Source organism: Elusimicrobiota bacterium (genome assembly GCA_016218575.1).
Taxonomy (GTDB): domain Bacteria; phylum Elusimicrobiota; class Elusimicrobia; order UBA1565; family UBA9628; genus JACRDN01.
The window spans coordinates 1-461,373 of record JACRDN010000019.1 but is presented as its reverse complement, the minus strand read 5'-3'; the positions used below and the strand labels follow the sequence as shown (position 1 = coordinate 461,373).

Below are 461,373 nucleotides of genomic sequence, written 5' to 3'. Positions count from 1 at the left end.
CTTGAGGAGCACCGGGGGCATGTGCGTGAAGACCACCTTGCGTCCGTGGGACTCCAGGATCATCGAAAGCCAGCGCAGTTGTCTCTTCGTCACGCGCTTGGTGCTCGAGTCGAGCACCACGAAGCGCACCCCGCCGTAGTCGAAGTGATAGTTGTTGCGGCCGAAAAGGGAGCGGTACATCCGCGAGTGGGAGTCCCCGTGGGGATTGGAGCGGTCGTGGTTGCCGATGACGGTGAGGTAGGGCTTGTCCACGTTGACGGAGTTGAGCTCCTCGAAAAATCTGAGGTAGTGGCTGGGAAAACCGCAGCTGACCATGTCCCCCAACTGCATGGTGAAGTCCACCGACTGCTGCTGTATGGAGGAAAGTTGCCTTCTAAAAACCCCTCGCCGGTTGAACAAAGTCCGGAAGAGCCAAAAGCGCCCGGGCTCGGCGTCCCCCAGGACTCCGAATTGGAAGCTCTCGTGGGCCTGCCTGGGCCTAGTCTTGAGCCTGGAGAGCTGGATGCGCGTGCTCCAAGGAGCGGCTAATTGGTTGAGGATCTCGCCCTTGTCGTTGGTCTCCTTGTAGCGGAACATCATTCCTCGATCTGGCTGTCCCAGTAGATATTGTCCACGAAGCGCTGCCAGGAGCGCCTCATGCGTATGGGCGAGCGCGCCAAGACCGCCACGCCCCGGCGAAGCTTGGGCTTGGAAACCGGAATCACCATCGCCATCCCGGCCTCGATCGGGGTGCGGCTTGCCTTGCGCAGATTGCAGGGAATGCAGGCGGTGACGATATTGGACCAATCCGCGCCCCCGCCGCGGGAACGGGGAAGGACATGGTCCAAGTTGAGTTCGCTCGTGGGGAGACGGCGACCGCAGTAACAGCAGCGGTAGCCGTAATGATGGTAGATATTGCGCCGCGTGAACGGGACGGCCTGGAGGGGAACCTTGTCAAAGAACCTGAGAGCGATCACCTCGGGCACGGCCAGTCTCAAGGTCGGGGTATGGATGAAGCCCTCCGGGTGGTCGGCCAGCGCCTTGGAAAGCTCGGCCCAGTCCTGGAAATTGTAGGTGCGGTACTCCTCGTCTACGACCGCGGCGCGGTCGAGATAGAGAAGGGTCAAAGCGCGCTCAAGCGAGGCGACCTGCACGGCGAGGAGGCTTCTATTCAGGACAAGAACGTGGGACATTGTTTACTCATTGTAACAGGAGCGCCCCCGAAATGCCAGGTCTTTTTTGTTACAATTCCGACGGGGATGCTCAAGGACATAAAGCAGCTCGGCCGGGAATCGCTCCTCTACGGGCTTTCGACCGTCCTCGGGCGCTTCCTTAACATCCTGCTCCTTCCCCTGCACACGTACTTCCTGTCCCCGGCCGAGCTGGGGGTCGTGGCCACGCTTTTTTCCTACCTCGCCTTCCTCAACATTCTCTACGGCTACGGCATCGATTTCGCTTTCATGAGGCACGACCCCGGCTCCCGGGGCCGGAGCGATTCTCCGGCCAGGACCTGCTTCAGCACGGCCTTCTGGTCGCTGGCCGCGACCTCTTTGGCCTTCTCCGGCCTCATCCACGCCGCGGCCGGCCCCCTCTCGGCCCTGGCAGGAGTCCCGGCCAGCCTCTCGGACGCGGTCAGGTACTCGGCTTGGATATTGGCTTTCGACGCTCTGGCTCTCATCCCCTTCGCGCAGCTCCGGCTCAACCACCGGGCCGGGCTCTACGCGGGAGTCAAGATTTTCAACATCGCCATGAACGTAGCCTTGAGCTACGTGTTTCTCGCGCGCTGGCGCATGGGAGCCTCCGGGGTTTTCCTCGCCAACATGATCTCCTCATGCGCCACGCTCGCGGCCCTCTCCCCGGTGCTGGCCGCGGAGCTCGAGGGGCTCTTCGACTGGCCTGTCTACAAATCCCTTCTGCGCTTCGCCTTGCCCTTGGTCCCGGCGGGCCTGGCCTCCATGGTGGTGCAGGTCATCGATCGGCCCATCCTCAAGTTCCTGACCGACGACGCCACGGTGGGGCTCTACCAGGCCAACTACCGGCTCGGGATCCTGATGATGATGGGGATCAACATGTTCGACATGGCCTGGAGGCCGTTTTTCCTCCAAAGAGGGGACGCCCCGGATTCCAAGCGGCTGTTCGCGAGAATACTCACCTATTTCGTCCTGGCCGGCTCCGCGGTGCTGCTCTTCATCCATCTTTTCATAGCGTCCTTGGTGGCCATCCCCATCCTGGCTGGCCGGCCCCTGATCCATCCTAATTACTGGATCGGCCTTCCCATCGTTCCCGTGGTCACGGCGAGCTATCTTTTCAACGGAATCTACGTGAACATGCTGGCCCCGGTGAGCCTGGCCAAGCGCACCGAGCTCGTGGCCTACGCCACGGCCGCGGGGGCCTTGGTGAACGTGCCCGCCAATCTCCTCCTGATCCCGGCCCATGGGATGATGGGCGCGGCCTGGGCCACCTTGCTCGCTTACGCGACCATGGCCTTGGCGCTGTTTCTCATGGGACGCAAAGTCTATCCCATCGACTACGAGTATGGGCGCCTGGCCCATATCGCCCTCTGTCTGGGCGCGGCCGGAGCGGGGGCCTATTTCCTGGGGCTTGGCGTGGGCTCCGACAGGCTCGGGGTCAGGGCTCTTCTACTGCTCGCCTTTCCCGCGGCCCTCGTCCTCACAGGCTTTCTCGAGCCCGAGGAGCAAGCGGCCTTGAGAAAAAGAATACTCAAGCTCTAAAGGGCAGCCGAAGTGGCTCTCGAGAGCCCGGGCCGCCCGGGCCAAGGCCGAGAGCTCAGCGGAGGAAAGGCAGGGCTTTACGGCAAGTTCATCGCGCACCGCCATCTTTTTCAACGCCTGGGACGAAACGTCCCAGGCGTACTGCTCGCGCTTCTCGGCGACCAAGGGCGGCATGGCTTCCCGCCCGGTTCTCAAGTCGATGACGTACTCGTCGGCCGAAATCTCCTCGGAAACAAGTCCCTGGACCTCGCCATAGACGGCGCGGACCAAGGCCCGTTCGCGGCTGCCCGAAACTGGATCGCGGGTGAGGAGAATCCCCGAGGCGTCGGCGGGGGTTCTTGCCGTGACCGTCACGACGGCTTCGGGCTCCAGGGGCAAGCCTTCCCGCTTGCGCCGGCCCAAGGGCCCGGGGCTCCAGTAGGAGGCCCAAGCGCTCTGAATCGCCGCTAGAAGGCCGCCCGCGCCCGCGTGCAAAGACCCCGAACCCGCGGCGCCCGAAACCGCATAGAAGGCGCCGGACGGGATTCGGCCGAGTATCTCCCGTCCGAGAGGGGAGCTCGCCGTAGTCTTGGGCGCGGTTAGAATCTCGCGGATGCGCTCGCTCTTGCGCTTCAAATCCAGGGAAGCGTCCTGCGCCACGTCCAAGACGGAGGAGGACAAGACGTTCTCGGCCATGAAGCGACGGTAAATCTCGACCGGCAGAACCGCGCTCTCGGGCACGACGGCCCCCGCGGCGCGCGCGGCCTCGCGCCAATCCAGGGCCTTGATTTTCTTGAGAGCCGCGACGCGGGCAGCCGAGAGCTTTTCCAGTCCCACGCTGGTTCTAGAAAGACCCTGAAGCTCGCTTTCGCGGCGCAAAGCCTTGGAGGCTTCCCCTAAACGCCTCCAAGCGGCCGCGCTCTCGCGCTCGAGCCGCTCCGCGGCGGGAAGGCTTGCCGCCTCGGCCAAGGCCCGCTTGAGCTCCGCGGCCTGCCGCAAGTAAGCTTTCTCCAGCTCTAGATGCAGCCGCCGCTCGAGGCCCCGCAAGGCGCCGCGCTCCGGCTCCGGCAGGCGCCTCTCCACGGCCTGGCGCGCGCTCTGGTAATCCTCGCCCCGGGAGAGACCCAGTCCCAAGCGGGCCGCCAGCTCCGCAAGAAGCCTTCGGCCCAGGCGGGAGGAGGGTCGCTCCATCATCCTCGCTTCGTACCACTGGATCAAGGATTGGGCGTCTCTTAAGCCCTCGTACGCCCTCATCGCGCGGAAAAGCTCGAGCTCCTCGGCGCCTATCTCGCGGGAGTAGATGGTAACCGAGCCCTTGAGCGCGTCCAAGCGCGCCACGTCCCCTTCCTTCAAAGTCCCGGCCGAGCCCGCCTCCGTCACTTGGTAAAGATAGCCCTCGGGACTCTTCCTGGGAGCGCCATATATGGGAATCTCCACGCGCAGAAGCGGCCCCGGCTCGAGACGGGCCTGGCTCAATGACAGGGCCGGCACGCGATGGGCGCGCGCAAGGTAGGCGTAAAGACTGGAAACCCCCGCGGCCAGCAAAATGCCCTCCGACATGCGAACGACCTCGTCGTCTCGGCCCTCCCGTCCCGAGGGAACGTAAATAAAGCCTCCGGCCCTGGCCTTGGCCGGATCGAAGGTGAGGGGGGCCGCGACCGCGGCTCCCCGTCCGAGGCTCAAGCCCAGGCCCTCCAGCTCAAGGCTCGCCGGGGGTTCGGCGCCAAGGCGGGGTGCGGCGAGAAGCAGGAGAGCGGGGAGGATGAGCCGCGGTCCCTTCTTCAATGGGGGAAAGCGTATATCCCGCGAGGCCCGCGGACCACGAGCCAGGGACCGGAGCGGAACACCGACAGCCAGCTTCCGCCGTCCTTGAAGCGAGCCAGGGGCGCTCGATCTTGCCTCGCCCCCAGACCCAGGCTCCGGGCCTTGTCGGCCGCCTTTTGGCGCTCGCGGGGCGCGGCCCAGCGCCCGAGCAGCCCGCGCACGGCGGCCTCGTCGGTGGCGGGGGAACCGAAATCGGAGGGGGACAATTCTTTCGAGGCGGAGGCCGGCGAGGAGGGAACGCCCGCGCCTTGCGCCAAAGCCAAGGCGTTGTCACGAATAAGGTCGGCCAGCTCGCGCAAAAGTTCGGCTCCGTCCCGGGAGAGGACATCCTCGGAAACCTCATCCGCAAGACGTCGCGAGAAAACGATGGCGGTCCGGGCCGGCCAAGCCTCGCCGGAAAGCTCCTCGTAGGCGCGGGCGAGCTTTTGCACATGGGAGGCCGCCGCGCGGGCTCTCCCCATGGGCATGGGGCCGGGCATGGATAAAAGCCGCAAGGCTTGGGCGTAAGGGACTTCGATCTTGCCGAGATCGTAGCCGGGCCGCATCGCGGGCCGGGGCGGGCTCAAGCGCAGGCGGCGCGCCAAGCCGTAGGCCCCGGTTTGCGCCGCGGCCCAAGCCGCGGACATCAAGCTCCGGCCGGACCCCCGGCCCAGGTTGACGCCGTCGCGATAGACCAGCAGGAATCCCCCGCCTAGGGAGGGCTTCCTGCGGTAGGCTTCGATGAGGGCGCGCAAGTCCGCCAGGTCCATGGAATCGTCCGCGCGCGCTATGCTCATTTTCGCAATCGCCTTGGGAGGCACGAAAGAGATGGAATGGGCCGGAAGTATAGCCCTTAATGGAAGTACGCGCCCCCTGGACTGCGCCTTGAACATTATCTGATGAAGCGCCGCCGGGCGCGGAGCGCGAACCTCCTCGGAATCGGATTTTTCTTGGCGGCGGGCCTGCGCGATATACCGACTCAGCTCTTGCCAATTGGAGATCAGAGGCTGGGACGCCGGCATGCCCGCCAGCGCCGCCCAACGCGGGCTGAAAACGTTGCCCCACGCTTCAACGGTTTTCAGGCTCTGGCCGGGAACCGCGGACCGGGGAAGGCCTTCCTCCGGAGCCGCGGACGCCGCCTTGCGGGCCGCGGCCTCGAGCACGATCCGGGCGACGTCCCGCCCGGCCTTGGGACTCAGGCGGCCTTTCTCCACGGCCTCCTCGGTGACCTCCAGGGCCTTCTCGAAAAGAGCGGGGGCGCTCGCGGGGGAGGTGCGCTCATGGACGGCGATCGCCGCCCATTGGATCACCTGGGCCCGGACCTGGTCTTGAACTGAAATCGAAGTCTTGCCGGCGGAAGTTTTTTCTTGTTCTTGAAGCGCGGGCCCGGAAGAGGGATGGCGTGCAGCGGCTGGAGCACGCGCCTGATCCTGGTCGAAAGCTCTTTTCAGGTTGTCGGAAAGGGACATCGCGGCGGCGGAATCCTCGCTCTCGGACTGGCGGCCGGGCTGCTCGTCCTCCTTGATTCGCCTATCCACCGACTCAAGCGAGCGGATGGAGGCGGGCGGCTGCGCGGTTCCCGGTGCCTTGCCGTAGGGCATGGCGCGGCCTGCGGACCGCTCCGGCTTGCCGGCCGGAGAGAAAATAGCGGCCGCGGGCGCGGCTTGGGGCTGACTCTCTGAGATCATCGATGACTGGGCCGCGCTCCGCGGCGCTTGAACTCCGCCCACGACCGTGTCATGCGGCAAGCCTGAAGCTCCAACATCCCCGACGACGGGGCCCGCCTGCGGCGACGGGACGACGCCCGCTCCCGGAAAGCCCCGAGCTCCGACTCCCGGCATGGGGATGGCGGGCGAAGGCCTGACGGTCGGACCGGCCTTCGCCTGAGGGTCGGCGAAAGCGGACGCGGGCCCCAGGAGAAGGATCCCCAGAATGAAATGGAGGTTGCATCCGCGTTGGGTGGTAGCCATATCCCTATTATAGGACGCCCGCGCCAAACCCTGCCTGAGCCTTTGGTCCTAGTCCAGCTTAGGCCTTTAGGCCTAAGCTGACAGAGCTCCGTCTCTGTCAGTTGTCCACCAAACTTCGCCACGAAGTCCGGTGGATAAGTCAACAGAAGCGAGCCTATAATTATTAAAATAAGTCGTGGCTCTCCAAGTCCTTCACGTCTCGGAATCCAACGAATGGACGGGGGGCACCGCCCAGCTTCTGGCTTTGGCCCAGGGCCTTAAAGAGCGGGGATGGGGGGTGTGGCTCGCCTGCCGGCCCGGCAGCGGGCTGGGGAGATTCGCCGCGGAAAGGGGTTTGGAGGTTTTCCCGGTCACCCTGCGCGAGGATTACGACCTGCTCTCGGCCTGGCGCCTGGCGCGCTTCATTCAAAGCCGCGGCATCTCGGTCGTCCACGCCCATCACAACCGATCGCACGCGGTTTGCCTCCTGGCCAAGCTGATCTTGAAGGCCCTGGGAGGCTCGGTGGTCCTCGTGGTGAGCCGCCGGGTCTCCTTCCCGCCGGGGAAAAATCCGTTCAGCCGCTGGAAGTACCAGAGCCGGCTCATAGACAAAATCGCGGCCGTGGCCGATGCCGTCAAGGAGGTTTTGGTCGCCTCGGGCGTGGACCCGGAGCGCGTCGAGGTTATCCGCAGCGGGGTGGACCCCAAGACATTCTCGCCGCGCCCTCCCGACGCGGAGCTCAAGCGCGCCTTGGGCCTTCCCGACGGAAAAATCCTCATCGGGAAAATAGCCAACGCCTCCCCCTGGAAAGGGCAAACCGTTTTTCTCGAGGCCGCGGCGCGCCTCTGCGAGAAAAGAAAAGACGTTCATTTCCTTCTGGCCGGCCGCGACACGGACGGAGATTGGATCCGGGCCGAGGTTAAGCGGCTCAAGCTCGAGCCCAACGTAAGCCTCCTGGGGTTTAGGACCGACGTGCCCCGAGTCCTTTCCTGCCTCTCTTTCAGCGTCAACGCGGCGGTGAGGGGGGAGGGCCTCTCCGGGGCCCTGAGGGAATCCCTATGCCTGGGCATTCCCGCGCTGGCTTCCGACATCGCCGGAAACCGCGAGCTCCTGGGCCCGGAGGGAAGGGAATTCTTGTCTCCTCCGGGAAACGCTCCCGCCCTGGCCGAGCGCCTGAAATGGGCTCTGGACCACCAGGACCAATGCCGGGACTTCGCGAGGCGCTGGCGCGAGAATAACCTCGCGCAGTTCAGCCTGGAGCGGACGATCTCGAAAACGGCCTCCCTCTACAAACAGCTGGTCGACGCGCGCTATAGCGCTCCCACCGGCTCATAATGCCCGCTTTGGGGGTCCGGCTTTGAGCTGGATGCTAGGAGCGAGGAGGGAGCATAGCACTAGCTATGTGACCGACAAGCGACGCCGCAGGCTGCCAAAGCCGGACCCCCGCTCTATGGAGGAACTGTCTGCGATTAAGATGTCAGCGATTTCCTTAAGAAGAGCGGCCGGCCGCTTTTGGCCTGCGCCTTCGTTGCGCTCGCCTCACAGGCCTTTCAGGCATGCTCGGCTCGCGCGCCTCGGCTCGCTCCAAAAGCGGCCGGCCAAAGCGGGCATTATGAGCCGGTGGGAGCGCTAGAGCGCTCCGGGCAGCACGACATCCTCCATCTCGCGCTGGGCCTCCCTTAAATCCCGGTCATGCCGGTGGCTTTCCAGGCTCGAAAACAGGCTGTAGGCGCAGGGCACCACGAACAAGGTAAGAACTGTGGAAAGACTCACCCCTCCGATCACGGCCACGGCCATGGGAATGCGGGTCTCGGCCCCCGGGCCCAGGGCCAGGGCCGGGGGAATGGCGGCCGCGACGGTCGCGATCGAGGTCATGAGGATGGGCCGCAGGCGAATGGGGCAGGCCTCAAGAAGTGCAAAGCCCACCTCCAGCCCCTCCCGGCGCCTTTGATTGGTGAAGTCCACCAGAAGAATGGAATTCTTCTTGACGATTCCCATGAGAAGGATGAGCCCGATCATGGAATAGACGTTCAAGCTGTTGCCAGTAAGCCAAAGCCCGAGGAAGGCCCCGGACACGCTGAAGGGAAGAGCCAGGAGCACGGTGAAGGGGTGCACGAAGCTGTTGAACTGGGCCCCCAGCACCATGTAGGCCACGAAAATGCCCATCAACAAAGCGAAGATCAGGCTTTGGAAGGACTCTCGGAAGGTCTGGGAGGATCCCGACAGGACGATGTGGTAGCCCTCCGGCAAAGTCTCCTTGGCCAGCCTCTCCACCGTGGCCAAGACCGCGGCCTGGGACTTGCCGGCCGCGATGTTGGCGAATATCCCGATCGAGCGCTCCCGGTCCTTGCGTGTGATCGAGAGCAAGGTGGGGTTCTCCTCTATGCGCACGACCTCGGAGAGCCGTATGGTCTCACCCCGGCTGTTGCGCACGTAGAAGCGCTGGATGTCATCGGGGCTCAGGCGATAGGCCGGCTCGGCCCTAAGCCGCACCTCGTAGCGACGCCCCTTGTCCGTGAAATAGCCGGCCCGCACCCCGCCCACCATGGCGTTGATCACGGTCCCGATGGAACTCACCGAGACCCCGCGGGCGTAGGCCTTGGCCCGGTCGGGATAAACCCGGACCTCGGGCATGCCGGTCTTATAATCGGTGTCCACGTCTATGAGTTCCCCGCCTTCCTCGAGCCTCTTGGCGAGCTTCTGCGACGATTCGGTCAGGATCGCCCAATCGGGGCCGCGCACCGTGAACTCGACGGGGAACCCGCGAGAGGCCGAGAACCCGGACTGCGAGAAGTCCACGATGATGGCCTTAAGATCGGGGATTTTGTTGAGCTCCCTGCGGGCAAGCGCCATGAACTCGCCTTGGGTCATGGGCCCGCCCGCCGCCCCGGTCGGGCGCTCGGAATGGGCCTTCATGGACACGAAAATTATGCCGGCGTTGACCTCGCCGCCGCCAAATCCCCCCACGGCCGAGTAGTAGCGCTTCAACGCCGGCTGCCGGGTCATCCAGGCCTCGGCCTCCTTGAACTTGGCGTCGGTAAACTCCATGGAGGAGCCGACCGGGGTCTGCAGGCGAACCATGAACATCGCCTGGTCCTGGGGAGGCACGAACTCCTTGCGCAGGCGGCGGACGGTAAAGAAGGAAGCCGCAAAAACGAGAAGGCTTGCCCCGATCACCTTCCAGCGCCGGCCCAGGCACCAGGAGAGGGCTCGCCGGTAAAGCGCCGCCGAGCGCTCGAAGCCCCGGTCCACCAGACGCGTGAGCAGGTTGCGGCGCTCTCCCACCTCCAGGAATTGCGAGCAGCGCATGGGCGCCAAGGTGAGGGCCTCCAGAAGCGAGAACAGCACCGCCACCGAGATGGTCACGCCGAATTGGTAAAAGAACTTGCCGATGATCCCACTCATGAACACCACGGGCAGGAATATGGCGAGGATGGCGACCGTGGCCGCCAGAGCCGCGAAGGTGATCTGCCGGGCCCCGAAGATCGCGGCCTGCATGCGCCCCTGCCCCAGCTCGCGGTGGCGGACGATATTCTCCAAGACCATGATGGCGTCATCCACTATGATGCCGATGGCCAAGGTGAGGCCGAGCAAGGTGAAGGTGTTGAGGGTGAACCCCAGGAAGTAGGTCACGATGAAGGTCCCCAGCACCGAGGTGGGGATGGCCATGAGAATGTTGACCGTGGAGGACCAGGAGCCGAGGAAGGCCCAGCAGACAAGCGAGGTGAGCAGGGCCGAGAGAACCAGAGTAAAATTGAGCTCATGCACCGCGTCCTTGATGAAGCGCGTGCCGTCGAAGTTGAGCGCCAAGGTCATGCCGGGGGGAAGCAGCTTTTTCACCTCCTCCAGGCGCTTTAAGACCCTAAAAGACACCGCCACCGCGTTGGCCCCGCGCTGCTTGCGTATCCCGAGGCCCACGGCGCGCTCCCCCTGCGAGCGGGAGATGCGGCGCAAGTCCCCCAGGCCATCCTCGACGCGGGCCACTTCCTTTAATGGAATGGGGACGTGGATGGGCTGTCCGCCGCGCTGGGTGATGAGGAGCTCTCCGAACTTTTGGGGGTCGTTGATCTCCCCGAAGGTGCGCACGTTGAATTCCTTGGTCGAGGTCTCTATCTGCCCGGCCGGAAGCTCCACGTGCTCGCGGCGGATGGCGGCGAGAACGTCCTCGACGGTGATCTCCATCCGGGCCATCTTGTCCGCGTCGAGCCAGACCCGCAGGCTCCTCGGGATGAGCCCGCCGAGGAAAATGTCCCCGACCCCGGGGATGGTCTGGAAGCGGTTCTTGAGCACGTCCTCGGCGTAGACCATGATGTCCTTGACCGGGACCGTGCCGGAGAGGGCCAGCCACATAATGGGGTTGTCCTCGGGATTGACCTTGGTCACGACCGGCGGGTCCATTTCCTTGGGCAGACGCATCTGGGCCTGGGCGATCTTGGTCTGAACCTCCTGCAGGGCGACGTCAATGCCGCGCTCAAGCTCGAACTCCACCGTGATAGTGGCCGCGCCTTGCCTGGCCGTGCTCGATATCTCGCGCACCCCCTGGATGCTGGTGAGAGCATCCTCGATCACGTCCACGACCTCCGACTCCATGATCTCGGGGGCGGCCCCCTCCCAGCTCACCGCGACCGTGACGATGGGAAAATCCACGTCCGGCATGGCGCTCACGCCCATGCGGGAAAATCCGATCCAGCCGAAGACCATAAGGGCCAGCATCAGCATCCAGGCGAAAACCGGGTTCTTGATGGATATGTCCGAGAGAGTCACTGAATCCTCCCTTCTGCCACCCACAGGCGGATGTCGGCCCAAAGGGAGCCGATCCGCGCCTGGTCGAGCTTGAGGCGGGTTTCCTGCAGGGAATTGAGGCTACCCAGCACGTCGAGATTGGTGACCATGCCGAGCCGATAGTCCTCGGCCTGGGCCACGGCGTTGGCCTCGGAGAGCTCGGCCGCGGCCTCCAAGGCCTTGACGACGGAGAGGGCCGAGTCCAAATCCCGGCGGGCGGCGCCGAGCTCGAGACGCGCGCGGCGCAGGACCAGCGAAAGGCCCTGCTCCGAAGATCGCCAGCGCGCCTCGGCCTGCCTTGCCTGCGCCCCGACGGAGCCTCCCGCGTAAAGGGGGAGCTGGACCGTGAAGAGAACGTCCCATTTAACCCGGTCCTGGAAGCCCGGCGGGCGCTTCAGGTAGTAGTTGCCGTCGAGAAAAAGGCTGGGCCAGCGCTGGCGGCGGGCCAGCACGACCTCGCTCCAAGAGCCCTCTTGGGTCCTCCGGGAGGCCTCCACGTCGGGGCGGGAGGCGACGGCGGCTAGACCCGCCTCGAGACTTCGTGCCGCCGGAGTGGGAAGGTCTTCAACCGACATATCCTCGTCGGTCCCGAGCAGGAACTGGAGGAATACCTGGGCCACCAGCCGCCGCCCACGGGCGGCGGCAAGATCGGCCTCTATCTGGGCCCGCTGGGACTCGGCGGCCAGAAGCTCGCTTTTGCGGGAGCGCCCGAGCTTGCGCCGCTCTTCGAGTTCGGCCACGCGCTTCTGGGTGATGCCGGACAGGGCTTGGCGCACCGCGATCTCCGTCTGCACGCTCAAGACGTCGAGATAGGCCCGGCCAACGTCCTGGTAGAGAAGCTGGCGGGCCCGCTCCAACCCAAGCTCGGCCGCGCGGGTCCGGCTCTTGGCCGCGCGCAAGGCCAGGTATTCCCGCAGCCCCGAGAAAATGGGCTGGTGCAAAACGAGCTGGCTTTGCTCGCGGTTTCTCTGGGTGAAGGTGGAGGAGACTCCGCTGACGCCGCTCGGAACGTCTTGGAGGAGCTTGGTCGCCTGCAAGGTGAGCCTGGGCTTGACATTCGCCCAAAGCTCCTGGACCTTGGCCTCGAGCTCGGCCGCCGACTCCCCTCTCTGGGCCAATTCCTCTGAATGCCGCAGGGCCGAGGCGTAAGCCTCGGCCAGAGTAAGTGTTTTTCTTTCCGTTCCAGGCGCAGCCGCGAGGCTTCCCGCCAAAATCAGCGCGGCCAGCATCATGGGAAAATCGCGCTCGCGAAGGAGACCAGGCCCCCGGCCGGGTCCGGGGCCTGGCCGTAGCTCAAAAGCTTTCCAGGGCCTTCCCCACCCAAGGCCTTGATCCAGCGCAGCCCCGTGTAAAGGGCCGATAGCCCGCAGATCTTGCGCCAGTGGCCACCGGCCACGGCGGAGAGGTAGAAGGCGTCCGCATCTAATTTCAAAGCCTGCTCCAAGGTCTCGCGGTCGGCGGCCTCCACGCGGAGCTTCAGCTCCGCGTTCACCTCCACATCGTCTCCGAAGCGCGGCCCCACGTGGGCCAGATCCACCCCGGCCAAGATCATTATCCTCTGTTTCTTGCCGCGCTCGGCCAATCTCTCCCCGATCCTCCGCAGAGCCGTCTCGACCGTCTCCACTCCCGAGGGCGCGCGGTCCGGGGCGAAGCGCTCGAAGGAGGAGACCAAGATCGGGACCCAAGGCGGGGTCTTCTCGCGCCACAAATATTTAAGCCACAGGGCCTGGAACTCCAGGGAATGCTCGCGCCGGTGCGCCCACTCGTCGGCGCAGGCGTCGTACCATAGCAAGTCTTGGACATCTTGGAAGAGCTCAAGGCTCGTGTCCAGGCTCCCGTAAGGAGTCTCGTAAGACTTGCGGGTCAATATCCAAGGGGAATTGGGCGAGGCGTGCGCCACGCCCAGGGCCACGATGAGATCGGGAGGGGGGGCCTCGGAGAGGGCCCCGTAGGCCCAGGCATAGGAGGGCCCGCCGCGATCGAGGTCAATGTGGGGACTCACCAGGCCCAACGGGGCCCGGGGGAGGGCCGGCTTGTCCGCCAGGGGCTTGCCCGGCCCCTTGGGATCCACGAAGAATTTCCCCAGGGCTTGAGCGAGCTCAAGCCCTTCCTTGGGGTAGGCCGATCCCGACAAGACCGCCGGGCGCGCGGGGCTCTTCAAGAAGCCTTCCCAAATAGCCTTTCTCCGCTCCGCCACTTCGGAGGTCTCAAGATAATTCATCCGCCCCAGCTCCGAAACCAGGCTCGATATCTCGCCCAGGCCCAAAACCGTGCCCGTGGCCTTGGTGAAGGCGGCTTGAAGCTCCGCGGCCGTGCTCTTGCCGTTCAAGAGCGAGGCCACGAGCATGGCCGTGGGGGAGACCGCGATGGGCTCGGGGCTGATCCCCTCGGAGTCTTGGAGCAGGAACATGGGGCTTCCCTCGTGCTCTATCGGCACGGCCTCCACGTCCCGCCTCATCGCGGGAAGGGGGGACGCAGTCTCGCCTTCGGGGGGAGAGGGCATACGACAATTCTAGAACTTTGGCCCCTGAAATGGCCACCCCCGCCCGGCGTGCCGGGCGGGGGTGGTTTGCTCCTGGAAGCGCTTAACGGGGATAGAAGAGCAGGTACGTCCCTCCTCCGATGTAGACGCGCTTGGAGGCCCGCCTCAAGCGGCGATCCCTCGGGCTCGAACCGTAATGGGTATCAAGCCACTGGGAGACATCGAAGAAGGAGCCGAAGCTCTCCACATCCCAATAAAGGGAATCATCCTGGGTCAAGGGTCGGTCGGGAACGACAACATAATAATAATACCCATCGTAAACGACCTTGGCGTCCTGGGCCTGACGGTCATCCATGTGATACAAAGCCCTGCGGACGTCGTCGTAGTTGCGGGTGTAGTTCCGGAGCGTGGTCCCGTCCGTATCCCAGAACGACTGGATCAGCCAACCCGAGGTTCCGTAAGAACTGCTCACTGAATTCGGGTCGGGATAGATGAGAACGAAGTCGCTTGAGTCGCGGCCCACGAATTTGGCGGCCATGGCCAAGTCCCGGGGAAGCTGGGAGAGGCGCCGGACCATGTTGTCGAAGCTCCCGGTCTGGTATCTCCAACTGGAGAGCGAATACTGGGGATCGAAGTCATTGGGATTGGAGCCGTCCAGGAACCAGGGATAGGTCTCGCTGCCGCGGTAGGTGACATGCCCGGCGTACTTCTGACCGTCGGACAGTGAAGAGCCGTTCATAAACCTCTGCAGGTCGTCCAAGGTAGCGAATCGCAGGTCGCGGGGATCGTAGCTATCGCCGCCGCTGCCCGTACTTCCGCTGCCGGACCCGTTCCTGCCCGGGCCCGCCTCGGACCCGCCCCCGCCTCCGCCCCCGCATCCTGTTGCCCAATGAAGGACGCCGCTCAGGCCAAAGACCGCGGCGACCTGGAGCACCCGCCTTCGGGTCCAACTTTCGAAAAGGCCGCCTCCACTGGTCGAAGCGCTTTCGACCGATGCTGCCGGCTGTCTCAGGGAAGAGCTCGCGTCCCGGACGCTCCTCGAAAGAGGATGAAAAATGTTCCGGAACAAAGCGCCGCGGCTCATTGTCTTCGTTCGGACCGAATTGGCCTGAGGCAGGACGACTCCGGTCGGCACCACCGCGGTTTCCCTAGCCGCTCCGACCACCGCCGGAGGAGCCACGGTCGCGTCGGGTCCGGCGACGCGGATGTCCCGCTGGGGCCCCATGACGGAAGTGATGACGGGAAGCGCAACGCCCTTGCCCGTGGACCCGACATGCTGCATATTTGCCCAGGCCACATTGGCCTCGGGCAGAATGCCGACCGAAAGCGCCAGCGCCAACGATAAAATCCTCTTCATACAAATGCCTCCTCGGATGAAAACTGCTGCCGACGCCTGATTGTAGACATAAGGAGGGCACTCTCCTATGGGTCCAAGGGGGAAACGAGGGCACGGCTTTGGGCCTAGGTTTTTCTGGGACCTGAAGGAAAAGGCTCTAGGCCCTCTGGACCAGCATGCGCAGGAGCTCCTCGACTGCATCAGGGCCAATTGCCCGAGACCGAGCACTTGGCGGTCAGCCCCCAACTTATCCACCGAACTTCGCCGCGAAGTTCGGTGGATAAGTTCGCCTAGGACTGCGCCCCGCCGAGCTCCTTGAGCCAGAATTCGACTTCCTTGTGGAATTTCGGCTCGGCTTGAGGCTTGGGCAGCTCGTCCCAAAGCCCATTCTTTTTTATAGCAGCTTTCCTTAACAGCCCTTCGGGAGAAGTGAGGAAGATGATAACCGTTGCAGGTTCAATCAAGGTTACACAAAAATCATTTGATGGCGTAGTGGCATTCTCCTGCCTCACGAAAAAGAATCTCGTGAGCTTTTCCCGATCCATAGATTTTCCATCAATATCCTTTTCTTCAAATCCCAAGATTTTTGCAGGTTTCGCGGGAAGATAGTCCTCCTCTCCTTGCGTCCAAACTTTCTTTGCAATTCTTTCTAAAGGAACTTTCCCTTCTACAGAGACCTCAACCGAAGAAACACCAAGGAAGGAAAGTTCGCTATTATTAAAGTTGGAAATCTCCCAACCAATAGTTCCGAGAACTCCACGCAAATCTCCTAACCTGCTACTAGACCCAATCGCAGCCAGAATAGGCCGGCTGGAACTGGATTGAAAAGCGGATGCCAGCATCAATGAACAAATCAAGGAAAGCCAGGACAATCGGTTAAACCGCATATATTCTCCATTGCTTAAATTCCGGCATTGCTTTCTTATTTTGCGATTTTTTTCCTGAACCGGTCAGGGCCAAAAGGCTAAAAAATCAATACCTTTAGACCTAGACTCTTTTTAGGACTTAAGGCTCCAAGGTATTGACAGGGTCGGGAATTGGCCTTAGACTCGAATTAATGCAGATAATACTTCTCTTCCTTTTGCCATTTTTTCTTTTTACCAGCGACGCTAAGGCTGGTGACGTGCAACAAGCAAAGAAGGGGAAAATGGCCCAAGGCGTTTCGGAGAATGCTGAGGGTCCGGATAAGAACCCAAAGTCTCCTTCAGACGGAGACGAAACCCCTCCAACCAGCGGCAGCCCGGCAAGCGGCCGCAAGGACCCCCCACCCTCATCCAAGCCCGAGGAAGTCAAAAAAGAAATCGTATGGCGCATAGACAACGGCGACCTTCAGGGAGCGCGCAGGCTGATACGGCGGGGCTTGGAGCGGGACCCCAAGGATGCCGAACTCGTGATGATGGACCAGCTCCTGCCCCAGCACGTGACCGCGGATTTGAGCTCGAGGGACTTGAAGGAAAAGGCCGCGGCGCTCTTGGGCTCCCCTGACGACGCCGAGGCTGGCAGGGGCGCGAGCTCCGCCCAAGGGCAGGGCCAATCCCAGAGCAGCCCCCAGGTCCTAGTCGCCTCCCCGATCTCCTGGGCGGCACCCGCCCAAAACCAGGCCGCGGCGGCACTTATGGCCGGGCAAGGCCAAGCGTCCCCAAAAATGACCCTCCCCCAGGAGGCCCTCGTCAAAATCAGCCTCAAGGACTATCCCGCGGCCGAAAAAGCCCTTTCCCTCAACATCAGGGAGAACCCCGACAACTGGGCGGCCTTCCGGATGCGGGCCTTGATCCGCCGCCAGCTCAAGAATTTCCAAGGGGCCTTCGAGGACTCCAGCCGGGCCTTCAAGCTCAACCCCAAGGATTCAAGATCCCGCCACGTCAAGACCTTGAGCCTCCTCGACATGATGCGGACTCCCGAGGCCATGGAAGAGGCCAACGCCGCCATCGATGAGAACCCTCGGGACCCGGAAGCCCTGGCGGCCCGGGCCATGATCTGGGAGAAGCTCGGCCGTCTCGAGGAGGAGATCGCCGACCTCAAGCTCGCCGCTCAAATAGACCCCCATTTCGATTCCCTTTACCGCGAGGCCCTCGGCCGCCGGGAAAATAATCCCCGGGACCCGAGCCGGCCCTCCAGCGCCCCGCACCCCATGACTCTTTTCTTCGCGGGCCTGGGCACGGCCTTGGTGGCCGCGGCCTCGCTTCTCTGGATCAAGCGCAGGGACACCTTAGCCGCCCGCCGCAGGCTTCCCGCCATGAGGCTTGCCGACCGGATTTCGGAGAGAGCCTCGGAAATACAAGCCCCTCTCATGGGCTTCCAGATCCTTAATACTTTGGGGCGGGGAGGAATGGGCGTGGTCTATGAGGCCATGGACGAGGTTCTCCAGCGCAAGGTCGCGGTCAAGAAGATGCGCGACGAGATCGCCGGCGATCCCCAGGCGCGCCGCCGCTTCCTTAAAGAGGCGCGCACCGTGGCCTCACTCAAGCACCCCAACATCGTGGAGATCCATTCGGTTTTGGAAAACGGCCAGGACCTTTACCTCGTCTTCGAGCACGTGGAGGGAGCGCCCCTGCATTCCCTCATAGAGCCTTCCCGGCCCCTGCCCCTCCACCAGGCCCTGGAGTATTCCCGCCAAATCGCCCAAGCCCTGGACTACGCCCACGCCCAGGGCATCATCCACCAGGACCTAAAGCCCTCCAACATCATGATCGCGCAAAACCGGGTCAAGGTCATGGACTTCGGAATCGCGCGCAAGGCCCAGGAAACCCTGTCCACCCTCAGCATGGCCCAGCCCGTGGGCACCCCCGGCTACATGGCCCCCGAGCAGGAGCAGGGGCAGTTCTTTAAGGAAAGCGACATCTATTCCTTCGGGGTCTGCTTCTACGAGATGCTGGCCGGGAAAGTCCCCTTCTCCGGGCTTTCCTTTTTCCAGAAGGTGCAGAAAACCTACGAGCCCCTCTCCCGCGCCAACGCCAAGGTTCCGACCGCGGTGGACACGGTCATGGAGAAGGCCTTGAGCCTGCTTCCCAAGGACCGCCACCACTCGGCCCAGGCCTTCGTTCAGGACGTCGAACGGGCCTGCCTCAACGCCTAATCCAGGCCGAGCTCGGCCAGGACGAAACCGTAGTCCCGCGCGATCTCCCGCAGGAAATCGTAGCGCCCCGAGGCCCCCGCGTGTCCCGCGTCCAGGTTCGGATAGAGAATCAGGGGATGGGAGTCGGTCTTGAGCCCCCGGAGCTTGGCCGCGTACTTGGCCCCTTCCCAGTAAGGGACCTGGCTGTCGTTGAGGGAAACATTCACGAGCATGGCGGGGTAGCTCTTGCGCGCCAGGTTGTCGTAGGGCGAATATTGCCTCATCCAGCCGTACTCCTCCTTCACGTTCGGGTTGCCCCACTCGATGTACTCCTCGGTCGTGAGGGGGAGCGAGGCGTCAAGCATGGTGTTGAGCACGTCCACGAAAGGGACATCGAGAATAGCCGCCCTGAAGAGGTCCGGCCTTAGGTTCAAAACAGCACCCATGAGAAGCCCGCCCGCGCTGCCTCCCGAAGTCGCCAGGCGCCGCGGATCGGCGTAGCCGGCCTTGATCAAATGCTCGGCGCAGGCGATAAAATCCGTGAACGTCGTCATTTTCCTCGCCATGCGGCCGGCCTGGCGCCAGGGCTCCCCCAGCTCCCCGCCTCCCCGGACATGGGCCACCGCGAACACCATTCCCCGGTTGAGAAGGCTCACCCGGTTGGAGGAAAACTTGGCCGGCAGGCTGACCCCGTAGGAGCCGTAGCCGTAAAGCCAGAGGGGGCGAGGGGCCTTGCGCGCGGCATCGGCGCGGTAAACCACGGACAGAGGTATTTTCACCCCGTCGGGGGCCTCGGCGAACACGCGCTCGGCCTTGTACTTCTTGCGGTCGTAGCCCGGCACCTCCGTCTCTTTTAAGACCACGCGCGTGCCCGCGGCCATGTCGTAGGCGTACACCGAGGGCGGGGTGACGGGGGACTCGTACTGGAAGCGAAACACCGTGGAGGCGAACTCGAGGTTTCTCTCCGGCGCGGCCTCGTAGACCGGCTCGGGCATGGGGATCAGGCTCTGGCGTCCGCTCTCGAGGTCGATGACGCGCAGTTGGGGCAGGCCGCTTTGGCGCTCGGACACGACCGCGTGCAGGGCGAAGAGGTCTATGCCCTCGACCTTGATGTCGGGTCGGTGGGGGAGAAACTCTTTCCAGCGCTCCCGCCCCGGATCCTCGACCGGCGCGGTCACGATCTTGAAGTTCTTGGCGTCCTTGTTCGTGACGATATAAAAAAGGCCGCCCCGGTGGTCGGCGTGATACTCGTGCAAAGGCCGGCGAGGCTCTATGACTTTCCAAGGCTCCTCCGGTCGGTCCGACCTCAAAAACCGCACCTCGGTGCTTGTCTTGCTCTCGATGTCGAGGAGCAGATAGCGCTCATCGCGGGTGCGGTCCACCTCGAGGGAGAAGAGCTCGTCCTTCTCCTCGTAAAGCAAGGCCTTGGCTCCCGTGGACAGCCGGTAGCGCCAAAGCTGGAAAGCGCGCTTGCTCGGCTGCTCCTCGACCGTGTAGAACAGCGCGTCATTGTCCTGCGCCCAGGCGAAGGAAGACGCCGCGCCGATGTCGGCCTGTAATTGTTTTCCAGAAGAAAGGTCCTTTATGTACATGACGTAATCCCTGTGGCCGTTGCGGTCGAGGGAATAGGCCAGGAGGCGGCCGTCGAGGCTCACGTCATAGCCTCCCAGGGCCAGGTACTTGCCGCCTTCGGCCAGGCGGTTCAAATCGAGCAGGACCTCCTCCGGCGCCTCGAGGGAACCCGCCTTGCGGCAGTAGATGGGATACTGCTTGCCCTTCTCGGTGCGCTTGTAGTAAAGATAGCCGCTCTTGGGGGCGGGAGCGGTGCTATCGGTCTCCTTGATGCGCGATAGCATCTCCCGATAGAGAGTTTCCTGCAGCTTGCGCGTGGGGGCCAGAACCGCGGAACCGTAGGCCTGCTCGGCCTTGAGATAAGAAAGCACCTCGGGATTGTCCTTCTCGCGCAGCCAGAAGAAATCGTCCTCGCGCTTGTCTCCATGGACGGACACGTCCTTGGGCCTGCGCGCGGCCGAGGGGAGCGCTGCCGCGCTGGGATCAAGCGCTGCTTGGGAGGGCAAGGCGAGCAAGACGGCAAGGACGGGGGTCAGAAGGATGTTCATGGCTGTGGGGCTCCTTGGAAGGCTATTTCCAGCAAAGCGGCCAAGCGCACCCCAGCCATGGCCAGCCGCTCCAAAGCGACGGCCTCCATTCTTTGACGATACTCGAGGCCTATCCGGCTGCCGCCAGGGGCGTGGTAGGCGGGATAAATGGCGGCCTTCGATATCGCGAAGCTCTCGAGCGCGGCCGCGGAGACGAAGTCCCCCGAGATCCAGGGGGAGGTATCGCGCCCTTGGAGCCGATCCTCGAGGATCCGGCTCAATGCCGCGGGGTCGGAGCTGTCGGCCGGCTGGATGATGCGGTCCCATAGAGAGTGGAGGTTGAGTCCGCCCGCCGACTCGTCCTCGTCGCCACGGAGCAAGGAAGTCGTTTCCATGGTGCCAGACCGCTCGCCATATGGCCCGGCGCTCTCCCAGGTCACGGGTTTTAAATTGCCGCCGTGGTCGTCCGCGCCGTCGACAATTTCGGTCGCGCAATGGAGGGGCTGGTGCATATCCGCCACGAAGTGCACGAGGTACATGAGGGCGATTTGCTTCTCGGAACGCGCGGCGCGGGGATCACCGAGAATTTCCATTTCCTCGCGGATTTGATACGGAGCGCAGCCGCCCCGAGCGCAGTATTTGGCGAGATCAGCCGCGCTTTTGGGAGAGTCCGCGACGGGGATGTCTATGAAATGCCAGGGCCTGCTCTGGGGGGCCGGCTCCAAAATCAGGCCCGCGCATTTGGCGCCGCGGTTGTCGCGGATGTAGTCGGGGCAGGGCGCGATCTGGGCCAAGGTCCTGTCCGGGCCCAAAAGGTCTCTTACGGCCCGCGAGACGGCGGGGGCGAGCCGCTCCTGGGCCAAAAGCGCCACGGCGCGGTGCCCGTTGGGAGACCAGGCCAGAAGGGCTTGCGGCCACAGAAGCAAGGCCCAAGCCCAGACGACCCTAAAACTCACGCTCCCATCATGGCATTTTGAGGGCCGGAAAAGACGGGTTCCCCGGAGCTCGGGGGCGGAGGAATAAATAGGCTTGGGCCTTCAGGTCTTGGAACGAACTGAACAATCCAGTTTAACTCCCCATAAAAATCATCCGGCTCAAAGTGGACAGAAGCCCCTTTCGGCTGATAGGTTTCATCAGGTAGGCGGTACCTCCAGCGTCGATGTTGCGAATGAAGTCCATGTCGCTGCGCGAGGAGGTCAGGAACACGACCGGAACGGCCTTAAGCCGATGGTCCGCGCGCATCTGGCGGCACACCGAGAACCCATCGGGCTCCATTCGCACGTCCAGAATCACCAGGTCCAGCTCCAGGCCCGCGAGCACTTCGATGAGGCCTGGGCCGTCGCTCAAGGTCACCACATCGTAGCGGGGCTCAAGCCACTCCCTGGCCAAAACCAGGAAATCAGCCTCATCGTCCACCATCACTATCCTATGCGTCTTTTCCGCGGTTAACATAGCGTCCTCCTACCATAAGGGCTCGCAATGGAATAATATGACCAACTGGCAGGCCCAGATTCGAGTTGATTTCGAGGCGCGAGGAGGGAGCAATGCCGCAGCGCATTGTGACCAACGAGCAACGAAGAAATCGGCCGAAGATGGGCCTGCCCGGAGGGCCGGGGCACTTTTGGGCTGCGACTTCGTCCCTCGTCACTCACATACCACTGCGGGTATGCTCGCTCCTCGATCCTCGTCTCGCTCCAAAATTGCCCCGGCCAGTTGGTCATATTATTCCATTGCGAGCCCTAAGCACCCGTGAAACGGTTTCGTTCAAGTCCACCAGACGCGGGGCTCCCGCGGCTTGCGCGGGATGGGAGAGCTCCGGCATCTCCGACACCAACTTCGCCATACGCTCCGTCGCGCGGAGCATGCGGGAGAGGAGGTCGCGGCCCTGAAGACCGATATCCTCTCCATGCTGATGCATGAGGATGTTCCCGTAAGCCATGATTTTATGCAGGGGTTCCTGGAGGTCGCGGGAGGCGACCAGGGCGAAGCGCTCGCGGTCCGCGCTGGAGCGAGCCAGGTTTTCAGCGCGTTTGCGCTCCACCGCGTAGAGCACGATGCGCGGGAGGCGCTTCTCGTCGTAAGCGCCCTTGACCACATAATCCTGGGCCCCATGCTGGAGCGCCCTGATGGCGAAGGCCTTGTCGTCCGCGCCGGTCATGAGCACGATCGGAGTGCCGGGGCTACGTGCGCGGACTCGGACGATAGCATCGAAACCCTGGCTGTCCGGAAGGCCGAGGCCGAGGAGAACCACATCCACGGGGCCGGCCTCCAGCCGCTCAAGCGCGTCGCCAAGATTGCGCAGGTGCTGGATTTCAAAGCGGTCCCCATCGCCGGCCAGAGCCTCCCGCGTCGCCCAGGCGTCGTCCGGATTGTCCTCGACCAGCATGATCCGCAGAATTTGTTGATTCATGGCGCGCTTTCCGCCAGCGGCAGGGTAAAACAAAAAGTTGAGCCCTTCCCCGGAGCGCTCTCCACCCAGACCGCCCCATGATGAAGCGCGACCAGCTCCCGCACGATGGCCAACCCCAGGCCCACGCCCTCGCGCCGCTCTCCATCTGGCGGAGCCTGGATGAATTTCTCAAAGATGCGCTCCTGGTTTTCGGGAGCGATCCCGCAGCCGGTGTCCGCGACCGAGAAAACAACCATGCCCGGATTGACCTCGCCCCCGGGATAGGCCTTGACCGTGACGCGCCCCTCGGCTGGAGTGGACTTGATGGCATTTGATATGAGATTGGTCAGAATATGGACGGCCTGTTGAGATTCGGCCAGAACGTTTGGCAATCCTGGAGCCGAGCCCGCCGCCTCCAAGACGACTCTCCGCCGCAGGGCCCACGGCATGAGGCTCTCGACCGCCTCGCGTATCAAGCCATCGGCCGCGACCGGAGATGGTGAAATGGAAAGTTGGCCCGATTCAATCTTTGAGAAGTCCAATATTTTTGCGATCATGTCGGCGAGCTGCCTTGAGTTCCTAAGGGACGTGTCAAGGAACTTGAACTCCTCAGGGGAGAGCTTGGCCCCCGCCTTGTGCTCGAGCAGATCCAGGGCGCAGCAAATGGATGTCAGGGGCGCCTTCAAGTCGTGCGTCACCCTCTGGAGGAACTCCTCCTGGACCTTGCGCGCTTCCTGGAATTTCAACACGTCCGGCATGACGGCATAAGTCCCCACCACTCGCCCGCTCTCGTCATGGATGAGCGCGACCGAACGTTTCATGGATTGTCCCGCCGCCGTGTCGCCCACGACTTGGACCTCCTGGGAGAGAGGCTTGTCCAGGTCCACGGCGATATCCCTGGACACGGCCAGCATCCTGTCGCGTCCCGAGACCGACTCCGATACGGGCCGTCCGGCGACCTCGGAGAGGCGTTTGCCCGAGATTTCCTCCGCGGCCTGATTCATCATCAGGACCCGGCCGCTCTGGTCCACGATCACCTTGCCCATGGCGATCGTGGATAAAACCTTTTCGGTCCGGAATTGCTCGGACAAAATGCGCTGTTTGTCCTCCGCGAGCGCCGCCGTGGCCTCGGCCACGTGGCGGTCCATGGAGCGCCTGACCAGGCTGACCGCGTCCTTATAGATGTGGGTCCTCTCCTCGGGATCCTCCACCGCCGTCTCAACCAGCTGCCTGAGGAGCTGTGAAAAATTCTCATTTTTGCGCTTGGGCTGCGCCGGGGACGCCGCCTCGGCCGCGCGCGAAATCTTGACCTCGGGGGGGGGAGGCGGAAGGGGTCCATTCCGGATTCGGGTATAAAGCGCGGAGTCCCCGATGATGCTCTTGATTCCTTTCTGCGCCAGGATTTCGAGGAATGAACCGGCTTCCCGCGACGCGGGGGCCTGGGTGACCAGCTCGCAAAAGGCGGAAAGTTCATGAAAGCGCAGGCCTTCCAGGAACACGAGGCTGTGGAGGCCGTAGGCGCCGAAAAAGGTCTTGAGAGCCTCCGGGCCCTGTTCGGCTTCCAGCACCGAAATCCCGTTCCACAGCCATTGACCGTCCACAAGCGAGAGAATGTTATCCGGACTCGTCGAGATCCGCAGGATGTCATCGAAAGCCTTGAAGGCCTCTCCCAGGGCCCCGACGGCCACGGGATGGTCCGCCTTATAGAGCGTGCAAACCTTGATGCTCTGGCCCAATGACTTGAGAAAGATCGCGGCCGGCGGAAAACGATGAGCGGGAACGGCGGAGTGGCCGTTCAATTGCTGGGCATTCATGAGGTTTTGCCTCCCTGCCCCGGTGAGAGAATATCGATGCCGGATAGGAGCAATGCGTCCCCCGGGTGCATATCGAGGGCCTGGACAAGCAGCTCCTCGGACTCGGCAAGCCGTCCCTGGCGCATACGGATCATGGCCAGATCATAGTGCGCCAGACTGTTGCGGGGATTTAATTTCAGGGCGCAGCCGAGGTGATAGGCCGCCTCGTCCAGGCGCCCGCGCTCGCAGAGCGCTACTCCCAGGTCAAGATGCGCCGAAAGCAAGGAGGGGCATAGGGCGATCGCCTTGTAGATCCTCTGGTCCGAGATGTCGGCGCCGAAGGCCTTCCAGCACTCATGGCAGGATTCGCCGTCGTAGGGGTCAAGCTCAAGGGCTAGCGCGGCCTCGCGCTGCCTCTGGGCCGGATTGCAATACTCGCCCTTGCGCAGGGCGACCGCCATGGCCCGATGGGTTTCGCTCATCTCCGGCCCCAGTTGGACGGCCAGCAACGCGCCTCTATAGGCGAAGTTGTAGTAGCTTTGGCTCTCTAGGCCGTTGAGCTCTTCCCGGAAGCCCCAAAACGCATAAGTCTGCGCCAGGGCGGCATGGGCCAAGGCATTGTCGGGCTGAGACTTGATCGCCTCGCCAAACAGAGGCACCGCCTCGACATAACCTTCGAGATCAAAGAGCAGCATCTTCTCCCTGGCGCGGGCGTAGCTATCCCGGGCTATTGCGGCGGCGGGGTCCCTTAAAGTCATGGTATCCATATCATTCTCCAAGCACGATCGAATAAACCTCGGGGAGCGAGGTGACCCCCTCGGCCACGACTCTGAGCGCGGCCTGGCGCAATGAGGTCATGCCTTCCTTGGCCGCCAGGTCCGCGATCAGGTCCATCGAACAATGGGGGGAAATGATGAGCTGGCGCACCTCCGAGGAGGCGACCGGCATCACCTCGAAAATCGGCCGCCGGCCCGAGTAGCCCGATTGATGGCAGGAGGGGCAGCCTCGGGAGCGAAACACGGTTTTCAAGGCCGCGATTTCCTTCTCCGACAGGAAGCGCTTGTCCTCGTCGGACAGCGGGATGGGAACCTTGCAGGCCGGACACAGGAGCCTGACCAGGCGCTGGGCCGCCACCAGTTTGACGCTGGCCGCCACCAGATAGGCCGGCAGGCCCATGTGAGTCAGACGCACGACGCTGGCGGCAGCACTGTTGGTGTGCAAAGTCGAGAGCACCAGATGCCCCGTTATGGAGGCCTTGACCGCGATATCCGCGGTTTCCTTGTCGCGGATCTCCCCGACGAGCATGATGTCCGGGTCCTGCCGCAGGAAGGCCCTCAGCACCGTCTCAAAGCCAAACCCTATCGCGGGGCGGATCTGGGATTGCGTGATTCCGCTCAAGCGGTACTCGATGGGGTCTTCCGCGGTCATGATGTTGACGTCCGGGGTATTAAGGGCTCCAAGCATGGTATAAAGGGTGGTCGTTTTCCCGGAACCGGTGGGGCCGGTGACAAGGACAAGCCCGTGCGGGCTTTTGAGAGTCCTCTCCACGCATTCAAGATCGCGCGCGTTCATCCCCATGTGCCCCAAATCGGCATTGATCTGGCTCTGCCCCAGAACGCGCAATACGATTTTTTCCCCATAGGCGGTGGGCAAAGTGTTCACGCGAAATTCCACCGGCCGGCCCTTAATCTGCGCCTGGAACTGCCCGTCCTGAGGCAGGCGGCGCTCGGTGATCACGAGATTGGCCATGATCTTGACGCGGGCTGTCAAGCGCGCCCGCAGGGAAGCCGGCAGGGCGCAGAGGCTCCTAAGGGAGCCGTCCAGGCGGACGCGCACGACCAGCTGTTTCTCCTGCGGCTCGATATGGATGTCGCTGGCCCCCATCTCGACCGCTCTCACCAGGATATGGTTGACTTTGCTGATAATGGGAGAGTTGTTGGATAGAAGATCAAGCCCCTTGAAATCCTCCGCCTCCGGCTTATCTTCCTTATCAACCTTAATGAGCTCAAGCAGGGCCTCCTCCTCTCCCTGCCAGACCTCGGCCTGCTCCTGAATTTCAGGCGCGGGAGCGGATTTCTCGCTGGAGCGGGGCTCGGCCGGCAAGGCCGATTGGGCCGGGCTCGGCGCGTCGGTCCGCGGCCCGGACGAGCCGAGAACCCTTCGCACGGTCTGCAGCAGCTTGTCATTGGGGACCGGCTTGTCCAGGAAATCGACCAAGTCCAATCCCAGTTCCTTTATATGCTGCCGGTTGGGCGCCCCGGAGAACATAATTATCGGGATGGGGCGCGTCTCCATGGCGCTCTTCATTTCTTGAACGAACTCATAGCCGTTGCGGCGCGGCATATTGAAATCCGTGATCACAAGATCAGGGGTTTCATCCATGGCCAGGGACAACCCATCGGAACCGTCCTTGGCCTCGAGAACTTGGTAGCCTTGGTCCGAAAGGAGCGTGCGCACCAGATCCCTGTAATCCTTATTGTCATCTATGACCAGAACGCGCGGCGGGCGGCCGTTGCCTTGGACCGGGGCCGGCCCTGGGTCATGGGAGGAAGGCTCCGGGAGCGCATTGCCGAGCAGGGCGTCCAATTCCGAGACCAAATGTCCCATCGGTTCGTTGTCGGTCATGGCGATCGTTCGGCGTCGGTTTTAGTATAGACGCCCGCCGCCCCATGATCCATTGGAGAATAGATGGAGATTATGTTAAGGAATTGTGACTGCCCTCTCAGTGGAAGCTATGCTATGATGCGGCTTATCCGCGGGATCCTTCAAGGAGAAGAGATAGGGATACCATGACCATTGAAAACGCCAAAGACAAGGCCGTGCTTATCGTGGAGGACGATGAGCCGACCGCCGAACTTGAAAAGCAGGCCCTGACACGGGCCGGCTTGTCCGTTCGCGTGACCGACAAAACGGACAAGGCCGTCGCGCTGTTGCGCAGCGAGCGCTTCGGCACAGTCTTGTTGGATTATCAGCTTTCGGGCGGCGATCCATGGTCCGTGCTGGAGGCAGCCCAAACCATCACGCCTCGAGTTCCCGTCGTGCTCGTGACCGGGATGGACGATGAAAAGTTGGCGGCGGAAGCCATTCAGCGCGGGGTGCACTACTACGTCAAAAAAACGTATGACTTTCATGACCAGCTTCCACAAATATTGGAGCGAATTTTCCAGTTTGACGAAAACGATCGGAAGCTCGCCCAACTTGCCGCGATCGTGGAATCCTTCGAGGATGCCATTTACAGCAGATCCCTGGACGGCATCCTAACCAGCTGGAATCACGGGGCCCAAATCCTCCATGGCTACTCAGCTGAGGAGGTCGTGGGCAAGTCTTTCACCATGCTGCTGCCTCCTGGAAAGGAGCGGGAAGCGCAAGACCTCCTCCAGCCCAGAGAAAACATTCACCATTTTGAAACGACCCTGCTCCATAAAGACGGCCGTCCCCTGGAGGTGTCTCTGACGCTTTCTCCAATCAAAAACAAGTCCGGTCAAATGACGGGAGTCTCCGTCATTGCTCGCGACATTACCAAGGAGAAGACCGCGCAGAAGGAATTGGAATCTTCCGCTTCTCTGCTGCGGACAACCCTCGATTCAACCGCCGACGGCATCCTGGTTGTCGATACAAGAGGAAAGATCACGCTGTTTAATCAAAAATTTGTCCAAATGTGGCGCATCCCTGCAACGGTTCTGGCCTTGCGCGACGACGACAAAGCCCTGGCTTTTACCATCGATCAACTGGAGACCCCCGCCGCCTTTTTGGCGAAGGTGAAAGAACTCTATGCGCATCCTGAAGCCGAGAGCTGGGATATGCTCAAGTTCAAGGACGGCAGGATTTTTGAGCGCTTTTCCCAGCCTCAAAGGCTCCAGACCGCCTCGGGGCGGACCGAGATCGTGGGAAGGATATGGAGCTTTCGCGATGTGACGGCAAGCAAGCTGGCGGAGCAGGCGCTCCAGACGAAGCTCCAGGAACTTGAAGAGCTCAATAAACTCATGCTGGGGCGCGAGGATCGAATTCTTGAACTCAAGGAAGAGGTCAAACGTCTGGATGCCGAGTTAAAGACCATGGCCGCCGGGGGGGGGGGGAGGGGGGGATATGGATTGGTGATAATTAGGAAGCCGATACGCCCATTCCGAGACCTTCCAATTCGAAGAAAATTAAGGCTGACCATGGTGCTGGCCAGCCTGGCGGTCCTGGTTCTGACAATGGGCAGTTTCTTGGCCTACGTATACGCACAGGATGCGCGAGAACTGCATGCCATGCTCAAACTCTATATGGTGGTAGCTCTTATCATTTTTTTGGCCGCGCTGCTGCTCATCATCGCGATATCCAATGTGTTCGAACGACTGATTTGCGTCCCTGTCCTGAATTTGGCCGCGATGACCCAGACCCTCGCCAAAACACACGACTATTCCCAACGGGTGGTGACTCCGTTAGGAAATGATGAGATTGCCATATTGGTTGAAGGCTTCAACTCCATGCTGGCTCAAATCCAGGATCGCGATCGCGCTTTGAAGAAAGCGCGCGATACGCTTGAGCAGCGGGTGCTGGATCGAACTCGGGATTTAATAAAAGCCAACGGCGAACTAGTGGAGAAAAACGCGGCACTGGAGCACGCTCAGGCTGAGCTGCTGCGACGGGACAAAATCCTGCGCAGCCTGCTCGGGGATATTAACTCCATCAAGTGCCTCCTAGAAATCCAGGCCAAGGATTTGAAGCGCTCCAACGAGGACCTGGAGCAGTTCGCCTATATCGCGTCCCATGATCTCCAGGAGCCCTTGCGCATGATCACGATCTACACCGAATTGTTGGCACGGCGCTACCGGGGCCATCTCGACACGAATGCCGATGAGATGATCGCCTACACGATCGACGGCGCAACCCGACTGCAGGTATTGATCAAGGGCCTGCTGATCTACGCGCGCCTGGGGCAAAGACAGCACTTCGCGATGACCGATATTTCCTTGCCCTTGAAGAACGCCCTCGCAAATCTCAAAGTGGCCATCGAAGAGAGCGGCGCGCGTATCCATTGCGCCCCTCTGCCCCTTTTGATCGTTGACGCGGCACAGATGACTCAGTTATTCCAAAATCTCATCGGCAATGCGCTAAAGTATCGCAGCCAGCAGGAGGCTCCCGAGGTCCATATCGAGGCCGCGCCCCAACCCGGAGCCTGGCAGTTCCTGGTGAGGGACAACGGCATTGGAATAGACTCCAAATATTTCGACAGGCTTTTCATCCTTTTTCAGCGCCTACACTCGCGCGACGAATATTCAGGCTCCGGGCTGGGCCTTGCGGTTTGCAAAAAGATCGCCGAGAACCATGGCGGGCGCATCTGGGTCCAGTCCAACCCTGACACGGGCTCCACGTTCTTTTTCACGATAGCGAACAACTTGACGGCAATTGAAGCATGACAAATGGACCCAACGGCACGGCCAGACCCTGACTCGATTTAAAAATCATCCGCCAAAGTCTTCCGATGAGGTCAGCTCGATTTTCACCATTTTTAGCCGTGATTCAGGTATTGACAAAACCATAGATCAGGGTTAGCCTCATTGGCGAGGCGTTTTCTATCTTGCGCGGGAGAAAGATTGCCATGGTCAAGCCTAAACAAAAACTCCCTATGACGACCGCTGCCCCAGAGGCTGGGGCAGAATCCGAAAACAACCGAATCGTGAGCGAGCTGGCCGAGATGAAGAATTTCTTGGACAATATTCTGCAAAGTTCGATCAAGCACTCCATCATTGGACAAGATCTAGACCGCCGCATCCTCTCTTGGAACGAGGGGGCGCGGCGGAACTATGGCTATGTTGCGGAAGATAGGGTCTCGCCCAAGGAGGCGTCGTCGTGAACCGCGGCATCGCTTCAAGCGCCGCGGACGCGGCGCAGAATCGCCGCAGCCACACCAAAGCCATGCTCAACATCCTGGAAGACTTCGTTCAGGAGAAGGCACGCCTCGAATCTCTGCAGGAGGCGACCCTCAACATTCTCGACGATTTCGACGTCGCGAGGAAAAATGTCGAGCGCGCCTATCTGCAACTCCAAGCCGCAGCCGAGGAGCTTGAGCGCTCGAACACGGAATTGGAGCAATTTTTCTACGTGGCCTCCCATGACATGCAGGAACCCTTGCGCATGGTCGCCAACTACACCGAGCTCCTCGCCCGGCGCCATAAAGACAAGCTCGATCCCGAAAGCGAAAAATTCGTGGCCTATATCATCGACGGCGCCACCCATATGCAAGAACTGATCAAAGACTTGTTGCTGTACGCGCGCGTCGGGAAAAATCAGATTTTTGGGCCGACCGACTGCTCAGCCGCATTGAGAAGTGCGCTTGCCAATCTTAAGATCGCCATTAAGGAAAGTGGGGGCGACTCCAAAGTCACGCATGGGCCGATGCCCCATCTCACCGCCGACTTTTCCCAGCTCGTTTCGCTGTTCCAGAATCTGGTCAGCAACGCCATTAAGTACCGCAGAAAGAGCGTTCCGGCCGCGATCCGGATTGAGGCGAAACGCCTCCGCAAGGAGTGGGAATTTTCCGTCTCTGACAATGGCATCGGGATAGATATGCAGTATGCCAACCGCTTGTTCCTCCCATTTCAACGGCTGCATACTCGGCTTGAATATCCAGGGACCGGCATTGGATTGGCAATCTGCAAAAAGATCGTGGCGCAGCATGGCGGCAGGATATGGATCGAGTCAGAGCCAGGCAAAGGAACCACATGCCGCTTCACCATAGCGGACAACTTGGGATCGAGGGAGGGGGGCGCCATACAGTGATCGATGATGACAGGCCCATTGGCATCTTGATAGTAGAGGACAATCCTGGAGACGTGGACCTCTTGCGCGAGAATTTCAAGGACTTCAAGCCTGCCAACAAATTGCACGTGGCAAAGGATGGCGTAGAGGCGCTGCAGTATCTGCGCCGGCAGGGGTCTTTCTCCGAGGCGGCTCTTCCGGACCTGATCATTCTCGATTTGAATCTGCCTAGAAAAAATGGCTATGAAGTGCTCGCCGAGATCAAGAATGCCTCGGATTTGAAGCGGATTCCGCTAGTAATCTTCTCCAGCTCGCAAGCGGATGAAAATATCATGAAATTTTGCGCTAGTCCCGCCGTTTGCTATCTCAACAAGCCGGAGAGATTGGACGATTTCGCAAAACTTTTACAAGCCATAGAGGCTTTCTGGATTAATAGCATGAAATTGGGGACATAGCCATGGGATCGAAGAGGAAAGACGACATTCTCATCCGCGAGAGCGCCCGAAATAACAAGATTCATCTCTTGATAATCGAGGACAACCCCGGGGATGCCGACCTCATCCGGACCGCTTTGAGCGAAATGCCGAAGAACGCGTTCTCGCTGGAATGCGTGGACAAACTCTCAAGGGGATTGGATCGCCTCGCTCAAGGCGGCATCGACGTTGTCCTGCTTGACCTCTCCTTGCCGGACAGCCGCGGGCTGGAGACGTTGGACAAGCTCAGGAGCCAAATCAACGCAGTCCCGATTGTAGTCATGACGGGGTTGGACGATCATGAAACAGCCTTAGCAGCCGTTCATAAGGGCGCGCAGGACTACCTAATCAAAGGGCGAGTAACCCCGGACAACCTGGCGCGCTCCCTGAGCTACGCGATCGAACGCAAAGCTCTCGACAGGCTCAGAGAAGATTCCTTGCACGACATCAACCACGAATTGCGCACGCCTCTCACATGCCTTTATGGCAGCTTGCTCGTACTGAAAGAAAACACGCGCGGCATTCTAAACCCCGAACAACTTTTACTTCTTGGAATGGCGTCTAAAAACGCCGATCATCTTGTAAAGATGACGAACGACCTCGCGGAACTTCTCCGCACCAAAACGGACAAGTTGATGATAAATCCCGAGCGAGTCCTGCTTGCAGACATAATCGACGAGACCATAAAATTTTTTACGCTATCCGGGTCTGTCAAACACATCGCTCTTTGCGCGGATATTGCCCCGGGCGTTCCACCAGCTCGCGCAGATCCTGTTCGTTTTCGGCAAGTATTGATCAATCTAATAGGCAATGCCCTGAAATTCACTCCCGAAGGCGGGCTCATCAGCGTTCAAATGCGAAAATGGGATAAAAACGACAAGTTCATTCGCATTTCAATAACGGACACGGGACCGGGAATAGAACCGGGGGCGGCTAAAAGACTTTTCGAACGCCTTTACCAGATCCCAGATCCCGAAAGGAGGAGTCTCAATGGGCTTGGGATCGGCCTTCATCTGTGCCGAGACATTGTTTCAAGGCATGGAGGAGAAATATGGATGGAAAGCAAAATTGGAAATGGCAGCACATTTTCTTTTACCATTCCCATACATAAGGCATGGACAAAGTCCGCATCCTGATCATTGACGACTCCCCAGACATGAGGAAGCTCATGCGTTTGACTCTCAGGAAGGAGCGCTACCATGTCACCACGGTGAAATATGGCAGGTCTGGCCTCGCGCTAGCCGACAAGATTCACCCGAATTTGGTGATCCTTGACATCGGCTTGCCCGACGTGGATGGACTCGATATCCTCAAGTCCCTGCGCGCGCGAGAACGGATGCCCGTAATCATATTGACCGCCAGCACAAAGGAGGCGGACTGCCTCGTGGGTCTCAAGCTTGGGGCCGATGACTATCTGGTCAAGCCCATCTCCATGACTCAGCTTGCGGCCCGAGTCGAAGCCGTCCTGAGCAGAAACTCCGCGCGCCCTGTCGAGCGGGAGCGCTCTTTAGAAGCGGGGACCTGGCGCCTGGACCCCGAGACGCACGAGTTCTCGGTGAATGGGGAAACTATCCTCCTGGCTCCCAAAGAGTTCCATATCCTGCGCCTCCTCCTCGAGGCTCGCGGAGAGGTGGTGAGCCGACGGAAGTTCCTCTTGGAAGTCTGGGATTACACCGAAGACCAGGACATGGATGCCCGCATGGTGGACCAGTACGTCTCCCGCATCCGACGGAAACTTAAGCGCGAAGCTCCCAGGATCGTGACCATCCCCACCCTCGGATACAAAATCAAGCCCTGACTGTCCGGGAGCCCCTCATGGGCCCGGGAGATTTTTCCCCATGCACAATTTCTCAACAGAATGTCCAACTATTCTCCAATGGAATCCAGGCCAGCGCGGGACTAAACTACCCGCGACGCGGATTGCGGCCCCGACATCGCCTCCAACAACACCGGCGTCAAGGAGAAAACTCGCCATAATGCAGAAAACCATACAAACCTTGCTCATCGAGGACAACCCCGGCGACGCCGAGCTTGTACGGCAATCACTGGCCTTGAGCGGGAACATCTTCGAGATCCAACACCTGTTGCGCCTCTCCACAGCACTCGACAGGTTGGCGGCCGGTCCCGCCGATATAGTTCTTCTCGACCCCGGCCTTCCGGACAGCCAGGGCTTGGACAGCTTCGTTCGGATCCATGCCCAAAGCCCCAAGAGCCCCATCGTGATCCTGAGCGGACGAGACGACGAGGCCCTCGCCGTCGAGGCCATCTCGCACGGAGCCCAAGATTATGTGGTCAAGGGAAGCTACGACGAGCGGGGACTTGCGCAAATCCTGCGCTACTCCATCCTGCGCAAGCACGCGGAGAATGTTGAATGCACCAGCGCAAGGCGGGAGAGCTTCACTCCGGCCGCCTCCCACGATTTGCGAAACCCTGGCGTCGCTTCCGGAGATAGCAGAAATCCATCGGAATCAATCCGCGTGCTCCTGCTGGAGGACGACCCCCGAACAGTCGATATCGTCCGCCTCTGTCTCGATGAGACGGATTCCATGGGATTGCGATTCGAGCTTGAATCCGCCGGGACCCTCGCCGATGGCCTGCGCCTCCTCGCAGGGGAGCGATTCGACGCGCTTCTCCTTGACCTTTTACTCCCCGACAGCCGGGGGATTGAAACCATGCTCCGGATCATTAAGGAGGGCCACGATATTCCCATCCTGATCGTCACGAATCCCGGCAGCGAGCCCGTGGCCCTTGAGGCGCTGCGGTTAGGAGCCCAGGACTACATGGTCAAATCCACCTCTGATTCCCGCCTCCTCAAGCGCTCTATCCGTTATGCAATCGAACGCCATAAGCTGCAACGAGAGCTGGCAAGCCTCAAGGAACCCGATCTGCTGAAGGACAACCTGATCGGAGTTGTCAGCCATGAGTTGCGAAGTCCTCTTAGCGTCGTGCATGCAGCCATCATAAACTTGATAGACGGACTCGCGGGACGGCTCACACCTGAACAGAACAAGATAGCGCTCATCGGGAGACGCAACACCGAGCGAATGGCCCATTTGGTGGAGAACCTGCTCAATCTCTCGCGTTTAAAATCCGGCCGGGCGCGAACGGACCTGCGCGGCACTGCCCTTGGACCCCTGCTTCAAAATGCCGCCGCGCGCTTGGAGGAGGCTGTCCGGGACAAGAGACTTAGCCTTAAAATTGAATCTCCAGAAGAACTTCCCCAAGTGCAGGCTGACCCCGAGCTGTTAGACGAGGTCATCGACAACCTGCTCAACAATGCCGTCCGCTTTGCCAAAAGCCGCGTCACCCTCCGGGCCATCCCGAGCGCGGAAGGACCCGGGGGGGCAGCGGTCATAGTCGAGGTGCTCAATGATGGCGAACCTATACCAACGGAACGGATGTCCGAATTATTCAACGCATTCGTGCAGCTCGCGCGCCCCCATGGCTCCGGCCACAAGGGAAGCGGTCTGGGATTGGCCATCTGCAAGACGATCCTCGCTCTGCACGGAACCGGCCTGGATGTGAAAAGCAGCCTGGAAGACGGCACCTGCTTTCGCTTCGCGCTGAGGTGCGAAAGCAACGTCCCGGTTATTGTGCCTTAATGGCCGGCGCCATTTCGTGCCACGGGCTTCAAATGACGAAATGCGCGCCAGAGGAGCACGTCATACGCTATCTTGATGGCTGAGCCGATGTAGAGGGGGGACGCCAGCGCGACCGAGCGCATAAGCCAGCCCGCGGCTCCAGGCGCCACCGCCCACATCGCCGTGCGCGTGAGCTGCACGCCGCCCAGAGCGGCGGTCCGCTCGTCTGGGTTGACGATGGAAGCCAGGTAGGACTGGCGCGTCGGCACGTCCATCTCGATGAACAGCTCTCGGAGCAGAAAGACGGCCGCGGCAATAGGGAACGTGGGGCAGAAGGCCAGCGCGATCAACAGAAGATTCGCCGGAATATGAGTAAAGACCATAGTGTTGACCAAGCCCAGCCAGCGAGAGAGCCTCTCGGCAATGAAATTGGAGGCGATATTCGCCAGGTCCGCGGCCAGAAACAGCCCGGCGATTTGCCTTTCGTTGATGCCAAACCGTTTGTAGAGATAAAACGCGATGAGCGCGGCCGTGATAAAGCCGCTCCCGAAACTGTCAACAGCGGAAAGCGCGGCAAAGCGAGCGACGCGACGTCGCGACTCTGGCGAGACCGGCCGGGAAGGCTCGACCAACTCGACGCCTTCGCTAAGCCCCGGATAGAGCAACAAGCCGGCTCCCACCGCGCAGGCATAGAGAGTCCACAGCGTTTGGTACCCAAGCCAAGGCACAAGTGCTGCGGCCAGGCTTCCGCAGGCGCAGCCGACATCGCCCGCGGCATGATAACCCGCGAAAAGCCGCGTTCGTTCCTCCACGCTGCCGGCGGCGGATAACGCGGACTGTTCCAAGGCGTAGGCGCCGCCGCGGTCGTGTCCCATCCCATTAACCATGCCGATGAAAGCGAAGGCCGCCGCCGCGACTCCCGGGGCCCATGCGAGACCCAGGCCTCCTGCCAGTCCCAGGACCGCCAGGGCCGTGAGCACCCTGCGCCGCCCGAGGCGGTCTGCGAGCAAGGCGACGCACCCTGTCGCCACCGCCCCGCCGCCTAGGCCGGCCGCCATGATCGCGCCGATGGACAAGGCCGTATAGCCGCGTTTGTCGAGATAGATCGCGAGCACCGCGCTCGCAAAGCCGACTCCCGCCGATCTCAAAGTCGCGGCGGCATAGATCAGGGCGCGATCCGCAGCCTTGAGGCTACAAGCTCTTGGCGCCGGTCCCATACATACTGGCGAAAAGGTCCAGCGCCTCAAGCACCGTCTGGTGTCCGCAGGGCAGGATTCCATCGGGGACGTAGAAGATCCTCTGCTTTCTTCGCGCGGACGCTGACTCAGGCATGGCTCTTCTTCTCTCCCTTCGCGGCCACGGCGGCGCGAACCGCATCGAAGAAGGCGATTCCGGCCGTCAGCCGGTCGGCGTCCTTCTTGTGAATGCGGCAGATCCCCTGAACAGCGAGGCCCACGCCATGCGCTTCAGGGCGTCCGAATTTGCCATCCTTCAAGTCGATGTCGTGGATGATCTCGGCCAGCTCGCTCAGAACATTACCAGACAGTTCTTGATGGGAACCGCCCCAAGGGCCTGCAGCTTGCGCCAGACCTTGACCCGCATGTTGGACGGCTCCGATGGGAGCGGAGCTGGTGCGTCAGTAGAAGCCAACGAGGCTTTGTCATGTAACGGCTGTTCTAGCATACTTAATCGTTACTACTCAATGGTGGATGGCAAATGAGCCGACCAGCGGCGCGTTGTTTGGTACCATTTGCCTCATGAATAGTCGCGCGACTCGGCCCCGGGGCCCCTTGCTTGCGATTCTGTCCGCGGCGTTGTTCGGGGCGTCTCCCGCTCTCTCGAAGCTGCTGATCGGCGAGATGTCGCCCGTCCTTGTTGCCGGCCTGCTGTACCTGGGCTCGTTTTTGGGCCTTCAGGCTTGGTCGCTTGTGGCCAGGCAGGAGAGCTTTGGCGCACTTAGGCGGCTCAAACGGCCGGACGTGCTGAGACTCATCGCATCCATCGCCGCCGGCGGCGTGGTCGCGCCAATCCTGCTCCTGTATGGGATCAAGCTGGCTCCGGCTTCCGAAGTGTCCCTTCTTCTCAGCCTGGAGACCGTCGCCACCACCATTCTGGCCTGGATTGTCTTTCGGGAGCATGTGGGAGGGCGCATCATCGTGGGAGAGGCCCTGATACTTACCGGCGGTTGGGTGCTCGCATCGCAAAGCGCTCAATTCGGCAGCACCTCCTGGGCAGGGCTGCTTGTCGCAGGGGCATGCATTCTTTGGGCGTTAGATAACAACCTCACTCGCGACATCGAGGCTGTTCCGGCGCCGGTCTTGGCCCAGGTCAAAGGCCTTGTCTCCGGAACGATCAACTTGCTGATAGCGTGTTTCCTTGGTTTAGGGATTTTCACTGCCCGACAAGTGGCTGGCGCGATGGCGGTCGGTGCCGGTTCCTATGGGCTGAGCTTGACGCTCTTCATCGTTTCGTTGCGGTCCATCGGAGCCGCCAGGACGGGCGCGTATTTCGCCGCAGCGCCGTTCTTCGGGGCGTTATTGTCCATCCCGTTGCTGCGCGAGACCCTCTCGGCCCAGCAATGGGTCGCCGCCGCGATCATGCTCGTAGGCGTTGGCTCGCTCTACGGAGAGACGCATGCACATGAGCATTCTCATGAGGCCGTTAGCCACGAACATATTCATACCCACGATCTACACCATTCCCACGGGCACGGGCCGAAAATCGCGACCGCTCACGCGCACATGCACTCCCACGAGGCCTTGACCCATGCCCACGCTCATTGGCCGGATCTGCATCACCGGCACTAAGCCGAAGTACGTTACCGATTACGGCCTGCGGATCAAACAATGCGTTAAACCGAGCTGTCAGCTCCTCCGCAATTAAGGGGAGAGGCGCTACCTTAAATTTAGAACGACTTTAATTAATGTCTTGACAAGAGGCGATTTACCTTATATCCTATTCTAGGATCCTATGATTATTGTAGGTTGGACATGAGTAAACTTGTCGCCGTCTCTCCGGTAGGGAAGAATGGGCAAACCGTTGTCCCTGCCACGATACGCAAGATGTTTAAGATCGACGCGGAACACAATCTGGTGGGCTTCTACCTAGACGGCAAGCACGTTGAACTCGCCCCGGTGTCGATCGTCCGCGAGACGGCAGGCTACACCGATGCCGAGTTGGGCAAGCTCGACAGGATCAAACGGTCGAAGGGTGGCAAGAAGTTCAAGACCTCCGCGGCCGCGAAGCGCTACCTCAATAGCCTCTAGACCGTGCAGGTCTACTACGCCCCAGCCTTTCTCCGCCTGTTCAACAAGCTCGACTCGCCCGTCAAAGAAGGGGTCAAGGACACGGTCTCCAAGGTCATAGATCTCTACGAGACTGGGACAAAGTCCGGCGGGCTCGGCATCAAACACCTGCGCGACGACCTTTGGGAAGCCCGGGCCGGTCTCAAAATCCGCGTAGTCTATGGAATGAGCGAGGACGAGATTCGATTCCTGCTGGCTGGCGCCCACGATGACGTGAAGAATTTCCTCAAGCATGCCTGAAGACCAGAAACGAGCCAACCGTACCTGAGGTCGCGCGCTTGGCCAAGTGCCTACGCCTGACTGCCTGGAGAGCCATCTTGCCCTGTCGGGACCTAGTGGAGAAAGTGATGATTCGAGTCCGAAACTAGAACCTGGCTGACCGTCGCCGACTCATAGGGTTTTCAACCAATCTTCAAAATTCTCCTGCCCGGCTCTCTTGAGCAGCTCTGACAAATGGACCTTGGACATGAAGAACCGAACTGCCGCGGCATATCGAGCATAGGCCCCTCGCCCCTTGGTGGCAGCCCCATCGAGAGCCTCTTTCGCCGTCGTATATTTGATGGCGGGCTTCAAGCTCTGTCCCGCGCCCACAACCGCAAAGCCCTCAAAGAACCACCCGGGCCCCATCGCATCGTCGTTGCCGCCAAGAATCTGGACATGAAGCCGGTGAACGAGCTCGTGAGCCAACAGCCTGACCCATGCTTCTTTCTGAGCGGCATATTCTGGACGAAGTCGTTTATATTCTCGCGGAGCTACAGCCAGCAAGATGCGCGATTCCAATGCCGCCGCCAGCCCATCCGTGGGAAGCTTGGTATCGGCAGGGAACTTGTCAAGTTCGACGATGCGCCGCCAGAGAGCATCTTGCGAGGAGAATATCTCAACGCTATCGAACTGCGACACCTCGGCTTCTTTGGCCCATCCCCGAGACTTTGCGAACTCCGCGACCATGGTCGTCGCCTGATTGACAAGCCCGGCAACCTCTCCACGCGCTGCCTCTAATTCCACTGGCAGACGGATTGGCCTTGTCGCCGCAGAAGGGAGAGAACCCTTGGCGTCCTCCTGCGGCATCATGGAGGCATGCAAAAATCCTGGGAAAGCGAAAAAGACGGAGGCGAGGGCTGCGGGCATTAGGGGAGCACAAATCATGATGGTTCCTTCTTCACCGCTCGGAACGACTGGTAACCCCCGCCAGTGTTGAAAGATTTTTTTCGCGGGAAAACACCGCCGTTGTAGACAACGAAATATGCCCTGTCCGCATCGCTTTCCGTGGCGGTCCACCAGTAGATCACCGATGAATGCGGGTTCCAGAGCGGGGTCTCTTTATCCGGCGCGGCCCTGTAGGATGCCCGCTTAAGTTCCGGGTTCCAGACTCCGCCTGCGTTCTCTCCGTGCCTGACCAGCGAGCGCACCGCCTCCTCCACGGTCGGCAGGCGCCAAATGTTGAGCTCTTGGGAGGAAAGGGTCAGCCCATCTTCGGAGAGATGAGCGCAGATTTCACGAGCTTCGCGCCAGCTGGCACTTTTCGCCGGCCAGCCTGGACCCTGGGGCGCCCAGATGAGGCGCACTCCGTTTCCTTCCACGAGTCTGGCGCCGAAGTTCCCGTCGTTGACGCGGTGGGCCACACGGATGGCGTCGGGGAGGCCAAAGGCGACGAGAACCAGCATCGGAGCAAGTACGCAGAGCATGGCGGCTGGGCGCTTATTTTCGATGCGGCCAAACCAGCAAGCGGCGCAAAGCACAATGACGGGCGCGGCGATCAGTTGGCGTCCGGCCGGTGTTTGGAAGAAAAAGAGCGCGCCGATTCCGACCGCCAGGCAGACCGCGCTGGTAATGCGCGGGTAGAAGACGGACAGCAGACCCAGGAAAAGGAAGGCAAACATAGGACCTAGGTAAGCCAGCGAAAGGACGATGTTCTTGGGCAGGCTGTCGTAATACCACCCTTCGTGGAAGGTTTCCTTAATGCCCCAGAACGCCCAGAAGCAGGTCAGCGAGACCATCGCAGCCAGCGTCAGCCAACCAGCGCAGGTCCTTGCTTTGGATGCGGCTGGGTTCATGGGTGACTGTCCTCTCGCTGCCTGAGAAGGATCAGTTCGGAGCCGCTCATCATCATGGCGTCTTTCCCGCCGAATTTCGAGCCGCTAGTATGAAACCCCCCTACTAGCCGTTGGTCGCTTAGGTTTACAAGAAGCTGTATCGATTTTCTAACGATGCCCTCCGCCCCAATAACGGCTCCCTTTAAGTCGGCGGAGATCACATTCTTGGGGTTTCCAAGCCAAACGAGAATCCTGTTATTCATGCTTACCCGCCCGTTTTCCACAACCGCCTCGCCGATTCTCCCGGACACATTCCCATCGAGAGATATCTCGATTTCAATGGGGAGCTCCTTCTGCTTGCACCAGGCAACAATGATATTGGCGCTCCCCTTCCAGCTACCGACCATGTCAACCGGAACCTCCGCGAATGCCGCAGGAAGTTGGGATGAGACAAACATGGCCAGCATGGGTAACAGGAAGTTCTTTGCGGCTATTCGGCACATGTTAGTTATCCTAAAAATAGGGACAAAGCAGGGTCTCCGAAGGGCGTTACCTTCGCCGGCGCTTGGGCCTGACTATCGAGGAGTTTAGCAAAACCACAGGCCTCAGTCACGGGCGCGATCAGCCAGATCATCCCGCAACTAAAGGGCCGGCTTGGGGAGGTATTCCCGGAAACGAAGGGAGACCCCTACGATTTTCTCTATCCCAGGAACACCTTCGGCGGCTGGATGAAGAACTTCCGCGCGCGGCACGGATTGCTACAGAACGAGGTCGCAAAGGCGATAGGGGTCTCGACCGAGACCATCCGGCGCTACCAGGACAACGAATGCAAGCCCGGTAAGCGGAACCTTCCCAAGCTCAGAGCCTTTCTTGGATTGAGCGGAGAGCTGGACCGATACTTTAAATGAGCGCAACTGATCACGCGTTGATCGCCCGTTCAGCCTCGCGCAAGGCGTCGATCATGTCCTCGAAACGCGGCGACGGCGACAGGAACATGGGCTCCATCGCCGCATAGTCGCGGCGCAACTCCGCCAGGCGCCCATCACCTGGAATGAGCCGCAGCGTTCCCGGCACGGCCGTATCATAGTGCGCCCAACTCGATCCGAAGAACTTGCTCTTGTGGGCGCGCACCCGCTCCAGCAAATCGAGACGGGTCGCCATCGCTCGTCCCGCGGGAAGCCGCCACAAAGCCGCGAAGTCGGAGTAATGCCGCGCAAAGCGGTCGCGCAGCGGCTGCGCCGGCGGCCGGTGATATTCAGCATGCAAAATGGTGGCTTTTTCCCAGAACGTGCGCTCGATTTCCAGCGCCACGACTTCGGCGCTGAAATCCAAGAACGCTTCCGGCACGATCTCCGCGACGAGCGGCTTGATCGGATGCTTGCCCGTAGGCCGTTGGTCCGTCAGCGAGCCGAACTCAATCTTCACCACTGGAGCGATGTAGGAGCCCGGCGGAACCGCTTGCGGGTAGGGGAATAAAATTATGTTATGGGCGAGCGGTTCACGGCGTCGAACTCGAAGTTCAACCAACGGCCGCCTCCAGCTCGGGCAGGAATCGCCTACGCACCGCCTCGGCGCAGTCGGCTTCGAGACGCTTCACGCGTTTGCGGCGCTGCTCGACGGAAGGCGCGTCCTCGAGCTCGGCTTCCTTCCATCCCAGTGATGCGGGGCTGAGACCGAGATCGATGTCCTCGGAGAAGCGATTGATCGCGCCAAAGACCTTGGAAAGCGACGTGCCCCCTTTGAAGACGCAATCCGCGCCGAGCTTCGGCGCCGAAAAAACGCGCCCCAAAAGCCAGCAGACCCAGAAATCTTTCTCCACAATGAAGCCGGGCACGCCTTTCCGCTCCGAATAGGTCCGCCAGTAGAGCGCCCGCTCTTTGGCGGGCAGCGAAGCGAGCGACTTCATCAAGCCTTATCCTTTCCAGCGATCAGGCAGAAATACGGATGCATCCAAGCCGGGGCAAGAAGGATGTCCTCCAGCAGTTGGCGGCGGTCCTTCGGCGAGAGCAATCTGCGCAGAGGAGCCACTCTCTCAGGGGAGATGTTGGCCTTGCCGATGAAGCGCAACCCCGCGATCACTAGGCCGGTCGTCCGTCCCGCGGCGGCCATCATACGCGGCGAGGCGCGGCGCAGTTCGACGACTTGCCGTCCAAAACGGATCTTGCGCGGCTTGCCGTCGGTCAGGAAGACCACGCGCGCAGGCACCTGCGCGGAGAGGCGGAGCAAGTTGGCCGCGTAGCCGCCGAACGGCTGCAAACGCACGCGGTCGCGCGCGGCCAGCGCCTTGGCGACGGCCTCGACGGGCGGCGCGATCTCGCCCAGCACAGGATGCCGCCGGGGCCGATGATAAAGCCCGCGGGCCAGCCGCCGCAGGGCGCCGACTCGAGCGAGGCGGGAAAGCGCCTGGTCCACGGCCGCGCGCGTATCGAGATCGAGGAATTGCCCCGCGTAAAACACGGTATCGGCGGGGGCTTGGCGCACCCGCCGCTCAATCCGTTGCGGCGTGCTGTTATCGGATTTAGGTCTAGCCATTACGTCAGATAATATAGCTCCTTTTTCTGACATAATCAATACGTCCGGGCTTAGCGCTGGGTGCCGCGGTGATCACCGAAAAGCACCAGCGGGTTCGCCGTTTATATCAACTAAATGAACAACGGTAATTCGATTTCCTAACAGCCTAAAGCTATACTAGACACGTGAGTAAACATGCATGTGGTGTGGCCGTTCTCCTGACAATCGCGTTCACTGTGTGCGGCGTCATGTTCTACCGCCGCTACGTCGCGCTCTCCACTCCGCCGACGGTGCGCCTTGCAGACGGGGCGGTGTATCCCGAAATGCCGGCCGACGGGACACATCGCTACCTGCGACTCCCGTTGGACCACCACGACCCGACTAAAGGCGCCTTTACTGGCTTCTACATCCTAAGCCCACGGTTCGCGCCTGCCCGCGACGTCGTATTCGTGTTGACCGATGGGCAGCAGGAGTTGGTCGATACTCGACCCGACATGGAATGGTTCACCGACAGACTGGGGAACCTGCCGTACGTCCTCATTGGCAGCCGAGGCCACGCGCCCACGCTCCTGCCCGAAGTCTACAGAAAGGACGGCGCCCTCAATTACGCAGCGGCGATTAACCTGTACGGCTCGGCGCAGCGGGTGGAGGACATCGAGTCCGTTCGACGCGCCATGGAAGCGAAGGGATTGCTGCCACCGGGTGGAAAAATCGACCTCTATGGTGGATCGGGCGGAGGCTTCCTGGTCCAGCAGTACCTGGCGAAGTATGGACGGAACGTGCGCCGCGCGCTGATCGAGTCGAGCGGTGCACCGGATTTGGCGTATAAGCACGGAACAAGCTTTTCGCGAGGTCTGGCGGAGTCGGACCCGCGTGCGGCGGAGCTCTTCTCGCGCATTGTCGCCAGTCGGGGCAACGCTCCCGCTCTCGCCTTCTTGCTGGGGCGGCTGGCGCAGGAACGCCTGGACGGGCAGGAGCTGGTTCGGAGCCTTCTCGAAGACCTTGTTGCGGAGTCCTTCCGGGGGCGGCTGCGACGGTTCCACTACGCGCTGGCGCCTGGCCGGAATTGGATGCTGGTGCGACACCTTATGAGGCTCCCCGCTGAGGACGCCGTCAAGGTGCGCATGTACGAGCTCCTTGGCGCCGACTTGGGACGATATGCCTCCGGATCGCCGCGTCAGGACAATCTAATGTACGAGTGGTGCCTCGAAATATTGGATGACTTCATCAAGGCGGGTTCGGCCGGAGTCATCACGCCGCCGGCAATCTCGCTCGACCGGTCGACCTTCGCTGGAGAAGTCCTTGTCTTCGCGGGCGCACGGGATTCCGTCTTCGGCCCGGAGAGGGGGCTGTGGATCAGCGGCGCTTACCCGCATTCTCGTTTTGCACTCTTCGACGACGTTCATCGGTTGGGCCGGTATCCGGACTATTACCGCCGGTTCCGCGAAGCTTTCTTCACCCATGGGCTGGCCTCGCCCGCAGTAGAGATGTTCTTCCAAGACAAACGCCAAGTCAGACGCTAGTCCGCTGTCGTCCGACAGAGGATTTTTTCACAGCTTCCCCTGCGGGGGCGGGTCGTTCTCCGATGGTGCACCCCACATGCCGACCTGCGGCAAAGACGGTACTGAATCGAGGAGGAGAGTCTGATGCAAACAAAGGACATTCCATGTCGAAGAAAGAAGCAAAGGGTTATTCGGTTGGAGGTCGAGTATGCCCCGACCTCCGAAATTCGGGCCGCCCATGCTCTTGCGATCCTGGTCGATCTTCTCGAGGAGGCGATCGTCAAACGCCGCAAGGAGCAGCGCGGTGGGGAGTCCGGAGATGTTCCGAGTCCCATCAAGGGGGGCAGTTTGTACCTAGAGGGGAACACCGAAAAAGATAAATGAAACCCTGAGTCTTATTCAGACCCAGGGTTTCATGTTCCCCTTTTTAGAGCTGGGGTGACCGAGGGGACTTGAACCCCCGACCTCCTGGTTCACAGCCAGGCGCTCTAACCAGTTGAGCTACGGCCACCGCTATTGCAAGTACTAAGCGGCGCAGTCCCGCCAAAGGCGGGGCGGCCACCGTTAAAGAGATTATATCAATTTCGCCCCACTTCCCGGAGTAGGTCCTTTGACCTAGAGGGGATTGGGCCCTGCGACCCTTACGAAGCCCCGGCCCCGGCTGATACACTATGGAACCCAATGGAAACTTCGCGGCGGATGGCGCTGGCCTTGATCGCGGTCCTGGCGGCTTCCCCGCTTCAGGCGGCCCGTCGGGCCCCGCGCCGGGCGGCTAAAGGCCGGGCGCGCCTGGCGAAATCGCTTAAACCTGCTCCTGCGGACCTCTCTCAAGCCCATGTCCGCAAGGGCCTCGATGGGCTCGACCAGGGGGACTACACCTTGGCCATCGGGGAGTTCAAGTCCGCGCTCAGGCTCAAGCCCTCGAGCGCGTCCTACTTCCTCCTGGGCTATTCCTACTATCAGCGCGGCTTCGCGGGGGGAAAACCGGAGACCGCAGACCAGGAGGACGCCAGGCTCACCGTCGCCGCATACGGCAAGGCCCTGGTCCTGGATCCGGGACTCGACTCTTTGCAGCAGCCCTACCAGCTCTACTATGGCCTGGCCCTCTGCCACGAGGCCCTGGGGCAGTACGAGAAAGCCATCGAGGCCTACCGCAAGGCCTTCATGATGGCCCCCAACAAGCCCATGATCCCGCTTTACGCCGCGCGACTGCGCTACAAGACGGGCGAGATCGCCAAGTCGAGCTCGAACCTGCGCATCAGCCTCGAGCGCGCCAGGCTTCTGGGCAAGCAAAGCGAGCTCATCGAGATGATCAAGACCGATCCTGCTTTCTCCGTGATGCTGCAAAGCCCGGCCCATCAGGAGGTGCTAAAGGAATACGAGGCTCCCAAAACCGCCGAACCTGGCAAGACCTTGGTCGCCCAAAACGGCCAAAAGCCAGCCTTGGGACCGGACCTGAAGGACTCCGTGCGCGATGCCCGCGAGGAGCCGACCAAGGCCGCCCTGCGCGCGCAGGATCAGGCCGTGGCGGGCGAACTCCAGGCCGCCAACGCGGAGTACCGCTTCGTTCACTTCAGGCAGGCCCTGGCCGGCTACGAGAAGACCCTCGAGCTGCAGCGCGGCTCCGGAATACTCAGCCCAAGCCAGGTCGCCTTCGTCTACGAGAGGATGGGGACTTGCCGCAACAAGCTCGGCCTGTCCGAGGCAGCCATAAAGGACTTGAACCGCTCCATACAGGAGCTACCCATCAACGCCTCGGCCCACTACCAGTTGGCCCTGGCCTACTCGGTGCTCGGCCGCTACAACGACTCGATGCGCGCCTTGAGCCAAGCCTTCAAGAGCTCGGTCTCCTCAAGCGAGCTCAGAAAATACATGCTGCTGGCCCGAACCGACGCGGAACTCGAGCCCGTCCGGGACCTGCCTGGGTTCAACAGCGTCCTGACGGGCTACCGCCAGGGTCTGCGCGCCTCCCGCTAAAACCGTTCCGGGCCAATATGTTATGCTCGGGGAATGCCTTTCACCAAGAGAGACGCCCCCGATTGCCGGTGGTGTCCCCACAGGAAAAACTGCCTTTACGAGCTCCTCGGCGATAAGCCGGCCAGGAACGCCTGGCGCCGGATGCGCCTGGCCCACCGCTTCAAGGCCGGCCAGCCCATCTTTCACGAGGGGGCCGGCCCCCAAGGCGTCTTCGTGGTCTGCTCGGGAAATGTCAAGATCTTCAAATCCAGCAGGACGGGGCAGCAACTCATCACGCGCATCGAATCTCCCGGGGACCTCCTGGGCCACGTGACCTTGCTCGCCCGCGAGGGCCCCTACACCGGAACCGCGGAGGCCTTGAACGAAAGCGTCGTCTGCGCGGTCGAAGAGCCGACCTTCCGCGATTTTCTTTCGCGCTTCCCCCAAGCCTCCATGGCCCTCCTGCGCGAACTCGCCCGGGACGTGCGCCGGGGGGAGAACAAGGCCCGAGACATCGCCTTCAAGCCGGCCAAGGGCCGCATGGCGGACATCTTGCTGCGCATGGGAAAGCCGGGCAGGCCCTGCGCCGTGGTGGGGGGGATCAAGCGCAAGGACTTGGCCGAGATGGCGGGCCTCACCGTGGAGACGGCGGTGCGCCTGCTCAGGGCCTTCGAGCTCAAGGGCATCATCGGCAAGAGGCGAAAAGACCTCCTCCTCCTCGATGAGTCCCGGCTCAAGCTGATCGCGGGCGCGGCCAATTAAACCCCAGGTAGGTCCATAGGGCAATATTTATAGGCCCTTTGTTTGGACCTGAGGTCCTACCCCAAGTACCCCAAAGGACCCTGACGGCATTCCCATTTTCAGCCAATACTTCATGAACCTATTTTAACATTGGCGGCTATCGGAGACAACGATGAACATCCAAAGATCGAAATTCTCAGGGATCTTTTTGTTTTTTTCTCTTTTTTACGCTGCCTCGGGGTTTTACTCACGATCCAGCTTCGCTGCCAACAATGTAAAAAGCCGGGGAACTGCCGCTCCTCCCGTCGTTGTTCCCCTGAGAGGAAATATTTCGGTTAATACTGGCAAACCCTCCACGTTCTCTTCCGAAACCGGCGACACGGAACCTATGAAGGAAATAAGGACTGGCATCGAACGGAAAACAACACCAAAACCTAAAACTGTCCACGTGCCGCAAGCGGCCATTCGTAACAGTCCTACCACGGGCAGAAGAGGCCAGATTGACCGAACCGAATGGCGGCCATCGAGAAATAATGCAGGGGATCATCGCGGTTTGAGAGCCGTTCGTGCGGCCGAGCGGGCCGAGCTTGCCGCAGTCGAGGAGTCTCTCCAATTCCTTCAATCTCCTGACGCCGGTAAAGGCGCTGTAACACAAGGTTTTCGCCGACTTTATGATGGAAGCCTGGCAGTAGAGAAATCGGATGAATTCAAGCGACAAAACGCGGCGTTTCCCTCGAATAGAGCCGCCTCTCGGTTTCGGCTTTCCAGGCCAGGCCGAAGAGCGAGAGGGGACATTTTGGAAGCCGCGAGTTCCATTGTTCCATTGACAAGCAACGGCCGTTCTACGAGGCTTGATTTTAGGAATCCGTTTACCGATAATCCAAGGGCCCCGAAGTCTTCGCGAGGACCGCTCAATGATGAAGTGGCTTTGCTGAAATACGCCGCAGCCAATTTCGCCAACGGCTTAACGGCGTTAAGCGACGATATGACCCTCATGGATCGGTTGAAAATGATGCCACCTCCCTTGGAAAGCAGATTGATGACATTGGCGGACAACCTGGATCCGATCAGGAATGCCAGAGATGGGCAGTACACGACCACAATAAAGGCATTTGAAAAATTGATCTTCGCGGTTTTAAATCGTATTACGCAAACTTCGTCATCCCACAGGCCAGATAAGGTCCAAGAGTTGATGGATAAGCTGTCCGGAGCGCTGATGGGCCTCTCTCAGGGAACTTTCAAAAATTCCGTTGAATTTATTTCAGCCGCGGAAAAGAAATTGGCTGCCGTGCAATACGAGGAAAGCTCCATAGCAGCCAAGTTCGTCGGCGCGATCGGGTTTTCTTTAATCATGCTGTCGGCCTTTGACGCCCTTTCAAATCTGATATTCGCGCCGTTGCCGACAGCCTTCAGATGGAGCCTGCTCACGACAACGCATGTCACAGGCTCGTGGCTGGCCCAGGCCCTTCCCTGGGCTCTCGTGAACGTTGGATTGACCTTTATTTCTCTATTGAATAAAGAGAGGTACCATAAGTTTTTCAGCCCGATTAACGACATCCCGCCCCTGGTTCTTTATCCCTTGCTGCCTCTCATGGCTTGGCTCGAGGAGCTCATTTTCAGGTTGGGCTTGATGGGAGGAACTCTCTGGCTCCTAACGGGGATGCTGTCCACGCCCATGCTGCCCGCCACGCTTCTGGCCAGCGTCTTTAGCTCCATCATTTTCGCGAGAGTGCACGGCTATGGCCCTTCAATGCCGCGTTTTATTGGAGGAATGCTATTCGGGTATGTCGCTCTAACACAGGGATACCTCATGGCTTCACTAGTCCACACCTTGAGCAACGCCATACTAATTACACTTTCCACCGTTACCTCGACAGTCCAAAAGCTTGCCGCGCGAAATGTTCCGACACGAACGGTAGAACGAAAGATCAGTTAATTCAAGTCCCGAACAGCCTGTCTCCAGCATCGCCCAGACCCGGCACGATGTAGCCGGACTTGTTGAGCTGGGAGTCGACGGCCGCGGTGTAGATGGGAACGTCGGGGTGGACCTCCTGCACGCGCCTGACCCCGGCCTTGGCGGCGAGCACGGTGACCAAGGCGATCTGCCGGGCTCCGTCGGTCTTCAAGATGCGCAAAGCCTCCACGGCCGAGCCCCCGGTGGCGAGCATGGGATCACAGAGAATAACGAAGGAATCGCTGATCTCCCGAGGCAGGCGGACGTAGTAGCGCACGGGATTTAAGGTCGCCTCGTTGCGGTAAAGCCCGACATGGCCGATGCGCGCGTCCGGGACCAAGTTCAAGAGCCCGGGCAGCAGCCCCAGCCCAGCCCGCAGCACGGCCACCAAGGCAATGGGCTGGTCAGAGTACTCTGCCGAGGCGCTGCGCAGGGGGGTCTGGACCATGGTTTTGCGGGTGCGCAGCCCGCGCAGTGCCTCGTAGCCGAGGATGGCCCCCATCTCGGCCATAAGCGCGCGGAATTCATGGGGCAAGGTGTGCTTGTCGCGCAGGCGGGCAAGCTTCTCACGGGCCAAGGGGTGCTCGCAGACCGTCAGCCGCGCCGTCATGACGGCACTCCGTTCATCTGAGTATCCTCCGTATCAAGGGACGGCGCTTGGGGCGCGACGCCCCAATCTCGAGGCCCGACAAAAAACGCTCGCGGGCCTTCTCGAGCTTGGCGTCGTCTCCTCCGTAGAGCCGGGCCACGGTCTCTCCGGAGCTCACGCGGTCCCCGACCTTCTTCTCCAAATAAATTCCCGCGCCATAGTCGAGCGTATCGTCCATCACTTGCCGGCCGGCCCCCAAGAGCACGGCCGCCTCGCCCACGCCGCGCGCATCCAGCCGCCGCACGTAGCCAGAGCGGGGCGCGGGCGCGGGCGAAGAAGCCGCGGCCTTGGGAAGAACGCCGAAATCATCGGCCACCCGGGGGTCGCCTCCCTGGGCACGGACCATGCGCCTAAACGCCTCGAGGGCGCGGCCGTCGCTCAAGCGGGCCTCGAGGACTCCGCGCGCCTCCTCGAGGCTCCGAGAGGCTCCGCCGAGATAGACCATCCAGCTTCCCAGGGCCAGAAGGCATTCCAAATAATCGGACGCGCCTTTGTCCCCGCGCAAAACCTCGACGGCCTGGCGGATCTCGAGGGCGTTGCCGATAGAACGCCCCAGGGGCTGCTCCATGTCCGTCAAAAGGGCCACGGTCTTGATTCCCAAAAGCTTGGCCGTGGCGACCAAGGCCTTGGCCAGGCCCTGAGCCTCTCCAGGATCCTTGAAAATCGCGCCAGAGCCGAACTTCACGTCGAGGACCAAGGCGTCTAAATCCTCGGCGGCCTTCTTCGAGAGTATGCTCGAGACGATCAAGGGCAGGCAGGGGATGGTGGCCGTGACGTCGCGCAAATGGTAGAGCTTGCGGTCGGCGGGGGCCAAATCCTCGCTTTGGCCGAACATGCAGACTCCGATCTTGGAAACCTGCCGCTCGATCTCCGGCACGCTCAAGCGGACCTTGAAGCCCGGGATGGACTCTAGCTTGTCGAGGGTGCCTCCGGTATGCCCCAGTCCCCGGCCGGACATCATGGGAACGGCCAGACCCGCCGAGGCCAGAAGAGGGGCCAAAGCGATGGAGACGCCGTCTCCGACGCCGCCCGTCGAATGCTTGTCCACGGCCGGAGCGCTGAGACGGCCAAGGTCGAGCCGGCGGCCGGAGGCCGCCATTTCCCAAGTCAGGGCCACTGCCTCGGCCCGGCTCATGCCCCTGCAGCACACGGCCATGAGCCAGGCCGAAAGCTGGTAGTCGGGAGCCGAGCCCCGCGCCGCGGCCTCGGCGATGAAGCGGAGCTCCTCGGCGCCGTGGCGCCCGCCGTCGCGCTTCTTGGCGATGAGATCGAGCAGCCTCATCGCGAGGGGAGGCTTTTTAGGAGCTCTTCAATGACAGGGGCCAGTTTCCCGGACATCTTTTGCCCCAAAGCCAGCACCTCGGGATGGCTCAGCGCCGAGGCCGTGAGACCGCTGGCCATGTTGGAGACCCAGCACAAGGCCAGGACCTTGACGCCTTGCTGGCGGGCCACAAGAACCTCGGGGACCACGGACATGCCCACCACGTCGGCGCCGAACCTGCGGAAGGCGCGGATCTCGGCCGGGGTCTCATAGGACGGCCCGCTTACAGCCAGGTAGATCCCTTCCCGAGCCGGGATTTTTCTTTTGCGGCACGCGGCCATGGCCCGGCGGCGCAGGGCGAAGTCGTAGGCGTCGGCCAGATCCGGGAACATCTCGCCGAAGGGAGCCTGGTGGAAGCCGCGCAAGGGGTTAGCACCCATCAAATTGATATGGTCCTTGAGCACGGCCAAATGGCCCGGCTTGAGCGCGGGACGCACCGAGCCCACAGCCGAGGTCAGGATCAAGGTCTTGAGCCCCAAACTCGCCAGGACCCGCACCGGAAGGGCGACGGCTGCCATGGAGTGGCCCTCGTAATAATGGAAGCGGCCTTGGAGGACCGCGACCTGGGAGCCGCGATAGCGCCCAAGGATGAGCTTGCCCTCGTGCCCGGCCACGGTGGCCCGCGGAAATCCCGGGATTTCCGAACAGGAAATGGCGCGGGACTCCTCGAGGGGAGGAACGGCGCTCGAGAGGCCGCTGCCCAGGATCACTCCCGCGACGGGGCCGGCTCCGGGAGAAAGCGCCAGTATGCGCTCGCGCGCTGCGCGGATCTGCTCGAGGTATTTGTCGGCGTCCATAACTGCGCGATTACTCTAGCAAATTTGACTTGACGATTCGGGGCCGGATATGGATAAATGAAGCCCATGCAGATCCAGAATCAAGGCGATTGCGCGCGGAAAAAATCGAAATTCTGGAGAGCCTTCCTGGCCCTCGATGTGGCCTTGATCGGGGTTTTCGTGGGGGCCATCGGCTTGCAGGCCTACCGGCATTGGGGGACCGGCCGGACGCCGGAGCCCCAGGCCGCGCCGGAGGAACTCAAGGACAGCGTAAGCGCCTCTCCCGCCCCAACGGTTCCCACCACCAAGACCGCGCCCAAAGCCCAGGCCAAGCGCAGGAAAGCCCCGGCCCGCGCCCAAGCCCGTCCAGTCAAAAGCCGCGTAAAGAAGCAGCTCCTGCCCAAACCGAGCCTACGCAAGAAGGCTTGAGCCCCCAAGTTGCGTGGGTCCCGCTAATTTAATAAAATAGGCTCGTGCCCGCCTCGACCGCCAGCGCGACGGACCTCAAAGCCCTGACCCGCCATTTGCGCGCCGACATCATACGGATGATCGAGGCTGCGGGAAGCGGGCATCCGGGCGGCTCCCTTTCCATCATAGACGTCTTGGTCGTGCTCTACGCCAAGTTCCTCAACCACGACCCCAAGAACCCGGCCTGGCCGGATCGGGACCGGGTGATTCTCTCCAAAGGCCACGGCTGCCCGGCCCTGTACGCGGTGATGGCGCATGCCGGATACTTTCCAAAAGAGAATTTGATGACCTTGCGCAAGTTCGGCAGCCCCTTGCAGGGCCACCCGGACCGTCTAAGACTTCCCGGCATCGAGGTTTCCACGGGCTCTTTGGGCCAGGGGCTCTCCATGGCCACCGGCATGGCCCTCTCCGGCAAACTCGACAAGAAGGACTACCGGACCTACTGCGTCCTGGGTGACGGAGAGCTCCAGGAGGGGCAGTGCTGGGAAGCCATCATGTCGGCCCCCAAGTTCAAGCTCGACAACTTGATCGCCATCGTGGACCAGAACAACGGACAGATAGACGGCCCCGTCAATGAAGTCATGGACATCGAGCCCCTCAAGGACAAGTTCGAGAGCTTCCAGTGGGAAACCCAAGCCATAGATGGCCATGACCTGGGGCAGATTGAGGCCGCCCTAACGCGGGCCCGGCAGGGGAAGGGCAAGCCCCAGGCCATACTTGCCAAGACCATCAAGGGCAAGGGAGTCTCCTTCATGGAGCACAACATCGGCTGGCACGGCGTGGCCCCTAAAAAGGAAGAGGCCGACAGGGCGGTCGGGGAAATTCACAATGGCGAAAGCCACTAGGGAAGCCTTCGGAGAAGCCCTCCTCGCCCTGGGCGAGAAAAAGCCCAACCTCGTGGTTCTGGACGCGGACCTCTCCAAGTCCACCATGACTTCAGCCTTCGCCAAGAAATACCCCGAGCGGCATTTCGAGCTGGGCATCGCCGAGCAGAACATGATCGGGATCGGGGCCGGGATGGCCCTGTGCGGAAAAATCCCCGTGGTGACGAGTTTCGCCTGTTTCCTCGCGGGACGCCTGGAAACCATCCGGGTCTCGGCCGCCTACAACCGCACCAATTTGAAGCTCGTGGGCACCCACGCGGGGCTCGGGATCGGCGAAGACGGCAACTCCCAAATGGGCTTGGAGGACGTGGGCGCCTTGAGGGCCCTGCCGCACATGACGATTCTCCAGCCCGCGGACGCGCTCGAGACCAGGCAAGCCGTGGAGTGGATGATCGCCCACGAAGGGCCGGTGTATTTGCGCCTCACTAGACAAAAAATGGAGGATTGCCACGCCCCGGATTACCGCTTCCAGCCCGGCAAGGCCGACGTCCTCTGGGAGCCGGATGCCAAACCCAAGCATTTCCAGGCCACGATTTTCGCAAGCGGCGGACCCGTTCCTCACGCATTGAAAGCGGGCCGGGAGCTTCTGGCCCGGGGATTTAGCGTCCGAGTGGTCAACGCCTGCAGCCTCAAGCCCTTCGATCGCGAAGCCGTGGCCCGGGCCGCCTCGGACAGCCAGCGACTGGTCACGGTGGAGGACCACAACGTCAACGGGGGGCTCGGAAGTGCGGTGTGCGAGGCCGCGGCCGAGCTCGGGCTGGGAGTCCCGGTCCTGAGGCTAGGCGCCCATGACTTCGGAGAGTCCGGCTCTTGCGAGCAGCTCTACGCCAAGTACGGCCTGTCCTCGGCCCATATCGTTGAGGCCTGCCTCAAGAACCTCTAATCCCTTTCCCAGCGCCTCCACTGCTCCCAGGTCAGGAAGGAAAGCACGACCCCCGCGAAGATCGCGGCGAAGAGCCCGGCCTCAGCCTCGATCACGGCAGCATCCCCGAGGCGAAATAAAACGTGAGCCTGCCGGATATTTCGCCGTATTTGTCCCACAGAAGCGCTAAGTCCGGCCCGTGGTCCAGGATGTTGAGGCGCCTGTCCAACACCACCCACTCGTTCTGATACTGGCGGCTTACTTCCAAGACATTGATCACTGTTGTCATCCTCGACATTTTGAAATGTCCTTGGCGCCGTTGCGGCGCCTTGAACATCTCGGCACTGCATTTTTAACATTCCCGTGTTGAAATAATGTTTCCGAGGTTTTAAATGATTGTTACAGGGGCCGTAGGGCCTACCAGGAGGGGGGGACCTAAGGCCCTGTCGTAGGGGGTCCTCTTCCGGTATGCTAATAGAGGTTCCCATGGAACTTCTCGATGACGAGAAAACGCGGGATTTCTCATTCCTGATCCTGGCCTTGGCCCTGCACCTCTGCGCTCTTTGCGCCGGCAAGGGCCTGCGCTGGGACGGGCCGCCCCAGCGCGCCCCGGAAAGCTCGCTCCCCATCGAGCTGGCGGCGGCGCTTCCTCCGGAAGCTCCCCAAGCCCAGCCGCAGTTGGCTCCAGTCGCCGCCGCGCCGAAGCCCCGCTCGCCGCTCAACCTCAAGCGGGGCGGAAAGATCTCTCAAAAAACCCATCCTCTTAGCGCGGAAAGGAGAAGGCTCCTTTCCGCGCTGAGGCAGGAGCGCCTGGCGCGCGAGAACGAGATGCGGGCTCTGCGGGCAGCCGAAATCCGCGAACAAGTCCGCCTCATGGCCGAGCGCCGGGCCCAAGCCCAAGCCAGAGAGGCCCTGCGCAAGGCCGAGATATCCCAGGAGCTCGCAGCACTCAAGGAGCCGGAAACAGCTTTGACGCAGGCTCCGCAGGAGCCTGCGTCTGGCCGCGGTGTCGTTACCGGAGAGCCGGCCGAAACGCCGGACGCCGGCGAAGGCGCGCTTACGGATTTTCCCAACGCAATCCCCAAGGGAGACAGGTACGGCGGCCCTGCCGGGCTTGACGCCGTCAGTTGGTCCTTGGATGGGCCCTTGGGCAGCCGGCGCCTGCTCAAGAGGGCCGTGCCCGAAAGCCCGGAGTGGCTGGCGCGAAGAGGCCTCGAGGTCTCGGTCGAGATCAAATTCCAAGTCCGCGAGGACGGCAGCGTCAAAAGAGGGGCCGTCATCAAGAAAACCTCGGGATTTCCCGAGGTGGACCGCCGAGCCCTGGACGCCTTGAGGCTATGGAAATTCGAGCCCCGCAACAGCCGGGCTTCCGAAACGGCCCAGCCTTGGGGCGTGGTCACTTTCCGATTTCTCATCTCATGAAGACATGCCCGGAGGAAGCTCTCATAATATTCGCGATCACGCTGGCGGTCTATCGGCCGACAGCCATACAAGCCGAGACTTGGCAGAGCCTGCGCATGGAAGCCTCGGCCGTGATGGGAGAGCTTAAGTACCAGCACGGAGACTTCTCGGGCGCGCGGGAAACTTTCCGAGATTCCCTGCGCTCGAGCACTATGCTCATGAATCCCCAGGACCAGGTCATGGCCCTCGATCTTTACCGCAGCGCCGAGCTGGCCGCGCGGGAGCGCAACTACAAGGCGGCTAGGGAGCATCTCGAGATTCTGCTCAGCCGCTATCCCGACTCGCCCTGGACCCTCAAGGGCCGCGCGCTCCTCGACCAGCTTGCCCCGGACCTCGACAAGAAGCCGCAGCCCTCCCTCGAGGAGCCTCTTGAAGCCTCCGAAACCCCCGAGCCGCTCCTCGGGCGCATACAGGCCGCGGTCAAGCAAGGTGCGGCGGAGGAAGCCCTCCAGCTCTGCCGGGAATTCGCCGGCAATTTCCCGGCCCACCGGGCCAAGGACGAGATCCGGGTCCTGGCCGCGGCCCTGCACCTGCGACTGGGCCGGGCCGCCCAGGCCGCGAAAATCCTGGAGTTCGCGGCCAGGCAAAGCCCGAGCCCGGAGCTCAAGGCCCAGGCGCGCTACCTGTTGGGCGCAAGCCTATTCGCGCTCGGACGTCACCAGGAATTGCTCGAGGCCCTTCCCCTGCCCGGACATGGGGAACTCTCGAGCCAGTGGACCGCTTCCGCGCTTCTCTGGAGGGCGGCGGCCGAGGAGAAGCTGGGAATGGACGGCGCGGCCGAGGAGCATTACGAGCTGGTCTTGAGGCTCAGCACCTCCTCGTCCGCCAAGGCCTATGCCTGGGCCGCCGTGGCGCGCCGGCGCGAGAGGCGGGGGGACATCCCGGGGGCCCAGGCGGCGCTCGCCGCCGCCGCCCATGAGGCCAAAGCCGCCGGCCTGGCCGAGCTCACCCCTCCTCTAGAGCTCGCCGAGGCGCATCTGCTCTACGGCCGGCGCAGGCTCGCCGAGGCCGGGGCGCGCTACCTCGCCTTCGCTGGAAAACACCCGGCCCACCCTCAAGCCTCGCTCGCTCTGTACCAAGCCGGGCTCTCGCTCAAGCGCCTCGGCCGACTCCAGGAGGCCGTGGCCGCCTTCGAGGAGCTCCTCGAGAAAAACCGGGACTCGGTTTATGCCGCCGAGACCCATCTCCAGTTGGGCCAAATTTACACCGAGATGCGCTCGTCCGAGCAGGCCGTGGCGGAGTACCGCCGGATGGGGCAGGCGGGAGGCAAAGCCGGCGCCAAGGAGTCCCTGCTCCTGGAGGCCCAGGTCCGATACAACCGCAAGGATTGGGCCCAGGCCATCCCTCTTTACCGCAGATTCCTGGCGGAGAACCCCGCGGACTCGCGGCGGGGGGAAGTGGAGGAACTCCTGATCGCCTGCTATTGGCAGCAAGACAAGGAGAACCCCGATCTCTTCAAACTCATCGAGCTCCACCCGGAGAGCCCGCTCGCGGCCCCGGTCCGCTTGGAGGCGGCGGCCCAGTCGTACAAGAAGGGCGACTACCAAGGCGCCGCCCAAGCCTGGCTGGCGTTTCTCAAGAGCCATCCCAAAAACGCCCTTTCGCGCGCTGCTTGGCTGGGACTGGCCAAGGCCCGGGCCAAACTGGGGGATAAGGAGAAGGCCCTGGCCGCCTATGAAAAATCGGTCTCGGGCTATCCGCCCTCCCAGGAAACTCCCGGGGCCTGGTACCAAATAGGCCTTTTGAGGGAATCCCTGGGCCGAAAGGACGAGGCCCGCAAGGCCTACGCCGCCCTCGCGTCCCAGAAGCCCGCCAAGGACCCGAGCCGGCTCAAGGGCCTCATGCGTCTCGGGCTTTTCTACGAGCTCGACTCCAAGGCCGACCAGGCTCTGCGCTTGTACAAGGAAATCGCGCGCCTGTCTCCAGAGGATTCGCCGCTTTACGCCGCCGCGTTCAAGCGCGTCGAGAAATTGGCCCGGCCCGGAGGGGCGGAGGCTCTCCTTTCCCTTCATTGAAATAGCGGCCCTTGCGCGAAAAGGACCGGCCTTCTATACTTCCAAGCTATGAAGCCCCCGAGGTTTTTCTTCGCGCTCGCGAGCCTGGGCCTAGCCCTGCCGCTCCGGGCCCAATTCGGGCCTCCCCCGGGCATGCCCCAGGGCCCTTTCAACGACGAGACCTGGATCGCATTCTCGCGCGACGGGCTCACGTTCGAGGGCCGGCGCAGAATTTTGCGCCAGGCCTCGGTTCCCGACCTCGCGGTATTGAGGGACGGGCGGATGCTCGTGTACTTCGTGGATTTCTCCGACCCGCGCTCCCCCGAGGGCTTGGGGCTGGCGGTTTCCGAGGACGGGGGCAAGAGCTTCTCGAGAAGAAGAGCGCGCATCAAGGCCCTCTCTGCCCTCAAAGCCGTGGATCCCGACCCGGTCGCGCTCGAGGATGGGCGCGTCCGGCTATACTATTTCGCCTCGAGCCCTCCTCCTCCCGGGCAGGGGCCGCGCGATCCGGCCCTGGCCGAGGGACCGCATGAGGTTCGCTCGGCCGTTTCCAAGGACGGGATGAATTTCGAGGAGGAGCCGGGCCTGCGCTTCAGCCACGAGGGGCTGACCGACCCCGACGTCGTGCGCCTGCCGAGCGGGGCCTGCCGGATGTATTTCCCGGTCCATGCCGGGCCCGACCGGGGGCGAGTGCTCTCGGCCAGTTCCAAGGACTGCCTGTCCTTCTCCAGAGACCCCGGGGTTCGCTTTCCGGCCCCCGGCATCCCCGGAGCCCTGGTCCTTCCCGACGGCCGGGTGCGGCTTTACGTGAACGGGCCGGGGGGCATTCTCGCCTTGATTTCCCGGGACGGCCTCGCTTTCCAGGCGGAGGGAGTGGCCGTGCGCTCCAACCCCGGGGAAGGGCTCATCGCCGACCCCGGCCCCGCGCGCCTGGCGGACGGGACGTACGCCCTGGTCTATAAGAAGAGGCCCTTCCTTCCATGACAGAAATGAGCCTGGCCCAGATGCTGCGCACGAGCGTGGCCATGCCGATACTGTTCGTTCTTTCCATCATAGTCCTGGCCCAGGCCTTGGAGCGGCTCTACGTGTTTTGGGTAGCGCAGCGCATGCCGCACTCTCTCTGGGAGCGGATCAAGAATTGCCTGGAGGCGGGAGACCTGGCGGAAGCCTTGGGAGTCTGCCGCTTCTCGCGCGAGCCCATGGGCGAGGCCTTCGAGCGACTCTTGAGCCTGCCCGAGCCCGACACCGAGGCGCTCATCGAGGCCTTCCAGCTCCATCGCCAAAGGATGCAGATGGCCTTGAGCCGACGGGTCGGCCTGTTCGGCACGGCCAGCTTCATCTCTCCCTTGATTGGCCTCATGGGCACCGTGCTCGGCATCATGCGCGCCTTCCACGACCTCTCGGTGGCCGGGGCGGGGGGGCCGGCCGTGGTCGCGGCAGGAATCTCGGAGGCCTTGGTGGCCACGGCCGCCGGGATCGGCGTGGCCGTGATGAGCGCTGTGTTCTACAATTACTTCACCCTTTCCGCGCGCCAGCGCCTGAGCACCGCGGACCTGTGGGTTTTCGAGCTGGCCGGGCTGCTTTCCCGAACGCGCCAAAGAGGAGAGAGGCCGTGAGCCTCCCGTTTTCTCATGCCGAGCCCCTGCGCGAGATCAGCGACGTTAACATCGTTCCCTTGGCGGACGTCTCCTTGGTGCTCTTGATCATCCTCCTGCTCCTGTCTCCGATGATGACTCAGTCCATGCTCCAGGTCAAAACCGCAGGCCGGCCCGCCCGGGCCCCGGCGGAGCTCTCCTCGGCTCCGCCAGCGCCCCAGGACGCGGAGCCGGTCCTGTCGGTCTCGTTGACCCCGGAAGGCCTCCAGGCGGGGGGCAGGAGATTCGCCGGCCCCGGCGAGCTGCGCCAATTCCTGCAGGCGGAGCTCGCGCGGCGCGCCGAGCGCAAGGTGTTCTTGACCCCGCACCTCGACGTGCCCCACGGCCAGGTCCTGCACACCCTTGAGCTAATCAAGTCCTGCGGAGCCGAGTCCGTGGCTTTGGTGCAGACCGAGGATCCCTCTGATAATGGCCCAATACCCCCTGCTCAAGCTCCGGCAGAGCCAAACTGAAGCCGAGCCAGTGACCGATGTCAACATCATCCCGGTCATCGATATTTCCTTGGTTCTGCTTGTCATCCTATTCGTGACGGCACCCCTTCTCTCCTATCCGAACTGGCCCATCCATCTGCCCGGGACCCGCTCCGCGGCCTCTAGCGAGGACTCGATCGCCGTGACCTACACCCGGGAGGGACGGCTCTCGGTCCGCGCCGAGGAGACGGATTGGGCGGGGCTAAACCAAGCCTTGAGGGCCGAGATCGAAAAACACCCAGAGGCCGCGGTGCTTCTGCGAGTGGACAGGAGCGTGACCTACCGCTTCGTCCAGAGGCTGCTCAAGGCCGCCAAGGCGGCCGGGGCCAAGCGGATGGCCATGGCCACCGAGCCTCGGCAATGACCTTTTTTCTCCTCTCGGCGCTGGCTTGGGCCGCGGTCCGGGCCCAGGCCGGAAAAAAACCGCCAGAGACCGAGATGAGGGAGGAAATCCAGGTCAAGGGAAAAGCCTCCGGGCCGCGGCTAGACTTGCCGGGACCAAGGCCCAACGAACCCCTCGTGGACGAAGTGATCCGCTCCCTCGAGATATTGCGCTCGCCCGCGGAGTCATTCGCTCCGGAACTGGAGGCCAGCCCCCAGGACTCGCGAGAGCCGTTTCCCGGGCCGCCGTTCCTGGCCTTGAGGCCCGAAGCCGTGACTCTTCCTCATAATAGCTGGACCTTCCAGGTGTTCGAGGGCCGCACTCCCGTGTGGGAGACGAGCGGCCAGGGCAGTCTCGCCGAGGCCCTGGAATGGGACGGCTACAGCTCGGGAGGGAGCCTCGCCGTCAAGGTAAGTCGAAGCTACCATTTCAAGTTCCACGGTAAAAAGGGCGGAAAGGATTTCATCCTGGCCAGCCGCCCCGTCTCCTTCAAATCCCTGGAACTCAGGGATCCCTTGGGCCGAAGCCGGTTTGAAATCGCGACCTCGGCGCTATTTGCGGCGGGCAAGGCTGAATTTGGCCCCGGCGCCGCCGTGTATCTCGAGGCCCTGGCGGACCGCCTGAGGCTGGCCGGCCGCTACTCTCTTCGCCTCCACCACGAAGCGCCTCATGGCCGGCTGGCGCGGGGCCGCGCGCGCCTGCTGCAGCACTACCTCGCAAGCAAACTCCTCGTCAATGCCAAGCGCCTGCGCCTCGAAACGGAAGAACCCGGCGAGAGGGGAGCGGCATTGACGTGCGAGGCTCAATGACCCTCCACCTCGAAAGCCCCGGGGATGTGGTTGATGCGGCCTGACTCAATCGCGATCACGTCGAAGCGCGCGAGGGTGTCGTCTGCAATCCCGCGGGATTGCAGATAGAGGAGAGCCGTCTTTATTATTTTTCTTCTCTTGGCCGGGCCCACCGTCTCCTCCGGGGCGCCGAAGCGGCAGTCCGAGCGGGCCCGGACCTCGACGAAGACGATGGCCTCCCCGTCCTGGGCGATGATGTCGATCTCTCCGAACCTGCCGCGGAAATTCCTATCGAGTATCTCGTAGCCGAGCCCCGTCAAGTAGCGCGCCGCCGCCGCCTCGGCCTCGGCTCCGGCAGAGCGGCTCACGGCGCGCGGCGCGCCGCAAGCAGGGCTCTCACCGGCTCGAAAGTGGCGCGGTGGGCCGGACTCGGGCCCAAGGCCTCCAAGGCCTTGACGTGCTCCGGGGTGCAGTAGCCCTTGTGCCGGGCCAGGCCGTAGCCGGGATAGCGGCGGTCCAAGCGCCTCATCCAGCGGTCGCGAACGACCTTGGCCACCACGCTGGCGCACGCGATAGCCAAGGAGAGATCGTCGCCGCCCACTATGGCCATTTGGGGCCGGGCAAGTCCCGGTATCGCCTTGTCGCCGTCCACCAGGACCAGGGCGTCCCCTGGAAGGCGCGCCGCGGCCCGGCCCATGGCGGAGAGGGTCGCGGCCAGGATATTGTCCGTCTCGATGCGGCGGGGGAAAGCCCAAGCCAGGGAAATGGCCGCGGCTCGGGCGCGGATGAGTGGAAAAAGGGACTCACGGCGCTCGGCGGAGAGAATCTTGGAATCCCTCACCTCGGCCAGGGCCCCGAGGCCGCCAGGGCCAAGCCCGACGGCCGCCACGACCACCGGGCCGGCCAAGGGGCCTCGGCCGGCCTCATCGACGCCTATCAGCAGTTTCCGGCCGCGCCCGCGGCGAATCCTATCATCGAAAGCGCGCAGCCCCCCTGGGCCCAAGGCCGCTTAATAAGCGGCCGCCGCCACCGCCTGGGCCAGGCCCTGAACCGGAGCGGAGCGGGTCTTGGAAACGGCCGCCGGCTGGGCGGACTGGGACGGGGCTTGCCTTGCGGAAGCCTCCCCCTTGGGGCTCTGGGGCGCGGAACCGGAAGCCGGAGGAGGAACGGAGGAGGAGCCGGAAGACTTCTCGGAGTCCTTGCCGCCAGCGGGGCGCGAGTCCTCTTCGGCCAGGCGAGCGGCTTTCCCGGTCAAAGCGCGCAGGTAATAAAGCCTGGCGCGGCGCACGCGGCCGCTTTTGACAAGCTCGATCTGCGCGATATGGGGAGAGGAAACCGGGAAGGTCCTTTCCACGCCCACTCCAAAGGAAACCTTGCGCACCGTGAAAGTCTGGGACGCGCCGCTTCCCCGCCGGCTGATCACGGTGCCCTCGAAAGCCTGTACGCGCTCGCTGTCGCCTTCGATGACCTTGATGTGAACCCTGACCGTGTCCCCGGGCCGAAACTCGGGAACGGATTTCTTCTTGTCCAACTGTTCTGCCGCCATCTTCTCCTCCGTCACTGTTTGATTGTGCTGATGCGATTTCCCGGCAACAAATCGGGCCGCTTCTTGAGAGTCAGGCGCCTGGAGGCGCGCTCCTTCCAAGCCGAGATTTTCCCATGGTCCCCGGAGAGAAGGACTCCCGGGACCTTCCTGCCCCTCCAACTCCGGGGCCTGGTGTACTGCGGATGCTCTAGGCCGGGGAGGGAAAAGGACTCGCATCGGACCGTCTCCTCGCTCTTGAGCACGCCGGGGATAAGCCGGACCGCGGCGTCCGCCACGACCATGGCGGGAAGCTCGCCTCCGGTCAAAACGTAGTCCCCTATCGAAATCTCCTCGTCGAAAAGGCTCGACAGCCGCGCATCCACCCCCTCGTAATGCCCGCAGACCAGGATCAAATGGCGCTCCTTGGACAGGCGTTGGGCGGCGCGGGCGCTGAAGGGGGCCCCATGCGGGGACAGGTAGACCACCCAGCTCGAATGCTTGGCCACGCTCTTGATGGCGGCCGCGACCGGACCGGCCTTGAGCAGCATGCCCGGCCCGCCGCCGTAGGGCCTGTCATCCACGCGCTTATGCTTGTCGCGCGAAAAATCCCGCGGGTTCGAGAATCCGAAGCTCACCAAGCCTTTCTCCCGAGCGCGGCCCATGATGCTGGAGGCAAGGACCTCCGCGAACATAGGCTTGAAAAGCGTGATGAAATCTATTTTCATGACCCTGGGCGCTCCGTTCGGAGCATCAGCTTACCTCCACAATCGCCCTTTTTCCAGCCTTGGCGGCCGCGGCGAAAACCAAGGTTCTCACCGCCTTGATCACCTTGCCCTGCTTGCCGATGACCTTCCCCTTGTCCTCCTCAGCCACCTTGACCTGGAAAGTCGCGACACCGTCGTGCTCGAACTCATGGATCTCGACCTTGTCGGGATGATCGGCCAGCCGCTTGACCAGAAAGTCGACCAGATCTTTCATGGAGTGGCCTCGCCTCCTACGCCGCCGGGGCCTTGACAGCCGCTTGGACCAAGTGCGCCACCGTCTCGGAGGGGAGGGCCCCGTTCTTGATCCAATGATCGAAGCGTTCCTTTTTGAGCTGTATCTTCTTGGCCGCGCTCTGGGCCCTGGGGTCATAAGAGCCGAGAACCTCCAAGGGTTTGCCCTGCGCGCCGCGGGCTTTCTCGATGGCGACCACGCGGTAATAAGCCTGCTTGGGCTTTCCCGTCCGCTGCAACCTGATGACTACTGCCATTTTTTCTCCTCCCTATCCACTTCCTTGCGCAAGGCCCGCAGGGCCTCCGGAATATCCGCGGCCGCGAAAACGGCGCTGCCCGCGACTAAGCTGTCGGCTCCAGCCCGGGCCGCCGCAGAAATCGTGCTCAAATTAATCCCGCCGTCCACCTGGAGCCAGCAGTCAAGGCCCTTATGGTCTATGGCGCGGCGCAAGAGCTCCACTTTGGAGAGCATGGAGTCCAGAAACTTGGCGCCCCCGAAACCGGGTTCCACGGTCATGACCAGGGCCAAGTCCATCTCGCCCAGAAATTCCAGCAAAGCCTGCGCCGGAGTAGCGGGCTTGACCGCGAGCCCGGCCTTGGCGCCCTGGGCGCGAATCTCCCGCAACAGGGGCCTCGGGTCCGGGCAGGCCTCCAGGTGGAAGGTGATCATGTCGGCCCCGGCCTTAATGAACCAGGGCGCGGCCTTCTCGGGATTGGCCACCATGAGGTGGGCGTCCACATAGACGGGCCCGAGGCGCTTGATCGCCCGCACATGGTCTGGCCCGAAGCTGAGATTGGGCACGAAATGGCCGTCCATGACGTCCACGGAGACCCACTCGACCCCGGCTCCGCGGGCGATCCCCACCAGCTCCCCCAGCCGCGAGAGGTCGGCCGCCAGGAGCGAGGGGACGATTTGAACCGTCTTGCGCGAGGAGACCATGGTCAAAGATCCCGCTCCTCGGCCAGTATCCCGTTCAAGAAAATCTTGAGGCGAGCTCCCCCGGTTTCCTGGAGGGGCAGGTCTATGCGCGTTCCCGGCTTGCGCAGGCCGTTGAAAAGCTCCCTTTCCCCGTATTTGTCCACCACCACGATGCGCACCAGGCTCTGGGAGCCTCCCTTGGGAAGCTCATAGCTGAAGGTCCTGGGCGCGACGCCCTCGGAGCCCTGCTTCTCGCGGCCGCTCACCACGAAGGAAACCTTGCTGCCGGAGCCGAGCACGGCGTCGGGCGCCGGGCTCTGGCTTAGAATGACGCCGTTGGCGAACAAGGAGCCCATGTCCTTGGCGACGGAAATCGAGACTTGGTTCTCCGTGGCCCACTCCTGGGCCTCGCCCACGCCCTTGCGCAGGAAATCCGGCATGAGCAGCACGCCCTCGGGCGCGGGGCCACCCGAAACGACGACGTTGACCAGGCTGTTGCGTTCGACGCTGGCCTCCGGCCTGGGGTCCTGGGAAAGCACTATGCCCTTTTCCTGGCGGACGGAGTAAGCCTCGCTCATCTCGCCCAGAAGGAGCTGGGCCTGCCTTAGGAGAAGCTCGGCATTGCGCAGGGGAAGCCCGACGAGGCTCGGCGTGAGCACTGTCTCGCCGCCTTGGCTCACCACGACCTTGACGATCTTGCCCTCGCGCACCACGGTTCCCGGCGGCGGCTCTTGGCGCACGATGGAGGAGATGGGAACGCGGCTGTCGAACTCGACCGCGTCCTTACGCAAGCCCATGTTGAGGGGGGAAACCATGTCCAAGGCCGCGGCCAGGGACTTCCCCTTCAGATCGGGCACCGTCTGAATCTTGCGGCTATGGATCACTCCTGCCAGCCCCCATTGGAATAAATAATAAGCCGCCGCCGCGGCCACGAAAAAAGCGACGCATGCCTCCCAGGCCCGAATCATTCAAGCTCCCGCCTTAATAGGCAAAAAATCACCCGCCCCCAAGCGGAGGCCGTTAAGAAAATCCGCGGCGCTTATCGGCTTTTTTCCCTCAGGCTGAACTGTGAGAAACCACAGGCAGCTGCTACCATTGCATTGTATCAAAAAACCCTTCCCGGGTTCAACGCGAAGAATGGTGCCGGGAGCCCGGGAGCCGCGCTCCTGGGAAAGGACCGTCTTCAGGACCAAAATCCTGAGACCGCCGGAGGGACGCTCCAGATCCAGGTAGGCCCGAGGCCAAAGGCGCATTCCCCGCACGAGATTGTGGATTTCCCTGGCCTCCAGGCCCCAGACGATGCGGGCGTCCTCCCTGTCAATGAGGGGAGCCAGGCTCGCGGGACCTGACTGTGGCTCGCGGCGGATCCTGCCCGCCGCGAGCTCGGCCAATCCCTCCTCGAGAGCATCGAGCCCCAGGGCTTTCAAACGCTCCATGAGCGAAGCCGCGTCCTCGTCCGGGCCGATCTCCAGCTCGCGCTTGAGAAAAATCGGGCCGGTGTCGAGGCCCTCGTCGAGCCAAAACAAGGTCACGCCCGTCCGCGACTCCCCGCGGACCAAGGACCACTGCACCGGAGCCGCGCCGCGGTGCCTGGGAAGCAGGGAAAAATGCACGTTCAAGGTGCCGAGCCGCGGCAGGGCCAGGACCTGGGGCTTGAGCATCCTGCCGTAAGCCACGGCCACGCCGAGGTCCGGCTTGAGCTCCTTGGCGAGGTCCCACAGCTCGGAGGAGCTGGCGGGGGCAAGAACTGGCAGGCCCAGCTCAAGGGCCTTGGCCTTGACCGGCGTCGGCGCCGTCTTCAAGGAACGCCCAGCCGGCTTATCGGGCTGGGTGACCGCGGCCAAGACCGTTTCCCTGCGGGCCAGGAGCTCGAGGTAGGGCACCGCCGTCTGCGGGGTGCCATAGAACAAAACCTTCATAAAATCGGTGAGGCCGCGAAGAAGATCAGCTCCAGTTCTTCTTGAGATCTTTGATAATCGACATGACCTTGAGCTTATGGACGAAGTCGAGCCTGTCGATGAAGAGCTTGCCGTCCAAGTGGTCTATCTCGTGCTGAAAGGCCCTGGCCAACAGACCCTCGCCAGCCATTTCGCAGGGGAGTCCCCGGGCGTCGAGAGCCCGCACTCGCACCGCCGAGGCGCGCTGAAGCTTGGCGTACACCCCGGGCACGGAGAGGCAGCCCTCCTCCTCTAGAATTTGGCCTCGGCTCGAGAGTATCTCCGGATTGATGAGCACCAAGCGCTGGTGCTTGCCTCCGGGCCTGACATCGATGATGGAAAGCCTCAGATCCAAGCCCACCTGGGGGGCGGCCAGGCCGACTCCGTTGGCCGCGTACATCGTGGCCCACATTTGCTTGAGGATGGCGGGAAGCTCCGGCTTGAGAGCCTCGTAATCCACCGGCTGGCAGGTCTTTTTCAGGACGGTTTCCCCATGCTTGCAAATCCTTAGGATGGGCATGGGGCGACGCGGCGAGCCCTTATCCTTCCTGGCGGCGAATGAGCTCGAGGACCTGGGACGAAGAGGAGGCCCGCGAGAGCTCCGCGATGAAAGCGGTCTGGAAAAGGGAGGAAACCCCGCGCAAGAGCTGCAAATGAATGGGGAAAGCCTCCTGATGGTTGGGGGAGAAGAACAGGAACATCACCCGAATGAGCAGATCCGCCTGCTTGGGATCGGCAATTCCCCTAGGCGAGATCGCGATGGCGGCCGCGATCTGTTTGAGCCCGTCCACGCGGGCGTGGGGGAGGCTCAAGCCCGTGTCCAACGTCGTGCTGATTCCCTGCTCGCGCTCCATGACCTTGTGCAGCAGGGCCTGGCGGTCCGGCAAGCCCTTCTTGTCGCAGAGAAGATTCACCATGGATTCCAGCAGGGAATTCTTGTCCTGCTCGGGTTGGGCAAACAGCACCGTCTCCTCGCTCAAAAGCTGTGAAATGCTCGGCGCCTTGCCGCGCCCGGGCTTAGGGGGCGTGGAAGAGGGCGCGGCGCTGGATTTTTTTCCGAACCAAATCGACATGGTCGCCAGTCATTTTCGCATAAGCCCTCGGCGGCTGTCAAACGCGGAGGCCTTTTAGTAAAATGAGCCCATGAAGGGGTCTTTGAAAGGGAAAACCGTCATCGTGACAAGGCCGAGACTTCAGGCCCGCGCGCTGGAGCGGGAACTGCGCCTTGAAGGCGCCAGAGTGGTCTTGACATCCCTCATCCGTATAGCCCCTCCATCGTCCTACTCCGGGCTGGATCGCGCCTTGCGCGATCTCGTTGGCTACGACGCCGCGGTTTTCACGAGCGCCAACGCCGTGGACCGGTTTTTCGCGCGCTGCCGAGCGCTCAAAATCAAAAACCCGCCGCAGCCGAGATTCTTGTGGGCCGTCGGCCCCGCCACCGCGTCGCGCCTGGCGCGGCATGGCTGGCGAAAAGCCAAGGTTGCCTCGGCCCAACACGCCGGAGGCCTCCTGGCGTCCATGGGAGAAGTCAAGGGCTTGAGGATTCTCCTGCCCAGGGCCCAAAGAGGGCGGGAAATCCTCCCGAGAGAGCTTCGGAGGCGGGGAGCCGAGGTCTCTCTGGTCGAGGCTTACCGGACCTTGCCCGATGCTCAAGGCCTCGAACGCTTGGAAAATGAGCTCTCGCGGCGGGCCGTCGACGCGGTGATCTTCGCCTCGCCCTCGGCGGTGGAGCAATTCGCCTCGCGCTTGGGGCCCGGGGCTTGCCGGCGGATTTTCAAGGCCGCGGTCGCCGTGTCAATCGGCCCCGCCACCTCCGCGGCCCTCGCGGTCCGAGGAATCCGCGCGGGCGTCGAATCCTCGCAAGCCTCCGCCCGCGCCCTGGTGAGGGCCTTACGGGATTTTTACCTGGAGAAGAGACCATGAATCCCAGCCTTCGCAAGATCCTTCTAGAAGCCCTGGAAAAATCCGGAGAGGTCCTGCGCCGCCGCTTCGGCAAGGTCTCCGTGCGCTACAAGGGCCGGGCCAACCTGGTGACCCAGGCGGACCTGGAGAGCCAGCGCGCCATCCTTTCGGTTCTGCGAAGGCGCGTCCCCCGCCATGACTTCATCGCAGAGGAGAAAAAACGACGCTCGAGCGGCTCCGATTTCCTTTGGATCATCGATCCTCTGGACGGAACCACAAATTACGCGCACGGCTATCCCGCGGCCTGCGTCTCCATCGGGCTGCTCCGGCTCGGAGAGCCCGTCCTGGGCGGAGTCTACGATCCTTTCCGGCGGGAATGCTTCACGGCAGAGCGCGGGGTCGGGGCCGCGCTCAACGGCAAACCTCTGCGCGTCTCCGCCGCCAAATCGCTCAAGGAGTCCTTGCTCGTCACCGGATTTCCCTACGACCGGGCCAAGCATTCCAAATTCTACATCGAGTTCTACCGCTCCTTCATGGTGCGCTGTCACGACGTGCGCCGCAGCGGCTCGGCGGCGCTGGACATGGCATGGATCGCGGCCGGTCGAGCCGACGGGTTCTGGGAATTCAACTTGAGCCCCTGGGACGTGTGCGCCGGGCTTTTGCTCGTGCGCGAAGCCGGGGGCCGCGTCACGGATTTCTCAGGCCAAGAGTGGCGCCAGCCCGATAACTTCGGCCGGCAAACCTTGGCCACCAACGGCCTGGTTCACGAGGAGATGCTGCGCCTTCTGCGCCGCACCGCGCGCGCCGCGGAGGCCTCATGAGCCGGATTTTCATCCTTTCCGGAGCGCGCACTCCCTTGGCCGCCTGGTCCCACGGCCTGGGCGGGGCCGGGCAAAAGGGCGGGGCCTTGAGCCGCTTCAACCCCTTCGACCTGGGAGCCGAGGCCCTAGAGGCCGCCTTGGCCCATGCCCGGGTGATTTCCGAAAAGGTCGATAAAGTCGTCTTCGGCAACATGTACCAGGCGGGGCCGCACGCCTGCTACGGGGCGCGCTATCTCGCGCACCGAGCCCACATTCCGCCTCAAACGCCCTGCCTCTCGGTGGGGCTGGCCTGCGGCACCGGACTGCAAGCCCTCATCACGGCGGCATCGGAGATCGAGCTGGGGCGCGCGGGCGTGGTCGCGGCAGCGGGAGCGGACTGCCCAAGCCTTCTGCGGCGCGACATTTTCGTGCCGTCCTTCAAGGACATTTCCTGCGGCAGGCACATCGCAGAGACCGCCCATGCCTTGGCCCAAGAGCTCGGCATCTCGCGGGCAGAGCAGGACCGCTGGGCTCTCATCAGCCATGCCCGCGCTCGCGCGGCCCAGGGGCGGGGGATCTTCAAGGAGGAAATCGTCCCTATCGAAGGCGTGCGAGAGGACGACTCCGTCCTGGCCGACCCGCGGCCGGACTTTTTCGCCCGGGCCGAACCCCTCTTCGAGAACGGTTCGATCACGCGCGCCAACACCCACGCCATCGTGGACGGCGGCTCGGCCCTGCTTCTGGCCGGAGAGAAAGAGGCCGAGGGCTTCCAAGAGCCTCCCCTGGGCCGCTATCTGGGAGGAGAGGTGACAGGGGTGCCTCCAGAGAGAATGGCAGAGGCCTCGGTGCCCGCCGTGCGCCGCCTCTTGAGCGAGCTCAAGCTCTCGCCCGAGAAAATAGACCTCTACGAGATCAACGAGACCTTCGCGGCCCAAACCCTCATAGACATCCGCGAGCTGGGAATTCCAGAGGAAAAAGTCAACGTGAACGGCGGGGCCTTGGCCCTGGGGCATCCTTTCGCCGGGACGGGCCTGCGGCTCGTACTGACGTTGCTCAAGGAACTCAAGCGCCGCCGCTTACGGAGAGGCGTAGCCTCGATCTGCGTCGGAGGGGGCCTCGGGGTGGCGGTGGCGGTCGAGGCCTTGTGACTTGCCTAGCTTCTCGAGCTTTCCCAGCATCTCGAGGTTGAGGCGGGCCCCCGGGGAACGCGGCTCGGCGCGCAGGACGGCCTCGAACTCACGGCGAGCCCGGGCCGCGTCGCCCTCTAGAGCCAGGCAGATGCCCAGGTTGGTGCGGGCGTCCGCGTAGGTCGGCAAGAGCTCGAGGGCGCGCTCGAAATGAATTCGAGCTTGCCTGGTCTTGCCGCCTTGCAGCAGGGCAAATCCCAAGTTGTTGTGCGCCAGGAAATCACCTTCGTCCACCGAGAGCGCCCGCTCGAACAAAGAGACGCTGTCTCTCCAATGCCGGAGCTGCGCCGAGGAAGCGGCCGAACACCCGATCACCATGGCCGCGGCCGGGATCAGGGCGAGCCTCGAGAGGGGCAGCGAAAAGGCCAGAGCCGCGGCCAAGCCGGGCAAGGCCGGGTACATGTAATGGTCGGCCCTGGCTTGGCCTCCCACCTGGGAAAGACCGATCATCGGCAGCAAGGCCGCAAGAAACCACAGCCAGCCGGCCCAGAGCCAGGGCCGGCGCTCGCGGCTCCGCCAGGCTCCGGAACCGAGAGCCAGGCCCGCCAGGGCCGCGGCCAAGGCACGGCTCAGGTCCAGAGAGGCGGGATACGGGTAGTAGACGCAGAGCCCCGCGGGCCAGAAAAATTCCCGAAAATACGCCGCGTACGAGAGCGCCGCGTGGCCGAGACGGGCCGCCGGGGGCAAAGCTTGCCATGAAACGCCCGCGGCTCCCGCCAAGGCCGCAAACCCGGCCGCCAAGGACATAAGCCAGAGCCAGGTTTTTTCCAGAATGAGGCGACTCAACGGTTCGGGACGGCGCAAGGGCCAAAAATCCAAGATCAGAAGGAATACGGGCAAGGTCACGGCAGTGGCCTTGGACATGAGGGCCGCGGCGAAGACCGCGAGCAGGGCCGCGAAAAACCCCTTGGTCCGGGTTTGCGCCCACCGGGAGTATGCCCACACTCCATTCAGGCAGAAGAAGAAGCTGAGCAAAGTCTTTCTTTGGGAAACCCAGGCCACGGTCTCGACCTGCAGGGGATGGACGGCAAAGATCGCGGCCGCCAAGGCGGCTCGCCAGCAATCGCCGCTCAAGCGGCGCAAGACCGCGAAGAGGATGAGGACATTGGCGGCATGGAGGAGGATATTGCTCAAGTGATGCCCGGCGGGATTGAGCCCGTAGATCTGGACGTCCCACATGTGGGAGAGAAGAGTCAGGGGGTACCAATTGCCGCCGTGGAAGCGGGTGAACGCCCAACGTAGCCCGGAAAACGTGAGCCCGGACGCGGTGAAAGGATTCTGGGCGACATAGAGCCCATCGTCGAAATTGACGAAGCCGAAGCCCAGGACCGGATGGAACAGAGCCAGGCACAACCCGAACAGGGCAAGAACGATCCCCGCTAGCCCCATCAGAACCGAACAAGGAGGGAAAATCGGTTCGTCATGCCGAGCTCTCCGAAGGGAACCCATGCGTAGTCGAGCCTGAATCCCCCGGTGTCCACGCCCGCCCCGGCGGTGACCCCGGCCAGCCCCTCCACGTCCCGGGCATAGGCCTGGTTGTAGCCTAGGCGCAGGGCCGCCCGCAGGGAATCGCGCTTAAATTCGCGCTCAAACCCCAGGCTGACGTAGGGATCGTGGTCCACCGGCAAGTTGAGGTCCAGGGCCGCGCCCGCGGCTTCTGAGGCGTGCCAGAGCATGCCGGCGCGCAGGTGCAGGGGCAAGGGCGCGGTGTTCTCGCCCAAGCGCAGACCCGGTCCCAGATTGGATAGACCCGCCCCGATGTCCACCGGAGTGTCTCCTACCCGCGCGGCATGGAGAACCTGAACCGAAACGTCCGCCGCGGCGGTGGCCCCGGAAACATCGGCCAGGGAGGAACGGATGAGCTTGAGGCTCGCCCCCATCCGGATCCTGCCGGACCTGCGCCCATAGCCCAGCGCGGCCGCCAGATCGTAGGGCGTGAACTCTCCGGTGGAATCCCCAGTCGTGCTGTAGGCGGTCTGCGGGGCCTGGGTAAAATAGAGGACGCCGAACCCGACGGCGGACTCGGCGCCGAGGGGCCGGGCGTAGCTGGCGGCCCCGGAGTAAACGCTCTCGAGGAGGCGCCCGTAGGCAAGCGACAGCTCCGCGGGGCCGCGGCGTCCCTCCAGGCAAGCCAAGCCCGCGGGATTGGAGAAAATGGCTTCAGCGCCTTGGGCCCATGCCGCCTGGGTGCCTCCCATGGCCAGGGACCTGGCCATGGTGGGAATCTTAAGGAAAGCGGCGGCCGTGGTTCCGGCGGATTGCTTGGAAAAAGGAACCGCCGGCAAGAAAGAGCCGGCCCGGGCCGACTGAACGCTGCAAGCGAGGATGAAGATGTGGAGGGCTAGATTGGCCAGACAGGACCCTTCCGGCCAGGTTTTTCCTCATCAGCCGGGGATGCCTCTGGTTGGACGGAAGGAAGCTTGCTCGGCTCCTGAGCCGGAGCCTCCGCTTTCAGCTCAACGGCGGCGGGAGCCGCCGCGGGTGCTGGCGCGCCCATGCCCGGCAACTTATCTCCCAAGGACCGGGCAGGACCGGCCGCATCTGAGGCCGTCGGCGCCTGGACCGAGACCGGAGCCGGGGAGGGCAGCCTCGCTCCCATGTCGTTCAAACGCTTGAGAATGTCCTGGCTCGCCTCGGCCTGCTTCATGACCAGGGCTTTCAACGTGGAAATTTCTTTTTCAAGTTTCTCCAATTGAGGCTTCAAGTTAGGCGCGGGCGCCGGGGCGGGAACAGACGGCTCGGCGGCAACCTTGGGAACCGGCCTTTCCAAGCTCAGGGGCGCCACCGCCTCAGGGACGGGTTTGAGAGCGGCCGCGATGGGCTTGATCTCCGGCTGGGGCGCGGGCTCGTGAGCTTCCTCGCTCTCGACCGCTATACGGTATTGGCGCAACAGGAACATGAAAAACACCGAACTCACCAAAAAACCAGCCGCCGAGACGTAGAACCAGGAGTCCGCCCACAGGCCGTTCATGACGTTTCCAGATACTATCGGAATTGACCTGTGCTGTCAAGCAGATGCAATCGGCTTTCAGCAGCGGATTATCTATGATGCAAAGATGATGCTTTCAACTAAAAGTCGGCAAATTTATGGTAAGGAGTTCGTTTTCCATTTTGCCCTCGCCGCGCGAAAGTCGCTATAATACCTCCCTATGGATAGCACCCAAAAGCCAAAGCCGGCCCAAGACAAGCCCTCGCTCGGCGAGGCTTCCACCAATGTTTCCCGCCTAAGGAAAATCGTGGAGAAGGCATTGGCGAGCGGCGGCCCTGACAGGGTCCAAGCCCAAAAGGCCCGGGGGAAATTCACGGCCCGGGAGCGCATCCACTACCTCTTGGACGAGGGCAGTTTCCAGGAGACGGATCTCCTGGTCAATACCCGGGCCACCGAGTTCGGGCTCAAGGACAAGGACATCCCGGCCGACGGCGTGATCACGGGCTTTGGCACTGTCAACGGCCGCGAGGTCTGCGTCTACGCCCAGGACTTCACGGTCCTGGGGGGCTCCTTGGGGCTGGCCCACGCCATGAAGATCTGCAAGATCATGGACCTGGCCTTGACCAATCGGGTGCCCGTGATAGGTCTCTTGGATTCGGGCGGAGCCAGAATCCAAGAAGGCGTGGACTCGCTGGATGGATATGCTGAAATCTTCTACCGCAACACCCAGTGCTCAGGCGTCATCCCGCAAATTTCCGTGATCCTCGGCCCCTGCGCCGGAGGTGCCGTGTACTCCCCCGCTCTCACGGACTTTATTTTCATGGTGGAAGGGATCAGCCACATGTTCGTCACCGGCCCGGACGTGGTCAAGTCCGCCACAGGCGAGGAGGTGAGCTTCGACGCCTTGGGAGGCTCCGAGGCCCACTCGGCCAAATCCGGCGTCTGCCACTTCGTGGCTAAATCCGAGCCGGACTGCTTCCGCCAGGTGCGGGAGCTCCTGTCCTACCTGCCCCAGAGCCGCTGGGATCGCGCGCCTCGGATCGCAAACCCCGACCCCTTGCGCCGCACGACACCTCTCCTCGAAAAAATGAGCGAGCTCGATCCGAGGAAGCCCTACCGCGTCCACCACGTGATTTGGCAGATCGCCGACGAGCACAAGTTCTTCGAAGTCCACTCGAACTATGCCAAGAACATGGTGGTCGGCTTCATACGCCTGGGCGGGGAAGTGGCCGGGATCGTGGCCAATAACCCGGCGCACCTGGCCGGGGCCATCAATATAGACGCATCGGACAAGGCCGCGCGCTTCATCCGCCTCTTGAACGCCTTCAACATCCCGATCGTGACCTTGGTGGACGTCCCCGGCTACTGGCCTGGCGTCCAGCAGGAGCACGGGGGCATCATCCGCCACGGGGCCAAGATCCTGCACGCCTACTGCGAGGCCACGGTGCCCAAGATCACCGTGATACTGCGCAAGGCCTACGGGGGGGCCTACATCGCCATGAGCTCCAAGCACATGCGGGGGGACTTCAATTTCGCGCTTCCCTGCGCCGAGATCGCGGTGATGGGGCCGGCCGGGGCCATAGAGATATTGTTTTCGCGGGAACTCGCCAACGCCAAGACCGAGGAGCAGAAGGCGGCGCTCAAGGCCCAGCTCACCGCGGATTACGCCGCGAAATTCGCCTCTCCCTATCAGACGGCCTCATCGGGCTCCATAGACGAGGTAATCGAGCCCAGCCAAATCCGCTACAAGGTGATCCGGGCCCTGCGCTTCCTGCGCGACAAGCGCGTCCCCGGAGAACCAGTCAACCGCGGCAATATTCCTTTGTAGGCAATTCGGTGACAGTTACCGAATTACAAATAGTATACTGTTATTGATTTCATGAAAGCCCAGATTCTGGTCGTCGAGGATCAGCCGGCCACCTCGGACCTGATCGCCGAGGTTCTTAAGGAGGACGGCTACGAGGTCCAGACGGCCGAGAGCATGCACAAGGCGAGAGAGAGCATGCGGCGGGCTCTCCCCGAACTCATCATTCTCGACCGCAATCTTCCAGACGGCGACGGCCTCGAGCTCTGCCGGGAGCTCCGTGAGGACCAGAAGACCGCGAGCCTTCCTCTTCTCATTCTCACCGGAAAGAAAGCCGTGGAGGAACGGGTTTCGGGCCTCAAGGAAGGGGCCGACGACTACCTGACCAAGCCCTTCAACACCGAGGAGCTCATCGCCCGCGTGGAGGCCCTCTTGCGTCGGGTGGGAAAGATGGAGGAGCCCCAGGTGCAGGCCGCCGGGGACGTCAAGCTCGACCGGGAGTCGCGCAAGGCTTTTCTCAAGAACAAGGAGATCAACCTCAGCGCCAAGGAATTCGACCTCCTCTGGTTCTTGATTTACCGCAGCAACCGGGTGCTCACCCGGGATTTTCTCCTGCAGCACGTCTGGGGTTATGAGCAGGGCCTCGAGCTCAGCACCAAGGTCGTGGACGTGACCTTGAGCCACCTGCGCGACAAGCTCGGCCCCGCCTCCGCCATGATCGTGGCGGTCCGGGGTTTCGGCTACCGCCTCGACGCCCCTCCCGCGAAGTAGGCCTTTCGGCTCCTAAAATCTGGGCCTTTCGGGCAGCCCGGGATGGCCCGAAGGGCCCTTCTGAAAACAGGCCCTATTTCCTAAAATATACATGCCGCGTTACGGAGGTCTTTATGCCGCCATTCCCAGCCGAATTGCTGGCCTTGCTAAGCCTGAGGATCCATGATGACCTCGGGCCTGTCGGCCACAAGGAGAAGCCGCAGGCCGTTCAAACCGCGAACCTCCGGAGCTTGCTCCGGAGCGCCATCCCATTGACGACTTCCCATGCTCTATCGCGCCCGCCCCTGGACAGGCCGGCGCAGGCTGAAGAGGCCGAAAGCCTCCTGCGTCAAGTCCGGGACGCGAATGCTTCCGCCATCTGGGATGGAGCAAGCCTCCCGCCCCGCCCGATGGAGCATTCGGAGCTGGTGCGCGTTCCGAGGAGAACTTCGGTTCATCCTCAATTACTGGGCCGCTTGCCCCAAGCCAGCCCTGAACGCAGGCCCATCAAAAATCTCCAGGACATCTTGACGGCCGAAAACCCCGGCCAAGCCCTCCTCGACAGGGGTTTTAGGCTCATGCCGCGCAGAAGCCACGCCTACAGGGCCGCCTCATCGGCGATCAAGGTCTACCAGCTCAACCTGCCCACGCCCCAAACGCCGGGCGGCTACCAAAAAGTCATCCTATTCGGCGACGGCCAGATGGAGCTGAGAACCTTTTCCTATCCCTACACCCACACCATCAAAATCACTCGAAATGGGAAGGTCGCGGCAAACTCTCTTTTCAACGCGGAACCGCAAGAATACGCGCCCAGTGCCTGGCACCGGTAAGCCGAGTACCGCTCAGCGCCCCCAATGAGCCGTATTCTCGCCTTATTAATCCTAGGATTCTGCCTTCCCGCCTCGGGCTTCGCCCGCCCAGGGCCCGAGTTCGCAAGGCTAATCCACGCGGGCGCGGCGCCGCCGATACTCGGGGCCGTCCCGGCCGAGACAGTCACCTTGCTCAACCGCTTTTACGCCCGCCCCGAGATTTTCCGCCGCTCCATCAACCCAGTCTTGGAGAGGCTCGCTTGGGCAAGACAGGAATCCGATCAACTCGTGATTCTGGCCACGGTGCTGGCCAGGCATTCACCCTGGCTTTACGACCCCAGCGCTTGGGACAAGCCCGAACAGGTCTTTGCCGCCATGGACGAGGCCGTGGATCTGGCGGCGGTCCTAGCCGACAACCACAGGCTGAAGATATTCTCGGAATGCCAGGCCCTGCGGCGGGAAATCAATGCCTGGTCCGATAAGGAGCGCGCCGGCAAACCACTCGACCGCTCCCGCCTCCAGCAGCTGCTCCACGACTTGGCGGCGAAATCGGACGCTTTGGCGCGCTTGGCGGCCGTCAGCGAGTCCTATCTGCCCTCCTGGGACACGGCCTTCGCCCTGAATATGTTGAGCAATGTCCGATCACGGCAAACCGCCAAGGACATCCTGGCAAGAATGGGCGCGGCCCGGCGGGGGAGGATCGCGGCCGTCGAGGCGTCGGCGGCCGCTGCGCCGCAAACTGGCCGCCACTCCGCCGCTCCCGTCCTCGGGTCCGTGGGCCGGGCGATTAAAAGCCAGCTCCAGGCGGAGCAAAAGATGGGATCCCTCCTCGATGCCCGCTCTGGCGAGGAGTTCGAGGGCGTTCTCGCGAGCATCATTGAGGACATCAGGACCAGCGCCGACAAGCGCCTCCAGTACGAGTTGGCCGAGAATCTCATCTTGGCCGCGCGCCAATTCCCAGAGATGGAGCGGAGCCTGCGCGTATTCGACGCCCTGGACGCCGTCTCGGAGCACCTGTCGGAGCCGCGAAGCAGAGAAGACGCTCTGTCCCTTCTTTTGGTGGACATCACAGCGCCGCGGGAACTCCATGAGCAGGGGCCCGTCCATCACTTGGATGAGCCCGCCTACGCCCGGAGAGCTTTGCGGACATATGTTCTGATAACTTTGCAATCGCCGTTCAAAATCGTGGAGCAGGCCCTGGGCAATCTGGAAGCCAATAGGGAAGCTCTCTTCCGGCAGGATAAGCAAGCAGCCGCCGAGGCTCTTGCCGGCCTCCGGGCAGCGGCGGACCCGGACCGCGCACAGAGGCGAAACATCCCTTCTCTCCGAAATAGCGCCTCGGATGCCGCGACTCTCAACTGGATCGTGGTTATGCTTATGATGCACACGGCTGTCATCTACTATTGGCACAACACTTATCAAATGATCGGCAATTCATGGAACCCCCTCTATTTTTTGCCGGTGGCGCTGTGGATTCTTCAAGAAATCAAAAATTCCTGGACAAGAGTCTCTTGGAAAGAGGAGGATCGGCCATATCGGATTGAGGACGCCCTGAAGTCTGTCCGGAAAAACGCCGGGAAATGGCCGCTTTACTTCTTTTTATCGCTGGCAACCGCCTTATTTTCCTCCGGCGCCCTGTCCCTGGCCGCTTCGGGACTGGCGTTGGGCCTGGCCTTTTGGGGCTATGGTTTGTGGCAAGACAGGGCCTTCTTAGAAAAGCGCGTGGAAGAAATCCGCCGCGAGCGCAAGCCGTAGCGGAGCCTATCTCTCCGGGATCCCGACCGAGAATCCCAGGGCCTGCCCTTCCTTCAGCTTGAGCCGTCGCGCCGTCCCGGCGGGGAGTTCGAGCACGTATTGGCCGAAGCCCCCGACCCGCGCCACATCCTCATCCATGGTCTTCTCCACGGAGGGCATGACTTTCTCGTGGACGCGCGTGATCCTCTTGTCCGAGCCTATGTAGACTATGTCCAGGCTGACGAAGGTGTTCTTCATCCAGAACTGCAGGGCCATGGGCTGGGAAAAAACGAAAAGCATCCAGCAATCCTTGGGGTTGCGCCGGTACATGAGCCCCCGCTCCCGCGTGGAGGGGGAATCGGCCACCTCGACCTCGACTTTCTTCCCGCCGGGAAGGGACAAGGCCGTCTTGCGCAGCGCGACTATCGCGGGCTTGGCGGCAGGGAGGGCAGTAGGGAGGGCGAGGCCCGACCAGAGAGCAATCAGTCCCGCTGCCAGACTTATCCCCAAAAACTTCCCGGGAAATTTTTGTGGATGACTTCGCCGCCAATTTCCATCAAGCATAACTCTCCTCTCAGCGTTCTCGCCCGCTTATGCGCGGCTTGGGCTCCGGGAACCGCGGCAGGTACTCCTTGTCCACCAAGGCCTCGACCGCGAGCGCGGAATCGTAGAGCTTGTCGTAATCGAGCTTGTAGCCCGCGGCGATATCGGATAGCTTGGCGCCATCGCTCCTCTTCTTGACGGCTTCCTTGAGGGGCCTGCGGGCCTGGACGCTCATGAGGACGAGCTGTATGATCTCGAGCTTGTAATAACCCTCTTTGACAAGGCCAGAGAGCTCGGCCACGGGACCCGTGGTGGATATCTTGACCTCGGCCCAGACGGCGGGGCCGAAGGCCATGTCGAGGGCCAGGGCCAAGGGCGGCGCCTGCTGGTCCGGACCGACGGAGTGCAGCGCCGCCCGTTCCGGCTTCTCGGGCCGGGCGGCGGGGGTCTGCGCATGGGCCACGGCGGCCGAGAGAAGAAACAGCAGGTTCATCGGTCCCCGGGGGCCCGATTCTGCGGGAGGCTCCGGAAATACCGGGCCGCGTTCCTGGCCTCGTCCATCCAGGCCTTCGTGCCCCAGGGCCCGACCCGACCCCAGAGGGCCCGGCTCAAGTCATGGAAGAAAACCCCGGCGGCCGGGCCGTCGGAGTATATCTTGTCTATGGCCAGGATGGAGCGGCGGTAGAACTCCTTGGGGCCCTCGGGGTGGCGCTGATGGAGGGGCCAGTCGATCACGTCTCCCACCACGAGCTGGGCGTCCCTCCTCTTGACGTAGCCGTTCCAGTCTTGGATGAGGTCATGGAATTGCGGGCCGGTGGCCTCATAAAGCATGAGGGCGTCGGCGTCCACCCCGGCATCGTTCATCATTACCGGATCCTGGCCGTGATGCCAGCCCTTGTCCCAGGTGAGGGTGAAGGCCCACAGGGGCTTCTCCTCGCCGAGCTCCCCTTTGATCTGGCTCACGATCTGGCCCACGAGGTGCGCCCGCCACCACTGCCAAGCGTCGATGAAGTCATGGTCCCTGCGCATGACCTTCTTGCGCGCGAAATAAACCATGCGCTCCTGGCGCGAGAGCTTGCCCCAGTCCGGGGGCGGACGCAGGCCCGGCATCTCGGCATAGAACTCCTCGGCCAGCTCATAGCCGCCCAAAGCGTTGCGGACGTAGTCTATCCCGAGGTAGTCCACCTCGGGGATGCCGCGGAATTTCTTGAGGATCTCGATCACGTCTCGGACGCGCTTTTTCTCGCGCAGGGACACAGCGCGGGTCTCCACGGGCTTGCCGTCCTCGATCTCCAGGGCGTATTCGTAGCCGGGGATTTTATTGGAGGAGGACATGGTGAGATAGCACATCGCGTACACGCCGAACTTGATGCCGCGGCGGCGGCATTCCCGCGCGAGCATTGGGATCATGGCCAGGTTTTGGTTCATCCAGACCTCGCCCGGCTTTTGGCCCGGGGTCTGGCCGCCCAGGACCCAGAAGGCGTCCGCCCCCACGTACTCGACCCAGTCGAGAAGTCCCCGCCAATCCTTTTTCTCCCCGGAGGGAGCCGTGACTTTCATGCTTTGCAGAGGCATGACGCTTTCCAAAGTGAGGGCCACGAAGCCCGGGGGCAGGGCCTTGGGCCGCCGCCGGCGGATCTCGAAGGATTTCGTCCGGAGCCGGCCCGCCAGCTCACTCTCGAATCCCGCGAGCCTAAGGTCGTAGCGCCCGGGCTCCGCGTTCCAAGGGCAGGGCCAGAGCCCGATCCAAGCCCCCGAGTCGGAATCGTATTTCAGCTCTAGATCGCGCAGATGGGCAACGGTGGACACCTCTTTGCCCCGGAAGAGCACGGACGCTTTCGGAGGAGACCTCCGCCAGCGCTCGACCAGCTTGGGATCGCGCGCGCGCAGACGTATGTCCACGAACTCGTAGTGGAGATAGGACGGCTTTCCGGTGGAGAGCTCCACAGAGCGCGCCCACTGGGACCACCAGAACCGCAGGCCGAACAGGACCGCGTAAAGGGCCGCCAGGCCCAGGAAAAGCGGCAGCGCCTTCTTCATGACAGGAGCCTCCGCGTTCGGAGGCGACAGGATGCTTGATCCCTTAAAACCATGAAGCAGACATAATATCAAAAAGAGAAAATCCACGGCGATTTGGTATAATAAACGCGGCTATTTTGCTATATAAGGAAGCCCACGCAACATCGCGGGGGTTTCCGGGGGTTTAGGCGTCGTTTATACAGGAGAAATAGGCATGGTAACTGGACTGGTGCTGGTTCGGCTCATGGCGGGCAAGGAAAAGCAGGCCTTGGCCAAGATCAAGGAAACCACTGGAGTGGCTCACGTCACCGCCGTGTTCGGCCGCTGGGACCTGATCCTCGACATCGAGACGGACGACTTGGCGACCCTTTCCAACGTGGTGGTCCGTGACATCCGGGCCATTCCCGGCGTTCTCTCCACGGAAAGCCTGATCACGACCGCGATCTAGGGTTGACTTTGCCTCTCCCCTAAGTGGATCCCATCCTTTCAGTCCAGGGCCTCAGAACGTACTTCCACACCGACTCCAACGTGGTGCGCGCCGTGGACGGGATCAGCTACGACCTGTACCCCGGCAAGACCTTGGCCGTGGTGGGGGAGTCCGGCTCGGGGAAAAGCGTGCACGCCCTGTCCATCCTGAGGCTGTTGCCCATGCCGCCCGCCAAGATCGTGGCCGGAAAAATCCTTTTCGCGGGCCAGGACCTCCTGCGCCTTGGGCCCACTCCCATGCGCGAGATCCGCGGCAACCGCATCGCCATGATTTTCCAGGAGCCCATGACTTCGCTCAACCCCGTCCTCACCGTGGGAGACCAGATCGCCGAGGCCGTGATGCTTCACCAGAAGGCGAGCCGCGAAAAGGCCTGGGCCAAGGCCGTGTCGCTTCTCGAAAAAGTCGGGATTCCCCACGCCGAGGAGCGGGTCAAGGACTATCCCCACCAGTTCTCCGGGGGGATGCGCCAGAGGGCCATGATCGCTATCGCGCTTTCCTGCGAGCCGGACGTCCTCATCGCCGACGAGCCGACCACGGCCCTCGACGTCACGATCCAGGCCCAGATCCTCGAGCTCATGCGCAACCTCCAGAAGGAATACAAGATGGCGATCATCCTCATCACCCACAACATCGGGGTGGTGGCGGAGATGGCCGACGAGGTCTCGGTGATGTATGCCGGCCGCCAGGTCGAGCACGCAGTTGTCTCCGAGATTTTCAAGAGCCCCAAGCATCCCTACACCCAGGGCCTGCTCAATTCCGTCCCCTCCATTTACCAGCGCAAGGAAAGGCTCGAGGCGGTGCCCGGCCAGCCCCCCGAACTCACCCGGGAGTTCCCGGGCTGCCCCTTCGTGACCCGCTGTCCTTGCGCCGAGGAGCGCTGCAAGACCCAGGATCCGCCCCAATTCCACCTGGCCGGCGGCCGCATGTCCAACTGCTGGAAGCAGGAAGGCGAGTCCCAGGAGTCACGCCACCGCTACGGCGGGCACCGGGAGGCGGTCTCTTGAGCCCCACGGACCAACCGCTTCTCGAGGTCAGCGGCCTCAAGAAATATTTTTCCGTGCGCAAGGGCCTCATGGGCCGGAAATCCGAGGTCAAGGCCGTGGACGGAGTGAGCTTCTCGGTAAGATCACAGGAAAGCTTCGCCATCGTCGGGGAGTCCGGCTGCGGAAAGACCACCTTGGGCCGGCTCATTCTGGCCCTGGAGAAGCCCACGGAAGGTGAAGTTCTGTTCGAGGGCCGCAAGATGAGCGAGCTCTCCGGCGGGGAGATGCGCAAGCTCCGCCGTCAGATGCAGGTGATATTCCAGGATCCCTTCTCCAGCCTCAACCCGCGCATGACCGTGGAGCAGATCATCTCGGAGCCCTTCATCATCCATGGCGTCCACAAGAACCCGGCCGAGCGCCAGAAGCGCCTGGAATACCTCTTGGACGTCTGCGGCCTGGCCAAGAGCCATTTGCGCCGCCACCCCCATGAGTTTTCCGGCGGGCAGAGGCAGCGCGTCGGGATCGCTCGGGCGCTGGCCTTGAACCCCAAGCTCATCGTGGCCGACGAGCCGGTCTCTGCCCTGGACGTATCCATCCAGGCGCAGATACTGAACCTCCTCAAGGATCTGCAAAGGGAGCTCAAACTCACTTACGTCTTCATCTCGCACGACTTCTCGGTGGTGCGGCACCTCTGCAACCGCATCGCGGTCATGTACCTGGGGCGGATCGTGGAGCTGGCCGAGTCGGAGGCGCTTTTCAACGATCCCCAGCATCCCTACACCGAGGCCCTCCTATCGGCGGTGCCCATCCCCGACCCCAACATCGAGAAGAAGCGCAAAAGAATTCTCCTCGCCGGAGACGTCCCCAGCCCCTTGAAGCCTCCCTCCGGCTGCCACTTTCATCCGCGCTGCCGCTACGCCGTTGCATCCTGCAAAACGGAGGTTCCGCCCCTGGGAGAGCCTAAGGCCGGGCACTGGGCCGCCTGCCCGGTCCTGCCTTTCAAGGAAAAGCCCAGCCAGGCGGCCTTGATCGCCCTATGAACGCAGAACCACAACACAAGCCTTACATTCCGGACCACTCCAGCATCCCCGAATTCACGTGGTCGGCCGTGCTGCTGGGAGCGGTGCTAGGGATCGTCTTCGGCGCCTCCTCTCTCTATCTGGTGCTGAAAGTCGGCATGACGGTCTCGGCCTCCATTCCCATCGCGGTGCTTTCCATCACCATATTCAGGCTCGCAAGCCGCCTGCCCGGCGCGCGCCGGGCCACCATCCTCGAGAACAACATGGTCCAGACCACCGGCTCGGCGGGGGAATCCATCGCCTTCGGCGTGGGAGTCACCATGCCAGCACTCATGGTCCTCGGCTACGAGATGGACCTGGCCCGGGTCATGGTGGTCTCCTCTCTGGGGGGCCTCCTGGGGGTGCTCATGATGATCCCCCTGCGCCGGGCCTTCATAGTCAAGCAGCACGGCAAGCTTCCTTATCCCGAGGGCACCGCTTGCGCGGACGTCCTCATCGTGGGCGAGCAGGGGGGAGCCAGCGCTAAGACCGTGTTCACGGGATTCGGCCTGGCCACTCTTTACAAGATCCTTATGAGCGCCTTGCGGCTGTGGAACGACGTCCCGAGCCGAGCCATCTCGTTCTTCAAGGGCGCGGCCGTGAGCGGGGAGGTGGCTCCGGAGCTCCTGGGGGTCGGCTACATCATCGGGACCCGCATCTCCTGCGTGATGGTGGCCGGAGGCATCCTCGCCTCCTGGGTCCTCACCCCGGCCATCAAGCTCTTCGGCGACATGGCCCCAACCCCGCTTTTCCCGGCCACCAAGCTCATACGGGACATGGAGCCGGGGGAAATCTGGAAGGCCTACGTCCTCTACATCGGAGCCGGAGCCGTGGCCGCGGGCGGCATCGTGAGCCTCCTGCAGGCCCTGCCCACCATCTGGACCTCGCTCAAATCCGGCCTTTCCGACATCGCCTCGGGGACCGGGAAATCCGCCGCCTCCCAGCGCAAGGTCCGGACGGAGGACGATCTCTCCAGCCGCGTGGTGATCGGGGGAAGCCTCGGGCTGGTCCTGGCCATCGCGGGAGCACCGATGCTCGGCCTCGGCTTCGGGATCAAGGGGCTCCTGGGAGCGGTCCTCATCGTGCTGTTCGGTTTTCTCTTCGTGACCGTCTCCTCGCGGCTCACCGGGGAGATCGGCTCCTCCTCCAACCCCATCTCGGGCATGACCGTGGCGACCTTGCTTCTCACCTGCCTCATCTTCGTCCTGATGGGACATTTCGATCCCTCCGGGGGCTGGGTGGGCAAGGGAGCCCGGCTCACCGCCCTCTCCATCGCGGCCATCGTCTGCATCGCGGCCTCCAACGGGGGAACGACCTCGCAGGACTTGAAAACCGGCTACCTGGTGGGGGCCACGCCGCGGCATCAGCAGGTGGGACTCCTGGTCGGGGCCCTGTCCTCGGCCTTGGTCATCGGCATGACCTTGATGGTCTTAAACGACGCGAGCACGGTGTACGCCCCGCGCAACTACCCGGAGATCCACGCGCCCATGCAGGAGCTCTCCAAAAGGGAGGCCCTGCGCGGCCCGGACGCGGCCATGGACTCCAAGACCTATTGGGCCTGGCACGTGGGAGAGGGGGACGTGGCCGGCCTTCCCGCCGGCAAGTACCTGGTGGACGATTCCGGCTCTGTCCGCTATCTGGTCGATCCCGGGATCAACGGCGTGGAAAAAACCCGAATGGACGGGAGCACGGTTCAAAAGTACAACGCTCCCAAGGCCCGGCTGATGTCTCTCATCATAGACGGCATACTCACGGGCAAACTGCCCTGGGGCCTGGTGCTCCTGGGAGTGGCCATCGCCTTGGTCCTGGAGCTCTGCGCGGTGCCCTCTCTTCCCTTCGCCGTCGGGGTCTACCTGCCCCTTGCCGCATCCACGCCCATTTTCGCGGGAGGAGTCGTGCGCTGGCTGGTGGACCGCTGGACCAAGAAAAGCGCGGCGGAGTCCGAAATGAGCCCCGGGGTCCTTCTTTCCTCGGGCTATATCGCGGGGGGCGCCATCGCCGGCATCGTGATCGCCTTGTTCTCCCTGAGCCCGTCCTTGGTCAAGAGGCTTGATTTGAGCCAAAGGCTGGGGGCTTGGACCCAAAGCGACGCGACCTCCTTGGCGGCTTTCGGGGTTCTCTTGCTCTGCCTCGTCCTGGTGGGTTGCGAGAAATGGCTCGCGCAAGAAAAGGGGCGCAAGGCTTGAGCTGGAAATACACGGTCGCGATAACGACAGTTCTCCTGTCCCCTGCCGCCTGGGCGGCAGGGGACTACAACACCTTCACCTACGCGATGATCGGGGACGTGGACAGCCTCGACCCGGCCTGGGAGTTCGACGGGATCAGCCACGAGATCGAGTACCAGCTTTACGAAAATCTCATCTTCTACAAGGGCTCCTCCACCCAGGACTTCGAGCCCCGGATCGCGAGCGCGGTGCCTGACCTAAAAAACAGCCTTTTGTCGAAGGACGGCCTCTCATACACCTTCCCCATCCGAAAAAACGTCCACTTCCACGACGGGAGCCTCCTCACCCCCGAGGACGTCAAGTATTCCCTGATGCGCTTTCTCCTCATGGACCGCTCAAGCGGCCCATCCTTCCTCCTTCTAGAGCCCATCCTCGGACGCCAGAATCTGGCCGGCCCCGATGGCAGGCCGGACCCCGAGGCCTTCGCCGAGGCCGACCGGGCCCTCCGTATCGAGGGCGGGGCCCTGGTGGTTCGCCTTAAGGAGCCCTACGCCCCCCTTCTCTCCATCCTGGCCGGCTATGGGGCGATCGTCTCCAAGGCCTGGACCGTCGGGCACGGCGGCTGGGACGCAAACGCCGAGTCCTGGATCAAGTACCACGACCAAGGAAAGCAGGAGGCGGCCCTCTACGACAGGGCCAACGGCACGGGCCCCTTCAAGCTCGAACGCTGGGACAAGGAAAACAAGCTCGTGGTCCTCTCGCGCCATGAGAATTATTGGAGAAAGCCCGCCGCCCTCAAGCGCCTGGTATTCCGCACGGTGAGCGAGCCGGGCACGCGCAAGCTCATGCTCCAGGCCGGGGACGCCGACGCGGCCATGATGGAAAGGCAATTCCTCCCTCAAGTAGCGGGTCTTAAGGGAGTGCGCATCCTGGATGATTTGCCCTTCTTGGAAGTCCATAACGCCTTCATTTTCTCCTTCAAGATTAATCCCCAGGCCAACCCCTATATCGGGAGCGGCAAGCTCGACGGGCGGGGAATCCCCGACGACTTCTTCTCCGACATCGACGTGCGCAAGGGATTTGCCCACGCCTTCGACTACGACGCCTACATCCGGGACGGCTACCGCGGCAAGGGCTACCGGGCGCGCGGGCCCATCCCGCGCGGGGTTATCGGCTATAATTCCCAGCAGGGAGTCCCGAGGCATGATTTGGAAAAGGCCGCCGAACATTTCAAGAAAGCCCGCGGCGGAGAGATATGGGAGAAGGGCTTCCAATTCACCGTGGTCTACATGGAAGGGCGGGCCGACCGCCAGCTCGCCTGCCAGATATTGAAGAAAAACGTCGAGTCCTTGAACCCCAAGTTCAAGATGGACATCCGGGGGGTGCAGTGGTCGACTTATCTTAGCGCCTACGCCGCGGGGAAGTTCCCCATGGCCAACGTGCGCTGGGGCATGGACTACCCCGATCCCCATAACGCGGTCCATCCCTTTTTGCACAGCCAGGGCTATTACGCCAAGGTCCAGGGCTACGCGAACCCGAGGGCCGACGCCTTGATAGAGAAGGCCAAGTCCGAGAGCGGCTTGGCCGAACGCAAGGCCCTTTATTACGAGCTCGCGGCCATCGCCAACGCCGAGCTTCCGCAAATCTTCACCATAGACACCGTGAATTTTCAAGCCGTCCGACAGTGGGTGAAGGGCTGGTATTATAACCCAATCATTCTCTACGGATACCTGTATCCAATATCTAAAGGATAAACAAAAACCATGAAAAAACGACTCCTCGCGATAACGGCCATCCTCAGCCTCGGAGCCGGCACGGGCTCCGCGACCACCCACCCGGACACCTTCACCTACGCCACCATCTCGGACGCCGACACCTTGGACCCGGCCTGGGCCTATGACACGGCCAGCCACAGCATCATGCTCAACATCTACGAGCCCCTGTTCTTCTTCGACAAGTCCTCGACCGAGAAGCTGGTCCCGCTCACCGCGGCCAAGATTCCGACCCGGGAAAACGGCGGGATCTCGGCGGACGGGAAGGTATACCGCATCCCCATCCGCAAGGGGGTGAAATTCCACGACGGGACCCCCATGACGCCCGAGGACGTGCGCTACTCCATCATCCGCTTCCTGCTCCTGGACCGCGCGGCCGGGCCGTCCTCCTTGCTTCTGGAGCCCATCCTCGGCACTCCCACCACCCGCGACGAGAAAGGCGCCCTCAAGCCCGATATATTCAAGGCCGCCGAGAAGGCCGTGCGCGTGGAGGGCGACGTTCTGGTCCTGACTTTGCCGCAGCCCTACGCCCCGCTCCTGTCCATCCTGGCCTCCTGGGGGCCCGTCCTCTCCAAGGCCTGGGCCGTCAAGCGCGGGGATTGGGACGGCGCCGAGGCGAGCCTCCCCGCGCTCAACAACCTCAAGAAGGAATCGAGCGCCTTCTTCGAGAGCTCCAACGGCACCGGCCCCTTCAAGCTCGAGCGCTGGGACCGCAAAACCAAGGAAGTGATCCTCGCCCGCAACGACGGCTACTGGAAGGGCCCGGCCAAGCTCAAGCGCGTGATCATCAAGGGCATCAACGAGGTGGGCACCCGCAAGCTCATGCTCCAGGCCGGGGACGTGGACTCGGTCTACGCGGACCGCTCGGTATACAGCCAGTTCCAGAACCTGCCGGGCGTCCAGATCCTGGACGGCCAAGCCACCATGGAGATCAACCCCATCGCCTTCTTCACCTTCCAGGTGAGCGCCGCCGGCAACCCCTACCTGGGCTCGGGCAAGCTCGATGGGCAGGGGATCCCCGCCGACTTCTTCTCCGACATCGACGTGCGCAAGGGATTTGCCTACGCCTTCGACTACGACGGCTACATCAAGGACGTGTTCGGGGGCAAGGGCGTGCGCGCCCGGGGTGCTATCCCCAAGAGCCTGCCCGGCTATAACCCCAAACAGGCCATCTACAGCCTGGACTTGGGCAAGGCCAAGGAGCATTTCCAGAAGGCCTGGGGGGGGAAAGTCTGGTCCGAGGGCTTCCGGTTCACATTGGTGTTCAACTCGGGCAACTCCGCGCGTCAGAATCTCTGCCAAATCATGAAGAGGATGATAGAGTCCGTCAACCCCAAGTTCACGGTGGACGTGCGCGCGGTGGAATGGCCGACCTTCCTCGACGCCATCACTTCCTCGAAGCTCCCCATCTTCGTGATGGGCTGGAACGCGGATTACCCGGACCCGCACAACTTCGCCTTCCCGCTCCTGCATACCCACGGGGACTTTCCAGGCCGCCAAAAATTCTCCAATCCCGAGTTCGACAAGATCATCGAGGCGGCCAACCGCGAGACGAACTTGGCCAAGCGCAAGCAGCTTTACGCCAAGCTCCAGCAGTTGGAGTACGAGTTCGTCCCGCACATGGTCTTCGTAGAGCAGTACCGCTACCGCACCCAGCGAAACTGGGTCAAGGGCTGGTACCACAATCCGGTGTTCCCGGATTCGCCGTATGGGGGATACTACTACCCCATCTCCAAGCAATGATCCTCGAATAATGGCCAAGTTCATTCTGAAGCGCCTGCTCTTCCTGCCCTTCGTGATGCTCGGGGTGACGGCGCTTCTTTTCGCGGCCCTGCAGTTTCTCTCTCCGGAGATGCGGGCCTCGCTCTACATCAAAGATCCCCGCCAGCTCTCGGCCCTCGAGTCCGTCATCGAGAAGTATGGGCTCAGAAAGCCCCTGCCCGTGCAGTACGGCATCTGGCTCAAGCAGGTCATAAAGGGGGACCTCGGCTACAGCGAGACCGCGAAAATGCCGGTGGCCGAGGCGGTCAAGGCCTTCTTCCCGGCCACCTTGGAGCTGACCGTGGCGGCGTTCTTTCCCATCCTCATCCTGGGAGTTTATTTCGGCACCCTTTCGGCCGTGTACAAGGACAAGTGGCTCGACCACGTCACGCGCTTCGTGGCCATCACGGGTTATTCTTTGCCGAGCTTCGTGCTGGGGCTTTTGCTTCTCATGATCTTCTACGGAAAACTGCAATGGTTCCCGCCGGGACGCTACTCCCTGGACGTTGATCTTCTCACCCATTCGGAGGCCTTCGGGCACTACACGGGCCTGCTCACGCTTGATTGCATTCTCAATGGGCAATGGAAAGCCCTGGGAGATGTCCTCAAACATCTGGTACTGCCAGCCTGCACCTTGACCTACATCAGCGTGGCCCTTCTCCTGCGCATCACCCGCTCCTCCATGCTCGAAGAGCTCGGCAAGGACTACATCCGCACGGCCAAGGCCAAGGGCCTGCCTGGCAACGTGATCGTCAAGAAGCATGCCCTGCGAAACACCTTGATCCCGGTCGTGACCCTATCGAGCCTCCTCTTCATCAACCTCCTGGGCGGGGTCGTGATCACGGAAACGGTCTTCGATTACCCCGGGATCGGGCGCTGGGGCGTGGTGGCGGCCCAACAGCTCGACATCGCCGGGGTTCTCGGCTCGACTTTGCTCGCGGCCACGCTGTTCGTCCTGGCAAATCTCGTCTCCGACATCCTCTACGCGGTGGTGGATCCCCGCATCCGGGTAGGATGATGGAGAATAGAACGCGCTTGCAGTCCTTTTATAGGCTCCTAAGGAAGAGGCCCATGTCCCTTCTGGGCTTCGGGCTCATCGGCTTCTTTATGGCCGTGGCCCTCGCGGCCCCGGTCCTGGCCCCGCCTCCTGCGAACTCTCGCGACCCCTATATCATCCCCCAGGACGGCTACAGCCCCGACCCCGTGCGCCCGAGCCCCCGGCACCGCTTCGGCACCACGGAGCAGCAGTACGACCTCTACTACGGCATGATCTGGGGCACGCGCACGGCCTTCCGCGTGGCCTTGAGCGTTGTCGGAGTCTCCCTCATCGTGGGCATTCTCTTCGGGGGCCTGGCCGGCTTCTACGGCGGCTGGGTGGACGAACTCCTCATGCGATTTACCGACGTCATCCTGGCTTTCCCGGACTTGGTCCTGGCCGTCGTCATCGTCTCGGTCCGCGGACCCAGCCTCCACAACGTGATGCTGGCGGTCACCGCCGTCTCCTGGCCGTCCTACGCCCGGCTGCTGCGCGGCGACGTGCTCTCGGTAAAAGAGAGGGAATTCGTGCTGGCCGCCAAGGCCCTGGGAGCCTCCGACCTGCGCATCCTGTTTAGGCACATCATCCCGAACTCGATCTACCCGGCCCTGGTCGTGGCCTCGCTTTCCATGGGCCGCATCGTGATCACGGCCGCGGCCCTGAGCTTCCTGGGGCTGGGCGCGCCGGTCGGCTACGCGGATTGGGGACAGCTCATCTCGCTTTCGCGCAACTGGATCCTGGGGACCTCCGGCAACCCCTTCGAGTTTTGGCACACGGTTTTCATCCCGGGATTTGCCATTTTCCTCTTCGTTCTTGGCTGGAACCTCCTGGGCGACGCGGTCCGGGACATCCTGGATCCACGGCAGAAATAGCGCGCCCATGGAAATTAAAACCCTCAACGATCTCCTGGACCGCGCGGCCCTAGAGGACGGCGCCAAACCCGCCATCGCCACCGAGACCCGGAGCCTGTCCTTCACCGAGCTCAAGGCAGAGGTCCTGCGCGCCGCGGCGGGTTTCGAGGCCGCCGGCGTCGGGCGCGGCCAATGCGTGGCCCTCATCCTCCGAAACAGCCCGGATTTCATCGTGGCCTACTTCGCCCTGGCGCGCCTCGGGGCCGCGGCGGTGCCCATTAACTTCATGGTCCAGAAACCCGGAGAGCTGTCCTACATGCTCAACGACTGCCGGACGGCGGGCGTCGTGACCCAGAGGGAGTTCTTAAAAGGGCTGCGCGCCGCCTCGGCCTCGGCTCCCTGCCTCAAGACGATTTGGGTCACCGACATAGCCGAGGGCCAAGCCCGAGGCGCGGAGAGGCCCTTCTCCGAACTGCTCAAAGGCCCGGAGGCTCCCAAAAACGCTCCCCTCGCAGACGAACAGGAAACCATGGGAATTCTCTACACCTCGGGCACGACCGGCGTGCCCAAGGGGGTCATGCTCACGCACAAGAATCTCGTCAGCAATTGCGAGAACACCCTGTCCCAGCTCAAGCTCAAGGCCTCGGACGTGGCGCTCTGCATCCTGCCCATGTTCCACACCTTCGCCTGGACCGGCAACGTGCTCGTCTGCCTGCGCTTGGGCATAAAGCTCGTGGTCTCGCCCAATATCGCGCCGGCCAAGCCTTGGCTCGGCCTCATGGCCCGGCACGGGGTCACCATTTTCTCGGCGGTTCCCCAGGTCTACTCTTTGCTTGCCAAGGAGGCCCAGGGCTGGAAGGGCTTCGTCCTGCGCTGGTGGTTTTTCCGCAAGGTCCGGATGGCCATTTCCGGGGCCGCGCCGTTGAGTCTCCCGGTACAGAAGGCCTTCGAGTCGGCCCTGCGCGTTCCCATCCTGGAGGGCTACGGCCTCACCGAAACCTCTCCGGTGGCCACGGTCAATCCCCCGGACGCCCCCCGGCCCTGCAGCGTGGGGCGCGCCATCCCCGGCACCCGGATCAAAATCGTCGATGATCATGAGCGGGAGCTTCCAATCGGAGAAGAGGGAGAGATCTGCATCAGGGGCGACAACGTGATGAAGGGCTACTATGGCCTCCCCGAGGCCACGCGCCAGGCCTTCACCCGGGACGGGTGGTTCAAGAGCGGCGACATCGGGGCCCTGGACGCGGACGGCTATCTCTACATCCGGGACCGCAAGAAGGACATGATCATCGTCAAGGGGCTCAAGGTATTCTCGGCCCAGGTCGAGGCGGTTCTTCTCGATCATCCGGACGTGGCCGAGGCCGCCGTGGTCGGAGTGCCCGACGAGCACGGCGACGAAACCATAAAGGCCTTCCTCGTGCTCCGCCCGGACGCCAGGGCGGACAAGGCCGCCCTCATGCAATACTGCCGCGCCAAGTTCGATCCGTACAAGCGCCCGCGCGACGTGGAAGTCATGGACGCGCTGCCCAAGAACGCCCTGCAGAAAGTCCTCAAGCGCGACCTGCGCGCCCGCGAGATCGAGAAGCGAAGTGCGCCTGCCTCCTGAGGCCTTAAAGCTGCTGCGCCAGGCCGCGCGCTTAAGCCCCGGGCCCGTCCACCTGGTGGGGGGAGCCCCGCGCGATTGGCTCCTAAAGCGCAAGACCCACGACTTGGATCTGGTCTCGCCAGAGCCCCTGCCCCTGGCCAAGAAATTGGCCAAAACCGCGCGCGGGACCATGGTGGTCCTAGACCCGGAAAACGCCGTCTACCGGATCGCTCTGGGCCCCTCGTGCCGAGAGATACGCCAAGTGGACGTGGCGCTGCTGCAGGGCGAGACCCTCGAAGAGGATCTCGCCCGGAGAGACTTCACCATCAACGCCTTGGCCTTGCCCTTGACGCCGGACATGCCGGCCTCGATCGCCGCGGGCGGCCTCATCGATGTTCGCGCAGGGCTCAAGGATGTCTCCCAGAAAATTCTGAGGGCCGATAACGAGCAGCTCTTCCGGGATGATCCCCTGCGCCTCTTGAGGGCCTTCCGCTTGGCCGCCCAGCTCGGGCTCTCCATAGAGCCCAAAACTTTGGGCATGATCCGGCGCCTGAAGGATCTCGCCCGCGAACCCGCCGGGGAAAGAATCCAAGCCGAGCTCATGGCCCTTTTGTCCGCGCCGGGCTCTTCGCGCTGGCTTTGCCTCATGGACGAGGCCGGTCTTCTCACAGCCGTTTTCCCGGAGTTGGGTCCCGCCCGGCGCTGCGCTGCGGTCTACTACGGGCCGGGAGGGGTGCTCAAGCATTCCCTGGCCGTCGCGGCCCGGGAGGATTTCCTCCTCAACAACCTCAAGCGCGTATTCCCGGCCGAGGCGGAGGCCATCGAGCGGGCCTTGGCCGCGCGCGCGTCCTGCCTCAAACCCCTGCTCGTCTTGGCGGCACTCCTCCACGACGTCGCAAAGCCGGAGACCGCCCGCAGGCAGGGGGGACGCCTGCGATTTTTCGGGCACGACGCTTTGGGGGCCAAGAAAGCCTCGGTGATCCTCTCCAAGCTGCGGTTTTCCCGCGAGCACATCGAGATCGCCGCGGCGGCCATCCTCCATCACCTGCGCCCCGGCCATTTGGCCGCCGGCGGCATGGTCACGGACAAGGCCGTCTACCGGTTCTGCCGGGACCTAGGCGAGAACGCCCTGAGCCTCCTTCTCGTCTGCTGGGCCGACCACGCGAGCTATCTGCCGGAGAAGCGCCTTCTCTGCGTCTTAAGGCAGGCGCGGGCCGAGCCGAATCCCGAAGCCGAAAAGACGGTGCATCACCTCCAGGTGATCGCCTATCTCATGCGCCGCCTCCTAGACGAGAAAAAGCGGGCCGTCCCCGCCCGCCTCATCAATGGCCATGACGTCATGAAGGCCCTGCGCATCCCGGCCGGGCCCAAAGTAGGGGAACTTCTCGAGAAGGTGCGCGAGGCCCAGGCCGAGGGCCGGATTAAGACCCGGCAAGAGGCCCTGGCGTTTCTAAAGAGAATCTAAAACCCCGGTTATCCACAAAACTTCGCGGGGAGTTTTTGTGGACAAGTCAGCCGGGAGCGCCCGGACCCAGCGCGGCTTAGGCCATTTTCCGGGCGGGCTCTTCCCCGAAAGGCCTATGAACTGCTCCAGAGAAACATCGTAGAATAAACGCCATGAGAAGGCTCTTCCTGGCCGCCGTCCTGGCGCTGACCAGTTCCGCCGCCGCCTTCGCAAACTTGGGGGGAGAGCGCCTGGCCGGTCCCCTGAAATTTGATTTTCCCCGGCTCTATCTGTCCAGAACCATCTCCACCTTAAAGACCTTTCTGGACTCGGCCGAGGCGCAGCGGCTGCTTGACCCGATACGGGGCACTCCCGCCCTGGACTTCGTGGCTCAACTGAAGGTGCGGTGGCCCGACGCGACAAGGGCGGACATGGCCCTCAAGCCGCTGGAGCCTTACCTCAAAGAGGAGTTCATGCTCGAATGCGCCGATCGCCTCGCGGGAACGGAAATCGTGGACGTAAAAATGATCGTGGCCCGATCCATGCTCGAAGCCATTTCCGGGGCCAGAAAAAGGGCGGAGGAGGACGTGGAAGCAAAGACCTTGGAAGTGATGGACAACATCCGCAAGCGCTTCGAGAGACCGGTGCCGTCCTCGGCGCGGGACTTGGAGGAGCTCGAGGAGGCCGTCGAGACTTTGGCGCTTCTCGCTCCGTACGGAAAAGGAATCGAATCCGCCCTGTCTTTCGCCCAGAAGATCGAGAGATCGCTCAAAAAAGGCTCTGCATTGTCGGCCGAGATGAGCCGGACCGCCGCGGCCTTGGGCTCTATGGCGCCCGCGCCGGAGGCCAGCGCCCCCATCGAGCCGGAAAGCCCCAGATCCCGGCGCGAGCCCTTCCCGAAATCCATCGGCCTGGCCGGCCTTCTAAAGCCCCGGGACGCAAGCAAGCCGGAGCGATCTTGGAAGCCCCGGCGGCTGCCGCGCCGCCAGGAATGGAGGAAAGCCGTGGCGGAGGCCCTTGCGCTCATAGGCCCGGAGTATCCCGCGCATGCTCTCGCCCAAGCTCTGCTTGAGGTGAATTTCTTAAAAAACCCCGGGGCGAATACCTTGGGCTACGTCGCCAGCCGGCTCCAGATCACCTTCGCCTCTCCGGAAGAATTCGAAGCGAGCCCCGAGAGAGCCGCGGCCCTAAGCCGCGCCCTTCAAGAACTCCATGGCGCAGCCAGAAGGCAAGCCGCGGATATCGTCGAGGCAAACCAGGGACGGGGAATGATCCCTTCCCAGATCGTGGAGTACGCCGAGGCCGCGGAAAACCTGGTGTTCTACGCGAGCCCTTTTCTGCGCGATGAAAAGGGCGAGAAGGACGCCCTGTTTCGGGATCTGGGCCTGGCCTACCTGGCCTTGACTCCCCAAGCCGAGCGCGCCCGAGAGGGATTGACCGCCAGGCTCGCGGCGCGCAAAGACGATCGGAGCTCCCTATGGGAGGATTTGGAGGAGTTTCTTTCCAGACTTGCCGCTCGCATGTACGAGTCCAACACGCGCTACGCGGAATTCGTCGCCTTGCGAAAAAGCATCCGGAATACCCGCCTCTCTCCCGAAACCGCGGGGGAGCTCGCCAGTCAAACGGAGGATATAGCCGCCATCATCCTCGACAACTACCTTGTCGCCGAGGAAGAGGCGGCCATCCGCAGACTGCGCGATTCTCTCGCCGCGCGCCTCTGGTCCAGGGCGCAAGATCGCCCCCTGCTGCAAGCGCTGGCACGGCATGCCCAGGAAATGATTGTCTTCCTTGAAAGCGACCACGAGTGGCTCAACGGCAAAGAGATGCGGGCCTGGCGGTCCGCCCTGGCGGCGGCGATCAGGATGAGCGAGTCCCCGACACGGCCCGACCGGGGCCGGGGGCAGGTCTGGCTCAAGCGCCTCAAGCCCTTGATCGAGAGCTACCAGGCCCAGCTCAAGGAACGGAAAACCACGGCCGGGCTGCACCTTCCTCCAGAACGGACGGAAGCACGAAAAGAAACATCCCGCCGCCTTCTACTTCTGGCCAAGGCCCTGTCCATTTGATAGCATTCCCATGGTGACAGGGAGCCTGAAGTCGTATTTGGCCGAGATTATCGGCACCTTCGCCTTGGTATTCGTCGGGGCGGGCTCGGTGTGCATGGACGCGGCCACCGGAGGGAAAGTGGGGCTTACCGGAATCGCCTTGGCCCACGGATTGGCGATCACGGCCATGTCCTACGCCTACGCCCCCATCTCCGGAGCCCATTTCAACCCGGCCGTGACCGCGGCCATGCTCATCAACCGGAGAATGGACGCGGTCAAGGGGGTGTTCTATGTCATCTGCCAGCTTCTGGGCGCCTCCCTAGCCGGCCTTTTGCTCGCCTCCTCCCTGCAGGCCTACCCGCATGTGGCCAACACATCCCCTTTCTTGGGAAGCATGGGGCTTGTGGGAATCGGGTTCAAGGGGGGGACCTTGCTCGAGGCGGTGATGACTTTCTTTCTCGTCTCCGTCATTTACGCCACCAGCGTGGACTGCCGGGGATTTTCCGGCACGGCCCCCCTGGCCGCCGGCCTGGCCGTCTCTCTCGGAACCCTCGCGATCGGGCCCCTCACGGGCGCGGCCTTGAACCCGGCCCGGGCCTTCGGGCCGGCGGTGGCGACCGGGCGCTGGGAGAATTGGTTCGTCTATTGGATCGGCCCCCTGGCCGGGGCCGCGGCCGCTTCCCTCCTGCATGAAAATTTTTTTCTTGAATCCACACCAGGAACTAAACCATGATCAAATTGACGACAGCACTCCAGTCTTCTCTCAAAGGCAGCGAACTCCCGACGGCACTTTTTTGTTTTGAGGAGGGCCCCATCGCCGGAGCCAAGCCCGTTCTCCCGGCCCAGCGCAAGGCCGTTCTGGACCAGGCCAAGGCCGACGGCTTCAAAGGGGGACTGGGCGACTGCGCCTCGTTCTCCTCGCCGAACTTTGGAAAGCTCATCTTGGTCGGCCTTGGAAAAAAGGGGGACTACGACGCCGAGGCTTTGCGCCGGGCCGCCGCGGGCCTCTTCCACTACGCCAAGGGGCGCTTTGCCCGCATCGCGGTGTTCCCCGCTGACAATCCTCAAGCCGCGGCCGAGGGCCTGATTTTGGCCTCCTACCGCTTCCTCGAATACAAGAAGGGCGAGGAGGAGAAGCTCTCCGAGGCGGTTTTCATCGCCGCGCAAGCCGCGGAAAAGAACGGCTTCGAGAAGGCTCTCTCCAAGGCCGCGCTCCACGCCGAGGCGGTGTGCCTGGCCAGGGATCTCGTCAACCGCGGGCCCTCGGACAAGACCCCGCAGGCCATGGCGGAAATCGCCAAGTCCCTGGACGGCTCCGGGATCAAGGTCAGCGTCATCTCTCGGGCCAAGGCCCAGGAGCTCGGCATGGGCTCCTTCCTCGGGGTGGCCCGGGGCAGCGCCCATGAGCCGGCCTTCGTCCATCTGGTTTACAAGCCCCAAGGCCCGGCGCGCAAGCGCCTGGGGTTGGTGGGCAAGGGCATCACCTTCGACTCGGGGGGCCTGAGCCTCAAGCCCCCGCAGCACATGGAGACCATGAAGATGGACATGGCCGGGGCCGCCTCGGTCCTCGCCGTCTTCAAGGTTCTGCCGCGCCTCAAGGCCCGCGCCGAGGTGCACGGCTTCTGCGCCTTCACCTACAACATGCCCGGACCCGACGCCATGAAGCCCGGGGACGTGATCAAGGCCATGAACGGGAAAACCATCGAGGTCTTGAACACCGACGCGGAGGGGCGCCTTATCCTGGCCGACGCTTTGGCCTACGCCAGCCGCCAGAAGCTCGACGCCTTGATTGACCTGGCGACCCTCACCGGAGCGGTGGTCACGGCCTTGGGCTCCAAGGTGACGGGAGCCATGACCAACAATCCAGCACTTCTGCGCCAGCTTTTGGCCGCCTCGGCCAAGACCCAGGAGGCCGTCTGTGAGCTGCCCTTGGTCAAGGACTACAAGGACCAGATCAAGAGCTCGATCGCCGACCTCCAGAACATCGGCAAGGCGCGGGGGGAGGCCGGAAGCATCATCGGCGGGCTCTTCCTCCAGGAGTTCGTGGACGGCGCCGCCTGGGTCCATTTGGACATCGCGGGCACCGCGTGGACCGACGCCCCTTCGGCCTACTGCCCGGCGGGCGGGACCGGCTCTATGGTGCGCACCTTAATCGAATACCTCGCGGCCCTGTGAAGCCGGACCCGATCGCGGAGGGAATGCTCCGCATCCTGGCCGAGCTCGGGGAGGACCCGGAGCGCGAGGGGCTCGTAAAAACCCCCCAACGCGTGGCCAAGGCCCTGCGGGAGCTCACCGCCGGCTACCGCGCCGACGTCGATAAGATCATCAACGACGCGCTGTTTACCGAGGCCTACAACGAGATGGTCCTGGTCAAAGACATCACCTTCTTCAGCCTCTGCGAGCACCACCTCCTGCCCTTCTTCGGCAAAGCCCACGTGGCTTACATCCCGGACAAGAAAATCATCGGCCTTTCGAAGCTTCCGAAGATCGTGGACATCTTCGCCCGCCGACTCCAGGTCCAGGAGCGCATGACCAATCAAATCGCCGCGATCCTAAGCCAAAAGCTCAAGCCCTTGGGCGTGGGCGTCGTGATCCAGGCCCGCCACCTCTGCATGGAGATGCGCGGGGCCGAGAGCCTGCTTTCCCCGACGGTCACGAGCTCCATGCTCGGCTGCTTCCAAAAGGACCCCCGCACCCGCGAGGAGTTCCTGAACCTGATCAATTAAAAACGCCAGGCAGAAGGCCTGCTTTTCATCCCCCGCGCTCCGGGACATTCACTTTTCGTTCTTCACAGATGGCAAGCGTTCATTGAATGAAAAAGTTATAGCGCAGCGCTTGCCAAGCTCATCCACGTTCATTGAAGCATGTCCGGACACTTTATCGGCGGCCAATTGGCCGGCATATTCCAGGGTCGTGGATTCTGAGCCGGAGTCGCTGTCATACGCATACACTGCTCGAAATCCTTTCTCATCCGGCAGATTGACCAGGCTGATCATCTCCCCCAAATACTTGACTTCTATTCTCACAAGTTCATGGACATCTTCCACCAACACTACATCGTGCGGCATTGCGAACAACTTGCACTGCTCATTCCCTTCGTCCTTGGACTTCAACTGCCGGGGATGAATAATCAGTGCAATCCTTTTGCCTTCTCTTGTTCGACTATCAACAGCCGGTCCGATCTTAACTTCAGAATATAGTTTCATGGACTTAAAGCGTTGACTTGGGGATTCATGCTGGCAGGCACCACAAAATAAGGTTGCCAACACGATGACATTGACGCAAGGGACTGTTGATAGATAACTGATCAAATTCTTCTCCCGTTTCTCGGATGAACCGTATAGTTGACCGCAACCAATACAAACATCAGCGCGGTTGGCGACTTGGAGCTCGCTAAAACTCCTTGATCATCAGACGCTAGAATAGAAAACCCCTGCATATTAAAATGCAGGGATTTTTCTGTTCTAAACTTGTGTTAAACCGAGGTTCCCACGCGGTCGGCGTGGAAGATCGCAACCCAGACGACGGCGAGAGCCAAAGCGGACCAGATCAGGAGCCCTCCCACCGTGTAGCCAGCCGTCATGTGGTTGGCGGCGAGCATCCCCAGGAGCATGGGCCCGGAGAGATAGGTGTTGGCGCGGGAAGCAAGGTAGGCCCGGCGGCGGATCACCGGCAACTCCTCGGGGGTCGCCTTGCCGGAGAGGATTTTTTTCTGGATGGGCCAGATGATGAACCAGACATTGAACCACATGACGCTTCCAAAAAGCATGCCGAGCATGATCCAAGAGGCGCGGTCGGTCAGCCCCATCTCGTCATGAAACAGCGCGTTTGGCCCGAAGCCCGCGCCCGGCAAATACATATAGATGAGGGAAAAGAGCAGGAGTCCGGTCAGGAAGGTGAGCATGGCGCCCCAACGGAACCACCACAAAGCGCGGGGCATGAGCTTGGGGTTCACGGCTTTTTTCCCCGCGTCGTCCAAGGCCGCCTGGAGGGGGACGTTGACGAAGTTGAAGAAATAAAGATGGCCGATCCAGGTGATCCCGGCGATGACATGCAGCCAGCGCGTCACGAATTGCAGAGTGTCCATAGCGTCCCCCAATGCGGCGATTTATCGAATAATTCGCGGTGAAATACAAATACCAGTTTTAGGGCGGCCGCGTCAACACTGTCATGGGTCGAAGGGCCTATTTCAAACGTAGGACTAGCGAGCATTTTCCATTGACAGCGGGGCTTGAATATCATCAGATTGGTTATCTCGCGAGGATAAAAATGAAAAACCTAATTGCCTGCGCCGGACTGTTCTGCGCTCTATTGACAGGGAACGCCCGGGCCGATGAGTTTAGCGCCGCGCGCCGCACCGGCCAGGACCGCGTTGAGTTCGATTTAAAGCTATGGGTCTATCGAATCGAAACGAGATGCCATTGGGAGACCGAATGCCGCGAGCATTGCTCCTGCCTTCCGGCCCCCCACGGCGGATGCCATTGGCACTGCCATCAATACTGTTATCCCACGAGAGTTTGCCGGGACTACGAGTACCGGGACTACGAGAAGCCGGTGAAGGTCGCGCTCCAATTCCCGGCCGATGCCGCCTTGCGGGAAGGACAGAGCGAGGAGATCAAGCTCACCTACCACCATGGCGCGGGAAATCCCTTCTCCCGCTACGATGCCTACGCCGCGGAGGTAAAGTCCTCCCATTACAGCTATCAGGAACCCCCGGTTCACCGCTTCCAAAACCGGGAAATGCCCGATTCCTACGTGTTCCAACTGGCCAAGGGAGAAGGCAGGCCCGACCCGACCCCGCCGGCTCCGAAACCCGATGAAGAACTGCTCCGCTTCATCCAAGACAACATGGTTTTCCGGGCCTACAACGACAAGGAAAGCGGAAAAGGAATCATGTCCGTCTCCATCAAGCCGGAGGTCTTGGACAAGAAAATGATCTCCGACATCCAGTACGAGGCCCAGAGGATTCCCGCCGGCAGCTCCATGGCTTTCGGCATGGTCAAAGGCAAGAGGGATCTCGCCAATCTGCCGCGCAACGTCTTATTGATACCGCTCTACCAGGAATTAAACGAACAGAACTCGTACCTGGTGAAACTGAAGGTGCGCCATGATTTCAAGAAGCCGGAGTACCAGTGGAGCGAGGAGTTCGCTTTGACCCTGCCCTTCTCCAAAGAACCGGCCTTGACGCAAGGCCTCAATCCCGCTAAAATGAGGGCTCTGCAGTCCTTAGCGGGCGTAGTTCAATGGTAGAATAGAAGCTTCCCAAGCTTCGGACGTGGGTTCGATTCCCATCGCCCGCTCCAGATTTCACACCCGATTCTCGTCGACAAATCGGCGAACTTCAGCGTCACGCAATACCTCCCAAAGGGCCCAAAAAAGAGCCTAAAAACGGCTCCGAGGTCCGAATACTCAAATAGGTTTTTCGATTAAAGGCTCCTACAGGGTTCTTCTGCGCCTTGAAACGGGAGCCCGGACCTGTTAAAATGAGCGTAGCAGGTTTCTGTACACAATTGTACGAATCATGACTGCACTCAATATTCAGAAAAAGCTGGCCCAAAAGGGCCTCCGTCTCTTCACGACCGCCGACTTCCGGCGGACGCTCGGGCTATCTTTGCCCACCGCTTATAAGACGCTCGAGCGCTGCAGCAGGCAGGGCGCCGTCGTCCGCCTCAGAAACGGACTCTATTGCCTGCCCTGGAGCAAGCCGGGGGCTATGGCGATCGCCAACGCCCTCTATCGCCCGTCCTACATCTCCTACGAGAGCGCCTTGGCGCATTACCACCTGATCCCCGAGACGGTCTATGCCGTGACCTCCGCCACCACGCGCCGCACCAAGGAGATCGAGACCGACGACTTCGGCTACGTGTACCATTCCATCAAGAAGGAGGCTTTCACCGGCTACCGTCCCTGCAAAGTCGGCGACGAGCTGGTGCTGATGGCCGAGCCCGAGAAAGCGCTGTGCGACTACCTGTTCCTAGTGTTCCTTAAGAAACGGGCTCTCAACGAGCGCATCGCCTGGAAAAAGGTGGACCGCAAGAAGCTTCTCCAGCATGCGCGCCTATTCAAGCCTAAGACCTTCCTCTCCTGGGTGGGCCATGCTATCGGCAGATGAGATCAAGCAGCTCGCGGTAAAATTCCACACGACCGATGAAAATGTCGCGCGCGAGTACGCGCAGAACGTATTCCTCTCCCATCTGTACGCGGACCCAGCCTCGGACGGCCTTATGTTCAAGGGCGGGACCTCCCTGCGAATCGTCTACCAGAGCCCGCGCTTCTCCGAGGACCTCGACTTCACCGCGGCCATGCCGTTTCACAAGACGCAAGCCGTGATCGAGCGGACGGCCGAGCGCGTCGCCCAGGAGATCTCAGGCCTGGCGCTCGTCGAGTCCAAGCCCACGAGCGGCGGCTACTTCGGCATCGTGCGCGGCCCCATGGGACCGTGGGAGATCGAGATCCTCCTGCAGGCCTCCACGCGCCAGAAGCCCCTTAAGGGAGAGCTCTCCGTGGTTACGTCGGGCCTCGTGCCGAACTACAACGTCTACGGCCTGCCGGAGAAATTGCTCGTTGACGAGAAGGTCGACGCACTTCTCTCGCGCGCCAAGCCACGGGACTTCTACGACCTCTACTTCATCCTGCGCAAGCCGATGGGGGAAAGGAAGTCGATCGCGGCGCGGCGCAAGCAGGTCTTAGAAAGGCTTGAGGCGGTCGACAAGAAGTTCCTCTACAACGAACTCAAGGCTTTCCTGCCTAAGAGCCATTGGGCTATCATCCAACAGCTCCCCAATCAGCTCAAGAAGGAGCTCGGGCGTTTATGAGCGCATAGGCCCAAGCGCTACGGCGTTTTTGCTAGACTAGCTGCCGTCAATGCGAAATTTCCTGCTCGGGGCGGCGCTGCTGTTTACCCTGAGCCCTCGCGCCGACGCCTCCGCCGACGAACTCGTCGCCCAAGGCAACGCTTTCTATTTTCAAGGCCAGCAGCCCAAGGCCCTGGACCGCTACGGCAAGGCGCTCGAGGAAAGCTCGACCACAGTGAAGGCCTGGCTCAACGGGGGCGTGGTCCTAGAAGAGCTGGGCAACCCCAAGAAAGCCGCGGAGTGGTTCCGCCGGGCCGCGAGGATATCCGCCGAGGAGCCCGAAGTCCTCACCGCCATGGGCTGGGCCCGCTGGCGGGCCGGGGACTTCGAGGGGGCCTCCGCCGCGCTTTACGAGGCCGCGCGGCGCGACCCCGAGGCGGCTTACGCGTGGCTGGGACTAGCGCGAGCCGAGCTCGACTTGGGGCTCCCGAAGAAAGCCCTGGAGGCTCTCGACAAGGCCCAGGCCGCCGCACCCCTTCTCAACCTCGTCTCCTATTACCAGGGTCAGGCCTCCGAGAAGATGGGGAACACCGCCAAGGCCTCCGAGGCCTACCGCCGCGCGGTGCTGGCGGACTCCTATTTCGTTGAGGGCCGCGATCCCCTGGCCCGGGCCTATTTCAAGCAAAAGGACTACAACCAAGCCTGGCGCCAACTCTCGAAGATTCTGGACGCCGAGCCCCTGAGTCGGCGCTTTACGGCCTGGCTCAAAAAAGTCCGCCCGCGCTTGACGCGCCGCCCCGCCGATATTCTCACTCCCTCCGGCCTGCACCGCCCCGAGCCCTACATCGTGGACTCGGACTCGGGGGGCGCGAGCGTTCCCAAGCTCAGAATCAACATCGGCAGCACCGCGTTGGGCAAGCCCAGGCCTCGGCAGTTCCTTAAATTCGAGGCCACGACGAGCTTCTTGGTCGTGGACGCCTCGTCGGGCAAAAAACTTCTGAAGGGCGAGACCGGGGAGGCCTGGCAGGCGCGGATCAGGCGCGGCAAGAAAGGCGCGCTCCTAGCGCTCCATGATTCCTCGGGACGCTCCATGCTCCAAAGGCGCCAAGCCGTCGTGGTCAGGCCCCAGAGCCCCAAGGGCCTGATTGCGGTGGATGGCAAGCTCCTGCGCGGTGTCGTCGAGATATCTCCGTTCAAGGGGAGGCTTAGAATCGTCAACGCCCTCGATCTCGAGAACTACACCCACGGGGTGGTGGCGGCCGAAATGCCCATCGGATCGCCGCTCGAGGCCCTGAAGGCCCAGGCCGTGATCGCCAGAAGCCACGCCCTTTTCATCCAAAAAATCTCCCGGCGCCACCGCCGGGAGGGCTACGACCTCTGCGACGACCAGCATTGCCAGGTCTACGCCGGGGTGCGCGCCGAGAGCCAGCGCTCCCGCGAGGTCGTGGAGGCCACCCGCGGGCGCATCGCGGTTTTCAACGGCAAGGTCGCCCATGTCATTTATTCCTCCAACTGCGGGGGGCACACCCAGAACGGAAGCGACCTCACGGGCTGGGGAGACGTTTCGTACTGGTCCTCCATCCCGGACGGCCAGGGGCTGCCTGCAACCGTGGATTCTCCGTGGGAGCTTAGACGATGGCTTTTGGGCTGGCCCGCCGCCTTCTGCAAGCCCTCCAATTACGCACACCCGTCCCATTTCCGCTGGACCCGGATCATCCCCTTCAAGGATCTTGAGGAGAAGATAGCCCGGCGCTACAAGACCGGCAAGCTTCTCTCCCTGCGGGTCCTGCGCCGCTCCGCATCGGGAAACGTCAACGCCATCCTGATCCAAGGCTCCCAGCGCAAGGTCAAGATAGATTCCGAGATGCAGATACGCAATCTCCTCGGCATCGGCTCCTTGAGAAGCACGCTCTTCATCGTGGACGCAGAGTACAAAAAGGGAGCCGCCAGGCCCGAGACCTTGGTTTTCCACGGCGGGGGCTGGGGACACGCGGTAGGGCTGTGCCAATCCGGGGCCATGGGACGGGCCGAGGCGGGACAAAGCTATGAGGAAATCATCAAGGCGTATTTCAAGGGCGTTGAGCTCGGGCAAATGGATTATTAGCCTCTGCTGTCTGGCCGCCGCCTGCCGCGGGACCATCCCCGAGCTCCACGAGCCGCCCAGCCGCAACGTCGGGGGCTTCCTGGTCGGGCTCAAGATATCAACGGAGCTCTCCGGGGAGGCCTCTTCCGGCAAATTCATCCTCAATCTGGAAAGCGGCTCCGAAATCTACCGGCTCGCCTTGGAGCCGGGGCAGTCCTATCTTTACCAGGTGGAGCCTGGGATTTACCGCCTCGCCCCCGAGCGCTCGCTCTTCGGAGGCCGGCGAACGCTCATGAGCATCTCGGCCCAAGGCCAGGAATACCAGCTTCCGTTTCCTAGGGAGCTTGACCGCCATGAATCCCTCTCCGTGGAGCCCGGGGACATCTTAGTGCTTGGGCGGGTCGAGGTTTCCGTCGCCGAGGCCCAGGCCGGGAGGGAGGCCTTGGTCCGCATTCGCTTGAACCAGAGCGTGGCCGCACGTCGCGACCTGGTTCAAGCCATGATCCGCAAGATCATGGACCCAAGCCAGCCCCTGCCCGCGCGGGAAAGCGCCCTGTCCTGGGTCCAGGCCTTGGAAAAGAACCTGCGCCGGCTTTTCGGCGAGAAAGAGAAGGGGCCGGCCCTGGCTCCCTGATGCGCCTCGTCATAGACCTGGGCGGGACTTGGCTCAGGATCGCGGTTCACTCTCCAGGGAGCAGACCTCGGCGCATGCGGCTTCCCGCCGTGCCGTGGAACGAACTCCCCGCCGCATTGAGGCAGGTCAAGCATGTGGGAAAATGGGGAAAACTCGATTCCATCACCGTGGGCGGAACCGGTCTTGGCAAGGCCTCGGCCCGCAGGCAGCTCGCGGCGGGACTTCATTCGCTGGCAAGGACCACACGAGTTATTCCGGATTTCGAACTGGCCTTCGAGCAGGCTTTCGGGGAAAAGCCCGGGATCGTGGTCGTCGCGGGAACCGGCTCGGTGGCGTTCGGCAGGAACGCCGAGGGCCGTTCGGCCAGAGCCGGAGGGTTCGGCCCCATACTCGGAGACGAGGGCTCGGGCTTTTGGATCGCAAGCCAAGCGCTGGAGAGCCCCAAGCTCAAGGCTCTCCTTGCCAAAGCTGCCGCGGCGCGGGCCCGCCGCGGCAGGCGCCAGACGGCGGGGCTCGCCCGGCGCGTGCTGGCCTTGGCCGCAAAAAATCCTGAGGCGCGGGCCCTGCGGCGCAGGGCCGCCGAAGAACTCGCCGCGCTCGCGCGCGCCTTGGCGTCAAGGCTGCGCCTTAGCGCTCCCGTTCCCATCGCGCTCCACGGAGGCCTTTTCCGGGACGCAGGCCTGCGCCGGGATTTCCTCTCAGCCTTGAAAAAGATAAAATATCGGGCATGCGGATCGCTTTAGGCGCCGACCACGGCGGCTACGAACTCAAGAAGCGGCTCGAGGGAATCCTTCCCAAGGAGGGACACGCAATCTTGAACCTCGGGGTGGACGGGCCCGAGCCCGCCGATTATCCCGACTACGCCAAGGCGGTGGCCTTGGCCGTGGTCTCCGGCAAGGCCGAGCGCGGCATCATGATTTGCGGAAGCGGGGTAGGCGCCTGTGTCGCGGCCAACAAGGTGCGCGGCGCGCGGGCCGGCCTCTGCCATGACACCTTCTCGGCGCGCCAGGGCGTGGAGGACGACGATGTCAACATCCTTTGCCTGGGCGCGCGGGTGATCGGCCCGGAACTTGCGCTTGAAATCGTGAGGGTCTGGCTCAAGGCCAGGTTCTCCAACGCGGAGCGCCACGTCCGCCGCCGCGACAAAGTCATCGCCTTAGAACGACTGGTGTCAGACTTTTAACTTTTGCAACTTTTTGAACTTTTATAGTCCTAATAAGTTGTATAAGTTGCAAAAGTTAAAAGTCTGACACCAACACACAGATATGAATCCTTTACGGGAATTGGGGCGCTTCGGGGTGAGCGTCTGGTACGACAATATCAGCCGGGGGCTGCTTGTTTCTGGAGAACTCGCGCGCAAGGCGGAGCTTTGGGGCCTCAAGGGCGTCACCTCCAATCCGACGATTTTCGAGAAGGCCATCGGCTCCTCCAACGACTACGACCCTGCCATCCAGGAAATGACCCGCGGGACGCGCTCGCCCCAGGAGATGTTCGAGACCATGGCCGTGGAGGACATCCGCGCGGCCGCCGACCTGTTCAAGCCGGTCTACGAGGAGAGCGAGGGACAAGACGGCTACGTCAGCATCGAGCTTGCTCCCCATTTGGCGCGGCAGGCCGAGGCCAGCCACAAGGAAGCCCTGCGCCTGCACCGCCTGGTGGGCCGCCCCAACGTCATGATCAAGATCCCAGGCACCGAGGAAGGGCTTCTCGCCGTAGAGAAAGCCATCGCCGACGGGGTGCCGGTGAACATCACCTTGCTTTTCTCCCAGGAGCGCTACGCCAAGACCCTCGCGGCCTATCTGCGCGGGCTCGAGAAGAGGCTTGCGCAGAAGAAAGACCTATCCAAAGTCGCCTCTGTGGCGAGTTTTTTCGTCAGCCGCATCGACACCGCCGCGGACAAGCGGCTTGCAGCACTGGGGACCCCCGAGGCACGGGCTCTCTCGGGCAAGGCCGCCATCGCCAACGCCAAACTCGCCTACCAGATCTACAAGCGCCAAATCGCATCCGAACGCTTCGCCGTCTTGAAGCGAGCCGGCGCCCAGGTCCAGCGCCTCCTCTGGGCCTCCACGGGAACCAAGAATCCCAATTACCGGGACGTCCTCTACGTCGAGGAGCTCATCGGGGCGGACACCGTCAACACCATGCCCCCGGCCACCTTGGAGGCGTTCTACGACCATGGCGCCTGCCGCCCCAGTCTCGAGGAAGACCCGCTCGAGGCCCGGGAGCAATGGGAGGGGCTCGGCAAGCTCGGGGTGGATATGGCCCAGATCTGCCGAGATCTCGAGGAGGAGGGCCTCAAGGCCTTCTCGAAATCCTTCGAAACCTTGATGGGCCAGATCTCGGCCAAGCGGGAGCTCCTTAAGGCAGAGGTCCAGGCGGAGGGTGCTGGCCTCGACAGCCTGGCCAAGGCCCAGTTCTCAAGCCGCCTCTGGCAAAAGGATCCCACGCTTTGGAAAACGGACAAGGCCCATCAGAAGGCAATTCGGAACTCCTTGGGCTGGCTCACCTTGCCAGACAGCATGTCGGGGGCCCTAGGTCCCATCCGCAATTGCGCCGCCGAGATCGTCAAGGAGGGATTCGAGACCGCGGTGGTCCTGGGAATGGGGGGGTCGAGCCTGGTCTGCGAAGTTTTCAGGACCGCTTTTCCCCGGGGAAAAGGATTTCCGAAGCTGGAGATACTGGACTCCACGCACCCCAAGGCCGTGGCGGGGCTTGAGTCGCGGCTCAACCTCAAGCGCGCGCTCTTCGTGATCTCGAGCAAGTCCGGCTCCACCATCGAGCCCGGCTGTCTGCTCGACTATTTCTACGACCGGGTCTCCAAGCTTTCCGGAGACAGGGCCGGCCGCCAATTCATGGCGATCACGGACCCGGGCACCTCCCTTGAGAATCTCGCCGTCAAGCTGCGCTTTCGCAAGACCTGCCTCAATCCCCCGGATGTGGGGGGAAGATTCTCCGCCCTTTCTTATTTCGGGCTGGTGCCGGCGGCCCTCATGGGCATCGACATTGAAAGGCTCCTCGGCCGGGCCCGAGATTTGGCCAAGAAGCTCTCTCCCGCCAAGGCCACCGAGGAAAATCTCGCCCTAAGGCTGGGAGCGGCTTTGGCGGCCCACGCCGCCAAGGGGCAGGACAAGCTCACTTTGTGCCTGCCCCCCGGCCTCGAGCCTTTCGGCCTGTGGCTGGAGCAACTGATCGCGGAGTCCACCGGCAAGGAGGGCCAGGGAATCGTGCCGGTGGTGGGCGAAGCCCCGGCTAAGAACGACTCCTACGGCGGCGACCGCCTCTTCGTCCACGTGAGCCTCGACGCGGCGGCCGGGGACCTACCCCTTCAAGGGAAAATGCTCGCCCTGGAGAAAGCGGGAAGACCGGTCCTCACCCTCAAAATGGCCGACGTCTACGATTTGGGCGCGCAGTTCCTCCTTTGGGAAATCGCCACGGCCGCGGCGGGGCATTTGATGGGGGTCAATCCTTTCGACCAACCCGATGTGCAGTCCGCAAAGGACCAGACCCGGAAACTTTTAAGCTCCCTGAAAAAGGGGGCTCTGCCCAAGGAGAGCCCGACTTGGCGCTGGGGCGGGGTTTCGGCGTGGGCGGACGCGCCCCTGGCCGAGGCGTGGACGGATTCGTCCCCTCCCCTATCCGAGGTCCTCGCCAAGCACTTGGGCCGCCTGAACTCCGGGGATTACGCGGCTCTTCTCTCCTTCCTCGATCCCGAATCCCAACGCCGGAGTCTGGAGGGGCTGCGCGCTCAAATCAGCGCTCTCACCTCGGCCCCGGTCTGCCTCGAGCATGGCCCCCGTTATCTGCATTCCACGGGCCAACTCCATAAAGGGGGACCCTCCAAGGGCGTGTTTATCATGATTTGCGAAGCTAGGCCAGCGGCCCTGGAAATTCCCGGCCGTCCCTATCACTTCGGGACCTTGATCAGCGCCCAGGCTCGGGGCGACTTCGAAGCCCTGAAGAAAGCCGGTCGCCGCGTCCTGCTCCTGGCGCTCGAGTCCATCGCGGCGGGGGACCTCTCCAGCGTCGCCAACGCCTTGAAAATTAAAACGAGGCCGACTTGACGATCAAGGAGCGGGCCCGGCGCGTCAAGGTCTTCCTGCTCGACATCGACGGAGTGCTCACCGACGGCCTCATCTACCACTTCGTGGACACCTCCGGGAATCTGGTGGAGCTCAAGGGGGTCAACGCCCAGGACAGCATCGCTCTCGGCTGGCTCGCCCAATGCGGGATCAAGACCGGGGTCATCAGCGGGCGAAATTCCCGGGGCATGGAGGAACGCCTGAAGCTCGTCAAGGTCTCCTACATCCATCAAGGCCGCCTCGACAAGCTGAATGTTTTTGATCAAATCCTGAAGGAGGCCGGGGTCAAGGCCGAGGAAGTCCTCTACATGGGGGATGATTGGCCCGACATCCCGGTCTTGGAGCGCGCGGGCCTGGCCGTGGCCGTGCCCAACGCCAGGCCCGAGGTCAAGGCCAAGGCCCACTGGGTCACCCGCAGCCGAGGGGGAGAGGCCGCGGTCAGGGAGGCCGCGGAGCTGGTTTTGCGCGCCCAAGGCTTGGTTGACAGGGTTGGAGGATTGCGCTAGAATCATTGCCAGATGACATCGGGCCTCGGCGCAGGCGAAAGCGAAGGAGATTCGTCCCGCAATCAAAAGCTGTGGGCCGTGCTTTTGGTCCTGGACGCTTTTCTTGTCATCATATTCGGCGGAGCCCTGGCGGCCAAGCTCTACCAGCATTGGCAGTCTCCTCCCCAACTCCCGCCGCCTCCAGTACAGGTCCATAGGGCCAAGCCGGCCCCGCCGGCGCCCAAGCTCGCTGAAGAGCCCGCCCCGCCCGCGGCAAAGCCCGCGGAGCCCACGCAGGCAGCCCCGGCCAAGCCCGCCAACAATCCCGCTTTCGTGCAGGAAGCGCCCAAGCCCCGCGAGGCGCCCAAGCTCCAGGAGGCGGCCAAAGCGACCACTCCAGCCGGGGCAGTCGCTCCCATCCCAGCAGCAGCACTGGCTGCGCCCCAGCCATCGGCCAAGGTCAAGGCCAAGGCCGTCAAATTCCAGATCAAGGCTCCCGGAGCCAAGAACGTGGAGCTCTGGGGAGGCTTCATTCGCGGCGGCCGCAAGGCCATGACCCAGGAAAGCGACGGGATGTGGACCCTGACCCTCTATTTGACTCCCGCCACCTACCGCTACCTCTATCTCGTGGACGGCATCAAGACCCTCGATCCCGAAAACGCCCGCACCGAGCGCAACGCCTCGGCCGTGACCGTCGCGCAGTAAAATTAACCCTTCCGCCAGTTATTGATTTTGTAACAACCCTCTGTTACCCTGCGCCTCAAGCCCGACTATGCATCTTCGCCCGACGACTTGGCGCTCGGCATTTTTATGGACGGCCCTCGGCTTGGGCTTTTCATTGGGATTGAGCGCCTCCAGGGCCGGCGCCGTCGCGTTTACCTCTAGATTCGCCCACACCTCGACTTTATTGCCCGACGGCAACATCCTCGTCGTGGGCGGAATGACGGCCCCGGGCGACCTCACCACGGCCTTGACCGGCGTCCAGATCTCCCTGGAGCGCCAAAACGACTTTTTGGACGCGACCGCCATGGCGGTCGCCCGGGCCTCCCACACCGCGACCATGCTTCCCACGGGCCAGGTCCTGATCGTCGGCGGCGTGAACTCCGGGGGGGTACGCACCGACGCCGTGGTCTTCGACCCGTCCCAGAACTGCTGGTCCGCCTCCATGGCCATGACCGAGGTCAACGGAAGGTTCAACCACACCGCGACCTTGCTCAAGACCGGCAAGGTCCTGGTCTGCGGCGGACAAAGAGGCTCTGGCGCCATGAACAGCTCCTGCGAGCTCTACAACGCGCCCACCAACCCCTCGTTTACCTGCGGGGGAGCCTTCGGCTCCTTCTCCGCCACGGGCTCCCTGGCCTCGGCCCGGTCCCTCCACACCTCGACCTTGCTTCCCGACGGCAGGGTTTTCCTCGCCGGCGGCTGGGATCCCAACAACGCCACCTACCCCTACCTCGTCACGACCGAGATATACAATCCCACTTCCGGGACTTTCAAGGCCGGAAAGAACCTCATCCAGCAAAGGGCCTATCACACCGCCAACCTCATGGGCAACGGCAAGGTCCTCATCACCGGGGGCTTCAACGGCAGGGACTCCCTGGCCAACAAGGGAATCCTCCAAACCACGGAGCTCTACGACCCCGTGTCCGATTCCATGGTGCCCGCCCCGTCCATGCTGGTGCGCAGCCTCGGCCACAGCATGACGCTTCAAAACGACGGACAGTTGGCCATGTTCGGAGGCCTCGGGAACATCACCACCACCTTCGTCAACGCCTCGGCGACCTTGGTGGACGGCTCCTCGGTCACCGGCTCCTTCGGCAACGTGCTGTCCACCATGAACGTGACAGGCGGGTATCTTGCCGTCAACCTCAACTTCCCGCTCTCCGTCCCGGTCACCGGGATCATAGAACAGGGAGAGGTCCTTATGTCCTCGCCCATCGTCAACTTTACCTACTCGGGAGTCACGGGCCAGGCCATTCTCCGGGCCGGCACCGCGGACCCGGCGGTGGGCCTGCGCGCGAGTCTCGCCGGAACCAGGGTCTTCTGCGATCCTGTAGCCGGGACCTGCGGTCAGATCAGCCGCACCGTCTCGCTGTCTCCGATGCAGGGCCAGTATTTCACCCCAGACGTCACCGTAAGCCCCGACAATTTCACCTTGATCGCCAACAGCACGGTGGGGTTCACCGCTTCCCCCATGACCGTGGACAACTCGCCCGGGACGATACTCACCGCGAGCATACTGACCGGGACCTTGACCGTCCCGATTTCGAAGATTTTCCTGGGAGCCGCCATCAGCAGCGGCAGCCTGCGCCTCACCGCGGGCAGCCTCTCCATCACCAACATCGCGACCCTCTCCTTCACCGACGGCTTCACCCAGATCCCGGGGGCTCCCACGGTGGTGGACGACGGGGCGGGGGGAGCCGAGTTCTCCTTCAACGCATCCTTCATCAATTTGAGGGGTACGGTGGACGTGAGCACGACCACGAACCAGGTCACTCCCTTCAACGTGGCCGGCCGGGTGGTCACGGGGCTTTCCGGCACGCTCAAGTTCGTGGCCAGCCGCGTGAACCTAAGCCAAACCAATTTCACGGTGGACGTCGCCACGGTGGTCATACGCAGCATGATGTTCAGCGATCTGACCAAATTCAACCCCCAAAGCAACGCCTGGAGCTTCACGGTGCAGGGGTTCGGCAGCCAGAAGCACGGGCATAGCGCCACTCTCACCCCCAGCGGAGACATCTCCCTCCTGGGGGGACTGAGCTGCACCGACTCCCAAACCTCCCAGACCGACTGCACCTCCTCCTCGCCCCGGGGATCGGCGCGCGTCATCCCCAGGCTCGGAGCCTGGACGGCCAACAGCGCCGGCATGACCAACTCTAGGGGAAACCACACCACCACCATGCTCCCCAATGGAAATATTTTGGTGGCGGGCGGGTCCAACGGCCCCAACGTCTTGCGCTCGGCCGAGCTTTTCGATCCGGTGACCGCGCGCTTCTCCGCAACCGGGCCGATGCTGGAGGTCCGCGATCTTCACACGGCCACCTTGCTCCCCAACGGCCGGGTCCTGGTCTCTGGGGGCTTCACCACCAACGCGACGAGCACCGGGGCCACCGCGGGAGCCGAGATCTACTACCCCGCCACCGGGATCTGGGTTCCCACCCAGTCCATGAACACGGCCCGGGACAACCATGCGGCGGTCCTCATGGCCGATGGGAACGTCCTGGCGACCGGCGGCTACAACGGGGGGACCTACCATAACGAGGCCGAGATCTACTACTCCACGGCCGGGGCCTGGCGGCCCATCAGCAGCATGAACCTGGCCCGGGCCCTGCACACGTCCACCCTCCTGCAGGACGGACGCATCCTGGTGAGCGGAGGGGTCAACGCGAGCGGGGTGCTCGCGCGCAATGAGATCTACAACCCCGTCACCGGCGCCTGGACCATGGCCACCTGCCTCAATAACGCGGCAGATCCCTGCGCTGGCAGCGCCAAGCGCTCGCATTCCCACTCAGCCACCTTGCTCATGGACGGCCGGGTCCTCTTGACCGGGGGCAACGACGGCTTCGGGGAAACCGCCTATTCCTTAATATATGATCCCGTGGCCAACACATGGACCGACACCGGGGCCTTGGTCCCGGGGAGGCCCTTGAACACGCCGCGCTTCAGCCACACGGCGACCTTGCTGCCCAACGGCAACGTCATCATCGCGGGCGGCGCGCAGGCCTTGGGCAACACCTTGAACAGCTGCGAGACCTTCGACGTGGCGACCTCGTCCTGGCAGGTGAGCGGGAACATGTCCGCCTCCAGGGGCTACCACACGACGAGCCTGGCCAAGGACGGGAATCTTTACGCCATCGGAGGCTATAGCGGGGCCGCCTTCTTGTCGAGCGCCGAGCGACTCTACTTCACGGGCTCGCCGGACGCCGCGAGCCTCGGGGCCCCTCCCAGCGCCAGGCAGTCCACCATCACCGCGGTGGACCTTTCTCCCTTCAACCGAGGGGACTTCGTCACTTTGAGCGGGCGGAATTTCCAGGGAATCACGGAGGCCTCGAGCGGGGGGCCCGCCAGCGGGAACTCCTCCCATTTCCATCCTCGCGCGGTTTTGCAGGCGGTGGACGGTTCCGGAGGCACGAGCTCCCAAGGCTCCGGGGGCTTCGCCCTCGACCTGTCCACGAGGGTCTACAGCAAGACCCCCGATCCAAACCTCTGGACCAAGACAGATTCCTCCATGACGGTGCTCATGCCCTCGGCGGCGCAGAGCCCCCTGCCCTCCCCCGGCGGGACCTTCCTTCCTTACGGATGGTACCACCTGCGCTCCGCCTCCAACTCCCAATTCTCCGACAGCGTGCTCGTCCAAGCCGGCCCCCCCAAGCCCACGGTGGGCCCGACCAGCGTGACCGCCAACACGGTTTCCATCACCTCCACGACCATCACTTGGAGTTGGACCGACATCCAAGGCCAGACCACGATGGACGGCTACGAGGTCTTCTCCGCCACCACCGGGGTCTTCATCTCGACCGTGGGCGCGGCCACCCCGACCTACACCCAGCGGGGCCTAGCCCCCAACGCCACGGCCCAGCTCCTGGTGGGGGCCTACACCCTCACGGGCGACGGCCCGTTGACCACATCGGCCACCTTCTTCACGCTTTCGACCGTCCCCGTGAGCGTGGCCGTGACCTCGGTAACATCCACAAGCCTTCTTCTCTCATGGAACGTCAACGGCAACAGCCAGGGGACCATCTACGAGGTGTCGCTCTCGACGGACAACTTCGCGCTCTCCTTCTCGACCCCGGTGCCTAGCCTCTCGGGGCTCACCACGGACAACGTAATTCTTGCTCCACTGCAGTCGAACACGACCTATTATCTGCGCCTGAGATCCTTCAACGGCGCCGGCACCGCCTCCAACTTCAGCGTGGTCGTCGCCACACAAACCAGGACCCCCGTGGCGGGGTTGGCCGGAACGGGGCTCACCACCACGAGCATACAGTGGAGCTGGGTGGATCCGGGGGGAGTCAATTTCTACAAGGTCTATAATTCGACGACGGGTGCGGTGATCGCCACCCCCAACACCAACGTCTTCCAAGACACAGGGCTCTCCACGAACTCGGTCCGCTCCGTGTACGTTAGCGCGGTGACCCAGGCCGGGGAGGGGCCCTTATCGGCCTCTGCCACCACCTTCACCTTGTCGGCCATCCCCTTGGCCGTAAGCCCGCCCATACTGAACGTCACCACGGGCTCGTTTACGGGCATATGGAACACCAACGAGAACCCAGCCGGCACCACCTTCGAGATGATCGTCTCCTCGGGAGACGCCGTGGTGAGCACCATCACCACGACGGGATTCTCCGCCAGCGTCGCCGACCTGGCCTCTCCCGCCATGCCCTTCGACGTGAAGGTCCGGTCGCTTAATGGCGATAGCGTGGCCTCCAGCTATCTCGTCCTAGGCACCACCTCGACCTTGGCCAATCCCCCGACCAGCCTGACGGTCCTGGGGACCACGCCATCCTCCATCTCGGTTTCCTGGAACTCCAACAACAACTCCTCCTCGGCCACCTACCAGGTGACCTATTCCACGGATAACTTCGTGACGCACGTCTCGACGCCGCTCGCCTTCTCCAAGCAGTCGAACCAGACCGCCTTGGTCCTCTCGAGCCTCCTGACCGGCACGACGATCTCCATACGCGTGGCGGCCCAGAACTTAAGCGGCCTGGCAAGCGCCTTCTCCAACACCGTCACCACGGCACCCTTCAACGGGGGAGTCCCGGCCGGGTCCCTGGGTGGCACGGTCCTCACGACGCAGAACAACATAATCGAAGGAACCCTCGGCAACTCCCGCTACGTCAAGCTCACGGTGCCGGCCAAGTCCTTTGCCTCGGACGTCTTCGTGACCGTCTCCTCTTTCACGGTCCCGCCCTCTCCCTGCGGAGCCGGCGGGGCCAATATCGGGCTTTCCATCACCCCACGGCCCACGATGCAGCCGGTCGGCCCGGTTTTCCTGACCTTCTCCTTCGCCGATGCGGAGCTCGCGGCGGTGCCCATCCCAGCCGGCGAAGCCACGTTCATGCGGGTGGATGACTCCGGAGCCTGCGTGCCCCTGCAGACCGTGGTGGACAGCGTCAACCACCGCATGACGGTCCAGCTCAACCATTTCTCCCAATTCCAGGTGGTGCGGGTGAGCCCCTCCACCTCGGTGGAGCAGGCTCGGGTTTTCCCGAACCCCTTCATGCCGAACCGAGGCCATGGCTACGTCACCTTCTCGCAGATGCCGGCCGGGGCCAGGGTGCGGGTGTTCACTTTGAGGGGGGAATTGGTCTTTGAGGGCCAAGCCAACGGCTCTGGACTCATGATCTGGGGCGGAGTGAATCTCTACGGCCGGCCGGCGGCGAGCGGGGTGTACTTGGCGACTTTGGAGTTCAACGGGCAAAAAAAGGTCCATAAAGTGGTGGTGCTCCGGTGAGAACTGCCGCCCTCGCCCTGCTGATGGCTTTACCGCCGGTGGCGCGCGCCTCGGATTTCAGCAAGGCCGCGGTGGGAACCACCGGCTCTGAGTTCCTCCTCTTCGACCAGGGCGCGCGCGGCATCGCCATGGGCGGCGCCTACTCGGCCGTGACAGACGACGCCTACTCCCTGTATTGGAACCCGGCGGGCCTGGCCAAAATCCCCAGGATCTCGGCCACCTTCATGTACTCGCGCTACGTGCAGGACATCACCTACCAATCCGCGGCCGTGGCCAAGAGGGTCTCCGACAACGGGGTGCTCGCCGCGGGCCTGCGCCACCGAGACATCGGCGAGATAGACCACACGGATCTAGCAGGCAGGACCGTGGGAACATTCCATCCCCGCGACTACGTGATCGAGGGCGGCTGGGGGCAGGCCATCTACGACCTCTCCGACAGCGAGATGGACATTTCCATGGGAGTGGCCGGGCGCTGGATCCACTCGGACTACCTCCTGCACGGAGACGGCTTCGGCGGGGACATAGGGATATTGAGCCGCTTCTACAGCGGCCGCTACATCTACGACGTGGCCTTCGTGGCCCAGAACCTGGGCCAGGGCCAGAAATTCGACCAGGTACGAGACACCCTGCCCTTCCGGGCGCGCCTGGGAACGGCCGTCCATCCCAACAACGCGCTCACTCTTTCCCTCGAAGGGATCATGCCGGCCAATAATACCCCGCACGCGGCCTTGGGCATGGAATACAAGCTAGAGGTGGACCGCAACATCAAGGCCGCCGTGCGGGGAGGGCTCAACACCCTCACCATGCAGAGCCTGGGGTTTGCCACCACGTTCAGCGCGGGCATGGGCGTCTCGGTGGGGGACTGGAGCTTCGATTATGCCTTCTCTCCCTTCGGAATCCTGGGAGACCAGATTCACAGATTTTCGATCAGCTTCAATCTGCCGGCGAAGACCTCCCGGCGCAACCGCGAGAGATGACCATGTCCAACCCCAGCGACGAGCCCCAGATCCCGGCACCACCTCGATCGCAACCTCCCCTCCCGCCTCCGGCCGAACTCATCTCGCCCCAGCCTCCCTACGTGCCCTTGACCCCGATGATGTCCTTCCTGGAAAGGCGCTTGGAGGCCCTGGAGGGGGAGCTGGCGGTGGAGCGCGAGCGCGCCCAGTCGGCCCAAAACCTTCTCAAACAGCAGGACGCCATACGCCAAGAGGTCGAAACCCATCTCAAGTCCCTCACCGACCAGCTCAGGCGCGAGAAACTGGAGAGGGAAAGCGAGGAGACCAAGGCCCACGCCCGGGGGCGCGTGGACGCTTTGGAGCGTCGCCTGGACGAGATGCACCAAAGCTGGCTCTCCTTAATAAAAGAATCCTTGAGCCAGAGGGAGGCCCAATCCCAGGCCGCGAGCGCCGCCCAGGCCACTCTGGCGCAGGAGCAGGCCGCGCTCAAGGCCGAGATCGCCGGGGCCATGGCCTTGGCCAAGGAACGGGGATCCCTCCAGGACAAGCTGGATCTGGGATCGGAACTGGCGAGTCTCGCGCGGAAATTTGAAGAATTTAAGGCCGGCCTCGGCCAAACTCTCTCTCGACTCGAAAGCCGCATGGCCGAACAAACCGCAGTCCTGAAGGAATTCAAGGCCGAAGCCAGAGAGCTCTCCCAGTCCCCGGCCGAGCACTCCTCTTCCCAAGAGCGAGTCATCGCTTCCCTGCAAGCCGAGAGGGCGGAGCTCCTCAAGGCCTTGGAGCAGCGCTCCCAAGAACTTCGGAAGTATATCCAGGAAGCCTCGGCCGCGGCCCAACTGCGCGCCCAGATGGCCGTCATGGCCCGGCAATTAGGCTCCTTCCTTCCCAGCGGCGGCGAATCCGAGCGCGACAAGTTCCTGCGTCTCCTCAAGGAAAAATTCGGCGAGTAGTAGTCGTCGTAATTTGGTGACAGTCACCGAATTGCCTGAATTTTATATACTGCCCCCATGCGAGCCATGGTACTGGAGAGCTTCGGGGGGCCCGAGGTCCTAAAGGCGGCCGAGGTTCCCGACCCCGAGCCGGGCGCGGGAGAAGTCCTGCTCAGAGTCCGGGCCTGCGCCTTGAACCATTTGGACCTTTGGGTGCGCGACGGCATCCCGGCTTACAAAATCAAGCCGCCGCATATTCTCGGCTGCGACGTCTCGGGGGAAATCGTCGCCTTGGGGCCGGCAATCCGCGAGGCCCGCGTGGGACAAAGGGTTTCGGTAAACCCTGGGCGCTCCTGCCTTAAATGCCCCCGCTGCCTGGCCGGAGAAGAGAATTTATGCTCCCAGTACGGGATCATCGGCGCGCAAGCGGGGCCGGGGGGCTACGCGGAGCTGCTGAGCGTCCCCGAGCAGGCCCTTTTGCCCCTGCCCGAGAGCCTCAGCTTTGAAGAAGGCGCGGCCTATCCCCTCACCTTTCTCACGGCCTGGCGCATGCTCATGACCGTGGGCGGCTGCGGCCCCGGCCAATACGTCCTGGTGCTCGGAGCGGGAAGCGGAGTGGGGGTGGCCGCGGTGCAGATAGCGAGGCTCGCCGGCGCTAAGGCAATCGCCGTCTCGACCTCCCAGGAGAAGCTCGCGCGCGCCAAGGCCTTGGGAGCGTGGGCCGTTATCCACTCGCCGCCGGGAGACATCCTAAAGGAAACCATCAGGCTCACCGAGGGGCGAAGGGCCGACATCGCCTTCGAGCACGTGGGCCCGGCCGTTTTCGAGGCCGCGCTCAAGAGCCTCAAGAACGGAGGTCGGCTCGTCACCTGCGGGGCCACGAGCGGACACGGCGTCACTTTGGATCTGCGCTATATTTTCGGCCGCCAGCTCCAGATCCTCGGCTCCACCATGGGCAATTCGCGCGAGATGCGGGAGGTGGCGCGCCTGGTGGGGGAGAAGAAGCTCATCCCCGTGATTGACCGCGTCTTCCCATTGGAAGAGGCTCGGCGGGCCCATGAATACCTGGCCGAGAAAAAGCACTTCGGCAAGGTCGTGCTCAAGATTTGATCCCGCGCTCCCTCTGGGTCTTGCTGGTGCTCGCCTTGAGCTCCCCTTTTTGGAGCTTAAGCCACCCTCTTGTCGAGGTAGACGACGCGCGCTACGCCGAGATCCCACGCGAGATGGCCGAGTCCGGGGACTGGGCCACCCCCAGGCTCAACTACCTCGACTACGTGGAAAAGCCCCCGCTTTGGTATTGGCTGGGGGCCGCCTCCTACAAGGTTTTCGGCGTCTCGGAGGCGAGCGCGCGCCTGCCCCTGGCCCTGCTCTCGCTCGCCGGGATGCTAGGCCTGGTCTGGCTAGGTTCCTGGGCCTTCTCCCCTCAGACCGGAATCATGGCCGCGCTGGTCCTGGGAAGCTCCGGCTTGTATTTTTTCCTCTCCCACTACATCACCCCCGACCTGCCCTTGACGGTTTTCCTCTTGTGGTGCTCGGCCATGATACTAAGGTGCCTGCTCAGACCCGCAGACGCGTCTTGGGCAGCACCCTTGGCTTGGGTTTTCGCGGCCTTGGCGTTTTTAAGCAAAGGTCTAGTCGCCTTAATATTTCCTACGGCATGGGCGATGGCGCTGCTCATCCTTTTCCCCGAACTACGGCAGCACGGCAAACGCCTTATTTCTCCACGGGGCGCAGCACTTTTCACAGGAATCGCGGCCCCGTGGTTTCTTTACATGGAGCACCGGCATCCGGGATTTCTTAAAGTTTTCTTCTTGGAACAGCATGTCCAGAGATTTCTAACGGAGAAATACAACCGTAACAGCCCTTTCTATTTCTTTTTCCTGGTGCTGCCGGCGGGGCTTTTGCCCTGGATTGGGCCCGTCTTGGCCGGCTGGACCCGGGTCTGGAAAAGCCGGGAGCGAGCGCCCTTAGCCCTGGCGATTTGGAGCACGCTGATCTTCGCGTTCTTCTCGGCATCCAAGTCGAAGCTCGCCACCTACATTCTTCCAGTTTTCCCGCAGCTCTCTCTTCTGGCGGCCTGGGCCCTTGAAAAACCTCTGCCAGTTTGGGCAAGACGCCTTTCCCTGGCCCTGGGAGGGCTATTCCTGGCCGCGGCCCTGGCAATACTTTTCATCAAGGCCTGCGTTCCGGGCCTAGCCGGACTCAACGCGGCGCTGGCGGGATTGCTTTTAGCCTCGCTGGGAATAGGATTGCTCCGGTCCGCCACGACATCGGAGCCGGCGCTCGCCTTGGCCTTGGCGGGATTCTTGGCGGGAGGACTCTCTCTGTTCGCGTTGCTCCGCAACGCGGAGACCCTGAGCGCGCGCTCCTTAGCGGCAAGCGTCGCGGAGCGCGCCCGGCCGGAGGACAAGGTCTACTCCTACGGGGTATACCTCCACGGCCTGCCCTTCTACGCGAGAAGGCCCGTGGATAAGCTCGTCAATTGGACAGGCGAGCTCCACTACGCCAAGCGCTACCCCGAAAACACCGGGCGCTTCGGCGACGACAACGACTTGCGCGCCCTTCCCGCTCCCGGACACCGGACCTTCGTGGTTTTCCGGAGCTTCGAGGCGCCCCATGTGATAAGCCTTGTCGGCGCCAAAAACATCAAGCGCCTCGATGTTTTCGGAAGCTGGGTCTTGGCTGAGTTTTAAGGCCCCGCGAGAGTGACGCGGGTCTTTCGGCGATCCTTGGCCGCGGCGGAGAGCCGGTAGCCCCGATTCCCGGCCTGTATCTGGAACAGGTTGGGGTCGAAAATCTTCGACATGGCGGCCTTGAACTCCTCCACGTCCCCGCTGGCCTGGGCGAGATCGCTCAAAGATGAAGTATAGGCCCCATGACTGCGCTTGTACTCCTCCTCGATCCGGGCCAGGATCTTGAGGCCATCCCGGGCCTTCTCCACCGCGAGGATGTCGGAAAGGGTCGGGTTGGTCTTGTATAAGTAAATCGTCCCGCCGAAAAGAGCCGTGATGAGGAGTGCTGCCGCCAGGAAAAGGAGCCCGGCCTCGCCTTGATTCTTGGCCCGGGCCTCCACTACAAGGCTGCCGGAAATCATATCGTGCAAAGTGCGGGATTCCGGCTGGAAGAAAGCCACGACAAACCCAAAATTGAAGAAGGGGGTGCTCAGCCCGTAGCCCAAGGCGCGCAGAAGGGCTCTAAAAACCCCCAAGGGCTGGCCGTCGCGCCTCAGCACCTGGAGCCCCATCAGGCGCTTGCCGATGGTAGCCCCCAGCAAGTTGCCTAGGAATTGGTAGAAGAAATACAGTCCCAGCCAGAGAAGCGGGACTCGGTGGAGGATATATCCGCAGGCAAACGGAGCCGCGTCCAGGATGTAGGCGATGAAGCGGTCGCTGATCTTGGCCGGACGAAGCTCGAGCATGCGTTCTCAGTATAGAGGGTAAACAAACGCGGGTCAAGATCTCGCTTGACCCCGTCTTATGCCGCTTTGATCGCCCGCTCGTGCTTCGAGATCTGCCTTTTTATGCGGCCGAGTATGTCTTCCAGGTGGGCACGCTCGGTGGAGCCCAGTTTGGGATCCTTGAGGGCTTTCTCAGCCGCCGACTGCAAACGGCTTAGATCGCTTCGCGCGGAGGTGCGGGCGTCTCCCGGGAGGGACTGGTTGTCCATCACGGCCATGAGGGTGTCCAGATGCCGGCGCTGGAGATTGCGGCGGAAAAGCGGGATGGCCGCCGCTTTGGGCCCCTCGATCTCTCTCCAAATGGACCGCCGGAGGAACTCAAAAACATCCCGGAGGGAGAGGCGATCGCCGGCTCCGGCCAGAAGCTCCCGCTGGGCCAGGCGCTCAAGACTTGCCCGGCTGTAGAGTTTGTTAAGCACGTTTTGCTGCAGCCCCAAGACCATGCCGTCCAAATTCACTGGTAATGAGCCCCCACCTCCCGTCTGCTCAACCCCCAGGCGCAGCAGAAGCTCCGGGGGAACGGAAAAAGACTCGGCCTTGAAAACTTCTTCATCCAGGAATTTGAGGGCCGCCCTTTGCTCTTGGGCCGTGACCGGCTTAAAGGGAGCGCCCCCTTCTCCCGCTTTGACGCGGCTGGCCCTGACACCCCCTATGAGGGGAGGAACGGCGTTGGCCGCCCCAAAGTACTCCGCGTAGCCCATCATGAAGAGCCGCCTCAACTGGGGATAATCGCGCTCCTGAGAGGGTTTAAGGGAGGCGAGGGATCGCCAGAGCCCGCGGGCCAGTTGGGCACGCGAATGCGCGAAGGCGAGCGTGTCTTTGCCAAGGTCAAAGCGCTGGGTGTCCGGGTCCATGCCGTGGGTGTCCTCGTCGGTCCCATAGGCCAGGCGCGAGTCATAACCGGATTTGGCCGCTATGGCTTTAAGCTGCCTCTCTTGGCCGGCGGCGTCTCCCGAAAGTTCGGAGTAGCCGTATTCAATGGCCCAGCGGTCATAAGGCCCGATCTTTGTCTGGTAATAGGTCCCTTCAGTCTTGCCTAGAGCCGCGATATTGACCGGCAGGTAATCCATGACCGAGGAGGTCAGCTCGCCGTCTTGGCCCAGCCTGGCTTGGGGAAGAAGCTGGCTTCCTTTGAAATTGTGGCGCAGGCCCAGGACATGTCCCATCTCATGGGCCATGATGTGGGACAGGAACTGATATTTGAAGCGCTTTCTCTCGGCTTCGGACACGGGGCCTTTGGCCTCGAGCATGGCCAGCCCAGCCGCGGCGCTGAGCACGGATTGAACCATGTATCCCTCGTGGGGATTTTTTCTCGTCCCGGCTCCATCGGCCAGGGCCACGAGATCCAGTTCATCGGACAAAAAACGGGTCACGATGTCGCTGACCAAAATGGAGCCGCTCAATATCTCTCCGGTGAGGGGCTGGGCCCGGCTGGGACCCACGGCGCCGCTGAAGCCCCCCATATACCAGCGCACCATGTTGTAGGCGGCATTGGCCGGATTAAAAGTCCGGCGCTCCTCCGGGCTCATGTCCTTGTCCACTTCTTTGACGATGACGGCATTGCGAAAGCCCAGGCTCTCGAAAGCCTCGTTCCAGGCCAAAATCCCGGCCTTGATCGCGGGTCGAAACTCCTGAGGTATGGCCTCCTCCAGCCAAAAGACTATGGGGTTGGCCGTTTCCGAAACCGGGGCCGGAGGGTCCTTTTTGCGCAGATTCCAGCGATGGATGAGATTGGTCTGGGGCGTGACGCTGTTCTTGAGGTCGGGGTCGCTGAAATTCTGGTAGCTGGTGGTGAAATAGCCGACCCGGGAGTCCGAGCGCCTGATTTGGTAGGCGCTTGGCTCGGGCAGGACCGCCAGGCTGTAATGGAGTAAAATCGTGATGGTGCGAGCATCCGGCAAGGTCTTCGAGCCTCCCCCTGCCCCCTTGAAATTAAGCTGGACCGAGGCTTCCAGGTTCTTGGGGAAAGCGAGAAGTTTTTGGATAAATGAGTCCTTGTTGGAGAGCATAACCTTCCCATACTGCGCTTCCAGAGCGCCGGCGAGGTCCTCCAGGTCCGCGAGGAAAAGCTCATTGGCGGATAAAGTCAGAGTTTTCCTGGCGCTGTCCTTTGCGAGAATAGGCAACGTGGCTATGATGGAGTCGGAAAAGGAATTTTGGACGGCTTTCTCCTCCGGGGTGCCGGCCGAGGCCCTGTAGGCGGTGTTGCGGCGGATAAATTGGACCTTCGAGCCCGGGATCTGACGGAAATACCACAGATAGGTGTTGAGAGGCACGCCTGTGAAAAACCATTCTTCAGCCGTGCCCTTTTCCAACGTGGCGGAAAGCAGGAAATCCTTTTCCAGTTGGCTCTCCTTGATCTCAAGCTGGTATTTGCCGTCTCCGACGTCCTTGAGGACGAAGAGCTCCGCCGGAGAGCCCGGGACTGGGGGGGCTTGGTCCAGATTCTTTTTAACGGCTTCGACATCGGTTCCGGCCGATCGAGCTAAAGGCTCTAAAAATCGGATCCCTTCCGCCCATAAAATATTGGCTTGGATCAAGGCGACGAGGCTCAACAAAATTTTCATGCCCTTAGGATACAGGAAGTTCCAGGCCCAAGACAGGGTCCTAAGTCCCATCCTTTTTGGGCCTTTCGCCCCAACCGGACCTAGGCCCTTTGCCGGCGCAAAAGTAGGCCCAAGGACCCGGCGGGGGGTTTTAGCCTATGCCATAATTCGGATCATGAAGATTATTAAAGGCGCGCGGAATCGGGGCACTCGAATTTTAGCCGTCCTTCTCGTCCAATCCGTGCTTCTCTCTTCCCTCGGCCTTCAGGCCTCGGCCGCGTCTTGGAGGGGCTTGTTTGGCGGGGAGCCTGGGAAATCCGCGCCGACGCCGTCCGTTTCAGCCCACGGTATGCCCGCTCCAGCCATGCCGCGCGACATGCGCGCGGGCGCTGGCCAAACCACGGCGCTGACCGCGGCCTTTCGCGCCCCGCGGCTTACCGCCGCCCAGGAAGCGGCGATCATGGCCCCGTTCGAGGCCATAGAGGCCATGGGCCGCCTGGGCCGGGCGCGCTCCGTGGGCCGGCAGTTCCGTCAGCTCCAGCGCGCCTTCGCGCCCCGCGTTGCGGAGGCGGAAGCACCTTCCTATGAAAGCGCCGCCTCCGTGGAAGCGCATGGTGCCGGCCCTGCCTCCGATTCCATGGGCGCGCGCAGCCGGACCTTGGCCGCTTTCTCCGAGGAAAGCCGGGGGGCCGAGAAAAGGGAGGTAAAAGCCCCGGCCGCGGCGGCCGCCGACCCTGCGCCCAAGACCAAGTCAGGCGCGGGGCTTCTAAGCCTCGGAAGCGCCGCGGTTTTCTTCATCGCCTCCTTGGTCACGGCCCAGATCGGGATCGAGGCCCTGGGCTCGGCCATGCCCGCCCTCCTGCAGAAGACCTTCGGGGATTTCTCGGTGGTGGCCGACATCGCCATCGTCTCGTCTCTTACGAGCATCGCCGGGAGGATACTCGGACCCCTTGTTGTCGAGAAATTCGGGCTCAAGGGGACCTATCTCGGGGCGCTTGCCATCAAGCTCGTCTCGAGCTCCACTCTTTCGGCTTTGCTCGCCACGGGACACATGAGCGTACCGCTCTTGGCCGCCTTCTACGCCCTAAACGGGCTCTTGGGGGGGATTTCCCTCACCGCCGAGAACAGCATCCCCGCGGCCATGCTCAAGCGCAACCCGGACAAGCTCGAGACCTTCGAGGCCTGGAAGCAGACTTTGCTCGAGACCATGGGAACCCTCGGCCCCATCGCCACCGGGGCCTTGGTGGCCCAGGCCGGGTTCATCCCGGCCCTAGCCGCCTTCCCCGTGACCTTCGGGCTGTCCATCGCAATCATGGCATTCACCTTGCGGTTGCCATCGGAAGAGGCAAGCGCTGGGCGAGCTGCCGTAGAAATCCCGAAAGGAAAGGAAAAACATCTTTCCCAGGGCGGCTTTGCCGCCCTCCTTCGTCAATTCTTCAAAAAAATCGCGGAGGGCGCGCGGCTGGTCTGGAACGATCCGGTCCTGAGGCTGGCATTCCTCGCCTACACGACGTTCATGATGCTGAACCCCTTCCTTTATACCGTGCTCGCCCCGGCCTACGGTATGCTCGTGGCGACCCCCGCCCAACCGGAGCTCGCCGCCGGGGTGTACGGGCTCATGACCGGGCTCTACAGCCTGGGGGGGCTCATCGGGGGCCTCATAATGCTGGCCCAGCAGAGAAAAATGGAGCGCGAACTGGGGAGAGCTAGAGCTTCTCCCGAAGTCGTGGAGGAGCACATGAGAAAATCCATGCTCCAATGGATGCTCTGGGCGACCGCCGCCTTGGCGGCCTTGGCCGTCATGGCCGTGCCCCTTCCGACCTTGGGGGAGCTTGTAAATCTTCCGGGATTCTTGTCTTGGGCCAAGGGCCTCACCGCGGCGGCACTCGTCCTCGTTCCTTTCGGGATAGCGCAGGTGGTGGCGACCCTCAAGATCCACACCTTTTTCCAGCTCCGGACCTCGGAGGAGCACCTCGTCAAAGCCATGGGGTTCATGGGTGCCGCCTCTCTCGCCGTCAGCACAGTGGGGCTTCTGGGGCTCAAGTTCCTCTTCACGGGGAAACTCCCCTTCGGGCTCCACCCCGTGGCGGCCTTCTCGGGGCTCTCTGGCTACGCGCCCTTCATGGTCCTGGCGGCAGGCCTCATCCCCCTCGGGATATTCGCCCTTCTCCTCAGGGCGAAGCTCGACAAGGCGTCGGCTTAGAACGCGCTGTAGAGCCTGCGGTAGAGGGCGTCTCTCCGCATCAAGTCCTGGTGGGGGCCCACGTTGGACACGAAGCCTTTCCCCGTGGCCTTGTTGTAGTCTATGACCACGATCTTTTCGGCGTCCTCCACGGTGGGCAAGTTGTGGGCCACGATAATGCGGGTGGGCTGGGTCCCGTCGAGGTTTCGCAAGCCGTCAATGGCGGCCTTGACCAATTCCTCGTTCTTCTTGTCCAAGCCCGACGTGGCCTCGTCTATAAGGAGGATGCGGGCGTTGCTGTAAATGGCGCGCGCGAGGAAAACCCTCTGCCTCTGCCCCTTGGACAAGGTCCGGCCTCCGGCCACTACGGGGGTGTCAAGGCCGCTCGGAAAGCGCGTCTTGTCGTAAACAAACTCGTCCACGCGCGCGGCGCGCACGGCGAAATCGAGACGAGCCTGGTCTATGGGCCCGTCCGCGGGATAGGCGATGTTCTCACCGATGGTCAGGGTGAAGAGCTCCGCGTCCTGAGGTATAAGGGCGATGTCCCGCCTCAAGCTCTCGGGAGTGGCCTTCGCGATGTCGTGGGCATCTAGCCGGATCGTCCCGCCGCTCGGCCTATGGAATCCCAAGAGGAGATCAATGATCGTGCTCTTGCCGGCACCCTTTCGCCCCACGATAGCGACCTTGGAGCCCGCGGGAACCCCGAAGGAGATGTTCTCGACTCCGCCGCCGGCCTTCTCTCCTTTGCGGGGGGGATACTCGAAGCTCACGTTCTCGAATCGAATCTCGCCCCGAAGCCGGGGGGGCAAATCCTCCTGGCCTTCCTGGCGCTCGGCGTCCGACGCGGAGCCTAGCCACTGGACGAGATCCTCCGTCTCGCCCTTGCTGCTGCCGAATTCCTGGTAGGTCTTTGAAAGCCAACCCACGGCCGCCTTGGTGGCCCCGGCTAAAAGCACCATTTGATAAAGAGAGCCCGCGGAAACCCCGTGCACCAGTCCCCAGACCATGGCCCAAACCCCCAAGATATAAGGGAAGGTCTCAACGAACAAATTGGTGACCGCGCCCTCCAGGACGCCCGTGGTGGCCATGGGGCTTGCGTCCTTGGCCGCCGCCTCCTCCACAGCGATGGCCCGGGCCTCGAATTTCCGGGACTCGGCTTTCTCCGTGCCGAAAATCCTGATAGTCTGTATGTTCGTAAAAGTCTCTGTAGTAAAACGGCCCAAACCCGCCCGCAATTTGTTGAAAGCGGCGTATATCTTCTCGAATTTCTGCTCAAAGCTTCCCTCGGCCACGCCGATAGCCACAATTCCAAAGAAGGTCACGAGGCTGAACAGGGGATAAAGCCAGAACATGGCCGCCGCGCCTATAGCGCCCACGATGACGTTTTGCGCCAAAGGCACCCTCATGTGCAAATTCTTGTCCACCAGGCTTCCAGAGGCCTCGGCGACCTGGGTCACGAGCTCGCCGGAAGCGTGCTTCATGTGAAAAGCCATATTGTTGCGGAGCACCACGGCTTGGAGCTTCTGGACCACCTCGGAGTAAACGGCGGCCCGAAGAGCGCCGGCGCGTATCCAGGAAACCCCTCCCAACAGTATCTCGGTCTGGCGAGTCAGGATGATGTTGACGACGGAAAGGGCCGTTATCAACAGACCCAACGCCAGGCTTTCGGGGGAAGCCGTCAGGCCTCCCGAACGCAGCGCGGCGTCTATGAAGTCCCTTAGGAGAAAAGTTTTGACCAGAGCCAACACGCCGCTCGCGGCCATGGCCCAGCTCGCGATCCTCATTTCGCGGCGGTGCTTGGCGAGAATGGGCTGGAGGACGGGGTCGCCGCGCTTGTATTCCAGCCACTGGCTCTGAAGCCGGTGAAAACCATCCCGGACGCGCTCGATGAATCCCGGCCGGTGTTCCTCGACCTGCGCCTCTTCCTTCTTCTCATCGGGCGCAGAGTCGGCCGCGGCGAGCGGGGCTTCCTTCTCTTCTTCCTGAACGGATTCCTTGGAAGATTTTCCGTAGCCGCCCTTCTCCCAGAGCATCGAGTATTCGCCGCCTCGCGCCAACAGCTCGTCATGCGTGCCGCTTTCCATGACCCGGCCCTTTCCCAGCACGATGATGTTGTCGGCGTTGCGGATCGTGGAGAGACGATGCGCGATCACGATGATGGCCAAATCCTTGCGCTTCTGGCGCAGCGTCTCTATGGTCCGGAACACCTCGTTTTCAGAGATGGTATCGAGGTTCGCCGTAGGCTCGTCTATGATGAGGACCCGGGGGTCCCTCAGCAAGGCCCGGATGATGGTGATGAGGGCCTGCTGGCCTCCGGAGAAGGTCTTGCCGCCGGCCTTGACCTCGGAGTCGAGCCCGACCTCATGGATGAAGCGCGCCCCCACGGAGTCAATCACCTCCTCGAGCTTTTCACGGGAAACGCCCTCGCTTCCATAGACGAGATTGTCGTACAGGCTGCCCTCGAAAAGCTCGGGCTCCTGGGGAACGAAGGCGATATTCCGCTTGAGGCTCTCCGTGGTAATCTTGCGAATGTCCCGGCCGTCCACGGTCACGGTTCCCATGGGCGTGCCGCGATTGAGGGGCCAAAGCTTCATTAGGATTGCCGCGATCGTGCTCTTGCCCGAGCCGGTGTCTCCGGCCAAGGCCGCGGTCTGGCCCGGCTGGACCTCGAACGAAAGGTTGTCCAGGACGTTGACCTCAGGGTCTCCGGGCTGCCGCTTGGGATAGGCGAAGGTCAAATTCCGGACGCGGATGTGGCCGCGGACCTGGGTCAAGGGCTCGGCGTCGGGGTCGTCCCGGTCCTCGGACCGCCGCAGCATCATTTTCCGAATCGTTCGGGTGCCGGCTCGGTTCTTGACCCATTCGATGATTTGCCTTGCCACGCCGCTGAAGCCCGCATAGACAAAGCCCGCGATAAGGCTCAAAGTGAGGGTGTCTCCGAAGGAGAACCCCATCATGCCCCCGCCCACTATGATGAGGAAGCTTCCGGAGATGAAGCCCCCGATCCCGCTTAAAAGCTGGTAATTGGCCCAGACCACGGCCTCTTGGCGGTTGAAAGACAGCAAATCGGCGTTGGCCCCTTGGGCCAAGCGCTTTTCCTCGAAGCCCTCTGCGGAGCTCGCTTTGACCACCCGCAGGTTCTGAAATGATTCGAGGAGCGAGTCGCGGACCTTGGCGATGGCCGTGGACTTGTCATAGTAGAGCTTCTGGACCACGGTCCCTATGATCCCGTTGATCAACCCCAGCGTTCCCAGGACCGGGACGGCCCAGAAGGTCAGCATGGGGCTGACGGACCACATGAGGGGGATGCCGATGGCGAGATAAGCGCCGTAATGGACGATCGCCGGAGGCACCTTGTCTATATTGTTGGTGAGATTGTTCGTGTCGGTCACCATGCGGCTGTTCAAGGACCCGGGGCTGTTCTCCTCGCGGCGGTGAAAGCCGAGCTCCATGTCAAGGAGTTTTTTGGCCAGGTACACGCGGTATTCCCGGGTCACGCGCAGGCCCACGAGCCGGCCCTGGTAGGTTTCGAGCCATTGCACCACCATGGACAGGAGCAAGGCGAAAACGATCGCCCCGGTGTGCCAGGCCAGCAAGGTCGTGTTGGCGGCCGCGCCCAAGGAGACCATGTCCAGGATGGGCTTGAGCAGGCGCGAAATCCCGATGCCCAAGAGCGAATCCAGTAGGAAAAAGAAGGCGTAGAGATAAATGGCCGGCCGTAAATGCTTCACCACATGACCGACGTCAGGGTCGCCGACAAGGATGGACCACATCCCGCGCGCGGCCGCGATGGCTGCATCCCGGGTTTCCCCATACAAATACTCGACATGCCCCAAGCCTTGCTTGAAATAAGCCCCGAGCTCGCCGTGTCCTTGGCGATGCGCTTCCTCGTGGGCGTTGATGACGTCCCGGGTCCGGGCGGACAGGTTGAGGTAAACCTCGGTGGCCGGGCCCTCGGGCCAGGCCACGGGAGCGCTCAAGGCCTGCCAGAGCCGCGTCGCAAGAGGGCGGGAGCTCGCGGCGGCGTCGCCGTTGATCTCTCTCCAAGTGGAAAGGGCCACGCGCAGGCCCAAGACCCCGAAGCCGAGCGAGGCGGCCCCGCCGAAGGCGGCGGTGCTGAGTAAGGCATAGGAGAAAACATCCGCAAGAGAAGGCGCCGGAAGGATCGCGTAGGAGGGCAATACCGCCACCCCGGCCGCGTAGAGGGCCGCGGCCAAGCCCGCGCTGACTATTCCAGCGCCCAATTGGCCGAGGGCGCTGGTCTCAAGCCCTGCCCCGGCCAACAGAGGCTCGGCGGCGACGGCTCGCGGTTGGCTTGCGCGGGAAGATGGCTGCAGATGCGGCTTGGCTAGAGTCGGGCCGCGAACGGGAGCGGCGGCGTTTAAAGGAGCGGACGCCGAGGCCGGAGGATCTCCGGCCTCGGACGCGCGCCGAACCCGCGCGACGGCATCATAGCGCTCGGACAGGAGCGCTCCGTCCTGGACCGGACTTGCCCCCATCTTTTTAGAGGAGGGAATGGTCCAGGCGATTCCGGACAGGACCGCGTACGCGGCTGCCGAGCCCAGGGCCGCGGCGTGAGAAACGGAAAACGCCGCCTTGACCCCAGCATTGCGCGCGGCATCGAGAGTCCGGGCGGAGCCCGCGGTTCCGTGCCAAGAAAGCGGCAGGCCAGGTCCCAAGGTTACGGCCGTACCCTCCATGAGATCGGCGAGGCCTGCTTCCGGCAGTCCGGGATGGGGAATGGCCAAGGACAGCGCTATGGGGGAGACCCTGGCGCCGCCTTTATTGGGAGCGCCCTTGAAAACGCCGGGAGCCGCCAGACCGGGCTGGGCCGAGCAAAAAACCAAAGAGAATGAGAGAAGGCTAGCTACGATTTTGCGGTGGAGCATCGCTGTCCTCATGATATAGTCGGGCTTACGGTATTTTATTTTGATTTTCCCAAGCCTCACAGGGCTATTGGGCCTAGACCTCTCCCGCCAAAGGTCCTAGACGATCATGGGCTTTTATGCCTACGAGCGTTCATAGCAATTTAAAGAACTTGAGTCCGGAGATCAAAACCGCCGCGAGAGCCTCGCCGATGATGAGGCCGGAGCCCACGGCCTTCACGCCCTCGCCGTCGCCTTTCATGGCTCTGGCCGCAAGCCAGGCGACCGCGGCTCCCAGAGCCGCGGTCGCCATCATCTGGCCGGGAAGAAGGAGAGCCAGGCCCAAGACAATGCCCGAAGGGGCGGCATTGGGCCAGCGTCTTTCAAGAAGGCTCAGCATCACTCCCGCCACGGCGGCGACCGCCACGACCGGGCCCAATTCCGGCGGGAGAGCGCCCAGGCCGCGGTTTAGAATCTCGGCGAAGGCCACCCATTTCTGGGACATGGGGGAAACCAGGCCCTCGGGGCCGAATCCGTAGACGGCCTTGAGCATGGGATAAACTATGGAGAGGACGAGGCCCCCGATGGGAATCCCAATGAGTTGGGCCACGAGCATTTTCTTTCGGGAAGAACCAAGGATATGCCCGGTTTTGAAGTCGTTGGCCAAATCGCCGGCGGAGGCGGCGATCCCGGCCGTGCTGGCCGCGGTGGTCAGGCTGGTCGCCACGCTTCCGGGAGAGATGCCCGCGAAAGCCGCCTGAGTGGCCGAACCCATCACCGACACCGGGGTCAGGTCCGTTTCGCCGGTGGCTTTGATGCAAATGAGCATGAGAGGAAAGGCCAGCGCCACGGAAACAATGGTGAGAATCGGGCTGATCCCCATCAGGGAATATTGGACCGCTCCATGAAGAAGGACTAGCGCGGCCACGCCGATGAGGAGCGGCTTGAGGGGAATGTCGCTGCGGTGCAAGCTGGTCAAGGAATGAAAGGAGTTCATGATCAATTTCCAGTTTAAAGCCAAAGAAGCCAAGCCGTTGGCGACCATGAACGCGACCGCGGGCCAAAGAGTCCATTTCGTCAGGACCGCGAAATACTTCCCCTGGGCTAGAAGGTCCTGAAGGTGGAAGACCTCGGCCACGGGCATTCCCATCCCCGCATGAATCATCAGGGGGGCGATAGCGCCCCAAAAGAGCAGCGAGGCGCCCAGCATCCATAGGGCATTGCGCAAGCCCATGAGCATGCCCGAACCCGCGAGCATGGGGGAGAACTCAAGGCCCAAGCCGTAGGGGGTCGCAAAGAAAGCCCCGGGGATTTTATCGAGCCCGTCCTTCAGAAAACCCAAGGTCATGGACGCGACGCCGAAAACCCCGACGGTCATGGCCCTGGCCCTGCCGGGGCCATTGGGGTCCTCGAGGCTGATCAAGGTTTGGGCGGTCGCTTCTCCCGATGGGAATTTGAGTTTCTCTACTTCTATATAGTGGCGCATGAGGGGGGCCGCCATGAGCACGCCGAGAGCCGTGGTGGTATTGGCCCATAAGAAAGTCCTCACCGGATCCAGGACGAATCCCATCTGGTCCATGGCCACCAAGGGCACGCTCATGAAGGCGGCCGTGGCCGCGCTCGAGGCCGCGGTCTGGACGAGATTGTTGGCCCTGGCGCTAAAGCGCCTCTGGCCGATCGCCTTGAGCAAGAGGAAGGCCAGGACCCCGGACAGGGCGTTGACCGACGGGCCCATGCCCATTTTAAGGAGCATGTAAGGGTAGCTGGCCGAGACGACCAAAGAAATCGCGACAATGCTCAGGAGCATGGTGGGCGTGAATCGGTCGTCTCCGCCAGCCTCGGCCCCCGCTTTAACCACCGGAAGATCCTTCGCCGCGATCGAGCGCCCAGAATCCGGGGATGGGTGACCTCTGGATCTCGCCAGAACGGCGGTTGGGGAGGGAGGACTCATCTCCTCCAGCAAAGGCACTCCCCAGCTCGACGCGATGGCGGCCTCTTGCTCATCAAAGGATTTCCTGCCTTGAAGGACTTGGGACGACAGGGGAGCGCTCCGCAAGCTCTCTCGAGAGACCCCCACGGACGCATCCAATAAAAGTAGGCCGCCACCCGATCCGCCCTTGCATCCCGAACCGAACCGGGCAAGGCAAGCCGAGGGCTCTCAATATGGACCCGCGGCGCGTCCGCGCCATGCGCGCCGAATCGGGATGCCGGCGCGACAAGCCCGGAGGGGAAACGTTGCCAGCGGGATCCGGAGGCCTGCCTCTTGGCGGCCGCCAGAGCCTCTCCGCTTACAGCCGGCACGATGGAAGCGTCAGCCGAGCGCGCGCCGGGAATCACGAATGAAACGATTTCCAAACGGCCGGCCGGCCTTTCCACGGCATTTAAAACCCCCGCCCAGGCTTGATACGATTGGAAGCTGGGAGAGGAAAGGACGAGGCAGAACAAACATAAAAGGGAGAGGATTCTTTTTATCAGCATGTCTCTAATTGTTAAGGAAGCGGCCGGAATCCGCGAGGGACTAAAGACCCAAGCCGAAAAGGAAAATGGCCCAGGCCTTTTCTAGGCCTCAAGGCCTACTTCGTTGAACCTTGACTCGACAATTTGTTTTAATGAGGTGAAATGTGCCGGCTTTTCGCTCAAATTTCTCCCTCTCCAACGAGCGCCACTCCGCACCTGGTGGAATCCGAGTTTTCCTTGCTTCGGCAAAGCGATTTCAACAAGGACAACCTTCAAAAGGACGGCTGGGGGATCGGCTATTTCGGGAACAAAAACGAGCCCGTGGTGTCGAAAAGCCCGAAACCGGCTTTCATGGAAAAAGAGCTCTTCTCCCGTGCCGCTCGGCCCGCCGCGAAGATCGTCATAGGCCACATCCGCGCCGCCTCCAATCCCCGAGACCTTCCGGAAAGCGAGCTCCTAAGCGAGGCCAACTCCCAGCCCTTCACGGACGGGGAGTGGCTTTTCGCCCATAACGGGACCTTGAACATACCGGGAGAAGTGACGGAGAATCTGGGGAGCCTGGCCCAAAACCTCAAGTCATTAAACGACAGCGAGGTTTATTTTTGGCAGTTCATCAAATTCTACCGGAAAACCAAGGACCCGATCGCGGCACTCCGGTCATGCGTCAAGGAGAACTGGGAGCTGTGGGAGAAATGCCGCGGCGCGCACCCCGACAAGAAGGGACCCTACACCACCTTGAACGCGGTGCTAAGCGACGGCCGCCGGCTCTACGCCTTCTGCCACGGCTCGCGCCCCAGCACGACCTTCGGGGTGTACAACCCGGACCAGCCCTGGAGCGTCATGAGCTTCGCCCAGCGGGGGAACATGGCGCTTATCTCCAGCGAGAACCTCGACCGGGGGGACAGCTGGACGCGATTTAATCCCCCGGAAATCCTGAGCGCGGAGATCGCGGGCGGTGTGGTCCGGCTGGAGAGAATCCCAGCCGGACTGGAGGTTCCCGCGTCAATTCCAAAGAATCTATGAAATACCTAATAAGCTTCGTCATCTTCATCGTGGCGGGCTTCTTCGCCTTCCGCCAGATGCGGCCCAAGCCCCTGCCGCCCCCGCCCCCACCCCCGCCCATCCTCCAGGAGCCGCTTCCCGTGATCAACGAGGAAGAGCAGCAGAAAATCATAAAGTCGGCCAACGACTCCGATCCCGCGGTGCGCTGGGAGGCTTTGCTTCTGCTCGACAAGATGCGCTCGCCCCAAGCCTATCCCCTCCTTTTCGAGAAGCTCCGCAAGGACCAGGAGGCCCAGGTGCGCATCAAGGTGGCCAAGCTACTGGCCGCCCGCAACACCCAGGACGTGGCCCAGAACCTGGTCTGGGCCTTGAGGGACCGCGAGGCCGAGGTGCGCATCGCGGTCCTGCAATCCTTGGATCAGCTGGGCAATTACGCCACGGCCTCGGCCATCACCGAGGCCAGCCGGGACCCGGATGAATCGGTAAGGGTCCAAGCCTTGAAGACTTTGAACAGCCTGCAGGATAAACGGGCCGCCGAGATCGAGCTGGCCCGGCAGAAGCACGAGGAGGAGATTCGCCGGCGGCAGGCGGAAGCCGCCAAGAAGCGATAAACGCTTATGGAACCAGGCATCAAGGAAATCAACCAGAAGGTGACTCAGGAAAGCTCGTTCGTGGCGGTCTTGAAGCGCGAAATGGCTCGGGTGATCGTGGGCCAGGAGGAGGCCGTGGATCGCATCCTGATCGGGCTCCTCGCCAACGGGCACATATTGCTCGAGGGGGTGCCGGGCCTGGCCAAGACCCTCACCATCAAGACCTTGGCGCAGGCCGTTGACGCGGAGTTCTCGCGCATCCAATTCACCCCCGACCTTTTGCCCGCGGATCTTACGGGGACCTTGATCTTCAATCCCAAGGACTCGCAGTTCTCGGTGCGCAAGGGACCGCTGTTTTCCAACCTCGTGCTCGCCGATGAGATCAACCGGGCCCCGGCCAAGGTCCAGAGCGCGCTTCTGGAGGCCATGCAGGAGCGCCACGTCACCATCGGAAACTCCACTTACCCCTTGCCCGAGCTCTTCCTGGTCCTGGCCACCCAGAACCCCATCGAGCAGGAGGGGACCTACCCCCTGCCAGAGGCCCAGGTGGACCGCTTCATGCTCAAGCTCAAGATCTCCTATCCGACCATAGTCGAGGAGAAGGCGATCCTGGAGCGCATGACCGCGGCCCACGTCCCGGTCCCGGAAAAGGCCGTCTCGCCCCAGCAAATCCTGAAGGCCCGCGAGACCGTCTCCCAGATCTACGTGGACGAGAAGATCAAGAACTACATCCTGGATCTGGTATTCGCCACGCGCCAGCCGCAGAATTACAGGCTGAATTCCCTCAAGAGCCTTATCTCGTACGGTGCCAGCCCCCGGGCCACCATCGCCTTGGCCATGGCCTCCAAGGCCTACGCGTTCTTGAACGGACGAGGCTACGTCACCCCCGAGGACGTCAAGTCCATCGGCCCGGACGTGCTGCGCCACCGCATACTCGTGAGCTACGAGGCCGAGGCCGAGAATCTCTCCTCGGAGAACATCATCCAGACTTTGTTCGAGACCATCGAAGTTCCTTAAAAAGCCGCGGCGCCGCCATGATCTCCCGGGAAATCCTCAGCCAAGTCAGGCGCATCGAGATATTGACCGGGCGCCTGGTGAGCGAGACCTTCGCGGGGGAATACCAAAGCGTGTTCAAGGGCCGGGGCATGGAGTTCCAGGAGGTGCGCGAGTACTCCCCGGGAGACGACATCCGCGCCATAGACTGGAACGTGACCGCGCGCACCGGCAGGCCCTTCGTGCGCCAGTACACCGAGGAGCGAGAGCTCACCGTGGCGGTCGCCTGCGACCTCTCCGGGTCGCAGTACTTCGGCAGCGCCCAACGGCTCAAGAACGAGACCGCGGCCGAGCTCTCCGCGGTCCTGGCCTTCTCGGCCCTGCAGAACAACGACAAGGTGGGGCTCTTCCTGTTCACCGACGAGATCGAGGAATACGTGCCTCCCAAGAAGGGGCGGCGCCATGTCCTGCACCTTATCCGGGATGTCCTGGCCTTCGCCCCGGAGCGCCGGGGGACCCGCATCCAGGCGGCCCTTGACCGGATCAACCGGGTCTTAAAGCGCCGCTGCATCCTGTTTCTCATCTCGGACTTCCGGGACCAAGGCTTCGAGAAATCCCTCAAGATGGCGGCCTTGAAGCACGACGTGGTGCCGGTGCTCATACGCGATCCCCTGGAGGCAAGCCTGCCCCGGGTGAACGCCGTTCTCAACCTGCAAGACCCCGAGTCCGGGGAGCGCGCGCTGTGGGACGCGGGCCGGGAGGACCTGCGCGAGTCTCACGCAGGCCTTGAAAGCGCCCGGATCAAGAGCTTGAAGCAGACCTTCCGGCTTTACGGCCTCGACGACATCGAGATCGGGACGGACAGGTCCTACATAGAGCCGGTGATACGATTTTTTCGGGAACGGCAAAAGAGGCTCAGGCATTGAGAATCACCACGGCAGCGGCGATAATCATGCTCTCAGCAGCCCCCTCGGGCCTCAAGGCCGAGGGGGCGACGCAGGAGCCCATCTGGACCCTCTCTGCCTCGACGACATCGCTCGAGCTGGGAGACACCGTCGTCATTTCAGGCTCGCTGAGAACTTCCCCGGAGCTCGACCTTGCACTCGAGCGCTCGACCTCGAGCGCGGAGGCTTTTCTCGTTTCCTCGTATGATGAGCTGGGCTCGATCCTGGAGAGGGGAAGCCGGATCAAGTCGTTCAAGCTTTCCGTCATCCCGGCGCAAGTCGGAAAAATCCCCTTGGCGACCACCTGGGTCGCCAAGGGGATGGGAGAGCAACGCTTCAATGCCCCTCCTGTGGAGTTGCATGTCCGCGAGCCGCCCTTGGACCCGCAGGGAAACCCGCGCCCCATCAAGGAGCCTCTGGCCGCCCGGCCGGCACTCTGGCCCTGGATCCTGCTCGCGGCCGCCTGTGCGGCGGCCTACGCCTCCTGGCGGCGCTTTAAGCGCCGCCAGGGTTTCACGCCCTTGAAAGCCGCGGCCGCGGACCCGAGGCCGCCGCAAGTCGTGGCCGAGGAAGAGCTCGCCAGGCTTGAAGCCTCCGGCCTCTGGGAGCGCGGGCTCTACAAGGAGTTCTACAGCGCCCTCTCCGAGATCCTCAGGCAATACCTGGAAAGGCGCTGCCGGGTCCCGGCCACGCGCCTGACAAGCTCGGAGCTTTTTCGGCATTTGCGCCAGGCCGAACTCGACCGGGGCGTGGTCCAGGCGCTCAAGGAAGGCCTCTCGCGCGCCGACCTCGTGAAATTCGCGAAAACCCGCCCCGACCAGGACTGGGGGCCCGCCGATCTTGCCGCGGCGCGGCGCATCGTGCATGAAACGGCACCCCGGGATCTCGCGCTCAAGGAAGCGGGCAAGCCATGAGATTCTCCTACCCTTGGGTCCTGGCCCTCTCCGGCCTCGCCTTGGTCCTGGGCTGGGGCTATATGCGGCGCGAGAAGGCGATCAACCCTTCGCTGACTTTCCCGCTTCCGGGCGGCAGAAAGAGAAAGCCCTCTCTCAAGGCGAACCTAGCCCGCTGGGCCGGACCGGGCCTTAAGCTTGCCGCCATGCTTCTCATCATCGCGGCTCTGGCTCGTCCGCAGAAGACCGCGGGACGGCTCGTCCAGTCCGGGCAGGGCATCGCCATCATGCTTGCCATAGACACATCCCAAAGCATGAGCGCTATCGACTTTGCCCCCGCCGACCGACTCGGAGCGGCCAAGGACACAGCCAGCCGCTTCATCGAGGGCCGGGCCCAGGACCGAATTGGAGCGGTCGTTTTCGGAGGAGCTCCCCAGCTCGCCTGCCCGCTCACTGTGGATTACGGAGCCTTGCTCTCGGAGCTCTCCGAGCTTTACCCGAACATGACCCACGCCGAGGGCACGGCCATCGGAGAGGGGATCATATCCGCGGTCAATCACTTGAAGTCGAGCCCGGCCAAGAGCAAGGTCATCATTCTTCTCACCGATGGGCGCAACAACGCGGGGCTCATAGACCCCGTGACCGCGGCCAAGACCGCCGCCAGCTTCGGCATCAAGCTATACGCCATCGGCACGGCCAAGCGCGGCCAGGCTTTGATGCCCGTGGACGACCCCCTGCGCGGCAAAGTGCTGGTGGCCATCGAGGACGACCTCGACGAGGACCTTTTAAAGGAAGTGGCCCAGATCACCCAAGGCAGCTACTTCCGCGCCACCAGCCTGAACGAACTCAAGGAGATATATGCCACGATAGACAGGCTTGAAAAATCCGAAGTCAAGCTTCCTGAGATCGCCTCACGAGGCGATCTCTACTTCTTCCCGGCGGGCCTGGCCGCCATCCTCCTCCTCCTCGAAATGGCCGCGGCCGGCACGGTCCTCTTGAGGTGGCCCTGATGTTTAAATACCCGGCCTTTCTATGGGCTCTTCTCCCGGCCTTGACGGCGGCGGGGCTCTCCTACTTCCAGGGCGAAAAGCGGCGCGCGCGGATCTCGCGGGCCCTGGGAGATTCGCGCACCTTGGAGCGCTTGGCCTCGCTGGGGCGGGGGCCCCGCCGGCTCCTCAAGTTCTGGCTCAAATTCTGGGCCCTGGCCTTCCTGGGCCTGGGCCTGGCCGGGCCCCAGTGGGGCCTGGAGCTCGTAAGCGCGGAGTCGGACGCCAGGCAAGTCCTCATCGCCGTGGACGTCTCCCAGTCCATGCTGGCCGAGGACTTCAAGCCCTCCCGCCTCGAAAAAGCCAAAAGGGAGCTCGCCCTTCTCCTGGACCAGCTCCCGGGAAGCCGGGTGGGGATCATCGCCTTCGCCGGCGAACCCGCCTTGGTCTGCCCGCTGACCACCGACCTCGAGGCCGCCAAGCAAATACTTTCAAGCCTCTCCCCCGACATGGTCCCGGTGCCCGGCACCGGGATCGGCAAGGCGATCAAGCTGGCATCCCAGTCCCTGGAACGCTATTCGGGAGAAAAGTCCTTGGTTCTCATCACGGACGGGGAGGACCACCGCACCGACCCGCTCAAGGCGGCGCGCGAGGCTCTCGCCCAAAGTATGCGCATATTCCCCATCGGCATCGGCAGCCCCGAGGGCGAGCCCATCCCGATCAAGGAGGGGGGAAACTTGTCCGGCTACAAGAAGGACAAGAACGGCCGGACCGTGATCTCCAAGCTCGGGGAAGGGGCCTTGTCCGCGATCGCCGCCGAGACCCGGGGACGCTATTACCGGGCCACGGCGGGAGAATCCGAGGCCGCTTTGATCGCGGAGGAAATCCTCAAGGCCGGAAAGGCCAAGGGGGCCGCCTCCTCCATGGCCCGCTACAAGAACCGCTTCGCCGTTCCGCTAGGTCTGGCCTTGGCCCTCTTAATGCTGGAATTTTTAATTCCCGAGCTCCAAAAGAAAAAAACCTTATTGCCCGTGGTCTTACTCCTGACGGGAGCGCTACACTCTCCCCTGCACGCCGCACTAGGTGCCGAGGGGTCTCTACGCCGGGGCAACAAGCTCTACCGCAAGGAGCTCTACGCCCCGGCCTTGAAGGAATACGAGGAGGCCGGGCGCCGCAAGCCCCGGGACCCGCGCCCCTTCTTCAACGCCGGGGACGCCCTGTACCATTTAGGGGAATATGGGAAGGCTCAAGAAGCCTTCGCGGCCCTGGCCGAGTCCGCGGCTCCAGCACCCTTGCGCGGCCAGGCTTACTATAATCTAGGGAATATGCATATGGCCCAGGGCCAGTACCCCCAAGCCGTAGAAGCCTACCGGAACGCCCTGGGGCTGGCCTCCAAGGACCCGGACCTGCGCCACAACCTGGCCCTGGCCCTGCGCTATTTAAAAAACCCTCCGCCGCAAAAGAAGCAGAAAGACCAAGGGAAAGAGAATCCGCAAAACCAGCCGAGCCAGAGCCCGAATTCCCAGGACCGCCAACAGCCCGAGAAATCAAAACCTCAACCCCCGATTTCACGGGAGGACGCGGAAAGGCTGCTGCGCGCGGTCGCGGAAAAAGAGAAAAGCGCTCCCCAGCTCAAGCGGGAGAAAGCGGCCAAGCGCCCCCCAAGCGAGCCGGAGGAGGACTGGTGACGCTCCCAGCACTCCTACCCCTTTGCATCGGCATGGCCTGGGCTCAGCTCAACATCACGGCCGAGGTGGACAAGACGACGGTCGCCTTGGACGACCAAGTCGTGCTGAGCGTGGTCGTGACCGCCCCCCAGGCCATGCTTCCCGAGCCCCAGCTTCCGCCCCTATCCAATTTCAGCGTTTACTCCTCGGGGCGCAGCCAGAACGTCTCCATCATCAACGGCCAGGTCTCCAGCTCCATCGTCCACACCTACGTCATGGTGCCGCGCTTCGTGGGGCGCGCGACCGTGGGCCCCATCTCCATCGCCGCCCAGGGGCGCAAGGCCCAAACCGAGCCCATTGAGATCACGGTGGAGCGTCCGGGGTCCGCCTCCCGTGGGGCAGCCGGGCGAGCGCGCCGGGAAGAGCCCGCGGCCGAGGAGGAGAGGCCGCGACGCGCCGGGGCGCCGGAGGCCTTCGTCACCGCCGAGGTGGACAAGAAAAAGGCCTACGTCAATGAGCAGGCAACGCTTTCGATCAAGTTCTACACGGCCGTAAGCCTGCTTGGCAACCCCCAATACAGCGCTCCCAAAATGAGCGGCTTCATTTCCGAGGACCTTCCCCCGGAGCGACACGGCACCGTGACTCTCCATGGCCGGCCCTATTATTTCTCCGAGATCAAAACCGCCCTGTTCCCGGCCCAGCCGGGCAAGCTCGCTATCGGCCCGGCCACGGTCGCCTGCCAAATCCAGAGCGACGCCTCCGTGGACCCCTTCACGGCTGATTTCTTCGAGAGGTTCTTCTCCCAGGGGGCCGCCGCGCCCCAGACCCGGGAGCTTAAGTCCGACCCCTTGGTCCTCGAGGCCCAGCCCCTGCCCGAGGTGGGCAAGCCCGCCAACTTCTCCGGCGCCGTGGGCCGGTTCTCGATCTCGGCCGCCCTCGACCGCCCCCAGGCCAAGGCCGGGGAGGCCGTGACCTTGACCGTGACCGTGGAGGGAAGCGGCAACCTCAAGAGCATCGGCGAACCCGAAATGCCGAGCCTCGAGGCCTTCCGAGTCTACGACACGGTGAGCTCCCTCAATATGGACAAGCGCAAGGACCTGGTGCGCGGCTCCAAGGTGTTCAAGACCGTGATCATGCCCAAAACCCCGGGCAGCTTCACCGTGCCGCCCATCGCCCTTTCGTATTTCGACCCCGAGAAAAAGGCTTATCTCAGGGCCTCGACCTTGCCTCTTGCGATCAAGGTGGAGGAGGGAGCGCCCTCTCCCGCGGACCGATCGGAGTCCGACTTCGGCCCCCGGCCGGAGCCGCGGGGGCTGACGGTGGTGTCGCGGGACATCCGCTATTTGAAGCTGGCGCCCAGCCGCTCGGCCCTGAGCCGGCTCCTCGAGGCCGCGGCCGCGGCCGGGCCTATACACTCCCTGCCCTTCCTCCTCCTGGGACTTTGCGCGGCTTGGGACGGCTGGCGCCGCAGGCGCCTGGCCGATCCCCAGGCCTGGCGGGAACGAGCGGCGCTGAAGAAAGCTTTAAGCAGGATCAAGCAGGCACAGGCCGCGGCCGATCCTCAGAAATCGGCGGCCTTGCTGGCCGAGGCCCTGTCCCGGTACCTGGCCGACAAGCTGGGGCGTCCCTATTCCGGGCTCACCTGGCGCCGGGCCCGGGAAAGCCTCCTCGAAAGGCACCCCCGCCTTCCCAAGGCGCTCCTCGAGAAAACCGGCAGCGTCTGGGAGGATCTCGATCACGTGCGCTTCGCCCCGCCGTCGGCGGGAGCGGGCCCGTCGAGCCTCATGGCAGAGTCCCTGTCCTGGATACTCAAGGAGCTCGACAAGGAGCTGGCATGAAGCTGATCGCCCTCGCCTTCCTTTCGTCCCTGGCCGCGGCTCTTCCTCAAGCCCAGAAACAGTACGACACCAAGGACTACCGCGGCGCGGCCGAGGCCTACCAAGCCCTGCTCGCGGCCGAGCCCCGCAACGCGGGGCTCCACTACAACCTCGGAAACTGCCTGTTCAAGCAGGGCCGATTGGGCCAGGCCGTGGCCTCCTACCAAAGAGCCTTCGACATCAACCCCAGGGACTCGGACATCCGCCACAACTTGGACTTCGCGCTGAAAAGATCGGGGGAGGAGCTGGTTTCCCCGGGCGTTCCCACGCCGCTTTTCGTCCTGGCCCATTTCCTGAGCCTCCGGGAATTAGCCGGCCTGCAGTGGCTGGGGTGCTGGGCCTTTCTTCTCCTGGCGAGTTTCTTCCTGCTGGATCCCCGCAGACGGGCGGGGGTCCAGCCATGGCTCGCCGCGGCTTTCGGCTTTTGGGTATTTTTCGCGGCCTGGTGGCTTATCCGCGGCGGCTTGCGCCCGCCGCGCCTGGCGGTCGTCATAAGCCCCACCGCCCAGATTCGCAGCGGGCCCGGGGAAAGCTCGACGGTCAGCTTTACGGCCCCGGAGGGCCGGCGCGTGCAAATTCTTTCCGAGAACGGGGCCTGGCTCGAAGTCGGCGATCTAAAGGAAGGGAGCAAGGGCTGGATGAAAGTGGAAGACGTGGATTTAGTGTGGGAGAAAATAAAATGACAAGAACGGAAAAAGATTCACTGGGGGAAAAAGAAGTTCCGGCCGAGGCCTACTACGGGATACAGACCTCGCGCGCGGTCGAAAATTTTCCGATCTCCGGGCTCAAGGCCCATCCCAGCTTGATCCGCTCCTACGCCGCGGTGAAGAAAGCCTGCGCTTTGGCCAACCGGGAGCTCAAGGCCCTGCCGGGAGACAAGGCCGCGGCCATCCTCAAGGCCTGCGACGAGGTCTTGGCCGGCAAATGGGACGCGCAGTTCGTGGTGGACGTCTACCAAGCCGGGGCGGGAACCTCGTTCAACATGAACGCCAACGAGGTCATCGCCAACAGGGCGGCCGAGCTCTCGGGGGGCAAGAAGGGGGACTACAAGCTGATCCATCCCAACGACCACGTCAACATGGCCCAGTCCACCAACGACACCTTCCCGACCGCGACTTTCGTGGCGGTCTTAAAGCAAGCGCGCGCCCTCCTGCCGGTGCTTGAGTCCCTGGAGGATTCTTTTTTCGCCAAGGGCAAGGAGTTCTCTTCCTTCATCAAGTCCGCCAGGACCCATCTCCAGGACGCGGTACCCATCACCTTGGGCCAGGAGTTCAAGGCCTACGGAGAGGCCCTGGCCGCCTGCCGCGAGGAGCTGGAGAGAACCTCAGCACTCCTCTGCCGCGTGGCGTTGGGAGGAACCGCCGCCGGGACCGGAACCAACACGGCCCCGGGCTTCCGGGAGAAGGCCGTGGGGCATTTGGCCAAGATTACGAATCTTCCCTTGAAGCCCGCGCGGGACGCGCGCCTGGGCCTGCAAAGCCATCAGCCGCTGTCGGCGGTTTCGGGGGCGCTGCGCGGGCTTGCCGTCGAGCTTACCCGCATCTGCAACGATCTGCGTCTCATGTGCTCCGGCCCGACCACGGGGTTCGCGGAGATCGTCCTGCCCGCGGTCCAGCCGGGCTCCTCGATCATGCCGGGCAAGGTCAACCCCTCCATGATCGAGTGCCTCAACATGGTCTGCTTCCAGATCATCGGACGGGACTTAGCGGTGTCCTTGTGCGCCCAGGCCGGGCAGATGGACTTAAACGTGATGACGCCCCTCTCGGCCTACAACCTTCTCGACTCCATCCAGCTCCTCGTCAATTACCTGCCCGCGGTGGAGAAGCGCTGCATCCGCGGCATCGCGGCCGACGCCGAGCAGTGCCGCCGCTATTTCGAGAAGAGCCCGTCCTTGGCCACCTTGCTCAACCCCAAGATCGGCTACTCCCGCGCCGCCGAGGTGTTCAAGGAGGCCGTGGCCAAGAAAACCACGGTGACCGAGCTCGTCCTGGCCAAGGGCCTGCTCGGGCGCGAGGAATTGGAAAAGCTCTTCGACCCCAAGGACGTCACGGGAGCTCTGGACTAAATCGCGAAGTTATCCACAAAACTCCGCAGGAAGTTTTTGTGGATAACTTTTCTTCTCTCAGGGATTGATCGGCGTGGCCGGAGTCAAGGCAACCGCGGGCGCAGGTCCGCGGGGCGCCGCTTTCGGCGCGGCCGGGGCCTTGGCTTTGGCGGGAGCGGACTTCGAGGGTCCGGCCCCTTGTTTCGCGAACGCCTTCATGGAATTACCAGCGCGCGAGGGCTTTGCCGCCTTTGCGCGGCGCGGCCCGGCAGCCCCGCTTCGAGGTCGCGCGGAAGGCAGGTACTTGATCACCTCGACCTTCACGATCGGTTTTTCCTCCGGCTCGGGTTTCTGATCGGGCTCCGCGGTCGGCACGGACTCGGGGGAAGGCTCTGGCTCCGGGAACTCGGAGGAGCGGTCCTGGGCCCCATCGGGAGATGTGTCGGGGCCCACGGGCTGGGCCGCGAGCCACGCGCCTAAAGCCAAAACCAGCCAAAATCTCGCGAGCATAGGTTGCTATAATACTATGATGCCTGATCATAGCAAAAATATGACGAGGACCGAGCCTCGCGAGTTGGTCCACTTCCCGGCCTCGACTTCCGAACGCAAGCGCTACACCAGGCGCATCTACCAGCTTTTCCAGGAGCATCTATCCAAGAACGGCCTGCGCCTCACTGGCCAGCGCCGACTCATCCTCGACTATTTCCTGAAGGCCGACCGGCACCTGAGCCAAGAGGACATCTACCTGGCTCTCCGACAGCACGGCCTGGGTAGAGCCACGGTGTTCAGGACCCTCAAGATGCTCGAGGAGTCCAAGCTCGTCAACCATGTGGTCGGCAGCACCGGAACCCCGCGCTTCGAGGTGAATCTGGAGAGGCCCCACCACGACCACCTCATCTGCGTCGAGTGCGGCCGCATCCAGGAGGTGCTCTGGCCCAAACTCGAGGAGATACAGGAAAAGACCTGCCGCAAGGTCGGGTTCGAGCCCAAGTGGCACCGGCACGAGGTGTTCGGCCGATGCCGGCGCTGCGCCCGCGAGCGCCCTTGAAGCTGCACACCATCGCCTTGGGCTGCCAGATGTCGGCCGCGGATGGGGCCGAGATGTCGCGGCCTTTCTACCAACGGGGGTTTTCCGCGGCGGATTCTTCCGACCAGGCCGACGCCATCCTCATCAGCACCTGCACCGTGCGCCAGCACGCAGAGGACCGGGCCCTCTCCCTCATCGGCGCCCTGCGCCCCTGGAAGGAGGCCGTTCCCGAGCGCATCCTCATCGTGGCGGGCTGCGCGGCCGAGCGCCTGGGGCCATGGATCCGATCGCGCTTCCCTTACGTGGATCTGGTGGTGGGGGCCAAGTCCATCGAGCAATTCCCGGCCCTTGTCTCCCGGGCCCTGGAGGAGCGCTTCGATGGGCTCAAGGAAAACCGCGATCATTTTCCGGCCTCGGGCGAGTTCTCGGCAACGAACTCGCCGGCCACGGCCTACGTCACGATCATGAGGGGCTGCAATTACTCCTGCTCCTACTGCGTCGTTCCCTCCGTGCGCGGCCGGGAGCTCTACCGGCGTCCCCAGGAGATCTTGGGGGAAGTCGAGATGCAGGTTGCCCGCGGGGCCCGAGAGGCGACCTTGCTCGGACAGACCGTCAACAGCTATCGCTCGGCGGCCGAGGAGCGGGCGATCGGGTTTCCCGAGCTCCTGAGGCTCCTGGACGCGGTGCCGGATCTCGCGCGCCTGCGCTTCATGAGCCCGCACCCGTATTACGTGGACGAGGCCTTCGCGGCGGCCATGGCCGAATGCCGGACTCTTTGCCCCTTCCTCCACCTTCCGGTTCAATCCGGCTCCAACCGCCTCCTCAAGCTCATGCGGCGCAATTACACCCGCGAGTCGTATCTGGAGAGAGTCAAGCTCTTGAGAAACGCCCTTCCGGGCATTGTCTTCTCGACCGACATTATAGTAGGATTGCCTTCGGAGAGCGAGGAAGATTTCCGGGAGACTCTGTCTCTCTTGGAGGAACTCTCCCCGGCCTCGGTTTACAGCTTCAAGTATTCTCCCCGGCAGGCCACCGAGGCCGCCTCTTGGGCCGACGACGTCCCCCAGGAGGTCAAGGAGGAAAGGCTGGGGAGGCTTAACGCGGCGATCGAAAAATTGACGGTGGGCGCCCTGCGCTCGGAGATTGGCAAAAAAGTGGAAGTACTCTGCGAGCAGCAAGATTTCGGCCGGACCCGGGAAGGCTTCAAGGCCCGGTGGAAGAACAAGCTCCTGGCGCCAGGCACCTTGGCGAGCCTGTCGGTCACGAGCGCCACAACCCGCACTTTGCTGGGAGAAATCCAATGACCCCCAAAAAACCGCAAGCCGCCGACACCGATAACAAATTCGCCGAGCGCCGGCGTTTCGCGCGCTTCCCGGTCATGAGCGGTGTGGTGGAGCCGATCACCGTGAATTTCGACGCGAACGACGGTCCGGGAGCCTCACAAGGCCAGCCCGCGATCCTGACCAATCTCTCGGCCGGCGGCATGTCCTTGATCCTCTTCCTCGAGCCTCCCCGCACCAAGAAGCTCGAGATGCTGCTGTCCATTCCCGGGCTCGACAAGGTTTCCCTCGAAGGCAAGGTCGTGCGCGTGAGCGAGAAAGGCCAGACCTACAACGTGGGCATCGCCTTCACCAAGATCAGCAAGAAGCACCAGAAGCAGTTGAGCCTCATGGCCCAGGACCACGGCGACTGCGACATGCGCATCGCCCTGCGCCTGCCCGAAGCCTGCGTTTCCAGCTGCCACTTCCACGACTTGTGCGCCAAGCCCCAGAAAGGCCCTTATTGGTGAAAGACACCAGCCGGAACGGCTGGTGTCAGAAGTGCTGCTTAGGGCCTTAGCGTGTCTGCCACCACCATAGTCGTCGTCGGTCCCACCGCGGCGGGAAAAACCGAGCTGTCCGTGGCCTTGGCCCGCGAAATCGGCGGAGAGATCATCTCGGCCGACTCAAGACAAATCTACAAGCGCCTGGACGCGGGAACGGCCAAGCCCGCCCGCGACTCCCAGGGCCGCGTCGAGGGCGTGCCCTATCATCTGCTGGACATGCTAGAGCCCGAGGAAGCCTTCGACGCGGGGCGTTTCGCGCGCCTGGCCGAGGGCTTGGAACGGAATATACGCGACAGGGGCGCCATCCCGATCCTGGCCGGCGGCACTGGGCTGTACGTGAAAGCATTCCTCCAAGGCCTGGCTCCCATGCCTGGGCGCGACGAGGCCCTGCGCCGAGAACTCGCGGCGTTGGCTTCGGAGCGCGGGGGACGCTTCCTCAAGGAAAAGCTTCTCCGCGTCGATCCCGAGGCCGCGCGAAGAATCCCGGACAACAACGCGCAGAGACTGATCCGGGCCTTGGAAGTCTACAAGCTTTCCGGCCGGCCCATCTCGAGCTTTTGGGCAATGCCCGCTTCACGCAAGCCCACCGCCTCCTTCCTCATCGACTGGCCGCTGCCCGCGCTCAAGGCCCGGATCGCGCGCCGCGCCGAGGCGCAATGGCCCGGCATGCTCGCGGAAGCCAGAGAGCTTATAAGCCGCGGCTACGGCGGCCATGAGCCCGGTCTCCAAAGCCTGGGCTACCGCGAGGCCCTGCAAGCCGTCAAAGGAGAGATATCCTCCGCGCATGGCCTCTCCGAGCTCGTACAGCTCACGCATGCCTACGCCAAACGCCAGCGCACCTGGTTCCGGCACCAAATCCAGGCCCAAATCATCCCCGGCGGCCCCCTCGAGCGCATGCTCGAGGATCTGCTCTCGGCCATCCATGCCCAGCGCGGCTCCTGAGAAAGCCCTTCTGGTCGGGGTGGGCCTCAAAAGGGAGGCCTCCTTGACGGCCTCGAGCCTCGAGGAGCTCGAACGCCTGGCCGAGACCGCGGGAGCCCGAGTGGTCGGAGTCTTCTCCCAGCTCCTGGCCCGGTTTCATCCGGCCTCTCTGATAGGGGAGGGGAAAATGGAGGAGATCGCGGCCGCGGTGAAATCCCTAAGCGCGGGGACCGTGATCTTTGACATGGAGCTCTCCGCCTCCCAGCAGAGGACCCTGGAAAAATTCTGCAAGGCCAAGATCATAGACCGCACCCGCCTCATCCTCGACATCTTCGCGCAGCGCGCCAGGACCAGCGAGGGCCGCCTCCAGGTGGAACTCGCCCAGCTCTCCTACATGCTCCCCCGGCTGACCGGAGCCTGGCGCGGGTTCTCCCAGCAGGTGGGAGGCATCGGAACCCGAGGGCCCGGAGAGCGCAAGCTCGAATACGAGCGGCGCCACATCCAATACCGGATCATCCACCTCCAGCACGAGCTCGAGCGAGTGCGCAGGGACCGGGAACTCCGCCGCGAAAGGCGCCTGTCGGTCCCCGTGCCCCAAGTGGCCCTCATCGGCTACACCAACGTGGGAAAATCCACCTTGCTTAACGCGCTCACCCGCGGGGCTCCCGTCTACGCCGATGACAAGCTTTTCGCCACTTTGGACCCGACCTCGCGGCGGGTGCGCCTGCCCGAAGGGTTCTGGGCCGTGATGACCGACACGGTCGGCTTCATCCAGCGCCTGCCCACCAACCTCGTGGCGGCCTTCCGCGCCACTCTAGAGGAAGCGCGCTGGGCCGACTGCCTGCTCCTCATTTCCGACGCATCCTCCCCCGATCGCAAAAGCCAAGAGGAGGCGGTGCAAGGCATATTAAAAGATCTGGGCGCCCAAGGCGTGCCGCAAGTCAAGGTCCTCAACAAGGCCGACCGTCTGCCCGCCTCCGAGCGCCGCGGGCTTCAACACGAGGAGCCCGGGGCCCTGCTCGTCTCCGCGGCCACGGGGGAAGGCCTGCCGGAGGCCCTGAAGAAAATCCAGGGGCTCTTGAGCCGCCGATGGCTTCTCCGGGAGCTCGACATGCCTTACTCCGCCAAGGCCGCCGTGGCCGAGGTCTACCGCTCCTGCCAGGTGCTTTCCGTAAAGCACCTCAAGGACAGGGCCCGGTACCGACTGCGCATGACGCAGGAGAATTGGGAGCGGCTTCAAGCCAAGACCAAGGCCCAGCGGTAAAACTTTGCTACACTCACTTTCTATGCTGGGTCCGGGAGCGTGGGGGCTGGTTCTGCTAAGCTATTTCGCGGGCGCTGTTCCCACCGGGTACTGGGCGGTCAAACGCCTGAGAGGCCTGGACATCCGAGAGCACGGGTCGGGAAACCCGGGCACGGCCAATGTCTATCGCGTGGCCGGGGCGGGCCCTGGCGCTATCACGCTTTTAGGCGACGCTTCCAAGGGCTATTTACCGGTCTATCTCGCCCAACAGCTCTACCCGCGCCAACTCGCCGTGGCCGTGCTCTGCGGGGCGGCGGCCATCATCGGCCACGACTGGACGATTTTCCTGGGCTTCAAGGGCGGCAAGGGCGTGGCCACCTCGGCCGGGGTTTTCGCGGCACTCCTGCCCAAGGCCGCGGCCGCCAGCGCCATGGCCTTCATCCTGGGAACGGCCTTCTCCGGCCATATATCGGTGGGCTCGCTCGCCGCCGCCCTAGTCCTGCCCCTGGGCGCCGGGCTCTGCGGAGCTCCCGCCGCGCTTACTTCAATGTCGGCCTGTGCTGCCGCTCTCATTTTGTTCAAGCATATCCCCAACATGAAGAGGCTCTGGAAAGGGTCGGAGCTGGGCGTCCATGGCCGATAACCTCAAGATCACCGTGCTCGGAGGGGGACTCTGGGGCACGGTTCTGGCCGACCATCTGAGTCGGGGCGGCTTCGGAGAAGTCCGGCTCTGGGAGTTCGTCCCGAAGCTGGCCGAGGGGCTGGCCCGCAGCCGCAGTCACCCGCATATCCCGGGCTTCGACCTCCACACGGGAGTGGAGGTCACCTCGGACCTCGCCATGGCCGCGGAGCAAGCGGGGCTCGTCCTCTTCGTTCTCCCTTCGGCGTTCGTGCGTCAAACGGCCAGGAAGCTCAGGAGCTTCCTAGGAAAAGCCCGTCCATTGCTTATCAACGCCTCCAAGGGCATCGAGCCCGGGAGCCTCCGCACCATGGGCGACGCCATCCTGTCGGAGCTGCCGCGGGGCGTTTGCCTGTGCACCCTCTCTGGCCCGAGCTTCGCGCGGGAAGTCGCCAAGCAAATCCCGACCTGCTTGGTCCTGGCCGGGCCGGCCGCCGCGGGCCGCAAGCTCCTGCCCTTGTTCAACGCGGGGGCCCTGCGCGCGCGCTGGAGCCCGGACCGCAGGGGCGTGGAGCTCGGGGGCTCTCTCAAGAACGCTCTGGCCATCGGCTGCGGGATCTTGGACGGGCTCAAGGCCGGAGCCAATACCAAGGCGGCGCTGCTCATCCAAGGCATCGCGGAAATGGGAGAGCTCATAGAGCGCTCCGGCGGCCGCCGAGAGACGATTTACGGGCTGGCCGGACTCGGAGATCTCATCGCCACCGGGACCTCTCCGGAGTCGCGCAATCGGGCCTTCGGAGAAAAGCTGGGGGAGGGCAAGACCCGCGAGCAGGCCCTCAAGGAGATTCCCACCGTGGTGGAGGGAGTCGAGGCCTCAGCCAGCGCCCGGGCCCTCTGCCGCAGGCTAAAGCTCAAGGCTCCCGTGCTCGAGGCCATCTGGCAGGCGGTCCATGGCGGACGCGATTCGGAAATTGTCATTAGCGCGCTGGGTTTCTCTCGTGGTACAATAGATGGGCCTTAAAGCAAGGCCACGGATGGCTAAAAACGACAAGGAGTCCTCCAAGGAAAAGAATCCCGAGCCCCAAGAGCGGGAAGTGAGGATCTATTCCCTGGCCACCACGGTCAACGAATGCATCATTTTCCTGGAGGAGCTTGCCGGCAACCGGCTTCTGCCCATTTGGATCGGGCTGACCGAGGGCCAGGCCATCGCCATCCGCTTCTCCGGCATCGTCCTGCCCAGGCCCCTTACCCACGACCTTCTTCTTTCCATCACCAAGGGCCTGGGCTACGACGTCCAAAAAGTGGTGATTTGCGACATCAAGGACAACACTTTTTACGCCAAGATCCACCTCCATAAGGGAAGCTCCTCCCTGGCAGTGGACTCGCGCCCCTCGGACGCCATCGCGGTGGCGGTGCGGTCGGGCTGCTCCATACTCGTGGAGGAGAAAGTCTTCAACCGCTGCCAGACCTTGAGCAAGCCGATCACCGAAGAGGAAGTCGGCAAGTTCAAGTCGGAGCTCAAGAATCTCAAGCCGGAGGACATCTTCAAGGGGCTGCAAGGAAAGAAAAACGAGCCCGGGAAAGACGATCCTAAAAAGTAAGGATAAGGAAGCAGCGATGAATAGACTCGACATCATCAGGGCAGTAGCCAAAGTCCTCTCCACCAAGGGGGAGGCGGCGCGCGCCGTGGAAACGACTTTTGACACCATACGAGAAGCCCTCAACAAGGACCAAAAAGTCGTGATCTCCAATTTCGGCACGTTTCGCGTCAAGCACCGCCAGCAGCGCCAGGGGCGCAACCCCAAGACCGGCGAGAACGTCATGGTGCCGCCCCGCAAGGGCGTGCGCTTCAAGGCATCCAAGAATTTGCTGGGCTAGGACAAGGAACTGCTCAGGATGGCTATCGACCGGCCCATCCTGCCGGAGCAGGAGTCGTTCACGATGGGCGAGGTGAGCCGACTGCTTCGCGTGCCGCCGCACACTTTGAGGTACTGGGAGGCGCGGATAGGCTTGCTCAAGCCCTCCCGCAGGTCGAGCGGACACCGGCGCTACAGCCGGGAGGACATAGAGACGATTTGCCGCATCAGGGAATTCGTGGAACGAAGAAAAATGACCATGGCCGGCGCCAGGAAAGCCCTCCTCGAGGAAAGGAGGGGGGCGCGCGCGCAAGGCAAGGACGCGGCGGGGGGGGCGGTTCCTTCCTCGACGCTCAAGCTCCTGCGCGAGATCAAGAAGGAAATTCGCATCCTGGTCGAGGAGCTCAAGAATTCGTGAGCCCGAGACAGCATGGGGCATCAGTGCATATGGTCGGGGACTGGCTCAATGGTAGAGCGCTCCCTTGGGGTGGGAGAGGCTCCGGGTTCGATTCCCGGGTCCCCGACCATGCGCACTGATTTTCGGGGTATAGCTCAATTGGCAGAGCGCTTGGTTCGGGACCAAGAGGTTCTGAGTTCAAATCTCAGTACCCCGATGTTTTCCCCCGCGTAACCAAATTGCAACAACTTGTCTTGTATACTTGACAATATAGTAGAATCGCAAGGGGTAAGCCCTTGACGCGTCTATATCTGCGCTTGAGCGGCCGCGTGCAGGGCGTCGGCTACCGGTGGTTCGCGCGCGACATGGCTTCGAAGCTCGGCCTGACCGGCTGGGTGCGCAACCGCCGCGACGGATCGGTGGAGCTGGAAGCCCAAGGCAAAGGCGAGGCCCTGGAACGGTTTCAAGCGATTTTGAGAAAAGACCACCCTTACGCGCGCGTGGACGAGTTGGAGAGCCGCCCTCTGGCGGCTCGAGAGGGAGAGGAGTCCTTCAATATCCTGGCGGAGGAGGCTGAATAGGAGCCAAATGGAACCCAGCACGGACACGATAAGCCAATACTTTCGAGGCATCCAGAAGCTGGTCCTGGTCGACCGCGAGGAGATGCACAAGCTCTGGAGGAAGGCCAAGCGGGGAGACCGCGACGCCAAGCAGCGAATCATGGAGGCCAACCTGCGGCTCGTGGTTCCCTTGGCGAAGAAATACCACCGCCAGGGCATCGACTTCATGGATTTGATCGAGGAGGGAAACCTCGGCCTCATGCACTCCATCGACAAATTCGAGCCCAAGAAGGGCTACCGCTTCTCGACCTACGCCTCCTACTGGATCGAGCAGTCTATCCGCCGCGCGGTCGAGGAGCAGTCCAAGACCATCCGCATCCCTCCCCACGCCTGGGAAGCCCTGCGCAAGTGGCTCAAGCAGTGGGAGAAGATGCACGCGCTTCTGGGCCGCGACCCCACCTTGGCGGAGATGGCGCGCAAGATGCATTGGACGGCCCGCCAGGTGCGCGGGGTCTTGGACGCCGCCGAGGCCGCCAAGGGGATGGGCTCCCTAGAGGCCCCCATCGACAGCGAGGACGAGAGCATCACGGTCGAGGATATGATCTCGGAGTCGAACAACCAATCGCCGGAGAACCTCATCGCCGTACTCAAGCTCCATGACGAGCTCAACCAAGCCCTGCGCGAGATCGGCGACCGCGAGCGCATGATCCTGGAGTTCCGGCACGGACTCACCGGCCAGACCCCCATGACCTTGGAGGAGGTGGGCAAGAGGCTCAAGCTCTCGCGCGAGCGCATACGGCAGATCGAGGAAAGAGCGCTTCTGCGGCTGCGGCGGGTGGCCAACCGCATGGGGCTCATCGAGGTCTCGGAGACCCGGTCCATGACTCCGAACCTCCAGCCAGGCTGGAACGCCCCGAAGGTGCGGACCGACATCCTGGGCCAGGTGATTCCCAAGGGCCGGCGGACCGCTCCCACCGCCGCGCAGATCGCGAGGAAGCCTCAATCCGCCGTGCCCCGCCAATGGCTCTCCGCCTCTCATTCCAAGTCGGGCAAGAAAATCCCGGCCAAGAAAAGGTGACTCCCATGACCGCTTCCGCGAAATCCATAGATCTCAAGTCCCTCATCCAGGATGTGCCGGACTTCCCCAAGAAAGGAATCATCTTCAAAGACATCACTCCCATGCTGGCCGATCCCCAGGCCTTCGCCTCGGCCATAGACCGCATGGCCGAGCCCTTCCTCGGACGCGGCATCCGCATCGTGGCAGGGATCGAATCGCGGGGGTTCCTCCTGGCCACTCCCATCGCCTACCGCCTGGGAGCGGGCGTGGTGCCCATCCGCAAGAAAGGCAAGCTCCCCCGGCGCACGCACTCGGCGAGCTACGACCTGGAGTACGGGCAGGACCACATCGAGGCCCACGCGGACGCCTTCGCCGCGGGGACCAAGGTCCTCATTGTGGACGACGTCCTGGCCACGGGCGGCACCGCCGCCGCGGCCTGCGAGCTCATCGAGAAGATGGGGGGAGCCCTCGAGGGGATCGCATTCCTCATCGAGCTCGGATTCCTAAGCGGCCGCCGCAAGCTCCCCGGCAGGAAGATCCACTCGCTTCTGGCCTATTGAATTACCGCGCTCCCTTGACGCGAACCTGGTGGATGTCGCCAGGCATTATTCGAACGTGCCCGCCCTTGTTGTCGGGGTCATCCATGATGGGCCGGGATCGTCCGTCGAAACCCAGCCAAAGCACGTAACCCCGCGGCACGCCTCCCGAGCCCCGGGATCCCTCCACCCTTAGCGGCTCGACCGAAATCAGCGACCCGCCCAGAGCCGGTATGGGGTCGAGCGCCAAGGTCAGGCTGGCCGGAGTCTTTACGTAGCCGGGCGCGGAGGAGTATGCCACGTGGGCGTTGACCGGGGTCCCCTGTCGAACGATCAAATGCTCGCCCACGCGCACGTCCCTGGCCACCTCGAATAGGCAGGCCTGGCCCAGTAGCGGGCGTTCATTGTCGGGCTTGGCGTGCTCCGTGTTCAACGCGGAGCTGCTGCGCAGGCTGATGATAGTCCCCTCGGGCAGGCGCGCGACCGCGTTGGCCCAGCCCCGGGGCGCGCCGAGACAAAGGCCCAGGGCGATCATCGTCTTCACGAGGTAATTGTAGGCCCCGCGCCGGCCGGGGTCGAGGGCCGAATGGTCTAGGCCGAGCCGGGCCAAAGGTCCTACCCGTGTCTTTAAATCCTTTGTAGAATAAAAGAAGTGACTCGACTCCCCATCCTCATCCTGCTGGGATTTGCTCCCATCGCAAGCGCCGAGAACATTTGCCGCGAATACGGGATGACGCACGGCCTTTTCTCGATGCGCCCCGACGGCACCGATCTGCGGCTGATCCGGAAGCTGAAGACGGCCGTGTCCTATGACAAGGTGCGGCCGTCTCCCGACATGAAACGCATGGTATTCCTTGAATGCGTCGAGGATATCGATGACAACTGCCTTTGCGACGAATCGGAATACAAGGCGAAGCAAGTCGTCATCGCGGATATGGACGGCTCCAACCGCGCGGTGATCGGCAAGCCAGAGGGGGGCTTCAACGATTACCCGAACTGGTCTCCCGACGGCGGATCCGCGATCTACATGCATTCAAGCGCGTCGAGCGCCTCCGCCCCCGACCTGTACCGCTACGACGCGCGCTCGGGCGCTTTGCGGAACTTGACCAATACGCCGGAATTGATGGAAAGCGACAATCATTGGAACGAGAACGGGACAATCACCCTCGTCGCTCAGGACTGGCGGCGAGGCAAGCCCGGAATCGGGAATGTTTTCGCCTTCCCCGCGGATCGTCCGGAAGATTGGACACAGCTCACTTACTTCACGGCCGACCTGGGACGCCATTGCTGCGCGGCCGACCCCAAGTATTCGCCGGACGGCTCCCAGTTGGTCTATTCGCGCAAGGTCGCAGATGACGAAGAAGACGGAAAGTGGGAAATCGTCCTGCGAGCCCAAGACGGCAGCGAGCAAATATTGAATCAGGGCCAGGCGCGTGGTTATTGGCCGATGTGGAGCCGGGATGGCCGCAGGTTGCTGTGGGTCTCTTTCGATGGAACCTACTCCATCGTCGTGAAGAATCTTCAAGATGGCGCAAGCCGCAGCATCCCCCTGGTCGGCGGCGGCGTCCGGGTGCCTCTGGGAAGAAACACCGTGATCTTCGGCCGCGTGGGCTGGCCCTCCTGGATCGGCGGCGGCGATCAGAGGATATTCTTTCCCGGCACATATCTCGAGGTGAAGGGATCGGCCTCACGGCAACAATTTTCCCCTCCCACAAGCCATGAGTGAACCTTCGTCAAACCCCGAGACTCGCATCGCCCTATTTCAGCGTAAGGAAGTCCGCCGCACCATCCATAACAACGAATGGTGGTTCGTCGTGGAGGACGTCGTCCTCGCGCTGATCGACTCTCGCGACGCCAAGCAGTATATCCAGCGTCTAAAACAACGCGACCCCGAACTTCGTAAAGGATGGGTACAGATTGTACATACCCTTCCCGTGCCCACCGAGGGGGGGCCGCAGGCGATGCTATGCGCCAACACCGAGGGCGTTTTCCGCCTGATCCAGTCCATCCCAAGCCCCAGAGCCGAGCCGTTCAAGCGCTGGCTCGCCAAGGTCGGCTACGAGCGCATCCAAGAGATCGAGGACCCCGAACTCGCCACCAAGCGCACCCGCGCGCTCTACAAGGCTAAAGGCTACTCCGACGACTGGATCGAGAAGCGGATGCGCTCCATCACCATCCGCGACGAGCTGACCGACGAATGGAAGAAGCGCGGAGTGAGAGAACAGCGCGAGTACGCCATCCTCACCGCCGAGATATCCAAAGCGACCTTCGGCATGACGCCCGGCCAATACGCCGAGTTCAAGCGCCTCAAGCGCGAAAACCTCCGCGACCACATGACCGATCTCGAGCTGATCTTCTCCATGCTGGGCGAAGCCGCCACCACCGAGATCGCCCGCAACCGCGACGCCCAGGGCTTCTCCCAGAATAAGCACGCCGCCACCGCAGGCGGATCGGTGGCCGGCAACGCCCGCCGCGAACTGGAAAAAAAGAGCGGGCGGAAAGTCGTTACCCGAGAGAACTATCTCTCTTTGGCGCAGTCGGCGAAGAGAGCCAAGCAGTTGACGCGTAAAACTCCAAAGCGAAACAAGAAAGGCCCTAAGAGGGCGGCATGAAAATGGGCCTCATCTTTATCGGGGTTGAATTATGCGTGCTGGCGATCGGCTTACTTCTATCTCGTTTTCTGTTGACCGAGCCCCGCCATCTGATGCCGCAGTTAAATTCGGATGTTTGGATGAAGGCGTTATTATGGTCCATACTACCGGCCGGCCTCGCGGCAGCCATGGCTCTAACATCCTTCGGCCCATTCCTTGCCGTTCAGGAACTCTTCAAGAATGGGCGGGGCAGAGAGTTAATTCAAAGCAATCTGATATTGGTCGCGCTTGGCTGTTTGCTCGCGGGCGGTAGCGAGGAACTGCTATTTAGAGGTGTTTTACAGACTCGATGGGGGTTAGTCATCGCGTCTCTGGTGTTCGGTGTACTCCATGCGACATCCCCGGTGCATTTTGTCATTGCTTCCCTACTTGGAGTTTATTTCGGCTTTGCCTTCCAGCGTTCCGGCAACAACCTGTTCGTTCCCGCCGTCGCTCATGCCATCTGTGACTTTACATTCATGTTGCTGTTCCGACTAGCTCTGCCGCTCGCTCCTTCTGAAATAGTAAAATGATTTGTTGGTTTTTTAGTCGCCCCGATAGCTCAATGGATAGAGCTAAGCTCCAATATACTAGGGGACGATTCGTATTAAGAACACAGGATTCCCCCTGCAAGACATGAACCAAGCTACGCCAAAAGCAGGGACGGAAGATGCGCGTGAAGCACGCAGGATCGAAGACGCTGGAGAGATTGGAGCCGCTTTTGAAGCATGAAGCAGCTCCGGATGTGCTGCCTGGGCTCAAGGAAAAATCCGCCGGCGTCTTTTATCGAGGGTCAAAAGCCTTCCTGCATTTTCACGCGGGCAAAAATCACAATCGCATCGCAACAGCAGATTCTATTGCGCAAGCTGAAGGAGGCCGTATTCATGAAGAAAACGATGATTGAACCTGCGCGGTTGAACAAAAACTCGACAGGGATAGTGAAGCACATCGCCTTCACGATGTACCCGGTGAAGGACATGCCGCGTGCACGGCAGTTCTACGAGGGGGGGCTCGGCCTAAAGCTCACGAACAACTTCCGGGACCAGTGGGTCGAGTACCACCTCAATAACGGCTGTTTCGCCATCACGACCATGGCCGAAGACGTAGCTCCCAGCGCCAACTCAGGAGGCAGCATCGCCTTCGAGGTGGATGACGTGGACGTGATGGTGGATAAGCTGCGCGCCAGGAAGGCCGTCGTCAAGATGGAACCTTTCTCGACTCCGGTGTGCCGTATGGCCGTGGTGCTTGACCCCGAAGGAAATGCCATTTCAATTCACGGGAAAAACCCAGGGCGATAAAGCTAGAACAGCCAATAAATTTGTAAAATACGATCGATTCGCCCCGATAGCTCAATGGATAGAGCTACTCCGTCCTAAGGAGAGGATGGGGGTTCGATTCCCTCTCGGGGCAGTTCTATTTTTTGTTTTTGGGGGAATATGTCATGAGCAAACATTGGGTCAGGCAGCAGGTCAGGCACAACGAGCTCCAGGACGTCCTGGAAAGGGGGCTGGTTTGGGTCAAGGGCCACCGCCGGGCCGCGGCCATCGCCATAGGCCTGATTCTTCTCCTGTCCCTCGTGGGAGGGGGGACCTACCATGTCCGGCGCAACCAAAACGCCCAAGCCTGGCAGAGCTTGGGTCTGGCCCAGAGCATGGCCTTCAGCGGCATGCCCGACCAGGCCTTGAAGCAAATACAGGAAACCTCGGCCAATTATCCCAACACCCAAGCCGCCGGCTATGCCCGCCTCCTGGCGGGGGACCTTCATTTTCTCAAGGGGCAGTATAAGGAAGCCTTGGCCGAGTATTCCGCGCTCTCCGAGGGCTCGGCTCCCGAGGTTTTGAAGCCCCTGGCCGTGGGCAATGTGGGGCTGGCCCAAGAGGCCCTTGGGCGATGCCGGGACGCCGCCCAGACCGACCAGCGCTTCCTCGACTCCTATTCCGAGCACTTCCTAGCGCCCCAAATCCACAGTTCTCTGGCCCGCTGCCTCAAGGCCCTAGGGCAGGCCGACCAAGCCAAGGCCGCGTATCAAAAAATAGCGCTTCAGTACCCCGAGACCTCCTGGGCCGCATGGGCCAAGGCCCAAACCGCACTCCCTAGCAGCAAATAATAAAAGACGGCTCTAGAAAACGGCAGCTTCCCGCTCGCCGTCTCGGGGCTTTTTTGCTTGCGCGGGCTTTCACCGCCCTGCCGCGAAAAATCAGCCTCTTGTAATGTTTAATAACACTAAACAACACATCATGGACTGGGTCAAAAAATAAATGGCACTTCATGACACGTCAAGCCTATTGACACAAAATGGATATGTTTATTAGAATCAGGCCGTTACAATGAAGGAGGCTCAGTGCAACTGACGCAGATGCAAGGCCGCAAGCCGACCGGAGAGAGAGCTTGCGGTCCAGTGCGCCGCCGTCAACTGAGGCGCAAGCCTAGCTTGCGGAACTCCTCTGCAAAAAACGTAGGCCCCGCCAGAAGCGGGGTATAAGCAAACGTATCCCCGCCTCGGGTGGGGCTTACGAAACTAAGGAGGACAGAAATAGAATGAAGAAGCTCCTGGGACTTACGTTAGCCCTGGCGATGCTCTTTCCGTATAGCCAGGCTAGCGCCGAACTGCTGAAGAACCTCAAGGTCAGCGGTCAACTCGACATACAAGCCACCGCCGCACGCAACACCGTGGACTTCGCGACCCGGGCCAACCCGCTCGGTGCCGGATCCGTAGTCCCGGCCTCGTTCAACAACAATGACCGCATCAGCGACACTCAGACCCGGCTCATGGTGAACCTGGATTGGGACCTCTTGGACGATGTCCATTCCAAGGTAACCCTGCGCAAGAACAACAGGGTCTGGGGCACAGGCGGCGTGGCCGGCTCCGACTACGTGCAGGGCACGGCCGCCGCGGGCGGCAGCGAGACCCTGAGCACCGCGGGGTCCAACGTGCTCGGCCGCATCGCGGTGGATCAGGCAAACGTAAAAATCGACAAACTCGCGGGCGACGCTGACGTCACCGTGGGCCGCCAGTTCTTCGGCGACTCCGGGGACCTCATCATCTACTTCGGACCCTCCGACAAGGCCATGTACGGCATGAACGTGACCGCCATCGACGCGGCGCGCTTCGACTGGGCCAACGACAACATGGGCCTCACGGCCCTGGTCGGAAAGACCAGCATCGGAGCCGGAGTCGGCGGTATTCCTCAGAACAGCATCAACGTCCGCGGCCTCGTCCTTTCCTGCAAGCGGCATGAAAATGTCCACCCCGCCGTCTACCTCTGGAACCGCCAGACCCAGAACGGCAGCGCGGCCGCGGCCAACGGCGGATTGGGCGCTCCTTCCTCCGACGCGGCGGCCGTCGCCGGAGGCAAGAACGACAACCTTTACGTCCTGGGAGCCAAAGTGAAGGCCACCATGGGCGGAGCCTGGGTCAAGGGCGAGATCGCCAAGAACTTCGGCGACAACCGCGTGGCCGGAACCGTGGCCACCCACGGCGCCAAGACCTACACCGGCTTTGCCTTCCTGCTTAACGGCGGGTACAAGGCCGAGGTCAACGGAGTCGGAGCCGTCACCCCCTGGGGCGAGTTCGGCTACGGCACCGGAGCCGGGGATCGCCGCTCGGCCACCAACGAGCAGTTCACGGCCATCGCTGGCGACTACCGCCCGGGCAGCATTTCCGGGCGCTTCACCAACGCCAGCGGCGCCGCTCTGGGCGCCTTGGTTCCCAATGGAGTCGGCGCGACCGGCATCTCCCCCGCGACCCTCTCCAACGCCGTCCTCTACGGCTTCGGCGTGAAGGTCAATCCCGCCTCTTTGGCCAAGCTCACGGCCGGGCTTTCTTACTGGGACTTCAGCGCCCAGAAGCTCTTGACCGCCGAGGGCAATCGCAGGCCCTTGGGCGGCAACAAGCATGTGGGCTCCGAGGTAGACCTGGACTTCGAGTGGAAGCACTCGGACAACATCGGTCTCGGCTTCGGCTGGGGCACCTATCAGCCCGGCGGGCTGATCAAGGAAGGAAACCAGAGCGTTGCAGCCGGCGGCGGGACGGCAGTTTCCCAGCAGCCGACCAACCCGGCGACCTTGGCCTACATGGACATGCGCGTTAGGTTCTAAACTTAACCAACTGTTCCAAAAAAAAGGGACCCCCCCGGCGACCCCGGGGGGGTCTTCTTTTTATTACAATAGAAATTCAAGACCGTCAACCATGCAAATTCCAGCAGTTCTTCTGACAATAGCGGCAGGTTGCGCGGCTTGGGCCGTGCCGGGGGGCGTTTCTTTCGATGGCTCCAAACCACCCATGGACAGCCCGGCCGCGGTCATGCCCATGCTACCCCGCATAATTGCCCAAAAATCCCCGGTGGAACCTTACGTCGACTTCATCAAGCAGAAGGGTCAAGACCCCATTCCGTTTGTCCTGGACAAGCTGGACAAATTCCGCCTCGTATTCCTTGTGGAGGGGAGGCATTTCAACGCGGATCAGTATCAATTCTTAAAAGAACTCATACGCAACGAGGACCTTATCGCGAAAGTTGGCCACATTTTTGTTGAGGTCGGCTCAATCAACATGCAGCCCGCGCTGGATGCTTTTTTTAACGCGGACACCCTGAACAGAACGACTCTCCTGAAGGTTTACCAGAACAGCAGTTGGGCCATTGGTTGGGACAATCTCGCTGTCGTGGAATTTATGGAAGAAATATGGCGGATCAATAAAAGCCGTCCCATTAAGAAACGACTCAAAGTGCATTTAACGGACATGCCCTGGGACTGGGACAAAATCCGCACCCGCGAAGATTACGATAAGGCCTACGCCACTCTGGACCAACGTGATTTCCACATGTACAAGGTCGCCAAGGAAACGCTCGATCAATCGCCCGATGAAGGCTCCAAAGGCATTTTTATCATCAACACGCGGCACGGAACCATTAATCTTAGAAGACAAGATGGGACCTTCGGCGACAATACGGCCACGTATTTCCATCAGCGCCATCCCGGATTTTCATATTCGATCAAAATTCATGACGCGAACCCTTATTATGACACCCAGACAAAAGAATCGCATACTCTAAGAATTCAGCACGGACTTTGGGATACGGCCTTCAGGCTGGCCGACAGAGCTCCCGTGGCCGTCCCTTTCGATCAAAGCAGCCCCTTCGCTCAAACGCCCTTCGACGGAATTTCGACCAACTACCGCGTCGATGGCCAGACATACAAGGACGCTTATGATGCCACCTTATATCTAAAGCCTCTCGAAAAATACTCCGGCAACGCCACAATCCCGGAGTACTTCCAAGACTCAGCCTATGTCCAAGAAGTAAAACGAAGATGGGCAATCGAAAGGGGGAACAATGACTTCCAACCTTACCCTCCCCAACCAGCGCGCCCTCAATACGTGAATGAGGACGGAACGCCGCGAATCGAAGAACCTGAAGATGCCTGGACTAAAGAATGATCTTTAGTGTCTGGCAAATTTGATAGGATTTTTTCAAATGCGCGCCCCAGCGTTGGCCCTAGTCCTGCCGTTTTTGGCCGCCTCGGCGCGGGCCTCCAACCTCGACGTCACGGCCGCCTACCGCCTGCGCGCCCTCTCCTACACGAACCTGGACCTAAGCTCGGCGAACTCCTCCAACAAGCGCTCCTTCATCGAGAACGACGCCCGACTGGGGTTCGCGGTGCGAAAGATCGCTCTTGAAGACGCGGCGGGGGCGGAGGAGCCGAGCCTGGACGTGGCCATCCTCCTGCGCGCCTTGGGGGTCTCTGGTTCGACCGCGACCCTCTCAGCGCCCTTTGATAGGGCGGCGGCCATCTACCCGAGCTCGAACTTCACCCCTTTCTTCGAGAACGCCTACATCAAGGCCAACCATCTGTTCGGCAAGAATCTCGAGGCCGTCTTCGGGCGGCAGAGCTACAAGCTGGGAAGCGGGCTCCTCCTCGATGATGACGGGGCCGGGCTCACCGGAATCAAGGCCGGAGGGGAGCTCCCATGGGGGGGGCTCAAGCTCGAGGGCTTCGTCTTCCAGGACAAGAACCCCCTGTTTGGGGCGCCCAACAACCTGGATCTCCTGGGGCTGTCCCTGAGCCTGCCCACCGATGGGCTCTGGCAGTTAAGCCAGCTCCTGGAGCGGGATAGAACCGTCCAAACCGTGTTCGGCTGCGCGAACACGACCTGGGTGGGCCAGAATTGCATGATTTCGAAGGCCATGCGGAGCTTCACGAGCCTGCATTACCAGATGAGCTACGGCCCCCTGGTCTTCGATGGGGAGCTCGCCTTGGAGCGGGGGGCGGGAACCCCCACCGGGGGCGTTCCCTTGGCCAACCACGTCACCTATCAAGGAGACGCGCAGGTATTCAAGGCCAAATGGAAGCAGAACCTTCCCCGCCTCGGGGAAGGCATCGCCCGCCTCTCGGTGGCCAGAGCCAGCGGAGACAAGCCGGGGACGCCCACCACCGACGAGGCTTTTTTTCCAACCCGGGGACACCGCTACAACGGTCTCGAGCGCGGCGGCTTCGGCGATTTCTTCGGGGCCTCCCCTTATGACGCCTGGGGGGGCAATTACGCGGTCTCCAGCGGCCTCAACGCCAACGCCAGCGGCATCTTGGTGGCGGGAGGGGGCTTTACCCCTCCGGCCTACAAGGGAGTGGCCCTGGACCTGGATTATTTCCTGTTCCAGGCCGACAGGATACGCGCGGGACCCCGCAATTTGGGCTCGGAATGGGATTTTAGGCTGCGCTACCAGATCCAAGACCGTTTCACCCTCTCCGCCTCCGCGGCCCTGTTCAGCGTGGGTTCCGCCTCGAACGCGGCCCATGGCAGCGCCCACAAGTACGCCCTCGAAGCCTCCGGTCGGTTCTAGGTCGAATCGCCCTCCACCAGGCCGCCTTGGAGATCGCCTCCTTGCGCCGGACGGCTACGCTTCGAGCCGAATTCGAAAGGCAAAATCAACTCCTGAAAAAGCTGGCCAAAGAACTGAAATCCTTGCCTTAAAATTACACGGCCGGCCTGAAATCAGCGGCTCATCCGAGCATCGAACTCCGCATTTTTAAGTCAGAGACTCTTCTGCCCTGGTTTTTCTCAGCGAGAGGGGGAGAATTCCGCCGTCTTACATAGTTTTTTCTACGTGGAAACTTTCATTTTCTCGAGGAGGGGGAAAACCTAAATCCCCCCTGACTTCCCCCTCCGCTTCCCATAATTATCCACAGCGCTATCCACATTTCACTGTCTTATATTTGGCATAAAATTTTTCATTAAGATTTTAATGTCATAAGTTTTGACTTATACTGCGTGTTTAATTCGCTATAAAACAATATTCACCGAATATCCACATGTCATTGACTTATAAATATCTATTTGACAAAATCACGACATGCCGGAAGACAAGCCCCATCGCATCAAGATCAAATGGCCCAACGGCGCCGAGTTCGAGGCCGAAGGGACCCCCGAGTTCATCTACCGGGAAAGGCGGGAATTTACGAGCCTTTGGAACAGGCCGGGGAGCGTGGAAACATCCCTCTATGGGCCTCAAAACGCTCTAGGGCATCCCAATATCGCCTGGGACGTACTCACCGAGGCCAAGGGCCGGAACATCCAATTGCGGGCCAAATTAAGCCAGGATAAGAGCGAAAAAGACGCCTGCCTGGTGCTCCTGGCCGCCTCTCAAAAACTCCTCAACCAGCCCAAACCCACGGCCACCCAGCTCGCCAAGTGGCTCAGAGCCTCCGGCTACCCGATCTTGCGCATGGACAGGGCCCTCCAAGAAGGCGTTGCGAAGGGCGAAATCCTCTCCTCGGGATCGCGCCGCGCCCGCCGCTACGAGCTTACCGCCCCCGGCCGCCTAAAAGCCTACATCCTGGCCAATCAGCTGACCGCGGCCATCACCGGCCTGTCGTAAGGGGGCCTCCCGCGGGGGCGGATTCTACTACTAACGATAATAAATATTATGTTTCATAATATGGCAAGAGAACAACCCTGGGCCATCAAGAATCTTTCTCAGAAAATTCACAATTCCCCATGAAAATGAATGCGTTTTTAAATTAACCGTCGGGTTTTGTGAGATTTCCAAAATTGGCGGTCCTGGGGCTTCCACAGCCCTTCCCCCAACCTCCTGACGGCCCGAAATACACCGCTCAAAATGGGCAAAAAGTTGCCAATTCCCGGGGAATTTCAATAAGCCCGGAATCCCCGGACGGCGCTTTTAAAAAACCATGGCACCAAGGAAAGGCGGGCAGGCAGATCCGGACAGGACCCCAAAAGGCAAGGGCTGGAAGCAGGCGAAAAGTTGGCAAGTTTTCGGCTGATTTTCAGCTCAATTCGGGCCCTTCTGGGAAAACCAGCGAAGCAAGCTCGGTGGAGGCAAAAACCAGAAGGGCGGGAAGGCTGAACTCAGCCCAAAAATCAGCGCAATTTCAGGAAAGGCTGGAAAGACCAGAGAAGAACCGAAGGCAGAACTCTCATGAAGGACGATTCCTAAAAAAACCACGGGAGGAAGCTCCCGCGGAGAAAAATCCGGAAAACTTGCGAACCGCGACAACGGTTCTCTGAAAAAAAGACAGCCCGGACTCTTCCATGGTTTTTTTAGCCGCTATACTTCTTCACAGCGGATCAAATCCTCGAGGGTCTCGCGGCGGCGCGAGAGCTTCGCCTTCCCCCCCTTGAGCAGGACCTCGGCGGCCCGAGGGCGCGAGTTGTACTGGGAGCTCATGGAGAACCCGTAGGCCCCGGCCTTGAGAACGGCCAAGACGTCTCCGGGCTCGGGCTCGGCAAGGAGGCAGCCCTTGGCCAGGAAGTCCCCGGACTCGCAGACCGGGCCGACCACGTCCATGGGGAGAGCGGGCCCCGAGCGCCGGAGAGCGGGCCAGACGGGGTGGCGCGCGCCGTAAAGCGCGGGACGGGCCAGGTCGTTCATGGCCGCGTCCACGACGGCGAAGCGCCGCCTCGCGGTTTTTTTCCGGTAGAGCACTGTCGTGAGCAGCACCCCGGCCTCGGCCACGAGATAGCGCCCCGGCTCGAGGAGAAGCCGGGCCTGGGGCCAGGGCGCCAATATCCTCGCAAGCCCTTGGGCCAGGACCTTCAGCTTCAATGGTTTTTCTCTGTCGTAAGTGATCCCGAGCCCCCCGCCCATATCCATGAGCCCGAGCCTTATGCCTTTTTTTTGAAGCCTTGCCGCGACCCGCGCGAGCGAGCGCGCGGCCCGAAGATAGGGCTCCACCGACGTGATCTGAGAGCCGATATGGCACTGTATGCCTTGGATCTTGAGCCAGGGACTTTTAACGGCTTTCTCGTAGAGCTCCAAGGCCTCCCCGGCCTCGACCCCGAACTTGTTCTCCGAGATCCCCGTGGTGATATGGGGGTGGGTTCCCGGGTCCACATCGGGGTTGAGCCTCACCGAGACCGGGGCTGGGATGCGCAGGCGCCGGGCGGTCCTTTCCAGGGCCTCCAGTTCCTCCCTCGACTCCACGTTGAGGGTGAGCACGCCCGAGCGCAGGGCCAGGGCCATTTCCTCCTGGGTTTTTCCGACTCCGGAGAAGACGATCCTGCGGGGCTTGAAACCGGCCCGCAGGGCTCTTTGGAGCTCCCCTCCGGACACGATGTCCGCACCGGCCCCGGCCTTGGCCAAGGCCCGGCAGAGGGCCGCGTTGGAGTTGGCCTTGAGGGCGTAGCAGATAAGCGGCGAGCGCGCTTTGAAGGCCTTCTTCAGCGCCCTGAATCGCTCCAAAACGAGGTCCCGGGAGTAGACGTAAAGCGGCGTGCCGAAGCGCTGTGCTACCGCGCGCGCCGAGACTCCATCCAAATAAAGCTCGCCCCCGCGGTAGCCCAGCATCAGAATACCTGCCCCAGGTAGACGTAGAAAATCCCGCCGTTCTGCGTGGTGCGGCGGGCGTAGTCCATGGAAATCACGAAGGGAAATTGCTGAAGGATGAAGGTGTGTATCCGGATCCCGAGGCCCACGGATTGGCGCAGGTCCCGCCAGCGGCTGCGCGACAATTGACCCTCGGAATCCCAGGCATAACCCGCATCGGCGAAAATCGTACCAAATACCGCCTTGAAGTAGAAATCGGGGAAGATGTACCACATATAGTAGTTGAGGTCCCGAATCAGGGGAAAGCGCCACTCCGCGTTGAGAAGCCCCAAATGGCCGCCCAGGTCCCGCTTCGAGGCCCGGGCGTAGCCGCGCACGCCCCCGAGCCCTCCCAGAAGAAGCTGGGGCCGGTCCGGCCCCAGGGCCCGGGCCGCGGCCGCGCGAAACGAAAGCGCGCTCTGGCTTCCGGTGGCCACGAACTTGTGCCCTTCGGCCCCCGCGACGTAATAGCTCCGGTTTCCCCCCGCCGCGGCCACGGCCCGGGAATAGGAGAACTCCAAGCGGCTGCCCTGGTTGGGCACGAGATACCGGCCTCGCACCGTATCCCGGGTCAAGGACAGGCCGTAGAGCCTGGCCTGGCGGTCCTCTTGGGTCCTGTCGGCGCGGTCCACGACCTGCTCGCTGGCCGACTGCAGGAAGGCGTCCACGCGGTGGAAGCGGTCGAAGGGGTAGCGCACCCCGGCGAATTGGGAATGCGCGACGTCGTCCACGCGGTGCAAGTCCGCGTCGATCAGGTCCTCCTGGCTGAACCCCGTCACCCCGGCGAAGAGCTGCGGCCGCCAGCGCCGGTACAGGTAGCTCGTTTGGTAGGAGTAGCTCTTGGCGGAGTGGTAATTGAAGAGGGCCTGGTTCTGGTGGCGCCCTAGAAGGTCCGAGCCCTGCCAATAGCCGGCCATGAACAGCCCTCCCTCCGAGGAATAGAAGAGGGCGGGGATGAAAAGGTCGGTGGAGTAGGAGAATTGGTACGGGCGCTCTCCGGACAAAGCGGCCGAGCTCCTTGCGGGCTCAAAGGCATCCCCCGCAAGCTCCTGAGGCACTGCCTCGTCTAGGAACTTGGAACGCGGTCCTTTGTACAAGTGGACGCTCCCCCGGCGCAGGGCGGCGAATACGATCTCGCCCCGTCCCGCGTAGCTCGGGGTGTAGCAGGCCCCCAGGCTCTTGGTGAGCCTGGAGACTTTCCCTGTTTCCAGGTCCAGCTCGGCGATCTCCGATGAGTCGGACCCCTCCAAGATGAAAAGCGCCCTCTTGCCGTCCGGCGACACCACGGGATCTCGGGCTTCGCCGCCAGAATTCTCGAGGCGGGTCTGCCGCGAATCGGCCAGGCTCAGGCGGTAGAGCCGCCGCCCCGGGCCGATCTCCTTGGAGTAGATGAGCGCCGCGCCGTCCGGGGTGAAGGCCGGCATGTCGTCGTCCTCGGAGTCATCGGTCAGCCGCCGCAGGCGGCCGGAGGCGAGCTCGTAAAGGTAAAGATCGGTGCCCGCGTTTTCCATGGCCGAGAAGGCCAGGAATTTCGAGTCGGGCGAGAACGCCGGCTGGTTCAGAGCCGAGAAGCCGGGAAGCTCCCTGCGTTCCAGGCGCTTGGACGCAATATCGTAAATATAGAGCGCGTCCCTGTGGTTTTTCGTGGCGGAAAACGCCAGCCTCCGCCCGTTCGGTGAAACCGCCAAGACCCGGGAGATATTGGCGAAGCGGCCGAGGGGGAGGTTTTCGATCCGGGAGGGCCGATAGCCCAGGATTTTGCGCGAGCGCCCCGTACCCAGATCGAGGGCGCGGATCTCGGGAGGGTGCCCGTCCGCGGTCGTGGCGTAGTACGCGGTCTTTAAGTCCGGGCTCAAGGCCGGGCCACTGTTGAACTCGGGGATGCGGCCTTTCGAAGCCGTGAGCGGCGAACCGAAGGTCTCCGGCTCGCGCAGGCCTTGCGCCCGCGCGACGCGCTTGTACTTATTCTCCACGTACTCGAGGAACTTGGCGCTGAACTTGCGGGCGTTGAGACCCACGAGCTCCTGTAGGACCTGGGAGGTCTCGAAGCGGCTCTCGAAAATTCTCAGCATGTCGCCGGGCTTGCGGGAGCCGTATTGCTCGGCCAGGAACTCCATGGCCTGGGCACCCTCCCGGTAGGCCAGGACGATCTGATGGGGTTTTAAATGCCCGAAATGCTCGAGATGGGTCAAGGGGATGAGCCCGCCCGAGGTCGCCGCGTCGCGGATCACGGTCTCCTCGAGGGCGGATTCGATGTCGCGGGTCAAGAACCCGGGCATGCCCTCCATCATCCAAAGGGGATAGAGAAACGACTTCAGTATTTTCCCGGTTTTCCAAAACCCGCTCATGAGCACCTCGAACTGCAGGATGTGGACGAGCTCGTGAGCGGACACCTCGCAGAGCCACTGGCGCGAGCCGTCGTTGTAGACCATGAAGCGGTCCTTGAATGGCTCGGTGATGCCCCCGGTGCCGTCTCCGGCCTCGGCGATGGCGGATTGCTGAAAGTCGTTGGGGCTGGCGTAAAGGAAGAAGGGGCGCCGCCTCCATTTCCGCTTTTTTTTAAGGCGCTCCGGGAGCCAGGATGGGCCGTTGGGCAAAATCCTGAGCTCCCGCGTCAGGCGCTCGAACGACGCTTCAAGGATTCCGGCGGCCTCGACCACGAGCCCCGCCCCTTCATCGTAGTAGTACAGATCGAAGTGGGGGCTCGAGCGGACCTTCCAATCGAAGTCCCGCCGGATCACCTGGTTCTGTCCGAACTCCTGGGCAGAGACGACGTTCCAGGCCAGGAGCGTCAGCAGCCAGGAAGCGACGCTCATGGACCGCTACGTCTTTTTCGCGGATTTTTTGGCGCGGGAAAGGCGGCGCTCGACGTCCTTGAAGGCCACCTGGGCCTTGGAGTCGTTGGGGGTCTGGGACAAGACCATCTCCCAGGCCTCCTTGGCGGAGGCAAGGTCGCCCAACTTTTGATAGGTCATGGCCAGGGCCGCGTAGATTTTCTCTGGCTGTATGCCGAACCCCGGGGCTCCGGCCTGGCCGCGGCATTGCAGGAGCTGCTCCAGGGCCTGCTTGTACTGCTCCTGCTCGTAATGGATCTGCCCGATGTAGAAAGAGGCCCGCTTGGCCTCCTCGGGGCCCATGGCCTTGAGTCCCGAGAAGGCCTCCAAGGCCCGGCCCAAGGCCTTGGCCGCCCAGAGGCTCAAGCCGAAATTTTCCAGGATCAGGCTGTCCTTGGGGTAATGGAATTTCAGCCTTTCATACTCGGCCACCGCCTCGGGGAAACGCCCCTGCTTGTAGAGAAGCTTGGCCAAAAGCATGCGCACCTCGCGATCGTTCGGGAAGTGCCGCAGAAACCTCTTGTACTCCTCCAAGGCGAAGGGGTAAAGCCCCACCTCCTGGTACATGGTCCCCAGGCAATAGAAAATGCGGGCGTCCAAGGCCCCGAGATCGCGCGCCTCCTCCAGCTCGTTGATGGCCTCGACGTAGTGGTCCTTGCCTTGCTCGAAATGGAGGCTGCCCAGCTCCACCAGGGCCGCCAGGTCCTGGGGATCGGCCTTGAGCTTGTCCTGGGCCTGGGCGATGGCCGTGTCGATCTGGGGCGGAGGGTACACGGCGGCGGTCTTGGGCCTCTCCAGGCCAAGGTCTCGGAACACGAGGTAGAGGACGGCCAAAAAGCTCAAGAGGGAGAAGGCCGCCAGCGCCCATAGGGTCTTGGTGCCGAGCCAGTAAAGGCTCACGCCGCCGTGACGAACGGGCCTCACCCGATGGGCCAGCCCCTCGGGATTGGGATGACTCAAATTTTTATTCCTCCTGCTCCGGCCCGAGGACCTGACCGAGCGTCAGGGGCCGGGGGGCCTTCAAATACTGGGCCACCCGCTTCTTATCCTGGATCTCGTTGAATTTGGCCATGGAGAACAAAATCTCGAAAGTCTCGGCGTTGACTCCGATGACAAACCCTGAAACAGCGTCTCCTGCCTTGCAGGAAGCCTCGGGATCGCATTCCGAAACCGGGCAAAAAGCCTTCTGCTTCTCGCCCACCGCGATCCTGACTCCGGCCGGACCGGCCTCGAGCACCTTGCCGCGGACCACGGACTTAAGAGGGTACTTCTTTCGCACGGCGTCGACGGGATTGGGGAGCAGCTGCTTGATGCCGAGAAGCACCTTCTCCGCCTCCTGGGCGGGCTTGGACAGGACCTTGACCCGGACCTTGGTCCCCCTTTGCTGGGCGGAGGGTGCCGCGGGCGCGCCCCACGAGATATCGGCCGTCCGCACAAGACCCTCGAGGCCCCCTATATCCACCGTCAGCCCCTCCGGGGCGACCCGGACCACCCGGCCAATGCGTATCTCGCCCGCTTTGAGCTCGGAAAGAACCTTCTGCTTTCTCTTGCCCACCTCCTCCTCTAGAACGGCCTTGCGGGAAAGCACTGCCTGGCGCTTGGAGTCGTTGAGCTCGAGGATCACGCAGCGCACGCCGGTCCCGACCATGCGCGAGGGCTCTCGCACCGGCCGAAGGTCGGCCAGAGACGCCGGCAAAAATCCCTGCACCCCGCCCAAATCCACCAGGAACCCGCCCTTGATCGCGGAAGTGACGCGTCCCCTCACGCGGACCTTGTCCTGGAAGGCCTTTTGGCAGGATTGCCAGGCTAGCTCCGCCTTGGCCCGGCGGTAGGATAGCTTGGTCGCCCCCTCCCGGGTCTTCCCCGCCGCGAGGACAGGCACGCGCTGGCCCACGGCCGGGGGCTGGGCCGGCTTGTCCTGCGACGGCGAGAACTCGCTCAAATCAATGATGCCTTCGCGTTTTTCGCCGACGTCCACCAAAACCTGATCCGCGGTCACCTGAATGATCTTGACCCAGGCGATCTGGCGGCTGGCCAATTTCTGCTTGGTCGCGGCCTCCTGGGCCAGGAGAGCCTCCATGCTTTCGTCCTGCGCGGCTTCGAGCTCGGCGGGCGGATTGTCCTGGCTTTCGTCCTCGTGGTGTTTCGCGGTTTCCATGGTCGTCTCTCCGTTAGAGGTCATGACGCTACTATAATGCCAAAATATGGGCCATCACGTCTCGGGCAAAAGCAAGGCATGCGTCCCGGTCGGCGATGTCGCCCTCGAATCTAAGCCCCGGTCCGAAGCGGGCCTCCAAGGGATAAAGGCGCGCCGCCCGGGCGGTGTTGACAAGACGCACCGGCACCACCTCGGCCCCGGTCCGGCCGGCCAGAAAAGAAACGCCCGCCTTGGGCGCGCCGGGAACCCCTGTCTTGGAGCGCGTTCCCTCGGGAAACAGGGCGAGGCACCCGCCGCCGCGCAGGTGCTCCACGGCCGCCCGCATGGCCGAGATGTCCCCGCCGCGCCGTTCCAGGGGGATTACGCCGGTCCGCCGCAAATACCAGCCCAAAAGAGGCACCAAGAAGAGCTCCGCCTTTCCCAAAAAATGCGGAGACCTCACCGAGCCGGCGGCCACCGCCAGGACAGGGCCGTCCGCCAAGGATACGTGGTTGGCCGCCAGAATCACGGGGCCGCGGCGAGGAACGTGCTCGAGGCCGGAAACCTTGAGCCTCCACACGCTCCTGGCCAGCCATTTGGCCACGAGCGCGGGCCCGCGGCGCAGCAAGGGTTCGCTTTCGAGCTCTCCGGCTTCCAACTCACCGCGCTCCGCCGTTCTTGACCAGGCGCAGGATTTTCTGGGCCACTTGGCGCATGGTAAGCGAGGTAGAGTCGAGGAGGAAGGCATCGCTCGCCTGGGAAAGAGGATTGATCTTTCTCTTGATATCGTTCAAATCTCGAGTGAGAATCGCCTCCCTGATCTTGTGGAGGTCCGCCGGAAGGCCGGCGGCTTTGAGCTGGCGGCAGCGGCGAGCGGCGCGCTCGTCCACGGATGCGTCTAGGTATATCTTGAAATCGGCGTCCGGGAACACGTGGGTGGTGATGTCGCGCCCCTCCATGACGATGCCGCCGCCGCTTCCGAGATGCCTCTGCAGGCGGCAAAAAAATTGGCGGACCTTTTTATGCGCGGCGACGAGGCTCGATTTCTCGCTCACGGCCTCGTTTCGTATCTGGCTCGTCACGGCCTCCCCGTCTATCCAAGTCTTGAGGGCGGTCCCTCCCTCCTCGCTGGGGCGGAAATCCCAACGGATTTTGCGAGCCAGAGCCGCCACCGCGACCTCGTCCTTCAAGTCGAGACCGACCTCGAGCCCCTTCCAGGTCAAGGCCCGGTACATCTCCCCCGTGTTGATGAAATGATAGCCGAGCCTCTTGGCCACGAACTGCCCGACCGTGGATTTCCCCACCCCCGCGGGGCCGTCCATGGCGATGATTAAGCCCTTTGGGCGCTTTATATTTTTTTTAGGCATGCTAGGAGGGCCTGGTTTTCGGGACGAGTCCCGATGGTGATGCGGACGTTTTGGGCCAAGCCGTACTCGTCGAGCGGCCGGATAATGACGCCGAGTTTGAGCAGCCGAGAGAACAGCTCCCGGCCCGGGATGGGAGAGCGCGCGAACAGGAAATTGGCGGCCGATTCCTCCACCGCGAAGCCAAGGTCCCTCAAGGCCGCGCAGAGCCAGGGCCTCTCCTTGGAGACGAGGGCCACGCTGCGGCGCACGAAAGCCTCGTCCTTCAGGGCCAGGACGCAGGCCTCTTGGGCGGGCAGGCTCACGTTGAAGGGCATGCGGATCCGGTCGAGCCAGCCGATCACCTCGGGGCTGGCCAGGGCGTAGCCCGCGCGCAGGCCGGCCAAGCCGTACACCTTGGAAAAAGTCCTCAAGACGACGAGATTCTCGTGGCGATCGAGGAGTCCGGGGACGCTGTCGGGGTAATCCCCCCACTCCCGCGCGTACTGGCAGTAGGCCTCGTCGAGCACCACCAGGACCGAGCTCGGCACAGCACCCAGGAGCTCCAGGATCTCCCCCTCATTATTGTAGGTTCCGGTGGGATTGTTGGGATTGGCGATGAATAAGAGCTTCGTGCGCGGGCTCACCGCGGCGAGCATGGTCTTCAAATCATAGGTCCAGTCCACCATGGGGACCTCTATGATCCGGGCACCCATCATGGCGGCCTGCTGCTTGAAGCGGATGAACCCGTATTGCGACAGGATGACCTCGTCCTCCGGCTCGATGAAGGCCTCGCAGAGAAGCCGGATGATCTCATCGGAGCCGTTGCCCGCCAGCACCCGGTCGAACTCCACCCCATGGAACCGCGCCAGGGCCTGGCGCAGCTCCGGGCTTCCCCCCTCCGGGTAGAGGCGCAGGACCCCCGCGGCCTTGCGGTACGCGGCGGCGGCCCGCCCCGATGAGCCCAAGGGGTTCTCGTTGGAGGCGAGCTTGACGACCTTCTTGAGCCCCAGCTCCCTGCGCACCGAGGCGATGGATTTGCCGGGGGAATAAGGGGTTACGGCCCGAAGGCAGCGCCGGGCGGAGGGGGTCTCTACCGCGTTCACGAGACCGCCCCCGAGATCGCGAAAAACGCCAGCATCCTGGAGCTCTGCTTGTCGCGCCTGAAGGAATAAAATTCATCTTTCCCACAGGAGGTGCAGGCGGAGGAAGTCGCGATGTCGGATTGGTCGAGGCCGGCCTCGGAGAGCTGAAGCGCGGCCGCAACGCCCAAGTCCAGGAAAATTTTCCCTTCCCGGCGCGAAACGGCGCCGGCGGGAAATCCCCGCGCGGTTTCCGAACTTACCTCGTAGCAGCAGGGGCCGATGTGCGGACCGATGGAAGCCGCCAGAGCCTCCCCCGGCACTCCGTAGAGGCTCCGGAAAGACTCGGCCGCCTCCCTGGGCATCCCCGCCCGGGTGCCGCGCCAGCCGGAATGGAAAAGCCCTATGACGGAGCCGCCTTCACGGCCCCTGCGCCAGACAAACAAGGGCATGCAGTCCGCCGCGAAAACCCCCAGGCACAGCCCTGCCTCCCGGGTCGCCCAGCCGTCGGCCTCCGGCCAGGGATCCGGGGACCGGCCCCGCTCCAGGGCGACGACTCCGGTCCCGTGGACTTGCTTGGCAAAATAGGCCGGGAAGCCCCCCAAACCCGCCCGAGCCAGGGCCTTGCGGCGGTTTTCGTCGAAGTTCATGTCTCCCAAAGCCTTGCTCGTCACCCCGCCTACCAGGCCCTCCGGAGTCCAGCGCTCATCGGCCCACATGGACGGCTTCCGGCTTCGGGGCAAGCGCCTTGGAAGCCCCTGGGATGCGGCGCAAGGGCCTGACCCACTTGGTGAAATGCGAGGGTTTGAGGGAATACTCGTGCACCAGCCTCACCACCTCGGCTATGGGCTTGAAGGGCTGCCACTTGAGCCTCAAAACCCTCACGCCGGCCTGCTCCATCTCTCCGATGAACTGCTCGTAGTTCTCGTGGAGAGCGCGCAGGTAGTCGAGATTGATGGTTCTCTCCATGGAGCGGCCCCTCATGCGTATCCTCTCCATGGCGGTTTGCGGATCGCACTCGAGATAGATGAGAAGCTGGGGAAAGACCAGTTCGCGAAGGACCATATTGTCGAAGAGGTCGAGGTAAGTGTTGTAGTCGAGGTCCGAGATGATCTTGTCCGGATGGGCGTTGAGCATGCGCGCGAAAATCGTGTCCTCCCAGATCGTGCGGTCCTGGATCACGCCGCGTATCTTGCCGAGGCTTATGCGCGTCACGAACTCCCGATGCTGGCGAAAGCGATGATTCAAGAGCCAGACCTGCATCATCGTGCCGTAGGACTTCATGTCGCGGTAGAAATAGTCCAGGTAGGGGTTGCCGTCCACCTCCTCCAGGATTGGCTCGAAATTCAAGGCTCGCGCCAGCTCCACGGTCAAGGTGGACTTCCCGACTCCAATCACTCCGGCGATGCCGATGTATCCTTCCGCGAACATAAGTTGGCCTCCGCTGCGCTCCCGGCCTGAGGGAGCGCTTTAATGTTTCTGTTTTAGTAGAGAAGTCTTACCCTGGCTTTATTTCCTGCTCTATCCCTCTCAGCGCCAGCTTCACGTCGTCGGGGCTCGAGGCCGCCTCCATGATGTCGGCCTCGGTGGCCAGGCCTTCCTTGAAGAGCTTGACCAGGGACTGGTTGAAGGTCTGCATGCCGTAGAACTGCCCCTTGGCGCAGGCTTGATTGATCCCGACGGAATTGTTGTCCTCGATGAGTTTGCGCACGTGGGGCGTGACCACCAGGATTTCGATGGCCGGCACGCGCCCGCCCTTGACGCAGGAAAGCAGCCTCTGCCCGATCACGGCCCGCAGGCTCTCCGCCAACTGGATGCGCATCAGGGGCTGCTGGTGGGGAGGATAAAGGTCGATCACACGAGCGATGGTTTGGACCGAGTCCACCGTGTGCATGGTGGCCAGAACCAGGTGCCCGGTCAAGGCCGCGGTGAGGGCGGCCGACGTCGTCTCGAGATCGCGCATCTCGCCCACCATGATCACGTCGGGGTCCTGGCGCATGGCCATGCGCAGTCCGTCGGCGAAGGTCGCCGTATCCTCGCCGATCTCTCGCTGGGTGACGATGGCCTTCTTGTCCTTGTGCACGAACTCGATGGGGTCCTCGATGGTCAAAATATGGTCGTGGCGAGACTCGTTGATGTAGTCGAGGATGGACGCCAGAGTGGAGGATTTCCCGGATCCGGTGATGCCGGTGACCAAGATGAGTCCCCTCTGGTTGTCGGCGATCTTGCGCAAGGTTGCGGCTGGAAGCTTTAAGTCCTGCATGGACGGGATCGTCATGGCGATGCGGCGCACGGCCAGGGACAGCTTAGACCTCTGCCGAAAAGCGTTGACGCGAAAGCGCGCCTCCTCCCCCAGTTGAAAGGAAAAATCGCACTCCCCGCGGCTCTCGAACTGCTTGCGGGCCCGGGTCGTGGCGAACTCCAGGAGCATGGCCTCCGCCTCCTGAGCGCCGACGGACTCCGCGCCCACCTGAGCCAGATCCCCATCCAAGCGCATGTAGGCCGGGCCTCCGGCGCGCACGTGCAGGTCGCTGCCCTGCTTGTCGACCAGCGTCTTCAACAGGCTCTGGAGGGTCATTTTAGTTTCCTCACTTTAAGGCGCAGGAAGGCCGGCTTGTTCCAAAGCTCGGGGGCGCTCGGCGCACCCAGCATGGATGCGTCGGACGGCTCCCCCTGTCCCTGGCCTCCGCCCGAAAAGCGCTTATAGCCCGCGCGGATCAGATTGCGGTTGCCGCGGCGCGCGGGAAATCCCGTGGCGATCACCGTGATGCGGATGGACTCCTCCAGCGACTCGTCCCAAGCCTTGCCGACCTTGATCTTGGCGTCCTGACTGGCGGCCCCGGCGATGAGTCCCATGGCCTCCTCGGTCTCGGAGAGCTTGAGGGTGGATTTCTTGGCCGTGATGTTCACGATGAGGCCCTTGGCCCCGTCCATGACCACGTTCTCGAGCAGGGGCGAATGGATCGCGGCCTTGGCCGCCTTGATGGCGCGGCCGGCCCCGGAAGCCTCTCCCATGCCGATCAAGGCCTCCCCGGCGTTCTGCATGACGGCACGGATGTCGTTCAAGTCCATGTTGATCTGGCCGGGAGTGATGATGACGTCCGAGATGGACTGTATGGACTTGCGCAGGACGTCGTCGGCCAAGCGGAAGGCCATGTCGTCGGGAGTGTCGGGGTCCACGATGTCGAGAAGGCGCTGGTTCGGGATCACGAGCAAAGTATCCACGTTTTGGCGCATCTCCTGGATACCCTGCTCGGCGATGGTGGCGCGCTGGAGCTTCTCGAATTCAAAGGGCCGGGTCACAACCCCGATGGTGAGCGCTCCCATTTCCTTGGCCCATCTGGACACCACGGGGGCTCCCCCGGTGCCGGTGCCGCCCCCCATGCCCGCGGTGATAAAGACAAGGTCGGTGCCGGAGAGAACCTCGCGGATCTGCTCCTCGGACTCCATCATGGCCAGGCGCCCCTTGGCCGCGTCCCCGCCGACCCCGAGGCCGCGGGTCAAGGTCTCTCCCACCTGGACGCGGACCTCGGCAGCGCTCCTCCTCAAATCCTGCGCGTCGGAATTGGCGGCGATGAGCTCGACCCCCTGGATTCCGATCTCGGCCATGCGATTGATGGCGTTGCCGCCGGCCCCGCCCACGCCGATCGCCTTAATGACGGCCCGCGATTCCTTGAGGTCCTCGCTGACTTGTATGCGCATCTAAAACAGGTCCTCGAAGAGAGAGGTCACGCGCCTGAGCCACATGGCCTTCTTGCGCCCGAACACCCGGCCAGAGCCGGAGCCCCAGCGCAGCTGCTTGGAAAAATACAGAAGCCCCAGGGCCGTGGCGTAGCTGGGCTTCAACCACTCGTCGTCGGCGATGAAAAGATCGGGGTGGGGCACGCCCACGCGCACCGACATCCCCAGGATCTGCTCGGCCGCGGCCGCGGTCCCGCGCAAAAGGGACCCTCCCCCGGTCAGGACCACGCCCCCTGGAACCACGAGGTCCGCGTAGGAGGAGTTCTGCAGCTCCTCCCCGATGAGCGAGAATATCTCCTCGACGCGGGGCAGGATGATGCCCATCATGGTCGAGGTCTTCACGCGGTTGGCGGTCCGCCCGTCCACTCCGTTAAAATTGATCTCATCGTCTCCATTGAGCAGAGACGGGTGCGCCACTCCGTGCTCCACCTTGATCTTCTCGGCGGTCACCAGGGAAGTGCGCAGGCCCATCGCGAGGTCGCGGGTGATGAAGTCAGAGCCTATCGAGAGCTCCTTGGAGTAGCGGATGCTTCCCTCGGAGTAGACCCCCAAAGAGATCGACTGGCCGCCCAGGTCGATGAGCAGGCAGCCCAAGTCCTTCTCCTCCGGGGTCACCAGCATCTCCCCGGCGGCCAGGAGCCCATAGACGGGCTCGACCACCTCGAAGCCGGCCTCGGCTACGGTCTTGAAAAGATTGTTCAAGTGAGCGCTCGAGGCCGTGACGATGTGGACCTCGACCTCGAGGAGCGAGCCTTCCATGCCCACCGGATGCGGCACCCCGCGCTGACGGTCGAGGCTGAAGCCCTGGGGAATGACGTGGAGGATCTCCCGGTCGGAGGAAAGCGGAATGGCCTTGGCGTTGTCGACCACGCTGCCCACGTCCTCGGCGGTGATCTCCTTGTCCGTCCTGGCGATGTTGAAGGCGCCTCGGTTGTTGAAGGATTGTAGATGCCCTCCGCGCACGCCGAGATAAAGACTCGACACCACGGCCTTGGCCATGGCCTCCGCCTCCTCCACCACCTGGGCCACGGCGCGCGCCGTTTCGTGGATGTTGATGACCACCCCGCCCTTGATGCCCCGGCAGGCAACGCTAGCGCCTCCCGCTATCCGGAGGCGCTGGCTATCGGCGTCCGCGGCGGCGATCAGGCAAGTCACCCGGCCGCTGCCCATGTCCACTCCCGCGATCACATCCTGTTTTGCCATGGTTTTTTGACGAATCTATTTTACAGGTTTTACGAGAATTTTTCCGTCCTCGAAATATCTAAGATCCACCGCCAAGCGCCCGGGATGGTCGAGCCGCGCGTCGGCGATGACCTGGCGCAGCCTCATGAGCTTGTCGGAAGTCCAGGCCAAATCGCCCCATCGCACCGTGGTCCCGTCGGCGAGCTCCGCCTCCCAGCCGTCCGATGGGGAGATCCAGCGCGCCCGCGCGAGAGGCGAGGCCAGCACCCCTGGCTTGACCGCGGCCGCAAGCGCCCGCGCGAGCTCCCGCAGGGACTTGTCATCGGCCCGGCCCGGCTCAAGCTCGACCAAACCCTCGGGCGCCAACCCCGGGCAAGCCTCGAAAACCTCGCCCGCGTCGCTCAGATACCGAACCCCGCCCGCGATCCGCGCCGCGCAGGCGCGCGCCTCCAGGCGAACCTGGGCGCTTCTTCTCAGCCATTGGCGCCGCACCCGCGGCTCCTTGAGACAGGGAAATCGCGACTTGACGGCCTTCGTCCTTTCGGCGAGAGAAGCTTGGGCCTGGGAGTTCCAGTAGGCGAGCACGGCGGCGCCGAGGCTCTCCGGCATGCCGGAGAGCTCCACGGATATCTTGTCTCCTCGGAAGAATGCGCGCGGCTGGGCCGCTCGGGGCGTTCCTTTATAAGCGAGCCGCGGGAGGAGCATGGTCCGGTTGATGTGGCGCAAGGTCAAGGCCGCCGTGGCCCCCAGCACCAGGATCAGGGAGAGCATCGCGGCCTGACGCAGGCGGCCGCGGCGCACCTTGGGCCTCATGACCACATGGTGGCGCTTGCGGCCCGCGCGGGTCCTGCGAGTCTTACTCACCAACCACCTTCATTTCCAGCTCCAAGTCGATCCCAGTTTCGGACTTCACCTTCTCGCCCGCCAGGCGCACCAGCTCCAGGATGTCAGAGGCGGTGGCATGGGAAAAATTTTCTATGAAATTGGCGTGCATCGGGGATATGCGCGCGCCGCCGAACGCCTTCCCCTTGAGCCCGGCCCTCTCGATGAGCTCCGCGACATAGCGCCCGGGAGGATTCTTGAAGGTTGATCCCACGTTATAGGTATGGATGGGCTGGGTTTGGAGGCGTTTTTGTTGGTGCCGTTGAATGCGCCTGATTATATCACCTTTGTCCCCGGCTTTCAATTGAAGCAGGCACCCGAGCACCACGCGGCCCTCGAGGCTCGTCCGGCGATAAGAGAAGGAGAATTCGGAGGCCGGAGCCCAACGGAACTCCAATGTGCCCGGATCGATCGTCTCGATCTGCGCGACGAGCCGGGCGATCTCTCCATCTCGGGTTCCGGCGTTCATGACAAGCGCCCCCCCCACGGTGCCCGGCACGCCCACCAGAGGCTCCGGCCCGGAAAGCCCCCTCTCGGCGCAGAGGCTCACGAGTTGAGGCACCCGCACCCCGGCCCCGGAGAGAACCCTGCGGCCCTCCAGGAACTCGATCCGCTCGAAGTCTCCGCGCAGCCTCGCCACAACGCCGCGCACGCCCTTGTCCTTGACCAGGACATTGGAACCCCAGCCCAAAAGCATGAAGGGCAGGGCGCGCCGGCGGCAGATCTCAAGGAGGCCGGAGAGCTCCCGACGACTCATGACCTCCGCGTAGCAGTCGGCCGGGCCTCCGACTCGGAAGGTGGTGTGCGGGCCCAGGGACTCATCGAAGCGGGCTTGCGGAAGAATTTTCTCGAGCTCCGCGCGGCACGCGTCGCTGAGCTCGGTCATGCGGCAACTATATCAAAAATAGTATCATGGGCCCCAATGGACCGTCTCGAACGCCGGCTCGGGTTTATCGCCGTCCCGGGCCTGCCGGCCTTCCTGGCCGGCATGAGCGCCGTGGTCGCGCTCCTCGCCTTGCTCAAGCCGGAGTTTCCCGCCCAGTTGGCGCTCGATCCGGGACTCCTGCGCTCGGGGCAATGGTGGCGGGTATTCACCTTCGCCCTGATCCCGCCGGCCTCGACACCATTCTGGACCTTCCTGTGGCTCATGCTCTATTACGGCTACACCCGCATGCTGGAGGCGGCCTGGGGGGACTTCAAGTTCACGCTCTTTTGCCTGGCCGGACTTGCCGGCATCACCGCGGCGGCCTTGGCCATCAGTCAGGAAATCTCGGACCATTACTTCCACACGAGCCTCTTCTTGGCCTTCGCCCGGCTCAACCCCGAATTTCAGGTCCTCATCTTCTTCGCCATCCCGGTGAGGATGAAATGGGTGGCGGCCGTCATCTGGGCCCTGACCGGCTGGGATCTCCTCTTCGCCGACTCATCCGTGCGCGTCGCCCTGGCCGGAGGCCTGGCCAATTACTTCCTCTTCTTTGGGGCCGACCATTGGCGCGGCGCAAAGCTCGCCTGGCGCCGCTGGCGCAAGCAGAATCAATTCCGCTGAAATGCTTTGGTTAAAGATTCTCACCCTATCATGCTTGGCACTACAAGCCAACGAGATCAAATTCACGGCTTTCGACGCCCAAGGCCGCGTCATGGATTTGCAGGCCTTCCTCGGCTTCATCGGCCGCGCCGACAAGACCAAGGCGCCTCCTGCCATCCTCGTCTCCTCCCCCGACGGCCTAACGGCCCAGAAACCGACCCTCAAGCAGGAGGGGGCCTCGCTCGTCCTGGGCTGGGAGGGGCTTTCCCGGGTGAGCCTGAGCATGGTCTGGCCCGTGGCCGAGGACGGCTTCTCGGCCGTCTGGCTCGATAAGGGCGGTCCCGGCTACTCCGAAGGGGAGACCCTCCAGCTCAACGAGGAGATCGCCCTCTCCCAGTATCGCGCCCTCAAGGAGGCTTGGACCAAGCACTCACGGGAAATGGAGCCGGCCTACCGTCCGAGCCGAAAGGCCGAGAAGACCCTCGCCGCAGCGCAGTCCCTGCTCGAGAGGGCCCAGGCCCAAGCGAGCCCCGCCAAGCGCGCAGCGCTCTTTAACCGCGCCTTGAGCCAGACCGCGCGCTCCTGGCAGACCATGCTTTTCGAGCACGGAGTCCAAATCGCGCAGGACCCCAAACGAGGGCCGGGGCTGCGCTTCGGCCTGACCTTGCACGAGGCAGTCCTCCAGCGCATGAGCGACTACGACTGGATCATAGACATGATCCAGCGCTCGGGAGCCAACTGGGTGAGGGTCGTCTTTCGCAGCAACCCCCGGGACTTCACCTACGCCCAGCCGGGCTCCTTCAACGAGTACGACGCCGTGGTCAAGGCCCTGCGCGACAAGAACATCCGCGTCATGGGCTGCGTCCTGGACACGTCCCAGTGGCCCGCAGCGCTCACCCCCGCGATCTACGCCGAGCGCGCCAAGAATCTGGTTCTCCACTACCGCGGGCTCATCCACAGCTGGGAAGTGGGAAGCGAGATCAACGGGCATTGGCTGGGGGGCCGGGCCGCCCCGCTGCCCCCCGAGCAGGCCTTCAGGATCTATTCCGAGGCCGCGGCCCAGGTCAAGGCCGTCGAGGCGAGCCTGGAGACCGTGGCCACGCTCTACTGGCAGGAGGCGGCCTCGCCAGACGAGGCCCATTCCCTATTCGGCTGGCTCTCCCGCTTCGTGCCAGAGGGTTTCGGGCAGAACTTGGACGTGGTGGGGCTCAGCCTCCAGCCCGATGAGAATCCCGTGGGCTTGAGCCTCGAGAGGATTTTCGAGCGCACGCGGCTTTTCCTCCCGGACAAGAAGCTCATGGTCTCCAGCCTCGGCTACGTCGAGGGTTCCGAACTCAAGGGCTGGTGGTGGCTCGACCCCCAGGACGTGGAGGGCGCGCGCAAGGACCTCGTCAACCTCTACTCCGCGGCCTCCTGCGCCTTCCCGCGTTCCCTCTGCGGGGTCTTCTGGTGGCAGACTTTGGACCAGATGCTCCCCGGAGAGCGCAAATACTCGGACCTCTATCGAGTTTACAAGCGCACCCTAGACCAACTGGGGCATTAGGCCCTGTCAAGTAATAATATGATCAATTTGGCAGCCCGAGCTTGAGACGAGTTCGAGGCGCGACGAGGGAGCATAGCGGTAGCTCTGTGACCGAGGACCTGGCGCGATATGCGCGCCAGGTCCCGTCCGGGAGGAAGTACATCCTTTCCGGACGGGAGCAACGAAGAAATCGGCCAAGCTCGGGCTGCCCCGAAGGGGCCAAGCGCTTTTGGGCTGCGACTGCGTCGCTCGTTGCTCACATACCGCTGCGGGTATGCTCGCTCCTTGCTCCTTGTCTCGCTCCAAAATCGCTCGGCCAAATTGATCATATTATTACTTGACAGGGCCTTAGAGGCTCAGAGCGTCCCGCTTAAGCCTGCGCAGGTCGCCGACATCGTCGGAGTCGTAATAGCCGACCACGAACCCCCGTGAGTCCACCAGGGTGAACTTCGTGCTGTGGATGACGCGCTGTCCGGCAGGAGCCCCCGGATTTTCAGCCACCGGGAGCTTGAAGCCATTCGTGAGCAAGGAGTAAAGCCGCGCCTTAGGGCCGGTCGCGAAGAACCAGCGCCCGGGCTTGGCCCCGAAACGGGCCGCATAGGCCTTGAGCCGCTCCGGATTGTCGTAATCCGGGTCCACGGTAAAGCTCACCAACCCCACCGAGGCGGGAAGCTCGCGCTGCAAGGCCGCCATGCACAGGCTCAAGGCCGGGCAAGGTCCGGCGCAGGACGTGAATATAAAATCCGCGATCCAGGGTTTGCCGAGGAGGCTCGCCTTGGAAAGCGGCCCCTCCGAGGCGGCAGTGACTGCCGTGAGCTCGAATTCAGGAAGGGCGTAAGCCGGAGCCCGCTCCTTTTGCCGCCCCTGGTCAAGAAGAACTCTTCCCCCCAAATACGCCAAGACTCCCGCCGCGATCAGGACTATTCCGGCCCAATTTCTACTCGACACAAAAGCATTCTACTAAATCGCCGAGTTGTCCCCACAACTTCGCGGCGAAGTTCTGTGAATAACCGAGATTTTGTTATAATTTACCATGCAAAAACATGGCTTGCTCGCGATTTTCGCCCTGACCGCTCCTCTCTGCTCCTGCGCGAACTTGCGGACCGCGCGCTCTATCTCCAGTCGAGGCCTTCTTGGACATATCCGAGTCCTGGCCTCCGACGATTTCGAGGGCCGCGCGCCGGGCACGCCGGGAGAAGAGAAAAGCGTCGGTTATTTGGTCAAGCAGTTTCAGGATATGGGCCTGGCTCCGGGAAACCCCAGCGGAACTTTCATCCAGAAAGTCCCGCTGATGGGATTTACTTCCAGGCCCACGGCCCGCTTCTCCTCGCCCTCGGAGTCCGCGGCCTTCACGTTCCCGGAGGAGTACGTGGCCGCGACCCGACGCTTCGTTACCGAGGTATCCGTCAAGGATTCCGAGGTCGTGTTCGTGGGCTATGGGATCGAGGCTCCTGAATACGGCTGGGACGACTACAAGGGCATGGACCTGACCGGAAAGACCTTGCTCATGCTGATAAACGATCCCCCCCTCCCCGATCCGCGAATGTTCAAGGGCAAGGCCATGACCTACTACGGCCGCTGGACCTACAAGTACGAGATCGCCTCCGCCAAGAAGGCGGCCGCGGCCGTCATCATCCATGAGACCGGCCCGGCCGGCTACCCATACGAGGTGGTTTCGGCGTCCTTCGGCCGCGAGAATTTCGAGATTCAGAGGCCCGACGGCAATACCGGGCGCGTGGCGGTGGAGGCTTGGCTAAGCCCCGGAGCGGCCGCGCGGCTCCTGGCCCTGGCAGGCCGCGACCTCGAGTCCTTGAAGAAGCAGGCCTTAGGCCCCGATTTCAAGCCGGTCCCGCTGGGCCTTAAGGCCGACTTCACGGTGGCCAACGCCCTGAGGCCCATCCAATCCGCCAATGTCGCGGCCAAGCTCGAGGGCTCGGACCCAGCCCTCAAGGACGAGCACGTGCTCTACACCGCCCACTGGGACCACTTGGGCAAGGACGATAAGCTCCCCGGAGACCAGATATACAACGGCGCCATAGACAACGCCTCCGGCGTGGCCGGACTCTTGGAGATAGCCAAGGCTTTCGTCCGCTTGAAGGCTCGCCCGAGACGCTCCCTCCTGTTTTTGTCGGTAACGGCCGAGGAAAAGGGGCTTTTGGGGGCAAAGCATTACGCGGAAAACCCCCTCTATCCCCTGGATAAGACCCTGGCCGTGATCAACATGGATGGGCTCAACCCCTGGGGGCTCACCAAGGACATCGTGGCCGTGGGCCTCGGGCATTCCACCTTGGACGAGGTCCTCGGCGAGGCGGCCGCGAAAAAAAGCCGCGTGGTCAAGCCGGAGCCGGAGCCGGAAAAGGGGACCTTCTTTCGCTCCGACCACTTCGAGTTCGTCAAGAAGGGGGTTCCCGCCCTGGAATACGGGGGCGGGACCGAGTTCATCGGCAAGGACCCGGACTTCGCCAAGCGCAAGCGCGACGAGTACACGGCCCGGGACTACCACAAGGTCACCGACGAGGTCAAACCCGACTGGGATTTCTCCGGGGCGGTGGAGGACCTGCGGCTCCTCTTCGAGGTCGGGCGGCGCGTGGCGGACGCCCCGAATTGGCCCACATGGAAGCCCGGCAGCGAGTTCAAGCGGCAGAGTCAAGCCGCTCCCTAAGATTTCCCATGTTATTTTGTACAATCTTCCAATTGAGTCCGTAGCTCAGCCTGGTAGAGCACGCGCCTTTTAAGCGTGGGGTCGAGGGTTCGAATCCCTCCGGACTCATGTCCGCGCCCGAAGCGTTATTCGGGCGCGACTATAAAAGTTCCTTAAATATGCTGCTGCGAGCCTCTCCAGGAGGAGAGGCCGCCACTAGCCCCCATCGTCTAGCGGTTAGGACGCCGCCCTTTCAAGGCGGAAATAGGAGTTCGATTCTCCTTGGGGGCACCATTTCGGAACATTGTGATAACGGCCATTTCCCTCGCAGCCGCGCTTCTAGGCGCGGTTTGGGCGTCTCCCGTCAAAAACCCCGACACCTACACGGTCCTCGATTTCGCGGAGCTAGAGACCTTGGACCCAGCCTGGCCCACCGAGAAGGTGAGCCAGGGCGTCATCCTTTCGCTCTATGAGACGCTTTTCGACTTCGATCCCGGCAAGCCCGGAGCTCTTCTTCCCCTAATCGCGGCGAAGGTGCCGACCAAGGCCAACGGCCTCGTCTCGGCCGATGGCCGGACCTACACCATTCCCATCCGCCGGGGGATCAAGTTTCACGACGGTTCTCCCCTGACTGCCGAGGATGCGCGCTACTCCCTCCTGCGCTTCATCCTCCAAGACCGAACGGGGGGTCCTTCGTCTCTTCTGCTCGAGCCCATTCTAGGCACCCCCTCCACGCGCGATGAACAAGGCCGGGTGAAGCCCGGCATTCACGAGAACGCGGCCCAGGCCGTCCAAGCCCAGGGGCAAAACCTGGTCCTGCGCCTGCCCGCGCCCTACGCCCCTCTTCTTTCGATACTGGCCACACGCGCGCCCGTGGTTTCCAAGAATTGGGCGGCATCGCACGGGGACTGGGATGGGAAAGCGCAAACGTGGGAAAGGCACAACAACCCTCGCAAAGACGACTCCATTTTCCTGGCCCAGGCCAACGGGACCGGGCCATTTCATCTCGAGCGCTGGGATCGAAAGAACCGGGAGCTGGTGCTGGCGCGCCACGACGGGTATTGGAGAGCCCCAGCCAAGCTCGCGCGCGTGATCTTGAGGACGATCCCGGAGTTCGGAACCCGAAAGCTCATGCTCCAGGCCGGCGACGCCGACCAGATCGCGGCCGACCGCGGCACCGCAAGCCAGCTCGCGGGCCTTCCCGGCGTGCGCGTCATGGACGACCTGCCCTCGCCGGGGGCCGAGCCCATCGTCTATTTCTCCTTCGCGGCAAATCCCGCGGCCAATCCCTACGTCGGCTCGGGACGTCTCGACGGCGACGGCATACCCCCGGATTTCTTCGCCGACAAGGACATGCGCGAGGCCTTCGCCTACTCCTTCGACTACGGCGGACTCATCCGCGACGTCTACCGCGGCCAGGCCCGCCGCGCCACGGGCTGCATCCCGACCGGAATCTTGGGACACAACCCGGCGCAGCGAGTTCGATCCTACGACTTGGGCAAGGCCCGGGAGCATTTCCGAAAAGCCTGGCAAGGCCAAGCCTGGGATAAGGGCTTCCATTTCACTCTTGTCTACAACGCGGGCAACGTCTCGCGGCAAATCCTCTGCCAAATGCTCAAGCGACAGGTGGAGAGCTTGAGCCCCAAGTTCCGGCTCGACATCCGGGCCCTGGAATGGCCGGGATATCTCGACGCCTACCACGCCAAGCGCCTGCCCTTGGTTTTCTTCGCCCACTACCCCGACTATCCCGACCCCCACAGCCCGGCCTTCGACGTCATGCACTCCCAGGGGGCCTCCGCCTCGGTCCAAGGCTACAAGAATCCCGAGGCCGACAGGCTGGTGGAGAAAGCCCTGGCCGAGACCGACGCCAAAAAGCGCGCCAAGCTCTATTTCAAGCTCCAGGAGCTCGAATACGAGGATCTCCCCCACGTGCTCTTCGTGGAGGCCAAGGCCCTGCGCGTGGCGCGCGACTGGGTGCGGGGATTTACTTACGACCCCCTTTCCCCGAATCCCCACTTCGAAAAGATATACAAAAAAGGTGCCAGTCATTAACTTTCTTAACTTAGTAAACTTGCTCCATGACTGGCACCGTGTTTCTATACGGCGATGGGGTCCCCATGAGCCCGGCCGAGCATATCGAGAAGCTGCGCTCCCTTGAAACGCGCGGGCTCCTCGCCCCAGACGAATACTCCCGCGGCGGCGCGATCGCGATCCTAGAGAAAAAGATGGCCCTGCTTCTGGGAAAGGAGGAAGCCGTTTTCATGCCCACCGGCACACTGGCCAATCTCCTGGCCCTGCGCGCCTTGTGCGGCGGGCGCCGGCGCGTCGTCGTCCAGGAGGAGAGCCATCTCTTCCGCGACGCCGGAGACGGAGCCGCAGCCTTGGCGGGATTGACTTCGGTTCCCCTGGCCGAGGGCAAGACCTATTTCACGGCCCGGGAACTGGAGGCGGCCCTCGACAGAAACGGCGAGGGCAAGGTTCCCTGCCCCGTTGGCGCCGTCTCCATTGAGTCTCCCGTGCGGCGCCGCCTGAACCAAGCCGTCCCCTTCGAGGAACTAGAAGCCATCTCCAAGCTTTGCCGCCGCCGGGGCATCAAGACGCACCTCGATGGCGCCCGGATATTTCTTGCCGCGGCGGCCGAGGGCCGGCCTGCCGCGCGCTACGCCAAGCTCTTCGACACGGTGTATGTTTCCCTCTACAAGTATTTTGGGGCTCCCAGCGGAGCCGTTGTGGCCGGACCTAAGGCCCTTTTGAAGGGCCTGGCGGACGAGCGCCGCATGTTCGGGGGAAGCCCGCCCCAGGCGTTTTGGCTCGCCGCTTCGGCCCTGGACGCCGTCGAAGGGTTCCGCAAGCGCTACGCCAAGGCCCTCTCCCATGGCCGGGTAGTGTTGCGGCTCTTGAAGAGTCGGATGGGAGAGCGCCTTGTTCTATTTCCCGATGGCACGAACACAGCCCTCCTGCGACTCTCGCCAGGAGAAGCCCGGAGCCTGTCTCGCCGCCTCAAGGACCGCGGGGTATTCTTGGGCGAGCACCGCCCCGCCTGGGAAGGCGTCCCCCTTGTCATCAACGAGACTTGGCTTCGGGTGCCAGTCATTAACTTAGTAAACTTACTTAACTTCCCTGGGAAATAGAATGGCGAAAGGCGCGTTCTTGGAAAGCATGACGTGGCTTAAGGCCGAAAGGGCGCTCAAGCGCCATCCCGTGCTTCTCCTCCCCTTGGGCGCGCGCGCCAAGGAGCATGGGCCGCATCTTCCGCTCAACAACGACTGGATATTGGCCGAACGCCTGACCGCGCTTGTGATGAAGAAGGCCCAAGTCCTGGTCCTGCCCGGCCTCGCCTACAGCCATTACCCGGCCTTCGTGGAATACCCCGGCTCGGCGAGCCTGAGCCCCGCCACCTCCTGCGCCACCGTGGTCGAGATCTGCCGCTCCTTCGCAGCGCATGGGGCCAGAAAATTCTACGTGCTCAACACCGGAATCAGCACCAGAAAAATCCTCGAAGAAGCCCGCCAAACCCTCTCCCAAGATGGCGTGACGCTGGGCTACACGGACCTGGGAGCGCTTTCCTCCATCGAGGCGCAGGTACGCGAGTCCGCGGGCGGCACCCACGCCGATGAGATCGAGACCTCCATGATGCTTTATCTCGCCCCGGAAATCGTGCGCATGAAATTGGCCAGGAAGGACTTCCACACCGGCAAGGGCCCGGGGGGCCTCACCCGCGACCCAAACGCCCGGTGCGGGGTCTACTCCCCCACCGGAGCCTGGGGAGACCCGACCCTCGCGAGCCGCAAGAAGGGCCGGATCGTGGTCCAGGCCCTCGTCAAACAGATTATCGAGGACATCAGGAGGATTCAGCTTTCTGATTTTTCAAGGCGCGAATAGGGCCGTATTTGCGCACGCGGCGATCGAGAAAGCTCCGCCGAACCAAAAGCACCTGCCCGATCCCATTGAGGAGATAATTGCTGCGCACTTTGAGGATTATTTCGTGCCTTCCCGGCTTGAAATGAAAAGGAACGAGAAGATGGTCGAAGGGACTCCGCAGAAAATCAAGCAGGACCTCCTGGCCATCTATCGAAATCTTGATTTCGTCCGAAATATAGGAGAGAAACAGCCAATCGAAATCACTCGCCGTTGAAAGCCGCGCTCGGTAGGTATAGACGGTGTAATCCGGCTGGTCAAAGTAGGGTAGAGGCACGGGATAGGCCCTGCCCTTGGGAGCCATGAGTTCAAGCGACTTCACCTCAAACGCGTCCTTGTCGCCTTCCACGAAATAATAGCTGTTGCCGCCTATCACGGGCATACGCGCCAGGGTCGGAAGTCCCTGGAGGATGACGCCCACGACACCAATCGCGAAGAAGCCGCGCCATTTTGAAGAAACGCCGCCGAGGCATATCCCCGCAAGCAGGCAATTGATCATCAAGAGAGGGAACAAGTGCCTCGGCTGGAAAAAACGGTCAAGAAGAATGGTGACGACGATAAAGAAAACCTCCATGCCCAAAAGAAACGGGAGGAGAGCCGATTTTCCCCTCAACAACTGAAAGACGAGCGCCGCGCACAACAACGCCAGGAAACCCCAGCCGAAAAACGAAGGAGCATGGACCCCCAACAAATCCGCAAGCGGCACGCCAAAGAACGGGCCTTTCATGGCTAATTTAAGAGTCAATTCCGTCAGTCCATCTTTTGTATGGAACAGCTTCGGGACAACGCTCATTACGGCGATTATTGCCAGAACCGTTCCCCCTCTCTTGAATCGCTCGCTCCAGTTTAGGGAGCGCGATGCCAGCAGCCAAAGGCCGATCCACGCCGAAATGACGAACCCCGGGGCTCTCACCCACCCCAACAAGCCGCAAAGACAGCCCAGCTGAAGGGTTTTCCCGACATCCGTTCCGGGCGTTTGAGACAGGTCCAAGAAAACATGGAGCACGAGAAAAAATAGGGGAGAGAACAAGGCCTCCGACGCCAAATAGTGGGAAAGATGAAAAGTCTGAGCGTGGAAGAGCAACAAAGCAGCGGCGCAAAGCGCCCCCCATCTGTTATTGGCGTCATGCCTCAATACAAGCCGGAATAATACCACCGCCCCCGAGCAAAAAAGAAGGGGCGTCAGGAAACGCAGGAACGGAAGGCTCCCGCCGATAAACAAGGCCAGAAATATCGGATAAAGAACGGAAACCATATCGGCAAACCATACGAATTCGCCCTTGCGCGCCAAGAACGCCTGGAAATAATAAAAGGGCTCATCCATGGTCAATTGGCCGGCCGGCATGACCCATAGGTGGATGGCCGCGCCGACGGCCAAAAAAGCCGCGCAAATAAGCGCTAGGGGCAGGTGCGAACGCATTTTCAAAGGATGCCTTGCGCTGAGTATCGCTTCAAGGGCCTTTAGGCCTAAACGCAGGCCCAAAGGGCCCACCCCTCTGACCGTCTCGCCATGAATTAAGTATACTGTCACCGAAATGAAGCCCTTGAGAGTCGTCGTATGCGCGGCGGCGGGGCGCATGGGCTCGGAGGTCGTGGGTCTCGCGGCTAAGGACCCGCGCTTCCAACTGGTCCCGGCCGTCCAAGAATGCGAGGTCGCCATTGATTTCTCGTGGCCGGAAGGCTCCTTGGCCGCGGCAGCAGCGGCGGCCAAGGCCCGCAAGGCGGCCGTGATCGGCACCACGGGATTTTCTCCCCGGCAAATGGCCCGCCTCAAGGCCTTTGGCCGCCGAGCCCCCATTTTCTGGACCCCCAACTTCAGCCCGGGAGTGCAGATCCTCCTGCGCCTGGTCCGGGAAGCGGCCGGCCTCCTCAAGGACTACGACGCCTCGATTTGCGAAACCCACCACAAACTAAAGAAGGACGCCCCCTCGGGCACGGCCTTGAAAATAGCCCAAGCCGCTAGGGAGGGCCGCGGCTCCGCCGAGCCCATCCCCACGGCCTCGCTGCGCTTGGGCGACGTGGCCGGAGAGCATACCTTGATCCTCGCCGGACCTTACGAGAGGCTGGAGCTCACGCATAAAGCCCATGCCCGGGCCCTTTTCGCACGCGGGGCCCTGGACGCAGCACTTTGGCTGCGCGACAAAAAGCCGGGATTCTATTCCATGGAGGATAGACTTAAACATCCATGAGCAAGAGGAGAGAAATCCTAAAAAAGCTCTCCTGGATCCTCCGGGAAGACGACCCGGAGGATCCTTACTACGACCCCATTCATCTGGGCGCCATGCTGGTCGTTTGCTTGACGGCCGCCGGAGCCCTGTTCTGGCTTTTGTGGACCCTTCTGGTTTTCGAGGGCGGGATATTCTCAAAGCTTAAGGCCCTGTTCTTCGTTCTCTTCACGTCAAAGACCCTGCAGGACTACGGCTACCGCGGCGCGCCCTACGCCATGGGCGCCTTCGAGGGCTGGCTCGGCAACCTCATGGCCTTGATCTTGACGATTCTTCTCCTGCGCGCCCTTCACGACCTTTATTTCGAGGTTCTTCGCCGTGCCAAAAAGTAAGGCTTCCTGCCTTCTTCTCCTGGGCGGCAACATGGGCAACCGCAAAAAACGCCTCGAGCAAGCCCGGGCGGCGCTCGCCCGGCTGCCGGGCTGCCGCCTGCGCGCAGCGTCGCGCATTTACGAGACGGCTCCCGTGGGGCCCAGCCGCCGACCTTTCCTCAACATGGCGGCGCGCCTGGGCACCTCTCTCTCCCCCATGGGTCTTTTGGTCGAGCTCAAGAGGCTCGAGACCCTCGCCGGAAGAAAACCGGGCCCGCGCTGGGGGCCCCGGCCCTTGGACATCGACATCCTCGACTACGGCGGCCTGCGGCTCGCAAGCCCCTGGCTAACTCTCCCCCACCCGGCCGCGGCCGCGCGCGCCTTCGCCCTGGCTCCCCTGGCCGAGATCGCCCCCCGCCGCAGGCTCGACGGCAAGCGCACGGTTTTAGAACTCCTGCGCCGATTGAACCCCCGCCCCGAAACAGCTAAAATACTCGCGAATGGGCGCTAAAGCGGTCACAACAACCTCCCTCGCCTTGATGAAGCAAAAGGGCGAGAAAATCGCGGCGCTTACGGCCTACGACACCCCCACGGCCCGGCTCCTCAACGAAGCCGGAGTGGATGTGCTCCTGGTGGGCGATTCCGTGGGCATGGTCAAGCTCGGCTACGAGAACACTTTGCCAGTGACCTTGGAGGAGATCCTCCACCACTTGAAGGCGGTCAAGCGCGGCAACAGCCGGGCTCTCCTCGTCGCCGACATGCCCTATCTCAGTTATGAGATGGATATCAAGGAAACTTTGCGCAACGCAGGCCGCCTGGTCAAGGAGGGCGGGGCCCAGGCCGTCAAGCTCGAGGGCGGCCTTGAGATCACGCCCATGATCAAGGAGCTTCTCAAGATCAACATCCCGGTCGTGGGCCACATCGGCCTCACTCCCCAGGCCATCCACCGCTTCGGCGGCTATAAGGTCCAGGGGCGCCGGCCCCAGGAGGCAGAGAAGCTCGTGACCGAGGCCAAGATCATCGAGGGGGCCGGGGCCTTCGCCTTGGTCCTGGAGTGCGTGCCCTCGGCCCTGGCCAAGGAGATCACCCGCAAGCTTTCCATCCCCACCATCGGGATCGGCGCGGGCCCACACTGCGACGGCCAAATACTCGTGGTTGACGACATGCTGGGCCTGGGCGAAAACGCCGCACTCAAGTTCGTCAAGCGCTACGCGGACCTGCGCCCCGCCATGCTCCAAGCCGTTTCGTCTTTTTGCCGAGAGGTCCGGCAAGGGGCTTTTCCCGCCGCCGAGCACGAGTTCGCGGAGCTTAAATCTTAGTGCCGGTCTGGGCTCTCTTCGGCGTCGTCCTGCTCCTGGCCCTCATGTCCTTCTGCTATTACGGCTCCGGCATCATCCTTCATCCCCCCAAGATGAACCGCCTGGGGGCGTTCCCGGAACAGTACGGCCTGCCCTACGAGAAAGTCTCCTTCAAAACGCGCGACGGCCTGACCTTGCGGGGCTGGTTCATCCCCTCCCCCCGCGGCCCGGACGAGGAGCGGACCCTGGTCCTCTGCCATGGCTGGGGAGACAACAAGGGCGATCTCCTGAAAATCACCAATTTCCTCAATCATGCCGCGGGATTCAACCTGCTCTATTTCGACAATCGCTCTCACGGGGAGAGCGACGGAGAGATCACCACCATCGGCTACCTCGAAACCATAGACTTCGACGCGGCCGTGGATTTCCTGAGGGAGAAAAAACCCCATACCCTCAAGAGGCTGGGCGTGTTCGGGATGTCCATGGGAGCGGCCGTGGCCACTCTCTGCATGCCCAAGCATCCCGAGGTCAAGGCCGCGGTGCTGGAAAGCCCTTTCACCAATTACCGGGAAGTGGTCAGGCAATGGGCCTGGAATCACTTCCACCTGCCCTATTTCCCCTTCATCGTCCTGACTTTGTTCTTCCTGCGCCTTCGCGTGGGGCACGGCAAGGTGGACAGTTACCATCCCATCCGGGCGGCAGCGATGATTTCCCCGCGCCCGCTTCTGGTGATCGGAGGCAGCCTCGACGAGCTCATGCCCGAGAGGGAGGTTCGCGCCTTCTACGCCGCGGCCAAGGAGCCCAAGCAGCTCTGGATCATCCCCGGCGCCAGGCACTCCAAGTGCCACGACTTGGCGGGCATCGAGTACGAGGCTCGCGTCGCGGGGTTTTTCAATCGGTACCTATAACAAATAGTCTGACACCAATGCGAATCGTTAAAAAGCCGCAGGAAATGGCTCGGCTGTCCGTTCTGTGGCGCACCCAGGGACTATCCGTGGGTTTCGTGCCGACCATGGGGGCTCTCCACCGGGGGCACGCATCCCTGATCAAGCGCGCGCGAAAGGAAAACCTCAAGATCGCAGTCTCCATCTTCGTCAACCCGGCGCAATTCGGGCCTCGGGAGGACTTCTCGCGCTACCCGAGACCCTTCGCCGAAGACTCACGGCTTTGCGCGGGCCTCGGCGTGGACGCCCTCTACCATCCCGACGCCGCGGGCATGTACCCCGAGGGCTACGCGACCTGCGTGGAGGTGGCGGGGCTTTCGGATATCCTGTGCGGGGCCTTTCGGCCCGGGCACTTCCGGGGAGTGGCCACGGTCGTGCTCAAACTCCTGGAGATGGTCTCACCCAGTAAGGCTTACTTTGGAGAGAAGGACTACCAGCAACTCATCATCGTCAAGCGCATGGCCCGGGATTTGAATCTGCCCTGTAGGATCGTCGGCTGTCCCACGGTGCGCGAGGCGGACGGCTTGGCTCTGTCGAGCCGCAACAAGTACCTGAGCCCGGAGGAGAGAAGGCTTGCTCCCGCGCTATACGCGGCGCTCAAGGCCGGAGCCAGGGCCGCAAAGAAAGGAGGCCCCGCGAAAAAAGTCGCGGCAGTGGCCGAGCGCCGCATCCTCCGAATCCCCGGCGCGTCCATAGATTACGTGAGCCTGGTCGAAGCCGAAAGCCTGCGGGAAGCCTCCGCCCTCGCGGGAAAGCTGCGCCTCATGGCCGCCGTGCGCCTGGGGTCCACCCGTCTTATTGACAATATCCCCGTCATGATGGGATAATCCAGAGGATGCGCAAGCGCAAGCAGGTCTGGATAGACCCCCCGCTCCAGCTTCAGATACTCTGCTACGTGCTCATGCTGGTCACCGCGAGCCTTCTTCTCGTCACGTTCACCATCGTCTACAGCCTCCGGTCGGCCTCCACGGAGTCGCGCCAGCTCTTCCATTCCATCGCCTGGATTCTCCAGACCGTCCGCGGCCCCCTGCTCCTATCCTCGTGCCTGGCCATCCTCGCGAGCGGCCTGCTCACGATCTTCTGGTCGCACCGCTTCGCCGGCCCCCTGCGAGTGCTCTCGGCGGCCATGGAACGGCTCCAGAAGGGCAATTTCACGGGGGCGCTGCGCATCCGCAGCACGGACACCCATCACGAGCTCGTGGAAGAGTTCTCCCGGATGCAGAACCATCTGCGCCACAGCCTACAGAAGGACAAGAAGCGGGTCGAGGACCTCAGCCAGAAGGTGGACGGCATATCCTCCAAGCTCTCCCGGGAGCACGCGGCCCAAGAAGAGCTCTCGGCCGTGGCGGCCAAGCTCAAGGATCTTTACTCAGAATACCAGCTCTGAGCGCTTCCTCGGCTTCCTTCAGATTTTCAGGGTATTCGGCGGGATCCTCGGGATCTTTTATCTCCGAAACCCGGCGCAGGGCCGCCACAGCCTTGTCCTTTTCGCCCAGGTACTCGTAGACCCTGGCCAACGGAACATAGTGGGCCGTGTAATTGGGGGACAACCGGACCGCCTCCTCCAGCTCCCGCGCGGAGAGCTCCTTTTTCCTGCGTCCCCCGGGAATCTGGAAATACATCTCCCCCAGGACGTGATGGGCGCCCCCATGCCTGGGGTCGAGCTCCAAAGTCCGCCGCATCTCCTCGCGGATGGGGCCCACCAGGAACAGGGACTTGAATATCCCCTGGGTCTGCCCCCGCCGGCCCAAAGCGATGCCGAGCCAAAAATGGGCCTCGGCCTCTTTGGACTTGCTCGCGATAGCCGCGCGCAGGGCCTCCTCGGCCCGCTTGAAATGCCTGAGCTTGTCCTTCGAACTCTTCTCCCTTTCCCCCAGCCTCACCAGGGAGCGGCCCTTTCGCCAAAGCGCCTGGGCGTCCTCGGGATTCTCGGCCAGGGCCTTATCGCAGAGCTCCAGGGATTTCTCGAGGTTCCTCGGCCGGTCTCGGTGGAAATATGCGTCGTCTATCGGGGAGAATCCCCCTGAGCCGGCATGCGCCGGCCAGGCCTGGGGAACGCAGAATAATCCAGCGGCCAGCAATATTTTCTTGACGGCCAGGGAGGCCGCGCGGCTCACCCAAAAGGAGGCCCGGGAATAGGAGTCCTCGGGCCCGGCGCCCGCTTGGGCCAAGGTCACGGCCTCGGAAATCCCCTCTCTCCTCAATCGGGCCTGAATCCCCGTCTCGAGGCTCGCGCAAACAACGGCCACGGGGATGCCCTTGGCCTTGGCGCGGCGCGCCATGGCGACCGGGGCCTTGCCGAAAAAACTGGTGCGGTCGAGGCGCCCCTCACCGGTCATGACAAGTCCGGTTCCGGCCAGGTTCTCGTCTGCCTCCACGGCGTCGAGCACGTAATCGGCTCCAGGCCTGATGCGAGCCTTAAGAAACGCCAAAAGCCCGGCCCCCAGGCCCCCGGCAGCGCCCGCTCCCGGTTCGGCCCCGACCGAGACCCCCAGATCCCGCTCGATGATCCGCGCGTAGCGGGCCAGGGCCTCCTCCATGATCCTAACCATGCGCGGCGTGGCCCCTTTCTGAGGGCCGTAAACCCGAGCCGAGCCTCTCGGGCCAAGGAGAGGGTTGGCCACATCGGCGATGCCGGATATCCGGACCCCCTTGATCTTCTGGCGCAGGGCCCGAACATCTATTTTCTCGAGCCTCAGGAGCGCCTCCACCCCGGGGCCAATCTCCTGGCCAGCCTTGTCGAGAAGCCGCGCCCCCAAGGCCTGGGCCATCCCGGCCCCGCCGTCGTTGGTAGCGCTCCCGCCCAAGCCCACGGCGACGGCCTTGGCGCCAGCCTGGATCGCGGTCGCGATGAGCTGGCCAGTCCCGTAGGAGGTGGCGCCCAATGGGTCCCGTTTATGGGCGCAAACAAGCGCCAGGCCCGAGGCCTGGGCCATTTCCACAACCGCGGCGCCGCTCTTGAGAAGGGCGAAGGCGGCCCGGCGCTTTTCGCCCAAGGGGCCGAAGACCGGGACGCAAATCCTGCGCCCGCCCTTGGCTTGGAGCAGGACCTCCATGAGGCCATCGCCCCCATCCGAAAGAGGCAGAAGGATCGTTCTGGAGCGCGGTAAAACTCGCCTCACTCCCTGCTCCATGGCTTTAGCCGCTTCCAGAGCGGTGAGGCTGCCCTTGAATGCGTTAGGGGCTAGTAAAATACGCATGGAAATAGGAGAGCCGGTCTATATCCTGAGGGCTGACGCGGTTGCACATCGCGCCAACATACTTCCTTATGGCGCGAGTACCTGACCGCTGACGCGGTCAGGGAAACATCCCGCGGATGCGGACGGCCTTGGCCAGGCGCCCCAGCCCCACCATGAAGGCGGCCAGGCGCATGTCCACCTTCTCCCTCTGGGCCAGGTCGTAGACGTCGCGGAAGGCGCGCACCATGATCTCTTGGAGGCGGGCGTTGATGTCCTTCTCGCTCCAGAAGTAAGCCTGGATGTCCTGCACCCACTCGAAGTAGCTCACGGTCACGCCGCCCGCGTTGGCCAGGATGTCTGGCACCACGACGACCCCGCGCTGGTGCAGGATGCGGTCCGCCTCGTTGGTGGTTGGGCCGTTGGCGCCTTCGATGATGTACTTGGCCTTGACGCGGGGCGCGTTCTCGTGGGTGAGTTGGTTCTCCATGGCCGCCGGGACGAGGATGTCGCAGGGCACCTCCACGAATTTTTCGACCGGCACGTGCTCGGCCCTCGGATAATTCGCGATGGACTCGTTCTTGGCGCGGTAAGCCATGATGTCGTCCAAGTCGAGGCCCTTGGCGTCGTAGAGCCCCCCTCCGACGTCGGAGACCGCGACCACCTTGCAGCCGTGCTCCGCGAAAATCTTGGCGGCGTTGGCTCCCACGTTGCCGAAGCCCTGAACCGCGACCGGGGCCTTGCGCAAATCGAAGCCCTTGAGGTTGGAGAGTTCTCGAGTGACGTAGAAGACCCCCCGACCGGTGGCCTCTCGGCGGCCTAGGGAACCGCCCGCGTCGATGGGTTTGCCGGTGACCACGCCCGGGCAGGAGTAGCCGATGGTCATGGAATAGGTGTCCATGATCCAGCCCATGATCTGCTCGTTGGTGTTCACGTCGGGGGCCGGGATGTCCTTGTCCGGCCCGATGAGGATCGAGATCTCCGAGGTGTAGCGGCGGGTGAGCCGCTCTATCTCCGCCATCGACATCTTTTTGGGGTCGCAGATCACCCCGCCCTTGGCTCCGCCGTAGGGGAGGTTGACCACCGCGCACTTCATGGTCATCCAAAAGGCCAAAGCCTTGATCTCATCGAGGGAGACTTGGGGGTGATAGCGGATGCCCCCCTTGGCCGGTCCGCGGTCCAGGTTGTGCTGGATGCGGTAGCCCTCGAAAACCCGGATCGTGCCGTCGTCCATCTTGACCGGAACCGAGACCGTCAAAATCCTCTTGCAGTGGCGCAGGCGCTCCAGGACCAGCTGCTCCATTCCCATCTTGGCCCCGGCGCGATCCAGCTGCTCCATAGCCTGATGCCAAGGGTTGGTCTCAAGGGCTTCCCGCAGCTCCGCGGGCATTTCAGTTTTTGTCTCCATATAAATCAAATTTTATAAAGAATTAGGTAAAATGGGCAAATGGTTTCCGAGAGAAACAAGTGGACTTTTTGGGGCGCCGCCTTCGGCCTGACAGCGCTTGTCTGCGTGCCTTCCACGGTCCTGCTCCAGTCGTTCAAGAACTACCGGGACTTTCTCGAGGGCTACGAGCCCGTGCCCCTTAAGACCCGCTCCGTGCATTTCGTGCCGCACCAGAACTTCGGCCGCCAGGTTCGAGTCGAAAAGACGCTCCAATTCGTGGAATTCAAGCTCAAGGCGCCCAAGGCCAAGAAAGTCTATCTGCTCGGGGACTTCAACGCCTGGAAGGAGGAGACTTTTCCCCTCTCCAAGCAGCCGCAGGGCCTCTGGGAAATCCTCCTGCCCCTGCCCCCGGGCCGCTACCACTACCTCTTCAGCGTGGACGGGGATCTCAAGCCCGACCCCGGCAATCCCGAGACCGCTGTCTTGAACTCGAGGAAGACCTCGGTGATTCTAATCCGATGAAGCCAAGCTTGAGAAGCCTCCTGCTTTTCCTGGGCCTGCTCCCGGCCTTGGGCTTGGGACTCAAGAAGCCCAAGCTCGCGGTCCTGTGGCTACCCCCCGAGTCGTTTTCGGACTGGGAGGCCCTGGCCGAGATCCTAAACGCGCGCCAGGACCTCAAGCTGACCATCGCGGTGGCGCCGGAAAGCCTCTCGGCCCGGCCCGCAAGGCCCTGGAGGGCCCGGTCGCGGGGGGACAAGTCGAGCTAGCCCTGCGCCTGGCCGGAGACCCCCTCCTTCCCTTGCTGCGCGCCCAGGACCCGCTCAACCGCCTCGCCGCCTCTCGCGAAAGCTACCGCCTGACCTTCGGCAAAACGCCGGCCGGTTTCGTCCCCGGCGTCGGCGCCCTCAAGCCCTCGCTATTGCCCTCATTCAAGATAGTGGGACTGTCCTGGGTCGCCGCAGCGGAGTACTCGCCGAGCTCGGGAAGCTGGGCCTCGGCCTCCGGGACCGTCCTCGTCCCTTTCAAAGCCGCCCAGGCCAAGGACTTGAGAACGGATATCGAGGACGCGGCAACCTTCGTAATCGACGAGGCCGATGGGCTTGCCCAGGCGGGAGAGTTCCTCCATGCCCTGCCGGAGCTCTCCGGCCGCTACTCTTGGCTCACCGTCTCCGAGGCCGTCAAGGAGAAGCGGGAGGCCGCCGTGGACGCCGCCGGGGTTTCCCGCTGGCCAACCTGGACCACGGGCCTCGAGCCCTGGACCGGCGACGCGCTATCCCAAAAAGCCTGGCGCCTTTACTCCAAGGCCTGCGAGGACTTGGAGCGTTACACCAACTCGGGAGCGGCCGATCTAGGATCTCTAGAGAAAGCCACCGACGAGCTGTACCGAGCCCAGGCCAACCGCTATTACCGGCTGGGGTCCCCCCTGCCCGGGGACTCTCCGGAAGCCCTCGACAAGGAGCTGAGAAGCCGCCTCATCGCGGTTTACCGCAGGATCAAGCAGACCCCGCCCGATTCCCTGTACCACTCCATCCTGGGCGAGAACCTCATCTCGGACTCCCAGCCCAATCCAGAGCCCGAGCCCACCTCGACGGACGTCCGCTCCGAGCAGGGAGAGGGCTGGCTTTCCTTCGAGAACCCCCCAGGAAGCCTTCCCCTTGAGGAATCCTTCAGGATCCTGGGTCTGAGAGTGGACTACGATGAAGCCGGCCTCTCCTTCATCCTGCGCCTGGCGGCGTTGAGCGCCGCGCCCAGGCTCGACGTCTACATAGACCTCAACCACGTGCCGGGTGCGGGCTCGTCCTCCTTGCTTGAGGGCCGAAAGGCCTTCCTCAGATCCTCCGACGGCTGGGAATACGCCATGGCCATCTCGGGGTCGCAAGCGACTCTCTACCGTTCGACCCCGGTCGGGGCCGCCGCGGCGCGGGAGCTCGCGGTCGAAACCGATCCCTCAAGCTCGACGGTTAAGATCCGCATCCCGCGCGGCCTCCTGCGCGGCGACCCAAAGCGCTGGGGTTACCTGGCCGTGGCCTTGGAGGCGGAAGGGGGAGCGGGGGTGGCCGGGATCGTGGGAACCCTGGAGCAGCAAAAGGCGTTCTTGGAAAACCTCTCCGGGGACAAGCGCTTGGCCGCCGTCAGGCTGCCTAAGGGGTTGTGAAACAACCCCTAAGTAACGCTCTCGCGGATATAAGCCACGCCCTCGGAGTCTAGGGCCAGGCCCTTGGGAAGGGTGAAGCAGAAGCGCGAGCCGCGGCCCAACTCCGACTCGATCCAGATGCGGCCCAGGTGGCTTTCCACGAAAAACTTGGAGATGGTCAGGCCCAGGCCCGTCCCCCCGCGGCGGCGGCCCTTCACCTGCTCGAATTTCGCGAAAAGCCGGTCCAGGTACTCCTGGGGAATGCCCTCGCCGTGGTCCTCGACGCAGATCTTGAGCTGCGCCCCCTCGTCCACGATCAAAAGCGCGATCTCGCCCAGATCGGGAGAATATTTGATGGCGTTTCCAAGGAGATTAACCAGCACCCGCTCGATGAGGTCAGGGTCGGCGTCGATCGAGAACTCCTCGCTGGCCTCTAGGCGCATCTTGATCCCTTTCTGAAGGGCCAGGGATTCGAGGATGTTGATGGACTTTCCCGCCAGCCCCGCCAGCGAGACATTCTTGAGTTGCAGGCGCATCTTCCCCGACTCCATCTTGGCGATGTCGAGGATGTTGTTGATCATGTTCATGAGCCGGCTCGTGGAGCGCTTGATGGAGAGGACGATATTCTGCTGATTGGAGTTCAGAACGCCGGGAATCCCCCTCAAGAGCACGTCGAGAAATCCCATCACGGAGCCCAATGGGTTTCTTAAATCGTGGGTGATGTAATGGAGGAAGTCCTCCTTCATCTTGTCGAGCTCCCGCTCGACCGTCACGTCGCGAACCGCCATCACCACCCCCGAACCAGAGGCGCGGCCAGCGCTCAGGACCGGATGGGCGGTCACTCGCAGGTAACGGCAGCTCCCGGACGTGGAAAGGTCCACCTCCTTGAAGGAGTCGGGCTTGAGACGGGAGGCCGCCCCGAGCACGGCGTCTCGCAGCTTGCCCTCCGGCAGGACCTCGGCCAAAGGCTTGCCCTCGAGAGACTCGCCGGGTTTAAGCTCGAAGATCTCGATGGCCCTGCGGTTGGCGAGCTGGATCTTGCCCTCCTTGTCTGTCATGATGATGCCGTCGTTGATGGAGAAGAGGATGGCCTCGGTCTTGCGCTGCTCCGCTATCAAGCGGTCCACATGCAGGAGGGAATAGGCCCGAAGCTGAGCCACCATGCGGTTGAAGGTATCCGCCAGTTCCTGAAGCTCGTCGCCCGTGCGGATATCCACCTGGGCCAGGAAGTCGCCATGGGCCACGCTTTCCGCCGCCTTGGTCAGCGCCAGAAGGGGCTCGGTGAGCCTGCGGGCCATCCAGGTCGCCCCCAGGATGCAGATGCAGGCCACCGCGAAAATCATGGCCGCCGCCGAGCGGAGCATCTCGGAGGCGGCCCGATAGGCTTCTTGGCGCGACTGCAGGAGCACGACGGCGTTGCCGATGAAGAATACCGGGGCGTAGGCGCCGATGTAGGCGCGCCCGGTGGGGCTTACGAACTCGCTCGAGCCAGCGCTACTCGACCCCAGGGCCGATGACACGATGGGCCACTGGTGGAATTGCTTGAGCTTGTCCGGGTCGAATTGATCGCGTGGGTAAAGAAGCGGCACCCCGCGGTGATCCAGGAGCACCGCGTAGCCCGTCCGGCCCATACGCTGCTCTCCGATGCGGTTGGAAAGCGAATGAAGGGAAAGGACCGCCCGCAGGACCTCCCGGGACGAGAGAGGGTAGTAGAGGACGAGCGCTGCGGCAGCACCCTGCTGGACCACCACCGAGACCTTCCTGCGGGTGCGGGAAAATTGCCTGAAGGCGGGTTCCTGGGCGTGGGAAGCAAAAGCCGCGCCCCCCCCGAACAGGGGATTGCGCGCTTTGACCCGCTCGACTCCTTCCCCGTCGAGGATGGAGACTTCCGCTATATCCGAGTAAGGCGCCTCCGCCAGCATGCGCAGCACCTTCGAGCGCTGGGAAACCGGAGCCTTCTTGAGCATCTCAAGCCCGGTCAGGAGCTTCTCGTTATTGATCCGGAAATACTCGTCCACGCCCTCGGCCAGCTTTTGGACCAGTTTGGTGTGCACCATGTGCACGCTCCGGCGGCTGACGTTGATGAGCTGATAGCCGAGGATGGCCACGGGAACCAGGGCGAGAAATCCCATCACCCCGACGAATTTGCGGAACAGACCGGAGCGCGTGAGTCCCATGCCTTACGAAGTATAAAGCGGCAAGCGGATTAAGTCAATGCCCCGCCTTTCGCGCCTAACGCCGATCCAAGGCGAGCGCGGCGGCGCCCAGGAAAAAAGTCCAGAAGAAGGCGAAGGCCAAGGGGATAGCAGGCGGCGAGAGGGGAGAGGCCCCCTCGTACGCCCGCGCGGGCTCGGCAGAGAATCTCAGGGCCGCCACGATCCGGCGCAGGATATTATTAGACGCGCGGCCCTCGCGCGCGGCGGAGGAAGCCGTAGGGCCGTTCCTTGCGCCAGCCGCGGATGAAAACGCCTCGGCTTCAGCCGGCTGGCCGCGGGCTTCGAGGAGGGGGACGGCAGGCGCCGATCTCGCGGAGACAACGGAGACAACCTCGAGCGCGGCCGCGTTCACGGCCGCGCTTAGATCTTCGCTGCTTGCCGCCAAGCCGGCTTGGGCCAGCCGACGCGCCGGGACCTCGGCGATGGCAAATCCAAGCCCATTGCCCACCGTGGTGATGGCCAGCCGTGCCACCGGGCCCGGAAAATCGTTCAAAGCCCCAGGCCCCTCGGAAGCCCGCGCCCGTGAGACTTCGGGAGCTCGGCCGGACAGGCCGTCGGCGTTCGGAGCGGCCATCGCCAAGGACAATTCTTGCTGGACAGGCCGCGCCCGCGGCCTCCGGGCCTCGGCTCGGGCGGCTCCGAATGCCCCGCCATGCGCTCCGATACCGCGCGATGGAGTAAAACCCCCGAGAACGGACGCAATCTCGCCAAGACCGACTTCCCGACCGGGCTCGGAGGCCTCGTCCCAACGCCCGGACTCCAAGGCCCAACTCGACTCAAGCTCGGGCGCGAAACCGGCCCCGGCGACAGGGTCCGCGCTGCGCCCGGCCGGGGATGGCGGGGCGGACCGGCTCTCCCGCCGAAGCGCGCGCCAACCCGCGTCCCATCGAGCGGACGAGAATCGCGAGGCGGAGGCCGGAACATCGGCCGCGCCTTGAATGGCGGACCGCGGCAGGACCATGTCCTCGAGTCGCAGCTCGCGGCCCGAAACGAGAGATCCGCCGGCGGCTTGACCGGGCGCAAAGCCAGGCGCCTGCGAACGGACGGTGCCTGCTTGAGCCGGCGCTCTCAGGTCGAACCCGCCTACGCCGGGAATTCCGCGGGCAGGGAGGACACCGACCCCGGCCTGGGGGAGGGCGCCGCCGCGCCGCGCGCCGACGATCGGCCCGGCTCTAAGAGGAAGCGCCAAAAAAATGAGAGCGGCCGCGAGCTTCATGATCTTATTTTAAACCAAATTACCCGCCGCACCATGGGTCTTTAGTCCTATTTTTGCGGGGCCAAAAGGCCCATTTTTCGGCGCGCCGCCTCGATCTCACGGCGCAGGCGCTCGACATGCCGGCGCAGGGCTTTTTGCGCTGCCAGCCGCGCCGCGATCCGGTGGGCCCGAGCCGTGAGCGCGTCCGCGGCCCGACTCAAGGTCCCGCGCCTGCCGTCCTCCCGCGCCAGAGCCCGCTCCTGGCGGCCCTTCTCCTCGGCGGGTGCGCGTTCATCCGCCTGGGGGAGGGCCGCGAGCCTCTCGGCATAACCGTCCAAGGCCCGGCTCTGGGTCTCGTACTGCGTAGCGCCCGGGCGAATCTTGACCTCGGTCTGGACTCGGTCCACGGCCAGGTGCCCGGGATCGCCCGAGATAATCACGGACCCCGTGCCGTCCGAGCGGGGGTCCTGAGAAATCAAGGGATCGGAAAGCTCTCTCTCCATGGATTTGTCCCCGAGCCCCGCGCTCCGGGAGGACTCCTCGTAGGAGCCGGCGCGGCCGCGCACCTTTTGAATGGACACCTCCTCCCAGCCGCCTTGGAAGCGGCTCAAGACCCGCAGGCGCAGGGCTGCCACATCCTGAAGATTCTGGGCCCAGAGCCTCTGCAGGGACTTGACGCCGTACTTGACGTCCTTGTTCGACTTGGGGTCATGCATGCCCTTGGCCGAGATGTTCTGGCCGGGCCTTATCGGGGAGTCGAGTTCCACTTCGGCCGGGAATTGGCTGGGGTCGTAAATCCTCCCCACGGGATCGGGCAGGAGATTCAGGAGATCCACCGCCCCGAGGACTTGGCGGAAGAACCCGTGGCGCTCGGTCAGGACTCCCTCGGTCTTGTAGGCCTGTATCCGCCCCAAGTAGCCGTCTTGCAGCATGTCCTGCCCGAGCAGGACCTCCTTCAAGGTCCCGACGAGGCCCCGCGGGATCTCGAGGGCGATGTTGCCCCAATTCCAGGGCATGACGCCCCAGGAGCGGGCGCTCCCGATCTGCGATTTGGCGCCGCGAGCGCGCTCGGCCAGATACCGGCCGTTGATGAGGGCGTAAAGTCCGCTCTCGGGGTCCTCGTAATGGCTCATGCGGAAATAGGGCTTGGCCTTCCGGCCGGAGGCCGCGAGAGCGTCCTCTGCCTCCATGGTCACGGATTTGATCCGGCAGGACGCCAAGGCCTTGACCGCCAGGTCCCGGTCCTGGTAATAGCGCTTGACCCGCCCCTCGGCGTCCGCGAAGGCCACCCAGACCTCGCCCTGGATGCTCACGGCGACCTCGCCCGCGCCGATGAAGGCATCGAGCCTTTGGGGGCCGTAGACGGGCTCGGCCTTGACCGAGACGAGGCGGCCCTCCCGGTCGAGGCCCAAGATCATGTCGCGGCTCTCGTAGAGGCTCCAATTCTTGGAATGCTCCAAGAGCTCCTCGGCCCCTTTCACGGCCTTGGCCGCGTTGGCCGCCCGGGCCGCGGCGAAGCGCCGCTTTTCCGCGGCCTCGGTCCACCTCTTGGCGAAGGGAGCGTAAAGCTCCTGGGTCTTCTTGAAATCCGGGATCTTAACGAGGCGCCTCTCGATCTCGGCGGAAATCCGGGCCTGGTATTTTTCATCGGATTCCCCCTCCCTCTGGGGATACTGAAGGAGGCCCTCCTGGCGCAGGCGCTCGCGCCAAAGAGCCGCCATCGCTTGGTAGTCTATCCCGGCCTTGCGGTTCTCCTCATCCCGGGCCCTCAGGACATCCTCCGCTTCCTTCTCTCGCGCCTGGGACTTGGCAAGTTCCTCCCTGGCCCTCTCCAAGTCCCTCTCGGCGTGGGCGAAGGCTTTGAGCAAGGCCTTGAAATCATCCTCCCCCAGGTACATATCCGCGATATTTCCCTGAGCGTCGCGGGCGAATCCATAGCCGCCGAGCTTCAACTCCAGGTAGCCTCGGCGCAGCTCGAGGTCGCGGCGGCTCTCGATGGCGGCCTTGAGGGCAGTCGCTCCCGAGGCGGAGAGAAGCAGTTGACGAAAGTTCTTAAAATCGGGAGAGCCCTTAAGACTCTCGAGGGTGGGGAATTTCCCGCGCGGAGGCGCTGCGCCGCCGGCGTACAGATACATCACATACTTCTCTGGAGCCTCCCTCAAGGCCGCAAGGGGGTGCAAGGCGTCGTGCAGGCTCCCCGGCCGGTCGCCCGAGGCCGGGGCCCTGAAGAAAAGGACGAGCCCCTGGGAGTGCTTGCCCCCCGTCCCGAATATCTCCGCCACGGAGTAGCCTTCCTTCCCATCGGGAGCGGGGCGGTCGAGAGCGAAGTCGTGGCGCTTCATCCTTTCCCGAACGGCCGCGGACTGCCGGGCCGCGGCCAGCCCCTCCTCGGCCCGGCCGCGCAGGAAATCGTTTTGGTCGGCTCCCGAAAGAACCTCGTAGCGCCCGCGGCCAGGGGCGGCCTGGAGAAAATAGCGCCCGCTTTCCTCGAGGATGTCGCCAGATTTTTTCTTAGCCTCGAATTCCTCGGCGGTAAGCCAGCCGTCTATGGTCCACAGCCTCTTGCCGTCCTTGGAGACTCCGGTCACGGCGTAGAGCGGGGTCATATCCGAGCCGCCCTTGAGCCAACGCTCCCGCGTCTCCTTGAGTCGGCCCAAAGCCTCTCCGATGGCGGAGATCTCAGCCGCACCCCGCCCGCTCCAGCGCGCCGAGGCAAGCCTCGCCTCCTCCAGCATGACGAGGGCGTCCAAGGCGAGCATCCCGCGCCCGAAGCGGCGCGCGGCGATCGCGCGATCGAAGACCCGCCCCACGTCGTAGAGCCCGTCCAAGCCCCGGGCCAGGCTTTGGTTCTCCTTCACCTGCCTTGTCGCGAGCGCGGCCACAAGCTCCGCGTCGAAGTCCTGTTGGGCCCGGAGGTAAGCGTCGAGCTGCATGTCCTTCAAGAGGAAAAACCGCGGATCCTCTCGCCTGTCCAGTAAGTAGTTCTGAAGAAGAATTTGGCGAAGCTCTACCACACGACTTTTCAACTCTTCCAAACGTTGGAACGACTCCTCCACTTTGGTCGGGGCGGGAACCGCGTGCCAATAAGCCTGGCGGAGCTCGGCTGCGGCCTCGACGTAATCCGCCCGGCCTTGGGCCGAGCGAGCAATGGAGGCCTCGAGGTCCTTATTGAGGAAATTCAGGAGCCCGCCCCAGGCCGGGTTCTCTTTTACGTCCAAGGCCCCCAAGGCGGCCAGGACCTCGGAGAGGACAGCCATCAAGTCCTCGCGCTTGCCCTGGACGTCGTTCAAGCTCAAGAGCTCGAGCCTCTCGGCCGGCGTGAAATCGCGCAGCCTCACGGCCTGGGCGTCCCTCAAGGCCTCGCGCAGGAGCCGGGCCCGCTCCGAGAGGCGCGCCCGCAGCTCCGTCGGAATCCGCCCGCCGAGCCCGTCCAAAACCAGGTCCTGACCCTTCTCGAAGGCGGGGTCTGCCAGGCGCTCGGCCCAATAGCTCAGGAGCTCGGCCTTGGGGTCCGAGCGCAGGCCCGCCGCGTCGCGGACCAAGGGGGCCGAGAAGGGACGCAGTTGGGACGAGGGCTCGGCCCCCAAAGCCTCGAGCTCGGTCACGAGCTCGATGAAGCTCGACTTGAACTCCGCCACGCCATCCGAGAACGCCAGCCAGGCCGCGGCCAGGCGCTCGCGCGCGGCGTCGGCCTCGCCCATATCCGCGGGAGAGTAGGAAAGTCCGGTCAGGGCCCGGTACTCCCGGGCCGCAGCCTCGATGAGGAGGCGCTCGGCCTCTACCTTGCGCGCCCCGTCCTCCACCCGGCTCATCAAGGAGTGCATTCTCAAGGACAGCTCGCGCATCCGGCCCGTGGCCTCCAGCTCCTTTCTCAAGGCCTCCGAGATGATGTTCCGGAGCTCCCTCTCGATGGCGCGCGGGTCCGGGGCCTCCAGGAAGGCGCCGGAGATGAACCTGTCGCGGAAAAGGCCGAAGGCGAGCACGGGGGTGACCCCCTTGTAGCTCATGCGCTCGGCGAGCACGTCGGCCCGGATCTGGGACATGAGCCCGTCCTCGTCCTTGCCCGGCTCCGGGAGCCCGCCCTCGAAGAGGCTTGCGCGCAGGCGGGGGATCTGGGTTCTCTCCAGCTCGGCCGCGAAGTCCGCGGACTCCGGGACCAAGGCCGCCAGGGCCGCCAGGGGAGTGCTCGGGTCAAGACCCAACAACGCCACGATCTCGGCGCGCTGGGAGGAAAGCCTTTCCCCGATCCGGCGCAGGACCTCGGGGTCCTTGGCCATGCGCGAAAGCCTGACGCCGGCCGCGAAATTCTCGGTCAGTATCTCGGCCCGGGAGGCCGCCTGGGCCAGGCTTTCGCGGTAGAGCCGGTCCATTTTCTCCTCGCGGAGCTTGGCCAAATGGAGCAGGGCCTCGGGCGGGGTCTCGGGGCTTCTGAGCCTCAGCTCAAGCCACCCTTCGATATAGCTCTTGTCCACTGTCTCCTTGCCCAAGCTCTGCCAGGCGTAGAAGTAGCGCAGAAATCCCGCGGCCCGGTGCTCCACCTTGTCGGGCAAAGCGATGGAGGCGGGCTCGCGCGGGGCCCTCGCGGAAATCCGCCTCTCCTTCTCGATCAGGAGGCTTTTCAGGCTCTCGAAGCTCGCCGGAAGGGGCTGGGATGCGGCCGCCGGGCGGGGCTCCTCCCCGAGGACGAGGAGAGCCCCCCTCAAAGCCAGCTCCTGCCCCTTGAGCCAGGCCAGGCGCGAGCGCCCCGCGGCCGCCGAGCCGCCTTGGAGGCGCGCGATCTCCGCGCGGACCAAGGCCAGCGCGGTTTGAGCCTTGGCCCGTTGCTGCTCCAGTATCTCCGGGAAGGCCTCCCAGGCGCGCTCCTCGCCCAAGGTCTGGGCTCGGGTCGCGGCCACGAGATCCGGGTCGGCGGCCTCGGGGCTGGTCAGGGCGTTGACGAGGCGGCCCAGGTAGCGCATGGCCAGGGAAACCGGCTCCAAGGCCAACTGCTCGATCTTGAGGCCCTTGTCGGCGATCTCCTCGGCTTTTCTCGCCACCTTGAGGCGGGCCTCGAGTATTTTGCGCTCCGCGGCCTGGGGGTCCTTGGCCGCGAGAATCCCGCGCAGGGCCTCCAAAGCCCGCTCGGAGGAAAGCGAAACCTCCAGGGGCGCCTCCGGGTGCCGTCCCAAAAGCGAGTTGATCGCGGCCAGGGCCTGGCGCGCCCCCAGCCGGAGCTCGCCCGCCTGGAGGCGGTTTTGGTCGGTCATGGGGCCGCTCTCGAGCTCGCGGGCGGCGGCCTCGGCACTGTTTAAGGTCACGATGTTCTGGTAAAGCTGGACCGCCAGGCCCGCCTCGATCTTGGCCTTCAAGGCCTGGTAGTATTCCCCCTCGCCCTCGGCCTGGGCCACCTGCAAATCCTTGAGCTCCTCTGGCTTGAACTCGAAGCCGAGCATCGGCCAAACGGGAATGCCGGTGATCCCGAACTGGGGGATCCAGCCCGCGCCCGAGGCGGTGAGGTTGGCGCCCACGCTCAGGTTGAGGAGGATTTTATGGATGCGGGAGGCGTTGGCCTCGCCCATGGCCTTGGCGGCGAGCTGGCGCAGGCCCACCTCCTCCAAGGTCCAGGAGCGCCGGACCGCCCCGTCGAAAGCCTGGCCGAGGGAGTCCAATCGAAAAACCGAGGTCTCTTGCTCCGGCTCGCGCAGGAGTCCCTGCTCGGTCGCGGCCCAGGCCTGGGCAAGGCTGGCCTGGCTGCGGGCCTTCAAGGCGGTCTCGGCGTACCACTGCCAGGAGTCGAAGGCCTTCTTGAGGTCGGAGGCGCTGACGAGCCCGTTGCGGTATCCCCGGATGGCCTGGCTTAGGTCCCAGGCCGCTTGGGGCAGGCGCGGGGCGATTTGCTCGGCCGCGGCGTCCCACATCTTGCCGCTTTGAAAGCTCTGCGCTGCGGCCAGGCGCTGTCCAAGGTAGGCCTCCTTCATTTCCGCGAGCGCGGCCCGGCCCTCCAAAGCGAAGGCCTTATCCGCCGCCTTGGAGTTGGGGTCCCAGACCGGGATGCTGAGAGTGAGGCCCGCCCCGGTGAGCTGGCCGGCCAAATGGTCCTGAATCTGAACCCCCACGGCTAGAGTAAGCTTCTCGACCCAAGTCATCCAGTTCAAGAAATTGGAAGAGCTCGTTCCTAGACGTTTCTCCAGCTCTTCGGGGTTCAAAGACAGCAGAATTTCCTTTAGACGTTCCGGAACTGCGATGGTGCTTCTTATTTCCGCGAGGAGCGCCTCTATATCTTGCGCGTTTAAATTATTAAATGGGCTTTCGGCCGTGGGAGGCCGGCCGGAAAGCACGTTGTAGCGTATGAGGGCCTGGTGCAGGCGCGCGGTGGCCTGGGCGGCCTTGACCTCCCCCTCGGCGCGCAGGGCCGGGCTCGGGGCGCGCTCCGCCATGTACTTGGCGAGCTTGAGCTCCCACTGGGCCTGGGCCAGCTCCACCACGGTGGACTGCCACTCCTTGGCGAGCTCAAGAAGGCGCATCTGCAGGCGCAGGCCCTCGCGGTAAAGGCTTTGAGCCTTGGCTTGGATAAGGCCCCTCTGCTCGCGGCTCAAGGTGAGCTCGGTGCGCGTGCCCAGGGACGGGCCTCCGGTGAGGGCCTTCTCGGCCTGGCCGTCGGCCACTGGCTTGGAGACGAAACCCACCATCCCTTCGATGCGGGTGTTGTCGAGGATGGCCCCGGCCTTGCGCAGGGCTTGAATGTCGCGGGCGAGTATTCCCATGTCCTGGCTGATCAGGCGCCGGGCCACGTCAGTTTCAAAGAGCCGCTTGAGCTCGGCCACCTTGCGGGCCGAGGGGCCGCCTTCCTCGGCCTTGTAGAACTCGTCCAAGCGGTCGTTGAAAGGCTTGAGGATCTCCCCCCCGTGGAGGTCCTGGCGGGCCTGGCCCGTCACCTTGTCCCAGAGCTCGCCCAGGACCTGGGAGGTGCGGATCATGACCTCGGCGCGGGGCGGGGCGCCGGGATAGGGATTGCCGTAGCCCACGTTGAAGGTCGTCACCTGGTCGAGGGTCTTGGAGACGCCCACATGGTAGGCCCCGACCTTGCCCAGGAGCCGGCCCTCCGCGTTAAAGACCAGGCCCTGGTCGAGGAGATTGACGGCCAGGCGGTCCACGTAGGTCGGGTACTTCTCACCGAGCTCGACCGTGGCCTCGTTGTTGACGAGCATCCAGGGCTTGCCCTTGTCGTCGCGCAAGGTAAATCCCTTGAGCACGGTGATCCCGGCGGACCTCTGCGTGATGTCGTCGCTGCCGCCGCTTCTGGCCAGGAACAGGTCCAAGGTAAACGTGTCCTCCGAGTTGAGAAGAGAGCCTATGTCGAAGCTCGGGCCCAGCTGGTCGCGGGAGAAATGCTTCTTGGCGCCCTCGGCATGGATGTGGAAGGTCCTGTTCAAGAACTCGTCGTAGTGGGCAAAGTCAAGGTTCACCTCCTGATCAAATTTGCGCGGGTCCTTGGCCCAGAGCTCCTGGTGCTCGTAGTTGAGCCTCATGACCGGGAAGAACTTGATCGAGGTCTTGAAGTTGCCCCCGTAATAATAAGGATGCTCCTCCGGGTGGTTCAAAGCGAAGTCCGCGTATCCCGCCGCGGCCACGTAGAGGGTGTCGCCCAGGAGCATGCGCGCGTGGTCCTCGAACACCTGGACGCGTACCTCCTGGCTCTGCGAGGCGAAGGTGGCCTCCTTGGGGACGTTCAAGACCGAGCGGTGCAAGGTGATCATGAAGTAGTTGACCCAGTCCCGGCCCTGGATGGACTCGACCTGCACGCCGAAGCCCTTGCCGCCGTAGGGGGCGTTGCGGTCGTTGGGGGGACTGGCGAACTGCCAGCCCACCACGCTTACGTTGTTGCCGAGGACCCGGGCGATGTTGCCCAAGGTCACCCAGCTTTCCGTCTCGAGCCCGTTGGGGACGGAGAAGCGGGTCTGGTAGACGAGATAGAAGCCGTCCGCGGAGTCCCCGAAGTCCAGGACCTGGGCCTGGGGGATGAAGCTCGAAAGCCCCGCCGGGTTGCCCAAAAGGCCCTGTTTAATGGCCGAGAGATCCTGCGAGGCGCCCTGCGGGCGGATCATCTTGAGAAGCCCGTCGAGAAAGGCCGAGTACTCGGACTTGCGCACCACCAAGGCCGACGCGCCCTTGTCCTTGCCCTCGCCCGGCATGGCCCACATCCCGCGCGAGAGCCTCAGGTTCTCGATGCGCGAGACCAAGGCCGCGGGCAAAGCGTCCTGGAGCGCGGGGTCGGCCAGGACTTCGGAGAGCTCGTTTTGCTTGTCCTCGATTTGACCCAGCAAAGCCGAGAGGATTTGGCGCGAGCGCCCGCTTTGGTCCTTCAAGTCGTGGTAGTTGATGTTGGCCTCGAGGACGGCCCGAGTCTCCTTCATGATCTCGGAGATCCGGATGAGGGGACGGCGCACGGCCGACTCGTGGGGATCGTTCAACTGGGCCAGCCACCGCGCCACCTTGGCCCGGTTGGCCTCGAGCTGGTCGAAGGTCTTTTTGAGGACCTCCTGCATTTTCCGCGCGGCCTCGGCCTCCCCGCCGTTGACCTCGAGCCCCCCCTGGCCGATGTCCTTGAGTCCCTGGTAGTACTCCCGGACCTTGTCTAAGACCTTGAAGCGGTCCTCGTTCCACTGGCCCTTCACGTCGAAGAAGTCCAGCCCCTCCCTCAAGAAGGAGTGCAGTTCGGCGTAGAGGCCGAGCTGCCGGGCGTACACCGGCTCGGCCGTCTCCCCGTTGCCGTTGAGGTAGGCCTCGTCCAGCCGGGAGAGCTCGACGGCATGCTCGAGAACTTGTTTGGCCCTGGTCAGGAAGTCCTTGGCCCGGGGGATCTGATCCCTAAGAGCGTCCTGCGAGGCCTTGATAATCCCGTCGGCGAAGAGAAAGCGCGCCATCGCGGTCGAGGCCGGAGCCCCTCCGGGCTTTATCTCGGAGGACTGCACCAGGCGCGCGCCCGCGCTCTTGGCCAAGAGCGCGATCTTGCCCATGGCGGAAACCTTGACTTTTTCCTGAGTGCCGGAGAGTAGCTGGTCATTAGCAGGAATGAAATTGGTATCCTCGGCCCCGGCCTCGGCCTTGGCCTCGACACCGATGCGCCTAAGCTCGTCGCCCAGCCTATAGATGAGGGGGCTGTTGACGAGGGCCTGGACCCGCTCGGCGCCGGCCGAGTCCGCGCTGATGTCCGTGGGCAGACGATAGGCCAAGAGGTTGTAAGGGCCCGCGGAGCGGGCCTTGGAGAGACTCTCTATTTCGGCGAGAATATTATTGACCTCGGCATGTTGGGCCTTCAACTGTTGGGCTTTCTCGGCGCGCTCCTTCTCGTATTCCTTGATTTTTCTGTGAAGGCTGAAGGGCTGAAGCTCTCCGTAGAGCACCTCCGTGCCCTTGAAATCCGGATTGTCCCGGTTCTTGACCTCGGTCAGGAATTCCTCGACGCCCTTGTGATGCCCTTGGGCGTCGTCGTAGCCGTTCAAGTTGTCGGTGAACTGCTTTCTCCAGGCCGCGACCTTCGCGGCGGCCTCGCTCCTGTTGCCCTCGGCGGCGCCATGGCTGGCCAAAGCCCAGGGCATGGTCTCCTCGTAGAGTTTCTTGATCTCCCTATAGAGGCCCAGCTGGGCGTCGAAGAGCTTGTAGAAGTCCCCGGAAGAATCGGAGCGCAGCGAGGAGAGGGAGTCCTTGACGTAAGGAATGAGGGACAGGGAGAGCATCTCCTCCATGCCCTCCAAGGCGGGCTTCATTTTGTCGCGAAGAAGGATGGTCTTTCGGGTAAGTATCGCCTGGTTCTCCTCGCGGCTCCGGGAGAAGGCCTTGTCGCTGTTGATGAGGACCTGGTCTTGATGGATGTCCTCCACGATGTCGCGTCCCATCTGGACGAGAGCTTGGAGCCTGGCCTGGGCCGGAGATATCTTGGGAAGGGCGTCATTTATGGCCTTGATGGTCCCGTCGGCCCGCGACCAGCGGATGAGCTCGTCGGCCGCCTGCGGCAGGAGCCGCGCTATATGGATGAGGTCCACCTGGGCCTTGCTCGTCTCCAAGTCGTCTCGATCTGGAAATTTCACCACCCGCAAATGGTCCCCGTAGCTCTTCACGGCCTTCTGGAGCTCGGTGAGACCTAGGTTCCCCAGGCTCGGAATATGAGACTGCGCTACCGCGTTGATGCGGGCCGCACGCTGGTCTATATCAGCGGTGAGCTCGCGCACCTGCGCCTGCGCTTGGGCCAGGATTTGGGCCTCCTCATCGCGCCAGAGGGGCAAGGACTCCTTGTGGCGGTAGCCGAACTCGTCGGCCGTCATGGCGGAGTTGGAGCGCGACAAAAGATTCTCCAGGGACTTCGAGTTTTTCTCGAAGTCCCGGAGCTGGCCTTGCCAATAGGCCTCGCGCTCGGAAAGTATCCTCTGCAGATTGGCGCGGTCCAAGGCCTGGCTGAGGTTCCCGGAGTAATTGACTTCCGGCTCGTTGACCACCATGAAAATGGCCACGGCCGCGCCCTCCACCGGGTCTCTTTCCGACTCAAGCTGGGCCACGCCCTCCTTCAGGAGCTTGAGGCTTTTCCGGATGCGGTCCAGGTTCGCTTGGAGGGTGGCAAGCGAGAAGGCGTCGGAGCCCTCGCGCCGCTGTTGGGCCACCTCGGCGATTTTCCGGATCTTGTCCTGGTACTCGGCGATGGGGTCGCCGCTGTCCCCCCCGTCGCGCAGGCGGATCGCATCCAAAAGGTTGGCGGTCTCCACGCGGAACTGGCCGATGCTTTGCTGGGCCAACCCCGTCTGCTCCCAGTACTTGGCGATGTCGGCCTTGCGCTGTTCGTCGGCCCTGATCTCATCCTGGGCCTCGGCCTTCCATTTCTCGAGCTCGGCGAGATTCGCGTCCGCGATCTTGGCCGCCTCCTGGTTCTGTTGGCGCGCCCCCCCGATCTTGGCGAGCTTGGCCTCGAGAAGCTCGAGCATTTGGTGGATCACCTTCTCGGCCGCGTCTATCTGGTTCATGGCGAAGGCCAGGTCCATCACCGTGGCCAGGCGCGACATATCCTTCTCGAAGGCCAGCATCTCCTTGGCGTCGCGGCGCTCGCGCAAGGCCTGGTTGCGGACCTTGTTGACGGCGGCCAGAAGCTGGGAGAGGGCCTCGTAAGTGGCCATCTCCCCCTTGGCCTCCCCGCGCAGGCGCTCGACCTCGGAGAGAAGCCCCTCGATTTTCTGCACCGTCTCCGGAGCCACGCGGGGAAGCGCCCCTTGGTCTCGGGCCAGGGGTTTTTTCTCGGCCAAAGACTTGAGGCGGTCCCTTAGGGACATTTGCTCGGCCAGCCGGAGCTCCAGGCTCTCCCAGAGCCCGGGCTGATCGGCCTGGCCGGGCAGGAGCAGGCCGTTGTAGTAGTCCTGGAGGGCCTTCAGGGCCTTGATGTCCTGCAAATCCCGGGGCTTCGGATTCTTCAGGTCATGGCCTTGGCCCAACTTCGAGCGGATATAGCTTTCCCGGCGCTTGGGATCGAGCTCCCCCCAAATGCGGTCAAACTCCGCCTTCTCGGCCTCGGTGACGGGGCTCTCCTTGCCGCGGGCCTGCTGGATCTGGCCCTCGACCCGGGAAAGCTGACGGTTCAGGGCGGCGACGCGGCCTCGTGCCTTCTGGGCCTCGGTTTCCCGCCGCGGCGCGGCGGGCGGCTGAATGGGCGCGCGAGCGGGCGCTGCCGCCGACCTCTTGGGTGATGTTTGGGGCCTGGGCGCTGGGGCGGGAGCGGGCGCCGGAGCCCTGGGGAGAATATTGAGCCCCACGCTGTCCTGGAATTTATACAGCAGGTTGAAAAACGGTCGGGCCACGGCCTTGGCCGCGTTTGCGACCCACTCCGAGGCCTTCTTCAAGTAGTCCCAGGCCGATGCCGGGGCGTCGCTCGGCCTGGGACTGAAAGTATGCGCCGTGGGCGGCGTTGCTCCCCTGGAAGAGAGGTTCCTCCGGTATTGTTTCAGCCCAGCCCGCCCACGGGAAAATCTCGCCGCGGCGATGGAGCCGTCCCGCCGGGCCAAGGGCCTGGAAAGGCCCAGGCGGTCGTAGTAGCGGTTGAGGCGCCCCGGGTCCACGCCTTGGTTTACCGCGTCCTTCAAGGCCTCGAGGTCGGCCAGAAGGCGGGGGTCCCGGCCCAAAGTCGGGCGGCCATCCCGGATCGCGATGAGAGCGTCCAACCGCTCCTGGGCCGCGGCCTCAAAGCCCGCCGCGTCCCGGGCGAAGCGCTCCCCGTAAAGCCCCCGAAGATAGGCCAGGAAGGCATCCTTCCAGCGCAAAAACCGCGCCTCGAGCCGTTCCACGTCCCGGGGGGCCTCGGGGGCCAAAGCGGCCTCCTTGATCTCGTGAAGCTCGGGCAGGAAGCGGCGGGTGGCGGGATTGTGGGGGTCTTTTTTGAAAAAAACCTTATATTTTTCTACGGCGTCCAGGAGGGCGGAAACCCGGGCTTGGCCGCCGGCCGGCGGCTGGGCCCCGACTACGTCCGGACGTAGTTGGAAAATAACCAGCCCCAGGCAGGCCATAAGCCAACCGAGCCGTTTACCGGCCTTTCGACACCCCATCAGGATTAAGGATAGCCTTTAGCAGGCTCCCCGGCCTGGGCCCTTGGGGCGGGGAAACCCCTACAATAGGCCCAGGCCTATATAGGACCTTAGGCCCATTTTTCTTAATAGTGCCAGGCTTAAAAGGTTAAATAAATGACTTTAAACGCGGTTTTTTGGCTACCGGGAGGTCGGGGCTTCCATGTCCCGGATAAGCTGGCTAACCGCGCTGGGGGTGCGGTTGAAGAGCCGGCCAAGCTCGGTCACCCCGATCCGGGTTTCCTTCCATATCCTGTAAATAGCCTGGCGGCGGACCGCGGTGATCTCCCGCCACTGGAGCCGCCCCACCAGCCGCTCCTCCTCGATACCGTGCTTGACGGCCATCTCGGAGAGGATGCGCTTGGCGTCCTGAACCACGATCGGGCGGGCCAGAGCCGGGGAAACGGGCTCTATGTTGGCGAGCTTGGCCAGGTACTCCTCCCCGCCGATCACCCCGTCCTGGACGGGGAGCTCGAACTGGTGGGCGTTTTTCAGGCGCTCCTTGATGTAGGTGAGGTAGCGCACGGACTGGGCAAGCCGAGTCTTGGCCAGGGGCTTGAGCACGGCCTCGGAGTCCACCAGATGGTCGGGGTTGTGGGCCTCCACGTAGGCCGCACAGCTCGACCAGACGTAGCGCCAAGGCTTTTCCTTGAGTCCGGCCCGCACCGGCCGGAGGTGGACGTAGCGGGTGGTCTCGGCCAGGAACTTGTCCTTGTCCACCAGAAGAGCCCGGTAGCGACCCTGGAACACGTGCCCCATGCTGTCGTGCTGGCTGTTGAAGTACTTGGTGTAGCCGGTGTTGAAGCCCTGCATCACCGTCGAAAGGTTGGCGTGCTGGGTTTCGATCAAGAGGTGCACTTCACTCGCCATGAGGCAGAAGGCGTAGACCTTGAGGCTCCTGCGCTCCTTGTAGGAGCGCAGGAGGTTTAGGAAATAGCGCCGGTCTTGGTTGGAGAGGAAGATGTCCTGGCGGTTGTTGCCCTGCAGGATGACGTAATAGCAGGCTCCAGGAAACTGGATGCGCTTGGGCCTTCCCATGTTGGGTTCAGGATAGCACATTTCCTCCGGTGCCAGGCACGCGTTTTTGAAAAAGTTAAACAGTCTTTGGGCCCATGCCCCTTTTCCCCGTTGGACCTAGAAAGCTCTCGCGGAAAGGGCGATAATCCGAGGCCCCAACAAACGATGCTCCGGCCCCGCATGAACCACGAGACCGAAAGAGGCCTCCTTAGCGTGATCCGACAGGACGCCTGCGAATTACTTCGGCTTCTCGGAGCCGTCGTCCGGCGGCGGCTCGGCCTTGGCCTGCCCGCCCTTGTAAAAGGGCTTCGGCTCGGGGGCCAATTGGCCCATGGCGCTCCGCCGGTAGCCAAAGAGCCAGGCGGTCATCATAGTCAGGGGGGGCACTGAATACGGCGCGTATTGCGCGAACCCCGCCGCCAGGCTTGGAGAGACCTTCGCGGCCAAGGCCAAAGCCCCGTTCCAAGGAGCCATCATGTTGATGCCCCCCAGCCACGGAAGCCAGCCCTGCAGGAAAGCGAAGTACGAGGGGATATGCGCCAGCGTCCAAACCATGCCCGCTCCGGAGACCAGGCTGATGGCCCCTATCATCAGGGCCTGGATGTCCTCGGGCTCTAGGATACGCTCCACCCGCATGATCCCGGAGCCGGTCAGGTCCGAGAGCTCGACCTGGCGCTGGACCTGGGAGGCCACCATGTCGTAGAGCCGGGAATCGCTCAACAGGCTCTCCAGGGCCGAGGGATCGCCGGCCTGGGCTCGCGCGAGCTCGTCCTGGAATGCCTGGCTCAAGCGCCGGGCCAGCACCATTTCGCGAGCCGCGTTCAAGACCTTAGGATTTGAAATGGAGTAGGGATTCTCCAGGGCCCACTGAAGGGCCTCATCGTGAGGCATGGTATTGAGCTCGGCGCGGACAAGCTCTATGTCGGCCCGCTTGCGCGCGGCCTCCTCCGGGGTGAGCTGGCCCTTCCTCAACTGCTCCGAAAGCCGCTTCTCCATCCCCTCCACGTGCTCGGCCTTGGCCCTGGCGACCACGATATCGAGGAACTCCCGGGTGATCCGCTCGGCCGGCATCGCCGCGATCTCGGCGGCGCGGGCGGGCTCCTCCTTGGCCCATTGCTCGCGCAGGCCCTCGGCCACCGTCTCGCGCGTCTCGCCGAGATAACGGCGCACCACGGCTTCGTCCGAAATCTTGTCGAGCGCACCTTTGGAGTATTTGCCCGCCGACAGCCACTCCTCGCGGATCTTCGCGGCCATGGAGGCGGCAAGCTCGGGACCTTGCCCCTCCGAGGCCAGGCCCAGGAGCCAGCGGCTCGTCTCGCGGTAGGTCCGGTACTCGGACAGGCTCTGGGCGTCGGTGAATTCGTAGACGTCGCTGAAAGCCGCCGGGGCCAGGCGGTCGAGGTGCGGGCGGCCCTTGCCCTGGATATAGCCAGACAAAGACATGTTTTCCTTGCCCAAGATGTAGAGGTTGACGCGGTCGTAGGTCTTGAGCAGCATGTCCAGGCCTCGGCTCGCCCCCACGGTCAAGAGAACATACCGAGCCGTGCCGTCCTCCAAGGCCGCCTCATTTTTATCCCGGCGAACCTCCTCGCCCATGAACAGGTTCTCGGCCTTGAAGGTGTCTCCCACCCGGTGGCGCACGATCGTTTCGGGACGGACCCCATACCGCTCCACGAGCAGCTTCTCGACCGCGTCCGCGTCGCCGTTGGTCTTGATCAGGATCATGGACAAGTTCCGGCCGCCGCCCGCGGCGTTGCCGTGGGCGTAGCTCGTCATGAGCTCCAAGGACTCCCGGCGGTCCTTGCCCATCACGGTGCGGCCCTCGAGGCTCCGCGACCAATGCCCGCGCACCAGCACCCCGTACCTCTCGAGGATGGGGCGCAGCATCTCGGCCAAGGTGCCGGAGAGGGCCACCATGTAGCGCGTCCTCGAGAGAAGCCCTGCTGCGTCCGTCATGGCCAGGTTCTCGTAGGGGTTGGTGATGTCGGCGTTCTCCTTGACGTCGTAGTAAATCCTCTGGCCGCCGGTGTCCAGGGCCGAGTACACGGCCGTCCCGCCCCCGTGCACGGCCAAGGTGCCATCGCCCTTCTCCGCGGGCTGCTCGCCGGCCCGGGCGGGGTCGGCGGAGCCGCCTCTCTGGGGCCTTTTCAGCATCACCGAGGACGGGTCCTTGATCCCCGCGGTCTTGTAGAAGTCAATCAGGTTGCTGCGGATATAGCCCTTGAGGGAAAAGCCGTAGCGCTCCATATGCGCTATCAAGTCCAAGAATTTTCCCCTTTCTTTCTTAAGCTCGGGATCGCGGCTTTTCTTCTGCTCCTTCAAGGCCTGGCGGAAAAATCCCAGGACCTGGGCCTCGACCTCATCGAAGGATTTGGCCAAGTCCCCGCCCCGCTCAAGCTCCTTGGCGAAATGCTCGCCCTCAAGGCGCGTCTTGGCGTGGAGCGCGTCTATGAGCTCCACGGCCTTGCGGTGGGCCTCCCAGAGCGGGCTCTTCCAGGACATTTTCCCGGAGTCCTTGCCGAGGGAAGTCGGAGGCTCGAGGAATATCTGGTCGTACTCGTCGTTGATCTGGAAGCGCGTCTCCACGGGAGAGGGGTTTCCCTCCTCGATGGCCATCAAGTCCTCGAGGACGAGATCGCTGTAGCTCTGGATGCGGAAATCCGGCAGGCGCCCCTTGAAATAGGCCCGGTACACCCCCTGGGCCTGGGCGCGCAGGAGATCGCCGTGGGTGTTGTAGTCCACCCCCTCCAGGCCCGCCTTCTTGGCGACGGCCCGAGCCAAGGGCATGAGCATGATCATGGAAATGGCGGATTTCCCAGCCCCGGTGTGAGCCAAGAGGTAGACCTTGAGGGCCTTCAGAACGTCGCCTCCCTCCTGCTGGAATATGCGCAGGAAGTCCTTGAAAATATTCGTCTGCACGTCCTTGTACTCCGCGATCTTGTTGCCGTGGGCGTCCACGATCCCGTGGGTCTTGAGGGCCGCCGCGGCGAGGGCCACGGCCCGCTCCACCCGCGCTTGGGCCTGGGGAGAGTCAACGTCGCGGTACTTCCCGCTCACGGCGTCTTCGAGGAAGCTCTCCGCGTTGTAGCGGTCCAAGGCGTCTCCCTGCAAGGAGCCTCGGTGGCGCTCCAAGGCCCAGCGGAAGTTGCCGCGCCCGGGGCGGGAGTAAGCCTTCAGGAAATCGTCCATTTCCCGCTCCACCATCTCCGCGATTTCCTCGGCCTCGAGACTTCCTCCCGCGGCCTTGTTTTTCGCGGCGATCCGCGCGGCCAGCCTATCCACGACTAAAATCGCCTTCTGCTTCATGGGGGCGTTGGGCGTGAGGGCCGCGTGCAGTCTCGGGGCCCATTTGCTTTCCCCGATCGGGGCCTTCTCGATGAGTATCCAGGCCGCGAGGTCGCCCAAGTCCTTGATCACGTCGGGATTGGAGATGGGCGTTCCCTCCACCTCGATGCCGGAAAGAGAGCCGGCCTCGTGCTCGCGCACCTGGCGGACGATGTCCTTGAGCAGCCCCCGGTTCCAGAAGCTGCCCAGGCGCTTTCTCAGGATCTGATCGGCGGACTCGCGCAGCCTGGGAAGGAGAAGGAAGTTGACGGCCTCGCGCTCCTCGGCGGTCGAGCCGTCGCCCCTTCCCAGAACGGCCAGGACCTCCTCCATGCTCCGCTCCGAGTTGAAGAGCTCCTCGCGGGCCGAGCGGATGGCGATAAGATCGGCAATCGAGAAGCGGTAGGCCTGACGGCCGAGGCTTTTCCAAATCCTCTCCACCACCATGGCCTGAAGCTCCGGGGAGATGTCAAGCTTGTCCTTGGGCCGCCCAATCTGCGGGTGCCCCCGGACCCGGCCCCAGGTGCGGTTTAGAATGAAGCCGAGAAACTCCTTTACTCCCCATTGCAGGAGAGGCTTGTTAACGTGAAGTCTCCCCTCGAGGGCCGCGTCCTTGCCGAGGACATCCATGAGCCGGCCCTGCTTGTTCAAGGTGTGCAGGGCACGGGAGCTCTCTTTCCAGTCCCTCATGTTCTCGACCGAGACATGGGGCTGGGTGGGTAGAAGCAGCCACGACACCTGCTGGGCCCCGTCGCCCCAGGACTGGGCGTAGGTGAGGCGGTTGATGTGGCCGGAGGCCGCGAAATCCCCCCGGTCCCTTTCGGGTTGGAGAAGCTCGGCCCAGCCGTAGCCCCCGACCGTGGCCAGCTCCTTGCTCATCTCGGCCGCGGCGAAATACTTGAGGCCCCCATCCACGAAAGACCCGGCGAAGACCAGCCATTGCGCGGCTTGGCGCAAAGCTTGGCTGGCCAGCCCCGAGCCCCAGACCTGGCGGCCGCCGACCTTGAGCCCGGCCCCGGAGAGGTTCTCGGCCCACTGCATGGCCGAGCCCCAGAACCCGACCTTGGCCATGGCGGTCTCCCCGGGGGCGCGGGTGAAGGCCCGGGCCAGGGGATTGAGCACCCAGGCCTCGAGGGGGCCGTTGGACTCTCCCAGGCGGCGCATAACGCCCCCGAAGCCGGTCTTGCCGAAGGCCGTGGTCGGGAAGGGGTTGGCCAAGAGCAGGAAGCCGGTCTTGGCCCCGAAGCCGGCACCCCCGGCCAGGCCTTGAGTGATGGCGTCCTGGGAGTCCTTGAAAGGCGAGGTCTCCGGGGACCACAGGTGGATGCCCTCCGACATCATGGCGCTGGCCAAGGCCATGGTGATGGTGTTCCTAATCTGGAATTTTCCCGCGTTCAGGAGCACGTTAGCAAAGCCCCTCAAGGTTAGGGATTTAACCATGGCCTCCTTCAAATTGGCGGGAAGGCCCAAGGTCACCCGGATGTTGCGGCCCACGTTGGTCAATATCTTCCCCGCGAACCGAAAGGTCCCGGGGAAAAGCCCCGGGGAGAGCTTGCCGGCAAACCCGATCATGCGCTGGAGCATGCCCAAATTCTCGGCCATGCGCCCGAGGGCCCCCAGGCGCGCCAGGCGCGAGACCCCGAGGGCCGCCCGGCCGGCCACGGTGAAGGCCTTGGCGATGAGCGGCCCCACGCCGGCCATGGCGAAGGTCCCGGCCACGGCGTCCACCGCCGCGGTCCCGATCATAAAGCCCTTGATATAGGTGGTCAAATGCTCGAAGGCCCCGTTCAGGGCCCCCACGGCCGCGGCCGAGTCGGGGCTCCTCGGCCCCTTGCTCAAAAGCGAGACGATGTCAAGATCGAGCTCGGGGTCCTGCTGGTCGCGAAGGAATCGCACCCGCGCGGTCTCAGCGCCCCTAGGGTCGAGTTCGGCGAGCTTCAAAAGGACCTCGTTGAACCGCCCTTTGCGCAGGAGGTCCATGGCGTCCAGCCTCACCCCTTCCTTGCCCTTCAAGACCTCCCAGGCCTCGGGGTCCATGAGCCGGGCCGTCTCCTCGCCGGCCTTGTCGCGCAGGCCGCCGGTGATGCCGTTGAAGAACCTGTCGAATTGCTTGAGCTCGTACCACTTCTCGTTTTCGTTCCACTTGGAGCTGCCGTACATGCCCATGTAGATCTGGAGCTCGTTCAACATGTCGAAAAGCCGCAAATTCGTGCTGAAGCTCTGCACCACGGCCCCGAGGTTGGCCTGGTAGACCTTGAGCCGGTCAGCCTCCTTTTTCAGGCCCTCGGGGTTGGGGATGGAGGACATGCCCAGAAGTGCCACCAATGATTTAAGCTGGAGCTGGATGGGGTAGAGGCTGTCCTTGACCTGCGAGACCGAAAGGCCCTTCTGCTGGAGGCGTTGCAAGTCGTTGAGGAGAGCGTCGAAGATGGCCAAGGTCTCCTTGGCCTGGGGGGATAAGCTCCCCAGGAACTGCGCGTAAAGACTGCCCTGCGCCTGCTGGGCCGCGGAGAACTTCGCCCGCATCTCCGGAGAGTACAGGAAAATGTTGAATTGCTTGGCCTGGAAGAGGGCCCGCATCTGCCGGGCCTGGGCCAGGAGCTCATGCACGTCATCCTCCAAGGCCTCCAAATTCGTGCTCGCGTAGCGCGCGCGGTACAAAGCGGTCGAGAAGGCGTAGGCCGTCTCGTGGATGAGGGACTCGCGCGAGGAGCCCTCGAGCTTCCTCATCTCGGGCAAAATCTCGGCCTCGGCGGTGCGGATCATGCGCTCGGCCTGCTTGATCATGAGCGGGTCCTCGCTGGACAGGCCCAACTCGCCCTTGAGCTTCCTCTCCTTGAGGCGCCAAACCTGGACGGCCAGGCTCTGCACCTCGAAGCGCTGGATGTGAAGCTGGGCCAGGCGCACCCAGCGGTCCATCTCGGCCAAGGTCGCCTCGCGGTCCTGCTTGGTGAGCTCGGGCTTGAATAGGGCCTTCCTCATGTTCTCCGGGCTGTAGAGGCGCCTCTGGGCGTCGGCCGCGAAGTTCAGGTACTGGATGGCTTCGCTCGCGATCATCTGGAGCTCGAAGCTCAGGTGCTTGTTGGAGTCCATGTCGCTCCAACTCGCTTTCCAGGGGATCCAGCCCGTCCCCGGGATCCAGCCCTGCTCGAAGTTGGAAAGCATGCCCTGGATATCGTTTAGGCTCATGCGGGTCAGGTCCACCCCGGTGTTGTCCTTCTTGTCGAAGGGGTTGAAGGAGGTGCCGGAGATCATGGTGAAGTAGAAGACGAACTGGGCGAGCAAGGTCTTCTGCAGCATCTCAAGCTGGTTGTTGTTGTAGAAGGCCTGGATGCGGGCCTGCATGCCCTCGAGCCTCTTGGCCTCGAATTTCAGCTCCTCGGGGTTGAGATCGGGGGACTCTTGGATGCGGGCCTCGAGGAGCTTCAACTCCTTCTCATAGCCCAGGAGCTCCTTCGGGAACTGGGCCTGGATGAGCTTGAGCTCACGCCTCAAGCCTTCCTTGCTCTTCTCCGGGACCTTTCCGTCGTCCAAGAGGTCCTTGATGTCGGGCCGGTCGTGGAAGAAGCGGATGATCAGGCGCAGCATCTCGGCGAAGGTCCGGCTGTAGGCGATCTTCTGCTTCTCGGCCCCGCGCTCGTAGGCCTGGTAGCCGACCTGCTCGATGACCTCGCGCCCCGGATGCTTGGGGTCGGGCTGGCGCACCACGAAGCGCTGGAAGCCGTGCTTGATCTCCTGGATGTCCACGTCCTGCTGGGTTCGCCCGATGTGGGAGTTATTGACCCGGTAGCGTCTCTCGTACTGGTCCTCCACGAGGGACTCGGTATGGACCCGCCCCCCCTCGGCCTTGCCGGCGTGGTAGGCCGAGTTAGCGAAGGCCTGGGTGAGCAGGATCCCGGGGTCGCGGCCGTTCAAGTTCTGGAGGTCGCTCTCGAGTTTGGAAAGCCTCTCCACCAGATCCGGGGAGCCTCCCGCGAGCTCGCCGGCGCGGTTCAAAAACTCGAAGGTGCGCTGGCGAAACTCCGGGTCCAGGCGGTTTAAGATGTCGGGGCGGCTAAGGAGAAGGCGGATATTGCTCACCACCGGCCTTTCGAGCTTGTATATCCGGTTGGTCCTGGGGTCTATGACCCTCTGGACGGTCTGGGCGGCCGGGACCTCGGCGAATAGAAGCCAGCCCTGGAACCCCGGGCCGGACAGCACGAGAGCCGCCGAAAGCGCCAAGGAGAGGAATTTCTCGGGCGCAAATTGCCGCCTCATTGACTAGAGTTTAGCTAGCTTTTCGAGGCGGTCCCAGGGCCCTAGGACCTAGGGCTTAAGCGGGCCTTTGGGCCTAGGTTTATAACCCAAAGGACCTAATTAACTTTTTTGCTGTAAGGCAAATATTTTTATGATGTTATTTGCTTTTATGCAAATATTTACATATACTTTGTCATGGTTAAAAACCGCTATTTAACCGCGCCCGTGGCCGAGGATCTCAAGGCCAAGATGGTCTTTCTCGGGGGGCCTCGGCAGGTGGGCAAAACCACCTTGGCCAAGGCCCTCGTCGGGGAGTTCTTCAACGACACCGCTTATTTCAACTGGGACAATCGCCAAGACCGCCGCCAAATCATGGCGGCCCAATGGCCCGGCCCGGCCGAGCTCATCATCCTCGATGAGATGCATAAATTCAAGGGCTGGAAGAGCTTCCTCAAGGGTCAATACGACGTCTTCCAGGAAAGATACCGTTTTCTGGTTACCGGAAGCGCCCGCATGGAGATTTATCGCCGAGGTGGAGATTCCTTGCAGGGCCGCTATCACCATTATCGCCTCCATCCCTTTTCCCTGGCCGAGATGAAAAACGCCGACAACGACATAGAGCCCTTCAAGGAGCTTGCCTTGAGCTCCGCGCCGTCGAGCGGCGAATTGCGGGCCCTGGAGCGCTTCGGAGGATTTCCGGAGCCGTTGTTTTCCCAGAACGATCGCAACCTGCGGCGTTGGCACAGCGAGCGGTGCGAGAGGCTTTTTCGCGAGGACATACGCGACGTGGAGCTGGTGCGCGACCTGGGCAAGATGCAGGTCTTGAGCGACATGCTGCCGGCCCGGGTGGGCTCGCTGCTGTCGGCCAACTCGCTTCGCGGGGACCTGGACCTAAGCCACCGGGCCGTTTCCCACTGGCTGGATATTCTCGAATCCTTCTATTATCACTTCCGGGTTTACCCCTTCGCGCGGGGCTCGTTTAGATCCCTTAAGAAGGAGCCCAAACTCTACCTTTGGGACTGGTCGGAGGTCCCAGAGGAGCCGGCGCGGTTCGAAAACCTCGTAGCCTCCCACCTGCTCAAGCTGGTCCATTGGCTGCGCGACCGGGAGGGCTACAAGGCGGCGCTTTTCTTCCTGCGTGACACGGCCAAGCGGGAGGCGGACTTCCTGGTGGCGGTGGATGAAAAGCCCTGGTTCGCGGTGGAGGCCAAGCTCAATGACGAGAACCCATCTCCCCATCTCAAGTATTTCCAGGAAAAGCTGAGTATCCCATTCGTCTACCAGGTCGTCAAAAAAGACGGGATCGACCGCTTCTTAAACGGCGTGCGGATAATCTCCGCGGACAAGCTGCTCTCCGGACTTAAGTAGTTGCTTTCCGACGCCTACTTCCCGGCCGGATCCTCCAGGTGCGGGCCCGGCCCGCCCTGGGGGTTGACCCACTGCAGGGCCGTCCTCTGGGTGGCGCGGTTCCAGTAGACGATCACGTCCTGGCCGTCGCGGCTGGGCTCGTCGATATGGAGGTTGATCCGGGCATGGGGCCTGGCCGTTTCCTTGAGGGGGCTCTTGTCCTGGGCGATGTGGCGGTTGAGGAAGGAGAAGAGCTTCTCGCGGTTGCCAGCGTTGGTGTCCCCACCGAAAACGCCGCTGTCCTCGCTGTTCTTGATCAGCATGGCCATGGCGGCCTTGACCCGGTCCGGGCCGTTCTCGTCGGTATAAACGCGGAGCTCGCTTTTCTTGCCGATCTTGCGCTTGTCGCGCTCCTCCACGAGCCAGCCCACCTTGGAGAATTGGGTGGCCTGCGACTTGCCGGTCTTGGCCAGAAGCCCCTTCTTGGGGAGATAATGGATGGAAACGCCGGAGACGTGAAGCTCCACGTCGGGATGTCCCTGGCGTTTAGCGATGGTAACGCCCTCTCGAATGCTTTCAAGGCTGATGCGGTCCACCCCAGCCGTGGGGTTCTCCACGGTCACTATGGTGACGCGCAACTCGCTGTCGGTCTCGGCAATATTGGCGAGATACCCTTGGCTGGCGAAGAAGCCGTTGCCGTAGAGGCAGTAATAGGTCATCCCGTCGTCGTTGACCCAATACGACCATTTCTTGCCGCCGAAACTGCTGGTGCGCGGGGCTCCGGCGTTGCTGAAGGCCTCGGGGTCGTTGCATTTCTCGATCGGGGTCGCCGAAGAAGGCGCCTGGGACGGGTTCTGCGGATCATTCTTGCCGCCCGCGCCTGGGGCGGGCTTGCCGCCGCCTCCAGGGGCCGGGGGCGGAGTGGTGCCGTTGGGGTCGGGATTAGGCTGGGGATTGCCGCCATCGCCTGGAGTCTCGGGCGGCTGAGTCCCACCATCCGGCGGGGTCTGGGGGTCGCCCGTGTTCTCGCCCTTGGGCGGCGCGGTGAAGTCCTTGGGGTTGTACTCGAACCTCTGCGCCTCACGGTTCCACTGCTGGTAATAGTATTGATCCTTGGTCGGGTCCTTGGGGGATTTCCCAATGAAGCCCAAGGCTTGGGGATCGGTGACGATCTCGACCCCGTTGGCTCCGACCTTGTTGACGTAGGCCATCATGCCGGGGGTATAGCCCGTGCCCGAGAGCTGGCCTGTTTTCTTGTCGGCCTTGTAGTAGAGCCAGGCCCCTTTGGGCCCGCCCTGGCCGAACACCCGGAAATACTGGCCGTTGATCTCCTCAGACCAGCCTTCCTTGGCGATCTGCTCGCGCCGGACGTTGTAGAGGTCGGAGACGCTGGTCTTGATCGTCCATTTGGCCTCGAAGTCCTTGGCCGCTTGGACGGCCTCCTCCCCTGAAAGGCTCTTCGTGGCGTCGGCCTTGGCCTGCTTCATTTGGGCGTCGGGCAAGGTGAAAACCATGTCCCCGTTGGGCTCGAAGACCACCTTGTAGGCGTGGCTGTTGGAGACCCGGTCGTCAATGTGGAAGTTGGCGTCCTCGACGCGCGTGCCGCCCTGGGGGATGGGCAGGCGCCGCCCGAAAATCCCGGGCTTGTGGTCGTCGCCGGGGACCGAGATATCCTCAACATCCACCTTATTGGTCATGACGGGGTAGCCGTCTGCTCCGATGACCACCTCCGTGTACAGCTTGAGCGACACGCGGCGGTAGTCAAAATCCATCTGGCCGTTGGCCTTCTTGCCGTAGGTGCCGGGGATGGGGAGGTAGGCGGTCCGGGCGCCGTTGATGTAGAGGTCATCCACGTTGAGGGGGCGCTTGCTGCCCATGGCGAAGGCGGGCTTCTGGCCGCCGTCCGGGGTGCCGGGCACGGGCTCCTTGTCGCCCTGGAAGTTCTTCTTGATGTTATCCTCGATCTCCTTCTTGACTCTGGGATCATTGAGAAGGGCATGGGCCTGGGAAGCGCCGTCCGTGAAAAAGGCGATCGTCCATTTCGAGGCATCGTCCTTGCCGACATACTGGCCCTTCTGGCCGGGGGCCTTGGCGGCACCCGTCCAATCCGCCATCTTGTTGTCGAAATCGGAGCGGAAGGAAAGCTTGGCGCCGGAGCTCAAGGAGTTCTTGAGCATGACGTTGCCTTGGGCCCAGGAGGGAGCCTCCTTGTCGGCCCCGACCACGAAGTAAAGCTCGGCTTTCGTCATCGGGTCCTTCAAGGCCCCCTTGTCGGATTTCACCAAGGCCTCGATCTCGCCCTTGAGACGCTGGAGGACCTTGCCCTTATCCTTGGCGACCTCGTCGGTGATGTAGCTCTTCTTGTCCTTCCTGGGCTTGGCCGTCAGGTTGAAGAAGCGCTCCGCGATGCTGAGGTTGACGTTATCACGGGTCTTGGGATCTTTCAAGAGCCCGGCCAAGGTATTGATGGGGTTTTCCTGCTTGCCCTCGTCCTTCTTGCCGGTTCCTGTGTCCTTTTTGCCCGGCGCTGGAGGCGCCTGGGGGCCGGGGGAAGCGGGGCCGGGGCTGGCCCCTGCCGGAGCCCCTCCGCCGGGAGAGCCCGCCGGGCCGGCCGCGGGGCCGGAACCGGATAAGGTTTTGGAGGCATAGGCCAGGAATTGGCGCACCTCGTTCTCGCTCTTGCCCGCGTCGAGCATAGCGAGGACGCGGTTCAAGATGCCGTCGCGCTTTTCCTGGCTGGCGGCCTTGAGCTTGCCTGGAAAAGAGCTGTCCTTGCTCTTGGCAACGTAATTCTGCAAGGCCTCGGCCAGGGCCGGCTTGTGATTGGACAGATCCCAAATCTCGTCGGAAACGCCCTCGGGCTTGGCCTCGGGCGTCGGCGCCGGGGCGGGTTTAGGCTTGGGCTTGGCGCCGGGCGTGGCCGGAGCGGGGGCGGGCTTGTCCGGCTTGGCCGCGGGCTCGTCCTTGGGCATCGTGAGCTCCCTGGCCAGGGAGTGGAAGGAGTTCCATCCGCATTTATCGCAGGAGGCCCAATAAACCAGCTTAAATTTATTGCCTTCTTTAAGGCGGATCAGCTTAGGCGCTTTCGCGGCCTCTTCGGCCGTCAACGTCGGCATTTCGGCGCGGCTCTTGTAGCTCTTCTCCCAAAGAGGCGCGGACCTGCCGGGAACGCCGTCGTACCTTTCCTTGGAGCCGTCCTCCGGCTCCGGACCGGACATCAATAGCTTGAGGGCGTCTCGTTCTACATAAAAGAACCGCACCGTGGTGTCGTTATTGTCATTGACGAAGACCGTCGCCATTTTCAGCTTCTGCTCGGAGGAGGCTTTCAGCGGGGCCAAAGCTAAAGCGAGGGAAATCGCAAGGAAGACCTTCAAAAATCGCCTGTCGTTCATACCACTCTCCACAAAGGGGCTTTGGCGCACACGGTCCCATATCATACCCCCGAAGCTCGACCCCGGCAAGGGCCGAAGGTCCTAGCCGCTTCTTAGGACGAAAGGCCTAGACTCGGCCCGAGCCGCAGGTGGAAGGAAACGGCGGCGTCCCTCTGCCTGCGGTCGGCCGTCACGAAGAGCCCGCAGGAGGACTCCAAGGCGCAGGCCACGTGGATGGCGTCCAAGGCGCGCAGGGGCGAGCGCTCCAGGCAGCCGACGGCCCGGCCGATCACGGCCGGCGTCAAGTCCACCACGGTGGCGGCGTCCACGTCGGCGGCGAGCTCGCGCTTGAGCTTGCGGTATTGGGAGGCGGAGAGCCTCCCTTCCCTTTTTAGGCGGGCAAAGCCGGATATGATCTCCGGCACGCACAGGGAGCTCAGGATAATCTCCTCGGCCTCCCGGCAAAGCCTAAGAATCTCCTCGCTGCCCGGCTCCTCGACGTACCTCTTGGCCAAGGCCGAGGAGTCCAGGAAAATCCTCATCAACGCCCTTCCGAGCGGTCCGCGAGGATGGCTCCGCTGAGGGAAACGCCGGAAAGCCTCATCGGGCGGGCGGTTTTCCAACGCTCCCCTCCCGTCCTTCGGGCGGGTATCAGGAAGGCGGCCGGCCTGCCGTGGCGGCAGACCTCGATGGTCTCCCCCCGTTCGACGGCGTCGAAGTACTTCTTGGCCCGGTTTCTCAGCTCGCTGAAGGTGATCGTTGTCATCGGTAAAGTCATTATAATGTACATAATAGTGTCTTGTCAATAGCGGCAGGAATGCAGGCGACTCACTGAGGGTTCTACGTGCAGCGACCCCTCTCTATCGAGAATCTCGCCGCAGCCCCTGCTCGATCCATCTTCGCATCAGCGAATGATAGGGCATATCCATTTTATGGGCCAACACCTTCAATCTATCGATCAGAGCGATCGGCAGTCTTAAAGGAATGGGCCGGCTAGTAGGCCTGAGCTCGGGGAAATGCGCCTTGACGAGCGTGGCCCGATCCACATAGTCCGTTGAATCCGCCTTGGACCAGAACTCGAATTCTTCCTTCTCGCTTCTAAATCTAATTGGAGTTTTTCGCTTCTTCATGGTAAAATTTCTTTTCCTTGCGATTCATATCCCGAGCCGAAATAATCCTAATTTTATTATTCCTCATGGTGAACACAATAAAAAGCGGCCTTTTTTCGTTGCTGACTCCATAAGCTAGTCGTCTTTGTTCTCCATACAGTATTTTGCTTCGATCCACTTCCGCCACAAGAAGCGGCTCGTTAAAAAATATTTCCTCGCTCTCCGCGAAGGAAACTCCATGTTTTTCCCAATTCTTGCGGACATTGTGTTCATCCCACTCAAACCCTTCGCAAGCAAATGCCGTTTCCAATGTATAGTGGGATTATACAGGACTTAAGCCGGCCTGTCAATGGCTCTTCCCAATCTGTCTCGAAATACTCGCCACGATGCACGGGAAGAACGGTAGCGCGCCAACATCGCGGCTCAACGGGAGAGCCGACTAAAACGCAATCTGGGACTCCTTCAATCCTTGATCAAGCGGGCTTAAGCAAAGAAGAATTCCTGGCCTTCTTATAACTGCTGGCTGGAATGCAGGCAACTCACTGGAGGTTCCATGAACAGCGCCCGAGCTTGAGGGCCTGCTCGACTGTGCACCGCCTTCGCCGGCGCCGCGATGCCGAACATAAAACGTAATCCGAAGACTTGACCCCCAATACCGCTCATGTGGCGTGATAGACGCTCTCAAGTGTCAATTACGGATTCAAACCAAGCCCCAAGGCTATACCTCGTCGCTCTATGTCATTGGCGTTAAATTCATTGGTTTTCTTATATCCAGAAATCTCCGCACCCACACTTCTAATACTGCCTTGAGTTTGAGTCATTTGTGTGTCAAATTCTCCCTTGAAGTGCACGCCCCCGTTTGGAAGTGCCGACAACGCCCCAACTTTTTCGCTTATCTTCCTGGCAGTCACGCCCAACTTCTTAGCGTTTACTTTATCATCTTTATCATCTAGAATAGCTTCAAATGTCTTGCCATTCTCTTTAACGACCGCATTTATTTCATTATACTTAGCATTCTCTACAGCTGCCAGCATATTTGTTCTGCGGAATTTCTCATATTGAGCTGTTATTATATCAATCTGTTCGCTTTGCTGTAAGATTTTTGTGTTTAATGCCTCTCCTTGCTTATAATAGCCTTCCAAATCCTTATTCCCAGAAAATTTTTTTTGGAATTCTTGGGCCCTTTTGCCTGCAGCAGTCGCTGCCTCAATATGACTTCCCACTTTTTTAAGAGCATCTCCTAGAGCAGGCAATTCTTTTTTAGCGTTAGCGAGCTTTGCCGAGGTTACTGGCGAATCTGTCTTTGTCATCGCTTTATATGTCACTTGCATCTCATCAATAAGTTTTTTTACAGCAGAGGCCTCCACTGTCAAAGAAACAATTGCCTCTGCAGCAACCTTTACTTCATTCTTTTGTTCTTGAGTTGGAACCGCAGTAGCGGAATCAATTACGCCTAATGCTAAAGACATATCAGCGTCCTTTTTCTCCAAATCCGCCTTTTGGCCATCCTCAATATTAACCAATTGAGTGTGAGCTGCCGTAGCCAAGATCGAAACATCGGTAAGCCTCCTCAACGCCCCATCAGGCTTGCCAATAAGCGTTCTCTCAATTTCCCTAAGCCTCTCTTGAATATTCCAGCCTGGGAGAAGCACCTCTTGTGAATAATCATCGTTATTAGAGGAAACGCAACTTGGGATGGTTCCAGTTTTCCTTGCCCCAGAAAGACCCCAACTTGCGGCGACAAGCTCGCGGATAGCAAGTGCATAATCACTGCCGGCCTTTTGGACATCATTATAAATCACACCAGATTTACCACCAGCTATTTTTTCCTGGGTCCAAAGCGCGAGAGCCTTACAGTCCTCTTCAAAAGTCTTATTAACAGTTTCAGATGAACCAGGATTCATACCGCCAACCGAGGGGTCTGTTTGAGGAGGCCCTTTGGAATCATCGGCATCCCCCGAATCAAGGTAACAGCCTGTAATTTGTGTCCCCCCAACAGAAATTGTGTACTGCCCATCCTTCTTTGCCAAAATACAAGGACTTTTTCGATTTTCCTCAGTATTACAGTTAGGTTTGACTTCATCTTTTTTAAACTTAGAGCCATTTGGACACTTGTAAATCGCTGAAGCTCCCGCCGCGACGCCAGCATCCTTAATCGCGCCCTTCACAAACTCCGCCAACGCATCCGCCGGGGCCATGGCGAGCTTCTCGATGAACTTCTGCTGCAGCTCGATGGGAAACATCTCGCGCTTCTCGCGCTTCTTGAACTCGAGGTCGAGCTCCTTCTCGAGGCGGGATTTCCTGAGGAGGAAATCCAAAGAATCCCCGGTGGACTTGGCAGCCTTGTCCTGGTTCTCCTTGTTACCCTTGTCCTCGCCGCCGCGGCCCTGCTCGCCAGCACCCCCTTGGCCGTCGCTGCCCTGGCCCATGGCGCGGTTGGCGGCCTGCTCGAGCGCGGTGGCCGCGGAACCGCCGCGGTTGAAATCGGTGCCCTGGGAGCCCGCGTTTTTCTTGAGCTCCTCCAAATTGCCCGGATGGCCGCTGGTGAGCCCCCGGGCGCCGGCAGCGCCCTTAAAGCCCTGCACCGGCCGGACGTTGGTCAAGGAGTTGCTTCCCGCCGCCTTGTTGGGGACGTTGGCCGCCGAGATCGGGGCCAAGGAATAGCTCGCCCCGGTCCCTCCGCCGCCTCCGCCGCCCAGGCCCCGCAAGGCCGGCCCCGCGAAATTGATCTTGGGCACGGGCAGGCTCGGCCGGCCCCCGGCCCCGCCGGCCGCGTTGGCCGCGTCCTTTAAGGTCTTCTTCCAGTCATCCTTGGGCGGAGCCTCCGAGGGCGGGGGTGTCACGGCACCCGCCGGGGGCTGCTGGGTGGCTCCTGGGCCCAGGACCAAGGCGGAAGGGTCGCGCACGTTCAAGGGGGTGATGACGTCCGAGCCCCCGCCCACCAGGTTCCCCGGGGAAAGCCCGGTGATCCCCGGCTCGTAGGGAGATCCCCCCTTGCCAAAGCCCCCGACCCCGTCCCGGAATCCCCAACCCTCCTTGAAGGCCCCGTTTTCGTTCGACGGGCTCATGAGGAAATGCTCGGCCAAGGGCGCCATGAGAAGAACGCCCAAGCCCGCCAAAATGAAGGCTAAATCTTTCTTCTTGAAAGATTTGAGGCGCTCGCTCAAGGTGCTCCCGCCGAGGCCGAAGCCCTTGAAGCGGGAGGTGGAGGGATTGGTCGCGTCCTTGAGGGAAGGGATCTGGGGAGCGCCTCCCGGAACGCCGGGCTTGGTGGAGCCCTTCAAAGAGGGAAGGGGCAGCCCGGTCTTTTTCTCTTCCTTGTCCTTCTCTTTGTCGTCCATGAGAGTCTCCCGCTACCGCCGGCTCGTCCAAGACTCGGGGGCGGGCACGCCCATGAATGGCCGGCTCACCCCCGATATGAAAGTCCCGTCGAAATGCCGCCCTCCCGAGGCCGCGCCGAACTCGAGCGCGCCGGAAAGCCCCCGGCCGCCGCGGTAAGGCATGTTCAAGGCCACCAGGCTTCGGAGCTGCCTCAAGCTCCGGTGCCGGCCGAGGTCGAAGCGGCCGGCTTGAAGCGGGCTGTTGCGGTAAATCAGCGGCCGGCTGGGCTTGGAGGAATCCCCGGCCAGGTCCAGGTAGACGAAGGAATCGAAATCTCGCTTGTCCTCGGGGTCCGCAGCACGGATCCCCGGTTTCTCCTCCTTGACTGCGCTCGCCTTAACCATCTCGGTGGAGTTCGGGGACAAGGGCGCTTTAACGGATGAGGGGCGAAAGCTCGAGGACGCTCCCGCCCGGGCCGCCTGGCGCCTCTCCTGCGCGGCCTTGAAAGCCTGGGCCACCTGGCTTTGCGCGGGGCGCGTGAACCACAAGCGGGAGAGCGCGTTCAAGGTCCAGTCCGGCGGGGAGAACATGAGGGCCATGGCCAGGCCCAGCAAGGCCCAAAGCGCGCGCCGCGACCCCGGGGAGTCCTCCCTGGACTGGGTGGCGTTCTGCTTCTTCTGCCGGTCAAAAAATGTCGACATGGCTGGGCTTATTCAAAATCCAAAATAGTGTAATAGGCCCTCATAAAATTGTCAATAGAATCGGGACTTTTTAACCAAATTTAAACAATCCCCCGCCGCTCCTCGGGAACCTTTTCGCGGCCCCGCTCGTATAGATGTAAAGGCCTCTTTTAGGCCTGGAAATAAAAATGCTAGATTCAGCCAATGGGAGCCGAGCTTATGGAAGCGATCACGAAGAAGGACCTGGAAAGTCTTGAGGGCAACATCCTCCGAGAGCTTGGCCGTTTTTCAACGAAAGAGGATGCGAAGCAGTTCGCGACTAAAGAAGACTTGAAGCAATTCGCGACGAAGGAGGACATCAGCGATTTGGAACGGAGAACCAGACGCATGGCCGTGGAAATTTCCATTATCAAGGGGGGCATGTTCGATCTAAAAAACTCTCTGCTTGAAGCAATGATGGCCACTGCCGATCGCATTTTATCCTCCCAGGATAAATCCGCCGCCAGACTGGAATCCAACAACAGAGATGTCATTCTCCACGGAAACAAACTGACGCGGCACCAGGACATTCTGGATCACCATTAGAAACGAATCGAAATTCTTGAGGAGGAACAGGCCCATGAAAAACAACCAAGCTGATTTCACGAATAAAGAATCAGCCCTCCTGCACAAAGCATTGAAGAGAAAGAGCTGGTCTGATTTCTACTTCACCGGCTGGCCGTTGCCCTAGATTTGGCAGGTTGAGGTTTCATGGGCACATTATCCTGCCGTCCTTGTCTTCGATACAATAGCTTGACCCCTGCTCTTCCTCCACGGCCTTCTTGACGTTGGTCTTGGGCTGCTGCTGCTGCTCGGCTTGGCAGGCGTCGGGGTCGGTGCCGTTGGCCACGGCCTGGTCGATGCAGGACTTCATGATCTCGCCCTGCTTGGACTGATTCTCCATGTTGGCGAGCTGCCCGGCGATCTGCTTGCCTTTCTCTCCCATCTGCTTGCTTTGGTTCAACATCATCATGGCCATGAGGAGCATGGCCGCACCCGCGGCGATGAGCGCCCAGCCGACCCCTGCGGCAAATCCCGTGGCGACCAAGGCAATGCCGATGGCGATCAAGGCGAGACCCATCATCATCATCATGGTGCCCTGATTCTTCAGCTTGGCCGCCTCCTTGGCCGCGTTCTTGGCCGCGTCAGCCAACTGCTGGTACTGGGGCTGGTCGTTGTAAGTCGGCATGGGCGGAGACACGACGTCGGGAGCGCCGCCGGCGGACGGACCTCCCCCTCCCGCGGCGTTGGGGCTCACGACCTTGTCCGAGGGCCCCGCGATGGAACTCCCTCCTCCTTGAGGAGTCGCGGATTGATCAAAGGCGTCGGCGGCGCTGGTCCTGGCCGCGTCCCCGGTTCCCGCGCTAAGGCCTTGGCCCGAGAGGGTCCTGGCGAGCTTCAACTGCCCTATCGCGCGCGGCGAGAACCCCCGCCCGGCCTTCGTCGCCCGGCCCGCGGAAATCCTGGACGCTCGGGCCATGGACGTGGTCTTGCGGCTGAGGGAAACCCTGGGGACGGCCGGGCCTGACGGAGTTTTGAGGCTAAACTTGGGGGCGCTGGAATTGTTGAAGATGCTCTTGTCGCCGAAGACACCGCTCATGCCGGTGCTGAGCTTTCCCAAGGTCTGCCCGAATCTGTCCCGGAGGCTCTGGGGAAGCTTGGAGCCCTGATTGCGCCCCTCGGCCTGCATGTTTTCCCCTTCCGGGTTTTGAGCTGTGACCTCTTCCTTGGCCGGCTCGTTTTGCGGCGGAGCCGGGGCCTGCTGCCCGTCGTCGAACTTGAGCTCGCCCTTGGCGCCCTGGGCCGCGTAATCCATGGAGCCGCCGCCCGGCCCTCGGACCTTCAAGGAGGAGCCGGGCGCCCCCAGCTCAAGCCCTCCCCCGGCGCCGGCCTGGGCGGCGCCCCTCTGGAGAGCCTTGTAAGCCGCGATCCCGCCGGCCACCAGCATCGCCGCCATAAGGGCCAAAATCGCCTTGCCGGCCAAGGTCCCCGCCAGCCGCCCGAAAATCCCGGCAAGCCCGCCCCAGAAGCCGACCGCCCCGCTTTCCGCCACGGCCCCGGCGGCCACGGAGCGCGCGGCCGCGCTCGCGGCGGCACCCGCCGCCCCGCGGGAAAGCCCCAGCCCCCCCGAGGGTCCGCCCGGCGCTCCGCGCCACGAGGCCTTCCCTTTAAGCCAGCGCCACCAAAAGCCGGCCTTCTTCTTTTCTTCCTTCTCTTTCTTCTTAAAGTCGGGGATGTCGGCTTCTGACATATCAACCAAATAGGCTCGCGGCCCCCCCGAGGCCGCCCAAGGCGCCGGCGCCCATGGCCGTATAAATAGCTGTATTATTAATTTGAATAAATTGTTCACTCTCCAACTGAAATTTATTAGCTGTTTCCATACCACCAAAAGCAACCCACGCTGCCGCAGCAGTCGTAATAGCTCCGAGTCCAGTCAGCAATGCCCCCTGTTTTGATTGCCCCTGGCCCATAATCATAAGTCCCATCAATGTTGCAATGCCTGCGAGACCAGTCGCAATCATTGCCAAAGTCTTAGCCATTTTAAGAGTAGCTACAGCCACAACTTGTGCACCTGGGACAGTTGAGGCTCTTTTAGCGATTTCCACCAAAATACCAGCCACCAGCAGCAATAAGCCAGCCAACATCAACATCGCCGCCGCGGTCTTGATCAGCCCCTGCCACGGCGTCACGTTCTTCTTGCCCACCGCCGGGGCCGGCGCTAACTCCTCGGCCTGGGGTGCGTTGCCCGTCTCCGTGGGTTGTCCCCCGCTCGGGCTGTTGACCCCGGTCCCTCCCGTGCCGCTCCCGGGGCCTTGTATCCCGGCTCCGGTCCCGGCACCCGCCCCGGTGATCCCGGAATTGGCCGCGGGCTGGTTCTCGAAAGCGTTGGTCGCCCGCGCGCTGCTGTTGTCCAAGGGCCCCGAGCGCGCGGCCACGGATTGACCGAAGGCCCGGTTGAGCTGGCGCGCCGCCAAGGTCTTGCCACGGGCAGAGCCCACGTTCGCCGCTCGGGCCGAGGCCCGCCCGGCCTTCGTCGCCCGAGCGAAGTTACCGGTCTTGGACGGCGCCGGAGCCTTGACGCTCAGCTTCGGCGCCGAGAAGGCCTGGCCGATCCCCCCTGACATCCCTCCTCCTCCTAAGCCAGAGCCTAGGCTCTTGCTGAGCTCCCCAAGCTTCTTGCCGCCAAGGGGGCCTTTGTTCTCCCCGGCAGCGCCTGGAGCACCTGCGGCTCCCGCAGCGGCCAAAGCCGCGGGGTCTACTCCCCCAGGGGTCGCCTCCGGAGCCGGAGGAGGCTCCCCCGACTGGGCTTGCGCCTCCTTCTCGGCCGCGGCCTTGGCCGCGGCTTCGGCGGCCGCCGCCTCCGCCGCGCGCTGCTCCGGGGTTTTGCCGTCTAGGCTTCCGGTCACGTAGCCCATCGAATTGGGGATGCTATGGGTGTTCTTGGGAAGATTGGAGAGGTCCCCTTCGTATTTCCCTTTATCGCTGGCGAAGAGCTTGGGCTTCCGCCCGGCCTCGAAGGCCCCCTCGTTGGGGGCGAGCTGCTTGCCAATGCCGTAGGCCCCCGCCCCCAGCGCGGCTACCAGGAGGGCCACCGCGACCTTGCCGCCCACCGTGGCCAGAAACGCCGCCAGGCCGCCCCCGCCGGCCGCAGAGCCCGCCCCGCCCGTGGCCAAGGCCCCAGCGCCCTTCCCGGCGGAGCCGAACCAAAGCGGCAGGCCGCCTTTCTTCTTCCCGCGCTCCTTGCCGACCTTGGCCAGCTTGAACTGCGGCACCTCCACCTCGGGGTTAGCCATGCGTGTCAGTTTAGCCCTGGCCCTAGTTTTTGTCAATACGCGGCGGGACTTATTACCATTTTTTTATTTAGGCAATTATTGGCATAATTATAGCGGTGACCAAGGAAGAATTCGCCGCCCAATGCGAACAGGCCGCCGCCGTCGCCAAGGATCTCCCCCTCAGCTCGACCGTGCTCGCTTATCTCGCGGCGGAGCTTAAAAAGGGAGATCCGCTGTGGTGGAGGGAAACCGCCAAGGCCTGGCGGAACAGGAATTTCGCAACCTGGACCGAGGCTTGGAGCCTGCTCCTGGCCGCGATTCACTTCGAGGCTCTCAACAGCGAGGACAGCCCTTTTACCGAGTGCTTTCCCTCCTGCGGAGGGGCCGCCTCCGACCCCAGGCCGGCCCTCGCGGAGTTCCTGGCCAAGCCGCCCGCCTCCTTCTTCGAAAACCTCCGAACGGCCGAGCGCCGGGTGTATTCCGCGTTGCGGGCCGGGCAATGGCTGGTTCCGGCCCAAAAATTCTTTCAAGAAAGAGCGCTGCCCTTCTATATCGTGGAAGTCAACGCCGGGGCGGGCTTGAACCTCGCCTCCGACATCATTACCCCCCAGGAAGGCTTCGACTCGACTATGATCCAAGCCCGCATAGGCCTCGATCCCAACCCACTCAGCCTCGACAACATCTCCCATCGCCGCTGGCTCACCGCAGCCCATTGGCCGGACCACATGCCCGCCATCGAGGAGCTCGACCAAGCCATCGCGATCGCAGGAGCCAAACTCCAGGAAGAACAAGACTTCATCCAGTTGGAAGCCTGCCCACCCGAGCTAGCCCCCAAATTCATCGCCAAGAACATCCCCGCAGAGGAAGGCTTGGGTTTGCTCGTCCTAAACATAGGAGTAATCTCCCGAATGACAGACAAAGTTTTTTCAGCCTATACCAAGGATATGTCTGATATGCTTCAGCCTTGGGGAAACCGGGGGCTCTGGGTCGAGGTCGAGAATTCACGGGCGAGTTATAATCTCGCCAAATATCAGATACTGCTGGGACGAATCTTAGAAGGAAACCTGAAGGGGCAACTCTTGGGCGAGCTTTTCGGCACCGAACTTAAATATCATCCGCCCGGACTAGCCTTTCTCGCCGTGCATGACCAAGCAGTCAAGGAGTAAAAGGCCTGGGTGGGGCATTCGGGGGCGAGGGAGCGACAGGACCAAGCGGCCCCGGCGCGGGCATTGCGTAGGCGTGTCCATTGAAGTATTCAACGGGTGCCCATCGTTGTCCAGTCCACATCATGCCGTCTCCCGGCCTTATCTGGCCGGGATAAAAATTCGTTCCATTCCACGATGTTGCCGCCCGTCCTGGTTCCATGGCAAGCTGCGATCCTTCAACTGCATTAGATGGGGGAGGTTCGAAACCCTCAGGAAATCCATTCTGATCAACAATTGATGCCGTGTTATCCGGCGCCGCTGTCGAATCAGGCAGTCCCGCCGTTTGCTCATTTGGCGGTATGCGTCCACTATCCGCGCCAGTTTGAGCAACCTTCGTTCCGTCCGCTCCAGGAGGTGGTTTTGTTTTAGTCGGGTCATTGATCGCATCCTGCGATGGTTTTTCATCACCACTAAGAGCCGTATAAACCGCTACCGCCGTTAAAATTCCTGCTGTTACGGTCAATATCAGCCCCTGCGATGTTGCCCCCATCCCAATGATCATCATACCCATGATGGTCGCGATACCGGCTAGGGCCGCAGCGGCCCAGGCCAGATAAAGAGCGATTTGCTTGCCCCATTGTGTCTTGCCGATCAAAGCCGCGATGCTTAACAATAGTCCTGCCGCTAGAAGCAGCTTGCTGGCAATATCAAGGAGATTCTTCCAAGGCGTCTTGTCCTTGGCCTTGACCGGAGGGGCTCCCGGCAATTCCTCGGCCGGGCCTTCCTGCCCCGCCGGGCCGTAGCCGGCCTCGCTCGGCTGGCTATTCGGGTCCGAGGACCCGCCGCCCGCTCCGGCGCCGCCGCCTTGAGAGCCTTGGGCAAGCCCCCCGCCTCCCGAGCTTGTTCCAGCGCCTCCTATCTTGGTCCCCGCTCCGCCGATCACCGAGTTGGCCGCGGGAGCGTTCTCGAAAGCGTTCGTGGCCTGCGCCGAGCCCTGCTCCAACGGCCCCCCTCGGGCGGCCATGGAGTGCCCGAAAGCTTTCCTCAACTGCTTGCCGGCCAAGGTGTTCCCTCCGCCTCTGGCCCGGACGGCCCGCGCCGCCGAGCGCCCCACCGCGTTGGATCTGGCGAATCCTCCGGTATTGGAGCCCGAACCGCCTCCCTTAACCTTGGGGGCGCGGAGAGCGGACTGGAAGCCTTGGCCCACCCCTCCGGAAAGCGCCCCCCCCGCCCAGCTTGCACCCATGTCCTTATTGAACTGGCCCAGTTGGCCCAAGGCCTTGCCGGAGAGGGGATCCCGACCCCTGGCAACCACGGAGCCCGCGGCGGCGGCCAAGGCCGCGGGGTCGAGGCCGGCGCCTCCCCGGGATCCCGATTTAGCGCCGTCGCCGTCGGCCCGGGCTTGGGCCTCTTTCTCGGCCGCGGCCTTGGCCGCCGCCTCCGCCGCGCGCTGCTCCGGGGTTTTGCCGTCCAAACTTTCGCTCACGTAGCCCACAGATCCAGTCCGCCCGCCGCCTCCCAAGACCGCCCTGGAGGAAGAAGAACTCCCCGTCCCGCCGCCGGCGGATTTATCTATGGAAAAAGGCTTGATCCGGTCGGAGTCGAAGGTCGCGCGGGAGGAGAAAAACTCGGACACCCCATAAGCACCGACCCCGAGGGCCGCCACGGCAAAGATGATCAGGACCTTGCCGCCAAAACCCCCGAGGAGCCCGGAAAGCCCCGCTCCGCCCCAGCCCGAGGAGCCCGCGCTAACGCCGCCTCCCCCCATCCCGAACAAGCCGGAAACCCGGCCGCCGGACCCGGCAAGCAGCGGGACGCCTCCTTTTTTGCGTTCTTTATTGGCCCCGACCTTGGCGAGCTTGCGCGCGGGGATATCCGGCTCCTGGTCGCCCATCGCGCAAGGTTAACCCCGAAATCATTGACTTGTCAATAGTTTTGGCGCCGATTACCGCATTTTTACTGGAGGAAGAGGGAACTTTTCAGGCCCCTCGGTCCTATATATAGCGAGGGCGGATGTTAGCACCGCCGTCCATCCACAAAACTTCGCGGCGAAGTTATGTGAATAACTTTTTCCATGGAACTTTTCGGGGCGCTCCGTCGTATAACTAGTGGGAGGTGTTCGATATGCTCGACCATTCCAGGAGCCTGGGCGACGCGGACCTGCTGTCTGCTCTGAAGAACCTCGTCGCCGGCGAGCGGCGTTGCCTCGTCGAGCTGCTGGCCCATCTGGCGGAGCTCGACCGCAGGCGCTTGTGGCAGAGAGAGGGGTATTCGTCGCTGTACGTCTACTGCGTCAAGGAACTCGGCTACTCCGAGGGAGCCGCCTACCGCAGGGCCCAGGTCGCCCGGGCCAGCCGGAGCTTCCCGGAGATACTCTCCTATTTGACCGACGGCGCGCCCTCTTTGTCCGCCTTGGCCACGCTGGCCCCCTACCTGGATCAGAGCAATTGCGCGGACCTCCTCGAGAGGGCCAAATTCAAGAACCGGCGCGAGCTCGAAACGGTGGTGGCCGCCTTCCAGCCCCGGCATGTCGAGGCCGACACCATCCGCAAGGTTTCCCAGGACCGCCTCGTCCAGGGCGAGCTTGTCCAGCCTCTTTCCACCCAAAGGTTTCGCCTGAGCTTTACGGCCGATCTCGGGCTCCTGGATAAATTCGAGCGGGCCCGGGACCTCCTCAGGCACAAGCACCCCACAGGACGGCTCGAGGACGTCTTCGCGGAGACTTTGGAGGTCTTTCTGGACAGGAAGGATCCCCAGCGCCGGAGTCGGCCGCGGACCTCGTCCGCGGCCCCGAAGGAACTATCTCTGCGGGAAGCCCCGAGACAAGGGGCTTCCCGCTACATCCCCCAATCGGTCAAGGACGAGGTCTGGAGCCGCGACGGCGGCCGGTGCTCCTACATGAGCCCCGACGGTAGGCACTGCGAGGAGCGCGGCGGGCTAGAGTACGACCACGTCCGGCCCTGGGCCCGGGGAGGGACCTCCTCGGATCCGGCCAATATTCGCCTGCTCTGCCGGACGCACAACCGATTCGCGGCGGTCCAAGCCTTCGGGGAGGGGCACATGGAACGGTTCGGGCGGGAAAAGCAGCGGCCTGGGTAACGTCAGTGGTGCTACTTGACTATTTGTACACTATAGTATACACTTCTTATGGGTCCTTTCCGCTCGATCATTTTTAAGACCGCGCTAGGTTCCGAGCCATACGCGGACTATATAGATTGCCTTAAGGACCGAATCGGCGCGGCCAAAATTACATGAGAAACTACAGAAGCCACGAAGATTACCTGAATGACGTACTGACAGACCCGAAGGAAGCCGCCCTTTATTTAAATGTGGCGGCGGAGGAAGGCGAGCCCGCCCTCATTTTAACCGCCCTCGCCCAGGTAGCCAGAGCCCATGGGCTTTCGAGAATGGCGAAAAAAGTTGCGCTCTCCAGGATGGGGCTGTATAAAACTCTGTCCAAAAAAGGGAATCCCGAATTCAAGACGCTTATCGGAATACTTCGGGCTTCAGGCCTTCGGATGTCCTTCAAACCTTGCGCTTGACTTTTCTTCGGTAGCGACCCTTCAGCCAGAAATCAAGCTCATGCTGAAGCCTCTCCTTGACCTCGGGGGAGTTGACGTCCAGGACCTCGGCGACTCCCGAGCCGCGGATGGGTTTGTTGTTTTCGTCGAGTTTTACTCGGGCAATAAGAGATTTCTCTAACGCACCAGAAATCTTGAGGCGGAAATAGTAAGCCTCGCTTTCGTGCTTGTCTAAATCTTCTTTCCCAGCCCTGATTTCCCAGCCCTGAATACGACTCGTCCGGGAGTATGCGCACTGGAAGCTAATACCAATTCACAGGTATGATCCAGTCCATCACTGGTCTCATCATTTACAATCTCAATCGCTTTTGCCTTAGCCCCAGGCTCCAAGTCCAACAATTTTGCTCTTGGGATACCGTAGATAATATCAGCGCCTGTCTTTAGGACTTTTTGGATAAATCTATTTGATGGAGGGTTAATTTTCTGGCCGGAATGAGCGTTGACAATCAGAAAAAAGAGGGAAAATCGCATAACTTGTGGAAACTGGGACTATTTTAACATAATGAGCCGTGAAGCAATTTTTACTATGTTTGCTTTTGCCAAGCATTTCCTTTAGCAAAAACAATCAGCCTAAGTTTAAACCCACCTTGGAAGAAGAGGGCTTTGCGGCCGTTCAAATCACTCAAACCACCACCGAAATCCAAGAAGCCAAAAAAGCTTCCGCCCCTCCGGGCGTCATCTCCAAAAAACTGGCGGCCATCGAAAAACTCGCGGAGGAGCATGGGGGCTCCTCGGTGGTGCAGAACAGTGCGGCGCGGTCGGCCTTCGTGCTGGGCGATGCAAAGACCGGCATGGCCCGGGCGGAGAAGGCCGTGGAACTCGCCCGGGCCCGGAAGAACCCCGAGGAGACCCGGCGGGACTTGCCGCCCGCTCTCCTCACCATGGCGATCGGCTACGGGCAAAACGGGGACTACCCTCGGGCCTACGCCCGGGCCCGGGAGGCCTTGGAGCTAGACCCCAAGGGGCCTTACGCCGACTCGGCGCGGGCCGTGATCATGCTCTCAAAGAACAGGCGGGCCGCCGCCATAGACGACTCCGACATATCAGGTAATCCTGCGGCCGCAGACACGGCCTTCCAAAAACTTTGGCAAAACACTTCTCCCCTGAACGACATACGAGTGCGCAACATGGGCCGGCGGGCCGAGGGACGGGTGAAGGCCATCGAAGTTCTGGGCGAGGCGCGCAGTCACCTGGAAGTAGGAGACCCCAGAGGGGCTCTGGACCTGGCCGGTAAGGCCCTCGACCTCGACCCCGCCCTTCCCGACATCTACATGCAGCGGGGCCTGGCTTACTTGGCACTCAAGGATTTAAAATCGGCCCAGGAGGAACTCGGCAAGGCCATTTCCCTCTGGCAGGCTCGGGGCGGAAGCACGGAGGCTCTCGCAAGCGCGCACAACGCCCGCGCCATGGCAGCACTCGAGAACCGGGATTTCAAGTCCTCCCTTGCCGACGCCGAGGAAGCCCTGCGGCTCAATCCCAAAAGCGCCCAGGCCTCGGCCCAGCGCGCCCAGGCCCGGGAGGGGTTGGGCGGCAAGACGGAGGAGCTTCTGGCGGACTTTCAGCGCGCGGCCGAACTCGATCCCGGGCATTTTGCCGCGGATTACGAGGCGGCGCTCTCCCGCATGAAGAAGCCCAAGGCGCCTGCAGCACCTAGGGGCGGCTATTTCCCGCGGCCCGCCCTTATGAGCGCGCTTCTGCTGATCCTGGCGGGGCTGGCCCTATGGGGCCTCCGCCTGAATTCCAGGCAAGCCGCCCAGGCCGGGGAAAAGAAAGTCCTAGGGAAGCGCTTTCTCCTAGGAAAACTGCTGGGCAGCGAAGGTATGGGCAAGGTCTACGAGGGCTGGGACCTCCAGCTCGAGCGCAAGGTCGCCATCAAGCGCCTGCACGAGGCCTTGGAGCGAGACCCCCGGGACCTCAAGCGTTTTTTGGCCGAGGCCAAGACCGTGGCGAGCCTCCGGCACCCCAACATCGTGAGCGTCTTCGACGCCTTCACGGAGGACGAGGCCCTCTGCGTCGTCTTCGAGCTCTGCGCGGGGGAGACTTTGCAGGAGCGTCTCGCCCGAGAGGGCAAGCTCAAGGCGCCAGAGTGCCTCGGAATCGTCCGCGCCATCGGCTCGGCCGTGGACTACGCCCACGAGCGCGGGGTGATCCACCGCGATCTTAAGCCCGGCAACGTCATGCTCGAGCGAAACGGGACAGTCAAGGTGATGGACTTCGACATCGCCCGGCGCATCGAGAGCCCGGACCAGCGCACGACCACCACTTTCGTGATCGGGACCCCCTCCTACATGGCCCCCGAAGAGGAAGCCGGAGAGGTCAGCCGCGAGTCCGACCTCTACGCCCTCGGAATATGCGCCTATGAGATGCTGGCGGGAAGACTCCCCTTCGAGGGCCGCGACGCCAAGGTCCAGGGGCGCTTTTCCCCGGCCTCCAAACACGGGGCCCCGGCGGCTGTGGACCCCTTCTTCGAGAAAGCCCTAAACCCCAACTCCCGCGACCGCTTCCATAGCGGCGCCGAGCTCTCGGCGGCGTTCCTCCAAGCCCTCGGCGGCTAGGAAACAAGGACTTGCGCTTGACAGAATTCAGAATTACTGATATTCTGCATATATGAGGTTTTAATCATGGCCTATTTACGCAAGATCAGCGAACGCAACCAAATCACCATTCCACCAAGCCTTCTAAAAATCGCGGGGATTTCAGAGGGAGATTTAGTGGCCCTCGAAGCCCATGACGGGAAAATCACCCTGGAGCGAAGGCAAGTCGTGGAAAAGGATTTTGCCGCGAAAGATTGGGAGGCCCTTGATGAACTGGTGCGCGGGCAGATTCGAAAAAAACAATACACCCAATACTCCAACCCCCAAGAAGCCGAAACGCACCTTAAACGACTCTTGAAGTGATCAAGGTTAGGTTTCTAAGGTCTTTCGATAAGACCCTGCAGTCTCTCTCTCTGAAAGAAAGAAGGAAAGCTCATCAGGCTATTCGGTCGCTCTTGGATTATTTCGGAGGAGGACCGCGCCCCATCGGCCTAGGGCTAAGGAAATTGAGGGACCCTTATTGGGAGATCCGCCTTTCATTGGACAAGCGCGTCCTCTTCATTTTAGAACACGACCTCACCACCTTCGTCTTAACAGGAAATCACGATCAAATTCGCCGGCGCCTTGCGGACATGGATCACGGAACGGCTGGCCGAGGAAATGTCTAGCAGCGCTTCTCTTCCTTAAAGAGAAAGGCATAGCGCTCGACCGCGCGCTCCGAACGCGGAGCGCGCAGGTACTGGCCCATGTCCGGGGGCTTGCCGCCGTTGAATTGCTGGGCGGGATAGCTCTTGGGCTTCATCATAAATCCCGCCATGGTGGCGGCCAAGGCCCCGGCGCCGGAGATGTAGACCAGCCATTTGACCCATTGCTGGGCACCATCGCCGTCCAAATTACCCTTGGCATAGATCAACCCACCGGCAGCCACCGAGATCAAACCTCCGGCCAGAACGAACATATTGCCCTGCATGCCCTGGCCGTACTTGCCCCCTGCAATCATGGATCCTATGGCCACGGCCGCCAGGCCTAACAGGGCCGCGACGCCAGCAAGAACCTGAGCCAAAACTGGATTTTCTTTTCCCTGTTTGCTCGCCACCATCAACAGCATCGCCGCCCCCGCGATCAGCATGGTCGCGGTCTGGATGGCCTTCTGCCAGGGGGTGACGTTCTTGCCGGCCACGGTGGGGACGTTGGACTCGGGGAAGCGCTTGTCGTCGCCCGATACGGAGGTGGGCTGACCGGTGGTGACTCCCGAGCCAGCACCCGCTCCGGTGCCGGCACCCCCAATGCCGGCGTCGGCTCCGCCGATTCCAGCGCGGCTGGTGCTGCCATCCATCTGGGGACCGGTATTACCCGCGAGGCTGCGCGCGTTCTGAGCCTGCCGAATGGCGCCGCCCACTCCCCTGAAATTACCTCCCCTCCTCGTGGCGGCGGCGAGCCCCCTGCCGGTTCCGGCCGCGCGGGCCCCCCCGGCGCCGCCCGCCCCGCCTTTGCCTCCGACGGTCCTGGCCAAGGCGGCGTTGTTGGCGGCATTATTGGAGGAGAAACTGGCCGAAGTGCTGGCTCCGGAGGAGGAGGCGCCCAACTTCGAGAGCTCGGCCTTCTTCATGCCGAACTTGGCCAAGGGGTTGGCCTCGCTCTTGGGGGCGAGGTTATTGCTCGCGATCGGGGGAGAAACTGAGGTTCCGGCGGCGGCCCCGGCGCCCGCCGGAGCCGAGGGCGCGGCGGCGTCGCCAGCCTGGGCGCTCCCGTCCGGGGCCCCGTCCGTCGCCGCGGTCTTATTGGCGTCCACGAATTTCTGCAGGGAATCGGAGGCCAAAGAGGCCGAGCCGGCCTGAGCTCCCCCCGAGGCGCCCGATTGGGGCTTGGGGGCGAACAGGCTCTGGAAATTGCCGTCCATGGGGCGCTCGGAGCCCGCGCCGAGATAACGATGGCCCATCCAGGCGAAGGTCCCGGCCACGGTGGTTCCGGCGACGATAAGGGCCACGATCCCGGCCTTGGTGGCGAGCATGCCTCCCGCCGCGCCGTAGCCGCCCAAACCTCCGGCAGCACTTCCCAAGCCACCGGAGGAGCCTAGTCCCAAACGGGAAAGGAGTGAATAGAGAACTCCGCTTCTTTTCTTTTCTTCCTCTCCGTCCTTGTTCGTTTCCGGCGTGATGTCGGGCATTTGCGCGCTCATGAATACCTCCAAATCATCCTTTACCCATACCCATCGCACCCATCACTCCGCCCATGACTCCATTGACAAGCCCGCCCACCACCATGGTCATGAGCATCATCATCATTTGCTTGCGCTGCTCCTCGGGGTCCTTCTTCTCCTTGGCCTCGGCCTGGGGCGGGGGCTCGATCTTCTTCTTGTCGAGGTTGGCGTCGTTGGCCTTCAAATTCATGGGCTTGGAATCCAAATCCGCGTAAAGGCTGCTGGCACCTCCGGTGGCCGAGCCCTGTCCGGGGATGCCCGCCCCGCGGCCGCCGCTGCCGTCGAAGCTGTAGCCGCCCCCGGCTGCGGCGGCGTCGTTGCTCCTCTGGGCGGCGGCCGAGACCCCCTGGGACTGGGCCGTCTGCAAAGCCTTCACCGCGGGAGCGCCCTTCATGTCCCCGGGGTTGCCGTGCAGGCCGCGGGTGGACTCAAGACCGGTGTTGGCGCGGCTCGAACCAAATGAGCTCGCTGAAAAAGACCCGCCTCCGGACGAGGAGGCCCCGGTCGAGCCCCCGCCGCTTCCCAGGCCCGAGAGCGAGCCGAAGCTCGCCTTGGGCGGGGTGAAGGCCTTGATCGCCTGGCGGCCGCCCCAGCCGGTGGGGTCAGCGGAGGCGGAGGTTTTTTGGCTGACCTGGGTAAGGGCGCTGGCAAGATTTGAAGAAGCCGGCGCGGCTCCCGCGCCGGCCGGCGAGCCGGCCGGTTTCTCTTCAGGCGGCGGCTCATACAAGGAAGAGGCGATGGGACCGTCCAAATTCTTCTTTTTGTAGGCCCCGCCTTCCATGGACAGGTCCACGGCCGAGCCTGGGGCGCCCGAGGGGTTCTGCACCGCGTCCAGGCTCTGCTCCGAGGACTTGAGAGCCCCCTCCTTCAGGGCCGGGGTCGAGGCGCCCGAGGAGTCCAGGAAAGGCAGGCAAAGCCAGCCGCCCACGGCCATGAAACCCAGCAAAATGGCCCACCAATACCTCTTGAAGGGGTCGTTGTCGCGCCGGATGCCGATGGAAATGGCCGTCATAAGGGCTTTTCCAGTTTAGCCCCTGCCCCAAATTTTGTCAATAGAATGGGGCTTTCTTACTGTATTTTTACGTTGCGGGGATGGGAATGGGCTTGGGGGGCTTGCCGTACTCGGTGAAGATGGAGACGATTTCGTCGTAGTCGAGCTCCTCCTTCTTCAGGAGTTCGTCCGCGAAGCGATCAAGGATGACCCGTTCAGACTTCAGTATCTTCTCCACCTCCTCGAGCGACTGGTGGAGAAGCTTCTGGGTGGCCATGTTGAGCTTTTCCTTGAGGTCGTCGGAGAGCTGGTCCTTGGGGATGCGGGTGAAATCCCCCACGAAGCCGTTCTCCCCCATGCCGAAGCGCCAAATCATGTCGTGGGCGATGTTCATGGCGTAGGTAAAATCCGCCGAAACCCCGTTGGTGGTGACCCCGTACTTAAGCTTCTCGGCCACGTAGCCCGCCAGGTACATCTTGATGTCGGCGCGCAAGGTGTTGGTGTCGGAGCTGTAGAGCTCCTCGCGAGCGATGGGATGCACCACGCCCAAGGTCCCCCCACGCTGGATGATGGAGGCCTTGAACACGTCGCTGGTGGGGTGGGTGAGGTACAGGATGAGGAGATGGCCGGCCTCGTGGTAGGCCGTCATCTCGCGCTCCCTTGGGGTCATGCTCAGGCGATGGGCCACCCCGAGCTCGATGCGCTCGATGGCGGCGGACACATCTTTATAGGACACCCTATCCCGGCGTTCGCGGGTCGCGATCAGCGCGGCCTCCTTCAAGATGTTCTCGATCTCGGCCGGGGTCTTGTACACGGCCTTCCTGGCCAGGCGGGCCAGGTCCACGGCGGGGTCCATGCGGATGTTCTTGGCGTAATAGGCGAAGATATCCTGGCGCTCGGAGAGATTCGGGCGGCCGATGGTGATGGTGCGGTCGAAGCGCCCGGGCCGCAGCAAAGCGGGGTCTAAGACCTCCTCCTGGGCGTTCATGGCCCCGACGACAACCACGTGGGCGTCCTCATCGTTCAAACCGTCCATCTCGACTAAAAGTTGGTTCAAGGTGCTGTTGGACTCCGAGGAGCCGCCGAAGGCGTCCATGAAGACCCGGGTCTTGCCCACGACCTCGAGCTCATCTATGAAGATGATGCAGGCCCCGTAGGCCTTGGCGTATTGGCGGGCCTGCTTGAAGAGTTTGCGCACGCGCGCGGCCCCCACCCCCACGAAAATCTCGACGAACTCAGAGCCGGAGGTGGAGAGGAAGGGGACCCCGGCCTCGGTGGCGATGGCCTTGGCGAGCATGGTTTTGCCGCAGCCGGGCGGGCCGATCATGAGCATGCCGTGCAGGATCTTGCCGCCGACTTTCTTCAAGGCCGCGCGGTCCTTAATAAGCTGGACCATCTCCCAGGCCTCGCGCTTGGCCTCGGTGAGCCCGATCACGTCGGAGAAGCGGACGTTGACGGAGTGCGCGCCAACCCGGGACTTCTTGAAGCGCACGAAGCCCCCCCCGTACTGCAGGAGGTACAGGAAGCACACGAAAACCAAGGTCTGGAGTATACCCCAGGGAAGAGAGGCGACGTTGATGCCGATGATGTAGCGCCGAACGCTCTCCTCCATCCCCGACATGTACCATATCGGCAGGAGGATGGAGATGAAAATCCCAACGAGGATGGCCAGCCAAAGCCAATGGCGCTGGAGGAAAAGCCGGAATTTAGCCCAGAGCATGATTTAGCCTCAGTATACAGAATTTAACGGCAGGATGCCCAATTCCTTTGTGGAATTGGGCATTACTGCAAACCTGGCAGGACGAAGGCGATGGGACGGTCTCGGTTGGGGACATACTTGGTCACCTCGAACTTGAACTCCGGGGCGTGGTACATCCAGGCGATGTCCACCGAGCGGGTCCGGGCGGTCAAGGTGACCACGTTCCAGACCTGGGTGCGGGTAATGTCGAGCTGGACAGCGGGCCCCACCAGGCCTAGGAAGCTCCCGGTCGAGTCTCCGTAGCCCAGGTACTGGCTCACCCGCCGCTTGATGTCGCTCTTCAAGGCTCCATCGTCGAAACCCTCATAGGCCGCGTTGCGGTGGGATTCGAGCTGCCAGCGCCGCGACGCGTAGTAGGATGCGATCTCCAGCTTTTGCGTGAGGATGAGAAGCCCGTAGATCTTGGTGAAGGCGAATAGGAAGAACATGAAAATAGGAAAGAGAAGCACCACCTCCGTCGTGGCTTGGCCGCGTTGGTGCCAGTCATTTACATTCTTAACTTTCTTAACTTTCGAGCCGAGCAAGTTTACTAAGTTAAGAATGTAAATGACTGGCACCGTCACGGATAAAGCCTCACTTGGAAGCGCGGGGTGGGCTCGGGCCAGACCGAGGGGTTCTTGCCCTCGAGAGCCACGGTGGCGTGGACCTTGGGGCTGGCCCCGCTCTCGACCGCGGCCATGCGGTTGAAGTCCACGCCGAAGTAGTTCTTGGGCGCCATCCAATGCACCTCCACCGGCCAGCCGGGATAGCCGGAGCCGGAAGGCTGCGTCAAACTCTTGATGGCGTTGGGCTTGACGGTCACCAGCTGGAACAGCCCCTCGCATTCGTCTATGGTCTTGGGCATCTGGGGAGGCGGGTCCGAGGCGAATATCTTGTACTGCTGGAAGGTGGAATGGACGAACTGGTTGCCGTGGAAGAGCAGGTTTTGGACGCAGCTGAACTTGACCGCGCAGTTCTTACACAGAGGGAAATTAGTATCGGCCACGTTCCGGAAATTGGCCACTGCCTGATCTGCCTCGATGAGATTGCGCCCCGGGTATTGAGGATCGTCGCCGGTGTTGAGCCAGTAGGACTTCTTCAAGAAGTTATGGTTGTCGCTCAGGCGCCGGAGCACGGAGAACTGGGCGGACTCGACCGAGCCCAGGAGCTGGTATATCTGGACGTAGAGCTTGTATATCTGGTTGGCGTCATCCCAGTTGATCCACCAATGCTTGGCCGTCTCCATGCTGATCAAGGTAAAGCAATTGTCCTGGGCCGTGCCCCCCACGTTGCCGTCGGCCGGCCGCTCCCCCTTGCCGGTCACGATGCAGTCGCGCGAGGCGACCTCGGGGTTGGAGCTGTTCATATCGGAGCGCGCCCCCCCGTAGCCGATATCCCACTTCTCCTCCTCGCCGTAATTGGTACGGCCCGCGTCGGACAGGGAGCGCGGGAACACCCCGTCCTTGTAGAGGATCTCGTCTATCGGCGTCGGGCCGGGGCAGGGGTCCTTGCCTTGGCAATCCAAGGTCTCGCCATGGAAGCCCTCGTAGAATATGCGCATGGGGAAGGCCCCGTTGACGTAGGCCGAGCGGTTCAAGAAATCCGAGTAGTTGGTCAGCTCCACGAAGGCGGCCGCGTCCACGGCGAACTGGTGACGGATCTTCTGCTGGGAGAGCTTGGCGGTCTCAAAAATCAGGAAAATGAATAGGAATAAAGAGGGGAAAATGAAGAGGGCCGGGATGACGATTTGGCCCTGCCTGCCGAGCTTGGATACCACACTATATTTTAATGGTCTGAGGCTAAAATTCAAGGTCTAAACGGTAAAAAAACGGCAACGGGAATTCGGTGGGAATTCGGTGACAGTTACCGAATTCCGTCCAGATCGAATTCGGTAACTGTCACCGAATTCAAGAGAGGAACACCTTGCTTTGGTCCAGGTCGAAGACGGTCTTGTCGGCGGCGAAATCAAAGCTTGCCATGACATGGCCCCGCCATTGGCCGCCCGCATGGCGGTGGGCACGCAGCTGGTAGGTGGTGGAATACATCTCGCCGCGGACGTTCTCCATCTCGACCCAAAGACCCCTGTCCCCCCATGGGCGCAGGGCCTCGGCGACGCCGCGTCGGTAAGCCTCGTATTCGGCGTCTGTCATGCGCACGGTCGTGCCCATGTTAAAGAGGAGAAGCCCCACGTCGGGGTCGTCGGCCGGGATGTTCTTGGCCAGGAATTTGGCGGCCTGGTCCGGCCAGCAGGGCACGATCTGGATGAAGGCGGCTTCCTGGCGCTGCCGCTGGAGGGCGACGTCTATGGCCTTGTCGAGGGCCTTGATGAGGGGCAGTTGGTCCGGCATGAGAGCCGCGGTGAGCCAGCGCCGGTGGCCGATGTCCTCCAGGAGCAGCGGCGTGGGCTCTAGGCCTATGCGCGCGGCCACCAGCTCAGGGTTGAAGCCACGTTGGGGCACGGCGAGGTCGGCCACCAGGTTCAAGCCCGCTCCTGCGTTGACCTCGACGAGGTAGAAAGAAAGATTCCGAGACTGGAAAAAGAGCATGGCCGGGTTGATCCAAAGCGGAGCCCGGGCCTCCACGTAGGTCCGGCGCTGGGCCACCCTCAAATTGTCGAAGAAGGTCTTGGGAAGCGCCCTCAAGACCTGGGCCAGGGCCGAGGAGGGATCGGCCTCATCGGTGCCGCCGCAGGAGGGAAAATACGGGACCAAGGGGTTCTCCGCGTCGCTCAAGACCTCGTAGTGCAGACAGGCCAGAAACAGGCCCCAGGCCTCGGTCCAGGCCACGAAGCTCCGCTTCTCCCAGGCCTTCTGCGTAAGTTGCCACCACGGGGGGTCTCCCTTCTTCAAGGCCTCGCTCAAATGCCTGACGAGTGCTGTGCTCACCGGCAGTCCCGGCATCGTGGCCGCGGCGCGGTCGAGCTGGGAGATGAACTCTTCTTTGGTCACACCCTCAAGATTGTTCGGCGGAAATAAGCCCCATGTCGATGCCTTTGACCACCGCTTCGGTGCGGTTGGTGACTCCCAGCTTCTGGAAGACGGCGTTCAAGTGGTTCTTGATGGTCTTGACCGAGCAGTTCATCTTGCCGGCGATTTCCTTGTTGGAAAGGCCGCTGCCGAGGAGCACCATGACCCGTATCTCGGTCTTGGTGAGCGCCACCGGGGATTGGGACTCGTTTTTGACCATCTGCCGCAGTCCCGCCAGGAGCTTGCCCATGACCTGCTGGGGGATCATCACGCCCTCGTTGGCGAAGGCCTTGAGCGCGTTGACGAGCTCTACCGCCGGCAGCATCTTGGAAAGGTAGCCGTTGGCCCCGGCCTGGATCGACTCCATGACATGGGCCTCATCCTCAAAGCTCGAGAGGATGAGCACGTTGGTGGAAGGGCATTCCTTGCGAATGAGGCGGGTCGCCGCCACGCCGTCCAAGTGGGGCAGCTTGATGTCCATGAGGATCACGTCGGGCTTGAGCTTCTTGGCCTGGCGCACAGCCTCCTGGCCGTCCGCCGCCTCGCCGACCACCTCGATCAGCTTCTCGTTCTCGAGAAGATCCTTGATCCCCTCGCGAAAGAGCGTTTGGTCGTCCGCAATCAAAACTCTCACTTTTTTCTTGGGTGCCATATGCCTCCGAAGGGTAGCTGACTATGCCGAAATTGTCAAGAACTCGGGATAATGAAGGAAAACGTCGAGCCGAGCCCCGGACCCGGGCTTTCGACCCAAATGCGGCCGTGGTGCGCCTCGATGATCTCCTTGGCGATGGAAAGCCCCAGGCCCAGGCGCCCTCCCCCGGCCTGGCCGTGGCCCTGGTAGAAACTCCGGAAAATCTTGTCCAAGTCCTCCCGGGCGATTCCCTCCCCCGTGTCCTTCACCGCGAAGCAGACTCCCGAATCCCGGGCCGAGGCCGAAACCATGATCTGGCCGCCCCTAGGAGTGTGGCGCATCGCGTTCTCAAGAAGGTTGTTCAAGACCTGGAGCAGTCTCCTCCGGTCGGCGCGAATGGGCGGAAGGTTCGGCGCGATCTCGGCCTTCAAGGCCTGGCCGCGGCTCATGGCCCGCCCTTGGGGGCCGACCAGGGCCTCCTCGAGCATGGGGCCCGGCGGCACATCGGAGTGCTCTAGCCGGAATTTCCCCTGCTCGATCGAGGCCCAATCCACCAAATCCTCGATGAGACGGGTGATTTGGCTGATGCCGTTGGAGATGTAGACCATGTGCTTCTTCTGCTCGGCCGAGGGGGCGATGCTCGCGCAGAGCATCTCGAAGCTCACCTGGAGGGTCATGAGGGAATTCGACATGTCGTGGGAAGACATGGACAGGAACTTCGACTTCATCTCGTTCAAGTTTACGAGTTGATCGTTGGCCTTTTGGAGATCGGCGATGAGCCTGCGGTTTTCCTGCTCCAAGCGCAGCTTGTCCAAGGCCTTGGCGATGGCGAGCTTCAGATAGCCGAAGTCCACGGGCTTGATGAGGAAATCGTAGACCGACTCCTGGATGGCCCGAAGTGCCGTGTCGAGCGAGGCGTGGGCCGTGAGCATGAGAATGGGGCTTTCCGAGTTGTGGGTACGGATCTGCTTGATCACGTCGATGCCGGTGGAATCCGTGAGGTTGTAGTCCATCAGGATCACGTCGAAGAACTCCCGGCGCACGGCGGCCAAGGCCGCGGCCCCGCTCTCGGCCTGGGAGACTTTATAGCCCTCGATCTCCAGGTTGTCCGAGACCGTCTCGCGAATGTGCGCGTCGTCGTCTACGATGAGAATCTTGGCGTTTTTTCCCATGTCAGCTCTTCACGGTATTGACGATTTTCTGGGCCACGGGCAGGAATAGGCGGAACACCGTGCCCCGCCCCACCACGCTCTCGACATCCACCCGTCCGTTGTGGCGATCCACGACCTTGCGCACCACCGCCAGGCCCAAGCCCGTGCCGCGGGCCTTGGTGGTGAAAAACGGGGTGAATATTTTGTCGAGGACGTCCTGCGGGATGCCAGGTCCGGAGTCGGCGATCTCGATGACGGCGGCGGCCGCCCCGCCCTCCTCCGACAGGCGCGTGCGCACCGCGACCCGGCCCGAGGCGGGCATCACCTCGATGGCGTTGCCGATGAGGTTTCTCAAGGCCTGCTGCATCTCCGTAGGATCAATGTCCACCATGGGGTTGGCCGCGTCGAAGGCCTTCTCGACCTTGATGTGGGCCGGGAAAGGGTAGACGGAGAGAAGCTCGTCCAGGAAGCTGTTCAAGAGCACTCGCTCTGGTTTGAGCTCCCTCTGGCGAGAGTAGGTGAGGATCTCGTTGATGATCCCATTGGCCTGCTGGATCTCGGATTCGATGATCTTGATATGCTTGGCGATCTTGGGGTCGGAATCGAGAGCCGCGCCGAGCTTGGTCTTGATGAAGTAGATGGAGTTGTTGATGACGGCCAAGGGGTTGCGGATCTCATGGCCCACCACCGATGCCATCTGCCCGATGGCGGCCAGGCGCTCCTTCTTGATGAGCTCGTCCTGCGCGGCCTTGAGCTCCCGGGTCCGGGCCTCGACACGCTTCTCGAGAAACTTCGTGAATTTCTCGAGCTCTTGCTTGGCGTGGATGAGCTCGCCCGTCTTCTCCTTCAAGGAGTCGCTCATGGCGAGGAAGGTCTGGGCGAGATCCCCGATCTCGTCGTTGGTCAGCATCATCTCGGGCATATCCTCGAACTGCCCCCTGCCCAGCCTGTCGGCGGCTTCCCGAAGAAGCCTGACCGGCTGGGTGATGTGGTTGGCCACCGCCAGCGAGAGGATGACGGTGAAGAGCACGACCCAAAGAAAAACGCGGAAAATCTGGCGGCGCATCTCGGCCGCGGTCTGGTATGCCGTCTCGACAGGCTGTTGAATATAGACCACCCAGCCCAGGTCCTTGACGTCGGAATAGGCGCCCAACAGACGCTCTCCGCCCGAAAGCTCGATCTCGCCGCCGCCCTTCTCGCTGGTCTGGGTGGTGACGACTTTTAGGATGTCGTCGCTGAGCTTGGCGTCCGGCCTGTAGACCTCCTTGTAATTGGAGTGGGCGATCAGGAAACCGTCGGGGTGGACCACGGCGGCGGAGCCCTTTCCGGTCTGCGGGAACTCGATGCTCAAGAGAGCCGAGAGGCCGTTCAAGCTGACCTTGGCCGAAAGCACGCCCATGGGCTTGGGCGGCTGGGCCTTGGGATCGAGGATGGCCACGGCCAAGGTCATGGCCGGGTACAGACCCTGGAAGCGCTCGAGCTTGCCGATATACTGCCCGCGAGACATGGCCGTGACGAAGGACTCGTCCTTGGAGAGCTGGCGCATCTCGGGGGAGGGGCCGAGGTAGCGCCCGGTCCTCAAAGTCTCGGTTCCGTCCGCATTGACCACGGAAAGCTCGAGGATGGCCAGGTGAACCTGGATGATCCGGTTCAGGTACTGCTGCTGCTTGACCGGGTTCATGCCAGTGAATTCCTCGAGGCCAGAGGTCTCGGCCAGCACGTTCTTGAAGTTCATCACGTACTTGTAGACCGTGTCCGCAAACCCAACGGCCAAGGCCTCCTGCATGGCCAAGGTTTCCTTGCGCAAGGAAGACTGGGAGATGTTGACCAGATGGTAGCCCACCACTCCCATGGGGGCCAGGGAGATGAGCAGGAACCAGAATAGAATCTTGTAGGCGAGCTTGCCGCGCCTAGTCACCGCTGCCATCCAGGACAGTTTACGACAATGAAATTAAGAATATGTTTCGGATAATCCGGTGATAATTCGGTGACAGTTACCGAATTCCGTCTACATTCTCCATTTGAAGGAATTCGGTAACTGTCACCGAATTATTGATTCCGGGACAAAAGCTGGCGGATGCGGATGGAAAGCTCGGCCAGATCGAAGGGCTTGGTCATATATTCATCGGCCCCGAGCTCGAAGCCCTGTTTCTTCTCCTCGGCGGAGAGAAAGCGCCCGGTCATCATGATGAGAATGGTGGTCTTGGACCTCTTGCGCAGCTCCTGGCATATCTGGAAGCCCGATGAGTCGGGAAGCTGGATGTCCATGATGACGACGTCGGGGTTCAGCTTACCGGCTGCCGCGATGCCGGGCTGGGCCGCCCCGGCCTGGTGGCACTCGAAGCCCTCGAGCTCCAGGACCTCGGCCAGGCTCTCCCTGAGATGCGCGTCGTCGTCAATGATCAAAAGTTTGGGGGCTTTGGCGTTGCTGGTCATGCTACCTCCGCATTTCCGCGCCCGGCGGAATCAGCTTGTAGCCCACGCAGGGAATCGTCGTGATGAAGCGCGCGGCGGGGCCCAGCTTCTCGCGCAGACGGCGCACATGGACGTCCACGGTTCGCGGCGAACCGAAATAATTGTAGCCCCAAACGCGCTCGATGAGATAGGGGCGGCTCAAGACCCGGTTGGCCGAACTCAGGAAAACATAGAGGAGGTCGAGCTCCTTGGAGGTGAGCGGGACCTTCTTGCCCGCGACGTGCAAGGTGTAGCTGGTGAGGTTGAGCTCGATCTCGCCCATTTGAATAACTTCCTCAGAACTGCTCACTTGGGTTCGGCGCAGCACGGCCTTAATGCGGGCGATGCACTCGGCCATGTCCCAGTTGAGGGAAAGGCACTCGTCGGCCCCAGCCTGGAAGAAGGCCAGGCGCAGGGAGACCCTGTCTCGGGCGAAGGCCCCCGGGGCAACGACTCCCGCCCCGGGATGCGCGGAGTTGCTCTCGAGCCGCTTCATGGTCTCCGCCGTCTTTTGGCTGAAAAGGGCGTAGGCCGTGTTCCTGGGCTTATCCGGGCCAGCGGGAGCCTCGGCGTGCTCGACCAAAGCCACGATGGGGAGCTGCTTGGTCTGGGCCTTGGCGCGCAGGGTCTTGACGAGACTCACGCCCTCGTCGTCGGCCAGTTTCTGGCCGACCAGAAGCAGGTCGCAGCCGCGGTGGGCTAGAAGGCCCAGGACTTCCTTGGCCTTCTGCGCCGTCGTCACCGACATCCCGCTTCCGGAAAGAGCCTCCAAGATGGCTCCGGCGCGGTTGGGCTCGCGGCTGGCGTAGACAACGTTGATGCGCATCAGGCGCTCTCCGCCTCCGTCGCGGCCTCAAGCTCCAGGCGCACCCCCCCCCAGCCCAGAGCCCCGGCGTAGAGGTTGTAGAGAACGGCCACCACAAGGACCAGGGCGTTCATCAGAACCATGTAAAAAAGGACGAAGATCAGCATGGAAAGAATCTTGAGTTTGAGGCTCATGCTCACGACGTCGATGGCGGGAATCAGGAGGAACTTGACCGCTCCACCCAAGAATCCCATGGTCGCGAAAAGGGCCGATAAGGCGGGCCGCGCCGCGAAGAATATGGCCAAGGCCGCGATCGCAACGCCCCCGATGGTCACCGGCAACAGCTGGCGCAGGTAGCCAGCGACCCCGCACATGAGCCCGATGGCCACGGCCGTCGGAATCATGGGATGAGTGTGCCAAAATGGGTCGATTCTCTTGACTTGGTAGCTCATTTTGAGAGATTAACAATACTTAATGCAAAAGTAAAGAAAATTTCCAGAGAAGCCCGCATTCTTCCAGGACGACGACACGAGAGAAGGCGCGGGCGGCAAGCCGCCCGCGGACTTAAATCCGGACGCCGACCTGCTTGGGCTCGAAGAGAATGAGGGTGCGGCGCAGCTCCCCCTCTTCCTCGAGGTGAACGGCCTTGACGTGGCAGGGCTCGGAGCGGAAGGTTGTGTCGGCCTCTACGAGCTGGTTGGGGCGGTCCAAGGCCACGCCGACCAGCCTAAGGACGTCCTGCTGCTGGCTATCGATGACGTCCAAAAGGTGGAGCTTGGCCTCGGCCACGGTCCCGGTCACCGCGAAGTTGGTGTAGAGCACGGTGTTGTCTTCGTCCACCACGATGGCCCTGTGGTTCTTCGACACGATGGCCATGAGGATGGACTGCCACCAGCGCGCCTCGGCGGCCCCGCGCTGCTTCTCCTTGACCATGGCGTTGGCGATCTCAGCCTTGACCTTGGAGAGGAATACGCTGAAAATGCCGGCGACCTCGCCGATCTCATCATTTCGGGGCGGATACTTCAGCTCCAAGGTCTTGAAGGAAATGGCCTCCACCGCGTCGCGAAGGCTCAAGAGGGGGTTGATGACGAAATGATGGAGAAAAAAATAGAGGGGAATTCCGAGGAGCAGGAGCACTCCGACGGCGCCGATGGCGTACTTGTTCATGGCCTTGTTGATGACCTTGACCACGCCGGCGCGGCTGACCTGGATGTTGAGCACGCCCAGGACGTCCCCCCTCAAGGCCAGGGGGATGGCGATGTCGTACATCGGCAGGTTGGGCACCGCGCGGATCACGGGGGACTTCGAAAGCCAGGCCTGCTCGATGGCGTCGGTGGGAAGAGCGATTCTCTTGGTGAACTCGTCGAAGGTCTTGGTGATTTCGCTCGGATCACGGAACCAGCGCACCTCCCCGTACTTGTTGAGATACAAAAGGGCCGCGACTCGGTCGTCCTTGGAGAAGCGCGTGACCGTGTCGAACTCGTCCATGGAGATCGCGCTCTGATTGCGGCTGAGCCCATTGATCAAGGTCGGGGCGTAGAGGCGGACCATGTCGATGGACTCCTGCTTGAGCTTCTCATCGAAGGTCCACTTGAAGAGGTTGTAATAGAAGATGCCCCCCAGGAACATGACGTAAACGCCGATCCCGGCGAACCACAAGAACCACTTCGAGGAAAGCCTCATTGCCCTCCGCTCAGGACCTTCTCGATGCGCTCCAGGCCCGCCTGGGCGTCGGAGTTGGAAGGGTCGAGCTGCTTGGCCAGGCCCCACTCGTCGCGGGCCTTGTCATAGTCTCCCTTCTGGAAGAAGATCACTCCAGAAAGGTAGTGCTGCTGCGAGGATCGCTTGGCGTCCTCGGAGACCCCGCCCGCGGCGGGCGCGCCCACCCCAACGGCCTCGCCGCCGGCCTTGGCCTCGGCCTCCTTCTTGGCCTTCTCCTCGGCTTCCTTCTTGGCCGCCTCCTCGGCCTCCTTCTTGGCCGCCTCCTCCCGCTCCTTGGCCAGCTCCACCGCCCGCTTCTTGGCCGTCTCTTCGCGGCGCATCTGCTCCTTGGCCCGGGCGATGAGCTGGTCCGCGGCCTTGGGATCATAGCCGTAGGTCAAGGCCGCCTTCCATTGGGCGATGGCCTCGGTGTACTTGCGGCCCTCGTAGAACTGGCGGCCCTGGGCCACGTGCTGGCTGGCCATCTCCGAGCGGATCTCGGCCTGGAGCTTCTGGGCCTTGGCGTTGCCGGGGCCGGCCTCGAGGACCTTGTCGAGCATCTTCAAGGACTCGGCCACCTCCCCCTGGCTGTAAAGGTTGAGCGCAGCCTGCAGCTTCTCGTTGGCCTCTGCCTCGCGGGCCTCGGCCTCGACCTTGGCGATGGCGGCCGAGAGCTTGGGATACTTGGGGTTGAGGACCAAGGCCGCGTACCACTGGTCGAGGGCTTCCCGCAAGCGGTGCTGTCGGTAGGCCTTCTGGCCGCGCGTAAAGTGATCCTCCGCCATCTCGCCGCGAGCCTTCTTGAGCCAGTAGCGAGCCTTGAGATTGCCCGGGGCAAGCTTGACCGATTCCTCCCAGCGCCCGGCCGCCTCGACAAGGCGCCCCTGGCGGTAAAGGGCCATCCCCTCCTCGAACTTATCCTCGACGAGCTTTCTCTCGGAGAAGCGGGGCCGGGGCGAGCCGTTCAAGTCCATGGCCGCGCGCTGGAGGATGGCCGCGTCCTCGTGGGCCGGGTCGATCTTCAGGATCTCCGAGGTAAGCTCCCGGCTGCCCTCGTACTGCCCGCTCTTGTAGAGGTCGAAGGCGTTCTCGTAGACCCCCTTGAGGGTCTTGCGCATGATGCGGGCCTTTTCGAGCTGGATCGAGTAGATGTACTTCTTCTTGTCCTCTTCGGAGTTGATGGTGCCGAGGTTGACGTGGGACATGTCGAGAAACAGGGAGTCGGCGTCCTTTAGTCGCTGAGGCGCAGGCTCGGCCATGGCCGAGCCTGCGCCGAGGCTGAAGAGTGCCGTTATTAATAGCGCCAGCCTGGCGTTATCAGCCTTCATCAGAACCCCAGCCCCCCCGACATGAGGGATTTCATCATGGGAGCCAGCATCATGATGAAGACGGTCGGGAAAATGAAGATGAAAAGCGGGATGAGCATCTTGGTCGAGGCCTGGGCCGCGAGCTTCTCCGCCTTGTTCAGGCGCCTGAAGCGCATGTCCGCGGCGTAATTGCGCAGGAGCTCGACCAGGCTCGTGCCTAGCTCGTCGGACTGGACGATGAGCCCAACGAAGGAGCGGATCTCCTGCAGGCCCGTGCGCAGGGCCAGGCGCTTCAATGCGTCCCGGCGGGAGTAGCCGAGCGAAATCTCGTTGATGACCTTGCCCATCTCGAGCTCGAGCTCGGTCTTCTTTTTCGAGCTTTTCAGTATCCTGTCGAAGGCGTTCATGTAGTCGAGGCCGGCCTCGATGGTCAAGGCCGCCAAATCCACCAAGGTCGGGAAGTTGCGCATGATCTCTGTCTGGCGCGCGCGGATCCGTGAGCTGAAGACAAGATCCGGCAGGATGAAGCCCAAGGCCGAGAAAACCACGGAGAAGAGCGAGTCGGTGAGAAGATAAGCTAGGCCCGCGAAACCCAGGGCCGCCAGCTCCTTCATGTGCAGCATCTGGAGGGGAGTGGGTTTTTCCGGCCGACCCATCATCATGTAGAGCTCCTCGAGCCTGACATCCAGATGGAAGGCCCTCAGGAGGAAAAGGTCCAGGCGGTCGAGGGCGCTCCCCTTGGGGTTCAAGCTCGAGAAGGCCGAGGTGGTGCCGACCTGCTTGCCGGCGAGCCTGGAGAGGTCGGAAGCGTCCTCCTCCGGAGGCGGGGACAGGAGCCTGTGGGCCGCGGTGTAGGCCGCGACCGAGCCCAGGACCCCGACGACCAGGAGAAAATAGTGGAGGAATTGGTCGTTCATGCTAAACCTGGATGTCTCCCAGCTTATTGACGACCTTCATGCCGATGGCGATCCAGACCGTGCAGAAGAGAAGCACCATGAACCCCAGGCCCGTGAAGTAGAACTCCTTCATGGGGCCCGGCTGGAACAGGAACATCACGATGAGCATGACCCAGGGCATGATCCCGACCACGATCGCCTGGATGCGCTGCTGGGCCGTGAGCGCGGCGGTCTTTTCCACGAGCTTGGACTCCTCGCGTATGTTATCAACGATGCGGTCGAAGATCTTGGTGAGGTTTCCTCCCACGGTCCGCTGAATGACCACGGCCTTGATCATGTAGGAAAGAAGCCGGCTCTGCACCCGCTCCTCCACTCCTTCCAGGGCCCTCTCCAAGGGAGTCCCGAGCTGGTAATTCTTGATGCAAAGGCCGAACTCCTCGGAGATCGGGGGCTGGAGGTCTCTCTGGACGAGCTCGATGCACTGCACAAGATCTATGCCGGACTTAAGTCCGTTGGACATCAAGATCATGGCGTCCATGAGCTGGGCCTCGCATTTCATGCCGCGCCTAAATCGGATGTTGCGCAGAAGCCAGCCGGGAAGGATCAGCCCGCAGTAAATCCCGAAGCCCGAAAAAATGACGAAGCCGAAGGGGTCGAAGGTCAGTATCCCGATGAGCAGGCCCAAGGCCGCCGGCCCGCCGACCAGGTAGTTTATCTTGATGGTCAAGAACTGCCGCTCGTACTCGTAGGCCCACTCCTTGGCCTTGGCCCTGTATTTATCGGCCCAATCGCTGATCTTGGCCTCGTTGAGGCTGCCCACCAGCCAGCCGGTCGTAAACATCAGGAGGATTCCCAGGAGCTTGAAGACATAGGCCGCGACGGGCGAGGCCTTTTTCTCGGATCCCGGCGGGGCGTAGCCCCGCGGGGGCGCGTGGAGGACATCATAGGCGTTGCGGCTCAAGGCCCCGATGGCCATCACGGCCTGCTTGTAGCAGGACTTGTCGTCATGGGCCTCGCAGGTGACGCGCCCCGAGGTCAGGGCGTCCATCAAGGTGTCCATCTCCTTGATGATGAGGTCAAAGTCCGAGATCACGGAGCGCCCCCGGCCGGAGAGAGAGCTCCCGAGTCTCGCCCGGTAGAGCCGGTCCAAAGACATCTGGAAGCGGATGCGGTTGTCCTCGTAATCCCGGATAAGCGAGGTTGGGTTGGCCAGCTGCCCCCCGTCGGCCGGCAGGAAGGTCTTCCTGGTCAGCTCGAAAAACTCGTAGAGCACGGAGGCCGGCGCCTGCCATAGCTGGGCCTCGTTCAATATCCCCTCCTCGGGATCCTGCCAAACCGGCCTTTTCAACATGGCCTCCAAGGTCTGGTCCACCCAGGCCGGAACCGGGAGGCTCGGGTCGCGGTCGCGCTTGAAGTAGTGGTAGAACTTCTGCATGCGCGCCTCGGCCCCGTCGTTCTTGTCCGCCAAATGCTTGACCTCGGCCGGGGTGAAGACTTGGGCGCGCAAGGGAGCGGCCAGACCCAGGAGCGCCGACAAGAAGAGGAGCCTCGCCGTCATTGCGACCTCGGCCCGGGCCCGGGCGCGTTGGGATCCTTGGTCTCCTTGTAAATGGAGGTCGGCACGCTCAAACCCTTGAGCTTGAACTCCTCCTGGAAGCTGGGGACATGCCCGGAGCCGGTGAAATAGCCGATGGTCTGGCCCTGCTCGGTGACCGTGGTTTGGTTGAACCGAAAAATATCCTTGGTCAGGATCTTGACGCCGTCGCGCCCGGTCACCTCGGTGATGTAGGTCACGCGGCGCTTGCCGTCCGAGAAGCGGGTGAGCTGCACGAACATGTGGACAGCGCTCGCGATCATGTCGGTGAGCACCGACATGGGGAGGTCGGTTCCCGCCATCAAGCACATGGCGGCCAAGCGAGAGATGGCGTCGTTGGGGGTGTTGGCGTGGATGGTGGCCAGCGAACCCTCGTGGCCGGTGTTCATGGCCTGGAGCATGTCCAGGGCCTCGGCGCCGCGGCACTCGCCGACCACGATCCGATCGGGGCGCATGCGCAGGCAGTTCTTGACGAGGTCGCGGATCGTGATCTCTCCCTTGCCCTCGATGTTGGGGGGGCGGCTCTCGAGCCTGATCCAGTGCTCCTGCATGAGCTTGAGCTCCGCGGTGTCCTCGACCGTGATGATGCGTTCGTCCTCGGGGATGAAGTTCGAGAGCATATTGAGGAAGGTGGTCTTTCCGGTGCCGGTTCCGCCCGAGATGATGATGTTCTTGCGCAGGATGACGCAGCTCTTGAGGAACTCCACCATGTCCGGCGTGGCGGCCCCGAAGCCCACGAGCTGCTTGAAGGTGAAGGGCTTGGCCGAGAAGCGGCGTATGGTGAGCGTCGGGCCCGAGACGGCCAAGGGGGCGATGATGGCGTTGACGCGCGAGCCGTCCTTCAAGCGCGCGTCCACCAGGGGCACCGACTCGTCGATGCGCCGGCCGATCGGGGCCACGATCCTCTTGATGACTTGGATCACCTGCTCGTCGTTGCGGAAGCGAATGGGCAGGAGCACGAGCTTGCCCGCGCGCTCGATATATATCTTGTCGTGGGCGTTGACCATGATTTCGTTGACCGAGGGGTCGCGGGTCAAGGCCTGGAGCGGCCCCAGACCCAGGATCTCATCGACGAGCTCCGTGATGAACTGCTCGCGCTGGGCGCGGCTCAAGGGGAGATTCGACTCCTTTTGAATGAGGTTCTCGATGATCCCGGAAACCTTGCTGCGGTTCTCCTCGTTCTGCCCGGCGTCGTCGGAGATCCTAATGCGCTCGGTTTCCATGGCCGAGACCACGAGCTTGTGGAGCTTGGTCTTTAGGTCATCCCAAAACTCGGGCACGGGGGTGGATGCCGCTGTCGCGGGCGCGGCGCTCTTGGGGCGGGCCGAGCCGGCGCCGTCGGCAGCACCCACCGCCGGCCTCCAGAGAAAGTCGGCGGCCTGGTGAAGCTCCTCGGCGGAAAGCGAGCTCTCCCAGGCCTTGAGCGTGGGCTTGACCTCCATGGTGCGGCCCAGGACCAGGCGCAAGGATTTGACCCAATCGCTCTGCATGGACTCGACCACCACGATTTTCTGAGTGTTGGCGTACTCGGGAATCAGGTCCTCCCAAGGCATGTAGGCCAGCACCCGCTTCTGCATGGCATGGAAGAACTTATCCACCTCCTTGGGGGCCAGGGCCCCGGGGAGGTTGGCTTGGTTGACCACGACCTCGAACTTCTCGAGCGGGAAATGCAGGGCCTTGATCTCGTTGAAGAGGGAGTAGGTGGCCTCGAAATGACCCCGCTGCGGGAGGCACACCCAATAGACCAGGTCGGCCAGGTCGAAGGCGAAGACCTGCATCGGGAAGTAGGGATCGACGTCCAGGAAGAGATCGTAACTCTCCGCGAGCGATCCCAAAACCTTCACGATAAGCTGGGGAGACAGCGAGAATATCTCGGAGCGCTTGGAGGCCAAGGGCAGGAGCCCCACCCCCCACGCGGTCATGGGGATGCGGCCGCGCAGGAGCCTTCCTAAGCCCGTGGGGTTGTCCCCGGCCAATTGGACCATGCTGGCCAAGGTTGGGGGGTTGACCCCCAACTGGAAGCTCAAATCGTTGCGGCAGAGCGGGTCCATGTGGACCAGGATTACCTTTCGGTTCTGGCTTCCGGCCCAGGCCAAGGCGAGGTTCAGGGCGAGCGTGCTCTTTCCGACCCCTTCCTTGGGGCCGGTGAAGACTACCACCCGGTTGGGTTCTTTGCCGCGTTCGGTTTCCATCTTTGTTAATTAAAATCAGCGCGCGACACCAGCCCTCAGCCTCCCTTCGCGGCCGCGCGCCTCCCCACGGGGGAGGCTTGCGGCGTCCGGTGCCAGGCACCCTCTGGGAGCCAGGCACCGATAGGAGTCACGCTACTTAACAATCTCCATCGTGATGAACAGGAACAGGGACTTCTGCTCCTCGATAATGCTGGTGGTCGTGAACAAAAGGCCCAAAATCGGGATCCGGCCCAGGAAGGGGACCCGGGTCTTGGAGACGTTCTTGCGGCTGGACTTGAGTCCCCCGATCACCAAGGTCTCCCCGCTTTTTAGCTCCACGGTGCTCTGGAGCTGGCGGGTGACTATGGTGGGCACGGTGGCGTTGCCGATCTGGACGGCCTTGGAGAAGTCGGGGTTGGACACCTCGAGCTGGAAGGTCGCGCGGATGGTCTCCTTCTTGTTCGGGTTGATCACGGGAGCGATGTTTAAAATCGTGCCGGCATCCTTGAATTCCGCGGTGCAGCCCTGGTTGCCGCAGACCGGGAAGGGCAGCTTGTCGCCCACGATGAAGCTCGCGGCGTCCGCGCCCGCCTGGACGATCACCTTGGGATTGGAGAGAAGCTGGGCCTTGCCCTCGGTCTCTAGCATCTTCAACGAAGCCTGCAGCGCGGTCTGCCGCGCGAAATCGCCTATCGTGTAAATCCCCGGGATCTGCTGCTCGGCGAAGTTGATCCCGGTCTGAAAGGGCCCCCAAACGAATCCCACGTCCCGCTGGTTCGACCCCGCTATCTCGACGATGTCCGCCGAGATGGCGATGAGCGAATCCTCGGGCTGAGCGCAAAGCCCCGGCGCCAACAGCGCCAATATCACTGCCGCTTTAACTAGTTGCCTCATTCTGTTGTCTTACCTAGAAACGCCTAACCTGTCGCACTACTCCCCTAGATGTCTATTACCAGTCAGCGAAACAATTTCCTAAAGCTCGCCATCTCCATCGGGTGAAGCTCCAAATCTCCCAAGCCGCGCAAAACCACCCGGATATCGCCCTGAATCGTGGAGAGGGCCAAATATTGGGACTCATTCGGGTTCAAAGCCACGCTGATCACGGCCTTCTCCGAGAAGGCCGCGGTCTTGTCCTCCTTCTCCCCCGCGGACTTGAACTGCTTGGCGGTCAAGCCCTGTCCCATGTTGGTCCCCACCGCGACCACCAGGACGGCCTGCAAAATCGTGGCCGTGACTTTCTCCTTGCGGTTGTCGGCCAGAACCGCGTCGAAGGTGACCAAGACATCCACCCGGTCACCCGGCTTGATGAGGCTCTTGAGCTCGTTCTCAATAGGGATGATAGCCCCGCGGTAGCCGGGAGGAATCTTGACGCTGAGTCCCGCCTCCGGCGACAGGGAAACCAAGGCCGACTGCGTGACTTGGTTTCCCTTGGGGATGCGCACCCGGGTCACGAGGTTCGAGATGAGCTTGATGTCCGAGGGGCTTTTCACCTCGAAGCCGTCCTGCTCCATGAACTTGCGGGGCACCGCCATGGGCTCGACCATCTCTTCCTTGAGCACGGTGCGCTCGGGGATGTCCACCTTGGCCGTCAGGACCTGTCCCGTCTCGTAAGAATTGCTGAGCGCCCTCTCCTTGCTCGACAAGGCCATGAGGTAGACCGTGGCCGCCGCCATCGCCAAGACCATGGGGACCAGGATTCCTTTCTTTTCCATGCCTCAGCCTCCCTTTTTGAACTTCCCGCCGCCCTTGCCGCCCAAGCCCTTGGCCGATTCCCCGCGCTGCAGGGGCTGCTCGATGGGCATGCGCACCACGGCCTCCAGCAGCCGGCTGGCGCTGCCCTTGGGCTTGGCCAGGAGCATGCTGCTGATGGGAAACACCAGACGCACCTGGTACTTGCCCGTCACCACCAGCTCATGGTTCTGGACGTCGGCCTGCGGGTCCCACAAGGTCTGCTCCGGGGACGACTCGACCCAGGCCGTGGGGATGATGCGGGCCATGAACTTGTTCATCTCCGCCTGGGCCTTGGCCGGCTGGGGATTGCCCCCGTTGCGGGGAGTCGCGACCAAGGCCCCGATGCGGGCCACCTCGTAGGTGGCGTGGTTGAGCATGATCATCCAGAAGGCAAGGTAGCCGAGCTCCATGATCGTGAACACGATGGTCATGAAGATGGGGAGAATGAGCAGCATCTCCACCACCACCTGGCCCAGCCGGCTGCGCTTGCGCTTAAGTTTTGTCATTTAATCCACGCTAACCCCTCGTGCTGCGCGCCTCCCCGGGGGAGGCTTGTGCAACAGCCGGTGCCAGGCACCCTTCGGGAGCCAGGCACCGAAAGGAGTGAAGCTAATTAGATCCGCTCCCGAGCTGGCCGGCGGCTCCGGTGATCATGCCCTGGATCTGCTGGAAAAGACCGGGCATGTACTTCTTCAGGGCCACACCGGCGATCAAGACCACGCCCACCACGACCGTGAGCATGAGCAGATACTCGACGGTGTTCTGGCCTCTCTCTTCCTTGAGCCAAGCGCGCATCTTCTTCATCTTGTCCACCCTCCAGGTTTCAGTAGTATGACCTTAGTATCTTGATTCCGGCCGAAATGAACAGCTTCTTCAAGCCCCCCTGCAAAAATCCGTACATGCCCGCGAAAACCGTGACCAAGGTCAAGGTGGTCAGCATGTACTCGACGGCGGTCTGCCCCGCCGTTCCCGTCGGGAAAAACCTTTTTTTCACTCGCGTTTTGAGTGTAACAGCCGCCTTTGTCATTGTCAATATCCGCCCGATAAAAAGACATTTAAAATTTAAGCTTCAAAGACACCTGGTCCACCGTGCCCAAGGCCCCGAAGGGCACGAAGGCGTAGTCTAGCCCCACGCCGTAACCGAAAGCCTGCGTGGTGTAAAGGCCGAAGCCGAAGGTAAGCCCGCTGCTCCGATCAAGCCTCAGCGACTTCAACTGGTCGCTGACGCTCTGGCCCAGGCTGTCCGAGCTGTAGTAGCCCACCCGGAAAGCCAATTGCCCTAGTTCAAGGTACTCCTCTGGGACCTGGAACTCGCCTCCGATCCCGATGCGGTAGGGCGCGTCGGAGGCCTTGTTGAGCTCGAGGCTGAGCCCAAAGAAATCCCCCATCTTGAACCCCGCCCCCAAGCGGGTTACCTTGGCCACGTTGGCCGCGTTCGAGCCGAAATTCTGGTGGGCGAACCCCAAGGACAAGGTCGGGCTCGGCTTGACCAGGACGCCCACGTCCCCGACCACGGTGTCGTGCAAAGTGCCCGCGTTGTCCTCGTGAATGCCTCGGATGGCCGCGCCCAAAAACAGCTTCTCGTACCAGAAGGAGCGGGCCACTCCCATCGTCCCCCAGCCGTTTCTCACGCGCACGTTCTCGCTCGGCAGGGGCACCCCGTTGGCGTCGCGCACGTCGAAGCCGCTGGCCGAGAGATAGGCGATGTTGGCCCCGAGCACCGTGCGGCCCATGGGGTGGGCGTAGGCCATGTAAAGGGGAGTGTCGAGATCCTGCACGTAGCGCAAGTAGGAGTAGGCAAGCTCCTTCTGCTGGGTCACGGCCAGGCCCGCCGGGTTCCAGTTCAGGGAGTCGGAGCCCTCGGCGATGGCCACGTAGGAGCGCCCTAGGGCCATGGCCCGGGCCGAGCCCTGCCCGATCTTAAGAAAGGACCCGCCCGCGGTCCCGGCCGCAGAGTCGATGGCCAGCGCGGGCCGCGCCACGCCAATAAAAAGCGCGGCCAGGAGGAAGGTCTTTACTGGGGTGCTGGCTATCATGGGATTAATAGCCTCTTAACCGTCTGCACCGTATTCTTGCCGCCCACGGTCTCCTCCACGCGGACCACAGCGTAATAAATCCCGCGGGCCACGGCCCGGCCGGACGGGTTGGTCTTGTTCCAGGCGAAGCTCAAGGGGTCCGAGGTGAAGCTGGGCGCCCTCTCGCCGAAGTCCCGCTCGAACACGAGGTCGCCGGCGATGGTGTAGATCTTGAGCGTGGTCTTACCCTGGAAAGGCAGATAAATCGAGAAAGTCGCCGTGGCCCCGCTCGCTGGATTGGGGTAGACGAAGGTGTTTCTCTCGAAGTCCCCCAGCGGGTCCAGGGAACCGTTGCGCACGACCGGGATCTCGTCCAAGGGCCGGTCGAGGGAGAGGGCCCCGGGGTTGACCACGTTGCCCGTGATGTCGTCTATGGCCCGGATGTCGGTGGAGCCCACGATCTTGAACTTGTAGTTGCCGTCCGGGACCATGCTCAGGCGCAGGTCGGTGCCGTCCCACACGTCCTCGATGGCGGTGCGGGCGGGCTTGACCCCCACGATGCGCTTGACCAAGGAGACAGACTCTGGCGGCGAGGGGTTGCCGGCGTTGTCGAAAATGGTGTTGGGCTTGTAAATCTTGATCGCGATCTTCATGGGCTCGGACACCTGGTACAGGATGGAGGAGCCGCCCGTGTCTAGACGCAGGGGCGAGACCGCCACGTCATAGATCCGAATGGGGTCAAAGGAAACCGTGACCTGGGCCGTGGACGGCGAAGACAGCTGGGAGGCCAGGTCCTGGGCGACGGCTCTCACCGTGTAAAAGCCGGCCGGCGGGAAGTTTCCCCTGTCGTCGCGGCCGTCCCACACGTCCTGGAGGAGAAGCCCGCTCTCGCGCACCGCCCCAGACACGAGGTTGCGGACCACCACCGGCGGCACCGAGGTGTTCAGTATCTGGATCGTGACCGAGGACTGGCGGGTCAAGGAATAGCTCACCGTGAAGGGATGCAAGGTGATGGTGTTGCTCGAGTTGAAGAGCTGGGGAATGTCGGGGTTCACCGTGAAGCTCGGGAAGAGAATCGCCCCGCGCTGGACCACGATGGAACCCGTGATGCGGTCGGTCGCGAAGAACTTGGGAGTCGTGCTCGATTGGGCCACCAAAGTGAAAACGTAGCTGCCGTCCGGGACCATAAGCCCGTTGGTGTCCCTGCCGTCCCACTGCTCGGTGATCTTGAGGCGCCCGGCCCGGTGTCCCCGGATGGTGATGAGCGGGGAGAGCTGGTTGCCGTTGGAGTCGGTGACCTGGGCGCAGAGGCCGGGGGTCAGACTCGAGCAGGGCGGCCAGGTCGTGGTGCTGTTGGCGATCACGGTCCCGGGAGGGTAGATGTTGAGCCCCAGGTTCATGTTGGTGGAGAGCTGGTAGCTGATGAGGGCCACGTCCGAGGCTCCGTTTAAGAGCGGGGTCGTCTGCACGTCCGTGATGCGAAAAGGGTTCACCGGGAACACCGCCGTGGTGGTCGTGACCTTGACGGGATAGGAGGGATCGGCCGCGGTCAGCTGCACGAGATAAGTTCCCGAGGACACCCAGCGCCCGTTGTCCGCGATGGGCTCCTCCCAGCGCTCCGAGTTGCCGAAGAGTCCCGGGCGGATCTCGTCCTTGACCAAAGTTTTCACCACAGTCGTTCCGGCCGCGTCGAAAATCTTGATGTTGACCAAGGCGTCCCGGGACAGGGAGTAGCGAAATATATAAGGAGGAAGACCGGCCACCGAGGGGCTCGACCCCAAAACCGTGGAGGACGGCGTGATCTGGCTGATCCCGATGAATCCCCGGATGACGGGCAGGAATCCGCTTTTCGCCTGCGACGTCCAAATCCTCCTGTCGGCGCCGCTGCCGTTGAAGATGACGCCGTTGGGCGAGGGCATGGCCCCATACATCACGAAGACGTAGTCCCCATCGGGAAGCAAGGTCCCTGAAGAGTCCCGGCCGTCCCAGAAGCTGATCACGCGAGTCCGGGAGTTCTTCTGCTCCACGATGCGCTTCAAGGGAGTCACGACGCTGGCCCCGGCGCAATCAAATTTGGGCAGGAATTGCTTGGGCGGGTTGCTCGGGTTGCCGTCATCAGCGGTCGCCGGCACGTTGTTGAGACCGCTCGTCGCGCAGAACTGGATGCCCGGGGGATAGATGTCTATGAAGGTGGTGGCAGGCTCGGTCAAGACATAGTCGAGGACCGCCAGAGAAGTAGCTCCATCAAGAAGCGGAGCCACTCGGATATCCGTGATCTGCAGGGGATCGATGCCGATTTGGCGCGTGGTCCCCTCGGACAAGTCATCCCCGTATTGGTCGCGCGCGAAGGCATGGAAGCTCGCCAAATAAATCCCGCTCGGCAGGAAAGCCCCGTTGTCGGCCCTCCCGTTCCAGGAGTCGCCGTTGATGAGCGGCGGCTCGGTCCCCGGGGTTCCCTCCCCCACCCGCGGCAGGCCGGGGACTATGGTCCGCAAGGTCGTGCCCGCGGTGTCCGTGATCTTGATGAAGGTGGTCGCGTCCTTGGCGAGGCGGTAGGTCAAATTATAGGGCTGGGCCGGGACCGCGGTGATGGTCCCAACCACGGTCGGCGAGGAACGCACCACGTGCACGTTCGAGACGTCCACGGCAATGGGTTTTTGGCTGACGACGAGATTGCTCGAGTCCCTGGTAGCACCCGAAGGGTAGGCGCGCACCGCCGTGATCTGGATATTGCCGGCCTGGGAGCCACTTTGGTTGGTCTTGACCGTCACCCGGAAGCCGTATTGCCCGTTGGTCTTGCCGAGCTCCCCATTGAGGTTGACCGAACCGTCCCAGAGCACGCAGAAGGGACCCAAGGGGCCCGAGGCGCTGCTGTTGGTATTGGCGGGCAAGGAGCCGGGGGCGTCGATGAAGAAGGTGCGCAAAGGGGGTGTCGAGGCCGGGTCCAAAGAGTTGGAGCCCGCTTGGAACTTGAAAATCTCGAAGTTAACCTCGTCTATGGCTATCGCGGCGGTCTCGCCGCCCGTGCCGTAGCCGATGGTCGCGCACAGAAACAGGTCTGAATTGCAGACGTTCTGGATGGCGCTCCCGGGGTTGAGCGGCGCAGAGCCCGCGGCCGCACCGCTCAAGCCGTTGGGCGGCACGCTGCTCAAGCACCGGCTGGCCGAGGATGGGGTGTCGAACTCGATGTGGGGCTCGTTGGAGAGGTTGCCGTAGGCCCCGGTGATGCTCCCGTCCTCCAGGGGGTTGATGCTCGGCCCATTGGCGGCCGATCCGGCGCCGCAGCCGTTGGCCCGGTTGCCGTCGTCGTCCGTGCATGAGACGGGACAGGTTGTGGTGATGCTCTGGCACAGGGCATCGGTGAGCGGAGGACAGCGGAAACGGGGGACGCCGTTTAAGTTTTGCACCACGCAGTTGGAGTTCTTGCGATGCACGAAGGCGCTTTCGATGTAGAGCTGGATGTTGGCCGAGGCGGAAGCGGGCCAAAGAAGAGAAGCCAGGAAAAAAATCCCGACGCTCAAGAGCCGCGCGCTAGAAAAGCACCTCTGTTGTTTCATTAAAAAGCCATGTCCCGGGTGCTACTCGGAAATAAGTTTATCCGATTACTATTTCGTTATTATTAAAAGACGATTAAAAAATTGTAAAGCCCGCATTAACCAAGGCCGCTTGTTTGGCGCAACAATCTCTCCAACTCATCCTCGAGGCTCTTCTGTTCCTTGCCAAGGCCCTCGGCCGCCTCCTGCCAGTTCAAGCGCTCCTGCCTTTCCTTGAAGATCTCGGTCTCCAGGCGCAGCACCTCCTCTCGCAGGAATTTAAGCTTAAGGCGCATATCCGCTTCCCTCTGGCGGGAAAATTTAAGGGCCTTCTCCTTGGCCTCGAGCACCCGCTCCCAGTCCTGGATTTGCCGGCGTTGCCGCGCCTTCAAGAGCCTCAGCATTTCCCAAGAAGTCTGCTGCGCGAAAGGGGCAAGCTCGGACACGGTTCAAGGATAGCAGGCAGTCAACGGAAAACAATTGACAAAATGTTACACGTCTGGTGTCAGACTATTAATAGTCTGCCACCAACTGGAAGTCCTCAGGGGCGAATTGGGCGGCTTTTTGGTAGTGGGCGAGGGCTGGGGCGGGCTTGCGCCGGGCCTCGTAATATTGGCCGGCCAGATAGTGGGCGAAGGCGTAGGAGAGGCGGATGTCATGGGCATAGGATTCACCATTCAGGAGCGCGGGGCCCGGGCGCAAAGGGGAGAGCTCCCACCCTCTTTCGGCATCCGGCGAAGAGCTCGCCCCGGAACGCTGGACCAATCCCAGGGGCTCGGCCGTTACCCCCAATTCGCGTATTTTCTCCCAAGGCATGCCCGTGAAATAGACCGGGCCTCTGGCCAGGCGTTCTTGAATCCAAGACCCGAGCCCTGGCTCGAGCTCGCTCATAATGGTTCTCCCTTGGGGTTCGAGGGCCTCCAGATACTTCAAGGAGAAAAGCGCCGTGTCTCCCCGGACCACGGCGTCCGAACCCGGAGGGATGAGCCTTCTCAAGGCCCGGGCGTAGTCATAGGCTGAAAAGTCCTCCCGATGATTCATGGCTGGACCATGATTCCATAACGGTAAAAGGATCAAAAGACCGAGCAAGAGCATTCCCAACCAGCGCATTTTCTTCTCGACCGCGGCCAGCCCCAAGCCGGCCAAAAGGCTCATGAGGACACTCGGCACCACGAAAGCCGTCTCCAGAACGCTTCGCGCCACCCAGCCGGAGACATCGAAGCGCGATAAACAGAAAAATAAGGGCCCGCTGAAGAAGAGGCCGAGCACCGCGCCTCGGCCCAGGGAGCGCTCGTCCGCGCCGGTGGTTCTGGAGAAAAGGGTTCGCCATGCCCCCCAAAGAGACAATAAAAATAGGACAGGCGAGCTGGCTTCCCACAGCCCTTTGACGAAATAACACGTCAATCTCCATATTAAAGGAAGAGACCACTCCTGGGCAAATCCCGAAAACAAACTCAAAGCGCCGTACTCCGCCCGGCTGAAAACAGCCCAGGCCAGGCTCCAATCCTTGAGTCGGAGCCAGAGAAGAGCCTCGGGGAGAAGGCCCAAGGCCAGGAATGGCACCACCTTGCCAAGTTCCCTCCAAAAAGGTCGCCCCTGCTCGAGCGCCTGTCCGCGCCAGAGATAAGCCAAAGCCGGCGCCAGCAGGACAAGGCTCTGGTGATTGACCAAGCCTAGGCCGAAAAAGAAGGCGGAAAATATTGCCCTTTTAGGAAATGTCTCTTTCTCCCCCTGACTCAAGACGAAAAGCAGAGCCGCGAACAAGGCTTGCCACGAATACATTTCCTGAAGCAGACTGAATTTCCACAGGGGCGCGCTCAAGGCCAGCCCCAGCGCCGCGCCGAGCGCGGCCCTGGCTCCCGCCAAGGGCCGCAGGGCCAGGAACAGCGTCGCGACCGCTGCAGCACCCATGGCGCAGGAAAGCGCGTTGAGCCGATAGGCAAAGTTGCCCAGTGGAAAGATCAAAAGCCAGAGCCTGCCGAACAAGGCGTAGAGCGGATAACCGGGGGGATGGGCCAAATCCATGAGGAGAGCGGAACGGGCCAAATCCGCGCTGTCGCGCGGGGCGAGACTGGGGTAAGCAGTATAAAGATAAAGCGCGAATACGCCTAGGAACAACGCGGCAGCTATCTTGCCCAATTTTGGAAGCCGAGGGATGGGTCGCAGGCAAGCCTACGGGAAATCCGACCCGCCTTGAGCCGATGCCAGGCGGCCTGAGCGATCATGGCGCCGTTGTCCGTGCATAAATCCGGCGGAGGGATGAGGACTTGAAATCCCTCGGCCGCTCCGCGAGTGGCCATCTCGGCTCTCAAGGCGCTGTTGGCCGCGACCCCTCCCCCCAGCACGATTTGCCTCACCTTGAACTTCCGCGCGGCTCGAAGCGCCTTGGCGACCAGCGTATCCACGACCGCGGCCTGGAAGGACGCACAAACGTCCGCGACGCGCTTTTGCCCGTTCTTCTGCAAATAATACAGCACGGAAGTCTTCAGCCCCGCGAACGAGAAATCCCAGGTCTCTGGCATGTGCGGACGGGGAAACGAAACGGCCTCTGGGTCTCCCTTTCGGGCCCTATGGTCGATGTGGGGCCCGCCGGGATATCCCAGGCCCAGGAGCCTGGCCACCTTATCGAAAGCCTCCCCCGCGGCGTCGTCGCGTGTGCGCCCCAGGACCCGGTAGCGCCCGGGGGCGCGGCATAAGACCAGGTCGGTATGCCCTCCCGAGACGATGAGGGCCATGAGGGGGAACTCCAGGGCCTCGGAAAGCTCGACCGCGAAGACATGCCCCTCCAAATGGTTGATCCCGACCAAGGGCAGGCCCATGAGCTGGGCCAGGGCCTGGGCCGCGACCTTGCCCACAAGAAGCGGGCCCATGAGCCCGGGCCCCTGGGTGTAGGCGACGGCGTCTAACCGGGAAACTCCGCCCAAGGCCGCCTCGATCACGGGGGCTATTTTCTGGAGATGGGCCCGAGAGGCCAGCTCCGGAACGATGCCCCGGTATTGCCTGTGGAGACGGATCTGGGAGGAGACCACGTTCGAGAGCACCCGGCCGTTCTCGACCACCGCGGCCGCGGTTTCGTCGCAGGAAGTCTCGATGCCCAGGATGCGCATCAGTCCTGGACTTTGAGCGCTCCCAGCACATCTCGCGCCTTCAAGAGCTCCACCGCACGCTCCAGCGTCTCGTCGCGCACGGCCTCCTCGCCCTGAACGACGGGCCGCGGCTTCTTGTCCTTGGCGTAAATGACGTCGTATTGGGAATAGAGCTTGGCCTCCATCTCGTGCGAGACCGGCACCACGATATCCGGCGCTATCCCGCCGTCCTTGTGCTTCTCATCGCGGTGAATCGAGCGGCCCAGGGGCGTGTAATAGCGGGCCACGGTCAGGCGCAGGCCCGAGCCGTCCGGCAGAGGGATCACTGACTGGACGCTCGCCTTTCCGTAGCTGCGCATGCCCATGATCAAGGCCCGCCGATGGTCCTGGAAAGCCCCCGCCACGATTTCCGAGCCGGAGGCCGAGCCCTCGTTGACCAGAACCACCAGGGGCAGGCTCGGGTACGGAGCCCGCCCGGTCGCCCGGAACTCTTGGCGGTTCTCCGGCTTGCGGCCCTGCGTGTAGACGACGAGCTTGTTTTCCCCCAGGAAGTCGGAGGCCACTTCCACGGCGGCGGAGAGAAGCCCGCCGGGGTTGTTGCGCAGATCCAAGACGAGGCTCGTCATTCCCTTTTTCTGGAGATCCTTCATGGCGGAGAGAAAGTCCTCCGCCGTCCTGGCGCTGAACTCGATGATCCTCGCGTAGCCGACCTGGCTTTCGAGCATCCGGCTCTGGACGCTCTCGATCTTGATGATCTCGCGCGCGATGGTGAACTCATGAGAGATCCATGCGCCGTCGCCCTTGTCGGGGGCGCGCAAAATCACGAGCTTGACCGTGGTCCCCGGGCTGCCGCGCAGCTTCTTCAAGGCCTCTGGAAGGCTCATCTCCTTGGACGGCTGTCCGTCTATATCGGCGATGCGGTCGTTGGGCAAGATTCCCATCCTGTAGGCAGGGGTCCCGGGAAGGGGGGTCACCACGGTAAGCCAGTCATCCTCCTTGACCGCGATGCGGATGCCGATTCCGCCGAATTGCCCCTCCGTCTCCGTCTTGATCTCGCCGTGGATCTCGGGCTCCATGAACTGGGAAAAAGGGTCCAGGCCATACTTGGCCATTCCCGACGCGGCCCCGTAGATCAGTTTCTGGGTGTCGGGTTCGTCCACGTAGTTGTCCTGGATGTACCCCAAGACGTCCACCAAGAGCTTGAGCTGTTCGTAGGTCTTGTCGTTCGCGGCGGCGCAAACCCCCCGGCAGGCGAAAAGGCCCGAGAATAGCGCGAGAGAGACCGCGGCAGTCGTTGTTCTTTTCATAATTTTCTCAGCCATATCAGAGGGTCCAAGGCCGCGGTCCCGTTGCGCAGCTCAAGATAGAGGACCCCGCTCTTGCCGTCCCGGGCCTTGCCGGCCTTGGCCACCGCCTCGCCGGCAGCGACCTTGGCCCCCTTGCTTTTGAACGTTTCCGAAAGCTCCCCGTAGATGCTGAAAAAATTGGATCCATGGTCCACGATGAGGACCTGGCCGTACGAGCGAAAGAGCCCCGTGAAAATCACCTGCCCGGATTCCACGGCCGAGATCACGGCGTCGGGCTGGGTCTTGAGGCGGATCCCCTGGTGTATCACCCAGCTTTTGAGCTCCTCGTTGCGCTGCCGGCCGAAGGGCTGGACCACCGAGCCCAAGGCCGGCCACGGGAACGAATGCCGGGGATAGCTCCATTTGGGCTCGACCGCCGGCCGGCCCGGGCGAGGCCGGCCCAAGGCCGCGATGAGCTTGGTCAAGGCCTTGGCCGACTCCTCCAGCTCCGCGGCCCGGCGCCGGGCCGCGGCGGCCTTCTCCTGGGCCTGGGCCTGGGCCGTCTTGGCGCGCGCGTATTGCTCCCGGTGGCGCTGCTCCTCGGCGCGGGCCCGCTGGGTCTTGGCCATGAGTTCCTCGGCTCTGCGCCGAGTCTCGGCCTCCGCGGTCGCCGTGCTCCGGCTGGCCCCCTTCAGATTCACGAGGAACCGGGCTTTCCCCAATATGGCCTCGCGCTGGAAGGAAAGCCGCCAAAACTCGGGACTGCCGAAAAAATTCTCGCGGCCGGCCAAGGCCTGGGCGTAAAGCTGAAGATCCGAGTCCATGGCGGATTTCCAGAGCCCAGAGGCCTGGCCCATGGCCGCAAGCCGCCCCTTGAGCCGGTACCTCCTGTCTCGGGAGTCCTTGACTCGGCGCTGCAGGGCCGCCACCTGCTTGCGGGTCTCCCCGCTGCGCGATTCTATTTTGGAAAGTTCCGAAGTGAGGCTCTTCTCCAGTTCCTCGTACTCCTCGATCTCTCGCCGGGTGGACTCAAGCTCCTTCTGGACGGCCTTGAGCTCCTTGCGCTTGGAGCGGACCTGGGCCGAGCAAACCGGGCTCATGCCCGCGAGGATAGCCCCTGCCAGTAAAAATTTCAATCCTCTCGCCGACACAGCACCCACCCGGCCGCGGCCGCCGCCAGGACCAAGGCCGCCTGCCTTGCGCCGGCGGGGTAGGCCCAGCCAGCGCGAAGAACCTGGAGAGGCCAGGCCGCCAGGCCCGTGGCCGCCGCCCCGAAAACGGCTCCCGCCCCGCTCACCAAGGCCAGCTCAAGCCCGGGGGCCTGTGTGATTGCGTTACCGGCCGACCATAGGGAGAAAAGGAGCATCCCCGTGGCCAGGCACATCAGGAAGCTCAAGCTCAAATCGATGAAATGCCTGTAAAATTGGACCTGGAGAATAGCCTGTACCTGGGCCGTCTTGTAACGGATATCGGCCCAGTCAGCCAGGCCCTGGACCGCGGCAATCCAGGCCGAGACGCGGGCCACGCCCAAAGGCGACAAGCGCGCCTCGTAAGCCGGATTGAGGGGGTTCTCACCCAGAAGCACGACCGCGTCCACCAACTCAGGATCCTGGCGGCGCAGGGCGGCCAAGGCCTCCTGGCGCGACACGTAGCGCAGTTCCTCCAAGTCCGGAAGGGCCCGGAGCTTCTCCTCCAGGATTCTTCTCTTGCTTTCCTCTAGGTCCTGCTTGAGAAATAAAACGATCTTGAAATCCTGGCGAAGAACCTTCTCCACCTGGGCCGCCTGCCTCTCCAAGAAAAGCAGGGCTTCTCCCGCGCAGCCGATGGACAAGCCCGCGAACCCGGCCAGAAACAAGCGCCTATGCCTCATCGAGAGCTCCAGTATACAAAAATTCCCCTTGGGCCTCCGGAACGCTAACGGTAGGGGATGAAGGCTAGAATCAGCCTGAAGACCAGTCGCACGCATAGGGGAATGAGAACGAGCAAAGTCAGCAAGACCAGGAGCGGGTTGCGGCCCGCGGCGTAGGAAATGAAGGAAGATATCCGGCCCCGGGTGGCGGCCGGAAAGCGCGGAGGCGAAGTTTCAGGGGGCGCGGGAGAAGGCATGACCTTGAGGACGTCGCTATGCGCCAGAACCCTGCGAATCTGGCGCATCGGAACCTCGCCGATGACCACCAGGGCCAAATCCGAGGATCCGGGAACCTTCTGGTAGCCCACCGTCTTCTTCCAGCGAAAGCCCGCGTACGAGCCCAATTCCGCCATGACCCGGGAGAAAGTCCCCTCAATGGAAGCGGGATCCGAGATCCGGATGCCTATCACCAGCTCCGCGCGCAGGCCCTCTCCGGAGCGCGGGTCCGGAGACGGGCGCTGAACCTCGACGCGCGCCACGCTTGGAACCTTGAGGGCTTCTCCCAATTTATGGGCCGGCATCCAGCCCCAAAGGGAGACGCGGCCGGGGCCCGCCGCGGCCCTTGCCCTGAACCTCGAGTCCTCTCGAAATTGCGCCAAACGGGAAAGGCCCGCCACCGCGTCGCGATAGCCGGGCTCGGCCTCGGAGCCGCTCAGCTCCAAGGCCACGAAAATCTCGCCGCCCGCGGGTCCGGCAAGCGCGCCTTCAGGAGAGACAGCCCCGGTCGGGCCGTCCCGGGACTGGAGAATGTGGGTCTCGTAATCCTGGCGGACCAAGGCGCTGGCCTGGTCGGAGGAGACGCCTTTCGCCCTGCCCGGCGGAAGCTCCAGGGGGGAGGACAGCCCCTCCCAAAGAGAATACCTCTGTCTGTCCGGCGCGCCCTGCGCGGGCAGGAATGGAATGGAAGGCGAGGCGGCGTGCCCGGCAGGTCCGCCGTGACCCGCTCCCTCAGGAGATGCTTTGGAGCCGGGCGCTCGCGGAAAGTTCTTGGGCTGGGTTCGAGGCGGAGTCGGCAACACGGGGCCGAAGGTTCCCTGGCCCGTGTGCTCCCTCGCGCCGTTTTCCAGGTAGTCGCTGGCCTCGCCGGAGGGGGGCTGGAAACCCCCGCCCTCGCCGATGTAATACTGGGAAACCTCTTTTCCCGGAGGCTCCCCGGCCCCGGCCCAGACCGCGGCCGAAAACCACAACAGACTCGGCAAGAGCATTCGCGCGCATCATAGCATAGATTCCCTTATAGGACAATAGTCCTAATGGTGCCCAGGTCTAAAGACCTATTTCACGGGAGCGAAGCCCTTGCCGGGAATGGTCTCCAGGAATTGGGTCTTTTTTCCTTCAAAAACTATCGCCGAACCATGATCCTTGGCGAGCAGAATCGCTTGAGGCAGTCCGGAGTCCTGTTCCATGAAATTAAGGATCAAGTTCCCGCGGGAACCGAAGTAGGCGGAGGTTGTTCTTGCCGAGCCATTAACGAGAATCTCTACGGAGGCCGGGATCAACTTGTAATAGTAATACCACTCCGGGTTGGTGTTCAGGATTCTACCTGACATTACGACAATCTCGACTTTATTGCCGTTGCCGACCGCAAATTTATAGCTCAGGCCGAAGAGCTCTCCCAGTTGTTTTATGGCGCTCTGCTCCAGGGCTGGAAGGCGATCCTCTATAGCCCTGAGCATTTCCTTCGAGGGCCTTTTCGGGGTATCGGCGAACGCCGGGCCGAGGAAGCCCGCCAAGCACAAAAATACCGCGGCATGTCTCATGTGAACCCCCTAGCGCAAGATACCGCGATGCTGACGAAATATACCACCCCTAAGAAAACATGTCAAGACCTGGAGTAACCCCGCGCCAAAAGAAGCGCCGCCCCGCCCAGACCGCCCCCGACCAAAGCGCAGGCGGGAATCTGGCGCAAGGCGATCGCCGCCGCGAGCTCGCCGGATGCCGCGAGGCTCTGGAGTCCCGCCAATCCTAGAATCCCAGCCAGGAGGAAAAGCCTGCGGCTTTCGAAGATCCGGTTTTGCTCGGCGCAGCCGGGGCAGTCGAAGCCCCAATTGACCAGAAACAGGCCGCAGAGAAGGCCGGGAAGACCCAGCAGAATCTCGCGCCAGCGGCTCGCCAGCCACCACCAATCGGCCGAGCCAAGAATCGGCCCGGAGCGCGTGGCCAAGAAATAGGCGGCGCAAGCCGCGGCCGCGGCCTTGAGCAGATGAGAATAGCGCACTGGGGCGCCGAAATCCCGGCCGGCTCGGCCCAGCTCCTCGGCATAAAGAATGGCTCCCCCCAAAAGAACAGGCCCCGCCAAGGACCAGAAACCAGGCGGTTCGGTCGAGATGGCCAGGACCCGGCAAGCCAGTCCAGCGGCCGCGGCCGAAGCCACGGCGCAGCAATATCCCGCAGCAAGCTGGGCCACGGGCGAGAGCAGCGGCCGCTGCGCCAAGACCCAGGCCCTGGCGGACTTGAGGCCCCCCAGCCCTGCCCGGGACGCGGCCAGCGGCCCCAGAAGCGCCAGGGCCATGGCCAATAATCGGCGAAGCCTCCCTGGCCCCGGCGATTCGGGGGCTTGGGGGTCGGCGGGCGTGGAAAGGGCGATGCCCGCGGCGCCGAGCCCGCGAACCCCGCGGCGCAGGGCCTCGAAATTTTCCTCAACCCCCTTCCCCATATCTAAATTCAAAATGACCAGGCGGCGCGGATGCGTGGAGGCGGCCTCGAGCCAATGCCCCAGAGGGGCCGTGACGCGCAAAGCCCTGGGGCGCCAGCCGCCCTGGCCCGGCAAAAGCGCCTTGAGCCCTGCATTGGCGAGCGCTTCCGCCTGCCGGGGGTCGGGTCCGGCCGAAGCATCCAAGACCAGCGGTCCCGAGGTACTGGCCCAGGAATAGCCGGAGGCCGTGAAAGTGCTTAAAGCCAGGCCTTGGCGGGCCGCGGCCGCCTCGACCAAAGTCAAGAGCTTGGGATCGCGAGTCCCCAGGGTCTCCGGCTTTATGGCGGTTCCCGGCGCTATGAGCCCCAGGGCCTCCCATTTCCCCAGCTCCTCCCCGCTGAAATAAAAGAGATCGCCGCGGCCGGCGAAGTACGACAGAGAACGCTCGCTTAAAACCCCGGCCGAAATGCCCAGTATCCTGGCCCTTTCCCAGAAGTCGGGCAAAGGCAAGCCGCTCTTTCGGCAGAAGGAATCCGCTTCGTCGGCCGGCACCGCCAGGAGGACCTCCCTTCGGCCGGCCTCTTCCCGGACAAGGCGGGCGGCGCCGGTCAGAGCCAGGACGCCCAGCAGGAGCGCGGCCAAAAGACGCCGGTTACGCCCCATGCTTATCCTTGGCCAGGCGGTAAAGCTCCAGGTATCTCTCCATGGATTTGTCCCAGGAGAAATCGCAAGACATGGCCGAAGCCACCAATTTATTCCATGAAGGCGCGCCGTAGGCGCGCAAGGCCCGGTCCAAGGCCTTTTCCAGGGACCTGACGTCCTCCGGTTCGGACACGAAGCCGTTGACGCCGTCTTGGACCGTGTCGGCGAGACCTCCGGTGCGGGTGGCCACCGGCAAGGTGCCGTAGCGCATGGCGATCATCTGGCCCAGCCCGCAAGGCTCGAAGCGGGAGGGCATGAGGAAAAGGTCGGAGGAGGCGTAGAGGCGATGGGCGAAAGGGTCGTCGAAGCCGGAACGGAAGTGAACGACCCCCGGCTTGCGGCGAGCCAAATCCACGAAGGATTTCTGGAGCGCAGGATCTCCCGAGCCCAACACCGCCAGCTGGCAGCGCTCCAGGAGCGGCTCGAGCGCGGCCAAGGCCAGGTCCAAACCCTTCTGGCGGTCGAGCCGCGAAACGATCCCCACGAGAGGGACGAGTGGGGCGGCTTTAAGACCGCACTCGGCCTGGAACTGCGCCTTATTGCGGGCCTTCCCCTCGAGCACGTCCTCCGGGCCAAAGCGCTGGGCCAAAGAGTGGTCCTTGCGGGGATTCCAAACCTCCAAGTCGAGACCGTTGCGCACTCCGTGGAGATCGGCGGAGCGCTCGCGCAAGATCCCTTCCATGCCGAAGCCCCGCTCCCCGGATTCCTGGATTTCTTGGGCGTAGGCGGAGCTGACCGTGGTCAGGATGTCGGCGCACAAAATTCCCGCCTTGAGGAAGCTCAAGCGCCCGTAATACTCGAAGCCCGCGGGAGTGAAGTCCTCCTTGCCGAAGCCCGCCAAAGTCAGGCTCCCCGCCGGAAAATTGCCCTGGTAGGCCATGTTGTGGAGGGTCAGCATCCCCGCGGTCCGGGCAAAGAAAGGGTCCCCGCGGTACTGGCGCTTGAGGTAGGCGCAGATGAGAGCCGCCTGCCAGTCATGGGCGTGAACGACATCGGGCTCAAAGCCCACGGCCTTGGCCCCCTCCAGCACGGCCCGGGAGTAGGCGATGAACCTGGCGTCGTTGTCCGGGAAATCCTTGCCCTTCTCGCCGTAAAGCCCGGCGCGGTCGTAAAAAGGCGGATAGTCCACGAAATACACCGAAACCGCCTTCCATTGCATATAGCGCAGTTTGGCCTCGATGCGGCCCGCGCCCAGGGGAATGGAGAGGGGATGCCCGAGCCCCGAGCGCAGGGGAGCGGCCTCGATCCCGCGGTAGTACGGCAGGAAGAGGCAGACGTCATGCCCGGCCGCGCCTAGCTTTTGGCCCAAGGTGCCGGCCACGTCGGCCAGGCCCCCGGTCTTGCAGAAAGGGACGGCCTCGCTAGACGCTAGGAGGATCTTCATCCGAAGGTTGATCGGGCTCGACGGGCCACAACGGCTGGGGCGGCAACGTGGAATCGGCCTGGGCCGGTTGCGCAGCGGCGGCCTCGACTGCCACCTCGCTCGGGGTGAAGCTGTCCAAGGGAGGAAGATTCTCGAGGCTCCTGAGCCCGAAGTGGCGCAGAAAATCAGGGGTGGTGCCGTACATCAAGGGCCGGCCCACCGTCTCCTTTCGGCCGACGACGCGGACCAGATGCTTCTCGAGCAAGGTCTCCAGAGCCGCGATGACCTCGACGCCGCGTATCTCCTCGATCTCGGCCCGAGTCAAGGGCTGCTTGTAGGCGATGATCGAAAGGGTCTCGAGGGCCGCCGTGGAGAGGCGCATGGTCATGCGCTCGGTGAAAAGCTTTCGCACGTGCGCAAAGTAGGCGGGCCGGGTCGCCATTTGGAAGCCCTCGGCCACCTCCATGAGCTGAATGGCGGAGCCCTTCTGCTCCATGTCCTCGCGGATTCGGGCGATGGCGGACTCCACCTGGGGCTGTTCCTTGATTCCGGTGATCTTGCAGAGCTCCGCAAGCCCCAGGGGCCGGTCCGTGATGAAAAGCAAGGTTTCAAGGGTTTTCTTCAGCTCTTCAGTTTCCATTGGAATCTCCACGCTTGGCGTAAATCATGATCTTCCCGAAATTCCCGTCCTGGCGAAGGAAAAGCTTCTGGAGCTTGGCCAGCTCAAGCAAGGCCAGGAAACAGCTTAAAATTCCGCGCCTCTTGCGCTCGTCGGCGAAAAGCTCGTCCCAGGAAATATGGTCGCGCCCCTCCAGAAGAAAAATGATTTTCTTGATCTTGTCCTCGATCGGGAATTCCTCGCCCAGTATCTCCTTGCTTTTCTCCTCGCCGCGGTCGAGGACCTCGCGCAGGGCCTCCAAGAGGTCGAACACGCCGATGTTGACGGACTTCTCTGACTCGTCGAATCGGGGAGCCCCGCGATAGAAGACGTCCTTGAACTCGTCGGCGCGGGCCTCCAGGAATTTGGCCGCCTCCTTGAACTTCTGGTACTCCAAGAGCTTGGCCACGAGCTCTGCCCTGGGATCGGGCCCCTCCTCGGCCTCCGCCGGCTGGCTGGGAAGCAAGGTCCGGGCCTTGATGGCCATAAGGTTGGCGGCCAGCACCAGGAATTCCCCCGCCACCTCGAGATTGAGCTCCTTCATGAGCTCCAAGGTCGCCAGGTACTCCCGGGTGATGTGGGAAAGCGGGATGTTGTAGATGTCGAGGTCGTCGCGCTTGATGAGGTAGAGCAAGAGGTCGAGGGGGCCCTCGAACATCTCCAGATGCACTTCGTAGCTGGTGTTCATTTATGCCTCAGGCGAGCTTCATGGCCCGCCGGACCTCCCGCATGGTATTCTGGGCCGCCTCCCGAGCATGGGCGGACCCGGTCTCCAGGATCTTCTCAACGAGCCCGGATGCCCCGGCGAGCTCCTCCCGCCGGCGCGCGAATTCCGCGAAGGGCCCCTCCATTTCTAAAAGCAGATCCTTCTTGCACGCCACGCAGCCGATCTCTCCGGCCCGGCACTCCTCGCCTCGGCGAGCCGAGAAATCCGCCGAGGCGTACAACTTGTGCAGGGCGTAGGCCACGCAGCCGGGAGGGTTCTCCGCGCAGGGCTCAGGATGGCCGGGGTCGTCGGCGCGGGCCTTCAAGGGATCAGTGTAGAGCCTCATGACTTTTCTCTTCAAGGAGTCGGCCGTCTCGTAGATGTCTATGGCGTTGCCGTAGGACTTCGACATCTTGCGGCCGTCCGTCCCTGGAATCTTGGGGGTTTCAGTCAGCAGAGGCTGCGGTTCGGGGAGGACATCGCCGTAAATCGAGTTGAAGCGCCGCGCGATCTCCCGGGCAAGCTCCACGTGGGGGAGTTGATCATGCCCGATGGGAACGAGGCCGGCCCGATAGAGTAGTATGTCGGCGGCCTGCAGGACCGGATAGCCCAGGAAGCCGTGGGTATGGAGATCCTTGGCGTTGGATAGCTCCTGGAGCTGTTCCTTAAAAGTCGGGTTGTTCTCCAGCCACGAGAGGGGCGTGATCATGGAAAGGAGCAACGCCAACTCCGCATGCTCCGGCACCGCGGATTGCTTGAACATGACGCACTTCTCGGGGTCGAGCCCGGCCGCCAGCCAGTCGAGCGCCATTTCCCGGATGTTCTCCTGGAGCCGGCCGGTGTCGGCGTAGCCCGTGGTCAGCATGTGCCAGTCCGCCACGGCGAAATAGCAGGCGTGCTTTTCCTGCAAGCCCACCCAATTGCTGAGGGCTCCCCAATAATTGCCCACGTGCAGGCGCCCGGTAGGGCGCATCCCAGACATCAGGACCGAAGCGCCCTTCACCATATGAGGCCCAGCCTCGCCAAGAGCTGCAGGGCCAGGAGGGAAGGGAAAGTCACCAAGGCCTTGACCGCGCCCGCGGAGATCAGGATCATGAGGACGGCCAGACCGTAAGGCTTGTGCCGCTCGTAGAGACGGCGCGCGCCCCGCGGCAGGACCTGCCCCAGCACCTGGCTGCCGTCCAAGGGATGGACGGGGATCAGGTTGAAGAAAGCCAGAAAAACGTTGAGGCTCACCGCGAAAAGCAGGGCCTTAAGCAACGTGCTTTGGTACTGCGGGAAGAATGCGGGAAGGCCAGCGATCACGCGGTAAAGCAGGGCCGCGGCGACGCCGAGGCCGAGATTGGCCAGGGGCCCGACCAAAGCCACGCGCCACAAGGCCCAGCGCCCGCGGGCCAGGCGGGAGGGATTAACCGGGACCGGCTTGGCCCACCCCACCAGGGGCAGGTGAGAGAGCAGGCAGAAAACGGGAAGAAATACGCTTCCCAAAAGATCCACGTGAGGCAGGGGATTGAAGGTGAGCCGCCCGGCCTTTTGAGCCGTGTCGTCGCCGTTCCGCAAAGCCGCCGCGCCATGCGCCACCTCATGGACGACCACCGAAAAAAACAGGATCGGCAGTTGGACTATCCACTCCATGGGCACTATCTTATCAAAAACCGGCGCAGCCAAGAGAGCGCTTGCCGACGAGAAGCGATTTCGCCCGCCCACTGGGCCTCGGCCGCGGCCTGGAGAATCTCGTGGTAGACCTTCCCGGGCTCAAGCCCCAGGGCCGCCAAATCCCCCCCATTGAGGAAAAGGGGCTTCAAGGCCGCGCGCGGCAGATTGGGATAGGCGCCGGACAGAACCCGAAGGGCCAGGGGAGAAAGAGGGCCCCGAGGAGAAGCTCGGCCTTGGATCAGCTTCAAGACTCCGCCTATTTCTGCCGAGAGCGAATGCTCGACGGGCAGGGAGCGCAGCCAGCGCAGGCCCTCCTCGGGCCCCAAGGCCAAGGCCAGGACCGCCAGCCTCTCCCCGGAGCCGGAAGGAAACGCCTCGGGCCAGCGCAGGTCGGGATGAAGAAGGGAGAGATAGCCCAAGCCCTTAAGCCAGCGCAGAGGCTCGGCAGGGTCCTTTTCCTCGAGGATGCGCAGGAGCTCATGCAGCAGGCGATGGGGAGACAGGCTCGCGGCGTGCCCTGCCGCGAGGGCCTCGCGCGCTTGGGATTTCAAGCCCGGAGCGCAGCGCAAATGAAATCGGGAGACGAAACGCGCGGCGCGAAAGACCCGGGTCGGGTCGTCCCGGAAACTCCGGGGATGGAGGACACGCGCGATCCTCGCGTTCAAGTCCTCGAGGCCTCCGTAGGGATCCACCAACTCGCCCACCCCCCTCGGCAATAGCCGCAAGGCCATGGCATTGATCGTGAAATCGCGGCGGAACAAGTCCTCCCTCAAGGACGCCGCGGCCACGACCGGCAGGGCCGCGGGCTCGGGATAGTCCTCGCGGCGGCTCATGGCGAAGTCCACGCGGAGGTCTCCCGCGAGAACTTTCCAGGTTCCGAATCGGCCGAAAGACTCGGCCTTGCCGCCGAGGCGCTTGGCGCAGGACTCGGCCAATGGCTTGGCCTCCCCCTCCACGACCACGTCCAGATCCTTGGTGGCGCGGCCCAATATCCAGTCGCGCACGCACCCCCCCACGGCGTAGATCGGGATTTGCGCCTCCCAGGCCCGAACCGCCAACGGGCGCAAAATTGCCAGGGCTTGGGATGGGATGCGCAGCTCTGAGCTCAAAGGGACTTGACCGTGGAGGCGGGAGGCAGGGGTTCCTGCGGATGGGACTTCAAATGCTCGAGAAGCTCCTTGTAGGAGGACAGGCTGTCGTTGGCCTCGACCACACGCTTCAAGCCCTCGAGCAGGACCTGGCACGTAATACCGCTCCCGTCGGCTCGCCGGTAAGGCAGCGCCGATGGGATGCGGCGCCGTCGAGCGTAGCTCGGACTCACCTCGTAGAGCGCCAGATCAAGCTCCTTGGCGAAGCACTCCATCACCTCCCGCTCCTCACCGCGGTAATTCTCGCCCTCGAGGACTTCCGCCAAGCCATCGGGCCCGAAGAACACCTCGGGCTCGAGGTCCAGCGAGAATTCGGATCCCATGGCCTCTTTCATGGCCAGGAAATCCTCCCGCATCTTCTTGCGCCAGCGCTCTTCCTTGTCACGGTAGCTCTCCGGCATGACGAAGGCTAGAATCTCGGCCCGCGGCTCGAAATAGACGTAGGGCTCCTGCGGAAAGAAAGGAACGTCGCATGAGGGGCAGAGGAGGAGATTGCACTCCTTGGCCATCACGGCCTCGCGCAGGACCTCGTCGCGGTCGCCGCGGATGAAGCTCCAAATGCGGACCTCGAAGGGCTCGCAGCCCTTGGGGCATTTCGCCGTGATCTCGCCTTGGAATGACATATTTGCCTTGCCCGCTCCTTGTTGCCATTATATCAACTCCGGTGGAACTGTGGGCGCCCACAGCTGATCAGTCGGAGGGATAGCCGTTCTTCTGCAAAAGATACTTCAGCCGCGCTTTTCCCTCCGGATCGCGGCTTAAGTCGTAGAGAAAAATGGAATTGCCCGCGGCAAAGACTGGCGTGCGGGATTTGAGCCAGGAAAATCCCTCCCGATCAACGAAGTAGAGCCCCTGCAGGTTGGTGGCGGAAACAGCCAACAAGTCTGGCTGGGGAGAACTCGGCGCCAAGCCCTCCCGCCTTTCTACCGGGCTTACGCAGCCGAGGGGGACGTAGCGCAGGCCGTAGTAGGAGGGATCGGCAGTGCCGAAATAGGAAAGGACGATGGGAGGACTTCCACGGCGGGCGATCTCGCGGGCAAGCCCCTTCAAGCCCTGACCCCAGTCCAGGTTGGAGTCCACCAAATAGCGGTAGCCTTGCCCGGGCGGCACGAGCTCATTGAAATACGCGAGATGGTCGGGATGGGCCTTGAAGACGCTGGCCGCCAGCCAAAAGGCCGCGAGGCCGGCCAAAGCCCGAGGCCAGTACGGGCGGCTCCAGGCCCAGAAAGCCCCGCGGGCGCCCAACACTATCATGAACGGGTACAGGGGCAGGATATGGCGGTAGCCGATCTGCGTTCGAGAAATCGTCGCCGCGGTGAAAAAAACCGCTGGTGGAAGCAAGAGCCAGAGCTCCCCTCCTCGCCTCCTCTTGAGGCTCGCCACAAGTCCAGCCGAGGAAAAAATGAGGAGCGGCAAGGGCGTCTTCCAAAGAAACGCCGCCGGAAAGTACAGCCAGAAGCCGGACGTGGAATAGTCACCGCTCAGGAAAGTGGCCCGCCCCTCTCCCAACCGGGCGAAAGTCGCCCTCAAGCCTTGCCAATACGCGCCAAGACCCTGGAATCGGTAAACGACAAGAAGAATCATGAGCGCCGAAGCGCAAAGCCCCAGGAGCTTCCAGCCGCGCCTGCCCTCGACGCGCCCCAGCAAAGACTCAAGACCCAGTCCCAAAAGCAGGACGGCGGGCATGATGATGAGGCTGAACTTGGAGGCCAGCCCCAAGCCCAGGCAAAGCCCGGCCAGCATCCACCGGCCTTGGGAGCGCCGCGCCATTGAAAGGAGCCAACAGGTCAGAAAAAAGAACACCGCGGCCGGCATGTCCGTGGTCACCAGAGCCGCGTTCGAGATCAAGGGCGGGCTCAAAGCGAGAAGGAGCGCCCCGGCCCAGAGCCCGGCGGGGCCCCCGAGGCGCAGGGACCACTCCAGGACGCCCCAGGAGAGAAACGTTGGCCAGGTGAGCAGGCACCAAAAACGCGCCGTGTCCAGAAGCCTCTCGGCCGGAAGGGAATTCTTGTAGAGAAAGAGGTCTCCGTAATTATAGAGCCGCCTTTCCCGCCAAAACGCATGATCGAAAAAGGCCCGGGGCCCGTGAACCAGGAGAGGCAAAGCGGCCCAGAGCTCGCCAAAGGGCGGGTGGTTCTCGTCGTTCAAGCACTGGCCGGGCCGCAGGAGGCAGGAATAGCCCGAGACCAGGTGGACCGGCTCGTCGAAAGTGGGGGCCGCGCTTCGGATAAATCCCCGACCCAGCCAAACCATGACCAGAACCGATCCCAGCCACGCCGCGAAAAATTGACGGGACATGAATTCGGTGACAGTTACCGATCTCGCGAAAGTATACTTAATTGCCCTTTCTGGCAATTAAGTAACTGTCACCGAACTTTAAGGTTGCGCTCTACGGCGGCGATTTCCTCGAGCTGTTCGCGGCGCTTCTCGATCATGCGGGTGCTGAGCGGGATCACCTTGCTTTTCTCGATCTCGAGCATGACGTCCTCGGTTCGCTCAACGTGCGCCAGCCCGCGGCCTTGGTAGGTTCCCCGGAGCCAATCACCCAACTCGCCGAAGAGATCCCAATCGCTGAAGAGCTCATCAAGCAGGACCTTGAGGACCAGGCCCAACCCGACGAGCCCGATGCTCAAGGTGATGACGAATCTGAGGTAGTATTCCATGTCTTTGTCCTCGCCATTATTTTAGCGGCCAAGCCCAGGCCCCGGCAGGGCCTAAAGGCCCGCACCCGGATGAGAAAGGGCCTACTCGATTATAGGACTAAAGTCCTACCTTTTGGGGGGATCATCTAGCTGATCGGCAAAGGCGGGGGCTCGGGGGCGTGGGGGCCGGGGGGCCGGCGCAGGAGCTCCGGGAGGCGCTGAAGGTTCCAGGCCCCGAGCAGGACGCAGAGCAGGCCCTGGGCCAGAACCACCCGGGTGACTCCCGCCGAGGAAGCCAGCCCCCCGACGAGAAAGCTCCCCAGGGGCGAAAGCCCGATGAAGATCATGGCGTAGAAGCTCATGATGCGGCCGCGGAAAAAATCGCTGGAGAGATCCTGGAGCAAGGTGTTGACCCCGGCCAATATCTTGATGGCGGCCCAGCCTATCAGCCACAGGAAGAAGCAGGACAGCCACATCTTATTCGAGAGAGCGAGCCCGCCCAAGGCCACGCCGAAGAGGACCAGGCTTTTGGTGATGACCTCGCCCAGGCCCTTGGCGTTGGGCCGGCGCGCCAGAATGAGGGCGCCGCAGGTGGCCCCGAGCCCCGAGGCCGACGACAATATCCCCAAGCCCTTGGCCCCCGAGCGCAAAACGTCCTCGGCGAAAACCGGGAGCAGGACGTAGATGGGGAGCCCGGCCAGGCTGAAGAGGATGAGCAGGAGCAAAAGAATCTTGATGGACCTGTGGCCCGCGGCGTACGCCAGGCCGCTTCGGATCTCCTCCATGACGGATTTGGGCGCCGCCGCCCTTTTCTGGGCGATGTCGGTGATGAAATGAAGGGCCGCGATCACCGTGATGAAGCTCGCCGCGTTGAGGGCGAAGCACGGCCCCTCCCCCATGGAGCCGATGATGAGCCCGGCCAAGGCCGGGCCCAAAATCCGCATGGCGTTGGTGATGGTGGAGTTCAAGGCGATGGCGTTGTGGCGATGCTCGCTCGGCACGAGCTCCCCGATCAGGACCTGCCGGGCGGGCATGTCGAAGGCGTTGACGAGGCCCTGGCAAAAAGCCAGGGTAAACACGTGCCAAACCTGGATGCGCCCCAGCCACACCAGAACGGCCAGGACCGAGGCCTGGACCATGGCCAAGAATTGCGTCCAGCGCAGGAGCTTCACGTGGTCCGCCTGGTCCACCACGGAGCCAGCGTAGAAGCCGAAGAGAAACACCGGGAATTGCCCCGCGAAGGCGCTCAGCCCCAGCATCATGGGATCCTTGGTCAGGCGGTAGATGAGCCAGGACTGGGCCGTCTGCTGCATCCAGGAGCCGCACAAAGATATGGTCTGCCCGAAGAAGAAGAGGCGGAAATTCCGGTGGCTTAATGAGCGGAACATAGGCGGGAAGCCTTCTCCAAAAAAGCGAGAGATTGGGCGCTCAAAGGCCGGGCTTGAAGATTTTCCTTCAGCTGCTTGGAGGTGCGCGCGCCGACCACCGCCGAGGCGACCCCCGGGCGGGACATAAGCCAGCCCAGGGCCGCCTGGGCCGGGGTCAGGGTCTCGAGCCGGGCCACTTGCTTCAAGACCGCGACCAGTCCCTCCAGCCGCCCTTCCGCGAGCCTGGGAAAGGCCGCGTCCGGGTCGCGCCGGCGCCCTTCGGGGCGCGGGCCGCCGTGGTATTTCCCGCTCAAAAGGCCGCCTCCCAAAGGGCTCCAGGCCAGAATTCCAACCTCGTTTTCAAGGCACGCGGGGAGCAAGTCCTCCTCGATAAAGCGGCTGGCCAGGCTGTACTGGACCTGGTCGAATTCGAAGCGCGCCCAGCCCCGCTCCGCCGCCGGGGCCAGGCATCGCCCGAGTTGAGGGCCCGAAAAATTCGAGCAGCCCAGGACCCGGACCTTGCCCTGCCTGCGCAATATCTCGAAAGCCTCGAGGCTTTCCTCTATAGGGACCTCCAGGTCCCAAGCGTGGGGCATGTACAAATCCACGTAGTCGGTCCTCAGCCGAGCCAGGCTCTCCTCGAGGGCCTCGAGGATGCGCCGCCGAGACAGCCCTCCCGAGGACGGGTCCCCCGGCCGCATCTCCCCCAGCACCTTCGTGGCCAGGAGCACGCGGGAGCGGCGCGGACCCAAAATGCGCCCCAGCGTGGACTCGGAAGCTCCCCGGCCGTAGATGTCGGCGGTGTCGATGAGGTTGACCCCGAAGTCCAGCGCCATATCCAGGAGGTTTCGAGCCTCCCTCTCGTCCAGGGCCCCGACCCCGTGCCAGTCCGCCCCGAAATTCATGGTGCCCAGCGCCAAGGCGCTGACTTTGACGGCACTGCGGCCTAGGGAATTGAGCTTCATTAAACAAAGGCCGGTGCCAGGCACCCTTTAGGAGCCAGGCACCGAGAGGAAGTATAATATCTAATATGTCCCCATTCCGGCTCAAATCCCAGTTCACCCCCGCCGGAGACCAGCCCCAAGCCATCGCGCAGCTCATCCGGCGCGTCAAGGAAGGCGCTCCGGCCCAGGTCCTGCTGGGGGTGACGGGCTCGGGCAAAACCTTCACCGCGGCCAATCTGATCCAGGCCTTGGACCGGCCGGCCTTGGTCATTTCCCCCAACAAGGTCCTGGCCGCCCAGCTCTACGCCGAGTTCAAGGCCTTTTTCCCGGAGAACGCCGTTGAATACTTCATCTCCTATTACGACTATTACCAGCCGGAGGCCTACATCCCCTCGACCGACACCTACATCGAGAAGGACTCCTCCATCAACGACCGCATAGACAGGCTCCGGCTCAAGGCCACGAGCTCGCTTCTCGCCCGCCGGGACGTGATCGTGGTGGCCTCGGTCTCCTGCATCTACAACATCGGCTCCCCCGAGCATTTCCGCGGCCAGAGCGTGCCCCTCGAGGCGGGCTATAAGACCTCACGATCGGACCTCATCCAGAGCCTGGTCAACATCCATTACGAGCGCAACGAGACGGAGTTCACCCGGGGCAAATTCCGGGTCAAGGGCTCGGTGGTGGACATCTTCCCGGCCTACATGGAGACCGCGGTCCGAGTGGAGCTGGGCGACGAGGCGGTGGCCTCCCTCACCGAGTTCGACCCCCTGACCGGGGCCAAGCTCAAGAGGCTCGAGCGCGAGTGGATTTACCCGGCCAAGCACTTCGTCACGGAGGCCGAAGAAAGGGCTCGAGCCATCGAGTTCATCTCGCGGGAGATGAAGGAGCAAGTGGAGCATTTTAAGTCCCGCGGCAAGCTCCTGGAGGCCCAGCGCCTGGAGCAGAGAACGCGCTACGACATGGAGATGCTGCGCGAGATGGGCTTCTGCCACGGCATCGAGAACTACTCCCGGCATCTCTCGGGCCGCGAGCCGGGGGAGCGGCCTTACTGCTTGATCGACTACTTCCCCAAGGACTACCTCCTTCTGGTGGACGAGTCCCACGTCACCGTCCCCCAGATTCGCGGGATGCACGAGGGCGACCGCGCGCGCAAGCAGACCTTGGTGGACTTCGGCTTCCGCCTGCCCTCGGCCCTTGATAACAGACCTCTTAAATTCGATGAGTTCGAGTCCCTGGCGAGCCAGGCCTTGTACATCTCCGCCACACCCGGCCCCTACGAGCTCAAGAAGGCCAAGGGAGAGGTGGTCGAGCAAATCATCCGCCCGACCGGCCTGGTGGACCCCGAGGTCGTCATCCGGCCCACCGAAGGCCAGCTGGGCGACCTGATGGTCCGCGTCCGGGAGAGGGCCGAGAGAAAAGAGCGCACCTTGGTCACCACCTTGACCAAGCGCACGGCCGAGGATTTAAGCTCCTATTTGGCCGGCAAGGGCCTGCGCGTGCGCTACCTGCACTCCGACATCGAGTCCCTGGAGCGCATCCAAATCCTCCAGGAGCTCCGGCAGGGCAAATTCGACGTCTTGGTCGGCATCAACCTCCTGCGCGAGGGCCTGGACCTGCCCGAGGTCTCCTTGGTGGCCATCCTCGGGGCCGACCACGAGGGCTTCCTGCGCTCAGAGACCACCTTGATCCAGATCTCGGGCCGCGCGGCCCGCAACGTGGGCGGGCAGGTGGTCCTGTACGCCGACGAGCGCACCGGCTCCATGGACAGGGCCCTCTCCGAGATGAACCGCCGCCGCAAGAAACAGCTCGAGCACAACCGCGCGCACAAGATACAGCCCCGGACCATAGTCAAGGCCGTCCAGGAGCTCGAGGAGTTCCAGACTTCGGCCAAGCGCGAGGGCCTCTCCCTCCTGCGCGAGACCTCGCGGGCCCTCACTCCCAAAGACGTGCCCATCCTGGCCGAGGAGCTGGAGACCCAGATGAGACAGGCCGCCGACAACCTTGACTTCGAGCTCGCCGCCGCTTTGCGCGACCAGCTGTTGGAACTGCGCGGCATGGCCGCGGTTCGGCGCAAGAATAAATGAACTATGTCCGGACACCCGGTATTCGGCGGAGGAATAAACGGATGAACAAAGAGCTTCTCGCAGCCGCCAAAAGACTCATCCGCGAGGCCCTCAAGGAGGATTTGGGCTCCCGTGGGGATATCACCACCCGCTTCTTGGTGCCCACCGGAGCCAGGCTGTCGGGCGCGGTCGTGGCCAAGGCCCCGGGAGTAATCTGCGGGACCGAAATCGCCCGGGAAGTGTTCCGGCGGGCCGCGCCCGGCTGCCGGATTGAGATGCTCGCCCGCGACGGGGCTGAAGTGCGGACCGGGCAGGCCGTAATGAAAATCTCCGGTGGCCGCGCGGTCCTCTCCGCGGAAAGGACCGCGCTTAATTTCCTCCAGCGCCTCTCGGGAATCGCCACCGCGACGCGCGGCTATGTCGAGCGGGTCCGGGGCACCCGGGCCAAGATCTACGACACGCGCAAGACCCTCCCGGGCTGGAGGATTTTGGAAAAGTACGCGGTCCGCTGCGGCGGGGGCTTAAACCACCGCATGGGCCTCCACGACGCGGTTTTGGTCAAGGACAACCATTGGACCCGCTGCCCGGACATGGCCTCGGCCGTGCGCGCCTTGCGGCGGCGCCATCCCCGAATCCCAGTGGAACTGGAGGCCGCGAGCTTGGCGCAAGTTGAAAAGGCCCTCGCCTCCAAGCCCGACATCATACTTCTCGACAACATGTCCCGCGCCGGGCTCAAAAAAGTCATCCTTCTGGTCCGCGCCAAAGCCCCCTCCGTCTTAATCGAGATATCCGGCGGGGTCTCCCTCGAGGGCCTGCGCTCCTTGGCCGAGCTCGGCCCCGACCGCATCTCGGTCGGGCGCATCACGCACAGCGCCCCCGCCCTCGACCTCAGCCTGGAAATCGAGTGAGCTTGCCCGGCATAGCGGAAATACTGCACTTGAGGCGGGCCGAGTCCACCCAGACAGTGGCCAAATTCATGGCCGAAGAAGGGGCGGCCGCCTGGACCGTGGTCCGGGCTGATTCCCAGAGCCGGGGGCGGGGCCGGATGAGCCGGCGTTGGGAATCACCGGAGGGAGGGCTCTATTTCTCCCTGATCTTAAGGCCAACATTCTCCCCTTCGCGCCTGCCCGAAATATCGCTACTGACCGCCCAAGCCGCGGCCCAAGCCCTGCGCGATTTAGCACCCCTCGACTACGTCATCAAGCCGCCCAACGACGTCCTGGCGTGCCGCCCCGGGGAAAAGCCCAGGAAGGTCTGCGGGATATTGGCCGAGGCCTCCGGCTCCTCCCGAGGCGTGGACTGGCTGGTCCTGGGAGTGGGGATCAACGTCAACAACCTGCCCAAGCTCAAGAAAGCGGCCAGTCTCAAGCAGTTATCGGGGAAGTCCTATGATTTGGACGAGGTTCTAGAAATGTTCCTGAGGAGATTCAATGCACTCTATCAAGAATAAGGTCGTCCTCGTCACCGGAGCCTCGAGCGGGATCGGCTGGGCCGCGGCCAAGGCCTTCGCGGCCGAGGGGGCCATGGTAGCCCTGGCCGCCCGGCGCGTCGAGAAGCTAAGAGAGCTCGAAGGCCTGATCGTCCGGGCCGGGGGGGAGGCCTTGGTGCTGCCTTGCGATATATCCCGCCCGGAGGAAAGCCGCGCGGCCTTGGAGGGCACGCTCAAACGCTGGGGTCGCCTCGACATTTTGGTCAACAACGCCGGCATTCTCTCCTCCGTCCCCTTCCACGAGCAAAGCCCGGAAGACATCGAGGCCATCATGCGCACCAATTACCTGGGGGCGGCGGGCCTCATCCGCGCGGCCCTGCCTCACATGCTAAGGCAAAGCTCGGGACACGTGGTCAACGTGGCCTCCGTGGCCGGCATCGTTGGATTTCCCTACATCGCGGCCTACTGCGCCTCCAAGTTCGCCTTGGTGGGGCTGACCGAGGCCCTCCGGAGGGAGTACTATGGAAGCGGGGTGGCCTTCACAGCCCTCTGTCTCGGGCTGGTGGATACCCCCATGGCCGACCAGAGCCTGCGCGACGAGGCCTTCGGCAAATGGGCCAGGCCCAAGACCGCCGAGCAGGTGGCCGCGAAAATCCTTGCCTGCTGCCGCTCGCGCGCCGCCGAAATCATCTACGCGGACGCCCCCTCCTGGTCCTATCGGCTTGCCTCGGTTCTGCCGCGCCTAAGCGACTGGATCATCCACCAAGGAGCCAAGCGCCTTCACCCGGTCGGCCGACGAGGAAACAAGACCAAAAAAGCTGAAAATTGATATAATCCGGTTTAAGGTTTGAATCAGCATTGCAACGGAGTATTCCCATGAGCGATACATTCTTGACCCGGGCGGGCTATGAGAAGCTGATCAAGGAGCTAGAGCCCCTCAAGCGGCAGAAGGCCCAGCTTTCCCAGGACATCGCGGATGCCCGCGAGAAAGGGGATTTGAAGGAAAACGCGGAGTATCACAGCGCCAAGGAGCGCCTGGGCGAGATCATGAGCCGCATCGCCAAGATCCAGGACAAGCTCCAGAACGCCAGGATCATAGATGAGCTCAAGCTCACCTCCGGCGTGGTCTCCATCGGCTGCCGGGTCACCTTGAAGGACGAGGAAGGCGACGAATTCTCTTACACCTTGGTGGGCGAGGACGAATCCGACCCGGCCGAGGGCCGCATCTCGGTCTACGCCCCCCTGGCCCAGGGCCTGCTCGGCAAAAAAGTGGGCGAGAAGGTTCAAGTCGAGCTTCCCGCCGGCCCGCGGAATTTCACGATCCTGGGCGCCGAGCCCGCGGTTTAAGCCCGCGCCCTCTTGGAGAAGCTCCTCCTATCACGAGCCCTAAAGGCCGAGGCGCGTCGGGCCGGAGCCGACCTCGCGGGCCTGGCACCCGCTCGCCCATGGCCCGAGGCCTCGGCCTACAATTCATGGCTGGAGGCCGGGATGCAGGCCGGCATGGGCTACATGGCCCGCAACCAGGAAACCCGGCAGGACATCACCCATTGGCATCCCGAGGCGAAGTCGGTCCTGATCTGCGGGTTCTCCTACGCCGACAACAGCAAGAAGGAGGCCGGTCCTGACCGGGGCCGTTTGTCGCGTTATAGTGTCCTCGCCGATTACCACGACGAACTCAAGAAAAGGATGCTGGGCCTCTTGGAATGGTTCCAGGCGGCCTCGGGCGGAGGCACCGGCCGGGTGTTCATAGACACGAGCCCGGTCCTGGAGCGCCTCTACGCGCGCTACGCGGGCATCGGCTGGGTCGGAAAAAGCACCATGCTCATAGCGCCCAAGCTGGGCTCCTACTTCTTTCTCGCCGGCCTTTCTCTGGACCGGGAGCTGGCCTGCGACGAGCCGACCCCAGACCACTGCGGCTCCTGCGATCGCTGCCTTAAGGCCTGCCCGACCGAGGCCTTCCCCCGAGAAAGGGTGCTCGACGCCAACCGCTGCATCGCCTATTTCACCATAGAGCACCGCGGGCCCATCCCGGATGGGTTTCGGCCCGGGATGGGGAATTGGATCATGGGCTGCGACATATGCCAAGAGGTTTGCCCCTGGAACCGCTTCGCCGTCCCGGGATCGGTCTTTAAGCCCGTGCTGGACTCATCCATCGCCCTCGAGGAGCTGGCCGAGCTGAGTCCCGCCGAGTTCAAGCAGCGCTTCCGGCATACTCCGGTCGAGCGCGCCAAATACCAGGGCCTCCTGCGCAACGCCCTCCTTGCCATGGGTAATTCAGGGGACCAGCGCTTCATCCCCAGCCTCCAGAAATGGGCGTCCGACCCCGACCCCGTCTTGAGCGAGCAGGCCGCCTGGAGCTTGAGAACTTTGGTAGACTTTTTCCCGCGCCATGCTTAAGAAACTCTCCGTGGCTCTGCCGGCCCTGATCCTTCCTGTCTTGGGCTGGTCCCAGGAGGGGGGGCCCCAGGATTTGCTTCCCAAGCGAGAGATGATCCAGCAGGTGGAGCCCCCCAGCCCCGAGACCCCCAAGGCTCTGCGCTGGATGCTCAAGCCCATCAAGAAAGGCATCCTGGTGCGCCTGCCCATCGTGGACACCGACCCCAACCGCGGAGTGACCGCCGGGGTAATGCCCATATGGGTGATCCAGGACGAGAAGCAGGACCTCATCAAGCATATCCACGCCCCCTCGCTTACCTATAACAGGAACTTCGGCTTCATCCCCACCTACCGCTACTACTATTACCCTGCCTCCAACGCGGCCCTGATCCTGCGCGGCTCGGCCTCGGGCCAGGCCGAGCGCGAGTTCCTGGGGCATTACGACGACGGCAGCTTCGCCGGGACTCCCGTGGACCTGGAGTTGATGCTCCAGTACAACGTGGACGCGGGAAAACGCTTTTTCGGGCTGGGGCCCGCCTCCCCCAAATCCGCCGAGTCCAACTATATCGAGGACATCATCCAATACAAGGTGGGGGCGGGACTCCCGCTGGCGCCCGAAAGCCATTGGCGAATCCGGCTGGCCGACCATCTGCAGGCCTTCCGGCTGTCGAACGGTCCCATCGCCAATCTCCCCTCCTTTTCCGCGACCTTCCCCGGAGTGGCCCCCATCCACCGCCAGCAGAGCCACGACATGCGCCTGGCCGTGAATTACGACACGCGAGACCACGCGGTGACGACCAGCCGCGGGGCCTACCTCGAGACCTTTTTCGAGTCCTCGACCCGGGATCTGGCCAGCTCCTATGACTACACCCGCTGGAGTGTGGACGCGCGCTATTTCCGACCCTGGCCCAATAGAGAGGGCAAGGTCTTGGGCATCAATCTCAAGTACGAGCAGCTCCTTGGAAACGCCCCCTTTTGGCTCCTACCCAGCCTCGGCGGCAAATACAACCAACGCGCCTACGGCGCCGGCCGCTACGTGGACCGCGGCATGATGGCCTTGAACCTGGAGCAGCGCTTCACGTTCTGGTCCGCGCGCATGGCCGGGGTCAAGACGGAGTTCGAACTGGCCCCCTTCACGGGCCTTGGGAGCGTCTTCGACAATCCCGGCAAGATGACCCGGCGCCACATGAGGCCCGTCTACGGCGCGGCGGTGCGCGCGGTGGCCAAGCCCCAGGTGGTGGGCTCCATCGACTTCGGCTTGGGCCAGGAAGGCCTGGCCGTGTTCATGGACATCAATTATTCCTTTTAAAGGAGCAAGAACGAACTCCTTGATCGACCGGCTTAAAGGCCTGGCCAAAAAATCCCTGGAAGCCAACGTCAGAACAATCCACTCCCCAGGAAGAACCCGCTCGCTACTTGTAGCCGGATCGCGGCAATTCCAGTCCGTCTGGACCCGGGATTTCTGCTTCGCGGCCGGAGGGCTTCTCGCCTGCGGCCAGGCAAGAACGGTGGCGGACACTTTGGATGAGATATTGGCGGGGCAGAGGGAAGATGGCTTGCTGCCCCGCCTGCTGGACTCGCATAGTCATTTCCTGCGTTTGCTGAGAACCACCTTCGGCCTGAAGACGCCCTTCAAGGGTGAGCTCCATGCCAATTTCATCTCCGATCATTTTGTAATTTCAATAGACTCCAACAGCCTGGTTCCTTGGACGGCGGCGCGTCTGTGCCGCGCCACACAAGATCAAAAATGGGCTCGAAAAGCCTGGCCCAAGCTCGAGAAAAGCATGCTCTTCTATGAGCCCCTCTTAAGAGAGGGGCTCATCCACCAGCCCCCCTTCTCGGATTGGAAGGACACCGTGGGCACCCGGCGCGGCGCCGTGTTCTTCACCCAAGTACTGCATTGGAAAGCCCTGGAATCCATGTCGGAACTAGCGAGCCTTCTAGGCGCGCCTGGAGAGTCCGCCGTCTGGAAGAAGAAGGCGCTGGCTTTCTCCTCCCTCCTCAACGAGAAATTCTGGGATGAGAAGGGAGGCTTCTACCGGGACAGCCTCCATTACCCGGTCTTCTCTAGCGATGGGAACCTGGGCGCGATCGTCTGGGGCCTGGCCTTCCGGGAGCAGGGGTTGACCATTCTCGAGTCCCTGGAAAGGCTCAAGCTCAACACCCCTTGGGGCCCCAGGTCATCCCAACGCTACCCGTATCGGCAGAAGGGCTGGCTGGCGCGCCTGGCCTTGGTCCACGGCTACCAGGACGACTACGTCTGGCTGTGGCAGTCGGCCCTGCTCCTGCAGGCCTACCATCGCCTGGGCCTGGAGGAAGAAAGAAACGCCCTCCTTCAGGCGCTAGGAGAGCGCGTGCTTGCCGAGGGAGAGATCGGGGAGGTCTACCGGCCCGAGGACGGAGGCCAGGCCCGAACCTGGCTTTACCGCTCGGAGGCACCCTTCAGCTGGAGTTCGGGGATGCTGTTGGAAGCCCTAGCAATTTCAGGCTGAAGTCAGAAGCGGCGGAAATCGAGACTCTCCAGGCCCAAGGCCGAGAGGACCGAAAGCTCCACGGCGCAAGCCTGGGCAAGAGGACGGTCAAAGCGCAGGGGCGCCACAAGGTCCACCTGCCTGGCGGTCAGGAAGCGGGGAGTCATGGAAAAATTGGCGGTTTCACAGTGAAGCAGGTACGGGTGCGCCAGCACCACCGTCCCAGCGCGGCCTGTGAGCTCCACGAAATCACGACACTCGCCCACAATCTCGTTTATCGGGATCTCAGTCTTGACCACGCCCTCGGGATGCTCGAGAAGACAGCGGGCGACCCTGCCCACCGAGTCGCAGGCGATGCGGGTCCCGCCGCTTCCGGGCCCCGCGTCCGACCACAGGACGAAAGTGAGAAGCCCCATCTCCGCTGTGTCGAGAAAGCGCGGCTCATGGCTTCCGTCCAAATGCCAATTCATGTCCCCCCGATTCTCGCCGGCCGGATCCCGGCTCGGGAACTTGACAATGAAGCAGTCCGACCAGGTATGCGCGGATCCGTGGACGACACGCTCGGCTCCTCCCACCAAGGCGCAAATGGCCTCCCAAGCCCTGGGCGCGAAGTCCGCCACCACGACCGAGCTTTCTCCCGGCAGAAAAGAACGCTCCTCTTTCCAGGTATTGGGGTCCTTGGGGTCATAGCCCAACCTCTGGTAAGCCCTGTCTATGAACTTGCGCGCCGCGTCCTTGGAAAAACAATTTTCCAGGGCAATATGCCCGCGTGAAAAAAAACTCCGCTTCTGGTCCTCGCTTAGGCCCATAAAACGCAAAACCCCGGGGCTCAACCGTACTTATACTTCACGCCCATGCCGCCGTCGGGCCAGTCGCACTGGATATTGTCGAAGGGGCAGAGCATGCGGCAGGCGCCGCACTCGATGCAGTTCTCGTAGTTGACGATCACTTTCTCGTGCGCGGCCTCCCACTCGTAGACCTTGGCCGGGCAGACGGTGGTGCAGGGCTTGTCCCTACAGGTCGTGACGCACGGGGCTGTCTCCGAGGAATTTCTTAAGACGATGTGGGCCACGGGGGATTTCTTCCACTCCAAGGTTCCCAACTTGGCCTCGACGGTCGTCTCTACCTTGATATCCATTTAGAGCGCCACCTTGCGCAAAGGAAACAAATCCTTCGCCACTTGGAAGAATCCCCTGCGCCTCACCAGCCCCAAGGCTTTCCTCAAATGCTCCCTCTTGGGCACGCCATCGGCGGAGAAGCGCATGTGGGCGAGCTCGCAGGCCAGTTGGGGGTAGAAATTGAGGAAGTCGGGGCTTTTCTCGATCGCATCCTCCAAGTCCCTGATCTCCTCCATGTCGGAGAGGACATAGCTCGCCTTGAGCTTGGAGACATAAGCCGAGAGGGAGGCCTTGGAGAAGTCCCCTCGCACCTTGGCCTCGATCACGGTCTCGCCGGCCAGGCGCCCCGAGGTCATGGCGAGGTTGGAGCCCTCGCGGTAGGCCGGGTTCGTCATTTGGGCCGCGTCCCCCGCCACCAGGAAGCCGTCCGCGGCCAAGGGCGGCATGGAATTGAAACCCCCCTCCGGGATGAGATGGGAGGAGTATTCCAAGGTTTTGCCGCCGGAAATCAATTTCTTTATCAGGGGGTGGCGTTTGACCAGCTCCAAATGGTCGGAGGGCCGCAAGCCCTTTTTCTGGTAGTGGGACAGCTTGCAGCCCACGCCCAAGGACAGGCTCTCCTTATTTGTATAGATAAAGACGTAGCCCAGCATCCCCAAGGTCGCGGAGCCGAACATCTCCATGGTGGCTCCCTCGCCGGGGTTCAACTGAAAGCGGTCCTCGATCACCTTGGGGTCGAGCGCGATCACTTCTTTGGCCCCAAGGGCCACCTCGGAGGGCTTGAGCTCATCGATGAATCCCGCCTTCTGGGCGAGGATGGAGTTGACCCCGTCGCATGCGAGCACAACGCGAGCTGGAAGCTCGTCGCCATCCCCGGTCTTGACGCCGCAAACCTTGCCATCCTTCTTCACGACGTCGCGCACCGCGACCCCGCTGAAAACCTCCGCCCCGGCCTCCTCGGCCTTGGCCGCGTACCATTGGTCGAACTTGACCCGGATGATGGTGTAGCAGTTGGGCACGCCCTCGAGGAACTTCAAGGACTTGTAGCCGACCGTGATCCAGGAATCGTCCGTGGTGATACAGACCTTCTGCTCCACGACCGGGCGTTCCATGGGGGCCTGGGGATCCTTCCAGAAATCGGGCACGATCTCGTGGAGCATCCGCGAGTAGAGCACGGCCCCCTGCACGTTCTTGGCCCCGGGATACTCACCGCGCTCGAGGACCACGACCTTGAGGCCAGCGCGCGCCATGGTTATGGCGGCCGAGATTCCGGCCGGGCCGGCCCCGACGATTATCGCGTCGTAGATGTCCTCGCTCACGCCGGGCGATTCACAGCGCTTTGCGCCGCCTGAACGAGGGCGTCGGCCTTGAAGGGCTTGGTCATGAAGGCGATGACCTGGGGGAACTCCTGGAAGAGGGTCTTGGAAGGCTCGAGGGCCGTCAGCACGATGATGGGCATGCTCTTGGTCTGCGCGTCCTCGGAGATCTTGATCTGGAGGGAGTAGCCGTCTATCCCGGGCAGCATGACGTCCAAGATCAGGAGGTCGGGCTTGACCCTCATTATCTCGTCCCAGGCCCGCCTGCCGCTGTCGCAGGTGCTTACCTCGAAACCGGCGCCCTCCAATGTGTATTTGACCAGGTTGAGCATCTCCGGATCGTCATCTATCGCTAAAGCTTTCTTGGCCACAATTTTCTCCTAACCAACGATATCAATTCCCTTCTCGAAGGTCAACGAAAGGCCAGGCGCTACCGCGCCTGGACGCTGCCCTTGCAGAACAGGCAGAAGCGGTCCATGCAACTGGGGCAAAAGAAGGCCCCGCATTTCGAGCATTGGTAGCTCTTGGAAACTCGGGCTAGGACTTTATTGCATTTGGCGCAGGCAGGCTCTGGCATTTTCCTCCCCCTCGAAGACAAGATAGAGATATGGCCCTTCCTCGACGGCCTTCTTGAGGCCGGGAATATCGGCCACGCGGGCCTCAGGAGCCTCTTGGCGCGGGCGGCGCAGCAGGAAAACAGGGCGATCCTCAAGGTCGCGAGCCTCGTAAACCATGGAAGGCTCCCGCCTCTCCAACTCTTTCTCCAGGATGAACAGACCTCCTACCACGGCCCCAAGCCGAGGCCCGGCGAGCTCGGAAGCAGGTCTCCGGGCATAGCCCAAGCGGAGCACTTTATCCTTACGCCGACGCCATTGGAATACGCTCATGCAAGCCAAGCCCCCAAGCGCGGCGAGGGTCGAGGCTCCGAGGAAAATGTCGCGGGCCTTGCGGCGCTTGGCCGGAACGGACTCGGTCTTACCAACCGCGACCTCCCGGCCGGGCGCGTATTTTCCCATGGCGGCGGCATAGCGGAGCATGAGCCTAGCGTCCAAGGCCGATGCCTTCTTATAGTCCGCCAAGATGTCCTGGGGCGGATATTTGAGCCCTTCCTTGGCCGTGGCGCGATTGATATACCCCGCCGAGCCTGAGGGGTGCAGCCGCACGGCCTTCTCCGCGTCGGCCAGAGCTTCCTCGTAACGACCCTCCCCCGCGTAGGCCTGGGAGCGTAGGTTGTAGGGCGAGACCCGGTCGTAGCCAAGCTCCAGGGCTTTGGTGGCGGCCTCGGCGGCGAGGCCGTAAGACCCGCTTTCTAGGAGAGCCTTGGCCCGGCGCAGAAAAACTCGCGGGTCCTGGGGCTCCTGCGCGCCGGCCAGCGATTGAAGGGCGAAGAAGAAGATGAGAAGCACAACGGGTCTCAAAAAGGTATCCTGTCAAAGGATAACAACCCCTCTCGGAGTTGTCAACACTCATGCGCAAGAAGGAATTCGCGGCCAAGATTTGGTCCAAGCTCATGACCTTCCAAAAGGAGAGGCGGCTCCTGAGTCCCGCAGACGGCGTCCTCGCCGCGGTGTCGGGAGGGCCCGACTCCGTTTGTCTGGCGCACTTCCTCGCCCAAATGGCGCCACGCTTGGGACTCAAACTGAGGATTCTCCATGTCCATCATGGGTTGAGAGGCCGCGAGGCGGACCGCGACCAGGACTTGGTCCTCAAGCTCGGCAAAACCCTGAATATCCCCGTCACGGTCGTCCACGCTGACGCCGCCCTCCGGGCGCGGGAGCGCGGCAAGGGCCTCGAAGACGCGGGGCGGGACCTGCGCTACCGGGCTTTGCGGAGCGCGGCCAGGAGATACGGCTGCGCCAAGGTAGCCACCGCCCACCAGCTCGATGACCAGGCCGAAACCGTGCTCTTGAACCTGCTGCGAGGGACCCGGCTATCCGCCTTGGCCGGGATCCCAGCCGAGCGGCCCCTGGGGCCCGGCCTTTGCGTGGTGCGGCCCCTTCTCTGCCTCAAGCGCCAGGAGATACTCGAATACCTGAGGGTCCACAACCTCAAGGCCAGGCGCGACAGCTCCAATCTCTCGGAACACTTCACCCGCAATTGGCTCAGACGCCGGATCATCCCGGCCCTCGAGAAGCGCCAGCCGCGCGCCAGAGAACATTTGGCGGGCATAGCCGCCCAGGTTCAGGGCAGCTTGTCGGCCAAGGTCACGGACTCGAGGAACACTGGATCCAAGGGCCGATCCGAGCCGTCCGACTGATCTCGCGGCACGGCCGCGATGGCGTGGGCGACCTCGAGGCCCCGCACCACCTCCCCAAAAATGGTGTGATGCCCGTTTAGATGCGGGGTCGGCGCCAAGGTGATGAAGAATTGACCGCCGTTGGTGTTGGGGCCGGCGTTGGCCATGCCCAGGAGCCCCGGCCTGTCGTAGCTCAAGGAGGGGTCGAACTCGTCGTCTATCTCGTAACCGATCCCGCCCCGGCCGTCGCCGCGGGGATCTCCGGTTTGGATCATGAAGCCTGGGATCACGCGATGGAAAAGCACGCCATGGTAGAGAGGCTCCTGCTTGGTTTTACCGTCTCGAGGATCCCTCCAGGCCTTCTTGCCGGAGGCCAGGCCGATGAAGTGCGCCGTCGTCCTTGGGGCCTTGTCCATGAAGAGCCGGACCATGATCGCTCCCTTGCTGGTCTTGAGCAGCGCGTAGCGCTGGGAGGCGGCCTGCTTCGGCGCTTGCCTTGCGCAAGCCCCAAAGGCAAAGACCGCCGCCAGAGCCGCGGCCAGCATCAGCCGAGAAGCTTGACGAGCTGCAGCATCAAGGCCAGGAGCGCGAGGGCAAAGCTAAGGAGGATGGCGCCCAATACCGCCAAATAAGGCAGCCCCAAGGTGAGCCAGGCCCGGCCCGCGCCGATATGGTAATTGTCCTGGAGGCTGCGGGCCTTGAGGCTCAGGTTCAAGAGGCCCGCCAAGGAAAAAACCGCGCTCGCGGTCCAGCCCGCGTGGGGAATAAGCCACTGGCCGACCAGAAGGAGCGGCACGCACAGGGCCCAAGAGAGGTCCGCCAAGCCCAGCATCACGAAAAGCCCTGCCGCGTTGCCCTTGATCCGGCCCATCTCGAGGATGAGGTGCAAGGTGGCGGTGAGAAGGAACCCGCAGGCCACTTCCCAGAGAAGTGCCAGCGCGCAGGAACCGGGAGAGAAGGAGAGAAACACCAGGCGCTGGCCCAAGGCCCGCGCCATGAAGAGGCTCAGGCCCCCGATGAGAAAGCACAGAATGCCGAAAGCCAGGGGTCGGCGCTCGTTGATGAGGGCCGCGGCCCGGACATGGTCCTCGAAATAATCGTAGACCAAGGAGAGCCTGTCCATGGGAGCCCTAGAGTCCCGGCCAGCGGTACTCGAGGCCCTGGTAGGCGAAGGGGAGGCCGGAAAGGAGGCCATGCCAGCGCGAGTCGAGCATTTCCACGATGCCGCTCAGCCTGTCGGTGTCGCGCTTGATCTTGGGTCGGCCCTTGATGCCGGCAAGCTTTCCCGCCAGCTCCAAAGCGTCCACGGAATCGCCCACCATGTCCACGAGATGGGCCGCAAGGGCCTGCCGCCCCGAGAAGATACGACCGTCGGCCAGGGGACGCAGCTGATCTTCGGGGATATGCCGGCCCTGGCTCACCGCGGCCAGGAACTGCTTGTAGGCGTCGTCGATCACGGCTTGCAGGATGCCGCGCTCCTCCTTGGTCATGGGGCGGGCGGGCGAGCCGATGTCCTTGTGCTTGCCGGATTTGATGGGGTCCACCTTGTAGCCGATTTTCTGGAAAAGCCCCTCCAGGTTGCCCACCGAGAAGATCACGCCGATGGAGCCAGTCAAGGTCCCGGGGTGGGCCACGATCTTGTCGCAGGCCATGGCGATGTAGTAGCCGCCCGAGGCCGAGACGTCGCCGAAGAGGGCCACGAAGGGGATGCGCTTTTCCTGGCGCACGCGCTGGATCTGGCTGTAGAGCTCCTGCACCGCCCCCACGCTCCCGCCGGGGGAGTTGATGTCGAGGACTATGGCCTTGACGCCCTTGGTCTCGGCCAAGGCCCGGATGCGCCGGGCCCACTGGTCCACGCCCTTCTCCCATATCTTGCCGCCCTCGGCGGTGTAGATGGGGCCGCGGATGCTCACCCAGCCGACTGAATCCCTCTGCGACAACGACAGAAGCCCGCCCGAGTCGGACTCGGGCGCGGCCTTGGGTGCCTGGGAGCGCAGGATCAGGAAGGCGGCCGCGGCCAAGGACAGGCCGTAGAGCGCGACCAGAAAATACATGAGCCGGCGCTTGACGCGCCGGTTTCCAGAGTGCGGCGCCTCGGGCGCCGACGCCGACTGGGCCGGAGCCATCTCATCCATAAAACGGTGGAGGCGGAGAGAATTGCACTCTCGTCCAAGTACCGTCCGCCAAGGTCCCTACAGGCTTAGTCCGTCTTGGGTTTCATCCGGAGAAAACTGCCGGACGAGTATCTCCGGACTACCCCCGTTCGGGCTTAGGATCCCCTCCGACGGGAACAGCGGGAGAATCCGCATCCTGCTCATGACGTCGGCACCCTCCAGCAGGAGTCGAGGACCGACGGGACCTACTGCGGTTTAGGCAGCGAAGGCCCAGTCACGCGCCGTTAGGCGATTCATGGCTTTTGTTTTTTGGTCGGATTTTGAACTGGCTCTGACCAACCAGTGCCTGCGACTCTTGACCCGACGATGCCTGTCGAACCTAATTCGCCCCCTGGAAGAACTATAGCAGATGCCGGGCTGTTCTTCAATACTATTGAATATTTATAGTTTATAGTTTATACTAAACTATAAACTATGAAGGGAGAAACGCGGTCCAAAATTATAAAAATCATAGAAGAGGAAGGGGCCACGAGACCGATCACTTTGGTCCATCGGTTGAAAATCACCCCCCAAGCCATCCACCGCCATCTCAAGCGCCTTTTGGCCGAAGGCGCGCTTGAGTCCCGCGGCCGCGGACCCCTAACCCGCTATTTCTTGGCCGGGCGCCCCGACCTGGAAAGAGCCATGCGTTGGTACGCCGCGGCGGGCCGCCCGGACGAAAGCCCCGCCGAGTTCATCTGCGAGACCCGTGACGTTTTTTCGGCCCGCTTGAGCCAGCTCAAAGGCGCCGATTTACCCCTCCTCATCTCGGCCGTCGGCGAAGTCGGGAACAACTGCTACGATCACAACCTCGGCCAATGGCGGGACGTGCCGGGATGCTGGCACCAAGCCCAAGCCGCCGTCGGCAAACAGTGGGTCTGCATCGCGGATCGCGGGCAGGGGATATGGCGTTCCCTGGCGCGGGTCGCCCCCGAGCTCAAGGACGAGCAAAGCGCCCTCGTCGCCGCGTTCGAGAGAACCATTTCCGGGCGGGCTCCTGAAAATAGGGGAAACGGCTTGAAGTTTGTTAAAAATATAATGACGGGAGGCGGCCGCCGGGGACTGGCCTGCCGATCGGGAAAGGGCATTGTGAATTACGGGCCGCTTGGCCCGGATTGCGAAAGGGAACTGGAAAGTCTGCCCGACTCGGAAGGCACGATCACTTTGATCGCTTGGAGCCTATAATGAAGATAAAGGTGAAGAAATACGGGGAGATTCTGACGTCGCGGCCCGCCGGGAAGGAGGCGGCTCTCGCGATGAAGGCCTACCAGAGACCGGCCGGGAACGAAAAAATAGAGCTCGATTTCGAGGGGGTGCTCTCGGTGGGCCCGTCCTGGCTCGACGAAGTGTTGAGCGCGCTGCGCCGGGAATACGGCAGGGACCGCGTCATTTGCCTTCCCAGCAAGAACCCCTCCGTCATCGAGTCCCTGAAAGTGATCGACGCCTAGCCCGGCTCTCGCCGAGCCGGAGCACGCTCATGACTCCCTGTATTTTTGATTCGATTTTTCGATTCAAAAACACAGGGAGAAACAAGACGACCCCCACAAGCTCTCCTTAAGGACTTACTTCCCGCAGAAAGACGGCGGGAGCGGCGATCTAACGTAGGTCAAAAGTCCTAATTATTTGGTGGGACCAAAGACTAAAAAGACTTCCCCACCAGGCCCCTGCGCTGGCCCATTGCCGCGGTTAACCTCAACACATGAATAAAATCAAGCCGTTCCTTGCCCTGCTCGCCGCGACCGTCTCCGCGACCTCGGTCCGGCCCGTCTTCGCGATTCGGCCAACCGAAGCGGACATCGCGGCCAAAATCGAGGCGCACAAATGCGAATCCGGCTGGACCGAGGCCGACAAGAGATTCACTGGGGATGAGCGCTGCCAGATAAAGGAGACAGCCGCGAAGGCGCGCTCCGAGCAGGAAGCCGAGTTTTTCAAGATTCAAAAATCATTCGGCCAGACGCAGAAGATTCCAATCTCCGACTATGACGCCTTTCGGGCCAAGGCGGAAACTCTGCTGGCCAAGCTCAATAACTCCAGCAAAGCGCTTGCCCATGAAAGAAGAAGGATCAGAGATAAGCTGATCAGAAATTCTTGGTATTTTGAAGAAAAGTACAATTCCTCGGATGCGGATAAAACCGCGGCCGCAAGGAGAATCCTCATTCTTGCCGCCTGGCAGGAGGATCGGGCTCAGCTTCAGGTTTATCTTGATGAGCTCGGCCAGCGCATCCGACAGGAGATGAACACCCGCGCGGCCATTCACAAAATCGAACTCCCCTGCAAGGCCCCCAGCGGCGTCTTCTAGAACCGCGCAAGGGTCTTGCGGATGAGGCCCTCGCGGGCCTCGATGGACTCGCAGAGGCGGAACTGGACCCGGGCGCGGTTCAAGTTGTGCTCGGGGTAGCGCACCTTGAAGTAGACGTCGCCGGCGAGGTAATCCTGGAAGAAGCGCAGGCCGAGCTCGAAGGCGATGAGGCGGATCGAGTCGTAGAGGTAGTCGCGGTCGGCCTCGCTCAGGAACTCCTTGGCCTGGGACATGTAGCCCTGGATGAAGGCCTCGCAAAGGTCCACGTCGAAGGCCACAGTCGAAAGATCGCGAGCCTCTTCCCCCACCGGGTTGCAGGCCGAGCGCAAAGCGTCGCCGAAATCATAGTGGATGAGGCCGGGCTTGACCGTGTCCAAATCCACTATGCTCGTGCCCTTGCCCGTGAGCTCGTCTATCATGATATTGTTGAGCTTGGGGTCCCCGTGGATGAGCCTCAGTCGAAGCTCGCCGCGCTCCAGGGCCGACTCCAGAACCCCCGAGAGCTTTCGGCGGCCTTCAATGAAGCGTGCCAGGCGCTTGGCCTCGTCCGAGGACTTGAGCCTCTCTCCCCCGGCCCGGTCGTTGAGAACTTCATCGTAAGCCTTGAGATAGGCCGGGGTCACATGGAAATTGGGCAAGGTATCGCGCAGACGCGAAGGGTCGAGGTCCGAGAGGAGGCGATGGAACTGCCCCAAGACGCAGCCGGCCTCCAAGGCGTGCTCGGGGCCCTGGGCGCAGTCATGGGAAACGGCCGAGGCGATCACGGTCATGGCGCGCCAATGCCCCCCCTCCTCGTCCAGGTGGAAATCCCTGCCGTCCCGCGTCGAGACCAGGCGCGGGAGTTGCCAGATCCGGTCCGCCTCATCGGCCTCCCGCTCCACTTTGCGGTGGACGTGCTCGGTGACCACCCGCATATTCTCCATGATCCAGGCTGGGTTCTTAAAAACCCTGAGGTTGATCCTCTGCACGATGCCGCGCTCCTCCGAGAAGGGGGTGCGAAACACCGCCAGAAAGGTATCGTTGACGTTCCCGGAACCCAAGGGCTGGATGGTGACCAAACGGCCCGGAAAGCGGAACTGCCGGGCGACCGAGGTTAAATCTACCGCTGTCTCGAGCATGGACGGCTATTATAGGTAATGGAGGGGGCCGCTGTCAGCCCAAAACGCGGCCGGGGGAAAGATCCTCCAAGGCGGCCATGAGCTCCCCGGCGCTCGCAAAGCGCCGGCCGGGGTCGGGGTCCAAGGCCTTGGCCAGGACCTCGTCGAGGCCCTCGGGCAGGCCCGAAGCGGCCTTGGTCAAGGGCGTGTAGTTCTTCTGCACCTTGTTGAGGAACATGCCCGCGCCGCTCCCCTGGAAGGGCATCTGACCCGAAAGCATCTCGTAGAGGCAGACGCCGAGGGAATAGATGTCGGCGGCCCGGCCCACCTCGCCTTGCTCCTGCTCCGGAGCCATGTAGGGAGGCGTGCCCACGACGGTGTTGGTGAGCGAGCGGCGGCTGGCCGCGTCCTTGGCCATGCGGGCGATGCCGAAATCCATGACCTTGGCCTGGCCGTCTTGCGTCACCATGATGTTGGACGGCTTGAGATCGCGGTGGATGACCCTGCGGGAGTGCGCGTAATCCAAGGCCTCGGCCACGCCGCGCAGTATCTCCAAAGTCTGAGACCAGTCCAGGCGCCCATGGGCCCCCGCCAAGTCGTAGACGGTCTTGCCGGGCACGAACTCGAAGATGAGATACACCTCCTCTTGGTCCTCCACGATGGCGTAAATGTCCACGATATGAGGGTGATGGAGGGCCGCGACAAGGCGGGCCTCGCTCAAAAAGCGCTCGCGCTCGCGCGGATCCTGGCGCAGTTCCTCCCTCATGCGCTTGACCGCCACCCGGCGGTTCAGGGAGACATCGGTCCCCTCGTAAACCTGGCCCATGCCCCCGATCCCGATCTGGCGCGAGAGCCGGTACTGGCCGCCGATCACGCCGGGCTCAGGAGGGCGGGCGTTCGGCCAGCGTCCGGTCTGGATACGGGTCCTGAGCGACGGCATGAAAAACGGCGCCGCGCCGAAGGCGAGCAGGAGAGCGCCGGCCGCGACGGCCAAGGCGACGAGGACCAGCCGAGAGCGACGGGCGGGAGCCGAGCGAGGGGCGGCTCGGCCCTCCTCCGGGAATAAGAAGAGCAGGTCCGCGTCCTCGGGAAGCTGGAGGGCGGCTTCGAGAATCGGCCCATAGCGGGGGTCGAGGGCCGCGGCCGCCTTTAGGGACTCCTGCATGGGGTCCCTCTCTGCCAAACCCGCCAAGGCCATGGCCCGCAGGTAATGGGCCGCGGCGTCCTTGGGGTTGACCTCCAGGGCCGCGTTGGCCGCCTGCAGGGCCTCCCGGTAGCGCTTGAGGCGGTTCAAGGCCGCCGCCTTGGCGTCGAGAAGGGGTCCGTTCTTGGGATCGAGCTTGAGTCCCGCCTCCGCGTCCTCCGAGGCCTTGTCATAGAGACGGGTTTTGGCGTAGGCCGCCGAGCGCATGTACAGGGCCTGGGCGTTCATGGCGTTAAGCTCGATCGCCCGAGTGGCCTGGGCGATCGCGTCCTGGTAGTCGCCGAGACCCAAAGAGTGCCTGGCCTGCTGAGCATAGCGCGCTGATTGGGCCAGGACCACAGGCGTCTCCGCCGCCGCGGCCGCCTTGGGGGAAGCCGCGAGACCGCCGAAGCCTTCTCCCGGCGCGCCGTCTTGGGACTCTGAAGAATTCCAAGCCGGGACCGCGGCGCCGGAGGGGGCCTTGCCCCCCACCTCGTGGGAAAGCTGGGCCAAGGCCAGGGCCTGGGAATCCGAGGGATCGATTTTCAAGGCGGCCTTGGCGTCCTGGGAGGCCTCGCGGTAATTCTTGAGCTCGTACTGCGCGGCCGCCCGGCCCTTTAAGGCCTCGAAATGGCCGGGGTCCAATTGGATCGCCTTGGTGTAATACTCCACGGCCTTCTTGGCATCGCCCTCCTTCAAGTAGGCGTCCCCGCCTTGGGACCAATTGTAAGGGTTGGGCGGGTTGTTGTGGATGGTATGGTCGGCGTGGTTCTTGGCGCCGATGACGCTGTTCATGATGGAATCCAACCCCGCCTTCATCACTATGTTATGGACGCTGGCCGGATTGGCCTCGTGCCCGCGAGGGTCTCCCCAGCCGGGCCCCGCGCCGGCTAGGCCCCGCTCATGGCGCGGCAGCGGCAAATGATCCAATCTCTCCCCGGATTTTTCCATTTGGCCGCGGTATTTCTCCAGCAGACTGTCGTGGGACTGGGCGGAAATGACGCGATTTTTGAAATCGTCCTCCAGCTTAACGTACTGGGCCGCGACCATCAGGATATGGTTCACCTCGGTGATGATGGTGGGCTTATACCTGCGCCGCGAGTCCTGGCCGGGAAGATTGTCGACCAACTCATGCATGACCCTGTGGAATTTTTCAAAGGTCCCGGGCCATTTCACCTCGAGGAGGGCCTTCTGCTCGGGTTTCAAGGGCAGGAGTTCGTCCTCGTCGCCTTTGCGGTGGTCTTCGGGCGGCTCGGCCGGCAAGTCCGGCGCGGCGGGAGGCTCCTGGTGATCGTGGCGGCCGCAGGAGCGGGCGTCCTTTCCGCAGACCATCGGCTCGTCGGCCCCCGCGCAAGCCGGGAGCGCCACCATCAGAAAGGCGGCGAGGATCATCCTCACAACGAGAGTGTAGGGGGCCCCCCTTGATTTGTCAAGGCAAGCCCGGCTTATTTACCGTTTTTTAAGATTGAGACGGCCTCCCACAGCTCGGAGGGGCTCGCATAACGCTTCCGGGGATCGGGATGCAGGGCCTTGGAGAGGACTGCGTCGAGCCCGGCGGGCAGGCCGTTTTTCGCGGCCTGGGTGATGGGAATGTGCTTGCCGTTGAGTTTGTTCAAGAGAAGCCCCGCGCCCTGGCCGGCGAAGGGAAGGCTTCCGGAAAGCATCTCGTAGAAGCAGACGCCCAAGGCGAAGAGATCGGACTCCTTGCAAACCGCTCCCTGCTCCTGCTCAGGTGCCATGTACGGAGGCGTGCCCACTATGGTCCCGGTCATGGAAAGCTTGGTCAGAGCCTCCTTGGCCTGGCGGGCCACACCGAAGTCCATGACCTTGGCCTGGCCGTCCTCGGTCACCATGATGTTGGAGGGCTTGAGATCCCGATGGATCACCTTCTGTCGGTGCGCGTACTCGACGGCCTGGCAGGCACCCTCCAGTATGCGGCAGGCCTCCCCGTAGGAAAGGCCCCCCTTCTCGTCGATCCAGTCGGCCAAGGTCTTGCCCGCCACGTACTCGAAGATGAGATAGACCTCGTCCTGGTCCTCGACAATGGCGTAGATATCCACGATGTGCGGGTGATGCAGGGCAGCCACGGTCCGAGCCTCGGTCACGAAATGGCGCCGCTCCACGGGGCTAGCGCGTATCTCCTCGCGCATCTTCTTGACGGCCACGCGGCGGTCGAGAGCCTTATCCCGGGCCTCGTAAACCATTCCCATCCCGCCAGAGCCGATGCTCCGAATAATTTCGTACTGGGAGTGAAATTTTCCTCCACTGCGGGCTTTTACCCCGAGCTTATCCGCGGCCGGCGAGGCCCCCAGGACCCGACGCAGCGTGGCTCGCGCCCTTTCGCGCCAGGCGGAGGAAAGGATGTTCAGGAAAGCCAGGGCCGTGAGGATCCCTCCGCTCACGGAGAGGATGAGCAGGCGCAAGAAGCGCCGATTGCGCGAGCTCGCGGGAACGGGGACGGGCGCGGGCTTTTGCCGAGAGGCCGGCGCCTCGTCGAAAAGATACAGCAGATCAGCCCCATCGGGGGCCTGCGAAGCTCCCTCATATCTAGGCTTAAAACGCGCATCGAGTTCGGCCGAGAGCCGCAAGGACTCCAGGACCCCCGCCCTGTCCCCCAGCCCCGCCAAGGCAAAAGCCCGGTTCTGGTAGGCAAAACCATTGCCGGGCTCGCTTTCCAAGGTCGCGTTGGCATCGGCCAAGGCTTCCTGATACCTTTTCTGCTTGCTGAAGGCCCAGGACCTGGTCTGAAGGGCGGCAGCGCTTCCCGGGACCAGGCTCAAGGAAAAACTCGCGTCATAAACCGCCTCGCCGTAGCGCCCGAGCTTGTTGTCCGCGATGGCCCGATAATTCCAGGCCTGCGCGTTGCCAGAGTTGAGCTCGATGGCCTTGGAGGCCAAGGCATGGGCCGAGGCGTAGTCCTTGATGGCCAAGGCCGAGGCGGCCTCCAAGGTCACGGCGGCCGACTGGTGGGCGCCCGAGGCGGGCGCGGGGCGCCCGGCCTGGGCCGCGATCTCGGCCGCGGTCCTGGGATCCCCTCCCCCCTCCCAGAGCACTCCGCTGGACTCGTCCTCCATGGCCGAGGGCAGACGGGCCGAGGAAACTTTCCCCCGGGCAAGGTTGGCCAGAGCCAGGGCCGTCTTGTTTTCAGGGTCTTTTTGAAGGGCGAGCTTGGCGGCCTCCTCGGCCTGCTCGTAGTCGCCGAGGGAATACGCAGCGCTCCCGTAGGCCGCCAAGGTCTCGGCGTCGCCGCCGCCCAGTTGGATGGCCCGGGCAAGCCTGCGGTGGGCCTCCCGGAAACGCCCCTGCCAATAGTAGACCAGCCCCAGGTCCCTCTGGGCTTCGGGGTCGTTGGGCTTTTTCTGGGCCTCGACCTCGGAAACGATGACGCGGGCCTTGGCCCCGGGATCGCCGGCCTCGGTGGGCTGGGGCTTGACCTCCTGCGGGGGAACGAGGGTCCGGGCCAGATGGGTCATCACGTTATGGGCCGCGCGAAACAGCTCTTCCTGATTGATGTCTTGGAGGTCCTCCGAGTCCACGGGCTCCACGTCGAGCTTCTTGGTGAGGAGGGAGCGCATGGCCTCTTTATACCGCTCCCGGTCCTGCTCGGAAGCGCCGGGCTTGGGCTCGGGCGGCAATTGCCCGAGGTTCTTTAAGACCACAGCCTTGACGGCCTGGTAGAGCCCTGGATTCTCCTTCTTGTCCACTATCTCCTGGATGGTGGAATCCACGATTTTCTCGCGGCTCTCGGCGAAAGCGGAGGGCGGGCCCAAGCCCAGAAAAAGAAGAAGAAGGCATTTCCTCATTGGGTGGCTCCAGTTTATCCCCCACCACTTGATTTGTCAAGCAAGGGGGGCTATCCTCTGGCTCATGAATAAAATCCCGCGCGCGGCCCTTTTCGCGGCCTGCCTGGCCCTATCGGCGGCGGCTCCGGCCCGCGCCTGCGAGTTGAACGACACGGACTACGCCTCGTTAGCCCAGTCGAAATCGCAAGTCACTCGGCAGAATTTCGGCAAGCTCTCGGAAAAGCAGAAGAAGACCCTCTGCAACACGCGGGCTTTCCTAAAAAAAGTCAGCTCGGGCGCCAAGATCGACTGCGGGGCCATCCCCATCTGGAGCTACCGCTACCTGACCGATGAGGAATTCGACCGCCTCGACAAGGTGACCACGCGCTGCATCGTCGAAGAACTCGACAAGAAGGGCCTGGCCGGAAGAGGCCGCTCCTCCTAGACTCGGCAGAGGAAGGCCGCGAGCTCGGCCGCGGCCATGGTGGCGCGGCAGTCGGGCCTAGAGCGCCCCGCGATGTCGAAGCCCGTCCCGTGCCCTGGAGAGGTCCGGACGAAGGGAAGCCCCAGCGTCCAGTTGACCGCCTCTAGCCCCGCCGCGACCTTGAGGGGGATGAGGGCCTGGTCGTGGTAAAGGCAGACCAAGCCGTCCAATTTCCCCTCGCGGTGCCAGCGCCAGGCCGTGTCGGCCGCGATGGGGCCTGTGATATCCACTCCCGAGCGCCGAGCACTCAGGACCGCGGGGGCCAGAATCCGGCCTTCCTCGGCGCCCAAGAGTCCCTCCTCGCCGGCATGGGGATTGAGGGCGCACAGCCCCAGGCGCGGCCGCGCCAGGCCCAGAAGGCCCAAGGCCCTCTTCAAGGCACGGGCGGCTTGGGCTAGAGAGACAGCCTTGAGCGCCCGCGGAACTTTTCTCAACGGGACGTGGCGGGTCGCGGTGAGGCACCAAAGTTTGAGGCGGGGAATACCCAGCGCCATCTGGACGTCGGCCTTGGTCTTCTCCCTAAAAAACTCGGTATGGTCCCGGTACGGGATTCCCGCCAAATCCCAGGCTTCCTTGGAAATGGGAGCCGTGACGATGCCCGACACAAGGCCACGGACGGCCAGGCGCAAGGCCAAGCGCAAAGCCGAGAACGAGCTGGCGCCTCCCGCAGCACTTGCGCGCCCATAAGGAGGAAGGCTCGCCGCCGGCAGGCCCGGGCTCAGGATTTGGGCTAGACCCGGCCGCCAGCCCGCCCTCTTCCAGACTCGACGCTCACCGACCAGAAGGGGAACGCAGCGCCGGCGCAAATTTCCGGAGCGCAGGGCCCCGAGAACGGCCGCGGCCCCTATCCCCGCGGGATCGCCGCAGGTGAAAGCCAGGACCGGCTTAGAGTGCGGGAAGATGGCGCTCGGCAACGGCCTTGCCCTTCAAGGATTTGACGTAGGCCTCCAGCTCCTTCTGAAAGCCGACATCGGAGAGGAACTTGGAGAGGTCATCCTTGAAATCAGCGAAATTGGGCTGCTGGGCCGCCTTCTTGCCCCTGAGCTTGAGGATCTGGTAGCCGAAATCGCTCAGGATTGGCTCGCTGACCCCGCCTACGGGCAAAGCGAAGGCGGCCTTCTCCATGGCAGGGGGAAGCATGCCGCGGTAAACCTCCTTGGGAATCCGGCCGCCCTGGGCCGCGCTCTCCGGGTCCTCGGACTCGGCCGCGGCGATCTCCTCGAAGCTCTCCGGCTTGGCCGAGAGCCTCTTGTGGATGTCTATGGCGGTCTTGAGGGCCCTCTTCTTCTCCGCCTCGGATGGCTTGGGCGAGACCTTAATGAGGATTTGGGAGATCTCTACGCTCTCGGAGCTCTTGAGCTTCACGGCCTGGGCCACCTGCAGGAAGGCCTGGGCCTCCTCATCGCTTAGGCCCTTGGGGGCCGAGGCCGAGCCGGTCTTCAAATGGGCCAGGACCCTTTCGAAGTAGGCCTTGGACTCCTTCTCCTCGGGCACCTTGACCTTGGGGCGCACCGCCTCCTCGATGAGCTTGCGGGCCTTGATCTGCTTCTTGAGCCTTTCCGTGAACTGAGAGTAGGTGATCCCGTCCCTTTCCAACTGTTTCTTGAACTCCTCCTCGCTGGGGAATCGCTGCTTGATTTCGGCCTCTCCGTTCTCCACGTCGCGCTCCCGCACCTTGATCCCTTTTTTGTCCGCCTCTTGGGACATAACCTCCTGGTCAATGAGCTGCTCAAGGGTGGTCTCCCGGAGCTTTTTGAGATTGGCGGGGTCGCGCATGGCATCGGGGGCCTCGCTGTTCCAGTACTGCATGGCGCTGGCCAGGGCCTTCTGGTACTCGGACAAGAGGATGGGCGAGCCATTGACCACGGCCACCGTGTCCTCCATCACCTTGGCCGAAAGCCCGGCCGGGCATAGGGCCAGGAACGCCAGAAGCGCGCGGCTACTTGAATTCTTCATCCAAAACCTCCACTGGGAATTTCTCCTGGACCGACTGCAGGTGCCGGTCGAGCTTCTGCTTCTCCAAGAGGCGCTCGATGCGCTCCCGCGCCTCCGCAAATGAGAGCCTTCTCTCCCCCTCCTTCTTGAGCACGTGATAGCCAAACTTGCTCTTGATGGGCCCGCTGATTTCCCCCACTTTCGTGCGGAATACCACGTCCTCGAGCTCGGGAATGACCTCCCCGAAAAGGGATGAGCGCATCCTGCCGCCGTCGGACGCCGTGGCCGAGTCCAGGGACTTGCTCTTGGCGAGCATGGCGAAGTTGGCGCCCCCCCTGGCCTTCTTGGCCGCGACCTCGGCCTCCTCGGGGGTGGCCAGGAGAATATGGCGGACCTGCACCTCAACGGGATGCCGGCGGTGGTAGTCGCGCGCGTCCTCCTCGCCGGCCTTGAGGACTCCCTTGGCGCGCAGTTCCTCGAGCCACAGGCGGGTGAGGAGGTACTCCTTGCCCTCGCGCAGGCGCTCCTCCTCGTCGGCCCTCAAGCGCTCCATCTGCGCGAGGAATTCCTGGGATTTCGGCACGTCGGAGGCCCGGGCCGCGGCCAGGATCAGCTTCTCCCGGATGAGGATGTCGAGAAATTGCCGCCGCCCATTGGGCGTAAGGACGTAGTTTTGGTAGTTCTCCGCGACCTCGGCGAGCTTCCTGCGGAACTCCGCGCGCGTGATTTTAAGGGGCCCGACCGTGGCCACGAGCGGCTCCTTGCGGCCGCAGGCCAGGCCCGAGAGGCCGGCCAGGGCCAGGACCCAAAGGCCGCGGCGGGAGAAAAAAGGCGCGCTCATCGTGTCGAGCCCCATCGTATCATTTTTGGAGCCCGGCGAAGAATCCCTCGAGCCAGTCGAGGGCCGTCTCGGAGCCCAAGTCGAGGGAGAACCCGTCTCCCTCCAGGGAGCGAAGGAACTTCAAGCGCCCCCGATATCTCTCCGCCCATTTCAGGAACTCGGAGGGCTCCAAGGGAGCCTCTATCCTAAAATGAACCTCGAGCTCCCGGCCCTTCTGGGCCAAGGACCTGACCCCGGCGTCCTTGGCCCGGGACCGTATGTTGAGCAGACGCAGAAGGTCGAGCACTGGCTGGGGGGCAGGGCCGGACAAGTCCTCAAGCTCCCGGAGGAGGCTCTCCGACTCCCCAGGGGCGGCCCGGAGTATGCGCTTGTAGAACTCGAGACGCGCCATCTCATCGGGCAGGTAGCTCTCGGGAATATAGGCCGCGACGTTCAAGTCCAAGGCCACGGGAGAGTCGTCCTCCCGCCGCAGGCTCCCGGAGAGACGCTCCACCTCCTCGCCCAGCATCTGAGCGTAGAAGTCGGCCCCGACCGCGTTCATGAAGCCGTGCTGTCTGGCACCCAGGAGCTCCCCGGCCCCGCGCATCTCCATGTCGCGCATCGCGAGCTTGATTCCGGAGCCAAGATCCGCGAACTCCCTCAAGGCCTCGAGCCGCTGGCGAGCCTCCTCGGACAGCGCCGAGAACTCCTCGAAGCGCTTGGGGTAGAAGAAATAGCAGGAGGCCTTTCGGCTCTCGCGCCCGATGCGGCCGCGCAGCTGGTAGAGCTGGGCCAGCCCGAATTCATGGGCGTCCTCCACGAGCAAAGTGTTGACCGAGGGGATGTCGAGGCCGGATTCGATGATGGTGGAGGCGACCAGGACGTCGAATTTCTTGTTGAAGAAGTCCCACATGGCCGTCTCCAGCTCCTCGGCCTTCATCTTGCCGTGGACCATGGCCAAGCGCGCCTCTGGCACGATTTTCTTGAGATGGTCCAGGCACTCGGCAAGAGTGCGGACCCGGTTGTGCACGTAATAGGCCTGCCCGCCGCGCGAAAGCTCCTCGGAAATGGCCGAGGCCACGATGGCCTCGTCCCACGGGCCAACTTTGGTCGTAATCGGCTGGCGGCCGACGGGCGGGCTTTGGATGAGAGAGATTTCCCGCACCCCGGACATGGCCTGGTGCAAGGTGCGGGGGATGGGGGTGGCCGAAAGCGAGAGGATGTCCACGGTCTTTCGCAGGCTCTTGAGCCTTTCCTTGTCGCGCACCCCGAAGCGGTGCTCCTCGTCCACGATGATCAGCCCCAGGTCCTTGAAGGCGACCCCTTTCTGCAGGAGCCGGGTGGTCCCGATCACGATGTCCACAGTCCCGGCCTTGAGGCCCTCGAGGACCTTGCTATGCTCGGCCGGCTTCTGGAAGCGGGTTAATAGCCCCAGGCGCGCCGGATAGTCGGCCAGGCGCTCCAAGAAAGTCCTGAAATGCTGGTCCGCGAGTATAGTGGTCGGGACCAGGACCGCGGCCTGCTTAAAGCCCGCCACGCACTTAAAGGCGGCCCTCATGGCGACCTCGGTCTTGCCGAAACCAACGTCCCCCACGATCAGGCGGTCCATGGGCCGGCCGGCCGTCATGTCCTCCATCACCGCCGCTATGGCCTTGTTTTGGTCCTCTGTCTCCTCGTAAGGGAAGGCCTGGGCGAACTCCCGCTCCATGGCCGAGTCCGGGGGGAAGGCGTGCCCGGGGCGGCCGGCGCGCTCGGCCTGTATCCTGAGAAGCTCCTGGGCGAGCTCGCGCACTCCCTCGCGCACCTGGTGCTTGACCTCCTCCCAACTGCGGCGATCGAGAGAGGACAGGCGCGGGCGCTTGCCCTCGGCGCCGGAGTATTTCTGGATGCGCGAAAACTCCGCCATGGGAACGTATAAGGTATCCGAGCCGCGGAACTCCAGATGCAGGCAGTCCACCGCCCCGTGGCCCGGGGACTCTATCGGCGTGAGGCCCCGGTAGCGCGAGATGCCGTGGTCCTGGTGCACGACATAATCCCCTTTCTTGAGCTCCCGAAAGCGCAAGGCTTGGCCCGCCGGCGCCTTGAGGGAGCGCCAAGCCCGGCTCGGCCGGTAATGCCGGGAAAAAATCTCCGAGGTGGCCATGACGCAGAGCTTGAGGCCGGGATGCAGGAAGCCCTGCCTCAAGGGCCCGATCAGGAATTGGCACTGCCCGGGTGAGAGCTCAGCCTCCAGAATCTCCTGCGCGCGGGAGTCCTCGCCCCGGTTGAGGGAATAAAGAATGACCCTCCAGCCCTCCCGGGCCCGGGCTTTCATCTCGGCCCAGGCCGCGGACGGCCCCGCGCCGTGGGAGGGGTGGGGCCGGGCCCCGAAATCCAGGTCCTCGGCAGATAGCTCCAGGATGCGCCCGGCGCGCCAAAGCCGGGCCGAGGCGGGGGCTGCAACCTCCAGGCTCTCGGGAGCCACCGCCACGGCGTCCTCCCCCATCCAGTCCCAAAGGCTGGCGGAGCGGGAATCGAGGCTCTCAGGGGAGACGCGAGTCTCCCCCACGAAATCCAAGGTGGACTGGCTGACCGGATCGAAGCTGCGCATGGAAACGACAGAGGACTCGTCGAAGAGGACGCGGACGGCCTTGGCGGGATGGGGGTTGAAGAAATCCGCCACGGCCCCGCGCGCCGCGAACTCGCCCGGACTCTCGACGAAATCCACCCGCCGGTAGCCGGCCTCCGACAGGCGCTCGAGAAACCGAGTCCGCCCAAGAGCCATCCCGGCCTTGAGCTCGAATCCCCTCGCCTCGAAATCCGCCCGCGCAGGCCAAGTCTTGGCCAGGGCCTCGGGCGGGGCCAGGACCAAACGCGCCCCCGCGCGCAGGGCCTCGAGCGGCCCCAAGGAGGCCTCCTCGCCGAACAGGGCCACCGGCGGATTTTCCCCGCCGAAGAGCGGGGCCAGGGCCGCGAAGGCGTCGGCCATGTCCTCGAGCTCGCTCGGGTCCCCGGCCAGAAGCAGGAGCCGGCCCCTGAACGAAGGCGGCGCAAAGCCCGGCGGGAGATTTCCCGAGAGCAAGGATCGCGCCAAATGGCCCCAAGCCCCGGAGCCGGGAAGGCCTACGACGCGCATTCCCGGGCGAGCTCCGCCGCGAAGGAGTCCCTCCGGGGAAGGTCTCGGCAGACTCCGCTCAAGCGCCTGGGAGCGCGGCCCTCTGGATCGGACCAAAAAATCGAAAGCTCGACGGAGGCCCCTTCCGCCCGCGCGAGCGCCCCCAAAGGCACGGAACATCCTCCCCCGCAAGCCTTGAGAAAAGCCCTCTCGAACTCGACTTCGAGGCGGGTCCGCGAGTGGTCCAGGCGGGCCAGCCGCGAGGCGACCTCAGGCCGATCTTCCCGAGCCTCCGCGGCCAAGGCCCCCTGGGCGGGAGCGGGAAGCATGACTCCCACGGGAATTTTCTCATGGGGAACGGAGGCCCGGCCTAGGCGGGAAAGGCCGGCGTAGGCCAAAAGCAGGCCCTCGAACTCGCCCCGCTCGAGCTTCTTGAGCCGCGTGTCCACGTTCCCGCGCAAGGGAACCACCTCGAGATCGGGCCGGGCTTGGAGAAGCTGTATTTTTCGGCGCAGGGACGAGGTCCCGACCGCGGCCCCACGCGCGAGCTCCGCCAGGGCTTTCCCGCCCCGCCCGACGAAGGCGTCGCGGGGGTCCTCGCGCCTGGGGTAGGCCGCGATGAAGAGGCCCGGGGCCAGGTCCGCGGGCAAATCCTTGGCGCTATGCACCGCGAAATCGATCCGGCCGGCAAGCAAGGCCTCCTCGATCTCCTTGACGAAGAGGCCCTTGGTCCCCTCCGAGAGCTCATAGGCCTTTCGAGGGGCCTGGACCGCGAAAAGGTCGCCGCTCGTCTTTATGACGACGGTCTCCACCTCGAGCTCCGGCCAGGATTTCTTCAGCTCCGAGGCAAGCCACCCGGACTGGGCCAAGGCCAAGGCCGAGCCCCGGGTGCCCATGCGCAGTTTCACGGGGGTATTCTACTAATTACGAAGGAGAGCTATTTTGCGGCTACGGAAGGACCGTAAAAATAAAAGAGGCCCTTGTACCCCGCGTAACCTCTCTTGTCCTTGTTGGCCGCGTCGCAAGCGGCGGCCATGGGCTTGCCCGCGGCGTCTCTGTACACCTTATTTCTTTGGGCATCCTTGGGATCCCAATCGAAATCAAGCTGTTGGACGAAAGATAAATTTTTCGCTGGCAGACCGGACTCTCCCTGCGAGGAGCTAGCGAGCTTCTTCTTGGACCATTGCCAACCCTTGGTCCCGGCATTTTGCGCGACCGCCGCATCCTTGTCTTCTATGGCAAACCGCGTCCCATCCCTAAACTTCACCCCTTCGCCGTCGGCGTGATAATAATAGGCGACGTAGCCGCTCAACGAATCGTTCCCGCAATAAAGGGCCATCCTCTGCCGCTCCCAGGTCCATTCGAATTTGCCCGGAGAAGTCTCCTTGCAGACGTCGATGAATTGCCCCTGTCCGAAGAGCCTCAGATGGAGTTTCTGGTCCGCGGGAACGGCAAGGGAGGCCTGGTCCTTCGCCAGTTGTGGAGCCGCGATCTTGCCGGCTTGCTTTTCAAGGCACTCCTTCAGCATGCGGACGTCCAAGCTCGGAGCTTTTTCCTCCGCCCTGGCACAGCCGGGATTCAAAAGCGCCGCGGCAATCAAGAGAATCTTGGCATTATCAGTCATTTTTTACCCCCCAACGAACACGGCGTATTATAGAGCCCCTATCTGCGCTCCGTCAAGGGCCCGTTGGACAAAAAGCTATAATTTCGCCGTGCTCCCCCTGAAGTGGGTCGAAATAGACCTCGACGCCGTCGCCTCGAACGCTAAATGGGTCCGCTCGCGGCTCAAGCCCGGGACCCGGTTCATGGCCGTGGTCAAGGCCGACGCCTATGGCCACGGGGCGGCTCCAGTGGCCAAGGCCGTCCTCAAGGCGGGAGCCGACCTCTTGGGGGTGCTGACGACCTCCGAGGCCGCGGCCCTGCGCCGCTCCGGAATCAAGGCCCCGATCCAGGTCCTGTCTCCGCTGCTCCCCGCCAATGCCGGGGAAGTCCTCGCCCTAAGGCTCGTCCCCACCATAGACGATCTGGCCCAGGCCCGGGCGCTGAACGCCCGCGCGGGCTCGGCCCGGATTCCCGTCCACTTGGACCTTGACTTCGGGCTGGGCCGCTGGGGCATTCTCCCCAAGGATTTGCCCGAATTCCTGAGGGCCCTGGAGAGGTTCCCGGGGCTTCGGCTCGCCGGAATCTCGACCCATATCGACTACCTGCCGGGCAAGAACGCGGTGGAGGCGGAGGAGAAGCTCCGGGCCTTCGCCGGCGCGGCTCAAGCCCTGAAGCGGCGCCTGCCGGATCTCTGCTGCCACGCCGCCAACAGCTCGGTGCTCATGGATTTCCCGCATTGGCAAATGGACCAGGTCCGCGTGGGAAATCTCCTTTACGGGATCAACCCGACCCGGGCGCGCGCGTCGCGCCTCAAAAATCCCTGGAGCTTCAAGGCCCGCATCATCGCCCTGCGCCGGATGGCCAAGGGAAGCTCTATCGGCTACGCCAGCGAATACGTGGCCCCGCGCGGCATGACGGTAGCGACCGTCGCGGCGGGCTACTCGGACGGGCTCACCATGGAACCGGCGGAGCGACTGATCAGCTTCGGCCCTGGCTTCCAGTACTGGGGCATGCTCAAGGCGAGCAAGACTCCCTTCGTTGGGCGCTGCGGGATCTCCCATGTCCTGCTCGACGTAAGCAACGTCCCCGACGCCAAGGTCGGGGACTGCGTCGCCCTGCCCGTCCGCCGCACCGCGGCCAGCGCCCACCTGCCGCGCGTCTATGTTTAGATCACTCCAACAATAAAGGTTCGGCTGATTTCTCGAGCTCTTCATCGCTCGGCAGGGACTCGGGGATTTCTCCCTCGGCGGGAACAGCGCCGGCGGCGGGTACGGCCAGGGCCGGTTGGCTGATACCGGGGGCCGGCATTGCCTCGGGAGAAAGCTGGGACTCCAGGGGCTGGGAGTGGTCCACGCTGCAGAATTGCTTGGGCTGGGTGCCCTCGATAAAGGCCTCGAGGAATATCTTTTTCCTCGGGCAGGTGGGCAAGGCCAGCATCCCGGTGGTCGAATCGATTTTCTGGAAGGTGACCCCGTTCGGAACCGAGAAGTCGCGCTTGGGGTAGTCCTTGAGGACCTCCTCCATGATCTCCGTCCACCAAGGCAGCACCGTGGAGCCTCCGGTCCAGTCCTTGCGGCCCAAGGAGGAGAAATCATCGTAGCCCATCCAGGCCGCGGCCACCACGTCCGGGGTGTAGCCTATGAACCAAAGATCGCGATTGTCGTTGGTGGTCCCGGTTTTGCCGGCCAAGGGCCGCTTGAGCCTTTGGGCGTAGGTCCCGGTTCCGGACTGAATCACGCCCTTGAGAAGGTTGGTCATGAGGTAGGCAAGCTGGGGACTCATGGCCTCCTTCTCCGAGGGAACATGCTCCTGGAGCTGGCGGCCGCTGGAGTCCTCCACGCGCAAGACGGTATAGGGAGTCACGGCAATGCCGCCGTTGGCGAACGCGGCGAAGGCCCCGGCCATCTCGAGCGGGCTCACCACCGAGGATCCCAAGCCCAAAGAGAGCACCGGGTCTAGGTCGGACTTGATGCCGGCCCGATGCGCCATGTCCACGACCAGTGCCGGCCCCACGCGCTCGATAAGCCTCACCGAGGCCACGTTGCGCGAAAGCGCCAGGGCCTTGCGCAAAGTGACGGTCCCGAGGAATTTCCCGTCGAAGTTGTTGGGCACCCAAATCTTGAAGTCGGGGGACTGGGCGAAGGGGGCCGTCGCCAGATTGATCGAATATTGATCCGTGGCGCCCTCCAGCAGCCGCCAATCCCTGCCGTCGTAATAGTACGCCAAGGGGTTGTCGTCGACCAAAGACGCGGCCGTCATGCCAGAGCCCAAGGCCGCGGCCCAGACGAAGGCCTTGAAGGTGGAGCCGGGCTGGCGGCGGGCCTGGGTGGCGCGGTTGAATATCGAATCGCGGCCGCCGATCATGGCCTTGATGGCTCCGGTCTTGACGTCCATGAGCACGAAGGCGCCCTGTATCTTGGCGGGAGGCACGGTGGATATCTCCACGCCCTCGGCCGCCAAGTCCGCCTGGGCCCGCTTAGCCTCCCATTCCTTGAGAGCCTTCTCGTCGAACTCCGCCAGGCGCTTCTCCATGACGGCCTCGGCCATCTTCTGCATCTTGAGGTCCAGGCTCGTGTAAATCTTGAGGCCCCCGCGCCAGAGGGCGTTGTAGCCGTAGGTCTGCTCGAGACGGTGGCGCACGTGCTCCGCGAAATAAGGCGCCTGGGTCACGAAACCCAGGGGCTTGTTGATGGGCACCGGCTGTTCAGAGGCCGCGTCGCGCTCCTTGGCCGAGATCATGCGCTCCTCATACATGCGCTGGAGGACGATGTTGCGCCTCTTGCGGGCGCGCTCCGGATGGACGAAGGGGGAGGTGCGCACCGGAAGCTGGATGAGCCCGGCCAAGAGAGCGCACTCCGACAAATCCAGATCCCAGACCTCCTTGCCGAAGTAATTGCGGGCCGCGGATTGGACCCCGTAGGCTCCTTCCCCGAAATAGACCTGGTTGAGGTAAAGCTGGAGTATCTCGGGCTTGGAGAAATTGCGCTCGATCTGGATGGCCAGGAGCATCTCGCGCAGCTTGCGCACCAGCTTCTTTTGGGGGGAGAGGAAGATTTTACGCGCCAACTGCTGAGTAATGGTGGAGGCCCCCTGTGCGGCGCGGCGGGAGACCAAGTTCACCGCGGCCGAGCGCAGGATGCCCCGCGGCGACAGGCCCCAGTGACCGTAGAACTGGTCGTCCTCGACGGCGATCACCGCCTTCTGGAGGTTCTGAGGGATCTTGGCCAAGGCAAGGAGGGCCCTTTTCTCGATAGAGAACTCGGCCACGATCTCGCCCTTGGCATCGTAAAGGCGGCTCGTGAGCGAAGGCGTGTAGTCCTCGAGGGTCCGGATGTCTGGAAGACCCATAAGGAGGCGCCTCAAGGCCCAGGCCCCGGAGAGGCAGAAGAGGAGGAATGCGGCAAGAATCAGGTAAAATTTCGGCCTCGACACGGTAAAATTATATCATTTGCTCCAGAATGGCCGACAAAAGCGCCCCGTACGATGTCGTCGTGATCGGAGGCGGCATCACCGGCGCCGGGGTGGCGCGCGACTGCGCCATGCGCGGCCTTAAGACCTTGGTCCTGGAGAAATCCGAGCCGGGACGGGCCACCACCGCGGCCTCGACCCATCTCATCCATGGAGGCCTGCGCTACCTGCTTTATGACCGCCTGACCACCCACGCCACCTGCTGGGACTCGGGCCATATCCTGCGCTTGGCGGGGCCCATGCTCCGGCGCCTGCCCATCATTTGGCCGGTCTACGGAGGCCATGCCCACGGCCTCGAAACCGTGGAGACCTTGCTCGAGGAGTATGACCCCTTCCAGGCCATGAAGGGCGGCAAACCCCACCTGCGCCTCTCGCGGCAAGCCATGCTGGACCAGCTGCCGGGCCTAGCGCCTGAGGGCCTGCTCGGGGGAATATGCTTCGACGAGTGGTGGGTGGACCCCGTAGGGCTTGTGGCCAAGAATCTCGCGTCGGCAAAGCGCCATGGGGCCGTTCTCCAAAACCACGCCGGAGTGACGGCCCTTCTGCGCCGCGTGGGCCGGGTGGAGGGAGTGATCGCGGGAGGAGAGGAAATCCGCGCGCGCCTGGTCGTCAACGCCTCGGGTCCCTGGATCGGGCGCACCGCCGGCCTGGCCGGCATACAAATCCCCCTGCGTCTGCGCCAGGGCACGCACCTGCTCTATAAGAAGAAGCTCGTCCCCATGGGGCTCTTGCTCGAGGCCGTGGACCGAGGGCGTTCTATCTTCGTGATTCCCTCCCCGGAGGGAACCTTGGTGGGACCCACGGACATCCCCGCTCCCGATGATCCGGACGCAGCGCGCTCCTCCAAGGAGGAGGTCCAGTACCTCCTGGCCTCGGTTAAACGGTATTTCCCGAATTTCCCCCAAGCCTACGACGCCCTGACCTTGGGCATCCGCCCCATCCTGGGGCAGGCCGGCGACGAGAAGCTTCTCTCCCGCGAGTTCGAGGTGTTCGACCACGCCCGGCGCGACGCGGTGGCGGGACTGCTGACCATCGGCGGAGGCAAGATGTCGGACTTCCGGCTCATGGCCGAGGCCACGACCGACGAGGCCTGCCGGCTCCTGGGGCGCCAGGAGCCCTGCCGCACCCATGAAGAGACTTTGGAGGGAGCGCCCATCCACGATATCCCCCATTACCATCTGCCCTATGCGGGCCTGAAGGCGTTCCTAAAGAAACACCCGAGACTGAGACATCTCCACGCCCTCTCCCACCTGGGGCTGGCCTATGCCAAGCACTGGAGCCGGCGGAGAATGAAGCCCGGCGAGGAAATAACCACCGCCTCGGATTTGCTCGCCTACTATTCTCAGTAAACGCCGCGTTCTTGGTACCAAGGCCGGCCGCTGCTCGACTTGTGGGTGCAGTCGACGAAAACCACGATTTGCCTGTCGTTGTAGACGTAGCCCCAGCCCCCGGTATCCTTGAGCCGGGACCCGTCTATCTGCCCGCCCCGGAGGACGTCGAAGCCGTAAATCCGGACCTCGGTCGTGTCCTTATGGCCGCGCACCCCGGTCTCTGCCATGGGCATCTCGGCTAAATATTTGGGGATGAGGTCCTCTAGGGCTTTTGGGATATGCTTTTCCGCCTTGTAGTAATCCGAAAGGCTCGCCTCAAGCTTGGCCAAGCCAGAAATGGTCCGCAGCTCCCTGGTGCGGGCGTCGGCCTCCTGCAAATTGAGCTCGGTCTCGCGCGAGATCACCTCATCGCGGGAGGATTGGCAGCCGAGGGCCGATAGAAGCCCTCCTAAAATCATGAAGCCGAGCCAAATCCTCATTGGATGCCTCCCTGGGGCGAGATGGTGCCGCCCCCTAGGACCTCTTCCCCGTCGTAAAAGACAACGGCCTGGCCAGCGGTCACCGCCCTTTGAGGCTCGTCGAACCGGACCGAGACCTCGCGGCCCGGACGCGGCGCAAGGCTCGCCCAGGCCGGAGGATGGCGATGGCGAATGCGCGCTCGCGCCCGCAAGCCCTCGGGAGGCCGGCCTTGGGTCCAGGACACTTCTCCGGCCGTGAACTCAGAGCAGAAGGTCTCCTCCGCCTCTCCCACCACCAATGCGTTCTCTCGCGCCTTGAGCCCCACCACGTAGCGCGGCCGCGAGCCCGGCAAACCCAAGCCCTTGCGCTGGCCGACAGTGTAGGAGGAAAGCCCCTGATGGCGGCCCACCAAACGGCCCGAAGTGTCGACGATGGGCCCGGGGGCCGAGTCCTCACGGGAGAACTCCGGCCTGGCCTTGAGAAAACCTCGGTAATCGCGACGCGGCACGAAGCATATCTCTTGGCTCTCTGGCTTGTCCGCTGTCTTGAGCCCCAAGGCTCTGGCCTGGGCGCGCACCTCGCTCTTGGAGAGTTCTCCCACCGGAAAGCGCGCCAGGGACAGCTCCGAACGGGAGAGACTATAGAGGAAATAGCTTTGGTCCTTGTCCTCGTTCTTTGCCTTGTAAAGCCGCCCGTCCTTGACGCGGGCGTAGTGTCCGGTCGCCAGGGCTTCGGCCCCCCAGGCCTTGGCCAAGGCCAGGAGGTGCCCGAACTTGAGGCTGCGGTTGCACTCGACGCAAGGGTTGGGCGTGAGAGAGCCGAGGTAAGCCTCGACGAAGGGCTTCACGACCTTGTCCTCGAAAAGCTCGGACATGTTCAAGGTGTAGTGGGGGATTGCCAATGTTTCGCAGACCCTCTTGGCGTCATCGATATCGGAGGGAGAGCCGCAGCAGCCAAAGCCCGTCGAGACGCCGGGCAGGAGCTTCAAGGTGACTCCCGAGACCTGCCAGCCCTCCCGCGCCATCAGGGCCGCGGCAAGCGAGCTGTCCACCCCCCCGCTCATGGCGACGACCGCCTTGCCCTTCACGGCTTGGCGCCCGCCGAACAGGCCTGGCGCAGGCTTGAAACCGCGCGCGGCAGGACCTCGAGGAATCGGTCGATCTGGGCCTCGGAGTTGCCGTAGCCAAAGGAGACCCGCAGGGACCCTGTCGCAAGCCCCGCCGGGACCCCCATGGCCGTCAGGACGTGGGAGGCAAGCGAGGAACCCGTTGAGCAGGCCGGCCCGCTCGAGACGCAAATCTTCTCCATGTCCAGGGCCACCACCAAATGGTGACCATCGAGGCCCTCGAAGCTGAAATGCGCGCAGTGCCACAGTCTCAAGCTGGGGTGCCCGTTCAAGCCGACCCTGGGAATGCGCAGAACCCCCTCGACGAGCTTGCGGTGCCAGGCTTGGTAAACCTTGGCATGTTCCTCCATCTCCTTGCGGGCGAGCTCGCAGGCCGCCCCCAGCCCAACGATGGAAGCAACGTTTTCCGTGCCCCCCCGCCGGTTTTTCTCCTGGTGGCCCGTGATGGTCTGCGCCAAACGCAGCCCCTTGCGCGCGTAGAGCGCCCCGACTCCCTTGGGGGCGTTGAGCTTATGCCCGGAAATCGAGAGAAGATCCACCCCCCATTTGGCCGCCTCGATTGGAATCTTGCCGGCCGACTGCACGGCGTCGGCATGCAAGAGAGCGCCCTTCTCGCGGCACAGGGCCGCCAAGGCCTCTATGGGCTGGACCGTGCCCACCTCGTTATTGGCGTGCATGACCGACACCAAAGCGGTGGCCGGGCCGACCAGGCTCGCGGCCTCGGCCGCATCCACGCGGCCTTGAGAGTCCACGCCCGCCAGATCCACGCGGAATCCCCTCCGGGATAAAAGCTTGAGGATGCCCCTCACCGCGTCATGCTCGATCGCGCTTGAAACCAAATGAGCGCGCTTGCCAGAGCTTTCGTCGAAGGCCGCCCAAGCCGCCCCCGAGATAGCCATGACGTCCGATTCCGAGCCGCAGGAGGTGAAGACGATTTCCTGGGAATCCGCGGCCCCAAGAAGGACCGCTACCCGCTCGCGGGCCAGCTCCACCGCCTTCCTGGCCCGCTGGCCCAGCCAATAGGGGCTGTTGGGGTTTCCGAAATCCTCCCTGAGGAAAGGGATCATCGCCTCCAGGACCTCGGGGCGCACCGGAGTCGTGGCGTTATGATCGAAATAAATCATGAAGCGTTCATTTTATCATTTCCCGCAAAGGAAATATTGAGGTCAGGGCGAAGGCGGCGGGAACGGAGGAAGGATCCTCTCTCGCTCGGCCTGCAGGCGCAAGCGCTCGAGATCATGCCGGGTCTGGGAAACCTGGGCCGATTGCGCCGAGCTCAGACGCTCAAGCTCCTCCAGGCGCGCCTGCAGGGCGCGGTTCTGGTCCTGGGCCTTCTCCAACTCGAGGGAAAGGCGGGTCGCCTCAATTTGGCGTTCGGAGTCTTTTTTTAGGAGCTCTTGATGCAAGCGCTCCCTCTCGGCCTGGAATTGGGTCTCGAGCTCCGCCTTGAGGCGGAGCTCTCTCAACCGCGTCTCCGCCTCCTTCTCGAGGCCGATCTGCTGGGCCAAATTCTCGCGCAAGGCCCTTAGCTCGCCGTCAGCCTGCATCTTGAGCTTGAGCTTTTCGGATTCAAGGCTTTGCGCGGCCTGGGCGTGGGCCTGCCCGCGGATCTCGGCCTCCCGCTCGGCCCATTTTCTCTGGAGCAATGCGAATTCCGACTTGGTTCGCTCCTGGGCTTTCTCCCATTCCGCCTTGGCCCGCTGGAGCTCGGAGATCACGGCCCGGCTGGCCGCCACCTGCCGCTCAAGGGCGCCGCAGACGCCCTTGAGCCGAAGCAGCTCCGCGCCGCCGCGGTCCAAGCTCTCCCTATGCTTCCGGATCTCCGCCTCCGCCTCCGCCTTGGCGCGGCGGATGTCGACGTCCGCCTCGGCGCGCAACCGCTGGGCGATCGTTTCCAAATCTCTTTGCAGCCGGTCCTGCTCGGCCAAAAGCCGCTCCTCGCGCTCCTTGGCCGCCGTGCGCGCGGCCTGCAGTTCCCTTTCCAGCTTTTCCTGGACCGAGGAAAGCTCCCGGCGCGCCAGGACAAGGTCGGCCTGGAGCTGGATGGCCTGCTTTTCCTTCTCTGCCGCGGACTGGACTCGCACCAAGGCCTCGGCCCTCTCTTGGCTGAGCTCCGCCACGCGGGAATCGAGCCACTTCTTATCGGAAACGGCTCGGCTAAGCTCCAGGTCGGCTCCCTTGAGCTTCTCGCTCAAGGCCTTGAGGGTCCTGATCTCCTCGTCCTTGGCCAGGCCCAACTTCTGCCACTGGGCCTTTTCTTCGAGCCAGCGCCGCTCCATCTCCTGAAGGCGCTGGGAAAAATGGATTTCGATGTCTCGATCCTGGTTGTCCTTGGCCTGGACCTGGTTCTTGAGAGTCGTGACCCAGGTCTCGCGCTCCTGGGCCAGGCGCTCCTCGAGCTCCTCGAGCCGAGCCTCAAGCTTGCGCCGCTCCTCCTCGAGTTCCTGCTCGCGCCTATCGCGCCTGAGCTTCTCCTGCAGTTCCCGCAGGGATACCTCGACCCGAGCCGCGTTGACGGCCTCTTCCTGGCTTTTGAGATTGGCCACCAGAAGCTTTTCCCGCTCCTCCTGGAGACGCTTCTCGAGATCGGAGAGCTTCTTCTGGTACTCCTCCTTCTCAGAAACCGGAGGCGGGAGTGGCGCGGGAACGGGAGGCGCGGGCGGCTGCAGGGGCTGGTTCTCTTCGGCCATACAACGTAAGTTTAAGGGGGAATTGTTACATTTTCAAGTCGGCGGCATGGCAACGGCGGCTTGACCCTCGGAGCGATCCCTGTTAAACTAGCGCCATGGCGGCCGAGAAAGACCCTCGGAAACGGCGAACGCTCTTCCTCATCATAGGGGCAGCGCTTTCCTTGCTTCTTCCCCTTGGCGCAGCCGTATACCTTAAAATCAAGGACAGCGGCAGCCAGGCCGGGCCGGGCCTCCTGGGAGGAGCCGTGTTCCCGCGCCGGGCTTACGATGCTTCCACGGTAAGACGCATCGCTCCGGCGGCCACACCCGCAGCACCCCTGAGCGCGCCCCCGGTTTCCTCGAAGCCGGCTTTGAAGCCCCAGGGAAGCACCGACTCTTCCTTGGACTATATTCGAGGAGGCTCGGACTACTATCAGGAAAGAAAGCCGGCCGCAGCCCCGCCCGTCCCGGCGACCGCGGCGCCAGAGCCTCCGGCTCCAGAGGCCAAGCCCCGTAAGCCGGCCAAAGCAGCTCACAAACCCGTGCCCATGCCGAAGCTCAAATCCCTCAAGGGACCCATCAATTTCCGAAGCAAGTCCTTCGGGACTAAAAAGAATCAGGACCACGCATCAGAAGAGGCCCAACAGAAAGGCCAGACGCCGGACATGGAAGAACTTCTCAAGAAGGCAGGAAACCTGCCGCAGGGCTCCGGAACGCCGGACGTCAATCAACTGCTAAAAAATATCCCAAAATAGCGCAATTCGAATTCGGTGACAGTTACCGAATTGCCGCCGCCGAATTGCCGCGAAGCGCGCGCGCCGCCGCCGCGCCGATCTCGCTCAGATTCTCCACCACCGTGACGCCGGCTTGGCGCAAGGCCGCGACCTTGGAGGCGTGGGTGCCGGCCCCGCCCTCGATGATGGCCCCGGCATGGCCCATGCGGCGTCCGGGAGGCGCGGTTTTTCCGGCGATGAAGGAGAAGACGGGTTTTGACATCTTTTCCTTTATATAGCGGGCGGCCTGCTCCTCGCTAGAGCCCCCGATCTCCCCGATCATAATCACGGCCTCGGTGGCCGTATCGGCCTCGAAGAGCTCCAGGATGTCGACGAAATTGCTGCCCGCGATGGGATCTCCGCCGATCCCGACCACGGTGGACTGGCCGAGGCCTTCGCGCGTGAGCTGGTGGACGGCCTCGTAAGTCAAGGTCCCGGAGCGCGACACCACGCCGACCGTCCCGGACTTGTGGATGTAAGCCGGCATGATTCCGGCCTTGCACTCCCCGGGAGTAATGACACCGGGGCAGTTGGGCCCGATCAAGCGCACCCGGTTGCCGACCAAATTGCTGAGCTCCAAGGCCTTCTTGACTTTGGCCATGTCCAAGACCGGAATGCCTTCGGTGATGCAGACGATAAGCTCGACCCCCGCTTCCATGGCCTCCAAGACCGCATCGGCCGCGAAGGGGGCGGGAACGAAGATGAGGGATGCCTGGGCCCCGGTGCGCCGCATGCCCTCGGCCACGGTGTTGAAGACCGGAAGGTCCAGGTGCGTGGAGCCCCCTCGCCCCGGCGTCACTCCCCCCACGATCTGAGTGCCATAGGAAAGGCACTGTTGGGCATGAAAAGTGCCTGCCGCGCCGGTAAAGCCCTGCACCAGGATTTTGGAATCTTTATTTAAAAGGATGCTCATGGGCGGATCCTCCTCTCGGTGCCTGGCTCGCGCAGCGTGCCTGGCACCGCCGCCACGGCCTTCTGCGCCGCTTCCCACAAGTCCTCGGCCTGAATCAGGGAAACCCCCGAGCGGGAGAGAAGGGCCCGCCCTTGCTCGACGTTGGTTCCCTGGAGGCGCACCACCAGGGGCACCTTGAGCTTCACCTTCTTCATCGCTCCCAGTATCCCGGAGGCGATAAGATCGCATTTGACGATGCCCCCGAATATGTTGACCATCACGGCCTTGACCTTGGGGTCCTTGAGGATGATCTGGAAAGCCTTGGTCACGCGCTCCTCGGTGGCGGAGCCCCCGACGTCGAGGAAATTCGCGGGGCTGCCTCCGGCAAGAAGAATGGTGTCCATCGTCCCCATGGCGAGCCCCGCGCCGTTGACCATGCAGCCGATGCTGCCGTCGAGGCCTATGTAGGAAAGCTCCGCCTTCTTGGCCTCCAGCTCGAGGCTTGTGGCCTCATGATCCTTTTTCTTGGCCAAGTCCGGGTGGCGGAAAAGCGCGTTATCGTCCGTGATCACCTTGCCGTCCAGGGCGAGAAGACCCTTGGGGGTCAAGACCAGGGGATTGACCTCGACCAGGCTGCAGTCGTAATCCACGAAAAGCCGGACCAAGGCCTTGGCCACTTTGCAGAACTCCCCGATCCTTTCCGCCGGCAGGCCCAAGGCGAAGGCCATAGTCCGAGCCGCGTGGTCGGCGAGACCCGCGCAGAGGTCGACCGGCTGACGCAGGATGGCCTGCGGGTTCTCCTCGGCCAGTTTCTCGATCTCCATGCCGCCTTGGGCCGAGGCGATGATGCAGGGGCCAGCGCTTTGACGGTCCAGGACCACGGAAAAATAGATCTCGCGCTCGATTTTGGCTCCCGCCTCGACCAGAACCTCACGCACCTTGATGCCATGCCCCTGGGTCTGATGGGTGACCAGATTCATGCCAAGAATGGACTTGGCCGCTTCCCGCGCCTCGCGCGGGGTCTTGGCAAGCTTGATGCCGCCGGCCTTGCCCCGGCCTCCGGCCAGGACCTGGGCCTTGATCACCCATGGCCCCTTGCCGGCTTTCCTCAACGCCGCCGGCAGCCGTGCTATGGTCTTGATGACGCCGCCGGAGGGAGGGACCGGGACAGCCCGGTCTCGGAAGAGCTCTTTCGACTCGTATTCCAATAATTTCATCGCTTATCTTTGTGAAATAGGGGTGAATTTGCGCGGGGCGGGCCCCTCGTAGAGGGAATTGGGGCGGAAAAGCTTGTTCTCCTGCCAATACTCGATCACGTGGGCCGTCCAGCCCGCCACGCGGGCGATGGCGAATATGGGCGTGAAGAGATCCGTGGCGATGCCCATCTGGTGGTAGATGATGCCAGAATATAAATCCACGTTGGGGAATATTCCCTGCTGGCCCTTGCGCTCGATCACCGCCTTCTCGAGGCGGTCCGTCATCTGGAACAAGCGGGAGAACTTGGTTCTCTGGGAGAGGCGCCGGGCGAACTCCTTGAGAATGCGCGCGCGCGGATCGTAGTTCTTGTACACGCGATGGCCGAAGCCCATGAGCTTGACCTTCTTGGCCAAGGCGTCATCCACGTAGGCCTCCACGCGGTTGGGATCGCCGACCTCGAGAAGCATCTTAAGAACGGCCTCGTTGGCCCCTCCGTGAAGCGGGCCCTTGAGGGCTCCCACGCCCGAGGAGACCGCGGAGTAGAGGTCGGACAGCGTCGAGGCCGTGACAAGGGAGGCGAATGTCGAGGCGTTCATCTCATGATCGAGGTGGAGGATGAGGGCCACGTCCATCACCCGCGCGGTGGACTCGTCCGGCTCCTCCCCTATGAGCATGTAGAGAAAATTCGCGGCGTGAGACAGCTTGGCGTGGGGCTCGACGGGCCTTTGGTTCTGCCGCAAGCGGTGGAAAGTCGCCATGATGGTCGGAAACTGCGCCGTCAAGGAAATGGCCCGGTGAAGGTTCGCCTCTGGCGAGCGCTCGGGGTTATGGTCGAAGGTTGCCAGCAGGGACACCACGGTGCGCAGCGCGTCCATGGGATGGCAGGTGTGGGGCAGCATGGCTATAAAATCGACCACCTGTTGGGGCAGGGCTCGGTTCTTGCGGAACTCCTCCTTGAGAGTCTCCAGCTCCTCGGCCCGAGGAAGCCGACCATGCCAGAGCAGGAACGCGCACTCCTCGAAAGTGGAGCCCGCCGCGACCTCCTCTATGGGATAGCCCACGTAGTAGAGCTTGCCCTGAGCGCCGTCTATCTGGCACAAGCGGCTCTTTGCCGCGACCACGCCCTCCAGACCCGGGGAGTAGCCCTCCGGGGGCTTCTTGCTCAAGGATTGAAGAAGGGAGTCCGCGTTGGGTTTGGGGTCAACCATGGAAGTCCTCCAAATTAAACCATCACTTGCACAGGTATCGCAGCAGATCTCGAGCCGAAACAACGCCGTAAGACCCGTCCTTGAAGCGCACCGGCATGTGGCGGTGTCCGCTCATCGCCATGCGGTTGAAAACGTCGGCCACCTGATCCTCCTCCTGGAGGCAGGTGGGCTTGGGGCGCATGGCGTCCCGGACCGCCATCTTGGAGAAATCCGCGTGGGCGGGCACCCGGAACAGGAGCTCCCTTTCCGAAATGATTCCCTCGAGCTTGCGGCCGTCCACCACCAAGAGACAGCCGACCTTGGCCTCACGCATGGCCTCGATGGCTCGGGACAGGCTTTCCTCGGGGCCGACCTTGGCCGCGGCTTGGGGAGCCAAGCTCGCCACGGTGCCCTGCAGGATGCGGCGCTCCATGCCTTGCTTGGGGGAAAATTGCTCCAGGTGTACCAGAGGGGCCTGGCAGGAGTCGCACTCGTCGGCCCCGGCGATGTTGACGAAGCCGCACTCAGGGCATTTCATGGGATCAGGCGCTCCTGACGACCCAGTTTTCGGAGCCGGCCAAAAGCTTCTGGAGGTCGGCCGAGCCCGCCTTTTTGGCCTGGGCCACTTGCTCGTCTATGAGCTCGTGCAGGACCGGGCGTTCCACGCTGCGGAACACCCCCTGGGGCACGGGAAAATACGGGCGCTCCAAATGAGCGATCAGGTGAGCCAAAGTGGCGTTGGGAGCCTTCTCGTCATGCACTAAGAGGTCCCTCGGCGGCTTGCCGGGCTCGAACTCGACCGTTTCGGGGACAAACCCGTTCTTGAGCCGGATGCCGCGATTCTTGTCCTTGCCAAAGACCAATGGCTTGCCGTGCTGGAGGGTCAAGGTCGTGTCGTCGCGCAAGGCTTTCTCCGAAACCTCCGCCCACGCCCCATCGTTGAAAACGATGCAGTTCTGGAATATCTCCACGAAAGCCAAGCCCTTGTGGAGGGCCGCGCGGCGCAGGACCTCGGTCAGAAAGGGGAGGTCCGTGTCCACGGCCCGGGCCACGAAGGTGGCCTCGGAGGCGAGCGCGATATTGACGGGGTTGACGGGGTAGTCCACCGAGCCCTGCGGAGTGGACTTGGTCTTTTTGCCCTGCTCGGAAGTCGGCGAGGTTTGGCCCTTGGTCAGGCCATAAATCTTGTTGTTGAAGAGCAGTATCTTGATGTCGACGTTGCGCCGCAGAGCGTGGATAAGATGGTTGCCTCCGATGGAAAGGCCATCTCCGTCCCCGGTCACGACCCAGACCTGGAGATCGGGACGGACGCACTTGAGCCCCGTCGCGAACGTGGGGGCCCGGCCGTGAATGGAGTGGAAACCGTAAGTGTTCATGTAGTAAGGGAAGCGGGAGGAGCAGCCGATCCCGGAGACGAACACGTACTTCTCGCGCGGAATCCCGAGGCTGGGCAGAAGCTTCTGAATCGTGGCCAAAATCGCGAAATCCCCGCAGCCCGGGCACCAGCGCACGAGCTGGTCCGATACGAAATCCTTGCGGGAGAGCATCGGACCCGAGGCGGGCAGCGCTGTTATATCCTCTTCCATGATTATAGACTCCGGCCCTTCAAGATGCTCTCGACCCCGGCCTCTATCTCGGAAACCTTGAACGGCTGGCCCTTGATCTTGTTGAGGCCCACGGCCGGGACCAGGTATTTGGCCCTCAACACCTTGAGCAATTGCCCCATGTTCATCTCCGGAACCAGGACATGCTCGTATTGACTCAAGATGTCGCCCAGGTCCGGGGGCAGGGGATTCAAATAGCGCAAATGGATCGAAGCCACGGCTTGACCCCGGGCCTGGCAGTTCTTGACCGCGGCCGTGATGGCGCCGTAAGTGCTTCCCCACCCGACCACGAGGACCTTGCCTTTCCTGGGGCCGAGCACATCGGTCGCTGGAATATCCTGGACCACTTTGTTGACCTTGGCCGCGCGCAGGCGCACCATGCGCTCATGGTTGTCGGGATCGTAGCTGACGTTGCCCGTGACTTCGGCCTTTTCGAGGCCGCCGATGCGATGCTCGTAGCCTGCTAGGCCTGGGCTCGCCCAGGGCCTGGCCAAGGTGGCCTCGTCTCTCTTGTAAGGCTTGAAGTCCGCGGAAGATGGGATCGAGGGAACTTCGATCTTCGCCAAGCGCTTGGCGTCCGGGATCAGCCACGGCTCGGAACCGTTGCCCAGATAACCGTCCGAGAGGAAAAAGACCGGAGTCATGTACTTAATGGAGATGCGGAAAGCCTCCAAGATCATGTTGAAGCAGTCGGAGGGCGTGGCGGCGGCCACGACCGGGACCGGGCACTCGCCGTTGCGCCCGTAGAGTACTTGGAGAAGGTCTGCCTGCTCTGTCTTGGTGGGAAGGCCGGTGGAGGGCCCCCCGCGCTGGACGTTCAAGATCACCAAGGGCAGCTCCACCATGACGGCAAGGCCGATGGCCTCGGATTTCAAGGCCACTCCCGGGCCGCTCGTGCCCGTGGCCGCGAGCGCGCCGCCGAAAGCCGCGCCTATGGTCGAGCCGATGGCCGCGATCTCGTCCTCGGCCTGGAAAGTCTTGACCCCGAAATTCTTATGCTTGGAAAGCTCGTGGAGAATATCGGAGGCCGGGGTGATGGGGTACGATCCGTACCAGAGCTCGAGCCCGCTCAAGTGGCAAGCCGCGACCATGCCCAAGGCCGTGGCCTCGTTTCCGGTGATGTTGCGGTAGAGCCCGGGGGCGATCGGCGCCTTGCGCACGCGATAATGATGGCCGAAAATTTCCGCGGTCTCGGCGTAGGCATTGCCGGCGTGCAAGGCCTTGTGGTTGGCCTCGACCAGAAGCGGGTTCTTCTTGAACTTGCTCTCGATCCAGCGCAGGGTCGAGTCCATTGGCCGGTCATAGAGCCAATACATCATCCCCAAGGCGAAGAAATTCTTGCAGCGCTCGACCTGGACCTTGGTCAAAGGCAGTCCCGCCAAGGAGTTCCCGGTCAGGCGAGAAAGCTCGACCGGAATCACGCGGTAGTCGGAGAGGGAGCCGTCCTCCAAGGGATTCTTGGCGTACTGGACCTTGGCGAAATTCTGGGAATTGAACGAATCGACGTTGACGATCAGGAGCCCGCCTTTCTTGAGATCCTTGATATTGGCCTTGAGCGCGGCCGGGTTCATGGCCACTAGCACGTCGGGAGCATCCCCTGGAGTCAATACCTCCCGGGAGCTGAACTGGATCTGGTAGCCGCTCACCCCGGGGAGCGTGCCGACGGGGGCGCGGATCTCGGCCGGGTAGTCCGGCAAGGTGCTCAAATCGTTCCCGGCCATGGCCGTGGAGGTCGTGAACTGCATGCCGGTGAGCTGGATCCCGTCGCCAGAGTCGCCGGCGAAGCGAATGGTGATCGCCTCGAGCTCCTCGATCCTTCCGGGATTGGAATCGGGCTTGAGCTGGGATTTGAGGTTGATTTCACTCATTTGAATTCAGGCTCCGTCCGCGTCCTCGCTGACCACGTGGGGCTGGGGAGGACGGTTAACCACCGCCGCCGGGAAATGGTCCGCAAGATATTCGATTAAGGTATTGACCGTGACCAAAGAGGCCGGAGCCCCCTTATCGTCCACGATCGGCAGATTGCGCAAGCCCTTCGAGTTCATGGCCTCGACGGCCTCGCCGACCGTCTGGTCCAGGCGGGCCTTCAGGGGATCTGGAGTCATGTACGCGGCGACGGTTTCGCCTTTCCGGAGCCGGCCCACGGCCCTGAGCAGGTAATCTCTCTCGGTGAAAATGCCCACCAGCTTCTGGCCTCGGCAAACCATGAGGCAGGGCGTCTGCTTTTCCCGCATCAAGGCCAATGCATCCTGCATGAACGCATTTTCTTGGACGCAAACCGGCTCGGAATGCGCCAGGCGAGCCAGTTTTTCGCTCAGGGCCTTGGTCTTTACGGACATGAGTTGGAGAAAAGCCTCCGATGAAAAGTATACCCCTTCCAGAGGTCGAAATCAAACAAGAGACCGGCCAGACTACACTAGTGCTCCCACAAGGAAGCCACGAAATTCTTGAGCCCGCTCCGCCTCTGGAAGACGACTCGCGCCGCCACCACCGTGATATTGTCGTCTCCGCCGGCCAGGCGGGCCTTCTCTATGAGCCGGGCGGCGATTTTCCGGGGAGAAGCCGATTCCGACAGAGTCCCGCGGATTTCATCATCGCAGACCATCTTGGTCAAGCCGTCGGTCGCCAGAAGCAGGAGATCCCCGGGATACAGGGCATGCTCGGCCACGTCCACCTGCACATGGGGCTCGGCTCCCAGGGCCCTGGTCAGGATGTTTTGAAGGCTCGAGCGGGAGGCCTCCTCCGGAGTCAGAAGGCCGGACCTCACATGCTCGGCGACGAGGCTGTGGTCCCCCGTGAGGAGAAGGAGCTTGCCTTCGCGGTAGAGGTAGAGCCTGCTGTCGCCCACGTGCGCCACGCAAAGCGAGCTCGGGTCGGCCAGCACGGCCACCACCGTGGTGCCCATGCCGCCTTCCGCGGCCATGGCCCGGCCCTTATCGTAAATCTCTCTGTTAGCCCGGGCCACGAAGGACTCGAGCATCCTGGGGAGCTCCGAGGCGCCGGCGGCCTGTCCCTCGGCGGCCACGGCCAGATCCTTGGCGGCGGCGAGCGCGGCCTGCCGCCGGACAGATTCCTCGATAGAGGATACCGCCATGGCGCTGGCCACCTCTCCCGCGCTATGGCCGCCCATGCCGTCGGCCACGATCATCAGGCCCAGCTCCTGCTTGACGGTGAAGCTGTCTTCGTTGTTGGGCCTGACACAGCCCGGGTCCGTGGCTCCGCTCATCTCGAGAATCGCGCTCATTGGGGTTCCTTGGCGGGGCCTCCCGGCTCCAGCGAGGGGATGCTTTCCACGACCGCCGCCTCCCCTTCCACGACCGGAGTGGCCTGCGCCGTGGGCTCTGGACGCTCCGGCGCGGGCGCTTCAACGGCCCGTCTTTTTCTTGGAGACTCCGCCGCGGACTCGCAGGTCAGAGACCTTTTGAAAAGGAGAACAAGATAGCCCAGGGTCATGAGACTGCAGGGGTAGGTGACCTTGACCCAATCCCCCTTCATGAAGAAATAAGTGCCGAGGCCGAGGATCAGCGCCGATGACGAGCCGCAAAGGACGGTTCCCCACACCGCCCCGACCCGCGGCAAGGCAAGCGCCGCGAATAATGCGGCCGCCGCCAAAAGCCCCAACTCCGCTAGCGGCGCCCAGGGAGGCTCGGTCAAAAATCGCGCATGGATGATGTTCTCGACCGCGCTCGCGCAAAGCTCGAGGCGAGGCAAGCGACGGGACAAAGGAGAGGCCGCGAACTCCCCGGACCCCGCCGCGGTCAAGCCCACCAGGACTATCTTCTCCTTGAAAATGTCCATGGGGACCCGGTCCGCCATCACGTCCTGGAAGGAATAATAACGAAAGGTCTGCGCCGGGCCGCTGAAGGTGATGAGCATCCTCTGCTCCTCGTCCATGGCAATGGTCCGGCGCCCGAAGCGCAGCTCATGGCCGCGGACCAAGCGGGCCTGCTCGGGCTTTATTCCCAAGAAGGACCAGGCCAGGCGCAAGGCGTAGGAGGGCAGGTATGAGCCGCCATAGGCGGCGATCAGAGGTTCCCTACGGACCACGCCATCCTCCTCGACATCCACCATGACATGCCCGACCCCGAGGGCCGCCTCCGCTAGAGGCGGAATCGGGGGGAATGCCTTCAGGGTCGCGCCCTGCCCCGGAGCCATAACCACGGGAAGTACCACGTTTCCGGACAGCTTCAGAGCCGCCGCGAGCTTGGCGTCTGAGTCCAAGGCTCTCGCGGCCGAGGAGAACAGGATGGAGAATTTCCCCCCCTTGTCCACCACGGCTCGGGACTTCAGCATATCATGGTACTCGGACTCGAGCTTGGCGATCTCCGCCAAGCCCTGGCTCTGCTCCGGCTCGGAATAATCGAAGCCGAGGCCGATCACCTTGGGCTGGGCTTGGGCGAGCTTCTCCACCAGAGCCGCGATCCGGGAGCGGGGCCAAGGCCAGCGCCCCAGCTCGGCCAAGGATGCGTCATCCACCGCAATGAGGGCGATCTCGGGGGCCGGGTCGAGATTCTGCCGCAGTTGGGCCCGGTAATCGTAGAACTTAAGCTCCAGGCCGTCGAAAATCGGGAAAAGCCCCGGGAAATAATAGGCCGCCCCGACAAAAAGGCTTGTCGCCAAAGCGATGAAAGCGTCCGAAATCCAGCTTTTCCTCATGAGAATCCAACCAAAGCCGAGTGTAACCCTGCGGATAATTTATGTCAAGCCTGCGGCCGCGCGGGCTCAGGAGCGGATCCTGCGTGAAAACAGATGCAGGAGAAGGACTTGCACGGCGGCCAAGGTGAAGAATGTCCGCGCCACCCCCGGCTTGAATATCGAACCGCTTTCATAAAAATATTGAGTCGCCTTATGCTCTCTCTCGACGATTTCCGGGTAAGGCGCGTTAGCGCTCGGGAAACCCAAGCTTGGCCACATCAAGAAAAATTCCTTTTCGACTTTCCCCTTCCGCAGTTCGTAAGGCCCCACCTTCACCAGGGGCGGGACGCGGTCTCCCTGCCAGCGGGTGTAGCTGAAGAGATTGATCCGAATCATTCCGGCGAGCCCCGCTCCCAAGAAGCCGCAGAAAACGATCAGAAAAACAATCCTCGCCGCCTTTAACGCCACGATTTTTTCCCGCTCGTCTCGTTCGCTAACGAATAGCATGGTGACCTCCATGGGCCCTGAAATGAAAGACTTCCTCGATAGGCTTGCCGAAAAATCGAGCCAACAGGAAAGCGAGCTCGAGCGAGGGCCGGTATTCCCCGTTTTCTATGTAATTGATGGTCACGCGGGTCACGCCCACGGCGTTGGCGAGCTCCTCTTGGGTCATATTCCTTTTGGCTCGCAGATCCCTGAGGTCATTGGAAATTCTGCTGGTCGGGTTCTTTCCCATGCCGGTATTTCGCCACTATAGTAAAGGAAGTTTTACATTTTGTCAAGACGTAGGGAAAATAACCGCGGGCGCCCGCAGCCGCTTGGGATTTAACGGAGGTTTTGACTTCTACCGACAAGCTTCCAGCCCAGGGGCAGGAGCGCTGCGGAAAGGCAGGACTTGGCGAGGTCCCCGGGGATGAAGGGAAGCAGGCCCGCGGAGAGAAGCCGGGAGAACGGGACGAAGCGCGAAAGGCCGAGCAGCCCAAACAGAAATATCACCGAGCTGCTCGCAAGCATTAAAGCCAAGGCCCGGAAGGGATCGCGGTCCCAGCCGCGCTCGGCCAAAACGCCCGCAAGCCAGGCCCCGGGCAAAAAGCCGATCAAGTAGCCCCCGGTCGGGCCCAGGAAATGGTGGACTCCCGCGGCCCCTCCAGCGAACACCGGAAGGCCCAAAGAGCCTGCGAGAAGGTAGAGAGCGACCGCCCGAACCCCGGCCCGCGGCCCCAGCAGGGCCCCCGCGTAGAGCACGCCCAAGGTCCCGCCCGTGATGGGGACGGGGGTCCATGGCAACCGCACCTCAAATTGCGCGCAAAGGGCGATAACCAAGCTCATGAGCCCGGACAAGGCCCAGGACTCGGCGCGCCCGGCCCTGGGCCAAAAAGCCCAGGCCAAGGTGGTGGTTTTCAAGGTCCGCATTTGCGTTATGGTACAAAATCTATTGCGTAAAATGGCAAACTCTGTTATACAATCAACTACGGTCACGGAGGTTCATCCACTTATGAAAATGCCTAGTCTTTATGCCATTGCAGCGTTAGTTTCCGGAACTGTTTTGTTGCCAGCGATGACCATGGCGGATAAACCCTATGAGCAAACTATCAAGGACATAGAAAACGCAATTACTGAAACGGGGAAAAAAATAAAGACTAAAAAACAGCAAGCTGCCGTGCCGCAGTATAGAAAACATCAGGAGGATGCAATTCCCAGAATAAATAAGAGGCTGGAACTCCTCAATTCAGCGGCATTCGATATCGGCAAAATGCTGTATAAAATGGACCACGATCCCGGAGTATATGTAGAGGGAGAGAGATGTCATGTCTGGCTCGCCACGATACAAAAAATTAAACCGGCGATAGTTAGCCTTGAGAAACAGGCCTTATCTTTGGCGCTTTTGGCGAAAGACCTCAACCTGTTGTGCTGGTATACGCCTTCGGAGACTTCAATTCAGACTATAACTTATGAACCGCAAGATCCCGATACAAACATGGGGAATTTGGGCAAGCGAAGGCCGCTGCCGTTTACTCATGATGGAATTTGGGGGAATTGGTCTAAATTTTACGGAACCCTGGGAAATGCCAAGGTCCCTTCAAATATACCCTTATGCAGCACGAAGGAAGAGTCGGGAACAATTCGTTCCTCTCTTGATGACATTAATAAAAGATTACGCTCCGTTGAAAGTGCCGCGGGAAATTTTGCATCTTCCTCTTATTCCAGCTTTGTCGAGCGTTCCCCATTTTTTCCAGTTAAGCCGTGCTGGAAATAAGCCGCAACCCGCGGTCTTTGTTTAAGCCAAGTGTTTGACGGGAATCTGGATGATGAACTGGCTTCCCCGCCCGGGCTCTGAGTCCGCCCAAATGCGCCCTTTATGCACCTGCACGATTTTATGGCAGATGTGGAGGCCCAAGCCGAAGCCGGAAACCGTCTGGCCCTGGGGCCTGGGGCAGAATTTCTCGAAGATGCGGCTCTTGACCTCGGGAGGAAGGCCAAGGCCGGTGTCGGCCACGCAGAACTCCGCCGTACCCGGGCCCACACGCCGCGTGTGAACCGTGATGGCTCCCCCGCGCGGGGTGAACTTGAGGGCGTTGGAGAGCAAATTGTAGAAGACCCGCTCCATGAGGCGCTCGTCCACGTCCACGGAGTCGGGAGCGTCCATGCCGGCCTGCGTTTCGAGGCGGATTCCCTTTTCATGTGCCAAGGGACGGAATAAGTTCATGGCGCGAGAGACCATCAACTGCGGGTTCATTGGGGAAACCGCGAGCTTTAGCTGACCGGACTCGATGCGCGCCGAATCCAAGGTATCTTGGATGAAGAGAGTCAGTTTCTCGCAGGATTGGTTGATGGCATCGAAGTAGCCCTGCTGGTGCTTGTCGGGGCCCACCGACTTCTCCAGCAGGCGCAGATAGCCCTGCATGGCGAAAAGCGGGGCCCTCAAGTCATGGGCCACGGCCTGGAAAAACTCGGTCTTGAGGGAGTCGAGTTGGCGCTCATCGGTGATGTCGCGCAGGAGGAGCATGACGCTCATCTCCAACATGTCGGGGACGGAGAACAAGGTCACCAAGGTTCTGTAATGGCGCAAGACGTTTCCCCCCGCCCTTGGGACCTGAAGCTCCACCACCTCGACGCGGGTGTGGTTCTCCAATATCCTCTGGATCTGCTGGCGGATTTCGACCGTTCTCGCCCACTCCCCCGAAAGCTTGCCTTGGCCGATCTCGGGCCTGACGCCGAGGACCTCCTGGGCCGCGGGATTCATGTACAGGATGTCTCCCCGCAAATTCGACAGGACCAGGGCCTCTGGAATGTTCCTGATGAGGGTTTCGAGCTTGGTGCGCTCCTGAAGGAGCTCCGCCTGCGTGCGCTTGAGGATGCCCTTGAACCGCAGGTACCCGCACGCTCCTAAAACAACCGCCGCTCCAGCCAAAATACCCAAAGAAGCCGCCGGGGCCATGTACGCAGTGTACTAAATGCGGCGGGGTTAATGCGCGGCGCGCTCGGAAACCAGGTCCTTGGCGTCGACGAGAGCCGCGCAAACATCCTTGCTCCAGCAGATCTTCTTGGCCGCCTCCTTCTTCGCGGCCTTGAGGAACTGGGCCAGCACCCCATCGGGGCCGGTGAGGCCGCGGTAGCCCTGAGCAACCAGAAGGGCCGCTATCCCGGTCACGTGGGGCGCCGCCATGGAGGTCCCGGAAAGCAGGACGAAATCCCCTCCCAGGCGGGTAGAGACCACGTCCTCTCCCGGGGCTATGACCTTAGTGTTCTCGCCGCGGCTGGAAAAGTCGGCCAAAGCGCCCTCCGAATTGCTGGCCGCGACCGCGATCGTCTCCGGATAAGCCGCGGGATAGCTGACGGCCCCTCCCGTCCTTCCGGAATTGCCCGCCGCGGCCACGATCACCACGCCTCGGCCTTTGGCGTAAGCCACGGCTTTTTGCAGGGCCAGGCTCTCGGTGGGCGATCCCAGGCTCATATTCACGACTTGAATGCCGTTATTGGCGGACCAAATCAGACCCTTGATCACGTCGCTCAAGTTCCCGCTGCCGTCCTTGCTCAGGACCTTGACCGCGTAAAGGCGGGCTTTGGGAGCCACTCCGACGACTCCCCAGCCGTTGCGCCTTGCGCCTATGATGCCCGCCACGTGGGTACCGTGGCCGTTGTCGTCCATGTAGCTCTCCGGCGACTCAGAATCCGTGATGGCATTGTAACCTCCGTCCACGGCGCCCTCCAGATCCTTATGGGAATAATCCACGCCCGTATCGATCACGGCCACGTCCACTTTTTCGCCCTCGGTGTAGTCCCAGGCGCCGGGAGCCCTGATCGCGCGCATGTTCCAGGTGATTTCCCCGCGCTCCGCCGCGGCCCTGAACGAAGCCGCGGTGGAGCGGAATCTGCCGAGGCCTCCGGGGGAGAGGGAGGGCGGCTGGAAAGCCGGCAAGGCCTCTATCCAGCGGACGTTATAGTCCTCCTCGATGTGGATTCCGGGCGGAACCGGCGGCTCTGCGTGAGAGTCAGCGCCGAGGGAAGCCGCCTGGAAGCGGCCGAAAAGGCCTCCCTCTGCCGAGGCCGGCTCGCCGGCCTCGGCCACCACGGCTAAGAACTCCTCGGCGCTGTGGCCGTTGCTTTGGATGGTGCCCAGGGGCCGGGCTCCGATTTGCGCCAGGATTTTCTGGCGCGCTTCCGGGGACGCGCGCGGCTCGAAGGTAATGATGACTCTCTTGGCGAGGGCCTCGGCCGGAAGGCAGGCCAGGGCCAGCATGGCCAGGAGCGAAGCGATCGGACCTTTCATAAACCCTCCTTAATATGTGCGGCCTACCTCACGCCGTTCATGGTAAAGGAATGGCAAATCCCGCACATGGGCCTAAAGGCCTATTTATGAATAGGTCTAAAGTCCTATAAGGGCTCCAGCGTCACTGGACGATTTTCGCGGCGTCCACGAGCCTGTAGTTCTGCTCGGCGGGGTTGTCCTTGTCCAAGGCAGACGAAGCGCGCAAGAGCATCTCCCGCACCTGCCCAGGATCGCGTGCCCCTTGGGCCACGGCAAGCGCCGCCAGGCCCGCCACGTGGGGGGCCGCCATCGAGGTCCCCGAAAGCCACTGGTACTCCTGCTTGAGGAAGGTGGATCGGATGTCCACGCCGGGGGCGGCGAACTCGATCTTAGGCCCGCGGGCCGAGAAGTCGGCGATCTTTCCGTCCGACCGCATGGCGGCGACGGCGATCGCCTCGCCGTGAGCCGCGGGATATTCCACAGCACCTCCCTTGTTGTTGCCCGCGGCCGCGACGATGACAACACCCCTGGCGGAGGCGTAGGCGGTCGCGGCCTTGATGATGAGGGAAAAAGCCGGGGAGGAAAGGCTCAAGTTGGCCACCTGCATGCCGTTCCTGGCGCACCAAACCAAGCCCTTGGCCAAAGAGAAAAAACCAGCGCCGCCCTTCTCATCGAGGACCTTGACCGCGTACAGGCGGGCCTTGGGGGCGACGCCGACCACGCCGAAGCCGTTGTAGCGGGCCGCGATGATGCCGGCGACATGGCTGCCGTGCCCGTTGTCATCCCGGAAAGTCGCCTCGGCGTCGAAGGCGTTGTAGCCTCCGGCGACCGCCTCCGCCAAGTCGGGGTGCGCGAAATTGATGCCCGTGTCGAGCACGGCCACCCGCACTCCCTCTCCCTGGTTCTTGGCCCAGGCCGCGGGAGCATTGATCTTCTGCACTCCCCAGTCTATCTCTGGACCGGAGGCTTCGCTTCTCTTTGCCGCAGGCGCGGCCGGGACCACGGCCGAATCAGCCTGACTCAGCCAATGGATGTAGGAGTCCTCCTCCACCCAGGCCACCGCAGGCTGGGCGAGGGCCCGCTCCTGGATGGCCTCAACGCTTACCTCGCCATCCGGGATCTCGGCCAAGGCCGCGTCCAGCTCCTCGATGCGCTCCACCTCCTGGACGCCGAGCGACTGCAGGGCCTGGGCCTGGAGGGCGGAGCCCCCCCCATGAAAACCAATGATCACCCTGGAGGCATGGGTCGGGACGGCGGCGGCGAGCAAGAGAAGAAAAATTTTCATATCAGTCCCCTTGAAGCTTCGACACTAGCAAAAAAAGTGTTGACGAATCCACCTTCCAGGGCTATACTGCCAGGCGAGAGTCATGAAACGACAGCCTTCCAAGAAGTGGCCCGCATCGAGTCGGAAAAACACCGGCAGGAAAAAGGGCGGCTCGGAAACGCCGCCGGAATTCGAGCGTGGCTGGCAGGAGCTCGAGGATCAGTACAATCGCATGCAGTCTGATTGGACGAGCCTCGCGGCCATGATGGGAATCAACTCGAAGGACGAGTAAACCCCCTATATAACCTCCAGCAAGGCGAAATGCAGATATTCGGTCTCCGGCATGGCCAGAAGCGCCGGATGATCGGCGCCCTGCCCCTTCAAGGAAACGAGCCTCGTCCGGCGCCCGGCCTTGGCTTGGGCATGGCGCAGCATCTCGATGAAGATCTCCCGACTCACATGATGGGAGCAGGAACTCGTGGCCAAGAGCCCCCCATCGGGTAAGGCCTTGAGGGCCCAGGCGTTAAGCTTGACGTAATGGCGCAGGGCCTTGGGCAGGTGCTTCTTGGACGGAGCCAGGCTCGGCGGATCTAGAAGGATCATGTCAGGCTTGAAGGGCTGGCGGTTCTCCGCGAAATCGCGCAAGGCCTCCTCGGCGTCGCCCTCCTCGAAGGTCGTCAACTCCGCCACTGCGTTCATCGCGGCGTTCTCGCGGGCCAGCTCAACCGCGGGCCCGGAACTGTCCAGGCCCAGAACGGCCTTGGCCCCGAATTTGGCCGCGTTGATCCCGAACGCTCCGGTGTAGCTGTAGAGGTCGAGCACCGCGCGCCCCTTGAAATAGGGCCGCAGAAAGACCCGGTTCTCGCGCTGGTCGAAATAAAACCCCGTCTTTTGCCCTCCCCCGACGGGCACGGAAAAGCGCAGCCCTCCCTCCGATATCTGAAGCTTGTCCGGCACGCTCCCAGACAGGACCCGGCACTCCTGGGCCAGCCCCTCCAAGGACCTCAGGCGATGGTCGTTTTTAAGGTAGATGCCCTTGGGAGACAGGAGCTCCCCCAGGGCCTGCTCGATCAGGGGCAGGCAGGCCTCCATGCCCGCCGAGAGAATCTGCAGAACGAGACAGGCCCCGTAGCGGTCGACCACTAGCCCCGGAAGGCCGTCGGATTCCCCGAAGGCCAGCCGATAGGATGTTTCCGGCGAGCAGGTTTTTTCCCGGTAGGCCAGGGCCGCGGCCAAGCGCCCGCGAAAGAAATCAATCCCGATCTCCGCGGGCCCCCAAGAGAGCATGCGACAGGCGATGAGGCTTGCGGGGTTGTAGAAGGCGACGCCCAAGAGGCGCCCGAGGGAGGCGTAGACCTCGACCACACTCCCGGCCGGGGGCGCTCCCTCGATCTCATGGATTTCGTTCGAGAATACCCAAAGATGCCCGGCCAGCAGGCGCTTCTCCTGCCCGGGCCTGAGGCGGACCTTACCTGAGACGCCTAGGGCTGATGCACTCAACTGGATCTCCCACTGAGGCTTTAAATTCCCGGGCGAAGCTTCCCTGCCGGACGGAAAGCTCGAGGAAACCCGAGGAGCCGAAAAGGGCCAGGCTCGCCCCGGCCGGGACGCTGGCGTAGTGGGAGCGAATCGCTCCCACGTGCCGGCCGCGGAATTGGATGGGCCAGGCGTGCGGCAATTCCGCGCGGCTGATATTGGTGACCGCGTTTCCGAAATGGTCCACGCACAATATCTCTCCCTTGACCCGGCCGGAGGCCGCGAGCGCGCGCGGAAACGGAATGCGCCGCATCTCGGCGGTCCTCGGCCCCAGGGCCGCGGGCTTACCACCCCGGCTCAAATGCCCGGCCGCTGGAGCCAGGATGTCCCTGCCCTGGAAAGTCGCGCTGACCTGCGAAAGCCAAAGCTTGGGGTTGGAAAGCTCGCGGATTTCGAGGATCGGGCTCTCGAGCCAGCTCAAAAGCCCGTTGTCGGGAGCCAGGAACTGATGCTCCGCGGTGCGGGCCCAAATGATTTTGCGGGCCGATCCGACCCCGGGGTCCACGACGCAGAGGAATATGGCGTTTTTCGGGAAATAGGGGGCGCCCGCGCGGAGCTGGAAGGCGGCCGCGCGCACGTCCTGCGCAGGGATCTCGTGGCAGAGGTCTATGACCAGCGCGCGCGGCGAGAGACTCGCTATCACGCCCTTCATGATTCCCGCGTAGGAGTCGCGAGCGCCGAAATCGGTCAAGAGGACGATGGGCGCGGCCATACCCTCTAAGCCGTGACTCCAGCCCGGCGCAGAATCTCCCGCACGGACGACTTATACCCGGCCAAATCGAAGCAGGCGTCTATCTCCTTGGGAGAAAGGCGCTTGAGCACGGCCTGGTCGGACTTGAGCGCCTTCTGGAAGGGCTCGCGGGTCTTCCAGGTCTTCATGGCGTTTCTCTGCACGAGCTCGTAGGCCTCGAGTCGGTCCAGCCCGGAGTCGATGAGCTTGAGCATGACCTTCTGGGAGAAAACCAGGCCCATGGAGCGGTCGAGGTTCTCCTTCATGCGCTCTGGATACACCTGGAGGCCGTCCAGGACGCCCCGGAAGCGTTCCAGCATGAAGTCAAGGAGAACGCAGGCGTCGGGCAGGATCACTCGCTCGACCGAAGAGTGGCTGATGTCGCGCTCGTGCCAGAGGACGATATTCTCGACTGCGGCTGACTCGTAGGAGCGGATGAGTCTCGAGAGGCCGCAAAGATTCTCGCAGAGCACGGGGTTGCGCTTGTGGGGCATGGCCGAGGAGCCTTTCTGTCCCTGGGTGAAGGGCTCCTCGAGCTCCAGAACCTCCGTCCTTTGCAGGTGGCGGATCTCGGTCGCGAAGCGCTCGATAGCCGCGGCGGAGAGGACCAAGGCGTGGAAAAAATCGGCGTGACGGTCGCGGGGAACCACCTGGGTCGAAACCGGTTCCGGCTTGAGGCCGAGCCTGCGGCAGAGCTCCGCCTCGCAACGGGGCCCCACCTGAGAGTAGGTCCCCACGGCCCCGGAGGCCATGCCGTAGGAAATCAGCTCCCGAGCCCGCTCCATGCGCTCCATGTTGCGCAAAGCCTCGGCGTGCCAGCCGGCGAGCTTCACCCCGAAAGTGACGGGCTCGGCGTGCACCCCGTGAGTGCGTCCCGCCATCCAGACGAGCTCATGTTTGCGCGCCAAGGCCTTGAGCCGGGCCGCCGCCCCCCTCCAGCCGGCCAGGATCAGGCCCGCGGAATCGCGCAGTTGGAGAGCCAGGGCCGTGTCCAGTATGTCCGAGGAGGTCAGGCCGTAATGCAGGTAGCGCGTCAAAAGAGGGGCCCTCCCCTGGAGCTCCTCTGCCACCGCCGAGATGAGGCCGATCACCTCGTGCCCGGAGCGGGACTCGAGGGCCTTGGCCTTGTCCAACAGGGGCTTTCCGAAAACAGCGCGCAGGGCCTTAAGCTCGGCCGCGGGCAGCCCCTTCTCGCGGGCCAGAACCTCGAGGAATGCCTCCTCCACCTTGAGCAGGACCCGCAGGCGGTGATCCTCGGACCATATCCGGGACATCTCCGGGCGGCTGTAGCGCTCGATCATGGGTTACTCCCCTTCCTGGGCGCCGACATTCTTCTTGGTCGCGTCAATCAAGGCGATCCCGGCCAGGCATTGCGGGCAGGAGTCGGGGGGGCTCACCTGCAGGGGATAGGAGATGAGGGAGCGCACCGGCACGCAAAGGGAGAGGCGTTCTGTCGAGCGGTCGACGATGGTCCCGACGCCGACCACCTTGGCCCCGTAAGCCGCGGTCAGGGCCGCGACCTCCGCGGTCAAATGCCCCAGCATGAGGACGTCCATGACAACAAGCGCCCTCTCTCCCCGCTCGAGCTTGAAGTCGCGCTTCAACGCCATGACGCCTTGGTTTCGCTCCATGAAAATGGCCCGGCACTTCTTGATCCGCGCCACCTCCTGCCCCAGGACGACAGAGGACATGCTGGGCGAGACCACCACGTCCACGGGCTGGGGGAATTTCGCGGTCAAAGCCAGGGCGATGCGGCGAGCGACGTGGGGGTACTGCAGGACCAGAGCCGTTTGGATATAAATCGGGCTATGAAGCCCCGAAGCCAGCTGGAAGTGCCCCGAGACCACGGCCCCATGCTCCTGCAGAAGGCCGAGCATGTCCATCTTCTTCATCCCTGCCATCATTCCTCCCTGACGCCGTTATTATAGAGTTTTTCGAGGACCTTAAACCTCTCCTTGGCGCGGCGTCGGCCTTCCTCCAGGGCTTTCTCGATCTCGTTGGCCGCCATTTTGTTGAGCCGGGGCTCGAGGTCCGGGTGGTTCAAGTCCCCCTTGACGCGAAAGCCTATGGCGGGCCTACCCAGCTCGTCGACCCACCATTCCGGCAGGGGCGCGCGGTAGCTGGTCAGTCTCGTCAGGATATTCATGTCCACCTTTTCCCTGGGGAAATCCGCGGTGCCGTCGGCGTAAGCTATGACCTGGGGGCTGTCAACGTAGCAGAAATGAGTGGTCACCACCCCCTCGCGGATTCCGTAGCGGCTCTCGATGCGGTTGAAATCCAAGGTCTTGGGGTAGGCGGTGCCGGCGCTCAGCACGGAGAGGTTGTTCATCTTATGCATGTAGATGTAGGGCAGGAACACGATGGCGAGAATCTTGTGCGCCCCCTGGAGGGCCTGCACGTCGTTGACACGCCCCGGCCCGAAGCCCAGGCGCAAATCCCCGTTGACTTTTTTGAGGCTGGGGGTCACGCCGCGGATGTCCCACAAGAGGTCCGTGCTCGCGAAGGAGAAATTCTTGTGGGTGATATTCCCGACGCGCAGATGACCCACGGAATCCGGGAACTTCCTCGGTATGGCGTACTTGAATATCTTGACCCAAGTCCGGCGGGGAGGCGCCGTCGCGGGCTCGGAGGCGCCAGCGGCAGTGGAGGTGGAAAGGCTCGCCAAGATACCGCTCACCAGCTCCTGGGCCTTCTCCCACTGAAGGTTTTCCATGCTTCCCGCAACCGAGATCTCCTTGGGGTCCGAGATATCCAAGACCCTGGACTTGAGCTTGACCCGCGATCCTTCCCAGACAAAGGACAGGTCGTCCACTTTGAGGTCCCGGTTGACCAGGCGCAGGCCTAGGGCGATGTTACTGAAGGCGTTGGAGAACGCTTGAAGCGAGCGTCCCCTTATGGACAGAGCCGCGCTGGAGAATCCCTCCCCGGCGTCCAGGTCCGCCTGAACCTGGCTTACGGCCACGTGCTTGAACCGAGCCTGGGCTTGGCCGAGCTTGAGCTTGAGCCCGTGAACCTCCAACTGGTCCTGGTTCCAGGACAGCGCGGCCTGCCCCTGCAGGCTGCCTTTTAAGTCGCAGCCCTCCAGGGAGCGCCGCCAGGCCGAGGCCGCCTCCAACGGGAACGACTGCAAAAAGAACTCCGCATCCGCCCGGGGCTTGGGCCCCGACCAATCCACGTAGCCGCGCCCCTTGAGGGAAAGGGGCGCGGCCGAGAGAGCCATATCCTCGATGCTGGCTCTCGAGCCCTTGAGGCGCGCTTTCACCTGCCAGCGGCTGGCGGGCATGGAGAAATCCACGGTGCGCCCCATATGCTTTTCCCAGTCGGAAGCGGCTAAGGGCGGGACCGACACATCCGCCTCGACCATGGGCTCGGAGAACCCGCGCACCCACCCCGACCCCGAGAAGCGGTGGCCGTCCACCTTGAGTTGGAGCCGGTCGGCGTTGAGATAAGCCTCCCCCCAGCGCCCGGAGGCCAGGAACATCGAACCATCGAGAGAAAAGGAAGTGGTGATTTGCCGAGCCGCGAAGCGGCTCACGTGGTCGAAGGACGCCGAAATGGCGAAAGGCCGATCCATATCAAAGCCGGCCACCGAAAGATTGAATCTCTCTATCACGTGGCTGGTGTTTTTAAGCCTATCTTCGATCTGCAGAAGGCCGCGCTCGATCACCGTTTCATCGGCCGCCAGCCCCCCGGGAATGAAGAATCGTCCCTTGGAGAGGCCCCGCGGCGCGGAAGTGGAGGCAATGATATCCGAGAAATTCCAATGGCCGTCCTCGTCCCGAAAAATCCATATCCGGGGCGCTACGAGCTTGACGTTCTTGAGCTCGAGTCTGCGCCTCAAAAGGGGCAGCAGCTTGACGCTGACCAAGGCGATGTCGCTCGAGATCATGGGCCTGTCGGGCTGGCCCTTCTCCATGACGATGATCTTGTGGAGCTTGATCCCATGAGGCGTCAGAACCACTCCCTCTATGGAGACGGAACGTCCCAGCAGAGCCTCGATCTGGGACGTGAGCCTGTCCTTGACCTTGCCCGCGTCAAGGAGCCGAGAAAGCATGAAAAGGCCGGCGCCGGCCGAAAGGAAGAGGAGGATGAAGATGAGGCAGAGGCCCCGGACCAGCAACCATGTGACGCGCCAAGCGAAACCGCGGCGTTTTTTCGCTTGCTCTTCAAGGGGCATTTCGCTCAAGAATATTACCTATTTTCCAGTATCTCTTGATACACTTGGACAGTCTCCCGGGAATAACGCCCCCAGGTATTGGAGGAAACCCACCGGGGCCCGAGCTCGGAAAGCCTGCGGCGCGCGGCCTCGGACCCGGCGAGTTCGGCCATCCTCGCGGCCAGCTCTGGAGGAGTCAGGCTTTCCAGCACGAACCGGCGACCCTCCCCTCCAATGAGTTCCGCCGCGCCGACGCGCGCCCCGGAGATCGCGGGCAGGCCACAGGCCATGGCCTCCTGCAGGCTCATCCCGAACTCCTCGTAAAGCGCAGGGTGGACGTAAACATCCAACGCGTGGTAGCAGCGCTCCACGTCCGGCACGGGCGGCATGAACCGGACGGCGGCGCCGGACTCGCGGGCCAGTCTCTCGTAGGGCCCCAAGCGGGACTCCTTGCCCACGACCAGAGCCTTGAAAGGCCTTCCCCTGAGAAGAGCCAGGGCCTCAAGAAAAAGCCGCAGCCCCCTTTTCACGAAATCCCCCGAGGTGACCAAGCCGAAAACGAAGTCCTCTTCCGAAAAACCAAGCCCTCCCCTGGCCTCCCGCCGCGAACTCGGATCGGGCTTGAAGCGCAGCGGATCGAAGCCCGGGTAAATCACCCGGATTTTTTCCTGGGAAACTCCGAAGCGGCCGGACAATTCCCCGGCCATGAGCTTGGAATTGGCGATCACTTTCTTGAATCGCCCCGCCCGCAGGATCTCGGCGTGCAGGCGCGCCGCGCCCGAGAGCGGGCCCTGAGGCGCGCCATGAACGGCCTCCTGCGCGGCTTCCACGCAATTATGGAGGCTTAGGACGTCCTGGCTCAAATTGTCGCCGTGGCCGTGGATGAGATCGTGGCCGCCGCGGGCCGCGGCCCAATCGGCCAAGGCCGAGAAGAAGCGCCGTTTGCCGTAAGAACCCCAGGGCCAGCCCGGAAGGCGGCGCCACTCGACCCCCGCCGCGGCCAGGGCTTCTCGGTCGAGCCTCTCCGCGTAGACGCGGGCCCGCCAGCCAGCGCCGACAAGCCGCCTGGCCGTCTCCAAGACGATGCCGGTGGCCCCGCGCAGGCCGTCCGCTTGCCGGCAAACGATGCCCACGGAAGGCGGCGGCGTCATGGCAGAAACAGGCCAAGGGCCAGGGCAGCGGCCACCGGCATCCAGAGATTGTCGTTGAAAACGACGCCGGTGGGCATGAGCTCCATGGCGGTGGCCGCCAAGGCCATGGCGAGGCACGCCGGCGCGGGGAAACCTTGCGCCAAGCCCACCGCCGCGCAAACCGCCAGGCAAGCGAGGCTCCCCTCCAGGGATTTCTTGCCCCCGATTCTGCGCCTTCCGATCGCCTTGCCCACCAGGGCCGCGGCCGCGTCTCCCAGGGCCAGGCACAAAAGCGAGGCGGAGACGATGTCGGGACGGCGCCCGAAGCCGGCCATGACGATAAGCGCGCCCAAGGTCGTGTAAAAAATCCCGCTGAAGCGCGCGTGCTCCTCGGGCCGGGCCAGCCCAGGGAAAAACCCGAGGAGCAAGGCGTTGATCCTCGGGGCCGCCAACCGGGCGCTCTCCACGACCGCCACGACGGCCAGCCACCAGCCCATCCAAGACAGGATGCGCGGATAGCCGATCAGATGATATGCCGCCAGATAGGCCAAGGAAAGCATGTGGAAAGCCTTGCGCCCCAGCTCTCGGACAAGCGGGCTCACGCGCCCCGCCAGAATCGCTTCACGAACTTCCAGGCAGAGGGCCCCGGGGCTCGCCAAATCCAGAGCCAGAAATGGCCTGTCCCGAGACAAACCGACTCCAGTTCCTCGAGGAGGGCGACCGACCGCGGGAAAAGCGTCTTGAGCAGGACCAGTATCACCAGGCCGTTGCCGAGAACGATCCAGCTCAAGGAAAACACGATCCCCCCGCCCGCCGCCAAGTCCGGCTGCTTGAGGGCCCACAGGGATTCCAAAGTCTTGGCCATGTGAAAGGAAAGGGTGAGCCCCATCACGAAGAGAAAAGCCGGCTCCATGGGATGTTCCGGGCGCAGCCAGAGCCAAAGACGATAGGAGAGGATGGCGAGCAAGCTGTAAATGGGGACGCAGTAAGGCGCCAAAGCGATGAAGGCGTTGGAGTGCGATAGGTCCACGTGCCCCCGGGATTCGGTGACCTTGAAGCCCAGGACCTTCGCGCCCACCGACCAGGCGGCCAAGGCATGGGTCAGTTCATGGCCGAAAACGTAGATCTTGCGGGAAAGCGAGGAGAACCAACTCGCGGGGCCGACGCATTCGCCCTTGCCCGCCTTGGCCCAAATCCCGCAGGCCAGGGAAAGCCCGAACCCCAGGAAAAAAGGAAAAGCCGAGGGGCCGCGCCAGGCCGAGAGCGCCAGGGCCTGGACGCCCGCCGCCAAGGTGAGAACAGCGCTCGGCATAAGGACCAGGCCGGACAAGAAGCGCGCCATGCTCTGTGCCTTAGGCCCTGTCAAGTAATAATATGATCAATTTGGAGGCCCGAGCTTGAGACGAGTTCGAGGCGCGACGAGGGAGCATAGCGGTAGCTATGTGCCCGAGGAGCAACGAAGAAATCGGCCAAGCTCGGGCCTCCCCGAAGGGGCCGAGCGCTTTTGGGCTGCGACCGCGTCGCTCGTCGCTCACATACCGCTGCGGGTATGCTCGCTCCTCGCTCCTTGTCTCGCTCCAAAATCGCTCGGCCAAATTGATCATATTATTACTTGACAGGGCCTCAGCGGCACTCCTTCAATTTCTCCCGGCTAAGGCGCGCCCAGCGGCCTCCGGGAGGCCAGAAGAGGTTGGCGGCGGACTCAAAGTAAAGGCAGGCCAAGTCCCTGGGCCTGCCCCACAAGGTCTCCCCGGAGCCCCGCGCCAGCCAGAGCCGGCCTTCGCGGTACGCGGCTCGCTGGCGCAGGATCAGGTCCGCGGCGGCCAGAAGGTAAATTCCGGCCAGGCAGGAAGCCGCCGCGAGCGCCAGGCCGGCCCGGCGCATCAGAGTATTAACTGATCCCGCCGCTCATGGGCCCGCGGCCGGAAGCCCGATTGATGTCCGGAGGACGGGTCTTGAGCAGGTTGTGGATCAGGGAAGCCATGATGGCCGGGCGCAGGGGCTTTTCGATGAATTCCCGGACGTTCGGCTCCAAGCGCATCATGTCGACGTTCTTGCGGTCCATGTGGCGGCCGGTGATCACGATTACGGGGATCTGCCCGCGGCCTCCGGCCTGAAGATCGCGCAGAACCTCGTAGCCGCCCTTTTTGGGCAGCATGAAATCCAAGATGATGAGGTCGGGATTCAAGGCCTCGACTTTGCGGATGGCCTCGACCCCGTCGGCGGCCCGGTCCGTGCGGAAGCCCTCCTTGCGGACCACGTGCTCCATGAGGTCGAGGAGGCTTTCGTCGTCATCCACGAGAAGAACGAGCTTCCCGGCCGGGTCGGCCAAGACGGGCAGGGCGAATTCCGGGTTTTGTTCCACTTTAGCTTCCTGTGCCGCCTGACAGCTCCGGCGGGGCGGTCTTGAGTATTTTGTGCAAGGTCACGCCCAGCACCTGCGGCTTGATGGGCTTCTCCAAAAAATCCATGACGTTCGACTCCTGCCGGATCATCTCCGCCGTGGTCCGATCCGTGTAGCGCCCGGTGATGACGACGATGGGTATCCCGGCCGTGGCGCCGGTCTGCAGTTGGCGCAAAACCTCGAATCCGCCGTAGCGCGGAAGCATCAAGTCCAGGATGACCAGATCCGGGATCAGCTCTTGTATCTTGTTGACACCCTCCTCCCCATCCGAGGCCGAACACACCTTGAAGCCCTCCTTGACCACGATGAACTCCAGGAGCTCCCGCACGCTCTCATCGTCGTCAATGACCATTACGAGCTTATCCTGGGGCCGCGCCAGCCCTCCCTCAGCCGTCATGTCCCTAATTTAACAGATTTTCCCGCTGTCGGCAACCTTTGGATGCGCCGCGCCGGCCGCGGCGGACACGGTTATCCACAGGAACTTCGCGGGGAGTTTTTGTGGATAACCTAGGCCAAAGGTCCCATTATCGCGGCGCCAAAATCCCGCGGTTTCCTTCCCCTAAAGGCCTAAAGGCGGCCGACCGAATTTCGATAAAATTTACAAGCTGTGAAAAAAGCTTTGCTGATTATCGCCCTCCTTGCGCCGGGGCCCCGCCGCGGGGACCTCTTCGCCGCCCAGAATTGGGCCTGGACAAGCATGAAGACCATCGAGGCCCGCCTGCGCATCATCAATCCCAATCCCATTTTCTTGGGGGAGTTGAGGCTCGCCTTCCAGAACTGCACGATAGACGCCGAGAAGCAGGCCGGGCCGCTTCTCACCCAAATTCTGGCCATGGAACCGGGCGCGCTCAAGCAGAGGAAATTGGACGCCATTTTATACGTGCTGCAGGAAGACTTCGGCGTGACTTGGGAAAACATCAAAGATAGGGCCTCCCGGGAGCCCAACCTCTTTCGCGTGGCCGAGATCCGGGCCCAGCGGTACCTCAATCTTCTGGCCGGCGATTTGATGGAAATCATGCGGGACCAAAGCAAATGGGGCGACCTGGGAATCACGGAGCCCACGCTGGCCCTGGGGCGTCTGTCCAAGTTCTACCTGGATTTCCTGGACGAGACCGAGGAAAGGCCGTATCAAAGCCTGGTCCCTCAAGCGTATAGAGAAGCTCTGCAAATCGAAGCCAGAGAGACTTTAACCCTAGCTAATAGCGGCCTCGCTCCCCTGATCGAGGATATCGAGAGATCAGCCGAAATCACCGATACGCAAGTAGAGGATGAGCTAAGGTCGCGGCCGACCACGGTCCTGGCCCTAGCCCCCCAAGAAGGCCGGCTTGCGCGCCTGGCGGCGCTCTTGAGGCCCCGGCCCAAGTCTTTGGTATCGCCCAAGATCGCGGCCCGGGCCCTCAAGGGCTACCGATCCCTGAGGAAAAAGACCCCTCCCGATGTCCAGGACGAGGTCGTTTTCGCCAAGGCCTTTATCGAAGCGTTTTACGGCTCCATGCTCTCGGCCATGCGCAAGGGGGCCGTGCCGGCGGTCATCCTTCCCAGTTCCCTCAACGGTCCCTCCCTTGGCATAAACAGCGAAGTCGAACTGGCCGTTCACAGCGGGCGATTCGCTCTGATTTTCGCGGATAACGAGGACGAAGCCCTCTCCGCGATCTCCTCGCATCACGCCTCTCAGGGCGAGAACCTCGCCGTGCTTCCGGCCACCCTGAACGACGGCGCCGTACTCAAACTCGCCCATCCCTTCGCGCCGGAGAACCCCTACGCCATGTCGGCGCAGTTGATGCGGGCCTACGCCGGAGGAATCCCGCCCGTCCATTTACCGGTAGGCTCCCAAAACGCTCCCCAAAGACGATGGAATATTAAATGGAAACTGCAATGGAAAAAAGGCCCTTGGCTGGAAGATTTGACCTCCTTCCACTGGAAATGGCCGACCTCCTGGCCCATTCCCCTCTCACTCGGAATCGCCGCGACTTGCGCGCACCTCGCCGTCTGGTCCCGGCTATTGGCCGACCACTTCCAGGCTTTCACCGGCTACATCGAGCCGTATCACGTCCAGGATTTGCGGGCCTTGACCGCGGGGAACGCGGGGAATGCCTTTCAGATCGCCGTTCTAGCCGCGAGTGCCGCCGTAGCGGTGGGAATTATAGCCTCGATTTTTCTGCTTCCCTTGCGAAATCCAAATCCGAAACCCTTGAGCCGCCTGCTCTGGATATACGCCGTGATGGTGGTGGTATCTCTTCTGACGATACTGTTTCTTTTGCAATGAAATCCCTGCGCTCCCTTGCCTTGATGGCTCTAGCGGGCCTTCCCGGAGCGGCCTTGGCCCACGAAGCCGCTCCTCTGCCCATACAAGGCGCGCCTCGGATGGACATGAGCGCCTTTAATCTGGGGATGGCAAGTCAATTGTTCTCAAAGGGAACCGAGCCGGACGCCAAGCATCTGGCGGGCTCGTACTATCTGGTGGCAATAGCCGCGCGCAAAAACAAGGCCTTGTACAATGGCGAAGGGCTCTATCAGCCCATGGAAAGGAGAAACGACGCCGGTCAGCTCATTTCCAGCAACAGCATCATTCCGCGCCTAAAATTTAGAATCGCCTTGCAAGCCTTCGGCCTGACTCCCCGATGGGTGCTGTACACGAATAAACTTGACCCCGGTCAATTGGGACGCTATGTCACTAAGGTATTGCAAACGAAGAGCGGCGACTCGGACGCTCCCTTCGGGGAAATCCTCATCAGCGTCGCGGGCGGCTCCATCGCCTTCGAGTGGACTTACACCCAGCCCGCGGACGGCGACAAGCCCGAGGCCTCTTGCCGCCAAAGCTACCGCTGCCGGTTCGTTGATGATAAGAAGGAAAGCCTCCTGTGCAAGATATTACACACCCATTACACGGGCGAGGCTTTGACGTTCGCGGACATATATTACGAAGGCTATTCCCTGGCACAACGCTACCAAGGCGCCGAGGCCTTCGAGTAATAACCGGCGAATGAAAGTGAAACCTCGGCTGGCCCTCGCCCTTTTTCTGGCCTCGGCCATCCGCCCCGCCTTTCTCCATGCCGGCTGGGCCTATCGCGGCAATTTCGCGACCAGGCAGGCGCGGCTCAACCTCGGCCGGTCGTACCTGGTGGCCACCGACCTGCGCCGGGCCTTCCTCAAGCGCGGCCCCGGCCGCTCTCCGGCGGGGCCTATCCTCAAGGCGATTTGGAGCATGCCCACGGGCGACGCCCTGAGGCAGAAGAAAATGGACGTGATCCTCTACGTTCTCCAGCAAGACTTCGGGATCACGGCGCGAAACCTGGCATTCAATCTGTTCAGGAGCCCGCTCTTATTGGAATTGGCCGAGGAAAGGGCCAAGGCCTACCTCGCGGAGTCCGCCGCCGAGCTGTGCCAGGAGGCCCAAAACCCGGGGGCGCTGGAGAATGACGAGGTCGAGGAGGCGATGCTGGGTCTGGGGCGCCTGTCCAAGTTCTACCTGGACTTCATAGAGGCCGAACAGGGGCAGGACATGGAACAGAGCTACCGGCTCCTGCTGCGAACGCACGCCCTGTCCCTCACGCACCGCAGCCAGGCCTTGTCCGGAGCCCTGCAGCGGATCATGGGAAACATAGACTCCGCCCTCCAGGATGAAATCACTTCAGTCCCCGCCGCGGTTATGGCCCAGTCCAGAGCGGCGGTTTCGCCCAACCTGGCCCGGGCCGCCGCGCGCGGCTTCAAGAAGCTCTCGGCCCGGGCCCCGCTCATGGCGGCCGACCAGGAGCTCTTCGCCCAGGCCTTCGTGGAACGGCACTATCGCGGCATGAAGCTTGCCGCGTCCCGGGGCCAAACCGCCCCGGCCGTGATCCTTCCCTCCTTCTTGAAAGGAATCAGGCTCGAGCCCGAGGTCGAGCTCGCGGCGCGCCGCGGGCGGCTCAAGCTCCATTTCATCGAGTCCAAGGAGGACGGCTTCCGGATCGTTCGGGAGCACCTTGAACGCTGGGGCGAAAGCCTCGCTGTCCTTCCCGTCATGTGGAACCGGGGCGAGGGGCTCAAGCCCCGGAGCGGCTTTAAGCCCGCCCAGCCCTGGCTCATGGTGGAGGATCTCATGGCTGCTTTTTCAGGAGGAGAAGCATCTAGGGCCGATTTCATCAAAACCCTCGCGCCGGCCTCCTTGCGCGGCGCGGCCGAATGGCCGGCCAGGCTCCGCCTCCCCCGGCCGTCCTTGCCAGGCAGAAAAACCTGGCAAGGCTTATTCCAGGAAATGAAATCCGCCAAGTTCATAGCCGGGTTGATCTTGACTTATCTTCTGCATTCCTACTGGGCTGATGCCATGGTCCGGCCCTATCTGAGATTCGCAGGCGAATACTTCTCTCCCTACCATGAGGCATTGAGGCATGAAAGTCCCGTCCCCGACATCTTCTCCTCCGCGCATATCTCCCTGATATTCATAGCGACCCTTGCCGGGGGCTTGGCGATGGGCGCCTGGATGGCACGGCGCACTCGGAGTCCGGAGGCCAAAACCGCGCCCCGGCTCATGAGCGTTTACTGGGCCACGGCCTTGGGGCTCCTCCTGGGGCTTTGGATCGGGGGCTGGCTGTGCCGGGGATTCGCGCTATGATGAAATCCGCCCTGCCGTTTTTGATGACGCTCTTCCTTGGACTCGGGACTATTCCGGCACGGGCCCAGGCGCCGGAGGCCGCACCCAAGGCCGTGTCCGAGTTCGACCATTTCGACCTCCGGTCGGCCAAGGCCCTATTCGAGAGGGCGGGCAAGCCCCGGCTCCACGGTAGCCGGATGCTCTACATTCTCTCGGCCATCGCCTCCAAAGAGGAGACGATTTACAACCCAAACGGAATCTGGAAGCAACTTGGACTCGAAAATTACGGCACCAAAAACATCCTTCCGGCGCTGGAATTCAGGGTGGACGACAACCCCTTCCTGAAGAAGAAACGCTGGGAGCTCTACACCAGCAAGCTCTTCATGGACGAGCAGGACCTTGGACGCTACCACCAGCAGTTGGAGACCTCTCGCGCGGACTACTCCGGAAACTCCATAGAGCTAGCGGGTCCCGTCGCCGTCTTGCGCCGGGGCCGATCGCTGGCCTTCGAGTGGACCTACTCCATGCTTCCGGCCGAGAACGCCAATTACCGCGAAAGCTCCTGCCGCTTGGCGCATCGCTGCCGGTTCGCGGATGAAAAGGGCTACCTGCTCCTCTGCCAGGTTCTCCACACCCACTACAAGGAGAGCCAGCTCTCCTTCGCGGAGGTCTACTACGAGGGCTACTTCCGCTGGCGGGTGATGCCCTAGCTAAAGGTTCGTGGTGACCAAGGTCTCGGTGCTCGAGACCCCGTCCACGCCGCGCACGCGGCTGACGACCAGGCCGCAGAGCTTGTCCATGGTGTCGGCCTCGGCGCTCAGGATCACGTCCCAGCTCCCGAAGGTCACGAACACCTCGCTGACCCCCTGCACCGCGCGGATATTTTGAATGGCCTTCTGCTCCTTGCCCGGCGACAGCCTGCACAGCACGAAAGCTCTCATGCTACCTCCTTTGATTCCATTCCATTGAAAGGTATTTCCCGGACAGCTCACGGCCCTTGAGAAGCCAGGCCGGCTCCAGCTCTTGCCCGGGCTCGATACCCCACTGCCTTGCCAGCCCCCGCACCAAAGCCCCCTCAATCTCCGCGCGCGGCCGGCCCAAGAGCTCGGGACGCAACGACCCCTGGTAAAGCCCGCGCCCGTGGCGGCGCCTCAAGGCCCCGCCTAATATCTTGCGGCCCTCGGCGTCCACCAAATCCATGGGCTCCGGCCCCGTAAAGCACTGTTTCTCCAAGTCCGCCGAAGCTTTCCCGCCGCGCGGCGACCATAGGAAGGCCTCCATGCCGTATTCCTTGAGCCCCAGATGGGCCCCGCGATGGATGTTCTTGTAGACCAGGCACGGCGCGCAAAGCCTGTCCCAGGCAAAGCAGAGGGAAAAGGTCACGTCCCCATCGTGAAAGACCACCCCTCCCCCCGTGGCTCGGCGCGCCAGAAGAGCCGCTCCCAAGCCCTTGTCGGCGGCCGCCTTTAGGGCGTAGGCCCAAGCCTGGGAATAGCCGAAAGTCACGGCCGGGCCCTTCCAGCGGTAAAAGCGCAGGATCAGGCTTTCGGGGCTAGACAAGGAGAGGATCGCCTCGTCCAAGGCCATCTGCTCGTAAACGTCTAAAAGCATAGGGGGAAAGCCTAAATTTTAAGGAATTAAGTAACTGTCACCGAATTGCACGAGCAGATGAAGTTGCGGTCTCCATAGGCCCCGTCGATGCGGCCCACGGGCGGCCAAAATTTGCGCTGCCGCGTCCAGGGGGCCGGGCAAACGGCCTTTTCCCGCGAATAGGGGTGCCGCCACGAATCGCCGACCGCCTCGAGGGCGGTGTGGGGAGAATTCTTGAGGCAGTTGTCGGCGCGGTCGGCCTTGCCCTCCTCGACCTCGGCGATCTCGCGCCGGATGGACAAGAGGGCCTCGCAAAAGCGGTCGAGCTCTCCCTTGGATTCGCTCTCGGTGGGCTCGACCATGAAAGTGCCGGAAATCGGCCAGGAAACCGTGGGGGCATGGAAGCCGTAGTCCATGAGCCTCTTGGCCACGTCCTCGACCTGGATATCGGCCGAGGCCTTGAAGGCGCGCAGGTCCAGGATGCATTCATGCGCCACCAGGCCCGAGCGCCCCTTGAAAAGCACGGGATAAGCCGAGGAGAGCCTCTTGGCCGCGTAGTTGGCGTTCAGGATCGCGATTTCCGAGGCGCGGCGCAGGCCCTCGGGGCCCATCTGGGCGATGTAGGACCAGGAAATGGAGAGGATAGAGGCCGAGCCCCAGGGCGCGGCCGAGACCGGGCCGATCCCTTGCGCGCCACCCACGGGTGCCGCAGGATGGCGGGGCAGGTACTCGGACAGATGCTTGGCCACGGCGATGGGGCCCATCCCGGGCCCGCCGCCGCCGTGGGGGATGCAGAAAGTCTTGTGAAGATTCAAGTGGCAGACATCCGCGCCTATGTCTCCCGGCCGGCAGAGCCCCACCTGGGCGTTCATGTTGGCCCCGTCCATGTAGACCAGCCCCCCGTGGGAGTGCACGACCTCGCAGATATCCTTGATGCCCTCCTCGAAGACCCCAAAAGTCGAGGGGTAGGTGACCATGAGCGCGGCCAAATCCGCCGCGTGCTCGCGCGCCTTGGCCTTGAGGTCCGAGAGATCTATGTCTCCCTGCGGGCTCGTGGCCACGGGCACGATCGCAAATCCCGCCATGGCGGCCGAGGCCGGGTTGGTGCCGTGGGCCGACTGGGGAATGAGGCAGACCTTTCGCCGGCTCTCGCCGCGCGCCTCATGGTAGCGGGAGATGACGAGCAGTCCCGCGTATTCCCCCTGGGAGCCGGCGTTGGGCTGAAGGGAGACCGCGGCAAACCCCGTGATCTCGGCCAGCCACGACTCCAAATCCTTGAACAAGGCCCGGTAACCCTGGGCCTGGTCCGCGGGGGCGAAGGGGTGGAGTTGGTTCAACTCCGGCCAGGTGATGGGAAGCATCTCGGAAGCCGCGTTGAGCTTCATGGTGCAGGAGCCCAGGGGGATCATCGAGGCGGTCAAGGAGAGATCCTTGGCCTCCAGGCGCTTTAAGTAGCGCAGCATCTCCGTCTCGGAGCGATAGCTGTTGAAAACCGGATGGGCGAGATAAGGCGTCGAGCGCTTGAGCCCCGCTGGAATCACCTCCGGAAGAGCCGGCATGAGATCCTCCGGAGCGAAGGGAACGGGCTTCCCCAAAGAGAAAACCCCCCACAGCTCGCGCACGTCCCTTTCCGAGACGGTCTCGTCGAGCGCGATCGTGACGGCTCCGGGAAGGACGCGAAGGTTGATGCCCCGTTCCAGGGCCACCTTCAGGATCTTCCGGGCCGGCTCGTCGGCAAGCCGCACCGCGACCGTGTCAAAGAAAGGCTCCTCGCCCACCCGGTGGCCCAGGCGCCTCAAGCCCTCGGCCAGGAGCACAGCAAGGGCGTGCACGCGCCGCGCGATGCGCTCCAGGCCCCGGGGGCCGTGATAGACCGCGTACATGCTGGCGGTGACGGCCAAGAGCACCTGGGCCGTGCAGATGTTGCTCGTGGCCTTCTCTCGGCGGATATGCTGCTCTCGCGTCTGCAGGGCCAGGCGCAGGGCGGGACTCCCCGCCGAGTCCTTGGAAACCCCGACCACTCGTCCCGGCATCTGGCGCTTGTAGGCGTCCTTCACCGCGAAATAGGCCGCGTGCGGGCCGCCGTAGCCCAACGGCACGCCGAAGCGCTGGGCGCTTCCCACCGCGATGTCGGCGCCGAGTTCTCCCGGGGACTTGAGGAGCGTCAGACTCAAGAGATCAGCGGCCACGATGGCGAGAGCCCCGGCCTCGCGGGCCTTGGCGCACAAGGCGGAATAATCCCGTATCCTGCCGTCGGTCGCGGGATACTGTAGGAGGACGCCGAAGGGCTTCCTAGAAAAATCGAAGGCCGCGGGGTCGCCGACGCAGACCTCCAGCCCCAAGGCCCGGGCCCGGGTGCGCACGACCTCGAGGGTCTGCGGATGGCAGTCCTCGGCCGCGAAGAAAAGCTTGGAGGATCCCTGGGCGGCCGCGCGGGCCAGAGACATGGCCTCGGCGGCGGCGGTACCCTCGTCGAGAAGAGAGGCGTTGGCCACCGCGAGGCCGGTCAAATCCATGACCATGGTCTGGAAATTGAGGAGAGCCTCCAATCGCCCCTGCGATATTTCGGCCTGGTAGGGAGTGTAAGCCGTGTACCAGCCGGGATTTTCCAGGATATTGCGCTGGATCACGGGAGGGGTGACGCAGTTGGAGTAGCCCATCCCGATATAGGAGCGGAAAATCTTGTTTTTGCCGGCGAGTTCCCGCAAGCGCTTCAAGGCCTCGGCCTCGCTCAAGGCCTGGGGAAGGCTCAAGTCTTTCTTAAGCCGGATGGAGGCCGGGACCACGGCCTCGATGAGGGCCTCGAGGTTGGGATAGCCCAGGAAGCGGAGCATCTCGCCCTGCTCCTCCGGGCTCGGGCCCAAATGCCGCGAGAGGAACAAGTCCTCCGCGGGGCAGCGGCTCTCCGGGAGAGTCAGGCCCGGCTCGACGGCTGTTTTAGTGGCTGGCATGCCCGGCGTCTGTTTTTAAGAATTCCTCGTATTGATCCGCGCTCATGAGGGCCTCGAGCTCGGCGGAAGCGCTGGGCTCGATCTGGAACAGCCAGCCCTCCTCGTGGGGCGAGCGATTGATCAAGGCGGGGTCCTTGGCCAGGGCCTCGTTGACGGCCGCGATCCGGCCCGAGGCCGGTGCGTAGATGTCGAAGGCCGCCTTCACCGATTCCACCACGCATACGGCCTCGCCCTGGCGCGCCTGGCGCCCGACCTTGGGCAACTCCACGAAGACCACGTCCGTGATCTCCTTCTGGGCGTGGTCCGAGATTCCGACCAGGACCTTGCCGTCCTTGAGGCAGGCCCACTCGTGGGATTTCATGAAACGGCAGGATTTAGGCTTTGGCATTTTTCGTTCCTCGGCTGTAAAAAGGGGGCTTCACGATCTCGGCCGGGACCTGGCGGCCGTGAATCTTGACCTCCACTTGGGCTCCAGGCCCCAGATCCGGACGGGAAAGGTAGCCAACGCCGATCCCGGCCTGGAGGCTCGGAGAGAAGGTGGCGCTGCACAAGGCCCCGCAAACCTCCCCCTCGACCAGGACCTCGGCCCCGGCCCTGGGCACACCGGGCTCCAGGAGCTTGATCCCGGTAAGGCGCCTTTTGAGCCCTTCTCTCTTATGCATGAGGAGGGCTTGCTTTCCTATGAAATCGCCTTTCTCAAGCTTGACCACCCAGCCGTAATCCGCCTCGAAACTGGTGTGGTCCTCGTCTATGTCCTGGCCGTAGAGCAGGTACCCGGCCTCCAAGCGCAAGGTGTCGCGTGCGCCCAGGCCGCAGGGCATAAGCCCGAAGGAGCGCCCCTTGGCCAGCATGTCGTCCCAGACCCGGGAAATGATTTCGGCCGGGGCGATGATCTCGAAACCGTCCTCCCCGGTATAACCGGTGCGGGTGATCACCCCGGGCTGGTCGAAAATGGAAAGCTCCAAGGCCCCGAACCTCGGCAAATCCTGCACCTGGGGGAAATCGAGCCCCATGAGGCGGGAGGCCTCGGGCCCCTGGACCGCGACCATGCCGTAGAGGTCGCTCGCGTTCTCTAGCTCGACCTTGAAGCCTTGCGCCTGGGCTTGAAGCCATCGGAAGTCCTTCTCCAGCGTGGCGGCATTGACCACGATGAGGTAACGGTCAGGAGCCAGGCAGGAGATGATGACGTCGTCCACGACCCCGCCCCTCTCATTGGGCAGGTGGGAATACACGGCCTTGCCCGGACCGATGCGGGAGACGTCGTTGGTGTTCGTCTTTTGGAGGAACGCCAAGGCCTGCGGGCCGCGGGCCCAGATCTGCCCCATGTGGGAAACGTCGAATATGCCGCACGAGGAGCGCACGGCCTGGTGTTCCTTGAGGATGCCCTGGTACTGGATGGGAAGCTCCCAGCCGTGGAAATCCACGAGGCGCGCGCCCAAGGCCTTATGGGCGTCGTATAAAGCGGTCCGGCGCGGTTGCGTGGCGAACGTCACCTTATGAAAATAGCAAATAAGGAAGCTCCCTTGACAGAGGCAAGCAAGCCTGACATACTTGCGGCATGTCCTCCCAAGAGCCGCGCAGCAGCTTTGGCGCCGGGGTCTTGGCGGCCCTGGCCATAGCAGGCTCCGCGCTGGGGGCGCTCATATTCCAGCATCTGCAGAACAGGCAGGCCGGACTCGACAAGACCGGCTTTGACATCTCCGAAACCTCCCAAGCGCCGCGTCGCGCGGCCTCCTCGTCGGCCTCGGCAACGCCGGCCCAGTCGGGCCTGGGCATGGTCAAGACCGGGATGCCGGGCTTCTCTTTGGGGCTCAAGGCCCCTCCCCCGGCGGCGCGCAAGGCCGCGGCCTCCGTCACGGAGCTGGCCCGGGCCAACGAATCCAGGATCCGGGGCCTGGCCATGGCCTACACCAAGCGCTACCTGGTGATCGCCCAGTACGGGCGGGATTGGATGAGCCACCCCGACTTAAAGAAGCTCAACGACGACTACATGAAAGACCACGACCCGGTCAAGTTCATGCGCGGCCTGGCCTCCTCGCGGAATTTCGGGGCCATGGTCAAGAAATACGCGACCAAGCCCGAGGTCCAGGCCTTCACCCGGGACGCCATCAAGAACGCCCCCGGACAGTTGATCTCGGCGGCCTCGGAATTCCTCAACGAGGACAAGGTGGTCAAGAAGCTGGTCGACAACGTGGCCCAATCCTTGGGCCTGCCCACCGGCCTATTCTCCTGGGGAGGCGGGGACTCGGAGCCCAAGGTGGACGAGAAGGCCGTGATGAACTCCGTGATGCAGGGCAACCCCGACCTTCAGAAGGCCTTGGGCAACCCCGAGGTGCAGAAGCGCCTGCAGAATACGAGCCGCTGAATCCCCGGCACTATTACTACTGGCCTGAAATGACCTGCGGCGGGTTCTTGGGTCCGTTGTCGGCAGGCTGCACCGGCTGGGATGACGCTCCCTGATTCCTTCCGCCCTCGTCGCACAGGGAGCAGCCGTTGGAGTCCTTGGCGGTCCGGTGGTACCGCTGGCAGGGAGGGCAGCTCCCCCCGGGCTTGGCGTTGGACTCCTCGGCCGATCCCCCTCCGCCCCCGCACATGCTCCCGCCCATGTCCCCTCCGCTGCAGGCCAGGGCTCCGTAAAAGGAGGCCGCCAGAACGACTATTCCCGTCCGCAGAATCCAGTGGCGCATAGGTTCCCCCGTGTCAACCGCAATTGCTCGAGCCGGCCTGCTGCTCGTTGGCCTGCTTGCACATTTGGCAATTCTTGCTCGAAGGGTTGGTGCACTCCAAAGTGCAGTCCTTTTGAGGAGCGGAGGAGCCACCCCCTCCCATGCACCCGACAAACCCCAGGCCGAAGCCCAAGGTGAACAGGATGGGAAGAAGCCTCAAGAAGAGCTTGGCCATAGTGCCTCCTGAAGATGAGCGGTTCATAGTCCGTCATAGTGTACGGCCCCAGGCTTACCCTGTCAATAGAAAACGCCGTTTTTATTCATCTTTTTACCATCCCGCCACGATGGAAAATGCCGTTTGGTAGATGTCCACAAGGCCTATGGAGGTGACGGAGCGCGTCGAGGCCCGGGCCATGGTCCAGTAGGAGTACTCCACCTTGAACTGGAAATGCTCATTTAAGCGCCAGTTGACCGCGGCCGTGTATTTGTCAAGGCGCCGGGTGACCCGGAGGGGTGCTGGCCCGATCGCGTTGACCGAGGGATAGGTCGTCCCGTTGATGACGGGGTTGAGGAAGAGGTCGAGGATGGGGCCGCGGCGGAATATCTGGTTAAAGACCAGCACCCCGGTCACGCGCTCGCCCAACGCGGGTTTGCGGATCAAGGGAAATGAGGCCTGGAGGAAATAGCCGTAGTCGGTCTCGAAGTCGCGTATCTGCTGGACCGGGGCCGCTATGGCCCCGTTGACCGCCAAGGGCGAAAGGAACTGGGTCTGGCTGTACATGTACTCGCCGGAGAAGTTGAAGCCCTTGTAGTCGAAGGAAAGGTCGGCCCCGTACATCTGGTAGTTGAGTGTGCCCTCGAGCTCGTACTGCCCCCCCATCCCCGAGAAGCCGAGGCTCATGCCGGTCAGATCGAGGGACCGCTCCGGCACCGGCCAGGGCAGGCGCACGTCCCCCAAGGCGAAGACGACGCGGCCGCCCAAGGACTTGGAGTTGTTGTTGTCGGCCAGGTTGTTGTTTTGATGCCCGAAGTCGATCGTCACTCCATTGTCAGGAACGGAGGGAATGCCCAAATTGTCCGTGTTGGGGAAGGTCCTTTGCCGGTTGTTGGACTCTCCCAGGCCGTTCACCACGAAGAAGGTGAGCTCGCTCGGGATCAGGGGATGGAAAACCGGGGGATAATAGCTGATCCTGCCGCCCACGTCGGTGTAGCCCGAGCTCACGGGAGGACGCGGGGAATTTAAGCGGACCACGAGGTCGAGACTGTCGGGCGAGGCGTAGAGAAGGGGCCTTGTCACCGCCAGAAAGTCCTCCGGCCTGTAGAGCTCGTTGTAGCGCCCGAAGGGCACCAGGAATTTCCCGAGCTGGACCATGACATGGTCCAGGCGCCGGTACTGGAAATTGAGCTGGTTGAGCTGCGGGCTGCCGCGCCCGGCCGTGGGCATGTGCCATTCCGCCTGGACGGGGATGCCCTCGAGGAACGGCCCCTCGAGCCCGAAGTACATGTCGGCGAGATAAACCTCGTTCTGTATCTGGGTCTCGAAGCCCGGCTTGCGGGGGCCGACGTTGCGCCAGTTAAGAGAGAGGCTGCCCCGCCCGCGCAGGCGCGAAAGGCGCTTGAAGAAATCCGAAACCTCGCCCGGCGATGTTTCGGAGGCGGGAGGCGGAGCCGCCGCGGCCGCCGACGAGAGAAGCATCAAAAAAAGCGCGCGTTGACACGCTTTTGCAAAAGAGATATGATGAACTCGTCTCACGATTTGGCTGGAGTATAGCACTTTTTCCAAGGGGGAACTGAATCTCATGGCGCACGTCATCGGCGAAGCTTGTTTGGGCGAGGTCTACGCGGCCTGCGTGGACGTCTGCCCCGTGGAATGCATCCATCCCGGAGATTACCAAGGCCAAAAGTTCATGATCATAGACCCGGAGGTCTGCATCGACTGCGGCGTCTGCCTGCCGGAGTGCCCGATCGGCGCAATCGTGGGCTCGGTGGACGAGAACCCGGAATGGGCCAAGGTCAACGCGGAGCTGACCACGCAATTCAAGGGAAACCCCAAGGTCACCCCGCGCCCGCCCAACGACCCGCCGCTCAAAGCCACCAACAAGCTCGTCAAATAGTTGATTTGCCCAGAAAAGGCCGAACAGCCGCCTTATGGTTGTTCGGCCTTTTCCTTTCCTTCCGGACTCCGGATCGCCTCCATGCCATGAGCTACAGCCTAGTCCATCGCACGCCCTTGGACGTCGCGGGCTCCAAGACCGAGGGGCTGCGCCCCGTCCCATTCGAGGAAGGGCTATTCGCCGCGAGCGGCCCCCAGGCCCTGCTGGAATCCCCGATCTTGGAGGCCCCCTTCCCATTCGGGGATTTGGCGGGCTCCTGGGATGCGGTGGTCCCCCAAGGGGGCTCCCTTGAGATGCAAGCCCAAGTACGCGCGGGAGGCGACTGGTCCCCCTGGTTCAGCCTGGGCCGCGCCGAGGGCGAACGTTTTTTTTCCGCAGACAGGCAGGAGAGCGGCTTCGGCTGGGTGAACGTAGACACATTGAAGCTCAAGCGTCCCGCGAGCGCCATGCGCTACCGATTCATTCTCAAGGGGGGCTCCCGACCCGTGCTTTTGCGCCTGGCCGCGGCGACCGTCTCGGATTCGGAACCCGCGGCCTTGGGCGCCTTCCGGCCGGGCCCCTGGGTGCGCGAGCTCAAGGGGCGGAGGCTCTCGGTCGGGATCGCCGCCGCGGACCTATGGTCCAGTCCCCGGCAAGGGGAGCATCTTTCCCAGCTCCTGTACGGCGAACAGACCTCCATCATGGAAGTGAAAGGCAATTGGGTGCGGGTCATGGCCCTGGAACAGGGCCATTTTTCGGCCGGCGGAAAATGGCGGGGCTATTCCGGCTGGATTCGGGCCGACTCCCTGCGCTTTGGACCCGCGCCGGGGCCCAACGCCGTGGTCTCGACGCGGCAGGCCCTGGCCCATACGGGCGAGAAAACCGTGGTTTTCTCTCTGGGCACCAGGCTGCTGAGGGTTTCCCAGTCGGGGAAATCCTCCGTGGTGCGCCTCTTGGACGGGAGTCTTGCCGAGATGGATTCGGCCGACCTCAGCCCCACCCCTTTCCCAGTGAAACTGAATGTTCGGGCCCGCATCATTAAATCGGCGGAGCTCTTCTTGGGCGCAAATTACTACTGGGGAGGCCGCTCGGGCGTCCAGGCCGACCCGGGGCTGGGGGTGGACTGCTCGGGGCTGGTGAGCCTCGCCTACCGGGCCTGCGGGATGGACCTGCCCAGAGACGCCCATGACCAGAAGCTCAAAAGCGCCCCGGTTTCAAGGCGTGAACTGCGCCCCGCGGATCTGGTTTTCTTGAGCGGCGGCGCTTCCTCCCGGAAAATCACCCATGTCATGATCTACACCGGTGGAGACGGGCTCATCGAAAGCCGACAGAATCCCGGCAAGACCTTGCGCTCCTCGTTCCAGGAGAGATTCAGAAAGCCCCGGAGCGAAATCGAGTCGGGAGATATCCTGACAGACTATTCTTTGCCCAAGCCCCGCCTGCGCCGGATATTTTTCGGTGCCTTCCTCAAGGACTGAGGATCAATCCCGAAGCAAGGCATCGAGGGCCGCCGAGTAGCCGGTCCGCCGAGCGGCGCCCGCGTTCCAGCCGGTATGAACCGCGCCCTTGTCGGTGCGGTTGTCGAGCCCCATATGGATCGCCTCGTATATGAAGTTGGACAGGTCCGGCTTGCCTTCCGGCGCGGCCCGGCCGTAAAAGAAGCGGGCCAGGACTTGCGTGAGCGCCGGGTCCCTCTCCACGTAGGCAGGCATAAAGGCGGGCTCGGGCAGGCGCCCGAAGCCTTTAACGGGAGCGTGGTCCACCATGCGGTGGGCGCGCACCTGGGGGTCTATGTGAAAGCTGAGGGGGGCAAAAGCGCGGCTCACCATGTCCTGCCCCTTCTCGGCCATGAACCTGGCCAAGGGGTGCCAATGGTCGCGGTAGGTCTGCACGTCGAATTGGCTTCCCATGAGATGGGCCAAGGCCATGGCCATGCTGCAGTAGGCCTTGCCCAACGTATTGTCGAAGCCGTAGGCGAAACTGACCCCCATGGTCATGAGCATGGCTTCCAGGGCCCGGGCCGCATTGGCGTTGATGGCCTCTAGGAGCTCTACGGCCCTCTCGCGGGGAATCGCGGCGAGGGCCTCGTACTCTTCTCGATTGATGAGGGAAGGCCATTTTCCCCCATTGGAAGCGTATACGAATTCGCGATAGCCGCGCTCCCGGTGCTGTTTTCGGAAGGCCTCCCAGACCTTGTCCGCCCCCCGGGTGCTCCATCCGAACCTCAGGAAAAATCCCGGGGAGAATTGGTCCGCGATCCCGACCTTGCGGATGCCGCCCGGACCCTTGTTGGGGTAGATGTCCATGGCCCAGGCCATGGCGATCCCATCGGCCTTCTCCACCACGGCCATGCCGAGGTGCGTGTAGCCCCGGGTGAAAACCCGCCACTGCGAAACCCATAGGCGCGTTCGGCGGGCAAACCGCGCGGCCGCGTTCCTCCAGCCCCCTCCCATGGAAACCTTGGGCTCGACCTTGGGGTTGATGAGAAGCGGGAGCAATCCCCCGAACAGCCTTTCCCGCCAGGCCCGCCACCAAAGCCTCCAGTCGGGCATCACCGCGAAGGTGATCTCGGCGGCCTCCCTGCCGGCCCCGCCGCGCTCGCTTAGGAAGTCGCCTGTCGCGACCTTGATGCGCACGGGCCTCTCGGGGTTTCCCTCATCGTGAAGGAGCAAGGTGTCCCCCACGAAGTTCTCGATGTAGAGGCCGCGCGTCCGCAGCTTATTGCTCAAATCGTCCTCCACCTCGGGCTTGCCCTTGAGCCTGGCGTAGCGCACCAAGGACGCGGCCAAGGCCCGGCCCGCGTAATGGGTCTGGCCCATCTCTGGGTCCGTGTAAAAAGGAAGGACCAAACTCTCGACATGGGCTCGGACCCCCTCGACGCGAGCCGCGAACGCGGCATCCCCGCGCCCGGCTTCGAGGGCCTTCACATGCCCTTTCAGCTCTTTCGGGGCGTAAATGGTTTTTACCGTGTCCGACAGCCGCTGGTCGGTTTGCAGCTTGATGTCCTGCATGGTGCTTTGGACAAGCCAAGCCGTGATGTCCTCCTTGCTTTGACTGGCTATGTAAGGCGGCAAAGAGGAAGGCGGGGTCAAGGGCTTCAGGTCCAGCCAGCGCGCGGCGAGCTCCGCCGCGGCCTCCAGCGATTGATGGGAGAATTTCTGTTCCGCGAGCCCCGCCATGACCTCCGCCGCATACTTGCGCGCGGCGTTGAACACCTGATAGCGCTGGGCGTTGAATCGCAGAACCTTGCCGGGGCCGGTGTTGGGGCCATGGGCTTTGGCGGAAACAGCGGCGACGGTCGAGTAATCTCGAAAGCCCACCTTCTCCAAGAAAACCCCGTACTCCGCCCGCGCGGCCGATCCGTCGTAAATGGCGGAAGCCGGCCGCTCGAAGACGGGACTAGCCCAGGAGTCGCCCGAAAGGACTGATATTCTGACCGCCTCATGGCCGGCCGACCAAGACCGGCCGGGCGAGAGGGCCGACATCGCGCAAAAGAGAAGAAGTCCGGCGGGATTCATGAGCGAATGCTAGCAATTAGCCATCGGCGGGCCTTAGGCCTCTTGGCCCGCCGATGACGAGTCTTTGGTCCCAGCCCGCGCTGGGCCCCAGCCTTGACTTATCGGGCTTCTTTGACTAAAGTTAGGCAGGCTTAAAAACGTGTTCATCCTCCTGGCCTTAGCCGCCGCCGCACAGGCCGCCCCGCCGGTCAACGGGGTGGAGCGCTCCACGGCCCCGATATCCGTGGTCTGGCCGTCCGAAGGGATGACTCTCTCTCCCATGGAAGGGGAATTCATACTAGGCTCGGTCTCGGACCCCAAGGCCCGCTTCGAGATCAACGGCAGCACGGTAGCGCCCCATTCCAACGGGGCCTTCCTGGCGTGGCTGCCCGTCCACCCCGGCACGTTTACCTTCACCTGCTCGCTGGCATTGAAAGATGGCGCCACGACTTTCCAACGGACGATACAAATTGCCTCGGCGGCTCCTCCCTTGGCGGAGGGGCCGCTGGCTCTAGACGCGGCTTCCCTATGGCCGAAGTCAAATGCCGACTTGCGACCAGGAGATTGGATCACTCCCCGCATGCGCGCCAGCCCCGGGCACCCGGCCCGCTACCGAGTGGGCAAACGGCCCTGGCGGCCCCTGAACGAGGCCGGCCCCGGCAATTACGAGGGAGCTTGGCTAGCTCCCCCCGGGGAGACGCTCAAGCCCGCTCCCGTCGAGTACGAGATAGGCTCGGGCTGGTCCGCGAAAAGGGGCAAAAGCGCGGGCGAGGTCTCATTCTCCTCGGAAGCCCCCCCCATCGCGGCGGTGAAAAACTCGGGGGTCATCAAGACAAGCCCAGGATCCGGCTACCTGCTGTTCCCCATGCCGGGCACTCGCCTGGTGACGGCCGGGCGCCTGGGCAATGACGTCAAGCTCAGCCTTTCCCCGACTTTGGAAGGCTGGATGGATTCAAAGGACCTCGAACTCATGACCGAGGGCACGCCTGCGCCCAGGGCTACCGCGGGAACCATCAATACAAGTGCTGCCGGAGAATCCACTTTCATCCGCGTGTCGCTCACGGAGAAAGTCGCCTTCCAGGTCGAGGAAGCTCCGGAGAACGGCACGATGACCTTGCGGCTTTTCAACACGGTGGGCTACGTCAACTGGATCGTTTACGACCCCGCCGATCCCTTGGTGAGGGAGCTGCGCTGGAGCCAGGAGGATAAAACCACCGTGGCCGTGACGGCGCGGCTCGAACCGCGCTTTACCCTTTGGGGCTGGCAGGCGAGCTTCGAGGGCGGAGCCCTCAAGCTCGAATTGCGTCGGGCTCCGGCCATAGATGCCTCCCATCCCCTCAAGGGCCGAACCATCATCCTCGACCCCGGCCACATGCCCTCGGCACCGGGCGCCATCGGGCCCATGGGAAGCCGGGAGATGGATGTCAATTTCGCCATCGCCAAGGCGGCGGAGCGCCTCCTGCGCGAGGAGGGGGCCCTTCCCGTCCTCACGCGCGACACCCCGGACCAAGAGGTCTCCCTCGTGGAGCGCCCGAAGCTCGCGGTTGAGAAGAAGGGGGACATATTCGTCAGCATCCACAACAACGCGCTCCCCGACGGCGAGAACCCCTTCGCCCGGCCCCGGGGATACTCGGTGTTCTACTATCACCCCCATAGCCTGGGCCTCTCCCGGGAGGTCCACCGCGCCTACCAGCAGAGGATTCCCCTACCCGACGAGAACCTGCGCTACGGCAACCTTTTGGTGGCTCGGCTCTCGGCCATGCCGGCCATACTCGTCGAGTCGGCCTACATGATATTCCCCTCGCAGGAAGAGAAATTGAACGACCCTTCCTTCCAGAAGGAGCTTGCCCAAGCCATAGCGGCCGGAGTCAAGTCCTTCCTGGGAAAAGAGGCGGCCAAACAAGCGCCGACGGCGAAACCAGCAGCCCAGCTCGCGCCCAAGGCCGCCCTCAAGAAAGCCCAAGGCCCCTCCTCAAAGCCAAAAAAGAAGCGTCCATGAATTTAGGAGAGAAAGCACCCAACTTTGCCCTCAAGGGCGTTGACGGCAAGACTCACTCCTTGGCCGACTTCAAGGAGGCAAGGGCCCTCGTGGTGATCTTCTCATGCAATCACTGCCCCTACGTCAAGGCCTACGAGGAGCGGCTGGTAGCGGCCCAAGCGGATTACACTCTAAAAGGAGTGCGCCTCGTCGCAATCAACTCCAACGACGCCGTCAACTACCCGGAGGACGGCTTTGCGGAGATGGTCCGGCGCGCCGAGGAGCGGGGCTTTAATTTCCCCTACCTCAGGGACGAGACCCAGGAGACGGCCAGGCGCTACGGCGCCACGCACACCCCCCAGCTCTTTGTCTTCGACGCTGAGCGTGCGCTCGCCTACACCGGGAAGATAGACGACAATTGGCAGAACCCCGAGGCCGCGGCCCGGCACTACCTGCGCGAGGCCTTGGACGACATCGCGGCGGGCAGGCCCGTGCGCCAGCCGCAGACCCACGCCATCGGCTGCACCATCAAATGGAAAAAATAGCGGCGCGAATGAAGTCCTTCACGGACTATCTCTGGTCCGGCCCTACGGTTCAACTGTGGGCGTCCACAGTTAGAGGCAAATCTGGGCGGAAACGGAGCAAATTGCCGCGATCTTGCCTGGGCCCTCAAAAGCCCGTGGTCTTGGACCTTCCTTGGCTTGACAACCCCGGCAATCCAGGCTATCTTTAGCCCATGAAGGCCTTGGAGAAGGCCGCTGCCGCGGCTTTCGTTTTATTGGCAAGCTATTCTCGCGCGGAGAAGCCCGCCAAGGAATTCGAGGAGAAACTAGTCTTCCCAGGCGCCATCCAAGAGACGGTCCACAAGCTGAAGCTCGGGGAGAAGCCCAAGCCGAGCGAGCCCGTTTCCGCGGACCCGGAGGTTGCCTTCGCTCGGGACTTCCACCCGGCCTACCGGCGCCTGGCCACGGGGCGGATAGACAAAATTCTGGACCAGCGCCTGGCCGAGAACGGTCCGGGGCGAGCCAGGGCCAGATACGATTGGCCCGTAGAAGTCAAATCCATAGGCCACACCATCGCCTCCTACCAGCATTACAACAACGACGGCAAGCCCTATTTCCATGGAGGCCTGGATATCCGCGCGGACGCCGGCAGCCCGGTCAAAGCCTCGGCGGGCGGGACCATACTCTTCCTGAACAATTACAGCTCGCATCCCCTTATGTGGTCAGTCGGCATAAAGGACGCGGATGGGTTTATCTGGGAATACGGCCATATCGACGGCCGATCGATCCCGGACGAGCTTTTCAGGGCCTTCAAGTCCCTGAGATCCATCCCCGCCGGAACCTTCCTGGGCAATGTCTGCCGCTGGACAGTGGACAGTTTCGGGGAGCCATTTCATCATATTCATCTTAACGTCGTAGCGGCGGACAACATCCGCATGAATCCGTTCCTCTTCCTCAAGCCCTTGGATGACGGCTCGGCGCCTGAAATCATGGAAATGGCCCTCTTAAAAAAGAACGAACGCCTCCAAGGGTACGAGGTTTCGGGAGACTACAGCATCATGGCTCATGTCCGGGACCGCGTCCTGCATAACAAATTCTACGTTCCTCCCAATGAAACCACCTTTTCCATAGATGGCGGGCCGCCTCAACTGGTTTGGCATTTCGACACAGTGCCGGACCGGACATACATCCATGATTTCTTCGTGCCCGGCCAGGCCTGCGGGGACTACGAATGCCGCCGGCCGATCATAAACCTGGGATTCAAGCGCGGCAAACGGGCCTCCCGCTTTCCTCGAACTCCGGGCAAGCACCGCCTGACCCTCACGGTCAAGGACGACGCCCTCAACGCCGCGACCAAGACCTTCTTCTGGACCGTGCTCCCCGAAGCGGGCGCCAACCCCTAAACCCCGCGCTTGGGGCAGGTCTTGTTGAGAAGACAGTTCGGGCAGTCGGGCAATCTGGCGCGGCAAACTCGGCGGCCGTGCCAAATCAAGGCGTGGCCGAAGTATATCCAATCCTCGCGGGGAATGGCCTTCATCAGATCCTTCTCGATGTTGGCGGGATCCTTGTGGTTCGTCAGCCCCAGGCGGTAGGACAGGCGCTTGATATGGGTGTCCACCACGACCCCCTCGGCCTTGCCGAAGGCCGTGCCCAGGACCACGTTGGCGGTCTTGCGCGCCACGCCGCGCAGCTTCAGGAGCTCCTCCATGCGATCCGGCACTTGGCCGCCGTGCCTCTCCACCAAGGCCCGGGCCATTTCCCTGATGGAGCGGCCCTTGGCCCGGTAGAACCCCGTGGACCGTATGATGGACTCAAGCTCCGCGGGATCGGCCTGAGCGTAGTCCGCAGCCGTCTTGTATTTCTTGAAGAGAACGGGCGTCACCAGATTCACGCGCTTGTCCGTGCATTGCGCCGAGAGGATGGTGGCCACGATGAGCTGAAGGGGGGAGCTAAAGCCGAGCTCGCAGTGGGCGCCCGGATAAAGTACCCGCAGGCCCTCGAGAATCCTCTTGACCCGGGACGCCGCGGCGGGGCTGACCTCGGCGGCCATTTTATTTGCTCAACGGGTAGAAGTAAAGCCCCAGGAACATGGGATTGTCGTAGAAGCCCTTGACCCAGTCCCGCATCACGTAAACCCCTCTCGGATGGATGGTCACGATGGAAGGGACGTCCGCAAAGCCCAACGCCAATATTTTCCGGTAGAGTTCGGCCCTTTTCTTGGGGCTCACCTCGGACACGGCGGCCTCGATCAACCGGTCCATCCCGGGGTTGGAGTAGCTTTGGGCCGAGGGATAGCGGCCGTTGGAGTGGTAGAAGGCGTAGACGAAGTTGTGGGCGTCCGCGTAGTCCGCGTACCAGCCCCTCGAGAATATCGGCATCATCCGGTTCTGGGCCTTGTCGAGGTAGGAGGCCCATTCCACCCCGCGCAGGTCCACATTGAACTTGGGATTCAAGGACTCGAGGTTCTTCTTGAGTATTTGGCACACGGCCAGCCTGTTCTCGGAGCCCACGTTATAGGTGAGGGTGAACTTGAAGCCCTTCTCCCAGGCCTGGCCGCCCCAGGCCCGGCGCAGGTGCGCCGCGGCCTTTTTTAGGTCGTAAACATAATGCTTCTGCCGGGGGTCGTGGCCGGGGATGTTGGGGGGAATCGGGCCCAGGGCCCTCTTCGCGGTGCCCTTGAAGGTGTCGCGCATGAGGGCCTCGTAGTCGAAGGCGTAGGCGAAACCCTTGCGGATATCCGGGTCCGAGAAGAAATCCGGCGGGATGCCCTCCCCGTCGAGCCTGCCCGAGCCGATGTCGGGGTTGGCGGCAGGATTGATCTTAAAGGTGAAGAACAGCGCCGGGTCGGTCACCAGGCGCGGCAGGTGGTCCACCACGCGCACCCCGGGCAGATCCTGGACCTGCGAGAGGAAGGGCCTCGGCACGTCTATGAGGTCGGTGTCTCCGGCCTGCAGCAGGAGCTTGCGCGTCGCAAGCTCCGGGATGGTCTTGATGAGCACTCGCTTTAAAGCCGCGGGCTTTCGCCAGTAGTTCTCGTTCCGGGACAGCAGGACGTACTTGGCGGCTCGGTCCCAGCGCTCGAGTTGGAAGGGTCCCGTCCCGTTCATGTGGTCGAAGAAATAGCTGCGCTCCGCCGCGGGGTTATTGAATTTCTTCCAAGTCTCGGCCGAGCCGTCCCATTCCCCGTGGGCCGCGGCCCAGGCCTTCGGGCAAACATAGGACCAGCGCGCCATGATGGCAAGGAATGGCCCGAAGGGCCGCGCCAGGCGGATCACGAGATCGTTTCCCTCAACGCGCACGGCTTGGGCCGCCTTCTCGAAGTCCAAGGCGATTTGGCCCGAGGCGTCCCGCGTGGAAGTGACCCCCAGGATCGGCTCCAAGAGGAGGGCCGAGGGCCCCCCGGCCGCGTCGGTCAGCATGAAGCGAAGGATCGAGTAGCGGACATCCTCGGACGTCATGGGGGAGCCGTCGTGGAATTTCACCCCGGAACGGATCGGGAAGCGGTAAGTCAGCCCGTCCGGAGAGATCAGGCCGTTCTTTAAGGAAGGAACTGTGGCCGAGAGAGCCGGCACGAACTTGTCCAAGGCCGGGCCGTCGAAGGCGATCAAGGTGTCGTAGACGTTATAGACGAGGTTCTGGCTCGCGTTGACGTAGGGGACCGCGGGGTCCAGGCCGGTGACCTCGTCTATCTGGGCGACGGTGAAGAGGTCGGGATTTATGGCGGCTAGAGCGGGGACGCCGAGAAGGAAGCTAAGACCCAGGCACAACCGGAAATTTCCAGGAAGGAATCTCACCCACCAAGTATATTCCTCCAGGTCCGGAGTGTAAAGGCCGCGAATTGCCCTACTTGTCAATGGAATGTTAGAATGACCCAAGTTTGTCGTTCTTGGGAGGCTTCTATGCGGGTTCTATGCCTTTGGTTTTCCTCCTCCATCGGAAGGAAGTTCCTGGTGGCCCTGGCGGGGCTCTTGCTCTGCGGCTTCCTGGTCGCTCACTTGGCGGGAAATCTCCTGCTTCTCGTCGGGGAGGAAAGCTTCAACCACTACGCCGCTAAACTAGAAAAAAATCCCGCGCTTCTGCCAGCGGAGATCGCCCTGGCGGGCCTCTTCCTCCTCCACATTACTATTTCCTTGAAGCTCCGCTGGGAGAACGCCCTCGCCCGCCCCGCCGCCTACGCCGTGGAGCAGGGCAAGGGAGCACGCACCTGGGGCTCGCGCACGATGGGGTATACCGCGGGCCTGATCCTGCTTTTCCTGGCCGTGCACATCTGGACCTTCAAGTACGGGGACAAGCCCGGGGGCCTCTACAAGCTCGTGATGAGCTCCTTTGGCCGCCCGGCTTACAGCCTCTTCTACGTCGCGGCCATGCTGGGACTGGGCCTTCATCTCAGCCACGGCTTTCAGAGCGCGTTCAAGACTTTGGGGATCGAGCATCCGAAATACAGCCCGCTCATCAAGGCAGCGGGGATCGCCTTCGCCCTGTCCGTGGCTCTCGGCTTCGCGTTCCTGCCCGCCTGGGCGTTCATGATGGGGAGGCGCTGAAATGAAACTGGACTCCAAGATTCCCTCCGGCCCCATCGAGAAAAAATGGGACAAGCACCGCTTCGAGCTCAAGCTCGTCAACCCCGCCAATAAGCGCAAATTCGAGGTCCTGGTGGTGGGAACGGGCCTGGCCGGGGCCTCGGCCGCGGCGTCGCTGGCCGAACTCGGCTACAACGTCAAGGTCTTCTGCATCCAAGACAGCCCGCGCCGCGCCCATTCCATCGCGGCGCAGGGCGGCATCAACGCGGCAAAGAACTACCCCAATGACGGCGACAGCGTCTGGCGACTCTTCTACGACACGGTCAAGGGCGGCGATTTCCGGGCCCGGGAGGGCAACGTCTACCGCCTGGCCCAAATCAGCAACCAGATCATAGACCACTGCGCGGCCCTCGGTGTCCCCTTCGCGCGGGAGTACGGCGGCACCCTCGCCAACCGTTCCTTCGGCGGGGCCCAGGTCTCGCGCACGTTCTACGCGCGGGGCCAGACCGGCCAGCAACTCCTCCTAGGCGCCTACAGCGCCCTCATCAGGCAGGTCGGGCTCGGCCAGGTCCGGATGTACCCGAGGCGGGAGATGCTCGAGCTCGTGGTCGTGGACGGAGCCGCGCGCGGCATCGTCTGCCGCAACCTCGTCACCGGCAAGCTCGAGTCCTACTCCGGCCACGCGGTCCTCCTCTGCACCGGCGGCTACGGCAACGCATTCTATCTCTCCACCAACGCGGCGTCCTGCAACGTGAGCGCCACCTGGCGAGCGCACAAGAAAGGAGCCTTTTTCGCCAATCCGTGCTTTACGCAGATACACCCCACCTGCATTCCGGTCTCCGGCGACTACCAGTCAAAGCTCACCCTCATGAGCGAGAGCCTGCGCAACGACGGGAGGGTCTGGGTCCCCAAGTCGCCGGGCGACCGCAGGCCCCCCGACCGAATCCCGGAAGAGGAACGCGATTATTACCTGGAACGCCGTTATCCTTCCTTCGGGAACCTCGTCCCCCGGGACGTGGCCTCTCGCGCGGCCAAGCAGACGGCCGACGACAAGAGGGGCGTGGGCGAGACGGGCCTGGCGGTCTACCTGGACTTCGCCGCCGCCCTCACGCGCCTGGGACGCAAGTCCATAGAGGAGAAATACGGAAACCTCTTCGACATGTACCACCACATCACCGGGGAGAACCCCTACAAGACTCCCATGCGCATCTACCCCGCGGTGCATTATGCCATGGGCGGGCTTTGGGTGGACTACGATCTCATGACCACCGTTCCGGGACTGTTTTGCCTGGGGGAGGCCAATTTCTCCGACCACGGCGCCAACCGCCTCGGCGCCTCCGCCCTCATGCAGGGCCTGGCGGACGGCTACTTCATCATCCCGGCCACTTTGGGCGGCTACCTCGCCGCGACCAAGTTCGACAAGGTCGAGACAACCCATGGCGCCTTCACGCAAGCCGAGGCAGAGGCCTCTGGCCGCGCCGCCAAGCTTCTCTCCGTTAAGGGAAAACGCACCCCCCTCTCCTTCCACAAGGAGCTCGGCCAAATCATGTGGGACAAATGCGGGATGTCGCGCAACGCGCAGGGCCTCAAGGAGGCCATTTCCTCCATCGCGGCCCTGCGCGGGGAGTTCTGGAAGAACGTCTCTGTCGCGGGCTCCGGAGAGGACTTCAACCAGACCTTGGAGCGCGCCGGCCGCGTGGCCGACTACCTGGAATTCGCCGAACTCCTGGTCAAGGACGCCCTCGAGCGTCGCGAGTCCTGCGGCGGGCATTTCCGGGAGGAGTACCAGACCCCGGACAACGAGGCCAAGCGCGACGACCAGAATTTCTGCCACGTGGCGGCCTGGGAGCACAAGGGAGCCGGGGCCCAGCCCGTCCGGCACGAGGAACCTCTCTCCTTCGAGAACGTCCACCTGGCCCAAAGGAGCTACGCATGAGCCCAGCGCGAAAGTCCATGAACATCACCTTGAGAATCTGGCGCCAAGCGGGCCCCGACCTTCCGGGAAAACTCGTTGACTACCAAGTGCCGGGAGTATCGCCGGACATGTCCTTCCTCGAAATGCTCGACGTCCTCAACGAGCGCCTCGCCGGCCAGGGCCAGGATCCGATCGCATTCGACTCGGACTGCCGCGAGGGCATCTGCGGCATGTGCAGCCTGGTCATCAACGGCCAAGCCCACGGCCCCGAAAGAGGCACGGCGACCTGCCAGCTCCACATGCGGACCTTCCAGGACGGGGACGTGATCACGGTCGAACCCTTCCGCGCCCGGGCATTCCCCCCCATCAAGGACTTGGCAGTGGACCGCTCGGCCTTTGACCGGGTCATGGCCGCGGGAGGATTCATCTCCGTCAACACCGGCAACGCGGCCGACGCCAATGCCGTCCTGGTCCCCAAGGTCATGGCCGACGAGGCCATGGACGCCGCCGCCTGCATCGGCTGCGGAGCCTGCGTGGCGGCCTGCCCCAACGCCGCGGCCATGCTCTTCGTGGCCGCCAAGATCTCGCATCTGGCCCTCCTGCCGCAAGGACGGCCCGAGCAGGCGAGAAGGGCTCTCTCCATGCGCAAGGCCATGGACGAGGAAAGCTTCGGCAACTGCTCCAACGAGACCGAGTGCGAAGCAGCCTGCCCCAAGGAGATCAAGTTTTCCAACATCGCGCGCTTCAACCGCGAGTTCCTCAAGGCCTCCCTCACTGAGTGAATCTGGGCGAACGATTCGACGTCTCTCCAAGCAAGGTCCAGGCCCTTCTGGGGCGCATCCAACGGCTCGGAATCAACCCGCAACTCATCGAGGAAAGCTTCATCCGAGGAGGGGGTAAGGGCGGTCAGAAAATCAATAAAACCGCCAACTGCGTCCAGCTCCACTATCCGCCCTTGGGCATCCGGGTCCGCGTCCAGCGGGAACGCCGGCGCAGCCTCAACCGCTTCCTGGCCCTGCGCGAGCTCGTGGATCAGATCGAGATCAGGATATCGCCGCAGACCTCTGAAAAACTTCGGGAGATGGAGAAGCTGCGCAAGGGCAAGGCCCGGCGCCAAGCCCGGGCCGGGCTCAAATACGCCCCCGCCTCGCGATGAAATACTTTCAGCTGGAGGAAGCCGAGGCCCTGATCCCTGATCTAGAGAAGATATTCAAGGTCATCCTGGAGGGTGCTACCAAGGCCACGGCCAAGGTCAAGGCCCTCGAGAAGCGCGAGGTCCAGGGTAAGGCGTCCCCCGCGGAGCTCGCCATCGAGAAAGCCCAGCTCCAGTTCCTCGTCAACGTCGTCAATGATTCCTTCCAGAAAATCCTTGATCTCGGAGCCTACCCCAAGGGCCTCGACCCCGCTTTGGTGGATTTTCCCTGCCGTTTGGGCGGCAAGGAGGTCTATCTCTGCTGGGAGGTGGGCGAAAAACGCATCACGCACTACCACGGGCTCGAGGAAGGCTTCGATGGGCGAAAGGCGCTGCCGCGGCCCTTGATGCATTGACCACCGGGGCAGATTCGGGGTACTCAGGGTCGAACTGAGAACCTCCTGGTCCCAAACCAGGCGCTCTGCCAATTGAGCTATACCCCGGGAAGCAGATTATAGCATTCCGTCGGGAAAACAAATGGGAAGCGCGGCGCGGGGGTCAGCCGGCCCTCCGCGAACGGACTTATTCACCAAACTCCGCCGCGAAGTTCGGTGGATAACTTCCCGCTACCAGCTCTTGGGCTTGAGCTTTTGGCCGTCAAGGAGGATGCCCTCCGAGCCGCCGGGGCCGAGGGGCTTGAATTTGAGGCGACGGACCTCCTCGGAGGCCTCCTGCCCGCCCCCGAGCACAGTCGATCTTCCTCCGACTCCCTGGGCCATGAAGGCGCTGGCCTGGCTTTTGACGCGCAAAATCATTTCGCCCTTTTTCACCTCGAACTCGCCTCTTTCTCCGGTGCGCGACCCGGAAATGACTGTCGCATGGTAAAAGGTGCCGTCCTCGTTGAAGTCCCAGGTGTGGAGAAGTCTTCCTTCCATGCGGTAGTAGCGGCCGTGGAATTCAGAGCCCCGCACGGGTGGAGCCTCTGCCTGGCTCGGCGCACCCGAAACGCCGGACTTCTCCTCGCCGCGCGCTTGCGCCGGAGCAGATGCGGCATTCGTTACCGGCGTCGGCTCGGATGCCGACGCCAGTTTCTCGGCCACCGCGGCGCGGCCCGCGTCCCCCTTGTCGCGGTAATAGCGGGCGAGCCTCGTCTGGATGCCCCGGGCGTCCTCGAGATCGCCCTTGCGGTGCTCCTTGACCATCTCGGAGATCTGCTGCTCGAGGAAGGTCTCGGGCGGGGAAGCAAAGCCGGAAAGATCGAAGCTCTCGAGGTCTCCGTAAGCGCCGGCCGCCAGGCCGGCGCAGAAGAGGACGCCCAGCAGCATCTTCATAAACTCTCCCTATTTAATCGTTCAGACTAATCATTCAAACTACGAAATATGACGGACAGCCCCCCCGAGTCCTCTGGGGAGGCGAGATAGGGCCCGAGTTCCGTGGCCTCGGCCTGTCCAACGGCGGGCAGCGCAATCCCCCGCTGGGGACCGAGACCCACCTGGCCGTCCCGCACCATGGCCTGGAAGACCAGGCGCGGCTCGCCCACGTCTTGGGGATCCATGTTCACGGCCTTGGAGAATTCCTTGGGCGGAATGGGGCACTCCATGACCACGGAGATGCCCTTGCCGATCAGGAGGTTGATGTTGGCCTGCAGGGCGCCATTCCTGGCCTTGCAGGTGAAGGACCAGGCCTTGGAGTCCTTGCGGATGACCTTAAGGGAGAGCCTGGAATCTCGGGAAAGAGCCCTTTCCTCCAAAACCAGACCGAAGGACAGGTCCGCTTCATAATGCTTCCAGCCGAAGCGGTCAGCGAACTCGATGGGCTGGCCGCGGGGCATGAACTTTCCCTGGTCTCTCAGCCGATAAATCGGCTCAGCCGCCAGTGGAGCGGTCAAAGCGCCTAACAACAGGGCGAGCGGGGCGAGTCTCATGGCGGCACAACAAGGATAGGCTCCTCAGGTTACAGCTTTATTTCGGCGCAGGCCCTCGTAGAGCGCCACGGCCGCGGCGGTGGAAAGATTGAGAGAGCGCACGGCCCCGGAAATGGGTATGCGGTAGACGCGATCCTCGTAGCGCTTCAAAAGCGCGTCCGGCAGGCCGCGGGATTCGGAGCCAAATATGAGGAAGCTGCCCCGTTCAAAGGGAGCTTCCCACAGAGTGCGTGCCCCCCTGGTGGAGAAAAATATGAGTGAGGCGTTCTCCGGGAGAGAGTTTTCAAATGCCGCGAAGTTTTCGTGGCGGACGAGCTTGAGGCTCGTCCAGTAATCCAGCCCCGAGCGCCGAATTTGCCTCTCTTCCAGTGAAAATCCCAACTTGCCCACCAGGTGCAGAGAGCTCCCCGTGGCCACGCAGGTCCTTCCTATGCTGCCGGTGTTCCAGGGGATCTCGGGATCGCACAGGACGACGTTCACAGCGCCTCAGCGCTGGCGCCCTTGCAGGGCCGCCAAGGCTCTGCGCTGAGGCTCCCGGAGCGCCTCCAGAAGCTGGTCGGCCAAGATTATGGGCATATGGATGGCAAGATTGTTGAGGCGCGTGTCCATGCCGTGGAAATCTCCGCCGTTGCCGGCCAGGAGATTAAACTCATCGACCCAAAGCAGGTACTGGCCCGCCTGGTCGTCGGCGCGCCGGGGATTGTCTCCCACGGGCCGGTAGACCTCGATGCCGTTAACACCCATGCCGAGCACGCTTTTGATCTTCTTCAATATATCCGCGGGATCGTCGCCCCGGATCGTGTAGGGATGATTGAGGAAGGCCAGGCCCCCGGACGCCCTGACGATGCCTAATATCTCCTCGGCCTTGGGGTCATTGGGATCCCCGGCGCTGCCCACGACGTCGGGGGTGAGATACGTGGTGTAAGCCTCGTCCACGCTGTGGATGAGCCCCCTCTGGACCAGAACCCGGGCCAAATGCACGATCTCGATGGTCCCGCCTTGATTGAAATAGGACTGGGCGATCACTTCCTCGATGCTGATCGCGACGTTCTTGAGCTTTTTCAATTGCTGGATGAAGGTATGGGCCTTGCGCAGGCGGATGGCACGGATGCGGGACAGGAGCGCGACGAGGCCAGGATTAAAAATGTCCACATCCAAGGCTCCGATATGAATACCCCGCTCGGCGCTAAGCTCTATGCCCGGGTGGATGCTCATCCCGAGTTCCATGGCCTTTCTCCAAGCCCGCTCGACCCCAGTGACTGTGTCATGGTCGGTGAGGGCGAATTCCCGGACTCCCGCCCCATGCAGGGCCGCGACCACATCCTCTGGCTCCAAGCTCCCGTCTGAGAAGCGGCTGTGGAGGTGAAAATTGGCCTGCGCGGTCCAAGCCTGCGGATGCGTCGCGCGCGCGGAGGGAAGTAAATGAACGAGATGGCCGGGAACGATGAGCGGGTTGCCTTCATGGTCGGTCGGAATCTCAAAGGTATCTGAATGGAGGGCGCAGGGAATATCCCCATCGAATAGCGGCCCGAGCGCTCCCCAAGACTCGAGCTTGGGACGCGCACGCGGGCGTATATCACCGACCGGGAAAAGCTTGAGCCCCGCCTGAAGGATGCGCACCGGAGGCAGGGCAATGGAAGGGCTGTGCAGCCGGAGATCGGGCGTGGCAGGCCTGAACTCTCCGGAAACGGCTCCCGAGGCCGAACTTGGGCCGTTCAGCAATAGAAGGCAAACGCCCAATCCCCGCACAGTCATTTTCATAGGCTCGCGGCATCTTATCGAAGATGGGGCAAGGCCCCATGGGTCCAAAGGTCCAAGCCCCCTAACGCTGAAGGCCCATGCTTGCGTGGGCCCCTTGGCCCTATTTTAATCCTGTTTCCACCCTTGCCAATTCCGAGAATTGGGGCTAAACTGCTCTTATTCGGGGGGAAACACCTATGCCTTCCCAAGGGCGATCCGGGAGCCAAGGGGGCTCCTATGAGATCCTTTCTCCTTTAAAAGAAAAACTGGAGGAGCTGGCGCGATCCAACAGCGAACTCGAGATGTTCGCTTCCGCAGCCTCCCATGACCTGCAGGAGCCCCTGCGCAAAATCATCGCGTTCGGAAACCTCCTAGAGAAACACCTGGGCGCTGGGCTCGACCCCACGGCCAAGCATTTCCTCCACCGCATCCGCAGCTCCGCCGGGCGCATGTCCGAGCTCATCCAGTCGCTTTTGAAGCTGTCCCAGGTCACGCGCGACCGGAGAGCGCTCATCCCGGCGGACCTAAACCAGGCGCTGATGGAAGCTCTTGACGACCTCCAAGCCCCCCTGGCCGAGGCCAAGGGATCCGTCATTAGAGAGACGCCGCTGCCCGTTCTCGAGGCCCACCCCGCGCAAATGCGCCAACTCTTCGCCAATCTCATCGCGAACGCCTTGAAATTCGCGCGCCCGGAGGAGCCGGCCATGATCCGGATCTCGTGGAGCGCCCCTGAAGTGGGCTTCGCGGAGATAACTGTCACCGACAACGGCATCGGAATCGAGGAGAAGAATCTCGAGAGGATATTCCATCCCTTCGTGCGTCTCCACGGGGGCGATCGCTACCCCGGACACGGCATCGGGCTCGCCCTCTGCCGGAGGATCGCGCTCCGGCACGGAGGCTGGATCTCCGCCCAAAGCCGGCCCGGGCACGGCTCGATCTTCCGAGTGACCTTGCCTATGCGGAGAAGCGCATGAGCCAAGAAGCGTTGAAGATACTGGTCATCGAGGACGATCCCGAGTACGTCGAGATCATCCGCCTTTGTCTCGACGAGCCGGACTCAATGGGCATGAAATTTAAGATCACGCACGCCGACCGGCTTGACGCCGGCCTCGAACTCCTCGAAAGCGGCTCCTTCGACGCCCTCCTCCTCGACCTCGTGCTTCCCGACAGTCGAGGAATCGAGACCATGCACCGGATCTCTGCCCGAGGGCCGCAGATCCCGATCCTGGTCACGACCAATATGGGCGACGAGTCCCTGGCCTTCGAGGCCATGCGCCTGGGCGCCCAAGACTATATGGTCAAGGCCACCTCGGACTCGAGGCTTCTCAAGCGCTCCATTTGGTACGCGGTGGAGCGTCACAGGCTGCAGCGCCAGTCCATGGAGGAGCTGCGCAAGCTCGAGCAGCTCAAGGCCGAGATCAAGGAACAGCGTAAAATGGACCAGCTCAAGGATGACCTCATCGGCACGGTCTCCCACGAGCTGCGCACGCCCTTGAGCATCGCCATGGGCGGCGTGGACAATTTGGGCGAGGGCCTGCTGGGAGCCCTCTCTGGCCAGCAGAAGGAAACCTTGGCTCTGGTGGGCAGAAACCTGTCGCGCCTGGCCAGGATGATCAACAACCTCCTCGACATTTCGCGCCTGGAATCCGGCCGCGCGCGGGCCAGCCGAACGACGCTGGACTTAAAGCCCCTGTTCGAGGAAGTCCTGGCGGGACTGCGCCTTTCCCGCGACGAGCTTGCCGGGCGGATCGAGATTCGCTGTGAAACGCCCCATGAGCTCGCCAAGGTCCATGCCGACGGCGAGCTGATCTCGGAGGTGCTGGGAAACCTCCTCGACAACGCTCTGCGCTTCGCCGCCTCCAGCGTCATCCTCAAGGCCACTCCCGCCGGCGCTCCGGCGGGAGTGCTGGTGGAGGTGATCGACGACGGCCCGGGAATCCCGGCGGAGATGCTCGCCGATCTCTTCAATAAGTTCGTGCAGATCAATCGCCCCAAGGGAGGCAGCGGCTACCGCGGAACGGGCCTGGGTCTGGCCATCTGCAAGGAAATCCTCGAACTCCACGAATGCGCGATAGGAGTGGACAGCTCCCCGGGCAAGGGATGCCGCTTCTATTTCCGCCTGCCTTTATTCGCCCCGGAGAAATCCCAAACCGATCCCGCCGTCAGCGGCGGCCGATCTTAGCCCCCGGATTGACGGGTTTGCCGTTCCTGTCGCGCACCTCGAAGTGCAGGTGGGGGCCCGTGGAGAGGCCGGTCGAGCCCACGCGGCCGATCAAAGTCCTGCCGCGCTGCACCGCGTCGCCAGGCTTGACGCATATCTTGGACAAGTGGCCGTAGCGGGTCGTGGCCCCGTCGGAGTGCCGTATCTCTATGAGCATCCCGTAGCCCTCGTGCCAGCCGGCCTCCACGACCTTGCCGCTCCGGGAGGGATAGACGGGCGTCCCCCAGGGCCTGGCGATATCCAGGCCATCGTGGAACCTGAGGCGCTTGAGCACCGGGTGGTAGCGGGTCCCGAAGCGGGAGCTGATGCGCCCCCAGCCCCAGCCCTGGAACGGGAATCGGTAGGTGTCGAACAAGACGATGACCTTGGGCAGGAGGACCTTGTCGCCCCGAGAGAACTCGTAATCGCCCAGGAGGGCGCTGCCGGGCAGGCGGTTGGCCAAAACCACGGATTCCTTGAATTTTTGGGCCTGGGCCCGGCCGCGGTAATGCTTGGCCGCGATTTGGCTCAAAGTCTCCTTCTCTTTCCTGACCTCGTAGAGCTGGCCGTCCTTGTTGTGGACCATTATTTTGCGCCCGGGGTTCAAGATCAAGAGCTCCTCGTTGTTGGTGGACTGCAGGCTCATCGTGGTGGTGCCGTACAGGGCGGCCAGGGCCCCGACGCTGCCCTCGCCCCGGGAAATCCTATGCTCGGAGTAAACCAGCCTCTTGAGCTTCCTGAACATCTCGGAGTCCGGCTCCTCGGGCCCAGCCGGCGTCAGGACGCAGTAGCGCTCCCAGGCGCGCAGGCCCGGCTGGGCGGGTTGGGCCGCGGCCGGGAAAGGGCCTAAAAGAGCTAAAAGGGCGAGAGCTCCCATGAGAGGCACTATTTAGCTAAGGTTCGAGATTTCCATGGATTTGAGGAAGTCCTTGTTGGACTTCGTGGCCAGAAGCTTGTCGCGCAAAAGCTCCATGGCCTCCACCGAGCCCAAGGGAGCCAGGATCTTGCGCAAAATCCACATCTTGTTGATCTCGTCCTCGGTCAGGAGGAGCTCCTCCTTGCGGGTACCGGAGCGGTTGATCTCGAAGGCCGGGAACATGCGCCGGTCGGCGAGCTTCCTGTCAAGGTAAACCTCGCTGTTGCCCGTCCCCTTGAACTCCTCGAAGATGACCTCGTCCATGCGGCTTCCGGTGTCCACCAAGGAGGTCGCTATGATGGTGAGGCTTCCCCCCTCCTCGATGTTGCGCGCGGCCCCCAGGAAGCGCTTGGGCCTCTGGAGAGACGTCGCCTCCAAGCCTCCGGAAAGCACCCGCCCGCTCGATGGGGTGATGGTGTTGTAAGCCCGCGCCAGGCGAGTGATCGAGTCGAGCAGGACCACCACGTCCTTGCCGAGCTCCACCCAGCGCTTGGCCTTCTCGAGCACCATCTCGGCCACCTGTACGTGGCGCTCGGCCGGCTCATCGAAAGTGGAGGAAACGACCTCGCCCTTGATGTTGCGCTGCATGTCCGTGACCTCTTCCGGGCGCTCGTCGATCAGGAGGACCATCATGATGACCCCTGGATGATTGGCCGCGACGGCGTTGGCGATTTTCTGGAGAATGACGGTTTTGCCGGTCTTGGGCGCGGCCACGATGAGGCCCCTCTGGCCCCTCCCGATGGGAGCGATGAGGTCCATAAGCCGCGTGGTGAGCTCGGTGCGCTCGCCTTCGAGGACGAACTTCTTGTCCGGATGCAGCGGGGTCAGGTTGTCGAAGAAGGTCCGGTCCTTCAAGGTCTCCGCGTCGATGCCGTTGACCTTCTTCACCTGGAGGAGGGCGAAGAAGCGCTCCCCATCCTTGGGCGGCCGCACGAACCCGGCGATGGTGTCGCCCTTGCGCAGGCCGAACTTCTTGATCTGGGAGGGAGAGATGTAGATGTCGTCCGGGCCGGGCAGGTAGTTGTAGTCCTGGGAGCGCAGGAAACCGAAGCCGTCCGGCAGTATCTCGAGCACCCCCTCGTCATAGATCATCCCGTTGGCCTTGAGCTGCCCCTCCAAAATCTTGGCGATGATCTCCTGTTTGCGCAGGCCGGAAATTCCCTCGAGCTTAAGGTCCTTGGCTATGGCCGTCAGCTCCGGGATGGTGAGCTTGGCGAGCTGGGTCACATCCAATTGCTTGGTGGGGAGCTGCTGCGGCGTCTGCGGGGGCGGCTGGACCGGCTTGGTCGTGCTTTCCATGGGTTCCTCCACTTACTTCCCCGAGCGGGCGCTTGCAGCGCCCAAGCTAAGGAGCTCAAAGGCCTTGTAATACTGCCTGACCTGCGACTTCAAATCTTGAAGGCTGCGCTCGTTGCGGATCACGACGTCCGCCAAGGCCGCCTTGCGGCCGAGAGGCCACTGGGCCTCGAGCCGGCGCAGGGCCTGCGCGCGGGAAAGCCCCCCCCGGGCCATGAGCCGGCGCAGTTGAAGGGAGCGGTCGGCCCATACCAGGACCGTCACGTCGAAAAGCCCCACGTGCCCGCCCTCGAAAAGAAGGGGAACGTCCACCACGGCCACGGAAGCCTTGCTTCGGGCCAGGCGCCGGCGCATTTCCCCCAAGATCAAGGGATGGAGCAGGGCCTCCAGGCGCTTTCTGGCAGAGCGGCTGGAGAACACGATTTCGCCGAGCTTTCCCCGGTCGATCTCGCCTGAGAGGCGCAAGACGGCATCCCCGAAGGCCCGGACCACGCGTCGGTAGCCGGGCCCTCCCTTGCGGCAAAGCTCATGGGCGATCTCGTCTAGGCACACGCCGCGGGCCCCCAGCCGGGAGAACTCCCTCAAGGCCGAGCTCTTGCCGGCCGCAATGCCTCCGGTCAGCCCCACCACCAGCATCAGTGCTTCTGCCTCTCGGAGTAGCGCCTCATGATCTCGCGCTCCTCCTCGGTGAGAGAGTCAAGGCCGCTGGCCAATATCTTGTCGAGAACCCGGTCCACTTCCTCCATGGCCGCGCTTTCCCCGGGAACCTCGGCCCGGACCCGGCCGGCTCGGCGGGCCTGCCTCTTAGGCGGAGCCTGCGGCCCCAAACCCTTCCAGAAAGCCTTGGCCCGGATCTTGACCTCCCACCACCAGCGTATATAGAGGTAGCCAGTCACCATCCCTCCCAGGTGGGCCAGGCGGGCGATGCCGGAATTGGCCTGGGAGGCGACGCCGAAGAACTCCACGAGCCCGAAAAGGATGGCCATGTGCGCCGCCCGCAAGGGGATCAAGAAATACAGATAGACCACCGCGTCGGGGTAGAGCATGGCGAAGGCCACCAACAGGCCGTAGATCGGGCCGGAGGCGCCGATCACCGGGACGCTCGAATGAGGGGAAAGCGCCGCCGTGGCCAAGGCCGCGCCCAGCCCGCACAAGAGGTAATATTTGGCGAACTCGCGCCCCCCCCATTGGGATTCCACCGGCATTCCGAACATCCACAGAGCGAAAAGGTTGAAGAGGAGATGGACCCAATTCTCGTGGATGAAAAGATAGGAGATCGGCTGCCAAATCCAGCGGTCCTCGATCACACGGCGCGGCACCAGGCCGAAAAGCTGGTAGAACTGGGGGCCGACGAGGAGGCTGGCCAGGAACACCGCGACGTTGGCGGCGATCAAGACCCTGATGACGGGAGGAAGGTGGCGGAAATTAATGGGCTCGTGGCCGAATACCCGTGAACTCACTTAAGCGGCTCCATGTCCTGCCAATTGGGCCCGGCCTTGGCGCAGACGACCAAGGGCACGCTCAAAGACACCGCGCCCTCCATGGCCTTGGCGGCCCAGGCCGCGAATTCCCTCTCTTGGCCCAGGGGAACCTCGAAGAGAAGTTCGTCATGTATCTGCAGGAGCATCTTGGCCCGCGCTCCCAGCCCCTCGTGGACCTTGAGCATGGCGAGCTTGATGATGTCGGCCGATCCTCCCTGGATCGGGGTATTGCGGGCCGCCCTCTCGGAGAATTGGCGAAGGACCGTGTTCTTGGCGGCGATATCCGGCAGGAGGCGCAGCCGCCCCAGGAAAGTCCTAACCAAGCCTTCCTCCCGGGCGCGGGCCAGGTTCTTTTCCATCCACTCAGCCACTCCTTGGTAGCGCTCAAAGTATTTTTTGATTATCGAGGCGGCTTCGAATTGAGGGATGCCCAATTCCCCGGCCAGGCCGAAAGCGGTTTGTCCGTAGACGATACCAAAATTGACCGCCTTGGCGCGACGCCTCATCTCCGGGTCCACATCGGACGGGGACGCGCGGAAAATCTCGCAGGCCGTGCGCAGGTGGATGTCCTCGCCGCGCTCGAAGGCCGCGAGGAGGACCTGGTCCTGGGAAACGTGGGCCAGGACCCGCAGGTCGATCTGGGAATAATCGGCGGAGACCAGGCAATGCCCGGGCTTGGCGATGAAGGCCCTGCGGATCTTTTGGCCCAGGAGGGAACGGATGGGTATGTTCTGCAGGTTCGGGTTCAAGCTCGAGAGCCTGCCTGTCTCGGTGCCGGTCTGGTCGAAATGGGTATGGACCCGCCCGGTCCCGGAATCCAAGCGGGAAAGGAGGCCGTCTATATAGGTGGACTTGAGCTTGGAGAGCTCCCGGTACTCGAGCACCTTGGCCGGGATCGGATGCGCGGCCGAGAGAATCCGCAAGGCCTCCTCGTTGGTGGAGCGCCCTCCCCCGGCGGTTTTCCCGGCCACTGGCAGCCCCAGCTTGTCGAACAAAAGCTCGCCCAACTGCTTGGGGGAATTGACGTTGAAGGAAAATCCCGCGAGTTGATCGAGCTCGTCCTTGCGAGAGGATATCTCGGAGTCGAACTCTCCGGAAAGGCGGCGCAGGTAAGGCCCATCCACCGCGACCCCCTCTCTCTCCATCTCCAGGAGCACGCGGACCAAGGGAAGCTCCATACCCTCGTAAAGCTTGAGCACCCCGGCCTCGTCCATGCGCCTCAGAAGCTCCAGGCGCCGCCCGGCCCGGCCCGCGCGCAGGCGCAAGAGGTCGCGCCAGCCCAGGCGCCCGCCGTCCGCGGCCTTTGGGTCGGGAACGCGCGCCGGGCTCAGGCAGTAAGCCGCGAGTTTGGCGTCGAAATAAGGAGGGGCCATCTCGATGCCGAGGGAGCCCAGGCATTCCATAGTTTCCTTCAAATCATAGGTCGCCTTGATGGCCTTGCCCTTTAAAACGCGCAGAAGTCGTTCCCGGCAGGCCGCGGCCTGGCCTGCCTCCAGAACGGCCAGACTCCCCTCGGATAGGCCGAAAGCCAGATAGTCATGGCCGTCCTCCTTCTGGACCAGGACGGAGAATTCGTTTGCATTGGCCAGGAGAGGCTCGATTTTCTCCCACGGGACATCATGGCACAGCTTCTCAGCGGAGGAGCTTGCGGGAGCCGAGCTCCCGGCAAGCTCCTTTATTAGGGTATGAAACTCCAGCCGGCCGAAAACCTCCAGGAATTTGTTGTTGGGAGCCGAGGGAACCCCGCAGGCGTCGAGCTCGAGGGCTACCGGAGCGTCTTCCCTGAGCCGCAGAAGGGAAAGGGCCTCGCGCAGGCTCTTTTCCCCGGCGGACAGCGCTTGCGCGAGCTTGGGGGCCATGCCGGGATGGCGGGATTTCGCGGCGTCGAGCAGGCTTTCCACCGGGCCAAATTTCTTGAGGAGCTTCACCGCGCCCACCGGGCCCACCCCGCGCACCCCGGGGATGTTGTCCGAGCTGTCCCCGACCAAGGCCAGATAATCCACGACCGCCTCCGGCCCCACTCCCAGCTTGGCCTCTATCTCGGCCGAGTCCATCCAGATACCCTTGGACGCGTTGAACACCCGTATCCCGGGCCTCACCATCTGGAGGGCATCCTTGTCTCCGGTCACGAGCACGCACTCGAGGCCCTCCTTGGCCCCGCGGCAGGCCAAGGTCGCCATCACGTCGTCGGCCTCGTAGCCGGGGCATTCGACGCAGGCCAGCCCCATGGCCGACACCATCTCGCGGGCGGACTTGAGCTGGCTCAGGAGATCCCCGTCTATCTCCCTGCGGGTCGCCTTGTACTGGACATAGGCCTTGTGCCGGAAAGTAGGCTCGGGGGTGTCAAAGCAAACGGCCAGGCGCTCGGGCCTGTCCCGCTTGATGAGCTGGAGGAGCATGCGGGCAAATCCGTAAAGCGCCCCCACGGGTTCGCCCTTGGAGTTGGTCAGAGGCGGCAGGGCATGGTAGGCCCGGTGCAGGTAGGCATGGGCGTCCACCAGATAGAACCGCGGGGATTGGGTCATAAAAAAGTGGCGACTTAAGCGAGGAAGGACCCCGGGGCCGCTCAGTAAAGCGAGAAACTCGGCCTAGACCGCGGCCAGAAGAGAATCAAGGGTCTTCTTTATCTCCGCCTTGGAATGAACGCCCACCATTTGCTCGGCGACCTTGCCTCCCTTGAAAAAGAGAAGAGTGGGAATGGCCGATATCTTGAAGCGCCCGGCCGCGTTTGGGTGCTCGTCCGTGTTGATCTTGGCGACCTTGATCTTCCCGGCGTACTCCTTGGCCAGTTCCTCGACCAGAGGGGCGAGCATTCGGCAGGGACCGCACCAGGGAGCCCAGAAATCCACAAGCACCGGCTGGGCGCTTTGGATCACTTCCTTGTCGAAAATTTCATCGGTGAGCTGTATTTCAGCCATGAGGAATCTCCATCTTGGGGATATTGCCGTGAGGTTGTTATATGATAGCAGGAGCCCCAAGCGCTGTCAAGAAGACGGGTGCCTGAGCAAGAACTCAATCTCCTCCCAAAGCTTTTCCATGGTCACCGGCTTGGGCAAAAAGAAGGTGGCCCCCGCGAGCAAGCCCTCCACTCGGTCGCGAGGGTCGCTGTACTGGGCCGAGGCCGACACGAACATGACTGGAGTGTTCTTGAAGGGCTCGAGCTTCTTGATGCGCCTGCAAAGGTCGAAGCCGTGCATGTCCGGGAGATTCACGTCCAAGATGATGACGGACGGACGGCAGCCGCGCAGGACTTTGAGCCCCTCCTCACCGGTAGAGGCCCCCTGCACCTCCACTCCCCTCAGAGACATCACATCGATGAAGGTATCGCGGAAATGCGCGTCGTCCTCCACGATGAATATCGAAACGTTGGTCATGGTCTTCATCGGAGAACCCGCCAAAATCCGGCCAAAGCAGCCGCCGAGAGCGCGACCAGGACCCCCGTCCCCATCGTGGAGCCGGCCAACCCCAATAGGAGGGCGCTGGACTTGAGCACCATCCAGCCCCCTATCCCCGTCGTCGCCATGACAGCCAGCAGGACATAGAAAGGAACCCAGCGCAAAAAGCCGGCGCTGTAGAAATCGAGGATCTCGCCGGCGATGGCGGGCGGCAGAAGCCCGACGACCTTCGAGCCGTCCAGCGGATGAAACGGAACCAAGTTGAACAAGGTCAAGGTCACGTTGACGACCGTGAAAAGAGAGGCATAAGCCGCCGCGACATGCCCGCCCAAGGATGTCAATGCGGCGAAAACGCCGGCCCCCAGGACGGCCAAGCCGGCATTGCCCAAAGGACCGGCCACCGCGGCCTTGGCTTGGTCCCGGATCGGGTCCTTGAACTTGCGCGGTTCGGGTTCGACGGGGTTGGCGACCCCCAGCATCCAGCCCATCAGCGAAAAGAACAGCATGGGGAGTATGACGGTTCCCCAGGGATTGATATGCGTCCCCCAATCCTTGGGATTGAGGCTGCCGCGATTGTCAAGCACCGGCTGATCGTCTCCCAGCCGACGGCTGAGCCTCGCGTGAAGAATTTCATGAAGAATCAAGGAGAAAGCCATGGAGGCCTCAAAGAAAAGAGCCGTCCCGAGGTCTTGGTGCGAAAGATGCTCGAGCCCCGGAACCGCGGGCGCCGCGGCTAGAAGTGCCATCGCGAAAAATGCGCCCCCGCCGTTCCGGCTCTCGTCGCCGTAACCCACGTAGCCGCCGCCGAGACCGCCGCCATCATGGAAACCGATGAAGCCCGAACCGGCTTCACGAGGGCCGCCCATGCCCGCGTCGGGCCCGAAGTCGCTGCCGGAGTTCCGCTCCGGCCAGACCGGCGCCCCGGAAGGGAAGGCCGCCGCTGTCTCCTCAAGGCCTACGGCCAACGCGGAACCCTCGGCATGAACTTCCCCAAAAATCCGTCCGGAATCTCCTCTCAGCATTTCCGCCGTGATGTTCCCGCCCGACCCGCTCAACCTCAGCTCCCGGCGCTCCGACAAGGCCGCCAGGCGCGCCATGGCCTCGAGTCGCGCGGGCGCGGGCGCCGTATTTAAGGGAAGCCGAGGCTCAAAAGGCAAGGAAGCGCTGCCCAAGTGGAATTTGAGCTCGCGCAAGCCGCCAAGCCCGCCGGCAATCCCGGCATCCGCGCCTCCGTTCATTGGAGGCAAGGCCATGCGCAGAATTTGCGGCGCTCCCGCAAAAGAGCGAAAGGTCCCTCCGGCGAAGGCCTGGCCGGCCGGGGATCCAAGAAGGAGGGCTCCGGCTAGAGCGAGGCGCGACAGCGACAATTTAGGCTTCATTGTCATTTCGGCGACTGTCTCATTATATCCGCGGCCTTTGGAGCCCATACGGGTCTAAGGTCCCAGAGCTCGCTCAGCATTAGACCTAGAGCTTGCTGGGACTCGCGCCCGGCTCCACGACCCTGTCCCGGCCGAGCTCCTTGGCCCGATGGAGCAAGACCTCGGCCAGGACCATGGTCAGGCCCCAGGCCCGGCTGCCTCCGCATTGGCTATCAAGGATCGGAGCGACCGCGATCGAAACCGTGACCCCGAGAGCCCTCTTGATTGCCAGACGAATCTCCTCGGCGAAGCCCCTCGGATCGGAATGCCGGGACATGATGATGAACTCCTCGCCGCCCAAATGGACGGGCAGGGCCTGGTCCGCGGAGCCCTCGGCCAAAATTTTCCCCACCCTGGACAGGATCTCATCGCCCTTTTGCTCCCCCAGGCGCGGCCCGAGTTCGCGCCTCAAGCGATCGTTGAGCGCGCCGAAATGATCCAGGTCGAGCGCAAGATAATGGCCGAACTCCCCGGAGCCCAGAAGCCACCCCATGTTCTCGGCGAACCATCGGCGGTTGAGAAGACCGGTCAAGCGGTTGCGATAGACGAAGGCGTGGAGCGCCAAGCGGGCGGCGCCGTCCCGCATCCGATCCAAAAACGAAGCCGGATCCGGACCGGCCCTTAGGGAGCGATGAGACGCGATATCGCCGAGGGACTCCCGGTCAAGCCGGTCCAACCTTTCCCTCCAATGGGGACTGGCCGACTTCAGCCGGCTTTCGAAAGCCCTCGCCGCAAGCAAAGTCGCGCCCTCGAGCCTTGACGCCGCGGCTTGATTGCCTCCGGCTTGCTTGGCGGCTCGCCGCGCGGCTTCGGCGGCCTCGAAGGCCAGGAAATAGCGCTCTTGCGCCGAGGAGCCGCGGCCGAGCGCCGCGATTCCGATGGAGATGGTCCCGGGGAACCGCCGGTCGCCCAGTTTGCGCTCCACGGCGGCGCGCAGATGCTCGGCCACCTCCTCGGGCGCCTCCGGGCCGTCCTTAAGGAAGGCCGCAAAGCCCGTGGGGCTGCGCCGCAGCAGGACAGCGTCGCGGCCGAGGAATTCCCCAGCCACCGCGCTCAAGGCCTTCAAGGACTCGTCCCCGGCCTCATGGTCCAGGGCATCGTTGATCTCCTTTAGAAAATCAAGCTTGAATACGAGCAGGGCGGCGCTTGCCTTGACCAAAGACCCCAGGTGCTCCTCCAAGTAGAGGCCGTTGTAGAGGCCCGTCATCTGGTCCCTGTAGCCGGCCCGGCGAAGCGCCGACAGACCCCGCCGCGACAGAGCGCGGCTGCGCCTGGCCGCCGCCAGCAGACGGCGAAAAGGCGCGCGAAACCGCGCCGCCTCCTGAGAAACGCCCTCGAAAGGCCTGCCGACCGGAGCGGAAAGCCCGGGAGAGGAGAGAAGGCTTAGAAGGCGCACGCGGCCCTGCGGTCTCGACTCGGCTCCGGCGGCCCAGCCGCCGCAAACAGTCAAGAAGGCTGCCGCCAGAAGGGCCTTCATGAGGTCAGTGGCTTTCCTTGAATCGCGCCAAGACTTCCGGCAAAGTTGCGCGGGGGGTGTCATAAAGGCAGAGCCGATGCGCGCCCTCGGCCGCCATGGCCTCCACGGCGCGGCGCGCCGTGGAGGTATCGAGGCGGCGCAGGAAAAGGACGCAAGGACCGAAATAGAAATCGAGCTTAAAGCGTCTGAAGGCCTCCTCGAACCAGGAGGGCGTGGCCGCCAGGATCGAGAAGATGCGGCCGTCCTCGAGCCGAACTTGGATCACGGCGCAGCCCTCGCCGGCGGAAGTCTCCAACACCTCGCTCAAGGAAACCTCGGCCACTCTCTCAAGCCCTTTCCTTTTTCCGGACTTACGGAACCGCAGGCGGACTCCGGTCGCCCTATGGTAGTAGCGCAGCCAATACCCGCCCATGTCCTGAGCCAGAGCCTGGGCCGCGGCCTCGACGCTCTCCGACTCGAGGTTTTTAACGAACACGACCGGAGATCCGAAGAAGAAATCCCCTCCCTCGAGCCAGGCGCGGGGCTCATCCGGAGCCGCGAAGAGGATGGAAAAAGAGCTGCCGTCCTCGAGCCTTACCGGAACTAGCGGCTTAGGATCCATTCCCTCTCCTTTTGCAGGAACGACCGGAATACCTCCTCGTCGCGCTCAAGCCAATATAAGATCATTTGATTTCTAAAAACGTCGTCGCCCGCGCTGATTTTGCCCGCGATCTCGCCCTTGAGCTCGGCGATGGTCCGCACCCCGTGGAAACGGGAAACCGCCGACAAATCATATCTGGCGCGCAGCCAAAGCGCGATTTCCCCGGCCATGGCCTCGTTTTTGTAGCCTGAATCCTCGTCTATTATGGGCAAGGTCCGAGGCTCGCCTCCGAGCTCGCGCCAAGCCCGCGCCATCAGACTGTGCCACATGTAATGGCTCTCAGCGCTCTCGATCATGCTCGAGACCGTCAATAGCCCGATCTCGCGGGCGATCAGGGGGGCTAGTATCCGCGGCTCCGGGGGCAGGGCGTCGCTTAAATAAATGGCGACGGTCTTGTCCCGCGCGACCTCATACGTGGAAGCCGGCTCTTGCCGTTGGAATATGACCGCGATCCGCCGGTCCCTGATCTCATTGACCACCATTTCTCCGACGCTTCCGCCGCCATCCTCCATCGCGGCCAAGGTTTGGCGCAGGCCCGCCGAGAGACGGTCGTCTCCCGCGATGGCCAGGACGGGCAGCACGCACAGGCACAAAACCGGCGATATTCTCTTCATGCTTGCCTCACTCGACGGCCGCCCATTTCCTCAGAAACCGCGCGGTCATATCGGGGCCGAATTCCGGCAGGACGAAAATATTCTCGAGGCGAGGATCCCCGAAGAGCCCGACGCTCAAGAGCATCATGCCGAAAAGGCCCTTCTGCATGTTGGCGTCCTTGGCGCTCCCTTTAAGCAAAACGTCCCTGCCGCTCAGGAACCGCCCAAGGTCCGCGGCCTCCTGCGCGGCCGGGGACCAAGACCCCTTGCGGTTGATCGGGGCCATCATGCCGTCTCCCACTCCCACGGCCTCCTCGGCGCGGATGCCGTACTCCTGAGCGACCCAGGCCACGGCCGAGGCCTTATCCACCTTGGAAAACGAGATGTATGGCGGCTGCGCGGGGTTGGCGGGCATGCGGTAAACCACCTCGTGGCGTATGCCCCGCTTTTCCAAGGCCTCCTGCAGGATGCCCGCGGCCTTATGCACGATTTCAAGGGGAGTGCCCACCCGCAGGAGAACGGAGCCGCTATGGGGCTCGAGGTCCACTCCCTTGGAGGGGTTGAGCCCCGTGCCGAGCTTGGGAAGCTCGGCCACGACCGCATCCACGGCCGACCGGATCAAAACCTGCTCCTCGGTAGAGAAAGGCGGAACCTCATGAGCGCTTTGAGGGCGCCCATCGGCGTCCAGGCGGTATACCCGGCCGCCCCGGTTGGTGCCGATGAGCATCCCCGCCGCGGCCGGAACCAGGAGAGGAGCTAATTTCTCGAACGCCGAGTTTCCGGGATCGTTTTCCATGGCGTCGGCGGGGCGATCCGTGATTACGACCGGGAACTTGCCGTTCCTGAGGCCTTCTAAAAGAGGCGCGGCCTGGGCCTCGGTCATGGCCTCCACGTTCCGCGTCAAGGTATCGTCTCGGTCGATGAAAAGGACCCTTCTTTGAGCCGCCTCGTTCATCACGCCCTCGGCGAGGCTGCCGCCCATGAGGGGCAGGCTGAATCCCAGACCCCATTGATTGGCCATGGTCCGCAGGACGAGGTGGACGACCCGGTAGCCGGCCCGGGTTTGGACCACGCGGGCCGACGCGGGCTGCCATAGCCGGGGACGAAGAACCGGCCCCGGCAGTCGAGGGGCCACCGGCATGGACAAGCCGGTAAGGGAGAGGCTCACGCCCAAGGCGGCCTGACGGCCGTTTGCCGCAATGGCTTGGGCCCGCCCCGCCCAAGCCGGGACGACGCCGTTGCAAATCATCGTCAAAGACAAAACCGCTCCGGGAAGTCTCGACAATTTATGCGTCATTTCTCCTCCGTGATACGACAGCGTCCAAACCCGGCAAGAACCGGGGCGCCCACAGGAAGGCCGCACCCGCCGCGAGAAATATCCCCCCCAAGGCGACGAGCATTCTTGGATACAGGGGAGCCCCGATTAAGGCCCAGAAAATCGCCGTCGCCGAGAACCCCAGACCGATCGCAGCGCTCACAAGCGAGCTTTGTATCCCGTTCAAGACGTCGAAATGAAGCGCGGGGGCCCTTTCGTTGAAATAGCCGGAAAGGGCGACGCTCGCGGCCCCGCTGAACAAGCCGATCATGAAAAGGCTCAAGAGCAGAGCGGGATGGGCTCCCCAGAAGAACCAGGGCAGGAGGATGAAGGAAAGCCCGACCCCGTAGAACTGGATCCAGGCGCGCTGGCTCATACGGGAGCTCAAGGCCATCAAGAGAGCCCCCGCGAGGGCGGCGGCGAGCGCGGCCCAAGCGTTGCCCGGGGCCAAGCGGAAGAAAACCCAGCTCGCGGCCAGGCCCAGGACCAAAGCCTGGACCAGAACCTGACGGTCCACTTTCCGTCCCATGATGGTCGCCGTCCCCAGAGGAGCCTGGGTGGCGTTGGCCGTCAACTGCCCGAAGCAGAAGGCGCCGGTGAACTGCCCCAAGAGGGCTCCGCTTCCCGCATTCGCGCCGGCCAAGGCCTTGGCCAGGGAATTCAAGGTCAAATACTGCAGAGGGATGAACAGGGCCGCCGCCAGGGCCGTGAACAGAACGGCGCAGCGCAGCGCGGGGTTTTTCCACAGAAGGGAGAAGTTCGGCGTGCGGGAAATCCACCAGACCAGGGCCAGGGCGACGGGCACAGTGGATTGCAGGAGGAAATAGCCTCCGATGCTCGCTCCCAAGAGCAGGGCCTCCCGCCAATACCGCGCCAGGAACCCCCGGGCTTTTTCCACCGCGGGCCTGGCCGCGACGGCGGCCGCCGCGGCCGGCAAGGCGCGGACCGCGGGGATCATGGCCGCGGCCGCGAGAATGACCAAGGCATGGGCCGCCGCCGAGAAGTAAAACGCGCCCATGGGATTCTGGTCCACGAAGCGCCCCATATTGAGGATCAAGCCCAAGGCCACCTGCATGGCCGTGAAATGGATGTTGCCCAGCGCGATGAAGGTCTTGATGCGCGCAGGATCCAGCCTCTTGAAGGCGCCGATCTCTATGACCACCGTCGAGGTATTGATCCAGTTGTTGATGACGCTGAAGGCGAGCAAGGTCCCGAAGTTGACCGCGCCCAGGCCCGGCAGGGCGAGAAAGGCGGAGCATAGGAGGATGCGCAGGCTCGCGGTCGCGTATATGCCATGCTTGCTGGAAAATCTGTTGGCGATGAGCCCGTTGAAGGGCCCCGTGGCGATGGGGGCGAGCGCCCCGATGGCCATCAGCTGAGAGAAACCAGCCTCGCCGATCCCCGGCTGGGCCAGGGCCACGCTGTAGAGGGCTATCTGCACGAAAAAGAAGGCCGCGATCGCGAGAGTCCTTTGGATGAAAATCCCGTTGAAGGCCGCGCGCTTATCGACGCGCTCGGCCGGAGCGGCGGGAGCCTCGGATTTCTCCTGGACGCCGGCGGCGGGCCCGGAGGCCGGCCGGGAAAGCGCCGGCGGCGCTCGGGGAACAAGCAGGCTCAGCGGGAACGATTCTTGGAACAGCCACGGCCGCGAGTACTGGTAAAACCGGTCGAGAACGCCCCCTCGATCCGGGATCCGCGCCGCTTTCAAACTCTGGGCCAAAAGGCGCAGAGCCCTGCGGGACTTGCGCCTAAACGCCGGGTCCCGCCTCGGCACCCTCAGGCGCGCCGTCGGCGTCAGGGCCCAGGAATAAAGAGCCCGCGCCGCGGGCGGGGGGAGGGCGGGCATGCCGCCGCCCAAACCTGCAGCTTGGGCGGCGAAGAGAATCTTTCCGTAGTCGGACTTTCCCGGCGCGGAGCGCTCTGGGCGCCCCGCGCGACTAGCCGCTGCTGATGCGCCTTGCGCCCCAGGGGAAACGGCGATGAGGGAGAATGCGCAGGCCAGGCGAACGAAGGATTTCGCAGCGCGCCGGACCGACCCCAGCCTCTTCATGGCCCGGCCATTTTACAAACGTGCCTAAAATCCCCGGTAGGCCCAAAGGCCTAGGGAGAGGCGGTCATAAGGCCCAGGCCGGGTTAGGCCCTGTTCATTCTCACGTCAGGAAGGAAGGGATGACTGTCCAGCGCCCTTAAAAAAGCGACGGCCAATTTCAAGGCATTGACATAATGCGGCAGGGAAAAAACGGCCATGGTGTCCCGCGAGGTATGGATGATGTCGAACATCCTCCTTTGGCTGCACCCGTAAAGAGTCATCCCGGAGATCCCAGCGTCGCGGAAGGTGGATGAGTCCGAGTCTCCGCCGCGCAAAACAGCCTCCGTCAAATCCAACCCCTGCCGCAGGGCCACTTCCTTGACCAAGGCCAGCATCCAGGGAGTGGAATTGTTCTTCCAGGAGAAAGTTCCGTCCACGGAGAAGGTGTCGAGGTTGAGCATCGCCTTGACGCGATCCTTGAAATCCCAGGCCGCGGCGAGCCAAGCCTTGGACCCCAGCAGGCCCTCCTCTTCGCGGGCAAACAGAGCCATGACATGAGTCGCCTCCAGCGCCTCTAAGCGAAGGACTTCATAGACGTTGGCTTCCAAAGTGGACCCACCCCAATTGTCTATGGTTCCAGCGCCCACCGAAACCTTGTCATGATGGGCCCCGGAAACAACCAGGGCATCGCCGCGCCCCTCCTTCACCACATAATAATTGTATTTTCCATCCCCCGCCTCTTGGCGGATCACCGTGTCGAAAACATTGAGAGGGAGAGTCTCCCCTTCCCTGATGGTGACGATTTTTTGCGCGTCAGCTCCGGCTTGGCGCAAAAGCCCTATCACGGCCTCCTCCCTGGCTTTGTTGGTGAGAGGAGACATCCTCATTTCGCGCAGCAGCTCTTCCTGCGGGGGAATGCCGTCAGGAAAACCCGGCTTGGCCGCGGCGACCGCGGGAAGCAATGCCTCGCCCAGACCCGGGGCGAAAAGCTCCAGGCTCGAGCGCAGAAGACGCGGAATCTCCGCGGCAGGAGGCGTCCAAAGAGCCCCGGACCTAGGGGCGGCCTCGGGAGCCGCCAAGCCGCTGTAAAGGGAAATCCCATGGCTGGGAACAGCCAGGAACAAAGCCAAAAGAGAGGCCGTCGTTTTCATTCGCTCCTCGTGGAAACGGCTGGGTTGGTCAGTCTGACGCGGGTATTCTCGTTGAAATAATGGCAGGCGCTCGCGGGGCAAGACACCCAGGCCTTGGGATATCTCAAATCCCAGGAGCCCGGCACGCTCGCGCGCAATTGCGCTCCTCCCATGTCGAGGCTGAGCACGGTGGCGGCCCCGGTGGGCTCGGCCAAGGCCACGGCCGCTTCGATAAATCCAGGCCTCGCCTCGGGGGACACCTCGATGGATTCCGGACGGATGCCCACCAGGCAGTCCTCGCTCAAGGCCGAGGCGAGCCCGGAGCGCTTCAGCTCGGCGGCCCCCAGGAGGTTCATGGGCGGCGCTCCCAGGAAGGTCGCGACGAAGGTATTGGCGGGCCTGTGGTATATTTCCTCGGGGGTTCCCACCTGTTGGATAAGTCCCCGGTCCAGGACCACGATGCGGTCGGACAAAGTCATGGCCTCTATCTGGTCGTGGGTCACGTAGATCACGGTGCCCTTCACGCGCTTGAATAGGAGCTTCAGCTCGCCGCGCGTCCTTTCGCGCAGAACCGCATCCAGGTTGCTCAAGGGCTCGTCCAAGAGAAACACCTTGGGCCGGCGCACCAAGGCCCGGGCCAAAGCCACCCTCTGCCTTTGCCCGCCGGAAAGGGCCGAGGGCCTGCGGGACAAGAGCTCGGAAAGTCCCAGCATTTTCGCGGCCTCCTCCACGCGCCCCCGGGTCTCGGCCTCGGGGAATTTGCGCAGCTTGAGGCCCATGCCGATGTTCTCGAAGACGCTCAAATGGGGGTACAGGGCGTAATTCTGGAACACCATGGCGATGTCGCGGTCCTTGGGCGGCCTGTGGGCGACGTCCTGGCCCTCGATGAGGATGGCCCCGGAGTCGGCGAACTCCAGCCCCGCGATGATGCGCAAAAGCGTGGTCTTGCCGCAGCCCGAGGCTCCCAGCAGAGACACGAATTCCCCGTCCTTGACCGTGAAGGCGATGCGGTCAAGAACCGTCTTGCCCGACTCGAAGGATTTGCGCACGTCCCGCACTTGAACCTCTGCCATATTACCCCTTGACCGCGCCGGCGGTCAGACCCTCTATGATGCGCCTCTGGAAAGCCAGAACCATCAAGACCACGGGCATAGTAGTCACGACCACCGCGGCCGATATCTGATCCCAGGGCACCTCATAAACCGTGACTCCGGAAAGAAGAGCGATTCCCACCGGGACCGTGCGCACCGAGTCCTTGGAGATGAAGGTAAGCGCCAGCAAAAACTCGTTCCAGGAGAAGATGAAGATGAGGATGGCCGTGGTGGCTACGGCGGGTGCCGAGAGCGGGAAGATGATTTTCCAGAGCAATCCCCAGCGCGAGAAGCCGTCCACCTGGGCCGCCTCCTCGATGTCCGAAGGCACAGTCTTGAAGAAGGTCATGAGAACCCATATCGCGAAGGGCAGATTGAGCGCCGTGTAGGAGAGGACCAGGGCCAGGGGATTGTTGATGAGCCCGGAGAATTGAATGAGCTGCTTTAAGGGCACGACGAGCAAGGTCGGCGGGAAAAGCGCGATGAGGAGAATGGCGTTCAAGGCCCAGGCCCCGCCGGGGATCTTGAGCCTCGAGAAGGCGTAGGCGGCAAGGCTTCCCAGAGCCGTGCACAAGAAGGTGGTGCCGAAGGCCACGATGAGGCTATTGGCGATGTAGGTCGCGAAGGGGCGCGTCGAGAAGATCTTGACGTAGCTCGAGAAATTGGCGCGCTCGGGCCAATACTTCGGAGGAATGGAGAGAACCTCCTCCGGAGTTTTCAGGGAGGTGATCACCTGCCAGAGAAAGGGAGCCAGGCTCCAAATCGTAGCAACCGCTATAGCCGCGTAAAAGCAGGCGGTTGCTATAGGTGTTTTCCTCATGCCTCTGTCCTCGTCAAGCTGAAGAGAGCCCCAGCCATGGCGAGAAGCGAGGCCCCCATGACCATGGTCAGCACGCAGCCGTAGCCCAGTTCCTGGTAGCGGAAAACCATGTCATAGACGTAGAGGGCGATGGTTTGGGTGCTTCCCCCCGGCCCGCCTCCGGTCAACACCCAAATGAGGTCGAAAATCCCGAAGCTCTGTATCGCCCGAAACACCACGGCCACGGCTATGGTGGGCTTGAGGAGCGGCCAGGTGATGATGATAAATTGCCGCAGGGGACCGGCCCCGTCCATGCCGGCCGCTTCATAGAGCTCCTTCGGAATCGCGGCCAAGCCGCTCATGAGCAGGATCGCCATGAAGGGCGTGGTCTTCCAAACATCGGCCAGGACGCAGGCCCAGAAAGCGCTTCCCGGAGAGGCCAGCCAGGCGATCTTGGGCGAGGCGGCCAAATGGGCCTTATAAAGGAGGTCGCCCAGCACCCCGTACTCGGCGTTGAATATCCAGCGCCAGGCCATGGCCATGACCGCGGTGGGAAGGGCCCAGGGAATGAGCACCGCCGCGCGTACGAATCCTCGCCCATGAAATGGGCGAGAAAGTAAGAGCGCTATTCCCAATCCTAGCATCAGTTCCAGACACACCGCCGCCCCCGTGAAGGCAAAAGTGTTCTTGAGCACCAGCCAAAGGCGGGCGTCCTTGGCTATCTGCCCGAACCCCCGGCTCAGCCAAACGGTCTGTCCGATGGGCACGAGGTTGACCAGGCCCATGAGGAGGAGGGCCGGGGCCACGTAAAGCCAATTCACGGCGGCGCAGGGGCGGTTGGTCGCGGGCATCTCTAGCGCTTGAGCACCCCGCGGATTTCCTGGGCGGCCTCGGAGAGGAGCTTTTGGGGCTCTCCCAGCCCGGAGAGGGCCGCGCTTACCTTGAGTTGGACGATGTCCGAGACCCTGGCGTAGGCGGGGCTTAAGGGGCGGGGCCGGGTGAGGCTCAGGATATTGTAGAGATCCTTGATCTGGGGGCTTGCCTTCAATATCTCCGGGTCCGCGTACACGGATTTTCGGGTGGGCAGTATGCCGCTCATGAGGTATGCGGTTTTCTGCCCTTCGTGGGTGGTGAGAAACTCGATGAACTTCCAGGCCTCATCGGGATGCTTCGAGAAAGCCGATATGCCGAAGCCCCAGCCGCCCAAAGCCGCCGCGGAGCGGCCCTTGCCATGCACCATGGGGACGATCCCAACCTTGCCTTTCACCGGAGAGCCCTCCTTCTGCATGAGCTCCCAGGCGTAGGGCCAGTTGCGCATGAATACGGCCTGGCCCTCCTGGAACACGTGCCGGGCCTCCTCCTCCTGATAAGTGAGGACCCCGGGCGGGGAGATCTTGTGCTTATGCACGGCGTCGACCATCCACTGCAAAGCCTGGACCGCCTCGGGGCGGTCTATGAGGACCTGGCCCTTTTCATCAATGAGCTCCCCCCCGTTGCCCCAGGCGAGCTCCAGGAAATTGCAGACCAGACACTCGTACTGTTTACCCTCGAACACATAGCCCCAAAGGTTGGGCGGAGACTGGATCTTCTTGGCCGCGGCGACGAGCTCGTCCCAAGTCCGCGGGGGCGTAAGCCCCCGCGCCTTAAGCAAGTCTTTCCTGTAGTAAAGCAGCCCCCCATCCGACTGGTTGGGGACACGGTAGATTTTGCCGTTGAATTTAGAGCCCGCGATGTCCCCGGGCAGGAACTTCTCCTGCTCTTGGGCGGCGAAGTAGCCGTCCAAGGGCTTGAGCCAGCCCTGGGCCGCGAACTTGGCCAGCCACGCCACGTCCATGTGCGCGAAATCGTAGCTGTCCTCCTGGGCCATGAAGGAGGTGGCGTACATGTCCTCCCGGGTATTGGGGGCCGAGGGACCCTCCACCATCTCGACATGAATGCCCGGGTTCTTCTCCTCGAACTTCTTAATCAGTACCTTGGTCGCCCCGCCCACGTCCGGGTTGGCGAGGTAGCGGATGGTGACCTTCCCGTCCGCGCTGGAGGGGGCCTTGCGGCAGGACGCGGGCAGAAGAAGAATCGCCGGCAAAAACAGTTCCAGGCCTTTTCTCATTTTTCACTCTCCGCTTCGGGCTTGAACCTCAACCTCATTAGAGGACTCCAAACGCTGGAGTCTCCGAAATACCTGCGGGTATGCTCCAGGATGAATCTCATCCAGAGGTAGACGGCGCCGGAAGCCGCCAGGAAATAAACAGGATTAAGAGCGTTGAAGTAGTACATGCCGAACAATTGGCCAACGCCGCCGATCGAGACCGCGAACGAAGATCCGACGAACCATATCCCGCTTTTCATCAAGAGGGCCATGGCGAGCATGAGGCCGTTGCCGATGATGTTAAGCATAAAAGTCTCCGGCGACAACCCGCCCGCGATGCTCTCGGGATGCAAATAATTGGCTATGAGCTGGCAAATGGGGCCCACCGCGAAAAGCATGGTGGAGTTCCATCCATTGAAATATCTCATGAAATCGTGGAGGGCTTTAAGACTGTGGTATCTCTTCAAAATTCCATTCCGAAACAAAATCACCAGGATGGCCGCGACCCCCGCGGGAATAGCCATGGCCGCCAAAGGCACCGACTCAGCCACGGTCAAACAGACGGCCACGGGAAGAAACGCCTGCTGCGCGATGCCCACGAAATCACTCCAAGCTTTCCATACGGGCTCGGGAAGCTTCCCCATGGCATCCAGGGCGACTATCGAAAGGCCCGCGCCCACGAAAGCCAATTGGCCCGCCAGGAAGGCCGTGGGCACATGTCCCGCCCACCAAATCTGGGTCAAGACCACGGAGCTCATGACGATGCCGAATATCTGCACCATCATGGCGTAGCGATGCCCCTCTCCCAGCTTTTGAAAGAATAGGACCATGCCCATGTCGGCCAGGCTTCCCGAAGGCCAGCCGATCCATTTTTTCAAGATATCGAGTTCTTCGGGATGGCCCGAGGTCAAATTCGCGAAATTCTTCAAGGCTTGCGGAATGATAAGAAAGAAGAACGGGACAAGAGAGAGCTTTTGGAGATTCTCCACATACTCTTCCCATCTTTCCTTGAAGGTCTGCTTGACGACCACCTGCAGGCCGCGCAGCACATGGCCGAGATTGCGCCTGGCCTCGGTCTCGGTGGCGCCGTGAACTACGAGGATGGCCAATTCCTTCTCATGCACGGGTTTCGCAAGACTGAAATCCACGCCCGGCATGACACGGGCGTGGGCCACCGACCCGGGCAGGCGAGCCTTCAGCAGAGGAGCCGTGATGCGCACGGGGCCCGCCTCCGCAGTTTCCATGGCTGGGCTAGCCGCATCCGCTAGAACGGCATCATGATCGACCTGCGAATCGAACCAGCGCGTCCATTCCTTGCCGGCGGCCTCGGCCTTGGCTCCGGGGTCCATCCAAGCCCGGTGAAACGGCAAGTAAGACAACCATTGGAATGACAGAGAGTCCGACAAATTGGGCGCAAGCGAGGCCAAAAATCGGCCAGGCCACGCGATGGCGCGCGCGGTTATCGAATTCTCGGCCGCATGCTCGGGAATCGCCTTCAAGGGGCGCAGGCGGATCTCCCGGTAAGGGCCTGACGCCTCGATATCGGCATAAGTGGCTGTTGGAGAGCCGGTTTGCAGGCCGGAATAAGGCATCTCGTACTGCGGAAAACGGATCGAGACCCGGGACACACCCCCTCTCGTTGGAACCTCGCCTCTGAGAAGACCGGCGAACGCCTGGTAAGAGCCGCTCCCGGGGGAGAGGAATATCAACGCCGCGGCGATGATTGACGCGCAAAACTTTCTCATTTATTGATTCCTCTGTCTGATACCGCGCTCTCCGGGCTGCCGATGAGACACCGCGGCCCAGACTGCGGCCGGCCGCAGTCTGGGTTCACTGCTCCTCCACCTCGAAAACGTGGGCCTTGCCGCCCTCAAGAGCGATGAAGAGGCCCTTCTCCACGAGCTCCCTGCCGCTGCGGGTATAAACCGCGGGTTCCCCGTTGGGCCTCAGGTTCAGGACGTCGCGCAAAACGTAGGTTTTGTCCTCCTTGGGCGCGAAAGACTCGGGGGTGACCGGCTGATGCAGGGCGAACCACGCGCCCTGCGATTTCAGCGAGGGGTTAAGCGCCGCCAGGATGACCTTGGATTTCCCGCTCAAGTCCCTGCCCTGGGCGGTGAAAAGCACCAGGTCGGATGGGGCTTGGGGTTCTGGGACATGAATATTTCCTTCCGAAAAAATATCCCGATACCTCTCGGACAATTCCTGAATTCTGCCGGCTACCGCCTTGTAAGGTCCGTCAAAAGCCCAATTGATCCACGCCTTGAAATCCAAAGGAGTCATCCTATTATTGCGGGCATCCTCGGACAAGCCGCGCGCCCTATCGCCCATGACGATGTTGTCGTTGAATACAGCACCTTGCTCAAAGCCGGCCACCGTGAGAGTCGGCCTGAACAGGAGAATGGCCACGAGCGCGGCCTCCACGATGCCCTCGAAGGCGTCGTACGGGTTGGGCAGGTCATGGTTCACGCTGAAGTTCAAGAATGGAGCCAAGGCGTGCTGCCAAAGATAAAACGCGACTTCCCGCAATTGCCGGCGGATTTCAGAGCCGCCCTTCCTCTGGGCAAGAGAGTCGTACAGGCCGACCTTGTTATTCACGGCATCGGTGAAAAATCTCAAATCGGCCGGATTGTAAGTCTCGTCTATGAAGACAACGCGGGAATCGGCGAATTTCGCGACCCGGGTCATCTGGTCGAGAAATTCGGAGCCCTGGACCTCCGCCCAACGTCTGTTCATGCCGTGACCCAGCCTGATCAGCTCGCGCTGGTACCAGGAATCGCGCGGCGCCCTCTCAATTTCATAGTTCAAAATGTCCACCCAGTGGTCGTAGAAGTTTCGGTTGGTCAACACATCCGGCATGTCTCGCCGGAAGACTCTTATCCCCCACGCCCCCATCATTTCCAACACCCGGCCGATTTCCCGCTCGCGAACCTCTTGCCGGCTGAAATCCTTCTGGGCCATGTCGTTGTACATATTCCTCTTCGCCCTTCTCTCTTCAACGTCCTGCGACTTGTCCGGAGTCATGGGGTGTCGCACCAGGATCCACTTGGGTCCGCGCGGGCCCGAGAGATTTTCAATATCCCGAGGATATTTTTCCACGCGCACGGGATAAAACACATGGCGCCCATGATGCCTGGGAACCCCGATCTCGTCGAGGTATGAGCTCAAATAGCCTTCATAGTCCGCCCGGCTCTCTCTCGCCCCGCGCTGGCGCGGGTCCCGGGGAGCAATGATATGGAGGAAATTCTCGGGATATTCCTGAAGCTCCACGCTGTCCAATGCGGTATGATTCGGGATCAGGTCCACGCATATCTCGATTCCCAAGGCCCGAGCGCGCTCGACCAGCCTCTTCAATGCGGCCTCCCCGCCATACTCCGGCTTGACCGCATAGTCCACCAAGGCATAAGGCGAACCCCCGCCTCCATCAGGATCGTCCCCGTTCCAGCGGTTGACCTCGCCTATCTTGAAAATGTCGGTAAGCCACAACACTTGATAGCCCTTTGCCCTGATCCTTCCCAATTCCTCATCATCGAGACTCTCATCCAAGTTGAATTTTTCGGCGAACGTCCGGGCGATGACCTGGTAGATGGCCTTGCCTCTCAAGTTGCTGGCAGGCACTATTTGCCTGAGCCTCGAGACGATAAAATCAAGGGACGCGAGCAATTCGAGGTATTTATCCCCCCCTGGAATGTCCTCGGTCTTTATCCGGTTGAAAAAATTCCATAAAGGCTCCGTCGGACCCAAGTGGGACAAGGTGCTTTCCAAGAGATGCCGTAGAAAGCCGCCCTCCAGCTCAAAAGCAGGCACGGCATCTTTCCATTTATGTCTGAGACTCAATAGAACATAAAACACATGCTCCAGGGCGGCTAAAGTTCTTTGCGCCAATTCAGGGCTCATCCTCGCCATTGAGTCCAAAACGCGAGACGGAATTTCCGCCGTCCAATTCCACTGCCCTTGCGCGGCTTCTTGCTCCGCAGCGAACAAGCCCTTATGTATGGCGAAATTCAAGGCCCCCCGGATCTTGCTGGCCAAGGGCGCGGGCAGGACGGCCGCCTCCTCGAAGCGGGGGTGGCTTTCCAAAACATCCCCTTGCAGGGCGCGAGCCGCGGCCGCCGCGGCCTCGGGGGCCTTGAGCCCCTCCTCCAGGAGCGCGGAGGCCCCCAGCTCCTGGGCGAGACCCTCTTTCGAGAGGCTATCTTTGACGAGGCCGGCTAGATAATGGCCGTAGCCCTCCGGAAGGCCGGTGGGGAAGGCTTGGCTTAGCCGTTTGAGCAGGGCCTGCAGCCCCAAAGCGGACCTCTGCGCGGCCGCGGCCGTGCCCATGAGCCCGGCTTCCTCCAGCCAATCCACGGCGGAGCCGCCCGAGGAGTAATAGGCGGGCGCGCCGCCTTCGGCCGCTCCCACGGTGACGGCGAGATCCGCGTCCGCGGGAGAGGCGACGCTGTCTTTCCCCGGACCTTCGTTTCCGGACGGCGCCACCACGAGAAAATTCTCCAAGGCCATTTGGTTGACGTAGCGGCTGAGCACGGTCCGCGACTCATCGCCCGCGGGGCCGCCGAAATCCAGGAGGATGACGGCAGGATTCTTCAAAGGGTCTCCGATCTTGATTTTCAGGCTCTCTAAGAGAGCCAGGATGCGGGCCTCGGAAACTCCGAGCCGCCCGGCCTTGATCTTGATCAGAGGAATCCCGACGAGGTCGGGAATATCGGGCAAAGGCCCTTCCGGCTCGATTTTAAGGGCGACCTCCGCCGCGGAATCCGGCTCCGCGTCAGCCGGATTAGACATCGGGTAATAAGGAACCGCCGAGCGGTAGCGGTAGCCGGCCTGCTTCAACCTCTCCTTCAGGGCGAATTGCTTGTGCTCAGGAACGCTCAGCCAAATGATTCTGTCATGGAAGAAGGAGCCCTCGCGCTTGGCCTCGAAAGAAGACAGGAACTCGTCGTCCAGGACTTCGGTGACGAAGACCCCTAAAGGCACCTCGACCATAACGTCAATACGGCCCATCACATGATCCACCCCCGGCACTCCCTCCCCGGCGGGGTCCAGGGCCGGGGTGGGGACCTCGGTGGGAATGTTCAAGGCCTGGGAGAGGAGCCGCACCAGGTCGCCCAAGCCTCCCGGTTTTCGCGCCGCCCCGCGGTTGTTGAGCACGTAGCGGGTCGCGGCGGACTTGAAGGGCTCCTCCTGGACGGTTTTAGAAATATCTTCTTTTTCCAAGACTTGGGTAAAGAACCGCGAAATCGTGCGCGTCAAGATCACGTTGCGCCGGCCATCGGACTCTAGGAAGCCGGTGGCTTCCAAAAGGTCCACGAGAGCCTTTCCGGTAACGGCCTCGGGATTGGAAAGGGCGATCTCGCGCAAGGCCGCCACCGCCCGGTGCGGGAGGTCGTCCTCTTCGTTGAGGCCCTTCTCCGGCTCGGCCTTGGCGAGATCCGAGAGCAGCTCGGCCTCGCCGGCGGCCACCTGCTCCTTAAGCTCGCCCAAGAGCCATCTCGAAGTGAAGCGCGGGGCGTACTCGCTCCGACTCAGGCCCTCCAGCAGTTTCTCGACCCCTTCACGGCTGCCTTGGCGGGCCAGGACGTGAGCCGAGTACATGCGGATATCCCATTTCTCGTGGCTCAAGCCCTGGCGCAGGCCCTCCATAACCGCGGGAGAGAGGACGGGGAGCTTCCCTAGCGCCAGGAAGGCCATTTGGCGGACCCGGGCCTCGGGATCGTTGAGGGCGCGGTCCCACAAGGCCGCGGAGCCTCGGGCCATGGCTGACTCGACCTCGTCCTTGTTGGCGAGCTCGAGGGCCTCGGGCTGGCCCAGGAAATTACCCAGCGCCAAGGCCGCGAAGCGCCTCACCGTCCAGCCCGCGTCCATGGTCTGAGACCCTCCCGGGGCATCCGGAACCTCGACATCAAGACGGAAATTAAGAAGCTCGAGCAGGCGAGGCGCGGCCTTCTGGCTCTCCGGCCAGAAGCGGGCCAGCGCCTCCGCGACCTTCTTGGCGCCCTTGGCCGCGGCGTAAACGCCTTCCTGCAAGTCCCATATTTCCTTATATAAGCGAACGGGAAGCCAAGGATCCCCGAGCTTGAGCAAGCCTCGGGCCAAATTGCGGGCTTGATTGGCTTGAACTTCGCCGGCACCCTGGGACCAAGTGGGGACGTCGAGGTCCTTGGCGGATGACTGAAGAAGGAACCGCATGACAAAGCCGATATTTTCCGCGACAAAGCCCTGAAGGACGCCGACCTTTCGCAGGAATTGCTTGAGATCCGCGGCAATTCCCGCTACTTGAGGCGAGGCCTGGGAGGTGCCGGACATATGCGTGTACTTGCGATCCTCGGAATCGTCCGGAGCCTCATCGGAGTCCGCCGAGCGGGTGGCCAGAACCCCCGGGCCGTAAAAATGGGGAGGCTCTCCCAGCCCCCCGCCGACGGCAACCAGATGAGGCCCCTCGAAGTCGCGAACGATCAGGGGCCTTTCCTTGGTCGTGGGGCCCAGGCTCGAAAACAGGGACACGCGTTCCTTCTTGGTCGCGGAGCCGACCGCCAGAACGTTGGGAGAATTGGCCGTGGCGGGCTGGCCCTCGGTCCTGTCGAAAGGGCCCTCGTTGCCGGCCGCGATGGTGAAGATGACCTTTTCGCCCAAGGAGTTGAGCACATCGGCCATCTTGGTGACGAATCTGGCTAAGACGGAATCCACGTAGCCCTCGCTTCCCAAGCTCAAATTGACGACCCCGGCTCCGTTCTTGAACGAGTCCGTGATCCCCGCGCGGATATCGGCGTCGGTGGCCCCGGGGCCGTCGTCTCCAAAAACCTTTTCCGCGACGAGGGATGCGCCATGCGCTGTGCCTTTTACATCGTCCCCCGAGCCGGCGGCAATGCCCGCGACCACGGTCCCGTGCCCGTCGGTATCCTTGAGGCCAGTATTGGTCACGTCTCTTACTATCGCCCTAGCCTCTAAATCGTGGTGCATGAAAAGCCCCGTATCCACGATGGCTACCCTTTCGCCTTTCCCATTGATCCCGCTCTCCCACAAGCGGGGGACGTCCTCGATGGGGGCGGACTCGATCATCCGAGGGCTGGCCGCTGATTTGACCCCATTGACCTCGAACTCCCGCCCGTCCCGCAGAAGCCGGCGCAGGGCCGCGAGGTTGCGGTAGGGTACGCTCACGTGAATCTCCTCGTCCGCTGCGAAATCCCGGCCCAGTATATGCCGCACCTCGACGCCCAACCTCTCGAACTCCGCCAGGTACTTGTTGAAACCCGCCTGCTTCAAGAGGATCCTGGCCCTGGAACGGCTTTTGGCGAGATTGCCGGACAAGGGCAAAGATTCCTTGATGGCTCCTTGGGCCCGGGGCCTCAAGACCAGGCTCACTCGCGACTCCGCCTTGCGCAGGAGGAGGACATGCCCGCCGTTCATCATGTCCACGCGGGCCATGCGGAACTCCCCGCCGTCGGCGGCCTCCCAGAAGCGCAGGAGACCCTGCCAAAGAGGAAGGGTGGCGTCGCCGGGAGGGAAGCTCAAATAGACGATCCCGTTGTTCTTGAGCCCGGCGTAAAGGTTCTCCACCAAGCCAAGGGCCTGCCTCAACTGCGGCAGCTCCTCGTGCTTGAGCCTGAAGAATTTACGCCCGAAGGCCTTGACCTGGCGGTGGAACCGCCTCTCCTGGGACTTGTCGCCGCGCGCGATCTTCCCGGCGATCCTCCTCAAATTATCGAAGGCCTTCTTCTCCTTGTCGTCGAGCTCTATCCCGGCGCTTTCGGGCACCGGACGACCCATGAGAAGCTGATGCAGGCTGTTGAAATGCCTCAAGGCCTTCTCCAGCTCCCCCCGCCCCCTTGTTCCGGGCTTGGGCAGGGCCTCTGCGTGCTTGTCCCAGACCACGGCCGTAAAGCGCCCGGGCTTTCGGGCGAGCTCCGGACCCGGAGAGCTCTTCCGCGACTTGACGACGCGGGCCCGGCCGCCGGAAAGCTTTTGGAACAGCAGGGGATCGCGCAGGAATTCGGTTCCGGGATTGATCAGGAGAACCTCGGAGACTCCATCGAAATGGAGAGAAGCCTTGGCCGCGGAGAGAACTTGCTCGAAATGGGAGGCCCTTGCCTTCCTTAAAGAATGCCAGCGCGGCCATTCCAGGGCCCTGGCCTTGGCCTCGGCAAGGATTCCTCGGACCGCGCTCCGGATAAAGCCGTAGGAAACGCCTCCCGGAGGCCCCCGGGCTCGGTGGTCTTCCAAATGCTCAAGCTCATGGGCCAGGACGAGCTTGAACAGCCAGGGGACGGCCGCCAGTTCACGCCTGATGAAGATGGTATCCCCCGCGGCATAGCCGAAGCGAAAGTCCCAGGCTCCTCTCTTAGGCTTGAACTCCGACACGCGGGCGTTCAAGGGGATTTGGCCCTCCGCCTTGAGGGTGTTGACCGCCGCGTGGAACTGCGCCTTGGTGGCATTGCGGCCCCGGCGCGTCGCCGCCGAGAACAAGATCAGATCGCCCAGGGCCAAGGTCCCGAAAACAACCGCGGCCGCGGCCATGAGTCCCAGCCCAATCCCGAAAATCCCCGGCTCCTTGGCCGGGCTCACGGTGATCGCGGCTGGAGCCAAAGCCCAGCGCGCCATCGCCAGACCGACCCAGGAAAGCGCCGAGGCGGCGGCCGGCCAGAGCATGGCCGTGGCGGCGCGCGCCGCGGCCCTCGGCTCCGCGCGGGATGGGCGCGGAAGACGGGCTTGCCCAGCCCGCGGCCTTTGAAAGCGGTGTAGGAGAAGTCGTGAAGCGAAACTAGAAACGGGGCTTCCTCCCGGAACGTGGAGCACTTCCGCTTCGGGCAAAAAAGTCTGCGGATTCTCGCCTAGAACACGCCGGGCAAAGTCCGCTTCACCAGCCGCCCGCGCCGCGGCGGCCGGGGCATGGATCGTGAGCCTGGCGACAGGCGAATGGCGCAGGCGCATAGCCAGTTCCCTGCTCGCTGCGGGAAAGGGCCTGGCTGGAAGCGCCGAAGGGGTGGAATTTACCTTTACTTCAACTCTCTTCCCAGGAAAGGAGGAAAGTTTTATCCCCGCGGCCGCGGCCGGGCCAAAGGAGGACGCCGCTAAAAGGGCCGAAAGCCCCGCGGCGAAAAACCGTTTCAGCATAGCTGTTGTCGTTCTTTGAACGCCTAGCAGTTGTCTAAATTTTTAACGGCGCACGACTACTGAATAAAAACGAACTCCGACATCTCCACTTTGCCGGCCTCCACCCTCGCGGGGGCGGAGACCTTGCGGAACTTCATGCGCTTGGCCAGGAACTTGACCGGCGAGCTCACATGGAACGGCAGGGTCAGTCCCGCGTGCACGATCCAGGACTGCCCGGCCCCGATCCCTATGGCCTTGATCTCGCCGTTGGCGAATAAATTGAACCACGAGCGGTTGAGCTGGGTCCCCAGTATGACCCGGCCCTGGCTTTCCTCGGGATGCTCGCTGGCCTCTCCCGAGATGCGCGAGATGAGTATGGTGTTGGGAATGGCCTCCAGGCGCGTCTCCACCGAGCCAGTCACGCGGTTATAGCCGAACCCGAAGAAGGGCGTCCAATTGGCCCAGGTTTGGCTCAGCACCGCGTTCAAGCCGTAGGAATTGACGCTCCACTTGACCGTGCCCACCATGTCGCTCTGGGCCGAGAAGCCCGGGATGGTGTCTATATTGAATTTGCTCTCGTAGCGGAAGCGGCCGGACACGTGGTTGTAGTTGGCCCCGACGCTCAAAAGAGGAGAGCCGCCCAGGCCGAAGAAGTGCTTGCGCAGGCCGAGGCCGAGGGAGTTGCTCTGCCCGCTCCCCGTGGTGCCTGGAGCGATCTTGTAGCCGGAGGGGGTGGTCATATCGGCGAAACGCAGGCTCAAATCGAAGCGCTTGGGCAGCCCGATGCGCCCGTGCATGGCGAGATTCGGGAATAGGACGCTCGACGGAAATATGGACTGAGCACCCATCTCCCGCAGGGCGGGGGTCGCGAGCGCGGGAAACCGGCTCTTGTCGAGGGGCATTTTCCCCAGCCCCAGGCTCACGTCGGGCTGGAGCCTCCTGTCCTTGACTTCGCGGGGAGGGTCGAAAGTGGACCCCGCGTTGAAGGCCAGGCCCTGGACCATTTCGTGGCTCAGCCACTGCATCATCCGGGTGAAATCCTCGGACATGCTGGGGTTGGCGGCCCGGGCGCAAGGGACCACTAAAAACAGCGAAGCCGCGAGAAGAAGCTTCATCGCGGCCTTGGGCATAATCAGTGCTTGATCAGTCGAGAGCGACCCCGGTCGGTGATCCAGAGGTAGGACTCGGTCTGGCTTTCGTAGGTAAGTTTGCGTTTGACCCGGTCTGCGGGCCAAGAAGAGCAATGGATGTCCCGCTCTTCTCTCATGGCAAGGCGGGCCTTGGAACCGTGCTTTCTCATGCCCTTATGATAACATTCGAGACTTTTGGCCACATGGGCCGTAGGACCCAGCGAAAAATAGGCAAAAGACCTATGTGGAATTATTGCCCGTAGGCCAGGCGCAGGGCGAGGTATTCGGGAAGACCGACCCGGCGGATTTTGCGCTGGACCGCCGCTATGTCGTAGGTCAAGCGGACGGACTTGAAAACCCCGGTTTCCGAGTCATAAAGGGCGCAGGAGGCCCGCGTGTCATGGTCGCGGGGCTGGCCCACCGAACCCGGGTTCAAGGCCGCCGGGAGCAAGCCCTGCGGCCCTGGGCAGGCCTTGAAGGTTTGGCCGTCCTCGAGGCATTGGGACTCGACCTCCAGGAGGGACGGAGCCTTCTGGCGCAGGCGGAAGCACAGGGACATGTGGCTGTGCCCGACGAACACTGGCCAGACCTTGGCGTAGGGAATGTTCTCCCGGAACTGGGCGGCGCTCATCATGTACTCCTCGGGGGGCCGGCGCGGAGTGCCGTGGGCCACGGTGAAGCCGGAAGCCTCGCGCTTGGGAGAGAGGCCCGCGAGGTAGGCCTTGGCCCGGTCCGAGAGATGAGGCCGGGTCCAAATGGCGGCGGTTTTAGCGTAAGGGTTGAACCAGGAGAGCTCGAGGCGTTCCACCGCCACCAGGTCATGGTTGCCGCAGACGATCACGGAGTTCTTGAGGGCCGCGATCCGGGCCACGCAGGTCTCCGGGTCCGGCCCATAGCCCACCAGATCCCCGCAGCAGATATAGCCGTCCACGGCGCTCGCCTCGAAGAAATCCAAGACCTCCTCGAGGGCCTCCAGGTTGGCGTGCACGTCGGAAAACACGCCATAAATCATTGCAATGAGGGCCGGTTAAGCCGGGCCGACTGGATCTTGGGGCGTCGTGGGCTGCGCCGCGGGAGTGGGGTGCTCCGGCAGCTTTTTACGGAAGTCCACGGATATGATTTGGCTGACCCCCATCTCCTCCATGGTCACGCCGTAGATCGCGTCGGCGGCCTCCATGGTCCTCTTGTTGTGGCTCACGATGAGGAACTGCGAGCGGCTCTGGAATTCCCGCAGGAGGGCCACGAAGCGCTCCACGTTGGCGTCGTCCAGGGCGGCGTCTGCCTCATCGAGCATGCAGAACGGGGAGGGCTTGACCATGAAAAAGGCGAACAAGAGGGCGATGGCGGTCATGGTTTTCTCCCCTCCGGAAAGAAGCGAGATGCTCTGCAGGCGCTTGCCCGGGGGCTGGGCCACGATCTCGACGCCGGTTTCCAATATATTCTCGGGATCGGTCAAGACAAGATCGGCCTCGCCGCCGTCGAAGAGCACGCCGAAAATGCGGCGGAAGTGCTCCCGCACCTCGGTGAAGGTCTGCCGGAAATTCTCGCGGGTGGTGCCGTTGATCTTTTGGATGGCGCTCTTCAAGTCCTCCTTGGCCTGGCTCAAGTCGCTTAGTTGGGCGGCCAGGAAGGTCTCCTTGGAAGAGAGGGCCTCGTACTCCTCCGGAGCCGCCATGTTGATATTGCCCATGTTGGCAATGCGCTTGCGCAAGAATTCAATCTTTTGGGCGTCCGCCGACTGGCTGCCGTATTTGGACTTGGCCTCGTCGTAAGTAAGCTGCCAATCGTCCCATAGCCGCTTTTGCAGGAGTTCGCGGGAGCTGCGCTGGGCGCTGAGCTTGAGCTCGAGCTCGTGAAGCTCCTTCTGGGCCTGGCCGTGCGCCTGCTGAATTTGGCGTAGGGACTCCTCCTTCTGCGCGATGGATCTCTCGATCTCCTGAAGCCGCGCGAAGACCCCTTGGGCCTCCACTTCGAGCACGGCCAGCCTCTGGTGGCGGTCGGCGAGCTCTTCCTCGGACTGCTTCATCAAGGCGGCGAGATCCTCCTTCTTGGCCCCCAAATCGCGCATCTCCTGCTGGCGCCTGGCGATAGCGGCCTCGAGGCTCTTCTGCTCGGCCCCCAGGCGCTCGTAAGCCCCGGCCAGGAAAGCCGTTTTTTCCCGCGCGCTGTCGAATTTGGACTCGAGAAGCTCGTGGGTGGACTGCGCCCCGGCCAGTTCCTCGCGGGTCGCGGCTAAAATTTGGGCGGCTTGGGACTCGCGCTCCCGGGCGGACTTCTCCTCGGCCTCGGCCGCCTCGATGCGGCGGCGCAGCTCGATGATCCCTTCCTTTAGAATAGCCATGTCCGCGAGGAGGCGCACCGCCTCCGAGCGCGAGAGCTCCACATTCTTCTGATGGAGCGATAGGCTCGTCTCCCGATCGCGGAGCTGCGCCTCAAGGGAGGCTTCCTTGGCGCTTTCTGCATGGTACAGCGAGGCGGCGGCGCGCGCGCTTTCCTCCGCCTCGGCGATGGCGGCTTGGAGGCTCGCCTTGGCTTGCGAGAGCTCGGCGGCGCGAACCTCGGCGCGTGAAATTTGGGAGCGAAGCTCCGTCACATCGGCGAGGCTCAGCTGGGCGCCTTCTTTGACCGGAGCTCCCCCGTAAACCCAATGCTCCCCAAAAAGGGCCTTGTCGAGAGCATAAGCCTCCCGAAGGAGGAAGCGCAGAACCCTCTCATGGCGCGGGTCGAAAGACACGTGGCGCAGGAGCGGGTTGGCCTCCGGAGGATACTCCCTTTGGGCCACGGAGCTCGGAAGGGAGCTCAGCACGAGAAATCGGGCCCGACCCTTGCCCGAGGCTTGGAGCATCTCGATGGCGGCGCGGGCGACCAAGGAGTCCTCGCAGACCACGGCGTAGAGCCTCTCTCCCAAAAGATCCTCGAGATAAGGCCTGTAGGCTTCCTCCACGCGGAAAAGCTGGCGCACCGTGCCGACGACGCCCTCGATCCCGGCGTTGAGCGCGGCCTGGGCCCCGACCCAGTAAGGGTTCTGGCCGCCTTGGACCTCGAGGGCCTCAGCGCGGGCCCGGCTTTCGGCCAAATTGGCGTGGAGCCTCAAGGTATCCTCGGCCAGGGCCCCTTCCTGGGAGCGTTTGTCCGCCGTGATTTTCTGGGCTTGCTCGCATGCGGCCCCCGCGGCGGCGGTTTGCGCCCGCTGCGACTCCAGGCCCTGCCGCGCGGACTCTATCGCGACGCGGGAGTTTTCGGCCTGGGCTAAATCCTTCTCGAGCTCCCGGAGGCTGGACCTCAGCTGGGTCTCCTGGCGAGACCAGGATGACTCGCTCTGGGCGAGCCCCCGGCGCAGGGACAATATCCTCTCGGCCAGGTCCAAGGCCGCGGCCTTGTGGGAGTCGAGCCCCGCCTGCGCCCCGCAGCTTTTCTCCTGCAGGGCCCGCAAAGACCCGCTCCAGTTGTTCAAGTCCTGCTCGGCCTGGGCCCGGGCCGACTCGGCGTCGGCCACGACCTGGCTCGAGCGCTCCATCTCGGGCGCCAGCCCCAGGAGGCGTTGGCCCATCGAGGTGAGCTCCCCTTGGCAGGAAGCCGCGCGCTCCTGCGCCTCGGACATGGCGCGCCGGGCCGCCTGGATGCGCTCCTCTAGGCGCCCGATCTCGGACTTGACCTCGGAAATCCTCTGGTTGCAGCCCAGGACCTGGCCCTGCTGGCTCGCTTTCTCCAAATTCAAGGCCGCGAGGTTGGCGCCTTCGCCGTCCATCTCCACGCGGCGCGTGCCCACGATCTCCTCGAGCGGCGCGGCCAGGGCCGAGAGCTGGGACACCTCGGCCTCGAGAGTCGTGAGTTGATCGAGGATGTGCGCGGCCTCCAGGGCGGCGAGCTCCTCCTTGTATTTTTGGTATAGCTTAGCCTTTCTGGCATCGGAGTCGAGCTTCTTGACTTGGTCCGTGATGAGGGCCAACGAGTCCTGGATGCGCGCCATGTCCGCCTCGACCCGCTCTATCTTCCTCAAGGCCTCCTCGCGCTTGGCCTTGTATTTGGCCACCCCGGCCGCCTCCTCGAAGATGGAGCGCCGGTCCTCGGGCTTGGAGGACAGGACAAAATCCACCCCGCCCTGGTCGATGATGGCGTAGCCGTCGCCGCCCAGTCCCGTGTCGAGGAAAAGCTCGCGGATGTCTCGCAGGCGGCACTGGGTCTTATTGAGGAAATAGGAGGACTCCCCGGACCTGAAGATCCGGCGGGTGATGGTCACCTCGGAGAATTGCACGGGAAGAAGGCTCGATGCGTTGTCGAAGGTCAAAGTGACCTCGGTCATGGATAGGGAAGGCCGCTTGGCCGTGCCCGAGAAAATCACGTCCACCATGGAATCGGCCCGCAAGGATTTCCAGGACATTTCCCCCAGGCACCAGCGCACGGATTCCATGATGTTGGACTTGCCGCAGCCGTTCGGGCCGATGATTCCAGTGATGCCGGGGCCCAAGTCCAAATGAGTCTTGGCGGCGAAGGATTTATATCCGACGACGTCGATCGATTTAAGGTACATATTGCTCCCGATTCTGAAAAAAATGTGATGAACAGGGGACAGTATACTTAATTCCAAACGAAATTCAGTATACTGTCCCCGATTCCGCATGAAAATCCTTGCCCTTGTTTTTCTCCTCTGGAGCGAAGCTCCTCCTTCATCGGCCCAGCCGGCCCCGGGTCCCTCCGTTTCCACGGCCACGGCCAAGGGAGGACCCTCCCTGCGGCTTCTGGAGCCGGAGCAATACCCGGATTTCGCGGATTCCTTCTCCTCCAAGAACGGCCTCATCAAGGCCGCGCGCAAGACCATGGCCTACCTCCAGACCTATTCCGGGCCGAAGTACATCCGCATCGGGGACCGCGACTACGGCGCGGCCATTCTCGCCGACTCGATCCAAGCCCTTCTCGACATCCTCAACACCGCGGTCAGCTCCGGGGAAATCAACGCGCAGATACGGCAGACCTTCGACGTTTACCAATCCGAGGGCTCGGACGGGGCCGGAAAAGTCGTCTTCTCGTCGTATTACCAGCCGGTTCTGGCCGCCAGCCTCAAGAAAACCGGAAAATACTCCTACCCCCTCTACCGCAGACCTTCCGACATGGTGGAAGTCGAGCTCGGCCTCTTCGACAAGAAATACGGCGGGGACGCGCTGATCGGCCGGATCGAGGGCAGCGGCAAGAACAAGCGCGTTCTTCCTTATTTCTCCCGGGGAGAGATAGACATCCGCAAGAGGCTCGCGGGACGGGGGCTGGAAATCGCCTGGCTCAAGAACAAGTTCGACGGCTTGGACCTCCACATCCAGGGCTCCGGGATCCTGCAATTTCCGAACGGCAAGGAAATGCTGGTGAAATACGCGGCCACCAACGCCCTGCCCTACAACAGCGTGGGGCTCTTCCTCGTCAAGGCCAACGTGTTCGGGCGAGAGGAAATCAGCCATGACAAGCTGCGCAAATACCTGCGCGAGCACCCCGAGGTCGAGGATTGGCTCCTGGCCCAGAATCCGCGCTACACTTTCTTCGAGCTGGCACCCCTGCCGCCCGATGGGGAGCCTTTCGGAACCATCGAGCAGACCTTGGTGCCCGCGCGCTCCATCGCCGTGGATCCCGCGGTGATTCCCCTCGGAGCCCTGGCCTTCTTCGCTACGGTTTCTCCCCAGGCAGACAAGAAGGGAGCGCTCCTGGGGCAATTTGCCAACAGCCGTTTCGCCCTCTGCATGGACACGGGCGGAGCCATCAAGGGGCCCGGGCGCGTTGACATCTACGCGGGGCACGGGCCGCAGGCCTCGACCACGGCGCGCTACCAGTGGAACGAGGGCAAGCTCTACATTCTGGTCAAGAAGGTCCCGCCGCGCGAAAGATAAAGCACGAGCGCTACGCCCTTCTGGTCTCCTGCCTGGAAGACCCCCGGCGCATTGGCGAGTTCATACCCAGCTCGCCCCACCGCAAGGCCCTGGAAGAATGGTTTTCCCGTCCGCGGGCGGGGACTGCCGTCGAGCAAGCTCTTGAACTTTGGGTGCTTCTGTTCAACCACGGGCTGTTCTTCGACGCCCACGAACATCTGGAAGCCTTCTGGCGAAAGGCCCAGGGAGAGCCCAAGATTTTCCTCCAGGGCCTCATCCAGATCGCGGCGGCCTTCCACAAGCTGGAGCTTGACCCCGAAGCCTTGGCGGGAGCCCGCGAGCTTCTCGAGGAGGGCCTGGCCAAACTGGAGAGAACCGGCCGAGCCCCGGAAGCCCGCGCCGCCCTGCGGCCGGCTTTGGAACGGCTCCGCGCCGGACGGAGCCCCTCCGATGTCCCACGCCTCGAAGTTATTCACAAAAATTTCCCGGGAAGTTTTTGTGAATAACTTGCTCCCACAAGGACGCTCCCAGCCCTGGGCCTAAAGGCCCAGGAGCCTATAGGCCTTTAGTTCCTTGTCCGGCCGAGCCGAAGCGGCTATTCTATTGCGGATGAGGAATGTTCTCCCCTGGACGGCGTTATGCCTGGCCTTGAGCCTCGGCGCCCGCGCCCAGGAGCTTCTCCCCCTCCAGGTGGCCATGGGGCACGTGCGCCAGAAGGCCGCGCAGTGCTACTTCGCGGGAACTCCCTTGCCCGACTACGATCACTTAAAGAGCCGGCTGGGGAACGTTCCGGCCGATCGGCAGCCCGCCGTGAAAGCGGAGCTCGACTCCCTGGTCCAGGCCATGGACCAGGCTGAGTACGTCCAGCAGGGCAGGGCCGAGGAGGACAGCCTCGAGCTCTACCGAGAAATGATCCGGGCCGCGGCCCGCCAATTCAAGAAGGACGACCCCTCTTCTGAATCCCTGGCCGAGGCCGTTTACCGGGACAGGAAGCGCAAACCCTCGGCGCGCGGCGGCGAGGAGGAAAAACGCGAGAGCGCTGTCCGCAAATCCCTGTTGTCGGCCATTCTCGACAACAATGCCGGCAAGAGCCCCGACCCCTCCCAGCCCCGCCTCCCGCCGTCCGTCGCCCGGCAGGTGCAGGAAAAACTCGACGCTTTAAGCCGTGCTTTCGAGACCAAGGACCCGGGCGAAATCGTCTCGGCCGGGCCGGGAAGCCAGTTCCCCCCGGAAAACGTCACCCAGGCACCCCCCAAGGGCCTCAAGATCAAGGCTCCCGAGGAGGCCGTGCCTGCCTTGGCCAAGGAATTGGCGGGCCTCAAGCCGGGAGACAAAGACCCCCGGCCGCACGGCCCCATCGCCCGAGTGAAGGCCGCTCTTCTCAAGTGGAACCCGAGGCTCGTGCTCGGATCCCCCGACGGCGCGGATTGGGGCCGCTATGACGAAAATCTCGCCAGGGCTTTGGCTCTGTTCAAGGCCACGCGCCAGATCACGGGCGAAGGAAAAACCATCGGCCCCAAGACGGCGGCAATGCTGGCCAAATTGGAAAGCGGCGCGTTGGCCTCCGAGCCGAAAACTTTGGGAGGCAAAATCCTGGCCGCCGCCGCGGGATTCCTGGGACTGCCCTATGATCTAGGAGGAGACGGGCTCTCTTCCATGGACTGCGCGCTTTTGACCCAAAAAGCCGTGGAAAAAGTCCTCGGCTGGCTTCCCGAGAGCTTCACCCGGTTGGCGGACGACCAATATTGGCTGGCCGAGAAAAATAAATTCCTGGCCTTGCGCCAAGGGCCGCCTCATCCCGGGGACCTGATCTACTTCCATGACACCAGCGGCCAGGCCTCCATCGCCCACAAGGGCGTGACTCACGCCGCGATTTACATCGGCGACGGCTACATGCTCGCGGCCTCCTCGAGCTACGGCAAGGTAGTCATCCAAAGGCTCTCCGACCTCGAGCGCTTGGTCCAGGGATACGCCTATATCCGCGCCGCCAAAGGCTGAATAAACCACATGAGCCCGTCGTGAAGGCGCAGGCGCACCGCCGCTGGCCCCTTTGCCGCGTTGCTGAGTCCCCGGCTTCCCGGCTCGAGGACGGCGTTCTTCAGGGGATAGCGGCAGCCTGAAAGGCTGACTCGAGACGCGGCGCCAGCCGCGAGAAGAGAAAAAATGGCTCCTCTGGGGAGCTTGAAGGCGTAGCTCCCCGGCCGCAATAGCCGGGCCAGGCCCTGATCCACCAGGACCATGTCGAATTCCCCGGCCCAAGCCTCCGCGATGGTCCTGTTAACCAAGACATGGTCCAATCTCCCCCCCAAGGCCCCCGCCACATAGAGCCGGCGCAGGCCTAGCTCCGAAGCCAGGCGCAAGGTCTTCTCGAAGTCCGAGAGGCTCTCATCAAAGTCGCATCTGAAAATCGCGCGCCTAAGGGCCGGCAAGGGCCTCGGAACCGAATCCATGTCCCCCACCACGAAGTCAGGTTCGATCCCAAAGCCGAGGGCGCGCGATAATCCTCCGTCGCTGCAGAGATGCACGGAGCATAGGGGAAGTATCCGCCGCACAAGCCCAAGGTTGGGCACCTCGCTATTGAGAAAGATTATGCCGGCGCGCTCCCGGTTATTTCGCCTTTTTCTGGAGCTCATCAAGCTTCTTCTCGAAACGGTCCAACTTCTCCACCAGCCCATCCACTTGCTTGGAGAGCTCCTCTATCCGGCCCTTCTTTCCTTGGCGGATGTTCTCGATGGCCTCCTCGGCCCCGCGGCGGACCTCCGGGGAAGGATCCCGCGTCGCGATTTTTGACAGGGAAACGTTGGCCCGAGGGTCCCCCAACGAGGAAAGAGCGCGAATCGCGGCTCCGCGGACGACGCGATCCTCCTCGGTTTCCAAGACCATGGCCAAGAAGTCCCGGACGGGCTCTTTTCCCTCGCCGGCCTCGGCCAAGGCCCCCAGAGCCGCCGAGCGGGCGAGAGCCGGCTTGCCCGGGCCGGCCCAATCCTGCAAAAGCGGGAGCGTCGCCTCCTCCTTGAGCCGCCCCAAGCCGGAAAGCGCCGCCCTGCGGATCGCCTGGTCCCAAGAGCCGTCCCCAAGCTTGGGCTCGAGCAGGGCCCGGGACTGAGGCAAGCGCAAGGAGCCCAAAGCCGCGAGCGCGGCCGCCTCGACCCGGTAGCTGGGGTCTTTCCCGGCCAGGGGCTTTACGGCCTCCAAAGCCTCCTCCTGCCTCAAGAATTGGCCCAAGGCTGAGGCCGAGGCCGCGCGAACCTTGGAATGCTTGCTCCGCGCCCCTTCTTTCAAGGCCGCCAGGGCCTTGGGGCCGCCGATTTTCCCGAGCTCCGCGGCGCAGGCCGCGGCCACGCCCCAGAAAGGGTCCTTGAGCAGGCACTGGCCGATCGCGGCCAAGGCCTTGGGGCTGGGCAATTTGCCCAAGGCAGAAAGAGCCCTCAGGCGCCCGGACACGGAGAGGTCCTCCCTCAAGGCGGAGATGAGCATATCCTCTGGAAACTCGAGCTTATACTCGGCCAAGAGGCTTTGCTCGGGGTCCAGGCGGATCATCCTGGGCCGGGAGCCGAGCGGCCAGGAGAAGCTTTCCTCCTCCTTGGAAACCTCGGCAACGACCTTTTTGCCGTCCTTGTCGAATTGAAGGGGAAGCTTGAAGCGGAAGACAGGCATGCCGTCCTTGGCCTGCTTCTGGATGACTCGCAGCTTAAGCTCCTTGCCAATTGGGTCCCATTCTTCCTTGATGAGAAGGAATGGGTAGCCTGGGCCGTAAAGCCACTGGTTGAAGAATTGGAGCATGGATTTTCCCGTGGTCTCCTCCACGGCCCGGCGCAGATCCTCGGTCTCGGCCACGGAATCCTGGCGTTCGCGCAGGTAGCGCTTGAAGGACTTCCAGAAGAGATCCTCGCCCAGCTCCATCCTCAGCATGTGCAGGACCCAGGCCCCCTTGTTGTAGGTGTGGGCGTCGAACATGTCCATGGGAATTTCGTAGCGTTCGGTCACCACCGCGCGCTGGTAGGAGCCGTGCTCGCCGAAATACCTCTGGGCCTTCTGGTGCAGGTCGTAGGCGAACTCGTCGGCCCCTTTGTCCTTGCGCTTCCAAAGGGCTTGGAAATAGGAGGTGACGCCCTCGTTGAGCCAGATATGCGACCAGTCCTTGCAGGTGACGAGATCCCCGAACCATTGATGGGCCAATTCATGGGAGATCAAGTCGTCGGAATCATGGTCCAGGGAGGCCCGGGAGTCCAAGAGGGCGCGGTCAAGGATATTGGTGGCCGAGGTGTTCTCCATGCCGCCGAAAAATTCATAGACCAGGACTTGGTCGTATTTCTCCCAAGGGTAGGGAGCGTCCAGAAGCTCGGAGAAATAGCGGACCATGTCCGGGGTCCTGGCGAAGGTGCGCTTGGCGTCCTCTTCCTGGCCGGGAAGGGCCCAGACCGTCATGGGAACGCCCTTCCCCGGCTCCGGAGCGCTCAGGGCCACGGGAACGAAGCGCGCCGCGGACAAAGTGACGAGATAGGCCACATGCGGGCGCTCCTGCAGCCAGTGAAAGGCCCGTGTGCCGGGCTTGGGGCCCGGGCCTTGGGAAAGAAGCTTGCCGTTTGAAACGGCGGTGAAGCCCTCTGGAACCGTGGCGACGACCTCGGTGGAGACGCGCTCGTTGGGGTAATCGTAGAGCGGGATCCAAAAGCGGTTTTCCTCGGCCTCTCCCTGGCTCCAAACCATGTCCGGCTGGCCGGGATAGCGCTCGTCGGCCTTAAAGAAGTGGAGCCCCATGTGGCGGGGAGACCCGGCGTACTCGATCCGGATGCTGCCTTCCTCGCCGGCCGCCAAGGCCTTGGGAAAATGAACCACGAGCTTTTCCGGCAGGACCTCGAAATCAAGCTTTTCTCCCCGCGCGCCGGTCACTTTGCGGATATCGAGGCCCTGCGCGTCCAACTCCAGGCGATTGACTCCGGGCCCCAAAGCCTTGAAGCGCTGGGTGACCGCGGCCTCGAAGGACTGCTTCTGGAAATCGAGGGCTATCTCGAGTTTGATGTGGAGGATATCCACTTCCCGGTCGCGGCGAAATCGCGGGCCGGCGGATTTGAAGCGCTCGGGCTTGGCCCAGGCCCCGGACTCCGGCAGAAGCCTTTCATCACCGAAGTACAGCGGCTTGGCCTGAACGGAAACCGTGGCCAAGGCCAACGCGGCGCAAACAACCGTCAAAAAAGACTTCCTCATCTCGCCTCCTCCCGAAAGGACTCGGCTCGGGATTGGCCCTGGGCCGTCGGAAACTTAACCTCGAGGAGCTCGGCCACGGTGGGCGCCAAGTCCGCCACGAGCGCCCGCTCCTCGAAGCGCCCGCTCTTGAAATCGGGCCCCCAGAAGATCAGGGGCACGTGCGCGTCGTAATCGTAGGGAGTGCCATGATCGCTCCCGGCGGTCCGGTCGGTCAGCACCACCCCGGGTGCCACCCTCAGCATCAAATCCCCGGAACGCCCGGGCATGAAGCTGCGGCGATAGATCTCCGCGTACGGGTCGCTCGGGTCGAGCTCCCCCGGAATGTAGACCGCGGCCATGCCGTCCACGGACCGCAAGGCCCTCGCCGCGCGGCGCAGGAAGGCGGAGGGCTCCAGGCCCAGCTTCTTGGCCAGATCCAGGTTCAAGTAGAGGTTGGGATAGCTGAAACCCAGCACCCAGCGCCGGCTGGAATCCTTGCCGGCCGGGATATTCCACTCGAGGGCCAGCTCGAGAGCGGCTTCTAAATTCTTCCAGAGGACGCGCCGGCCCTGCAGGGCCTTGCCCTCCGGGCTCTCCGGCACCGGGGCCACCCCATGGTCCGAGGTCAGGACCAGGTCGAAACGGCCGGCCCCGACCTTGGCCTTGAGCCGGTCCAGGAGCTCTCCCAGGAGGGCGTCCAAGGACAGCATTTGATTCTCGATCTGCGGGCTGTCAGGGCCGTAGCGGTGCCCCACGTAATCGGTCCCCGAGAAACTCACAGCCAGGATGTCGGGGATCGAGTCCTTTCCCAAGGGCAGGCGCTTCAGGGCCTCCTCGGTCAAATCGAGCAGAAGCCGGTCGGAGGCCGGAGTGTCGAGAAAATCTCCGGAGATCTCCGGGGCGAACTTTCGGTTGAAGGCCTCCAGCCAAGATGGCAGCGCGTAGTAGGAGGATGTCGTAAATTCCTTCCCGCCTTTGTCAAACCAAAGCGCGAGGTCGGCCTTCTTGCCGCCCATGAGCACGGCGGCTCGGTCCTTGAGGGAGAGGCAGACCACGAGGGCGCGCCCATCCTTGGCCTTGAGCGCGTCGCCCACGGTGTAGGAGAGAAGATGCTCCGGCCCGATGGCGTGAAGCGAATCTGCGACCACATAGGTCATGGAGCCGCTTGAGTCCCGCCATTCGTTGCCCACGATGCCGGTGCGCTCCGGGAACTGGCCGGTCATGATGACGGCGTGCCCCGGCCCCGTCTCGGAGGGAGTATGGGCGTGATAAGCCTGGGAAAACACCGCCCCCTCCTCCCGCAGGCGCTTGAGTCCGCTTCGGTACTTGCCCGCGAAGCGGTCGAGGTAATCGGCCCTCATCTGGTCCACGCTCACCACCACGACCATGCGCGGCATGGCCCAAGCCCCCGAAGACAGCCCAAGGATAAGGAAAACGGCCGAAAAAACGACTCCTCGCCTATTCTTCAGGCTCATGGCTCTTCTCGATTTGCAGAGTGACGTGCGACAGGCCGAATCGGTTCTCGAGCAGCGACGTCCCGGCTTGAAGCACGGCTTCGGCCTCGTGGCTCTCGTCAATCACCACGTGCCCGCTCATGGACTCGCTTCCCTGGGTCAGGGACCAAAGATGCAGGTCGTGCACTTCCTTGACTCCCGGAAGGCCCGCCAAAGCGGAGCGGATCTCCTCCAAATCCAAGTGGGGCGGGGCTCCCTCCAGAAGGATGTGGATGGAGTCCCGCATCAGCAAAAACGAGGTGAAGACGATGCCGAGGCAAATGAAAACGCTGGCCAAGGGATCGGCCGCGTACCAGCCCGTGGCGCAGATAACGCCCCCGGCGGCCAAGGCCCCCACCGAGCCCAGGGTGTCCGAGACCACGTGGAGGAACACGCCGCGCAGGTTGATGTTGCGCTTGCTCGAGCTGTAGAGGTAAAGCCCCGAGACGATGTTGCAGGCCAGCCCCAAGACCGCGAAGCCCATCATTTGGAGCGCGGCCACGGGACGCGGAAAAGAGAACCTCTCGTACGCCTCGCGCAGGATCATCCCCGTGGCGATCCACAAGGCCACCCCGTTTCCGAGCGCGGCCAGGACCTCGACGCGCTTGTAGCCGAAGGTTCTCTTGGCGTCGGGAGGCCGGCGGCTGACTATGGCCGCGAAAAGCCCCATCCCCAGAGCCAGGAGATCCACCCCCATGTGCATGGCGTCGGCCAAAAGGGAGAGGCTCCCGGTCCACCAGCCTCCGAAAAGCTCGGCCAGGAACACCACGGCGGTGAGGCTGAAGGCCTTGGTGAGGGGAGGGAGGGACGCGGAAGCGGGAAGGCTCGGGTGATGCCTATCGAGCATGGGGGTGGGCGGCTTGCCTGGCGATTTCATAGAGAAGCACGCTCGCGGCGCACGAGGCGTTCAAGCTCGCCACCCCGGCCGCGGCCTGGGGGATCGAGATCAACTCGTCGCAGCTTTGGCGGACCAAGGGCCTCAAGCCCTCCCCCTCCGAGCCGATCACCAAGACCAGCGGCCGGTTGAGGCTCGCCTGCCAGGAAGGCCTGCCCGCCATGTCGGCTCCGTAAATCCAGAAGCCCGCCTCCTTCAAGCGCGCCAAGGACTGGGCAAGATTGACCACCTGAAAGATCGGAAGCCTCTGGACGGCTCCCGCCGAGGCCTGGACCACGACCGGTGTGACGGGGGCGGATCTGCGCTCGGGGAGTATGAGCCCGCCGGCCCCCAAATTGACGGCCGAGCGGGCGATGGCTCCGAGGTTGTGCGGATCCTGAATCTGATCCAAAGCCACGAGTACGAGATTCCGGCGCGCTTCCTCTCTCAAGGTCTCGACGAAGGAAAGAAGGTCCCGGCTTTCTTGCCGCGATACCTTGAGGGCCACGCCTTGGTGCCGACCCTCCCGCACCATCTTGTCCATCTCCCGACGGGGTACGAACTGCACCGCCACGCTCTTTTCCCGTGCCAGCCGGATGATGACGGCAATGGCGGGATTCTGGCAGCGGTGCTCCACCCAAAGAGCGAGGCACGATCCGGCCTTGGAGCGCAGGGTTTCCTCGACGGCGTGGACTCCGCCCAGCCATAGGGATGGGCTGGGGGGAGCGCCGCGCGTCCGGCCTCGGCCAGGGCTCCTCATTTGCGCCGCCATTTCTGGCCCTGGCGGGTGTCCTCCACCAGGATGCCGCGCGTCTCGAGTTCGCGGCGCAGCTCGTCCGAAAGAGCAAAATCCTTGTCCGCGCGCGCCTTGGCGCGCGCGTCCAGGAGTTCACGCTCCCGCGCTGGGAGTTCCTCCGCCCTTGGCTCGAACAAGCCCAGGGCCAAAACTGATTCCGCGGCCTCAAGCAGGGCTAATTTAGCCCCCAGCGGGACTCCGTCCCGCCTGAGCCCGTCCCACAGCGCGGCCAAGGCCACCGGAACGTTCAAATCGTCGCCCAGGCTTTCCTTGAACGCCGCGCAGTCGTCGGCGCAGGTCGGGGATGGAGAGGCCTTGGCGAGCCCGAGGGCGATTTCCCTCAAGCGCCTGCGGGCCGTTTTCGAGGACTCCAAGGCCTCCCAGGTGAAATCGAGCTGCTTGCGGTAATGGGCGGTCAGGCAGTGGTAGCGCAAGTCAAGCGGGGAGAAGCCGCGGTCCTTAAAATGGCTGAGCGTCACGAAGCCCCCCTCGGACTTGGCCATCTTGGCGTTGTTCATAAGCAAGAACTCGCCGTGCATCCAGAACCGGGCGAAGGGCTTCTCCGTGGCGGCCTCGGACTGGGCGATCTCGTTGGTGTGATGGATGGGAATATGGTCCACGCCCCCGCAGTGGATGTCGAAGGACTCTCCGAGATAACGCATGGCCATGGCCGAGCACTCGATGTGCCAGCCCGGAAATCCCGTCCCCCAGGGGGAGTCCCACTCCATCTGCCTTTTCCTGTCCTTGGGCGAGAACTTCCAGACCGCGAAGTCCGCGGGGGAGCGCTTCTCGGGGTTGGCCTCGATGCGCGCTCCAATTTGAAGGCCGCCAACGTGCGAAATGACCGCATGCTCCGATCCCGCCAAGCGGCCGTACGCCGGGAACTTGGCCGTGTCGAAGTAAAGCCCGTCCGAGGTGGAGTAGATAAGCCCCTTTTTCTCAAGGCGCTTGACGAGATCAATTTGCTCCTTAATGTGATCAGTCGCCTTGCAAAGCACGTCCGGAGGCAGGAGATTAAGCTCTTGGCAGCCCTGGAGGAAGGATTCGGTGTAGAACCGGGCGATTTCCCATGCGGTCTTCCCCTCCCGGGCCGCCCCCACCTCCATTTTGTCCTCGCCCTCATCGGCCTGGCTCGTCAAATGCCCCACGTCGGTAATGTTCATGACATGGCGCACTTTGTAATCAAAAAAGCCGAGCGCGCGCTTCAAGATGTCCTCGAAAATGTAGGTGCGCCAGTTTCCGACGTGCAGATAATTGTATACCGTGGGACCGCAGGTATAAAGCCCGACAATAGGGGGCGCCAGAGGCCTGAAGTCCTCCTTTTGGCGGGTTAAGGTGTTGAACAGCTTTAGTCCCATAACGAGGCACATTTTACCACTTAAAGAAGCCCCGTATGAATCGCCCCGACAACCTCCTGGATAGGCAAAATGACTGCGGGCTTCCGGGCCTTAGGCAGGCCAAGCTCGGCTACCAGCCCGCCGTCATCCTGCCCTGGCTCACAGTCTCGCGCTCCAGGTAAAACTCTTAATCTGCGGCACGGGTCGGAGGGCCTAAACTTATCTAGGCCAAATTCCCTCAATAAATTTCCCATAGGGCCTAGGATATTTCGCGGCTCCAAAACCTATCATCCCTGTTAACGAAACATCGTTCACATTAAGAGCCGACTCATGCGAAAGTCATTGACCTCTTCCTTCGTGATTCTCTTGGCCTGCGGCGCCGGGGCCTGGGCCGCGCCGAAATTGGCTTCGCCGGCCGCGGCCAAAATGCCCTTGAGCGGCGCGGTGGCCCTGGAAAGGGCCGTTCCCATGGCTCAGGTCGGGCATTTGCCGCTCCCACTCTTGCGGACCCCGCAAGCGGACGCCCGCTTGCCTCGAAACAGAGCCCTTCACCCGGCCGCGATCCTGACGGAAAGCCTTGAGGAGGTGCCAAACACGCTCCCTCCCGAGCGGCAAGCCGAGGGCGGCTCGCGGATTTTCGATTTGCGCGGAGAAACCCGCGGCTCCGTGGCGGCGCCGGAAATCGGCCGCGCGGCCGCGCCCATCCAGAACGCCGCCTCCGCCGGAGGTTCCGGAAAATCCGGCCTCGGGAAGGGCGGAACCTCCGGCGGAGGCGGCGAATCCGGCGGCTCCAACGGCGGAGGTGGGCGTGGAAGCGATGGGAATGGGCGCTCCAACGGCGGGGAGGAAGGGGATGGGAGCTTCCTCGGCGCCATCCTCGGCCCGCTGCGGCCGATGGCCCAAATGCCCATGGACGGCGCGTTCAATGACGTCTCAATGCCTCTCCCGGCCCCGAGCATCCCCGGGCTTCCCCTGCCGGAGTTAAAACTCGCGGGGATCTCCATCGTCAAAAAGGGCTCGGAGATAGAGATAAAAAAAGGCCATATCCACCTGGGGAACATCCGCTTGGAAATCAGCGGCAGCCTTTCCTTCCCTAAAGACGGACTCGTGGAGCAGAATCTCTCCTTGAAAGGAGAAAACCTGAATCTGGCGCAGCTCGCGGCCCTGGCGCCAGGATTGACCAAGATGGGATTGGAAGGCAAGGCCTCGCTCGACATCCACCTCGGAGGCGACAGCAAGAGCCCGGTGATGCTCGGCACCGTCTCAGCCGAGGGCGAACGCCAGGGGGACGCTTTCAAGGCCGTCATCATGTTCGGCAATCCTCCGGCTCAAGGAAAGCCAGCCTCCTCCATGCTCGTGCGGCTGATAGGGGAAGCCTCCAAGCTTAAGATGGAGGACTTGGCCTACATGACCGCGCTGCGCTCCCTATTCGCGGGAATGTCTCGCGCGTTCGGAATGGCTTCCTTGCCCATTGACAGCAGCGGAGAACTCAGCATCGGCCGTCTGATCTCGGACGCGGCCTCCGCCAACAAAGTCTCTCTCCAATGGTCCCTAGGCGACGTCTTGTCCGCGATGACCGGAACCGTCCAGCTGAAAACCGACTCGGCCAATATGTCCGGGGAAACCACGGGAGACTTCAGCGGCGAGTACACCCTGGAGGAAGGGCGCTTGCGCCTTTCCAACTCCTTCACGGCAGGAGGATCCATGCCGTTCAACAATCACGTCTCCGGCAGCATATCCTTCAAGGGCGGCAAGAGCTTGGATTGGACCATCACGTCAACCCCGACAGGGCGAGCCCACGGACCCGCCGCCATGCTAAGATAGCCCTGCATGATCCCGCTCAGGGACAACATTCCCAGCCGGCGCTTTCCCGCCGTCAATCTCCTCCTCATCCTGGGCAACGCGGCCGCCTTCTTTTACGAGCTCTCGCTGGGGGCGGGCTTGGAGCCTTTCCTCCTGCGCTACTCCTTGGTCCCGGCCCGCTATGCGGCGCCGGGACTGCTTCACGCGCTTGGGCCCGTCAACTACCTCGCCCCATTTTTTACGTCATTATTTCTGCATGGGGGCTGGGCCCACGTCCTCTCCAATATGTGGATGCTCTTCATCTTTGGGGACAACGTGGAGGACAGGATGGGGCACTTCCGCTATCTGCTCTTCTATCTACTCTGCGGACTCTGCGCCTCGGCAGCCCAACTTTGGGCCTCCTGGGGCTCATCCATCCCCACCTTGGGGGCCTCGGGGGCCATCGCCGGGGTCCTGGGGGCCTACTTCATCCTCTACCCCTACGCCCGCGTGCTCACTGTGATCCCGATCTTCGTTTTCCTTAAGACCGTCGAGATCCCGGCCTCGCTATTCCTGGGTATCTGGATCTGGTCCCAGTTTTATTCCGGAAGCCTGTCCTTGGCCGGGACCCGCCACCTGGGCGGGGTGGCTTGGTGGGCGCATATCGGCGGGTTCATGGGAGGGATCGCCCTGCTCGGGCTATTTCTCGAGGCAAAGCGGGGCAGGCGCTAATATCAGCCCCTCACGCAGAAGACTTGCTTGAGCTCGACCGGGATACAGCTCTCAAGGCTCGTTTTTACCGGCATACTTTAATTAGACAGCCCTCCCATCGGGGAAGTCAAGGCCGAGTTTATCCCCAAAACTTCGCCGCGAAGTTTGGTGGATATCTTCCGACGGCACCCAGGCCGCGCCCTCATCAAGGCGCGGTCTTTAGAAGGGAAGAAGCAGCGTGGCCACGGCGTAGCAGGCGATGGCCTCGCCCCGGCCTATGGCTTCCAGACCCTCATGGCTCTTGGCCTTGATATTGACGCGCTCCGGCGCAACGCTCAAGAGGCCCGACAAAGAGGCCTTGAAGGCCTCATAGTGGGGCTTCATCTTGGGCTCCTCGGCGACCATGGTGACATCGAGGTGGGAGATGGCGCCCCCGGCCGTGATGAGCTTGGCCATGACCGCGGCCAGGATGTCCCTGCTCGGGATTCCCTTGATCTTGGGATTTTCCGGGGGAAACATGAGCCCGATCTCGCCGGCTCCGAGCGCGCCCAGGATGGCGTCTCCCACCGCGTGGAGCACGGCGTCGCCGTCGGAGTGCCCGATGAGGCCTTTGGGAAAGTCGAGCTTCAGGCCGGCCAGCCACAACTCGCGCCCCTCCGCCAGCTTGTGTATGTCGTAGCCGAACCCCACGCAGGGCCGTCGCCGGCCCCCTTGGCGCTCCTCCAAGAGGGCCTCGGCCATGATCAGGTCCTCGGGAGTGGTGATCTTGAAATTCTCGTAGCCGGCCGGAACGATCTTGACCTTGTGGCCGGATTTCTCGACGAGTTGGCTCTCGTCGGTGGCCTCCTTCTCGTCCGGAAACTTCTCCAAGGCTTCCTCAAGGATCTCGCGGCGGTAGCACTGGGGGGTTTGGGCCGACCAGAAGGCGGAGCGCACGGGCGTGGTAGAGACCCACAACTGCTTGTTGGAGACCTTCTTCAAGGTGTCCTTGACCGGGACGGCCGCGATCGCGGCCCCTGACTCGTAGGCCTCTTCCAAGACCGCCCGCACCGTGGCAATGGTCACCAGCGGCCGGGCTCCGTCGTGGACCGCCACGACCTCAGCGTCCTCGGGAACCTCCCTGAAGCCCCGGCGCACCGATTCCATGCGCGTGGTTCCGCCCGGAACGACCGCGACTCGGTTCGAGGCCAGGCGCCCTCCGTGCTCCTCAACGTGCGCGGGGCTCAAGACCAAGACTATTTTCTCCATCTCCTCCATTTGAAGGAAGACGTCCAGGGAGCACTCGACCACGGTCTTGTCCGCTAGGGGCAGGAATTGCTTGGGCCGCCCCATCCGTGTCCCGGCTCCGGCCGCGACTATGATGGCCGCCGATTTCATTTATTTGACCGGCTCCCTGACTTCGCCGCGGGCCTTGCCGAAAATCATCCGGCCGGAGGGAGTCTGAAGAATGGAGGTCACCCCGACCTCCAGGCGCTTGCCTATGTGCTTGCGCCCGTCCTCGATCACGACCATGGTGCCGTCGTCGAGGTAGCCCACGCCCTGGTCGCGCTCCTTGCCCTCCTTCATCACGAAAAGGGACATGGCCTCTCCGGGAAGGACCACGGGCTTCAAGGCGGTCCCCAAGTCGTTGATGTTGAGGCAGGTCACCCCCTCCAAGGCCGCAACCTTGTTGAGGTTGAAGTCCGTGGTGATGACCTTGGCCCCCATGTCCTTGGCCAGGCGCACGAGCTTTCCGTCCACGTCCGGCACGTCGGAGATGTCCCGATCGAGTATCTTGACCGGAATGTCCGCGTTCTCCTGCAGGCGGGCCAAGACGTCGAGGCCCCGGCGTCCCCGGGCCCTCTTGAGGGAATCCTGCGAGTCCGCCAGGTGATGCAGCTCCTGCAGGACAAAGCGCGGCACGATCAAGGTTCCGATCAGGAACTTCGTCTCGCAGATGTCTATCACCCGACCGTCTATGATGGCGCTGGTGTCGAGGACCTTGACGTCGGCGCCGCGGCGGCGGCTCATCTTGAGGAGGTCCTTGTCAAGCTGGTCGAACTCAGGGAACTTCTTGACCGCGATGATGAGACCCAGAATTCCGAAGGCGAAGTAGCGCAGGACCGAGTATTTGTCCCAGGCCAAATAAAGGGCCTCGTTCCCCATCTGGAACACGGTGTAATCGAGGAGCTTGGCGAGAATGATGCCCCCAGAGCTCCCCAAAACCCCCGAGATCATGGTCAAGAGGTTGATCTCGGCCAGAAGATACTCGAAGCCCACGATCGCAAGCCCCACTCCGGCTCCCAGAAGGGCGCCGGCGGAGGTCGGGGTGATGCGGAAATAAACGATGCTCGTCGAAGCCACTACCACGCCTAGTCTAAACAGCCATAACGTCATGAATTTCCTCCCGCAAACAATAGTTCCGCCGCGGCCGGAAGATCGGCGGCTCCCACCAGGCCCAGGCCCAGGTCTTTGCGCGAAAGCTCCTTGAGAGCGCGCTCGGGGATCAAGGCTTTTTTAAAGCCGGCCTTGGCGGCTTCCTTGAGACGAGTCTCGAGATGGGGAACCCGGCCGAGCTCCCCCAGGAGGCTCACCTCGCCCAGCAGCACCCAGTCCGGGTCCAAGGGCATTTCCTTGGCCGAGCTCAAGACCGACAGGCAGACGGCCAAGTCCAAGGCCGGGTCCTTGAGGCGCACTCCCCCGGCCAGGCTCACGTAGACATCCTTCTCCTCGAGCCTGAGCTTGACGTGCTTCTCCATGGCCGCCAAGAGCACCAGGACGCGGTTGAGGTCGAGTCCCGTGGCCATGCGCCGGGGCAGCGGGTACTTGGTGTAGACGACCAGGGCCTGGGTCTCGACCAGCATGGGACGAGAACCCTCCAAGGTCACGGACACGCCCCTGCCGGCCTGGGGCCTCATCCCGTCCTCGACCAGGAAAAAGGAGGCCAGATCCTGGACCTCCGCGAGACCCTTCTCATTCATTTCGAAAAGTCCCACCTCGTCCGTGGGACCGAACCGGTTCTTTTGCGCCCGCAGGACCCTGAGCAGATCGTGGCGCTCCGTGTCGAAGTAGAGGACGGTGTCCACGATGTGCTCTAGGACCTTCGGCCCGGCCAAGGTCCCATCCTTGGTCACGTGCCCCAAGAGGAATACCACGGCGCCGGTCTTCTTGGCCACCCGAAGGATTTCGGCCGCGCACTCGCGCACCTGGGTCACCGAGCCGGGGCCCGAGGCGAGCTCCGGATGGTAAACGGTCTGGATAGAGTCGAGCACCAGCCCCCAAGGGCGGACCTCCTCCAGCACAGCCAGGATTTTCTCGAGGCTCGTCTCCGAGAGAAGATGGAAACCTTCCTCGGCGCCCGCGCGGCTCTTGATCCCGAGCCTCTGGCAGCGGCCAGAGACCTGCTTCAAGGATTCCTCGCCTGAAACGTAGACGACTTTCCGGCCCCGCGCCAGGCGCCACGCCGCCTGGAGCATCAAGGTGGACTTGCCTATCCCGGGAGGGCCGGCCAGCAGGATCACTTGGCCCTCCACCACGCCCCCGCCCAGGAGCCGGTCGAACTCGGTAATGCCCGTGGCGAAGCGCCCCTGCTCCAAGTCCTGCTGCGCGACGTCGCCAAGGGCGATGACGTCGGAACTAAAGTCCGTCATAAGGCGAGCGCCTCCGCCGCGCAACCCCGCGGCTCCGGATGGCCGGACCTCGACCACTTCCTCGGTCATGGTGTTCCAAGCCGAGCAATCCGGGCATTGGCCCATGCCCTTGGGCGCTGAGTAGCCGCATTCCTGGCAGCGGTAGACACTCTTAAGCCGTGACATAATTAGGGATTTTGTCCTCTATTTCTTGCTGCGGCCCTTGGTGCCGGCCGCCCCGAAGCTGATGACTCCGAAAAGATAGGCGATGTCCTGGTCCTCGAAAGTGACGTTGACCCAACTCTGGTAGCGCTTGGTCTCCTGGAGGTCCTCGACGCGGGCCCCGATCCCCAAATAGCGGTTGATCCGAGCTAGAAGCCCCACATCGTACTGCGGATGGTCGAATTTCCGGCCCTGGACCACGCGGTTGCGCCCGAAATCGTAGCCCTGGGCGACCAGGCTGAACTTCTTGCCGATGGGATGCTGGTAAAAGGGCGTGACCGAGAGCCGGCCTCCCCCGCCGGAACGGATAACGCCCGCCGCCAAATCGAAGGGCCCCCGCTCCCAGCCGAGAAGGGCGTCCACTCGGTTGAACTGGGCGTAATCCGTGCCGCGCCTCTCGTCAGAGACGTTGCCGAGATTGGAGCCTCCGATGTAGTAATACCGGCCCTCTCGGGGCGAAATCTTGAGCCCGATGTCGGCGCGGGAGGTGCGCACCGCGTGCTCGTAGCGCCAGTCCAGGTTCCAGTAAACCCTAAATTGGGTGATGCGCCCAAAAACATCCTTGGCGGTGGCCGCCGCCTCTTTGACCGAGGCGACGGTCTCCTTGACGTCCTCCTTCATCTTCTCGTCGTGCAAGAGAGCGCCCACCGTGCCCTTGTCCGTGGACAGGCCAGTCATCATCTGGTCGCTCTTGGCCAGGACCTTGTCGAGTTTGTCCGATATCTGGTCGAAGCGCTCCATGGTGTTGGTGAGGCTCGGCTTGGCCGTGGCGATCAAGTCGTTGAGGTTGGCGGTAAGCTCCCGGACGTTGGCCACGGTGTCCTTGAGGTTCGAGGTAAGAGAGCCCCGCGGGCCATCTTCGCTCAACTCCTTCATGATCTTCTCGAGGCTGCCCAAGGCCTGGGTCATGGCCTTCTCGATGGAGACCGGGTCGGTTCCCATCACGGTCGATTCGGCGGCGATGACGCCGGCCGAGGGGTGGCCCTGGGAAACCTCGAGGTACTTCGAGCCGATGATTCCCGTGGAGCCCACGGTGAACTGCGCGTCCTGGTAGATGTCCACTCCCTTGCGGATGGAGGCGATGACCTTGGCCCGGCCGTCCGACAAGAGGATGTCCCTCACTTGCCCGACCTCGACGCCAGAGAGCTTAACCGGGGCGTTCTTGGTGAGGTTGGCCACGTCCCGGAAACTCACGTAGAGGGTGTAGCGCTTCTCGAGGCTGAGATCTCCAAGCAGGAAAATAGCGGTGCCGATCAAGGCAAACCCCGCCACGACGAAGGCTCCGACCTTGGCTTCCAGGGACACTAAGCTTTGCCGCCTTCACGGCGGGGCTCTCGGGCGTGCCCGGCCTCTGGCTCGAAATCCTTGAGCTTCATCTGGATGGGACCGCGGCTGATGCCGTCGACGAATTGGCGGATATAGGGATTGTCGCTCACCTTGATGATTTTGGGATGGGCCACTCCCAGGACGCGGCCCTCATGGAGCATCGCGATGCGGCTAGCCACTTTATAGGCCGATTTCATATCGTGAGTCACGACGATGGAGGTCACCTTGAGCTGCCTCTGGAGGTCCAGAATCAGGTCGTTGATGACATCCGACATAATCGGGTCCAAGCCTGTCGTCGGTTCATCATACAAAATATACGAGGGCTCCGCCGCTATGGCCCTGGCCAGGGCCACCCGCTTTTTCATGCCGCCAGAAAGCTCGGCCGGCTTCATGTCCTCCACATCCTTGAGCCCCACCAGGGCCAGCTTCTCCTTGGCGACCTCTCGGTATGTATCAGGAGGGATATCGGTGAGGTAGCCCAGCCCGAAGCTCACGTTTTCCCAAACCGTCAAGGAGTCGAAGAGGGCCGACTCCTGGAAGAGGTAGCCGAAGCGCCGGCGATAATTGGCGATTTCGGACTCCTTGGAGAGCTTCGTGATGTCCACTCCGTCGACCATGATGCTCCCCGAATCAGGGCGAATGAGCCCGATCACGCACTTGAGGAAGGTGCTCTTGCCGCAGCCCGAGCCCCCGATGACGACCAAGGTTTCCCCCTCCTCGACCATGAGCTCGACCCCGCGAAGGACCGCTCGGGCACCGAAGCTTTTCTTGACGCCGGAAGCCTCGATCACTGGAGCTTTCTCCGGGCTAGGAACTCCCGCCCCTTGCCCACGCCCGTGTTGACGGGCTCGCCCTTGGCGCAGAGGGGGCAGTCCCTCTCTTCCCAGGACTCAAGCGAGATGTTAATGAGGGCCTCCAAGCGAGGAACCTCCCCCAAATCGCGGGCTAAGACGCCTCCGCGGTTGCAGAGAGCCGCCACCCCGATGATCACGGCCCCCAAGGCCCTGGCGCCATCGACCACCTTCCTCACGGACCCGCCCGTGGTTAGGACGTCCTCGACCACCAGGATTCTGCGGCCGGCCAGAAGCCGGTCGTAGCCGCGTTTGATCACGAAGGAGCGGCCGTCCTCCGACTTCTCCGCGTAAAGCCCGAGCACCTCTCTCCCTTTAAGTTCCGTCAAATGGTGCGCGACCCATTGGGAGAGAATCACCCCTCCGACCGCCGGGGCCAAAACGGCTTCCACCCCGTCCTGGGCGAAGCGTTCCGCCAGGGCCCGGCAGAGGCGGGAGGTTTCGCGGGTGTGGGGATAGATTGCGTCCTTGTTGACGTAGGCCGAGCCGTGCTTGCCCGACGTATAAACAATGTGGCTTCCAGTGATCACGGCCCCGATGCCCGACAGCATCTCCAAAATCTCGTTCTGGCTCATATGGCTCTGCTCATGTAATGCCCAAGGCTACCAGGACCGCGGTCACGAAGTAGTCCATGACGAGGACCGAGACCATGCTGATGACCACGGCGGCCGTGGTGGACTTGCCCACTCCCTCTGCGCCCCCCCGCGTCGTAATGCCTTGGAAGCAGGAGATGAAGGAGATGACGAAGGCGAAGACGAAGGTCTTTAAGAAACCGTGCATGAAATGGCGGATCTCCATGTTGTCCACGATATCGTGCCAAAAAATGTTGTTCGGGATCTTGAGCTTAAAGGCCGCAACCACCCAGCCGCCGAAAACCCCGGTGAAGTCCGATGCCACGGTCAAAAGAGGCAGGACGGCCAAGAAGGCCAGGAAGCGCGGGATGACCAGGTAGCGGATCGGGTCGGTTCCCAAGGTATAGAGGGCGTCAAGCTGCTCGGTCACCTTCATGGTCCCGAGTTCGGCCGCGATGGCGGCTCCCGCGCGGCCCGAGACCACCATGGCCGTCATCACGGGTGAGAGCTCCATCACCATGGCGAAGCTCACCACGGTTCCGACGAAAAGGGGCTCGTTGAAAAAGTGCTTGGAGGAGGCCCCGGTCTGGAGGGCCAGGACCATTCCCGTGAAAAACGTGGTCATGGCGGTCACCGGAAGGGACTCAACGCCGATGCGCATCATCTGCAGCAAGGTCTGCCGCCATTCGATCCTGGAGCGCACGAGCCAAAGGAAGGTCGAGCGGATGAGAAACGCAAATTGACCAGTGGCCTCGACAAGCTCCAGGAGCGGACGCCCCACCCAGGCCAGGATCGATGCCATTCCGTTTTTATTATATCAGATACACCCGCGGCACTCTGGCCGAAAGGCAGGTGGTGATCTCGTAAGCGATGGTGCCGAGCTCCGAGGCCATGTCGCCCGCGGTGACGCGGCGGCTTGCCTGTGAGCCCAGCAGCACCACCTCGTCTCCCACCCGGACCCGGGGGACGCCGGTCACGTCGACCATCAGCATGTCCATGGTGACGCGCCCGACCACGGGGCAGAAGCGGCCCTGAACGAGGACCCGCCCCTTGTTGGAGAGACCGCGCGAGAAGCCGTCGGCGTAACCGATGGGAATGGTGGCGATCCGGCGGGGCCCCGGGGCCCGGTAGGAGGCCCCGTAGCTGATGGGCGTTCCCGCCGGCACGGATTTGAGGAAAACGACGCGGCTCTTAAGAGACAGCACGGGCTTAAAGCCCGGATAGAGCCCGTACAGAGCCAGGCCCGGCCGCACCATGTCCCAGCGGCTTTCCGGGCAGCGCAGGGCCGCCGCGGAGTTGGCCGCGTGCCGGAGAAAACCCGCCGGGGCGAGACACGCGATGGCGCACGCGGCTTGCTTGAACAGCCGAAGCTGGCGGGCGGTGAACTCGGGGCTTTCCTCGGCGCAGGAAAGATGGGTATAGACGCCGGAGAGCTTGACCGACTTTTCCGCCGAGAGCCACTCCGCCGCGCCCAAGGCGGCCTTGGGGCTAAGCCCGATGCGCCCCATCCCGGTCTCGATCTTAAGATGGCAGGGGACCTTGCGCCCAAGGCGCCGCGAGGCCTCTGCCAGGCGCTGCGCAGATTCGAGGCTCGCCACGGTGGGGATGAGATTGAACTGTGCCGCGGCCAGGAAGCTCTCGAAGGGATAAAGGCTTCCCAGGACCAGGATGGGGCGCCGGATCCCGGCCTCGCGCAGCGCGATCCCCTCCTCGACGGAGGAAACCCCGAAGCAGTCCGCCCCCTCCGGACCCAGCGCCGCCTTGGCGCAGGCCGCGGCCCCGTGGCCATAGGCGTTTCCCTTGACCACGAACATCACCTTTGAGCCGGCTACGCGGGACTTGAACAGGCGCAGGTTGGCCTTGAGCGCCGAAAGATCCACCTCGGCCCAGGTGGGCCGAAAGAAACGCCGCATCAGCCGAAGGTCGCCTGGGCCTCCTCCATCTCGGCGGCGGGCTCGGATTCGCTCGTGGCGTTTCCAAAGCGAGTGTAGTCGCGGATGAAGGAAACCTGGACGCTGCCCGTCGGGCCCTGCCTTTGTTTGGCGATGATGATATCGGCCTTGTTCTCCAAGGTCGGGTCGTTGCGTTTGTAGTAGGCTTCCCGGTAAATGAAAGCCACGAGATCCGCGTCCTGCTCGAGAGCCCCGCTCTCGCGCAGGTCCGAGAGCTGGGGCCGTCCGTCGCCTCCGCGCCCCTTGTCCTCGGGGCGGCGAGAGAGCTGGGACAAGGCGACCACGGGCACCTTCAGGTCGCGCGCTAGGAACTTGAGCCCCCGGGATATCTCCGACACCTCCTGCTGGCGGCTCTCGAAGCGCGAGGAGGAGCCACGGATCAGTTGGAGGTAATCGACGATGACGATGCCCAAGGAGGTCCCCTTCTTCTTAAGGTCGGCCGCGAGTTGACGGGCGAGAGATCGTATGCCCAGTACAGTGAGTCCAGGAGTGTCCACGATAAAAAGCGGGGCCTCGGAGAATCGCGCGGCCGCGTTGGTGAGATCCGTCCAGCGGTCCCGCGGGAAAAAGCCGTTCCTCACCTGCTGGAGGTTGACCTGGGCCTCGGTCGAAATGAAGCGCTGCATGATCGCGTGCTGGTCCATTTCCATGGAGAAGATCAGGACCGGCTGGGGCTTGTCGGCGAGCACGAGATTGGCCGCGAGATTGCGGGCGAGCGCGGTCTTGCCTTGGCTCGGCCGGGCGGCGATCAGGATGAGATCGGACTTCTGGAAACCAGCCGTCATCCGATCAAAGTCGGTCAGGCCCGAGGGAACGCCTGTCACGGCCTGCTTGCGCTTGTGCGCCAGCTCAATCTGCTCTATCACGTCGTGGGCCAATTCCTTGGCCTCCACCACGCCGTGGAGGGTTTGCCTCTCTGCCACCTTGAGGATGCTGGCCTGAGCCTCGTCGAGTATCTGGGAAGGCTCCTTGGCTTCGTTGTAGCAGGAGCTCACGATGGCCGTGGAGGTGGTGATGAGCTCCCGGAGGATGGATTTCTCCTTGACCAGGCGCGCGTAATAGTCGACGTGGGCGGCGGTCGCCACCTTGTTGACGAGACCGGTCAAGGCCTCCATGCCGCCGACTTCATCGAGGATCTTGAGCTTGCGCAGCTCCTCGCCCGCGGTTATGACATCGACGGCCTGGCCGCGGTTGAAAAGTTCGCGCAAGGCCCGGAAAACCTTGCGGTGGGACTCCAGGTAGAAGTCCTTCTCGTGGAGAACGTCGACGGCCTTCTCGACGGCGTCCTTCTCTATGAGCATCGAGCCGAGGACGGCCATCTCGGCCTCAAGGGCTTGGGGAGGCAGTTGGACGGGATTGTTCGCCATGGCTCGGATATGGTCCTCCGGCCCAGGCAAAAGGCGCGGGCCTATTGCCTGGCTGCGATCGCGACTTTGATCTTGGCGCTCACTTCGGGGTGCAGCCGAAGCTCCACCTCGTGATCGCCGGCTGTCTTGATGGCGGACTCCAGGACCACGGCCTGTTTGTCCACGGTGAATCCGCAGCTCTTGAGGCTCTTGACGATGTCGCTCTTGCCCACGGAGCCGAAAAGCTTCCCCTCGGCGCCCACGGCCCGGGAGAAAGACAGGCTCACGCCCGCCATCTTGGCCGAGAGCTCCTTGGCCTGCTCGCGTTGGGCCTGCAAGAGCTTCTCTCGCCTTTCCTTGCCCTTTTCCCACCAAGCCAGGGCCTCTGAGGAGGCCGTAACGGCCAGGTTCTTGGGAAGGAGGAAATTGCGGCCGAACCCGGCGGAGACATCCTTTACCTCCCCGGACCGGCCCACGTGCTCGACGTCACAGCGCAATATCACTTTCATGGGAGTCAATAAACCACGTACGGCAACAGGGCCAGATTGCGGGCGCGTTTGATGGCGCGGCCGAGCTGTCTCTGGTGCCCCGCGCAATTGCCCGTGATCCGGCTGGAAAGGATCTTGCCGCTATCAGCAACGAAAGTCCTCAAGACCTGGATTTGCTTGTAATCTATATCCCGCACCTTTTCGGCGCAGAAGCGGCAAACCTTCCTGCGCACGGGGAAGGGAGCGCGGCGGCGCCCCAGCTCCGGCCGCCTAGCGGCGGGCGCGGCGGCGGGGCGGGACGCGCCCGGCGTTTCGGCGGCAGCCGGCGCGGGGGCCGGGCTTGCCGCATGTTGCTCTTCAGAAGACATTAAAAGGGAACCTCCTCGCTATCGTTGACCACGCCGGCCGGCGCGGCCTCTTGAGCGGCTTCGTCGCGGGCTTCCTGAGACTGAGAGCCTCCCTCGGCTTGAGCCAGGAACTGGACTCGGCGCGCTTCTACTTCCAAAACGGTTCTTTTCGTCCCGCTCTTCTTGTCCTCGTACTCGCGGCTCCTCAACCGCCCATCGATGTGGACCGGGCTGCCCTTGCGCAGCTTTTCCTTGCAACGCTCGGCGGCTTGGCGCCAGACCACGACCGGAATGTAGCTTACCTGTTCCTTCCAATCGCCCGTGGCCTTGTCTTTATAGGCTTGATTGACCGCGATCGAGAACCAGCACTTGGCCGTCCCCTGGGGAGTAAAGAAGACCTCTGGATCGCGGGTCAAACGGCCCGTCAAAAGAACCTGATTCTGCTCAGGCAGGCGCACGCCGGCCATATCACTCCTGGCCCGCGGCAGCGGGGGCCTTCTTGGCCTTGCCCTTCTTCTCCCGCATCTTCCTTTCCTGGGAGGCGACCGTCATCTGGCGCAGAAGATTCTCATTGATGCTGAAATTATGGTACAGCTTCTTTAGAGCCTCGGAAGTGATCTTGTATTTCAAGTAGGCGTAGGTTCCCTCTCGGGCCTTGCCGATCATATGGGTCAGCTTGCGACGTCCCCAATTGTCCTGGCTTATCATTTCGCCGCCTTGCGCGGCGATCAGCTGCTTGGTTTTTTCCACAAAATCGGCCGCTTCGGCTTCTGAAAGCGCCGGCTTCAATATCAACACGGTTTCGTAAATTTGCATTGGAACGATACTATAACAAATCCGAGGCGAGTCTGACAAGGAATAAATCCCAAAAGTTCACGTAAGCTTTTGGGCAGCAGGTGAAATATTTGACAAAATATAACACATAATATATACTGAGAATGGTTAGAAGATAGAGAAAACTAAAAAATACGCTATCGTTACAGCCATGAAACGAAAACGCAAAGCCGCCAAGCGGGTTTTCATCGGCGACGTTCCCGAGGTCATGGACATTAAGGCCCTGGCCCAATACCTGGCGATGGGCCGCTCCAAAATCTACGGACTGATCCGCCAGAAAAGAATTCCCGCCTCGCGCATCGGGCGGCAATACCGCTTCTCCAAGCCCCTCGTCGACGCGTGGCTCAAGGAGCGCCTGATCATGAAGCCGGAAGAGCCGCAAATTCCCCTTTTCAAAGGGCAGAAATCCTAGCTTCCCGGCGCTCTCAGACGTCCGACGAAAACTCCTTGCCATGCCGTCGGGGATTATTATATATTGGCCAAGCTGAAGGGATATGACGCTGCATCCCTCAGGACGGAGGAGGTCACAAACATCATGGCAGAGAAAGTTCACAAGGTTGGCATCGAGCGCGCGACGGGTTTCCTTTATTACATCGACAAGCAGGGAGACGTTTCCCGCGCCAAGATGGCCCGCGGCGGCAAAAAAGGCGGCAAGCCGGAGAAGGTCCAGAAGGTGGGTCTTAAGAAGGAGAAGGGCTTCCTTTACTACTTGGACAAGAAAGGCGACATCTCTCGCGCCAAGATGGTCAACGCCTAAGCCGCATCCGCTCCGCAAAACCCCTGCAGCTTCCTTAGCCGCAGGGGTTCTTCTTTTGTAGAATGCGTCATGTCCCGCATTCTAGTCGTAGGCCCGGGAGCCGTGGGAATGGTCGTGGCCTGCCGCTGGGCCGCGGCCGGCCACGAGGCCCTTCTCCTGGCGCGCGATCCCGACCAGGAGAAGAAGATTCTCCGCCGGGAAGTAATTTTCCGCGGCCCGGACGGGAGAGAGTGCCGCGTGCGGCGCGGGCTCTTAAGCGCGCGCCAGACCCCCAGAAAGCCCTGCGCTGGAATATTCTTCTGCGTCAAGGCGCGGGACACGGTCGCGGCTCTTCGCGCGGCCCGGCCCTGGGCCGGGCCATCCACGCCCGCGGTCGGCCTTCAGAACGGCGTTTCCCATGCCCCTATCTTGAAAAGGGCCTTCGGGCCGTCCCGCGCGGTTCTCGGCTCCTGCTATTTCGGCGCGGACCACCCGGAGCCGTCCCTTTACTCCCACACCTACGGCGATCAAATACTTCTAGCCGCCAACGCCGCCAACGCCCGAGCCTTGTCCGAGGCCAAGGCCTTGCTGCTGGAGGGAGGCTGGAAGGTCATACTGAAGGACAGCGAGGAGGCCCTGCTTTGGACCAAGCTCTGCTTCAACGCGGCCGTAAATCCACTGGGGGCCCTGGCCGCGGCGCCGAACGGGGATTTGGCCCGGGATGCGGCGCTGAGGGAACTTCTGCTCCAAACCCTGTCCGAGGCCGTGGCCGTGGCGCGCGCCGCAGGGCGACGACTTCTCTACCGGGACATGGCCGGGCTCGTTCTGAGAGCCTGCGAGAACGCCCCGGCCCAGCGCAACTCCATGCTTCAGGATCTGCGCGCGGGCCGGCCCACTGAAATTCAGGCCATCGTCGGGCCCTTGCTGGATCAGGCCAGACGCCTGCGGCGGCCGGCTCCTCTGCTGCTCCGCCTTTTTCGGTGGGTCCAAAAAATGGAGTCTTCCCCATGAATGCGTCACTGCTAGACGGCGGGCTTCTAGCCCGGAAAATAAAGGAAACTCTTCTCAGCAGGGCATGCGCCCTGCGATCGTCCCGCAGTCAGCCTCTAGGTCTGGCCGTGGTGACCGGGGAGGAAACCTCCGCTTCGACAACCTACCGCCGTGCCGCCCTCAAGGCCTGCGCCGAGGTGGGAGCCGTGGTTGAAATCCATTGCCTGGAGGCGGCCGGCACGGCCCAGGCCTTGGAACTCATGTCCAGTCTCTGCCAAGACAAGGGCGTGGACGGGATTCTCCTGGATTTGCCCTTCCCGACTTCCGTGGACCTGCCGCGCCTCTTGGAGGCCTTGCCTGCCGAGAAGGACGTCGAGGCGGCCTGCCCCGAAAGCTATGGGCGCTTCGCCATGGCCAGAAGCCTGGGCGAATTCGAGGCGCGCCGCCTCATCGCCCCCCCCACGGCGCTGGCCGTGGCCGAGCTTCTAAAGGAAGCCCGCGCGCCGCTGCGCGGAAAAAAGGCCGCAGTGATCGGGAGATCGAACGTGGTGGGCAAGCCGGCGGCCCATCTTCTGAGCCTCATGGGGGTCACGGTTTGCCTGTGCCATTCCGGCACCGCGGACCTCGAGGCGGAAATCCGCCGTGCCGACATCGTGGTGGCCGGCGCCGGCAAGGCCGGGATCGTGAAGGGATCCTGGGTCAAGCCCGGAGCCATCGTGATCGACGCGGGAATCAACCAGGAGGGCGGCAAACTCCGCGGAGACGTCGAATTCGAGGAAGCCTCCAAAAGGGCCGGCTGGATCACTCCCGTTCCCGGGGGAGTGGGGCCCGTGACGACGGCTTTGCTCTTGGCCAATGCCCTTACTCTGGCTGAAGGAAGGGGTAGCGGTAATCCCGAGGGGGATCAAAAGTCTCCTTGATGATGCGCGGGCTCGTCCAGCGCAGGAGGTTGAGGTGAGAGCCCGCCTTGTCGTTGGTTCCAGAAGCCCGGGCTCCTCCGAAGGGCTGCTGGCCCACCACGGCCCCCGTGGGCTTGTCGTTGACGTAAAAATTGCCGGCGGCGTGGCTTAGCACCCGCGAGGCCTCGGCCACCGCGCGGCGGTCCGCCGCGAAGATGGAGCCGGTCAAAGCGTAGGGCGAGGTCTTCTCGCAAAGCTCCAAGGTCTCCCGATACTGGGCCGTCGGATAGACGAAGACATTGAGTATCGGGCCGAATATTTCCTTGGACATGCCCTCGCTTCGAGGGTCCTGGGCCTCGATCACGGTCGGCTCTATGAAGTACCCGACCGAGTCATCGCAGCCGCCCCCCCATAGTATTTTGGAACTCGAGTCGGCCTTGGCCCGGTCCAAATAGCCCTTGATGCGCGCGAAGGCCTTCGCATCTATTACGGCATTGACGAAATTGGAGAAATCCTCGGGGGATCCCATCTTGATGGATGAAAGCATGTCCCCCAAGGCCTCCCTGACCTTGGGCCAGAGATTGTCGGGAATGTAGGCGCGGGAGGCGGCCGAGCATTTCTGGCCCTGGTACTCGAAGGCGCCCCGCACCAACGCGACGGCCAGGGCCTCGGGATCGGCGCTGGCGTGGGCGAAGACGAAGTCCTTGCCTCCCGTCTCCCCCACCAGCCGCGGGTAACCGTGGTACTTGGCTATGTTGTTTCCCACGGTTTTCCATATTCCATGAAAAACCTCGGTGCTTCCGGTGAAATGCACCCCGGCCAAATCCGGGCTGTTCAAGGCCGCCGCGGAAATGTCCGCGGGAGGCCCGGACACCAAATTGATCACGCCGTCCGGAAGCCCGGCGGCGCGCAGGAGCCGCATCAGGTGATGCGCCGTGTACACCGTGGAGAGGGCCGGCTTCCAGACCACGGTGTTGCCCATGAGGGCCGGCGCGGTGGGCAGGTTTCCGGCGATGGCCGTGAAGTTGAAGGGAGTCACCGCGAGCACGAACCCCTCCAGGCCCCGGTAGTCGGCCTGGTTCCAGACCCCGCGAGAGGATTGCGGCTGCCAGGCGTATATCATCTCGGCGAAATGGACGTTGAAGCGCAGGAAATCGATGAGCTCGCAGGCAGAGTCTATCTCGGCCTGGTGGGCGCTCTTGGACTGGCAGAGCATGGTGGCGGCGTTCAAGGTCCACCGGAAATCGCCGGCCAGCATGTCGGCCGCCTTGAGGAATATGGCCGCCCGGTCGGCAAAGGGCATGGCCTCCCACTCCCGGCGGGCCGAAACCGCCGCCTCGATGGCTTGGTGGATTTCCGCGACCGAGGCCTGGTGGAAGCGGCCCAAAAGATGCCCGCGCGCGTGCGGGCTGCGGCAATCGGCCAGCCGCCCGGTGCGCACCTCCTTGCCTCCGATAAAGAGAGGGATATCGGCAGTCTCGGATTTAAGGCTCTTCAAGCGGGATTTCAAGGCCTTCCTTTCCGGACTTCCTGGGGCGTAGGCCAGAACCGGCTCGTTGATGGGCAAGGGGGCTTTCATCTGGGCGTTCATGCGGTCTCCGGACTGTTTTTTCTTATGATACAATATCATTTGAGCTGCATAGGAGAGTGAAATCCATGAAAAGAGTCATGCTTTTTGTCGCGGTCAACCTCTTGGTCGTCCTGGCCGTCTCGTTCCTGTTAAGACTCCTGGGCTTGGAGCCCTACCTCACGGCCCAAGGCCTCAATTACAAGGCTCTATTGATATTCTGCTCGATCTTCGGCTTCGCCGGCGCCTTCATCTCGCTGCAGATCTCGCGCTGGACCGCGAAGATGGCCATGGGGGTCCAGCTCATTGACCCCGACAAACCCGGCGGGGCGGCCGAGGAGCGCATCGTAAGCCTGGTCCGCAGCCTCTGCCAGCGCGCCGGCCTTGCCACCTTGCCCGAGATCGGCGTCTACCGCAGCCCCGAGGTCAACGCATTCGCCACCGGCCCGAGCCAAAGCCGCTCGCTTTTGGCCATCTCCACGGGGCTTATCGAGCGCATGGACCCCAAGGCCGTGGAAGGCGTGATCGGCCATGAGATCGCCCATATCGCCAACGGCGACATGGTGACCATGACCTTGCTCCAGGGAGTGGTGAACACCTTCGTCATGTTCTTCGCCCGCGTGATCGCCTTCGCCATAGACAACGCCATGCGCAGCCGCGACGACGATAAGAGGGGCTCGGGACTGGGCTACTTCGCCCACTACATCCTTGTCTCCGTCCTCGAGTCCGTGCTCATGCTTTTGGCCTCTCCTCTCATCTATTACTTCTCGCGCCTGCGCGAGTACCGCGCCGACGCGGGATCGGCTCGCTACGCCGGCCGCGAGACCATGATCCACGCCCTGGAGTCCCTCAAGTCCTCGGTCCAGGTCCAAGACAACCGGGCCCCGGCCCTCTCCGCCTTCAAGATCAACGGCCACGGGCACGGCATAGTCGCCCTGCTCTTCTCGAGCCATCCGCCCCTCGACGCCAGGATCGAGGCGCTTCGGCGCCTCGGTTAGATAAATAGGTGAGCGGAGCTTTCTCGCCCCGTTCTTGGCGGCGGTCGGGATATCTGATTTCCACGGACCCCGCTCGCTTGGACCTGGATTTCATCCACCATGAGCTCAGCCGGATACAGTCGCAAGGCTAACAGTTAACAAATTTGTTATCCTCCCGCCCGGACCCCCTGTTATACTCGGGCCGTGGAGACCGCTGAAGCCGCTTCCATCGAGGGCGAGATAGCCCCGGAAATCCTGGAGCTGGAGTCCCGACTCGCCCGCCTGACTCAAGCCGCCGAGGAGTCGCGGGACCGGCTGCGCGGGCAAAACCCCTCCCTCAAGATCCTGCGCCGTGAATTCAACAGCCTCAAGGCCATCCTGCATGAGCAGAAGCGGAAAATTGAACAGCTCGAGACTTCCTCCTTTAGGGAAGCTCGGCTCAGCGCCGCTCCCGCGAGGCCGTCATTTCTCCATTTCTTCATTGCGCCGCTGTTGGGCCTGCTGGCCCTAGGGCTGCACCTCTCCAAGGGAATCATTCTTCCCCCGACGCCGTCCAAGGCCTCCGCGCGCCTGGCTCCGGCGCCGACAGCCCAGGGGGAGGACGCCCCGCGGGACGCGGGGGTGGATTTGTTGCCCGAGGACGGAGACGTGGACGAGGCCTTGCGCCTGATTTACGCCTACGCACCCTCCGGGGGTTCCGGGAGCGTTGCCGAGATACTGGCCCCGGAGATCGGCGCCGCCACGGAATCCTCCCCGTGGCTCATCGAGCGCCTGAGCCGGGATGTCTATCACTTCACCCTGCGGCCCTACGGCGAGGTCTCGGAATTCGACACCCCCATTTACGAGTTCGAGGTCGATTTGGAAAAGAAGAAGGTCATGCCCTCAGCCGAGACGGCCCTCCATCTTGCGCCTCAGGCCAGCGATCTCGCCCGGCACTGAAACCAGCGCTCCCCGAACTTGTCCACTAAAATTTCCCGAGAGTTTTTGTGGATAACTACTGTTTCAATATTTGAGAGCTTTTGGCAAAGACTCGATCTTGGCGGCCAAAATGAAGTCGTTCTCGGTGAGCCCCCCGACGGCGTGGGTGGAGAGCTCGACGGCGAGCTTGCGGTAGCCGGTCAGATGGAGATCGGGATGATGATCCTCGGCCTCGGCGACCTCGGCGACTGCCTTAATGAGCTCGATGGCCGCCCGAAAATCCTTCATCAGGAGCTCCCGTCGGATGCTCTTGCCGTCTTCTGAGAGCCGCCAGGACTCAAGCTCCCTCAAATACCCTGCGGCCTCCCCGCGCGTCAAGGCGGGAACGCCTCCTTCGCAGGGGACGCATTTTTTATGGACCAGATCAGACATAAGATAGTCCTCGATTTACTTTTTTCCCATTTTCCAATCTGGGATGATTCGACGCATAAAATCATCAAAAAGAGGTACCGTAAAATCCGTATCCCCATGCGCTGGACTGTAAACCATGCCCTTACGAATCAAACCCGATCGGGGCCGCGTCCCGTTTGATGGAGAAAAAGCAAAAAGCGTAACCTTTGGTTGAGGAAATCAAAAGAGGCCAGCTTGAACTGGCCCACCAAGGAGGTTACGCTCAAATGAAGAATAGCAAAGAGGTGGTCACCCAGGGAAATG

The 461,373-nt window shown here is 62.7% G+C and carries 405 protein-coding genes, 8 tRNA genes, 1 other RNA gene and 1 pseudogene (1 of these 415 only partly in view); 174 read left to right on the top strand and 241 right to left on the bottom strand.

Annotated elements, in window-relative coordinates; all coding sequences use genetic code 11:
- Together HY921_10330 and HY921_10325 are read right to left on the bottom strand one after the other, a co-directional pair.
- Positions 1-579, bottom strand: partial view of a metallophosphoesterase gene (locus HY921_10330; GenBank protein MBI5631265.1) — the 5' portion only. 318 nt of this gene lie to the left of the window's left edge; the window shows 579 of its 897 coding nt (coding positions 1-579); the start codon lies at positions 577-579; the stop codon falls past the left edge of the window.
- A complete protein-coding gene (locus HY921_10325) occupies positions 576-1,172 on the bottom strand; it encodes an HNH endonuclease (protein MBI5631264.1) in 597 nt (198 codons plus the stop codon). The genes HY921_10330 and HY921_10325 overlap by 4 nt, the downstream gene beginning before the upstream one ends.
- 66 nt (positions 1,173-1,238) lie before the next feature.
- On the opposite strand from HY921_10325, the gene HY921_10320 reads away from it, so the two are divergent.
- Positions 1,239-2,711: an oligosaccharide flippase family protein gene (locus HY921_10320; protein ID MBI5631263.1), complete on the top strand. Its 1,473-nt coding sequence runs from the start codon at positions 1,239-1,241 to the stop codon at positions 2,709-2,711.
- Here HY921_10320 and HY921_10315 read toward each other — a convergent pair.
- Complete coding sequence (locus HY921_10315; protein MBI5631262.1) at positions 2,619-4,475, bottom strand: hypothetical protein; 1,857 nt, start codon at positions 4,473-4,475, stop codon at positions 2,619-2,621. The two genes, HY921_10320 and HY921_10315, sit on opposite strands and share 93 nt — an antisense overlap.
- On the bottom strand, positions 4,472-6,463 hold the full coding sequence (locus HY921_10310; GenBank protein MBI5631261.1) for a hypothetical protein: 1,992 nt from the start codon (positions 6,461-6,463) through the stop codon (positions 4,472-4,474). The genes HY921_10315 and HY921_10310 overlap by 4 nt, the downstream gene beginning before the upstream one ends.
- Positions 6,464-6,638: 175 nt before the next feature.
- Here HY921_10310 and HY921_10305 point away from each other — a divergent pair, with 175 nt between their 5' ends.
- On the top strand, positions 6,639-7,778 hold the full coding sequence (locus HY921_10305) for a glycosyltransferase family 4 protein (protein MBI5631260.1): 1,140 nt from the start codon (positions 6,639-6,641) through the stop codon (positions 7,776-7,778).
- Between the two features lie 294 nt (positions 7,779-8,072).
- On the opposite strand, the gene HY921_10300 is transcribed toward HY921_10305, so the two are convergent.
- The 5 genes from HY921_10300 to HY921_10280 form a co-directional block, all read right to left on the bottom strand.
- Positions 8,073-11,207, bottom strand: a complete 3,135-nt coding sequence (locus HY921_10300) for an efflux RND transporter permease subunit (protein ID MBI5631259.1) — start codon at positions 11,205-11,207, stop codon at positions 8,073-8,075.
- Positions 11,204-12,457, bottom strand: a complete 1,254-nt coding sequence (locus tag HY921_10295) for a TolC family protein (protein MBI5631258.1) — start codon at positions 12,455-12,457, stop codon at positions 11,204-11,206. Before HY921_10295 ends, HY921_10300 begins: the two co-directional genes overlap by 4 nt.
- Positions 12,454-13,728 (bottom strand): AmmeMemoRadiSam system protein B, encoded by a 1,275-nt coding sequence (gene amrB, locus HY921_10290; GenBank protein ID MBI5631257.1) that lies wholly within the window; start codon positions 13,726-13,728, stop codon positions 12,454-12,456. The genes HY921_10295 and amrB overlap by 4 nt, the downstream gene beginning before the upstream one ends.
- 82 nt (positions 13,729-13,810) lie before the next feature.
- A complete protein-coding gene (locus HY921_10285) occupies positions 13,811-15,064 on the bottom strand; it encodes a hypothetical protein (protein ID MBI5631256.1) in 1,254 nt (417 codons plus the stop codon).
- A 269-nt stretch (positions 15,065-15,333) separates the two neighbouring features.
- Positions 15,334-15,807 (bottom strand): hypothetical protein, encoded by a 474-nt coding sequence (locus HY921_10280; protein MBI5631255.1) that lies wholly within the window; start codon positions 15,805-15,807, stop codon positions 15,334-15,336.
- A gap of 359 nt (positions 15,808-16,166) precedes the next feature.
- Between HY921_10280 and HY921_10275 the strand changes: the two genes are divergently transcribed.
- On the top strand, positions 16,167-18,119 hold the full coding sequence (locus tag HY921_10275; GenBank protein ID MBI5631254.1) for a protein kinase: 1,953 nt from the start codon (positions 16,167-16,169) through the stop codon (positions 18,117-18,119).
- Here the strand turns inward: HY921_10275 and HY921_10270 are convergent.
- The 7 genes from HY921_10270 to tadA (HY921_10240) form a co-directional block, all read right to left on the bottom strand.
- Positions 18,116-20,218, bottom strand: a complete 2,103-nt coding sequence (locus tag HY921_10270) for a S9 family peptidase (protein ID MBI5631253.1) — start codon at positions 20,216-20,218, stop codon at positions 18,116-18,118. The two genes, HY921_10275 and HY921_10270, sit on opposite strands and share 4 nt — an antisense overlap.
- Positions 20,215-21,153 (bottom strand): hypothetical protein, encoded by a 939-nt coding sequence (locus HY921_10265; GenBank protein MBI5631252.1) that lies wholly within the window; start codon positions 21,151-21,153, stop codon positions 20,215-20,217. Before HY921_10265 ends, HY921_10270 begins: the two co-directional genes overlap by 4 nt.
- A 112-nt stretch (positions 21,154-21,265) precedes the next feature.
- Entirely contained in the window at positions 21,266-21,649 is a 384-nt protein-coding gene (locus HY921_10260) for a response regulator (protein MBI5631251.1), read from the bottom strand.
- A gap of 265 nt (positions 21,650-21,914) precedes the next feature.
- Entirely contained in the window at positions 21,915-22,607 is a 693-nt protein-coding gene (locus HY921_10255) for a response regulator (protein ID MBI5631250.1), read from the bottom strand.
- The gene (locus HY921_10250) at positions 22,604-24,400 is read right to left on the bottom strand and encodes a PAS domain-containing protein (GenBank protein MBI5631249.1); all 1,797 of its coding nucleotides are present in this window, start codon (positions 24,398-24,400) and stop codon (positions 22,604-22,606) included. Before HY921_10250 ends, HY921_10255 begins: the two co-directional genes overlap by 4 nt.
- Positions 24,397-25,146, bottom strand: a complete 750-nt coding sequence (locus HY921_10245; protein MBI5631248.1) for a tetratricopeptide repeat protein — start codon at positions 25,144-25,146, stop codon at positions 24,397-24,399. Before HY921_10245 ends, HY921_10250 begins: the two co-directional genes overlap by 4 nt.
- A gap of 1 nt (position 25,147) precedes the next feature.
- Positions 25,148-27,004, bottom strand: a complete 1,857-nt coding sequence (tadA, locus tag HY921_10240) for a Flp pilus assembly complex ATPase component TadA (GenBank protein MBI5631247.1) — start codon at positions 27,002-27,004, stop codon at positions 25,148-25,150.
- A 164-nt stretch (positions 27,005-27,168) separates the two neighbouring features.
- On the opposite strand from tadA (HY921_10240), the gene HY921_10235 reads away from it, so the two are divergent.
- The 7 genes from HY921_10235 (at position 27,169) to HY921_10205 (ending at position 35,198) form a co-directional block, all read left to right on the top strand.
- Positions 27,169-29,781 (top strand): PAS domain S-box protein, encoded by a 2,613-nt coding sequence (locus tag HY921_10235; protein MBI5631246.1) that lies wholly within the window; start codon positions 27,169-27,171, stop codon positions 29,779-29,781.
- A 182-nt stretch (positions 29,782-29,963) separates the two neighbouring features.
- Positions 29,964-30,218 carry a hypothetical protein gene (locus tag HY921_10230; GenBank protein ID MBI5631245.1) on the top strand — a complete coding sequence of 85 codons (255 nt, stop codon included), beginning with the start codon at positions 29,964-29,966 and terminating at the stop codon, positions 30,216-30,218.
- On the top strand, positions 30,215-31,144 hold the full coding sequence (locus HY921_10225) for a hypothetical protein (protein MBI5631244.1): 930 nt from the start codon (positions 30,215-30,217) through the stop codon (positions 31,142-31,144). The genes HY921_10230 and HY921_10225 overlap by 4 nt, the downstream gene beginning before the upstream one ends.
- On the top strand, positions 31,087-31,578 hold the full coding sequence (locus tag HY921_10220; GenBank protein ID MBI5631243.1) for a response regulator: 492 nt from the start codon (positions 31,087-31,089) through the stop codon (positions 31,576-31,578). The genes HY921_10225 and HY921_10220 overlap by 58 nt, the downstream gene beginning before the upstream one ends.
- A 2-nt stretch (positions 31,579-31,580) precedes the next feature.
- Positions 31,581-32,732 (top strand): response regulator, encoded by a 1,152-nt coding sequence (locus tag HY921_10215; GenBank protein ID MBI5631242.1) that lies wholly within the window; start codon positions 31,581-31,583, stop codon positions 32,730-32,732.
- Positions 32,711-33,394 (top strand): response regulator transcription factor, encoded by a 684-nt coding sequence (locus HY921_10210; GenBank protein MBI5631241.1) that lies wholly within the window; start codon positions 32,711-32,713, stop codon positions 33,392-33,394. The genes HY921_10215 and HY921_10210 overlap by 22 nt, the downstream gene beginning before the upstream one ends.
- 178 nt (positions 33,395-33,572) lie before the next feature.
- On the top strand, positions 33,573-35,198 hold the full coding sequence (locus HY921_10205; GenBank protein ID MBI5631240.1) for a hybrid sensor histidine kinase/response regulator: 1,626 nt from the start codon (positions 33,573-33,575) through the stop codon (positions 35,196-35,198).
- Here the strand turns inward: HY921_10205 and HY921_10200 are convergent.
- The 3 genes from HY921_10200 to HY921_10190 are packed head-to-tail and all read right to left on the bottom strand — an operon-like array spanning position 35,195 to position 36,795.
- Complete coding sequence (locus HY921_10200) at positions 35,195-36,394, bottom strand: MFS transporter (protein MBI5631239.1); 1,200 nt, start codon at positions 36,392-36,394, stop codon at positions 35,195-35,197. The two genes, HY921_10205 and HY921_10200, sit on opposite strands and share 4 nt — an antisense overlap.
- The gene (locus HY921_10195; GenBank protein MBI5631238.1) at positions 36,369-36,509 is read right to left on the bottom strand and encodes a hypothetical protein; all 141 of its coding nucleotides are present in this window, start codon (positions 36,507-36,509) and stop codon (positions 36,369-36,371) included. The genes HY921_10200 and HY921_10195 overlap by 26 nt, the downstream gene beginning before the upstream one ends.
- On the bottom strand, positions 36,502-36,795 hold the full coding sequence (locus HY921_10190; protein MBI5631237.1) for a chromate resistance protein: 294 nt from the start codon (positions 36,793-36,795) through the stop codon (positions 36,502-36,504). The genes HY921_10195 and HY921_10190 overlap by 8 nt, the downstream gene beginning before the upstream one ends.
- Positions 36,796-36,934: 139 nt before the next feature.
- Here HY921_10190 and HY921_10185 point away from each other — a divergent pair, with 139 nt between their 5' ends.
- The 3 genes from HY921_10185 (at position 36,935) to HY921_10175 (ending at position 38,722) form a co-directional block, all read left to right on the top strand.
- Entirely contained in the window at positions 36,935-37,984 is a 1,050-nt protein-coding gene (locus HY921_10185) for an EamA family transporter (protein ID MBI5631236.1), read from the top strand.
- A gap of 183 nt (positions 37,985-38,167) precedes the next feature.
- Complete coding sequence (locus tag HY921_10180) at positions 38,168-38,443, top strand: hypothetical protein (GenBank protein ID MBI5631235.1); 276 nt, start codon at positions 38,168-38,170, stop codon at positions 38,441-38,443.
- Between the two features lie 3 nt (positions 38,444-38,446).
- A complete protein-coding gene (locus HY921_10175) occupies positions 38,447-38,722 on the top strand; it encodes a hypothetical protein (GenBank protein MBI5631234.1) in 276 nt (91 codons plus the stop codon).
- A 150-nt stretch (positions 38,723-38,872) separates the two neighbouring features.
- On the opposite strand, the gene HY921_10170 is transcribed toward HY921_10175, so the two are convergent.
- The 3 genes from HY921_10170 to HY921_10160 are packed head-to-tail and all read right to left on the bottom strand — an operon-like array spanning position 38,873 to position 41,018.
- On the bottom strand, positions 38,873-39,610 hold the full coding sequence (locus tag HY921_10170; GenBank protein MBI5631233.1) for a hypothetical protein: 738 nt from the start codon (positions 39,608-39,610) through the stop codon (positions 38,873-38,875).
- A 14-nt stretch (positions 39,611-39,624) separates the two neighbouring features.
- Positions 39,625-40,536 carry a DUF1566 domain-containing protein gene (locus tag HY921_10165; protein ID MBI5631232.1) on the bottom strand — a complete coding sequence of 304 codons (912 nt, stop codon included), beginning with the start codon at positions 40,534-40,536 and terminating at the stop codon, positions 39,625-39,627.
- The gene (locus HY921_10160) at positions 40,533-41,018 is read right to left on the bottom strand and encodes a hypothetical protein (protein ID MBI5631231.1); all 486 of its coding nucleotides are present in this window, start codon (positions 41,016-41,018) and stop codon (positions 40,533-40,535) included. The genes HY921_10165 and HY921_10160 overlap by 4 nt, the downstream gene beginning before the upstream one ends.
- Before the next feature lie 225 nt (positions 41,019-41,243).
- Here HY921_10160 and HY921_10155 point away from each other — a divergent pair, with 225 nt between their 5' ends.
- Positions 41,244-41,423 carry a helix-turn-helix transcriptional regulator gene (locus HY921_10155; GenBank protein ID MBI5631230.1) on the top strand — a complete coding sequence of 60 codons (180 nt, stop codon included), beginning with the start codon at positions 41,244-41,246 and terminating at the stop codon, positions 41,421-41,423.
- Between the two features lie 10 nt (positions 41,424-41,433).
- Here HY921_10155 and HY921_10150 read toward each other — a convergent pair.
- Together HY921_10150 and HY921_10145 are read right to left on the bottom strand one after the other, a co-directional pair.
- Positions 41,434-42,421, bottom strand: a pseudogene (locus HY921_10150) (nucleotidyl transferase AbiEii/AbiGii toxin family protein).
- Positions 42,421-43,047, bottom strand: coding sequence for a hypothetical protein (locus HY921_10145; GenBank protein ID MBI5631229.1), 627 nt, complete (start codon positions 43,045-43,047; stop codon positions 42,421-42,423). The pseudogene HY921_10150 and the gene HY921_10145 overlap by 1 nt, the downstream one beginning before the upstream one ends.
- Positions 43,048-43,211: 164 nt before the next feature.
- Between HY921_10145 and HY921_10140 the strand changes: the two genes are divergently transcribed.
- Together HY921_10140 and HY921_10135 are read left to right on the top strand one after the other, a co-directional pair.
- Positions 43,212-44,549 carry a hypothetical protein gene (locus HY921_10140; protein MBI5631228.1) on the top strand — a complete coding sequence of 446 codons (1,338 nt, stop codon included), beginning with the start codon at positions 43,212-43,214 and terminating at the stop codon, positions 44,547-44,549.
- 123 nt (positions 44,550-44,672) lie between these two features.
- Positions 44,673-44,912: a hypothetical protein gene (locus tag HY921_10135; GenBank protein MBI5631227.1), complete on the top strand. Its 240-nt coding sequence runs from the start codon at positions 44,673-44,675 to the stop codon at positions 44,910-44,912.
- 50 nt (positions 44,913-44,962) lie between these two features.
- On the opposite strand, the gene HY921_10130 is transcribed toward HY921_10135, so the two are convergent.
- Positions 44,963-45,039 (bottom strand) — tRNA-His (locus HY921_10130).
- A 170-nt stretch (positions 45,040-45,209) separates the two neighbouring features.
- Here HY921_10130 and HY921_10125 point away from each other — a divergent pair.
- The 3 genes from HY921_10125 to HY921_10115 all read left to right on the top strand — a co-directional run bounded on the left by HY921_10125 (position 45,210) and on the right by HY921_10115 (position 49,161).
- A complete protein-coding gene (locus HY921_10125) occupies positions 45,210-46,505 on the top strand; it encodes a tetratricopeptide repeat protein (GenBank protein ID MBI5631226.1) in 1,296 nt (431 codons plus the stop codon).
- Between the two features lie 33 nt (positions 46,506-46,538).
- Positions 46,539-47,246 carry a Crp/Fnr family transcriptional regulator gene (locus HY921_10120; GenBank protein ID MBI5631225.1) on the top strand — a complete coding sequence of 236 codons (708 nt, stop codon included), beginning with the start codon at positions 46,539-46,541 and terminating at the stop codon, positions 47,244-47,246.
- Positions 47,247-47,397: 151 nt separating this feature from the next.
- A complete protein-coding gene (locus HY921_10115; GenBank protein MBI5631224.1) occupies positions 47,398-49,161 on the top strand; it encodes a CPBP family intramembrane metalloprotease in 1,764 nt (587 codons plus the stop codon).
- Between the two features lies 1 nt (position 49,162).
- On the opposite strand, the gene upp is transcribed toward HY921_10115, so the two are convergent.
- The 3 genes from upp to HY921_10100 are packed head-to-tail and all read right to left on the bottom strand — an operon-like array spanning position 49,163 to position 51,946.
- The gene (gene upp, locus HY921_10110; GenBank protein ID MBI5631223.1) at positions 49,163-49,789 is read right to left on the bottom strand and encodes a uracil phosphoribosyltransferase; all 627 of its coding nucleotides are present in this window, start codon (positions 49,787-49,789) and stop codon (positions 49,163-49,165) included.
- Between the two features lie 13 nt (positions 49,790-49,802).
- Complete coding sequence (locus tag HY921_10105; GenBank protein ID MBI5631222.1) at positions 49,803-51,110, bottom strand: thymidine phosphorylase; 1,308 nt, start codon at positions 51,108-51,110, stop codon at positions 49,803-49,805.
- Positions 51,107-51,946, bottom strand: a complete 840-nt coding sequence (locus HY921_10100) for a purine-nucleoside phosphorylase (protein ID MBI5631221.1) — start codon at positions 51,944-51,946, stop codon at positions 51,107-51,109. Before HY921_10100 ends, HY921_10105 begins: the two co-directional genes overlap by 4 nt.
- Before the next feature lie 57 nt (positions 51,947-52,003).
- Here HY921_10100 and HY921_10095 point away from each other — a divergent pair, with 57 nt between their 5' ends.
- The 3 genes from HY921_10095 to HY921_10085 are packed head-to-tail and all read left to right on the top strand — an operon-like array spanning position 52,004 to position 54,160.
- The gene (locus HY921_10095) at positions 52,004-52,354 is read left to right on the top strand and encodes a hypothetical protein (GenBank protein ID MBI5631220.1); all 351 of its coding nucleotides are present in this window, start codon (positions 52,004-52,006) and stop codon (positions 52,352-52,354) included.
- Between the two features lie 44 nt (positions 52,355-52,398).
- Positions 52,399-53,238: a transketolase gene (locus tag HY921_10090; GenBank protein MBI5631219.1), complete on the top strand. Its 840-nt coding sequence runs from the start codon at positions 52,399-52,401 to the stop codon at positions 53,236-53,238.
- A complete protein-coding gene (locus HY921_10085; GenBank protein ID MBI5631218.1) occupies positions 53,222-54,160 on the top strand; it encodes a transketolase family protein in 939 nt (312 codons plus the stop codon). Before HY921_10090 ends, HY921_10085 begins: the two co-directional genes overlap by 17 nt.
- A 91-nt stretch (positions 54,161-54,251) precedes the next feature.
- Here HY921_10085 and HY921_10080 read toward each other — a convergent pair whose 3' ends face one another.
- Positions 54,252-54,428: a hypothetical protein gene (locus HY921_10080; protein ID MBI5631217.1), complete on the bottom strand. Its 177-nt coding sequence runs from the start codon at positions 54,426-54,428 to the stop codon at positions 54,252-54,254.
- Positions 54,429-54,625: 197 nt separating this feature from the next.
- Between HY921_10080 and HY921_10075 the strand changes: the two genes are divergently transcribed.
- From HY921_10075 to HY921_10045, 7 genes are read left to right on the top strand one after another with little or no spacing between them, the layout of a single operon-like run.
- Positions 54,626-55,561: a TonB family protein gene (locus HY921_10075; GenBank protein MBI5631216.1), complete on the top strand. Its 936-nt coding sequence runs from the start codon at positions 54,626-54,628 to the stop codon at positions 55,559-55,561.
- Positions 55,558-57,615 carry a tetratricopeptide repeat protein gene (locus tag HY921_10070; protein MBI5631215.1) on the top strand — a complete coding sequence of 686 codons (2,058 nt, stop codon included), beginning with the start codon at positions 55,558-55,560 and terminating at the stop codon, positions 57,613-57,615. The genes HY921_10075 and HY921_10070 overlap by 4 nt, the downstream gene beginning before the upstream one ends.
- A gap of 48 nt (positions 57,616-57,663) precedes the next feature.
- Positions 57,664-58,578 carry an exo-alpha-sialidase gene (locus HY921_10065; GenBank protein MBI5631214.1) on the top strand — a complete coding sequence of 305 codons (915 nt, stop codon included), beginning with the start codon at positions 57,664-57,666 and terminating at the stop codon, positions 58,576-58,578.
- Positions 58,575-59,210: a MotA/TolQ/ExbB proton channel family protein gene (locus HY921_10060; GenBank protein MBI5631213.1), complete on the top strand. Its 636-nt coding sequence runs from the start codon at positions 58,575-58,577 to the stop codon at positions 59,208-59,210. The genes HY921_10065 and HY921_10060 overlap by 4 nt, the downstream gene beginning before the upstream one ends.
- Positions 59,207-59,701: a biopolymer transporter ExbD gene (locus HY921_10055; protein MBI5631212.1), complete on the top strand. Its 495-nt coding sequence runs from the start codon at positions 59,207-59,209 to the stop codon at positions 59,699-59,701. The genes HY921_10060 and HY921_10055 overlap by 4 nt, the downstream gene beginning before the upstream one ends.
- Positions 59,658-60,083 carry a biopolymer transporter ExbD gene (locus HY921_10050; GenBank protein MBI5631211.1) on the top strand — a complete coding sequence of 142 codons (426 nt, stop codon included), beginning with the start codon at positions 59,658-59,660 and terminating at the stop codon, positions 60,081-60,083. Before HY921_10055 ends, HY921_10050 begins: the two co-directional genes overlap by 44 nt.
- Positions 60,080-60,910, top strand: coding sequence for a hypothetical protein (locus tag HY921_10045; protein MBI5631210.1), 831 nt, complete (start codon positions 60,080-60,082; stop codon positions 60,908-60,910). Before HY921_10050 ends, HY921_10045 begins: the two co-directional genes overlap by 4 nt.
- On the opposite strand, the gene HY921_10040 is transcribed toward HY921_10045, so the two are convergent.
- The 11 genes from HY921_10040 to HY921_09990 form a co-directional block, all read right to left on the bottom strand.
- Positions 60,904-61,257 carry a YraN family protein gene (locus HY921_10040; GenBank protein MBI5631209.1) on the bottom strand — a complete coding sequence of 118 codons (354 nt, stop codon included), beginning with the start codon at positions 61,255-61,257 and terminating at the stop codon, positions 60,904-60,906. The genes HY921_10045 and HY921_10040 overlap by 7 nt on opposite strands.
- Positions 61,254-61,832 (bottom strand): ribonuclease HII, encoded by a 579-nt coding sequence (locus HY921_10035; GenBank protein MBI5631208.1) that lies wholly within the window; start codon positions 61,830-61,832, stop codon positions 61,254-61,256. Before HY921_10035 ends, HY921_10040 begins: the two co-directional genes overlap by 4 nt.
- 66 nt (positions 61,833-61,898) lie before the next feature.
- A complete protein-coding gene (rplS, locus tag HY921_10030; GenBank protein ID MBI5631207.1) occupies positions 61,899-62,435 on the bottom strand; it encodes a 50S ribosomal protein L19 in 537 nt (178 codons plus the stop codon).
- Between the two features lie 11 nt (positions 62,436-62,446).
- Complete coding sequence (gene trmD, locus HY921_10025) at positions 62,447-63,139, bottom strand: tRNA (guanosine(37)-N1)-methyltransferase TrmD (protein MBI5631206.1); 693 nt, start codon at positions 63,137-63,139, stop codon at positions 62,447-62,449.
- A gap of 25 nt (positions 63,140-63,164) precedes the next feature.
- Positions 63,165-63,392 carry a KH domain-containing protein gene (locus HY921_10020; protein MBI5631205.1) on the bottom strand — a complete coding sequence of 76 codons (228 nt, stop codon included), beginning with the start codon at positions 63,390-63,392 and terminating at the stop codon, positions 63,165-63,167.
- Between the two features lie 16 nt (positions 63,393-63,408).
- Positions 63,409-63,666: a 30S ribosomal protein S16 gene (gene rpsP, locus HY921_10015; GenBank protein ID MBI5631204.1), complete on the bottom strand. Its 258-nt coding sequence runs from the start codon at positions 63,664-63,666 to the stop codon at positions 63,409-63,411.
- Entirely contained in the window at positions 63,657-64,349 is a 693-nt protein-coding gene (gene rpe / locus HY921_10010; protein MBI5631203.1) for a ribulose-phosphate 3-epimerase, read from the bottom strand. Before rpe ends, rpsP begins: the two co-directional genes overlap by 10 nt.
- A 2-nt stretch (positions 64,350-64,351) precedes the next feature.
- On the bottom strand, positions 64,352-65,296 hold the full coding sequence (locus HY921_10005) for a PASTA domain-containing protein (protein ID MBI5631202.1): 945 nt from the start codon (positions 65,294-65,296) through the stop codon (positions 64,352-64,354).
- Entirely contained in the window at positions 65,297-66,247 is a 951-nt protein-coding gene (locus tag HY921_10000) for a methionyl-tRNA formyltransferase (GenBank protein ID MBI5631201.1), read from the bottom strand. It lies immediately after the preceding gene.
- Between the two features lie 25 nt (positions 66,248-66,272).
- Positions 66,273-66,785, bottom strand: a complete 513-nt coding sequence (gene def / locus HY921_09995; GenBank protein MBI5631200.1) for a peptide deformylase — start codon at positions 66,783-66,785, stop codon at positions 66,273-66,275.
- Between the two features lie 19 nt (positions 66,786-66,804).
- Complete coding sequence (locus HY921_09990) at positions 66,805-67,338, bottom strand: PTS sugar transporter subunit IIA (protein ID MBI5631199.1); 534 nt, start codon at positions 67,336-67,338, stop codon at positions 66,805-66,807.
- Positions 67,339-67,408: 70 nt separating this feature from the next.
- Between HY921_09990 and HY921_09985 the strand changes: the two genes are divergently transcribed.
- From HY921_09985 to HY921_09975, 3 genes are read left to right on the top strand one after another with little or no spacing between them, the layout of a single operon-like run.
- Positions 67,409-68,188, top strand: coding sequence for a uroporphyrinogen-III synthase (locus tag HY921_09985; protein MBI5631198.1), 780 nt, complete (start codon positions 67,409-67,411; stop codon positions 68,186-68,188).
- The gene (locus HY921_09980; GenBank protein MBI5631197.1) at positions 68,185-68,988 is read left to right on the top strand and encodes an inositol monophosphatase; all 804 of its coding nucleotides are present in this window, start codon (positions 68,185-68,187) and stop codon (positions 68,986-68,988) included. Before HY921_09985 ends, HY921_09980 begins: the two co-directional genes overlap by 4 nt.
- The gene (locus tag HY921_09975; protein ID MBI5631196.1) at positions 68,985-70,115 is read left to right on the top strand and encodes a thiolase family protein; all 1,131 of its coding nucleotides are present in this window, start codon (positions 68,985-68,987) and stop codon (positions 70,113-70,115) included. Before HY921_09980 ends, HY921_09975 begins: the two co-directional genes overlap by 4 nt.
- On the opposite strand, the gene HY921_09970 is transcribed toward HY921_09975, so the two are convergent.
- From HY921_09970 to HY921_09960, 3 genes are all read right to left on the bottom strand, one after another.
- On the bottom strand, positions 70,044-71,543 hold the full coding sequence (locus HY921_09970) for a tetratricopeptide repeat protein (GenBank protein ID MBI5631195.1): 1,500 nt from the start codon (positions 71,541-71,543) through the stop codon (positions 70,044-70,046). The genes HY921_09975 and HY921_09970 overlap by 72 nt on opposite strands.
- Positions 71,543-72,370, bottom strand: a complete 828-nt coding sequence (locus HY921_09965) for a PorV/PorQ family protein (protein ID MBI5631194.1) — start codon at positions 72,368-72,370, stop codon at positions 71,543-71,545. The genes HY921_09970 and HY921_09965 overlap by 1 nt, the downstream gene beginning before the upstream one ends.
- A 125-nt stretch (positions 72,371-72,495) precedes the next feature.
- Entirely contained in the window at positions 72,496-73,125 is a 630-nt protein-coding gene (locus tag HY921_09960) for a hypothetical protein (GenBank protein ID MBI5631193.1), read from the bottom strand.
- A gap of 178 nt (positions 73,126-73,303) precedes the next feature.
- Between HY921_09960 and HY921_09955 the strand changes: the two genes are divergently transcribed.
- The 4 genes from HY921_09955 (at position 73,304) to HY921_09940 (ending at position 78,201) form a co-directional block, all read left to right on the top strand.
- Positions 73,304-74,911, top strand: a complete 1,608-nt coding sequence (locus HY921_09955; protein MBI5631192.1) for an acyl-CoA carboxylase subunit beta — start codon at positions 73,304-73,306, stop codon at positions 74,909-74,911.
- A 51-nt stretch (positions 74,912-74,962) separates the two neighbouring features.
- Positions 74,963-75,658, top strand: coding sequence for a response regulator transcription factor (locus HY921_09950; protein ID MBI5631191.1), 696 nt, complete (start codon positions 74,963-74,965; stop codon positions 75,656-75,658).
- A gap of 113 nt (positions 75,659-75,771) precedes the next feature.
- Positions 75,772-76,467 carry a hypothetical protein gene (locus tag HY921_09945; protein MBI5631190.1) on the top strand — a complete coding sequence of 232 codons (696 nt, stop codon included), beginning with the start codon at positions 75,772-75,774 and terminating at the stop codon, positions 76,465-76,467.
- Positions 76,468-76,491: 24 nt separating this feature from the next.
- Positions 76,492-78,201, top strand: coding sequence for a hypothetical protein (locus tag HY921_09940; GenBank protein ID MBI5631189.1), 1,710 nt, complete (start codon positions 76,492-76,494; stop codon positions 78,199-78,201).
- Between the two features lie 6 nt (positions 78,202-78,207).
- Here the strand turns inward: HY921_09940 and HY921_09935 are convergent, their stop codons facing one another.
- The 3 genes from HY921_09935 to HY921_09925 all read right to left on the bottom strand — a co-directional run bounded on the left by HY921_09935 (position 78,208) and on the right by HY921_09925 (position 80,763).
- The gene (locus HY921_09935; GenBank protein MBI5631188.1) at positions 78,208-78,690 is read right to left on the bottom strand and encodes a DUF192 domain-containing protein; all 483 of its coding nucleotides are present in this window, start codon (positions 78,688-78,690) and stop codon (positions 78,208-78,210) included.
- 64 nt (positions 78,691-78,754) lie between these two features.
- The gene (locus tag HY921_09930) at positions 78,755-79,216 is read right to left on the bottom strand and encodes a hypothetical protein (GenBank protein MBI5631187.1); all 462 of its coding nucleotides are present in this window, start codon (positions 79,214-79,216) and stop codon (positions 78,755-78,757) included.
- Positions 79,213-80,763: a hypothetical protein gene (locus HY921_09925; protein MBI5631186.1), complete on the bottom strand. Its 1,551-nt coding sequence runs from the start codon at positions 80,761-80,763 to the stop codon at positions 79,213-79,215. Before HY921_09925 ends, HY921_09930 begins: the two co-directional genes overlap by 4 nt.
- A 193-nt stretch (positions 80,764-80,956) precedes the next feature.
- Between HY921_09925 and HY921_09920 the strand changes: the two genes are divergently transcribed.
- The 14 genes from HY921_09920 (at position 80,957) to folE (ending at position 98,652) form a co-directional block, all read left to right on the top strand.
- The gene (locus tag HY921_09920) at positions 80,957-81,190 is read left to right on the top strand and encodes an Lrp/AsnC ligand binding domain-containing protein (GenBank protein ID MBI5631185.1); all 234 of its coding nucleotides are present in this window, start codon (positions 80,957-80,959) and stop codon (positions 81,188-81,190) included.
- Positions 81,191-81,213: 23 nt separating this feature from the next.
- Positions 81,214-82,233, top strand: a complete 1,020-nt coding sequence (locus HY921_09915; protein MBI5631184.1) for an ABC transporter ATP-binding protein — start codon at positions 81,214-81,216, stop codon at positions 82,231-82,233.
- Positions 82,230-83,252 (top strand): dipeptide ABC transporter ATP-binding protein, encoded by a 1,023-nt coding sequence (locus HY921_09910; protein MBI5631183.1) that lies wholly within the window; start codon positions 82,230-82,232, stop codon positions 83,250-83,252. Before HY921_09915 ends, HY921_09910 begins: the two co-directional genes overlap by 4 nt.
- On the top strand, positions 83,249-85,456 hold the full coding sequence (locus HY921_09905) for an oligopeptide transporter, OPT family (GenBank protein MBI5631182.1): 2,208 nt from the start codon (positions 83,249-83,251) through the stop codon (positions 85,454-85,456). The genes HY921_09910 and HY921_09905 overlap by 4 nt, the downstream gene beginning before the upstream one ends.
- A complete protein-coding gene (locus HY921_09900) occupies positions 85,423-87,189 on the top strand; it encodes an ABC transporter substrate-binding protein (protein ID MBI5631181.1) in 1,767 nt (588 codons plus the stop codon). The genes HY921_09905 and HY921_09900 overlap by 34 nt, the downstream gene beginning before the upstream one ends.
- A 9-nt stretch (positions 87,190-87,198) precedes the next feature.
- A complete protein-coding gene (locus HY921_09895; GenBank protein MBI5631180.1) occupies positions 87,199-88,950 on the top strand; it encodes an ABC transporter substrate-binding protein in 1,752 nt (583 codons plus the stop codon).
- Positions 88,951-88,960: 10 nt separating this feature from the next.
- Complete coding sequence (locus HY921_09890) at positions 88,961-89,986, top strand: ABC transporter permease (protein MBI5631179.1); 1,026 nt, start codon at positions 88,961-88,963, stop codon at positions 89,984-89,986.
- Positions 89,983-90,876 carry an ABC transporter permease gene (locus HY921_09885; GenBank protein ID MBI5631178.1) on the top strand — a complete coding sequence of 298 codons (894 nt, stop codon included), beginning with the start codon at positions 89,983-89,985 and terminating at the stop codon, positions 90,874-90,876. The genes HY921_09890 and HY921_09885 overlap by 4 nt, the downstream gene beginning before the upstream one ends.
- Positions 90,877-90,883: 7 nt before the next feature.
- Positions 90,884-92,461, top strand: coding sequence for a long-chain-fatty-acid--CoA ligase (locus tag HY921_09880; protein ID MBI5631177.1), 1,578 nt, complete (start codon positions 90,884-90,886; stop codon positions 92,459-92,461).
- On the top strand, positions 92,445-93,905 hold the full coding sequence (locus HY921_09875; protein MBI5631176.1) for an HD domain-containing protein: 1,461 nt from the start codon (positions 92,445-92,447) through the stop codon (positions 93,903-93,905). The genes HY921_09880 and HY921_09875 overlap by 17 nt, the downstream gene beginning before the upstream one ends.
- Positions 93,906-94,057: 152 nt before the next feature.
- Positions 94,058-95,947: a hypothetical protein gene (locus HY921_09870; GenBank protein MBI5631175.1), complete on the top strand. Its 1,890-nt coding sequence runs from the start codon at positions 94,058-94,060 to the stop codon at positions 95,945-95,947.
- Positions 95,948-95,972: 25 nt separating this feature from the next.
- A complete protein-coding gene (locus HY921_09865; protein MBI5631174.1) occupies positions 95,973-96,659 on the top strand; it encodes an aquaporin in 687 nt (228 codons plus the stop codon).
- Positions 96,656-98,101 carry a leucyl aminopeptidase gene (locus HY921_09860; GenBank protein MBI5631173.1) on the top strand — a complete coding sequence of 482 codons (1,446 nt, stop codon included), beginning with the start codon at positions 96,656-96,658 and terminating at the stop codon, positions 98,099-98,101. The genes HY921_09865 and HY921_09860 overlap by 4 nt, the downstream gene beginning before the upstream one ends.
- A 23-nt stretch (positions 98,102-98,124) precedes the next feature.
- The gene (folE, locus tag HY921_09855; protein ID MBI5631172.1) at positions 98,125-98,652 is read left to right on the top strand and encodes a GTP cyclohydrolase I FolE; all 528 of its coding nucleotides are present in this window, start codon (positions 98,125-98,127) and stop codon (positions 98,650-98,652) included.
- A 48-nt stretch (positions 98,653-98,700) separates the two neighbouring features.
- On the opposite strand, the gene HY921_09850 is transcribed toward folE, so the two are convergent.
- Together HY921_09850 and HY921_09845 are read right to left on the bottom strand one after the other, a co-directional pair.
- Entirely contained in the window at positions 98,701-99,237 is a 537-nt protein-coding gene (locus HY921_09850) for a hypothetical protein (protein ID MBI5631171.1), read from the bottom strand.
- A gap of 164 nt (positions 99,238-99,401) precedes the next feature.
- Complete coding sequence (locus HY921_09845) at positions 99,402-100,013, bottom strand: urate hydroxylase PuuD (GenBank protein ID MBI5631170.1); 612 nt, start codon at positions 100,011-100,013, stop codon at positions 99,402-99,404.
- Between the two features lie 182 nt (positions 100,014-100,195).
- Here HY921_09845 and HY921_09840 point away from each other — a divergent pair, with 182 nt between their 5' ends.
- From HY921_09840 to HY921_09765, 16 genes are all read left to right on the top strand, one after another.
- Entirely contained in the window at positions 100,196-101,176 is a 981-nt protein-coding gene (locus tag HY921_09840) for a hypothetical protein (protein MBI5631169.1), read from the top strand.
- Positions 101,156-101,229, top strand: a tRNA-Gly gene (locus tag HY921_09835). The genes HY921_09840 and HY921_09835 overlap by 21 nt, the downstream gene beginning before the upstream one ends.
- 218 nt (positions 101,230-101,447) lie before the next feature.
- Positions 101,448-102,038, top strand: coding sequence for a type IV toxin-antitoxin system AbiEi family antitoxin domain-containing protein (locus HY921_09830; protein ID MBI5631168.1), 591 nt, complete (start codon positions 101,448-101,450; stop codon positions 102,036-102,038).
- On the top strand, positions 102,022-102,741 hold the full coding sequence (locus tag HY921_09825; GenBank protein MBI5631167.1) for a nucleotidyl transferase AbiEii/AbiGii toxin family protein: 720 nt from the start codon (positions 102,022-102,024) through the stop codon (positions 102,739-102,741). The genes HY921_09830 and HY921_09825 overlap by 17 nt, the downstream gene beginning before the upstream one ends.
- Positions 102,742-102,790: 49 nt before the next feature.
- Complete coding sequence (locus HY921_09820; GenBank protein ID MBI5631166.1) at positions 102,791-104,824, top strand: SpoIID/LytB domain-containing protein; 2,034 nt, start codon at positions 102,791-102,793, stop codon at positions 104,822-104,824.
- The gene (locus HY921_09815) at positions 104,799-105,437 is read left to right on the top strand and encodes a hypothetical protein (protein MBI5631165.1); all 639 of its coding nucleotides are present in this window, start codon (positions 104,799-104,801) and stop codon (positions 105,435-105,437) included. Before HY921_09820 ends, HY921_09815 begins: the two co-directional genes overlap by 26 nt.
- Positions 105,437-106,180 (top strand): hypothetical protein, encoded by a 744-nt coding sequence (locus HY921_09810; GenBank protein ID MBI5631164.1) that lies wholly within the window; start codon positions 105,437-105,439, stop codon positions 106,178-106,180. The genes HY921_09815 and HY921_09810 overlap by 1 nt, the downstream gene beginning before the upstream one ends.
- Positions 106,165-106,620 (top strand): ribose 5-phosphate isomerase B, encoded by a 456-nt coding sequence (rpiB, locus tag HY921_09805; protein ID MBI5631163.1) that lies wholly within the window; start codon positions 106,165-106,167, stop codon positions 106,618-106,620. The genes HY921_09810 and rpiB overlap by 16 nt, the downstream gene beginning before the upstream one ends.
- 82 nt (positions 106,621-106,702) lie before the next feature.
- The gene (locus HY921_09800) at positions 106,703-109,498 is read left to right on the top strand and encodes a bifunctional transaldolase/phosoglucose isomerase (GenBank protein MBI5631162.1); all 2,796 of its coding nucleotides are present in this window, start codon (positions 106,703-106,705) and stop codon (positions 109,496-109,498) included.
- Complete coding sequence (locus tag HY921_09795; protein MBI5631161.1) at positions 109,495-110,022, top strand: HAD hydrolase family protein; 528 nt, start codon at positions 109,495-109,497, stop codon at positions 110,020-110,022. The genes HY921_09800 and HY921_09795 overlap by 4 nt, the downstream gene beginning before the upstream one ends.
- Before the next feature lie 12 nt (positions 110,023-110,034).
- Positions 110,035-110,706 (top strand): hypothetical protein, encoded by a 672-nt coding sequence (locus HY921_09790; GenBank protein MBI5631160.1) that lies wholly within the window; start codon positions 110,035-110,037, stop codon positions 110,704-110,706.
- 139 nt (positions 110,707-110,845) lie between these two features.
- Positions 110,846-116,458: a fibronectin type III domain-containing protein gene (locus HY921_09785; protein MBI5631159.1), complete on the top strand. Its 5,613-nt coding sequence runs from the start codon at positions 110,846-110,848 to the stop codon at positions 116,456-116,458.
- On the top strand, positions 116,455-117,435 hold the full coding sequence (locus HY921_09780) for a PorV/PorQ family protein (protein MBI5631158.1): 981 nt from the start codon (positions 116,455-116,457) through the stop codon (positions 117,433-117,435). Before HY921_09785 ends, HY921_09780 begins: the two co-directional genes overlap by 4 nt.
- Before the next feature lie 2 nt (positions 117,436-117,437).
- On the top strand, positions 117,438-118,367 hold the full coding sequence (locus tag HY921_09775) for a hypothetical protein (protein ID MBI5631157.1): 930 nt from the start codon (positions 117,438-117,440) through the stop codon (positions 118,365-118,367).
- A gap of 57 nt (positions 118,368-118,424) precedes the next feature.
- Positions 118,425-119,456 (top strand): zinc-binding dehydrogenase, encoded by a 1,032-nt coding sequence (locus HY921_09770; protein MBI5631156.1) that lies wholly within the window; start codon positions 118,425-118,427, stop codon positions 119,454-119,456.
- Positions 119,453-121,039, top strand: coding sequence for a glycosyltransferase family 39 protein (locus HY921_09765; protein MBI5631155.1), 1,587 nt, complete (start codon positions 119,453-119,455; stop codon positions 121,037-121,039). Before HY921_09770 ends, HY921_09765 begins: the two co-directional genes overlap by 4 nt.
- On the opposite strand, the gene HY921_09760 is transcribed toward HY921_09765, so the two are convergent.
- Positions 121,036-121,764, bottom strand: a complete 729-nt coding sequence (locus HY921_09760; protein ID MBI5631154.1) for an RDD family protein — start codon at positions 121,762-121,764, stop codon at positions 121,036-121,038. The two genes, HY921_09765 and HY921_09760, sit on opposite strands and share 4 nt — an antisense overlap.
- A gap of 56 nt (positions 121,765-121,820) precedes the next feature.
- Entirely contained in the window at positions 121,821-124,370 is a 2,550-nt protein-coding gene (locus HY921_09755) for a zinc-dependent metalloprotease (GenBank protein MBI5631153.1), read from the bottom strand.
- 154 nt (positions 124,371-124,524) lie between these two features.
- Here HY921_09755 and HY921_09750 point away from each other — a divergent pair, with 154 nt between their 5' ends.
- Complete coding sequence (locus HY921_09750) at positions 124,525-126,552, top strand: hypothetical protein (protein MBI5631152.1); 2,028 nt, start codon at positions 124,525-124,527, stop codon at positions 126,550-126,552.
- Here the strand turns inward: HY921_09750 and HY921_09745 are convergent.
- Both HY921_09745 and HY921_09740 read right to left on the bottom strand, forming a co-directional pair.
- Positions 126,549-131,420 (bottom strand): ABC transporter ATP-binding protein, encoded by a 4,872-nt coding sequence (locus HY921_09745; GenBank protein ID MBI5631151.1) that lies wholly within the window; start codon positions 131,418-131,420, stop codon positions 126,549-126,551. The genes HY921_09750 and HY921_09745 overlap by 4 nt on opposite strands.
- A 130-nt stretch (positions 131,421-131,550) precedes the next feature.
- Positions 131,551-133,254 (bottom strand): OPT/YSL family transporter, encoded by a 1,704-nt coding sequence (locus HY921_09740; protein MBI5631150.1) that lies wholly within the window; start codon positions 133,252-133,254, stop codon positions 131,551-131,553.
- A gap of 305 nt (positions 133,255-133,559) precedes the next feature.
- On the opposite strand from HY921_09740, the gene HY921_09735 reads away from it, so the two are divergent.
- The 11 genes from HY921_09735 (at position 133,560) to HY921_09685 (ending at position 144,870) form a co-directional block, all read left to right on the top strand.
- Positions 133,560-133,739 carry a hypothetical protein gene (locus tag HY921_09735; GenBank protein ID MBI5631149.1) on the top strand — a complete coding sequence of 60 codons (180 nt, stop codon included), beginning with the start codon at positions 133,560-133,562 and terminating at the stop codon, positions 133,737-133,739.
- 276 nt (positions 133,740-134,015) lie between these two features.
- The gene (locus HY921_09730; protein ID MBI5631148.1) at positions 134,016-134,876 is read left to right on the top strand and encodes a class II glutamine amidotransferase; all 861 of its coding nucleotides are present in this window, start codon (positions 134,016-134,018) and stop codon (positions 134,874-134,876) included.
- Positions 134,873-135,466 (top strand): HEAT repeat domain-containing protein, encoded by a 594-nt coding sequence (locus HY921_09725; protein MBI5631147.1) that lies wholly within the window; start codon positions 134,873-134,875, stop codon positions 135,464-135,466. The genes HY921_09730 and HY921_09725 overlap by 4 nt, the downstream gene beginning before the upstream one ends.
- A 6-nt stretch (positions 135,467-135,472) precedes the next feature.
- Positions 135,473-136,462 carry a MoxR family ATPase gene (locus HY921_09720; GenBank protein ID MBI5631146.1) on the top strand — a complete coding sequence of 330 codons (990 nt, stop codon included), beginning with the start codon at positions 135,473-135,475 and terminating at the stop codon, positions 136,460-136,462.
- Between the two features lie 17 nt (positions 136,463-136,479).
- Positions 136,480-137,364: a DUF58 domain-containing protein gene (locus tag HY921_09715; protein MBI5631145.1), complete on the top strand. Its 885-nt coding sequence runs from the start codon at positions 136,480-136,482 to the stop codon at positions 137,362-137,364.
- 26 nt (positions 137,365-137,390) lie between these two features.
- Positions 137,391-138,296, top strand: coding sequence for a hypothetical protein (locus tag HY921_09710; protein ID MBI5631144.1), 906 nt, complete (start codon positions 137,391-137,393; stop codon positions 138,294-138,296).
- Positions 138,293-139,285, top strand: coding sequence for a VWA domain-containing protein (locus HY921_09705; protein MBI5631143.1), 993 nt, complete (start codon positions 138,293-138,295; stop codon positions 139,283-139,285). The genes HY921_09710 and HY921_09705 overlap by 4 nt, the downstream gene beginning before the upstream one ends.
- Complete coding sequence (locus tag HY921_09700; protein ID MBI5631142.1) at positions 139,285-140,949, top strand: VWA domain-containing protein; 1,665 nt, start codon at positions 139,285-139,287, stop codon at positions 140,947-140,949. The genes HY921_09705 and HY921_09700 overlap by 1 nt, the downstream gene beginning before the upstream one ends.
- Complete coding sequence (locus HY921_09695; GenBank protein ID MBI5631141.1) at positions 140,946-142,766, top strand: protein BatD; 1,821 nt, start codon at positions 140,946-140,948, stop codon at positions 142,764-142,766. Before HY921_09700 ends, HY921_09695 begins: the two co-directional genes overlap by 4 nt.
- Positions 142,763-143,488, top strand: a complete 726-nt coding sequence (locus HY921_09690) for a tetratricopeptide repeat protein (protein MBI5631140.1) — start codon at positions 142,763-142,765, stop codon at positions 143,486-143,488. Before HY921_09695 ends, HY921_09690 begins: the two co-directional genes overlap by 4 nt.
- On the top strand, positions 143,485-144,870 hold the full coding sequence (locus tag HY921_09685) for an aspartate ammonia-lyase (GenBank protein ID MBI5631139.1): 1,386 nt from the start codon (positions 143,485-143,487) through the stop codon (positions 144,868-144,870). The genes HY921_09690 and HY921_09685 overlap by 4 nt, the downstream gene beginning before the upstream one ends.
- Positions 144,871-144,927: 57 nt before the next feature.
- On the opposite strand, the gene HY921_09680 is transcribed toward HY921_09685, so the two are convergent.
- Positions 144,928-145,359, bottom strand: a complete 432-nt coding sequence (locus HY921_09680) for a hypothetical protein (protein ID MBI5631138.1) — start codon at positions 145,357-145,359, stop codon at positions 144,928-144,930.
- 19 nt (positions 145,360-145,378) lie between these two features.
- Here HY921_09680 and HY921_09675 point away from each other — a divergent pair, with 19 nt between their 5' ends.
- The 15 genes from HY921_09675 (at position 145,379) to HY921_09605 (ending at position 154,914) form a co-directional block, all read left to right on the top strand.
- On the top strand, positions 145,379-145,897 hold the full coding sequence (locus tag HY921_09675; GenBank protein ID MBI5631137.1) for a transcriptional repressor: 519 nt from the start codon (positions 145,379-145,381) through the stop codon (positions 145,895-145,897).
- Positions 145,867-147,180 carry a tRNA (N6-isopentenyl adenosine(37)-C2)-methylthiotransferase MiaB gene (miaB, locus tag HY921_09670; GenBank protein ID MBI5631136.1) on the top strand — a complete coding sequence of 438 codons (1,314 nt, stop codon included), beginning with the start codon at positions 145,867-145,869 and terminating at the stop codon, positions 147,178-147,180. The genes HY921_09675 and miaB overlap by 31 nt, the downstream gene beginning before the upstream one ends.
- Positions 147,177-147,665 (top strand): PilZ domain-containing protein, encoded by a 489-nt coding sequence (locus HY921_09665; GenBank protein ID MBI5631135.1) that lies wholly within the window; start codon positions 147,177-147,179, stop codon positions 147,663-147,665. Before miaB ends, HY921_09665 begins: the two co-directional genes overlap by 4 nt.
- Positions 147,666-147,716: 51 nt before the next feature.
- A complete protein-coding gene (gene miaA, locus HY921_09660; protein MBI5631134.1) occupies positions 147,717-148,643 on the top strand; it encodes a tRNA (adenosine(37)-N6)-dimethylallyltransferase MiaA in 927 nt (308 codons plus the stop codon).
- A complete protein-coding gene (gene hflX / locus HY921_09655; protein MBI5631133.1) occupies positions 148,624-149,886 on the top strand; it encodes a GTPase HflX in 1,263 nt (420 codons plus the stop codon). The genes miaA and hflX overlap by 20 nt, the downstream gene beginning before the upstream one ends.
- A 22-nt stretch (positions 149,887-149,908) precedes the next feature.
- Entirely contained in the window at positions 149,909-150,508 is a 600-nt protein-coding gene (plsY, locus tag HY921_09650; protein MBI5631132.1) for a glycerol-3-phosphate 1-O-acyltransferase PlsY, read from the top strand.
- A complete protein-coding gene (locus HY921_09645) occupies positions 150,498-151,505 on the top strand; it encodes an NAD(P)-dependent glycerol-3-phosphate dehydrogenase (protein MBI5631131.1) in 1,008 nt (335 codons plus the stop codon). The genes plsY and HY921_09645 overlap by 11 nt, the downstream gene beginning before the upstream one ends.
- Positions 151,506-151,518: 13 nt before the next feature.
- Complete coding sequence (locus tag HY921_09640; protein ID MBI5631130.1) at positions 151,519-152,085, top strand: bifunctional nuclease family protein; 567 nt, start codon at positions 151,519-151,521, stop codon at positions 152,083-152,085.
- 16 nt (positions 152,086-152,101) lie between these two features.
- Entirely contained in the window at positions 152,102-152,362 is a 261-nt protein-coding gene (locus HY921_09635; GenBank protein ID MBI5631129.1) for an HU family DNA-binding protein, read from the top strand.
- 18 nt (positions 152,363-152,380) lie between these two features.
- Positions 152,381-152,758, top strand: a complete 378-nt coding sequence (locus tag HY921_09630; protein MBI5631128.1) for a MerR family transcriptional regulator — start codon at positions 152,381-152,383, stop codon at positions 152,756-152,758.
- Between the two features lie 34 nt (positions 152,759-152,792).
- Positions 152,793-152,867 (top strand) — tRNA-Pro (locus HY921_09625).
- Positions 152,868-152,881: 14 nt separating this feature from the next.
- A tRNA-Pro gene (locus HY921_09620) sits at positions 152,882-152,954 on the top strand.
- Between the two features lie 79 nt (positions 152,955-153,033).
- On the top strand, positions 153,034-153,318 hold the full coding sequence (locus tag HY921_09615; protein ID MBI5631127.1) for an acylphosphatase: 285 nt from the start codon (positions 153,034-153,036) through the stop codon (positions 153,316-153,318).
- A 7-nt stretch (positions 153,319-153,325) separates the two neighbouring features.
- Positions 153,326-154,375, top strand: a complete 1,050-nt coding sequence (locus HY921_09610) for a sigma-70 family RNA polymerase sigma factor (protein MBI5631126.1) — start codon at positions 153,326-153,328, stop codon at positions 154,373-154,375.
- A gap of 5 nt (positions 154,376-154,380) precedes the next feature.
- The gene (locus tag HY921_09605; protein MBI5631125.1) at positions 154,381-154,914 is read left to right on the top strand and encodes an adenine phosphoribosyltransferase; all 534 of its coding nucleotides are present in this window, start codon (positions 154,381-154,383) and stop codon (positions 154,912-154,914) included.
- 1 nt (position 154,915) lies between these two features.
- On the opposite strand, the gene HY921_09600 is transcribed toward HY921_09605, so the two are convergent.
- Positions 154,916-155,434: a hypothetical protein gene (locus HY921_09600; GenBank protein MBI5631124.1), complete on the bottom strand. Its 519-nt coding sequence runs from the start codon at positions 155,432-155,434 to the stop codon at positions 154,916-154,918.
- Between the two features lie 108 nt (positions 155,435-155,542).
- On the opposite strand from HY921_09600, the gene HY921_09595 reads away from it, so the two are divergent.
- The 11 genes from HY921_09595 to HY921_09545 all read left to right on the top strand — a co-directional run bounded on the left by HY921_09595 (position 155,543) and on the right by HY921_09545 (position 165,391).
- Entirely contained in the window at positions 155,543-156,616 is a 1,074-nt protein-coding gene (locus HY921_09595; protein MBI5631123.1) for a PD40 domain-containing protein, read from the top strand.
- Entirely contained in the window at positions 156,609-157,502 is an 894-nt protein-coding gene (locus HY921_09590; GenBank protein MBI5631122.1) for a Bro-N domain-containing protein, read from the top strand. Before HY921_09595 ends, HY921_09590 begins: the two co-directional genes overlap by 8 nt.
- Positions 157,499-158,053 (top strand): CPBP family intramembrane metalloprotease, encoded by a 555-nt coding sequence (locus tag HY921_09585; protein ID MBI5631121.1) that lies wholly within the window; start codon positions 157,499-157,501, stop codon positions 158,051-158,053. Before HY921_09590 ends, HY921_09585 begins: the two co-directional genes overlap by 4 nt.
- Positions 158,054-158,190: 137 nt before the next feature.
- The gene (locus HY921_09580; GenBank protein MBI5631120.1) at positions 158,191-158,424 is read left to right on the top strand and encodes a hypothetical protein; all 234 of its coding nucleotides are present in this window, start codon (positions 158,191-158,193) and stop codon (positions 158,422-158,424) included.
- A gap of 31 nt (positions 158,425-158,455) precedes the next feature.
- The gene (locus HY921_09575; protein MBI5631119.1) at positions 158,456-158,818 is read left to right on the top strand and encodes a VOC family protein; all 363 of its coding nucleotides are present in this window, start codon (positions 158,456-158,458) and stop codon (positions 158,816-158,818) included.
- Positions 158,819-158,858: 40 nt separating this feature from the next.
- A tRNA-Arg gene (locus HY921_09570) sits at positions 158,859-158,930 on the top strand.
- A 31-nt stretch (positions 158,931-158,961) separates the two neighbouring features.
- The gene (locus HY921_09565; GenBank protein ID MBI5631118.1) at positions 158,962-159,627 is read left to right on the top strand and encodes a tetratricopeptide repeat protein; all 666 of its coding nucleotides are present in this window, start codon (positions 158,962-158,964) and stop codon (positions 159,625-159,627) included.
- 431 nt (positions 159,628-160,058) lie between these two features.
- Positions 160,059-161,618, top strand: coding sequence for a hypothetical protein (locus HY921_09560; protein MBI5631117.1), 1,560 nt, complete (start codon positions 160,059-160,061; stop codon positions 161,616-161,618).
- A gap of 91 nt (positions 161,619-161,709) precedes the next feature.
- Entirely contained in the window at positions 161,710-162,954 is a 1,245-nt protein-coding gene (locus HY921_09555) for a hypothetical protein (protein ID MBI5631116.1), read from the top strand.
- 37 nt (positions 162,955-162,991) lie between these two features.
- Positions 162,992-164,356 (top strand): hypothetical protein, encoded by a 1,365-nt coding sequence (locus tag HY921_09550; protein MBI5631115.1) that lies wholly within the window; start codon positions 162,992-162,994, stop codon positions 164,354-164,356.
- A gap of 510 nt (positions 164,357-164,866) precedes the next feature.
- On the top strand, positions 164,867-165,391 hold the full coding sequence (locus HY921_09545; protein ID MBI5631114.1) for a hypothetical protein: 525 nt from the start codon (positions 164,867-164,869) through the stop codon (positions 165,389-165,391).
- A gap of 690 nt (positions 165,392-166,081) precedes the next feature.
- Here the strand turns inward: HY921_09545 and lysA are convergent.
- The 14 genes from lysA to murB form a co-directional block, all read right to left on the bottom strand.
- Positions 166,082-167,320 (bottom strand): diaminopimelate decarboxylase, encoded by a 1,239-nt coding sequence (lysA, locus tag HY921_09540; GenBank protein ID MBI5631113.1) that lies wholly within the window; start codon positions 167,318-167,320, stop codon positions 166,082-166,084.
- Positions 167,320-170,154: a PD40 domain-containing protein gene (locus HY921_09535; protein ID MBI5631112.1), complete on the bottom strand. Its 2,835-nt coding sequence runs from the start codon at positions 170,152-170,154 to the stop codon at positions 167,320-167,322. The genes lysA and HY921_09535 overlap by 1 nt, the downstream gene beginning before the upstream one ends.
- A 6-nt stretch (positions 170,155-170,160) precedes the next feature.
- Positions 170,161-171,132, bottom strand: coding sequence for a tetratricopeptide repeat protein (locus HY921_09530; protein MBI5631111.1), 972 nt, complete (start codon positions 171,130-171,132; stop codon positions 170,161-170,163).
- Positions 171,133-171,136: 4 nt separating this feature from the next.
- Positions 171,137-172,354 (bottom strand): 30S ribosomal protein S1, encoded by a 1,218-nt coding sequence (locus HY921_09525; GenBank protein ID MBI5631110.1) that lies wholly within the window; start codon positions 172,352-172,354, stop codon positions 171,137-171,139.
- Between the two features lie 7 nt (positions 172,355-172,361).
- Entirely contained in the window at positions 172,362-172,967 is a 606-nt protein-coding gene (locus HY921_09520; GenBank protein ID MBI5631109.1) for a 1-acyl-sn-glycerol-3-phosphate acyltransferase, read from the bottom strand.
- A 1-nt stretch (position 172,968) separates the two neighbouring features.
- A complete protein-coding gene (locus HY921_09515; protein MBI5631108.1) occupies positions 172,969-173,676 on the bottom strand; it encodes a (d)CMP kinase in 708 nt (235 codons plus the stop codon).
- Complete coding sequence (locus tag HY921_09510; protein MBI5631107.1) at positions 173,658-174,758, bottom strand: histidinol-phosphate transaminase; 1,101 nt, start codon at positions 174,756-174,758, stop codon at positions 173,658-173,660. Before HY921_09510 ends, HY921_09515 begins: the two co-directional genes overlap by 19 nt.
- Positions 174,755-175,453, bottom strand: coding sequence for a laccase domain-containing protein (locus HY921_09505; protein MBI5631106.1), 699 nt, complete (start codon positions 175,451-175,453; stop codon positions 174,755-174,757). The genes HY921_09510 and HY921_09505 overlap by 4 nt, the downstream gene beginning before the upstream one ends.
- A complete protein-coding gene (locus HY921_09500) occupies positions 175,440-176,165 on the bottom strand; it encodes a deoxynucleoside kinase (GenBank protein MBI5631105.1) in 726 nt (241 codons plus the stop codon). The genes HY921_09505 and HY921_09500 overlap by 14 nt, the downstream gene beginning before the upstream one ends.
- Before the next feature lie 67 nt (positions 176,166-176,232).
- Positions 176,233-177,312 carry a PilT/PilU family type 4a pilus ATPase gene (locus HY921_09495; GenBank protein ID MBI5631104.1) on the bottom strand — a complete coding sequence of 360 codons (1,080 nt, stop codon included), beginning with the start codon at positions 177,310-177,312 and terminating at the stop codon, positions 176,233-176,235.
- The gene (gene ftsZ, locus HY921_09490; GenBank protein ID MBI5631103.1) at positions 177,309-178,436 is read right to left on the bottom strand and encodes a cell division protein FtsZ; all 1,128 of its coding nucleotides are present in this window, start codon (positions 178,434-178,436) and stop codon (positions 177,309-177,311) included. The genes HY921_09495 and ftsZ overlap by 4 nt, the downstream gene beginning before the upstream one ends.
- Positions 178,437-179,678 (bottom strand): cell division protein FtsA, encoded by a 1,242-nt coding sequence (gene ftsA / locus HY921_09485; protein MBI5631102.1) that lies wholly within the window; start codon positions 179,676-179,678, stop codon positions 178,437-178,439.
- Positions 179,679-179,693: 15 nt separating this feature from the next.
- On the bottom strand, positions 179,694-180,521 hold the full coding sequence (locus HY921_09480; GenBank protein ID MBI5631101.1) for a hypothetical protein: 828 nt from the start codon (positions 180,519-180,521) through the stop codon (positions 179,694-179,696).
- Positions 180,514-181,425 (bottom strand): UDP-N-acetylmuramate dehydrogenase, encoded by a 912-nt coding sequence (murB, locus tag HY921_09475; GenBank protein MBI5631100.1) that lies wholly within the window; start codon positions 181,423-181,425, stop codon positions 180,514-180,516. Before murB ends, HY921_09480 begins: the two co-directional genes overlap by 8 nt.
- Before the next feature lie 36 nt (positions 181,426-181,461).
- On the opposite strand from murB, the gene HY921_09470 reads away from it, so the two are divergent.
- The gene (locus HY921_09470) at positions 181,462-182,085 is read left to right on the top strand and encodes a hypothetical protein (GenBank protein ID MBI5631099.1); all 624 of its coding nucleotides are present in this window, start codon (positions 181,462-181,464) and stop codon (positions 182,083-182,085) included.
- Between the two features lie 34 nt (positions 182,086-182,119).
- Positions 182,120-183,607, top strand: a complete 1,488-nt coding sequence (locus tag HY921_09465) for a hypothetical protein (protein MBI5631098.1) — start codon at positions 182,120-182,122, stop codon at positions 183,605-183,607.
- Between the two features lie 327 nt (positions 183,608-183,934).
- Here HY921_09465 and HY921_09460 read toward each other — a convergent pair whose 3' ends face one another.
- The gene (locus HY921_09460) at positions 183,935-184,534 is read right to left on the bottom strand and encodes an SCO family protein (GenBank protein MBI5631097.1); all 600 of its coding nucleotides are present in this window, start codon (positions 184,532-184,534) and stop codon (positions 183,935-183,937) included.
- Between the two features lie 85 nt (positions 184,535-184,619).
- Between HY921_09460 and HY921_09455 the strand changes: the two genes are divergently transcribed.
- The 6 genes from HY921_09455 (at position 184,620) to HY921_09430 (ending at position 190,109) form a co-directional block, all read left to right on the top strand.
- Complete coding sequence (locus HY921_09455) at positions 184,620-186,248, top strand: M20/M25/M40 family metallo-hydrolase (GenBank protein MBI5631096.1); 1,629 nt, start codon at positions 184,620-184,622, stop codon at positions 186,246-186,248.
- Positions 186,249-186,282: 34 nt separating this feature from the next.
- Positions 186,283-186,356, top strand: a tRNA-Lys gene (locus HY921_09450).
- A 90-nt stretch (positions 186,357-186,446) separates the two neighbouring features.
- A tRNA-Glu gene (locus HY921_09445) sits at positions 186,447-186,521 on the top strand.
- Between the two features lie 12 nt (positions 186,522-186,533).
- Entirely contained in the window at positions 186,534-188,279 is a 1,746-nt protein-coding gene (locus tag HY921_09440) for an ABC transporter substrate-binding protein (protein ID MBI5631095.1), read from the top strand.
- Positions 188,280-188,305: 26 nt separating this feature from the next.
- Entirely contained in the window at positions 188,306-189,358 is a 1,053-nt protein-coding gene (locus HY921_09435; protein ID MBI5631094.1) for an amino acid lyase, read from the top strand.
- A gap of 1 nt (position 189,359) precedes the next feature.
- Entirely contained in the window at positions 189,360-190,109 is a 750-nt protein-coding gene (locus tag HY921_09430; protein MBI5631093.1) for a creatininase family protein, read from the top strand.
- Here HY921_09430 and HY921_09425 read toward each other — a convergent pair.
- Positions 190,069-191,565 carry a hypothetical protein gene (locus HY921_09425; GenBank protein ID MBI5631092.1) on the bottom strand — a complete coding sequence of 499 codons (1,497 nt, stop codon included), beginning with the start codon at positions 191,563-191,565 and terminating at the stop codon, positions 190,069-190,071. The two genes, HY921_09430 and HY921_09425, sit on opposite strands and share 41 nt — an antisense overlap.
- 115 nt (positions 191,566-191,680) lie before the next feature.
- Here HY921_09425 and HY921_09420 point away from each other — a divergent pair, with 115 nt between their 5' ends.
- Genes HY921_09420 through HY921_09390 form a run of 7 tightly spaced genes read left to right on the top strand, consistent with a single transcriptional unit; the run spans position 191,681 to position 196,310 of the window.
- Positions 191,681-192,334 carry a 4-hydroxy-tetrahydrodipicolinate reductase gene (locus HY921_09420; protein ID MBI5631091.1) on the top strand — a complete coding sequence of 218 codons (654 nt, stop codon included), beginning with the start codon at positions 191,681-191,683 and terminating at the stop codon, positions 192,332-192,334.
- The gene (locus tag HY921_09415; protein MBI5631090.1) at positions 192,331-192,702 is read left to right on the top strand and encodes a hypothetical protein; all 372 of its coding nucleotides are present in this window, start codon (positions 192,331-192,333) and stop codon (positions 192,700-192,702) included. The genes HY921_09420 and HY921_09415 overlap by 4 nt, the downstream gene beginning before the upstream one ends.
- A 31-nt stretch (positions 192,703-192,733) precedes the next feature.
- The gene (folK, locus tag HY921_09410) at positions 192,734-193,192 is read left to right on the top strand and encodes a 2-amino-4-hydroxy-6-hydroxymethyldihydropteridine diphosphokinase (protein ID MBI5631089.1); all 459 of its coding nucleotides are present in this window, start codon (positions 192,734-192,736) and stop codon (positions 193,190-193,192) included.
- The gene (gene panB, locus HY921_09405) at positions 193,182-194,000 is read left to right on the top strand and encodes a 3-methyl-2-oxobutanoate hydroxymethyltransferase (protein MBI5631088.1); all 819 of its coding nucleotides are present in this window, start codon (positions 193,182-193,184) and stop codon (positions 193,998-194,000) included. The genes folK and panB overlap by 11 nt, the downstream gene beginning before the upstream one ends.
- On the top strand, positions 194,000-194,887 hold the full coding sequence (locus tag HY921_09400) for an alpha/beta fold hydrolase (GenBank protein ID MBI5631087.1): 888 nt from the start codon (positions 194,000-194,002) through the stop codon (positions 194,885-194,887). Before panB ends, HY921_09400 begins: the two co-directional genes overlap by 1 nt.
- A gap of 17 nt (positions 194,888-194,904) precedes the next feature.
- Positions 194,905-195,750, top strand: a complete 846-nt coding sequence (locus HY921_09395; GenBank protein ID MBI5631086.1) for a pantoate--beta-alanine ligase — start codon at positions 194,905-194,907, stop codon at positions 195,748-195,750.
- An 8-nt stretch (positions 195,751-195,758) separates the two neighbouring features.
- Entirely contained in the window at positions 195,759-196,310 is a 552-nt protein-coding gene (locus HY921_09390; GenBank protein MBI5631085.1) for a methyl-accepting chemotaxis protein, read from the top strand.
- Here HY921_09390 and HY921_09385 read toward each other — a convergent pair.
- Together HY921_09385 and HY921_09380 are read right to left on the bottom strand one after the other, a co-directional pair.
- Positions 196,279-198,123, bottom strand: a complete 1,845-nt coding sequence (locus HY921_09385) for a glycerate kinase (GenBank protein MBI5631084.1) — start codon at positions 198,121-198,123, stop codon at positions 196,279-196,281. The two genes, HY921_09390 and HY921_09385, sit on opposite strands and share 32 nt — an antisense overlap.
- Before the next feature lie 97 nt (positions 198,124-198,220).
- A complete protein-coding gene (locus HY921_09380; GenBank protein MBI5631083.1) occupies positions 198,221-199,489 on the bottom strand; it encodes a Glu/Leu/Phe/Val dehydrogenase in 1,269 nt (422 codons plus the stop codon).
- A 57-nt stretch (positions 199,490-199,546) separates the two neighbouring features.
- Between HY921_09380 and HY921_09375 the strand changes: the two genes are divergently transcribed.
- Positions 199,547-200,008: a hypothetical protein gene (locus HY921_09375; GenBank protein MBI5631082.1), complete on the top strand. Its 462-nt coding sequence runs from the start codon at positions 199,547-199,549 to the stop codon at positions 200,006-200,008.
- Positions 200,009-200,093: 85 nt separating this feature from the next.
- Positions 200,094-201,641, top strand: a complete 1,548-nt coding sequence (locus HY921_09370; GenBank protein MBI5631081.1) for a hypothetical protein — start codon at positions 200,094-200,096, stop codon at positions 201,639-201,641.
- An 8-nt stretch (positions 201,642-201,649) separates the two neighbouring features.
- Here the strand turns inward: HY921_09370 and HY921_09365 are convergent, their stop codons facing one another.
- The 5 genes from HY921_09365 to HY921_09345 all read right to left on the bottom strand — a co-directional run bounded on the left by HY921_09365 (position 201,650) and on the right by HY921_09345 (position 226,204).
- Complete coding sequence (locus tag HY921_09365; protein MBI5631080.1) at positions 201,650-203,797, bottom strand: HAMP domain-containing protein; 2,148 nt, start codon at positions 203,795-203,797, stop codon at positions 201,650-201,652.
- 55 nt (positions 203,798-203,852) lie between these two features.
- Positions 203,853-205,052, bottom strand: coding sequence for a hypothetical protein (locus HY921_09360; protein ID MBI5631079.1), 1,200 nt, complete (start codon positions 205,050-205,052; stop codon positions 203,853-203,855).
- A gap of 47 nt (positions 205,053-205,099) precedes the next feature.
- Positions 205,100-217,588: a hypothetical protein gene (locus HY921_09355; protein ID MBI5631078.1), complete on the bottom strand. Its 12,489-nt coding sequence runs from the start codon at positions 217,586-217,588 to the stop codon at positions 205,100-205,102.
- Between the two features lie 159 nt (positions 217,589-217,747).
- Complete coding sequence (locus HY921_09350; protein MBI5631077.1) at positions 217,748-218,665, bottom strand: transposase; 918 nt, start codon at positions 218,663-218,665, stop codon at positions 217,748-217,750.
- A gap of 195 nt (positions 218,666-218,860) precedes the next feature.
- Positions 218,861-226,204: a hypothetical protein gene (locus tag HY921_09345; protein MBI5631076.1), complete on the bottom strand. Its 7,344-nt coding sequence runs from the start codon at positions 226,202-226,204 to the stop codon at positions 218,861-218,863.
- A 174-nt stretch (positions 226,205-226,378) separates the two neighbouring features.
- Here HY921_09345 and HY921_09340 point away from each other — a divergent pair, with 174 nt between their 5' ends.
- Positions 226,379-227,551: an ATP-binding protein gene (locus tag HY921_09340; protein MBI5631075.1), complete on the top strand. Its 1,173-nt coding sequence runs from the start codon at positions 226,379-226,381 to the stop codon at positions 227,549-227,551.
- Positions 227,552-227,565: 14 nt separating this feature from the next.
- Here the strand turns inward: HY921_09340 and HY921_09335 are convergent, their stop codons facing one another.
- From HY921_09335 to HY921_09305, 7 genes are all read right to left on the bottom strand, one after another.
- The gene (locus HY921_09335; GenBank protein MBI5631074.1) at positions 227,566-230,922 is read right to left on the bottom strand and encodes a hypothetical protein; all 3,357 of its coding nucleotides are present in this window, start codon (positions 230,920-230,922) and stop codon (positions 227,566-227,568) included.
- Positions 230,923-231,014: 92 nt separating this feature from the next.
- The gene (locus HY921_09330) at positions 231,015-231,443 is read right to left on the bottom strand and encodes a type II toxin-antitoxin system VapC family toxin (GenBank protein MBI5631073.1); all 429 of its coding nucleotides are present in this window, start codon (positions 231,441-231,443) and stop codon (positions 231,015-231,017) included.
- Positions 231,443-231,667: a type II toxin-antitoxin system Phd/YefM family antitoxin gene (locus HY921_09325; protein ID MBI5631072.1), complete on the bottom strand. Its 225-nt coding sequence runs from the start codon at positions 231,665-231,667 to the stop codon at positions 231,443-231,445. The genes HY921_09330 and HY921_09325 overlap by 1 nt, the downstream gene beginning before the upstream one ends.
- Before the next feature lie 94 nt (positions 231,668-231,761).
- Positions 231,762-232,031 carry a BrnA antitoxin family protein gene (locus HY921_09320; protein ID MBI5631071.1) on the bottom strand — a complete coding sequence of 90 codons (270 nt, stop codon included), beginning with the start codon at positions 232,029-232,031 and terminating at the stop codon, positions 231,762-231,764.
- Positions 232,006-232,320 (bottom strand): BrnT family toxin, encoded by a 315-nt coding sequence (locus HY921_09315; GenBank protein MBI5631070.1) that lies wholly within the window; start codon positions 232,318-232,320, stop codon positions 232,006-232,008. Before HY921_09315 ends, HY921_09320 begins: the two co-directional genes overlap by 26 nt.
- 382 nt (positions 232,321-232,702) lie before the next feature.
- The gene (locus tag HY921_09310; GenBank protein MBI5631069.1) at positions 232,703-235,351 is read right to left on the bottom strand and encodes a hypothetical protein; all 2,649 of its coding nucleotides are present in this window, start codon (positions 235,349-235,351) and stop codon (positions 232,703-232,705) included.
- Positions 235,352-235,363: 12 nt separating this feature from the next.
- The gene (locus HY921_09305; GenBank protein ID MBI5631068.1) at positions 235,364-236,032 is read right to left on the bottom strand and encodes a hypothetical protein; all 669 of its coding nucleotides are present in this window, start codon (positions 236,030-236,032) and stop codon (positions 235,364-235,366) included.
- A gap of 198 nt (positions 236,033-236,230) precedes the next feature.
- On the opposite strand from HY921_09305, the gene HY921_09300 reads away from it, so the two are divergent.
- Entirely contained in the window at positions 236,231-236,596 is a 366-nt protein-coding gene (locus HY921_09300; GenBank protein ID MBI5631067.1) for a hypothetical protein, read from the top strand.
- Between the two features lie 163 nt (positions 236,597-236,759).
- Here the strand turns inward: HY921_09300 and HY921_09295 are convergent, their stop codons facing one another.
- Complete coding sequence (locus HY921_09295) at positions 236,760-238,301, bottom strand: hypothetical protein (GenBank protein MBI5631066.1); 1,542 nt, start codon at positions 238,299-238,301, stop codon at positions 236,760-236,762.
- A gap of 1 nt (position 238,302) precedes the next feature.
- Positions 238,303-239,844: a hypothetical protein gene (locus tag HY921_09290; GenBank protein MBI5631065.1), complete on the bottom strand. Its 1,542-nt coding sequence runs from the start codon at positions 239,842-239,844 to the stop codon at positions 238,303-238,305.
- 95 nt (positions 239,845-239,939) lie between these two features.
- Between HY921_09290 and HY921_09285 the strand changes: the two genes are divergently transcribed.
- Positions 239,940-240,989 (top strand): DUF2332 family protein, encoded by a 1,050-nt coding sequence (locus HY921_09285; protein MBI5631064.1) that lies wholly within the window; start codon positions 239,940-239,942, stop codon positions 240,987-240,989.
- On the opposite strand, the gene HY921_09280 is transcribed toward HY921_09285, so the two are convergent.
- Positions 240,979-242,862 (bottom strand): hypothetical protein, encoded by a 1,884-nt coding sequence (locus HY921_09280; GenBank protein MBI5631063.1) that lies wholly within the window; start codon positions 242,860-242,862, stop codon positions 240,979-240,981. The two genes, HY921_09285 and HY921_09280, sit on opposite strands and share 11 nt — an antisense overlap.
- 230 nt (positions 242,863-243,092) lie before the next feature.
- On the opposite strand from HY921_09280, the gene HY921_09275 reads away from it, so the two are divergent.
- From HY921_09275 to HY921_09260, 4 genes are all read left to right on the top strand, one after another.
- Entirely contained in the window at positions 243,093-244,067 is a 975-nt protein-coding gene (locus HY921_09275) for an HNH endonuclease (protein MBI5631062.1), read from the top strand.
- Between the two features lie 152 nt (positions 244,068-244,219).
- Positions 244,220-244,510 carry a putative addiction module antidote protein gene (locus tag HY921_09270; protein ID MBI5631061.1) on the top strand — a complete coding sequence of 97 codons (291 nt, stop codon included), beginning with the start codon at positions 244,220-244,222 and terminating at the stop codon, positions 244,508-244,510.
- Positions 244,511-245,136: 626 nt separating this feature from the next.
- A complete protein-coding gene (locus HY921_09265; protein MBI5631060.1) occupies positions 245,137-247,104 on the top strand; it encodes a protein kinase in 1,968 nt (655 codons plus the stop codon).
- A gap of 66 nt (positions 247,105-247,170) precedes the next feature.
- The gene (locus tag HY921_09260; protein ID MBI5631059.1) at positions 247,171-247,446 is read left to right on the top strand and encodes an AbrB/MazE/SpoVT family DNA-binding domain-containing protein; all 276 of its coding nucleotides are present in this window, start codon (positions 247,171-247,173) and stop codon (positions 247,444-247,446) included.
- Positions 247,447-247,747: 301 nt separating this feature from the next.
- Here the strand turns inward: HY921_09260 and HY921_09255 are convergent, their stop codons facing one another.
- The 44 genes from HY921_09255 to HY921_09040 all read right to left on the bottom strand — a co-directional run bounded on the left by HY921_09255 (position 247,748) and on the right by HY921_09040 (position 295,087).
- On the bottom strand, positions 247,748-249,262 hold the full coding sequence (locus HY921_09255; GenBank protein MBI5631058.1) for a hypothetical protein: 1,515 nt from the start codon (positions 249,260-249,262) through the stop codon (positions 247,748-247,750).
- A gap of 13 nt (positions 249,263-249,275) precedes the next feature.
- On the bottom strand, positions 249,276-250,295 hold the full coding sequence (locus tag HY921_09250; GenBank protein ID MBI5631057.1) for a hypothetical protein: 1,020 nt from the start codon (positions 250,293-250,295) through the stop codon (positions 249,276-249,278).
- A gap of 67 nt (positions 250,296-250,362) precedes the next feature.
- Positions 250,363-251,994 (bottom strand): AAA family ATPase, encoded by a 1,632-nt coding sequence (locus tag HY921_09245; protein MBI5631056.1) that lies wholly within the window; start codon positions 251,992-251,994, stop codon positions 250,363-250,365.
- A 62-nt stretch (positions 251,995-252,056) separates the two neighbouring features.
- Positions 252,057-252,461 carry a hypothetical protein gene (locus HY921_09240; protein MBI5631055.1) on the bottom strand — a complete coding sequence of 135 codons (405 nt, stop codon included), beginning with the start codon at positions 252,459-252,461 and terminating at the stop codon, positions 252,057-252,059.
- Positions 252,462-252,592: 131 nt separating this feature from the next.
- Positions 252,593-253,789 carry a hypothetical protein gene (locus HY921_09235; GenBank protein ID MBI5631054.1) on the bottom strand — a complete coding sequence of 399 codons (1,197 nt, stop codon included), beginning with the start codon at positions 253,787-253,789 and terminating at the stop codon, positions 252,593-252,595.
- Between the two features lie 130 nt (positions 253,790-253,919).
- Positions 253,920-254,960, bottom strand: coding sequence for a DUF2332 family protein (locus HY921_09230; GenBank protein ID MBI5631053.1), 1,041 nt, complete (start codon positions 254,958-254,960; stop codon positions 253,920-253,922).
- 4 nt (positions 254,961-254,964) lie between these two features.
- The gene (locus tag HY921_09225) at positions 254,965-255,612 is read right to left on the bottom strand and encodes a response regulator transcription factor (GenBank protein MBI5631052.1); all 648 of its coding nucleotides are present in this window, start codon (positions 255,610-255,612) and stop codon (positions 254,965-254,967) included.
- Positions 255,613-255,665: 53 nt separating this feature from the next.
- On the bottom strand, positions 255,666-256,781 hold the full coding sequence (locus HY921_09220; GenBank protein MBI5631051.1) for a response regulator: 1,116 nt from the start codon (positions 256,779-256,781) through the stop codon (positions 255,666-255,668).
- 1 nt (position 256,782) lies between these two features.
- Complete coding sequence (locus HY921_09215; protein ID MBI5631050.1) at positions 256,783-258,687, bottom strand: HAMP domain-containing protein; 1,905 nt, start codon at positions 258,685-258,687, stop codon at positions 256,783-256,785.
- 122 nt (positions 258,688-258,809) lie between these two features.
- Positions 258,810-259,196, bottom strand: a complete 387-nt coding sequence (locus HY921_09210) for a response regulator transcription factor (protein ID MBI5631049.1) — start codon at positions 259,194-259,196, stop codon at positions 258,810-258,812.
- A gap of 1 nt (position 259,197) precedes the next feature.
- Positions 259,198-260,040 (bottom strand): response regulator transcription factor, encoded by an 843-nt coding sequence (locus tag HY921_09205; GenBank protein MBI5631048.1) that lies wholly within the window; start codon positions 260,038-260,040, stop codon positions 259,198-259,200.
- Entirely contained in the window at positions 260,040-260,471 is a 432-nt protein-coding gene (locus tag HY921_09200) for a hypothetical protein (GenBank protein MBI5631047.1), read from the bottom strand. Before HY921_09200 ends, HY921_09205 begins: the two co-directional genes overlap by 1 nt.
- 112 nt (positions 260,472-260,583) lie before the next feature.
- A complete protein-coding gene (locus HY921_09195) occupies positions 260,584-261,702 on the bottom strand; it encodes a hypothetical protein (protein MBI5631046.1) in 1,119 nt (372 codons plus the stop codon).
- Positions 261,699-263,048: a hypothetical protein gene (locus tag HY921_09190; GenBank protein MBI5631045.1), complete on the bottom strand. Its 1,350-nt coding sequence runs from the start codon at positions 263,046-263,048 to the stop codon at positions 261,699-261,701. Before HY921_09190 ends, HY921_09195 begins: the two co-directional genes overlap by 4 nt.
- Positions 263,048-263,944 carry a type II secretion system F family protein gene (locus HY921_09185; protein MBI5631044.1) on the bottom strand — a complete coding sequence of 299 codons (897 nt, stop codon included), beginning with the start codon at positions 263,942-263,944 and terminating at the stop codon, positions 263,048-263,050. The genes HY921_09190 and HY921_09185 overlap by 1 nt, the downstream gene beginning before the upstream one ends.
- A gap of 1 nt (position 263,945) precedes the next feature.
- Positions 263,946-265,481, bottom strand: coding sequence for a type II secretion system F family protein (locus HY921_09180; protein MBI5631043.1), 1,536 nt, complete (start codon positions 265,479-265,481; stop codon positions 263,946-263,948).
- Positions 265,478-267,709 carry a Flp pilus assembly complex ATPase component TadA gene (gene tadA / locus HY921_09175; protein ID MBI5631042.1) on the bottom strand — a complete coding sequence of 744 codons (2,232 nt, stop codon included), beginning with the start codon at positions 267,707-267,709 and terminating at the stop codon, positions 265,478-265,480. The genes HY921_09180 and tadA (HY921_09175) overlap by 4 nt, the downstream gene beginning before the upstream one ends.
- Positions 267,710-267,841: 132 nt before the next feature.
- Positions 267,842-268,582, bottom strand: a complete 741-nt coding sequence (locus tag HY921_09170; GenBank protein MBI5631041.1) for a type II and III secretion system protein — start codon at positions 268,580-268,582, stop codon at positions 267,842-267,844.
- A 62-nt stretch (positions 268,583-268,644) separates the two neighbouring features.
- Positions 268,645-269,400 (bottom strand): Flp pilus assembly protein CpaB, encoded by a 756-nt coding sequence (gene cpaB, locus HY921_09165; protein MBI5631040.1) that lies wholly within the window; start codon positions 269,398-269,400, stop codon positions 268,645-268,647.
- Between the two features lie 3 nt (positions 269,401-269,403).
- Complete coding sequence (locus tag HY921_09160) at positions 269,404-269,925, bottom strand: pilus assembly protein (GenBank protein MBI5631039.1); 522 nt, start codon at positions 269,923-269,925, stop codon at positions 269,404-269,406.
- Positions 269,926-270,028: 103 nt separating this feature from the next.
- Positions 270,029-270,223, bottom strand: coding sequence for a Flp family type IVb pilin (locus HY921_09155; GenBank protein MBI5631038.1), 195 nt, complete (start codon positions 270,221-270,223; stop codon positions 270,029-270,031).
- 19 nt (positions 270,224-270,242) lie between these two features.
- Entirely contained in the window at positions 270,243-270,413 is a 171-nt protein-coding gene (locus tag HY921_09150) for a hypothetical protein (protein MBI5631037.1), read from the bottom strand.
- A gap of 61 nt (positions 270,414-270,474) precedes the next feature.
- Complete coding sequence (locus HY921_09145) at positions 270,475-271,455, bottom strand: hypothetical protein (GenBank protein MBI5631036.1); 981 nt, start codon at positions 271,453-271,455, stop codon at positions 270,475-270,477.
- Positions 271,452-274,991 (bottom strand): hypothetical protein, encoded by a 3,540-nt coding sequence (locus tag HY921_09140; protein MBI5631035.1) that lies wholly within the window; start codon positions 274,989-274,991, stop codon positions 271,452-271,454. Before HY921_09140 ends, HY921_09145 begins: the two co-directional genes overlap by 4 nt.
- A gap of 95 nt (positions 274,992-275,086) precedes the next feature.
- Positions 275,087-275,413 (bottom strand): hypothetical protein, encoded by a 327-nt coding sequence (locus tag HY921_09135; GenBank protein ID MBI5631034.1) that lies wholly within the window; start codon positions 275,411-275,413, stop codon positions 275,087-275,089.
- Positions 275,414-275,480: 67 nt separating this feature from the next.
- Positions 275,481-277,106, bottom strand: coding sequence for a DUF2723 domain-containing protein (locus HY921_09130; GenBank protein ID MBI5631033.1), 1,626 nt, complete (start codon positions 277,104-277,106; stop codon positions 275,481-275,483).
- Positions 277,094-278,074: a tRNA (adenosine(37)-N6)-threonylcarbamoyltransferase complex transferase subunit TsaD gene (gene tsaD, locus HY921_09125; protein ID MBI5631032.1), complete on the bottom strand. Its 981-nt coding sequence runs from the start codon at positions 278,072-278,074 to the stop codon at positions 277,094-277,096. The genes HY921_09130 and tsaD overlap by 13 nt, the downstream gene beginning before the upstream one ends.
- Positions 278,074-279,360, bottom strand: a complete 1,287-nt coding sequence (locus HY921_09120) for a S41 family peptidase (GenBank protein ID MBI5631031.1) — start codon at positions 279,358-279,360, stop codon at positions 278,074-278,076. Before HY921_09120 ends, tsaD begins: the two co-directional genes overlap by 1 nt.
- Positions 279,357-280,439 carry a peptidoglycan DD-metalloendopeptidase family protein gene (locus tag HY921_09115; GenBank protein MBI5631030.1) on the bottom strand — a complete coding sequence of 361 codons (1,083 nt, stop codon included), beginning with the start codon at positions 280,437-280,439 and terminating at the stop codon, positions 279,357-279,359. Before HY921_09115 ends, HY921_09120 begins: the two co-directional genes overlap by 4 nt.
- A 32-nt stretch (positions 280,440-280,471) precedes the next feature.
- Complete coding sequence (locus HY921_09110; GenBank protein ID MBI5631029.1) at positions 280,472-281,209, bottom strand: hypothetical protein; 738 nt, start codon at positions 281,207-281,209, stop codon at positions 280,472-280,474.
- A 44-nt stretch (positions 281,210-281,253) separates the two neighbouring features.
- Positions 281,254-282,453, bottom strand: coding sequence for a hypothetical protein (locus HY921_09105; GenBank protein ID MBI5631028.1), 1,200 nt, complete (start codon positions 282,451-282,453; stop codon positions 281,254-281,256).
- Positions 282,454-282,519: 66 nt separating this feature from the next.
- Positions 282,520-283,005, bottom strand: a complete 486-nt coding sequence (locus HY921_09100) for a hypothetical protein (protein MBI5631027.1) — start codon at positions 283,003-283,005, stop codon at positions 282,520-282,522.
- Between the two features lie 62 nt (positions 283,006-283,067).
- A complete protein-coding gene (locus HY921_09095) occupies positions 283,068-284,543 on the bottom strand; it encodes a hypothetical protein (protein ID MBI5631026.1) in 1,476 nt (491 codons plus the stop codon).
- A complete protein-coding gene (locus tag HY921_09090; protein MBI5631025.1) occupies positions 284,533-285,966 on the bottom strand; it encodes a glycogen synthase in 1,434 nt (477 codons plus the stop codon). The genes HY921_09095 and HY921_09090 overlap by 11 nt, the downstream gene beginning before the upstream one ends.
- Entirely contained in the window at positions 285,944-286,585 is a 642-nt protein-coding gene (gene scpB, locus HY921_09085; GenBank protein MBI5631024.1) for an SMC-Scp complex subunit ScpB, read from the bottom strand. Before scpB ends, HY921_09090 begins: the two co-directional genes overlap by 23 nt.
- The gene (locus HY921_09080) at positions 286,575-287,291 is read right to left on the bottom strand and encodes a segregation/condensation protein A (GenBank protein MBI5631023.1); all 717 of its coding nucleotides are present in this window, start codon (positions 287,289-287,291) and stop codon (positions 286,575-286,577) included. Before HY921_09080 ends, scpB begins: the two co-directional genes overlap by 11 nt.
- Before the next feature lie 7 nt (positions 287,292-287,298).
- On the bottom strand, positions 287,299-288,315 hold the full coding sequence (gene trpS / locus HY921_09075; protein MBI5631022.1) for a tryptophan--tRNA ligase: 1,017 nt from the start codon (positions 288,313-288,315) through the stop codon (positions 287,299-287,301).
- Entirely contained in the window at positions 288,309-288,944 is a 636-nt protein-coding gene (locus tag HY921_09070) for a site-2 protease family protein (GenBank protein MBI5631021.1), read from the bottom strand. The genes trpS and HY921_09070 overlap by 7 nt, the downstream gene beginning before the upstream one ends.
- 5 nt (positions 288,945-288,949) lie before the next feature.
- Complete coding sequence (locus tag HY921_09065; protein ID MBI5631020.1) at positions 288,950-290,074, bottom strand: CCA tRNA nucleotidyltransferase; 1,125 nt, start codon at positions 290,072-290,074, stop codon at positions 288,950-288,952.
- A complete protein-coding gene (locus HY921_09060; protein MBI5631019.1) occupies positions 290,071-290,736 on the bottom strand; it encodes a hypothetical protein in 666 nt (221 codons plus the stop codon). Before HY921_09060 ends, HY921_09065 begins: the two co-directional genes overlap by 4 nt.
- A 67-nt stretch (positions 290,737-290,803) precedes the next feature.
- Positions 290,804-292,411, bottom strand: coding sequence for a glycosyltransferase family 39 protein (locus tag HY921_09055; protein MBI5631018.1), 1,608 nt, complete (start codon positions 292,409-292,411; stop codon positions 290,804-290,806).
- A gap of 68 nt (positions 292,412-292,479) precedes the next feature.
- Positions 292,480-292,776 (bottom strand): hypothetical protein, encoded by a 297-nt coding sequence (locus tag HY921_09050; protein ID MBI5631017.1) that lies wholly within the window; start codon positions 292,774-292,776, stop codon positions 292,480-292,482.
- A 125-nt stretch (positions 292,777-292,901) separates the two neighbouring features.
- Entirely contained in the window at positions 292,902-294,143 is a 1,242-nt protein-coding gene (locus tag HY921_09045) for an MFS transporter (protein ID MBI5631016.1), read from the bottom strand.
- Positions 294,128-295,087 (bottom strand): aldo/keto reductase, encoded by a 960-nt coding sequence (locus HY921_09040; protein MBI5631015.1) that lies wholly within the window; start codon positions 295,085-295,087, stop codon positions 294,128-294,130. The genes HY921_09045 and HY921_09040 overlap by 16 nt, the downstream gene beginning before the upstream one ends.
- A 65-nt stretch (positions 295,088-295,152) precedes the next feature.
- Between HY921_09040 and uvrB the strand changes: the two genes are divergently transcribed.
- From uvrB to HY921_09000, 8 genes are read left to right on the top strand one after another with little or no spacing between them, the layout of a single operon-like run.
- Positions 295,153-297,150, top strand: coding sequence for an excinuclease ABC subunit UvrB (gene uvrB / locus HY921_09035; protein ID MBI5631014.1), 1,998 nt, complete (start codon positions 295,153-295,155; stop codon positions 297,148-297,150).
- A gap of 41 nt (positions 297,151-297,191) precedes the next feature.
- A complete protein-coding gene (nadC, locus tag HY921_09030) occupies positions 297,192-298,037 on the top strand; it encodes a carboxylating nicotinate-nucleotide diphosphorylase (protein MBI5631013.1) in 846 nt (281 codons plus the stop codon).
- Positions 298,034-298,579, top strand: coding sequence for a biotin--[acetyl-CoA-carboxylase] ligase (locus HY921_09025; GenBank protein ID MBI5631012.1), 546 nt, complete (start codon positions 298,034-298,036; stop codon positions 298,577-298,579). Before nadC ends, HY921_09025 begins: the two co-directional genes overlap by 4 nt.
- Positions 298,560-299,387: an SDR family NAD(P)-dependent oxidoreductase gene (locus tag HY921_09020; protein MBI5631011.1), complete on the top strand. Its 828-nt coding sequence runs from the start codon at positions 298,560-298,562 to the stop codon at positions 299,385-299,387. The genes HY921_09025 and HY921_09020 overlap by 20 nt, the downstream gene beginning before the upstream one ends.
- Positions 299,388-299,434: 47 nt before the next feature.
- The gene (greA, locus tag HY921_09015) at positions 299,435-299,905 is read left to right on the top strand and encodes a transcription elongation factor GreA (protein MBI5631010.1); all 471 of its coding nucleotides are present in this window, start codon (positions 299,435-299,437) and stop codon (positions 299,903-299,905) included.
- Positions 299,906-299,917: 12 nt separating this feature from the next.
- Positions 299,918-300,955 carry a tRNA epoxyqueuosine(34) reductase QueG gene (gene queG, locus HY921_09010; GenBank protein MBI5631009.1) on the top strand — a complete coding sequence of 346 codons (1,038 nt, stop codon included), beginning with the start codon at positions 299,918-299,920 and terminating at the stop codon, positions 300,953-300,955.
- Positions 300,948-302,243 (top strand): BamA/TamA family outer membrane protein, encoded by a 1,296-nt coding sequence (locus HY921_09005; GenBank protein MBI5631008.1) that lies wholly within the window; start codon positions 300,948-300,950, stop codon positions 302,241-302,243. Before queG ends, HY921_09005 begins: the two co-directional genes overlap by 8 nt.
- 19 nt (positions 302,244-302,262) lie before the next feature.
- Entirely contained in the window at positions 302,263-303,426 is a 1,164-nt protein-coding gene (locus HY921_09000) for a hypothetical protein (protein MBI5631007.1), read from the top strand.
- Positions 303,427-303,428: 2 nt separating this feature from the next.
- On the opposite strand, the gene HY921_08995 is transcribed toward HY921_09000, so the two are convergent.
- From HY921_08995 to HY921_08975, 5 genes are all read right to left on the bottom strand, one after another.
- Complete coding sequence (locus tag HY921_08995) at positions 303,429-304,214, bottom strand: hypothetical protein (protein ID MBI5631006.1); 786 nt, start codon at positions 304,212-304,214, stop codon at positions 303,429-303,431.
- A gap of 20 nt (positions 304,215-304,234) precedes the next feature.
- The gene (locus HY921_08990; GenBank protein MBI5631005.1) at positions 304,235-304,543 is read right to left on the bottom strand and encodes a 4Fe-4S dicluster domain-containing protein; all 309 of its coding nucleotides are present in this window, start codon (positions 304,541-304,543) and stop codon (positions 304,235-304,237) included.
- On the bottom strand, positions 304,544-305,842 hold the full coding sequence (locus HY921_08985; GenBank protein MBI5631004.1) for an FAD-dependent monooxygenase: 1,299 nt from the start codon (positions 305,840-305,842) through the stop codon (positions 304,544-304,546). It abuts the gene before it with no gap.
- The gene (locus HY921_08980) at positions 305,839-306,210 is read right to left on the bottom strand and encodes a response regulator (protein MBI5631003.1); all 372 of its coding nucleotides are present in this window, start codon (positions 306,208-306,210) and stop codon (positions 305,839-305,841) included. Before HY921_08980 ends, HY921_08985 begins: the two co-directional genes overlap by 4 nt.
- Before the next feature lie 174 nt (positions 306,211-306,384).
- On the bottom strand, positions 306,385-307,257 hold the full coding sequence (locus HY921_08975) for a tetratricopeptide repeat protein (GenBank protein ID MBI5631002.1): 873 nt from the start codon (positions 307,255-307,257) through the stop codon (positions 306,385-306,387).
- Between the two features lie 50 nt (positions 307,258-307,307).
- Between HY921_08975 and tilS the strand changes: the two genes are divergently transcribed.
- Positions 307,308-308,096 carry a tRNA lysidine(34) synthetase TilS gene (tilS, locus tag HY921_08970; GenBank protein ID MBI5631001.1) on the top strand — a complete coding sequence of 263 codons (789 nt, stop codon included), beginning with the start codon at positions 307,308-307,310 and terminating at the stop codon, positions 308,094-308,096.
- On the opposite strand, the gene HY921_08965 is transcribed toward tilS, so the two are convergent.
- The 4 genes from HY921_08965 to ssrA form a co-directional block, all read right to left on the bottom strand.
- Positions 308,021-308,620, bottom strand: coding sequence for a peptidylprolyl isomerase (locus HY921_08965; GenBank protein ID MBI5631000.1), 600 nt, complete (start codon positions 308,618-308,620; stop codon positions 308,021-308,023). The genes tilS and HY921_08965 overlap by 76 nt on opposite strands.
- Positions 308,620-309,198, bottom strand: a complete 579-nt coding sequence (locus tag HY921_08960; protein MBI5630999.1) for a hypothetical protein — start codon at positions 309,196-309,198, stop codon at positions 308,620-308,622. The genes HY921_08965 and HY921_08960 overlap by 1 nt, the downstream gene beginning before the upstream one ends.
- Positions 309,199-309,205: 7 nt before the next feature.
- A complete protein-coding gene (sppA, locus tag HY921_08955) occupies positions 309,206-310,201 on the bottom strand; it encodes a signal peptide peptidase SppA (protein ID MBI5630998.1) in 996 nt (331 codons plus the stop codon).
- Positions 310,202-310,214: 13 nt separating this feature from the next.
- Positions 310,215-310,581: a transfer-messenger RNA gene (gene ssrA / locus HY921_08950) on the bottom strand.
- An 82-nt stretch (positions 310,582-310,663) separates the two neighbouring features.
- On the opposite strand from ssrA, the gene HY921_08945 reads away from it, so the two are divergent.
- From HY921_08945 to HY921_08935, 3 genes are all read left to right on the top strand, one after another.
- The gene (locus HY921_08945) at positions 310,664-311,413 is read left to right on the top strand and encodes a winged helix-turn-helix transcriptional regulator (protein ID MBI5630997.1); all 750 of its coding nucleotides are present in this window, start codon (positions 310,664-310,666) and stop codon (positions 311,411-311,413) included.
- A complete protein-coding gene (locus tag HY921_08940; protein ID MBI5630996.1) occupies positions 311,413-311,676 on the top strand; it encodes an STAS-like domain-containing protein in 264 nt (87 codons plus the stop codon). Before HY921_08945 ends, HY921_08940 begins: the two co-directional genes overlap by 1 nt.
- A gap of 251 nt (positions 311,677-311,927) precedes the next feature.
- Positions 311,928-312,527, top strand: coding sequence for a hypothetical protein (locus HY921_08935; protein ID MBI5630995.1), 600 nt, complete (start codon positions 311,928-311,930; stop codon positions 312,525-312,527).
- Here HY921_08935 and HY921_08930 read toward each other — a convergent pair.
- The 3 genes from HY921_08930 to HY921_08920 are packed head-to-tail and all read right to left on the bottom strand — an operon-like array spanning position 312,524 to position 318,610.
- Complete coding sequence (locus HY921_08930) at positions 312,524-313,645, bottom strand: aminoglycoside phosphotransferase family protein (protein ID MBI5630994.1); 1,122 nt, start codon at positions 313,643-313,645, stop codon at positions 312,524-312,526. The genes HY921_08935 and HY921_08930 overlap by 4 nt on opposite strands.
- Positions 313,646-313,679: 34 nt before the next feature.
- Positions 313,680-316,205 carry a protein kinase gene (locus HY921_08925; GenBank protein MBI5630993.1) on the bottom strand — a complete coding sequence of 842 codons (2,526 nt, stop codon included), beginning with the start codon at positions 316,203-316,205 and terminating at the stop codon, positions 313,680-313,682.
- A gap of 47 nt (positions 316,206-316,252) precedes the next feature.
- The gene (locus tag HY921_08920; GenBank protein MBI5630992.1) at positions 316,253-318,610 is read right to left on the bottom strand and encodes a protein kinase; all 2,358 of its coding nucleotides are present in this window, start codon (positions 318,608-318,610) and stop codon (positions 316,253-316,255) included.
- 64 nt (positions 318,611-318,674) lie between these two features.
- Between HY921_08920 and HY921_08915 the strand changes: the two genes are divergently transcribed.
- Positions 318,675-319,034 carry a hypothetical protein gene (locus HY921_08915; protein ID MBI5630991.1) on the top strand — a complete coding sequence of 120 codons (360 nt, stop codon included), beginning with the start codon at positions 318,675-318,677 and terminating at the stop codon, positions 319,032-319,034.
- On the opposite strand, the gene HY921_08910 is transcribed toward HY921_08915, so the two are convergent.
- The 6 genes from HY921_08910 to HY921_08885 are packed head-to-tail and all read right to left on the bottom strand — an operon-like array spanning position 319,031 to position 326,546.
- Positions 319,031-319,987 carry a 4-hydroxythreonine-4-phosphate dehydrogenase PdxA gene (locus HY921_08910; GenBank protein MBI5630990.1) on the bottom strand — a complete coding sequence of 319 codons (957 nt, stop codon included), beginning with the start codon at positions 319,985-319,987 and terminating at the stop codon, positions 319,031-319,033. The genes HY921_08915 and HY921_08910 overlap by 4 nt on opposite strands.
- Positions 319,959-321,029, bottom strand: a complete 1,071-nt coding sequence (locus tag HY921_08905; GenBank protein MBI5630989.1) for a peptidylprolyl isomerase — start codon at positions 321,027-321,029, stop codon at positions 319,959-319,961. Before HY921_08905 ends, HY921_08910 begins: the two co-directional genes overlap by 29 nt.
- Positions 321,013-321,864: a peptidylprolyl isomerase gene (locus HY921_08900; GenBank protein ID MBI5630988.1), complete on the bottom strand. Its 852-nt coding sequence runs from the start codon at positions 321,862-321,864 to the stop codon at positions 321,013-321,015. The genes HY921_08905 and HY921_08900 overlap by 17 nt, the downstream gene beginning before the upstream one ends.
- 4 nt (positions 321,865-321,868) lie before the next feature.
- A complete protein-coding gene (mfd, locus tag HY921_08895) occupies positions 321,869-324,943 on the bottom strand; it encodes a transcription-repair coupling factor (GenBank protein MBI5630987.1) in 3,075 nt (1,024 codons plus the stop codon).
- A complete protein-coding gene (gene hemC, locus HY921_08890; protein MBI5630986.1) occupies positions 324,931-325,830 on the bottom strand; it encodes a hydroxymethylbilane synthase in 900 nt (299 codons plus the stop codon). Before hemC ends, mfd begins: the two co-directional genes overlap by 13 nt.
- A 29-nt stretch (positions 325,831-325,859) precedes the next feature.
- Entirely contained in the window at positions 325,860-326,546 is a 687-nt protein-coding gene (locus tag HY921_08885; GenBank protein ID MBI5630985.1) for a hypothetical protein, read from the bottom strand.
- Between the two features lie 88 nt (positions 326,547-326,634).
- Here HY921_08885 and alr (HY921_08880) point away from each other — a divergent pair, with 88 nt between their 5' ends.
- A complete protein-coding gene (alr, locus tag HY921_08880; GenBank protein MBI5630984.1) occupies positions 326,635-327,693 on the top strand; it encodes an alanine racemase in 1,059 nt (352 codons plus the stop codon).
- Between the two features lies 1 nt (position 327,694).
- On the opposite strand, the gene HY921_08875 is transcribed toward alr (HY921_08880), so the two are convergent.
- A complete protein-coding gene (locus tag HY921_08875) occupies positions 327,695-329,956 on the bottom strand; it encodes a transglycosylase domain-containing protein (GenBank protein ID MBI5630983.1) in 2,262 nt (753 codons plus the stop codon).
- 26 nt (positions 329,957-329,982) lie between these two features.
- Between HY921_08875 and HY921_08870 the strand changes: the two genes are divergently transcribed.
- On the top strand, positions 329,983-331,341 hold the full coding sequence (locus HY921_08870) for an FAD-dependent oxidoreductase (protein MBI5630982.1): 1,359 nt from the start codon (positions 329,983-329,985) through the stop codon (positions 331,339-331,341).
- Here the strand turns inward: HY921_08870 and HY921_08865 are convergent.
- The 4 genes from HY921_08865 to HY921_08850 are packed head-to-tail and all read right to left on the bottom strand — an operon-like array spanning position 331,335 to position 335,598.
- Positions 331,335-331,802 (bottom strand): hypothetical protein, encoded by a 468-nt coding sequence (locus HY921_08865; GenBank protein ID MBI5630981.1) that lies wholly within the window; start codon positions 331,800-331,802, stop codon positions 331,335-331,337. The genes HY921_08870 and HY921_08865 overlap by 7 nt on opposite strands.
- Positions 331,799-332,845 carry a tRNA 2-thiouridine(34) synthase MnmA gene (gene mnmA / locus HY921_08860; protein MBI5630980.1) on the bottom strand — a complete coding sequence of 349 codons (1,047 nt, stop codon included), beginning with the start codon at positions 332,843-332,845 and terminating at the stop codon, positions 331,799-331,801. Before mnmA ends, HY921_08865 begins: the two co-directional genes overlap by 4 nt.
- 20 nt (positions 332,846-332,865) lie before the next feature.
- On the bottom strand, positions 332,866-334,032 hold the full coding sequence (locus HY921_08855) for a cysteine desulfurase (GenBank protein ID MBI5630979.1): 1,167 nt from the start codon (positions 334,030-334,032) through the stop codon (positions 332,866-332,868).
- A gap of 42 nt (positions 334,033-334,074) precedes the next feature.
- The gene (locus HY921_08850) at positions 334,075-335,598 is read right to left on the bottom strand and encodes a hypothetical protein (protein ID MBI5630978.1); all 1,524 of its coding nucleotides are present in this window, start codon (positions 335,596-335,598) and stop codon (positions 334,075-334,077) included.
- Between the two features lie 95 nt (positions 335,599-335,693).
- Between HY921_08850 and HY921_08845 the strand changes: the two genes are divergently transcribed.
- Positions 335,694-336,332 (top strand): hypothetical protein, encoded by a 639-nt coding sequence (locus HY921_08845; GenBank protein ID MBI5630977.1) that lies wholly within the window; start codon positions 335,694-335,696, stop codon positions 336,330-336,332.
- 22 nt (positions 336,333-336,354) lie between these two features.
- Here HY921_08845 and sucD read toward each other — a convergent pair whose 3' ends face one another.
- The 12 genes from sucD to HY921_08785 all read right to left on the bottom strand — a co-directional run bounded on the left by sucD (position 336,355) and on the right by HY921_08785 (position 347,278).
- Complete coding sequence (sucD, locus tag HY921_08840) at positions 336,355-337,263, bottom strand: succinate--CoA ligase subunit alpha (GenBank protein MBI5630976.1); 909 nt, start codon at positions 337,261-337,263, stop codon at positions 336,355-336,357.
- Positions 337,260-338,459, bottom strand: coding sequence for an ADP-forming succinate--CoA ligase subunit beta (gene sucC / locus HY921_08835; protein ID MBI5630975.1), 1,200 nt, complete (start codon positions 338,457-338,459; stop codon positions 337,260-337,262). Before sucC ends, sucD begins: the two co-directional genes overlap by 4 nt.
- 3 nt (positions 338,460-338,462) lie before the next feature.
- Positions 338,463-339,647 (bottom strand): citrate synthase, encoded by a 1,185-nt coding sequence (locus HY921_08830; GenBank protein ID MBI5630974.1) that lies wholly within the window; start codon positions 339,645-339,647, stop codon positions 338,463-338,465.
- A gap of 22 nt (positions 339,648-339,669) precedes the next feature.
- On the bottom strand, positions 339,670-340,164 hold the full coding sequence (locus HY921_08825; GenBank protein MBI5630973.1) for a CBS domain-containing protein: 495 nt from the start codon (positions 340,162-340,164) through the stop codon (positions 339,670-339,672).
- 4 nt (positions 340,165-340,168) lie between these two features.
- The gene (locus HY921_08820; GenBank protein MBI5630972.1) at positions 340,169-341,212 is read right to left on the bottom strand and encodes a 2-oxoacid:ferredoxin oxidoreductase subunit beta; all 1,044 of its coding nucleotides are present in this window, start codon (positions 341,210-341,212) and stop codon (positions 340,169-340,171) included.
- A 2-nt stretch (positions 341,213-341,214) separates the two neighbouring features.
- The gene (locus HY921_08815) at positions 341,215-343,098 is read right to left on the bottom strand and encodes a 2-oxoacid:acceptor oxidoreductase subunit alpha (GenBank protein MBI5630971.1); all 1,884 of its coding nucleotides are present in this window, start codon (positions 343,096-343,098) and stop codon (positions 341,215-341,217) included.
- A 6-nt stretch (positions 343,099-343,104) separates the two neighbouring features.
- Positions 343,105-343,569: a CBS domain-containing protein gene (locus HY921_08810; GenBank protein MBI5630970.1), complete on the bottom strand. Its 465-nt coding sequence runs from the start codon at positions 343,567-343,569 to the stop codon at positions 343,105-343,107.
- Between the two features lie 77 nt (positions 343,570-343,646).
- Positions 343,647-344,474 (bottom strand): Stp1/IreP family PP2C-type Ser/Thr phosphatase, encoded by an 828-nt coding sequence (locus tag HY921_08805; protein MBI5630969.1) that lies wholly within the window; start codon positions 344,472-344,474, stop codon positions 343,647-343,649.
- The gene (locus tag HY921_08800; GenBank protein ID MBI5630968.1) at positions 344,471-345,886 is read right to left on the bottom strand and encodes a CHASE2 domain-containing protein; all 1,416 of its coding nucleotides are present in this window, start codon (positions 345,884-345,886) and stop codon (positions 344,471-344,473) included. The genes HY921_08805 and HY921_08800 overlap by 4 nt, the downstream gene beginning before the upstream one ends.
- Positions 345,887-345,952: 66 nt before the next feature.
- Complete coding sequence (locus tag HY921_08795; protein MBI5630967.1) at positions 345,953-346,372, bottom strand: hypothetical protein; 420 nt, start codon at positions 346,370-346,372, stop codon at positions 345,953-345,955.
- Positions 346,359-346,601, bottom strand: coding sequence for a helix-turn-helix transcriptional regulator (locus HY921_08790; GenBank protein ID MBI5630966.1), 243 nt, complete (start codon positions 346,599-346,601; stop codon positions 346,359-346,361). The genes HY921_08795 and HY921_08790 overlap by 14 nt, the downstream gene beginning before the upstream one ends.
- An 89-nt stretch (positions 346,602-346,690) precedes the next feature.
- The gene (locus HY921_08785) at positions 346,691-347,278 is read right to left on the bottom strand and encodes a biotin transporter BioY (GenBank protein MBI5630965.1); all 588 of its coding nucleotides are present in this window, start codon (positions 347,276-347,278) and stop codon (positions 346,691-346,693) included.
- A gap of 82 nt (positions 347,279-347,360) precedes the next feature.
- Between HY921_08785 and HY921_08780 the strand changes: the two genes are divergently transcribed.
- Positions 347,361-348,122 (top strand): hypothetical protein, encoded by a 762-nt coding sequence (locus HY921_08780; GenBank protein MBI5630964.1) that lies wholly within the window; start codon positions 347,361-347,363, stop codon positions 348,120-348,122.
- Positions 348,123-348,143: 21 nt separating this feature from the next.
- Here the strand turns inward: HY921_08780 and HY921_08775 are convergent, their stop codons facing one another.
- From HY921_08775 to HY921_08765, 3 genes are all read right to left on the bottom strand, one after another.
- Positions 348,144-349,304, bottom strand: a complete 1,161-nt coding sequence (locus HY921_08775; GenBank protein ID MBI5630963.1) for a PAS domain-containing protein — start codon at positions 349,302-349,304, stop codon at positions 348,144-348,146.
- Positions 349,305-349,331: 27 nt separating this feature from the next.
- Complete coding sequence (locus tag HY921_08770) at positions 349,332-350,636, bottom strand: S8 family peptidase (GenBank protein ID MBI5630962.1); 1,305 nt, start codon at positions 350,634-350,636, stop codon at positions 349,332-349,334.
- Positions 350,637-350,757: 121 nt separating this feature from the next.
- Positions 350,758-351,900 (bottom strand): S8 family peptidase, encoded by a 1,143-nt coding sequence (locus tag HY921_08765; GenBank protein MBI5630961.1) that lies wholly within the window; start codon positions 351,898-351,900, stop codon positions 350,758-350,760.
- 82 nt (positions 351,901-351,982) lie between these two features.
- On the opposite strand from HY921_08765, the gene HY921_08760 reads away from it, so the two are divergent.
- Positions 351,983-352,171, top strand: coding sequence for a hypothetical protein (locus HY921_08760; GenBank protein ID MBI5630960.1), 189 nt, complete (start codon positions 351,983-351,985; stop codon positions 352,169-352,171).
- Positions 352,172-352,176: 5 nt separating this feature from the next.
- Here the strand turns inward: HY921_08760 and HY921_08755 are convergent, their stop codons facing one another.
- The 11 genes from HY921_08755 to HY921_08705 all read right to left on the bottom strand — a co-directional run bounded on the left by HY921_08755 (position 352,177) and on the right by HY921_08705 (position 362,232).
- Entirely contained in the window at positions 352,177-353,379 is a 1,203-nt protein-coding gene (locus tag HY921_08755; protein ID MBI5630959.1) for a class I SAM-dependent rRNA methyltransferase, read from the bottom strand.
- Complete coding sequence (locus HY921_08750) at positions 353,348-354,127, bottom strand: SAM-dependent chlorinase/fluorinase (protein MBI5630958.1); 780 nt, start codon at positions 354,125-354,127, stop codon at positions 353,348-353,350. The genes HY921_08755 and HY921_08750 overlap by 32 nt, the downstream gene beginning before the upstream one ends.
- A gap of 5 nt (positions 354,128-354,132) precedes the next feature.
- Positions 354,133-355,446, bottom strand: a complete 1,314-nt coding sequence (locus HY921_08745; GenBank protein ID MBI5630957.1) for an adenylosuccinate lyase — start codon at positions 355,444-355,446, stop codon at positions 354,133-354,135.
- Between the two features lie 3 nt (positions 355,447-355,449).
- Positions 355,450-356,037: an orotate phosphoribosyltransferase gene (locus tag HY921_08740; GenBank protein ID MBI5630956.1), complete on the bottom strand. Its 588-nt coding sequence runs from the start codon at positions 356,035-356,037 to the stop codon at positions 355,450-355,452.
- 8 nt (positions 356,038-356,045) lie between these two features.
- Positions 356,046-358,322 (bottom strand): AsmA family protein, encoded by a 2,277-nt coding sequence (locus HY921_08735; GenBank protein ID MBI5630955.1) that lies wholly within the window; start codon positions 358,320-358,322, stop codon positions 356,046-356,048.
- Positions 358,323-358,336: 14 nt separating this feature from the next.
- The gene (locus HY921_08730; protein MBI5630954.1) at positions 358,337-359,452 is read right to left on the bottom strand and encodes a glycosyltransferase family 4 protein; all 1,116 of its coding nucleotides are present in this window, start codon (positions 359,450-359,452) and stop codon (positions 358,337-358,339) included.
- The gene (locus HY921_08725; protein ID MBI5630953.1) at positions 359,449-360,033 is read right to left on the bottom strand and encodes a hypothetical protein; all 585 of its coding nucleotides are present in this window, start codon (positions 360,031-360,033) and stop codon (positions 359,449-359,451) included. The genes HY921_08730 and HY921_08725 overlap by 4 nt, the downstream gene beginning before the upstream one ends.
- Positions 360,030-360,773, bottom strand: coding sequence for a hypothetical protein (locus HY921_08720; GenBank protein MBI5630952.1), 744 nt, complete (start codon positions 360,771-360,773; stop codon positions 360,030-360,032). Before HY921_08720 ends, HY921_08725 begins: the two co-directional genes overlap by 4 nt.
- 281 nt (positions 360,774-361,054) lie before the next feature.
- Positions 361,055-361,315: a hypothetical protein gene (locus tag HY921_08715; protein MBI5630951.1), complete on the bottom strand. Its 261-nt coding sequence runs from the start codon at positions 361,313-361,315 to the stop codon at positions 361,055-361,057.
- Between the two features lie 7 nt (positions 361,316-361,322).
- On the bottom strand, positions 361,323-361,796 hold the full coding sequence (locus HY921_08710; GenBank protein MBI5630950.1) for a response regulator: 474 nt from the start codon (positions 361,794-361,796) through the stop codon (positions 361,323-361,325).
- A 1-nt stretch (position 361,797) separates the two neighbouring features.
- Positions 361,798-362,232, bottom strand: a complete 435-nt coding sequence (locus tag HY921_08705; protein MBI5630949.1) for a response regulator — start codon at positions 362,230-362,232, stop codon at positions 361,798-361,800.
- A gap of 210 nt (positions 362,233-362,442) precedes the next feature.
- Here HY921_08705 and HY921_08700 point away from each other — a divergent pair, with 210 nt between their 5' ends.
- From HY921_08700 to HY921_08685, 4 genes are read left to right on the top strand one after another with little or no spacing between them, the layout of a single operon-like run.
- Positions 362,443-364,101 (top strand): hypothetical protein, encoded by a 1,659-nt coding sequence (locus HY921_08700; protein MBI5630948.1) that lies wholly within the window; start codon positions 362,443-362,445, stop codon positions 364,099-364,101.
- A complete protein-coding gene (locus tag HY921_08695) occupies positions 364,098-364,808 on the top strand; it encodes a hypothetical protein (protein ID MBI5630947.1) in 711 nt (236 codons plus the stop codon). Before HY921_08700 ends, HY921_08695 begins: the two co-directional genes overlap by 4 nt.
- Before the next feature lie 10 nt (positions 364,809-364,818).
- Entirely contained in the window at positions 364,819-366,426 is a 1,608-nt protein-coding gene (locus HY921_08690) for a hypothetical protein (protein ID MBI5630946.1), read from the top strand.
- Positions 366,423-367,115: a hypothetical protein gene (locus HY921_08685; protein ID MBI5630945.1), complete on the top strand. Its 693-nt coding sequence runs from the start codon at positions 366,423-366,425 to the stop codon at positions 367,113-367,115. Before HY921_08690 ends, HY921_08685 begins: the two co-directional genes overlap by 4 nt.
- Here HY921_08685 and HY921_08680 read toward each other — a convergent pair whose 3' ends face one another.
- From HY921_08680 to gcvT, 5 genes are read right to left on the bottom strand one after another with little or no spacing between them, the layout of a single operon-like run.
- Positions 367,116-367,346 carry an Lrp/AsnC ligand binding domain-containing protein gene (locus HY921_08680; GenBank protein ID MBI5630944.1) on the bottom strand — a complete coding sequence of 77 codons (231 nt, stop codon included), beginning with the start codon at positions 367,344-367,346 and terminating at the stop codon, positions 367,116-367,118.
- A 1-nt stretch (position 367,347) separates the two neighbouring features.
- Positions 367,348-368,016 (bottom strand): hypothetical protein, encoded by a 669-nt coding sequence (locus tag HY921_08675; protein MBI5630943.1) that lies wholly within the window; start codon positions 368,014-368,016, stop codon positions 367,348-367,350.
- Between the two features lie 26 nt (positions 368,017-368,042).
- Positions 368,043-370,946: an aminomethyl-transferring glycine dehydrogenase gene (gcvP, locus tag HY921_08670; GenBank protein MBI5630942.1), complete on the bottom strand. Its 2,904-nt coding sequence runs from the start codon at positions 370,944-370,946 to the stop codon at positions 368,043-368,045.
- Entirely contained in the window at positions 370,933-371,334 is a 402-nt protein-coding gene (gene gcvH / locus HY921_08665) for a glycine cleavage system protein GcvH (protein MBI5630941.1), read from the bottom strand. The genes gcvP and gcvH overlap by 14 nt, the downstream gene beginning before the upstream one ends.
- Positions 371,321-372,439, bottom strand: coding sequence for a glycine cleavage system aminomethyltransferase GcvT (gene gcvT / locus HY921_08660; protein ID MBI5630940.1), 1,119 nt, complete (start codon positions 372,437-372,439; stop codon positions 371,321-371,323). The genes gcvH and gcvT overlap by 14 nt, the downstream gene beginning before the upstream one ends.
- A gap of 65 nt (positions 372,440-372,504) precedes the next feature.
- On the opposite strand from gcvT, the gene HY921_08655 reads away from it, so the two are divergent.
- The gene (locus tag HY921_08655; GenBank protein ID MBI5630939.1) at positions 372,505-373,311 is read left to right on the top strand and encodes a hypothetical protein; all 807 of its coding nucleotides are present in this window, start codon (positions 372,505-372,507) and stop codon (positions 373,309-373,311) included.
- 16 nt (positions 373,312-373,327) lie between these two features.
- On the opposite strand, the gene HY921_08650 is transcribed toward HY921_08655, so the two are convergent.
- The 3 genes from HY921_08650 to HY921_08640 form a co-directional block, all read right to left on the bottom strand.
- Positions 373,328-373,633, bottom strand: a complete 306-nt coding sequence (locus HY921_08650; GenBank protein MBI5630938.1) for a hypothetical protein — start codon at positions 373,631-373,633, stop codon at positions 373,328-373,330.
- Positions 373,634-373,646: 13 nt separating this feature from the next.
- A complete protein-coding gene (locus HY921_08645; protein MBI5630937.1) occupies positions 373,647-373,847 on the bottom strand; it encodes a hypothetical protein in 201 nt (66 codons plus the stop codon).
- Positions 373,848-373,940: 93 nt separating this feature from the next.
- Entirely contained in the window at positions 373,941-375,308 is a 1,368-nt protein-coding gene (locus tag HY921_08640; protein MBI5630936.1) for a hypothetical protein, read from the bottom strand.
- A 103-nt stretch (positions 375,309-375,411) separates the two neighbouring features.
- On the opposite strand from HY921_08640, the gene HY921_08635 reads away from it, so the two are divergent.
- Both HY921_08635 and HY921_08630 read left to right on the top strand, forming a co-directional pair.
- Positions 375,412-375,726 carry a ferredoxin family protein gene (locus tag HY921_08635; GenBank protein ID MBI5630935.1) on the top strand — a complete coding sequence of 105 codons (315 nt, stop codon included), beginning with the start codon at positions 375,412-375,414 and terminating at the stop codon, positions 375,724-375,726.
- An 86-nt stretch (positions 375,727-375,812) separates the two neighbouring features.
- The gene (locus HY921_08630; GenBank protein MBI5630934.1) at positions 375,813-377,183 is read left to right on the top strand and encodes a C40 family peptidase; all 1,371 of its coding nucleotides are present in this window, start codon (positions 375,813-375,815) and stop codon (positions 377,181-377,183) included.
- 3 nt (positions 377,184-377,186) lie between these two features.
- Here the strand turns inward: HY921_08630 and HY921_08625 are convergent, their stop codons facing one another.
- A complete protein-coding gene (locus tag HY921_08625; protein ID MBI5630933.1) occupies positions 377,187-379,223 on the bottom strand; it encodes a hypothetical protein in 2,037 nt (678 codons plus the stop codon).
- 139 nt (positions 379,224-379,362) lie between these two features.
- Here HY921_08625 and HY921_08620 point away from each other — a divergent pair, with 139 nt between their 5' ends.
- The 3 genes from HY921_08620 (at position 379,363) to HY921_08610 (ending at position 383,086) form a co-directional block, all read left to right on the top strand.
- Positions 379,363-381,201: an N-acetylmuramoyl-L-alanine amidase gene (locus tag HY921_08620; protein MBI5630932.1), complete on the top strand. Its 1,839-nt coding sequence runs from the start codon at positions 379,363-379,365 to the stop codon at positions 381,199-381,201.
- Positions 381,198-381,725, top strand: coding sequence for a thioredoxin family protein (locus HY921_08615; protein MBI5630931.1), 528 nt, complete (start codon positions 381,198-381,200; stop codon positions 381,723-381,725). The genes HY921_08620 and HY921_08615 overlap by 4 nt, the downstream gene beginning before the upstream one ends.
- Positions 381,726-381,916: 191 nt before the next feature.
- On the top strand, positions 381,917-383,086 hold the full coding sequence (locus HY921_08610) for a M23 family metallopeptidase (protein ID MBI5630930.1): 1,170 nt from the start codon (positions 381,917-381,919) through the stop codon (positions 383,084-383,086).
- Here the strand turns inward: HY921_08610 and nth are convergent.
- Entirely contained in the window at positions 383,083-383,733 is a 651-nt protein-coding gene (nth, locus tag HY921_08605; GenBank protein ID MBI5630929.1) for an endonuclease III, read from the bottom strand. The genes HY921_08610 and nth overlap by 4 nt on opposite strands.
- Position 383,734: 1 nt before the next feature.
- The gene (locus HY921_08600; GenBank protein MBI5630928.1) at positions 383,735-385,477 is read right to left on the bottom strand and encodes an ABC transporter substrate-binding protein; all 1,743 of its coding nucleotides are present in this window, start codon (positions 385,475-385,477) and stop codon (positions 383,735-383,737) included.
- Between the two features lie 105 nt (positions 385,478-385,582).
- Between HY921_08600 and HY921_08595 the strand changes: the two genes are divergently transcribed.
- Genes HY921_08595 through HY921_08575 form a run of 5 tightly spaced genes read left to right on the top strand, consistent with a single transcriptional unit; the run spans position 385,583 to position 389,666 of the window.
- Complete coding sequence (locus HY921_08595) at positions 385,583-386,224, top strand: succinate dehydrogenase cytochrome b subunit (GenBank protein MBI5630927.1); 642 nt, start codon at positions 385,583-385,585, stop codon at positions 386,222-386,224.
- Position 386,225: 1 nt separating this feature from the next.
- Positions 386,226-388,139, top strand: coding sequence for a fumarate reductase/succinate dehydrogenase flavoprotein subunit (locus tag HY921_08590; GenBank protein ID MBI5630926.1), 1,914 nt, complete (start codon positions 386,226-386,228; stop codon positions 388,137-388,139).
- A 17-nt stretch (positions 388,140-388,156) separates the two neighbouring features.
- A complete protein-coding gene (locus HY921_08585) occupies positions 388,157-388,900 on the top strand; it encodes a succinate dehydrogenase/fumarate reductase iron-sulfur subunit (protein MBI5630925.1) in 744 nt (247 codons plus the stop codon).
- Complete coding sequence (locus HY921_08580) at positions 388,897-389,274, top strand: peptide chain release factor-like protein (protein MBI5630924.1); 378 nt, start codon at positions 388,897-388,899, stop codon at positions 389,272-389,274. The genes HY921_08585 and HY921_08580 overlap by 4 nt, the downstream gene beginning before the upstream one ends.
- Positions 389,271-389,666 carry a DUF2203 domain-containing protein gene (locus HY921_08575; GenBank protein MBI5630923.1) on the top strand — a complete coding sequence of 132 codons (396 nt, stop codon included), beginning with the start codon at positions 389,271-389,273 and terminating at the stop codon, positions 389,664-389,666. Before HY921_08580 ends, HY921_08575 begins: the two co-directional genes overlap by 4 nt.
- Before the next feature lie 14 nt (positions 389,667-389,680).
- On the opposite strand, the gene HY921_08570 is transcribed toward HY921_08575, so the two are convergent.
- The 5 genes from HY921_08570 to HY921_08550 form a co-directional block, all read right to left on the bottom strand.
- A tRNA-Pro gene (locus HY921_08570) sits at positions 389,681-389,753 on the bottom strand.
- Between the two features lie 123 nt (positions 389,754-389,876).
- Positions 389,877-390,581 carry a hypothetical protein gene (locus tag HY921_08565; GenBank protein ID MBI5630922.1) on the bottom strand — a complete coding sequence of 235 codons (705 nt, stop codon included), beginning with the start codon at positions 390,579-390,581 and terminating at the stop codon, positions 389,877-389,879.
- A 26-nt stretch (positions 390,582-390,607) separates the two neighbouring features.
- Positions 390,608-391,174: a hypothetical protein gene (locus tag HY921_08560; protein ID MBI5630921.1), complete on the bottom strand. Its 567-nt coding sequence runs from the start codon at positions 391,172-391,174 to the stop codon at positions 390,608-390,610.
- Between the two features lie 24 nt (positions 391,175-391,198).
- Complete coding sequence (locus tag HY921_08555) at positions 391,199-391,654, bottom strand: tRNA (cytidine(34)-2'-O)-methyltransferase (protein ID MBI5630920.1); 456 nt, start codon at positions 391,652-391,654, stop codon at positions 391,199-391,201.
- Positions 391,655-391,660: 6 nt separating this feature from the next.
- Complete coding sequence (locus tag HY921_08550) at positions 391,661-392,935, bottom strand: PHP domain-containing protein (protein ID MBI5630919.1); 1,275 nt, start codon at positions 392,933-392,935, stop codon at positions 391,661-391,663.
- A 176-nt stretch (positions 392,936-393,111) separates the two neighbouring features.
- Here HY921_08550 and HY921_08545 point away from each other — a divergent pair, with 176 nt between their 5' ends.
- Together HY921_08545 and HY921_08540 are read left to right on the top strand one after the other, a co-directional pair.
- Complete coding sequence (locus HY921_08545) at positions 393,112-393,888, top strand: hypothetical protein (protein ID MBI5630918.1); 777 nt, start codon at positions 393,112-393,114, stop codon at positions 393,886-393,888.
- A complete protein-coding gene (locus tag HY921_08540) occupies positions 393,885-395,096 on the top strand; it encodes a hybrid sensor histidine kinase/response regulator (protein MBI5630917.1) in 1,212 nt (403 codons plus the stop codon). Before HY921_08545 ends, HY921_08540 begins: the two co-directional genes overlap by 4 nt.
- Here HY921_08540 and HY921_08535 read toward each other — a convergent pair.
- From HY921_08535 to smc, 24 genes are all read right to left on the bottom strand, one after another.
- A complete protein-coding gene (locus HY921_08535; protein MBI5630916.1) occupies positions 395,077-395,991 on the bottom strand; it encodes a M23 family metallopeptidase in 915 nt (304 codons plus the stop codon). The genes HY921_08540 and HY921_08535 overlap by 20 nt on opposite strands.
- 12 nt (positions 395,992-396,003) lie before the next feature.
- Positions 396,004-397,329, bottom strand: a complete 1,326-nt coding sequence (rho, locus tag HY921_08530; protein ID MBI5630915.1) for a transcription termination factor Rho — start codon at positions 397,327-397,329, stop codon at positions 396,004-396,006.
- 12 nt (positions 397,330-397,341) lie between these two features.
- Positions 397,342-397,962, bottom strand: coding sequence for a dephospho-CoA kinase (locus HY921_08525; GenBank protein MBI5630914.1), 621 nt, complete (start codon positions 397,960-397,962; stop codon positions 397,342-397,344).
- Entirely contained in the window at positions 397,962-398,786 is an 825-nt protein-coding gene (locus tag HY921_08520; protein MBI5630913.1) for a rhomboid family intramembrane serine protease, read from the bottom strand. The genes HY921_08525 and HY921_08520 overlap by 1 nt, the downstream gene beginning before the upstream one ends.
- Positions 398,783-401,332 carry a DNA polymerase I gene (locus HY921_08515; protein MBI5630912.1) on the bottom strand — a complete coding sequence of 850 codons (2,550 nt, stop codon included), beginning with the start codon at positions 401,330-401,332 and terminating at the stop codon, positions 398,783-398,785. Before HY921_08515 ends, HY921_08520 begins: the two co-directional genes overlap by 4 nt.
- A 63-nt stretch (positions 401,333-401,395) precedes the next feature.
- Positions 401,396-401,725 (bottom strand): thioredoxin, encoded by a 330-nt coding sequence (gene trxA / locus HY921_08510; protein MBI5630911.1) that lies wholly within the window; start codon positions 401,723-401,725, stop codon positions 401,396-401,398.
- A gap of 66 nt (positions 401,726-401,791) precedes the next feature.
- The gene (locus HY921_08505; GenBank protein ID MBI5630910.1) at positions 401,792-402,181 is read right to left on the bottom strand and encodes a response regulator; all 390 of its coding nucleotides are present in this window, start codon (positions 402,179-402,181) and stop codon (positions 401,792-401,794) included.
- A gap of 5 nt (positions 402,182-402,186) precedes the next feature.
- The gene (locus HY921_08500) at positions 402,187-403,581 is read right to left on the bottom strand and encodes a site-2 protease family protein (GenBank protein ID MBI5630909.1); all 1,395 of its coding nucleotides are present in this window, start codon (positions 403,579-403,581) and stop codon (positions 402,187-402,189) included.
- An 85-nt stretch (positions 403,582-403,666) separates the two neighbouring features.
- Positions 403,667-405,097 (bottom strand): GGDEF domain-containing protein, encoded by a 1,431-nt coding sequence (locus tag HY921_08495; GenBank protein ID MBI5630908.1) that lies wholly within the window; start codon positions 405,095-405,097, stop codon positions 403,667-403,669.
- A gap of 4 nt (positions 405,098-405,101) precedes the next feature.
- Positions 405,102-405,698 (bottom strand): hypothetical protein, encoded by a 597-nt coding sequence (locus tag HY921_08490; protein MBI5630907.1) that lies wholly within the window; start codon positions 405,696-405,698, stop codon positions 405,102-405,104.
- Positions 405,680-406,351: a hypothetical protein gene (locus HY921_08485; protein MBI5630906.1), complete on the bottom strand. Its 672-nt coding sequence runs from the start codon at positions 406,349-406,351 to the stop codon at positions 405,680-405,682. The genes HY921_08490 and HY921_08485 overlap by 19 nt, the downstream gene beginning before the upstream one ends.
- Before the next feature lie 7 nt (positions 406,352-406,358).
- Complete coding sequence (locus HY921_08480) at positions 406,359-407,627, bottom strand: hypothetical protein (GenBank protein ID MBI5630905.1); 1,269 nt, start codon at positions 407,625-407,627, stop codon at positions 406,359-406,361.
- Positions 407,617-409,695 carry a hypothetical protein gene (locus HY921_08475; protein MBI5630904.1) on the bottom strand — a complete coding sequence of 693 codons (2,079 nt, stop codon included), beginning with the start codon at positions 409,693-409,695 and terminating at the stop codon, positions 407,617-407,619. Before HY921_08475 ends, HY921_08480 begins: the two co-directional genes overlap by 11 nt.
- Before the next feature lie 83 nt (positions 409,696-409,778).
- Entirely contained in the window at positions 409,779-410,825 is a 1,047-nt protein-coding gene (locus tag HY921_08470) for a M28 family peptidase (protein ID MBI5630903.1), read from the bottom strand.
- Positions 410,822-411,877: an ABC transporter ATP-binding protein gene (locus HY921_08465; GenBank protein MBI5630902.1), complete on the bottom strand. Its 1,056-nt coding sequence runs from the start codon at positions 411,875-411,877 to the stop codon at positions 410,822-410,824. The genes HY921_08470 and HY921_08465 overlap by 4 nt, the downstream gene beginning before the upstream one ends.
- Before the next feature lies 1 nt (position 411,878).
- The gene (locus tag HY921_08460) at positions 411,879-412,715 is read right to left on the bottom strand and encodes a carbohydrate ABC transporter permease (GenBank protein ID MBI5630901.1); all 837 of its coding nucleotides are present in this window, start codon (positions 412,713-412,715) and stop codon (positions 411,879-411,881) included.
- A complete protein-coding gene (locus tag HY921_08455) occupies positions 412,712-413,545 on the bottom strand; it encodes a sugar ABC transporter permease (protein ID MBI5630900.1) in 834 nt (277 codons plus the stop codon). Before HY921_08455 ends, HY921_08460 begins: the two co-directional genes overlap by 4 nt.
- 2 nt (positions 413,546-413,547) lie before the next feature.
- The gene (locus tag HY921_08450; GenBank protein ID MBI5630899.1) at positions 413,548-414,801 is read right to left on the bottom strand and encodes an ABC transporter substrate-binding protein; all 1,254 of its coding nucleotides are present in this window, start codon (positions 414,799-414,801) and stop codon (positions 413,548-413,550) included.
- On the bottom strand, positions 414,798-416,525 hold the full coding sequence (locus HY921_08445; GenBank protein MBI5630898.1) for a hypothetical protein: 1,728 nt from the start codon (positions 416,523-416,525) through the stop codon (positions 414,798-414,800). Before HY921_08445 ends, HY921_08450 begins: the two co-directional genes overlap by 4 nt.
- Before the next feature lie 85 nt (positions 416,526-416,610).
- Positions 416,611-423,705: a S8 family serine peptidase gene (locus tag HY921_08440; GenBank protein ID MBI5630897.1), complete on the bottom strand. Its 7,095-nt coding sequence runs from the start codon at positions 423,703-423,705 to the stop codon at positions 416,611-416,613.
- Between the two features lie 239 nt (positions 423,706-423,944).
- Positions 423,945-424,997 carry a hypothetical protein gene (locus tag HY921_08435; protein ID MBI5630896.1) on the bottom strand — a complete coding sequence of 351 codons (1,053 nt, stop codon included), beginning with the start codon at positions 424,995-424,997 and terminating at the stop codon, positions 423,945-423,947.
- 2 nt (positions 424,998-424,999) lie between these two features.
- Complete coding sequence (locus tag HY921_08430) at positions 425,000-425,167, bottom strand: hypothetical protein (GenBank protein ID MBI5630895.1); 168 nt, start codon at positions 425,165-425,167, stop codon at positions 425,000-425,002.
- A gap of 80 nt (positions 425,168-425,247) precedes the next feature.
- On the bottom strand, positions 425,248-425,997 hold the full coding sequence (locus tag HY921_08425; protein ID MBI5630894.1) for a metallophosphoesterase family protein: 750 nt from the start codon (positions 425,995-425,997) through the stop codon (positions 425,248-425,250).
- Between the two features lie 27 nt (positions 425,998-426,024).
- Positions 426,025-429,528 (bottom strand): chromosome segregation protein SMC, encoded by a 3,504-nt coding sequence (smc, locus tag HY921_08420; protein MBI5630893.1) that lies wholly within the window; start codon positions 429,526-429,528, stop codon positions 426,025-426,027.
- 88 nt (positions 429,529-429,616) lie between these two features.
- Between smc and HY921_08415 the strand changes: the two genes are divergently transcribed.
- From HY921_08415 to HY921_08405, 3 genes are all read left to right on the top strand, one after another.
- The gene (locus HY921_08415; protein MBI5630892.1) at positions 429,617-430,867 is read left to right on the top strand and encodes an MltA domain-containing protein; all 1,251 of its coding nucleotides are present in this window, start codon (positions 429,617-429,619) and stop codon (positions 430,865-430,867) included.
- A gap of 152 nt (positions 430,868-431,019) precedes the next feature.
- Positions 431,020-431,352 (top strand): DUF309 domain-containing protein, encoded by a 333-nt coding sequence (locus tag HY921_08410; protein ID MBI5630891.1) that lies wholly within the window; start codon positions 431,020-431,022, stop codon positions 431,350-431,352.
- A gap of 103 nt (positions 431,353-431,455) precedes the next feature.
- A complete protein-coding gene (locus HY921_08405) occupies positions 431,456-432,844 on the top strand; it encodes a C40 family peptidase (GenBank protein ID MBI5630890.1) in 1,389 nt (462 codons plus the stop codon).
- Here HY921_08405 and HY921_08400 read toward each other — a convergent pair.
- The 6 genes from HY921_08400 to HY921_08375 are packed head-to-tail and all read right to left on the bottom strand — an operon-like array spanning position 432,820 to position 440,554.
- A complete protein-coding gene (locus HY921_08400; GenBank protein MBI5630889.1) occupies positions 432,820-433,479 on the bottom strand; it encodes a thiamine diphosphokinase in 660 nt (219 codons plus the stop codon). The genes HY921_08405 and HY921_08400 overlap by 25 nt on opposite strands.
- A complete protein-coding gene (locus tag HY921_08395) occupies positions 433,454-436,054 on the bottom strand; it encodes a M1 family metallopeptidase (protein ID MBI5630888.1) in 2,601 nt (866 codons plus the stop codon). Before HY921_08395 ends, HY921_08400 begins: the two co-directional genes overlap by 26 nt.
- Positions 436,051-437,508 (bottom strand): alkaline phosphatase family protein, encoded by a 1,458-nt coding sequence (locus HY921_08390; protein MBI5630887.1) that lies wholly within the window; start codon positions 437,506-437,508, stop codon positions 436,051-436,053. Before HY921_08390 ends, HY921_08395 begins: the two co-directional genes overlap by 4 nt.
- Positions 437,492-438,403 carry a cation transporter gene (locus HY921_08385; GenBank protein MBI5630886.1) on the bottom strand — a complete coding sequence of 304 codons (912 nt, stop codon included), beginning with the start codon at positions 438,401-438,403 and terminating at the stop codon, positions 437,492-437,494. The genes HY921_08390 and HY921_08385 overlap by 17 nt, the downstream gene beginning before the upstream one ends.
- On the bottom strand, positions 438,363-439,160 hold the full coding sequence (rlmB, locus tag HY921_08380) for a 23S rRNA (guanosine(2251)-2'-O)-methyltransferase RlmB (protein ID MBI5630885.1): 798 nt from the start codon (positions 439,158-439,160) through the stop codon (positions 438,363-438,365). The genes HY921_08385 and rlmB overlap by 41 nt, the downstream gene beginning before the upstream one ends.
- On the bottom strand, positions 439,157-440,554 hold the full coding sequence (locus HY921_08375; protein MBI5630884.1) for a cysteine--tRNA ligase: 1,398 nt from the start codon (positions 440,552-440,554) through the stop codon (positions 439,157-439,159). The genes rlmB and HY921_08375 overlap by 4 nt, the downstream gene beginning before the upstream one ends.
- 309 nt (positions 440,555-440,863) lie before the next feature.
- Here HY921_08375 and HY921_08370 point away from each other — a divergent pair, with 309 nt between their 5' ends.
- Complete coding sequence (locus tag HY921_08370; GenBank protein MBI5630883.1) at positions 440,864-442,357, top strand: hypothetical protein; 1,494 nt, start codon at positions 440,864-440,866, stop codon at positions 442,355-442,357.
- Between the two features lie 6 nt (positions 442,358-442,363).
- Positions 442,364-443,047 (top strand): rhomboid family intramembrane serine protease, encoded by a 684-nt coding sequence (locus HY921_08365; protein MBI5630882.1) that lies wholly within the window; start codon positions 442,364-442,366, stop codon positions 443,045-443,047.
- Positions 443,048-443,245: 198 nt separating this feature from the next.
- Here the strand turns inward: HY921_08365 and ispD are convergent, their stop codons facing one another.
- From ispD to rpsF, 13 genes are all read right to left on the bottom strand, one after another.
- A complete protein-coding gene (ispD, locus tag HY921_08360; GenBank protein MBI5630881.1) occupies positions 443,246-444,403 on the bottom strand; it encodes a 2-C-methyl-D-erythritol 4-phosphate cytidylyltransferase in 1,158 nt (385 codons plus the stop codon).
- Positions 444,404-445,402 carry a PIN domain nuclease gene (locus HY921_08355; protein ID MBI5630880.1) on the bottom strand — a complete coding sequence of 333 codons (999 nt, stop codon included), beginning with the start codon at positions 445,400-445,402 and terminating at the stop codon, positions 444,404-444,406.
- Complete coding sequence (radA, locus tag HY921_08350) at positions 445,399-446,823, bottom strand: DNA repair protein RadA (GenBank protein MBI5630879.1); 1,425 nt, start codon at positions 446,821-446,823, stop codon at positions 445,399-445,401. The genes HY921_08355 and radA overlap by 4 nt, the downstream gene beginning before the upstream one ends.
- A gap of 15 nt (positions 446,824-446,838) precedes the next feature.
- Entirely contained in the window at positions 446,839-448,161 is a 1,323-nt protein-coding gene (locus HY921_08345) for an MCE family protein (GenBank protein MBI5630878.1), read from the bottom strand.
- Positions 448,161-448,907, bottom strand: a complete 747-nt coding sequence (locus HY921_08340; GenBank protein ID MBI5630877.1) for an ATP-binding cassette domain-containing protein — start codon at positions 448,905-448,907, stop codon at positions 448,161-448,163. The genes HY921_08345 and HY921_08340 overlap by 1 nt, the downstream gene beginning before the upstream one ends.
- 62 nt (positions 448,908-448,969) lie before the next feature.
- Positions 448,970-449,608 (bottom strand): phosphoribosyltransferase, encoded by a 639-nt coding sequence (locus tag HY921_08335; GenBank protein ID MBI5630876.1) that lies wholly within the window; start codon positions 449,606-449,608, stop codon positions 448,970-448,972.
- Positions 449,609-449,618: 10 nt separating this feature from the next.
- Positions 449,619-450,407 (bottom strand): ABC transporter permease, encoded by a 789-nt coding sequence (locus tag HY921_08330; GenBank protein MBI5630875.1) that lies wholly within the window; start codon positions 450,405-450,407, stop codon positions 449,619-449,621.
- Between the two features lie 10 nt (positions 450,408-450,417).
- Entirely contained in the window at positions 450,418-451,518 is a 1,101-nt protein-coding gene (gene alr, locus HY921_08325; GenBank protein MBI5630874.1) for an alanine racemase, read from the bottom strand.
- Positions 451,518-452,924, bottom strand: a complete 1,407-nt coding sequence (gene dnaB, locus HY921_08320) for a replicative DNA helicase (GenBank protein MBI5630873.1) — start codon at positions 452,922-452,924, stop codon at positions 451,518-451,520. The genes alr (HY921_08325) and dnaB overlap by 1 nt, the downstream gene beginning before the upstream one ends.
- Positions 452,925-452,965: 41 nt before the next feature.
- A complete protein-coding gene (locus HY921_08315) occupies positions 452,966-453,412 on the bottom strand; it encodes a 50S ribosomal protein L9 (protein ID MBI5630872.1) in 447 nt (148 codons plus the stop codon).
- 5 nt (positions 453,413-453,417) lie between these two features.
- Positions 453,418-453,759: a 30S ribosomal protein S18 gene (locus HY921_08310; GenBank protein ID MBI5630871.1), complete on the bottom strand. Its 342-nt coding sequence runs from the start codon at positions 453,757-453,759 to the stop codon at positions 453,418-453,420.
- Complete coding sequence (locus HY921_08305) at positions 453,759-454,205, bottom strand: single-stranded DNA-binding protein (protein MBI5630870.1); 447 nt, start codon at positions 454,203-454,205, stop codon at positions 453,759-453,761. Before HY921_08305 ends, HY921_08310 begins: the two co-directional genes overlap by 1 nt.
- Before the next feature lies 1 nt (position 454,206).
- Complete coding sequence (gene rpsF, locus HY921_08300) at positions 454,207-454,554, bottom strand: 30S ribosomal protein S6 (protein ID MBI5630869.1); 348 nt, start codon at positions 454,552-454,554, stop codon at positions 454,207-454,209.
- A 169-nt stretch (positions 454,555-454,723) separates the two neighbouring features.
- Here rpsF and HY921_08295 point away from each other — a divergent pair, with 169 nt between their 5' ends.
- The 4 genes from HY921_08295 to HY921_08280 all read left to right on the top strand — a co-directional run bounded on the left by HY921_08295 (position 454,724) and on the right by HY921_08280 (position 457,218).
- Positions 454,724-454,984: a helix-turn-helix domain-containing protein gene (locus HY921_08295; GenBank protein ID MBI5630868.1), complete on the top strand. Its 261-nt coding sequence runs from the start codon at positions 454,724-454,726 to the stop codon at positions 454,982-454,984.
- Between the two features lie 123 nt (positions 454,985-455,107).
- On the top strand, positions 455,108-455,329 hold the full coding sequence (locus tag HY921_08290; GenBank protein MBI5630867.1) for a hypothetical protein: 222 nt from the start codon (positions 455,108-455,110) through the stop codon (positions 455,327-455,329).
- 69 nt (positions 455,330-455,398) lie between these two features.
- A complete protein-coding gene (locus HY921_08285; GenBank protein MBI5630866.1) occupies positions 455,399-456,319 on the top strand; it encodes a 2-dehydropantoate 2-reductase in 921 nt (306 codons plus the stop codon).
- Positions 456,316-457,218: a bifunctional 5,10-methylenetetrahydrofolate dehydrogenase/5,10-methenyltetrahydrofolate cyclohydrolase gene (locus HY921_08280; protein ID MBI5630865.1), complete on the top strand. Its 903-nt coding sequence runs from the start codon at positions 456,316-456,318 to the stop codon at positions 457,216-457,218. Before HY921_08285 ends, HY921_08280 begins: the two co-directional genes overlap by 4 nt.
- Here HY921_08280 and pruA read toward each other — a convergent pair.
- Positions 457,160-458,788 (bottom strand): L-glutamate gamma-semialdehyde dehydrogenase, encoded by a 1,629-nt coding sequence (gene pruA, locus HY921_08275; GenBank protein MBI5630864.1) that lies wholly within the window; start codon positions 458,786-458,788, stop codon positions 457,160-457,162. The two genes, HY921_08280 and pruA, sit on opposite strands and share 59 nt — an antisense overlap.
- A gap of 65 nt (positions 458,789-458,853) precedes the next feature.
- On the opposite strand from pruA, the gene htpX reads away from it, so the two are divergent.
- Together htpX and HY921_08265 are read left to right on the top strand one after the other, a co-directional pair.
- Positions 458,854-459,762: a protease HtpX gene (gene htpX, locus HY921_08270; protein ID MBI5630863.1), complete on the top strand. Its 909-nt coding sequence runs from the start codon at positions 458,854-458,856 to the stop codon at positions 459,760-459,762.
- Between the two features lie 183 nt (positions 459,763-459,945).
- Positions 459,946-460,680, top strand: a complete 735-nt coding sequence (locus HY921_08265) for a hypothetical protein (GenBank protein ID MBI5630862.1) — start codon at positions 459,946-459,948, stop codon at positions 460,678-460,680.
- A gap of 63 nt (positions 460,681-460,743) precedes the next feature.
- On the opposite strand, the gene HY921_08260 is transcribed toward HY921_08265, so the two are convergent.
- Positions 460,744-461,091 (bottom strand): 4a-hydroxytetrahydrobiopterin dehydratase, encoded by a 348-nt coding sequence (locus HY921_08260; GenBank protein ID MBI5630861.1) that lies wholly within the window; start codon positions 461,089-461,091, stop codon positions 460,744-460,746.
- Positions 461,092-461,373: the final 282 nt, after the last annotated feature.

Excerpts from the sequence above, each read along its gene's own strand:
- HY921_10325 (MBI5631264.1), bottom strand. The coding sequence starts at position 1,172 with ATGTCCCACGTTCTTGTCCTGAATAGAAGCCTCCTCGCCGTGCAGGTC.
- HY921_10320 (MBI5631263.1), top strand. The coding sequence starts at position 1,239 with ATGCTCAAGGACATAAAGCAGCTCGGCCGGGAATCGCTCCTCTACGGG.
- HY921_10310 (MBI5631261.1), bottom strand. The coding sequence starts at position 6,463 with ATGGCTACCACCCAACGCGGATGCAACCTCCATTTCATTCTGGGGATC.
- HY921_10295 (MBI5631258.1), bottom strand. The coding sequence starts at position 12,457 with ATGATGCTGGCCGCGCTGATTTTGGCGGGAAGCCTCGCGGCTGCGCCT.
- amrB (MBI5631257.1), bottom strand. The coding sequence starts at position 13,728 with ATGCCCTCTCCCCCCGAAGGCGAGACTGCGTCCCCCCTTCCCGCGATG.
- HY921_10285 (MBI5631256.1), bottom strand. The coding sequence starts at position 15,064 with ATGAAGAGGATTTTATCGTTGGCGCTGGCGCTTTCGGTCGGCATTCTG.
- HY921_10270 (MBI5631253.1), bottom strand. The coding sequence starts at position 20,218 with ATGAACATCCTTCTGACCCCCGTCCTTGCCGTCTTGCTCGCCTTGCCC.
- HY921_10260 (MBI5631251.1), bottom strand. The coding sequence starts at position 21,649 with ATGTTAACCGCGGAAAAGACGCATAGGATAGTGATGGTGGACGATGAG.
- HY921_10255 (MBI5631250.1), bottom strand. The coding sequence starts at position 22,607 with ATGAATCAACAAATTCTGCGGATCATGCTGGTCGAGGACAATCCGGAC.
- HY921_10250 (MBI5631249.1), bottom strand. The coding sequence starts at position 24,400 with ATGAATGCCCAGCAATTGAACGGCCACTCCGCCGTTCCCGCTCATCGT.
- HY921_10245 (MBI5631248.1), bottom strand. The coding sequence starts at position 25,146 with ATGGATACCATGACTTTAAGGGACCCCGCCGCCGCAATAGCCCGGGAT.
- tadA (MBI5631247.1), bottom strand. The coding sequence starts at position 27,004 with ATGACCGACAACGAACCGATGGGACATTTGGTCTCGGAATTGGACGCC.
- HY921_10235 (MBI5631246.1), top strand. The coding sequence starts at position 27,169 with ATGACCATTGAAAACGCCAAAGACAAGGCCGTGCTTATCGTGGAGGAC.
- HY921_10230 (MBI5631245.1), top strand. The coding sequence starts at position 29,964 with ATGGTCAAGCCTAAACAAAAACTCCCTATGACGACCGCTGCCCCAGAG.
- HY921_10220 (MBI5631243.1), top strand. The coding sequence starts at position 31,087 with ATGCCGCTTCACCATAGCGGACAACTTGGGATCGAGGGAGGGGGGCGC.
- HY921_10215 (MBI5631242.1), top strand. The coding sequence starts at position 31,581 with ATGGGATCGAAGAGGAAAGACGACATTCTCATCCGCGAGAGCGCCCGA.
- HY921_10210 (MBI5631241.1), top strand. The coding sequence starts at position 32,711 with ATGGACAAAGTCCGCATCCTGATCATTGACGACTCCCCAGACATGAGG.
- HY921_10205 (MBI5631240.1), top strand. The coding sequence starts at position 33,573 with ATGCAGAAAACCATACAAACCTTGCTCATCGAGGACAACCCCGGCGAC.
- HY921_10200 (MBI5631239.1), bottom strand. The coding sequence starts at position 36,394 with ATGGGACCGGCGCCAAGAGCTTGTAGCCTCAAGGCTGCGGATCGCGCC.
- HY921_10195 (MBI5631238.1), bottom strand. The coding sequence starts at position 36,509 with ATGCCTGAGTCAGCGTCCGCGCGAAGAAAGCAGAGGATCTTCTACGTC.
- HY921_10185 (MBI5631236.1), top strand. The coding sequence starts at position 36,935 with ATGAATAGTCGCGCGACTCGGCCCCGGGGCCCCTTGCTTGCGATTCTG.
- HY921_10180 (MBI5631235.1), top strand. The coding sequence starts at position 38,168 with ATGAGTAAACTTGTCGCCGTCTCTCCGGTAGGGAAGAATGGGCAAACC.
- HY921_10170 (MBI5631233.1), bottom strand. The coding sequence starts at position 39,610 with ATGCCCGCAGCCCTCGCCTCCGTCTTTTTCGCTTTCCCAGGATTTTTG.
- HY921_10165 (MBI5631232.1), bottom strand. The coding sequence starts at position 40,536 with ATGAACCCAGCCGCATCCAAAGCAAGGACCTGCGCTGGTTGGCTGACG.
- HY921_10160 (MBI5631231.1), bottom strand. The coding sequence starts at position 41,018 with ATGTGCCGAATAGCCGCAAAGAACTTCCTGTTACCCATGCTGGCCATG.
- HY921_10155 (MBI5631230.1), top strand. The coding sequence starts at position 41,244 with ATGAAGAACTTCCGCGCGCGGCACGGATTGCTACAGAACGAGGTCGCA.
- HY921_10145 (MBI5631229.1), bottom strand. The coding sequence starts at position 43,047 with ATGGCTAGACCTAAATCCGATAACAGCACGCCGCAACGGATTGAGCGG.
- HY921_10135 (MBI5631227.1), top strand. The coding sequence starts at position 44,673 with ATGCAAACAAAGGACATTCCATGTCGAAGAAAGAAGCAAAGGGTTATT.
- HY921_10125 (MBI5631226.1), top strand. The coding sequence starts at position 45,210 with ATGGAAACTTCGCGGCGGATGGCGCTGGCCTTGATCGCGGTCCTGGCG.
- HY921_10120 (MBI5631225.1), top strand. The coding sequence starts at position 46,539 with ATGCCTTTCACCAAGAGAGACGCCCCCGATTGCCGGTGGTGTCCCCAC.
- HY921_10115 (MBI5631224.1), top strand. The coding sequence starts at position 47,398 with ATGAACATCCAAAGATCGAAATTCTCAGGGATCTTTTTGTTTTTTTCT.
- upp (MBI5631223.1), bottom strand. The coding sequence starts at position 49,789 with ATGACGGCGCGGCTGACGGTCTGCGAGCACCCCTTGGCCCGTGAGAAG.
- HY921_10105 (MBI5631222.1), bottom strand. The coding sequence starts at position 51,110 with ATGAGGCTGCTCGATCTCATCGCCAAGAAGCGCGACGGCGGGCGCCAC.
- HY921_10100 (MBI5631221.1), bottom strand. The coding sequence starts at position 51,946 with ATGGACGCCGACAAATACCTCGAGCAGATCCGCGCAGCGCGCGAGCGC.
- HY921_10095 (MBI5631220.1), top strand. The coding sequence starts at position 52,004 with ATGAAGCCCATGCAGATCCAGAATCAAGGCGATTGCGCGCGGAAAAAA.
- HY921_10085 (MBI5631218.1), top strand. The coding sequence starts at position 53,222 with ATGGCGAAAGCCACTAGGGAAGCCTTCGGAGAAGCCCTCCTCGCCCTG.
- HY921_10080 (MBI5631217.1), bottom strand. The coding sequence starts at position 54,428 with ATGACAACAGTGATCAATGTCTTGGAAGTAAGCCGCCAGTATCAGAAC.
- HY921_10075 (MBI5631216.1), top strand. The coding sequence starts at position 54,626 with ATGGAACTTCTCGATGACGAGAAAACGCGGGATTTCTCATTCCTGATC.
- HY921_10070 (MBI5631215.1), top strand. The coding sequence starts at position 55,558 with ATGAAGACATGCCCGGAGGAAGCTCTCATAATATTCGCGATCACGCTG.
- HY921_10065 (MBI5631214.1), top strand. The coding sequence starts at position 57,664 with ATGAAGCCCCCGAGGTTTTTCTTCGCGCTCGCGAGCCTGGGCCTAGCC.
- HY921_10060 (MBI5631213.1), top strand. The coding sequence starts at position 58,575 with ATGACAGAAATGAGCCTGGCCCAGATGCTGCGCACGAGCGTGGCCATG.
- HY921_10050 (MBI5631211.1), top strand. The coding sequence starts at position 59,658 with ATGGCCCAATACCCCCTGCTCAAGCTCCGGCAGAGCCAAACTGAAGCC.
- HY921_10045 (MBI5631210.1), top strand. The coding sequence starts at position 60,080 with ATGACCTTTTTTCTCCTCTCGGCGCTGGCTTGGGCCGCGGTCCGGGCC.
- rplS (MBI5631207.1), bottom strand. The coding sequence starts at position 62,435 with ATGGCGGCAGAACAGTTGGACAAGAAGAAATCCGTTCCCGAGTTTCGG.
- trmD (MBI5631206.1), bottom strand. The coding sequence starts at position 63,139 with ATGAAAATAGATTTCATCACGCTTTTCAAGCCTATGTTCGCGGAGGTC.
- HY921_10020 (MBI5631205.1), bottom strand. The coding sequence starts at position 63,392 with ATGAAAGATCTGGTCGACTTTCTGGTCAAGCGGCTGGCCGATCATCCC.
- rpsP (MBI5631204.1), bottom strand. The coding sequence starts at position 63,666 with ATGGCAGTAGTCATCAGGTTGCAGCGGACGGGAAAGCCCAAGCAGGCT.
- rpe (MBI5631203.1), bottom strand. The coding sequence starts at position 64,349 with ATGGTCTCCTCGCGCAAGACGGTTCAAATCGTCCCCTCGCTCCTGGCG.
- HY921_10005 (MBI5631202.1), bottom strand. The coding sequence starts at position 65,296 with ATGATTCGGGCCTGGGAGGCATGCGTCGCTTTTTTCGTGGCCGCGGCG.
- HY921_10000 (MBI5631201.1), bottom strand. The coding sequence starts at position 66,247 with ATGAAGGTTTTGTTCTATGGCACCCCGCAGACGGCGGTGCCCTACCTC.
- def (MBI5631200.1), bottom strand. The coding sequence starts at position 66,785 with ATGCCCATCCTAAGGATTTGCAAGCATGGGGAAACCGTCCTGAAAAAG.
- HY921_09990 (MBI5631199.1), bottom strand. The coding sequence starts at position 67,338 with ATGTCGATTTGGTTCGGAAAAAAATCCAGCGCCGCGCCCTCTTCCACG.
- HY921_09985 (MBI5631198.1), top strand. The coding sequence starts at position 67,409 with ATGAAGGGGTCTTTGAAAGGGAAAACCGTCATCGTGACAAGGCCGAGA.
- HY921_09980 (MBI5631197.1), top strand. The coding sequence starts at position 68,185 with ATGAATCCCAGCCTTCGCAAGATCCTTCTAGAAGCCCTGGAAAAATCC.
- HY921_09975 (MBI5631196.1), top strand. The coding sequence starts at position 68,985 with ATGAGCCGGATTTTCATCCTTTCCGGAGCGCGCACTCCCTTGGCCGCC.
- HY921_09970 (MBI5631195.1), bottom strand. The coding sequence starts at position 71,543 with ATGGGGCTAGCGGGGATCGTTCTTGCCCTGTTCGGGTTGTGCCTGGCT.
- HY921_09965 (MBI5631194.1), bottom strand. The coding sequence starts at position 72,370 with ATGGCCAGGTCCCTGGCCATGGGAGGCACCCAGGCGGCATGGGCCCAA.
- HY921_09960 (MBI5631193.1), bottom strand. The coding sequence starts at position 73,125 with ATGAACGGCCTGTGGGCGGACTCCTGGTTCTACGTCTCGGCGGCTGGT.
- HY921_09955 (MBI5631192.1), top strand. The coding sequence starts at position 73,304 with ATGGATAGCACCCAAAAGCCAAAGCCGGCCCAAGACAAGCCCTCGCTC.
- HY921_09950 (MBI5631191.1), top strand. The coding sequence starts at position 74,963 with ATGAAAGCCCAGATTCTGGTCGTCGAGGATCAGCCGGCCACCTCGGAC.
- HY921_09945 (MBI5631190.1), top strand. The coding sequence starts at position 75,772 with ATGCCGCCATTCCCAGCCGAATTGCTGGCCTTGCTAAGCCTGAGGATC.
- HY921_09940 (MBI5631189.1), top strand. The coding sequence starts at position 76,492 with ATGAGCCGTATTCTCGCCTTATTAATCCTAGGATTCTGCCTTCCCGCC.
- HY921_09930 (MBI5631187.1), bottom strand. The coding sequence starts at position 79,216 with ATGAACCTGCTGTTTCTTCTCTCGGCCGCCGTGGCCCATGCGCAGACC.
- HY921_09925 (MBI5631186.1), bottom strand. The coding sequence starts at position 80,763 with ATGAAGAAGGCGCTGCCGCTTTTCCTGGGCCTGGCGGCCCTTTACGCG.
- HY921_09920 (MBI5631185.1), top strand. The coding sequence starts at position 80,957 with ATGGTAACTGGACTGGTGCTGGTTCGGCTCATGGCGGGCAAGGAAAAG.
- HY921_09905 (MBI5631182.1), top strand. The coding sequence starts at position 83,249 with ATGAACGCAGAACCACAACACAAGCCTTACATTCCGGACCACTCCAGC.
- HY921_09900 (MBI5631181.1), top strand. The coding sequence starts at position 85,423 with ATGGCTCGCGCAAGAAAAGGGGCGCAAGGCTTGAGCTGGAAATACACG.
- HY921_09895 (MBI5631180.1), top strand. The coding sequence starts at position 87,199 with ATGAAAAAACGACTCCTCGCGATAACGGCCATCCTCAGCCTCGGAGCC.
- HY921_09890 (MBI5631179.1), top strand. The coding sequence starts at position 88,961 with ATGGCCAAGTTCATTCTGAAGCGCCTGCTCTTCCTGCCCTTCGTGATG.
- HY921_09885 (MBI5631178.1), top strand. The coding sequence starts at position 89,983 with ATGATGGAGAATAGAACGCGCTTGCAGTCCTTTTATAGGCTCCTAAGG.
- HY921_09880 (MBI5631177.1), top strand. The coding sequence starts at position 90,884 with ATGGAAATTAAAACCCTCAACGATCTCCTGGACCGCGCGGCCCTAGAG.
- HY921_09870 (MBI5631175.1), top strand. The coding sequence starts at position 94,058 with ATGAGAAGGCTCTTCCTGGCCGCCGTCCTGGCGCTGACCAGTTCCGCC.
- HY921_09860 (MBI5631173.1), top strand. The coding sequence starts at position 96,656 with ATGATCAAATTGACGACAGCACTCCAGTCTTCTCTCAAAGGCAGCGAA.
- folE (MBI5631172.1), top strand. The coding sequence starts at position 98,125 with ATGCTCCGCATCCTGGCCGAGCTCGGGGAGGACCCGGAGCGCGAGGGG.
- HY921_09845 (MBI5631170.1), bottom strand. The coding sequence starts at position 100,013 with ATGGACACTCTGCAATTCGTGACGCGCTGGCTGCATGTCATCGCCGGG.
- HY921_09840 (MBI5631169.1), top strand. The coding sequence starts at position 100,196 with ATGAAAAACCTAATTGCCTGCGCCGGACTGTTCTGCGCTCTATTGACA.
- HY921_09830 (MBI5631168.1), top strand. The coding sequence starts at position 101,448 with ATGACTGCACTCAATATTCAGAAAAAGCTGGCCCAAAAGGGCCTCCGT.
- HY921_09825 (MBI5631167.1), top strand. The coding sequence starts at position 102,022 with ATGCTATCGGCAGATGAGATCAAGCAGCTCGCGGTAAAATTCCACACG.
- HY921_09820 (MBI5631166.1), top strand. The coding sequence starts at position 102,791 with ATGCGAAATTTCCTGCTCGGGGCGGCGCTGCTGTTTACCCTGAGCCCT.
- HY921_09810 (MBI5631164.1), top strand. The coding sequence starts at position 105,437 with ATGCGCCTCGTCATAGACCTGGGCGGGACTTGGCTCAGGATCGCGGTT.
- rpiB (MBI5631163.1), top strand. The coding sequence starts at position 106,165 with ATGCGGATCGCTTTAGGCGCCGACCACGGCGGCTACGAACTCAAGAAG.
- HY921_09800 (MBI5631162.1), top strand. The coding sequence starts at position 106,703 with ATGAATCCTTTACGGGAATTGGGGCGCTTCGGGGTGAGCGTCTGGTAC.
- HY921_09790 (MBI5631160.1), top strand. The coding sequence starts at position 110,035 with ATGACATCGGGCCTCGGCGCAGGCGAAAGCGAAGGAGATTCGTCCCGC.
- HY921_09775 (MBI5631157.1), top strand. The coding sequence starts at position 117,438 with ATGTCCAACCCCAGCGACGAGCCCCAGATCCCGGCACCACCTCGATCG.
- HY921_09770 (MBI5631156.1), top strand. The coding sequence starts at position 118,425 with ATGCGAGCCATGGTACTGGAGAGCTTCGGGGGGCCCGAGGTCCTAAAG.
- HY921_09760 (MBI5631154.1), bottom strand. The coding sequence starts at position 121,764 with ATGCTCGAGCTTCGTCCGGCCAAGATCAGCGACCGCTTCATCGCCTAC.
- HY921_09755 (MBI5631153.1), bottom strand. The coding sequence starts at position 124,370 with ATGAAAATTTTGTTGAGCCTCGTCGCCTTGATCCAAGCCAATATTTTA.
- HY921_09750 (MBI5631152.1), top strand. The coding sequence starts at position 124,525 with ATGAAGATTATTAAAGGCGCGCGGAATCGGGGCACTCGAATTTTAGCC.
- HY921_09745 (MBI5631151.1), bottom strand. The coding sequence starts at position 131,420 with ATGCTCCACCGCAAAATCGTAGCTAGCCTTCTCTCATTCTCTTTGGTT.
- HY921_09735 (MBI5631149.1), top strand. The coding sequence starts at position 133,560 with ATGGACCCGCGGCGCGTCCGCGCCATGCGCGCCGAATCGGGATGCCGG.
- HY921_09730 (MBI5631148.1), top strand. The coding sequence starts at position 134,016 with ATGTGCCGGCTTTTCGCTCAAATTTCTCCCTCTCCAACGAGCGCCACT.
- HY921_09725 (MBI5631147.1), top strand. The coding sequence starts at position 134,873 with ATGAAATACCTAATAAGCTTCGTCATCTTCATCGTGGCGGGCTTCTTC.
- HY921_09720 (MBI5631146.1), top strand. The coding sequence starts at position 135,473 with ATGGAACCAGGCATCAAGGAAATCAACCAGAAGGTGACTCAGGAAAGC.
- HY921_09715 (MBI5631145.1), top strand. The coding sequence starts at position 136,480 with ATGATCTCCCGGGAAATCCTCAGCCAAGTCAGGCGCATCGAGATATTG.
- HY921_09710 (MBI5631144.1), top strand. The coding sequence starts at position 137,391 with ATGCTCTCAGCAGCCCCCTCGGGCCTCAAGGCCGAGGGGGCGACGCAG.
- HY921_09705 (MBI5631143.1), top strand. The coding sequence starts at position 138,293 with ATGAGATTCTCCTACCCTTGGGTCCTGGCCCTCTCCGGCCTCGCCTTG.
- HY921_09700 (MBI5631142.1), top strand. The coding sequence starts at position 139,285 with ATGTTTAAATACCCGGCCTTTCTATGGGCTCTTCTCCCGGCCTTGACG.
- HY921_09690 (MBI5631140.1), top strand. The coding sequence starts at position 142,763 with ATGAAGCTGATCGCCCTCGCCTTCCTTTCGTCCCTGGCCGCGGCTCTT.
- HY921_09685 (MBI5631139.1), top strand. The coding sequence starts at position 143,485 with ATGACAAGAACGGAAAAAGATTCACTGGGGGAAAAAGAAGTTCCGGCC.
- HY921_09680 (MBI5631138.1), bottom strand. The coding sequence starts at position 145,359 with ATGCTCGCGAGATTTTGGCTGGTTTTGGCTTTAGGCGCGTGGCTCGCG.
- HY921_09675 (MBI5631137.1), top strand. The coding sequence starts at position 145,379 with ATGCCTGATCATAGCAAAAATATGACGAGGACCGAGCCTCGCGAGTTG.
- miaB (MBI5631136.1), top strand. The coding sequence starts at position 145,867 with ATGCCGGCGCTGCGCCCGCGAGCGCCCTTGAAGCTGCACACCATCGCC.
- HY921_09665 (MBI5631135.1), top strand. The coding sequence starts at position 147,177 with ATGACCCCCAAAAAACCGCAAGCCGCCGACACCGATAACAAATTCGCC.
- hflX (MBI5631133.1), top strand. The coding sequence starts at position 148,624 with ATGCCCAGCGCGGCTCCTGAGAAAGCCCTTCTGGTCGGGGTGGGCCTC.
- plsY (MBI5631132.1), top strand. The coding sequence starts at position 149,909 with ATGCTGGGTCCGGGAGCGTGGGGGCTGGTTCTGCTAAGCTATTTCGCG.
- HY921_09645 (MBI5631131.1), top strand. The coding sequence starts at position 150,498 with ATGGCCGATAACCTCAAGATCACCGTGCTCGGAGGGGGACTCTGGGGC.
- HY921_09640 (MBI5631130.1), top strand. The coding sequence starts at position 151,519 with ATGGCTAAAAACGACAAGGAGTCCTCCAAGGAAAAGAATCCCGAGCCC.
- HY921_09635 (MBI5631129.1), top strand. The coding sequence starts at position 152,102 with ATGAATAGACTCGACATCATCAGGGCAGTAGCCAAAGTCCTCTCCACC.
- HY921_09630 (MBI5631128.1), top strand. The coding sequence starts at position 152,381 with ATGGCTATCGACCGGCCCATCCTGCCGGAGCAGGAGTCGTTCACGATG.
- HY921_09610 (MBI5631126.1), top strand. The coding sequence starts at position 153,326 with ATGGAACCCAGCACGGACACGATAAGCCAATACTTTCGAGGCATCCAG.
- HY921_09605 (MBI5631125.1), top strand. The coding sequence starts at position 154,381 with ATGACCGCTTCCGCGAAATCCATAGATCTCAAGTCCCTCATCCAGGAT.
- HY921_09590 (MBI5631122.1), top strand. The coding sequence starts at position 156,609 with ATGAGTGAACCTTCGTCAAACCCCGAGACTCGCATCGCCCTATTTCAG.
- HY921_09585 (MBI5631121.1), top strand. The coding sequence starts at position 157,499 with ATGAAAATGGGCCTCATCTTTATCGGGGTTGAATTATGCGTGCTGGCG.
- HY921_09580 (MBI5631120.1), top strand. The coding sequence starts at position 158,191 with ATGCGCGTGAAGCACGCAGGATCGAAGACGCTGGAGAGATTGGAGCCG.
- HY921_09565 (MBI5631118.1), top strand. The coding sequence starts at position 158,962 with ATGAGCAAACATTGGGTCAGGCAGCAGGTCAGGCACAACGAGCTCCAG.
- HY921_09560 (MBI5631117.1), top strand. The coding sequence starts at position 160,059 with ATGAAGAAGCTCCTGGGACTTACGTTAGCCCTGGCGATGCTCTTTCCG.
- HY921_09555 (MBI5631116.1), top strand. The coding sequence starts at position 161,710 with ATGCAAATTCCAGCAGTTCTTCTGACAATAGCGGCAGGTTGCGCGGCT.
- HY921_09550 (MBI5631115.1), top strand. The coding sequence starts at position 162,992 with ATGCGCGCCCCAGCGTTGGCCCTAGTCCTGCCGTTTTTGGCCGCCTCG.
- HY921_09545 (MBI5631114.1), top strand. The coding sequence starts at position 164,867 with ATGCCGGAAGACAAGCCCCATCGCATCAAGATCAAATGGCCCAACGGC.
- lysA (MBI5631113.1), bottom strand. The coding sequence starts at position 167,320 with ATGCTGGGCTACCGCGGGGGCGAGCTTTATTTGGATGGAGTCTCGGCG.
- HY921_09535 (MBI5631112.1), bottom strand. The coding sequence starts at position 170,154 with ATGAGCGTCGCTTCCTGGCTGCTGACGCTCCTGGCCTGGAACGTCGTC.
- HY921_09525 (MBI5631110.1), bottom strand. The coding sequence starts at position 172,354 with ATGACCTCTAACGGAGAGACGACCATGGAAACCGCGAAACACCACGAG.
- HY921_09515 (MBI5631108.1), bottom strand. The coding sequence starts at position 173,676 with ATGCCTAAAAAAAATATAAAGCGCCCAAAGGGCTTAATCATCGCCATG.
- HY921_09505 (MBI5631106.1), bottom strand. The coding sequence starts at position 175,453 with ATGTGGGCCGATGAGCGCTGGACTCCGGAGGGCCTGGTAGGCGGGGTG.
- HY921_09500 (MBI5631105.1), bottom strand. The coding sequence starts at position 176,165 with ATGTTCGCGGAAGGATACATCGGCATCGCCGGAGTGATTGGAGTCGGG.
- HY921_09495 (MBI5631104.1), bottom strand. The coding sequence starts at position 177,312 with ATGACCCTCCAGAGCCTGTTGAAGACGCTGGTCGACAAGCAGGGCAGC.
- ftsZ (MBI5631103.1), bottom strand. The coding sequence starts at position 178,436 with ATGCGCATACAAGTCAGCGAGGACCTCAAGGAATCGCGGGCCGTCATT.
- ftsA (MBI5631102.1), bottom strand. The coding sequence starts at position 179,678 with ATGGCAAAACAGGATGTGATCGCGGGAGTGGACATGGGCAGCGGCCGG.
- murB (MBI5631100.1), bottom strand. The coding sequence starts at position 181,425 with ATGACCGAGCTCAGCGACGCGTGCCGCGCGGAGCTCGAGAAAATTCTT.
- HY921_09470 (MBI5631099.1), top strand. The coding sequence starts at position 181,462 with ATGGACCGTCTCGAACGCCGGCTCGGGTTTATCGCCGTCCCGGGCCTG.
- HY921_09455 (MBI5631096.1), top strand. The coding sequence starts at position 184,620 with ATGCAAAAACATGGCTTGCTCGCGATTTTCGCCCTGACCGCTCCTCTC.
- HY921_09435 (MBI5631094.1), top strand. The coding sequence starts at position 188,306 with ATGACTGGCACCGTGTTTCTATACGGCGATGGGGTCCCCATGAGCCCG.
- HY921_09430 (MBI5631093.1), top strand. The coding sequence starts at position 189,360 with ATGGCGAAAGGCGCGTTCTTGGAAAGCATGACGTGGCTTAAGGCCGAA.
- HY921_09425 (MBI5631092.1), bottom strand. The coding sequence starts at position 191,565 with ATGCGTTCGCACCTGCCCCTAGCGCTTATTTGCGCGGCTTTTTTGGCC.
- HY921_09420 (MBI5631091.1), top strand. The coding sequence starts at position 191,681 with ATGAAGCCCTTGAGAGTCGTCGTATGCGCGGCGGCGGGGCGCATGGGC.
- HY921_09415 (MBI5631090.1), top strand. The coding sequence starts at position 192,331 with ATGAGCAAGAGGAGAGAAATCCTAAAAAAGCTCTCCTGGATCCTCCGG.
- folK (MBI5631089.1), top strand. The coding sequence starts at position 192,734 with ATGGGCAACCGCAAAAAACGCCTCGAGCAAGCCCGGGCGGCGCTCGCC.
- panB (MBI5631088.1), top strand. The coding sequence starts at position 193,182 with ATGGGCGCTAAAGCGGTCACAACAACCTCCCTCGCCTTGATGAAGCAA.
- HY921_09395 (MBI5631086.1), top strand. The coding sequence starts at position 194,905 with ATGCGAATCGTTAAAAAGCCGCAGGAAATGGCTCGGCTGTCCGTTCTG.
- HY921_09390 (MBI5631085.1), top strand. The coding sequence starts at position 195,759 with ATGCGCAAGCGCAAGCAGGTCTGGATAGACCCCCCGCTCCAGCTTCAG.
- HY921_09385 (MBI5631084.1), bottom strand. The coding sequence starts at position 198,123 with ATGCGTATTTTACTAGCCCCTAACGCATTCAAGGGCAGCCTCACCGCT.
- HY921_09380 (MBI5631083.1), bottom strand. The coding sequence starts at position 199,489 with ATGCCCGCGGAGCTGCGGGAAGCCCTTGAGACCAACCCTTGGCATCAG.
- HY921_09375 (MBI5631082.1), top strand. The coding sequence starts at position 199,547 with ATGGTTTCCGAGAGAAACAAGTGGACTTTTTGGGGCGCCGCCTTCGGC.
- HY921_09365 (MBI5631080.1), bottom strand. The coding sequence starts at position 203,797 with ATGGGACTCACGCGCTCCGGTCTGTTCCGCAAATTCGTCGGGGTGATG.
- HY921_09360 (MBI5631079.1), bottom strand. The coding sequence starts at position 205,052 with ATGAAGCTCGCGGCCGCTCTCATTTTTTTGGCGCTTCCTCTTAGAGCC.
- HY921_09355 (MBI5631078.1), bottom strand. The coding sequence starts at position 217,588 with ATGGGGTGTCGAAAGGCCGGTAAACGGCTCGGTTGGCTTATGGCCTGC.
- HY921_09350 (MBI5631077.1), bottom strand. The coding sequence starts at position 218,665 with ATGTGCTATCCTGAACCCAACATGGGAAGGCCCAAGCGCATCCAGTTT.
- HY921_09345 (MBI5631076.1), bottom strand. The coding sequence starts at position 226,204 with ATGAGGCGGCAATTTGCGCCCGAGAAATTCCTCTCCTTGGCGCTTTCG.
- HY921_09340 (MBI5631075.1), top strand. The coding sequence starts at position 226,379 with ATGGTTAAAAACCGCTATTTAACCGCGCCCGTGGCCGAGGATCTCAAG.
- HY921_09335 (MBI5631074.1), bottom strand. The coding sequence starts at position 230,922 with ATGAACGACAGGCGATTTTTGAAGGTCTTCCTTGCGATTTCCCTCGCT.
- HY921_09330 (MBI5631073.1), bottom strand. The coding sequence starts at position 231,443 with ATGAGGATTTTCCTGGACTCCTCGGCCTTGGCCAAGAGGTACGTCGAG.
- HY921_09325 (MBI5631072.1), bottom strand. The coding sequence starts at position 231,667 with ATGACAACGATCACCTTCAGCGAGCTGAGAAACCGGGCCAAGAAGTAC.
- HY921_09320 (MBI5631071.1), bottom strand. The coding sequence starts at position 232,031 with ATGAAGAAGCGAAAAACTCCAATTAGATTTAGAAGCGAGAAGGAAGAA.
- HY921_09310 (MBI5631069.1), bottom strand. The coding sequence starts at position 235,351 with ATGGACGACAAAGAGAAGGACAAGGAAGAGAAAAAGACCGGGCTGCCC.
- HY921_09305 (MBI5631068.1), bottom strand. The coding sequence starts at position 236,032 with ATGTCGACATTTTTTGACCGGCAGAAGAAGCAGAACGCCACCCAGTCC.
- HY921_09300 (MBI5631067.1), top strand. The coding sequence starts at position 236,231 with ATGGAAGCGATCACGAAGAAGGACCTGGAAAGTCTTGAGGGCAACATC.
- HY921_09295 (MBI5631066.1), bottom strand. The coding sequence starts at position 238,301 with ATGTCAGAAGCCGACATCCCCGACTTTAAGAAGAAAGAGAAGGAAGAA.
- HY921_09290 (MBI5631065.1), bottom strand. The coding sequence starts at position 239,844 with ATGGCTAACCCCGAGGTGGAGGTGCCGCAGTTCAAGCTGGCCAAGGTC.
- HY921_09280 (MBI5631063.1), bottom strand. The coding sequence starts at position 242,862 with ATGGGCGACCAGGAGCCGGATATCCCCGCGCGCAAGCTCGCCAAGGTC.
- HY921_09275 (MBI5631062.1), top strand. The coding sequence starts at position 243,093 with ATGCTCGACCATTCCAGGAGCCTGGGCGACGCGGACCTGCTGTCTGCT.
- HY921_09270 (MBI5631061.1), top strand. The coding sequence starts at position 244,220 with ATGAGAAACTACAGAAGCCACGAAGATTACCTGAATGACGTACTGACA.
- HY921_09260 (MBI5631059.1), top strand. The coding sequence starts at position 247,171 with ATGGCCTATTTACGCAAGATCAGCGAACGCAACCAAATCACCATTCCA.
- HY921_09255 (MBI5631058.1), bottom strand. The coding sequence starts at position 249,262 with ATGAGCGCGCAAATGCCCGACATCACGCCGGAAACGAACAAGGACGGA.
- HY921_09250 (MBI5631057.1), bottom strand. The coding sequence starts at position 250,295 with ATGACGGCCATTTCCATCGGCATCCGGCGCGACAACGACCCCTTCAAG.
- HY921_09245 (MBI5631056.1), bottom strand. The coding sequence starts at position 251,994 with ATGCTCTGGGCTAAATTCCGGCTTTTCCTCCAGCGCCATTGGCTTTGG.
- HY921_09240 (MBI5631055.1), bottom strand. The coding sequence starts at position 252,461 with ATGTTCTTCCTATTCGCCTTCACCAAGATCTACGGGCTTCTCATCCTC.
- HY921_09220 (MBI5631051.1), bottom strand. The coding sequence starts at position 256,781 with ATGGGAAAAAACGCCAAGATTCTCATCGTAGACGACGACGCGCACATT.
- HY921_09215 (MBI5631050.1), bottom strand. The coding sequence starts at position 258,687 with ATGGCAGCGGTGACTAGGCGCGGCAAGCTCGCCTACAAGATTCTATTC.
- HY921_09210 (MBI5631049.1), bottom strand. The coding sequence starts at position 259,196 with ATGACCAGCAACGCCAAAGCCCCCAAACTTTTGATCATTGACGACGAC.
- HY921_09205 (MBI5631048.1), bottom strand. The coding sequence starts at position 260,040 with ATGCGCATCAACGTTGTCTACGCCAGCCGCGAGCCCAACCGCGCCGGA.
- HY921_09200 (MBI5631047.1), bottom strand. The coding sequence starts at position 260,471 with ATGAGCTACCAAGTCAAGAGAATCGACCCATTTTGGCACACTCATCCC.
- HY921_09195 (MBI5631046.1), bottom strand. The coding sequence starts at position 261,702 with ATGAGGCTTTCCTCGAAGTGGTTCTTGTGGTTCGCCGGGATCGGCGTT.
- HY921_09190 (MBI5631045.1), bottom strand. The coding sequence starts at position 263,048 with ATGAAGGCTGATAACGCCAGGCTGGCGCTATTAATAACGGCACTCTTC.
- HY921_09185 (MBI5631044.1), bottom strand. The coding sequence starts at position 263,944 with ATGAACGACCAATTCCTCCACTATTTTCTCCTGGTCGTCGGGGTCCTG.
- HY921_09180 (MBI5631043.1), bottom strand. The coding sequence starts at position 265,481 with ATGACGGCGAGGCTCCTCTTCTTGTCGGCGCTCCTGGGTCTGGCCGCT.
- tadA (MBI5631042.1), bottom strand. The coding sequence starts at position 267,709 with ATGGAAACCGAACGCGGCAAAGAACCCAACCGGGTGGTAGTCTTCACC.
- HY921_09170 (MBI5631041.1), bottom strand. The coding sequence starts at position 268,582 with ATGAGGCAACTAGTTAAAGCGGCAGTGATATTGGCGCTGTTGGCGCCG.
- cpaB (MBI5631040.1), bottom strand. The coding sequence starts at position 269,400 with ATGGAAAAGAAAGGAATCCTGGTCCCCATGGTCTTGGCGATGGCGGCG.
- HY921_09160 (MBI5631039.1), bottom strand. The coding sequence starts at position 269,925 with ATGACAAAACTTAAGCGCAAGCGCAGCCGGCTGGGCCAGGTGGTGGTG.
- HY921_09155 (MBI5631038.1), bottom strand. The coding sequence starts at position 270,223 with ATGAAGAAGATGCGCGCTTGGCTCAAGGAAGAGAGAGGCCAGAACACC.
- HY921_09145 (MBI5631036.1), bottom strand. The coding sequence starts at position 271,455 with ATGATAGCCAGCACCCCAGTAAAGACCTTCCTCCTGGCCGCGCTTTTT.
- HY921_09140 (MBI5631035.1), bottom strand. The coding sequence starts at position 274,991 with ATGAAACAACAGAGGTGCTTTTCTAGCGCGCGGCTCTTGAGCGTCGGG.
- tsaD (MBI5631032.1), bottom strand. The coding sequence starts at position 278,074 with ATGCGCATCCTGGGCATCGAGACTTCCTGCGACGAAACCGCGGCCGCG.
- HY921_09120 (MBI5631031.1), bottom strand. The coding sequence starts at position 279,360 with ATGAAAAGAACAACGACTGCCGCGGTCTCTCTCGCGCTATTCTCGGGC.
- HY921_09115 (MBI5631030.1), bottom strand. The coding sequence starts at position 280,439 with ATGAGCCCGGTTTGCTCGGCCCAGGTCCGCTCCAAGCGCAAGGAGCTC.
- HY921_09110 (MBI5631029.1), bottom strand. The coding sequence starts at position 281,209 with ATGAGGCATAGGCGCTTGTTTCTGGCCGGGTTCGCGGGCTTGTCCATC.
- HY921_09105 (MBI5631028.1), bottom strand. The coding sequence starts at position 282,453 with ATGCTCTTGCCGAGTCTGTTGTGGTTTTCGGCCGCGGTCTGGGCCGGG.
- HY921_09100 (MBI5631027.1), bottom strand. The coding sequence starts at position 283,005 with ATGAGACATGCCGCGGTATTTTTGTGCTTGGCGGGCTTCCTCGGCCCG.
- HY921_09095 (MBI5631026.1), bottom strand. The coding sequence starts at position 284,543 with ATGGGGCGTAACCGGCGTCTTTTGGCCGCGCTCCTGCTGGGCGTCCTG.
- HY921_09090 (MBI5631025.1), bottom strand. The coding sequence starts at position 285,966 with ATGAAGATCCTCCTAGCGTCTAGCGAGGCCGTCCCTTTCTGCAAGACC.
- scpB (MBI5631024.1), bottom strand. The coding sequence starts at position 286,585 with ATGGAAACTGAAGAGCTGAAGAAAACCCTTGAAACCTTGCTTTTCATC.
- HY921_09080 (MBI5631023.1), bottom strand. The coding sequence starts at position 287,291 with ATGAACACCAGCTACGAAGTGCATCTGGAGATGTTCGAGGGCCCCCTC.
- trpS (MBI5631022.1), bottom strand. The coding sequence starts at position 288,315 with ATGGTGAAGGGCGCTTCGGTCCTGATGTCTGGGATGCGCCCTACCGGG.
- HY921_09070 (MBI5631021.1), bottom strand. The coding sequence starts at position 288,944 with ATGGAGTGGATAGTCCAACTGCCGATCCTGTTTTTTTCGGTGGTCGTC.
- HY921_09060 (MBI5631019.1), bottom strand. The coding sequence starts at position 290,736 with ATGTCATTCCAAGGCGAGATCACGGCGAAATGCCCCAAGGGCTGCGAG.
- HY921_09055 (MBI5631018.1), bottom strand. The coding sequence starts at position 292,411 with ATGTCCCGTCAATTTTTCGCGGCGTGGCTGGGATCGGTTCTGGTCATG.
- HY921_09050 (MBI5631017.1), bottom strand. The coding sequence starts at position 292,776 with ATGGAATACTACCTCAGATTCGTCATCACCTTGAGCATCGGGCTCGTC.
- HY921_09045 (MBI5631016.1), bottom strand. The coding sequence starts at position 294,143 with ATGTTCCGCTCATTAAGCCACCGGAATTTCCGCCTCTTCTTCTTCGGG.
- HY921_09040 (MBI5631015.1), bottom strand. The coding sequence starts at position 295,087 with ATGAAGCTCAATTCCCTAGGCCGCAGTGCCGTCAAAGTCAGCGCCTTG.
- uvrB (MBI5631014.1), top strand. The coding sequence starts at position 295,153 with ATGTCCCCATTCCGGCTCAAATCCCAGTTCACCCCCGCCGGAGACCAG.
- nadC (MBI5631013.1), top strand. The coding sequence starts at position 297,192 with ATGAACAAAGAGCTTCTCGCAGCCGCCAAAAGACTCATCCGCGAGGCC.
- HY921_09020 (MBI5631011.1), top strand. The coding sequence starts at position 298,560 with ATGCACTCTATCAAGAATAAGGTCGTCCTCGTCACCGGAGCCTCGAGC.
- greA (MBI5631010.1), top strand. The coding sequence starts at position 299,435 with ATGAGCGATACATTCTTGACCCGGGCGGGCTATGAGAAGCTGATCAAG.
- HY921_09005 (MBI5631008.1), top strand. The coding sequence starts at position 300,948 with ATGCTTAAGAAACTCTCCGTGGCTCTGCCGGCCCTGATCCTTCCTGTC.
- HY921_08995 (MBI5631006.1), bottom strand. The coding sequence starts at position 304,214 with ATGGGCCTAAGCGAGGACCAGAAGCGGAGTTTTTTTTCACGCGGGCAT.
- HY921_08990 (MBI5631005.1), bottom strand. The coding sequence starts at position 304,543 with ATGGATATCAAGGTAGAGACGACCGTCGAGGCCAAGTTGGGAACCTTG.
- tilS (MBI5631001.1), top strand. The coding sequence starts at position 307,308 with ATGCGCAAGAAGGAATTCGCGGCCAAGATTTGGTCCAAGCTCATGACC.
- HY921_08965 (MBI5631000.1), bottom strand. The coding sequence starts at position 308,620 with ATGCTGGCCGCGGCTCTGGCGGCGGTCTTTGCCTTTGGGGCTTGCGCA.
- HY921_08960 (MBI5630999.1), bottom strand. The coding sequence starts at position 309,198 with ATGGACAGGCTCTCCTTGGTCTACGATTATTTCGAGGACCATGTCCGG.
- sppA (MBI5630998.1), bottom strand. The coding sequence starts at position 310,201 with ATGGCTCCGGCCCAGTCGGCGTCGGCGCCCGAGGCGCCGCACTCTGGA.
- HY921_08945 (MBI5630997.1), top strand. The coding sequence starts at position 310,664 with ATGAAGGGAGAAACGCGGTCCAAAATTATAAAAATCATAGAAGAGGAA.
- HY921_08940 (MBI5630996.1), top strand. The coding sequence starts at position 311,413 with ATGAAGATAAAGGTGAAGAAATACGGGGAGATTCTGACGTCGCGGCCC.
- HY921_08935 (MBI5630995.1), top strand. The coding sequence starts at position 311,928 with ATGAATAAAATCAAGCCGTTCCTTGCCCTGCTCGCCGCGACCGTCTCC.
- HY921_08930 (MBI5630994.1), bottom strand. The coding sequence starts at position 313,645 with ATGCTCGAGACAGCGGTAGATTTAACCTCGGTCGCCCGGCAGTTCCGC.
- HY921_08920 (MBI5630992.1), bottom strand. The coding sequence starts at position 318,610 with ATGAGGAAATGCCTTCTTCTTCTTTTTCTGGGCTTGGGCCCGCCCTCC.
- HY921_08915 (MBI5630991.1), top strand. The coding sequence starts at position 318,675 with ATGAATAAAATCCCGCGCGCGGCCCTTTTCGCGGCCTGCCTGGCCCTA.
- HY921_08905 (MBI5630989.1), bottom strand. The coding sequence starts at position 321,029 with ATGAAGAATTCAAGTAGCCGCGCGCTTCTGGCGTTCCTGGCCCTATGC.
- HY921_08900 (MBI5630988.1), bottom strand. The coding sequence starts at position 321,864 with ATGGGGCTCGACACGATGAGCGCGCCTTTTTTCTCCCGCCGCGGCCTT.
- mfd (MBI5630987.1), bottom strand. The coding sequence starts at position 324,943 with ATGCGCGTCGTAGGCCTTCCCGGCTCCGGGGCTTGGGGCCATTTGGCG.
- HY921_08885 (MBI5630985.1), bottom strand. The coding sequence starts at position 326,546 with ATGACTGATAATGCCAAGATTCTCTTGATTGCCGCGGCGCTTTTGAAT.
- HY921_08870 (MBI5630982.1), top strand. The coding sequence starts at position 329,983 with ATGGCCGACAAAAGCGCCCCGTACGATGTCGTCGTGATCGGAGGCGGC.
- HY921_08865 (MBI5630981.1), bottom strand. The coding sequence starts at position 331,802 with ATGAGGATTTGGCTCGGCTTCATGATTTTAGGAGGGCTTCTATCGGCC.
- mnmA (MBI5630980.1), bottom strand. The coding sequence starts at position 332,845 with ATGAGCGGGGGGGTGGACAGCTCGCTTGCCGCGGCCCTGATGGCGCGG.
- HY921_08855 (MBI5630979.1), bottom strand. The coding sequence starts at position 334,032 with ATGATTTATTTCGATCATAACGCCACGACTCCGGTGCGCCCCGAGGTC.
- HY921_08850 (MBI5630978.1), bottom strand. The coding sequence starts at position 335,598 with ATGGCCGAAGAGAACCAGCCCCTGCAGCCGCCCGCGCCTCCCGTTCCC.
- HY921_08845 (MBI5630977.1), top strand. The coding sequence starts at position 335,694 with ATGGCGGCCGAGAAAGACCCTCGGAAACGGCGAACGCTCTTCCTCATC.
- sucD (MBI5630976.1), bottom strand. The coding sequence starts at position 337,263 with ATGAGCATCCTTTTAAATAAAGATTCCAAAATCCTGGTGCAGGGCTTT.
- sucC (MBI5630975.1), bottom strand. The coding sequence starts at position 338,459 with ATGAAATTATTGGAATACGAGTCGAAAGAGCTCTTCCGAGACCGGGCT.
- HY921_08830 (MBI5630974.1), bottom strand. The coding sequence starts at position 339,647 with ATGGTTGACCCCAAACCCAACGCGGACTCCCTTCTTCAATCCTTGAGC.
- HY921_08825 (MBI5630973.1), bottom strand. The coding sequence starts at position 340,164 with ATGAAATGCCCTGAGTGCGGCTTCGTCAACATCGCCGGGGCCGACGAG.
- HY921_08820 (MBI5630972.1), bottom strand. The coding sequence starts at position 341,212 with ATGGAAGAGGATATAACAGCGCTGCCCGCCTCGGGTCCGATGCTCTCC.
- HY921_08815 (MBI5630971.1), bottom strand. The coding sequence starts at position 343,098 with ATGAGTGAAATCAACCTCAAATCCCAGCTCAAGCCCGATTCCAATCCC.
- HY921_08810 (MBI5630970.1), bottom strand. The coding sequence starts at position 343,569 with ATGTCCGTAAAGACCAAGGCCCTGAGCGAAAAACTGGCTCGCCTGGCG.
- HY921_08805 (MBI5630969.1), bottom strand. The coding sequence starts at position 344,474 with ATGAGCGCGATTCTCGAGATGAGCGGAGCCACGGACCCGGGCTGTGTC.
- HY921_08800 (MBI5630968.1), bottom strand. The coding sequence starts at position 345,886 with ATGAGGAAAAGCTGGATTTCGGACGCTTTCATCGCTTTGGCGACAAGC.
- HY921_08795 (MBI5630967.1), bottom strand. The coding sequence starts at position 346,372 with ATGCTATTCGTTAGCGAACGAGACGAGCGGGAAAAAATCGTGGCGTTA.
- HY921_08790 (MBI5630966.1), bottom strand. The coding sequence starts at position 346,601 with ATGGGAAAGAACCCGACCAGCAGAATTTCCAATGACCTCAGGGATCTG.
- HY921_08785 (MBI5630965.1), bottom strand. The coding sequence starts at position 347,278 with ATGCGGACCTTGAAAACCACCACCTTGGCCTGGGCTTTTTGGCCCAGG.
- HY921_08780 (MBI5630964.1), top strand. The coding sequence starts at position 347,361 with ATGAAAATGCCTAGTCTTTATGCCATTGCAGCGTTAGTTTCCGGAACT.
- HY921_08775 (MBI5630963.1), bottom strand. The coding sequence starts at position 349,304 with ATGGCCCCGGCGGCTTCTTTGGGTATTTTGGCTGGAGCGGCGGTTGTT.
- HY921_08770 (MBI5630962.1), bottom strand. The coding sequence starts at position 350,636 with ATGAAAGGTCCGATCGCTTCGCTCCTGGCCATGCTGGCCCTGGCCTGC.
- HY921_08765 (MBI5630961.1), bottom strand. The coding sequence starts at position 351,900 with ATGAAAATTTTTCTTCTCTTGCTCGCCGCCGCCGTCCCGACCCATGCC.
- HY921_08760 (MBI5630960.1), top strand. The coding sequence starts at position 351,983 with ATGAAACGACAGCCTTCCAAGAAGTGGCCCGCATCGAGTCGGAAAAAC.
- HY921_08750 (MBI5630958.1), bottom strand. The coding sequence starts at position 354,127 with ATGGCCGCGCCCATCGTCCTCTTGACCGATTTCGGCGCTCGCGACTCC.
- HY921_08745 (MBI5630957.1), bottom strand. The coding sequence starts at position 355,446 with ATGATCGAGCGCTACAGCCGCCCGGAGATGTCCCGGATATGGTCCGAG.
- HY921_08740 (MBI5630956.1), bottom strand. The coding sequence starts at position 356,037 with ATGAAGAAGATGGACATGCTCGGCCTTCTGCAGGAGCATGGGGCCGTG.
- HY921_08735 (MBI5630955.1), bottom strand. The coding sequence starts at position 358,322 with ATGCCCCTTGAAGAGCAAGCGAAAAAACGCCGCGGTTTCGCTTGGCGC.
- HY921_08730 (MBI5630954.1), bottom strand. The coding sequence starts at position 359,452 with ATGACGCCGCCGCCTTCCGTGGGCATCGTTTGCCGGCAAGCGGACGGC.
- HY921_08720 (MBI5630952.1), bottom strand. The coding sequence starts at position 360,773 with ATGGCGCGCTTCTTGTCCGGCCTGGTCCTTATGCCGAGCGCTGTTCTC.
- HY921_08715 (MBI5630951.1), bottom strand. The coding sequence starts at position 361,315 with ATGCGCCGGGCCGGCCTGGCGCTCGCGGCGGCTTCCTGCCTGGCCGGA.
- HY921_08705 (MBI5630949.1), bottom strand. The coding sequence starts at position 362,232 with ATGACGGCTGAGGGAGGGCTGGCGCGGCCCCAGGATAAGCTCGTAATG.
- HY921_08695 (MBI5630947.1), top strand. The coding sequence starts at position 364,098 with ATGAAATCCCTGCGCTCCCTTGCCTTGATGGCTCTAGCGGGCCTTCCC.
- HY921_08690 (MBI5630946.1), top strand. The coding sequence starts at position 364,819 with ATGAAAGTGAAACCTCGGCTGGCCCTCGCCCTTTTTCTGGCCTCGGCC.
- HY921_08685 (MBI5630945.1), top strand. The coding sequence starts at position 366,423 with ATGATGAAATCCGCCCTGCCGTTTTTGATGACGCTCTTCCTTGGACTC.
- HY921_08680 (MBI5630944.1), bottom strand. The coding sequence starts at position 367,346 with ATGAGAGCTTTCGTGCTGTGCAGGCTGTCGCCGGGCAAGGAGCAGAAG.
- HY921_08675 (MBI5630943.1), bottom strand. The coding sequence starts at position 368,016 with ATGCTTTTAGACGTTTACGAGCAGATGGCCTTGGACGAGGCGATCCTC.
- gcvP (MBI5630942.1), bottom strand. The coding sequence starts at position 370,946 with ATGCCAGCCACTAAAACAGCCGTCGAGCCGGGCCTGACTCTCCCGGAG.
- gcvH (MBI5630941.1), bottom strand. The coding sequence starts at position 371,334 with ATGCCAAAGCCTAAATCCTGCCGTTTCATGAAATCCCACGAGTGGGCC.
- HY921_08655 (MBI5630939.1), top strand. The coding sequence starts at position 372,505 with ATGTCCTCCCAAGAGCCGCGCAGCAGCTTTGGCGCCGGGGTCTTGGCG.
- HY921_08650 (MBI5630938.1), bottom strand. The coding sequence starts at position 373,633 with ATGCGCCACTGGATTCTGCGGACGGGAATAGTCGTTCTGGCGGCCTCC.
- HY921_08645 (MBI5630937.1), bottom strand. The coding sequence starts at position 373,847 with ATGGCCAAGCTCTTCTTGAGGCTTCTTCCCATCCTGTTCACCTTGGGC.
- HY921_08640 (MBI5630936.1), bottom strand. The coding sequence starts at position 375,308 with ATGCTTCTCTCGTCGGCGGCCGCGGCGGCTCCGCCTCCCGCCTCCGAA.
- HY921_08635 (MBI5630935.1), top strand. The coding sequence starts at position 375,412 with ATGGCGCACGTCATCGGCGAAGCTTGTTTGGGCGAGGTCTACGCGGCC.
- HY921_08630 (MBI5630934.1), top strand. The coding sequence starts at position 375,813 with ATGAGCTACAGCCTAGTCCATCGCACGCCCTTGGACGTCGCGGGCTCC.
- HY921_08625 (MBI5630933.1), bottom strand. The coding sequence starts at position 379,223 with ATGAATCCCGCCGGACTTCTTCTCTTTTGCGCGATGTCGGCCCTCTCG.
- HY921_08615 (MBI5630931.1), top strand. The coding sequence starts at position 381,198 with ATGAATTTAGGAGAGAAAGCACCCAACTTTGCCCTCAAGGGCGTTGAC.
- HY921_08610 (MBI5630930.1), top strand. The coding sequence starts at position 381,917 with ATGAAGGCCTTGGAGAAGGCCGCTGCCGCGGCTTTCGTTTTATTGGCA.
- nth (MBI5630929.1), bottom strand. The coding sequence starts at position 383,733 with ATGGCCGCCGAGGTCAGCCCCGCCGCGGCGTCCCGGGTCAAGAGGATT.
- HY921_08595 (MBI5630927.1), top strand. The coding sequence starts at position 385,583 with ATGCGGGTTCTATGCCTTTGGTTTTCCTCCTCCATCGGAAGGAAGTTC.
- HY921_08590 (MBI5630926.1), top strand. The coding sequence starts at position 386,226 with ATGAAACTGGACTCCAAGATTCCCTCCGGCCCCATCGAGAAAAAATGG.
- HY921_08585 (MBI5630925.1), top strand. The coding sequence starts at position 388,157 with ATGAACATCACCTTGAGAATCTGGCGCCAAGCGGGCCCCGACCTTCCG.
- HY921_08575 (MBI5630923.1), top strand. The coding sequence starts at position 389,271 with ATGAAATACTTTCAGCTGGAGGAAGCCGAGGCCCTGATCCCTGATCTA.
- HY921_08565 (MBI5630922.1), bottom strand. The coding sequence starts at position 390,581 with ATGAAGATGCTGCTGGGCGTCCTCTTCTGCGCCGGCCTGGCGGCCGGC.
- HY921_08560 (MBI5630921.1), bottom strand. The coding sequence starts at position 391,174 with ATGAGACTCGCCCCGCTCGCCCTGTTGTTAGGCGCTTTGACCGCTCCA.
- HY921_08550 (MBI5630919.1), bottom strand. The coding sequence starts at position 392,935 with ATGAAAATGACTGTGCGGGGATTGGGCGTTTGCCTTCTATTGCTGAAC.
- HY921_08545 (MBI5630918.1), top strand. The coding sequence starts at position 393,112 with ATGCCTTCCCAAGGGCGATCCGGGAGCCAAGGGGGCTCCTATGAGATC.
- HY921_08540 (MBI5630917.1), top strand. The coding sequence starts at position 393,885 with ATGAGCCAAGAAGCGTTGAAGATACTGGTCATCGAGGACGATCCCGAG.
- HY921_08535 (MBI5630916.1), bottom strand. The coding sequence starts at position 395,991 with ATGGGAGCTCTCGCCCTTTTAGCTCTTTTAGGCCCTTTCCCGGCCGCG.
- rho (MBI5630915.1), bottom strand. The coding sequence starts at position 397,329 with ATGGAAAGCACGACCAAGCCGGTCCAGCCGCCCCCGCAGACGCCGCAG.
- HY921_08525 (MBI5630914.1), bottom strand. The coding sequence starts at position 397,962 with ATGCTGGTGGTGGGGCTGACCGGAGGCATTGCGGCCGGCAAGAGCTCG.
- HY921_08515 (MBI5630912.1), bottom strand. The coding sequence starts at position 401,332 with ATGACCCAATCCCCGCGGTTCTATCTGGTGGACGCCCATGCCTACCTG.
- trxA (MBI5630911.1), bottom strand. The coding sequence starts at position 401,725 with ATGGCTGAAATACAGCTCACCGATGAAATTTTCGACAAGGAAGTGATC.
- HY921_08505 (MBI5630910.1), bottom strand. The coding sequence starts at position 402,181 with ATGACCAACGTTTCGATATTCATCGTGGAGGACGACGCGCATTTCCGC.
- HY921_08500 (MBI5630909.1), bottom strand. The coding sequence starts at position 403,581 with ATGAAGCCTAAATTGTCGCTGTCGCGCCTCGCTCTAGCCGGAGCCCTC.
- HY921_08495 (MBI5630908.1), bottom strand. The coding sequence starts at position 405,097 with ATGAAGGCCCTTCTGGCGGCAGCCTTCTTGACTGTTTGCGGCGGCTGG.
- HY921_08490 (MBI5630907.1), bottom strand. The coding sequence starts at position 405,698 with ATGGATCCTAAGCCGCTAGTTCCGGTAAGGCTCGAGGACGGCAGCTCT.
- HY921_08485 (MBI5630906.1), bottom strand. The coding sequence starts at position 406,351 with ATGAAGAGAATATCGCCGGTTTTGTGCCTGTGCGTGCTGCCCGTCCTG.
- HY921_08480 (MBI5630905.1), bottom strand. The coding sequence starts at position 407,627 with ATGACGCATAAATTGTCGAGACTTCCCGGAGCGGTTTTGTCTTTGACG.
- HY921_08475 (MBI5630904.1), bottom strand. The coding sequence starts at position 409,695 with ATGAAGAGGCTGGGGTCGGTCCGGCGCGCTGCGAAATCCTTCGTTCGC.
- HY921_08470 (MBI5630903.1), bottom strand. The coding sequence starts at position 410,825 with ATGAAAACGACGGCCTCTCTTTTGGCTTTGTTCCTGGCTGTTCCCAGC.
- HY921_08465 (MBI5630902.1), bottom strand. The coding sequence starts at position 411,877 with ATGGCAGAGGTTCAAGTGCGGGACGTGCGCAAATCCTTCGAGTCGGGC.
- HY921_08460 (MBI5630901.1), bottom strand. The coding sequence starts at position 412,715 with ATGAGGAAAACACCTATAGCAACCGCCTGCTTTTACGCGGCTATAGCG.
- HY921_08455 (MBI5630900.1), bottom strand. The coding sequence starts at position 413,545 with ATGCCCGCGACCAACCGCCCCTGCGCCGCCGTGAATTGGCTTTACGTG.
- HY921_08450 (MBI5630899.1), bottom strand. The coding sequence starts at position 414,801 with ATGAGAAAAGGCCTGGAACTGTTTTTGCCGGCGATTCTTCTTCTGCCC.
- HY921_08445 (MBI5630898.1), bottom strand. The coding sequence starts at position 416,525 with ATGAGAAAGTTTTGCGCGTCAATCATCGCCGCGGCGTTGATATTCCTC.
- HY921_08440 (MBI5630897.1), bottom strand. The coding sequence starts at position 423,705 with ATGCGCCTGCGCCATTCGCCTGTCGCCAGGCTCACGATCCATGCCCCG.
- HY921_08435 (MBI5630896.1), bottom strand. The coding sequence starts at position 424,997 with ATGCCCAAGGCCGCGATGAAGCTTCTTCTCGCGGCTTCGCTGTTTTTA.
- HY921_08430 (MBI5630895.1), bottom strand. The coding sequence starts at position 425,167 with ATGAGAAAGCACGGTTCCAAGGCCCGCCTTGCCATGAGAGAAGAGCGG.
- smc (MBI5630893.1), bottom strand. The coding sequence starts at position 429,528 with ATGTACCTTAAATCGATCGACGTCGTCGGATATAAATCCTTCGCCGCC.
- HY921_08415 (MBI5630892.1), top strand. The coding sequence starts at position 429,617 with ATGAAAATCCTTGCCCTTGTTTTTCTCCTCTGGAGCGAAGCTCCTCCT.
- HY921_08405 (MBI5630890.1), top strand. The coding sequence starts at position 431,456 with ATGAGGAATGTTCTCCCCTGGACGGCGTTATGCCTGGCCTTGAGCCTC.
- HY921_08400 (MBI5630889.1), bottom strand. The coding sequence starts at position 433,479 with ATGAGCTCCAGAAAAAGGCGAAATAACCGGGAGCGCGCCGGCATAATC.
- HY921_08395 (MBI5630888.1), bottom strand. The coding sequence starts at position 436,054 with ATGAGGAAGTCTTTTTTGACGGTTGTTTGCGCCGCGTTGGCCTTGGCC.
- HY921_08390 (MBI5630887.1), bottom strand. The coding sequence starts at position 437,508 with ATGAGCCTGAAGAATAGGCGAGGAGTCGTTTTTTCGGCCGTTTTCCTT.
- HY921_08385 (MBI5630886.1), bottom strand. The coding sequence starts at position 438,403 with ATGAAATCGCCAGGCAAGCCGCCCACCCCCATGCTCGATAGGCATCAC.
- rlmB (MBI5630885.1), bottom strand. The coding sequence starts at position 439,160 with ATGAGGAGCCCTGGCCGAGGCCGGACGCGCGGCGCTCCCCCCAGCCCA.
- HY921_08375 (MBI5630884.1), bottom strand. The coding sequence starts at position 440,554 with ATGGGACTAAAGCTGTTCAACACCTTAACCCGCCAAAAGGAGGACTTC.
- HY921_08370 (MBI5630883.1), top strand. The coding sequence starts at position 440,864 with ATGCGAAAGTCATTGACCTCTTCCTTCGTGATTCTCTTGGCCTGCGGC.
- HY921_08365 (MBI5630882.1), top strand. The coding sequence starts at position 442,364 with ATGATCCCGCTCAGGGACAACATTCCCAGCCGGCGCTTTCCCGCCGTC.
- ispD (MBI5630881.1), bottom strand. The coding sequence starts at position 444,403 with ATGAAATCGGCGGCCATCATAGTCGCGGCCGGAGCCGGGACACGGATG.
- HY921_08355 (MBI5630880.1), bottom strand. The coding sequence starts at position 445,402 with ATGACGTTATGGCTGTTTAGACTAGGCGTGGTAGTGGCTTCGACGAGC.
- HY921_08340 (MBI5630877.1), bottom strand. The coding sequence starts at position 448,907 with ATGGTCGAGGAGGGGGAAACCTTGGTCGTCATCGGGGGCTCGGGCTGC.
- HY921_08335 (MBI5630876.1), bottom strand. The coding sequence starts at position 449,608 with ATGAGCCAGAACGAGATTTTGGAGATGCTGTCGGGCATCGGGGCCGTG.
- HY921_08330 (MBI5630875.1), bottom strand. The coding sequence starts at position 450,407 with ATGGCATCGATCCTGGCCTGGGTGGGGCGTCCGCTCCTGGAGCTTGTC.
- alr (MBI5630874.1), bottom strand. The coding sequence starts at position 451,518 with ATGCGGCGTTTCTTTCGGCCCACCTGGGCCGAGGTGGATCTTTCGGCG.
- dnaB (MBI5630873.1), bottom strand. The coding sequence starts at position 452,924 with ATGGCGAACAATCCCGTCCAACTGCCTCCCCAAGCCCTTGAGGCCGAG.
- HY921_08315 (MBI5630872.1), bottom strand. The coding sequence starts at position 453,412 with ATGAAAGTGATATTGCGCTGTGACGTCGAGCACGTGGGCCGGTCCGGG.
- HY921_08310 (MBI5630871.1), bottom strand. The coding sequence starts at position 453,759 with ATGTCTTCTGAAGAGCAACATGCGGCAAGCCCGGCCCCCGCGCCGGCT.
- HY921_08305 (MBI5630870.1), bottom strand. The coding sequence starts at position 454,205 with ATGGCCGGCGTGCGCCTGCCTGAGCAGAATCAGGTTCTTTTGACGGGC.
- rpsF (MBI5630869.1), bottom strand. The coding sequence starts at position 454,554 with ATGCAAATTTACGAAACCGTGTTGATATTGAAGCCGGCGCTTTCAGAA.
- HY921_08295 (MBI5630868.1), top strand. The coding sequence starts at position 454,724 with ATGAAACGAAAACGCAAAGCCGCCAAGCGGGTTTTCATCGGCGACGTT.
- HY921_08290 (MBI5630867.1), top strand. The coding sequence starts at position 455,108 with ATGGCAGAGAAAGTTCACAAGGTTGGCATCGAGCGCGCGACGGGTTTC.
- HY921_08285 (MBI5630866.1), top strand. The coding sequence starts at position 455,399 with ATGTCCCGCATTCTAGTCGTAGGCCCGGGAGCCGTGGGAATGGTCGTG.
- HY921_08280 (MBI5630865.1), top strand. The coding sequence starts at position 456,316 with ATGAATGCGTCACTGCTAGACGGCGGGCTTCTAGCCCGGAAAATAAAG.
- pruA (MBI5630864.1), bottom strand. The coding sequence starts at position 458,788 with ATGAACGCCCAGATGAAAGCCCCCTTGCCCATCAACGAGCCGGTTCTG.
- htpX (MBI5630863.1), top strand. The coding sequence starts at position 458,854 with ATGAAAAGAGTCATGCTTTTTGTCGCGGTCAACCTCTTGGTCGTCCTG.
- HY921_08260 (MBI5630861.1), bottom strand. The coding sequence starts at position 461,091 with ATGTCTGATCTGGTCCATAAAAAATGCGTCCCCTGCGAAGGAGGCGTT.